This window comes from Serratia sp. KH_031, assembly GCF_057839655.1.
Window position 1 is genome coordinate 2940661 of the sequence record NZ_CM174496.1, and the last position, 461373, is coordinate 3402033.

428 protein-coding genes, 5 tRNA genes, 2 pseudogenes, 1 riboswitch and 1 other annotated feature (2 of these 437 cut by a window edge) are annotated in these 461373 nt (G+C 49.1%); of the genes and pseudogenes, 177 read left to right on the top strand and 258 right to left on the bottom strand.

All coding sequences use genetic code 11. The annotated features are described in order from the left end of the window. Positions 1-782, bottom strand: partial view of a glucans biosynthesis glucosyltransferase MdoH gene (gene mdoH, locus AC3ISQ_RS13240; RefSeq protein ID WP_489347154.1) — the start only. 1765 nt of this gene lie to the left of the window's left edge; the window shows 782 of its 2547 coding nt (coding positions 1-782); the start codon lies at positions 780-782; the stop codon falls past the left edge of the window. Then, complete coding sequence (gene mdoG / locus AC3ISQ_RS13245; protein WP_489347156.1) at positions 775-2343, bottom strand: glucans biosynthesis protein MdoG; 1569 nt, start codon at positions 2341-2343, stop codon at positions 775-777. Before mdoG ends, mdoH begins: the two co-directional genes overlap by 8 nt. Before the next feature lie 235 nt (positions 2344-2578). On the opposite strand from mdoG, the gene mdoC reads away from it, so the two are divergent. The 3 genes from mdoC (at position 2579) to AC3ISQ_RS13260 (ending at position 6072) form a co-directional block, all read left to right on the top strand. Next, on the top strand, positions 2579-3709 hold the full coding sequence (gene mdoC, locus AC3ISQ_RS13250; protein WP_489347158.1) for a glucans biosynthesis protein MdoC: 1131 nt from the start codon (positions 2579-2581) through the stop codon (positions 3707-3709). Between the two features lie 121 nt (positions 3710-3830). Next, positions 3831-4058, top strand: a complete 228-nt coding sequence (locus AC3ISQ_RS13255) for a hypothetical protein (RefSeq protein WP_489347160.1) — start codon at positions 3831-3833, stop codon at positions 4056-4058. A gap of 292 nt (positions 4059-4350) precedes the next feature. Beyond that, entirely contained in the window at positions 4351-6072 is a 1722-nt protein-coding gene (locus AC3ISQ_RS13260; RefSeq protein WP_489347162.1) for a potassium/proton antiporter, read from the top strand. 7 nt (positions 6073-6079) lie between these two features. On the opposite strand, the gene AC3ISQ_RS13265 is transcribed toward AC3ISQ_RS13260, so the two are convergent. The 12 genes from AC3ISQ_RS13265 to AC3ISQ_RS13320 all read right to left on the bottom strand — a co-directional run bounded on the left by AC3ISQ_RS13265 (position 6080) and on the right by AC3ISQ_RS13320 (position 13917). Next, a complete protein-coding gene (locus AC3ISQ_RS13265) occupies positions 6080-6622 on the bottom strand; it encodes a DUF4136 domain-containing protein (RefSeq protein WP_489347164.1) in 543 nt (180 codons plus the stop codon). A gap of 395 nt (positions 6623-7017) precedes the next feature. Continuing rightward, the gene (locus AC3ISQ_RS13270; RefSeq protein WP_489347166.1) at positions 7018-7149 is read right to left on the bottom strand and encodes a hypothetical protein; all 132 of its coding nucleotides are present in this window, start codon (positions 7147-7149) and stop codon (positions 7018-7020) included. A 69-nt stretch (positions 7150-7218) separates the two neighbouring features. Next, entirely contained in the window at positions 7219-7722 is a 504-nt protein-coding gene (locus AC3ISQ_RS13275; RefSeq protein ID WP_489347168.1) for a YlaC family protein, read from the bottom strand. Between the two features lie 120 nt (positions 7723-7842). After that, positions 7843-8142, bottom strand: a complete 300-nt coding sequence (locus tag AC3ISQ_RS13280; protein ID WP_489347170.1) for a sigma-S stabilization anti-adapter protein IraP — start codon at positions 8140-8142, stop codon at positions 7843-7845. A gap of 85 nt (positions 8143-8227) precedes the next feature. After that, positions 8228-8328 (bottom strand) — tRNA-OTHER (locus AC3ISQ_RS13285). A 230-nt stretch (positions 8329-8558) separates the two neighbouring features. Continuing rightward, positions 8559-8644: transfer RNA gene (locus AC3ISQ_RS13290), tRNA-Leu, on the bottom strand. 10 nt (positions 8645-8654) lie between these two features. Then, a tRNA-Cys gene (locus AC3ISQ_RS13295) sits at positions 8655-8728 on the bottom strand. A 56-nt stretch (positions 8729-8784) separates the two neighbouring features. Next, positions 8785-8860, bottom strand: a tRNA-Gly gene (locus tag AC3ISQ_RS13300). A 145-nt stretch (positions 8861-9005) separates the two neighbouring features. Next, entirely contained in the window at positions 9006-9554 is a 549-nt protein-coding gene (gene pgsA, locus AC3ISQ_RS13305; protein WP_489347171.1) for a CDP-diacylglycerol--glycerol-3-phosphate 3-phosphatidyltransferase, read from the bottom strand. Positions 9555-9611: 57 nt separating this feature from the next. Next, complete coding sequence (gene uvrC, locus AC3ISQ_RS13310) at positions 9612-11444, bottom strand: excinuclease ABC subunit UvrC (protein ID WP_489347173.1); 1833 nt, start codon at positions 11442-11444, stop codon at positions 9612-9614. Beyond that, positions 11437-12093 (bottom strand): UvrY/SirA/GacA family response regulator transcription factor, encoded by a 657-nt coding sequence (uvrY, locus tag AC3ISQ_RS13315; protein ID WP_489347175.1) that lies wholly within the window; start codon positions 12091-12093, stop codon positions 11437-11439. Before uvrY ends, uvrC begins: the two co-directional genes overlap by 8 nt. Before the next feature lie 654 nt (positions 12094-12747). Beyond that, positions 12748-13917: an RNA-guided endonuclease InsQ/TnpB family protein gene (locus AC3ISQ_RS13320; protein ID WP_489347177.1), complete on the bottom strand. Its 1170-nt coding sequence runs from the start codon at positions 13915-13917 to the stop codon at positions 12748-12750. A gap of 44 nt (positions 13918-13961) precedes the next feature. Here AC3ISQ_RS13320 and tnpA point away from each other — a divergent pair, with 44 nt between their 5' ends. Together tnpA and AC3ISQ_RS13330 are read left to right on the top strand one after the other, a co-directional pair. Then, entirely contained in the window at positions 13962-14387 is a 426-nt protein-coding gene (tnpA, locus tag AC3ISQ_RS13325; RefSeq protein ID WP_489347179.1) for an IS200/IS605 family transposase, read from the top strand. Between the two features lie 206 nt (positions 14388-14593). Then, entirely contained in the window at positions 14594-14818 is a 225-nt protein-coding gene (locus tag AC3ISQ_RS13330) for a DUF2594 family protein (RefSeq protein WP_489347181.1), read from the top strand. Positions 14819-14866: 48 nt separating this feature from the next. Here AC3ISQ_RS13330 and AC3ISQ_RS13335 read toward each other — a convergent pair whose 3' ends face one another. Further along, a complete protein-coding gene (locus AC3ISQ_RS13335) occupies positions 14867-15295 on the bottom strand; it encodes a universal stress protein (protein WP_489347183.1) in 429 nt (142 codons plus the stop codon). Positions 15296-15888: 593 nt separating this feature from the next. Between AC3ISQ_RS13335 and cycA the strand changes: the two genes are divergently transcribed. The 3 genes from cycA to yahO all read left to right on the top strand — a co-directional run bounded on the left by cycA (position 15889) and on the right by yahO (position 19617). Further along, the gene (cycA, locus tag AC3ISQ_RS13340) at positions 15889-17295 is read left to right on the top strand and encodes a D-serine/D-alanine/glycine transporter (RefSeq protein WP_489347185.1); all 1407 of its coding nucleotides are present in this window, start codon (positions 15889-15891) and stop codon (positions 17293-17295) included. Between the two features lie 427 nt (positions 17296-17722). Then, positions 17723-19183, top strand: coding sequence for a TrkH family potassium uptake protein (locus AC3ISQ_RS13345; RefSeq protein ID WP_489347187.1), 1461 nt, complete (start codon positions 17723-17725; stop codon positions 19181-19183). A 155-nt stretch (positions 19184-19338) separates the two neighbouring features. After that, entirely contained in the window at positions 19339-19617 is a 279-nt protein-coding gene (gene yahO / locus AC3ISQ_RS13350) for a DUF1471 family periplasmic protein YahO (protein ID WP_489347189.1), read from the top strand. A 91-nt stretch (positions 19618-19708) separates the two neighbouring features. On the opposite strand, the gene AC3ISQ_RS13355 is transcribed toward yahO, so the two are convergent. The 10 genes from AC3ISQ_RS13355 to AC3ISQ_RS13400 form a co-directional block, all read right to left on the bottom strand. Then, entirely contained in the window at positions 19709-22783 is a 3075-nt protein-coding gene (locus AC3ISQ_RS13355) for an autotransporter outer membrane beta-barrel domain-containing protein (RefSeq protein WP_489347191.1), read from the bottom strand. A gap of 58 nt (positions 22784-22841) precedes the next feature. Further along, positions 22842-23438: a DUF1120 domain-containing protein gene (locus tag AC3ISQ_RS13360; protein ID WP_489347193.1), complete on the bottom strand. Its 597-nt coding sequence runs from the start codon at positions 23436-23438 to the stop codon at positions 22842-22844. Positions 23439-23450: 12 nt separating this feature from the next. Beyond that, positions 23451-25886: a fimbria/pilus outer membrane usher protein gene (locus AC3ISQ_RS13365; RefSeq protein WP_489347195.1), complete on the bottom strand. Its 2436-nt coding sequence runs from the start codon at positions 25884-25886 to the stop codon at positions 23451-23453. 15 nt (positions 25887-25901) lie between these two features. After that, entirely contained in the window at positions 25902-26600 is a 699-nt protein-coding gene (locus AC3ISQ_RS13370) for a fimbria/pilus chaperone family protein (RefSeq protein ID WP_489347197.1), read from the bottom strand. 115 nt (positions 26601-26715) lie between these two features. Then, positions 26716-27438, bottom strand: a complete 723-nt coding sequence (locus AC3ISQ_RS13375; protein WP_489347199.1) for a DUF1120 domain-containing protein — start codon at positions 27436-27438, stop codon at positions 26716-26718. A gap of 448 nt (positions 27439-27886) precedes the next feature. Continuing rightward, positions 27887-28609 carry a DUF1120 domain-containing protein gene (locus AC3ISQ_RS13380; RefSeq protein WP_489347201.1) on the bottom strand — a complete coding sequence of 241 codons (723 nt, stop codon included), beginning with the start codon at positions 28607-28609 and terminating at the stop codon, positions 27887-27889. A 477-nt stretch (positions 28610-29086) separates the two neighbouring features. Beyond that, the gene (locus AC3ISQ_RS13385) at positions 29087-29809 is read right to left on the bottom strand and encodes a DUF1120 domain-containing protein (RefSeq protein ID WP_489347203.1); all 723 of its coding nucleotides are present in this window, start codon (positions 29807-29809) and stop codon (positions 29087-29089) included. A 353-nt stretch (positions 29810-30162) separates the two neighbouring features. Further along, positions 30163-30879: a DUF1120 domain-containing protein gene (locus AC3ISQ_RS13390; protein ID WP_489347205.1), complete on the bottom strand. Its 717-nt coding sequence runs from the start codon at positions 30877-30879 to the stop codon at positions 30163-30165. A gap of 179 nt (positions 30880-31058) precedes the next feature. Then, entirely contained in the window at positions 31059-31619 is a 561-nt protein-coding gene (locus AC3ISQ_RS13395; protein ID WP_489347207.1) for a LuxR C-terminal-related transcriptional regulator, read from the bottom strand. 44 nt (positions 31620-31663) lie between these two features. Beyond that, positions 31664-32035: a winged helix-turn-helix domain-containing protein gene (locus tag AC3ISQ_RS13400; protein WP_489347208.1), complete on the bottom strand. Its 372-nt coding sequence runs from the start codon at positions 32033-32035 to the stop codon at positions 31664-31666. Positions 32036-32966: 931 nt separating this feature from the next. On the opposite strand from AC3ISQ_RS13400, the gene AC3ISQ_RS13405 reads away from it, so the two are divergent. Continuing rightward, a complete protein-coding gene (locus AC3ISQ_RS13405) occupies positions 32967-33779 on the top strand; it encodes a winged helix-turn-helix domain-containing protein (protein ID WP_489347210.1) in 813 nt (270 codons plus the stop codon). A gap of 5 nt (positions 33780-33784) precedes the next feature. Beyond that, positions 33785-34252 (top strand): hypothetical protein, encoded by a 468-nt coding sequence (locus AC3ISQ_RS13410; RefSeq protein ID WP_489347212.1) that lies wholly within the window; start codon positions 33785-33787, stop codon positions 34250-34252. A 68-nt stretch (positions 34253-34320) separates the two neighbouring features. Here AC3ISQ_RS13410 and AC3ISQ_RS13415 read toward each other — a convergent pair. Beyond that, a tRNA-Ser gene (locus tag AC3ISQ_RS13415) sits at positions 34321-34408 on the bottom strand. Between the two features lie 229 nt (positions 34409-34637). Here AC3ISQ_RS13415 and yccA point away from each other — a divergent pair. Both yccA and tusE read left to right on the top strand, forming a co-directional pair. Further along, positions 34638-35297 carry an FtsH protease modulator YccA gene (yccA, locus tag AC3ISQ_RS13420; protein WP_489347214.1) on the top strand — a complete coding sequence of 220 codons (660 nt, stop codon included), beginning with the start codon at positions 34638-34640 and terminating at the stop codon, positions 35295-35297. Positions 35298-35406: 109 nt separating this feature from the next. After that, positions 35407-35736, top strand: coding sequence for a sulfurtransferase TusE (tusE, locus tag AC3ISQ_RS13425; RefSeq protein ID WP_489347215.1), 330 nt, complete (start codon positions 35407-35409; stop codon positions 35734-35736). A gap of 4 nt (positions 35737-35740) precedes the next feature. Here the strand turns inward: tusE and yccX are convergent, their stop codons facing one another. After that, a complete protein-coding gene (gene yccX / locus AC3ISQ_RS13430) occupies positions 35741-36019 on the bottom strand; it encodes an acylphosphatase (protein WP_489347217.1) in 279 nt (92 codons plus the stop codon). Positions 36020-36108: 89 nt separating this feature from the next. On the opposite strand from yccX, the gene rlmI reads away from it, so the two are divergent. Next, on the top strand, positions 36109-37299 hold the full coding sequence (gene rlmI, locus AC3ISQ_RS13435; RefSeq protein ID WP_489347219.1) for a 23S rRNA (cytosine(1962)-C(5))-methyltransferase RlmI: 1191 nt from the start codon (positions 36109-36111) through the stop codon (positions 37297-37299). A gap of 89 nt (positions 37300-37388) precedes the next feature. Then, the gene (hspQ, locus tag AC3ISQ_RS13440) at positions 37389-37706 is read left to right on the top strand and encodes a heat shock protein HspQ (RefSeq protein WP_489347221.1); all 318 of its coding nucleotides are present in this window, start codon (positions 37389-37391) and stop codon (positions 37704-37706) included. A gap of 55 nt (positions 37707-37761) precedes the next feature. On the opposite strand, the gene AC3ISQ_RS13445 is transcribed toward hspQ, so the two are convergent. Continuing rightward, positions 37762-38175, bottom strand: coding sequence for a CoA-binding protein (locus AC3ISQ_RS13445; protein ID WP_489347222.1), 414 nt, complete (start codon positions 38173-38175; stop codon positions 37762-37764). A 242-nt stretch (positions 38176-38417) separates the two neighbouring features. Between AC3ISQ_RS13445 and AC3ISQ_RS13450 the strand changes: the two genes are divergently transcribed. Then, a complete protein-coding gene (locus AC3ISQ_RS13450) occupies positions 38418-39086 on the top strand; it encodes a DUF2057 family protein (RefSeq protein ID WP_489347224.1) in 669 nt (222 codons plus the stop codon). 121 nt (positions 39087-39207) lie between these two features. Beyond that, positions 39208-39666, top strand: a complete 459-nt coding sequence (locus tag AC3ISQ_RS13455; RefSeq protein WP_489347225.1) for a methylglyoxal synthase — start codon at positions 39208-39210, stop codon at positions 39664-39666. Between the two features lie 33 nt (positions 39667-39699). Here AC3ISQ_RS13455 and helD read toward each other — a convergent pair whose 3' ends face one another. Next, positions 39700-41754: a DNA helicase IV gene (gene helD / locus AC3ISQ_RS13460; RefSeq protein WP_489347227.1), complete on the bottom strand. Its 2055-nt coding sequence runs from the start codon at positions 41752-41754 to the stop codon at positions 39700-39702. Positions 41755-41884: 130 nt separating this feature from the next. On the opposite strand from helD, the gene AC3ISQ_RS13465 reads away from it, so the two are divergent. Both AC3ISQ_RS13465 and yccS read left to right on the top strand, forming a co-directional pair. Continuing rightward, the gene (locus tag AC3ISQ_RS13465; protein ID WP_489347229.1) at positions 41885-42337 is read left to right on the top strand and encodes a YccF domain-containing protein; all 453 of its coding nucleotides are present in this window, start codon (positions 41885-41887) and stop codon (positions 42335-42337) included. Between the two features lie 27 nt (positions 42338-42364). Continuing rightward, entirely contained in the window at positions 42365-44500 is a 2136-nt protein-coding gene (gene yccS, locus AC3ISQ_RS13470) for a YccS family putative transporter (RefSeq protein WP_489347231.1), read from the top strand. 40 nt (positions 44501-44540) lie between these two features. Here the strand turns inward: yccS and AC3ISQ_RS13475 are convergent, their stop codons facing one another. Beyond that, positions 44541-45146: a TfoX/Sxy family protein gene (locus AC3ISQ_RS13475; protein ID WP_489347232.1), complete on the bottom strand. Its 606-nt coding sequence runs from the start codon at positions 45144-45146 to the stop codon at positions 44541-44543. A 232-nt stretch (positions 45147-45378) separates the two neighbouring features. Here AC3ISQ_RS13475 and sulA point away from each other — a divergent pair, with 232 nt between their 5' ends. Further along, the gene (gene sulA / locus AC3ISQ_RS13480; protein WP_489347234.1) at positions 45379-45885 is read left to right on the top strand and encodes an SOS-induced cell division inhibitor SulA; all 507 of its coding nucleotides are present in this window, start codon (positions 45379-45381) and stop codon (positions 45883-45885) included. Positions 45886-46245: 360 nt separating this feature from the next. Next, positions 46246-47325 carry a porin OmpA gene (gene ompA, locus AC3ISQ_RS13485; protein ID WP_489347236.1) on the top strand — a complete coding sequence of 360 codons (1080 nt, stop codon included), beginning with the start codon at positions 46246-46248 and terminating at the stop codon, positions 47323-47325. A gap of 115 nt (positions 47326-47440) precedes the next feature. Here ompA and matP read toward each other — a convergent pair whose 3' ends face one another. Then, positions 47441-47899 (bottom strand): macrodomain Ter protein MatP, encoded by a 459-nt coding sequence (gene matP, locus AC3ISQ_RS13490; RefSeq protein ID WP_489353281.1) that lies wholly within the window; start codon positions 47897-47899, stop codon positions 47441-47443. A gap of 208 nt (positions 47900-48107) precedes the next feature. Between matP and AC3ISQ_RS13495 the strand changes: the two genes are divergently transcribed. Next, positions 48108-49841, top strand: a complete 1734-nt coding sequence (locus AC3ISQ_RS13495; protein ID WP_489347238.1) for an AAA family ATPase — start codon at positions 48108-48110, stop codon at positions 49839-49841. An 82-nt stretch (positions 49842-49923) separates the two neighbouring features. Beyond that, the gene (gene fabA, locus AC3ISQ_RS13500; protein ID WP_489347240.1) at positions 49924-50442 is read left to right on the top strand and encodes a bifunctional 3-hydroxydecanoyl-ACP dehydratase/trans-2-decenoyl-ACP isomerase; all 519 of its coding nucleotides are present in this window, start codon (positions 49924-49926) and stop codon (positions 50440-50442) included. 63 nt (positions 50443-50505) lie between these two features. Here the strand turns inward: fabA and rmf are convergent, their stop codons facing one another. The 6 genes from rmf to rlmKL form a co-directional block, all read right to left on the bottom strand. Next, positions 50506-50676: a ribosome modulation factor gene (gene rmf / locus AC3ISQ_RS13505; protein WP_489347242.1), complete on the bottom strand. Its 171-nt coding sequence runs from the start codon at positions 50674-50676 to the stop codon at positions 50506-50508. 274 nt (positions 50677-50950) lie between these two features. Continuing rightward, positions 50951-51508 (bottom strand): membrane integrity-associated transporter subunit PqiC, encoded by a 558-nt coding sequence (gene pqiC / locus AC3ISQ_RS13510; protein WP_489347244.1) that lies wholly within the window; start codon positions 51506-51508, stop codon positions 50951-50953. Then, positions 51509-53149 (bottom strand): intermembrane transport protein PqiB, encoded by a 1641-nt coding sequence (pqiB, locus tag AC3ISQ_RS13515; RefSeq protein WP_489347246.1) that lies wholly within the window; start codon positions 53147-53149, stop codon positions 51509-51511. Continuing rightward, positions 53142-54446 carry a membrane integrity-associated transporter subunit PqiA gene (gene pqiA, locus AC3ISQ_RS13520; protein WP_489347248.1) on the bottom strand — a complete coding sequence of 435 codons (1305 nt, stop codon included), beginning with the start codon at positions 54444-54446 and terminating at the stop codon, positions 53142-53144. Before pqiA ends, pqiB begins: the two co-directional genes overlap by 8 nt. 61 nt (positions 54447-54507) lie before the next feature. Continuing rightward, positions 54508-56415: an ABC transporter ATP-binding protein gene (locus tag AC3ISQ_RS13525; RefSeq protein ID WP_489347250.1), complete on the bottom strand. Its 1908-nt coding sequence runs from the start codon at positions 56413-56415 to the stop codon at positions 54508-54510. Between the two features lie 5 nt (positions 56416-56420). Further along, positions 56421-58541, bottom strand: coding sequence for a bifunctional 23S rRNA (guanine(2069)-N(7))-methyltransferase RlmK/23S rRNA (guanine(2445)-N(2))-methyltransferase RlmL (gene rlmKL / locus AC3ISQ_RS13530; RefSeq protein WP_489353283.1), 2121 nt, complete (start codon positions 58539-58541; stop codon positions 56421-56423). A 104-nt stretch (positions 58542-58645) separates the two neighbouring features. Here rlmKL and AC3ISQ_RS13535 point away from each other — a divergent pair, with 104 nt between their 5' ends. Beyond that, positions 58646-59749 (top strand): YcbX family protein, encoded by a 1104-nt coding sequence (locus AC3ISQ_RS13535; RefSeq protein ID WP_489347252.1) that lies wholly within the window; start codon positions 58646-58648, stop codon positions 59747-59749. On the opposite strand, the gene AC3ISQ_RS13540 is transcribed toward AC3ISQ_RS13535, so the two are convergent. From AC3ISQ_RS13540 to pepN, 3 genes are all read right to left on the bottom strand, one after another. Next, entirely contained in the window at positions 59750-60298 is a 549-nt protein-coding gene (locus AC3ISQ_RS13540) for a cell division protein ZapC (RefSeq protein WP_489347254.1), read from the bottom strand. 176 nt (positions 60299-60474) lie between these two features. Continuing rightward, positions 60475-61485 carry a quinone-dependent dihydroorotate dehydrogenase gene (gene pyrD / locus AC3ISQ_RS13545; protein WP_489347256.1) on the bottom strand — a complete coding sequence of 337 codons (1011 nt, stop codon included), beginning with the start codon at positions 61483-61485 and terminating at the stop codon, positions 60475-60477. 213 nt (positions 61486-61698) lie between these two features. After that, on the bottom strand, positions 61699-64320 hold the full coding sequence (gene pepN, locus AC3ISQ_RS13550; RefSeq protein ID WP_489347258.1) for an aminopeptidase N: 2622 nt from the start codon (positions 64318-64320) through the stop codon (positions 61699-61701). A 390-nt stretch (positions 64321-64710) separates the two neighbouring features. Here pepN and AC3ISQ_RS13555 point away from each other — a divergent pair, with 390 nt between their 5' ends. The 5 genes from AC3ISQ_RS13555 to AC3ISQ_RS13575 all read left to right on the top strand — a co-directional run bounded on the left by AC3ISQ_RS13555 (position 64711) and on the right by AC3ISQ_RS13575 (position 72359). Next, a complete protein-coding gene (locus AC3ISQ_RS13555; protein WP_489347260.1) occupies positions 64711-66411 on the top strand; it encodes a GGDEF domain-containing protein in 1701 nt (566 codons plus the stop codon). Positions 66412-66663: 252 nt separating this feature from the next. Next, positions 66664-67869 (top strand): nicotinate phosphoribosyltransferase, encoded by a 1206-nt coding sequence (pncB, locus tag AC3ISQ_RS13560; protein ID WP_489347262.1) that lies wholly within the window; start codon positions 66664-66666, stop codon positions 67867-67869. A 233-nt stretch (positions 67870-68102) separates the two neighbouring features. Continuing rightward, positions 68103-69503 (top strand): asparagine--tRNA ligase, encoded by a 1401-nt coding sequence (gene asnS, locus AC3ISQ_RS13565; RefSeq protein WP_489347263.1) that lies wholly within the window; start codon positions 68103-68105, stop codon positions 69501-69503. Positions 69504-69807: 304 nt separating this feature from the next. Then, on the top strand, positions 69808-70923 hold the full coding sequence (gene ompC / locus AC3ISQ_RS13570; RefSeq protein WP_489347265.1) for a porin OmpC: 1116 nt from the start codon (positions 69808-69810) through the stop codon (positions 70921-70923). Between the two features lie 245 nt (positions 70924-71168). Continuing rightward, complete coding sequence (locus AC3ISQ_RS13575) at positions 71169-72359, top strand: amino acid aminotransferase (RefSeq protein WP_489347267.1); 1191 nt, start codon at positions 71169-71171, stop codon at positions 72357-72359. Positions 72360-72437: 78 nt separating this feature from the next. Here the strand turns inward: AC3ISQ_RS13575 and AC3ISQ_RS13580 are convergent, their stop codons facing one another. From AC3ISQ_RS13580 to cmoM, 7 genes are all read right to left on the bottom strand, one after another. Then, positions 72438-73085: an MBL fold metallo-hydrolase gene (locus tag AC3ISQ_RS13580; protein WP_489347269.1), complete on the bottom strand. Its 648-nt coding sequence runs from the start codon at positions 73083-73085 to the stop codon at positions 72438-72440. A 71-nt stretch (positions 73086-73156) separates the two neighbouring features. Next, the gene (gene mepK, locus AC3ISQ_RS13585; protein ID WP_489347271.1) at positions 73157-73705 is read right to left on the bottom strand and encodes a peptidoglycan L,D-endopeptidase MepK; all 549 of its coding nucleotides are present in this window, start codon (positions 73703-73705) and stop codon (positions 73157-73159) included. Between the two features lie 182 nt (positions 73706-73887). Further along, positions 73888-75795 carry a L,D-transpeptidase gene (ldtD, locus tag AC3ISQ_RS13590; RefSeq protein WP_489347273.1) on the bottom strand — a complete coding sequence of 636 codons (1908 nt, stop codon included), beginning with the start codon at positions 75793-75795 and terminating at the stop codon, positions 73888-73890. A gap of 209 nt (positions 75796-76004) precedes the next feature. Next, positions 76005-80456 (bottom strand): chromosome partition protein MukB, encoded by a 4452-nt coding sequence (gene mukB / locus AC3ISQ_RS13595; protein WP_489347275.1) that lies wholly within the window; start codon positions 80454-80456, stop codon positions 76005-76007. After that, complete coding sequence (gene mukE / locus AC3ISQ_RS13600) at positions 80453-81172, bottom strand: chromosome partition protein MukE (protein WP_489347277.1); 720 nt, start codon at positions 81170-81172, stop codon at positions 80453-80455. The genes mukB and mukE overlap by 4 nt, the downstream gene beginning before the upstream one ends. Next, positions 81153-82475, bottom strand: coding sequence for a chromosome partition protein MukF (gene mukF, locus AC3ISQ_RS13605; protein ID WP_489347279.1), 1323 nt, complete (start codon positions 82473-82475; stop codon positions 81153-81155). The genes mukE and mukF overlap by 20 nt, the downstream gene beginning before the upstream one ends. Then, on the bottom strand, positions 82472-83257 hold the full coding sequence (gene cmoM, locus AC3ISQ_RS13610) for a tRNA uridine 5-oxyacetic acid(34) methyltransferase CmoM (RefSeq protein ID WP_489347281.1): 786 nt from the start codon (positions 83255-83257) through the stop codon (positions 82472-82474). Before cmoM ends, mukF begins: the two co-directional genes overlap by 4 nt. A 150-nt stretch (positions 83258-83407) precedes the next feature. On the opposite strand from cmoM, the gene elyC reads away from it, so the two are divergent. Further along, positions 83408-84187, top strand: coding sequence for an envelope biogenesis factor ElyC (elyC, locus tag AC3ISQ_RS13615; RefSeq protein ID WP_489353285.1), 780 nt, complete (start codon positions 83408-83410; stop codon positions 84185-84187). On the opposite strand, the gene AC3ISQ_RS13620 is transcribed toward elyC, so the two are convergent. The 6 genes from AC3ISQ_RS13620 to cspE form a co-directional block, all read right to left on the bottom strand. Continuing rightward, a complete protein-coding gene (locus AC3ISQ_RS13620) occupies positions 84167-85060 on the bottom strand; it encodes a YcbJ family phosphotransferase (protein ID WP_489347283.1) in 894 nt (297 codons plus the stop codon). The genes elyC and AC3ISQ_RS13620 overlap by 21 nt on opposite strands. 140 nt (positions 85061-85200) lie before the next feature. Further along, complete coding sequence (gene kdsB, locus AC3ISQ_RS13625) at positions 85201-85953, bottom strand: 3-deoxy-manno-octulosonate cytidylyltransferase (protein WP_489347285.1); 753 nt, start codon at positions 85951-85953, stop codon at positions 85201-85203. Next, positions 85950-86132, bottom strand: coding sequence for a Trm112 family protein (locus tag AC3ISQ_RS13630; RefSeq protein WP_489347287.1), 183 nt, complete (start codon positions 86130-86132; stop codon positions 85950-85952). The genes kdsB and AC3ISQ_RS13630 overlap by 4 nt, the downstream gene beginning before the upstream one ends. Positions 86133-86196: 64 nt before the next feature. Further along, on the bottom strand, positions 86197-87423 hold the full coding sequence (locus tag AC3ISQ_RS13635; RefSeq protein ID WP_489347289.1) for a winged helix-turn-helix domain-containing protein: 1227 nt from the start codon (positions 87421-87423) through the stop codon (positions 86197-86199). Positions 87424-87552: 129 nt separating this feature from the next. After that, entirely contained in the window at positions 87553-87774 is a 222-nt protein-coding gene (locus tag AC3ISQ_RS13640) for a cold-shock protein (RefSeq protein WP_489347291.1), read from the bottom strand. A gap of 237 nt (positions 87775-88011) precedes the next feature. Continuing rightward, positions 88012-88221, bottom strand: coding sequence for a transcription antiterminator/RNA stability regulator CspE (gene cspE, locus AC3ISQ_RS13645; protein WP_431222940.1), 210 nt, complete (start codon positions 88219-88221; stop codon positions 88012-88014). A 467-nt stretch (positions 88222-88688) separates the two neighbouring features. Between cspE and hglS the strand changes: the two genes are divergently transcribed. Next, positions 88689-90107 (top strand): 2-oxoadipate dioxygenase/decarboxylase HglS, encoded by a 1419-nt coding sequence (hglS, locus tag AC3ISQ_RS13650; protein WP_489347293.1) that lies wholly within the window; start codon positions 88689-88691, stop codon positions 90105-90107. On the opposite strand, the gene lpxK is transcribed toward hglS, so the two are convergent. From lpxK to ansB, 9 genes are all read right to left on the bottom strand, one after another. Next, entirely contained in the window at positions 90096-91073 is a 978-nt protein-coding gene (gene lpxK / locus AC3ISQ_RS13655; RefSeq protein ID WP_489347295.1) for a tetraacyldisaccharide 4'-kinase, read from the bottom strand. The two genes, hglS and lpxK, sit on opposite strands and share 12 nt — an antisense overlap. Then, entirely contained in the window at positions 91073-92821 is a 1749-nt protein-coding gene (gene msbA / locus AC3ISQ_RS13660) for a lipid A ABC transporter ATP-binding protein/permease MsbA (protein ID WP_489347297.1), read from the bottom strand. The genes lpxK and msbA overlap by 1 nt, the downstream gene beginning before the upstream one ends. A 35-nt stretch (positions 92822-92856) precedes the next feature. Next, positions 92857-95088: a ComEC family protein gene (locus AC3ISQ_RS13665; RefSeq protein ID WP_489347299.1), complete on the bottom strand. Its 2232-nt coding sequence runs from the start codon at positions 95086-95088 to the stop codon at positions 92857-92859. Positions 95089-95387: 299 nt separating this feature from the next. Then, complete coding sequence (ihfB, locus tag AC3ISQ_RS13670) at positions 95388-95678, bottom strand: integration host factor subunit beta (protein ID WP_489347300.1); 291 nt, start codon at positions 95676-95678, stop codon at positions 95388-95390. A gap of 63 nt (positions 95679-95741) precedes the next feature. Then, entirely contained in the window at positions 95742-97415 is a 1674-nt protein-coding gene (gene rpsA / locus AC3ISQ_RS13675) for a 30S ribosomal protein S1 (protein WP_489347302.1), read from the bottom strand. Between the two features lie 194 nt (positions 97416-97609). After that, entirely contained in the window at positions 97610-98299 is a 690-nt protein-coding gene (gene cmk / locus AC3ISQ_RS13680; protein WP_489347304.1) for a (d)CMP kinase, read from the bottom strand. Positions 98300-98547: 248 nt separating this feature from the next. Continuing rightward, a complete protein-coding gene (aroA, locus tag AC3ISQ_RS13685) occupies positions 98548-99834 on the bottom strand; it encodes a 3-phosphoshikimate 1-carboxyvinyltransferase (RefSeq protein ID WP_489347306.1) in 1287 nt (428 codons plus the stop codon). An 83-nt stretch (positions 99835-99917) separates the two neighbouring features. After that, positions 99918-101003, bottom strand: coding sequence for a 3-phosphoserine/phosphohydroxythreonine transaminase (gene serC, locus AC3ISQ_RS13690; protein ID WP_489347308.1), 1086 nt, complete (start codon positions 101001-101003; stop codon positions 99918-99920). A 262-nt stretch (positions 101004-101265) separates the two neighbouring features. Then, positions 101266-102312: an L-asparaginase 2 gene (gene ansB / locus AC3ISQ_RS13695; protein ID WP_489347309.1), complete on the bottom strand. Its 1047-nt coding sequence runs from the start codon at positions 102310-102312 to the stop codon at positions 101266-101268. 150 nt (positions 102313-102462) lie between these two features. Here ansB and ycaO point away from each other — a divergent pair, with 150 nt between their 5' ends. The 4 genes from ycaO to pflA all read left to right on the top strand — a co-directional run bounded on the left by ycaO (position 102463) and on the right by pflA (position 108791). Then, positions 102463-104226, top strand: a complete 1764-nt coding sequence (gene ycaO, locus AC3ISQ_RS13700) for a 30S ribosomal protein S12 methylthiotransferase accessory factor YcaO (protein ID WP_489347311.1) — start codon at positions 102463-102465, stop codon at positions 104224-104226. Between the two features lie 425 nt (positions 104227-104651). Then, complete coding sequence (gene focA / locus AC3ISQ_RS13705; protein WP_489347313.1) at positions 104652-105512, top strand: formate transporter FocA; 861 nt, start codon at positions 104652-104654, stop codon at positions 105510-105512. 59 nt (positions 105513-105571) lie between these two features. Further along, complete coding sequence (gene pflB / locus AC3ISQ_RS13710; protein ID WP_489347315.1) at positions 105572-107854, top strand: formate C-acetyltransferase; 2283 nt, start codon at positions 105572-105574, stop codon at positions 107852-107854. 196 nt (positions 107855-108050) lie between these two features. Continuing rightward, complete coding sequence (gene pflA / locus AC3ISQ_RS13715) at positions 108051-108791, top strand: pyruvate formate lyase 1-activating protein (RefSeq protein WP_489347317.1); 741 nt, start codon at positions 108051-108053, stop codon at positions 108789-108791. Positions 108792-108826: 35 nt separating this feature from the next. Here pflA and AC3ISQ_RS13720 read toward each other — a convergent pair whose 3' ends face one another. The 11 genes from AC3ISQ_RS13720 to lrp form a co-directional block, all read right to left on the bottom strand. Continuing rightward, positions 108827-109975, bottom strand: coding sequence for an MFS transporter (locus tag AC3ISQ_RS13720; protein ID WP_489347318.1), 1149 nt, complete (start codon positions 109973-109975; stop codon positions 108827-108829). 119 nt (positions 109976-110094) lie between these two features. After that, positions 110095-110658: a ferredoxin-type protein NapF gene (gene napF, locus AC3ISQ_RS13725; protein WP_489347320.1), complete on the bottom strand. Its 564-nt coding sequence runs from the start codon at positions 110656-110658 to the stop codon at positions 110095-110097. Then, a complete protein-coding gene (gene dmsD, locus AC3ISQ_RS13730) occupies positions 110658-111275 on the bottom strand; it encodes a Tat proofreading chaperone DmsD (RefSeq protein WP_489347321.1) in 618 nt (205 codons plus the stop codon). Before dmsD ends, napF begins: the two co-directional genes overlap by 1 nt. 56 nt (positions 111276-111331) lie before the next feature. Beyond that, the gene (locus AC3ISQ_RS13735; RefSeq protein ID WP_489347323.1) at positions 111332-112192 is read right to left on the bottom strand and encodes a dimethyl sulfoxide reductase anchor subunit family protein; all 861 of its coding nucleotides are present in this window, start codon (positions 112190-112192) and stop codon (positions 111332-111334) included. Position 112193: 1 nt separating this feature from the next. Further along, positions 112194-112811 (bottom strand): DMSO/selenate family reductase complex B subunit, encoded by a 618-nt coding sequence (locus AC3ISQ_RS13740; protein WP_489347325.1) that lies wholly within the window; start codon positions 112809-112811, stop codon positions 112194-112196. A 10-nt stretch (positions 112812-112821) separates the two neighbouring features. Further along, entirely contained in the window at positions 112822-115275 is a 2454-nt protein-coding gene (gene ynfE, locus AC3ISQ_RS13745; protein ID WP_489347327.1) for a selenate/tellurate reductase subunit YnfE, read from the bottom strand. 270 nt (positions 115276-115545) lie between these two features. Beyond that, positions 115546-116838 carry a serine--tRNA ligase gene (gene serS / locus AC3ISQ_RS13750; protein WP_489347329.1) on the bottom strand — a complete coding sequence of 431 codons (1293 nt, stop codon included), beginning with the start codon at positions 116836-116838 and terminating at the stop codon, positions 115546-115548. 109 nt (positions 116839-116947) lie between these two features. Further along, positions 116948-118234, bottom strand: a complete 1287-nt coding sequence (locus AC3ISQ_RS13755; RefSeq protein WP_489353287.1) for a replication-associated recombination protein A — start codon at positions 118232-118234, stop codon at positions 116948-116950. A gap of 72 nt (positions 118235-118306) precedes the next feature. Next, a complete protein-coding gene (gene lolA, locus AC3ISQ_RS13760; protein ID WP_489347331.1) occupies positions 118307-118915 on the bottom strand; it encodes an outer membrane lipoprotein periplasmic chaperone LolA in 609 nt (202 codons plus the stop codon). A gap of 160 nt (positions 118916-119075) precedes the next feature. Beyond that, positions 119076-122639, bottom strand: a complete 3564-nt coding sequence (locus AC3ISQ_RS13765) for a DNA translocase FtsK 4TM domain-containing protein (protein WP_489347333.1) — start codon at positions 122637-122639, stop codon at positions 119076-119078. Positions 122640-122759: 120 nt separating this feature from the next. Further along, positions 122760-123257, bottom strand: a complete 498-nt coding sequence (gene lrp / locus AC3ISQ_RS13770) for a leucine-responsive transcriptional regulator Lrp (protein ID WP_489347334.1) — start codon at positions 123255-123257, stop codon at positions 122760-122762. 595 nt (positions 123258-123852) lie between these two features. Here lrp and trxB point away from each other — a divergent pair. The 5 genes from trxB to infA all read left to right on the top strand — a co-directional run bounded on the left by trxB (position 123853) and on the right by infA (position 129562). Then, positions 123853-124824, top strand: coding sequence for a thioredoxin-disulfide reductase (gene trxB / locus AC3ISQ_RS13775; protein WP_489347336.1), 972 nt, complete (start codon positions 123853-123855; stop codon positions 124822-124824). Positions 124825-125007: 183 nt separating this feature from the next. Next, the gene (cydD, locus tag AC3ISQ_RS13780) at positions 125008-126774 is read left to right on the top strand and encodes a heme ABC transporter permease/ATP-binding protein CydD (protein ID WP_489347337.1); all 1767 of its coding nucleotides are present in this window, start codon (positions 125008-125010) and stop codon (positions 126772-126774) included. Between the two features lie 2 nt (positions 126775-126776). Next, positions 126777-128504, top strand: a complete 1728-nt coding sequence (gene cydC / locus AC3ISQ_RS13785; protein ID WP_489347339.1) for a heme ABC transporter ATP-binding protein/permease CydC — start codon at positions 126777-126779, stop codon at positions 128502-128504. An 8-nt stretch (positions 128505-128512) separates the two neighbouring features. Beyond that, positions 128513-129238, top strand: a complete 726-nt coding sequence (gene aat / locus AC3ISQ_RS13790) for a leucyl/phenylalanyl-tRNA--protein transferase (RefSeq protein ID WP_489347341.1) — start codon at positions 128513-128515, stop codon at positions 129236-129238. A 105-nt stretch (positions 129239-129343) separates the two neighbouring features. Continuing rightward, positions 129344-129562: a translation initiation factor IF-1 gene (infA, locus tag AC3ISQ_RS13795; protein WP_002211347.1), complete on the top strand. Its 219-nt coding sequence runs from the start codon at positions 129344-129346 to the stop codon at positions 129560-129562. Between the two features lie 199 nt (positions 129563-129761). Here infA and clpA read toward each other — a convergent pair whose 3' ends face one another. Together clpA and clpS are read right to left on the bottom strand one after the other, a co-directional pair. Further along, positions 129762-132041, bottom strand: coding sequence for an ATP-dependent Clp protease ATP-binding subunit ClpA (gene clpA, locus AC3ISQ_RS13800; protein WP_489347343.1), 2280 nt, complete (start codon positions 132039-132041; stop codon positions 129762-129764). A gap of 25 nt (positions 132042-132066) precedes the next feature. Then, positions 132067-132387 (bottom strand): ATP-dependent Clp protease adapter ClpS, encoded by a 321-nt coding sequence (clpS, locus tag AC3ISQ_RS13805; protein WP_489347345.1) that lies wholly within the window; start codon positions 132385-132387, stop codon positions 132067-132069. A 330-nt stretch (positions 132388-132717) separates the two neighbouring features. Here clpS and cspD point away from each other — a divergent pair, with 330 nt between their 5' ends. Beyond that, positions 132718-132939 (top strand): cold shock-like protein CspD, encoded by a 222-nt coding sequence (gene cspD, locus AC3ISQ_RS13810; protein WP_489347346.1) that lies wholly within the window; start codon positions 132718-132720, stop codon positions 132937-132939. A 177-nt stretch (positions 132940-133116) separates the two neighbouring features. Here cspD and macB read toward each other — a convergent pair whose 3' ends face one another. Together macB and macA are read right to left on the bottom strand one after the other, a co-directional pair. Next, on the bottom strand, positions 133117-135063 hold the full coding sequence (macB, locus tag AC3ISQ_RS13815; protein ID WP_489347348.1) for a macrolide ABC transporter ATP-binding protein/permease MacB: 1947 nt from the start codon (positions 135061-135063) through the stop codon (positions 133117-133119). Further along, positions 135063-136130, bottom strand: a complete 1068-nt coding sequence (macA, locus tag AC3ISQ_RS13820; RefSeq protein WP_489353289.1) for a macrolide transporter subunit MacA — start codon at positions 136128-136130, stop codon at positions 135063-135065. Before macA ends, macB begins: the two co-directional genes overlap by 1 nt. Before the next feature lie 227 nt (positions 136131-136357). Between macA and AC3ISQ_RS13825 the strand changes: the two genes are divergently transcribed. Then, complete coding sequence (locus tag AC3ISQ_RS13825) at positions 136358-137302, top strand: VirK/YbjX family protein (RefSeq protein WP_489347349.1); 945 nt, start codon at positions 136358-136360, stop codon at positions 137300-137302. A gap of 43 nt (positions 137303-137345) precedes the next feature. Here the strand turns inward: AC3ISQ_RS13825 and AC3ISQ_RS13830 are convergent, their stop codons facing one another. Beyond that, positions 137346-139004, bottom strand: a complete 1659-nt coding sequence (locus AC3ISQ_RS13830; RefSeq protein ID WP_489347350.1) for an ATP-dependent endonuclease — start codon at positions 139002-139004, stop codon at positions 137346-137348. 204 nt (positions 139005-139208) lie between these two features. On the opposite strand from AC3ISQ_RS13830, the gene AC3ISQ_RS13835 reads away from it, so the two are divergent. After that, positions 139209-140105, top strand: a complete 897-nt coding sequence (locus tag AC3ISQ_RS13835) for a LysO family transporter (protein ID WP_489347352.1) — start codon at positions 139209-139211, stop codon at positions 140103-140105. Positions 140106-140118: 13 nt separating this feature from the next. Here the strand turns inward: AC3ISQ_RS13835 and AC3ISQ_RS13840 are convergent, their stop codons facing one another. After that, a complete protein-coding gene (locus AC3ISQ_RS13840; protein ID WP_489347354.1) occupies positions 140119-140370 on the bottom strand; it encodes a hypothetical protein in 252 nt (83 codons plus the stop codon). A gap of 230 nt (positions 140371-140600) precedes the next feature. Between AC3ISQ_RS13840 and hcp the strand changes: the two genes are divergently transcribed. The 3 genes from hcp to ltaE all read left to right on the top strand — a co-directional run bounded on the left by hcp (position 140601) and on the right by ltaE (position 144386). Beyond that, a complete protein-coding gene (hcp, locus tag AC3ISQ_RS13845) occupies positions 140601-142250 on the top strand; it encodes a hydroxylamine reductase (RefSeq protein ID WP_489347355.1) in 1650 nt (549 codons plus the stop codon). 56 nt (positions 142251-142306) lie between these two features. Next, on the top strand, positions 142307-143305 hold the full coding sequence (gene hcr, locus AC3ISQ_RS13850) for an NADH oxidoreductase (protein ID WP_489347357.1): 999 nt from the start codon (positions 142307-142309) through the stop codon (positions 143303-143305). Between the two features lie 64 nt (positions 143306-143369). Then, entirely contained in the window at positions 143370-144386 is a 1017-nt protein-coding gene (gene ltaE / locus AC3ISQ_RS13855; protein ID WP_489347358.1) for a low-specificity L-threonine aldolase, read from the top strand. A 21-nt stretch (positions 144387-144407) separates the two neighbouring features. On the opposite strand, the gene AC3ISQ_RS13860 is transcribed toward ltaE, so the two are convergent. Further along, entirely contained in the window at positions 144408-144755 is a 348-nt protein-coding gene (locus AC3ISQ_RS13860) for a DUF1294 domain-containing protein (protein WP_489347360.1), read from the bottom strand. A gap of 264 nt (positions 144756-145019) precedes the next feature. Here AC3ISQ_RS13860 and AC3ISQ_RS13865 point away from each other — a divergent pair, with 264 nt between their 5' ends. Then, complete coding sequence (locus tag AC3ISQ_RS13865; RefSeq protein WP_489347361.1) at positions 145020-146459, top strand: DUF2867 domain-containing protein; 1440 nt, start codon at positions 145020-145022, stop codon at positions 146457-146459. A 155-nt stretch (positions 146460-146614) separates the two neighbouring features. Then, on the top strand, positions 146615-147625 hold the full coding sequence (locus AC3ISQ_RS13870) for an NAD-dependent epimerase/dehydratase family protein (RefSeq protein ID WP_489347363.1): 1011 nt from the start codon (positions 146615-146617) through the stop codon (positions 147623-147625). On the opposite strand, the gene AC3ISQ_RS13875 is transcribed toward AC3ISQ_RS13870, so the two are convergent. Together AC3ISQ_RS13875 and AC3ISQ_RS13880 are read right to left on the bottom strand one after the other, a co-directional pair. Further along, positions 147626-148462, bottom strand: coding sequence for an N-acetylmuramoyl-L-alanine amidase (locus AC3ISQ_RS13875; RefSeq protein WP_489347365.1), 837 nt, complete (start codon positions 148460-148462; stop codon positions 147626-147628). A gap of 30 nt (positions 148463-148492) precedes the next feature. Beyond that, positions 148493-148819 (bottom strand): heavy metal-binding domain-containing protein, encoded by a 327-nt coding sequence (locus AC3ISQ_RS13880; protein WP_489347366.1) that lies wholly within the window; start codon positions 148817-148819, stop codon positions 148493-148495. Positions 148820-148981: 162 nt separating this feature from the next. On the opposite strand from AC3ISQ_RS13880, the gene AC3ISQ_RS13885 reads away from it, so the two are divergent. The 5 genes from AC3ISQ_RS13885 to artM all read left to right on the top strand — a co-directional run bounded on the left by AC3ISQ_RS13885 (position 148982) and on the right by artM (position 152695). Then, the gene (locus tag AC3ISQ_RS13885; protein WP_489347368.1) at positions 148982-149527 is read left to right on the top strand and encodes a lipoprotein; all 546 of its coding nucleotides are present in this window, start codon (positions 148982-148984) and stop codon (positions 149525-149527) included. A 261-nt stretch (positions 149528-149788) separates the two neighbouring features. After that, entirely contained in the window at positions 149789-150517 is a 729-nt protein-coding gene (gene artP, locus AC3ISQ_RS13890) for an arginine ABC transporter ATP-binding protein ArtP (protein ID WP_489353291.1), read from the top strand. A 52-nt stretch (positions 150518-150569) separates the two neighbouring features. After that, positions 150570-151301 (top strand): arginine ABC transporter substrate-binding protein, encoded by a 732-nt coding sequence (artJ, locus tag AC3ISQ_RS13895; protein WP_489347369.1) that lies wholly within the window; start codon positions 150570-150572, stop codon positions 151299-151301. 9 nt (positions 151302-151310) lie between these two features. Then, complete coding sequence (artQ, locus tag AC3ISQ_RS13900; RefSeq protein WP_489347371.1) at positions 151311-152027, top strand: arginine ABC transporter permease ArtQ; 717 nt, start codon at positions 151311-151313, stop codon at positions 152025-152027. Then, positions 152027-152695 (top strand): arginine ABC transporter permease ArtM, encoded by a 669-nt coding sequence (gene artM / locus AC3ISQ_RS13905; protein ID WP_489347372.1) that lies wholly within the window; start codon positions 152027-152029, stop codon positions 152693-152695. The genes artQ and artM overlap by 1 nt, the downstream gene beginning before the upstream one ends. A gap of 72 nt (positions 152696-152767) precedes the next feature. Here artM and AC3ISQ_RS13910 read toward each other — a convergent pair whose 3' ends face one another. Continuing rightward, on the bottom strand, positions 152768-153763 hold the full coding sequence (locus tag AC3ISQ_RS13910) for a LacI family DNA-binding transcriptional regulator (protein ID WP_489347374.1): 996 nt from the start codon (positions 153761-153763) through the stop codon (positions 152768-152770). A 266-nt stretch (positions 153764-154029) separates the two neighbouring features. On the opposite strand from AC3ISQ_RS13910, the gene AC3ISQ_RS13915 reads away from it, so the two are divergent. The 6 genes from AC3ISQ_RS13915 (at position 154030) to AC3ISQ_RS13940 (ending at position 160809) form a co-directional block, all read left to right on the top strand. After that, the gene (locus AC3ISQ_RS13915) at positions 154030-155271 is read left to right on the top strand and encodes an MFS transporter (protein WP_489347376.1); all 1242 of its coding nucleotides are present in this window, start codon (positions 154030-154032) and stop codon (positions 155269-155271) included. A 20-nt stretch (positions 155272-155291) separates the two neighbouring features. Further along, positions 155292-156719 carry a glycoside hydrolase family 32 protein gene (locus tag AC3ISQ_RS13920; RefSeq protein ID WP_489347378.1) on the top strand — a complete coding sequence of 476 codons (1428 nt, stop codon included), beginning with the start codon at positions 155292-155294 and terminating at the stop codon, positions 156717-156719. A 123-nt stretch (positions 156720-156842) separates the two neighbouring features. After that, positions 156843-158207 (top strand): carbohydrate porin, encoded by a 1365-nt coding sequence (locus AC3ISQ_RS13925; RefSeq protein ID WP_489353293.1) that lies wholly within the window; start codon positions 156843-156845, stop codon positions 158205-158207. 29 nt (positions 158208-158236) lie between these two features. Then, positions 158237-159181 (top strand): PfkB family carbohydrate kinase, encoded by a 945-nt coding sequence (locus AC3ISQ_RS13930; RefSeq protein WP_489347380.1) that lies wholly within the window; start codon positions 158237-158239, stop codon positions 159179-159181. A 194-nt stretch (positions 159182-159375) separates the two neighbouring features. After that, the gene (gene artJ, locus AC3ISQ_RS13935) at positions 159376-160110 is read left to right on the top strand and encodes an arginine ABC transporter substrate-binding protein (RefSeq protein WP_489347382.1); all 735 of its coding nucleotides are present in this window, start codon (positions 159376-159378) and stop codon (positions 160108-160110) included. Between the two features lie 81 nt (positions 160111-160191). After that, complete coding sequence (locus tag AC3ISQ_RS13940) at positions 160192-160809, top strand: Fic/DOC family protein (protein WP_489353295.1); 618 nt, start codon at positions 160192-160194, stop codon at positions 160807-160809. On the opposite strand, the gene AC3ISQ_RS13945 is transcribed toward AC3ISQ_RS13940, so the two are convergent. The 10 genes from AC3ISQ_RS13945 to AC3ISQ_RS13990 form a co-directional block, all read right to left on the bottom strand. Next, positions 160806-160973: a hypothetical protein gene (locus AC3ISQ_RS13945; RefSeq protein ID WP_489347383.1), complete on the bottom strand. Its 168-nt coding sequence runs from the start codon at positions 160971-160973 to the stop codon at positions 160806-160808. The genes AC3ISQ_RS13940 and AC3ISQ_RS13945 overlap by 4 nt on opposite strands. A gap of 41 nt (positions 160974-161014) precedes the next feature. Continuing rightward, positions 161015-162142 (bottom strand): 23S rRNA (uracil(747)-C(5))-methyltransferase RlmC, encoded by a 1128-nt coding sequence (gene rlmC, locus AC3ISQ_RS13950; protein WP_489347385.1) that lies wholly within the window; start codon positions 162140-162142, stop codon positions 161015-161017. Positions 162143-162202: 60 nt separating this feature from the next. Next, entirely contained in the window at positions 162203-162649 is a 447-nt protein-coding gene (locus AC3ISQ_RS13955; RefSeq protein ID WP_489347386.1) for a YbjO family protein, read from the bottom strand. Between the two features lie 98 nt (positions 162650-162747). Then, positions 162748-163593, bottom strand: a complete 846-nt coding sequence (potI, locus tag AC3ISQ_RS13960; protein WP_489347388.1) for a putrescine ABC transporter permease PotI — start codon at positions 163591-163593, stop codon at positions 162748-162750. Beyond that, the gene (gene potH / locus AC3ISQ_RS13965) at positions 163590-164549 is read right to left on the bottom strand and encodes a putrescine ABC transporter permease PotH (protein WP_489347390.1); all 960 of its coding nucleotides are present in this window, start codon (positions 164547-164549) and stop codon (positions 163590-163592) included. The genes potI and potH overlap by 4 nt, the downstream gene beginning before the upstream one ends. Before the next feature lie 17 nt (positions 164550-164566). Continuing rightward, positions 164567-165700 carry a putrescine ABC transporter ATP-binding subunit PotG gene (gene potG / locus AC3ISQ_RS13970; RefSeq protein WP_489347392.1) on the bottom strand — a complete coding sequence of 378 codons (1134 nt, stop codon included), beginning with the start codon at positions 165698-165700 and terminating at the stop codon, positions 164567-164569. Between the two features lie 134 nt (positions 165701-165834). Beyond that, positions 165835-166944, bottom strand: a complete 1110-nt coding sequence (potF, locus tag AC3ISQ_RS13975; protein WP_489347393.1) for a spermidine/putrescine ABC transporter substrate-binding protein PotF — start codon at positions 166942-166944, stop codon at positions 165835-165837. Positions 166945-167341: 397 nt separating this feature from the next. Further along, complete coding sequence (locus AC3ISQ_RS13980) at positions 167342-167821, bottom strand: type III secretion system chaperone family protein (protein ID WP_489347395.1); 480 nt, start codon at positions 167819-167821, stop codon at positions 167342-167344. Between the two features lie 270 nt (positions 167822-168091). Further along, the gene (gene rimK / locus AC3ISQ_RS13985) at positions 168092-168994 is read right to left on the bottom strand and encodes a 30S ribosomal protein S6--L-glutamate ligase (RefSeq protein ID WP_489347397.1); all 903 of its coding nucleotides are present in this window, start codon (positions 168992-168994) and stop codon (positions 168092-168094) included. A gap of 177 nt (positions 168995-169171) precedes the next feature. Beyond that, a complete protein-coding gene (locus AC3ISQ_RS13990; RefSeq protein ID WP_489347399.1) occupies positions 169172-169474 on the bottom strand; it encodes a YbjC family protein in 303 nt (100 codons plus the stop codon). 223 nt (positions 169475-169697) lie between these two features. On the opposite strand from AC3ISQ_RS13990, the gene AC3ISQ_RS13995 reads away from it, so the two are divergent. Further along, on the top strand, positions 169698-169961 hold the full coding sequence (locus AC3ISQ_RS13995; protein WP_489347401.1) for a GrxA family glutaredoxin: 264 nt from the start codon (positions 169698-169700) through the stop codon (positions 169959-169961). Positions 169962-170026: 65 nt separating this feature from the next. Here the strand turns inward: AC3ISQ_RS13995 and AC3ISQ_RS14000 are convergent, their stop codons facing one another. Continuing rightward, entirely contained in the window at positions 170027-170407 is a 381-nt protein-coding gene (locus AC3ISQ_RS14000; RefSeq protein ID WP_489347403.1) for an inner membrane protein YbjM, read from the bottom strand. 310 nt (positions 170408-170717) lie between these two features. Here AC3ISQ_RS14000 and AC3ISQ_RS14005 point away from each other — a divergent pair, with 310 nt between their 5' ends. After that, on the top strand, positions 170718-172406 hold the full coding sequence (locus tag AC3ISQ_RS14005; RefSeq protein WP_489347405.1) for an aspartate:alanine antiporter: 1689 nt from the start codon (positions 170718-170720) through the stop codon (positions 172404-172406). A 317-nt stretch (positions 172407-172723) separates the two neighbouring features. Here AC3ISQ_RS14005 and AC3ISQ_RS14010 read toward each other — a convergent pair whose 3' ends face one another. From AC3ISQ_RS14010 to AC3ISQ_RS14075, 14 genes are all read right to left on the bottom strand, one after another. Further along, positions 172724-172939: an ogr/Delta-like zinc finger family protein gene (locus AC3ISQ_RS14010; RefSeq protein ID WP_489347407.1), complete on the bottom strand. Its 216-nt coding sequence runs from the start codon at positions 172937-172939 to the stop codon at positions 172724-172726. A 69-nt stretch (positions 172940-173008) separates the two neighbouring features. After that, positions 173009-174109, bottom strand: coding sequence for a phage late control D family protein (locus tag AC3ISQ_RS14015; RefSeq protein ID WP_489347409.1), 1101 nt, complete (start codon positions 174107-174109; stop codon positions 173009-173011). Then, on the bottom strand, positions 174106-174570 hold the full coding sequence (locus tag AC3ISQ_RS14020; protein ID WP_489347410.1) for a phage tail protein: 465 nt from the start codon (positions 174568-174570) through the stop codon (positions 174106-174108). Before AC3ISQ_RS14020 ends, AC3ISQ_RS14015 begins: the two co-directional genes overlap by 4 nt. Beyond that, positions 174570-177248 (bottom strand): phage tail tape measure protein, encoded by a 2679-nt coding sequence (locus AC3ISQ_RS14025; protein ID WP_489347412.1) that lies wholly within the window; start codon positions 177246-177248, stop codon positions 174570-174572. Before AC3ISQ_RS14025 ends, AC3ISQ_RS14020 begins: the two co-directional genes overlap by 1 nt. Then, complete coding sequence (locus AC3ISQ_RS14030; RefSeq protein ID WP_489347414.1) at positions 177241-177360, bottom strand: GpE family phage tail protein; 120 nt, start codon at positions 177358-177360, stop codon at positions 177241-177243. The genes AC3ISQ_RS14025 and AC3ISQ_RS14030 overlap by 8 nt, the downstream gene beginning before the upstream one ends. A gap of 14 nt (positions 177361-177374) precedes the next feature. Beyond that, positions 177375-177725: a phage tail assembly protein gene (locus AC3ISQ_RS14035; RefSeq protein ID WP_489347416.1), complete on the bottom strand. Its 351-nt coding sequence runs from the start codon at positions 177723-177725 to the stop codon at positions 177375-177377. A gap of 54 nt (positions 177726-177779) precedes the next feature. Then, positions 177780-178295 (bottom strand): phage major tail tube protein, encoded by a 516-nt coding sequence (locus AC3ISQ_RS14040; protein ID WP_489347418.1) that lies wholly within the window; start codon positions 178293-178295, stop codon positions 177780-177782. A 12-nt stretch (positions 178296-178307) separates the two neighbouring features. Continuing rightward, positions 178308-179480, bottom strand: a complete 1173-nt coding sequence (locus AC3ISQ_RS14045; RefSeq protein ID WP_489347420.1) for a phage tail sheath protein — start codon at positions 179478-179480, stop codon at positions 178308-178310. Positions 179481-179587: 107 nt separating this feature from the next. Continuing rightward, complete coding sequence (locus AC3ISQ_RS14050) at positions 179588-180037, bottom strand: tail fiber assembly protein (RefSeq protein WP_489347422.1); 450 nt, start codon at positions 180035-180037, stop codon at positions 179588-179590. Between the two features lies 1 nt (position 180038). After that, complete coding sequence (locus tag AC3ISQ_RS14055; RefSeq protein WP_489347424.1) at positions 180039-181577, bottom strand: phage tail protein; 1539 nt, start codon at positions 181575-181577, stop codon at positions 180039-180041. Further along, complete coding sequence (locus AC3ISQ_RS14060; RefSeq protein WP_489347426.1) at positions 181567-182184, bottom strand: phage tail protein I; 618 nt, start codon at positions 182182-182184, stop codon at positions 181567-181569. The genes AC3ISQ_RS14055 and AC3ISQ_RS14060 overlap by 11 nt, the downstream gene beginning before the upstream one ends. Continuing rightward, positions 182177-183085, bottom strand: a complete 909-nt coding sequence (locus AC3ISQ_RS14065; RefSeq protein WP_489347428.1) for a baseplate assembly protein — start codon at positions 183083-183085, stop codon at positions 182177-182179. The genes AC3ISQ_RS14060 and AC3ISQ_RS14065 overlap by 8 nt, the downstream gene beginning before the upstream one ends. Then, complete coding sequence (locus AC3ISQ_RS14070; protein WP_489347429.1) at positions 183085-183432, bottom strand: GPW/gp25 family protein; 348 nt, start codon at positions 183430-183432, stop codon at positions 183085-183087. Before AC3ISQ_RS14070 ends, AC3ISQ_RS14065 begins: the two co-directional genes overlap by 1 nt. Further along, complete coding sequence (locus AC3ISQ_RS14075) at positions 183429-183989, bottom strand: phage baseplate assembly protein V (RefSeq protein WP_489347431.1); 561 nt, start codon at positions 183987-183989, stop codon at positions 183429-183431. Before AC3ISQ_RS14075 ends, AC3ISQ_RS14070 begins: the two co-directional genes overlap by 4 nt. Positions 183990-184103: 114 nt before the next feature. On the opposite strand from AC3ISQ_RS14075, the gene AC3ISQ_RS14080 reads away from it, so the two are divergent. Continuing rightward, positions 184104-184718, top strand: a complete 615-nt coding sequence (locus tag AC3ISQ_RS14080; RefSeq protein ID WP_489347433.1) for a hypothetical protein — start codon at positions 184104-184106, stop codon at positions 184716-184718. Between the two features lie 7 nt (positions 184719-184725). Here the strand turns inward: AC3ISQ_RS14080 and AC3ISQ_RS14085 are convergent, their stop codons facing one another. The 12 genes from AC3ISQ_RS14085 to AC3ISQ_RS14140 form a co-directional block, all read right to left on the bottom strand. Then, positions 184726-185187, bottom strand: coding sequence for a phage virion morphogenesis protein (locus AC3ISQ_RS14085; protein WP_489347435.1), 462 nt, complete (start codon positions 185185-185187; stop codon positions 184726-184728). Further along, positions 185184-185612, bottom strand: coding sequence for a phage tail protein (locus AC3ISQ_RS14090; RefSeq protein ID WP_489347436.1), 429 nt, complete (start codon positions 185610-185612; stop codon positions 185184-185186). The genes AC3ISQ_RS14085 and AC3ISQ_RS14090 overlap by 4 nt, the downstream gene beginning before the upstream one ends. Then, positions 185575-185838: an Rz1-like lysis system protein LysC gene (gene lysC / locus AC3ISQ_RS14095; protein ID WP_489353297.1), complete on the bottom strand. Its 264-nt coding sequence runs from the start codon at positions 185836-185838 to the stop codon at positions 185575-185577. The genes AC3ISQ_RS14090 and lysC overlap by 38 nt, the downstream gene beginning before the upstream one ends. Beyond that, positions 185723-186124 carry an Rz-like lysis system protein LysB gene (gene lysB, locus AC3ISQ_RS14100; RefSeq protein WP_489347438.1) on the bottom strand — a complete coding sequence of 134 codons (402 nt, stop codon included), beginning with the start codon at positions 186122-186124 and terminating at the stop codon, positions 185723-185725. Before lysB ends, lysC begins: the two co-directional genes overlap by 116 nt. After that, a complete protein-coding gene (locus tag AC3ISQ_RS14105) occupies positions 186112-186522 on the bottom strand; it encodes a DNZ54_00345 family protein (RefSeq protein WP_489347440.1) in 411 nt (136 codons plus the stop codon). Before AC3ISQ_RS14105 ends, lysB begins: the two co-directional genes overlap by 13 nt. Next, the gene (locus tag AC3ISQ_RS14110; RefSeq protein ID WP_489347442.1) at positions 186519-187034 is read right to left on the bottom strand and encodes a lysozyme; all 516 of its coding nucleotides are present in this window, start codon (positions 187032-187034) and stop codon (positions 186519-186521) included. The genes AC3ISQ_RS14105 and AC3ISQ_RS14110 overlap by 4 nt, the downstream gene beginning before the upstream one ends. Continuing rightward, on the bottom strand, positions 187015-187230 hold the full coding sequence (locus AC3ISQ_RS14115; protein ID WP_489347443.1) for an HP1 family phage holin: 216 nt from the start codon (positions 187228-187230) through the stop codon (positions 187015-187017). Before AC3ISQ_RS14115 ends, AC3ISQ_RS14110 begins: the two co-directional genes overlap by 20 nt. Before the next feature lie 3 nt (positions 187231-187233). Then, on the bottom strand, positions 187234-187437 hold the full coding sequence (locus tag AC3ISQ_RS14120; protein WP_489347445.1) for a tail protein X: 204 nt from the start codon (positions 187435-187437) through the stop codon (positions 187234-187236). Further along, complete coding sequence (locus AC3ISQ_RS14125; RefSeq protein ID WP_489347447.1) at positions 187437-187901, bottom strand: head completion/stabilization protein; 465 nt, start codon at positions 187899-187901, stop codon at positions 187437-187439. The genes AC3ISQ_RS14120 and AC3ISQ_RS14125 overlap by 1 nt, the downstream gene beginning before the upstream one ends. Before the next feature lie 95 nt (positions 187902-187996). Further along, entirely contained in the window at positions 187997-188656 is a 660-nt protein-coding gene (locus tag AC3ISQ_RS14130) for a phage terminase small subunit (RefSeq protein ID WP_489347449.1), read from the bottom strand. 2 nt (positions 188657-188658) lie between these two features. After that, positions 188659-189795 (bottom strand): phage major capsid protein, P2 family, encoded by a 1137-nt coding sequence (locus AC3ISQ_RS14135; protein WP_489347451.1) that lies wholly within the window; start codon positions 189793-189795, stop codon positions 188659-188661. 15 nt (positions 189796-189810) lie between these two features. Then, positions 189811-190638, bottom strand: a complete 828-nt coding sequence (locus tag AC3ISQ_RS14140; RefSeq protein ID WP_489347453.1) for a GPO family capsid scaffolding protein — start codon at positions 190636-190638, stop codon at positions 189811-189813. Between the two features lie 142 nt (positions 190639-190780). Between AC3ISQ_RS14140 and AC3ISQ_RS14145 the strand changes: the two genes are divergently transcribed. Genes AC3ISQ_RS14145 through AC3ISQ_RS14155 form a run of 3 tightly spaced genes read left to right on the top strand, consistent with a single transcriptional unit; the run spans position 190781 to position 193998 of the window. Beyond that, positions 190781-192547 carry a terminase ATPase subunit family protein gene (locus AC3ISQ_RS14145; RefSeq protein WP_489347455.1) on the top strand — a complete coding sequence of 589 codons (1767 nt, stop codon included), beginning with the start codon at positions 190781-190783 and terminating at the stop codon, positions 192545-192547. A gap of 3 nt (positions 192548-192550) precedes the next feature. Continuing rightward, positions 192551-193612: a phage portal protein gene (locus AC3ISQ_RS14150; RefSeq protein ID WP_489347457.1), complete on the top strand. Its 1062-nt coding sequence runs from the start codon at positions 192551-192553 to the stop codon at positions 193610-193612. A gap of 14 nt (positions 193613-193626) precedes the next feature. Then, positions 193627-193998, top strand: coding sequence for a hypothetical protein (locus AC3ISQ_RS14155; RefSeq protein WP_489347459.1), 372 nt, complete (start codon positions 193627-193629; stop codon positions 193996-193998). Positions 193999-194660: 662 nt separating this feature from the next. Here AC3ISQ_RS14155 and AC3ISQ_RS14160 read toward each other — a convergent pair. The 11 genes from AC3ISQ_RS14160 to AC3ISQ_RS14210 all read right to left on the bottom strand — a co-directional run bounded on the left by AC3ISQ_RS14160 (position 194661) and on the right by AC3ISQ_RS14210 (position 201468). Further along, positions 194661-195656, bottom strand: coding sequence for a hypothetical protein (locus AC3ISQ_RS14160; RefSeq protein ID WP_489347460.1), 996 nt, complete (start codon positions 195654-195656; stop codon positions 194661-194663). Between the two features lie 113 nt (positions 195657-195769). Continuing rightward, positions 195770-195934, bottom strand: a complete 165-nt coding sequence (locus AC3ISQ_RS14165) for a hypothetical protein (protein ID WP_489347462.1) — start codon at positions 195932-195934, stop codon at positions 195770-195772. 152 nt (positions 195935-196086) lie between these two features. Further along, a complete protein-coding gene (locus tag AC3ISQ_RS14170) occupies positions 196087-198489 on the bottom strand; it encodes a replication endonuclease (protein ID WP_489347464.1) in 2403 nt (800 codons plus the stop codon). Then, positions 198486-199367: a DNA adenine methylase gene (locus tag AC3ISQ_RS14175; RefSeq protein ID WP_489347465.1), complete on the bottom strand. Its 882-nt coding sequence runs from the start codon at positions 199365-199367 to the stop codon at positions 198486-198488. Before AC3ISQ_RS14175 ends, AC3ISQ_RS14170 begins: the two co-directional genes overlap by 4 nt. Further along, entirely contained in the window at positions 199364-199660 is a 297-nt protein-coding gene (locus tag AC3ISQ_RS14180) for a DUF3850 domain-containing protein (RefSeq protein ID WP_489347467.1), read from the bottom strand. The genes AC3ISQ_RS14175 and AC3ISQ_RS14180 overlap by 4 nt, the downstream gene beginning before the upstream one ends. Continuing rightward, a complete protein-coding gene (locus tag AC3ISQ_RS14185; RefSeq protein WP_489347469.1) occupies positions 199657-199884 on the bottom strand; it encodes a TraR/DksA family transcriptional regulator in 228 nt (75 codons plus the stop codon). Before AC3ISQ_RS14185 ends, AC3ISQ_RS14180 begins: the two co-directional genes overlap by 4 nt. Beyond that, positions 199884-200108, bottom strand: a complete 225-nt coding sequence (locus tag AC3ISQ_RS14190) for a DUF2732 family protein (protein ID WP_489347471.1) — start codon at positions 200106-200108, stop codon at positions 199884-199886. The genes AC3ISQ_RS14185 and AC3ISQ_RS14190 overlap by 1 nt, the downstream gene beginning before the upstream one ends. A 66-nt stretch (positions 200109-200174) precedes the next feature. Continuing rightward, on the bottom strand, positions 200175-200516 hold the full coding sequence (locus tag AC3ISQ_RS14195; protein WP_489347473.1) for a DUF5347 family protein: 342 nt from the start codon (positions 200514-200516) through the stop codon (positions 200175-200177). After that, complete coding sequence (locus AC3ISQ_RS14200) at positions 200480-200677, bottom strand: phage filamentation protein Fil family protein (RefSeq protein WP_489347475.1); 198 nt, start codon at positions 200675-200677, stop codon at positions 200480-200482. Before AC3ISQ_RS14200 ends, AC3ISQ_RS14195 begins: the two co-directional genes overlap by 37 nt. 7 nt (positions 200678-200684) lie before the next feature. Continuing rightward, positions 200685-201200, bottom strand: coding sequence for a phage regulatory CII family protein (locus AC3ISQ_RS14205; protein ID WP_489347477.1), 516 nt, complete (start codon positions 201198-201200; stop codon positions 200685-200687). A gap of 46 nt (positions 201201-201246) precedes the next feature. After that, on the bottom strand, positions 201247-201468 hold the full coding sequence (locus tag AC3ISQ_RS14210; RefSeq protein WP_166492980.1) for a regulator: 222 nt from the start codon (positions 201466-201468) through the stop codon (positions 201247-201249). A 144-nt stretch (positions 201469-201612) separates the two neighbouring features. Between AC3ISQ_RS14210 and AC3ISQ_RS14215 the strand changes: the two genes are divergently transcribed. From AC3ISQ_RS14215 to AC3ISQ_RS14225, 3 genes are all read left to right on the top strand, one after another. Further along, a complete protein-coding gene (locus tag AC3ISQ_RS14215) occupies positions 201613-202176 on the top strand; it encodes a phage repressor protein CI (protein ID WP_489347479.1) in 564 nt (187 codons plus the stop codon). Between the two features lie 20 nt (positions 202177-202196). Next, positions 202197-203921 (top strand): GIY-YIG nuclease family protein, encoded by a 1725-nt coding sequence (locus AC3ISQ_RS14220; RefSeq protein WP_489347480.1) that lies wholly within the window; start codon positions 202197-202199, stop codon positions 203919-203921. Positions 203922-204011: 90 nt separating this feature from the next. Next, the gene (locus AC3ISQ_RS14225; RefSeq protein ID WP_489347482.1) at positions 204012-205070 is read left to right on the top strand and encodes a phage integrase; all 1059 of its coding nucleotides are present in this window, start codon (positions 204012-204014) and stop codon (positions 205068-205070) included. Positions 205071-205255: 185 nt separating this feature from the next. On the opposite strand, the gene eco is transcribed toward AC3ISQ_RS14225, so the two are convergent. Beyond that, positions 205256-205768 carry a serine protease inhibitor ecotin gene (eco, locus tag AC3ISQ_RS14230; RefSeq protein WP_489347484.1) on the bottom strand — a complete coding sequence of 171 codons (513 nt, stop codon included), beginning with the start codon at positions 205766-205768 and terminating at the stop codon, positions 205256-205258. Positions 205769-205929: 161 nt separating this feature from the next. Here eco and AC3ISQ_RS14235 point away from each other — a divergent pair, with 161 nt between their 5' ends. The 6 genes from AC3ISQ_RS14235 (at position 205930) to AC3ISQ_RS14260 (ending at position 212810) form a co-directional block, all read left to right on the top strand. Continuing rightward, a complete protein-coding gene (locus AC3ISQ_RS14235) occupies positions 205930-206688 on the top strand; it encodes a phosphatase PAP2 family protein (RefSeq protein WP_489347485.1) in 759 nt (252 codons plus the stop codon). 4 nt (positions 206689-206692) lie between these two features. Next, complete coding sequence (gene ybjG, locus AC3ISQ_RS14240) at positions 206693-207298, top strand: undecaprenyl-diphosphate phosphatase (protein ID WP_489347487.1); 606 nt, start codon at positions 206693-206695, stop codon at positions 207296-207298. A 210-nt stretch (positions 207299-207508) separates the two neighbouring features. Further along, positions 207509-208189 carry a deoxyribose-phosphate aldolase gene (gene deoC / locus AC3ISQ_RS14245; protein WP_489347489.1) on the top strand — a complete coding sequence of 227 codons (681 nt, stop codon included), beginning with the start codon at positions 207509-207511 and terminating at the stop codon, positions 208187-208189. Positions 208190-208335: 146 nt separating this feature from the next. Further along, positions 208336-209100 (top strand): DNA-binding transcriptional repressor DeoR, encoded by a 765-nt coding sequence (gene deoR, locus AC3ISQ_RS14250; RefSeq protein WP_489347491.1) that lies wholly within the window; start codon positions 208336-208338, stop codon positions 209098-209100. 969 nt (positions 209101-210069) lie between these two features. Next, positions 210070-211368, top strand: a complete 1299-nt coding sequence (locus AC3ISQ_RS14255; protein ID WP_489347493.1) for an HAAAP family serine/threonine permease — start codon at positions 210070-210072, stop codon at positions 211366-211368. Between the two features lie 74 nt (positions 211369-211442). Then, the gene (locus tag AC3ISQ_RS14260) at positions 211443-212810 is read left to right on the top strand and encodes an L-serine ammonia-lyase (RefSeq protein ID WP_489347495.1); all 1368 of its coding nucleotides are present in this window, start codon (positions 211443-211445) and stop codon (positions 212808-212810) included. 53 nt (positions 212811-212863) lie between these two features. Here the strand turns inward: AC3ISQ_RS14260 and AC3ISQ_RS14265 are convergent, their stop codons facing one another. Continuing rightward, positions 212864-214057, bottom strand: a complete 1194-nt coding sequence (locus AC3ISQ_RS14265) for a serine hydrolase (protein WP_489347497.1) — start codon at positions 214055-214057, stop codon at positions 212864-212866. A gap of 364 nt (positions 214058-214421) precedes the next feature. Here AC3ISQ_RS14265 and AC3ISQ_RS14270 point away from each other — a divergent pair, with 364 nt between their 5' ends. The 4 genes from AC3ISQ_RS14270 to rimO all read left to right on the top strand — a co-directional run bounded on the left by AC3ISQ_RS14270 (position 214422) and on the right by rimO (position 218223). Continuing rightward, positions 214422-215078, top strand: coding sequence for an HAD family hydrolase (locus tag AC3ISQ_RS14270; RefSeq protein WP_489347499.1), 657 nt, complete (start codon positions 214422-214424; stop codon positions 215076-215078). Positions 215079-215137: 59 nt separating this feature from the next. Continuing rightward, a complete protein-coding gene (locus tag AC3ISQ_RS14275) occupies positions 215138-215758 on the top strand; it encodes a glutathione S-transferase family protein (RefSeq protein ID WP_489347500.1) in 621 nt (206 codons plus the stop codon). Between the two features lie 79 nt (positions 215759-215837). Next, on the top strand, positions 215838-216803 hold the full coding sequence (locus tag AC3ISQ_RS14280; protein WP_489347502.1) for a magnesium and cobalt transport protein CorA: 966 nt from the start codon (positions 215838-215840) through the stop codon (positions 216801-216803). Between the two features lie 88 nt (positions 216804-216891). Next, positions 216892-218223: a 30S ribosomal protein S12 methylthiotransferase RimO gene (gene rimO / locus AC3ISQ_RS14285; protein ID WP_489347504.1), complete on the top strand. Its 1332-nt coding sequence runs from the start codon at positions 216892-216894 to the stop codon at positions 218221-218223. A 41-nt stretch (positions 218224-218264) separates the two neighbouring features. On the opposite strand, the gene AC3ISQ_RS14290 is transcribed toward rimO, so the two are convergent. Next, a complete protein-coding gene (locus AC3ISQ_RS14290; protein WP_489347506.1) occupies positions 218265-219089 on the bottom strand; it encodes an SDR family oxidoreductase in 825 nt (274 codons plus the stop codon). A gap of 205 nt (positions 219090-219294) precedes the next feature. Here AC3ISQ_RS14290 and hisL point away from each other — a divergent pair, with 205 nt between their 5' ends. The 9 genes from hisL (at position 219295) to hisIE (ending at position 226551) form a co-directional block, all read left to right on the top strand. Beyond that, positions 219295-219342 carry a his operon leader peptide gene (gene hisL / locus AC3ISQ_RS14295; protein WP_100396937.1) on the top strand — a complete coding sequence of 16 codons (48 nt, stop codon included), beginning with the start codon at positions 219295-219297 and terminating at the stop codon, positions 219340-219342. Then, positions 219318-219450, top strand: a sequence feature (His leader region). Its footprint overlaps the gene before it by 25 nt. A 56-nt stretch (positions 219451-219506) precedes the next feature. Further along, positions 219507-220406 (top strand): ATP phosphoribosyltransferase, encoded by a 900-nt coding sequence (gene hisG, locus AC3ISQ_RS14300; protein ID WP_489347507.1) that lies wholly within the window; start codon positions 219507-219509, stop codon positions 220404-220406. 4 nt (positions 220407-220410) lie between these two features. Next, positions 220411-221718, top strand: coding sequence for a histidinol dehydrogenase (gene hisD / locus AC3ISQ_RS14305; RefSeq protein ID WP_489347509.1), 1308 nt, complete (start codon positions 220411-220413; stop codon positions 221716-221718). Then, on the top strand, positions 221715-222791 hold the full coding sequence (gene hisC, locus AC3ISQ_RS14310) for a histidinol-phosphate transaminase (protein ID WP_489347511.1): 1077 nt from the start codon (positions 221715-221717) through the stop codon (positions 222789-222791). The genes hisD and hisC overlap by 4 nt, the downstream gene beginning before the upstream one ends. After that, complete coding sequence (gene hisB, locus AC3ISQ_RS14315; protein WP_489347513.1) at positions 222788-223855, top strand: bifunctional histidinol-phosphatase/imidazoleglycerol-phosphate dehydratase HisB; 1068 nt, start codon at positions 222788-222790, stop codon at positions 223853-223855. The genes hisC and hisB overlap by 4 nt, the downstream gene beginning before the upstream one ends. Then, positions 223855-224445 (top strand): imidazole glycerol phosphate synthase subunit HisH, encoded by a 591-nt coding sequence (gene hisH, locus AC3ISQ_RS14320; RefSeq protein ID WP_489347515.1) that lies wholly within the window; start codon positions 223855-223857, stop codon positions 224443-224445. The genes hisB and hisH overlap by 1 nt, the downstream gene beginning before the upstream one ends. A 5-nt stretch (positions 224446-224450) precedes the next feature. Then, on the top strand, positions 224451-225188 hold the full coding sequence (hisA, locus tag AC3ISQ_RS14325) for a 1-(5-phosphoribosyl)-5-[(5-phosphoribosylamino)methylideneamino]imidazole-4-carboxamide isomerase (RefSeq protein WP_489347517.1): 738 nt from the start codon (positions 224451-224453) through the stop codon (positions 225186-225188). Then, positions 225170-225946 carry an imidazole glycerol phosphate synthase subunit HisF gene (gene hisF, locus AC3ISQ_RS14330; RefSeq protein WP_489347518.1) on the top strand — a complete coding sequence of 259 codons (777 nt, stop codon included), beginning with the start codon at positions 225170-225172 and terminating at the stop codon, positions 225944-225946. Before hisA ends, hisF begins: the two co-directional genes overlap by 19 nt. After that, entirely contained in the window at positions 225940-226551 is a 612-nt protein-coding gene (gene hisIE / locus AC3ISQ_RS14335; RefSeq protein ID WP_489347520.1) for a bifunctional phosphoribosyl-AMP cyclohydrolase/phosphoribosyl-ATP diphosphatase HisIE, read from the top strand. The genes hisF and hisIE overlap by 7 nt, the downstream gene beginning before the upstream one ends. 87 nt (positions 226552-226638) lie before the next feature. Here hisIE and wzzB read toward each other — a convergent pair whose 3' ends face one another. The 10 genes from wzzB to AC3ISQ_RS14385 all read right to left on the bottom strand — a co-directional run bounded on the left by wzzB (position 226639) and on the right by AC3ISQ_RS14385 (position 237684). Next, positions 226639-227619, bottom strand: a complete 981-nt coding sequence (wzzB, locus tag AC3ISQ_RS14340; protein WP_489347522.1) for an LPS O-antigen chain length determinant protein WzzB — start codon at positions 227617-227619, stop codon at positions 226639-226641. A 234-nt stretch (positions 227620-227853) separates the two neighbouring features. Next, the gene (gndA, locus tag AC3ISQ_RS14345) at positions 227854-229260 is read right to left on the bottom strand and encodes an NADP-dependent phosphogluconate dehydrogenase (RefSeq protein ID WP_489347523.1); all 1407 of its coding nucleotides are present in this window, start codon (positions 229258-229260) and stop codon (positions 227854-227856) included. A gap of 139 nt (positions 229261-229399) precedes the next feature. Next, complete coding sequence (locus tag AC3ISQ_RS14350) at positions 229400-229804, bottom strand: WbuC family cupin fold metalloprotein (RefSeq protein ID WP_489347525.1); 405 nt, start codon at positions 229802-229804, stop codon at positions 229400-229402. 329 nt (positions 229805-230133) lie between these two features. Next, positions 230134-231276, bottom strand: coding sequence for a glycosyltransferase family 4 protein (locus AC3ISQ_RS14355; protein WP_489347527.1), 1143 nt, complete (start codon positions 231274-231276; stop codon positions 230134-230136). A 62-nt stretch (positions 231277-231338) separates the two neighbouring features. Continuing rightward, positions 231339-232448 (bottom strand): glycosyltransferase, encoded by a 1110-nt coding sequence (locus AC3ISQ_RS14360; RefSeq protein WP_489347529.1) that lies wholly within the window; start codon positions 232446-232448, stop codon positions 231339-231341. After that, a complete protein-coding gene (gene wecB, locus AC3ISQ_RS14365) occupies positions 232441-233592 on the bottom strand; it encodes a non-hydrolyzing UDP-N-acetylglucosamine 2-epimerase (RefSeq protein WP_489347530.1) in 1152 nt (383 codons plus the stop codon). The genes AC3ISQ_RS14360 and wecB overlap by 8 nt, the downstream gene beginning before the upstream one ends. After that, positions 233589-234695: a UDP-2-acetamido-2,6-beta-L-arabino-hexul-4-ose reductase gene (gene wbjC / locus AC3ISQ_RS14370; protein WP_489347532.1), complete on the bottom strand. Its 1107-nt coding sequence runs from the start codon at positions 234693-234695 to the stop codon at positions 233589-233591. The genes wecB and wbjC overlap by 4 nt, the downstream gene beginning before the upstream one ends. Position 234696: 1 nt before the next feature. Further along, a complete protein-coding gene (locus AC3ISQ_RS14375) occupies positions 234697-235743 on the bottom strand; it encodes a polysaccharide biosynthesis protein (protein WP_489347534.1) in 1047 nt (348 codons plus the stop codon). Position 235744: 1 nt separating this feature from the next. After that, positions 235745-236575 (bottom strand): glycosyltransferase family 2 protein, encoded by an 831-nt coding sequence (locus AC3ISQ_RS14380; RefSeq protein WP_489347536.1) that lies wholly within the window; start codon positions 236573-236575, stop codon positions 235745-235747. A 17-nt stretch (positions 236576-236592) separates the two neighbouring features. After that, positions 236593-237684, bottom strand: a complete 1092-nt coding sequence (locus tag AC3ISQ_RS14385; RefSeq protein ID WP_489347538.1) for an EpsG family protein — start codon at positions 237682-237684, stop codon at positions 236593-236595. Between the two features lie 332 nt (positions 237685-238016). On the opposite strand from AC3ISQ_RS14385, the pseudogene AC3ISQ_RS14390 reads away from it, so the two are divergent. Continuing rightward, positions 238017-239039: pseudogene (locus AC3ISQ_RS14390) on the top strand (IS630 family transposase). Between the two features lie 236 nt (positions 239040-239275). Here AC3ISQ_RS14390 and AC3ISQ_RS14395 read toward each other — a convergent pair. The 12 genes from AC3ISQ_RS14395 to AC3ISQ_RS14450 all read right to left on the bottom strand — a co-directional run bounded on the left by AC3ISQ_RS14395 (position 239276) and on the right by AC3ISQ_RS14450 (position 253601). Further along, entirely contained in the window at positions 239276-240187 is a 912-nt protein-coding gene (locus tag AC3ISQ_RS14395; protein ID WP_489347540.1) for a WavQ, read from the bottom strand. Between the two features lies 1 nt (position 240188). Continuing rightward, positions 240189-241691 carry an O10 family O-antigen flippase gene (locus tag AC3ISQ_RS14400; protein ID WP_489347542.1) on the bottom strand — a complete coding sequence of 501 codons (1503 nt, stop codon included), beginning with the start codon at positions 241689-241691 and terminating at the stop codon, positions 240189-240191. Between the two features lie 41 nt (positions 241692-241732). Beyond that, positions 241733-242881: a dTDP-4-amino-4,6-dideoxygalactose transaminase gene (rffA, locus tag AC3ISQ_RS14405; RefSeq protein WP_489347544.1), complete on the bottom strand. Its 1149-nt coding sequence runs from the start codon at positions 242879-242881 to the stop codon at positions 241733-241735. A gap of 36 nt (positions 242882-242917) precedes the next feature. After that, on the bottom strand, positions 242918-243439 hold the full coding sequence (gene rfbC / locus AC3ISQ_RS14410) for a dTDP-4-dehydrorhamnose 3,5-epimerase (protein ID WP_489347545.1): 522 nt from the start codon (positions 243437-243439) through the stop codon (positions 242918-242920). 3 nt (positions 243440-243442) lie between these two features. After that, positions 243443-244321, bottom strand: coding sequence for a glucose-1-phosphate thymidylyltransferase RfbA (rfbA, locus tag AC3ISQ_RS14415; RefSeq protein WP_489347547.1), 879 nt, complete (start codon positions 244319-244321; stop codon positions 243443-243445). A 61-nt stretch (positions 244322-244382) separates the two neighbouring features. Beyond that, the gene (gene rfbD / locus AC3ISQ_RS14420) at positions 244383-245282 is read right to left on the bottom strand and encodes a dTDP-4-dehydrorhamnose reductase (protein WP_489347549.1); all 900 of its coding nucleotides are present in this window, start codon (positions 245280-245282) and stop codon (positions 244383-244385) included. Next, positions 245282-246367: a dTDP-glucose 4,6-dehydratase gene (gene rfbB, locus AC3ISQ_RS14425; protein WP_489347551.1), complete on the bottom strand. Its 1086-nt coding sequence runs from the start codon at positions 246365-246367 to the stop codon at positions 245282-245284. Before rfbB ends, rfbD begins: the two co-directional genes overlap by 1 nt. Positions 246368-246838: 471 nt before the next feature. Then, the gene (gene galE / locus AC3ISQ_RS14430) at positions 246839-247855 is read right to left on the bottom strand and encodes a UDP-glucose 4-epimerase GalE (protein WP_489347553.1); all 1017 of its coding nucleotides are present in this window, start codon (positions 247853-247855) and stop codon (positions 246839-246841) included. A gap of 552 nt (positions 247856-248407) precedes the next feature. Then, entirely contained in the window at positions 248408-250564 is a 2157-nt protein-coding gene (gene wzc, locus AC3ISQ_RS14435) for a tyrosine-protein kinase Wzc (protein WP_489347555.1), read from the bottom strand. Beyond that, positions 250554-251015 carry an arsenate reductase/protein-tyrosine-phosphatase family protein gene (locus AC3ISQ_RS14440; protein WP_489347557.1) on the bottom strand — a complete coding sequence of 154 codons (462 nt, stop codon included), beginning with the start codon at positions 251013-251015 and terminating at the stop codon, positions 250554-250556. Before AC3ISQ_RS14440 ends, wzc begins: the two co-directional genes overlap by 11 nt. Beyond that, positions 251015-252154 carry a polysaccharide export protein gene (locus AC3ISQ_RS14445; RefSeq protein ID WP_489347559.1) on the bottom strand — a complete coding sequence of 380 codons (1140 nt, stop codon included), beginning with the start codon at positions 252152-252154 and terminating at the stop codon, positions 251015-251017. Before AC3ISQ_RS14445 ends, AC3ISQ_RS14440 begins: the two co-directional genes overlap by 1 nt. Before the next feature lie 538 nt (positions 252155-252692). Beyond that, positions 252693-253601 carry a UTP--glucose-1-phosphate uridylyltransferase gene (locus tag AC3ISQ_RS14450; protein ID WP_489347561.1) on the bottom strand — a complete coding sequence of 303 codons (909 nt, stop codon included), beginning with the start codon at positions 253599-253601 and terminating at the stop codon, positions 252693-252695. Between the two features lie 945 nt (positions 253602-254546). Between AC3ISQ_RS14450 and AC3ISQ_RS14455 the strand changes: the two genes are divergently transcribed. Continuing rightward, the gene (locus tag AC3ISQ_RS14455) at positions 254547-256133 is read left to right on the top strand and encodes a TerC family protein (protein ID WP_489347563.1); all 1587 of its coding nucleotides are present in this window, start codon (positions 254547-254549) and stop codon (positions 256131-256133) included. A gap of 9 nt (positions 256134-256142) precedes the next feature. On the opposite strand, the gene dcuC is transcribed toward AC3ISQ_RS14455, so the two are convergent. The 5 genes from dcuC to apbC form a co-directional block, all read right to left on the bottom strand. Further along, positions 256143-257501, bottom strand: coding sequence for an anaerobic C4-dicarboxylate transporter DcuC (gene dcuC, locus AC3ISQ_RS14460; RefSeq protein ID WP_489347565.1), 1359 nt, complete (start codon positions 257499-257501; stop codon positions 256143-256145). A gap of 196 nt (positions 257502-257697) precedes the next feature. Continuing rightward, the gene (asmA, locus tag AC3ISQ_RS14465; RefSeq protein ID WP_489347567.1) at positions 257698-259539 is read right to left on the bottom strand and encodes an outer membrane assembly protein AsmA; all 1842 of its coding nucleotides are present in this window, start codon (positions 259537-259539) and stop codon (positions 257698-257700) included. 36 nt (positions 259540-259575) lie between these two features. After that, positions 259576-260157: a dCTP deaminase gene (gene dcd / locus AC3ISQ_RS14470; protein ID WP_489347569.1), complete on the bottom strand. Its 582-nt coding sequence runs from the start codon at positions 260155-260157 to the stop codon at positions 259576-259578. Positions 260158-260286: 129 nt separating this feature from the next. Then, positions 260287-260928, bottom strand: coding sequence for a uridine kinase (gene udk, locus AC3ISQ_RS14475; RefSeq protein ID WP_489347571.1), 642 nt, complete (start codon positions 260926-260928; stop codon positions 260287-260289). A gap of 283 nt (positions 260929-261211) precedes the next feature. Then, on the bottom strand, positions 261212-262324 hold the full coding sequence (gene apbC / locus AC3ISQ_RS14480) for an iron-sulfur cluster carrier protein ApbC (protein WP_489347573.1): 1113 nt from the start codon (positions 262322-262324) through the stop codon (positions 261212-261214). Between the two features lie 161 nt (positions 262325-262485). Between apbC and metG the strand changes: the two genes are divergently transcribed. From metG to sanA, 7 genes are all read left to right on the top strand, one after another. After that, entirely contained in the window at positions 262486-264516 is a 2031-nt protein-coding gene (metG, locus tag AC3ISQ_RS14485) for a methionine--tRNA ligase (RefSeq protein ID WP_489347574.1), read from the top strand. 123 nt (positions 264517-264639) lie between these two features. Then, positions 264640-265860 (top strand): MFS transporter, encoded by a 1221-nt coding sequence (locus AC3ISQ_RS14490; RefSeq protein ID WP_489347576.1) that lies wholly within the window; start codon positions 264640-264642, stop codon positions 265858-265860. A 117-nt stretch (positions 265861-265977) separates the two neighbouring features. Next, the gene (locus AC3ISQ_RS14495) at positions 265978-266382 is read left to right on the top strand and encodes a CidA/LrgA family protein (RefSeq protein WP_489347578.1); all 405 of its coding nucleotides are present in this window, start codon (positions 265978-265980) and stop codon (positions 266380-266382) included. Continuing rightward, positions 266379-267071: a CidB/LrgB family autolysis modulator gene (locus AC3ISQ_RS14500; RefSeq protein ID WP_489347580.1), complete on the top strand. Its 693-nt coding sequence runs from the start codon at positions 266379-266381 to the stop codon at positions 267069-267071. The genes AC3ISQ_RS14495 and AC3ISQ_RS14500 overlap by 4 nt, the downstream gene beginning before the upstream one ends. 135 nt (positions 267072-267206) lie before the next feature. Next, positions 267207-268091 carry a cytidine deaminase gene (gene cdd / locus AC3ISQ_RS14505; protein WP_489347582.1) on the top strand — a complete coding sequence of 295 codons (885 nt, stop codon included), beginning with the start codon at positions 267207-267209 and terminating at the stop codon, positions 268089-268091. 211 nt (positions 268092-268302) lie between these two features. Beyond that, positions 268303-270000 (top strand): NAD-dependent malic enzyme, encoded by a 1698-nt coding sequence (locus tag AC3ISQ_RS14510; RefSeq protein WP_489347584.1) that lies wholly within the window; start codon positions 268303-268305, stop codon positions 269998-270000. A 152-nt stretch (positions 270001-270152) separates the two neighbouring features. Then, a complete protein-coding gene (gene sanA, locus AC3ISQ_RS14515; protein WP_489347586.1) occupies positions 270153-270899 on the top strand; it encodes an outer membrane permeability protein SanA in 747 nt (248 codons plus the stop codon). Positions 270900-270951: 52 nt separating this feature from the next. On the opposite strand, the gene mglC is transcribed toward sanA, so the two are convergent. The 6 genes from mglC to folE all read right to left on the bottom strand — a co-directional run bounded on the left by mglC (position 270952) and on the right by folE (position 277857). After that, the gene (gene mglC, locus AC3ISQ_RS14520; RefSeq protein WP_489347588.1) at positions 270952-271962 is read right to left on the bottom strand and encodes a galactose/methyl galactoside ABC transporter permease MglC; all 1011 of its coding nucleotides are present in this window, start codon (positions 271960-271962) and stop codon (positions 270952-270954) included. 11 nt (positions 271963-271973) lie between these two features. Then, positions 271974-273482 carry a galactose/methyl galactoside ABC transporter ATP-binding protein MglA gene (gene mglA / locus AC3ISQ_RS14525; RefSeq protein WP_489347589.1) on the bottom strand — a complete coding sequence of 503 codons (1509 nt, stop codon included), beginning with the start codon at positions 273480-273482 and terminating at the stop codon, positions 271974-271976. Between the two features lie 87 nt (positions 273483-273569). Then, complete coding sequence (mglB, locus tag AC3ISQ_RS14530) at positions 273570-274562, bottom strand: galactose/glucose ABC transporter substrate-binding protein MglB (protein ID WP_489347591.1); 993 nt, start codon at positions 274560-274562, stop codon at positions 273570-273572. 215 nt (positions 274563-274777) lie between these two features. Beyond that, entirely contained in the window at positions 274778-275815 is a 1038-nt protein-coding gene (gene galS, locus AC3ISQ_RS14535; protein WP_489347593.1) for an HTH-type transcriptional regulator GalS, read from the bottom strand. A gap of 130 nt (positions 275816-275945) precedes the next feature. After that, positions 275946-277127, bottom strand: a complete 1182-nt coding sequence (yeiB, locus tag AC3ISQ_RS14540) for a DUF418 domain-containing protein YeiB (RefSeq protein ID WP_489347595.1) — start codon at positions 277125-277127, stop codon at positions 275946-275948. A gap of 64 nt (positions 277128-277191) precedes the next feature. Beyond that, complete coding sequence (gene folE, locus AC3ISQ_RS14545) at positions 277192-277857, bottom strand: GTP cyclohydrolase I FolE (protein WP_489347597.1); 666 nt, start codon at positions 277855-277857, stop codon at positions 277192-277194. A gap of 547 nt (positions 277858-278404) precedes the next feature. Between folE and AC3ISQ_RS14550 the strand changes: the two genes are divergently transcribed. Further along, positions 278405-278557 (top strand): Hok/Gef family protein, encoded by a 153-nt coding sequence (locus AC3ISQ_RS14550; RefSeq protein ID WP_489347599.1) that lies wholly within the window; start codon positions 278405-278407, stop codon positions 278555-278557. 78 nt (positions 278558-278635) lie between these two features. Here AC3ISQ_RS14550 and AC3ISQ_RS14555 read toward each other — a convergent pair whose 3' ends face one another. Further along, on the bottom strand, positions 278636-279793 hold the full coding sequence (locus tag AC3ISQ_RS14555) for a YbfB/YjiJ family MFS transporter (RefSeq protein ID WP_489347600.1): 1158 nt from the start codon (positions 279791-279793) through the stop codon (positions 278636-278638). Positions 279794-279898: 105 nt separating this feature from the next. Here AC3ISQ_RS14555 and ptrR point away from each other — a divergent pair, with 105 nt between their 5' ends. Genes ptrR through fghA form a run of 3 tightly spaced genes read left to right on the top strand, consistent with a single transcriptional unit; the run spans position 279899 to position 282790 of the window. Continuing rightward, positions 279899-280789 (top strand): putrescine utilization regulator PtrR, encoded by an 891-nt coding sequence (gene ptrR, locus AC3ISQ_RS14560; protein ID WP_489347602.1) that lies wholly within the window; start codon positions 279899-279901, stop codon positions 280787-280789. A gap of 27 nt (positions 280790-280816) precedes the next feature. Beyond that, entirely contained in the window at positions 280817-281941 is a 1125-nt protein-coding gene (locus AC3ISQ_RS14565; RefSeq protein ID WP_489347604.1) for an S-(hydroxymethyl)glutathione dehydrogenase/class III alcohol dehydrogenase, read from the top strand. An 18-nt stretch (positions 281942-281959) separates the two neighbouring features. After that, positions 281960-282790, top strand: a complete 831-nt coding sequence (gene fghA / locus AC3ISQ_RS14570; protein WP_489347606.1) for an S-formylglutathione hydrolase — start codon at positions 281960-281962, stop codon at positions 282788-282790. Positions 282791-282830: 40 nt separating this feature from the next. Here fghA and AC3ISQ_RS14575 read toward each other — a convergent pair whose 3' ends face one another. The 7 genes from AC3ISQ_RS14575 to AC3ISQ_RS14605 all read right to left on the bottom strand — a co-directional run bounded on the left by AC3ISQ_RS14575 (position 282831) and on the right by AC3ISQ_RS14605 (position 290363). Further along, positions 282831-283130, bottom strand: coding sequence for a CcdB family protein (locus AC3ISQ_RS14575; protein WP_489353300.1), 300 nt, complete (start codon positions 283128-283130; stop codon positions 282831-282833). A gap of 2 nt (positions 283131-283132) precedes the next feature. Continuing rightward, complete coding sequence (gene gsiD, locus AC3ISQ_RS14580) at positions 283133-284041, bottom strand: glutathione ABC transporter permease GsiD (RefSeq protein WP_489347608.1); 909 nt, start codon at positions 284039-284041, stop codon at positions 283133-283135. A gap of 9 nt (positions 284042-284050) precedes the next feature. Continuing rightward, complete coding sequence (gene gsiC, locus AC3ISQ_RS14585; RefSeq protein ID WP_489347609.1) at positions 284051-284971, bottom strand: glutathione ABC transporter permease GsiC; 921 nt, start codon at positions 284969-284971, stop codon at positions 284051-284053. A 50-nt stretch (positions 284972-285021) separates the two neighbouring features. Then, positions 285022-286557, bottom strand: a complete 1536-nt coding sequence (gsiB, locus tag AC3ISQ_RS14590) for a glutathione ABC transporter substrate-binding protein GsiB (protein ID WP_489347611.1) — start codon at positions 286555-286557, stop codon at positions 285022-285024. 151 nt (positions 286558-286708) lie between these two features. Continuing rightward, entirely contained in the window at positions 286709-288559 is a 1851-nt protein-coding gene (locus AC3ISQ_RS14595; RefSeq protein WP_489347613.1) for a dipeptide ABC transporter ATP-binding protein, read from the bottom strand. Continuing rightward, positions 288556-289518: an isoaspartyl peptidase/L-asparaginase family protein gene (locus AC3ISQ_RS14600; RefSeq protein ID WP_489347615.1), complete on the bottom strand. Its 963-nt coding sequence runs from the start codon at positions 289516-289518 to the stop codon at positions 288556-288558. The genes AC3ISQ_RS14595 and AC3ISQ_RS14600 overlap by 4 nt, the downstream gene beginning before the upstream one ends. A 308-nt stretch (positions 289519-289826) precedes the next feature. Further along, a complete protein-coding gene (locus AC3ISQ_RS14605; protein ID WP_489347617.1) occupies positions 289827-290363 on the bottom strand; it encodes a DUF924 family protein in 537 nt (178 codons plus the stop codon). An 86-nt stretch (positions 290364-290449) separates the two neighbouring features. Between AC3ISQ_RS14605 and moeA the strand changes: the two genes are divergently transcribed. Both moeA and moeB read left to right on the top strand, forming a co-directional pair. Next, positions 290450-291688, top strand: a complete 1239-nt coding sequence (gene moeA, locus AC3ISQ_RS14610) for a molybdopterin molybdotransferase MoeA (protein WP_489347619.1) — start codon at positions 290450-290452, stop codon at positions 291686-291688. Between the two features lie 3 nt (positions 291689-291691). Then, positions 291692-292447 (top strand): molybdopterin-synthase adenylyltransferase MoeB, encoded by a 756-nt coding sequence (gene moeB / locus AC3ISQ_RS14615; protein ID WP_489347621.1) that lies wholly within the window; start codon positions 291692-291694, stop codon positions 292445-292447. A 52-nt stretch (positions 292448-292499) separates the two neighbouring features. On the opposite strand, the gene AC3ISQ_RS14620 is transcribed toward moeB, so the two are convergent. After that, positions 292500-294095, bottom strand: coding sequence for an ABC-F family ATPase (locus AC3ISQ_RS14620; protein WP_489347623.1), 1596 nt, complete (start codon positions 294093-294095; stop codon positions 292500-292502). A gap of 139 nt (positions 294096-294234) precedes the next feature. On the opposite strand from AC3ISQ_RS14620, the gene AC3ISQ_RS14625 reads away from it, so the two are divergent. The 7 genes from AC3ISQ_RS14625 to AC3ISQ_RS14655 all read left to right on the top strand — a co-directional run bounded on the left by AC3ISQ_RS14625 (position 294235) and on the right by AC3ISQ_RS14655 (position 300373). Next, positions 294235-294423: a hypothetical protein gene (locus AC3ISQ_RS14625; protein WP_489347625.1), complete on the top strand. Its 189-nt coding sequence runs from the start codon at positions 294235-294237 to the stop codon at positions 294421-294423. Between the two features lie 310 nt (positions 294424-294733). Further along, positions 294734-295033 (top strand): helix-turn-helix domain-containing protein, encoded by a 300-nt coding sequence (locus tag AC3ISQ_RS14630; RefSeq protein WP_489347627.1) that lies wholly within the window; start codon positions 294734-294736, stop codon positions 295031-295033. Positions 295034-295328: 295 nt separating this feature from the next. Continuing rightward, positions 295329-296552 (top strand): ABC-three component system protein, encoded by a 1224-nt coding sequence (locus AC3ISQ_RS14635; RefSeq protein ID WP_489347629.1) that lies wholly within the window; start codon positions 295329-295331, stop codon positions 296550-296552. Next, positions 296545-297054 carry an ABC-three component system middle component 4 gene (locus AC3ISQ_RS14640; protein ID WP_489347631.1) on the top strand — a complete coding sequence of 170 codons (510 nt, stop codon included), beginning with the start codon at positions 296545-296547 and terminating at the stop codon, positions 297052-297054. The genes AC3ISQ_RS14635 and AC3ISQ_RS14640 overlap by 8 nt, the downstream gene beginning before the upstream one ends. Further along, positions 297051-299012, top strand: a complete 1962-nt coding sequence (locus AC3ISQ_RS14645) for an exonuclease SbcC (RefSeq protein ID WP_489347633.1) — start codon at positions 297051-297053, stop codon at positions 299010-299012. Before AC3ISQ_RS14640 ends, AC3ISQ_RS14645 begins: the two co-directional genes overlap by 4 nt. A gap of 246 nt (positions 299013-299258) precedes the next feature. Beyond that, positions 299259-300023 (top strand): hypothetical protein, encoded by a 765-nt coding sequence (locus AC3ISQ_RS14650; RefSeq protein WP_489347634.1) that lies wholly within the window; start codon positions 299259-299261, stop codon positions 300021-300023. Between the two features lie 29 nt (positions 300024-300052). Next, positions 300053-300373: a hypothetical protein gene (locus tag AC3ISQ_RS14655; RefSeq protein WP_489347636.1), complete on the top strand. Its 321-nt coding sequence runs from the start codon at positions 300053-300055 to the stop codon at positions 300371-300373. Positions 300374-300863: 490 nt separating this feature from the next. Here AC3ISQ_RS14655 and AC3ISQ_RS14660 read toward each other — a convergent pair whose 3' ends face one another. The 4 genes from AC3ISQ_RS14660 to AC3ISQ_RS14675 all read right to left on the bottom strand — a co-directional run bounded on the left by AC3ISQ_RS14660 (position 300864) and on the right by AC3ISQ_RS14675 (position 305039). Then, a complete protein-coding gene (locus AC3ISQ_RS14660) occupies positions 300864-301433 on the bottom strand; it encodes a hypothetical protein (protein WP_489347638.1) in 570 nt (189 codons plus the stop codon). Between the two features lie 563 nt (positions 301434-301996). Further along, positions 301997-303250: an MFS transporter gene (locus tag AC3ISQ_RS14665; protein WP_489347640.1), complete on the bottom strand. Its 1254-nt coding sequence runs from the start codon at positions 303248-303250 to the stop codon at positions 301997-301999. A gap of 101 nt (positions 303251-303351) precedes the next feature. Then, positions 303352-304323 carry a sugar phosphate isomerase/epimerase family protein gene (locus AC3ISQ_RS14670; RefSeq protein WP_489347642.1) on the bottom strand — a complete coding sequence of 324 codons (972 nt, stop codon included), beginning with the start codon at positions 304321-304323 and terminating at the stop codon, positions 303352-303354. An 8-nt stretch (positions 304324-304331) separates the two neighbouring features. Then, positions 304332-305039 (bottom strand): GntR family transcriptional regulator, encoded by a 708-nt coding sequence (locus AC3ISQ_RS14675; protein WP_489347644.1) that lies wholly within the window; start codon positions 305037-305039, stop codon positions 304332-304334. Between the two features lie 234 nt (positions 305040-305273). Here AC3ISQ_RS14675 and AC3ISQ_RS14680 point away from each other — a divergent pair, with 234 nt between their 5' ends. The 3 genes from AC3ISQ_RS14680 (at position 305274) to AC3ISQ_RS14690 (ending at position 308658) form a co-directional block, all read left to right on the top strand. Continuing rightward, the gene (locus AC3ISQ_RS14680; protein ID WP_489347646.1) at positions 305274-305978 is read left to right on the top strand and encodes a glutathione binding-like protein; all 705 of its coding nucleotides are present in this window, start codon (positions 305274-305276) and stop codon (positions 305976-305978) included. A 23-nt stretch (positions 305979-306001) separates the two neighbouring features. Further along, positions 306002-306832 carry an NmrA family NAD(P)-binding protein gene (locus AC3ISQ_RS14685; RefSeq protein WP_489347648.1) on the top strand — a complete coding sequence of 277 codons (831 nt, stop codon included), beginning with the start codon at positions 306002-306004 and terminating at the stop codon, positions 306830-306832. A gap of 254 nt (positions 306833-307086) precedes the next feature. After that, a complete protein-coding gene (locus AC3ISQ_RS14690) occupies positions 307087-308658 on the top strand; it encodes a malate:quinone oxidoreductase (protein ID WP_489347650.1) in 1572 nt (523 codons plus the stop codon). A gap of 446 nt (positions 308659-309104) precedes the next feature. Here AC3ISQ_RS14690 and AC3ISQ_RS14695 read toward each other — a convergent pair whose 3' ends face one another. The 3 genes from AC3ISQ_RS14695 to AC3ISQ_RS14705 all read right to left on the bottom strand — a co-directional run bounded on the left by AC3ISQ_RS14695 (position 309105) and on the right by AC3ISQ_RS14705 (position 311041). Further along, positions 309105-310124, bottom strand: coding sequence for an IS110 family RNA-guided transposase (locus AC3ISQ_RS14695; RefSeq protein ID WP_489347652.1), 1020 nt, complete (start codon positions 310122-310124; stop codon positions 309105-309107). 357 nt (positions 310125-310481) lie between these two features. Further along, positions 310482-310787 carry a type II toxin-antitoxin system RelE/ParE family toxin gene (locus AC3ISQ_RS14700; protein WP_489347653.1) on the bottom strand — a complete coding sequence of 102 codons (306 nt, stop codon included), beginning with the start codon at positions 310785-310787 and terminating at the stop codon, positions 310482-310484. Next, positions 310787-311041, bottom strand: coding sequence for a type II toxin-antitoxin system Phd/YefM family antitoxin (locus AC3ISQ_RS14705; RefSeq protein WP_489347655.1), 255 nt, complete (start codon positions 311039-311041; stop codon positions 310787-310789). Before AC3ISQ_RS14705 ends, AC3ISQ_RS14700 begins: the two co-directional genes overlap by 1 nt. Positions 311042-311297: 256 nt before the next feature. Here AC3ISQ_RS14705 and AC3ISQ_RS14710 point away from each other — a divergent pair, with 256 nt between their 5' ends. After that, positions 311298-311762 (top strand): helix-turn-helix domain-containing protein, encoded by a 465-nt coding sequence (locus tag AC3ISQ_RS14710; RefSeq protein WP_489347657.1) that lies wholly within the window; start codon positions 311298-311300, stop codon positions 311760-311762. A 40-nt stretch (positions 311763-311802) separates the two neighbouring features. Here the strand turns inward: AC3ISQ_RS14710 and AC3ISQ_RS14715 are convergent, their stop codons facing one another. From AC3ISQ_RS14715 to AC3ISQ_RS14730, 4 genes are all read right to left on the bottom strand, one after another. Next, entirely contained in the window at positions 311803-312852 is a 1050-nt protein-coding gene (locus AC3ISQ_RS14715; protein ID WP_489347659.1) for a fimbrial protein, read from the bottom strand. Between the two features lie 11 nt (positions 312853-312863). Next, positions 312864-315476 (bottom strand): fimbria/pilus outer membrane usher protein, encoded by a 2613-nt coding sequence (locus AC3ISQ_RS14720; RefSeq protein WP_489347661.1) that lies wholly within the window; start codon positions 315474-315476, stop codon positions 312864-312866. A gap of 27 nt (positions 315477-315503) precedes the next feature. Continuing rightward, complete coding sequence (locus AC3ISQ_RS14725; protein ID WP_489347663.1) at positions 315504-316187, bottom strand: fimbrial biogenesis chaperone; 684 nt, start codon at positions 316185-316187, stop codon at positions 315504-315506. Between the two features lie 64 nt (positions 316188-316251). Next, positions 316252-316779: a fimbrial protein gene (locus tag AC3ISQ_RS14730; RefSeq protein ID WP_489347665.1), complete on the bottom strand. Its 528-nt coding sequence runs from the start codon at positions 316777-316779 to the stop codon at positions 316252-316254. Positions 316780-317292: 513 nt separating this feature from the next. Here AC3ISQ_RS14730 and AC3ISQ_RS14735 point away from each other — a divergent pair. After that, positions 317293-318009, top strand: coding sequence for an EAL domain-containing protein (locus AC3ISQ_RS14735; protein ID WP_489353302.1), 717 nt, complete (start codon positions 317293-317295; stop codon positions 318007-318009). Between the two features lie 22 nt (positions 318010-318031). Continuing rightward, the gene (locus AC3ISQ_RS14740; RefSeq protein WP_489347667.1) at positions 318032-318622 is read left to right on the top strand and encodes a LuxR family transcriptional regulator; all 591 of its coding nucleotides are present in this window, start codon (positions 318032-318034) and stop codon (positions 318620-318622) included. A gap of 41 nt (positions 318623-318663) precedes the next feature. Here the strand turns inward: AC3ISQ_RS14740 and AC3ISQ_RS14745 are convergent, their stop codons facing one another. Genes AC3ISQ_RS14745 through AC3ISQ_RS14755 form a run of 3 tightly spaced genes read right to left on the bottom strand, consistent with a single transcriptional unit; the run spans position 318664 to position 320390 of the window. Continuing rightward, positions 318664-318933: a pentapeptide MXKDX repeat protein gene (locus tag AC3ISQ_RS14745; protein WP_489347669.1), complete on the bottom strand. Its 270-nt coding sequence runs from the start codon at positions 318931-318933 to the stop codon at positions 318664-318666. A 58-nt stretch (positions 318934-318991) separates the two neighbouring features. Continuing rightward, the gene (locus tag AC3ISQ_RS14750; RefSeq protein ID WP_489347671.1) at positions 318992-319768 is read right to left on the bottom strand and encodes a molybdopterin-dependent oxidoreductase; all 777 of its coding nucleotides are present in this window, start codon (positions 319766-319768) and stop codon (positions 318992-318994) included. Between the two features lie 10 nt (positions 319769-319778). Next, a complete protein-coding gene (locus AC3ISQ_RS14755; RefSeq protein WP_489347673.1) occupies positions 319779-320390 on the bottom strand; it encodes a cytochrome b/b6 domain-containing protein in 612 nt (203 codons plus the stop codon). Positions 320391-320538: 148 nt separating this feature from the next. On the opposite strand from AC3ISQ_RS14755, the gene AC3ISQ_RS14760 reads away from it, so the two are divergent. Then, entirely contained in the window at positions 320539-321252 is a 714-nt protein-coding gene (locus AC3ISQ_RS14760; RefSeq protein WP_489347675.1) for a response regulator transcription factor, read from the top strand. 3 nt (positions 321253-321255) lie between these two features. Continuing rightward, a complete protein-coding gene (locus tag AC3ISQ_RS14765; protein WP_489353303.1) occupies positions 321256-322719 on the top strand; it encodes a HAMP domain-containing sensor histidine kinase in 1464 nt (487 codons plus the stop codon). On the opposite strand, the gene AC3ISQ_RS14770 is transcribed toward AC3ISQ_RS14765, so the two are convergent. The 8 genes from AC3ISQ_RS14770 to ygbI all read right to left on the bottom strand — a co-directional run bounded on the left by AC3ISQ_RS14770 (position 322705) and on the right by ygbI (position 332593). Next, a complete protein-coding gene (locus tag AC3ISQ_RS14770) occupies positions 322705-323430 on the bottom strand; it encodes a fimbrial biogenesis chaperone (RefSeq protein WP_489347677.1) in 726 nt (241 codons plus the stop codon). The genes AC3ISQ_RS14765 and AC3ISQ_RS14770 overlap by 15 nt on opposite strands. Then, positions 323427-324776 (bottom strand): fimbrial protein, encoded by a 1350-nt coding sequence (locus AC3ISQ_RS14775; RefSeq protein WP_489347679.1) that lies wholly within the window; start codon positions 324774-324776, stop codon positions 323427-323429. The genes AC3ISQ_RS14770 and AC3ISQ_RS14775 overlap by 4 nt, the downstream gene beginning before the upstream one ends. 18 nt (positions 324777-324794) lie before the next feature. Next, positions 324795-327398: a fimbria/pilus outer membrane usher protein gene (locus AC3ISQ_RS14780; RefSeq protein WP_489347681.1), complete on the bottom strand. Its 2604-nt coding sequence runs from the start codon at positions 327396-327398 to the stop codon at positions 324795-324797. 54 nt (positions 327399-327452) lie between these two features. Continuing rightward, the gene (locus tag AC3ISQ_RS14785; RefSeq protein ID WP_489347683.1) at positions 327453-328196 is read right to left on the bottom strand and encodes a fimbrial biogenesis chaperone; all 744 of its coding nucleotides are present in this window, start codon (positions 328194-328196) and stop codon (positions 327453-327455) included. Between the two features lie 55 nt (positions 328197-328251). Then, positions 328252-328779, bottom strand: a complete 528-nt coding sequence (locus AC3ISQ_RS14790) for a fimbrial protein (RefSeq protein ID WP_489347685.1) — start codon at positions 328777-328779, stop codon at positions 328252-328254. Between the two features lie 799 nt (positions 328780-329578). Beyond that, entirely contained in the window at positions 329579-330229 is a 651-nt protein-coding gene (locus tag AC3ISQ_RS14795; RefSeq protein ID WP_489347686.1) for a helix-turn-helix transcriptional regulator, read from the bottom strand. Positions 330230-330457: 228 nt separating this feature from the next. After that, entirely contained in the window at positions 330458-331285 is an 828-nt protein-coding gene (locus AC3ISQ_RS14800; protein WP_489347688.1) for a winged helix-turn-helix domain-containing protein, read from the bottom strand. Between the two features lie 543 nt (positions 331286-331828). Further along, positions 331829-332593, bottom strand: a complete 765-nt coding sequence (gene ygbI, locus AC3ISQ_RS14805; RefSeq protein ID WP_489347690.1) for a DNA-binding transcriptional repressor YgbI — start codon at positions 332591-332593, stop codon at positions 331829-331831. Between the two features lie 274 nt (positions 332594-332867). On the opposite strand from ygbI, the gene ltnD reads away from it, so the two are divergent. The 6 genes from ltnD (at position 332868) to AC3ISQ_RS14835 (ending at position 338495) form a co-directional block, all read left to right on the top strand. Continuing rightward, entirely contained in the window at positions 332868-333782 is a 915-nt protein-coding gene (gene ltnD / locus AC3ISQ_RS14810; RefSeq protein WP_489347691.1) for an L-threonate dehydrogenase, read from the top strand. Beyond that, a complete protein-coding gene (gene otnK / locus AC3ISQ_RS14815) occupies positions 333782-335044 on the top strand; it encodes a 3-oxo-tetronate kinase (protein WP_489347693.1) in 1263 nt (420 codons plus the stop codon). Before ltnD ends, otnK begins: the two co-directional genes overlap by 1 nt. After that, positions 335041-335673, top strand: coding sequence for a 3-oxo-tetronate 4-phosphate decarboxylase (otnC, locus tag AC3ISQ_RS14820; protein ID WP_489347695.1), 633 nt, complete (start codon positions 335041-335043; stop codon positions 335671-335673). Before otnK ends, otnC begins: the two co-directional genes overlap by 4 nt. Positions 335674-335676: 3 nt before the next feature. Continuing rightward, positions 335677-336453: an HPr family phosphocarrier protein gene (locus tag AC3ISQ_RS14825; RefSeq protein ID WP_489347697.1), complete on the top strand. Its 777-nt coding sequence runs from the start codon at positions 335677-335679 to the stop codon at positions 336451-336453. Between the two features lie 101 nt (positions 336454-336554). Then, positions 336555-337925, top strand: coding sequence for a GntP family transporter (locus tag AC3ISQ_RS14830; protein WP_489347699.1), 1371 nt, complete (start codon positions 336555-336557; stop codon positions 337923-337925). A gap of 39 nt (positions 337926-337964) precedes the next feature. Then, positions 337965-338495, top strand: a complete 531-nt coding sequence (locus AC3ISQ_RS14835) for a GNAT family N-acetyltransferase (protein WP_489347701.1) — start codon at positions 337965-337967, stop codon at positions 338493-338495. Positions 338496-338576: 81 nt separating this feature from the next. Here the strand turns inward: AC3ISQ_RS14835 and ompX are convergent, their stop codons facing one another. Next, complete coding sequence (gene ompX, locus AC3ISQ_RS14840; RefSeq protein ID WP_489347702.1) at positions 338577-339095, bottom strand: outer membrane protein OmpX; 519 nt, start codon at positions 339093-339095, stop codon at positions 338577-338579. Between the two features lie 396 nt (positions 339096-339491). On the opposite strand from ompX, the gene rhtA reads away from it, so the two are divergent. The 5 genes from rhtA to glnQ all read left to right on the top strand — a co-directional run bounded on the left by rhtA (position 339492) and on the right by glnQ (position 343448). Further along, entirely contained in the window at positions 339492-340370 is an 879-nt protein-coding gene (gene rhtA, locus AC3ISQ_RS14845) for a threonine/homoserine exporter RhtA (RefSeq protein WP_489347704.1), read from the top strand. Between the two features lie 35 nt (positions 340371-340405). Then, positions 340406-340870: an N-acetylneuraminate anomerase gene (gene nanQ, locus AC3ISQ_RS14850; RefSeq protein ID WP_489347706.1), complete on the top strand. Its 465-nt coding sequence runs from the start codon at positions 340406-340408 to the stop codon at positions 340868-340870. A 352-nt stretch (positions 340871-341222) separates the two neighbouring features. After that, positions 341223-341966 (top strand): glutamine ABC transporter substrate-binding protein GlnH, encoded by a 744-nt coding sequence (gene glnH / locus AC3ISQ_RS14855; RefSeq protein WP_489347708.1) that lies wholly within the window; start codon positions 341223-341225, stop codon positions 341964-341966. Between the two features lie 103 nt (positions 341967-342069). Then, a complete protein-coding gene (gene glnP, locus AC3ISQ_RS14860; protein WP_489347710.1) occupies positions 342070-342729 on the top strand; it encodes a glutamine ABC transporter permease GlnP in 660 nt (219 codons plus the stop codon). Next, positions 342726-343448, top strand: a complete 723-nt coding sequence (gene glnQ, locus AC3ISQ_RS14865) for a glutamine ABC transporter ATP-binding protein GlnQ (protein ID WP_489347712.1) — start codon at positions 342726-342728, stop codon at positions 343446-343448. Before glnP ends, glnQ begins: the two co-directional genes overlap by 4 nt. Before the next feature lie 39 nt (positions 343449-343487). Here the strand turns inward: glnQ and rlmF are convergent, their stop codons facing one another. Beyond that, positions 343488-344456, bottom strand: coding sequence for a 23S rRNA (adenine(1618)-N(6))-methyltransferase RlmF (gene rlmF / locus AC3ISQ_RS14870; protein WP_489347714.1), 969 nt, complete (start codon positions 344454-344456; stop codon positions 343488-343490). 192 nt (positions 344457-344648) lie between these two features. On the opposite strand from rlmF, the gene AC3ISQ_RS14875 reads away from it, so the two are divergent. Then, entirely contained in the window at positions 344649-344924 is a 276-nt protein-coding gene (locus AC3ISQ_RS14875) for a hypothetical protein (protein ID WP_489347716.1), read from the top strand. 153 nt (positions 344925-345077) lie between these two features. On the opposite strand, the gene ybiB is transcribed toward AC3ISQ_RS14875, so the two are convergent. Together ybiB and AC3ISQ_RS14885 are read right to left on the bottom strand one after the other, a co-directional pair. Next, positions 345078-346034, bottom strand: coding sequence for a DNA-binding protein YbiB (ybiB, locus tag AC3ISQ_RS14880; RefSeq protein WP_489347718.1), 957 nt, complete (start codon positions 346032-346034; stop codon positions 345078-345080). Positions 346035-346069: 35 nt separating this feature from the next. Then, on the bottom strand, positions 346070-346699 hold the full coding sequence (locus AC3ISQ_RS14885; protein ID WP_489347720.1) for an FMN-binding negative transcriptional regulator: 630 nt from the start codon (positions 346697-346699) through the stop codon (positions 346070-346072). 202 nt (positions 346700-346901) lie between these two features. On the opposite strand from AC3ISQ_RS14885, the gene AC3ISQ_RS14890 reads away from it, so the two are divergent. Beyond that, positions 346902-348104, top strand: coding sequence for an IS256 family transposase (locus AC3ISQ_RS14890; protein WP_489347145.1), 1203 nt, complete (start codon positions 346902-346904; stop codon positions 348102-348104). A 221-nt stretch (positions 348105-348325) separates the two neighbouring features. Here AC3ISQ_RS14890 and AC3ISQ_RS14895 read toward each other — a convergent pair whose 3' ends face one another. Together AC3ISQ_RS14895 and AC3ISQ_RS14900 are read right to left on the bottom strand one after the other, a co-directional pair. Next, positions 348326-348610: a damage-inducible protein J gene (locus tag AC3ISQ_RS14895; RefSeq protein ID WP_489347722.1), complete on the bottom strand. Its 285-nt coding sequence runs from the start codon at positions 348608-348610 to the stop codon at positions 348326-348328. Positions 348611-348668: 58 nt separating this feature from the next. Next, entirely contained in the window at positions 348669-349574 is a 906-nt protein-coding gene (locus tag AC3ISQ_RS14900; RefSeq protein ID WP_489347724.1) for a DMT family transporter, read from the bottom strand. A gap of 135 nt (positions 349575-349709) precedes the next feature. Between AC3ISQ_RS14900 and AC3ISQ_RS14905 the strand changes: the two genes are divergently transcribed. Beyond that, complete coding sequence (locus tag AC3ISQ_RS14905; RefSeq protein ID WP_489347726.1) at positions 349710-350144, top strand: Lrp/AsnC family transcriptional regulator; 435 nt, start codon at positions 349710-349712, stop codon at positions 350142-350144. On the opposite strand, the gene dinG is transcribed toward AC3ISQ_RS14905, so the two are convergent. Beyond that, complete coding sequence (gene dinG / locus AC3ISQ_RS14910; RefSeq protein ID WP_489347727.1) at positions 350145-352346, bottom strand: ATP-dependent DNA helicase DinG; 2202 nt, start codon at positions 352344-352346, stop codon at positions 350145-350147. It lies immediately after the preceding gene. Positions 352347-352636: 290 nt separating this feature from the next. On the opposite strand from dinG, the gene ompC (AC3ISQ_RS14915) reads away from it, so the two are divergent. Further along, entirely contained in the window at positions 352637-353734 is a 1098-nt protein-coding gene (gene ompC, locus AC3ISQ_RS14915; protein WP_489347729.1) for a porin OmpC, read from the top strand. An 87-nt stretch (positions 353735-353821) separates the two neighbouring features. On the opposite strand, the gene AC3ISQ_RS14920 is transcribed toward ompC (AC3ISQ_RS14915), so the two are convergent. Continuing rightward, positions 353822-354343, bottom strand: a complete 522-nt coding sequence (locus AC3ISQ_RS14920) for a GNAT family N-acetyltransferase (RefSeq protein WP_489353305.1) — start codon at positions 354341-354343, stop codon at positions 353822-353824. Between the two features lie 219 nt (positions 354344-354562). Between AC3ISQ_RS14920 and AC3ISQ_RS14925 the strand changes: the two genes are divergently transcribed. From AC3ISQ_RS14925 to AC3ISQ_RS14940, 4 genes are all read left to right on the top strand, one after another. Continuing rightward, entirely contained in the window at positions 354563-355216 is a 654-nt protein-coding gene (locus AC3ISQ_RS14925) for a helix-turn-helix transcriptional regulator (protein WP_489347731.1), read from the top strand. Positions 355217-355246: 30 nt separating this feature from the next. Beyond that, positions 355247-355732: a DUF2878 domain-containing protein gene (locus AC3ISQ_RS14930; protein WP_489347733.1), complete on the top strand. Its 486-nt coding sequence runs from the start codon at positions 355247-355249 to the stop codon at positions 355730-355732. Positions 355733-355822: 90 nt separating this feature from the next. After that, positions 355823-356734 carry a drug/metabolite exporter YedA gene (gene yedA, locus AC3ISQ_RS14935; protein WP_489347735.1) on the top strand — a complete coding sequence of 304 codons (912 nt, stop codon included), beginning with the start codon at positions 355823-355825 and terminating at the stop codon, positions 356732-356734. A 205-nt stretch (positions 356735-356939) separates the two neighbouring features. Continuing rightward, the gene (locus tag AC3ISQ_RS14940; protein ID WP_489347736.1) at positions 356940-357113 is read left to right on the top strand and encodes a hypothetical protein; all 174 of its coding nucleotides are present in this window, start codon (positions 356940-356942) and stop codon (positions 357111-357113) included. Position 357114: 1 nt separating this feature from the next. On the opposite strand, the gene AC3ISQ_RS14945 is transcribed toward AC3ISQ_RS14940, so the two are convergent. The 7 genes from AC3ISQ_RS14945 to AC3ISQ_RS14975 all read right to left on the bottom strand — a co-directional run bounded on the left by AC3ISQ_RS14945 (position 357115) and on the right by AC3ISQ_RS14975 (position 364031). Next, positions 357115-357894, bottom strand: a complete 780-nt coding sequence (locus AC3ISQ_RS14945; protein ID WP_489347738.1) for a phosphate/phosphite/phosphonate ABC transporter substrate-binding protein — start codon at positions 357892-357894, stop codon at positions 357115-357117. 8 nt (positions 357895-357902) lie between these two features. Further along, positions 357903-358652 carry an ABC transporter permease gene (locus AC3ISQ_RS14950; protein ID WP_489347740.1) on the bottom strand — a complete coding sequence of 250 codons (750 nt, stop codon included), beginning with the start codon at positions 358650-358652 and terminating at the stop codon, positions 357903-357905. Continuing rightward, the gene (locus AC3ISQ_RS14955; protein ID WP_489347742.1) at positions 358649-359584 is read right to left on the bottom strand and encodes an ABC transporter ATP-binding protein; all 936 of its coding nucleotides are present in this window, start codon (positions 359582-359584) and stop codon (positions 358649-358651) included. The genes AC3ISQ_RS14950 and AC3ISQ_RS14955 overlap by 4 nt, the downstream gene beginning before the upstream one ends. Further along, complete coding sequence (locus AC3ISQ_RS14960) at positions 359581-360741, bottom strand: ABC transporter permease (protein WP_489347743.1); 1161 nt, start codon at positions 360739-360741, stop codon at positions 359581-359583. Before AC3ISQ_RS14960 ends, AC3ISQ_RS14955 begins: the two co-directional genes overlap by 4 nt. 58 nt (positions 360742-360799) lie before the next feature. Further along, the gene (gene osmF, locus AC3ISQ_RS14965) at positions 360800-361732 is read right to left on the bottom strand and encodes a glycine betaine ABC transporter substrate-binding protein OsmF (RefSeq protein WP_489347745.1); all 933 of its coding nucleotides are present in this window, start codon (positions 361730-361732) and stop codon (positions 360800-360802) included. Continuing rightward, positions 361699-362766 (bottom strand): fatty acid desaturase, encoded by a 1068-nt coding sequence (locus AC3ISQ_RS14970; protein WP_489347747.1) that lies wholly within the window; start codon positions 362764-362766, stop codon positions 361699-361701. The genes osmF and AC3ISQ_RS14970 overlap by 34 nt, the downstream gene beginning before the upstream one ends. A 296-nt stretch (positions 362767-363062) precedes the next feature. Continuing rightward, complete coding sequence (locus AC3ISQ_RS14975) at positions 363063-364031, bottom strand: TRAP transporter substrate-binding protein (protein WP_489353307.1); 969 nt, start codon at positions 364029-364031, stop codon at positions 363063-363065. A gap of 339 nt (positions 364032-364370) precedes the next feature. Between AC3ISQ_RS14975 and AC3ISQ_RS14980 the strand changes: the two genes are divergently transcribed. From AC3ISQ_RS14980 to sseA, 3 genes are all read left to right on the top strand, one after another. Further along, positions 364371-364868, top strand: a complete 498-nt coding sequence (locus AC3ISQ_RS14980; protein ID WP_489347749.1) for a TRAP transporter small permease — start codon at positions 364371-364373, stop codon at positions 364866-364868. 4 nt (positions 364869-364872) lie between these two features. Beyond that, positions 364873-366171: a TRAP transporter large permease gene (locus tag AC3ISQ_RS14985; protein WP_489347751.1), complete on the top strand. Its 1299-nt coding sequence runs from the start codon at positions 364873-364875 to the stop codon at positions 366169-366171. 133 nt (positions 366172-366304) lie between these two features. Further along, positions 366305-367150: a 3-mercaptopyruvate sulfurtransferase gene (sseA, locus tag AC3ISQ_RS14990; RefSeq protein ID WP_489353309.1), complete on the top strand. Its 846-nt coding sequence runs from the start codon at positions 366305-366307 to the stop codon at positions 367148-367150. Positions 367151-367252: 102 nt separating this feature from the next. On the opposite strand, the gene AC3ISQ_RS14995 is transcribed toward sseA, so the two are convergent. The 6 genes from AC3ISQ_RS14995 to AC3ISQ_RS15020 all read right to left on the bottom strand — a co-directional run bounded on the left by AC3ISQ_RS14995 (position 367253) and on the right by AC3ISQ_RS15020 (position 372685). After that, positions 367253-367714, bottom strand: coding sequence for a YehS family protein (locus AC3ISQ_RS14995; protein WP_489347753.1), 462 nt, complete (start codon positions 367712-367714; stop codon positions 367253-367255). Between the two features lie 86 nt (positions 367715-367800). Then, the gene (phnE, locus tag AC3ISQ_RS15000; protein ID WP_489347755.1) at positions 367801-368694 is read right to left on the bottom strand and encodes a phosphonate ABC transporter, permease protein PhnE; all 894 of its coding nucleotides are present in this window, start codon (positions 368692-368694) and stop codon (positions 367801-367803) included. After that, positions 368691-369554, bottom strand: a complete 864-nt coding sequence (gene phnE / locus AC3ISQ_RS15005) for a phosphonate ABC transporter, permease protein PhnE (protein WP_489347757.1) — start codon at positions 369552-369554, stop codon at positions 368691-368693. Before phnE (AC3ISQ_RS15005) ends, phnE (AC3ISQ_RS15000) begins: the two co-directional genes overlap by 4 nt. A 94-nt stretch (positions 369555-369648) precedes the next feature. Then, positions 369649-370581, bottom strand: coding sequence for a phosphonate ABC transporter substrate-binding protein (gene phnD / locus AC3ISQ_RS15010; RefSeq protein ID WP_489347759.1), 933 nt, complete (start codon positions 370579-370581; stop codon positions 369649-369651). Positions 370582-370607: 26 nt separating this feature from the next. After that, positions 370608-371441, bottom strand: a complete 834-nt coding sequence (gene phnC, locus AC3ISQ_RS15015) for a phosphonate ABC transporter ATP-binding protein (protein ID WP_489347761.1) — start codon at positions 371439-371441, stop codon at positions 370608-370610. Between the two features lie 140 nt (positions 371442-371581). Next, positions 371582-372685: a suppressor of fused domain protein gene (locus AC3ISQ_RS15020; RefSeq protein WP_489347763.1), complete on the bottom strand. Its 1104-nt coding sequence runs from the start codon at positions 372683-372685 to the stop codon at positions 371582-371584. A 249-nt stretch (positions 372686-372934) separates the two neighbouring features. Here AC3ISQ_RS15020 and AC3ISQ_RS15025 point away from each other — a divergent pair, with 249 nt between their 5' ends. Then, entirely contained in the window at positions 372935-373378 is a 444-nt protein-coding gene (locus AC3ISQ_RS15025; RefSeq protein WP_489347765.1) for an acetyltransferase, read from the top strand. A 44-nt stretch (positions 373379-373422) separates the two neighbouring features. Here the strand turns inward: AC3ISQ_RS15025 and AC3ISQ_RS15030 are convergent, their stop codons facing one another. Beyond that, the gene (locus tag AC3ISQ_RS15030; RefSeq protein WP_489347767.1) at positions 373423-374067 is read right to left on the bottom strand and encodes a TetR/AcrR family transcriptional regulator; all 645 of its coding nucleotides are present in this window, start codon (positions 374065-374067) and stop codon (positions 373423-373425) included. Between the two features lie 175 nt (positions 374068-374242). Here AC3ISQ_RS15030 and bhsA (AC3ISQ_RS15035) point away from each other — a divergent pair, with 175 nt between their 5' ends. The 6 genes from bhsA (AC3ISQ_RS15035) (at position 374243) to AC3ISQ_RS15060 (ending at position 377863) form a co-directional block, all read left to right on the top strand. Beyond that, positions 374243-374500: a multiple stress resistance protein BhsA gene (bhsA, locus tag AC3ISQ_RS15035; RefSeq protein ID WP_489347769.1), complete on the top strand. Its 258-nt coding sequence runs from the start codon at positions 374243-374245 to the stop codon at positions 374498-374500. Between the two features lie 86 nt (positions 374501-374586). Beyond that, positions 374587-374844, top strand: coding sequence for a multiple stress resistance protein BhsA (bhsA, locus tag AC3ISQ_RS15040; RefSeq protein WP_489347771.1), 258 nt, complete (start codon positions 374587-374589; stop codon positions 374842-374844). 250 nt (positions 374845-375094) lie between these two features. Further along, entirely contained in the window at positions 375095-375751 is a 657-nt protein-coding gene (locus AC3ISQ_RS15045; protein ID WP_489353310.1) for a CsgG/HfaB family protein, read from the top strand. Positions 375752-375768: 17 nt separating this feature from the next. Next, positions 375769-376125, top strand: a complete 357-nt coding sequence (locus AC3ISQ_RS15050; RefSeq protein ID WP_489347773.1) for a DUF4810 domain-containing protein — start codon at positions 375769-375771, stop codon at positions 376123-376125. Continuing rightward, positions 376122-376778 carry a DUF799 domain-containing protein gene (locus AC3ISQ_RS15055; protein WP_489347775.1) on the top strand — a complete coding sequence of 219 codons (657 nt, stop codon included), beginning with the start codon at positions 376122-376124 and terminating at the stop codon, positions 376776-376778. The genes AC3ISQ_RS15050 and AC3ISQ_RS15055 overlap by 4 nt, the downstream gene beginning before the upstream one ends. A gap of 239 nt (positions 376779-377017) precedes the next feature. Beyond that, complete coding sequence (locus AC3ISQ_RS15060) at positions 377018-377863, top strand: PA4780 family RIO1-like protein kinase (protein WP_489347777.1); 846 nt, start codon at positions 377018-377020, stop codon at positions 377861-377863. Positions 377864-378043: 180 nt separating this feature from the next. On the opposite strand, the gene AC3ISQ_RS15065 is transcribed toward AC3ISQ_RS15060, so the two are convergent. Continuing rightward, complete coding sequence (locus AC3ISQ_RS15065) at positions 378044-378898, bottom strand: YDG/SRA domain-containing protein (protein ID WP_489347779.1); 855 nt, start codon at positions 378896-378898, stop codon at positions 378044-378046. Positions 378899-379266: 368 nt separating this feature from the next. On the opposite strand from AC3ISQ_RS15065, the gene AC3ISQ_RS15070 reads away from it, so the two are divergent. The 5 genes from AC3ISQ_RS15070 to AC3ISQ_RS15090 all read left to right on the top strand — a co-directional run bounded on the left by AC3ISQ_RS15070 (position 379267) and on the right by AC3ISQ_RS15090 (position 383008). Further along, the gene (locus AC3ISQ_RS15070) at positions 379267-380451 is read left to right on the top strand and encodes an MFS transporter (RefSeq protein ID WP_489347780.1); all 1185 of its coding nucleotides are present in this window, start codon (positions 379267-379269) and stop codon (positions 380449-380451) included. Positions 380452-380505: 54 nt separating this feature from the next. Beyond that, positions 380506-381402 carry a LysR family transcriptional regulator gene (locus AC3ISQ_RS15075; protein ID WP_489347782.1) on the top strand — a complete coding sequence of 299 codons (897 nt, stop codon included), beginning with the start codon at positions 380506-380508 and terminating at the stop codon, positions 381400-381402. Between the two features lie 55 nt (positions 381403-381457). After that, the gene (gene yajD, locus AC3ISQ_RS15080) at positions 381458-381799 is read left to right on the top strand and encodes an HNH nuclease YajD (RefSeq protein WP_489347784.1); all 342 of its coding nucleotides are present in this window, start codon (positions 381458-381460) and stop codon (positions 381797-381799) included. A gap of 283 nt (positions 381800-382082) precedes the next feature. After that, positions 382083-382718 carry a division plane positioning ATPase MipZ gene (locus tag AC3ISQ_RS15085; protein WP_489347785.1) on the top strand — a complete coding sequence of 212 codons (636 nt, stop codon included), beginning with the start codon at positions 382083-382085 and terminating at the stop codon, positions 382716-382718. Then, entirely contained in the window at positions 382715-383008 is a 294-nt protein-coding gene (locus AC3ISQ_RS15090; protein ID WP_489347787.1) for a hypothetical protein, read from the top strand. The genes AC3ISQ_RS15085 and AC3ISQ_RS15090 overlap by 4 nt, the downstream gene beginning before the upstream one ends. Positions 383009-383063: 55 nt before the next feature. Here the strand turns inward: AC3ISQ_RS15090 and bglX are convergent, their stop codons facing one another. Then, positions 383064-385361, bottom strand: coding sequence for a beta-glucosidase BglX (gene bglX / locus AC3ISQ_RS15095; protein ID WP_489347789.1), 2298 nt, complete (start codon positions 385359-385361; stop codon positions 383064-383066). A gap of 89 nt (positions 385362-385450) precedes the next feature. Continuing rightward, positions 385451-386380 (bottom strand): LysR substrate-binding domain-containing protein, encoded by a 930-nt coding sequence (locus tag AC3ISQ_RS15100; RefSeq protein WP_489347790.1) that lies wholly within the window; start codon positions 386378-386380, stop codon positions 385451-385453. A 117-nt stretch (positions 386381-386497) separates the two neighbouring features. Between AC3ISQ_RS15100 and AC3ISQ_RS15105 the strand changes: the two genes are divergently transcribed. Continuing rightward, complete coding sequence (locus AC3ISQ_RS15105) at positions 386498-387652, top strand: pyridoxal phosphate-dependent aminotransferase (RefSeq protein WP_489347792.1); 1155 nt, start codon at positions 386498-386500, stop codon at positions 387650-387652. A gap of 28 nt (positions 387653-387680) precedes the next feature. Further along, a complete protein-coding gene (locus tag AC3ISQ_RS15110; protein ID WP_489347794.1) occupies positions 387681-388460 on the top strand; it encodes an ABC transporter substrate-binding protein in 780 nt (259 codons plus the stop codon). 569 nt (positions 388461-389029) lie between these two features. Here AC3ISQ_RS15110 and ddlA read toward each other — a convergent pair. Then, positions 389030-390133, bottom strand: a complete 1104-nt coding sequence (gene ddlA, locus AC3ISQ_RS15115) for a D-alanine--D-alanine ligase (RefSeq protein WP_489347796.1) — start codon at positions 390131-390133, stop codon at positions 389030-389032. Positions 390134-390270: 137 nt separating this feature from the next. On the opposite strand from ddlA, the gene dld reads away from it, so the two are divergent. Then, the gene (gene dld, locus AC3ISQ_RS15120) at positions 390271-391968 is read left to right on the top strand and encodes a D-lactate dehydrogenase (protein ID WP_489353311.1); all 1698 of its coding nucleotides are present in this window, start codon (positions 390271-390273) and stop codon (positions 391966-391968) included. A 41-nt stretch (positions 391969-392009) separates the two neighbouring features. Here dld and AC3ISQ_RS15125 read toward each other — a convergent pair whose 3' ends face one another. The 4 genes from AC3ISQ_RS15125 to AC3ISQ_RS15140 form a co-directional block, all read right to left on the bottom strand. Continuing rightward, positions 392010-393212 carry a MalY/PatB family protein gene (locus AC3ISQ_RS15125; RefSeq protein WP_489347798.1) on the bottom strand — a complete coding sequence of 401 codons (1203 nt, stop codon included), beginning with the start codon at positions 393210-393212 and terminating at the stop codon, positions 392010-392012. Beyond that, positions 393172-394626 (bottom strand): Na+/H+ antiporter NhaC, encoded by a 1455-nt coding sequence (gene nhaC / locus AC3ISQ_RS15130; RefSeq protein ID WP_489347800.1) that lies wholly within the window; start codon positions 394624-394626, stop codon positions 393172-393174. Before nhaC ends, AC3ISQ_RS15125 begins: the two co-directional genes overlap by 41 nt. A gap of 148 nt (positions 394627-394774) precedes the next feature. Continuing rightward, positions 394775-395773, bottom strand: coding sequence for a LacI family DNA-binding transcriptional regulator (locus AC3ISQ_RS15135; RefSeq protein WP_489347802.1), 999 nt, complete (start codon positions 395771-395773; stop codon positions 394775-394777). 222 nt (positions 395774-395995) lie between these two features. Next, positions 395996-396586 (bottom strand): Yip1 family protein, encoded by a 591-nt coding sequence (locus AC3ISQ_RS15140; RefSeq protein WP_489347804.1) that lies wholly within the window; start codon positions 396584-396586, stop codon positions 395996-395998. A gap of 170 nt (positions 396587-396756) precedes the next feature. Here AC3ISQ_RS15140 and AC3ISQ_RS15145 point away from each other — a divergent pair, with 170 nt between their 5' ends. The 4 genes from AC3ISQ_RS15145 to AC3ISQ_RS15160 all read left to right on the top strand — a co-directional run bounded on the left by AC3ISQ_RS15145 (position 396757) and on the right by AC3ISQ_RS15160 (position 400194). Next, entirely contained in the window at positions 396757-397293 is a 537-nt protein-coding gene (locus tag AC3ISQ_RS15145; RefSeq protein WP_489347806.1) for a GNAT family N-acetyltransferase, read from the top strand. Between the two features lie 68 nt (positions 397294-397361). Further along, complete coding sequence (locus AC3ISQ_RS15150) at positions 397362-398168, top strand: DUF1460 domain-containing protein (protein ID WP_489347808.1); 807 nt, start codon at positions 397362-397364, stop codon at positions 398166-398168. Positions 398169-398261: 93 nt separating this feature from the next. Continuing rightward, positions 398262-399074, top strand: a complete 813-nt coding sequence (gene nlpA, locus AC3ISQ_RS15155) for a lipoprotein NlpA (protein ID WP_489353313.1) — start codon at positions 398262-398264, stop codon at positions 399072-399074. A 94-nt stretch (positions 399075-399168) separates the two neighbouring features. Beyond that, positions 399169-400194, top strand: a complete 1026-nt coding sequence (locus AC3ISQ_RS15160) for a MerR family transcriptional regulator (RefSeq protein WP_489347810.1) — start codon at positions 399169-399171, stop codon at positions 400192-400194. Between the two features lie 47 nt (positions 400195-400241). Here the strand turns inward: AC3ISQ_RS15160 and AC3ISQ_RS15165 are convergent, their stop codons facing one another. Both AC3ISQ_RS15165 and pbpG read right to left on the bottom strand, forming a co-directional pair. Then, positions 400242-401156 (bottom strand): DUF808 domain-containing protein, encoded by a 915-nt coding sequence (locus AC3ISQ_RS15165; RefSeq protein WP_489347812.1) that lies wholly within the window; start codon positions 401154-401156, stop codon positions 400242-400244. Positions 401157-401252: 96 nt separating this feature from the next. Then, on the bottom strand, positions 401253-402182 hold the full coding sequence (pbpG, locus tag AC3ISQ_RS15170; RefSeq protein ID WP_489353314.1) for a D-alanyl-D-alanine endopeptidase: 930 nt from the start codon (positions 402180-402182) through the stop codon (positions 401253-401255). 419 nt (positions 402183-402601) lie between these two features. On the opposite strand from pbpG, the gene ansP reads away from it, so the two are divergent. Continuing rightward, entirely contained in the window at positions 402602-404044 is a 1443-nt protein-coding gene (ansP, locus tag AC3ISQ_RS15175; RefSeq protein WP_489347813.1) for an L-asparagine permease, read from the top strand. 133 nt (positions 404045-404177) lie between these two features. Next, the gene (locus tag AC3ISQ_RS15180; RefSeq protein WP_489347815.1) at positions 404178-404933 is read left to right on the top strand and encodes an arylamine N-acetyltransferase family protein; all 756 of its coding nucleotides are present in this window, start codon (positions 404178-404180) and stop codon (positions 404931-404933) included. On the opposite strand, the gene dusC is transcribed toward AC3ISQ_RS15180, so the two are convergent. Together dusC and rhlE are read right to left on the bottom strand one after the other, a co-directional pair. Beyond that, positions 404923-405852 carry a tRNA dihydrouridine(16) synthase DusC gene (dusC, locus tag AC3ISQ_RS15185; RefSeq protein ID WP_489347817.1) on the bottom strand — a complete coding sequence of 310 codons (930 nt, stop codon included), beginning with the start codon at positions 405850-405852 and terminating at the stop codon, positions 404923-404925. The two genes, AC3ISQ_RS15180 and dusC, sit on opposite strands and share 11 nt — an antisense overlap. An 84-nt stretch (positions 405853-405936) precedes the next feature. Beyond that, complete coding sequence (gene rhlE, locus AC3ISQ_RS15190; protein WP_489347819.1) at positions 405937-407322, bottom strand: ATP-dependent RNA helicase RhlE; 1386 nt, start codon at positions 407320-407322, stop codon at positions 405937-405939. Positions 407323-407618: 296 nt separating this feature from the next. On the opposite strand from rhlE, the gene AC3ISQ_RS15195 reads away from it, so the two are divergent. The 5 genes from AC3ISQ_RS15195 to AC3ISQ_RS15215 are packed head-to-tail and all read left to right on the top strand — an operon-like array spanning position 407619 to position 413327. Further along, the gene (locus AC3ISQ_RS15195; protein ID WP_489347821.1) at positions 407619-408311 is read left to right on the top strand and encodes a transcriptional regulator; all 693 of its coding nucleotides are present in this window, start codon (positions 407619-407621) and stop codon (positions 408309-408311) included. 19 nt (positions 408312-408330) lie between these two features. After that, positions 408331-409332, top strand: a complete 1002-nt coding sequence (gene hlyD, locus AC3ISQ_RS15200; protein WP_489347823.1) for a secretion protein HlyD — start codon at positions 408331-408333, stop codon at positions 409330-409332. 9 nt (positions 409333-409341) lie between these two features. Next, positions 409342-411087, top strand: a complete 1746-nt coding sequence (locus AC3ISQ_RS15205) for an ATP-binding cassette domain-containing protein (protein ID WP_489347825.1) — start codon at positions 409342-409344, stop codon at positions 411085-411087. Then, positions 411074-412210: an ABC transporter permease gene (locus tag AC3ISQ_RS15210; RefSeq protein WP_489347826.1), complete on the top strand. Its 1137-nt coding sequence runs from the start codon at positions 411074-411076 to the stop codon at positions 412208-412210. Before AC3ISQ_RS15205 ends, AC3ISQ_RS15210 begins: the two co-directional genes overlap by 14 nt. A gap of 10 nt (positions 412211-412220) precedes the next feature. Next, on the top strand, positions 412221-413327 hold the full coding sequence (locus AC3ISQ_RS15215) for an ABC transporter permease (RefSeq protein ID WP_489347828.1): 1107 nt from the start codon (positions 412221-412223) through the stop codon (positions 413325-413327). A gap of 60 nt (positions 413328-413387) precedes the next feature. On the opposite strand, the gene AC3ISQ_RS15220 is transcribed toward AC3ISQ_RS15215, so the two are convergent. The 6 genes from AC3ISQ_RS15220 to moaA form a co-directional block, all read right to left on the bottom strand. After that, a complete protein-coding gene (locus AC3ISQ_RS15220; RefSeq protein ID WP_489347830.1) occupies positions 413388-414098 on the bottom strand; it encodes a Bax inhibitor-1/YccA family protein in 711 nt (236 codons plus the stop codon). Positions 414099-414223: 125 nt separating this feature from the next. Continuing rightward, a complete protein-coding gene (gene moaE, locus AC3ISQ_RS15225) occupies positions 414224-414676 on the bottom strand; it encodes a molybdopterin synthase catalytic subunit MoaE (protein WP_489347831.1) in 453 nt (150 codons plus the stop codon). A 2-nt stretch (positions 414677-414678) separates the two neighbouring features. Further along, positions 414679-414924, bottom strand: a complete 246-nt coding sequence (gene moaD, locus AC3ISQ_RS15230; protein ID WP_489347833.1) for a molybdopterin synthase sulfur carrier subunit — start codon at positions 414922-414924, stop codon at positions 414679-414681. Further along, entirely contained in the window at positions 414921-415400 is a 480-nt protein-coding gene (gene moaC / locus AC3ISQ_RS15235; protein WP_489347835.1) for a cyclic pyranopterin monophosphate synthase MoaC, read from the bottom strand. The genes moaD and moaC overlap by 4 nt, the downstream gene beginning before the upstream one ends. Positions 415401-415406: 6 nt before the next feature. After that, positions 415407-415919, bottom strand: a complete 513-nt coding sequence (moaB, locus tag AC3ISQ_RS15240; RefSeq protein ID WP_489347837.1) for a molybdenum cofactor biosynthesis protein B — start codon at positions 415917-415919, stop codon at positions 415407-415409. 12 nt (positions 415920-415931) lie between these two features. Beyond that, entirely contained in the window at positions 415932-416918 is a 987-nt protein-coding gene (moaA, locus tag AC3ISQ_RS15245) for a GTP 3',8-cyclase MoaA (protein WP_489347839.1), read from the bottom strand. After that, positions 416906-417053: riboswitch (molybdenum cofactor riboswitch) on the bottom strand. (Overlaps the previous gene by 13 nt.) 274 nt (positions 417054-417327) lie before the next feature. Between moaA and yvcK the strand changes: the two genes are divergently transcribed. Continuing rightward, on the top strand, positions 417328-418245 hold the full coding sequence (gene yvcK / locus AC3ISQ_RS15250) for a uridine diphosphate-N-acetylglucosamine-binding protein YvcK (RefSeq protein WP_489347840.1): 918 nt from the start codon (positions 417328-417330) through the stop codon (positions 418243-418245). On the opposite strand, the gene AC3ISQ_RS15255 is transcribed toward yvcK, so the two are convergent. From AC3ISQ_RS15255 to bioB, 14 genes and pseudogenes are all read right to left on the bottom strand, one after another. After that, entirely contained in the window at positions 418242-418487 is a 246-nt protein-coding gene (locus AC3ISQ_RS15255) for a VF530 family protein (RefSeq protein ID WP_489347842.1), read from the bottom strand. The two genes, yvcK and AC3ISQ_RS15255, sit on opposite strands and share 4 nt — an antisense overlap. Before the next feature lie 85 nt (positions 418488-418572). Further along, entirely contained in the window at positions 418573-420585 is a 2013-nt protein-coding gene (gene uvrB / locus AC3ISQ_RS15260) for an excinuclease ABC subunit UvrB (protein WP_489347844.1), read from the bottom strand. Positions 420586-421315: 730 nt separating this feature from the next. Next, on the bottom strand, positions 421316-421726 hold the full coding sequence (locus AC3ISQ_RS15265) for a DUF2569 domain-containing protein (RefSeq protein ID WP_489353316.1): 411 nt from the start codon (positions 421724-421726) through the stop codon (positions 421316-421318). 150 nt (positions 421727-421876) lie between these two features. Continuing rightward, positions 421877-422452: an Ail/Lom family outer membrane beta-barrel protein gene (locus AC3ISQ_RS15270; protein ID WP_489347845.1), complete on the bottom strand. Its 576-nt coding sequence runs from the start codon at positions 422450-422452 to the stop codon at positions 421877-421879. Positions 422453-422795: 343 nt separating this feature from the next. Continuing rightward, entirely contained in the window at positions 422796-423236 is a 441-nt protein-coding gene (locus tag AC3ISQ_RS15275; protein ID WP_489347847.1) for a hypothetical protein, read from the bottom strand. Further along, a pseudogene (locus tag AC3ISQ_RS15280) lies at positions 423233-426058 on the bottom strand (hemagglutinin repeat-containing protein); the annotation flags it as partial. The pseudogene AC3ISQ_RS15280 and the gene AC3ISQ_RS15275, both read right to left, overlap by 4 nt. Before the next feature lie 20 nt (positions 426059-426078). After that, positions 426079-426480 (bottom strand): DUF6911 family protein, encoded by a 402-nt coding sequence (locus AC3ISQ_RS15285; RefSeq protein ID WP_489347849.1) that lies wholly within the window; start codon positions 426478-426480, stop codon positions 426079-426081. 4 nt (positions 426481-426484) lie between these two features. Continuing rightward, positions 426485-435640 (bottom strand): two-partner secretion domain-containing protein, encoded by a 9156-nt coding sequence (locus AC3ISQ_RS15290; RefSeq protein WP_489347851.1) that lies wholly within the window; start codon positions 435638-435640, stop codon positions 426485-426487. An 11-nt stretch (positions 435641-435651) separates the two neighbouring features. After that, positions 435652-436194: a toxin-activating lysine-acyltransferase gene (locus tag AC3ISQ_RS15295; RefSeq protein ID WP_489347853.1), complete on the bottom strand. Its 543-nt coding sequence runs from the start codon at positions 436192-436194 to the stop codon at positions 435652-435654. A 1-nt stretch (position 436195) separates the two neighbouring features. Beyond that, positions 436196-437902, bottom strand: coding sequence for a ShlB/FhaC/HecB family hemolysin secretion/activation protein (locus tag AC3ISQ_RS15300; protein WP_489347854.1), 1707 nt, complete (start codon positions 437900-437902; stop codon positions 436196-436198). Between the two features lie 161 nt (positions 437903-438063). Beyond that, positions 438064-438738 (bottom strand): dethiobiotin synthase, encoded by a 675-nt coding sequence (gene bioD, locus AC3ISQ_RS15305; protein ID WP_489347856.1) that lies wholly within the window; start codon positions 438736-438738, stop codon positions 438064-438066. Next, positions 438731-439495 (bottom strand): malonyl-ACP O-methyltransferase BioC, encoded by a 765-nt coding sequence (gene bioC, locus AC3ISQ_RS15310; protein ID WP_489347858.1) that lies wholly within the window; start codon positions 439493-439495, stop codon positions 438731-438733. The genes bioD and bioC overlap by 8 nt, the downstream gene beginning before the upstream one ends. Further along, positions 439470-440630 carry an 8-amino-7-oxononanoate synthase gene (gene bioF / locus AC3ISQ_RS15315; protein WP_489347860.1) on the bottom strand — a complete coding sequence of 387 codons (1161 nt, stop codon included), beginning with the start codon at positions 440628-440630 and terminating at the stop codon, positions 439470-439472. The genes bioC and bioF overlap by 26 nt, the downstream gene beginning before the upstream one ends. Beyond that, the gene (gene bioB / locus AC3ISQ_RS15320; RefSeq protein WP_489347862.1) at positions 440630-441667 is read right to left on the bottom strand and encodes a biotin synthase BioB; all 1038 of its coding nucleotides are present in this window, start codon (positions 441665-441667) and stop codon (positions 440630-440632) included. The genes bioF and bioB overlap by 1 nt, the downstream gene beginning before the upstream one ends. An 89-nt stretch (positions 441668-441756) precedes the next feature. Here bioB and bioA point away from each other — a divergent pair, with 89 nt between their 5' ends. Further along, complete coding sequence (gene bioA / locus AC3ISQ_RS15325; protein WP_489353318.1) at positions 441757-443031, top strand: adenosylmethionine--8-amino-7-oxononanoate transaminase; 1275 nt, start codon at positions 441757-441759, stop codon at positions 443029-443031. 25 nt (positions 443032-443056) lie between these two features. Here the strand turns inward: bioA and AC3ISQ_RS15330 are convergent, their stop codons facing one another. Next, on the bottom strand, positions 443057-443332 hold the full coding sequence (locus AC3ISQ_RS15330; protein WP_489347864.1) for a metal/formaldehyde-sensitive transcriptional repressor: 276 nt from the start codon (positions 443330-443332) through the stop codon (positions 443057-443059). Positions 443333-443411: 79 nt separating this feature from the next. Here AC3ISQ_RS15330 and dmeF point away from each other — a divergent pair, with 79 nt between their 5' ends. The 6 genes from dmeF (at position 443412) to AC3ISQ_RS15360 (ending at position 451456) form a co-directional block, all read left to right on the top strand. After that, entirely contained in the window at positions 443412-444377 is a 966-nt protein-coding gene (gene dmeF, locus AC3ISQ_RS15335) for a CDF family Co(II)/Ni(II) efflux transporter DmeF (protein WP_489347865.1), read from the top strand. Positions 444378-444424: 47 nt separating this feature from the next. Then, the gene (locus AC3ISQ_RS15340) at positions 444425-444907 is read left to right on the top strand and encodes a kinase inhibitor (RefSeq protein ID WP_489347867.1); all 483 of its coding nucleotides are present in this window, start codon (positions 444425-444427) and stop codon (positions 444905-444907) included. A gap of 332 nt (positions 444908-445239) precedes the next feature. After that, a complete protein-coding gene (locus tag AC3ISQ_RS15345) occupies positions 445240-445731 on the top strand; it encodes a PadR family transcriptional regulator (RefSeq protein WP_489347869.1) in 492 nt (163 codons plus the stop codon). A gap of 102 nt (positions 445732-445833) precedes the next feature. Then, complete coding sequence (locus tag AC3ISQ_RS15350; protein ID WP_489347871.1) at positions 445834-446973, top strand: efflux RND transporter periplasmic adaptor subunit; 1140 nt, start codon at positions 445834-445836, stop codon at positions 446971-446973. Further along, positions 446973-450083, top strand: coding sequence for an efflux RND transporter permease subunit (locus tag AC3ISQ_RS15355; RefSeq protein ID WP_489347873.1), 3111 nt, complete (start codon positions 446973-446975; stop codon positions 450081-450083). Before AC3ISQ_RS15350 ends, AC3ISQ_RS15355 begins: the two co-directional genes overlap by 1 nt. Positions 450084-450088: 5 nt before the next feature. Beyond that, on the top strand, positions 450089-451456 hold the full coding sequence (locus AC3ISQ_RS15360) for an efflux transporter outer membrane subunit (RefSeq protein WP_489353320.1): 1368 nt from the start codon (positions 450089-450091) through the stop codon (positions 451454-451456). A gap of 78 nt (positions 451457-451534) precedes the next feature. Here AC3ISQ_RS15360 and pgl read toward each other — a convergent pair whose 3' ends face one another. Beyond that, positions 451535-452530 (bottom strand): 6-phosphogluconolactonase, encoded by a 996-nt coding sequence (pgl, locus tag AC3ISQ_RS15365; protein ID WP_489347875.1) that lies wholly within the window; start codon positions 452528-452530, stop codon positions 451535-451537. A 133-nt stretch (positions 452531-452663) separates the two neighbouring features. On the opposite strand from pgl, the gene AC3ISQ_RS15370 reads away from it, so the two are divergent. Then, the gene (locus AC3ISQ_RS15370; protein WP_489347877.1) at positions 452664-453488 is read left to right on the top strand and encodes a pyridoxal phosphatase; all 825 of its coding nucleotides are present in this window, start codon (positions 452664-452666) and stop codon (positions 453486-453488) included. A 114-nt stretch (positions 453489-453602) separates the two neighbouring features. Here AC3ISQ_RS15370 and modC read toward each other — a convergent pair whose 3' ends face one another. The 4 genes from modC to AC3ISQ_RS15390 all read right to left on the bottom strand — a co-directional run bounded on the left by modC (position 453603) and on the right by AC3ISQ_RS15390 (position 456445). Beyond that, entirely contained in the window at positions 453603-454685 is a 1083-nt protein-coding gene (modC, locus tag AC3ISQ_RS15375) for a molybdenum ABC transporter ATP-binding protein ModC (protein WP_489347879.1), read from the bottom strand. After that, positions 454686-455375, bottom strand: coding sequence for a molybdate ABC transporter permease subunit (gene modB, locus AC3ISQ_RS15380; protein ID WP_489347881.1), 690 nt, complete (start codon positions 455373-455375; stop codon positions 454686-454688). Further along, positions 455372-456145, bottom strand: coding sequence for a molybdate ABC transporter substrate-binding protein (gene modA, locus AC3ISQ_RS15385; protein ID WP_489347883.1), 774 nt, complete (start codon positions 456143-456145; stop codon positions 455372-455374). Before modA ends, modB begins: the two co-directional genes overlap by 4 nt. 156 nt (positions 456146-456301) lie before the next feature. Beyond that, positions 456302-456445, bottom strand: a complete 144-nt coding sequence (locus tag AC3ISQ_RS15390) for an AcrZ family multidrug efflux pump-associated protein (RefSeq protein WP_489347885.1) — start codon at positions 456443-456445, stop codon at positions 456302-456304. A gap of 193 nt (positions 456446-456638) precedes the next feature. Between AC3ISQ_RS15390 and modE the strand changes: the two genes are divergently transcribed. From modE to galT, 4 genes are all read left to right on the top strand, one after another. Beyond that, positions 456639-457430: a molybdenum-dependent transcriptional regulator gene (modE, locus tag AC3ISQ_RS15395; protein WP_489347887.1), complete on the top strand. Its 792-nt coding sequence runs from the start codon at positions 456639-456641 to the stop codon at positions 457428-457430. 90 nt (positions 457431-457520) lie between these two features. Beyond that, the gene (gene modF, locus AC3ISQ_RS15400; protein WP_489347888.1) at positions 457521-458990 is read left to right on the top strand and encodes a molybdate ABC transporter ATP-binding protein ModF; all 1470 of its coding nucleotides are present in this window, start codon (positions 457521-457523) and stop codon (positions 458988-458990) included. A gap of 320 nt (positions 458991-459310) precedes the next feature. After that, entirely contained in the window at positions 459311-460132 is an 822-nt protein-coding gene (locus AC3ISQ_RS15405) for a CPBP family intramembrane glutamic endopeptidase (protein WP_489347890.1), read from the top strand. A 280-nt stretch (positions 460133-460412) separates the two neighbouring features. Next, positions 460413-461373: the 5' portion of a galactose-1-phosphate uridylyltransferase gene (gene galT, locus AC3ISQ_RS15410; RefSeq protein ID WP_489347892.1), read on the top strand. Its footprint extends 89 nt past the window's final position; 961 of the gene's 1050 nt are visible here — the first part of the coding sequence; its start codon is at positions 460413-460415; its stop codon lies beyond the right edge, outside the window.

Here is a 461373-nt window from a genome sequence, read left to right on the forward strand (position 1 = left end):
TCAACGTCTTCGTTACAAATTGGCATAATCAACGCGGTGCGATGCGCCGGATTGATTGGCTCATCGCCTTTGATGGTTGAGGAAATACTGTATTTATCTTTGCCAATCAGCAGTTGCAGGAAGCCCATCAACGCGGTCCAAAAACCCGCTGACACCCAACAGAACAGAATGGCAAATAGGATCAAAATACCGGTCTGCAACACATAAGGCAGCAGTTGCAGGAATGACTGCATCAGATCCTGATCCCACATGGAGAACGGATCGATCAGCGCCCAGCCCTGATACGGCAGAATAGTTTTCATATACCAAGTGGCGATACCGGTTTGCACCAACATCAACACCAGTAAGATGTAACGACGCATCGAACCCACCGCACGCCAGCGGTTTTCGGCATCCGCCTCTTCCTTGGTGGCGTAGCGATTAGGTTGAGTACGCCCCAACAATGAATCCCAAAAACGGCCCACTGGGTTGGTGCGCCAAGCTTCAGGGAACATCGTGGTACGTTTGATCGGCGGCGTCGCCTTCAGAATGGTACGCCCTTCAGGATCGTTTTCGAAATCGTTGTCGCTAACCGCATCCGGCCAAGCGCTTTCAATACGGGTTTTCACCGAGGCCAGCGCGATATCGTCGGCAGACAGGCTATTGACATTGGCATCAGTCGCGCCCATTTGGCGGTGTAAAGCCGCCAGATCGTCGCCAGATTGACTGAACTCCCCCGACCGCTCCGCAGTCAGGGGCATCGCCGCCAGGTAATCCTGGGCAGTGTGATTTGTCTTATTCATTGGCAGGTAGCTGATAGCTCCAGGTTTCCGACAAGGTCTTATCGCCATTGACCAATGCAGCACGCATTTCGATCGGCTTCTTGTCGTCTTTGACTTTCAGGCGCAGCGTCAAACGCCAACCTTTGGTTACTGGGTTATAGCGAACGTTGTTTTCCACCAATTCACCGTTGTCATCCATGCTCACCTGCGCAGCGACTGGCGCGTTGTCAGGTAATTTTTTCAGTACCGGGCCAACGAAATCGACGATAAACGCCACGCTACCATCCGGCTCACGGATCAAGTTCGATTGCTTTACATCGCCAGTAGAACGCAGGGTCTGGCTAACATAGGCAATATCCGCAGAATGCAGTTTGTCTTCATCACGCGTGAAGTGGATACGGTAGTTCAGCGCCAGTGGCGTTTTAGCATCCGGCAATACGTCTGGTGTCCAGAACGCGACGATGTTGTCGTTGGTTTCATCCGCGGTTGGGATCTCCACCAGCTCAACTTTGCCTTTGCCCCAATCACCACGCGGCTCAATCCAAGCGCTAGGACGCAGATCGTAACGATCGTCCAGATCTTCGTAATCCTTAAAGTCACGGCCACGTTGCAACAAGCCAAAACCTTTCGGACTAGCGATAGTATAGGTACTAACGGACAGGTGCTTAGGATTGTTCAGCGGACGCCAGATCCACTCACCATTACCAGCATGAATCGACAAACCGTTAGAATCATGCAGCGCTGGGCGGTAGTTCAGCGTAGGTGATGGCTCGCTCGGTCCAAACAGGAACATACTGGTCAACGGTGCCATACCCAGTTTGCCCACTTTGTCACGCAGGAATACTTTAGATTCGACGTCCACAGTGGAGTCACGCCCTGGATAAACTACAAAGCGGTAAGCCCCAGTAGCACGCGGTGAATCCAACAGCGCATAAATCACCAGATGTTTGTCACCCGGTTTTGGCCGTTCAATCCAGTACTCACGAAAACGCGGGAACTCTTCACCCGAGGGTAATGCAGTGTCGATCGCCAAACCGCGAGCAGACAGACCATAAACCTGACCTTTACCGATCACGCGGAAATAGCTCGCGCCTAGCATGCTCATGATTTCGTCGTTTTTGTCCGCACTATTGATCGGATACAGCACTTTGAAACCAGCAAAGCCCAGGTTTTTCACCGTATCAGGATCATGATTTACCGAGCCGAAATTGAAATAGTCGGGACTATATTTGATCTGCTTAACGCTGGTAGAGGTGACTTCGTTGATCTTCACTGGCGTGTCGAAGTACATCCCTTGATGATAAAACTCAAGCTTGAATGGGGTCTTCAGCTTATTCCAGTAAGCTTTATCATGGTTGAACTGTATCTGTTGGTAGTCCGCGAACTTCATATCACGGAATTGAGAAGGAAGGTTGCTCTTCGGGGCTTCAAAGCTTTTTCCTGCCAGATCCTGTGCCTGTTTGGCAACATCATCGATGGAAAAGGCCCACGCCTGCGAAGTAAACAACGTAAACAATACAGTGGCACCTAACCAACGAACGCCCTTGGCGCGCGGTTGCCCGGATAAAAGATTAACTAGCACATCCCCCCCTATTCGTGTGCGTAAAACATTTCAATCCATATTAATGGATTACTCAGGTTTCCGACAACATGATAAATGGATGGTTCATGTTTATGGCTCAGAGTTTAAGCAGTCGGTAAAAAGCGTTATTGTAAGACCTTATGGAAAAGTTTGCTTCGCTATAGTAGGGTTTGATCTGCAATTTAAGCCTCACTGACTCAATTATTTAGGGCATAACTGTAAAATACCGGTACTTATGACCAATCAACGCCCCCAGCGCGAGTTCTTCCTCGATTCAATTCGAGCCTATTTGATGTTACTCGGCATCCCTTTTCACCTTTCGCTGATTTACTCTAGCCACTCTTGGACGGTGAACAGCGCGACCCCGTCCTTCAGCTTGACGGTGTTGAATGATTTTATCCATGCATTCCGCATGCAGGTGTTCTTCGTGATTTCAGGCTATTTTTCCTACATGTTGTACCTGCGTTACGATCGTGAAAAATGGCTTAAGGTTCGTTTGGAGCGCGTGGCGATCCCACTACTCAGTTCAATTCCATTAATTACCCTACCGCAATTTTTCTTTTTGAAGTCTTTCACTGACAAATTTAAGGGTTGGGACACACTTAATCTTTACCAGAAAGTAAATGTTACCATTTGGGACTTGGTTTCCCATTTGTGGTTTTTATTGACCTTAGTGTTGCTCACCGTAACCTGTTTTTATCTGTTCCAAAGAATTCAGGAATTAAAAGAAACGACGACCGACAAACTGATCAATACAGCTAACAGCCTTGGGAAACTTTCGTTGTTATTTCTTTCCTATGGTTTGCTCTATTCGGTAATGCACCGAGTGATCCTGACCTTTGCCCCTTATCTGCTTTCTAACGGTTTGTTTAATTTTGTCGTGATGGAGACACTGTTCTATCTGCCATTCTTCATCCTCGGTGCCTATGCCTTCAAGTACGCGTGGCTCAAAGCGATTTTTCTCAAGCCGTCTCCCTATGCAGTGATAGGTTCTGTGCTGCTCACCGCGGCTTACATGCTGAATCAGAAACTGTTGGCTCATAACGATTTTATGTTTGAAATCGAAATCCTGATTCGGGCAGTGCTCGGGATATTGATGACTAACGTGGTATTTTCATTCGGCCATACGCTACTCAACTATCACTCGCCGCGTATCAATTATTTGGTGAGTGCATCCCTGTTCATTTATTTAGTTCACCATCCACTAACCTTGATATATGGGGCATTCATCACACCCATTATTGATAATAACCTGCTCGGCTTCCTGATTGGGCTGCTGTTCGTTTTCGGCTCAGCCTTTGTGTTATATGAACTGCACCAGCGTATCCCACTGTTGCGCTTCCTGTTTTCAGGTAGATCGCGATAAATCACGGGGGCATTTTTTCTTTCGCCCCTAATCATTCAAACCGCATATACTTACTACTCCCCATGCTTTGCAGGCTAGAGGCGTTTACCTTCGCCCTGCCGCACAACAGAGAGGACGAGTAATGACGAACAAAGACACCCCGGCGCAGGAATCTGCACCAGAAAACACCACCTTACTGAAAATTCTTGCTCGATTACTGTCAGCACTCGACACATCAATCAGTGGAAAAGATCGCAGTGTGTTGGTGCATGATCTCAAGACCCTTAATCTGGATGGCATTTCAGAAGGTGAGCGAAAACTTGCCAAGGAACTGATCTCACGCGCCTTGCAGTCACTTGATCACGATTAACCAACACGATACCTGCAAACCATTAAATCTCCTCAGCGGGGTTTAATGGTTTATCAAGTTTAACACCCACATCAGCGATAAGGTTTAATGCTAATAGCACAATTACAATGAATTGATTAAGCTTAATAAAATCGTGTTTTAGCCTATTTTACCCATTTACACTTCGATTGAAGGGTAATCTCGCCATTATTACTAAAATGAGCACCAATCAACCTTGGCGTTTTACGCATAAAACAGGCTATTATATTCACCAGTCACGCCCCACCTTCCCCCAACCTAGGAGAGTACTATTTTGGATGCCAGCACGATCAATAGCTTGTTTATCATCGGCGCCGTGTTGGTGGGGTCAAGTATCTTACTCAGTTCGTTCTCTTCACGCCTTGGTATCCCTATCTTAGTGATTTTTTTAGCTATCGGGATGTTAGCTGGAGTCGATGGTCCAGGCGGTATCGTATTTAATAATTATCCAGCGGCGTATTTGGTCAGTAACTTGGCGTTAGCCGTCATTCTGCTCGACGGGGGTATGCGGACTCGTGTGAGCTCCTTCCGGGTCGCATTGTGGCCTGCGCTATCGCTGGCAACCGTTGGGGTCGCCGTCACCGCAGGGTTGACCGGTATGGCTGCGGCTTGGCTGTTTAATCTCGATCTGATTCAAGGGCTGCTAATCGGTGCGATTATCGGTTCGACTGATGCGGCAGCGGTATTTTCGCTACTAGGTGGCAAAGGGCTGAACGAGCGTGTCAGTGCAACGCTAGAAATCGAATCGGGTAGTAACGATCCGATGGCAGTATTTTTAACGGTTTCCCTGATCGCCATGATCGCCGCCGGAGAAACCACCCTCGACTGGACATTCCCACTACACCTAATTCAACAATTTGGTTTAGGGCTAGTTTTTGGCCTTTGTGGTGGTTGGTTGCTGCTAACGTTGATTAACCACATCAAACTGGCCGAAGGGCTCTATCCGTTAATGGCAGTGAGCGGCGGCATTTTGATTTTTGCTCTTACTACCGCGTTAAATGGTAGTGGGATTCTAGCGGTGTATCTGGTGGGTTTGCTACTGGGTAACCGCCCGATCCGCAACCGGCACGGCATTGTGCAAACCTTTGATGGAATGGCTTGGTTAAGCCAGATCGGTATGTTCTTGGTGCTGGGCCTGCTGCTCAATCCGCACGAGCTGCTGCCAATCGCCATCCCTGCCCTACTGTTGTCATTGTGGATGATTCTGTTTGCACGTCCGCTGTCGGTATTCATTGGTTTAATGCCGTTTCGCAATTTTAACCTACGTGAGCGTGCTTTTATCTCATGGGTCGGTTTGCGCGGTGCAGTACCGGTGATTCTTGCGGTATTCCCAATGATGGCCGGTCTAGAGAATGCACAGTTATTCTTCAACGTCGCCTTCTTTGTGGTGCTAGTTTCTTTATTATTACAAGGCACAACGCTGGCTTTTGCGGCCAAGAAGGCAAAAGTCGTCGTTCCACCTGCACCGACGCCGATTTCCCGCGTTGGATTGGATATCCACCCGGAAAACCAGTGGGAGCAGTTTGTTTACCAACTGACCAGCGAAAACTGGTGTGTCGGCGCTGCACTGCGTGAGTTGAAAATGCCAGAGGGCACGCATATCGCCGCACTGTTCCGGGGGAAAGAGTTGTTGCACCCCAGTGGTAGTACCCGTTTACGTGAAGCAGACATCCTATGTGTTATCGGCCATGAACATGATTTACCTAATCTGGGCAAACTGTTCAGCCAAGCGCCAGCGGTAGTGATCGACGAACGTTTCTTCGGTGACTTTATTTTGCAATCAGATGCTCGCCTGTGTGATATCTCTCAAATCTACGGCCTAAACCTGCAAGCAGATGTGGATGAGCAACAAACGCTAGGGCAATTTGTCAGTGAGCTGATTGGTGGTGAAGCTGTCATAGGGGATCAGGTGGAATGGGATGGACTAACTTGGACCATCGCTGAGATGGAAGCCGATCAGATCAGTAAAATCGGTGTCAAAATCGACACCGATTAAATCACGTTTACTTGCTGGCGGTGTATGGGTACTTAGCAAACAATTGCCCCACCGCCTGCTGAATTTCGACTTGATTCAGCGATTTTTTATCCTGATCCAAGGTATCGCTGATCGCCCCGCGCCACACTAATTGCTTCTTGTTGCGATCGACTAGATCAACGGTCAACGTACCTTCAGTGTATGGCCATACTGATTGGTTATATCCCGCCCATCCGGCGTAGCCACCCCAACGCATACCATAGATACCAACAGGTTGCGGGTTATTTTCAACACGCACTTTCTCTTGTTTATTGACACTGCTATAAACCAGCAGATCTGGTGTAGCGCTAGGTTTATAGCCGCGTTTTTCCAATTCTTGAGATACCGAAGATTTGATGTATTTACCGGTCAACGACTGATAGCTGCCCTCCTGTTCAGCCGCGAAACCATAGGTATGGTATTGGCTAAAGTTGGCGCTGCGGTCGTAATCGGTGGTGACTTCAGGCTGGCTAGCACAGGCAGAAAGCAGAGCGGCCATGCCAAGGGTAACAATCTTGGAACTTATACGCATAGAAAGGCTCTTAGATGATAGTGATTATCAAACTCTAGCACTCAACTCACGAGGAAGCCATTGAGCATGATAGTTTTTTTACATAGAGAAAGGATTGAACATCGGCATGAATAGCAGAATCCGTTTCCTGCTGATAGTTTCCGTTATGGTGTTAGTCATTATCTCGTTGGATCTAGGCATTGCTGACGTAACACACAGAATTTTTGTTGGATAAACAAATGAGTAGGTAAAAAGTGACTCAAACAACGCAAGAAAAAGACATTTTAGGTAAAGTGCTGATTACCGTTTCAACCTTGAGTCTCGCACTCGTCGCTGGTTTGTTGCTTTGGGGATTCATGTTGGACTAGGTAGGATCAAAAAAACCGCCGCAGCGGTTTTTCTATTAGGTATTGCGATCAGATTTTGCACCCTTCGCAATCTGCCTCATCCTCTAAGATTTCAGGCAATTCTTTGGCTTTCTCTGCCGCTTTTTTTTCCGCTTCAGCTAACTCGGCATCGATATCAAAATCGAAAATATCATCACTCATCGCAACATCCTCAGATTGGTCTTACTACAGAGGCAAAGTATAGCCAACAAGTAGAGCAGCGGAAACCCCTCAGTTGAGCACCGCATCCGATGATGACGTATTGGGTTGATGCTTCGTGTACGCCAAGTCATAAACATCGTAAAAATCGATTTCGCCCTTGTTGGCAATAATCTCTTTGATGCGTGCTTTTAGCGTCTGGCTCACTGTGGAATCATTCAGCAACTCAGTCACTGCCGCCGAAGACAACGCACGTGTGAAATACCATTCACCGTAATAACAGACACGTAGATCGAGTACACCGATATCTTCGAAACGATAAACCGGTTTAATTTCCAACAATAACATCGCAAACATAAACAGCACGAATACGGTAAACGCCAAGAACCACCAGAATCCCATATAAGGCACTGGGTACATCACCGCAATCACAGCGAAATAACCAGCAAACATCGCCAGACAGAGATAACGATGAGTACGAGCAAATTCACTGTTAAACCGTGGTTTACCGTCGCGCCCTTCTTGTCGATTAATTTGCTCGATCTCTTTGAGCAAGATGCTTTTCACCGCGTCCATCGTTACCGCCTTATGCCGAGGGCATGATATTAACAATCTTCCCACAAATTATCATAAGTACAGTTTTCCTAGGTAGATCAGTTAAACGATTAAAATGTGGCAACTGTTATACCTGTACGATTAGCGCGGTGCAGCCGATTTCCCTTGGGCAAAGATGAACATCCGCTGTGCTACATCATCCGCCTGCTTGATCTTTTGCTTTTGTGCCTCATTACCACGGTGCGCCGCACGCGCGTAGGCAATCTCATGAGCCTGATCGATCATGGTAATAATATTGTCACGGGTAGTTTGATCCAAATTGCCAAGGATCGTGGTGATGATCGCCTGATAAGCGTTTGAGGTGGCGGTCAGTTCCTTCTCTCTAGCTTCCAGAGCAGCGACGCGTTGCAGTAACTCTTGCAATTGATCTAACTGGGACATAACCACTCTCCTGTTATCGGGTAGTTAATCTACCTAATTACAGTTTAGCAAAGGATCAACGATGATGATTTTAGGAGGGAAAAACTGGCGCGCTATGCAGGACTCGAACCCGCGTCTATCAATTTTCAATATTTAGCCAAAAAGCCAATGTAAAACCAATCACTCTGCCAACTGAGTTAATAGCGCATTCCAATTACTTAGAGGCGCTATTATCCATACTGAGTACCCGGCTTCAACCCAACCTGATGATTTACAGACAAGTCTGACACATCAGTCTACTTTTCGGTCGTGCTCATCCCATCGCCACTCTGCTGCCATTTTGCTGCCACTTGCTGTTTTTCAGGCACAAAAAAACCGCCTCTCGGCGGCTTACGACATTACTGCTATTGCTTTGATTATACTGCTTTTATTTTCCCTGGTACCCGGGGCGGGACTTGAACCCGCACAGCCATAAGCCGAGGGATTTTAAATCCCTTGTGTCTACCGATTTCACCACCCGGGCTCGGGAAAATTGGAGGCGCGTTCCGGAGTCGAACCGGACTAGACGGATTTGCAATCCGCTACATAACCGCTTTGTTAACGCGCCACAATTCTTTGTCTTTTCAGACTAAAACTCGTGATACTCACCAGTTTTTCAAAATTTGGAGCGGGAAACGAGACTCGAACTCGCGACCCCGACCTTGGCAAGGTCGTGCTCTACCAACTGAGCTATTCCCGCATTAATCAGAACTTACTGATTTTTTTGCTATCTTTCGGCGTTTTATCGCTGCCGTCTGATGCGATGCATTCTACTTACCTGACGTAATGAGTCAATAAAATTGTTGGCTCATTACGTTTGTTTGACGATTTTTGCAGCGTATTGATCATGGTTCCAGCAAATCTTTTCGTGCCGCGTTCAAATATTGGAACATCGACCAAAAAGTCAGCACCGCCGCAATGTACAACAAAGCAAATGCCACGTACTCGACTGTACGATCTGGCCGCCACAACAGCCCCACCAGCGACATCATCTGTGCCATGGTTTTTACTTTGCCGATCCAAGAAACGGCCACGCTGCTACGTTTACCAATCTCAGCCATCCATTCACGCAGTGAAGATATTATGATTTCACGTGCGATCATTGTTGCGGCTGGCAAAGTGATCCACCAAGTGTGGTAGTACTCGGCCACTAATACTAACGCCACGGCGACCATCACTTTATCAGCGACTGGATCGAGGAAAGCACCAAAGCGAGTAGTTTGTTTCCAGCGGCGAGCCAAAAAACCGTCAAACCAATCGGTTACGGCGGCAAACACAAAAATAATGGCACAAACCATCGGAGCCCAAGTGAACGGCAGATAAAATGCCAGAACAAAGAATGGGATCAATACTACGCGAAACAAGGTAAGCCAAGTCGGTATATTCAGTTGCATATGCTACGGTAACTATCTGGCTGGAGTGTGAATTAAGAGTATGTTGCTACATTGCCCTCAGTGTTTCAATGCATTGTAGATCTTTTCTGCCAATGCTTGTGAAATACCCGGCACTTTTGCAATTTCCTCCACGCTGGCGTTCAGTAAGGGTTGCAGTCCACCCATATACTTCAACAACACCTGACGCCGTTTTGGCCCAACACCTTCTATCAACTCCAAGGCACTGGTATTTCTGACTTTTGCTCTCTTCTGCCGATGCCCTGTGATCGCATGATTGTGTGAATCATCACGAATATGCTGGATCACATGCAACGCGGGTGAATCTGATGGTAAAGAGATCCCCTCGCCTTCAGGTACAAAGAACAAGGTTTCCAACCCCGCTTTACGATCGGCGCCTTTAGCAATGCCGATCAGCAACGGTTTATTTTTATCCCAAGGCACATTCAACTCATTGATAACATCAATAGCCATACCTAGCTGACCCTTACCACCATCAATAAAAATCACATCAGGGATTTTCTTTTCTTCTAGAGCCTTACCATAACGCCGTTTCAGCACCTGCGCCATCGCCGCATAATCATCACCGGGTGTGATGCCAGTGATATTGTAACGTCGGTATTCCGAACGCAGCGGGCCGTTATTGTCGAACACCACGCAGGAGGCTACCGTCTGTTCCCCCATCGTATGGCTGATGTCGAAACATTCCATTCGGTTGATTTCCGGTAAGTTCAACACTTTCGCCAATTCAGCCAATCGTTGATGAATGGTCGACTGCTGGGAAAGTTTAGTCGTCAACGCCGTCGCGGCATTCGTTCGCGCCAACTTCAAGTAACGCGCGCGATCGCCACGCGGTTTACTTTGGATTTGGATTTTTCGACCGGCTAATTCAGATAACGATTCAGCCAACAAATCCTTTTCTGGTAGAGTGAAATCCAACAAGATCTCTGCCGGTAACGTACGCGCCTGGCTCCCTTGCAAGTAAAACTGACCAACAAAAGTCTGCACCACTTCTGCGAGTTCGGTTCCTCCCGGCACTTTCGGGAAGTAACTGCGGCTCCCGAGCACTTTACCTTGTCGAATAAACAACACGTGTAGGCAAGCCATTCCGGAATCGAAAGCCACACCGATCACATCCAGATCGTCACTCTCACCAGAGACAAACTGCCGTTCAGTCACTCGGCGCACCGCTTGAATTTGATCGCGAATGCGTGCTGCCTCTTCAAAGTTCAGCAATTTGCTGGCGTTTTCCATCCGTGCAATCAATTGATGCAGTACCTGTTGGTCTTTACCGGATAGAAACAAGCGTACGTAATCGACCTGTTGTTGATAGTCCTCATCGCTCACCAACCCGCTCACGCAAGGCCCCGAACAACGCCCTATTTGATATTGCAGGCAAGGACGTGAGCGATTGCGATAAACGCTATTTTCACACTGACGTACCGGAAACAGTTTTTGTAACAGTGCTAGCGTTTCACGTACCGCATAAGAGTTGGGGAATGGGCCGAAATATTCACCTTTTGCATGTTTAGCACCACGATGAACAGTCAAGCGTGGGTGTGTGTCTGCACTCAGGAAAATCAGAGGATAAGATTTATCATCACGCAACAGTACGTTATAGCGTGGCTGGTATAATTTTATGTAATTATGTTCCAGCAATAGCGCCTCAGTTTCCGTATGCGTCACGGTAACATCGATTTGTGCGATATTTTTAACGAGTGTTTCTGTTTTACGGCTGCTGACCTGCATCCGAAAATAACTGGCTAAACGTTTTTTCAGATCTTTGGCTTTGCCGACATAAATAACCGTGCCAGTGGCGTCATACATACGATAGACGCCTGGCTGGCTGGTTACAGTTTTCAGGAAACCCTGAGCATCAAAACGATCATTCACCGCTCGACAACGTCTCCGCGTTAAACAATCCATGTCGAATCGCCAAATGGGTCAGCTCCACATCACCGCTAATGTTCAGCTTACTGAACATACGATAACGGTAACTGTTCACCGTTTTTGGGCTGAGATTCAGCTGCTCTGAGATCTCATTAACCTTTTTCCCTTTGGTTATCATTAGCATAATCTGAAGTTCACGTTCAGAAAGGCTACTGAATGGCGTTTCTGTCTGCGGCTCTAATTGGCTCAATGCCATTTGCTGGGCAATATCAGAAGCAATATAACGCTGCCCTGCATGCACCGAACGAATGGCGTTAACAACCTCCTGCGGTGCAGCCCCTTTACTGAGATAGCCGGCAGCACCCGCCTGCATCACCTTAGCAGGCAATGGGTTTTCGGTATGGATAGTCAACATAATTACCTTGATATCGGGCGCATAGCGCACGATCTTACGGGTGGCTTCCAGCCCCCCAATACCCGGCATATTCATATCCATCAATACAATATCAACGGTATTGCTGCGGCACCATTTTACGGCATCTTCGCCGCACTGAACTTCGCCAACAACTTTTATACCTTTGATATCCTCAAGAATGCGTCGTATCCCTGCGCGCACCAGTTCGTGGTCATCAACAAGAAGAACGCTAATCAAGGAAAATTCTCCAAAAAAGGGGAGTAACGCAATCAACCGTTGTTTTCGCAATAGATGTTACTTGGTTTTCATCAAAGAATGAATACAGAATAATACGCACCCTCGATTAACTTTGCGGTTCAGGCCTAATTTTTCACGATTAGTTTGCATTGAAGCGATTAATCCGCGTAGACACGCATAAAATTTCGCCAAGACAATTAACATTTACGCATTAATCGTTGCCGTATGATACGACATCCTACGCCTTAGGGTAGTGAAATCTATGTAAATAATCACGACACAGATTAATATTAGCAACGATTCAAAAATGTCGCAACTAATTGAAATTAATTATAAAAAATAACATCACCAACCTTAAGTCACATAACGTATGCACGATTGAAACAATTACGCTTAGTCTAACTAGCTCAAAAGAGTGAGTGGATTCATTCTCAATAACAAATAACACCTTATCTCGTGAGAACATACACACAGAATACTTATTCGCCCTAACGAAATAACTTGACGATTATTCCTAATAACCACGTTATTGATGGTGAGTCGATCTATTTGTTCTCTTCTGGTGAACTGCCAATGTTAATTGCCAGTGCCATGATGACAAGATTATTCCTACCGTGACTGCTCCCCGCCGTAAACAGCAAGGCTTCCCACTTCTTAGGCCGCAACCGTCTGTGAGACGGATTTACGCAGGCCTCCATGGGCAGAAACGACGAGTCCCGCCGCCTGTAATTCAAATATGCCCTGCTGTTTGATATTCAGCGCGGCGTTAACATCACGATCATGGTCTGTGTGGCATGCTGGACATTGCCAGTGTCGTTTGTAAAGCGGCATTTCCGGCATCTTATGCCCACAGCAGTGGCAGGTTTTCGTACTGGCGAACCATTGTTCCAGTTTTACCAGATGAACGCCGTTCTCTGCGGCTTTGTACTCCAGTTTCGTGATAAATCCAGCCCAGCCAGCGTCCCCTATCGAACGCGCCAGTCTGCGATTTTTCATCATGTTTGCCGCTTTTAGCGTCTCGACAATGACCGCTTGGTTTTCGTCAACAATTGCGCGAGATAGTTTATGTTGAAAGTCGGCACGGGCGTTAGCTACCCGTTCGTGAACTGCGGCAAGCTGTATGCGGGCTTTACGTCTGTTAGCGCTCCCCTTTGTCTTACGGGAAAGCGCTTTCTGCTTCCGGCGCAGGTTGTGGCTGGCATTGATAAGGTGGCGCGGATTGGCAATCTTATTGCCGTCCGATTTGATGGCGAAATGCATCAGCCCCATATCCAGACCCATAACGTTTGATATCAGTGCTGGCTTCGTTGGCGCTTCTATTCCGTCTTCACAGAGTAACGAGGCGTAGTATTTGCCCGTTGCGCTGCGGCTCAACGTGATACTTTTCAGCGTACCCGTAATTTCACGATGTAAACGCGCTTCAATCGGCAAGATTTTCGGGATTTTGATCGCACCATCAAGCACTTTGATCCCAACACAATGATAGCTAGATTGCCTGCCGTATTTGCGTTTGAACGCAGGGAAACGAGCTTTTAGCTTCGGGTTAAAGAAGTTTGAAAAGGCAACATCGAGATTAATGACCGCCTGTTGCAACGCAATAGAATCATATTCTTTGAGCCATCCGTACTTACGCGATTTTTTTGCTACCGCCAGCAATGGTTTCAGATCTTTACGCGGATTTAAGCTTACGCCGTGTCTCTGATAAGCGTGTTTTTTGATATGCAGAGCTTTGTTGTACGCAAAACGCACCGCGCCGAACTGAGCATTAATATATTCAGCCTGTTCTGGTGTCGGATATATACGCACTTTCGTTGCTCTTAACATAATCAGCGCTCATTGATATTTAACAGGTTAAGTGGATATATCAATTGAGTCATCATCATGAGTCCCTTGAGGGTTTTCTTCGAAAACGCCACAGTGTCAGCAAGCTGGTTGTGCATCTGATCTTTACGACAAAGTATCGCCGCAGGCTCTTTGACGGAAAGATGATCGCTCAACTGCGTGAGGCTTTTGGTTCAGCCGCAGCAAAGCTTGAATGCGACATTATCGAGATGGACGGCGAACGAGATCACGTCCATTTACTGATAGCATATCCACCCAAACTGGCGGTCAGCGTAATGGTCAATAATTTAAAATCGGTATCGTCGCGCCTGCTTCGACAGCAAAATACCCACTTGAGGATACAGAGCAAAACCGGGCTTCTGTGGTCACGCTCTTACTTTGCCTGTAGCGCCGGTGGTGCCACGATAGAAACGCTCAAAGCGTACGTGCTCAGCCAGAATACTCCAGAGTAGCCAGCCCTAAAGCTATTCGGGCTTTTCGCCTTATATCCCCGCCCGTACTGGGCGAGGGTTTACGGCGGAGTGAGTGTATAGTGCGTATGTGCTATACTTCGCGCCCAGATAAATGCTTGGTGGCGAGTACATGGATCAGAACGCCACCAATAGGCATCAGAACGCACTTTGTTTCAGGCTACGGCCTCAAAAATCAGGAGAGAAGTATGGGCAACGTTGATTTCACCACTTCGGCAAACCCAGAGACATTGGCAACAGAAGTTGCTTGTTTAAAAGCCACACTCACGTTGATCTTGAAATCACTGGGTCAAGCAGACGCAGGTAAAGTCATCATCAACATGGAGCGTTTTATTGCTCAAATTGAAGATCCTGCTCAGGCCGAAATTTTCAAAAACAGCATCCAACAGATTAAACACGCTTATCGCCAATAATCTGCTGTTGCTGACAGGCTCACTGAATAGCGAGCCTGCATTTCAGAACTACCTAACGACCATAACGGAAATTTTGGCATGACGGACAATCGCCGCCGCATTGGAGCCTAACAGATAAGTTTTCACGCTAGGACGGCGAGAACCAATCACAATCAAGTCGGCTTCGATATCATCAGCTAATGTTAAAACCTCATCACGCGGCGAACCAAAGCTGACGGTGTAACTCAACCGCTCCAAAGGCAAATCAATATCCGCAACAATCTCCTTCAGTTTCTCAATCGCTTTCACTTCAGCCTGATTCTCAAACTCTTTGATACCAAAAGAATAAGCGGTTACAAACGCCGAGGCATCCGGCAATGTATGCAACAAATGTACTTTGGCGTTCGACAGTTTCGCCAGATAAACCACATGCTCCAACGCGTGTTGGGTCAATTCATCTTCTGCAATATCTACCGGCACTAGAATCATCTTGTACATATATCATTCCCTTATTTATTTAGGGTAAATGCTAACCGTGCTGGATACAGACTACTGCCGAGCAACGATTGGGTGAACCTGTTTCACAGCATTTTGTGATCGGCGGTGAATAACCCTGAAAATATTTTCGATGATTTTTACTTCTGTGATTGAGAGCGCAATACCATGCTGAATGTGCATATGCCAGAAAAGGCGTGCAGCCAGTCCCCACGCCCAATTGCTTGAGAGTCAATCACTCGCATCTCTGGCCTGTCGCAATACAAAAGGCCTCGCTGACAAACCATGATAAAACCTCTCATACCTTCCCATTACTTTTTCTCATGCGAAACTCGCAATACTTTTTGAATCAATAAGATAACAGGACAACCAACTATGAATTTGTGATGCCGAAGCGTATTCTTGCGCCCCCTAGACGTCCGATTCACCTCCTGTGAGTAAAGAATAATCAACTTTGATTTCCTTGATGGATGTTGTAAATATGTTGCATAAAGGTGTCGCGATTGCTCCACCTTAAAAAATCTGGCCTAACCAGATAACACCCTAAAAAGAGCCACTTTAGAGCTCACACTTTCACTCATGACAGGATAAATCAGATGGTAGATCACTCTAAAATAGCGACTGATGACGCTCCCGCATCAGAAGATCATCTACGGCGAAACCTGACTAACCGACATATTCAACTGATCGCTATCGGTGGTGCCATCGGCACAGGTTTGTTTATGGGCTCGGGTAAAACCATCAGCCTGGCCGGCCCTTCTATCATTTTCGTGTATATGATTATCGGCTTTATGCTGTTTTTCGTGATGCGCGCTATGGGCGAACTTTTACTGTCAAATTTGGAGTACAAGTCCTTTAGTGATTTTGCTGCCGATTTGCTCGGCCCTTGGGCTGGTTTTTTCACCGGCTGGACTTACTGGTTTTGCTGGGTCGTCACCGGTATCGCCGACGTCGTTGCGATCACGGCTTACGGTCAGTATTGGTTCCCAGATTTGTCACAATGGGTCGCTTCCTTGCTGTGCGTATTGCTATTGCTCAGCTTGAACCTCGCGACGGTGAAGATGTTCGGTGAGATGGAGTTTTGGTTCGCGATGATCAAAATCGTCGCCATTATTGGCTTGATCATTGCCGGGCTGATAATGATTGCGATGCACTTCCAATCGCCGACCGGTACCGTGGCTTCGTTCAACCATCTGTGGAATGACGGTGGCATGTTCCCGAAAGGGATTAGCGGATTCTTTGCCGGTTTCCAGATTGCAGTCTTTGCCTTCGTCGGCATTGAGTTGGTGGGTACGACGGCCGCAGAAACTAAAGATCCCGAGAAAGTGCTGCCACGTGCAATTAACTCTATTCCAATCCGCATCATCATGTTTTACGTGTTTGCGTTGATCGTCATTATGTCGGTCACACCGTGGCGCTCAGTCGTAGCTGATAAAAGCCCGTTCGTTGAATTGTTCGTCCTGATCGGCTTGCCAGCGGCGGCTAGCGTAATCAACTTCGTGGTACTGACCTCCGCCGCTTCTTCGGCTAACAGCGGTGTGTTCTCCACCAGCCGCATGCTGTTTGGCTTGGCGCAGGAAGGTGATGCACCTAAGTCGTTTGCAAAACTCTCTAAGCGTGCAGTGCCGGCGAACGGCCTGACGTTTTCCTGCATTTGCCTGTTAGGTGGGGTGGTACTGATTTACCTGATCCCGAACATGATTACCGTCTTTACGCTGGTGACGACCGTTTCGGCAATCCTGTTTATGTTCGTCTGGACCATCATCCTGTGTTCATATCTGGTTTACCGCAAGCAGCGCCCACAATTACACCAGAAATCAATCTACAAAATGCCTGCCGGCAAGCTGATGTGCTGGGTATGTATGGCGTTCTTCGTGTTCGTATTGGTTCTGTTGACCTTGCGCGATGATACCCGTCAAGCGCTGATAGTGACGCCGCTGTGGTTTGTCGCTCTGGGGATTGGCTACCTGTTTGTTCGCAACAAAAATAAGCGCACTGCATAACGGTTGTTGGGGGCTTTGCCCCCTACTTCCAAACCCCAATTAATCAACTGCCGTCGCTTCTACCTTCGCTTTTCGCCGAATCCGCAACTCACTGACCAAGACGCCTAGCACCATCAACGCCTCGTCCCAAAATATGCCTACGCCAATCACACTGAGCAGCCGTTCCGTTTTATTCGTAATGTGACATCATACAAATCTCGCCGTAAGCCTCTCTTGTTGCTAACTGATGACAAGGTTAGAATGCCGGGCAGTGGATCACTCATGGCTGAACGTTGTGTTTGCGTGAAGCAAAGGGAAAAGTCAGTGTCTAAAGGTTTTGATGAGCTGATAAGTAATATCGACCTGATCATTAAAAATGTAAACAGCTTCAAAACGCTGGCACCACGGCCCGTTATCCCACCGCCAGCACGATAACCTGAGCGATAGCATGGTCAAAAAAAATCAAACCCTAATTGTTATTCATCTTTGTAGTTTTTTAGTGGTGCTTTACAGCCTTTCAATGATTCCACCTCTGCTTGTGGCGTTGTTATACAAAGAAAAAAGCTTTTTCTCCTTCTTCTATACGCTCGCCATCGCCGGTTCATTAGGTGGATTAGGTTGGTTCAGTTCTCGCAAAACCAAGGTACAACTACGTACACAAGATGGTTTTTTGATTATCGTCTTGTTCTGGCTGCTATTTTCCGTTATTAGCGCCCTGCCATTATGGATGGATGACACCCTAAACATCCGCTTGGTCGATGCCATGTTTGAAGGGGTTTCAGGCATCACCACCACTGGGGCTTCGGTACTCAACGATGTTTCTGGTGTTCCAAAGTCATTCCTCTATTACCGCGCCCAACTTAACTTTATTGGTGGCCTTGGCGTTATCGTTTTGGCGGTTGCCGTGCTACCGATGCTGGGTATCGGGGGAGCCAAACTGTATCAATCAGAGATGCCCGGCCCTTTTAAAGAAGAACGTTTAACACCTCGGTTGGCGGACACCTCGAAAAATCTGTGGTTGATTTACCTTGGCCTCGGCCTACTCTGTACCGTTGCCTTTCGCATTGCCGGAGTGCCTTGGTTTGATGCTTTGTGTCACGGTCTTTCCACTGTTTCTCTTGGCGGATTCTCCACTCGCAACGAGAGCCTTGGGTTTTATGACAGTTCTGCGGTAGAAATGGTCGGTGGGATTTTCTCGATTCTGGCTGCGGTCAACTTCACGCTGTACTTCGTGATGATCGGTCGACGTAGCCTAAAACCGCTGTATAGAAACCCGGAATTACGTTTCTTCTTACTGATCCTGTCGATAATTATCGCCATCGTGTGTATCGAGTTGTATCGCTCCGGTATGTACGGCGCTAAAGACTCTTTCGTGCATGGTTTCTTCCTCACCAGCTCGATGATGACCGACAACGGCTTAGCTACTGCGGATTATGCCAAGCTACCCTCTCATACCATTATGTTGTTATTGGCTTCGAGCTTCTTTGGCGGCTGCGTGGGTTCGACCTGTGGCGGCATCAAGGCGTTGCGCTTTTTGATTATGTACAAACAAAGCAGCCGCGAGGTCGATCAACTGGTTCACCCCAATGCTATCTACACCATCAAAGTCGGTGACTCTCCGATTCAAGATCGAGTGATGCGTTCTGTCTGGAGCTTCTTTTTCCTGTACATCTTTTTCAGTTGCTTCTTTATTTGGGCGCTGAACTTGATGGGTTATGACATGATGACTTCATTCGCCACCGTGGCAGCCTGCATCAATAATATGGGGCTAGGTTTTGGTGAAACGGCGGCAGGTTTTGGTACATTGAACGACGCAGCGAAATGGTTGATGTGCGGCGCTATGCTACTCGGGCGTTTAGAGATTTACCCAATATTGATACTTTGTTCGAGAACGTTCTGGCGGTTCTGATGTTGTACAACAGTTCCTGCTACTTTAAACAGAAAAAACCAATTAATGTCATAAATTAACGGCTTAGTGGAAAAAATTGAAATCATCGCTAATACTTATTCGGTCACTACTTGGTGACTACTCCAATAAGAACACTTTTCATAGTGAGGAAGGATATGAAATTTTTAAAGATGATGGTTGCCGCAGTAGCTCTGAGCGCAGTTTCCTTTGGTGCGATGTCCGCTGAGTTGCTGACCAAAGAAAAGTTAAATGAAAATCCTAGTCAGTACGAAAAAATAGGTGACATCGTCACCGATGGAGAAACCTCTGCGATGGATGCTAAAGATGAGCTATCCAAAAAAGCAGATGAAAAAGGCGGCGATTTCTACGTACTAACCTCAGCGAATACCAACAATAAAACCCATGCGACTGCTGACGTGTACAAGAAAAAGTAATAGTGCGGCTCTAGATTGATGAACGAAGAGTGCAGGAATAAAAACTGCACTCTTTTGTTTTTAAACGTTAATTAAAGATTAACCACTCACACTACCAAGTCCATCTCACCCCTAGGTTCGCTCCCCATGGTGATTCAATTTTATCGCCTTTGCTGTAGCGTGCATCCAGGTAAGTTTGCACATCTTTGGTCAGTTGAGCTGCGACACCCGCACCATATTCAGCCCTTAAGCCAGACATATCATTAGTAAAACCATTCCCGTTAATGCTCACCGGGTTATTATCAGAGAACTCCTGAATAAGCGCAGCACGTACCCAAGGTTGCAGCATCATGCCGTTTTCAAGCATCATACTGCGGCCAACAGTCCCATTGAGCGCGGCTTGCTGTGACGTAGCTTGGCCACTCTCAGCCTGCAATCCATTGTCGTAGCTATAGGACTGGCCGTTAACCCAAAGTGATGAGACTTGAACTGAAGGCTCCGCAAACCAACCTTTCTCGAACAAGAATTGACGACCCGCCTCAAGTGAAAAACCTAGCCCCAGAGTACTGTAACCACCCCGTGTTTTTTCCCCATCAGTCATACGAACATCAGCACTGTTGCTAAAATTGTTGGCCTTAGCCAAGGCATCAACATACCAACCATCGGCCAATAACCAAGTGCCATACGCTCCAATAAAGAAGCTATTAATGGTACCGGTGCTATCACTGGCAAAATCCAACTTGTTCTGGCTGTAACCACTGAAAAGACCGGTCAGATATTGGCCTTCTTCCATGTCATGTGCGCTATCTACACCCACAGAGATCCCAGATTGGGTCTGTTGGTAACCCACGCCAGCACGATCATTGACGTTATACTGATTGCCCAAAACCCGAGCCCAAGCACCGCCTTCTTTTTTACCTTCACGAACTTCGCCCATTCGAGTGCGCAAGGTCGTCAGTTCGCCATACCACACCGTTGGTGTAGCATTGAACATGCCCAATGCCGCCACGGTAGTCGGTGTCGGTACCGGAGTTGGCGTTGGATCAGGTGTCGGCGTTGGATCTGGCGTCGGTGTTGGGGGAACATCTTTCTGTTTCTGCGCGAGAACCCAGTTATCCCCTTGGTGCTGGAGCACATACTGATACGTACCTGCGTCCACAGCTCCCCCATTCAAACTGAATGATGCCGTGCCGCCGCCGGTTTGCACCACAGTCAAAACATCGCTGCTTTTACCCGGCTCCCGGCCACTATTTTTAATGCCCAGCCAGTGATCACCACTCGCGTTGCCATTCACAACAACGAGATCGCCTTTTAAGCTAGCTAAGTCGGTATTCATGTTGAATCCGCCATTACCGTTCAGCGTATCCATGGTCAGGGTACTGAAATTAGCGCCGTTATGACGGAAATTCACCCCCCCATCATGGTTAAACTCCCCGAGCAATGAATTGCCGGTCATATTCCAGATACTGCTGTTGTCCAGGCTTAACTCGCTGACGTTATTGACCGCCCCATTCAGTTGAGAGGCATTGGTCAAGGCAGCCGTCATTCGGCTTTGAGTCGAAGAGCGAATATCTCCGTTCAATACCACCTGATTATCTGCCGTCAGCACCACGTCACCGTGGTAATTTGGATTTGAGGTGTCACCGGCAATATTTTCCAGCAAGACGCCGTTGCCACCGGTTACCTGCGTGCCATTTTTTAACGCCAGCGCTAATCCAGTCCCCAACACTCTGATCGCCGTGGCTTTTTCTGTCGCTAGAACGGTATGGTCAAGCGTTACCGAGCTACCCGTCGCCGCTTTGGTGCTACTGACTTGCAGACCGTTGGCATTGGCACCGGTGGTGCTGAGGTTGCTGTTGCTTAGTGCGAAGATTCCATCACCGGCCCACAGCGCGTGGCTGTCTGCCCCGGTGGTGGTCAGCGTTATCTCGTTCCCTGTAATGGTCGAGCCCAGATAAGCCAACATGCCGCTTGCCGTGTCGCCAGTGGTTGCCACGCTGGCCGTATCTAGGTTGATAGTTCCGCCATTAGAGGCATAGACGCCCATGGCATTGTTGCCTTTGGTATTTATTGTCAGGTTATTGCCCTGAACTTGGGATTCACTATAAAGACCATGACCCGCGATACCATCGGTGGTCAGCACACTGTTTTTCACCGTAGCTGGCCCATACTGGGCATTAAAAGCAATGGCGTTATAACCATGGGTGGTGAATGCGGTGTTTTCAGCCGTCGCAGATGAAGTACTGCTGGCGATCCAAAGCGCATCAGCCCCGTTACCTTGTGTTGTCACACTGCCGCCGTTTAACGCGGCGCTGGAACGGCTATTAACGTTAATCCCTTGCCCATTGTTAGAATTGACGGTGGCATTATTCAGCGTGACATCACCGCCAAGAATATAGACAGCATCGCCATTTTGCGTGGTGATGGTGCTATCGGTGAGCGTCAAGGTTCCGCGGCCACTGCCCTCGGTGTTGTAAACGTCTACCCCACGGTTATTACCAGAAGAAGAAAGCGTGACATTTTTACCTTCTACCTGACCGTTACCTAGCATCAAACCGGCTTGGGTACCCGCACCACGCAAAATAATGTTCACATTATCCAAAGTGGCGGCCACCTGCCCCAAATTGGAGTAAGCCAGATTCAACCCTTGGCTGTCGTCACCAGTGGCCAAAATACTGACATTACTGGCATCGAGGGTACCGGTGGAAAGTGTAACCCCAGAACTCATCGCACCATCGGCAGCAATAGCAAGATCGGCAAGAGAAACCACCGCGCCATTACTACCGAATACGCCATAACTGTTCTGCCCGGCAACGGTGATATTGCCACCAGTCAGGGCGAGTTCCCCGGCAATAACGTTGGCTCCGTGAGCTTGTGCACCATTGGTTGAGAGTGCTGCCCCGTTCAGATGGATAGCGCCACCCGCCGTGGCATTAGCAGCAAATAGGTTGTCGTCAGTGGTGCGGAAGCTTAAACCGTTCACTGTCGATTCCAGCAAACTGCCCGCCCCCGTAGCGAACAAAGGATAATCCAGCAGCGTGGCGCTGGTATAGCCCGACGTGACCTCGACGGTATTGCCGCCGGAAGCTTTCCAAGGTGACTCAGCAAGAGCCACTACCGGTAGGCTGCCTGTGGTCAGGGCCAATAAACAACTGCGGGACAGTAAAGATAATTTATAAGACACCATATCGACTCCTTGAATGGCTATAACAATTAAGGCACCAACAACTCGTGCCAAGGTGTATTTAATTCACTAATTCCAGCGATAAATCGGACTGATTTATTTGGCGGCTAGCAACGTGAGTTCCCGCCTCGCTCATGACCGGCTCTACTTCTATTTGCAACATCAGCAACCTCCCCTTTGCAGGTTGATTACCGACGATGGCCGTCAGTGTTTGATCGGGTTGTAGCGTTAATGTGTTGGATGGAACCCCATTGACGATCCCCTCTGGCGTCGTCAATGCGACTTGCACGCTCTGACCATCCAACTGAGTTGACTGCAAATTCACCCGTAACCGACCAGAATCCCCGTAACGGAACTCATTCCCCACCGACGTGCCCCGAATTCTCAGGCGAATCGTTTGGGTGTAAGGGCAAGCGACGTTAACCATCAGCTGACGCTTGCCGGGCGTCAGCAATTGGCTATTTCCTGCAACGTCCTGCAATTGCCAGCGCGACTGATTACCATAATCAAGCGTGCTATTACTGACCGACAAATTGCAGCGCGTTTCTACTGGAGGTATCAGCGACGCCCCCAAATTTAGCGGGGATGGTTGTGGCATCGCCCCAGCAAAATGGCTGAGCCCCAACCCTACGATTAAAATGATGGTGTAACCTTTCATGGCGTTGTCCTATTAAGAAGAAACCGCCTGAGCCGTTTCAAATAATCCACTTTGATCAGCCTGTTTCGGCAGCGTCAGCGTGAACGAACTCACCGTAATCCCCGATGCCTGAATATCCAGTTTCATATTGGGTTTGGCGTCAGGGATAAAGATCTGGCCATTGTCACCAACGACAGTGACAAAGTTCCCCTCTGAGTCGAATACGCTGGCGCCATGTGGTGCCGGTTTATTCTTGGCATCACGAACAGTGACCAGTACGCGCCGGGTACGCACCACACCAAAATTGACATAGCTAACTGCACCGCGTGCCGTTTCGGTTTCGTACCAGGCATTGTTGATATCAATATTCTTCGCCAGAGTTTCGGTATTAACCTGGATCGTTGAGCGGCGATAACCACTGAGCGAAGGCAATACGGCGTAGCCTCGGCTATCCGTCCAAGTTGGTCCCGCCGGGGTATCCAGTCGAACACCCGCCTCATCGCCCACTTTAGCGATACCAAAGGTGTCACCTACCTTATAAGGCGACAGAGTGAGCCCGTGACGGTGTGCAACCATAGCGCCGCTAGCACTCGCCGACACCGTGGTGTTGTGGTCAGAGTCTTGGCTCAGGCTGCCGCTCAACTGGCTGATCGGGGTGAGCATATCTGCCGTACCGGTATATGAGTTACGGTTGCTACGAAAATCCCGATCGCTGGAGAGGCTCCAGCCACGATCTTGGCTTGAACGATCGCTGTAACGAATACCGGCTCGGCTACCCGATTTACTGCTATTGAGATAACTGCTGATATTGCGACTACCAAATGGAATGCTTAGCGTCAGATAAAACCGGTCATCACCGGGCGTAGTGCTCGTCCCTGAGTTATGTTCAATGCTGGCACCCAGATAAACGCGACCAAATTGGCGGCTCCATCCGCCGCCCATAAATGAGGTGTTCTCACCTTTAAAGGTGGTAGTCTGTGCCCAAGTGAGCGATAGACTACCGATGGTCTCACCGTTCCAACTCACCCCCGCTCCATACTGGTTGCGGTTACGATCCTGAATATCTTGCTCATCGTTTTGTACGGCGTCGCTAAGCTCGCGGTAGCCCGGCGTCTGCTGCGTTAGGTTGACATTGACACCGACCCGTTCAGTCAGTTGGTGGGACAGTGCCGCAGTGACACTGGCTCCGTTGTCATGATGCTGATCGTCCTGAGCCACCGTGGTTTGCAGTGACAGCATGGTGGCATTAAACACCTGGCTATCTAGGCTCATAGCCCCGGCGCGGTACAAATTTGAACCGAGCACGCCGGCGTTCAATATCACTTTTGGCGTAAGCGCCCACCCCGTGGCGATGGTGCCGAGTATCGGGGAAGCATCGCTGCCGTCTTGATCTAGCTTCCCCGCGCCAAATGACAGGCCGGGTGCGATGGCAGGGCCATTGAGCAGGAATGCCGCCGCCGGAACAGTAAACTGCCGTTTGTCGCCGTTATTGCCGGTTAGAGTGACCGCCAGATCAGAACGGGTATTAAGCAGTGAGAACCCTTGCAAGCGGAAAGGCCCCGCGGGCACCGTGGTGCTGTAAACCAGCACACCGGACTGCCTGACTTCAACTACCGATTGAACATCGGCAATACCTTCCACCAAGCCAGCCCCGCCTTTGCCGTTCTGCAAGGCCGTCTCTGGGAACATCTGGAAACCCCAGACTTGCCCGGTACCAAACAGGGAGTTGGACAGGCTGACCTGACCGGCCTGAAGGATTTTTTGGAAGCCATCGAAAGTGCGCTGCGCATACGCTGCTTGATGCTGAAAATTATCTTCATTGTTGAGGCGTGAGAGACTCTGCCGACTGCGCAGTATCCAGTCGTTAGCATTGAAACCCGCTTCGGTATTTAACTGAAAGTAATTGGTGCCGTTAGCGTTGCCAAACGATCCCATGTATTGCGTATCATAGTTCAACAGAGCGGCGGTTCCGCCGTGAGCCCATTGGCTATCACCCGCGCCAGATTGCGCCAGCGCCTGTTGAGGGACCACCAGCGCAATACGGCCTTCACCGGGGTCCAGCTTGATCTCAACTTGTGGTAGGGCCGATGTGAGGTCAAAACATGGATCTTTTTCATCAAACGTGGGCAGAGCGCTCAAGCCCGCCTGTTTTTGAAAGTCCTTGTCGGCACACAACTGCCCTTCTTTATTAAAGCGTGCGTCAATTTTGCCTCTTTCTTGACCGTTAACCGTCAAAACGACAGGCGTTACGCCAGGCATAAAACGCGGTGTCTGACCAAACCATTGAGCGACGGCAGGATCTAATCCGTGGGCCTTGATGGCTTGCACATCAAACTCGGTCTCTTCCGTGATATCTTGCGTACCTTCGGCAAAAGCCGTTGGCAGCATCGCGAATGCCGCAAAAAACGCCAATGAAATGGGGTTATAAGCAATCTGGCATAAGCGCGTGAGTTGATGAGGGCGTTTCACTATTTGCTCCGTTTATTAGTGCGTCAACGCAGCTTCATAGCTGTCGACGGTATAACCCCAAGTTGTTGCTGGGGAAATCCGAACTTGTGCAGAATTAACGGCCGGCTTATTGCCTTCCATTTTCAGCGTCAGTTTCTGCCCTGGTAGTACATACGGAGTCGCCAATGTCCATTGGGTCTGATCCGGCAAGGTTTTGATGCTCTGCCCCAAACGCACCACATACGGGGATGGGTTGCTAACGGTGATAGTGTTGCCAACTTGCTGCCAGACTAGGTGCTTCCACGGCGTCAAATCTTTAGCCAAACCGGCAGGACGAATAATCACTGGCAGATTCTGGCTCACCATCATGCGCACCACATTTTGGTCTTTCTTCTGTGGAGGAACGCCTTCAAAAGTGACGCGCTTGAGATGTTCAGTGGTCAGAGGGGTGTTATCGGTTAATAAAAAGCGTACTCGCTGCGTTTTACCCGCATCAATACGGGCGGCAGGTGGCGTAATAGTCAAAGATATTCCCTTATCTTCTGGAATATCTTGCAGCGTAGTAATTAATAATACCGGTACAGAATCTGTATTCTGGATATTAATGGCGCCTTCACCATCGCTTTGTTCAACAATAACGATCGAGGTCTCAGGCACCACTCCGGTAGCCTGTGCAACGCCAGCGGTGAGCAACAGCGCGGCTGCCCCTGTCTTGATAAAAGAGGAAAGAGTCATAATTAATAAGTCCTGTTAGTTCAAGAAAACTGCATGCCGACGATCGCCGACGGTAACCCCAATGACATGAGGATGAGAAAGAGCGGCCATACAGGCCCGCCCTGAGAATAATTTATTACAGGTAAACCAGAGAGATAGTGCTCAAACCGTCCAATACCACGGGTTTGGTCAGATCTAGCGAAGAAGCTTTATTGATATAAGCTTGAACGTTAAACGAGCCGGACATGGTCGTGAAAGCTGAAGTATCGTTGGTCGTGGCAGTCGTAGCGAAACCAGTTAGAGCCTGAGCTTCTCGACGCGAAGCTTGGCCAACAGCCGCACTCGTAGTGCTCCATGTCGCACCGTTATCACTAGAGAATGCTGATTTAGCGGCGACACCGTCCAACAAAATATTGTAGATAGACATACCGTAACCACCGATTTTGGCTGTCCCGTCTAAGCCCAACCCGGCAACACCATTACTATTAGACGCGGTATTGCTACCCACACCTGGAACCATTACCGGGGAAATAGCAAAACCATAAACGTTTTCATAGGTGCCGCCTGCCGCTGTATTAGGTCGCTGGCTGGCCGTCCTAACAGCTACCTTGGCCGGTGCCTCGCAAACGATATTAAAGGCGAGAGATTTTACTGGCAGTACGGTATAAGCATCCGCCGCCAAGGTATTATTTTTGATAACGCCATAGTCAATAACACCGCCACCAGCCAGCGTTGGGGTACAGGCCACCGGGTTAATGGTGCCAATCACCTTAACATCAACGCTTTCCGCCATCACGGCGCTGGTGGTGCAAGCCAGTACAACCAGTGCACAGGCGGTTTTTTGCATTTGTTTTAACATGGGTCTATTCCTTTTATTTTAAGTTGATGAACCTATTCCCTGACCGGTTTTCAACCGTGAAAGTCAGTCTTCCCTGGGAAAGGATTCTTGCCCTGCATGGGCGTTAACCGTCATTACCGACATTGTCGCTAATGACTAGTATTCGGGTAGTATCGTGATACCTATAAAACCGTTCGTTAAATTAACTAAAAAGTCAGCACCGCATTATTTGGCTATTTTTTATAATTCAAAACCACCCGAGAGTTAATTTAAAAAACTCCTTTAACGAATCATCCCAATATGCACACCGATAGCTTACTCACAAAGAAATAATTAAATTAAATGGGGCATAAGATATAAAACCAGCCTCTTATAACCCCAGAAATTAACACATCTCACGAGTTAGATTTACGGTATAAGTCTTATTATCGACTTAACATATCTACCGTCTCATTCCGACAACAAACTATTACAGGTAAACCAGTGAAATAGTGCTCAAACCATCCAAGACTACCGGCTTGGTCAGATCCAACGCAGAAGCTTTGTTGATATAAGCCTGTACAGTCAGCGTACCAGCCATCGTTGTGAAGGCAGAAGTATTGTCGACCGTAGAAGTCGTCGCAAAACCGTTCAGCAACTGAGCATCCCTGCGTGTTACCTGCCCCACTGCTGAACTGGCAGTACTCCATGACACACCGTTATTACCTGATAGCGCACTTTTACCAGCAACGTTATCCAGTAAAATATTGCCAATAAACATACCATAACCACCAATTTTGGCCGTACCATCAAGCCCCAGACCGGCAACACCATTGCTAGCACCGTTAGTAGTGACTGCAACACTTGGTAAGACCACTGGAGATAGAGCAAAGCCGCGAACACTTTCAAGGGTACCGTCTGCCGCCGTGTTCGGACGCTGACTAGTCGCCTTGATAGCGACCTTAGCTGGGGCTTCGCAAACGATATTGAGGTTAAGGGTCTTTGCCGGCAACACAGTGTAAGCATCAGCCGCTAATGTATTGTTTTTGATAACGCCATAATCAACAACACCACCACCGGTCAACGTTGGGGTACAGGCTACCGGGTTAATGGTGCCAATCACTTTAACATCAACGCTTTCTGCCATCACGGCGCTGGTGGTGCAAGCCAGTACAGCCAGTGCACAGACGGTTTTTTGCATTTGTTTTAACATGGTTCTATTCCTTTTATTTTAAGTTGATGAATCTATTCCCTGACTGGTTTTCAACCGTGAAAGTCAATCTTCCCTGGGAAAAGATTCTTGCCCTATATGGGGCGTTAACCGTCATTACCGTCATTACCGACATTACCGACATTACCGACATTGTCGCTAATGACTAGTATTCGGGTAGTATCGTGATACCTATAAAACCGTTCGTTAAATTAACTAAAGAGTCAGCACCGCATTACTTGGCGGTTTTTTATAATTCAAAACTACCCGAGAGTTAATTTAAAAAACTCCTTTAATGAATCATTCCAATACACACACTGATAGCTTACTCACAAAGAAATAATTAAATTAAATGGGGCATAAGATATAAACCCAGCCTCTTATAACCCCAGTAATTAATACGTCTCATGAGTCGAATTTACGGTATAAGTCTTATTATCGACTTAAATGTATCTGTAGTCTCATTCCGACAACAAACTATTACAGGTAAACCAGTGAAATAGTGCTCAAGCCGTCCAGTACTACTGGTTTGGTCAGATCCAACGCGGAGGCTTTGTTGATATAAGCCTGAACATTCATAGAACCTGACATGGTGGTGAAAGCGGAAACATTGTCAGTCGTAGCCGTAGTCGCAAAACTATTCAGCAACTGAGCATCCCGACGAGTTAGTTGCCCTATTGCCCCACTAGCTGTACTCCATGACGCACCATTATTGGTGGATAGTGACAATTTAGCGGCAACGCCATCCAGCATAATATTGTAAATAGACATACCGTAACCACCAATTTTTGTCGTGCCATCGAGACCTAGACCAGCAACACCATTACTACTGCTGCTGGTAGTACTGCCAACACTCGGTAACAATACTGGAGAGATAGCAAAGCCAGTTGTAGATTCATAGGTACCATCCGCCGCGGTATTTAGTCGCTGGCTGACTGCCTTGACTGCTACTTTAGCCGGGGCATCACAAACAATATTGAGGCTAACGGTCTTTACTGGCAGTACGGTATAAGCATCGGCTGCCAATGTATTATTTTTGATAACACCATAGTCAATAACACCACCACCGGTCAGCGTTGGGGTACAGGCTACCGGGTTAATGGTGCCAATCACTTTAACATCAACGCTTTCCGCCATCACAGCGCTGGTGGTGCAAGCCAATACAGCCAGTGCACAGACGGTTTTTTGCATTTGTTTTAACATGGATCTATTCCTTTTATTTTAAGTTGATGAACCTATTCCCTGACCGGTTTTCAACCGTGAAAGTCAGTCTTCCCTGGGAAAGGATTCTTGCCCTGCATGGGCGTTAACTGCCATTATCTATTTTCGCTAATGGCAAGTATTTAGGTATTACCGTAATGCTGATAAAACAATTCGTTAAATCAACTAAAGAGCCATTACTGCAATACTTGGCGACAATTAAATTACATGGGGAATAAGATATAAAACCAGTCTCTTATAACCCCAGTAATTAACACGTACCATGAGTCGGGTTTACGGTATAAGTCGTATTATCGACTTAAACGTATCCGCCATCTCATTCCGGAAAAAAACTATTACAGGTAAACCAGTGAGATAGTGCTCAAACCGTCCAACACTACCGGTTTGGTCAGATCTAAGTTGGAAGCCTTGTTGATATAAGCTTGCACCGTCAAGGTACCGGCCATGGTAGTGAAAGCAGAGGTGGTGTCGTCCGTAGAAGTCGTCGCAAAGCCGTTCAGCAACTGAGCATCCAGACGTGTTACCTGTCCCACTGCCGAACTGGCAGTACTCCATGACGCACCGTTATTAGTGGATAGCGCCCCTTTACCGGCAACACCATCCAGCATAATATTACTAATAAGCATGGCGTAACCTCCGATTTTAGCCGTACCATCAAGACCAAGGCCAGCAACACCATTCATGCCCGGCCATGAAACAACAGGCCCCATATTCACCGGAGTGGTAGCAAAGCCGCGAGCATTTTCATTAGTACCACCTGCCGCCGTGTTCGGTCGCTGGCTAGTCGCCTTAATTGCAACTTTAGCTGGAGCATCGCAAACAATATTGAGACTAAGGGTCTTTGCTGGCAACACAGTGTAAGCATCTGCCGCCAGGGTATTGTTTTTAATTACGCCATAGTCAACAACACCACCACCGGTCAACGTTGGGGTACAGGCTACCGGGTTAATGGTACCAATCACTTTAACATCAACGCTTTCTGCCATCACAGCGCTGGTGGTGCAAGCCAGTACAGCCAGTGCACAGACGGTTTTTTGCATTTGTTTTAACATGGGTCTATTCCTTTTATTTTAAGTTGATGAACCTATTCCCTGACCGTTTTTCAACCGTGAACGTCAGTCTTCCCTGGGAAAGGATTCTTGCCCTGCATGGGCGTTAACTGCCATTATCTATTTTCGCTAATGGCAAGTATTTAGGTATTACCGTAATACTGATAAAACAATTCGTTAAATCAACTAAAGAGCCGGTGCTGTAATACTTGGCGATATTTCCCATAGATAACAATGGCCCGGGAGTTAATTCTGTCCAACCCCAGTTTCTTTAACGCATTGTTCTTATGTGCGCTGACCGTTTTCACGGAAATATGCATTTCAGATGAAACTCGTTGGTAGTTCTTGCCTTTCAATAACTCATTCATAACTTCCATTTCCCGCAGCGTGAGTCCTTTTAACCAGCCGGTATTACTCTGGCAAATACGAGTAATCGCAGGAGCCAATTGGTGGCAAGCTATTTTTTTGGGGATCACGCCGTGTGCCCATAATGAACTCGCCATGTTAGATGTCATGCCACTAATAACGAAAATAACAGTTGCCTGGCAACTCATGGCTAATACCAATATGCTGTCCACTGCTTCAGCACGGCTGGTGGCAATAAGGACGATATCCACACTGGTCATTTCTACATTATATCGCCCCACGCCAGTATCAATGATGTTAACGCCAAAACCCGACTCTCGCAGTATATTCGCGGTACCAAAAGCAAATAGACTGTCATCTGAGAAAATGTGAATCATATAAATCAGTCCTCATCCAGAGATAAACATCATCCATCATCAATTCATTGGCAATATAACTTCGTCACCAAGCTATGTTTTAAATAGTAGCCACGTAACTCTACACGCATGATGAATTCGTCTGGAATTCCCATTAGTGCCAACTTACTTTTAAGCGACTTCATCACTTGCCATAAACGCTGGCTTGATGAACTTAATTGATGATGATCCCAAACATGTAGCATGATCTCATCATTGGTAATAATGTGCCCACGCGCAGCCCCCAACATATAGAGCAACAATCGCATCATGGTTGCCCGTAAGGGTGTTACCTGAACAGCCTGTTTATCTTTGCCAAGGCTTATCATCTGTTGATTAGCAATATCGACAAGAATGTCGTTCCCAATGAGGTAGCCGAAAAGTACCTTCTCTTCCATATCATCTTCCTCCTTGTTCTACCTACGCGGCGACTTTTAATGCCGTCTAAGAACTTCCTGTTCTATTCATTTGTTGGACGCATTTTATGCCCGTAGAAACATAATGGGCAATTCAATAACCCCCTACCAAAAAATAGGTTTTACGTTCATAAAAATGAAAACACACAGATTAAAATCCCAAAAAAATATCAGTAGCAGAATAAACACCCAAAAAGTGCACTACACCCTAGACTTCACGTGTTATAAGAAAACATCAACATATTCTTATCTAATTTTCCTAGAAACCTAGTTTGATTGCCCACCTATAAAGAAGTAGTCACCGTTACATTAACAATAATTAAACAACCTTATGTCACCTCTCGCATGCCGCCAATGTCCAGGTACGTCACTGTCGTTGCGTTGATGCGACAAATTTAAATGTCACCTTGAGAAGATGGAAGTTAAACTATTGTAATCACAAGCTGATTTTAACTAAGATAATTCTTGGAATGATAAGATTGAGTCTGAATTGAAGGGGTAAATCGGCATTATCAATAATAACACGAAGCATAACATCACTTAAATCAATTAGTTGACTATCGACAAACGATACCCTAAAAATCTCATCATGGCTGAGTGACATTATGGAAAAATAGTGAGTGTACCTACTCTAAACTACATCTAATTTAGATTTTTAATTGGAAAAAAACACGATGATGCGTGGTTTATAAGCAAATGTGCAGGTTCAATCGGTAAAATGACGAGCAGAACATCCGAAACACTGCCGTATCAAAGGGGCACATGTTCGCCCTACAGCCAGCCACACATTGTATCGGTGAAAGTGGCTGAGATATCGTTATTACGTTATAATCCAATCTCATACCGTGACGTACCGGCAGCCTTACCATCATGCCGACTGGCATTGGTTTCTTGACTTTTAGAGTGTTCTCTCATGCGCCAGTATTACCTTCTGAACAACACGATTGAATTTTGGCCTGATGTACATCAGTTGGTTATGCGGGATGAGGGGCGCTATACACAGACATTGAACACACCAGCAAGCCGCTGCCTGGAGCTATTACTGGAACGTCGGCCACAAGTCGTCATGCAACAAGACTTTTATCGTTATGTCTGGGGGGAAGGAGGACCGCAGGTTTCTGTTAATACGCTCTATCAAAATATGGCCTTGCTTCGCAAAGGCCTGCGTACGCTGGACAATAGCTTGAACTCCGCGGTGATCACCATTCCAAAGCAAGGGTTCCAGCTCAATGAAACGTTACTGATAGAGGAAATGGTTGAAACAGAACCACCAGCAGTCACGACTGTTGAACCTATTGCCCCATTACAAAAAACAGTAGCAACACCCGAGATAACAGCCCCAGACAGTAAGCCGATTAACAAGACAGACGTTAAAAAACAAAACATCAACCGCTGGCTGACTATTTATATCAGCGCGTTGCTTGTCGCTATTGTGTTCATTGGCAATAAAATAGGATTCAGCCCATTATCTGCCCCCTATTTTGAAAAGTATCGTTTGCAACTGACAATGCAAGGGTGCAGCTATTACAGCAATGCCGAACTGAGTAAAGACGATATTGCCGCCTATTATTTAGACATAGAGAAAACACAAAGCTGCAAGAACCTACCCTACAGGTATATCACCTCTTATCAATTTAGCTCCGCTTCAACCATGCTGGCATGCGATAAGCTTCTTTTGGGTGGCGCCTCACCACGGTGCGTTACATACACGAATTTAACAAGATGAATATTGTGAATAAGAAACTTACCCTGGCTCTGGTACTCGCGAGTCTTTTATTGACGTTTTATCTTTCTTTTTTGATCGTCACCCAGTATCGCGATACGCACTTTTCTTGTGGGGGTGATTACATTGGTAGAAGTGGCGATGCCATGATAAAAACCAAACTTTATATTACCTTCACCGGAAGCAAGGGTGAGATTTTCCAAGATGGGGAAATTAGTACCGCTGAGGGGGAGATAAAAAGAGTCAGACGCGTTTCGCAGTTTACCACCTCTCGTAACAATGACAGCTACCAGATTGTTAACCAAAAAGCGCTTGATCTGCCAGGTAATACCGTTGATTTATCACTGATAAAGAAAATATTTCCTGATTATATATTGGAGCCTGGTGGTACGATCAATGTGCGGGTTTCAAAGGTCGGTTCTGCGGGATACGTATTCAGTAACGGTATCTTGCCTATATTTTACTGTACTGACTAACCGAAAGTTAGATGGTGTACTAGAAAGTAAAAACCCCGAGCTCATGACAAGCTCGGGGTTAAAATAGGTGGCGGAGAGACAGAGATTCGAACTCTGGGAGCTGTTACACTCGACGGTTTTCAAGACCGTTGCCTTAAACCACTCGGCCATCTCTCCACAACGGTGCGAACTATAAACATAGCCGATCCGCTTGTAAAGCCTGAAACCTTTCAACCGCGCGAAAAATCATCATACACGAACTGATTGTTGAAGAATCCATCATCCGGCCGGGTTTTGTTGCCATAGTGATAACTGACAGTAAAGATTGGTAAACAAACTTTAATCAACCGCTTGCCCTGCCTATCATCGTGACTAATTTTGTGATGACTTGATAAGAGAGATCATTATGGACCGCATTGTCGTCTCATCCTCCTCACGCGACTCACTACTGAGTACGCATAAGGTTCTACGTAATACCTATTTCCTGCTGTCGTTAACGTTGGGCTTCTCTGCCCTGACGGCCACCGCCAGCACCATGTTGGGGCTGCCTGCGCCCGGTTTAATCCTGATGCTGGTTGGCTTCTACGGTTTAATGTTCCTAACCCACAAACTGGCTAACAGCCCTATGGGTATTTTGGCCGCATTCGCCCTGACTGGTTTTATGGGTTACACCCTGGGGCCAATCCTCAGTTCGTTCCTGAATGCTGGCGCGGGTGATTTGATCATGCTGGCGTTGGGCGGTACGGCGGTAGTGTTCTTCTGCTGTTCAGCCTACGTGCTGACCACCCGCAAGGACATGTCGTTCCTGTCTGGTATGATGATGGCGGGTTTCGTGGTGCTGTTGGTGGCGGTTATCGCCAACCTGTTCCTGCAAATCCCTGCTCTGCATCTGGCAATCAGCGCGCTGTTCATTCTGTTCTCTGCCGGGGCAATCTTGTGGGAAACCAGTAACATTATCCACGGCGGCGAAACTAACTATATTCGTGCGACCGTTAGCCTGTACGTCTCGTTGTACAACATGTTTATCAGCCTGTTAAGTATTCTGGGCTTCGCTCGCAGCAACTGATTTAACGGCTAGAAAGTTCTAAGCCTCGCTTCGGCGGGGCTTTATTTTTGGCTAGCGAAAAAGTTTGTTAAACTGCCCATCGTTTTGAATTATTTGTTACCGAGGCTGTATGTTGGAGTTTGATGGTCAGGTTATTGAAACCGATGCGCAGGGTTATTTGAAAAACAGCGCCGATTGGCGAGAAGAATTGGCTCCCATTCTGGCTGCACAAGAAGAGATCGCGTTGACTGAGGCCCATTGGGAAGTCGTGCGTTTTGTGCGGGATTTTTATCTAGAATTCAATACCTCACCGGCCATTCGCATGTTGGTAAAAGCCATGGCACAAAAATACGGTGAAGAGAAAGGCAATAGCCGCTACCTGTATCGCCTGTTCCCCAAAGGGCCAGCCAAACAAGCGACCAAGATCGCCGGATTGCCTAAACCGGTGAAATGTATCTGAGGTGCTAGTAACGGATACCAAAACCTTGGTGTTCCGTGACTCCCCGTGGCTCGATTAACACCCGATCAACTCGGGCGCTGCGGGGGCCCCCTGCTTTCAACCAATCCACCAATTTATCAACCTGCTGCTGTTCCCCACAAACCAACACCTCCACACTACCGTCATCTAAATTTCGTGCATATCCTGTCAGGCCTAATGCTGTCGCCTGAGTTTGCGTGTGATAGCGAAAACCCACCCCCTGCACGATTCCATAGACATACGCGACAATACAAACTTGTGTCATAATCCGCTCCTAGGTTTTTGCTCCTGACATTTTTGCGCCAACAGGCACGTGATGTCGCTCTTTTTATCTATCTGGCAGCATTCTTAATTATGACCGTACGCCTTTATCTTGCCAAAGGACGTGAAAAGTCCTTACTCCGTCGTCACCCTTGGGTGTTCTCTGGTGCTATTCAACGTGTTGAAGGTACTGCGCTTTCTGGCGAAACCGTCGAAATTTACGATGGTCAAGGAAAGTGGCTGGCACGTGGTGCTTATTCTCCAGAATCACAAATTCGCGCGCGTGTTTGGAGCTTCCAAAAAGACGAAGCGATCGACATTGATTTCTTCATCCGTCGTTTGCAGCAAGCGCAGAACTGGCGTGATTGGTTGGCGAAGCGTGATGGGTTGAACGGTTATCGCTTAATTGCTGGCGAATCCGATGGTATGCCGGGTGTCACCATCGATCGCTTCCAAAACTTTTTGGTGCTGCAATTACTTTCCGCTGGGGCTGAATATCAGCGTGCCGCGTTGCTTTCTGCTTTACAGCACTGCTATCCAGAATGTTCTATTTACGATCGTTCCGACGTTAGCGTGCGTAAGAAAGAAGGTCTGCCATTAGCTCAAGGGGCTGTGTTGGGCGAGCTGCCACCTGCTCTGCTTCCTATTACTGAGCATGGTATGCAATTGTTGGTCGATATCCAGCAAGGTCACAAAACTGGCTTCTATCTTGATCAACGTGATAGCCGTTTAGCTGCACGTAATTACGCCAAAGATCGTCGCGTGCTGAACTGCTTCTCTTACACTGGTGCCTTTGCCGTTGCCGCTCTGATGGGCGGTTGTTCGCAGGTGATCAGCGTTGATACTTCCCAAGCAGCTCTGGATATCGCTAAACAAAACGTTGAATTGAATAAGCTGGATCTGAGTAAGGCCGAATTCGTCCGTGACGACGTATTCCAGCTGCTACGTCACTATCGCACTCAAGGTGAGAAATTCGACCTGATCGTCATGGATCCGCCAAAGTTTGTCGAAAATAAAAATCAGTTAGCGAGTGCTTGCCGCGGTTATAAAGACATCAATATGTTAGCGCTGCAACTGTTGAACCCCGGCGGTATTTTGCTGAGTTTCTCCTGTTCTGGTTTGATGCCGACTGAGTTGTTCCAGAAAATTTTGGCGGATGCCGCTGTCGATGCTGGATGTGATGTACAATTTATAGAGCAGTACCGACAAGCCGCCGATCACCCGGTGATTGCCACTTACCCTGAAGGGTTGTATTTGAAAGGATTCGCCTGCCGAGTGATGTAAACGCGCAGTCTGAATGATAAGAGAATGACTTGAAATAGGTTGTTTTGCCCCCATTATCAAGAGCAAGGCACTGTTTCTCAGGAGGTCATATGATTGCCAGCAAATTCGGTATCGGACAACAAGTTCGTCATAAACTGCTAGGGTATTTGGGCGTCGTGATTGATATCGACCCTGAATACTCTTTGGAGCAGCCTAAAGCTGACGAGATAGCGGCAAACGAGGAACTGCGCTTTGCCCCTTGGTATCACGTGGTGATGGAAGACGATGAAGGGCAGCCAGTTCATACTTATCTGGCCGAAGCCCAATTGGCCGGTGAGGAACAAGACGCACACCCTGAACAACCCTCACTGGACGAATTAGCGGAATCTATTCGCAACCAACTACAGGCACCACGGCTGCGAAACTAAGCGTCAAAACCTGAGAAACCAACAAGGGCTTAGCTTCGGCTAGGCCCTTACTTTTTTATTTTTCCAATCCCAAACGTGGGATTTCAATTGCCGGGCAGCGATCCATAATCACCTTCAGCCCAGCACCTTTCGCCAATACGGCGGCCCGCTCGTTGATCACTCCAAGTTGTAACCACAAGACTTTAGCTTTTATCGCGATGGCTTCTTGCGCCACTTCGTAAGCCGCTTCAGCATTACGGAACACATCGACCATATCTACCTGCTGTGGAATATCAGCTAATGTGGCATAACCTTGTTGGCCTAAAAGGGTCTTCCCGGCCACCTTTGGGCTCACCGGTATCACTTGATACCCTTGCTCCAATAAGTAAGCCATGACTCGATAACTCGCACGGTCAGATTTGTCGCTGGCACCGACTAAAGCGATAGTTTTAGTTTGTTGTAATACTTCGATAATTTCACTGTCTTGCATCTTCCACTCCTGAAAGTTCAGGGAATTATACCCTGATATCAGTGTAATGCATCATCAGCTAACATGCTTGCGCCGTTTTCTAAAGACTGACACACATTGCTACTTTCTGAAATTTACTCAAAATTATTTCAAAATCTAAGTTATTATGTATAAATGTAACATTACGAGCCTGCCAGTCAGAAACCTTTGACACACCATCCAGGGCAGCACTCAACAGATAACGAACTTATAAGGAGATAACGATGAAATTTGGTCTGATGATTGCAGGGCTGTTAGGTGTCGGGCTATTGACGCCTGCTATGGCAACGACCTTGAAGCTTTCTCCTGATATTGATCTATTAGTGGTCGACGGAAAGCAAATGACAGGCTCACTACTCAAAGGCGCTGATAGCCTAGAACTGAATGGTGGGCAACACCAGTTGTTATTCAAAGTGGCAAAAACCGTCAAATCAGGCTCTCGGGATCAAGCACTTTATACCTCAGCCCCCTTGATCGTGGCGTTTAATAGCCAAAACATCAACTCAGTATCTATCGAACTGCCGCGTATTGATAATGAACGTGATAGCCAACGATTTGACGACAACCTTAATTACCAGATCATTGATAATCAAGGTAAAAAAATAATCACCAAGCATGATACTCTCAGCCTCAACGGCATATCAGTCGGGGCGGATTTAGAAAAAGCGATGACAGATTATAACGGGCAAAATCATCCAGCCTCTGTTCCTGCCTTTGCCCAACCTCATAGCAACCTGCCGATAGCACCGCCAGCAACCAGCAGCGTTCCCCAAAAATCAGTGACGCTGAAAGGTGAAAATGTTGCAGAACAAATGCTGCAATATTGGTTCCAACAGGCGGATAAAACGACGCAGAAACGTTTTTTAAGCTGGGCTAACCAACGTTCAAATTAATTCTTGGCACGCCTTTGTAGCAAAAGGCGCGCTTCACTCGCATTTTCCGGTGTAAACGCTAGGCAGCAAAAACGAGTTTAAGTAATCTGTCGCCTATCATTTTTTAGCGAAGGACACCGAAATGGAACAAACCACCCGCACGATTGCCGCTAGCAAACATATTGCTTTGGTTGCACACGACCACTGCAAGCAGGCATTACTCAAGTGGGTTGAGGACAATAAACCACAGTTGGCGCAACATCAGCTATACGCGACGGGAACGACCGGCAATCTGATCCAGCAAGCCAGCGGTATCCCGGTGAAAAGTATGCTAAGTGGCCCAATGGGCGGCGATCAGCAAATCGGGGCATTAATTGCAGAAGGTAAAATCGACATGCTGATTTTCTTCTGGGACCCACTGAATGCCGTTCCACACGATCCTGATGTCAAAGCCTTACTGCGTTTGGCAACCGTATGGAACATTCCCGTCGCCACCAACCGCTCAACGGCCGATTTTTTGATTGATTCTTCGTTATTTAAAAATGAAGTCGAGATCGCCATTCCAGATTACCAACGCTATCTGCAAGAGCGCCTGAAATAATTTCAGTGGCCTAGAGCAATCTCTAGGCCGTTTTTATGGTTTTCTCTGCGTAGGAACCCCAATATCTTGCAGTTGTTCGACAAACACCGAAGGACGTTCACTGTCTTGCAATAACCACACTTGGTGTTTGGCGCGGGTCAAAGCCACGTACAATAAGCGCCTCTCTTCCGCATCAGGAAAATCTTCTGGCTGCGGCAGTAAAACATCTTCTAGCACCGATTCACGCGCCATCGCCGGGAAACCATCGTGGCCTTCATGCAACCCAGCGATAATCACATATTCGGCCTGTTGCCCTTTGCTGGCATGGATCGTCATAAACTCAATATTGAGTTTTGGCCAGCGAGTCGCCGCTTTCTGCAATGCTTCTGGTTTCAGATGATGATAACGCGCCAAAACCAAGATCCGTTCATCCGGCTTGGCATAACCACTCAACTTATCCAGCAAGTTTTCCAACTGTTCCTGCGGCAATAACATCACCGATTTTTTATTGCCTTTGCTGAGGCTGTTCAGTGGTTTTTTCAGCTGATGAGGATTCTGCTGCACAAAACGGTTAGCGATTTCACCAATGCGATCGTTAAAGCGATAAGTGGTATCAAGGGCACATTGCGCACCTTCACCAAAGTTCTCATTAAAAGCCGTCGTTAAAGTCAGCTCTGCGCCACTAAAGCGATAAATCGCCTGCCAATCATCCCCAACGGCAAACAGACAGGTTTGTTTGTTCTGTTTGCGCAGTGCAGCCAACAGCATGGCTCGCTGCGGAGAGATATCTTGGAATTCATCAACCAGAATATGCTTCCATGGGCTGACAAAGCGCCCTTTATCTAAAATGTTCACCGCCTGATGGATTAAGCCGGAAAAGTCCACCGCACCTTCATCTTTCAGTGCCGTTTTCCATGCTTTTAGCAAAGGTGCCATCAAACGAATGCGTTTCGAAAACAGATCGCGAATTTCTTCATCCGCTTGTTCAATCATTTCCGCTTGGCTGCCACCATGGGCGCGCATCAGCCCCAACCAGCGTTCCAAGCGCCCAGCTAAGCGTTCTGCCAAGCGTTTATCTTGCCAGAAATCCCCTTCGGGAACTTCCCACTCCAATTCTTCAGTCAACCATTGTCGCCAACCTTTGGCCTGTGCTTTTTTTTCCGCACAGTTCTGCTGCCAATGTTTGATCAACAAAGCCCGGCACGCCTTACTGTCGGTCTCCAGCTTGCTGATCATCGGGGCTTTGCGACTACCTTGCTGAATTATCTGTAATGCCAGCGCGTGGAAGGTTTTCGCCTGAACTTCGCTTTCGCCCAAACGTTCTTTGATACGGTCATTCATCTCTTTCGCCGCCTGTCGGCCAAACGCCAGAAGCAAAATCTGCCCCGGTTCGGCTTCTTGACGGCGCAATAGCCAACCCGCGCGAGCCACCAGCACCGACGTTTTACCACTGCCCGCCCCAGCCAGTACCAACACTGAATCTTCACCATTGACCACGGCGCGGCATTGGGAATCGTTCAGCGGGGAAGTTTCGATAGTTTGGAAGAAGTCTTGATGCGTTTCCAGCATCCGCTCCGTCCATTGTTGATTGCGTTTCGCCACACTACGTTGGCCTTGCTGCAACCATTGTAAACAACGCTGGTAGTCATCCCGACAGTTATCGAACTCGTCTAATCGCTCGACCGGCATCGGTAATGCACTAAATGCTTGGGCAATTTGTTGCTGTAATTTACCCAGCTCTGAGCGCTTGAACCATTTATCAGCCTGTTCAACCCGTTGGATATGCTCTATTTGTTGATGCAACACATCGGCGCTGATTTCACTCATCTCCGCGCTCCACGGCTGCCAAGACTGCAACAGATAATGGTAGAAGCGCTGAGTCTCTTGCCATTCAGTGCCATGCAAACGCACAACTTTATCTTCGGGTAGCTCAAACTCCAGCTCTCCCCAGACAATGCCACGCTTGCACCTAACCTGAACTAATTGATTGAAAGGAATCAGGTATTGGTGCTTTTCGCCGCTGACCTCAACCCCGGCATGTAGCAACCGCACGCGGTTATAAGGATGCTGGGCCAAGTGTTTGCCCAGTGATGTCGCTTTAAGTTCCATATCGTCGCGTCATGACCCTGTTGAGATTAACTAACGGATAATGACCAGTTTACCTGCGTTTAGCAGTCGCACTCTAGTGCTAAAAAAAGGGTAGAATAGAATTTCATTCTTACTGGGCAAAATAACAACTATGCGTACTGTACTGAATATACTTAACTTCGTATTAGGCGGGTTTTTCACCACCTTCGGTTGGTTGCTTGCCACTTTCTTCAGCGTGGTGCTGATCATTACCTTGCCACTGACCCGCTCTTGCTGGGAAATCACCAAACTTTCGTTTCTACCTTATGGTAACGAAGCCATCCACGTTAACGAATTATACCCGGAAAAAAGCAACACACTGCTTTCCGCCGGAGGTTCTTTGTTGAATATTTTGTGGTTTGTGCTGTTTGGTTGGTGGCTATGCCTGTCGCATATCGTCGCAGGGATCGCCCAATGCATGACCATTATTGGTATTCCTGTTGGCATCGCCAATTTCAAAATTGCTGCGATTGCCCTCTGGCCGGTAGGTCGCCGGGTGGTCTCGGTAGAAATGGCGCAACAAGCCAGAGCTGAGAATGCACGCCGTCAGTACCAACAACGTTAATTCTTTTCTTCGTTTGAGGAATTTTTTGTGCTCTCTATAGCACCCGTTATCCGCCGTTATACCTACAACAGTAATTGGCTTTATAACCTGCGTATTTTTATCGCGCTGGCAGGCACAACGGCGGTGCCCTGGTGGTTAGATTCCCCAAAACTGACCATCCCCCTCACTCTGGGGGTGGTCGCTGCTGCGTTGGCCGATCTCGACGATCGTCTCACTGGAAGACTGCGTAATCTATTGATTACGCTGGTGTGTTTCTTCGTAGCTTCAGCTTCCATCGTCCTACTGTTTCCCTACCCTTGGTTGTTTGCTGTTGGCCTGACGACTTCTACCTGTGCTTTTATTCTGTTAGGGGCACTAGGGCAGCGCTACGCTACCATCGCTTTCGGTGCCTTACTGATCGCGGTTTACACCATGCTGGGTGTATCGATGTATGACGCGTGGTATCAACAGCCGATGCTGCTATTGATGGGCGCTGTCTGGTACAACCTGCTGACATTGATAGGCCATCTGATTTTCCCAATTCGTCCATTACAGGAAAATATTGCGCGCTGTTACGAGCAGTTGGCGAACTATTTAGACGCCAAAGCCAACCTGTTTGATCCTGATGCCGAAGATAACGCGGATTTACCGTGGATGGATGTCGCAATGGCCAACGGCACCTTGGTGAATATCCTTAATCAAACCAAAGCGACATTATTAACACGCCTGAAAGGTGATCGAGGGCAACGAGGGACTCGTCGCACGCTACATTATTATTTCGTCGCTCAGGATATCCACGAACGGGCCAGTTCTTCCCACATGCAATATCAAGCATTGAGTAAACAGTTCCGCCACAGCGATATTCTATTTCGCTTCCAACGTTTACTCAGTATGCAGGCCAGAGCCTGCCGGCAGCTTTCTCAATCGGTGTTATTACGTCAGGAATACCAGCATAGTCACCGTTTTGAGCCCGCATTCACGCGCATTGAAGAAGCTCTTACACAACTCAACATTACACCGAGTAATCACGAGTTGGTCAAAGCGCTCTCGTATTTGTTGAAGAACCTGAGAGCTATTGATGCGCAATTGGCGAATATCGAATCAGAACAAGCTATTGCCAGTGGTAAAATAGAAGAGAATAGTCTGCTGGACGATCGCCTCACCGGCTGGAGCGATATCTGGCTGCGCATCAGTCGCCATTTGACGCCGCAATCCGCCCTATTTCGTCATGCGATCCGCATGTCCGTCGTGCTCTGCGTGGGTTATGCCCTTATCCAGTTTACCGGTATGCAACATGGTTACTGGATTTTGCTGACCAGTTTGTTCGTTTGCCAACCCAACTATAATGCGACAAGGCGACGCCTAGCTCTGCGAATTATCGGCACATTGGCCGGTATATTGGTAGGTTTGCCCATCCTGTACTTCGTTCCGTCGTTGGAAGGCCAACTCGTCTTGATCGTGATCGCCGGGGTATTGTTCTTCGCTTTTCGCACCGTGCAATATGCTCACGCCACCATGTTTATCACGCTGTTAGTATTACTGTGCTTTAACTTGCTAGGCGAAGGATTTGAAGTGGCGGCACCACGTGTTTACGACACGTTGCTGGGATGTGCCATTGCCTGGGCGGCAGTCAGCTTCATCTGGCCAGATTGGAAATTCCGCCAACTCTCCTCAGTCGTCAGTAAAACCCTGAATGCGGATTGTCGTTATCTGGATGCCATTTTGGTGCAATACCATCAAGGCAAAGATAATGGTTTACCGTATCGCATTGCGCGTCGTGATGCTCACAACTGCGATGCAGAACTGGCTTCGGTAGTTTCCAATATGTCTGCCGATCCTAAAACTGAACAAACGATTCAGGAAACTGCCTTTCGCCTGTTGTGTTTAAACCATACCTTGTTGAGTTATATCTCTGCGCTAGGCGCTCATCGTGGGCGTTTGAGCAATTCAACTGTGTTGGATCTACTCAATGATGCTGTTTGTTATGTCGATGGTGCACTGCATCAAGAAGAACAAGATAGCCACCGTATTAATCAGGCTCTAGAGGCTCTGGCTGAGCGAATTCAACAGTTATCACCAGAGCCGGAAAGTAAAGAACAGTTAGTACTCCAGCAAATTGGGTTAGTCATAGAACTACTGCCAGAACTGACAGAGTTGAATAAGCAAATAAGTAGAGTCAATTAACCATCAGTATCCATTGCTGTGCTGTCTCATTTCTGGCGGCTCAGCGGGTACGTACGTCGAACCAGTCGGTAAGATCCTCTCTCAACTCACTCGGCAGCGCCGCTTGGTGATAACCCGCAATCGCCCCCGCCAGTGCCAGTAATGCCTTCAAACCAAGATGTTTTTGCCGTTGCAGTAGTTTCAAGTAAGAGCGTCTCGCCCCAAATAACCGCAAATCGTAAACACCACTGATACCGGCCTGCCACAAAGAACGCTCCATCGCTATATCGATATTGGGTAGGTCTCTTAACCGTTCATCGCTGCATTTTTTATCCTGAAGCTCTTTACGAGCGGCTCTCATTGCCTGCCAAGCCAAAGCAAATAGTTCTTGCCGGTCTTGCCACATAGACTCATTCACCCAGTAATATCGCAGTGCCACCGGTGCACCACGTTTTGAATAAATCATGCTCACCATGCCATGCTCACGGAAGATCGGTTCCAGATCTGCGGTAGCACGTAAATACAGTTCATTTCCAGTAATCACAGCGAACATAATACCGTCAGCTAATAGGCTACAACTGCCAAATTGCGAACGTGTAGAGATGTGACCTAATGCAGCAAAGCATGATTTCGCTTGCGAGATTCTTTTCGTCGATATCCCTTTCATCGCTACCTCCAATAAGTTAATAAATGTTCAATCATTTTCCACGTCAATGTAATAAACGTAACGTGAACAACCAATTAGAAAAATACGCATTAAGTCCAATCATGCCAATCACAAAGTTCTCTTGAGCTAAAGATGATCGCAATTATGCGAAGCATTACGAAAAATTGAGTTGATCTTCTGTTTTACTAGATATACTGTATATACATACAGTGACACTATAGGCAGGATACTTATGCGTACTCAATCACTTTACCCATCTCATTTCAGCCATACCTCATTTGCTGTGAATAACACTGCAAGAACCTCAGATGCTGGCAAAGGAAATGGTCTTATCAGTGAACTTGTTTATAGCGAACATCAACCCGCAGTAGCACAGTTGTTACTGCCGTTGTTACAGCAACTAGGGCTGCAATCGCGTTGGTTATTATGGCTCACACCACAACAGAAACTGAGTCGTCTTTGGTTGCAACAATCAGGTCTGCCAGTCAATAAGGTGGTTCAGGTTAGCCAAATCAATCCTATTGATAGTGTAGAAGCCATGGAAAAAGCATTATTGACTGGAAACTACAGTGTAGTACTTGGGTGGTTACCTGAATTAACTGAAGTGGATCGTTTGAAATTAAGACGTGCAGCAGAATTGGGGAATGCTTATGGTTTCATCATGCACCCGCAAAATGAGATAAACCCGACACACGGACAGTGTTCAACGCTAAAAATTCACTCAAGCTTGTATCATTGAGCTAATTTAGGATTAATCTCATCATTTTTATCCATGAAAATGCGAACTTACGCAGAGATTTGTAAAAAGTGAGCACTGATGCGGTTCCGCATGAAAAATCGCGCTTCATTTAGCTTATTTTTTAGACGGAAAATAGGATGGGTTTTGTAAAATTCTCCGTTTTTTTTTAGAGCTTTATCACATCACACTTGTAACTTTCGCGCCACGTTGTAGACTTTACATCGCCAAGGTTGCTCTATAACGCCAGAAAAACTGGCAGAGTAACAAATGAGGGCATAAACCTTGGCGAAGGAATTTAACCAAGGGCTTAAAAATCAGCTTTAAAGCTCATTGCCTATTTGGATGATAACGAGGCGCAAAATGAAAAAGACAGCTATCGCATTAGCAGTGGCACTGGCAGGTTTCGCAACAGTAGCGCAAGCTGCCCCAAAAGATAACACCTGGTACACTGGTGCTAAACTGGGCTGGTCCCAGTACCATGACACTGGTTTCTATGGTAACGGCTATGACAGCAGCATCGGTAACGGCCCTACTCATGAAAGCCAACTGGGTGCTGGTGCATTCGTTGGTTATCAAGCAAACCAATACCTAGGCTTTGAAATGGGTTACGACTGGTTAGGTCGTATGCCATACAAAGGCAGCGTAAACAACGGTGCTTTCAAGGCTCAAGGCGTTCAATTGGCAGCTAAACTGAGCTACCCAATTATGGACGATCTGGACATCTACACCCGTCTGGGTGGTATGGTTTGGCGTGCAGACTCTACAGCTCAGTACGGTGCTACCGGCCAACGCCTGAGCGACCACGACACTGGCGTTTCTCCGCTGGCTGCTGTTGGTGTTGAATACGCACTGACCAAAAACTGGGCTACTCGCCTGGACTATCAGTGGGTTAACAACATCGGTGACGCTGGTACCGTTGGTACTCGTCCAGACAACGGCATGTTGAGCCTGGGTGTTTCTTACCGCTTTGGTCAGGACGATGTTGTAGCTCCAGTAGCTGCACCAGCTCCAGCTCCAGTTGTTGAAACCAAGCGTTTCACTCTGAAGTCTGACGTTCTGTTCAACTTCAACAAGTCTACTCTGAAAGCAGAAGGCCAACAGGCTCTGGATCAACTGTATACTCAGTTGAGCTCAATGGATCCTAAAGATGGTTCTGTAGTTGTTCTTGGTTACACCGACGCCGTTGGTTCTGACAAGTACAACCAAGCACTGTCTGAGAAACGCGCTCAAAGCGTTGTTGACTACCTGGTTTCTAAAGGTATCCCAGCAGACAAGATCTCTGCTCGTGGTATGGGCGAAGCTGATTCCACCACTGGCAACACCTGTGGCTACAAATCTGGCCGTGCTACCAAGACTCAGATCGAATGCCTGGCACCAGATCGTCGCGTAGAGATCGAAGTTAAAGGTATCAAAGACGTTGTAACTCAGCCTCAGGCTTAAGTTACCACTCTCTTTAAAAAACCCCGCATTTGCGGGGTTTTTTATTGATTCTAATAACTGATTAAAATAAGCAGAGCCTGCCTCTTGTTATCTTGTGCGCAAGCTCCTACTCTATTTATTCTTCATCTTTCCCCAAAATCGCCTGCAAATCCTGTTTGAGTGACGACATCTGATTGGCGTATTTCTCTTTCCGCTCTGCATCTTCGATCAACTGCACCACGGTTTCTGATAGCGTGGCATTACGGCGATGTGCCAAGGCGGCTAAGCGCTGCCACACCAAGAACTCCAAATCGATAGATTTCTTGCGAGTATGCTGGTGCTCCGCATTAAAGTGGCGTTTACGTCGTGCACGAATGGTTTGCTTCATCCGATTATCAAGTTCTGGATTCATGTGGACATTAATCCACACCAGCACTTTTACTGGTTCATTTTCCAGTTTCAACAGTTCATCAACCGCCTCCTGAGCAGCGCTGCTTTCAAGATGACAGGTGATGGCTTCGCCTTCCCGGTGTTTTTTCACCAGGTACTTCCATTTCCAGCCGCTCTCCAGATTTTCCAGTTGCTGATATTTCATCATGAACTCTTCAGTGACCGCGTAACTTTATTAAGCATAACAGCTTTGTGCCAAATTTCCCCGGCAATTAGAACTCCTTTTAGATTGTTTTTTGCACAGTCGTAGCGCAATGTCAAACTCCCTGACACCAACATCGACTCTCATGTATCAAGCTGGCGTTATTCTTGTATAATCGCCCTTTCACTTTTTGACGATTGCACCTAACACTTTGACCAATAACCGACTTGAATGGCAATCTTTGTTGCCTGCCGTAACGCCTTATCAGGCGATATTCGATACCGCTGCTCAGTTGGCACCTGTGACCTTTGCCGCGATCCAACCACGGTTGGAAAACGCACTGACGCTGTTTTGTCATCCACTATCGCAACCGCGCTTCATGCTATTGAAAGCGCAGGAAACCCGTGAGTATCTGGCACTGATCGCCAACGCGGTCAAACCATTGCAACCGCAGAGTCCTATTGTCGGCAGCCAGTACAAAATTCAGGGGAATCAGGTTCAGATTGAACCCGCGAACCGCGGCGATGAACCTTTTGCTGCTGGCGGTGCCTGCGTCTATCAAGAATGGATCGAACCAGAACAGCTCTTTGGCTGCGTTAGAATTCATCAAGGTGAAATTAACCTACAACCGGGTCTGATTCATCAGGCCAATGGTGGTGTGCTAATTCTGTCGGCACGTTCCCTGCTAGCGCAGCCATTACTGTGGTTACGCCTGAAACAGATGATCACCCAGCGCCAGTTCCACTGGACTTCGCCGGATGAAACTCGCCCACTGCCTGTCACTATCCCGCCAATGCCGTTGGAGCTACGCCTGATTGTCGTTGGCGATCGTCATGGTCTGGCCGATTTCCACGATATGGAACCAGAACTGTGCGAGCAGGCTGTTTACGGTGAATATGAAGACGATCTGCAACTGACTGAACCAGAAGATATGGTGCAGTGGTGCGGCTACGTCAATAGCGTCTTAACCGAGCACCAACTACCACCACTGGCCGCAGATGCTTGGCAGCCGTTGTTGGTACAAGCCGTGCGTTACAGCGGCGATCAGGGCAACTTACCTCTATCTCCATTATGGATTGGCCAACAACTTTCTGAAGCGGCGTTATACGCAGGAGAAGGACAGATCACAGCCAAAGCACTAGAGGCAGCGCTCAATGTTCGTGAATGGCGTGAAAGCTATCTTGCCGAACGTATGCAAGATGAAATCGAGTTAGGTCAGATCCTGATCGAAACCGAAGGTGAAGTTATCGGCCAGATCAACGGCCTTTCAGTGCTGGACTATCCCGGTCATCCTCGCAGTTTCGGTGAACCCTCCCGCATAAGCTGTGTTGTACACCTCGGTGACGGTGAGTTTACCGACGTCGAGCGTAAAGCCGAGCTGGGCGGTAATCTGCACGCCAAAGGCATGATGATCATGCAGGCATTCCTGATTTCCGAGTTGGAATTAGATCAACAACTGCCCTTCTCTGCCTCGATTGTGTTTGAACAGTCCTATGGCGAAGTCGATGGCGACAGTGCTTCTCTCGCTGAACTCTGTGCGTTGATCAGTGCCCTTTCCCTGCAACCGATCACCCAACAGCTTGCTGTAACCGGTTCAGTCGACCAGTTTGGTAATGTCCAGCCTATCGGTGGCGTTAACGAAAAGATCGAAGGTTTCTTTGAGGTCTGTCAACGCCGCGGTTTAACCGGCAAACAAGGCGTGATCCTGCCTGCTACCAACCTGCGCCATCTGTGCTTGCGTCAAGACGTCGTTGATGCCGTGCGTGAAGGTCAGTTCCATCTGTGGGCGGTGGACAGCGTTGCTGAAGCTTTGCCATTATTAACCGGTTGCCTCTACTCCGATGAACAACAGCCGAATTTGCTGGCTGTCATTCAAGAGCGGATTGCACAAGTGAATTCACCAGAACGTCCGCGTTGGTCGTGGCCACTGCGGTGGCTCAACTAGTGCAATCACGGCTGATCGGACTTGTTCAGCGTACACGTGTAAACTAAACTGCGTCCTTCATTAAAATAAGGCTATTGAGAACATGGTAGATAAACGCGAATCCTATACGAAAGAAGATCTCGAAGCATCCGGACGTAGTGAGCTGTTTGGCGCGGGTGGACCACCATTGCCATCAGGTAACATGTTGATGATGGACCGCGTGGTCAAGATGACCGAAGACGGTGGCACTCATGGCAAAGGTTACGTAGAAGCTGAACTGGATATCAATCCCGATCTGTGGTTCTTCGGCTGCCACTTTATCGGCGATCCCGTCATGCCTGGCTGTTTAGGTTTGGACGCAATGTGGCAACTGGTTGGCTTCTACCTCGGCTGGTTAGGCGGTGAAGGTAAAGGCCGGGCACTGGGCGTGGGTGAAGTGAAATTCACCGGTCAAGTATTGCCAACAGCGAAAAAAGTCACCTATCGCATCAACTTTAAGCGCGTGATTATGCGCAAGCTGATCATGGGCATGGCTGACGGTGAAGTGCTGGTCGATGGTAAGGTGATCTACACCGCTACCGATCTGAAAGTGGGTCTGTTCAAAGATACAGAAGCTTTCTAAGACGCTAAAACGAAAACCTCCGCGTTTGGCGGAGGTCATTCCTTCTTCATGATAGGGAGCCGCTTAAGCGGTCACAGCCCTATTTTCCATGGCTTCTCGCCAACCTCCCAGCCAATGCGACCGAGCATCTAAAGTGGATTGGTAAGGACAAAGTTCTTTAGACCGTCCTAAAATACCTGCTTGATAACCCTTCGCATGCGCCCTTTCCAGACGATCACGTTTCTGTCTCTTCATGCCTCGTTTCCCTCATTTCATTACTAGTCTGGTGGAAAGAAAACAACGGCCGCTTTTTTGCAGCCACATTTAATGAATAGCGCTAAATGACGGGAAGATCAATGCGCAAAATTCACGCCAATGTCATATTTGTGAGCTATACACGAAGATTTTGCTAAGTGGCTGATAAAACAAAATAGATTTATCATGTTGATATATAAAGAAAACCCCTATTGCTGAGAAATAATCATATTCCACATCAACAGGGGTTAGATTTTTTTAGTACAAATTATGACTAAAGACGAGCCGCCTGTGCCGCAATTACCTGCGCCTGCGCCTGCCAACCTACCGCTAATGTCCGTACCAAAGAATCATAGCCATCTGCATCTTGCTTCAGTTCCAGATTAAATGGTCGCTTGATCAAGGTACCTTGATGATTGAGTACCCATTCACCGCGAACTACCACCTTGCCATCATAGCGACCGTGGAAACCGGTGATGGTGACATTGAGTACATCCTGATCGTTACCCAGCGGTTGTGCCGATACCACCCAGCCCGGTAATGCATTGCTTAGGTTAGTGACCAATGACTGCTGCAATTGCTGATCCAACGGGCTGGCCCACAGATTGTTTTGTGCGATCACATATTGCACATCGTTGCTTTGATACACCACGCCGTTCTGCGCCAAATAATCTGCCACGCCAACGTGCTCCAACCATAGCTGGCGCGTTGCCGTGCTGCTACTGACCTGTGACGGCGTATTCAATGCCGGCAGCTGATAGTAGGTCTTTTGCGGCGTACTGCTACAGGCACTGAGCAACAGCGCCAAAGTTACCGGGATCCATTTCATCATTTATTTGGCCTTCTTCGGCTGAGGGTCATTACCAGTTGCCGCTTCAAATACCAGCGCATTACTCTTTTCATTCAGAGTACGCAACACTGGTTGCAGCTCGCGCAATACCTGATCCAAACGTTGCATATCACCGACCATCTTGTTGTAGGCCGGCGAGCCAGGCTGGAAGCCTTTCATACTGCGGTTAAGCTCAAGCAACGTTTTCTGCATATCCTTCGGCAGCTCTTGCATCTCTTTGCTGGCGATAATGTCGTTCAGCGATTGCATCGTTTTTTGTGTGGCTTGCATAGTTTTCTGGCTTTCTGCCAGCGTCTTAGTCGCTTCATTGATCATCGGATTCAACGGCATCGCGTTGATCTTATCCAGCGTTTGCATCAGTTTCTGCTGGATCTGCGCCAGTCCACCACTGGTGGTTGGCATCAACGGATAACCGAACAACTCACGCGGACCTTTCCACGGTTTCGCTTGCGGATAGAAGTCCAGATCGACATACAGCGAGCCAGTCAGCAAGTTGCCAGACTTCAAGGCCGCACGCAGGCCACGCGATTCGGCATCTTTCAGATGTTGCTGATAATTAAAGTTTTTACCCAACTCTTTGTTAAAGCGATCAGGTTCAATACGTATCAACACTGGAATACGATAATCACTGTCTAGACGTTGATTCAAACCTTCTTTGTAGAACGGCACCTGTGCAACGGTACCCATACGGATGCCACGGAACTCAACCGGGGCTCCCGGCTGTAGACCACGAACCGAATCAGAGAAGAACAACAGGTAATCGTTATGCACGGTATAGAAAGAGTCTTGAATACTGCGCTGATTATCAAATAGCTGATATTCCGTCTTCTCTTTAACTACATCACCACGATCCCAACCTTCCGGTACATCGAAGCTAACGCCGCCGCTAAACAATGTTGCCAGCGAGCCCATTTCAACTCTCATTCCCTGTGCCGACATATCAAACGCTACGCCGCTGTCCTTCCAGAAGCGAACGTTAGTGGTGACCAGTTGATCATACGGAGCGGAAATAAAGAGCTGATAACGCATCTCACGTTCTTTAGGGTCGAAGTAGCTGGTTTCCACCGTACCGACACGGAAACCACGGAACAGTACCGGGTCGCCCGCATTCAATTGCCCAGATTTGGTACTATCCAGTAGAATACGTAGCCCTTTGGCATCAGCAGAGGCCAACGGTGGCGCATCCAGTAACTGGAACAGGCTCTTCTCTTTCCCTTTTTTGCCCGGTTGCAACTCGATATAGGCGCCAGAAAGCAACGTGCTGAGGCCCGTCACTCCTTCGCGACCAATCTGTGGTTTCACCACCCAAAAAGCCGAGTCTTGGCGTAACAGCTTATCCATGCCCGAATTCAATCGCGCTTTAATCAGCACCTTACTCAAGTCGTCACTTAGCGTCACGCTTTCAACGATACCCACATTCACGCTACGACTTTTGATGGTGGTTTTCCCCGCCTCCAAACCTTCTGCGCTAGTGGTTATCAATGTCACTTCCGGTCCCTGATGACTAAAGTGATAAAACAGTATCCAGGCACCGATCAACGCAGTGACGATGGGAATAATCCACACCGGCGACCAGCGTTTGATCTTTTCGACCTTCGCAACGCTATGATTATTTTCAGTCACCTTGCGGCTCCTTCTTTATTGTTTCATTTACGCGATCCCAGGTCAGCCGGGGATCAAACGTCATGGCAGCAAACATAGTGAGGATCACCACCATGGCGAACAGCAGTGCGCCAATATCTGGATAAATACTCATCAATTGTCCCATACGCACTAATGCCGACAATACGGCGATAACAAACACATCAATCATTGACCAACGCCCAACAAACTCCACCATTTCATAAATCAAATGCATCCGTTCGCTATCAGCTTTACCTTTGCCTTGGGCATCCCAACAGAGCCAACCGATCGCTATCATTTTCAATGTCGGCACCATAATACTGGCGATAAAGATCACCATCGCCACCGGGTAAGATCCTTCGCCCCATAACAGGATCACCCCGGCCATGACGGTCGATGGCATCTTGTTGCCCAGAGCCTCGGTGATCATAATCGGCATCAGCATTGACGGGATATACAGAAGTAGAGAAGTCATCAGCAGCGCGAGTGTCCATTGCAAACTATGGCGACGACGTACATAGCCTGTGGTATGACAACGCGGACAGGTACTCTGATCGGCAGGTAAAATGGCGGTGCAGCAGGAACAAGAGCGCAATCCTTGGCGTAACCCCGTGCGCCCTACACTCATCGATTGCACCAAACGCGGAGCTGGCTCAATGTCGTTCCATAACCAACGGCGATCCACACATTGGAAAGCGCGTACCTGTAACAAACAAAATAAACAGTAAGGAATAAAACTGGTGCCAATACCGATATCACCATAGGCCATCAGTTTGACGAAACTGACCAACACGCCAGCGAGGAAGATTTCGACCATGCACCAGGTTTTAAGCTGGAACAATATCTTAGCTATCCACACTTTCAGCTCGCGCGGCAATCGAACTTTGGCACACAGCAAAATAATCGCCAACATACAAAACGTTGGGATCAACTGCACAAACACCATGAACAACGTGGCCATGCTGGCGTAGTTTTCCGCCACCATCACCTGTGGAATTTGGATCAGTTTGATTTCGTTACCTATACCAGCAACGCGCATATTAACGAAGGGGAAAAGGTTAGCCAGCAATAGCATAAACAGCGCGCTAAGGGCGAAACCGATCGGTTGTTTGCGTGGCTCAGCCCAGTGGGAGCTAAGCGTGGTATGGCAACGTGGGCACGTCGCTTTTTGCCCATGTACCAATGGCGGTAATGCCACCAGCATGTCGCATTGTGGGCATAGCATCATGTCTTCCTGATGCGGTTCACCATCTTGTGAATGGCTATGCTGCTTGTGATCTACCTGGGAACACACCATTTTCCTCCTCATGCCGGTACTGCAATACCGCCCGCCGCAGCGTGCGGACGGTATTTACCGATTAACCGTTTTTCATCGCTTCCAGTTCTTCCCAACGGGCGAATGCCTCTTCCAGTGCCTGCTCGGCGGTGGCCAAGGCGGTCAGCACTTGCTGGGTTTCGCTGTGTGGACGAGTGAAGAAATCCGCATCGCTCATTTGTACCTGTAACGCTTCAATTTCGGCTTCTAACTGTTCCAGACGCTGTGGTAATTGTTCCAGCTCACGTAACAGGTTATAGCTCAATTTGGCGGCAGGTTTCTTTACTTGCTCAGTTTTTTTCTCTGCTGCCGGTTTGTTTTGGTTCGCAAGAGCAGACTCGCGGATCGGTTTTGCCGTTGCGCGTTGTTGATGCGCATCGTAATAGCCGCCAACGAAGGCGTTGATCACCCCGTTGCCTTCAAAGATCCAACATTCAGTTACTGAGTTATCAACGAATTGACGATCGTGGCTCACCAACAGCACGGTACCTTGATAACTGTCGATCAGCTCTTCCAATAATTCCAGCGTTTCGACGTCCAGATCGTTGGTTGGTTCATCGAGAATCAGTAAATTACTGGGTTTTAGGAATAATTTTGCCAATAGCAGACGGTTACGCTCACCACCGGACAACGCTTTCACCGGCGTCATCGCTCGCTTCGGATGGAACAAGAAGTCTTGCAGATAACCAAGCACATGACGCGAACGGCCATTGACCATCACTTCCTGCTTACCTTCAGCCAGGTTATCCATCACGGTGCGCTCAGGGTCCAACTCCGCACGGTGCTGGTCGAAATAAGCCACTTCCAGTTTGGTACCACAGTGCACGCGGCCGCTGTCTGCTTTGAGTTGACCGAGCATCAGTTTCAGCAACGTGGTTTTACCGCAGCCGTTTGGCCCAACCAATGCGATTTTGTCGCCACGTTGAACCTGTGCCGAGAAGTTACGCACCAGCACTTTGTCACCGATTTGGTAGTTGACGTTTTTCATCTCAAACACGATCTTGCCAGAGCGCACGGATTCTTCCACTTGCATCTTGGCGGTGCCCATCACTTCGCGACGTTCAGAGCGCTCCATACGCAGCGCCTTCAACGCCCGCACACGGCCTTCGTTACGTGTGCGACGCGCTTTGATCCCTTGGCGGATCCACACTTCTTCTTGCGCTAATTTGCGATCGAACTCGGCGTTTTGCAGCTCTTCCACGCGCAGTGCTTCTTCTTTACTCAGCAGGTACAGATCGTAATTACCCGGCCATGACACCAACTTGCCGCGATCGAGATCGACAATGCGCGTTGCCATGTTGCGGATAAACGAACGGTCGTGGGAAATAAAGATGATGCTGCCCTGAAACTCTTTCAGAAAACCTTCCAGCCAATCGATAGTTTCGATATCCAAGTGGTTGGTCGGTTCGTCGAGCAACAGCACGCGCGGAGAACTGACCAGCGCACGGCCTAACGCCGCTTTACGCAGCCAACCACCAGACAGCGAGGACAGTTCAGCATCACCGTTCAAACCCAGTTGCAACAACACTTCGCTAATGCGGCTATCGAGCTGCCACAATCCTTGGTGATCGAGGATTTCCATAATCTGTGCCATACGCGCCAGATTCTTTTCACTCGGATCGGATTCCACCAAATGTGAAATAGCGTGATAGGCCTTCAGATGTTCGGCCTGCTCTGCTACGCCTTCAGCGACGAAATCAAACACCGTACCGCCAATATTACGCGGTGGATCTTGTTGTAGACGGGCAACAATCAGATCTTGCTCGAAGATCACTCGACCGTCGTCCAGCGGGATTTCTTTACCCAAGATCTTCAGCAGCGTGGATTTACCCGCGCCATTACGCCCCACCAGACAAACGCGCTCGTTGTCTTCAATGTGAATTTCGGTATTGTCTAAAAGTGGCGCATCGCTGAAAGACAGCCAAGCGCCGGACATGCTAATTAACGACATAGTAATTATTTTCCTTCGCCAGCATGGGTAACCAGCCAGCAATTGTGGATTTGACGGTTACGGGCAAAATCTTGCGACAAAGTCTGGGCAGTGATTTCTTTCGCCACCAGACCCAAAGCCTCGAGGCCAGCCATATCCATCTGGAAACCGCGTTTGTTGTTCGAGAACATGATGGTTCCGTTACGACGCAGTAACCGTTTTAAATCTTTCATCAACGCCAAATGATCGCGCTGAACATCAAAACTGTTCTCCATTCGCTTAGAGTTAGAGAACGTTGGCGGATCAATAAAGATCACATCAAATTGTTCGTCGGCATTATGCAGCCAAGACAGACAATCTGCTTGGATCAATCGATGCTGTTTACCGGTTAAGCCATTAACACGCAGGTTCTTTTCAGCCCACTCCAAATAAGTGCGCGACATATCGACCGTGGTCGTACTACGTGCGCCACCTAACCCAGCATGTACACTCGCGGTGCCGGTATAAGCAAACAGGTTCAGGAAGTCTTTACCTTGGCTCATTTCGCCCAGCATACGGCGAGCGATGCGGTGATCGAGGAACAAACCGGTATCGAGATAATCGGTCAGGTTGACCCACAGTTTGGCGTTAAATTCTTCCACCAGCAGGAATTCACCTTTCTGTGCCAATTTTTCGTATTGGTTTTTCCCTTTCTGCCGTTCGCGTGTTTTCAGGATCAACTGGTTCGATGGCAGTTCCAATACCGCCAACGTGGCGTTAATCACGTCAAACAAACGTTGACGGGCTTTTTGCGCATCAACCGTTTTCGGCGGCGCATACTCTTGCACCACCACTTTGCTGCCGTAGCGATCCACTGCCACGTTATATTCAGGCAGGTCGGCATCATACAGACGATAACATTCGATCCCTTGCTGTTTAGCCCATTTATCTAATTTTTTTAGATTCTTACGCAGACGGTTAGCGAAGTCCTCTGCCACCTGAACACCAGAACTCCCTTGCGTATTCTCCGCCAATTGGTAGTTCTTTTGCACGCAATCCAACGGTCCATTTTTGGCCTTAAATTGACGTTCGGCACGTAATTGCAAACAACTCAGCAATTCTGGCGAAGCGCTGAACAGCGAAAGTTGCCAACCACCGAAAGCACTTTTCATGATGCGCCCCAGCATATTGTGTAAAGCGATCAATGCCGGTTCGCTTTCCAGTCGCTCACCGTATGGCGGGTTGCTGATTACGGTACCTATCGGGCCTTCCGGCAGCGGATTGGTCAGTTTGCTCACGTCGTTAACATTGAAGGTAATCAGTTCTGCCACACCAGCACGACGAGCGTTACCGCGAGCCATTTCGATCACTCGACGATCGATATCAGAACCGAAGAAACGAGAGGTTGTTTCTTGCAGACCACGACGCGCCCGTACCTGAGCTTCAGTAATCACTTCACGCCACAGCTCGGCGTTATGACTATTCCAAGCACTAAAACCCCAGTGCTGACGATGCAGACCCGGTGCACGATCAGAGGCAATCATCGCCGCTTCAATCAACAACGTCCCTGAGCCACACATCGGATCGAGCATTGGCGCACCCGGCTGCCAGCCAGAACGTTGTACAATCGCAGCCGCTAAATTTTCTTTCAACGGAGCTTGTCCGGTAAGATCGCGGTAACCACGCTGATGTAGACCTTCGCCACTCAAATCAAGCGCGACACTCGCCATATCCCGTTGCAGGAATACGTTGACACGAATATCGGGTTGTTGTTTCGCGACCGTTGGGCGCTGATCGATTTTGCGGGTGAAGCTGTCGACGATAGCGTCTTTAACTTTTAACGCACCGTATTGGCTATTACGAATCTCTTCGTTAACACCGCTGAAATGCACAGCGAAAGTTTTATCGACGCTAAAAATACTTGTCCAATCAATTGCCTGCACGCCAAGGTACAGATCCAGATCGCTGTGTACGCGAAATTCATTTAGAGGTAGTAGGATGCGTGAGGCCAAACGGCTCCACAGCAAGCTTTGGTACAGAAGACGATCGTCACCCTGAAAATGTACCCCACCCTGTACCACTTTACAGTCATGGGCGCCCAGCGCTTCCAGTTCGCTTTTTAAGAGTTCTTCCAGACCACGCGCCGTGCTGGCAAACAGAGAGTTCATATCGTACTTATCACCAAAAAGAAAATTGTTGCGCATTATAGCTAATCCCGACCGCTTGTCATAAAGTTGCTCTCTTCTATTTCATGATTGCACGGAGTCTCGGAGTGATTACGCTTTCCCGATTGTTCGTTCATCCGGTCAAATCACTACGCGGTTTGCAGCTTTCTCATGCTCAAGTTGCCAGTAGCGGCTTAGCATTCGATCGTAATTTTATGATCACCGAACCGGATGGCACCTTTATTACTGCGCGCCAATATCCGCAAATGGTGTTGTTTACTCCAGCTTTGCTGGCGGAGGGTTTATTCCTGACCGCGCCAGATGGCGAAAGCGCCAGTATTCGTTTCAGCGATTTTGCCGCCGTGGCTCAGCCAACCGAAGTGTGGGGCAATCACTTCACCGCGTTAATCGCGCCGCAAGAAATCAATACTTGGTTGAGTGGTTATTTCCAACGCGAAGTGCAATTACGTTGGTTGGGGCCAGAATTAACCCGCCGCGTGAAGAAACACCCGGAAATCCCATTGACCTTTGCCGACGGTTATCCTTTCTTGCTGATCAACGAAGCTTCATTCAACGATTTACAACAACGCTGCCCCGGCAGTATTAAAATCGAGCAATTCCGCCCTAATTTGGTGGTAACAGGTGCTTCGGCTTGGGCAGAAGATGGCTGGCAGGTGATCCGCGTCGGTAACCTGATGTTTGATCTGGTAAAACCTTGCAGCCGTTGCATACTGACCACCGTGAGCACCGAACGCGGTCGCAAACACCCCAGTGGTGAGCCCTTAAATACGCTGCAAAAATTCCGTACCGCTGAAAATGGTGATATCGATTTCGGTCAGAATATGATTGCACGTAGCAGCGGGATTATTCGCGTTGGCGATACGGTAGAAGTGTTATCAAACAAACCTCCACGTCCCTATAGCGCAGGTAAAGTGGTAGAAAGCGTTGCCGCTCCACAAGACAGCGAACATAGCGTCAATATTGATTTTCAGGGAAAGGTATTTACCGGGAATAATCAGCAGATCTTGCTGGAGCAACTGGAACAACAAGGCATCCGCATTCCTTATTCTTGCCGTGCCGGAATTTGTGGCAGTTGCCGGATGACATTGGTCAGTGGTGAGGTGGCTGCGCTAAAACAAAGCGCGATCGCAGATAACGGCACTATCCTTGCGTGCAGTTGTATTCCGAAAAGCCATTTAACGCTGAAGTAATTACACTGCCCTGTCGTAAGCCGGGGCAGATAGATCGTCTATTGCACAAGGTTTCAGACGATCATGCATAACCTTGATCGCATCACCAAGCACCATAGTACGCCCAGCTACCATTAACTGATTTTGCGCCAGCAAGCATAGACTCGCGTTATCACCGGCCTCTACCACCAGCAAACGTGCCTCGCTGCCACACTCCATCACTTTCACCGCCGCCAACTCACCATTTTTGGGTTGCAACGGATAATGTTGTTGAGCAAAGTGCCAACTTTTTGGCATCAAGGGTTTTAGGAAGCGAAATGCCACCAGCGCATTTAATACCAGTTCAGCACGTTGTTCATGGCTGAGCTTTATCTGTTTGCATTGTTCATCGTAATTAAAATAAAGCGCGGCATCGTCAACGCAAAAAGCACATTCAGTAAATGCGTCTGGCGTTAACATTTTGGCAGGAAAACGCGAACGGAAGAGAGTACCATTAGCTAGATCGAGCATTAAGCGATCGTGTTCGGCGTCAAAATACCAACGCCAATTATCGTCAGGTTTTATCTTCATGTTTTATCCTTATCTCACTACCCGTGCCAACGCCGTATTTACCCAAGAGATGATTTTATCACCGCTCCTGCCGTGTAAAAATCGGATAATTCCGCGAACAGTCTTCAGCTATGAGCAAAATATAGACGAGGTGGGGGCAGAAATAAAGCCCCCGACCGGAAAAAGAAAGGAAATTCTTAGATATGAGTAACGATATCTTTAATCAGACGTGGGCCATGATAGATAAAGCCGGAATAAATTTGCACTAATGAAGCACCCGCAGCTATTTTCTCTCGTGCCGCCGTCAGTGAATCAATACCACCCACACCAATAATCGGCAACCGCCCTTGTAGCTCATGGGATAAACGTTGGATTACTTCGGTACTGCGTGACTGTAATGGACGACCACTTAACCCCCCCATTTGCTCACAGTAATTTAATCCCTGCACTAATTTACGATCCAAAGTGGTATTAGTCGCAATAACCCCGTCAATATTATGGCGGATCAAACTATCGGCAATTTGGATCAATTCTTCCTCTGAAAGATCCGGCGCGATCTTTACAGCCACTGGTACATATTTATGATGACGGGCATGTAATTCCGTCTGCTTATTTTTAATCGCGGCCAACAGATCGTCTAATGCTTCGCCATACTGTAAAGAACGAAGTCCCGGCGTATTAGGTGAAGAAATGTTAATCGCAATATAACCGGCATAAGGATAAATTTTATCCATGCAGACTAAATAATCGTCTTTCCCTTGTTCAACCGGGGTATCTTTATTCTTACCGATATTAATCCCCAAGATGCCACCAAAACGGGATTTTTTAACGTTTTCAACCAGATTATCCACACCACGGTTATTAAAGCCCATGCGGTTAATCAGCCCCTCGGCTTCGACAATGCGGAACAAGCGCGGTTTGTCATTACCCGATTGTGGGCGCGGCGTCACAGTCCCTACTTCGATAAAGCCGAATCCCATTGCGCCAAATGCATCGATGCAATCGCCATCTTTATCCAGCCCCGCAGCCAAACCTAATGGGTTTTTAAATGACAGCCCCATGCAGGTTACCGGTTTAGTCGGGACTGACTGGCGAACTAAGAATTCCAATGGTGTGCCGGTCACACGGCTAAGTTGCTGGAAGGTCAATTCATGCGCACGCTCTGGATCGAGCTGAAACAGTGCTTTTCTAACGAGGGGGTAATACATGTACTCTCCTGATTTCCCGGTTATACCGCAGGCATGTTGTACCGTAGGCATATAATTGCAGACCGGGGGCGTATTATCCGGGATCCCTGCCCTAATTGGAATTGATTAAAAACAAAAAATGCACTTTTCACGCAATCGTTTTCTTTATGGGAGAAAAAGACATAGAAAGGAAGACAAATCTAGGGCTTGGCATTGCACCAAGCCCCACGAGTTTTAAGCGTCTAACGCCTTAGTGATCTTCTCAAACAAGTCACCAGACAGATTTTCCAGCCCTTTCAACTGTTCCAGCGCTTTACGCATCAATGCCTGACGTGATGCATCGTAACGTTTCAGACGAATTAACGGTTCAATCAAGCGCGCAGCCACTTGTGGGTTGCGGGTGTTGAGATCACTCAGGATCTCGACCAAAAACTGGTAGCCGCTACCGTCTGCAGCATGGAATGCCGCCGGGTTAGCCGAAGCAAAACCACCGATCAGTGAACGAGTACGGTTCGGGTTGCTTAGGCTAAATGAGCGATGTTGCAACAAACTACGCACCTTACTCAATACATCCGCCGCTGGGCTGGTGGCCTGCAAGATAAACCATTTATCCATCACCAGACCATCCTGATGCCAGCGCTCATCAAAGGCCGTCATCAATTCATCGCGACAAGGAAGCACCGCGCCCACTGCCGCAGCTAGCGCCGCCAGCGAGTCAGTCATGTTATCGGCTTGCTTGAACTGCTTACGCACCAATTTTTCGGCTTGTTCGGCATCGCCAAACGCCAAGTAATGCAAACAGGTATTACGCAAATCACGCTTGCCAATATCACCATGCTCAACACGATAACCTTCTGTTTTATTAGCATGATATACCGCCAACCACTCATCGATCATTTCCGTAGCCAAACAACGGGTGATGGATTCATGTACCGCCGCGATCGCTTCTGGATCGATAGTAGTAAACAGTTCGGCAATTTCGTTTTCAGATGGCAACGTCAGGATCTGTGCTGCCAATGCCGGATCCAGTTGTTCATCCAACAACACCGCACGGAACGCATCCACCACATGTAGCGGTAGCGACAACGGTTGTTTTTGCTGGTGCTTGGCAACATTCAGCTTGATATAAGTCGCCAACAAGATCTGCGCGGCATCCCAACGGGCAAACTCGTTGCGAGCATGTTGCATCAGGAAAGTCAGTTGCTTATCGCTATACGGATAATCCAGTTTTACCGGTGCCGAGAACTCACGCAGTAATGAAGGCGTTGGTTGATGTGGCACCGCGTCAAAGACAAAAACCTGCTCAGCTTCGGTAACGTTCAATACGTTATTGACCGACGATCCCTCTCTCTGCAACGGAATCACGTTACCTTCATGATCGTACAGTTCAATATCCAGCGGAATATGCAGTGGCAGTTTGTCTTTTTGATCGGCCGTTGGTGCCGTCTTTTGACTGACATGCAGACGATACTGTTGTTTCTCGGCATCGTATTCATCACGCACGGTCAGCAGCGGTGTACCGGATTGGCTGTACCAACGACGGAATAACGACAGGTCGACATTGGAAGCATCTTCCATCGCCTGGACAAAATCATCACAGGTGGCAGCGCTGCCATCGTGACGTTCGAAGTACAACTGCATCCCTTTCTGGAAATTCTCTTCTCCCAGCAAAGTGTGCATCATGCGGATCACTTCAGAACCTTTTTCGTACACCGTCAGGGTATAGAAGTTGTTCATTTCGATCACTTTATCTGGGCGAATAGCATGTGCCATCGGGCTGGCATCTTCAGCAAACTGCGCACCACGCATGACACGCACGTTATCGATACGGTTTACCGGACGAGAACCAAGATCGGAGCTGAATTCTTGATCGCGAAATACCGTCAACCCTTCTTTCAAGCTGAGTTGGAACCAGTCGCGGCAGGTCACACGGTTGCCTGTCCAGTTATGGAAGTATTCGTGACCAATTACGGCTTCAATATTCAGGTAATCTTTATCGGTGGCGGTTTCAGCCTTCGCCAACACGTATTTGGAGTTAAAGATATTTAACCCTTTGTTCTCCATCGCGCCCATATTGAAAAAATCAACGGCAACGATCATATAAATGTCGAGATCGTATTCCAGACCAAAGCGGGTTTCGTCCCACTTCATCGAGTTCTTCAACGAAGTCATCGCCCAGTCGGCACGATCCAGATTGCCACGATCAACAAACAACTCCAATGCAACTTCACGACCTGAACGCGTGATAAAACTATCGCGCAGGACATCAAAGTCCCCTGCTACCAGTGCAAACAGGTAGCTCGGTTTCGGGAAGGGATCTTGCCACTGCACCCAATGACGACCATTTTCCAATTCACCTTGTGCCACGCGGTTACCGTTTGATAACAAGAACGGATAGTCTTTCTTATCAGCCTCAATGCGGGTAGTAAAACGCGCCAAAACATCAGGGCGGTCGAGGTAATAAGTGATATGACGGAAACCTTCGGCTTCACACTGGGTGCAAAGCGCCTCACCAGACAGATACAACCCTTCCAACGCGCTGTTTTTTGCCGGATGAATATCGTTCACGATAGTTAAGGTGAATTGTGCCGGGATTCCCTCAATAATAAGCTGGTTATCCTGCTGACGATAGGCGCTCCACGGTTGCCCACCAACCAACACACTGACTAGGGTCAGATCTTCCCCGTCTAAAATCAGTGGAGCTTCAGCTCCGGCCACCCCTTGACGTTTGATCTGACTCGTTGCGGTCACACGTGTGGTTTTTGCGTCCAAGACGAAATTGAGATCAATATCAGTAATGGTGTAATCCGGCGCGCGGTAATCGTGGCGATACTTCGCCTGTGGCTGTTGTGTCATAAAAACCCTTTGACGTCTCAGTGAGTTACAGGTATCTGGTCTACAGCAGACCATCCGGGCAACATCGGGTAAAGCGCAGCAATCCCTACGGAGCCAATTGTAAATAAACTGTATCACAGCTACGGCAAAAGCCTAGGGACTGACATGACAGGTAACTGAAAAAATTAGAGGCCGGTCGAAAAGTTGCGATTCAGGATGAGCAAACAATAGCAGGTTCAACTAAATAAAATTGCATATACAGCATTTAGCACTAAACGTTATTCAATCAATTAGCCGTTATATCAATAAAGTTAAAAATAGCCACAGGTTTAGAAGTTATAATTAGATTACGACAGCTGTAGAGTTCAGGTGATATAATCGCCCGGTGATTATATTGAGGAAAATAGCAACATGAAGATAAAGTATCTTATTTATTTTTTTACATTTTCCTTAATGTTATCTTTCTCGATATTTCTTTCCAGCGGATTAATCAAAGCACAGCGTAGTTATCACGAAAGTCGCTTGAACCTGTACAAAATTCAGCGAACCAAAGAGTTATCTGAAGCATTCCAGGCCACCCTGTATGCGCATCGCATTAAACGTCTTAGTTTGATTAATCATAGTATTACTCAGACGCAACTGGCACAGGTCGATCAACTCGCCAGAACCAAGCTCGCGCAGCTCCGACCTCACATCGACAGTGACATTTCTCGTCAGCTAGGAGTGCGGCAAAAAATTGCTATGCTTTCCATGTTAAAACAGATGGATAAGTTATTAGACAATGATAATTTGCAACTCTCCCACCTGACAAACAGCAATGCCAATTTGTTTAACATCAACAGTGCTTATTATATATATCAAACCAGCAAAAGTTTTTACCGTTATACCTATGATACTCGAATGTTAAATGCCGATTCGTTTTTATTTTTGGAAGCTATCCGCTTAAATAATCGACTAAATATGTCATTAACTGAACTGATCGATCAGATTATTGATGTTAAGTTAAACAATCAGGTGCGTAAAGACTCCTACCTCAGAGCGATCCAACTCACCGGAATACTCAGTGCGTTGAACACCCGTTTGACGTTTATGAAGTTGGCTTATAACGATGTCGAAACAACAAGCATCGTCAACCAGTTACTTGAGCAAGTTTCCAAGTCACAAACCGATCACATCGTTGCTGAACTTTACAACGCCATTACTCACCAAGCTGAATATCATTCAGATTTCGTTTACCACTATATCAAGGATCTCAGCCAGCTATCTCAATCTCTGTATCAACGTAGTTTTGAGCTAGAGGCAATTGCGTCGCAACAAAAAATCTACACTAGTCAAACCGAGATTGACGGCATGATCGCGCTGGCTTTCCTTATTGCCCTATTTATCCTGCTGCCATCTCTGAGCTTCAGTTCAAACATGAGTCGATGGTTGACTAAAACACAGAGTAATATCCTACGGTTATCTCGTGGAGATATGAATATCGATAACCACGAGGAGCTCTACAACCAAGAATTAATGGCGATCAGTGACGCTATCAAACAACTCAAACAATACCAGCAGGAAAAGGGGGTATTGGAGAATGAAAAACACCAACTGATTAAGGAGCTCGAGGCATCCTCATTCCTCGATCCTCTTACCAATATTTATAATCGCCGTAAATTCTTCCGCGAGTATGAAGCACTTGATAACAACAGCTATCCGCTGGTGGTTTGCTTGATCGATATCGATAACTTCAAAGTATTAAATGACACCTACGGGCATGATATTGGCGATCGCGTGCTAGTGGCCTTCAGCCACTTGCTGCGTAAAACACTTCGCACCGACGACATTTTTTGCCGTTATGGTGGTGAAGAATTCGCTGTTATTTTGAGGGGCTGCACGCCAGAAAATGCACGTCATGTGATGGAAGAATTGCGACAACAAGTGAATCAGATCAATCTACCTTTAGCTGACGAACAGCAAGTACGCTTTACTATCAGCGTGGGAGTTGCGGTAGTTAATGCATTTAAACAATTACAGGCGGCGATCAAACAGGCCGATGACGCACTCTATTTCTGTAAAAAGAGCGGGAAAGACCGGGTGAGCATTTACACCCCTGCCGGTTTCCTCTGAGTTTGTTTAATATAATTAACAGCATAATTTCTATAACTAAAAAGCCTAAGCGACGCACCTGACTGGTTTATCAGGCTTTTATCTGCATCACCGCCCTCTCACTCATCACAAGGCACTTTTCGCCCTCGACCCATTCTTGCGATTTATGCTGTGATGAGGCTTCAATAACAGGATATTCCGGGTATACTCCCCGCACTTTTTATGATTTTACCCGGATTGGACACGCGCCCGACGAGGATGCTGTAACGCGATATGACTCAATACGCTTCCCCGATTTTGACCTCACTGCTTGATACTGATGCCTATAAGCTTCATATGCAGCAAGCAGTGTTCCATCGTTATCCTGCAATTACTGTTGCAGCGGAGTTCCGTTGCCGTAGTGATGAATTGTTGGGTGAATATGCCGATGAGATCCGTGAGCAAGTCGCACTGATGAGCGAGTTGGCGCTGACTGCATCTGAGTTCCAATATCTCTCAGGCTTGCCTTTCTTCCATCAGGATTACCTCAACTGGCTGCGTGACTTCCGTTACGATCCGCAGCAAGTCAGCATCACCAACCAGACCGGCCAATTACAGATCCGTATTGTTGGTGCTTGGCGCGAGGTGATTATGTGGGAAGTGCCATTGCTGGCCGTGATCAGTGAAGTGGTACATCGCCATCGTTCACCGGAAGTCACACCAGAAATCGCTGCTGCTCAGTTGCGCAGTAAATTGGCGCTGTTCAAGCAGAGCGCCGCCGATGTGGATCTTTCCCGTTTCAAATTGATGGACTTCGGTACACGCCGTCGTTTCTCTCACGATGTACAACAAACCATCGTCAGCACATTAAAAGATGAATTCCCTTATTTAGCCGGCACCAGCAACTACGATCTAGCGCATCGTCTAGAACTCACTCCGGTTGGCACGCAGGCGCATGAGTGGTTCCAAGCCCATCAGCAAATCAGCCCTGTACTGGCGAATAGCCAACGTGCCGCTTTGCAGGCTTGGTTAGATGAATACCCAGATCAATTAGGTATCGCCCTGACCGATTGCATCACCATGGACGCCTTCCTGCGCGATTTTGGTTCACAGTTTGCTCAGCGCTATCAAGGATTGCGCCATGATTCTGGCGATCCGTTCGAATGGGGTGAGAAAGCGATTGTTCACTATCAAAAGCTCGGCATCGATCCGATGAGCAAAACGCTGGTGTTCTCCGATAACTTGGATCTGGATAAAGCATTAGCGCTGTATCGCCATTTTTATCAACGTATCAATTTGAGTTTCGGTATCGGTACACGCCTGACTTGCGATATTCCAGGCGTCAACCCACTGAATATCGTGATTAAACTGGTCGAGTGCAAAGGAAAACCAGTGGCCAAGCTTTCCGACAGTCCGGGGAAAACCATCTGTCAGGATCAAGCTTTCGTTACCGCCTTACGTAAAGCCTTTGCGTTACCGTTGGTAAAAAAGGCCAGTTAAAACCAAAAGCCAGGTGAATTTTTCATGCTGGCTTTTCCTCTCCTTGCTTTTTTCCTCCTTGCCTTTTACTTCCTTATATATAGAGCAACGTTTTTTCCTTTTCCGGCAAGAAATGTTGCACCAATCTGGCGATTTCTGCTTGTGCTCTGCACCGCGGCAAGTAACATAGCAATAGCCCCATTTTCTTGGGAATTGAGTTATTTCTTCACCAAATTAATTAAAGAGAGAAATCTATGAGCGTAGTGCCTGTATGCGACGTGCTACAAGGCCGTGCCGCGGTTGACAGTGAAGTCACCGTTCGCGGTTGGGTACGTACCCGGAGAGATTCAAAAGCGGGTATCTCCTTCCTCGCCGTCTATGACGGTTCCTGCTTTGATCCGTTACAGGCCGTCGTTAATAATTCTCTACCGAATTACCAGGACGAAGTGCTGCGCCTGACTACCGGCTGTTCAGTCGAAGTCACCGGTAAAGTCGTCGCATCACCGGGCGAAGGTCAGAGCTTTGAACTGCAAGCGACTCTGGTGAAAGTTGTCGGTTGGGTAGATGATCCCGATACTTACCCAATGGCCGCCAAGCGTCATAGCATCGAGTATCTACGCGAAGTCGCCCACCTGCGTCCGCGTACTAACATGATCGGTGCGGTTGCTCGCGTGCGTCATACACTGGCTCAGGCACTTCATCGCTTCTTCCACGAAGAAGGCTACTTCTGGGTTTCCACGCCGTTGATCACCGCTTCAGATACCGAAGGTGCTGGTGAGATGTTCCGCGTTTCGACGCTAGATATGGAAAACCTGCCGCGTGACGATAAAGGCGCTGTTGATTTCAGCCAAGATTTCTTCGGTAAAGAAGCCTTCCTGACTGTTTCCGGCCAGTTGAACGGTGAAACCTACGCCTGTGCACTGTCAAAAGTTTACACCTTCGGCCCAACCTTCCGTGCTGAAAACTCCAACACCAGTCGTCACCTGGCGGAGTTCTGGATGCTCGAGCCTGAAGTGGCGTTCGCAACCTTGGATGATGTCGCAGGCTTAGCTGAACGTATGCTGAAGTACGCTTTCCAAGCGGTGTTGAACGAACGTGCCGACGATATGAAATTCTTCGCCGAGCGCGTAGATAAAGATGCCGTTGACCGTCTGCAACGTTTTGTTTCTTCTGATTTCGCTCAAGTGGATTACACCGATGCGGTTGAAATCCTGGTAGCTTCCGGTCAAACCTTCGAGAACCCGGTTTATTGGGGAGCCGATTTGTCTTCCGAGCATGAGCGCTATCTAGCAGAGAAACATTTCAAAGCACCAGTGGTGGTAAAAAACTATCCGAAAGACATCAAAGCCTTCTACATGCGCATGAACGAAGATGGTAAAACCGTAGCGGCGATGGATGTTCTGGCTCCAGGTATTGGCGAAATCATCGGGGGCTCTCAGCGTGAAGAGCGCCTGGATATGCTGGATAAACGTCTGGAAGAAATGGGGCTGAATAAAGAAGATTACTGGTGGTACCGCGACCTGCGTCGTTACGGCACCGTGCCACACTCTGGTTTCGGTCTGGGCTTTGAACGTTTAGTCGCCTACGTCACCGGGGTACAAAACGTCCGTGACGTGATTCCATTCCCTCGTACACCACGTAACGCAAGTTTCTAATTAATCAGATTAATCATTTTTTAATCAGTTTTCTTACAAATTAAAGGCCAGCTAAGCTGGCCTTTCGCATTTTTTATTATTGACCCAGGTCACAAAGTTCCATTTCATTATCATTTTGTTACAACTAGTTTCCTTTTGAAACTCGATTGCGACATTGGTAGCATTTTCGTTCTAGATTAACCCGCCCGTGAATGGAACACTGCGTGCAGACACAGGACGACACCAAACTTTCGACAATAGTTCCAAAAGAATTGTTGCAGGCAGTGGCAAGGTGTCCGAATAAAACCAATGAGGGTAATAAAAAATGATGAAGCGCAATATTCTTGCAGTGGTAATTCCAGCTCTGTTAGCGGCTGGTGCAGCAAATGCAGCAGAAATCTATAACAAAGACGGCAACAAACTGGATCTGTACGGTAAAGTTGACGGTCTGCACTACTTCTCTGACGACAAAGGCTCTGACGGCGATCAGTCTTATGTTCGTTTTGGTTTCAAAGGTGAAACTCAGATTACTGACCAACTGACCGGTTACGGCCAGTGGGAATACAACATCCAAGCTAACAACACCGAAGGCGGTGCTGATGCTCAAAGCGGTAACAAAACCCGTCTGGGCTTTGCTGGTCTGAAATTCGGTGACTACGGTTCCTTCGACTACGGTCGTAACTACGGCGTACTGTACGACGTGGAAGGCTGGACCGATATGCTGCCAGAGTTCGGTGGCGACAGCTACACCAACTCTGACAACTTCATGACCGGTCGTACCACTGGCGTGGCGACCTACCGTAACAACGGTTTCTTCGGTCTGGTTGATGGCCTGAACTTCGCAGCTCAATACCAAGGTAAAAATGAGCGTAACAGCGATCTGAAACGCTCTAACGGTGACGGCTGGGGTCTGTCTTCTACTTATGACATCCTAGATTCAGGTGCAAGCATCGGTGCTGCATACTCATCTTCTGACCGTACCGATCTGCAAACTACCAGCACTACTGCTGGTGGTGACAAAGCCGATGCATGGACCGTTGGTGCGAAATACGACGCCAACAACGTCTACTTGGCAGCCATGTACTCCGAAACTCGTAACATGACTCCATTCGGCGACACCAGCAGCTACATCGCTAACAAAACTCAGAACTTTGAAGTCACTGCTCAGTACCAGTTCGACTTCGGTCTGCGTCCAGAAGTTTCTTACCTGCAATCCAAAGGTAAAGAACTGGGTGCACTGGCTGGCAACGGCGCAACCTACGCTGGTGGCGATGCTGACTTGGTGAAATACGTTTCTGTTGGTACTACTTACTACTTCAACAAAAACATGTCTACCTATGTTGATTACAAAATCAACCTGTTGGACGACAACGACTTCACCAAAGCTGCTGGCGTTGCAACTGACGATATCGTAGCTGTTGGTCTGGTTTACCAGTTCTAAGTTGTTACGCTTAACGACAGTTCGCTGTCGGATGAGTTAAAAAACAGGGCTTCGGCTCTGTTTTTGTTTCTGCTGCCAAACCCAGTTTTTATCCTGTCAATTCTCCTTTCTCCGTCATTTTTTGTGCTGTTTATGCCGCCATCACAAGATCGATGTGTTTTTCTCGCAAACGGTTGGCAAAGTGCATAACTGGCGCTACCCTGATGTTCCCGTATGCTTAACTCTAAGCCATGGAAGCACCTGACATGTTTGAAAAAATCACTGCTGCACCTGCTGACCCTATTCTGGGTCTTGCTGACATTTTCCGCGCGGACGCTCGCCCGACTAAAATCAATTTGGGCATCGGTGTTTATAAAGATGAAACCGGTAAAACACCGGTACTGACCAGCGTAAAAAAAGCTGAACAATATCTGCTGGAAAATGAAACCACCAAAAACTATCTCGGTATAGATGGTATTCCTGCGTTCGCCACCTGCACCCAAGTGCTGCTGTTTGGTAAAGGCAGCCCAATCATTGCCGATCAACGTGCCCACACCGCACAAACTCCTGGTGGTACCGGCGCCTTGCGTGTGGCCGCTGACTTTATCGCCAAACAAACCAGCGCCAAACGTGTCTGGGTTAGCAATCCAAGCTGGCCAAACCATAAAAACGTTTTCAATGCTGCCGGTTTGGAAGTAGTGGAATATGACTACTATGATGCCGCTAACCATGCCATGGACTTCGACGGCCTACTGGGCAGCCTGAGCAAAGCCGAAGCGGGTGATGTGGTGGTATTCCACGGTTGCTGCCATAACCCTACCGGTATTGATCCTACCGCTGAGCAATGGGCTAAACTGGCTGAGTTGTCAGTTGCTAAAGGTTGGCTGCCGTTGTTCGACTTCGCTTACCAAGGTTTTGCTCGCGGCTTGGAAGAAGATGCTGAAGGCCTGCGCATTTTCGCTGCCACTCATAAAGAACTGATCGTCGCCAGTTCCTACTCGAAGAACTTCGGTCTGTATAACGAACGTGTCGGTGCTTGCACTATCGTTGCCGCCGATAAAGAAACCGTTGATCGCGCCTTCAGCCAAGTAAAAGCTGTGATTCGTGCCAACTACTCTAACCCACCGTCACACGGTGCTGCGGTGGTTGCTACTATCCTGAGCAACGACGCCCTGCGTACACTGTGGGAACAAGAGCTGACTGATATGCGTCAACGTATTCACCGTATGCGTCAGTTGTTTGTGAATACCTTGAAAGAGAAAGGTGCCGAGCAGGACTTTAGCTTTATCATCAACCAGAACGGTATGTTCTCGTTCAGCGGCCTGACCAAAGATCAAGTGCTACGCCTGCGTGATGAGTTCGGCGTGTATGCGGTGAACTCTGGCCGAGTTAACGTTGCAGGTATGACGCCAGACAACATGGCACCACTGTGTGAAGCCATCGTTGCTGTGCTGTAATTCTCAGCACTAAAAAGCACAAGGGGCGCTTTATGCACCCCTTGTTTATTTCTGCCGGGAAATAATTTGCTACTTCAATTACCAGATTGCGGGTTCTTCACGCAGGAATGGATTGGTTTGACGTTCGTGACCAAAGGTCGACATCGGTCCGTGCCCCGGAATAAACGCTATATCATCGCCCTGTGGCAATAATTTGGTACGGATAGAGCTAATCAACACTTGGTGGTCACCACGCGGGAAGTCGCTACGCCCTACGCCGCCGTTGAATAATACGTCGCCTACTAATGCCAGACGCGCCTGCTCATTGATAAACACCACATGACCCGGCGTATGACCTGGGCAATGCAGTACATTCAACGTCATTTCGCCCACCTGCACTTTATCCCCCTCTTGCAGCCATTTTGTCGGCGTCAAGGGTGCACATTCGTCCAATCCAAACATGCGGCTTTGTGCAGGTAAGCCATCTAACCAGAAAGCATCTTCTTTATCAGGACCATAAATGGGAACTTGATAATGTTCTGCCAACTCTGCCGCCGCACCGACGTGATCGAGATGGCCGTGAGTCAGCAAAATTTGGCTGAGCTTCACACCCAACTTTGCCACTTCAGTTTTTAATGTTTCGGCGTCACCGCCGGGATCGACTAAAGCCGCCTGTTGAGTGTTTTCACACCAAATCAAAGTACAGTTTTGGCTAAACGCGGTAACGGGAATAATCTGGTATTTCATAAGGCTCCAAGCACGACAACACCATACCCCAAATAGGCTGGCGTTATTCTATTCACTACAGCGTACAGCGATTACCAAGTCCGCACGGGTCCGGTATCGATGTGTACAAAGTTGCTACGTGGATAATATCCTACACCACCTGCGCGCATTTTTAACGCCGCTTTACGGATATTACTCAGTTGAATGCCTTCAATGTGGAAATCCATCGCTTGACCTTTGGTGTGATAGCTCTGTTTTGCCACACCACGGCTGTGCTCACGCAGTTCGTTATTGGTACCCAATGAACGATAACCAGAAACTAACTGTACGGGTTTGTTGGTACCTAACAGGCCCTGCAAACGATAGAGATGATCGAATAAACCAGGATCGATCGATTTCATTTTATTTGCGCGAAAATCGCGGAATAAATGATTAAGGCGAGCTAACTCATCTTTATTGTAACGCTTACCGTCGAAGAATTCGGCTTTAAGCGATTCCCCCGTATGCAAGTTATTAATAACCAGAATACGTGGGCGAGAAGTAGAAAGACTGGCAAATGCTTGTCCTGGTAGCAGCGCTATACCCACAGCAGCGCCACCAAGCGCCAGCCATTTACGGCGGTGATGATCTATTGTATCCATTTATCTGTCAAACCCGGCAAAAAAGTATCAAAAGAACGCACAAAAAGCGCACGACCTGAACCATAACCGCCCATACCGGCCGAGTCAACCCAAGACTAGTCTGGGTTTATCGGCACTCACAGAAATAGTGCCGATATTATGTTCAAACTTTCAGACCACTATTTGATTATAATTACTGCAATTTATTGCAGTAATTTTTCTGCCTGAGGCAAAATTTGTGCGCCCGATCTCACCGTATTATCGTAATTGTAAATATCTGTACGGAATTGTGGTTTTCCATCATCGGCAACCCAAGCCGTTAAGTAATACAATTTAACTGGGATAGTTTGACGTATATTGACATAGGTTGTATTACCTTGTTTCAAAGTAGATGAAACACGGGAACCATTCCACCCGGCATCTTGCAACAACATATTAGCCAAATCCGATGCTTTATTAACCCGAACGCAACCAGAACTTAACGCACGAATATCTTTTTGGAACAAATTATGGTTCGGCGTATCGTGCAAATAAATAGCATCCGAACTCGGCATATTAAATTTGAAACGCCCTAACGAGTTGTTAGCGCCTGGAGCCTGACGAATACGGTATGGGAAGTTTTGTGGCGAAACCATACTCCAGTTGATCATTGACGGGTCGACCACTGCGGCATCATTACTCCAACCAGAAAGCAAGGTATAGCCATGTTTAGCAAAGTAGCTGCTGTCACGCATCGCCTTTGGCACGATATCTTCACGCACTAACGTTGTCGGCACATTCCACGGCGGGTTAACCACCACGTTGTTCAACGCACTGCTCATCAAGGGGGTTTTGCGGCTTGGACGGCCAACAATTACCCGTGAAGAAAGCACTTCATTACCATTCAGATAATAAGTCAGTGAGTAATTCGGGATGTTGACCATAATCCCGGTGTTAACATACCCCGGCAAAATGCGTAAACGCTGGATATTTAACGCCAACAGCGAAGCACGAACCTGCGGCGACACGTTAAGCCATTCACGAGTACGCGCACCAATAACACCATCGTCACTCAATCCTTGCCATTTCTGGAAGCGTTTCACCCCTTCCACCAGCTCATTGGTATAAACGTTATCGGTCACGACCGTCGTTGTCATTGTTGCTGTCGTAGCTGTTGCTGTCGTTGCCGATGGCGCAATATCTTGCACCTGAGTGGCTGACGGACTGACGACGACCTGACTTGCACGGTTCTTCTCTTCATCAACAGAGAGCCCGCCGTCGTCCGGTTCATTCTTTCCGGTCAACACTACGGTAGGTTCTTGTGGGGCAATGGGTGCCGTCGCCGTCAACATACCAGTACGCGACAGAATTTCGCGTAAAGCAGGAATTGAATCGCTCATTTGCCCTGGACGTAGAGTCGGTCCATTAGCCACTTGTGGCCACGGGCGGTTATCCGCCAGCATGTCACGTAACGCCTGATGCATTTTGGCATACTGTGGATGCTGCGGTTCCAGCGCTTCAACATAAGCCAGTAATCTGCCCTGACGCATTGCCGTTTGCCATTGGTTAATCACCGAACTAGACGGCAGAGCCAGTTTGTAAGGGATATTGCTATATAGCCAGTTGTTACCGTTCGCGCTGATCGAAGAAACAAACTGCAAATAACCCAACATGGCGTCAGAGAGCACCACATCACGCGTCATATCAGTGATCGTCGGATCGGTCAGTTGTTTCACCCATTGGGTAAATTGCGGCTGCACACCAGAAATCGCCAACTCTGCCAACTGTTGTTGGAATTGCTGTACCGCCCCACTATCCTGCCACATCGGTTGCATTTGATTCGCGGTATACAACGTCTTCAGAGTAGCCGAGTAGAAAGGAGTGACTCTCTTTGAAACCGTAACCCAATCGGTAGGACTCAGTGCAGCCGGAATCGGAGCGACAGCGACTGGTGCAGTAGGTGTGGTGATAGTAGAAGTCGGGGCAGCAGAGACGGGAGCTGCTGGTGTTGCTTGGTTCGATGAAGAAGGATGTGCTGGTACGGTAGCACATGCGGGTAACGACATAATAGCCGATACAATCGCGCAACTCAGCGCCAAACGCCGTATAGAATTCCCACTGTTAAGCAACATCCCTTGCCCCCTGTTGGCTCGCGACAAATAAAAGAAAAGAAAAAATAAACCACTGGTTTAAGTATACAAACAGAAAATCCATTTTGCCCTGAGTCAATGCAGAATAACTGCTTATTTCATGAGGAAAATTCGGCCTATCATCCCCGCAGTAAAAAAAAATAGCCACCCTAAGGTGACTATTTTCGGATTTTTAGGTTACATTTCGACCATTAAGACGTCTCTGTGACCGTTGCACCTAATGCTGGCGGCTCATGAGGGGCAAAACCACGTAACCCCACCACGTGCACATGTTCATGATTTTGGAACACTTTACGCACCAGCTTATAGGTTGTGCCTTTTTCCGGGCTGATATTTTCTGGAGCTGCGATAATTAGTTGCATCTCTAGACGATCGCACAGCTCAAACAAGGTGGCGATGGATTTTGCATCCAAACGCGCCGCTTCATCGAGGAACAACAGACGACATGGCGAAATATCTTTGCCACGCAAGCGGCGCGATTCTTCTTCCCAACTTTGCACCACCATCACCAGAATCGACATCCCGGTACCAATCGCTTCACCGGTTGACAGCGCCCCACTCTCTGCACGCAACCAACCGTCAGAACCACGGTAAACCTCAACTTCCAGCTCCAAATAGTTACGGTAATCCAGTAGCTCTTCACCGATGGTTTGCGGCGTACGCTGACCCATATCGATTTGCGGATTCAGACGTTGATACAATTTAGCCAACGCTTCCGAGAAGGTCAGACGGTTGCTGTTGAACAGATCCTGATGCTGCTCTTGTTGTTCAGACAGCACATCCAGCAAGGTGGCATGGGCTTCACGCACGTTAACGTTCAAACGCACGCTCTTCACCTGACCGAAAGAGACCGCCTGCAAGCCTTGGTTGAGCATGCGAATACGGTTTTGTTCGCGCTGAATGGTTTTGCGGATGATGTTCGACACGCTTTTTGAACTGATCGCCAGTTTTTGCTCACGGGCGGTCAGTTCTTCGGTCAAGCGACCCAACTCAATTTCCATCTGTTCGATGGCCTCGACGGGATCGTCGGTACGAATGATGTCCTGACGGATACGCTCGCGCAGGTGTTGATACACCGCGATATAGAATTGAATCTTGCGCTCTGGACGTTTTGGATCTTCTGACAAGCGCAGCACATCGCGCAGGTGTTCATTATCAGCCACCGCCAGACGCAATGCCCCCAACGCCTTATCCGACATTGAACGCAACTCGTCACCATCCATATAGGCCAGTTCGCGACGGTGCAGACGACGTTCAACGCCGTTGTCTTTCACCATCCGCATCACCGCACACCAACCCGCTTTAGCGGTAACCACTTGCTCACGCATCTGGTAGTAGTCACGTTCCAGCTTACGCAGTTTCTTCTGCAAGCTGTCCATTTCCGCTTCGCAGAAGGTGATTTGTTTTTCCAACTGGTTACGGCGGGTACGGTTGGTGCTCAGCGCTGCGTGCAACTCATCACGACGTAGACGCGCGCGCTCTTCCGCATTGGCATCGGCCTGAACACCAATGTCCACCAGCTCTTGGCTCAACTCTTTCAGCATGTCGCGCTTGGCGTCATACGAACTTTTCAGTGAGGCAAGCACTTGGCTGTATTGGGTAAACTGGGTTTGGTACTGACGTAATTGTTCACGAGCGCGAGTACGCTCAACTTCCGCCTGTTCCAAACGTTGACGCAGTTTTTCGTTCAGATCGTTGTTGGCGTTTTGCATCCCGGCAGAATCGGCATAGCTGAAATGCGCACGACGTTGCACAATTTCAGTCAGAGCAAACGCCTGCTGTTTAGCCTGGCGCTGTACGTTTTGTGCCTGGGTGTAATCCTGCTGCAACTGTTCGTGTTGCTCGGGATCGCTTTGCAGAACCGACACCATAGGCTCCAGTTTAGCCAGCGAAACACCGTGCTGTTGGATATAACGCGCAGCATCCTGCGCCTCTTCGAGTTCTTCCTGAACTTCCTCAACGCGATCTTGCAGCGTTTCGTCATTCAACAAAGAAACCAGTGGGATCAAGCGGTTCAGCGCGGCAATACCTTCTTTAGCCTGCTCATACTGCTGGCGCTGCTGCTGGTTTTGCGCTTCGTGATTGTTCAAAGCACGCTCGAGCTCACCACGGCGGCCAGACAGAGTACGGATTTCCGCTTCTGGATCGGCGTCAAACGCCACCGCCAAGTGAGAACCGATAAAACGACTGAATGCTTGATGCGAACGTTGGGTTTTCTGGACGTCGAATGACAGCGTGGCATAACGTTCGGCCAATTGATCGCGTTCGGCGTACAACACTTCCAAACGGTTTTCACGCGCGGCACGACCAAACAACGGTACCGCCGGGTAACGCGAATAACGCCACTGGCGATCAGCGGTTTTCACCAATACCGCGCGATCTTGCTCTTCAACGGCGAATACGCTGTCATCGAAGGACTGCGGGTCCCCTTCAATCAGATAGAGATCTTCCGGGCAATCTTCCAACCCTTCCAACATCTCACGCACCAATGACAAATCAGGCACGACGATCGCATGGCGCGACGGGCCGTACAGCGCCGAGAAGTACGGTGCATCGTCGATGGTCACGTCGTCATAAATCTCTGACAGCAATACGCCGCCGAAACGTTCGGCCAACGTCACCATACGCGGATCTTCCGCACCACTTGGTTGGCTCAGTCGTTCGATCTGCGCTTCGATTTCACGCTTGCGTGCCGCCAGTTCGTCGCGCTCAACAGTCGTTTCGCGCTCACGTTCCAGCAGTTGCTGCATGTATTCGGTCACTTGCTGGCTATCTTCCAACGCCTCACCGCTTTGTTCACTCAGTTGACTGAGGGCGTCTTGTGCCGTCAACCACACTGGAGCGCGAGTAGTCAGTTCTTTAATTCGTTGTTGAGTCTGCTCCAGTTCCTGACGCATCTCCATGCGACGTTCGCCGGCTTCGCTGACGTTCTGTTGCAGCGATTCCAGACTCTCTTCCAGTTCTTGTTGTAGTGCATCGAGTTCGTCGGCTTGATATTCCTGACCGTGACGTTTGCAGAATTCTTGCAACAAACGTTCGGCATCTTGCTGCGAACGCAGACGCTGCTCCAGCTCGCTCAAACGCATACGCAAGGTCTGTACACGCTCGGCCTGATGCTGTTGTGAAGGCCAGTCGCGCAGCAGTTCGCGCGCGGTTTGCCAAGCTTCGCTACGGCTAACCTGCCCGGCGATTTTGCACACTAACTGATAGGCCTGCTCGAACTGGCTGTGCGCCGCATCGGCTACGCTCAGTTTTTGCTCCAGCATCAGCAAGGCTTCGGTCGCTTCTTGCTCACGGGCTTGGAAGGTATCCAGCCATTCTTCGGCATTTTCCGCCGTCAGTTCCGGCAACTGGCACAAACCACGGGCACGTTCCAGAGCCTGCAATGCCTGTTGATACTGAATAGCGCGGGTTTGTTGTACGTCCAACGCTTGCTGGTAATCGGCAAGTTGGCTTTTCAGCTCATCCACTTCGAGTTCAGCGGCTTCGGCACGGGCTTCATTTTCTGCCTGTTGCTCGCTGGCTTCGGCTACCACTTCGTTCTGCTCTTCCAAACGATAAGTCAGCTCTTCCAGATCGCCTTCATAACGCTCGATCTTTTCTTGCTGACGCATCGCGGTTTGCACCAAATTCAGGTGATCGCTAGCAGCCTGATAATCAGTTTCTAAGTCAGACTCTGCACCGCTTTGCTCGCCCAGCTCACGCGCCATTTCGACATGACGATACTGCTCTGCTGCAAGCTGTTTACGGCTACCCAGTAAATCGCTACGCAACACCATCGCGCCATCCAAATGGATACGGCGTTCGTTGGCGTGACGCATATAGTCCGCCGCCACATAGGAAGTCGCTTCGGAAATCAAATGCTTAAACAGATCACGATCCGACTGGGTCACACGAATCGCTTCCAGCGTCATGCGGTTTTCCCGCAGTGCGGCTTCCATATCTTGGAACGCTTTACGCACGCCGCTGTTTTCTGGCAACAAGTAGTCACGCAGTGAGCGAGTAATGGCGCTGGAGATCCCGCCGTACAGCGAGGCTTCGATCAAGCGGTAGAACTTGCTACGGTCTGCCGAAGAACGCAGACGTTTCGGGATCACCCCCAGATCGAACATCAAGGAGTGATAATCGGTGATGGAGTTGAACTGTTTGAACTGCACCCCTTCCATCTCTTCGACGCGCTCTTTCAACTCTTGCAATGACAGCACGCGCGCCTGACGCTCGCCCACCGTTTGCGTGAGAATTTCGGTCGGCTGTACCGCCGTTGGCAGGCCTTGAATGGTGAAAGGTTTGATATCAACTTTACGATCGCGCCCAGCCACCTGTTGCAAACGCACGCCGACGATCACCCGCTGGTGACGCGAGTTGACCACGTCCAACGTCGAATAACAGACCCCAGCACGCAACTTACCGTGCAGACCTTTATCGCGCGAACCGCTGGTTGCCCCCGCCTCGGTGGTGTTACGGAAGTGCAACAACGTCAGATCGGGGATCAATGCGGTAACGAAGGCCGCCATGGTGGTGGATTTACCCGCACCGTTACCACCGGACAAAGTGGTAACCAACTCATCCAGATCAAAGGTTCGGGCAAAGAAGCCATTCCAGTTAACCAGCGTCAGTGAGCGAAATTTACCGCGTTCAATCATTCCTGTTCATCCTCTGCACTGTCCGTGGTGTTCTGTTGCTCGTCGTCGTTTTCATCGTTCAGCGACAGGCTATTTTCCACCGGCATCGCCTCACCATCGCGAATCATCCGCAGTTGTGCTTCGCGTGGATCGTCGCCGCTACGCACGTCGGCACCAAAGCGGAATACCGCCTCGGTAATGCGAAACTTGCTGCTGTCGTTGCCCATAAAATAGATCATGCCCAGACGACGCAGGCGATTCAGCGAAGTGCGCACTTTATCTTGCAGCTTTTGGCGGTCAAGATCCGAACCGGTAGAGCGCTGGTTAACAAACTTCAGCAACTTACTTTCATCCGCCAGACTTAACAGTTCGTCATACATCTCCTGCTGGCTGAAAATACCTTCATGCGCCAAACGCTCAGGGCTAAGATAGAGGTAACACAGGATTTTACCGACCATCATATCCAGTTCGGACAGTACCGAACGTGGGATCAAGGTGGTAGAACGCGGTCGTAGGTAGAAAAAACCTTCCGGCGCGCGGATCAGTTCGACGCTGTAACGGGTGTAGAACATTTCCAACTCGTCTTGGAAATCCATCAGGAAAGCATGGTTGTCCAGCTCATCGATACCGATGTGACGTCCTGCGCGCAGTTGGCTATCCAATGCTGGGAACAGCATGTTGGACAGTGCTTTAGCCAGCTTCACTGGCATGATTTGTTCAATATTTGTCGATGACATGTGCCTGTACCTTGGCCCCGTAATCATTGATCGCCTGCCATTCGGCGGGTAACCCAGAGAAATCAGCTTCAGCCACACCGAGACGCACAGCCTGGTCGACCACTAAACGAGCCACGTCGAAGTGACGTGCGCGCGGGTATTGCGCCAGATAATCGCGCATTACCGCCCCTAAATTGAGCGGCATATTTTGTTCTTGGTAAACCTTCAATGCTTGTTCGATCATCAATGCCAACTGTTCGCGAATTTCGCTAAACTCTTCGTATTCCAGATCAGGCGGTAGCTCCCCGGTCACTTCCTCACTGCGTAATGCCAACTCTTCGTCGCGCATATCCAGCAAACGATCAGCACTGGCGTGGGTTAACGTCCACGGATTATCGAAATAGTTTTGCACCGATTGACGCAGGCGCTGGGCAAATACGCGGTTTTTATCCATATCGATGGCGGTACGGATAAATTTATGCACGTGGCGGTCGTAACCAATCCACAGGTCGATTGCCTGCTGGCCCCAACTGATGATGCGATCCAACTTCGCTTGCAGATCAAACACCAGTTTGTCGACAAAACCCAGTTCCACGTTATGCATGGTGGATTCTTGGATGCGCAGTAAATTGGCCTGTAGCTTATCGCCCGCCGCTTCTAGCGTATCTTGCAATTCGCGTAGCGTGCCGGAAGTTTCTGACAACAGCATTTCACAACTGGCGATCGCTGCGCGCCAATCTTGGTTGAGCAACGCGGCGATATCTTCTTTTACGCTCTGCTGTTGTTCATCCATGATGCGTTGGGTTAGATCGATACTGTCGAAGATTTCAGCCACTGAATACTTCAACGGCGCGAACACGTTGCGATGCCAGTGGAAATCATCGCCGCCTTCATCGGCGGCATCTGCAGCACGCTTCAGCTCCTGCGCGACGATCGAAAGTTGCATCGACAGACGCAGCGTCGAAAACTCACGCTGACGGATATAATAATCGGTAATACCAATGCCCAACGGCGTCAGGCGATAAATGGCATTGCCATCCGCTAACTCGCTGGTAAAACGGTTCAACAGGCGCTGGCGCACCATGTCGTTGATCGCATTGTTGGCACGAACGGCCACCGTTTCATGCGTTTGTTCAAAACCTTTGCTGACATGGCGAAATGCATCAACCAGCTCACCTTCGCTCATCTCGCCGTCCAGTCGCTCGCCATTCAGAGTGGCGATGGCGAGCAGAAACGCAAGACGCTCCGTAGGGAGCGAAATAGAGAAATCATTTTTCCGTGCCCAGGCGACCAGTTCGGGTACTGTCTGGGAAAATTCACTCATAGTTCGTCCTTCAGGTTTGGTTTATGCGCCATGACGTGAATATAGCGCCCCAAACTCACGTACGGCTCCTGCCGGCAGTAGTGCTGTTCAAGCGCCAGTAATTCTTCAAATTTTTGTGTTTGTAGCTGTCGACTTTGCAAGTAGTCGTGAAATACCCGCACGCCGGTTTTACCGCTGATGCGCATCCCCATTTGTTCCAGCCAACCATAAACCTGCAGAGGTTGATGTGGGTACTGCGGCGATAACGAACGTTTTCTGCGTCGGGTCACTTTCGGGTTCACCAGTTGGAAATTACCCAACACCACGTTGCGCATCAATAGGCCGTTGGCATTAAAGAACATCAACGACAGCGCTCCGCCGGGCAACAAGCAATCATACAACGCCTGTAATGCCGCTTGAGGTTCGGCGATCCATTCAAGCACCGCATGAAACAATATCAGATCGACCGGCTGTTCCAAGTGCTGACCGATATCCTGAGCAGCACTTTGTATGAATTGCATGTTCTGGCTCACACCTTTCTGTTCCGCCAGTATCGCAGCGCGCTGGATCATCTCACCAGAAAGATCGCACAACAAGACCTGATGTCCTAATTCTGCCAGTTGACACGCCATATGGCCTTCGCCGCCGCCCGCGTCCAAAATGCGCAGAGGGCGCTGTGGCAGTTGCGCCAACAACTGAGTCAAATCCTGCCAGACGACTGCCTGACGAATCTTCCCTTTGGTGGTGCCATAAATATTACGTGCAAACTTTTCAGCAATATCGTCAAAATTGCGATCCTGCATGGATAACGGCTCCGCTGCTCTTCTCCGGCTTGGGGTAATGCCCTCACCCATTCAAACCTGCTATTCTGGCACAGTCTGAATTAGAATGTCTCGTCTTGCATCCCGATTGCGCCCGGATGCCGTTTTTTCACCCAAAGGATCGGTTTTTTGATGCTGTTTACCCTGAAAAAGTTCATTGGCGGTTTCATGATGCCGCTACCCGCCCTGCTGTTATTGATGGGGTTCGCGCTACTGCTACTGTGGTTCAGTCGCTGGCAAAAAAGTGCCAAGGTGATTTTAAGCCTGAGTTGGTTGTTTTTGCTGCTTTTCAGCCTGCAACCGGTCGCCGATCGGTTATTACGGCCGATAGAGGTGGAATACGCCACTTATCGCGGTAACGACCGGGTGGACTATATCGTGGTATTGGGTGGCGGCTATACCTACAACCCTGAATGGGCTCCGAGTTCGAATATTATCGGTAACAGCCTGCCACGAGTGACAGAAGGAGTACGGCTGTATCTTGGGCATCCGGGAACGAAAATGGTGTTTACCGGTGCTAAAGGCCCTAATGCGATGAGCAATGCCGCAACGGCGGCGCTAGTCGCGGAGAGTCTAGGTGTGCCGGCCAGCGATATCGTGAAATTGGATCTCCCGGTAGATACTGAGGAAGAAGCGGCACAAGTGGCTCAATTGGTAGGGCAGAAGCCGTTCATTCTGGTGACATCAGCCAGCCATATGCCGCGCGCCATGCGTTTCTTCGAAGCAAAAGGGTTACACCCTATCCCGGCCCCCGCCAATCAATTGGCGATCACTACGCCGATGCAAACTTGGGACAAAGTCTTTCCTTCCGCCATGTTCCTCGGTCATACCGAGCGCGCTTGGTATGAAACACTCGGTAGTGCATGGCAATGGCTAAAAGGCAGTGATAGCTCAAGCGAGCCAGGGCAATAATTGATGGGACGCATGGTCGAACAGTTGCCGATCCAGTTTTCCGGTATGGATCATGCGCCCCACCGCCTCCCATATCGCATATAACCAGCGACGCATCAGGAAAGATTCAGCAACCGGTGCGCGCTGCAAATAGTGATACAGCAGTTGTTCTGGCATTCCGGCTTCGCATAAGCGGAACAGTTCATATTCACGCGGTGCCCACAGCACCATGCCGGGATTCAGCATCGCCAACAGTTGGTCGGTCTTTGGATCTTTCAACATGCTCCGTAACGACAAGTTGCCATGTACCAACACGCAGGGATCGTCGAAACCGACAAAGAAATGAGTTAACGCTTCGCGAGTTCGGTACAACAAGCGACGATCGGCCATCGTTAGCAATGGCGAATTCATATGACTCACCGTCGACCACAACACTTCAACCCGTTGCTGATACCAGCAAAACCAATCATTTTCTTGTGTACTATCTACCTGCCCAACGCAACCATGACTATCAATACGGTGCCAAGCCAACACGCCATCAACAATTTGATCCATCAGCATTTGCCAACGATCGGGAGTACGCGTCGGCGCCTCAACCGAAACACCACGCAGCCGCTCAATCAACAGCACTTCTTTATAAGGCGATTGATAGGTGTAAACCAAACCGTAAACCGTCGGCAGGCGAATATCCCCTTCACGCGACAACATGGAAAGCTTGTAGGACTCTTGTTTGGCAATGCCCTGGCAAACAAAGCTTTTTGCCATCAGCGGCATAGCATGACCCTGTTTATCGTATAACGAATACATATGGGCATAAGGCTGTTCGCTGATAGATTCCAGACGACTGATGGGTTCACCTAGCACAAGACTCAGTTCGGCGCGTAACTGCTCCATCGGGTAATCACCTCAAGAAAGGGGAAAGCGGTTTACATCATCAAACGCCGAGGTGAGGAAAACTTAAACGTAGATCAATAAAACGGGGAAAAGTGATTAGCCGGGGCAGAGTACCCCGGCAAAAAGCTTAAACTTTGATGCTATCGATTTTTAATGCTGTCGCGAACGCGCTGGAGATCTTCCGGCGTATCCACGCCTACGCTCGGAACAGCTTTCGCCACCGCCACGTGAATTTTCTCGCCGTACCAGAGCACGCGTAACTGCTCTAACAGCTCGATCTGCTCGAGTGGGCTAGATTCCCAGCTAACATAGCGGCGAACAAAACCGGCGCGATAAGCGTAAATACCGATGTGGCGCAGCAGCGTATCACCGATGGTTTCTTTCGATTTGGCAAAACGTTCGCGATCCCACGGAATGGTGGCGCGCGAGAAATAGAGCGCATAACCTTGAGCGTCCATCACCACTTTGACCGCATTCGGGTTGAAGGCTTCTTCGGCCGTTTCGATCGGCACAGCCAACGTCGCCATACCAGCTTCGCTACCCGCCAAATTCTCCGCTACCTGATGCACAATCACCGGAGGGATCAGCGGCTCATCACCTTGAATGTTAACGATGATCTGATCGTCAGCAAAATTGTAATACTCGATAACTTCAGCCAGACGCTCAGTGCCTGAATTATGATCGGGGCGCGTCATACACACTTCGCCCCCTGCAGCTTCTACCGCTTTGGCAACGTCGGGATGATCGGTTGCAACAATCACGCGAGAAGCGCCAGACTCACGGGCGCGCTCCATGACATGCACCACCATCGGTTTACCATGAATATCGGCCAACGGTTTACCCGGTAAACGGGTTGATGCATAACGAGCAGGAATAATAGCGATAAAACTCATGCGTGTTTCTCATCCATTGACAGCGAGCGCGCTTCGTTTTCCAACAGTACCGGAATGCCATCGCGCAACGGGTAGGCTAGGCCATCCACTTTGCAAACCAGTTCCTGGTTCTCTTTGTTAAAATAGAGTTTGCCGGTGCAAACTGGGCAGGCAACGATTTCGAGTAAACGGTGATCCATGCTTCCTCCATGATGGAGCTTGGGTGTAACTAGGAAATAGGAAAGTGCATGAGGATAACATAGATTATATCACTTGCCAGTTGGCACCCCACTCTGCGGTCAAGGATGCTGGAATATCACCCAACGTCACCTGTTGCGCGCCATGCCATTTAGCACTGCGATTAATCGCCTGATAAATGTCCTGATTTCGTTGTTTTCCCAAGCGCACTTTAGGCTCCAGATGGAAGCTGATCACTTCAAAAACACCCTGTTTTCGATGCATTTTGGCATCAATACGCCCAATCAATTCGCCGCGCTGTAATACCGGCAAGGTAAAGTAACCGTATCGGCGTTTTTCTTTCGGCGTGTAACACTCCAAACGATAATCGAAATTAAACAACTCTAGCGCCCGACGGCGATCCCATACCACCGGATCAAAAGGTGACAGCAAAGTGGTTGCCGTCGATTTCAATTTGCCTTGCTGCGCTAACTCCAGCTCCGCACTGAGCGCATGGTGGACATAAAACTCGCCATTCAAGCTCTCAACCTGTACCGGTAGAATTTCACCATTTTGCTGTAGTTGATTGAGTAGTTTTTTCGGTGCTACGCGTTTTAGTCGATAATAATCCGCCAGCCACTCGGCTTTAAAAATCCCCAGATAGCGACAGGTGCGTTGCAACATTTCTTGACGAGCCTGTTCGATCGGGAGCACATGGCGGTTATCGTCCCAGTCAGGCAATAGACGCTCGGTGAGATCGTATACCCGATGGAAATTACGTCGTTCCGCTACCATCAGTTTGCCGCTGGTGAACAAAATTTCGAGGTGGCGTTTTTCCGGCTTCCAATCCCACCAACCGTTGTTGCCCTTCTTTTCCGCACTGAAATCTGCCGATCGCACGGCTCCTTGCTCTGCGATGTGTTGCAACAGGGAGTCCATTGCGTCCTGATGTTTCTCTACCCATTCTTCTGAGTATTTCCACCCCATCCCTTCTGGATTCAACATCCGATGGCGCAGTAGACCGAAATCTTCGATCGGTAAAAAACACGCCTCATGTGCCCAGTATTCAAAGAGTTTGCGTCCCGCTAATGCCTGTTCCAACCATTCAGGCTGATAACTCCCCAAACGGCTGAACAGCACCAGATACGGACTACGTGCAACAACGCTGATGGTGTCGATTTGCAGCAACCCCATACGTTGAATAGCAGCAACCACATCGGCAGCTTTGGCTTGGCGTTTGACGGGAGATAACAGCCCCTGAGCAGCAAGGTGCAGGGCGCGCGCGGCAGAAAGTGAGATTTTCGGGGTAGTCATCCGAGTATCCAGGCTGATGAATCAATCGCCTGATAATAGTGGATAATGGGAGTTTTTTTAAACTAATCGAGAGATTCGTCGCCAGTGCGTGGGGGTGACGGCACCGGCACTGGCGAAGAAAAGGATGCGTTAGAACGCGATAACGTCTGCAGCAGACAGCCCGTGAGAGCTGCGATAGATCGAGAACTCGACGTTCTGACCTTCATTCAATGATTTATTTTTAGTATTGGCAATAGCACGACGACTAACATAAATCTCGTCACTACCATCTACCGGAGAAATAAAACCATAGCCTTCAGCTTGATCAAACCATTTCACCCGGCCCATTTTTAGCACAGTATTTTTAAACATAATTAATTCCTTTTTCTCGAGCATCCCAGACAATATTATTTTTATTATTGTCTGGACGCTGCCAGCCCATCTCTAAAGTTTCGTTATAAACCTCTCGTGAGCAAACATTGATATTTTTATATAAAATAAAAAACCCGCACTAAGGCGGGTTTGTTTGAACTTAATATCTTCCGCAATAAATCACGCCAATGGCTGACTTATGGTTGTATTAAGATCTCGTCTACGTTATCGCCTGTATTACAGAGCTACAACGTTAGCGGCAGCCGGCCCGCGCGGGCTGTCCTGGATGGTGTACTCAACACGCTGGCCTTCAGCCAGAGTTTTGAAACCGTCGGTCGCGATTGCAGAGAAGTGTACGAATACATCTTTACCGCCATCTTGTTGCTCAATGAAACCAAAACCTTTGCTCTCGTTGAACCACTTAACTTGACCAGTCTTCTTAGACATTAAATTTACCTTTTAAATATATTACTAACCTACCATAAGGAGGCACATTGGACTGTTTGCAGATATTTTACTTATGGGAGGTACTTTAGAAGGTTCGTCTTTGAAGCGGAATCAAACTGATAACGTCGTTGGAGGAACTGCTTTACTCTAAACTCAAACATAAATAGGTCTGTATCACAACCCGGACTGCATTAACTCATAAACGCTAACCGGAAACAAGGGTTTTATATGACTATTTTTGTAATCGCAGTATGCTTAATTTTATCCATCTGATTTTACATGAATTATTTTTTGTATTTTTCATTAATTAGTCCATCAGCAAATGAGAGCCAACTCATAAAATCACAATAGATTTAACCATCCCATAACAAATCACCGACGATCTGGCTAGACTTGAGAGGAATAGCGGTAGTATCACCGCCAAAAATAATAATTATCAGACAATGTTAACACAAGGAATCTTACACATGACCGCCCTGCAGTTCGTCTCCCCGAATGAGATCCGCGCTCAATTCTCCCGCGCCATGTCAGACATGTATCAGAATGAGGTTCCTCTTTATGGCGATCTGCTGGAATTAGTCGCTGAAACTAACCGGCAGGTACTAAGTGAAAACGCTGAATTAGCGCATCAGTTGCAGATCACTGGTGAGATCGCACGGTTGTCAATGGAGCGTCACGGAGCCATTCGTGTGGGAACGGCCTCAGAGCTTTCCACCTTACGTCGCTTGTTTAACGTGATGGGTATGGAACCGGTGGGTTATTACGATTTGGCCGTTGCTGGTGTGCCAGTACATTCCACTGCATTTCGTGCGGTGCATGAAGATGAACTACAAGCCAGCCCGTTTCGAGTTTTCACGTCCCTACTGCGCCTTGAGTTGATCGATAATCCAGAACTGCGTTCACTGGCGCAACAACTGTTAGAACGGCGTAGAATTTTTACTGAACGTGTATTGGAACTGATCACTTTGCATGATGCACAAGATGGATTAGACCATGCCCAAGCACAGGAGTTTGTTACCGAAGCCTTAGAAACCTTTCGTTGGCACAATCATGCCACGGTGACCACCGCAGAATATCAACGGCTACACGATCAGCATCGTCTGATCGCCGATGTCGTGGCGTTCAAAGGACCCCACATTAATCACTTAACACCACGAACTCTCAACATTGATACGGTACAGAATGCGATGCCAAGCCGTGGTATTACACCAAAAGCGGTGATCGAAGGTCCGCCGCCGCGTAAATGCCCGATCCTATTACGTCAAACCAGCTTTAAAGCACTCGAAGAACAGGTCGCTTTTGTTGAGCTGGATGGCAGCACCGTTGCCGGTCATCACACTGCACGTTTCGGTGAAATAGAACAACGCGGAGTGGCGCTCACACCAAAAGGTCGAGCGTTATACGATAGATTATTACAAGCCACTAATGATGCTTTGCAAGCACCGCCAAGTGAGAAGAACGCTACCCGCTATAACCAGTTACTGATGGAACATTTTCAAGAGTTTCCTGACGATTATGCCACGTTACGCGTACAACAATTAGCTTGGTTCCGTTACTTCCCGACAGAATCTGGCTTAGCCGCTAAAACCACACTGGATAGAAAAATCACTCTGGAACAATTGATCACCAAAGATTACATTCGCTTCCAACCGTTAGTCTATGAGGACTTCTTGCCAGTCAGCGCCGCAGGTATCTTCCAATCCAATCTGGGCGATGACCACCATGCACAATTTAATGAGACATCTAGCCGTGCGGCATTTGAACAGGCGTTAGGAGCAGGAGTGATTGATGAGTTGGCGTTATATCAACAGACCCAACAACGTTCGTTGTGGGCCTGTGCTTTAGCTTTAGAGCTTAACGAGAGTCAGCTCGATTTATTGGCGTAACGCCTCAATACGTTGCAATAACTGCTCAGCCTGCTCGGTGGGAAATACGGCATCAACCGGTAGGTACCACCAGTTAGGCTGAGCAAAAGCACGGCATTTCACCGCATCTTTCTCTGTCATTAGCAACGTTTGTCCTGCATTGGTCAGTTCAGCCAACTGTGGATGAGTATATTCCTGATGATCGGCAAACGGCACTTCCTGTTCGGCTTCCACACCTAACTTCTCCAGCGTAGCGAAAAAACGTGGTGGATGCCCAATACCCGCCATCGCAATTACCGGAGCCAGTTGCACTGCCGAACGACGCTCGCCGGTAGCAATATTGATAGCATCCTGTGCCTGTAATTTCATGGCAATTTCACCCGACTGCGCGACACCGCCATTGGTAATGCAGGCATCAACCGTTTTGAGGCGCGACGCACGTTCACGCATCGGCCCAGCAGGTAACCACCAGCCATTACCAAAGCGACGTACACCGTCAATCACCACCAACTCAAAATCGCGCTGTAGCGCATAGTGCTGTAAGCCATCATCGGTAATCACGAAATCGAGTTGATGCTGTTTTAGCAATGCCTGTACCGCCTCACAGCGGTTGGGCGAAATGGCTACCGGCGCTCCTGTACGTTGATAAATCAGCACCGGCTCATCCCCCGCTTGTTGCGTGGTGGTTTTTGCCTCCAGCAACAGCGGGTAAACCGCTGATTTACCGCCATAACCCCGTGAAACCACACCCACACGATGTCCACGCTGCTGTAGCTGTTCCACCAGCCAGATCACCGTTGGCGTTTTGCCATTGCCACCCGCAGTGAGGTTTCCCACTACCACCACTGGCACTGGCGCACGCCAGCTTTTACGCCAACCCAACCGATAACTCAGACGAATCAAACCACTCACTAGGCCAAACAGCCAAGAGAGTGGTAACAGCAACAAGTAGATTAGCGAGCTACCGGACCAGATACGTTCGATCATTATTGGCCAAACTGCATACGGTGAAGTTGGGCATAAACCCCGCGCTCGTCAAGCAAGGTTTGGTGTTCGCCGCGCTCAACAATACGACCATCTTCAATAACCAGAATTTCATCGGCTTTTTCGATGGTAGACAGACGGTGAGCGATCACCAGTGAGGTACGGTTCTTCTGCAATTCATCCAGTGCTGCCTGAATCGCACGTTCAGATTCCGTGTCCAGCGCTGAGGTTGCTTCGTCCAGAATCAAGATCGGGCAATCACGCAACAAGGCACGCGCGATGGCAATACGCTGACGTTGACCGCCAGAGAGCATCACACCGTTCTCGCCGATCACGGTGTCCAGACCATTTTCCATCTTATCGATGAAGTCCATCGCGTAAGCCATACGCGCGGCGGTTTCAATCTCTTCACGGGAATAGCGATCTTCACGCGCATAAGCGATGTTATTGGCAATGGTGTCGTTAAACAGGTGAACGTTCTGCGATACCAGCGCAACCTGATCGCGCAATGAAGACAACGTGTATTCACGCAGATCGTGACCATCCATCAGGATTTCGCCTTCCTGCACGTCATAAAAACGCGTCAGCAGGTTCGCGATCGTCGATTTACCTGAACCAGAACGCCCAACCAGCGCCACGGTTTTCCCTTCAGAGATACTCAGGTTGATATCACGCAGTGCCGGTGTTTCTTTCCCTGGATAGTAGAAAGTCACGTTACGGAACTCGATATCCCCTTTAGCACGAGCCACTTCACGCGTACCGGTGTCTTTTTCCTGTTCCATGTCGAGAATAGAGAACAGAGTCTGGCACGCTGCCATCCCACGCTGGAACTGGGCGTTGACGTTAGTCAAAGACTTCAACGGACGCATCAGTGCGATCATTGAGGAGAACACGACAGTGATAGTACCGGCAGTCAGTGTTTCCATTACGCTAGGGAAACTAGCCGCAACCAATACAAATGCCAGTGCCAGTGAAGCGATCAACTGAATAATCGGATCAGAGATAGAAGAAGCGGAGACCAGCTTCATCCCCTGCTGACGCATGCGGTTACTGACAGAGTCAAAACGTTCAGTCTCAACCTGTTGTCCGCCGAAAATCAGCACTTCTTTGTGCCCTTTCAGCATTTGCTCCGCACTGGTGGTCACTTGCCCCATGGTGTTTTGCATATTTTTGCTGATATTACGGAAGCGCTTGGAAACCAGACGGATCGCGAACGAAACGATTGGGGCCAATACGATCAAAATCACCGAAAGCTTCCAGCTGTAATAGAACATCATCGTGAACAGAGCGATGATCGAAGCCCCTTCACGCACCACGGTCACCAAGGCGCTAGAAGAGGAAGAAGCAACTTGCTCTGAGTCATAGGTAATACGCGACAGTAGCGTACCGGTCGATTGTTGGTCAAAGAAGGCGACCGGCATACGCATCATATGGCCGAACAAACGGCGACGCATGTGCATTACAACCATACCTGAAACCCAGGAGATGCAGTAACTGGAAACAAAACCAGAGATGCCACGAACCACCATCAAACCAACAACGGCCAACGCCATCCAAACCAGAACATTGCTTTCCGCTTTGCCAAAACCATCATCGAGCAGGGGTTTAAGTAAAGACAACATAAAGGTGTCGCTGGCAGCGTTAAGTACTAACGCAACGGCGGCTACAATCAGCCCAGCCTTAAAAGGTGTGATCATCGGCCAGAGGCGACGGAACGTCTGCCAGGTGGAGAGATCTTTATCATTCATCATGCAGATACCAGCATCGGAAGAAATAGCGGCCTATTTTACTCATTATCACCCTCTACGCCAAACCGCTGATGGTACCAACGGGGCATTAATTGTTCACGAAAGCCTTTAATTTGCCAATCATTGTCGAAAAAAAACACACTTAGCTGTCCAGAGCGCGAAGTATCGCGCCAAAGCACGCGATTATCGCGGTAACGATTGATAATTTTTTCCGCAGGCAAACGCCAAATGTTATAGCGAGAAGCCGAGGCAATCGCTAGTTTAGGTGCCACCGCGCGTAAAAATGGCGCTGATGACGAAGTCTTACTGCCATGATGTGGCACTTGCAGTATGGTCGAAGGTAACTCATCTCGCCGCTGTAATAATGCAAATTCTCCTTTTTTTTCAAGATCACCCGTCAGCAATAAGCTATGTTTGCCATCATCAACACGAATAACGCAAGAATCATCATTACCTGCCAGAATCTGGCGTTGTGGTGGCCATAACACCTGAAAATTCAGTTGTTGCCATTGCCAGCGCTGGCCTTGAGTACAAGGTAAATGCCCTGAGTCCTTCAACGGTGAGCGCACGCTGGCACGGGGGAATGCCTGTGCCAAGGCGGTTAATCCGCCAATATGATCTTGATGGCTATGGCTGATAATAATTTGTTCAAGCGATAAGCCCCGCCAATGTAAATACGGTAAGATCTCCCGTTCAGCCGCACTGCCACTTTCCCAGCGATCGCCACTGTCATAAATAATGGCTTTGCCGCCCTGCTCTATCACAACGGCGAGTCCATGCCCGACATCCAGCATATCGACCCGCCAGCGGTAATCAGGTGTACGCTCGCGCCATAACAGGCAACAGATGACGGCAGTCGCGCATCCAAACGGGAAATAGCGCCACCAGTGAAAACGCCAGCAAACGACTAACAACCAACCCAACACACTGAACTGCAACACTGCTGCACCTAGCCGTATCCACCCTTGCTCAAGATAGGGCAATGGCCACAACGCCCAACCCAAGGTGTAATCCGCTATCCACCATAAGGGTTCAGCCAATGACGGGATAACACCAACCACTAACGCTAACAAAATCAACGGTACCGTCAGTAATGAAACGATCGGTACAGCCCATAGATTAGCGGGTAACGATGTCCAGCTTACGCCGTGAAACAAACCAAACTGTAGTGGCATGAGCAACAACGTCATACCCAATTGAATATGTAACCAACGTAATGGAGCATGATACCAACGCCGACTAAAACGCGCGGATAACGGAGCCCATTCAAACCAAAATATCAACGCAGCAACCGCTAAAGCAGAAAGCCAAAAACTGTCAGACAGTACAGCCAATGGATCACTCAGCAATATCAGACAGACGCACCACAGCCATACCTGCCACGATGAGCAATGCACACCGCGAATTCGCAATAGCATCCACAGTGACAACGCTATTGCTGCCCGCAGAGCTGGCGGCTGTACTCCGGCCAACCAGACATACCCCAATGCCAGTAAACCGCTCGCGAACAAAGGAAAACGATAGCTGATATATCTTGCTGGCAATGGATATTGCAGCGCTCGTGCAGCGCCCCAAGCCAACATCGCAGCCAGAGAGATATGTAAGCCCGATATCGCCATCAGATGTGCCACACCAGTTTTGAGTAATTGTTCACGAGTGGATTTTTCCATCAATGAACGTTCGCCAAAGGCCAGTGCTAGCAATATTCCACGCTGCGGCAACATAGTAATCTGGTTATCAACATGGCTGATAATCCCCTGCCGCCAGCTACAACTCGTCTCCAGCAGTTGAGCTGTTTGAATATAACCACTTAATGGCTGGCGGCGAGCAACAGCCCAACGCTGACCATCGAAACCACCTTCATTCAAGCGACTATGTACCGGTCTGAAACGAACCCGCATTTTCCAATGTTGCCCAGCACACCAATCATCCTGTTGCCAATTAGCACTAAAGGCGATGGCCGGAAATAGCCAACGTCCATCAATCTGCTCTATGCGAAATAGTGCCTTTGATTGATCCATACCTGCAAAACGCACGCTTTGGATAGTCGCAACAACATCTTGTGTTTTGCCACCTAAAGAGGCTATTTGTTGCCGCAATACCATTGCGCTAAAAACAGCGAATACGAACCCTATCAATAACCATGCCGCGACCTGACAAAACCACCACTCTTTTCTGCACCATAACCCTAATGCGATTACGGTAATAACCAGCATCCAAGAGCTCGAAGGTAACTCCGGTAAAAACAGCAACGGCAAGATCCCTAACACCAGCGCTATTGCGGCAACATCGACAGAAATCTTGATAGCGCATCTCCCTAGCAGCTAATGATTGCCTTGGATATTACGCAGCATTTTTTAAGCGACCAGCAGCAAATCACCGACTTTGGAGGAGTTACGCAATCAATTGATGTAATAAGAGTTGGCGAACAAAAAACTGCGTGCAGTTACGCAAATTTGCAGGGATTTATGCGGGTATAAAACAAGATAACGAGAGGCTGACGATATTTTTTAAGCGAAAAAAAACGGCACCCTAAGGTACCGTTTCATATTTTTTACAAGCAACAACTCTATGAGTTTTCATAGATATTGGCGCGGTCACGTAACTCTTTGCCAGGTTTGAAGTGAGGGACGTACTTACCTTCCAAATCAACTTTGTCACCCGTTTTCGGGTTACGACCGACGCGCGGAGCACGGTAGTGAAGAGAAAAACTGCCGAATCCACGGATCTCGATGCGCTCGCCATCAGCCAGCGTTGCAGCCATATGCTCAAGCATCTCTTTCACTGCATCCTCAACGGCCTTTGCCGGGACATGAGATTGCTGGCCAGCAAGTCTTTCAATAAGTTCAGACTTGGTCATATTACCTCCAAGCTTTTGCAGCTAAACTACCGTATCGGGGCGGTCATCGACCGCCCCCCGTCATTACTCGCCTTTAGCCGCTTTGAAAGCTTCAGCCATAGCGTTAGAGAAGTTGCTTTCTTCTGGCTTGTTGTTAACAACAGCAATAGCATCTTTCTCATCTGCTTCGTCCTTAGCACGGACGGACAGGCTTACAACACGGTTCTTACGGTCAACACCAGTGAATTTAGCTTCAACATCATCACCAACGTTCAGAACCAGAGTTGCGTCTTCAATGCGGTCGCGAGAAGCCTCAGAAGCACGCAGGTAACCTTCTACACCGCCTGCCAATTCAACTGTAGCACCTTTAGCGTCAACTGCTGTGACTTTACCAGTAACAATAGTACCTTTCTTGTTCATAGACAGGTAGTTATTGAACGGATCTTCAGCCAGTTGCTTCACGCCCAAGGAGATACGCTCGCGCTCTGCGTCAACTTGCAGAACCACAGCTGCGATTTCGTCGCCTTTCTTGTATTCACGAACTGCTTCTTCGCCTGCAACGTTCCAGGAGATGTCAGACAGGTGAACCAGGCCGTCGATGCCGCCGTCCAGGCCGATGAAGATACCGAAGTCAGTGATAGACTTGATTTTACCTTCAACGCGGTCGTTTTTGTTGTGAGTTTCTGCGAATTGCTGCCATGGGTTGTTTTTGCACTGCTTCAGACCCAAGGAGATACGACGACGCTCTTCATCGATGTCCAGAACCATCACTTCCACTACATCGCCCACGTTAACAACTTTGGACGGATGGATGTTTTTGTTGGTCCAATCCATTTCAGAAACGTGTACCAGACCTTCAACGCCTTCTTCGATTTCTACGAAGCAGCCGTAATCAGTCAGATTGGTAACACGACCAGTCAGCTTGGTGCCTTCTGGGTAACGTTTCGCGATAGCAACCCATGGATCTTCGCCCAGTTGTTTCAGGCCCAGGGAAACACGAGTACGCTCGCGGTCGAACTTCAGCACTTTAACTGTGATTTCATCACCAACGTTGACGATTTCGCTTGGGTGCTTAACGCGTTTCCAAGCCATGTCAGTGATGTGCAGCAGGCCGTCAACGCCGCCCAGATCAACGAATGCACCGTAGTCAGTAAGGTTCTTAACGATACCTTTAACTTCCATGCCTTCTTGCAGGTTTTCCAGCAGTTGATCACGTTCTGCGCTGTTTTCGGATTCGATTACTGCACGACGAGAAACAACAACGTTGTTGCGCTTCTGATCCAGCTTGATGACTTTGAACTCAAGCTCTTTGCCTTCCAGGTGCAGAGTGTCACGTACTGGACGCACGTCTACCAGTGAACCTGGCAGGAACGCACGAATGCCGTTCAGCTCGACAGTGAAGCCACCCTTCACTTTGCCGTTGATCACGCCAATTACAGTTTCAGCTTCTTCGTAAGCTTTCTCCAGAGTGATCCAAGCTTCGTGACGCTTAGCTTTCTCACGAGACAGCAGAGTTTCGCCGAAACCATCTTCAACCGCGTCCAGAGCAACATCAACTTCGTCACCAACCTGGATTTCCAGTTCGCCAGCGGCGTTTTTGAATTGCTCAGCCGGGATGGCAGACTCAGATTTCAGACCGGCGTCAACCAGTACTACGTCTTTGTCGATAGCAACAACAACACCACGAACGATGGAACCCGGACGGGTTTCGATTGTTTTCAGGGATTCTTCAAAGAGTTGAGCGAAAGATTCAGTCATGTTGTTAATCTTCAGGGTTCTTTAGTTTAACGTCCATTTAGCGTCCCGCCGAATGGGGTTGTTTGACATACCCCGCCATTGGCTCCATGCCGACAGGGGTTAGGTTACAGGGGTAAGATTTTACCCGATATATTTCATTACTACTATCGCAATACAATGACAAATATGACAAAAGGCTAAAAGCGTCGCCACACTTATTGCTGAGGCAACGCCAACACTTCTTGAGCATATGACAGCGCACGCTGAATCACTTCGTCGATTGACATACTGGTTGAATCCAGTACTAATGCGTCGACAGCAGGTACCAACGGTGCGATAGGCCGGTTACGGTCGCGGTCATCCCGCTCCTTTATCTCGGCTAAAAGACGTTCAAAGTTAACATTAAAGCCCTTTTCCTGCAACTGTAGCATACGGCGATGCGCGCGCTCTTCCGAGCTGGCGTCGAGGAAAATTTTAACCGGTGCATCTGGGAACACAACGGTGCCCATATCACGGCCATCGGCAATCAAGCCGGGAGCCTCGCGGAATGCACGTTGGCGACGTAATAATGCTTCACGTACACGTGGGAAAGCTGCGGCCTGAGATGCCGTATTCCCCACGGTTTCAGTGCGGATCTCGTTACTGACATCCTCACCTTCCAAAATCACCTGCAACTTGCCGTCCTGAGCGACGAAGCGGACGTCGAGATGTGCGGCCAGCGGAACCAATGCCTCTTCAGAGGTAATATCCACTTGATGGTGTAATGCTGCCAGTGCCAGTACGCGATAAATTGCACCAGAATCCAGCAAATGCCAACCAAGGGCTTCTGCCAATGCTTTGCACAACGTACCTTTACCTGCGCCGCTTGGTCCATCAACGGTTATTACCTGGGCTATAGCCGTCATTTCTCTCTCCTTCGGGTAAAAAACCTCACAGAGTACAAGCAGTTATGCCGTCCCTGCTTAATTTGCCCCTAACCGGGCAAACTCGGTGGCATATTATACGCGCCTGACAGGAGAACTGTTACCTAGGAACTGTCCGGTTGTTGAAAATAAAGCCACAAATAAGAAAAAAGTATAAAAGAAACAACGGATGCTGAGCGTTGAAAAATAAAGGCTCTGATGAAGGAGCCCTGAATCTATAAGATGTTTGATTAAGCTAACTGGCTGATTCGTGCCAACTGTTCGAAATAATCCGGGAAAGTTTTTGCCGTACATTTCGGGTCGAGAATAGTCACCGGGGTATCCGACAATGCCACCAACGAGAAGCACATCGCCATACGATGATCGTTATAGGTGCCAATTTCAGCCACTTGCAACTTAGCTGGAGGAGTGACGTGAATGTAATCCTCACCCTCATCGACCGTCGCCCCGACTTTACGCAATTCTGTCGCCATCGCCGCTAAACGGTCGGTTTCTTTTACACGCCAGTTATAGATATTGCGAATGGTTGTCGGCCCTTTGGCGAACAACGCAGTGGTGGCGATGGTCATGGCTGCATCTGGGATATGATTCATATCCATGTCGATACCTTTTAGTTCGCCACGACTGCATTCGATGAAATCATCACCCCAAGTAACGCGTGCGCCCATTTTTTCCAGCACATCAGCAAACTTGGTATCACCTTGCACACTTTTCTTGCCGATGCCAGTAACGCGCACGGTGCCGCCCTTGATCGCGGCAGCCGCTAAGAAATAAGACGCAGAAGACGCATCGCCTTCCACCAAATAATCACCCGGTGAACGGTAAGTTTGCTGACCACGGATATGGAACACGTGGTAGTTCGCGTGGCTCACTTCCACGCCAAACGTTTTCATCAGGTGCAAAGTGATGTCGATATATGGTTTGGAAACCAATTCACCTTTAATATGAATATGGGTGTCCTGCTCTGCCAACGGTGCGGTCATCAGTAATGCCGTCAGGAATTGGCTGGAAACGCTGCCATCAACGCTCACATCGCCACCATTAAAACCACCACGCAAGCGAATTGGCGGGTAATCGGTTTGCTCGAGATAATCAACCTGCGCGCCACCTTGACGCAAAGCATCAACTAAATGACCAATTGGGCGTTCTTTCATGCGCGGTTCGCCGGTGAGAACAACATCGCCATTCCCCAGACACAGCGCCGCCGTCAATGGACGCATCGCGGTACCCGCATTGCCCAAGAACAACTCCAACGGCTGTTTAGCGATTAGCGGGCCAGCGACACCTTCAACTCGGCAAGTGGTGCGATCGGCAGAAAGTTGATAATTGACGCCCAGCGCCTGTAGCGCATTCAGCATATGGCGCACATCGTCGCTGTCTAGCAGATTGGTTAACGTAGTTGTCCCCTCTGCCAGCGCAGCCAGCAGCAGAGCACGGTTAGATACGCTCTTGGAGCCGGGTAAGTTGACGGTGCCATTGACCAAAGCGACCGGTTGTAACGTCAGGGAATCCACCATGTGAACAAAAATCTCCAAAATCTGATCAACGAAACGGCTCTGAAAAAACTCAGAGCCGCTTTAAATACAAACAATTAAAATAATCAGCCGTGGCGACGTTCGAACTCTACCATAAAATCGGTCAGCATCTTCACACCAGCCAGCGGCATTGCATTATAGATAGATGCACGCATCCCGCCCGCCACACGGTGGCCTTTCAAGGCTTGCAGGCCAATGGCTTCGGCTTCGCTCAAGAACACTTTGTCCAACGCAGGATCAGCCAGTTGGAACGGTACGTTCATCCAAGAACGGTTCGAAACCGCAACCTGGTTACGATAAAAATCTGAATGATCGATGGTGGAATACAGTAACTCTGCCTTGGCTTGATTACGCTTTTCCATTTCAACCAATCCCCCCTGTTCTTTCAACCACTTGAACACCAAGCCAGACAGATACCAAGCGAACGTCGGTGGGGTGTTGAACATCGAATCATTTTCCGCCAGCACAGTGTAATCGAGGATCGACGGCACTTCACGGCGCGCTTTACCCAGCAAATCTTCACGCACAATCACTAACGTTAAACCGGCTGGGCCAATATTTTTCTGCGCACCGGCGTAGATCACACCAAAGCGGCTCACGTCCAGCGGGCGAGACAAGATGGTCGATGAGTAATCGCCGACCACGATTTTGTCGCCGAAATCGGGAGTTTCATCAATGGCAACGCCATCAATGGTTTCATTCGGGCAGTAATGCACATAGGCGGCATCGTCGTTCAACTGCCACTCTTTCATCGGTTGAATAGCACGCAAACCGTCAACGGTCGTTTTCACGTCAATCACATTTGGCGTACAGTATTTTTCCGCTTCGTTAATCGCGCTGTGCGCCCAGTAGCCACCGTCGATATAGTCAGCACGGGTTTGATCACCCAGTAAATTCAACGGTAATGCCGCAAACTGCGCACGTGCACCGCCATGGCAGAACAGCACTTTATAGTTAGAGGGGACTTTCAATAGATCGCGCAGATCCTGTTCGGATTGCTCGGCAACTGCGATAAATTCTTTACTGCGATGGCTGATTTCCATTACCGAAGTGCCCAGACCGTGCCAGTTGCACAATTCCTGTTCTGCACGACGCAACACTTCCACCGGCAACATTGCCGGGCCAGAGCTAAAATTATAAACCTGAGTCATTTCCCCTCACCACTTTCACTATTTCGCCAATATAATTGGCAACTGAAATACGCCCGAGATAACTAACTTATCGGTTTTATCACTCACGTAACCCACCTGCAACGCTTATTCGCCCGAGGTTGGCGATCCCTTTTGTTGCGCAAGAATAGGCTCTACCGTCTTAGTGTGTTTTTTTGTGATAAAACACTGAACATCAGATGTTATGCGGATTTATATCTAGCGAAGAGCATGATTGGGGGCGTAACGCCCCCAAGAAAGGAAATTAATACTGATTGAACATTTGTTGGATCTGTTTGTAGTCTTTGGTCTGAGTCAACGCCAGTTGCAGCAAAATACGTGATTTTTGCGGGTTCAACGTGCCAGAGGCAACAAAACCGAATTTAGCATCATCAACTTCAGCGTCTTCAGTCGTAGAACCGGTCGGTACACGTGAAGAACGCACGATAGCAACACCTTGATGCGCAGCCGTAGCCAGAGTATCAAACACGGTTTTGTACAGGTTTCCGTTACCGACACCTGCGCTAACGATCCCCTGATAACCTTCTGCAATCAGTGCTTTGGCCGGAGCATCGGAGGCATTGGCATAGTTATAAATAATGCCAACTTTCGGTAATTCGGTCAGCTTACTGACATCAAACGGCGTTTGCGTGGTGTGTTTACGCTCAGGTGAACGCTGATAGTCGACTTTGCCGTTATGGATGTAACCTAATGGCCCGTAATTAGGGGATTGGAAGGTTTGCACTGAGGTGGTATTAGTTTTGGTGACATCACGGCCATCCAGCACCGTATCATTCATTGCCACCAACACACCGCGTTTGGCCGACTGAGGATCTGCCGCTGTTACCACCGCGTTGTACAAGTTAAACGGACCATCGGCACTCATCGCTGTGGCCGGGCGCATAGCCCCGACGATCACCACCGGTTTATCACACTTCACCGTCAGATCGAGGAAGTAAGCCGTTTCCTCTAAAGTGTCAGTGCCGTGGGTAATCACGAAACCGTCAGTCTTAGAGCAATCTGCGTTGATCTTCTTCGCCAGTTTTAACCACACCTCATCATTCATGTCTTGCGAACCGATGTTAACCACCTGCTCACCTTGTACTTTAGCGACATTTTTCAACTCCGGAACTGCTTCCAGCAATGCATCAACACCCAGCTTCCCTGCCGTATAATTAGATTTGGTAGCAGACTCACCACCACCAGCAATGGTACCGCCGGTCGCCAACAAAGTGATCGAAGGCAGTGCCAATGCAGAACCGCTCGCCCCCGCCAATAATAATGCCAATACGCTGAGTTTCACTGATTTCATTACCTTTCTCCGTAAATAGAAAACCCGAGGCATTATGCCGGTTATCCCTATGAAAACTGTGACATTCGCAATGATTTAGGAAACCGTGGAGCTTAATACTAAAACCCCGTATCATTGCGCACTTTTAGTACGCTCAATAAAGTGAAGACAATGACGCAAACTTTTATCCCTGGTAAAGACGCCGCACTAGAAGATTCCATCGCCCGGTTTCAGCAAAAACTGACTGATTTGGGCTTCAATATCGAAGAAGCCTCTTGGTTAAACCCGGTGCCACACGTCTGGTCGGTGCATATCCGCGATCGTGATTGCCCGTTGTGCTTCACTAATGGCAAAGGCGCTAGCAAAAAAGCTGCATTGGCTTCCGCGTTGGGCGAGTACTTTGAACGTTTGTCCACCAACTATTTCTTTGCCGATTTTTATTTAGGTAAGCAGATCGCCGAAGGGGATTTTGTTCATTATCCAAATGAGAAATGGTTCCCGATCCCGAACGATAACAGCCTACCCGAAGGTATTCTCGACCAACGTCTACACGCATTTTACAATCCTGAGCAAGAAGTCGCTGCCAGCGATCTGATCGATCTGCAATCCGGGAATGGCGATCGTGGGATCTGCGCGCTGCCATTCACTCGCCAGTCCGATCAACAAACCGTGTATATCCCGATGAATATCATTGGCAACCTGTATGTTTCTAACGGCATGTCTGCCGGCAACACCGCCAACGAAGCCCGAGTCCAAGGGTTGTCTGAAGTTTTCGAGCGCTATGTGAAAAACCGCATTATCGCCGAATCGATCAGCCTGCCAGAAATCCCTGCCGAAGTGCTGAACCGTTATCCAGGCGTGGTAGAAGCGATTGCCAAGCTGGAAGAAGAAGGTTTCCCGATCCTGTCTTATGATGCCTCACTGGGCGGTAACTATCCGGTGATCTGCGTGGTGTTGTTCAACCCAAGCAACGGCACCTGTTTCGCTTCCTTCGGCGCACACCCTGATTTCGGCGTCGCGCTGGAACGTACCGTGACTGAGCTGCTGCAAGGCCGCAGTCTGAAGGATCTGGATGTGTTCACTGCACCGACTTTCGATGATGAAGAAGTGGCCGAACACGCCAATCTGGAAACCCACTTCATCGATTCCAGCGGTCTGATCTCTTGGGACATGTTCAAGCAAGACGCCGACTATCCGTTTGTTGACTGGAGTTTCAGCGGCAGCACACAAGAAGAGTTTGCGACACTAATGGCTATCTTTAATAAAGAAGATGCCGAAGTTTACATCGCCGATTACGAACATCTGGATGTGTACGCTTGCCGTATTATTGTGCCGGGGATGTCAGACATTTATCCAGCGGAAGACTTGTTGTTGGCAAACAACAGTATGGGTGCGCATCTGCGTGAAACGCTGTTGGCTCTACCGGGTAGTAAGTGGGAACCGGAAGAGTATCTGACGTTGATCCAACAATTGGACGACGAAGGGTTAGACGACTTGACCCGTGTGCGTGAGTTGCTGGGGATTGCCTCAGGCAAAGACAACGGTTGGTACACTCTGCGTGTGGGCGAATTGAAATCTATGCTGGCATTGGCGGGCGGCGATCTCGATCAAGCTCTGATCTGGGCGGAATGGACGCAAGAGTTCAATGCTTCAGTGTTTACTCCGGCACGCAGCAATTATTATCGTTGCCTGCAAACCTTGCTGCTGTTGGCATTGGAGCCAGAGCGCTCCCCGTCTCAATACCACAGCGCTTTCATCAAAATGTATGGTCAAGACGCGGTGGATGCAGCATCTGCGGCAATTTGTGGTGAAGAACGTTTCAACGGTCTGTTTGCTGTCGATAGCGATTTGAAAGCCTTGCCGGCTCATCAGGCGCTGTTAGCTGCCTATGAAAAACTGCAAGCGGCCAAACGTCGTCATTGGGCGAAGGCATAACACTGAATTAATGCGCCTACAGCCCAAACTGCGGGCGCATTTATCTGGCAAAAAAATTAATTATCCCCCTCTCCATTTCTCTATAATTACGCACAATTTCACCAAAAAAATAAATAATGCAGCAATTGTTACGCACTAGTGAATTAATAATTACATGATGATTAATCTTAATTGCGTAAAAAATGACAATAAGTGCTATAATTTAACCTATAGAGGTTAACTATAAGCAGTTACTTCAAAAATTTTTGCAAACATTAAAAAATATTTTTACATTAAAAATCAACAAATTAAAACCAAAAACCCTTCTCAGAGAGCGGTTTTTACCCGTTTTAATTTTCCGCGTTATGATCCAAATCAATTTTTACCCTATACTGCTTTGCTAGTATCTCATTGCATTGTATTAACCCTTAAGAGCGAGAGTTAGTGTGAAAGCTGACAACCCCTTCGATCTGTTATTACCTGCTGCAATGGCGAAAGTTGCCGAAGATGCAGGCGTTTATAAAGCCACCAAACAACCGCTGAAAACATTTTATTTGGCGATTACTGCTGGTGTCTTCATTTCTATCGCATTTGTGTTCTATATCACTGCGACCACTGGAACTTCCACTATCCCTTTCGGCCTAGCAAAACTGGTCGGCGGCATCTGCTTCTCAATGGGGTTAATGCTGGTTGTGGTGTGTGGTGCCGACTTATTCACCTCTACCGTCCTTACCGTGATCGCCAAAGCAAGTGGCCGCATCACCTGGGGGCAATTGGCGACTAACTGGCTCAATGTTTATATTGGCAACCTGATTGGCGCACTATTCTTCGTCGCCTTGATTTGGTTCTCCGGTGAATATATGACGGCCAATGGCCTGTGGGGACTTAACGTCTTGCAGACTGCCGATCATAAGATGCATCACACCTTTATCGAAGCCGTTTGTCTCGGCATCCTGGCTAACCTGATGGTCTGCCTAGCTGTTTGGATGAGCTACTCTGGCCGCAGTCTGATGGATAAAATGTTCGTCATGATCCTGCCGGTTGCCATGTTTGTTGCCAGCGGTTTCGAGCACAGCATCGCTAACATGTTTATGATCCCTATGGGTATCGTGGTCAAAAACTTTGCCACCCCAGAATTCTGGCAAGCCGTAGGGGCGACTCCTGCACAATTCCCTGATCTGACCATAAGCAACTTTATTATCGACAACCTAATCCCAGTCACCATTGGTAATATCATTGGCGGTGGTCTGTTGGTCGGGTTGACTTATTGGGTAATTTATCTGCGTCGTGGTGAACAACAGCACTAAGCTGATTGTCACGGCAGCGCCGGGTTACAAAGAAATCCACATTAGAAGGTAGGTGTATAATGACCGTACTTAACGAGAAGTTAGCTAAAGCCTGGACAGGTTTCGGTGAGGGTGACTGGCAGAAAGAAGTCAACGTGCGTGACTTCATCCAGAAAAACTACGCCCCTTACGAGGGTGACGAGTCCTTCCTGGCTGGCGCGACTCAGGCTACCACCACCCTGTGGGACAAAGTTATGGAAGGGATCAAACTGGAGAACAGCACTCATGCTCCAGTTGATTTCGACACCAACATTGCCGCGACCATCACTTCCCACGACGCTGGCTACATTGCTAAAGATCTGGAAACCATCGTTGGTTTGCAAACTGATGCCCCTCTGAAACGTGCGCTGATCCCATTCGGCGGCATCAAAATGGTTGAAGGTTCGTGCAAAGTTTATGGCCGCGAACTCGATCCACAGCTGAAAAAAGTATTCACCGACTACCGCAAAACCCACAACCAGGGCGTATTCGATGTTTACACCAAAGACATTATGAACTGCCGTAAATCCGGTGTTCTGACTGGTTTGCCAGATGCGTATGGCCGTGGCCGTATCATCGGTGACTACCGTCGCGTTGCGCTGTACGGTATCGACTTCCTGATGGCTGACAAATTTAACCAATTCAAATCCCTGCAAGACGATTTGGAAAATGGTAAAGATTTGGAAATGACCATCCAACTGCGTGAAGAAATTGCTGAACAGCATCGCGCTCTGGCTCAAATCAAAGAAATGGCCGCCAAATACGGCTACGACATTTCTGGCCCAGCGACTTCCGCACAAGAAGCGGTTCAGTGGACTTACTTCGGCTACCTGGCTGCGGTGAAATCTCAGAACGGTGCTGCGATGTCCTTCGGCCGTGTGTCTACCTTCTTGGACGTGTTCATTGAGCGCGACATCAAGGCTGGCAAACTGACTGAAATCCAAGCTCAGGAACTGATTGACCACTTGGTCATGAAACTGCGTATGGTTCGCTTCCTGCGTACTCCAGAATACGATGAGTTGTTCTCTGGTGACCCAATCTGGGCAACTGAATCTCTGGCGGGTATGGGCGTTGATGGCCGTACACTGGTTACCAAAAACAGCTTCCGTTTCTTGAACACCCTGTACACCATGGGGCCATCGCCAGAGCCAAACATGACCATCCTTTGGTCTGAAAAACTGCCTCTGAACTTCAAGAAATATGCAGCTAAAGTGTCTATCGACACCTCTTCTGTACAGTACGAAAACGACGATCTGATGCGCCCAGACTTCAACAACGATGACTATGCCATCGCTTGTTGTGTCAGCCCGATGATTGTTGGTAAGCAAATGCAGTTCTTCGGTGCACGTGCAAACTTGGCGAAAACCATGTTGTATGCAATCAACGGCGGCGTTGATGAAAAACTGAAAATGCAGGTTGGCCCGAAAGAAGCGCCAATGATGGATACCGTGCTGGACTACGATAAAGTGATGGAACGTATGGATCACTTTATGGATTGGCTGGCTAAACAGTACGTGACTGCACTGAACATCATTCACTACATGCACGACAAGTACAGCTACGAAGCTGCGCTGATGGCACTGCATGACCGTGACGTTTATCGCACCATGGCTTGTGGTATCGCGGGTCTGTCTGTAGCAGCTGACTCCCTGTCTGCTATCAAATATGCCAAAGTGACCACCATCCGTGACGAAGACGGTCTGGCGACAGACTTCAAAATCGAAGGTGAATATCCGCAGTTCGGTAACAACGATGCTCGCGTTGATGACATCGCTTGTGACCTGGTAGAACGTTTCATGAAGAAAATTCAGAAACTGCGCACCTACCGTAACGCGGTTCCAACCCAGTCTGTTCTGACCATCACCTCTAACGTCGTGTATGGTAAGAAAACGGGTAACACCCCAGATGGTCGTCGTGCTGGCGCACCATTCGGCCCAGGTGCTAACCCAATGCACGGTCGTGACCAGAAAGGTGCGGTTGCCTCTCTGACTTCCGTTGCTAAACTGCCGTTTGCTTACGCGAAAGATGGTATCTCTTACACCTTCTCTATCGTGCCAAACGCACTGGGTAAAGACGACGACGTTCGTAAAGCGAACCTGGCTGGTCTGATGGATGGTTACTTCCACCACGAAGCCTCCATCGAAGGTGGTCAACACCTGAACGTTAACGTGATGAACCGTGAAATGCTGCTGGACGCAATGGAACACCCTGAGAAATATCCTCAGTTGACCATTCGTGTATCTGGTTACGCAGTACGCTTCAACTCGCTGACTAAAGAACAGCAACAAGACGTTATCACCCGTACCTTTACTCAAAGCATGTAAGGAACGGTAGCTGCGGTAGGTGACTGCCGCAGCAAACTGAATACCAAGGCCGGTTTTATCCGGCCTTTTTACTATAAATAACGCTACACTCTCTAACTCGTCACTGAGTCTGTTTTGCCAGGTATCTATACTGATATGGTTATCCGGCAAAACAGTTAGACTACGTTCGATAGTCAATTTTGGAGAAAACCCCGCAATGTCAGTGATCGGTCGAATTCACTCCTTCGAATCCTGTGGCACCGTTGATGGCCCAGGTATCCGCTTTATCGTTTTCTTCCAAGGCTGCCTAATGCGCTGCCTGTATTGCCACAACCGTGATACGTGGGACACTCATGGTGGGAAAGAAGTCACCGTTGAAGAGTTGATGAAAGATACGGTGTCTTATCGTCACTTTATGAACGCTTCTGGCGGCGGCGTGACCGCTTCCGGTGGTGAAGCCATTCTACAAGCTGAGTTCGTGCGTGACTGGTTCCGTGCATGTCATGAAGAAGGTATCAGTACCTGTCTGGACACCAACGGTTTTGTACGTCGTTACGATCCAGTGATCGACGAACTGCTGGATACTACCGATTTAGTGATGCTCGATCTCAAACAGATGAATGACGATATTCACCAGAATCTGGTCGGTGTATCGAACCATCGCACGTTGGAGTTCGCTCGCTATTTGGCAAAACGCAACCAACGTACTTGGATTCGCTACGTCGTGGTACCGGGTTGGTCAGACGATGACGCATCTACGCACCTACTGGGCGAGTTCACCAAAGACATGACCAATATTGAGAAGATCGAATTGCTGCCGTATCACGAGTTAGGCAAACACAAGTGGGTAGCGATGGGTGAAGAATACAAGTTAGACGGAGTCCATCCACCCAAAGCCGACACCATGGATCGCGTCAAAGGCATCCTGGAAAGCTACGGCCACAAAGTGATTTATTGAAGACAAAAAAACCGGCCTAGCCGGTTTTTTCACATTTAGGCCGCAGCCAACGGCGTAGGGTGATGATCTGGCTTTCTCAGCAACATCATCAAATACAGCAATGAAACCGAAGCCGTCATCACAAACAACACACGATCGGAATAATTCTGCATCAGCATTGCTGTCATGGTTGGCCCTAACAAACTGCCGATGGTGTAGCTCATCAACAGCGCTTGATTCATCGCCACCAACTCATGTGGCATGACTTTTTCACACGCCCAAGACATCGCCACCGGATAAAGAGTAAAACCCGCACAACCGAGGATGAATAGCGAGGGTGCCATCGCGTAATTACTCAACATCGCGACGCTAGCCAAGATCACCACAAACACCTGAATGCGCAATACCAACAAGCGTCCATAGCGATCGGCCATCCGCCCTACCGGCCATTGTCCAAAAATTCCGGCACTTACCAACAAAGCCATCCAATAACCCACATTGGCATCGCTCATCCCTTGGTGGGATAAATACAGCGGCATCAAACCATACAATGAACCCAATACGATACCGGAGATAATGCAGCCGTTGATACCCAAGCGTGCACTGCGGCGTCTTAGCATCGACCAGATGGAAACGTGTTGTGATTGCTCATCATCCTGCCCGTTAACGCGAGCAAACAGCATCGGTAACATGGCAGCTATCACGATCGCCACTAGCCACGGCACTACATGCAAGAGTTGGGTAGAAACCATGCTCAATAACAATTGCCCGGCTACCGTGCCAAGATAGTAAACCATCATATAAGCCGCCAGCAGTTGACCACGGTGACTTAACGTACCGCTACGCAATAAGGCGCTTTCGACGATAACCCAGATCCAAGCACAACCGACACCCGCGAAGAAACGCCACCCCATCCAGCTCCAAGGATCCAAAGACAACGCCATACCTGCCGTTGCAACCGCAAAGACCAAACAAGAAAGATGGTAGCTACGTGTAAAACCGACACGCTTGATGAGTTTACCTGCACTCAGCGTTCCGACCAGATTCCCGGTGAAATAACAGGAACTGACCATACCGATTTGCCAAGTTGATAACTGAGCATGAGTTAGCCAAAGAGGAACTAATGTATTCAATACGGCCATAGAAACCGTAAGCAACAACAATCCGCAGAGCAATAACAGCACTGGGCGAGAATAAGCGGACATAGCGAAATTGAAACCGAACACACAATGAAAGTGCGCGCATCATGCCACTGGCGATAAAAAAGTCAATCAGCGCTTATTAGTGGATCGCACAATTTGTATTGCACGGCGAAAAAAGTAAATTACAGCGTCGCTGGCAGCCGTTTTTCCGCTTGGGGGCTCAGGGTAATGTGACCGTGAAAACAGGATACTTTACATGCACCACAGCCGTTGCACCGCACATCATCACAGATCACTCGCCGCTCACCTTCTGGGGAGTCATCAAAACTTAACGCTTGTTGCGGGCAACTATTCAGACAGCCCTGACAACTGTTTTGTCGCCCTAAGCAACTCAGACTGATTTGTGGTCGCAATGTGGTATCCGCCAACATGCCTTCACGTAACGCCCCGCTTTGACAAACTGTCGTACATTTCAGGCAGAGGTCACATTCGGTAAAATCGATGGAGAGCATGACGTGACCTTGTTGATCCAACGTCAGTAAACCATAAGGACAAGCCGTCACGCAGTCGCCACAGCCATGACATAAAGAAGTGAACAAGGTTTCTGGTAGCGATTGAGGAGGCCGGGCAACAGCAGGTAAAACCGGGATTTCGGCTGTGGGTAACGTCTTGGCACGTTCCATCCAACCGGTGAACAGCCGCCGGCGCTGACGGCCTTGTGCACTTAACGGCTGTTCATTCTTCATTAGAAATACAGTTCCAAAGACTCAACCGGAGCAGAACATTCGGTCGCCCAAGCATTCAGCGTAATTTGCGCCAATTGCGCCAACCCGACGTAGAATGGATGCCCACCATTTTCTTGTAGCAATGCTAAAAATCGTGGAGCCCAAGGCAACAGGTGCTGTACCAACAGTTGTTCAACCAATCTACTCTGACGTTCTTCTGCCAGCCAAGCCGTCATCATTAACAGAGTGCCGATATGGTCTTCTGGTTCATTCTGATCGCGTTGCGCTTCAATGCTATTCACCCGCAACCACTTGCGTAAACGTAGCGTGGAATCGCCAAACAATACTTTCTCATGATCCAGATACACCGAGCCCCATAACGGCGCAGGTAATGCATCAGGGCCAACAAACAGGCGTTGATAAACCTCAGCCAACGATTCTTCCTGCTGATCCTCAATCCCTGTCGCTATCAAAGCTGCGGCAGCCTGTAACTGGTCGGCTTCACCATACGGCCACTCTTTGATCCAGTCTGGAACAGACAAGGTTGCCAGCAGTTGTTGGCAGTCTTCACTTTCTGGCGGTGCATACAACAACACACCCAACACCCGACCAGTTAAAGCGATATTTTCAAGCGTCATAAATCAAGGATCCTATAAAGGGCGCAGTACAATTGAACCGCGCCCAACAACAATATTTAACCAGCTACCGCCATGCCGACAGTCATATGCAGGCCGTAGAACACGCCACGCCCAATCAACTCGCCAGCGATAACCAGAATTAAGCCTAGAACCATGCCCATTACGCTCGCGTTACCACGGCGCAGTAATGGACAAATCCAGCAGCCTAAGCCTAACACTATCAGCACCAGTCGCCACACCATTAACTGACCGTATTGCGGGATGAGTGCCGAAGCCTGTTGTACGGAACTGCTGATGGTTGACAGTTCGCTGCCCTGCATCATCGCGGCACCTAAACTGATCAACAGCGCGACAACGCTCAACGTCGCCAACGAACGACGAGCGGAGACTTCCAGCCCCGCCGTACGTAGCAACAGAACGCCCAGCAATGGCCCACCGATAAACACGGTCAGGAAGAAGTTCAGCGTGGTATAGCCGTTGTACCAAGTCGGTACAGTGTCGATTTGATAGACTCGTGTCATGGCGTAAACAAACAACACGCCCAGCACCATCGCTACCACTAACCACACTTTCCCCAGCGCCTGTGGCATTTTGCCCAGCACTGCCAGCAACCAGTAAATCCCACCCACGGCAAAGAACAATGCACCGCTGGCGATCTCATTACTCAATGCCGAAGCTCCAACGCGATTCAATGAGTTAAACGCACGCAACGGCGAACCCAAGTGCAACGTCGACGCCACAAAGGCAACGCCCATCAACACCCACAGGTAGAACATCGAACGATGTACCGACTGACGTTGACGATCGTTCAAGTTGCCGCCAATCAACGCGAGCCCCATCACGAAAAGCGCACCCACCACACATTGCCCCAACACCGTAAACAGCATCAGTGGCCATTCATGCCATCCCATGCCCATATCAAACCTCCTTCGGATTGGCTAGGTAGCCGGTGGTGTCGCCCGTTGGGCGGCTATTGGCATTCGGTTTCAGCACAATACACGGCTTGGTAAAATGCGCGGCTGGCAGCGGAGCTACCTGCGCCAAAGTGCCATGCTGTTGGCGAAGCTCCTCGATCGGACCGAAGTCCAGCGCCCGCAATGGGCAAGACTCCACACAAACCGGCTTTTTGCCTTCGGCCACTCGTTCATGGCACCCATCGCACTTGGTCATGTGCCCTTTAGCGGCGTTGTACTGTGGTGCACCGTATGGACAAGCCATATGGCAATAACGACAACCGATACACACATCTTCGTTCACCACCACAAAACCGTCTTCCCGCTTGTGCATCGCACCACTTGGGCACACTTTGACACAAGCCGGTTCCTCGCAGTGGTTACAGGCGATCGACAGGTAATAGGCGAACACGTTTTGATGCCAACCTTCGCCATCTTGTTGCCAATCACCGCCGGCGTACTCATAAATGCGACGGAAACTGACATCTGGCGTCAGGTTTTTATAGTCTTTGCAGGCCAGCTCGCAGGTTTTGCAGCCAGTGCAACGACTTGAATCGATAAAGAATCCATATTGCTGAGTCATTGGCTACCCCTTACGCCTTTTCGATTTGAATCAGGTTGGTATGCTGCGGATTACCTTTAGCCAGCGGCGAAGGCCGATGGGTGGTCAGGGTATTCATACAGGCACCATGATCGATACGATCGCCATTCATATTGGCCTGATGCCAGGCTCCCTGCCCCATAGCGACAACGCCAGGCATAATACGTGGCGTAACTTTGGCTTCGACACGCACTTCACCGCGACCATTGAACACTCGCACGTTGTCACCATCGACAATGTCGCGTGACTGAGCGTCCAGTGGATTGATCCATACTTCCTGACGGCAGGCCGCCTGTAAGATATCGATATTGCCGTAAGTGGAGTGAGTACGTGCTTTGTAGTGGAAACCAAACATTTGTAACGGGTAGGTTTTACGCAGCGGATCGTCCCAACCTTCAAAGGTAGAGGCATAAACCGGTAATGGACTGATGGTTTCGTCTTTTTCCAGTTCCCAACTGTTAGCAATCTCAGCCAATCGAGCGGAGTAGATTTCGATCTTACCGGACGGTGTTTTCAGTGGATTAGCATCTGGATCTTGACGGAATTTTTTGTACGCGACGAAATGCCCATTCGGATCTTTTCGCTTATAGATCCCCATACTGCGCAACGCTTCGTAACTTGGTAATTGCGGATCTTTTTCCAGCATTTTGGCGTACAGATATTGCAGCCATTCCGCTTGAGTTCGCCCTTCGGTGAACTTCTGATGGACTTCAGGCCCCAAACGACGCGCTACTTCACTCATCACCTCATAAATGCCCTTACGTTCAAATTTGGCGGAGGTGGCGGGTTGGATAAAGATCAAGTAACCCATGTTACCGGCATAGTCGTTTGGAATGATGTCTTCCTGTTCGACGGTCATCAGATCCGGCAGCAAAATATCGGCATATTTCGCCGACGAGGTCATAAAGTTTTCCAGCACCACGATCATTTCGCACTGAGAGTCATCTTGCAAAATATCGTGGGTTTTATTGATATCAGAGTGCTGATTAGTGATGGTGTTACCGGCATAGTTCCAGATGAATTTGATCGGCACATCCAGTTTGTCTTTACCGCGTACCCCGTCACGCTTAGCGGTCATTTCCGAGCCACGCACGATAGCATCGGTCCAGCTAAAACAGGAGATCTGAGTTTTTACTGGATTTTCCAATACCGGCATACGTTCAATAGTAATGGTATAGGTCGATTCACGTGCCCCGCTGTTACCGCCATTAATACCGACGTTACCGGTCAAAATTGGCAGCATAGCGATAGCCCGAGAGGTCAGCTCACCATTGGCTTGACGCTGTGGCCCCCAACCTTGGCAAATATAGGCCGGTTTAGTCATGCCGATTTCCCGCGCCAGTTTTATAATGCGGTCGGCCGGAATACCCGTCACTTTTTCAGCCCATTGTGGCGTTTTCTCAACGCCATCTTCACCTTGCCCAAGAATATAAGCTTTATAGTGACTATTGGCCGGTGCACCAGCAGGCAGCGTTTTCTCGTCATAGCCAACGCAGTATTTGTCTAGGAACGGCTGATCGACCAAATTCTCGCTGATCAACACATGCGCCAGTCCAGCGACCAAAGCCGCATCGGTGCCAGGGCGAATCGGGATCCATTCATCCTCACGCCCGGCTGCGGTATCGGTATAACGAGGATCGATAACAATCATGCGTGCATTGGAACGTTCACGTGCCTGTTCCAGATAGTAGGTAATGCCGCCACCGCTCATACGCGTTTCTGCCGGGTTATTACCAAACATCACCACCAGCTTGCTGTTTTCGATATCAGAAGTGCTATTACCGTCATTACTACCGTAGGTGTACGGCATGGCGCAGGCGATTTGCGCGGTGCTGTAAGTGCCATAATGGCTGAGGAAACCGCCATAACAGTTCATCATACGGGCGACTAATGAAGCATAAGGCGATGAACGGGTAATATTGCCGCCGACAATCCCGGAGGTGTAATTGATATATACCGCTTCGTTACCGTACTTCTCGACGATTCGCTTCAGGTTGTTAGCAATCTCGTCGAACGCCTCTTCCCAACTGATACGCTTGAATTTTCCTTCACCCCGCTTACCGACGCGTTTCATAGGGTAATTCAATCGCTCAGGATGGTTCATGCGACGACGAATAGAACGGCCACGCAAGCAGGCTCTCACCTGATGATCGCCATATTCATCCAGTCCGGTGTTATCGGTTTCAACCCAATACACTTCGTCGTCACGCACATGCAAACGCAAAGCACAGCGGCTACCGCAGTTAACCGAACAAGCGCCCCACACCACTTTATCTTCTGCTGTTTTTTGTACACTTTCGCTAACGGAATCGGCTAACGCACGGCGACTAAAAGGCAATGCTACGCCCCCCACGGCCATCGCCAACCCGGCGACACCACTGGATTTCACCAATGTACGACGGCTGATCCCTCCAGACAGCAAGCTGTTGTGTTTATTTTCCGACATAACTCACTCCAAGTTTTACCCCAGTATTGGGAACGTCATGCCCTTGATTTAAGGCGGTGACCAGAGGAGGCAGATCCGATGTCTGCTGATTAATTTGAGTAAAAAATACTCCTCTGCGAAGAGGATATTACTCAGAAGTGAGTAGGAAACTTTGTCTGCTATCAATAAAGCGAAGAAGTATTAGGAGGAAAAAATGCTTTCGAACGAAAGCAAAGTGGTTTTCTTATAAAAAAAGCGCCCGTAGGCGCTTTTGGTCAAACAGAGAGTTATTTAGCCAATAAACTCTAGGCCACCCATATATGGGCGTAATACTTCTGGCACCTGAATACGGCCATCAGCTTGCTGATAGTTTTCCAGTACCGCAACCAAGGTACGGCCTACAGCCAAACCAGAACCGTTCAACGTATGAACCAAACGTGTTTTTTTCTCGGTCTTGCTGCGGCAACGCGCTTGCATACGGCGCGCTTGGAAATCCCACATGTTGGAGCAAGAAGAGATCTCACGGTAAGTGTTCTGCGCTGGCAGCCACACTTCCAGATCGTAGGTTTTACAAGAGCCTGCGCCCATATCACCCGTACACAACAACATTTTGCGGTATGGCAGATTCAACAGTTGCAGCACTTTCTCTGCATGACCGGTCAGTTCTTCCAGCGCATCCATTGAGTCTTCAGGACGAACTACCTGCACCATTTCGACTTTGTCGAATTGGTGCATACGAATCAGACCACGCGTATCACGGCCATACGAACCCGCTTCAGAACGGAAGCATGGGGTATGAGCGGTCATTTTCAGTGGCAGATCGTCTTCGTCGAGGATCTCGTCACGCACCAAGTTAGTGACAGGTACTTCCGCAGTTGGGATCAGCGCATAGTTGCTGCTTTCTGATTCTTCTTCCAGCGGTTTAGTGTGGAACAGATCGCCACCAAATTTCGGCAACTGACCCGTACCATACAGCGTCGTATGGTTAACCAGATAAGGAACGTAGGTTTCCAGATAGCCATGTTTCTCGGTGTGCAGATCCAGCATGAATTGTGCCAGTGCACGGTGCATGCGGGCGATTTGCCCTTTCATCACCACAAAGCGCGCACCGGTCAATTTCACCCCGGCAGCAAAATCCAAACCACCGGCCATTTCACCGAGAGAAACGTGATCGCGTACTTCGAAATCATACTGGCGCGGCTCGCCCCAGCGGCTAATTTCCAGGTTTTCGCTATCGTCTTTACCGTCTGGCACAGAATCATCTGGCACATTTGGCATGGTCAACGCATAGTCACGGATCTCGTTTTGTAGTTGATCCAGTGCTGCCTTGGCGGCATCCAGCTTTTCACCCAGCTCGTTAACTTCAAGGCGCAGCGGCTCAATGTCTTCCCCACGCGCTTTTGCCGCGCCGATAGATTTCGATCGGGAATTACGCTCTGCTTGTAATGTTTCGGTTTCTACCTGCAAAACTTTACGGCGCTCTTCTTGAGAACGCAGCAGATCCAGATCGAGTTTAAAGCCTCGGCGAGCCAGTTTTAACGCAACTGCGTCTAGCTCATTACGCAGCAGATTGGGATCGAGCATGCTAATCCTGTGCTTGTTGTTATTGAAAGAGTATTTGTTGATTCATACCGCGAATAAATAGCCGTATGAAAGAAGAGTGATACCCACTAACCTTACCGCAACGGCAACGCTAGCGGTAGCGTTTTGTCTGGCTATTTTGATCCTGCTCAGCCAGCCATGCCAACTTTTCGCCAATTTTGCCCTCCAACCCACGTGAAGTTGGATGATAGTAGCGTGTGGTGGCCATTTCCGGCGGGAAATAATTCTCCCCAGCCGCATAGGCGTTGACTTCATCATGGGCATAGCGGTATTCCGCCCCCAGTCCCATTTCTTTCATCAACTTGGTTGGGGCATTACGCAAATGCTCCGGCACGTCATAATCGGTCATTTCCTTGGCGTCGCGCATTGCCGCTTTGAAAGCGGTATAAACCGCGTTACTTTTCGGTGCACAGGCCAAATAAACGATCGCTTGAGCAATCGCTCTTTCACCTTCTGCCGGCCCCACACGAGTGAAACAATCCCAAGCGGCGATCGCCACTTGCATACCGCGCGGATCGGCGTTGCCGACGTCTTCGGACGCAATAGCCAACAGGCGGCGCGCGACATACAGCGGATCGCCACCGGCAGTAATAATACGCGCATACCAGTACAGCGCAGCGTCAGGTGCCGAGCCGCGTACCGATTTATGCAGAGCTGAAATCAGATCGTAATAGCGGTCGCCTTTATTATCGAAACGCGCGCTGCGCTCACCGGAGACTTCTTTCAGCAATTCCGGTGTGAGCACTCGCACGCCCTTGGCGTCAATTTCGGCCATATCGGCCATCATTTCCAATAGGTTCAAGGCACGTCGTGCATCACCACTGACCAATTCGGAAACCAAGCGTTGCGTTTCTGCTGGCAGTTCGATCTTCTGTCCGCCTAATCCCCGCTCACTGTCGTTCATTGCCTGACTGAGCACTCGGCTGATATCTTCCGCCGCTAACGCCTTCAACAGATAGACTCGCGCACGGGATAACAGTGCCGAGTTCAGTTCGAACGATGGGTTCTCGGTGGTTGCGCCGATAAAGGTGATGGTGCCGTCTTCAATGTGTGGCAAGAAGGCATCTTGCTGACTTTTGTTAAAACGATGAACTTCATCCACAAACAGGATAGTGCGGCGACCGGCGTCGCGGTTGTGCCGCGCCCGTTCGATCGCCTCGCGGATCTCTTTGATGCCAGAAGTGACGGCCGAGATCCGTTCTACATCGGCCTGACCATAATGACCGATCAATTCTGCCAGCGTCGTTTTCCCAGTGCCCGGAGGCCCCCACAGGATCATCGAATGCAATTGCCCCGCTTCAATAGCGCGTGGCAACGGCTTACCCGCAGCCAGCAAATGTTGCTGGCCGATGTATTGAGCCAAGGTGGTTGGCCGCATACGCGCCGCCAACGGTTGGAACTCATTGTGGGAAAAATCGAGCGACAGGTTATTGCTCACGCTGGCCTCTACTTACTTCCGCTGGTCGTCCAGCGTGACTCCCTGCGGCGGGGTAAATTTGAATTTAGCAGCATCTACGTTGGTGCTCTGCTGGCTTTTCAGCACGTAGCTGCTGCGTTGACCATCTTGTTCAACCGCTGCAAAGCTCTTGATAGTGCCGCTATTGGTGACGCTGATATCAAAACGCTTCAAATTGCCGTTGCTGGCTTTTGGCGTCAGTTCAAAATCATCGCCTTTCTGCTTGATGTTGTACTGCTTCCAGTCACTGGCGTTGTTACGGGTGATCAGCATAAACGGCGTGTTGGTAGTGGCACTTTTCAACCAAGAGGCGGTGACTTGTTCAACAAACGGGTTATAGAACCACAGGGTTTCACCGTCCGAGATTAAAACGCTTTCGTCAGGGGAAGTCATGTGCCAGTTAAACAGATTCGGGCGTTTAACCCACAGCTCGCCTTCACCTTCCTGTACCGCTGCGCCATCGTTGGTCACTTTTTGTGAGAAGCTGGCATGGAAGCTATTCACCTTGGCCAAGCGACTTTGCAGATCCTGAGCGGCATCAGCCAATACAGAAGTAGAAGCGAATCCCGAAAGCAGACAGCAGGCAACTAACAGTTTTTTCATTATTCCAGATACCTTATGAAATGCATTAATCCGCGTCACTCTATCCGAAGTCTCGCGCTCGCAGATAGGACAATGTTCTGAGAAGTGTGCGGTTTTACGCTTCTTTGCACAAGGGCCGCTAAGCGGCCCTTTATTATCAATAGCAGTGATTAATCAACCATCAATCATGTCGTGGCGGCGCCAGCACCTCACGGTTGCCGTTGTGCCCTTGTTCACTGACGATGCCCTGCGCTTCCATCTGTTCGATGATGCGCGCAGCACGGTTGTAACCAATACGGAACTGACGTTGTACGCCAGAGATCGAGGCGCGGCGTTTATCTACCACGAACTCCACCGCTTGATCGAACAACGGATCCAGTTCTTCATCACCGTCCAGACCACCAGTCCCCCCCTCACCATCGTCACCGCCGCTGATGATACCTTCTTTATATTGTGGTCGCTCACGCGCTTTCCAATCCTTCACTACCGCGTGGACTTCCTGATCGCGTACAAAAGCACCATGAACACGTACCGGAATCGAGGAGTTCGGCGCCAGATACAGCATGTCGCCCATGCCCAACAGGGATTCCGCACCACTTTGATCAAGGATGGTACGGGAGTCAATTTTGCTGGATACAGTAAAGGCAATACGCGTCGGGATGTTAGCTTTAATCAGGCCGGTGATAACATCCACCGATGGACGCTGAGTTGCCAGCACCAAGTGAATCCCCGCCGCACGGGCTTTCTGCGCCAAGCGAGCAATCAACTCTTCGACTTTTTTACCGACCGTCATGATCAGATCGGCGAACTCATCCACCATCACCACGATATACGGCTCTTTCTCCAACACCGGCGGCGTGATGTCCATGCTGTCGCTTGGCTTCCAGAACGGATCTGGAATCGGACGTCCCATCGCTTCAGCCTGATCGACACGTTCGTTGTAGCCTGCCAGATTACGCACACCCAACGCAGACATCAGCTTATAGCGACGTTCCATTTCAGCCACACACCAGCGCAATGCATTGGCGGCGTCTTTCATATCGGTAACCACATCGGTCAATAGATGCGGAATGCCTTCATAGACCGACAGCTCCAACATTTTCGGGTCGATCATGATAAAGCGCACTTCTTTCGGCGTGGCTTTATACAGAATGCTGAGGATCATGGCGTTAACGCCGACCGACTTACCAGAACCGGTGGTACCGGCTACCAGCAAGTGAGGCATTTTCGCCAGATCGGCCACCACCGGTTGACCGGAAATATCTTTACCCAGCACGATCGCCAGCGGTGACGGGTTATCTTGAAACGCTGGGCAATCCAGTACTTCGCGCAGGTAAACCGTCTGACGCTTAACGTTTGGCAACTCCAGCCCCACGTAAGGTTTGCCAGGAATAACCTCAACCACACGTACCGCCGAGGTAGACAGCGAACGCGCCAAGTCACGCGACAGGTTGGAAATACGCGCCGCTTTTACACCAGGAGCCAAATCCAGTTCGAAGCGGGTAATGACCGGCCCCGGCAGAATATCTACCACATCCGCTTTAACACGGTAATCCGCCAAGCTGGCTTCCACCAAGCGTGCCTTTTGTTCCAATGCGAACATATCAACCGGTTCCACTTCCTTCGGCGCTTCAGTCAGCAAATCTAACGTCGGTAATGGCGTCGTCGGTTTTTGCAATGGCATATCATTGCGCATCAGGAACGGGTGGATCAGGCTGTCCATCGCAGCTGGCTGCGGAGCCGTCTGCGCTGGGGGCTGATAAGCCTGTTGTTGTTGATAAGAACTAGGCTGTTGATAAGAACTAGGCTGTTGATAAGAAACAGGTGGCTGCGGTGCAGTTGGCTGTTCGGGGTGTACTGGCTGCTGCTGCGCTTGATACGCAGGATTCAAAGGTTGTTGGTAAGCCGGAGCCGCTGGCTCAAACTGACCAAATGGCACATCGTCTTCCTGCTCACTTTCACGTTCAATACGTTCTTCGAGCTGCGGCGACAGAGTGAACATCGGTTCACTCGGGCCATCATTCACCAAATCATCCATGGGTGAGAAGCCAAAAGCATTGCCTTTATCAGTTGCTGGACGCATTGGCTGCGCCGCAGATTGCGGTTGTGCGTAACGGTTTTGTTGCTGCTGCGCAAAAGCTTGGCGTAGCGCGGCTTCTTGCAACGCCTCTTCATCGTCCTGCTGATATTCTTCGCCATAACGCTGGCTTTGCTGCTGCGCAAACGCCTGACGCAGCGCCGCTTCCTGCATACCTTCATCATCTTGCGGATTTGCAGATACCGCCGGTAAAGTTTCGTTTTCTTCACGATCGCGCTGTTCTAGCTCAACCTGACGCTGCGAAGGCAATTTAATACCATAAGAAGCCAATTCACGCCGGGTTGGGATACGCACCGGATTCGGACGCGGCAACTCAGGGCCAATCCCCTGCTTCACCTGTGAATCACTGCCCGAAGTAAAGGCGGGTGTAAAGGTGTTTGCAGCCACCACACTGGCCGCAACAGCCGCCGCGGTTTCAGTGGGTTTCACGTTACCAAACGCCGGTATGGCATCGACCGCGCTAAAACTACCCTCTGCCTGCGCAGAGGAAATATTGACATCCGGCTGCTTAGCAGAGAAATCAAACGGTGATGGCTCGCGAACTGGCGGCGTTGCAGGCTCATTCCAATTGCCCATCCGCGGTTCGTCATCGTCCTGGAAAGGATCGGCCGGGCGCACATGGGTATTGGATTGCACAGGCACATCTTCTGGGATCTCAAACGAATACAGCGGCGGAGCCGTACTCTCTACTGTCGGAGTCGTCGGTTGTGGTGCAATGACTGGATCTGCTGGTCCGGTAACCGCTGGAGCCGCTTGTGTAGCAAGCAGAACATCATCATCATCGCCGTCATTAGCCCGCAGATGATTCAATAACGGATCGGCGGCGTCTTCTGCCACTTCTTTCGCTGTTTCTGTCACCGAAGGCGCGGAGAACAACACATCATCATCCGCTATCGCAGCCGCTGAGGCCACGCTTGCAGCGGCTGCCACCGTTGCTGCGCCTTTGTTTAACGGTTGAGAGTTTGACTGCTGAGGTTCATCAACCAGCACATCATCATCGTCGTCATGATCGTAATAGCGCTCTTCACGACGTGAGCGGTTGGTAGCAAATGTTGCCACGCCAAGCACCGCACCGCCGATCTTCTCAGCGATCACTAACCATGACCAACCGGTAAACAGAGTCAGACCCGCAGCCCAAACGCACAGCAATGCCAGCGTTGCACCAATGCCGTTGAACCACGGCAACATAGCGTTGCTGAGCAGGCTGCCAATCACTCCACCGGAAGCGAAGTAATAGAGATCATCCACGTTCAGAGCCGCCAACCCACAGGAGGTGAGCACCAAGGCTAAGGTGCCAATCAGGCGCAGTGAAAGTGCGAAATAATCGATGTAATCGCTGGTATCCCGCTGGCGATAACCTGCCCAGCACAAAACCAGCATGATCGGCGGTATCGCATAGGCGAGTACCCCGAAGGTAAAGAACAGCGTGTCGGCCAACCAAGCTCCAACACCACCACCCAGATTATGAATAGGCTCATGCCACGCGGTCTGCGACCAGCTAGGATCAGACGGGTTGAAACTGATCAACGCAGCCATGAGGTAAACGGCAAAAATAGCTACCACAATCAGCACGGCTTCCAGTAAACGGCGGCCACTGCTGAGTTTTTTCAAGGTAACTTCTTTATCTTCTGTATATTCCTGGCTCAAGAAAGGCTCTCCAGGTTCCTGTTAGCTGATATAGCAACAGCGCCGAGAAGCTTCCCCGGCGCTGAAACTGTATGGATAAACAGGAGTGTAGCGAATTTAATTCGGTTTTGCACCTGCACCTTACCGTGTTTTGATAACCAAGCGGTTACTCTGTTTCACTTCTTCCATTACCACGTAGGTACGGGTGTCGTTAACGCCCGGCAAACGCAGCAATGTTTCGCCCAATAACTTACGGTAGGCAGACATATCCGGTACGCGGGTTTTCAACAGGTAGTCGAAATCACCGGAAACCAGATGACACTCCTGAATTTCTTCAAGTTTCTGAACTGCTGAGTTAAATTGCTCAAACACATCCGGTGCACCGCGATTCAACGTGATTTCCACGAAAACCAGCAAAGAAGCATCCAGATAATGCGGGTTAAGCAACGCAGTGTAACCATGAATGAAACCTTGGCGCTCAAGACGGCGCACACGTTCTAAACATGGCGTTGGGGACAAACCTACGCGCTTTGAAAGCTCAACGTTCGAAATACGTCCATCCTTTTGCAACTCGTTCAGGATATTACGGTCAATTCGATCGAGATCTTTACCCGGGCGTTTCTTGTTGTTATCTACCATTATTATCTCTCTTATTTTTCCCTACACTTGCCACACCCTAGCCAACGATGTGTAAGGGCTCATTCCAAGCGCAGACCCGATGCCTGTCATCTGTTTTTCATTACCATCATGCACGATTGCCCAGCCTGTCTGTCTACCCTGTGCAATCAATCAGAACAAAGAAATTAACATCTTGTCACACGTTATTGCCCGTCACTTCTACAACGGTGTAAATACACTCAATTTGCCGTAGGTACGGGGATAATTTCTTCTTCCTATGATGTTTTCGCAAATGCGCAGCGGATTGTCAAAGTAAAAGAAGCAAAATCAGAACAACGTACCGCCATGAAAAATTTGCACCCTATTTTTGATTATCTCGCACTGGGTAAAAAAATCGTTCAGATAGCGGCATAAACCTAACAAAAGTGTGGCATTTCCGGGTTGATATTCCTTCCCTCGCCTAATGCGGTGCTGCTGGATTTGACATCAAATTAATAATTAATAGGCGATAGCTATCAAACAAATCGTTAACAACATCCCACGGTGCTTTTTTTACTGCGGTAATTTCCCTACAATCGATTCCATTGTCCGCCATTGTGGGAAATAGAGGTTATTCATGGGCTCGGCTAAACATAGCAAATTATTGATTCTGGGCTCCGGCCCGGCTGGCTACACCGCAGCGGTTTATGCCGCACGTGCAAACCTGAACCCGGTGTTGATTACCGGTATGGAACAAGGCGGTCAACTGACCACCACCACCGAAGTGGAAAACTGGCCAGGTGATGCTCATGACCTGACCGGCCCAGCATTGATGGATCGTATGCGTGAGCACGCAGAAAAATTCGAGACCGAAATTGTTTTCGATCACATCAACAGCGTGGATTTACAACAACGTCCGTTCCGTCTGTCGGGTGACAGCGCCGAATACACTTGTGATGCACTGATCATCGCGACTGGCGCTTCTGCCCGTTATCTTGGTCTGCCTTCAGAAGAAGCATTTAAAGGCAAAGGCGTTTCCGCTTGTGCAACCTGCGACGGTTTCTTCTACCGCAACCAGAAAGTCGCGGTTGTCGGTGGTGGTAACACCGCCGTGGAAGAAGCGCTGTATTTGTCTAACATCGCTGCAGAAGTTCACCTGATCCACCGTCGTGATAGTTTCCGTTCAGAAAAAATCCTGATCAATCGTCTGATGGAAAAGGTGAAAAACGGTAACATCGTGCTGCATACCGACCATACGCTGGACGAAGTGCTGGGCGATCAAATGGGTGTCACCGGTGTGCGACTGCGCAGCACCAAAGACCAAGAAGAAACCAAAGAGTTGGAAGTAGCAGGAACCTTTATCGCTATCGGTCACAGCCCGAACACGGCAATCTTTGGCGGCCAACTCGAGCTGGAAAACGGCTACATCAAAGTGCAGTCAGGCATTCACGGTAACGCAACGCAAACCAACATCCCAGGTGTATTCGCTGCGGGTGACGTGATGGACCATATCTATCGCCAAGCTATTACCTCCGCAGGCACTGGCTGTATGGCGGCGCTGGATGCAGAACGCTATCTTGACGGCATTGCCAACGCCGAAGTGCTGTAAACCTTCCCATCTTTACCAAAGATGACAAAGGCGGCTGAAATGCCGCCTTATTTATTTTCAGTCTGCCGAGCGAAGAGGTAACATTAGTATTCACTTGTTCGCTTCCAATTGAAGTAAACACTTTTTTAACAGTACGTTAACCTCGCTTGTTTATGCAGGCGCTCGGCGACGCAGACTCTTCAGATGAAAAAAACCAGACAGCACCAGTTAACCCGTTGGCTTAAGACTCAAAGCGCTTTAGCACAGCGTTGGTTACGTCTTTCTATGTTGTTGGGGTTATTCAGCGGCATATTGATCGTGGCACAGGCTTGGCTATTAGCCTCGCTATTGCATTCTTTGATTATTGAACAGGTTCCACGTCAAGCCTTAATCCCCTCATTTATTGGGTTGGTGGTGGCTTTCGCCCTGCGCGCATTGCTAAGTTGGTTGCGTGAGCGCGTTGGTTTTATTTGTGGTCAAGTGATTCGCCAGCGCATGCGTCAGCAGGTTTTGGACAAGCTACAGCAGCTAGGCCCTGCGTGGGTGCAAGGTAAGCCGGCCGGAAGCTGGGCAAGCATTATTGTCGAGCAGATTGAAGATATGCAGGATTACTATTCCCGCTATCTGCCACAAATGTATTTAGCGGTGTTTATCCCAGTTCTGATTCTGATCACCGTATTCCCTATTAACTGGGCCGCCGGGTTTATTCTGCTGGCAACAGCTCCATTGATCCCGCTGTTTATGGCGTTGGTGGGTATGGGCGCTGCAGATGCCAACCGCCGTAACTTTGTCGCGCTAGCACGCTTGAGCGGTAATTTCCTCGATCGTTTACGCGGATTGGATACGCTACGTTTATTTAATCGCGCCCATGCCGAAAGCGAACAAATCGCTAAATCTTCCGAAGACTTCCGCAGCCGCACCATGGAAGTGCTGCGTTTGGCCTTCCTCTCTTCAGCGGTGTTGGAATTCTTTGCCTCGCTCTCGATTGCCATCGTCGCGGTGTACTTCGGTTTCTCTTACCTCGGTGAACTGAATTTTGGCAGCTACGGCACCAGCGTAACCTTGTTCGCCGGTTTTTTGGTATTGATTCTGGCACCCGAGTTCTTCCAGCCACTGCGCGATCTCGGCGCGTTTTATCACGCTAAAGCGCAAGCCATTGGTGCGGCAGAAGCGCTAGAAACCTTCCTCAGTGCCGAAGGCGAGCAAATGGGCAACGGCACCCAAATGTTGGATGGCGATGCGCCATTGACGTTACAGGCGCGCGATTTAGAGATCTTGTCACCAACCGGCGTGCTGTTGGCCGGGCCATTGAATTTCACCATGGAGGCCAATCAACGCATCGCTCTGGTAGGTTTAAGCGGAGCAGGAAAAAGTTCGCTGCTTAATCTGTTGCTCGGTTTCCTGCCCTACCGTGGCTCGCTGTGGATCAATGAGATTGAACTGCGCGATCTGGATGCTGAAAGCTGGCGTCGACAGTTGGGCTGGGTCGGGCAAAACCCGCACCTCCCCGCACGCACGCTGGGCGAAAATATTCTGTTGGGCTTCCCGGACGCCAGTAAAGAAGAGTTGCAACAAGCCGTTGAGCAAGCCTACGTCAGTGAGTTCTTGCCGCAATTGCCGAATGGGTTAGCGACCGAGATTGGCGATAACGCCGCTCGTCTGTCGGTGGGTCAGGCGCAACGTGTGGCGGTAGCCCGAGCGCTCATCAGCCCACGTCGTTTGTTATTGTTGGATGAACCTGCCGCCAGTTTAGATGCCCACAGCGAACGCTGGGTGATGCAGGCACTGAATACCGCATCACATCAACAAACGACCCTGCTGGTCACTCACCAGTTGGAAGATACCGAAGATTTCGATCAAATCTGGGTAATGGATGACGGTAAAATCATCCAGCAAGGTGATTACAACAGCCTCAGCAATCAACCGGGGTTATTTGCCACACTGGCAGCCCACCGCAGCGAGGAACTCTAATCATGCGCGTTTTGCTCCCGTTCCTAGCGTTATACCGCCGTCACAGCCTGCTGATTATTCTAGGTATTCTGTTAGCCATCATCACTCTGCTGGCCAGCATCGGGTTACTGGCACTTTCCGGTTGGTTCTTAGCGGCCTCTTCCTTGGCGGGATTAGCTGGATTGTATACCTTCAACTACATGCTGCCTGCCGCAGGTGTGCGTGGTGCCGCGATCTTCCGTACCGCTGGGCGTTACGCTGAGCGCGTCGTTAGCCATGACGCCACCTTCCGCGTGCTCTCGCATCTACGAGTATTCACCTTCAACAAGATCTTACCGCTGTCACCGGCGGGTATTGCTCGTTTCCGTCAGGCCGATCTTTTGAACCGACTGGTAGCGGATGTTGATACGCTCGATCACCTGTATCTGCGTGTTATCTCGCCGTTGGTCAGTGCCGCGGTAGTGATTGCGGTCGTCACCTTCGGTTTGAGTTTTTTGGATGTCGGATTGGCGCTGACGTTGGGTGGTATTCTGCTGCTGTTACTGTTGCTGCTTCCACCGGTGTTCTATCGTGCTGGTAAGCCGATCGGCGGCGAGCTGACCGCATTGCGTAGCCAATATCGTACCGATCTGACCGCTTGGTTACAGGGTCAAGCCGAGTTGGTGGTGTTTGGTGCCGTGAACAAATCCCGCCAAGCACTGGACGCCACTGAACAACACTGGCAGCGTCGCCAATGGCAACAGGCTTCGTTAGGCGGCAGTGCGCAGGCGTTGATGATCCTCGCGACCGGGCTGACCGTGTCACTGCTACTCTGGCTAACGGCCAACGGCATTGGTGGAAATAGCCAGCCAGGAGCCTTGATCGCGCTGTTTGTTTTTGCGGCTCTTGCCTCGTTCGAGGCAATGGCACCGATCGCCACCGCGTTCCAACATCTGGGGCAAGTGATCGCTTCGGCAACGCGCGTCAAGCAGATTATCGATCAGCAACCAGAAGTGACTTTCCCAACGCAAAGCGCCGCAACAGCGACGGATGCCGCGCTCAATTTGCAACAAGTGACTTTCACTTATCCGAATCAACCGCTGCCAGTGTTGCATGACGTCACGTTGGATATTGCTGCTGGCGAGCATATCGCCCTGCTAGGACGTACCGGTTGTGGTAAATCCACCCTGCTTCAGTTGCTCACCCGCGCATGGGATGCCGATCGCGGTGACATTCGGCTTAACGGCCAACCACTGGCGGCCTATGATGAATCTGCGCTACGTTCCATGATGACGGTGGTCAGCCAGCGAGTGCATATTTTCAGCAGTACGCTGCGGGAAAACCTGCATATTGCGAATCCAAACGCTACCGACGCCGAGTTAAAAGACGTTCTACAACAGGTAGGTTTGAGCAAACTGCTGGAAAATGATGAAGGATTAAACGCTTGGTTAGGCGAAGGCGGTCGTCAGCTTTCCGGGGGTGAACAGCGCCGTTTAGGCATTGCCCGCGCGTTGTTGCACCACGCACCACTATTATTACTTGATGAGCCGACCGAAGGGTTGGATGCTGAAACCGAACAACAGATCTTGGCATTGCTGCGTCAACATTGTCGTGGCAAAACGCTAATTCTGGTGACTCACCGCCTGTATGGGTTGGAACATATGGATCGCATCTGCGTGATGGACGGTGGGCAAATTGTGGAACAAGGTCATCATAGTGAGTTGCTGCGCCAGCAAGGGCGTTATGCACAGTTCCGCCAGCGTATTCGTTAAGGGAATTTATGCGCATTGTGAGCCTTTCTCCACAGTCTATCGCCTTTCCTTCACCGGAGAGTGCCCTACGCGATCCGAACGGCCTGTTGGCGATTGGTGGCGATCTAACGGCTCCTCGCTTGCTTGCGGCCTATCAACGCGGCATCTTCCCTTGGTATTCACCGGGGGAGCCTATTCTGTGGTGGTCACCCGATCCGCGTGCGGTGCTGTTTCCCGCAGAACGGCATATTAGTCGTAGTTTTAAACGTTTTCTGCGCCATACCCCATTGCGCACTACACTTAATCATGATTTTGCTGCCGTGATCGCCGCCTGTGCCGAACGTCAGCACGAAGGGACCTGGATTGGCCCTGAAGTCCAACGCGCCTATCTGCACTTGCATCAACTCGGCTATGCTCACTCGATTGAGGTTTGGCAAGACGATGAGCTGGTAGGCGGCCTATACGGCGTAGTACAAGGCGCAATGTTCTGCGGTGAGTCGATGTTCAGTCGTGTGACTAATGCCTCCAAATGCGCGCTGATGGCGTTTTGCCAGCATTTTAGCGCTTATGGAGGGGAATTGGTTGACTGTCAGGTGCTTAACGCTCACACTGCCTCGCTTGGAGCTAGGGAGATCCCCCGCCGCCAATTTTTACAGCAGCTTAGCAACCTACAGCGAAAATCATTAGCGCCGGAGTGCTGGCAGCCACAAGTCATACCCCCGCAACGCTTTGAGCCACCCTCCCCAACAAACTAATTTGCGGAAATGGTGTAATGTTCAGCGACGCTTCTTTACATAACGGGGGTTTTTCGGCATTATCTTGCCGGTTAAAAACTAAGGTAGTTACACCTAGAGGATTCGATGGCCAAAGAAGACAATATTGAAATGCAGGGCACCGTTCTTGATACGTTGCCGAATACCATGTTCCGCGTTGAGTTAGAAAACGGGCACGTGGTTACCGCACACATCTCCGGTAAAATGCGTAAAAACTATATCCGCATCCTGACGGGCGACAAAGTCACTGTAGAGCTGACCCCGTACGACCTGAGCAAAGGCCGCATTGTCTTCCGTAGCCGTTAATCGGCTTGCCTGCCGCCAAGCACTGGTGGCAATGGGGATGCTTTCCCACTGGAGCCCTTTCCGTTTATCCCCGCTGTTTATTCCGCGCCGGTAAACTGAGAGGGCTTAGTCATTTTGAATGACAATGCCTGGTATTTATAAATATTACCGATAAAAAAAGCGATGCCGAAGCATCGCTTTTTCTTTATATCAACCGGGCTTAATGCACGGCACCTTCATCCGCTTTACGCTTCTGCGCGCTGAGGAAGTGATAAGTCAGTTGCTGTTGATCTTTATCCAGCTCGACTTTCACTGAACCACCATCCACCAAGGAACCAAACAGCAATTCGTTAGCCAACGGTTTTTTCAGGCTTTCCTGCATCACGCGCGCCATAGGGCGAGCGCCCATCGCACGGTCATAGCCTTTCACTGACAGCCAATCACGCGCTTCGTCACTCACTTCCAGCGACACGCCTTTCGCATCCAACTGAGCTTGCAGTTCGACGATAAATTTGTCGACCACTTGCTGGATCACGGCTGGCGACAGATGGTTGAACCAAATCACGTTGTCCAGACGGTTACGGAATTCCGGTGTGAACACTTTTTTGATCTCTTCCATCGCGTCGGTGCTGTTGTCCTGTGCGATTAAACCAATGGATTTACGCTCAGTTTCCCGCACCCCGGCGTTAGTGGTCATCACCAGAATCACGTTACGGAAGTCTGCTTTACGGCCGTTGTTATCGGTCAGCGTGCCGTTGTCCATCACCTGCAACAGCAAGTTGAACACGTCCGGGTGCGCTTTTTCGATCTCATCCAACAGCACGACGGAATGCGGATGCTTGATCACCGCATCGGTCAGCAAACCACCCTGATCGTAACCAACGTAACCCGGAGGCGCACCAATCAAACGGCTGACGGTATGACGCTCCATATACTCGGACATATCAAAGCGCAGCAGTTCGATATCCAACGCTTTCGCCAATTGCACCGTGACTTCGGTTTTACCGACACCAGTTGGCCCCGCGAACAGGAAGGAACCGACCGGTTTACGATCTTGCCCCAGACCGGCGCGGCTCATCTTGATAGCTTCGGTCAGAGCTTCGATCGCCGGATCTTGCCCGAATACCAGCATTTTCAGGCGGTCGCCCAAGCTACGCAGCACATCGCGATCGCTCGCAGAAACGGTTTTCTCCGGGATACGTGCAATACGCGCCACCACCGATTCAATATCTGCCACGTTGACGGTTTTCTTACGCTTGCTGGCAGGCATCAAGCGGCTGCGGGCTCCGGCTTCGTCGATCACGTCGATCGCTTTATCTGGCAAATGACGATCGTTAATGTATTTCACCGAAAGTTCGACCGCCGCACGAACGGCCTTAGCGGTGTAACGCACATCGTGGTGCGCTTCGTATTTCGGTTTCAGTCCATTGATGATCTGAATGGTTTCATCCGGCGTCGGTTCAGTGATGTCGATCTTCTGGAAGCGGCGCGCTAATGCGCGATCTTTTTCGAAGATATTACTGAACTCCTGATAGGTCGTAGAACCAATCACCCGGATCTTGCCGCTGGAAAGCAACGGTTTGATCAGGTTAGCGGCATCCACTTGCCCACCGGAAGCGGCACCTGCACCAATGATGGTGTGGATTTCATCGATAAACAGGATGCTGTTTTGATCTTGTTCCAACTGTTTCAGCAGCGCTTTGAAACGTTTTTCAAAGTCGCCACGGTATTTGGTCCCCGCCAGCAGCGAGCCAATGTCCAGAGAGTACAGCGTGCAATCGGCCATCACTTCCGGCACGTCACCTTGTACGATGCGCCATGCCAGCCCTTCGGCGATAGCGGTTTTACCCACGCCAGATTCGCCAACCAATAGCGGATTGTTTTTACGACGACGGCACAATACCTGAATAGCGCGTTCTAATTCACGTTCGCGACCAATCAGCGGGTCGATACCACCCACACGAGCTAGCTGATTAAGATTGGTGGTGAAGTTTTCCATACGGTCTTCCCCTCCGGCCTGCTCTTCGTTTACCGGGTTCTCCGCATTCGGTGCCTGGCCCGGCTCGTCTTTACGCGTACCATGTGAAATAAAGTTCACCACGTCGAGACGGCTGACGTCGTGTTTGCGCAGCAGATACGCTGCCTGTGATTCCTGTTCGCTGAAAATCGCCACCAGCACGTTAGCACCGGAAACCTCGTTGCGACCAGAAGATTGCACATGGAATACCGCACGCTGTAATACTCGCTGGAAGCTGAGCGTCGGCTGAGTGTCGCGCTCCTCTTCACTTACGGGTAGCGTTGGCGTAGTTTGTTCGATGAAGGCTTCCAGCTCCTGACGTAACGCCGCCAGATCCACCGTACATGCCTCAAGCGCTTCGCGCGCGGCAGGGTTGCTCAGTAATGCCAGCAACAGGTGCTCCACGGTCATAAACTCGTGTCTGTGCTCACGCGCTCTGGCGAAAGCCATGTTGAGACTGAGTTCCAGTTCTTGATTGAGCATAAGCACCTCCCCAATTATCGCCTATTCAGGCTTTTTCTAGCGTACAAAGCAACGGATGCTCATTCTCCCTGGCATAACGGTTCACATGCTCGGCTTTGGTTTCCGCCACCTCGGCGGTAAAAACACCACAAATCGCCTTGCCTTGATAGTGGACCGTGAGCATCAGTTGCGTTGCGCGTTCAATATCATAAGAAAAGAACTTTTGCAGAACGTCAATCACAAATTCCATCGGTGTGTAATCGTCGTTGTTCAATATAACTTTATACATTGACGGCGGTTTTACCGCATCGATTTGTTTATCTTTGACTAAGTGTTCAAAATTTAGCCAGTCGTTGTTATTGCCCATTGCTGCTCATCTTCTCTGCGCTGTTTACTGATATGGGGACGGGTTCAAGTGTTTCAATAATTATTTTACCATCACTCAGGCCAGAGCGCCGCAGTGAAACTACTGTTGAGCTTTCGCTGCACACTAGCAAGATTTATGACCAAATAATGTCAATAGCGTTATCTGCATCAAATTTTAGTGAACTGCCCTAATCGGCTCCCGGCCAATTCCTTGACGTGATGATCATTTGCTCTAGAGTGTAAATTCATGAGCTGCTGGTCTTTTAACCAACTGCTAGCTCATCTGAATCAGTTATTCATCTCATTCTAAAAATATGAGGGATGCAGGAACATGGAGACGGGTACTGTTAAATGGTTCAATAACGCCAAAGGTTTTGGATTTATCTGCCCTGAAGGCGGCGGCGAGGATATTTTCGCTCACTATTCAACAATTAAGATGGACGGTTACCGAACGCTCAAAGCTGGCCAACAGGTCAGGTTCGACGTTCACCAAGGGCCCAAAGGCAATCACGCCAGTTTGATTGTACCGCTGGAAGTTGAGGCCATGGCCTGATATACCCTTCATTCTTCAAGCTGCATTTTTGTTGGCTACGCCCGCTCCCCCCAGTCACATAGTTATCTATGCTCTTGGGGACTCACGGACTTGCCGCCTCAATGCAACTCGAATTATTTTGGGTATATAATAAATTGATTAAAAAATGCCAGCCAGATAGCGGCTGGCATTTTTTATTTATTCCCGCGCCAAAGCATCTATCGGGTTGAGTCGAGCCGCATTGCGTGCCGGTAAGTAACCAAACACCACGCCGATGCCCGTTGAACACAGAAATGCGCTAAGCAACGCCGCCGGAGGGAAACTAATCTGCCAACCCGGCAACACCAACTGCACCAGCAAACCGATGGCAAACGACAAGGTAATCCCCAGCGCGCCGCCTACCAAACAGACCAGCACCGCCTCGATCAAAAACTGTTGCAGCACATCGCCAGAGCGTGCGCCGACCGCCATCCGAATACCGATCTCACGGGTGCGCTCAGTCACCGAAACCAGCATGATGTTCATCACGCCAATACCGCCGACCACCAGCGAGATCACCGCCACCAGCGTTAGGAACAGTTGCAGCGTGCGCGTGGTTTTTTCTGCGGTTTGCACCAAGCTGTCCATGTTGTAGGTGAAGAAATCTTTCTTGCCGTGGCGTAGCGTCAACAAGCGCGTCAACTGCTGCTCTGCTTCCTGACTGCTATAACCATCGCGAATACGCACAGTAATCGAATCGAAGTAGTCATTGCCCATCAGCCGATTCGCCATCGTGCTGTACGGCACCCAAACCGTCAGCGTTTTGCTACTACCGAACATCGACTGTTTTTCCTTCGCTACACCAACAATCGTGGCAGGCATATTGCCGACCAGAATCACTTCACCCACTACGTTTTTCTGATGAGGAAATAAACGGCGCTGGGTATTGGCGTCGATCACCACCGTCTGCGCCTGCGATTGCACCTGTAACCGATCAATGCCCACGCCTTGGGTAAAGCTCATGCCGTATACGCGGAAGAATTGATCGCTGACGCCGCTGACGTTAGCGGCAACATCCACATTACCGAAGCGCAGCCGCATACTGCTGCCAATGGTTGGCGACAAAGCGCTGACGTAAGGCTGTTCGCGTAGCGCATCCAGATCATCGTATTTCAATGATTGTCGGTAAGTCGGATCATCATCACCGTAGTCTTTGCCGGGATAGATATCGACGGTGTTGGTGCCGATGGATTTGATATCCGCCAACACCATTTGTTTGGCGGCATCGCCAATCACCAAAATCGACACCACCGAGGCAATCCCGATGATAATCCCCAACATGGTCAGCGCGGTGCGCATTTTGTTGGCGGCCATCGCGCGCCAAGCCATCACTAGCGCCTCACGGAAACGCCCCGCCATCTGCTGCCAAGACGGCGCTGGCGTTTTCAGTTCTAACGCCTTGGCCTGTGGATTGATCGACTTCTCCGGGCGTGAATCGGCGATGATTTCACCGTCGCGGATTTCGATGATGCGTTCAGCCTGCTTTGCCACTGCCGGATCGTGGGTAACGATAATTACCGTATGCCCTTGCTCACGCAGTTGCTTGAGGATTGACATCACCTCTTCACCGGAATGACTGTCGAGCGCCCCGGTCGGTTCATCCGCCAGTATTACCTGCCCGCCGTTCATCAGCGCCCGCGCAATACTGACGCGCTGCTGCTGCCCACCGGAGAGTTGGCTAGGGCGATAGCTAACGCGCTCACCCAACCCCAAACGCTGTAACAATGCCACCGCACGTTCACGACGGGCGTTTTTGCCAAACCCAGCATACACCGCAGGCACTTCGACGTTATGCGCCGCACTCAGGTGCGGTAACAAGTGATAACGCTGGAAGATAAAGCCAAAGTGTTCACGCCGTAGCGCAGCCAATTCGTCACTGTTGAGCGTCGCGACATCTTGCCCGGCAACGCGATAAATCCCGGCACTGGGTTTATCCAGACAACCGAGGATATTCATCAGCGTCGATTTACCAGAACCGGATGCGCCCATGATGGCGACCATTTCTCCGGCTTCGATACTCAGTGACACCTCTTTCAGCACATCGACCGTCTGTTCGCCAGACTGATAACTGCGACGAATTGCTTTAAGTTCTAACAACGCTGCCATCAGCTGGCCTCCACGCCGCCACGGCTGACAATCACTTCATCGCCGAGTTTCAGACCACTGAGGATCTGCACGTCGATATTGTTACGCAGGCCGATGGTAACTTCGCGCTTCTCTTCCTTACCCTGTTTCAATATCGAAACTTGATAACGGTTATCAGCGATCTGTTCGCCCAACGCGGTGAGTGGGATCACCTCAGCCTGTTTCACACCCGCCAGTTGAATATGCACCTGTGCAGTCATTTGCAAACGCAATAAACCTTGCGGGTTCGGCACTTCAAACCGGGCATAATAGAAGATGGCGTTATTGACCTTTTCCGGCGTTGGCTGAATATCTTTCAACACGCCGTCAAAACGTTTAGTCGGATCGCCCAATACCGTAAACCAAGCTTTCTGTCCCGGCTTTAGGTGAATAACATCCGCTTCTGAAACCTGCGCTTTCACCAGCATGATACTGAGATCAGCCAGTGTCAGGATATTCGGCGCCTGTTGTGCGGCGATCACCGTTTGCCCTTGCAAAGTGGTGATTTGCACCACGTCACCGTCCATCGGCGCTTCAATACGGGTGTAATTCAAGTTGATTTTAGCGGTGTCCAGACTGGCCTGATTCTTGGCAATCTGCGCGTTAATAGTGCCAATCTGCGCCTGCTTTACCGCCAATTCGGTAGAGGCTTTATCCAGGTCCTGTTTCGAAACCGCCTGTACTTTCGCCAATTGCTGATTACGTTGCAAAGTCACTGCCGCCAGACTGCGTTCAGCCTGCGCTTGTTGGAGCTGGGCGTGCAATTCGCGCAGTGTCGCTTCCACTTCTTTGATACTGTTTTGCGCCTGCTGCGGATCGATAACGCCAAGCAGTTGACCTTTTTTGACCTTATCGCCAATTTCAACTGTCAGGCTTTCCAACTGGCCGCTAACCTGTGCACCCACGTCAACTTTGCGCACCGCGTCGAGTTGCCCGGTAGCCAATACGTTTTGTTGCAGATCACGCTTTTCGACCTTTACGGTTTTGAAATCGAGCGGTGCCGGACGGCTGAATTGCCAAATTGCCAGCGCCGCGATCGCTACCAAGATCGTCAATATAATGATCCAGCGTCGCTTACTTCCTTTAAACCACGTCAATGTTTGTCCCTACCCATGTCAAATCTTAACAATGTGTAAATTATCACGCGCCGTAATAGATAACTAAACCTAAGTTCAACGCAAAGCACACAGCCGAGGGTTAGACCGCGATATTGAGCTACCGTTTAGTCTGAACTTGATGAAATACCTGCAACTAGAACCAAGGTAAGGATTTCATCATGTCACAGATCAGCTATCCACTCGTTTCCACCAGACCACTTAATGGTTGGCAACTGATGACCGCGCTGCTCAACGGCGATAGAGTGCCAAGTCACACTTGGAAAAAAACCTCATTTCGTCTGAAATTCCTCAGTCGTTCACTACTCAGTTGGCACGCCACCAGCAGCCTGATGGAGCAGTTAGCCACTAATCCGCTGTTGGATGAGATCTTGAGTGCACAACCTAACTTGCCTTGTAAGCTACACCGCCCTTATCTGGCGGCTAATATGAGCCGTATGGAATGTCTGTTTGCGCTACGCGATCACTACTTTCTGATCGCCCAGCATATGCCGTTGAAAATGCGTATCGGCCATTTAAGTGACAAATCCTTCGTCCTCAGCCGAATCAGCGATAAAAACGGTGAGCAGGTGACACTGGAGCTAGCGGCAATCGACAAGTTAAACAAAGAAGGTGAAACAACGTTGTTAGTGCGCAACGCTAGCGGTGTGATGCTGGCGGAAATCACCTTCGCGTTGATGAATTATCAACAGCAACCGACGCTGTTTATCGGCGGCCTGCAAGGTGCCAATAGCGGTGTGCCCCATGCCGAGATCCAAAATACTACTAAAGCCTGTCACGGCCTGTTCCCAAAACGGCTGGTGCTGGAGGGAGTTTGCGCGCTGGCTAACCATTTGGGCATGCAGCAGGTGATCGCGGTCGGTAACGGCAACCATATCTATCAAAACTGGCGTTATAAAAGTAAAAAGCAGGACAAACTGCACGCCGATTACGATCAATTCTGGCTCTCAATGGGCGGCAGAATGCTAGAGAGTGGTTATTTCCTGCTACCGACGCGGATCGCCCGTAAATCGCTGGAAGAAATCGCCAGCAAAAAACGCGCCGAATACCGCCGCCGCTATCAGTTGCTGGATGAGTTGGAGAGTGGCTTGGCAAAACATTTTTAATACCCAGTAGCCAACAATGCTGTGGCTTGAAAGATGAAAGGTATTAATCGGCTCGGCCACGTGCCAGCCAAATAACTCTTGAGAACATCTTCTTAAGCAGTGGCGGCACGGAATCGGTGCCCCATTCTCCGGCCTGCATCGCGACTTCTATCGCCAAGTCAGGTTTTGAAGAACGATGCACCGCTTTGATGATCACCTTACGCACCGGCATCTGCGCATTAGTCGGCACCGAAGCCACGCGGTGATAAACCGGGCTGAACCCTTCGCGGTACATGAAGTGTTCCATATCCGGCGCGGGTAGCGCGGTCAGGCGATCGCGTTCAATATCTTCATGATTAATTAGCGAACTGCGCACAGTATTGGCGTACTTTTTACCAGCTTCATCGCCATCCACCAGCGCATGCCATTCAATCCCCATACGGCGGGCAAAGTGTAGCAGCGGTTTCAGCCCGCATTGAGCGAACTCAATCACCCGCACTCCTTCCGCTTCGAAATGATAACCACATTGGCGCGCCAGTTCGTTCAGCATCCATACTTCGGTTTCCCCTTCCACCAGTAACCAACAACGGGCAAACAGTGATGAAGGGCGATTAAAGCGGATATGAAACGCAATGCGCCGACCATCTTCAGCTCCTAGCCCTTTCGGTCCTAGCCGATAAGTCGCCACTTTTCCCGATTCACGCACCAAACGACAGACATGTTCCACCGGCACTAACGACACCAATTCGCTAGAGTTAGTCGTCGTAATACGCTGCAAGGGTAATTGATTGATCAACCCCCACGCCACCGACAGCATGATCGGATGCAAACGAGTTTCCGGGTCTTCTACCAGCAACAAAGGCCGCGCATGAGGATCGAGCGTAACGTTGCCTTTGGCCTGCAATAAAGTCGAGAACATCCCCAGCAGGATCAGACGCATACTGCGGCTATTCGGTTCTGCAATCATGCGGTTAATGCTATCCAGCGAACGCCAGTTTTGGCTCTCTTCCTGCTGTCTGCGGCGGCGCGGCCCAGCAATTTGTGAGCCCTGCTCAGCAAAATAATGCCCCAGCAGTTGTTGCATCGCAGCCAAACCCTGTCGCATTTCACTGTTAGTCAATTTTTGTGGATTACGCACCAGCTCGCGCGTTAGTTGATCCAACTGTTTCGCCAAGGCTTCATTATCGACCGGTAAACGATCGCCCAATGAATTGGGGCGCAGACGGCGGATAAAGCGCGCATCGCGCAGGCGCAACACCGGGTGAATGCGGATTATAGAATGGGCGAGTTGGTCAATATGATGCAATTTTAATGGATTACCTTCCGCGTCGAGAAAAGTTCGCCAAGTACAGACCGTGCCATCGTCGGCCAATTCGCCTTCGCAGCGATAATGAATGCGGCTCAGGTTATCCGGCCCCTTGCTCCACAACGGGGATAAATGGCGGTAGCGCGGTAAATGCGCATGACCGACATCCTTTTCGCAAAACGAAAACAGAATCTGTAAATGATGTTCTTTAGCGGCTTCGTCGCCGGGAGGAAAGTGAAAATCATGGGCTTCGAAACGATAGAGCTTTTGCTCGGGAGCCAGTAACAGCGTCAGCGCATCCAGCAAACTGGACTTACCCCACGCGTTTTCACCAAGCAGCAGCGTATTGTCATCTAACATCAACGACAGACGGTTGATACCACGGAAACCTACGATCTCGATACGCTCTAAATACATCTGCCATCTCCCGTGCTTGCCGTTGCCATCCTAATGGCACTGAGCATGTGAAAAAACCATTTGCGGGTCAAGCGGGTATTCATTGCAAGGCGTAATTATGTTGATGAGTGAACGAGCTTTACTCCTGTTGCGGTTTTAGTTAGCGTGTTGAATACGCCGGACATCCGGGCGTCCCCCTCCGAACCCAAGGACACAAGCGTCACCATGTATTCAGGACTGCTGATTATTCTATTACCGTTAATTCTCGGTTATCTCATTCCGCTGCGTAGCAAAACGTTGATTCACACCATCAACCATTTGCTGAGCTGGATGGTTTACATCATTTTATTCTTTATGGGCATTAGTCTGGCATTCCTGGAAAACCTCAGCAGTAATCTGGTGTTGATCTTGAAATACACCGCCGGTTTTTCCCTGTGTATTCTTTTCGCCAATCTGGTGGCTTTGTATTGGTTGGATCGCAAACGTCCATGGCGTTCCGATCATAAACAGGAAAAACTGCCTTCGCGTCTGCACATGGCGTTAGAGTCGTTGAAACTGTGCGGCGTGGTGGTGATTGGTTTTCTGTTGGGTTTAACACAATGGCCTTGGCTGCAATTCGCCATTAAGGGCAGTGAATATGCTCTGATTTTCCTGTTGCTACTGGTCGGTATCCAACTACGTAACAGCGGCATGTCGCTACGTCAAATCGTGTTGAACCGCCCTGGAATGATTATTGGCGTCGTCGGTGGTGGCAGCGCATTGATCGGCGGTGTGCTTGGAGCCTTGTTGCTCGGATTACCGCTTAAAACTGGGTTGGCAATGGCTTCTGGCTTCGGTTGGTATTCCCTTTCTGGCATTTTGATCACCGATGCTTACGGCCCTGTATTGGGTAGCGCCGCGTTCTTTAACGATCTGGTGCGAGAGCTGGTGGCGATCATGCTGATCCCGACGTTGGTTATTCGCAATCGCTCGGCGGCGCTGGGTTTGTGCGGTGCGACTTCAATGGATTTCACCCTGCCAGTACTGCAACGCAGTGGTGGGCTGGATATGGTGCCAGCGGCGATCGTGCATGGGTTCCTGTTGAGTTTGCTGGCACCAGTGTTGATTGCGTTGTTTTCATAGACTCAATGAGCAATTAACGAAGTATTGAACTGATTATTGAAGCCAATAAAGTATCTTTAGCGGCTTCTTCTAAACACGCTAGGTTCTCGTTACTGGCTTTATTCGCTTCATTGATTGCGTCTTTTTCATCAACGGCTTCAATATCCAGTGCCAAGCGAGTGAAACCATGGCTGGTGAGTTGCTCACGCGCTTGTTGCCAAGATTCGGTTTTTGTCTCAAGTGCCACTGCGTGCCCATCTTTGACAAAAATGTCGAATTTTTTCATGTTTTATCTCCTATAAATTCCATGTTCCATAGAGGTGGTACCCTTACCAACAACCGTCGGTAACACTCTGTTATAAACGAAAATCAATCTCATCAAGCAGCTTTTCCCCCATTCAAAATTGCGCTAAATCAAACTTCCTTTAAGTTGCATTACAAAAGCCTTTTTAAGCATTGGTCGCTGCCCTATGCTTTAAACAAGCATTTAAAATGCAACTTAAAAAGGAAACGATTATGTTCTGTGTGCAATGTGAACAAACCATCCGTACCCCAGCAGGTAACGGCTGCTCTTACGCTCAAGGGATGTGCGGTAAAACCGCAGAAACCTCGGATCTTCAGGATTTACTGGTTGCGGCGCTGCAAGGGCTTTCCGCTTGGGCGTTACAGGCACGCGCTTTGGGGATTATCGATCATGAGATCGACAGTTTTGCCCCGCGTGCTTTCTTCTCAACGCTGACCAACGTTAACTTCGATTCTGACCGTATTATCGGTTACGCGCGCGAAACCATCTTGCTGCGTGATTCATTGGCGGCGCGCTGTCGTTTGCTGGATGCTTCGGTGTGTGTCGAACATCCCATGGCCTCTTTGCAACTGGCTGGCAGCGATATGTCGACCCTGCTGCAACAGGCGGCGCTGTTTGCTCTTAACACCGATAAAGCCGACGTTGGCGATGACGTGCATGGGCTGCGGATGCTGTGTCTGTACGGACTGAAAGGTGCTGCGGCCTATATGGAACACGCGCATGTACTCGGTCAGTTCGATGAGCAAATCTACACCGATTATCACGCCTTCATGGCCTGGCTCGGCACTCAACCACAGGATGTCGATACCCTGCTGAATAATGCGATGGGCATCGGCAAGATGAACTTCAACGTGATGGCAATCCTCGATCACGGCGAGACCCAAGCCTATGGCGATCCACAACCGAACTCGGTTAACGTGCGTCCAGTGGCGGGTAAAGCGATCCTGATTTCCGGTCACGATCTGAAAGACCTGCGTATGTTACTGGAGCAAACCGAAGGCCAAGGGGTAAACGTTTATACCCATGGTGAAATGTTGCCAGCGCATGGTTATCCAGAACTGAAAAAATTCAAACATCTGGTCGGTAACTACGGCAGCGGTTGGCAGAATCAGCAAACCGAATTCGCCAAATTCCCTGGCCCGATCGTGATGACCTCCAACTGCATTATCGATCCAAACGTCGGTAATTATGGCGATCGTATCTGGACACGCAGCATCGTCGGCTGGCCGGGCGTCAATCACTTGGATGGTGACAATTTCAGCCAAGTCATCACTCAGGCTCAAGGCATGGCAGGCTTCCCGTATACCGAGATCGAACATTTGATTACCGTCGGTTTTGGCCGTCAGGTGCTGCTAAATGCCGCCGATACAGTGATCGATCTGGTTTCGCAGAAGAAATTACGCCATGTATTTTTGGTCGGTGGTTGTGATGGTAGCCGCGATGAACGCAGCTACTTCACCGATTTCGCCCGCGCTATTCCACAAGATTGCCTGATCATGACGCTGGCCTGCGGCAAATATCGTTTCAATAAGCTGGACTTCGGTACTTTGGAAGGTCTGCCGCGCCTGCTGGATGTGGGCCAATGTAACGATGCCTATTCAGCCATCATGCTGGCCGTCAAACTGTCGGAAAAACTTGGCTGCACGGTGAACGATCTGCCGCTGAGTCTGGTGCTGTCTTGGTTTGAGCAGAAAGCCATTGTCATTTTGCTAACGTTGCTGTCATTGGGTGTGAAAAACATCGTGACCGGTCCAACCGCACCGGGCTTCCTGACCGACAACCTACTGGCGATCCTCAACCAAAAATTCGGTATGCGTCCAATCACTACTGTTGAGCAAGATCTGCAAACCATTCTCGGCTAATACTGCTTTTTCGGGGCTGCTACGGTAGCCCCGTTTGTTTGATTTTGAGGTGCCCAATGAGCCAACCTACGCCACTTTGCCCGAACCAGATGCAAGTTCACTCCATCCAGCAAGAAACCGCCGACGTCTGGACGCTGAACCTGATTAATCACGATTTTTATCCCTATCAACCCGGTCAATTCGCGCTGGTCAGCATTCGTAATAGTGAAGAAACCTTGCGTGCTTATACCCTTTCCTCTTCTCCCGGTCAGAGTCGCTTTATCACCATCAGCGTGCGTTGCTTGCCCGAGGGTATCGGCTCGCGTTGGCTAACGCAGGAGGTTAAACCGGGCAGCCTCTTGTGGCTTTCCGATGCACAGGGCGAATTTAGTTGCCAACGCTATCCGAGCGATCGCTACCTGATGCTCGCCGCGGGTTGTGGCGTGACGCCGATTATGTCGATGAGCCGTTGGTTGGTGGCGAATCGCCCTGAGTGCAATATTCAAGTGATCTTCAACGTGCGCACTCCCGCGGATGTAATTTTCGCCGCTGAATGGCAGCAACTCTGTGCCGCTCACCCGCAACTCAGCCTGACGCTGATGGCAGAGCAAGATGCCCAGCCGGGTTTCTTAAGTGGGCGCATCAACGCACAGGTGTTACAGCAAACGGTGCCCGATCTTACCCAGCGGATGGTGATGACCTGCGGCCCTGCGCCTTATATGACACAGGTTGAGCAACTCTGTCAGCAACTTGGCGTCCCGGCGGAGCAGTTCCACAAAGAGCAATTCCATACGCCAGAAGTTGAAGAACAGAGCGATCAACTCACTTTGCGTATCGGCCAACCTCTACGCGAGTTCCGCGTTCCCGTCGGCAGCACGCTGTTAGCGGCATTAGAAGCACATAAACAACCAGTGACCGCCGCCTGCCGCGCTGGGGTTTGTGGTTCATGTAAAACCCGTATTCTCGATGGTAATTACACCACCACCAGCACCATGACACTGACACCGGCGGAAATTGAGCAGGGTTATGTTTTGGCTTGCAGTTGTCAGCTACAGGGCGATGTCATCCTCGCGTAGTAAATAATCTGCTTATCTGGTTATTATGGGGCGTTTCCCTTTCCCCATTAATGGACAGATTCAAATGCTGATCGATTTACGCAGTGATACCGTGACCCAGCCCTGTGCCGCGATGCGCGATGCCATGGCAAAAGCCGACGTTGGTGATGATGTTTATGGCGATGACCCGACAGTCAACGCACTTCAGGCAGAGGCCGTGCGCCTTTCGGGCAAAGAAGCCGCGCTGTTTCTGCCTACCGGTACTCAAGCTAATCTGGTGGCGTTATTAAGCCATTGCCAACGTGGTGACGAATACATCGTCGGTCAGCAGGCTCACAACTATAAGTATGAAGCAGGTGGCGCTGCGGTACTGGGCAGCATTCAACCACAACCGATTGAGGCCAATCCAGACGGCACGCTGCCGTTGGATAAAGTCGCCGCAGCCATCAAACCCGATGATATTCACTTCGCCAAAACCCGCCTGTTAAGTCTGGAAAACACCATCAGCGGTAGAGTGTTGCCGTTGGAGTATTTGCAGCAGGCATGGCAATTCACGCGTGAGCATCAGTTGGCGTTGCACATCGATGGCGCACGTATTTTCAACGCCGCAGTGGCGCTGAACATACCGCTGAAAACCATTGTGCAATATTGCGACACCTTCACGATTTGTCTGTCAAAAGGATTAGGGGCACCGGTAGGTTCACTGTTGTGCGGCAGCGCCGAATTTATTCAACGCGCTAATCGCTGGCGTAAAATGACCGGTGGCGGTATGCGTCAGGCGGGGATTCTGGCAGCAGCAGGTTTATATGCGTTGGAGCATAACGTAGAACGGTTGCGCGAAGATCACGACAATGCCAAATGGTTGGAACAGCAACTGCGTGCCATCGGCGTTGAAGTGGCTGAACCCGGCGCGCAAACCAACGTGTTGTATCTGCGTCAATCGCCTGAACTGGCGGCTAAACTTGGCCCTTGGATGCGTGAGCGCGGCGTATTGATGAGTACCGGCCCACTGACGCGTATCCTGACGCATCTAAACGTCAGCCGTCAGGATTTGCAAAAAGTCGTTGATTTGTGGGCTGAGTTTTTAAAACAACATGCTTGATGATTGAACATTGCGTGGGGTTCAGATCGCCCCACGCTGATAGACCCAATATCCAATACCGATTGCCGCCGCCACATTCAACACCACGCTAATCATAAAATAGGTTTTAAACGGCTGTTTTTGGGTTTTATGGCGAAACAGTTGTTGTCCTACAATCGCACCAAACCAACCGCCTACCAATCCGTAGATCAACAAGGTGAACTCCGGCACCCGCTGCCAATCCTTACGTGCAGCCAATTTATCTGCGCCATAGATGAGTAGCGTCAATATGTTTACGAATAGCAACCACATCCACAGCGGGTGCAAGAACCACAGGCTGGCCACCAGCGCCAAGAGCAATAAGGCATAACAGAAAGTATTGAGTTTCATCTCGGCTCCAAAGCAAAATCACGGAACCTAGTGTGCCTGAGGTAACTTGCTCATATCCACACAAAAAATGCAATTTTACGGCAAATTTGTCATGCTATGGCTAGGCTAACAATGATGATCATACCCAATAGATTTCGAGGTGCAGGAAGGCGGCAACTGAGGGAGTCCCCAGGAGCTTACGCCAGTAAGTGACTGGGGTGAGTGAAGGCAGCCAACACACCTGCAACTTGAAAGATGAAGGGTATCTTGGATAGGGAAAATTTGATGACATCTCAACGCATACTGGTGCTCGGCGCCAGCGGCTATATTGGCCAAAACCTGATCCCTCGTTTGGTGACTCAGGGGCACGAAATTACCGCTGCGGCACGCCGTATTGAATGGATGCAGGAACAGAACTGGCCACAGGTTAATTGCCAGTATGTCGATGTTTATCGCCCCGAAACGTTAACGGCGGCACTGTGGAATATTGATGCCATCTATTATCTGATTCACGGTATGGGTGATGGCGACGATTTTATTGAGAAGGAACGCCAAGCCGCCGAGAACCTGCGTGATGCGCTGCGAAATTCCAACGTTAAACAAGTGATTTTCCTCAGCGCTTTGCAACCCGCTGGCGAAAGCTCACCGCATTTGATCGCCCGTAAACTGACCGGTGAGATTTTGCGTCAAAGCGGCGTACCGGTAACGGAACTGCGCGCGGGGATTATCGTCGGCCCCGGTTCGGCCGCTTTCGAAATCATGCGCGATATGGTGTACAACCTGCCGATCCTAACACCGCCGCGTTGGGTGCGTTCCAAATCATCCCCTGTCTCGCTGGAAAACTTGCTGGTTTATCTGACCGAAGTACTGCAGCACCCCGCCAGCGACAGCCGTATTTTTGACGTCGCGGGCCCTGAGTACATTAGTTATCAAACTATGTTCGAGCGCTTTATCGCCATCAGCGGTAAAAAACGTTGGCTGATCCCCGTTCCGCTACCGACCCGTTTTATCTCGGTGTGGTTTATTAGCATGATTACCTCGGTGCCCACCAGCATCGCCAATGCGTTGATTCAAGGGCTAAACCACGATCTACCTGCCGATGGCACCGCACTGCAAAAACTGATCCCGCAAGAATTACAATCCTTTGATCAAGCGGTAAAAGATACTCTGCGTCGCGAAGATGAAGTGGTGGACTCCGCCGACTGGGGTTACGACCCAGAAGCCCGCGCCCGTTGGCGTCCCGGTTACGGCTTCTACCCCAAACACGCCGGTTGCGCACTGGAAACCACCGCTTCCAGCGAGGCGTTATGGCATACGGTGCAGCAACTGGGTGGCAAAGAGGGCTATTTTTACGCCAATATTTTGTGGCAAATTCGCGCACGAATGGACGATATGATCGGTAACGGCATCAAATATGGTCGCCCTGCACGTGACACGCTGGAAGTCGGCGATCTGGTCGATGGGTGGAAAGTGATCACCAAGAAACCACTACGCCAGTTAGCGCTGATGTTTGGCATGAAAGCCCCCGGCTTGGGGCGACTGACATTTACCATTAATGATCATGGCGATCACCGCACACTAGACGTTCGTGCTTGGTGGCATCCGGCGGGTTTCAGCGGCTTGTTGTATTGGTTCGTGATGATGCCTGCACACCTGTTTATTTTCCGTGGGATGGCCAAGCGTATCGCCCACCTTGCTGAAAAGTACGATCATGACCAATCCTGAATAGGATATTTGTTGATCAACCGCACAGTTTGCCGCTACCGATCATCCCTTTCCGATTGCATAGCGCATCAATTCACGAAAGAATGGCATCTTATTTGCTGGGATGCTGGAAACAGAGCCCAGCATTCTGATTTTTGGTGAGAATAGAGTTCGTTATGAAGGTATTGGTCACCGGTGCAACCTGTGGGTTAGGCCGTAATGCCGTTGAATATCTCCGTCGGCAAGGCATTAAAGTGCGTGCTACGGGGAATAACCAAGCCATGGGTCACCTGCTGGAAAAAATGGGTGCCGAATTTATTCATGCGGATCTCACCAATCTGGTTTCTTCCCAAGCGAAAGCAATGTTGGCCGATGTCGATGTACTGTGGCACTGCTCTAGCTTTACGTCTCCTTGGGGCACTGAAGAAGCCTTCGAATTGGCTAACGTGCGTGCAACCCGTCGTTTAGGCGAGTGGTCCGCAGCCTATGGCGTCAGACAGTTTATCCATATTTCCTCGCCAGCGATTTATTTCGACTATCACCACCATCGCAATATCAATGAAGATTTTCGCCCGGTGCGTTACGCCAATGAATTTGCGCGCAGTAAAGCCGCCGGTGAACAGGTGATCCAACAGTTGGCGTTGTCTAATCCGCAAACTCACTTCACCATTTTGCGGCCGCAAGGCTTGTTCGGCCCACACGACAAAGTGATCTTGCCGCGCTTGCTGCAAATGATTAAACGCTACGGCAATCTGCTGCTACCACGCGGTGGTGCAGCACTGGTGGATATGACTTATCTGGAAAACGCGGTACACGCGATGTGGCTGGCAACTCAGAAGGAAAATACGCCGTCTGGTCGCGCTTACAACATCACCAATCAGCAACCATGTACTCTGCACGATGTCTTGCAACAATTGATCGACGAGCTGGGGATGAAATGCCGCATTCGTTCCGTACCCTACACCATGCTAGATATGATGGCTCGCGGGATGGAGAAGCTCGGTAGCAAGAGTGAGAAAGAACCGGTGTTGACCCACTACGGTGTCGCTAAACTTAATTTCGATCTGACACTGGATACCAGTCGAGCCCAACAAGAGCTGGATTACCGGCCAATTATTACGTTGGATGAAGGGATCAGCCGCACTGCTCGTTGGCTAAAAGAGCACGGTAAGTTGCACGGTCTGTAATTAGCGCATCGCTCCGTATTTCTTCAGCAACGCATCAACAATCGCCTCAGTTTCCGCATCCGGCTCACCACGCGTGTCGTCGGATCGGAAATGCATCTGGAACGCCGCCACTAACACTTTCTGCTGCTCCGCATCCCAATGGGGATCGACGCTATAACCGTAACGTGCCAATTTCGCCAGCAGAGGGGCCATCGGCACCATGCTATGCTTATCCCTTCCAGCCAAATAATATTTCACATCTTCACTGTTCGGCCAGGCACCAATACCGGCCTGTGCCAATTGCTGCCACGGGAATAACAGACCAGGATCTTGCTTGCGTTGTGGAGCAATATCGCTGTGCCCGACGACGTCCACCGGCTGAATACCGTAGCGCTGAATAATGTCTTGGCTGAGTGAGATTAACAGTGCGATCTGCTGCGGTGTGTAAGGCTGCCAATGGGTAAACAACAGTGTTTTGCTGAACCCACGGTTGACGATCTCAATACCGATCGAGGTATCGTTCAGGTTAGTACGTCCTCGCCAACTGCTGGCTCCGGCATGCCAGGCACGTAGGTTTTCAGGCACCAATTGCAATGCAACCAGTTTTCCCTCTTTCAGTGGTGGATGGGCGGGTAGCAAATAGTGAGCGCTAACGTGCTCATCGGTCAGCGTTTTCAGAGAGGAATGGAAATCTTCAGCGGTGTAGTGCATCACCAAAAAACGGATGCGCTGGTCGACACCTTGCGCCTGATAGCGCGTTTCCAATTGATAAGAGCCATGATCGACGGTGGTTCTCGGTTGTTGGCTCTGGCAACCTGCCAACAGACCGATAGCAACAATCCCTATCCACTTCACCACCGTCTCCTTTGTATTTATTTACGGGTACATTTACTTACGGGTCACTTTTACCGCAGTGCCGCTGACCGTGACCATCAACATGCTGCTGTCTTTACCGACTGTTTCATAATCGATATCGATACCAACCACCGCGGTCGCACCTAACTCTTTCGCTTGTTCTTCCAGTTCTTGGAAGGCGATTTGCCGTGCCTTACGCAGTTCTTTTTCATAAGCGCCGGAACGGCCGCCGACAATATCCCGCACCCCAGCGAAAAAATCGCGGAAAATATTGGCTCCGAGGATGGCCTCACCGGTGACTACGCCACAATATTCAGTAATTACAAATCCTTCTAGCGTTGGGGTAGTAGAAAGCTGCATGTGAACTCCTTGTTACTTGTACGATGTTGTTCTAAGACTCTCAGTTTAGCATTATGTTCAGCAGTGTAATGGCACGCAGTACCAAGGCAGAGATGAAAAACGCCTTTATACTGTAAGAGCTTACCCTAATTCATGGTAGAAACTTTCACATAAGGTAAACAGATGAAATTAAAAATGGTTGCGGCGATTGTCCCTTTGGCACTGCTGCTCAGCGCCTGTACCACTGTCGATCCGGCTTATAAAGATATTGGCACCCGTACCGGTGGCTGTGTTGAAGGCGGCCCAGACAGCGTGGCGCAAAAATTCTATGACCTGCGCATCCAGCAAGGAAATACCGGTCTGCCAAGTGGCGACAACTTGGCGAAGTTACAGCCTTATATGAGCAAAGTGTTGTATCAAGATTTTGTCAACGCCAACCAAAAAGGGACTAGCGCCAAAAGCACCGGCGATATTTTCTCTGGTAATACCAATGGCGCAACCAGCGCCGATGTCGCCAGCGCCTCCCGTATTCCGAACACCGATGCCAAAAACATCCCACTGCGCGTACAGTTGAGCTACAAAAAAGACGGCGGCAGCGCGGTTAATTGGCAAGATGAAGTGCTGATGGTTCGTGAAGGCACTTGCTGGGTTGTTGATGATATCCGTTATCTGAACGTCCCAGCGCACGCCGCCAGCGGCACTCTGCGTCAAGTCCTAGAAAACCAATAATCCTATCGGTCACCGGCGCAATCTGTGCGCCGGTTATTTTCTAATCGCATTGATTTAGCTCAATGTTTGAGCGAAATAAGAAAAATCGCTACCTACTTCACACCCTGCACGACAAATCCACCCTTTACCCTAGCGTCACGCTATCTTGTGCTATCCTTTTACTATCCCGCTGCGCAGTAATAAATTTTAACTCACAAAGATTGCATAAGTATTCTGTGGAAGTTAACATTCGCGGCATCAATGTCTATTCAATTCTGGCGCATGAGTATTCAACTAAAAGATATCAACTGCTTTTACGGCGCACATCAAGCGTTGTTTAACATCACGCTGGATTGCCCAGCAGGGGAAACCTTAGTGCTGCTTGGTCCAAGCGGCGCGGGGAAAAGCTCATTGTTGCGGGTGCTTAACCTGCTTGAGATGCCACGTTCCGGCAACCTGCAAATCGCTGGCAATCAATTCGACTTTAAGCAAACTCCCGGTGAAAAAGCCATCCGTGAACTGCGGCAAAATGTGGGTATGGTATTCCAGCAATACAACCTCTGGCCGCACCTGACGGTGGTGCAAAACCTGATTGAAGCGCCTTGTCGCGTACTGGGTTTAAGCAAAGCCCAAGCGATGGAGCGTGCCGATAAGTTGCTCAAGCGTTTGCGTCTAACTGACTATGCCGATCGCTTTCCACTGCATCTTTCCGGCGGCCAGCAACAACGTGTGGCGATCGCCCGTGCGTTGATGATGGAGCCACAGGTTTTGCTGTTTGATGAACCGACTGCGGCGCTAGATCCAGAAATCACGGCCCAGATCGTCAGCATCATCCGCGAACTGGCGGGCACTGGCATTACCCAAGTGATCGTGACCCACGAGGTAGAAGTGGCGCGTAAAACCGCCAGCCGCGTGGTGTATATGGAAAATGGCCACGTGGTGGAGCAAGGCGATGCTAGCCACTTCACGCAGCCGCAAACCACCGAGTTTGCCAACTATTTATCACACTAATAATTTGGTTATCACACTAATAATCTGACTTGCTGTTTTAGGGGACTTTGCGATGAAAAAACTCATAATCGCCGCCGTTTTGGCTGGCATCAGCGTTTCCGCCTCCGCAGCCGAAACTATCCGTTTCGCTACCGAAGCCTCTTATCCTCCGTTTGAATTCGTTGGCGCGGATAACAAAATTCAAGGCTTCGATGTCGACTTGGCTAACGCCATGTGTAAAGAGATGCAGGCCACCTGTACTTTTACCAATCAGGCTTTCGACAGCTTGATCCCAAGCCTGAAGTTCAAACGTTTCGACGCGGTTATGGCCGGTATGGACATCACGCCTGAGCGTGAAAAACAGGTTCTATTCAGCAAGCCTTACTACGATAACTCGGCGCTGTTCATTGCTGAAAAAGGCAAAGTGGCTGATGTTGCTGCGCTGAAAGGTAAAAGAGTTGGCGTGCAAAACGGTACCACTCACCAGAAATTCCTGACCGACAAGCATCCAGAAATCACCATCGTGCCTTACGACAGCTATCAGAACGCGTTGCTGGATCTGAAAAATGGCCGCGTAAATGCGGTATTCGGTGACACTGCGGTCGTTAACGAGTGGCTGAAGGATAATGCGACCTTGTCTGCCGTGGGCGATAAAGTGACGGATAAAGATTACTTCGGTACTGGTCTGGGGATTGCGGTACGCAAGCAAAACACCGAGTTGCAGGGCAAATTTAACGCCGCCCTCGACAAGATCAAACAGGATGGGACTTACGAGACCATCTACAAAAAATGGTTCCAGCAGTAATCACTATCGATGAATGAATTTCAACCTCTAGCCAGCGCCGCCGGGATGACCGTCGGCCTTGCCGTTTGTTCGCTAATCCTCGGGTTGGTCCTAGCGATGCTATTTGCCGTCTGGGAATCTTCACGTTGGAAACTGGTCAGTTGGCTCGGCACCGTCTGGGTCACGCTGCTGCGCGGCTTGCCAGAAATTCTGGTGGTGCTGTTTATCTATTTCGGTTCATCACAATTGCTGTTGATGTTGTCCGACGGCTTTACTCTGAACCTCGGCCTGTTCGAAATACCGATCCAGTTGGCGATCGATAACTTCGAAGTCAGCCCATTCCTGTGTGGCGTTATCGCCCTCGCCCTGCTCTATTCCGCTTATGCCTCGCAGACTCTGCGCGGTGCGTTAAAAGCGGTTCCGCAAGGGCAATGGGAATCGGGTCAGGCGCTGGGGATGAGCAAGGCGGCGATTTTCTTCCGTCTGATCATGCCGCAGATGTGGCGTCATGCGTTGCCCGGTCTCGGTAACCAGTGGTTGGTGTTGCTAAAAGACACCGCATTAGTTTCGCTGATTAGCGTTAACGACTTGATGTTGCAAACCAAAAGCATCGCTACCCGCACTCAGGAGCCGTTCAACTGGTATATGATTGCAGCGGCGATCTACCTGGTTGTCACCTTGCTCAGTCAGTACATTATTAAGCGAATTGAGCTGCGCGCCACGCGCTTTGAGCGAGGGCCAGCCTGATGCTTGAATATTTACCGGAAATCATTAAAGGGCTACACACTAGCCTGACGCTGACGATTGTCGCACTGATTGTCGCGCTGGTTTTGTCGCTGTTATTAACCGTGATCCTGACGCTGAAAACGCCGGTGTTAACGCCGTTGGTGAAGATTTACATCACGCTGTTCACCGGTACACCGCTGTTAGTGCAGATCTTCTTGATCTACTACGGCCCCGGTCAGTTCCCGTCGATCCGTGAATATCCGTGGCTGTGGAACCTGCTTTCACAACCTTGGCTGTGCGCGATGATTGCACTGGCACTGAACAGCGCCGCCTATACCACCCAGTTGTTCTACGGTGCGGTGCGCGCGATCCCTGCCGGCCAATGGCAGTCTTGCGAAGCACTGGGCATGTCGCGTAAGCAAACGCTGCGTATTCTGTTGCCATTCGCTTTCAAACGCGCGTTGTCGTCGTATTCCAACGAAGTGGTCCTAGTATTCAAAAGTACCTCATTGGCCTACACCATTACCCTGATGGAAGTGATGGGCTACAGCCAGTTGATGTATGGCCGAACTTACGACGTAATGGTATTTGGTGCTGCAGGTATTGTTTATCTGGTCGTCAACGGTCTCCTCACGCTGCTGATGCGCGTGGTAGAACGCCGAGCGCTGGCATTCGAACGTCGTAACTAATCTCGCTAAGCCTCGTATCTCACGAGGCTTTTTTTGCTTCACCACGCATTAGTATTGACGCCATAAAACAATCTATATCGACTCTCGTTGCAACCATGGACTGGGGACGCGAATAGTCGTCCGATGGCTATCACCATTGATAATATGCAACGCACTCAGGCGACCAATCTCGTAATGAGGAAGCTGAACGGTCGACAGCGGCGGTAAAAACAGATCGCCAATCCCTACCATGTTGTCATATCCCAGCACCGCGACATCTTGGGGAATACGTATACCTTGGGCAAGCAGGGTTTGATAAACCAAAAACGCAACGCGGTCATTACCACACACCACGGAATCAAACGTCGGCTTACCATGCTGAAAGTGCATTAGCACGATGCCCGGAATATCCCGATAATGTTCATCACCGTATTCCATGTAGAAGTGAGCAAGGCTATTTGGATCGACTCCCATTTCGCGACAGGCCCGCTCCAACCCTTTACGGCGGCGTACAGTAGCGAGATGACGAGCAGGTAAATGCAGGCACAGCGGCCGACGAAAACCCGCAGTCAACATGGCCTTTACACCTTCATATTGCCCTAGCTCATCGTCAGGAATATAACTGGCGACCGGGTCATGCAAACTCTCACAATTGGCAAGCACGCAGGGAAGCGTCAGCAATTTAGGTGGCACGGGAACCTGACGTAAGCCCATCGTGGTATAGATGATGCCACCGGGACGGTGAGACAGTAACAGATCAACCATGGTTTCCGGATTGTCATCCGTGAACATATTCACCACGAAACTGTTCCAGCCGTGCGCACGTGCCGTCTCTTCGATGGACAGTGTTATCTCAACTGAAAACGGTGTGGTCACCGTGTCTAACGCCAGTACACCAATAGTTTTGGGGGTTGCCCGTGCCCCACGAATTTTTTTTGCTGATAAGTCAGGAACATAATTTAGCTCATCAATGGCAGCCAGCACTCGGCTCAAGGTGTCAGATTTAAGCCGCTCGGGATTGTTTAAGGCGCGTGATACCGTCATTAACGATACATTGGCCAGCTTTGCCACATCTTTTAACGATGCCATAGTCCCCTGTCCTGATTATGCTTTATCTCAACATGCACCTTTAGGATGCACAGGCTATACAAGTCACTTTCTGATGTAAAAGAATAGTGTTCCCACTATTACAATGTAAAACATCCCTACAATCGACAATAAATCTTGATAACGATCTCAATCGCAAAATGTTAACGTTAACTTTTGTGATTAACATCGTACATCAACACAAAACAGCATGATAAATCGCCGTTGTTAACGTTACCATAAAATCATCACCTCTACATGAGATTGCAATGATGAAAAGACATCATTCCCGAAGTTATCCGATATTAAGTGCATTATTGTTCTTTTTCTTCGTCAGTTGGTCATCGTCCAGCTCGCTGCTTTCTATCTGGCTTAGTCAAGAAGTTGGGCTCAAAGCCACAGATACCGGCATTATTTTCTCGGTGTTGTCGGTTTCTGCTCTGTGTGCTCAGGTCTGTTATGGGTTTATTCAGGACAGGCTCGGCTTACGTAAGAACCTGCTGTGGTATATCACCGCGCTGCTGATTTTATCGGGCCCCGCGTATCTGCTGTTTGGTTACTTACTGAGTATTAATATTTTTCTCGGCAGTATCTTTGGTGGGCTATTTTTGGGGCTGACCTTCAACGGCGGGATCGGCGTACTGGAATCCTACACAGAACGTGTAGCCCGGCAGAGCACCTTCGAGTTTGGCAAAGCCCGCATGTGGGGCTCACTTGGCTGGGCCGTGGCGACTTTTTTTGCTGGCCTTCTGTTTAATATCAACCCAAAACTTAACTTCCTTGTGGCCTCATGCTCGGGTCTAGTCTTTTTCTTCCTGTTGGCGCGGCTAAAAGTGAGCACCCCGGCAAGTCTGGAGAAGCTGGAAATCGGTGCCGGTAAAGTGACGTTGGAAGATGCCCTGCGTCTGTTAACACTGCCACGTTTTTGGGCATTGGTGTTCTTTGTCGTCGGCACCTGTATTTACGGTGTCTACGATCAGCAATTCCCAGTCTATTTTTCCTCACAGTTCGCAACCCTACGCGAAGGTAATGAGATGTTTGGTTATCTCAATTCATTTCAGGTGTTTCTCGAAGCCGCCGGAATGTTCTGCGCTCCATGGCTGGTCAATCGTATCGGTGCCAAAAACGGGCTGATTTTTGCCGGTATGGTGATGGCACTACGCATGGTGGGATCGGGTCTGGTGGAGGGGCCAATACTGATTTCTATTACTAAGTTACTCCATGCCGTAGAACTCCCCGTGCTGTTGGTGTCCATTTTTAAATACAACAGCCTGAACTTTGATAAACGCCTCTCCTCAACACTGTATTTGGTCGGTTTTGCTTGCACCAGTTCCGTTATTGCAACCGTGCTGTCACCACTCGCGGGCTACAGCTACGAAAAATATGGTTTCGCCGAATCTTACTTGTTCATGGGGATGATGGTGTTCTGCACCACCTTTGTTTCGATGTTCCTCTTACGGAGCAACAAAGCTTCATCGGAAGGTTTACTTTCCCCTTCCTCGACCATTTGAATGAAAAAGAGTGAATTTTTATGACATTACAAATTGCTAATGCTGAGCAGGAACTGAACTCAAAACGCGAGACGCTGAATATGCGCTGGTATCCCCGTTTTCATCTGGCCGCCCGCGCAGGCTGGATGAACGATCCCAATGGTCTGGTATGGTTTGATGGCTGGTTTCACGCCTTCTACCAGCATCACCCTTACTCCACAAAATGGGGGCCGATGCACTGGGGTCATGCGCGCAGCCACGATCTAGTGCATTGGGAACACCTGCCCGTCGCGCTCGCGCCGGAAGGTCCAGAAGATAAAGATGGCTGTTTCTCCGGTTCGGCGGTGGTCAACGGTGATGAACTGGCATTGATCTACACTGGGCACAAGTTTCATGGCGATCCGTCGAGTGACGACAACCTTTATCAGGTGCAATGCCTTGCGACTAGCCGGGACGGCATTCATTTTACGCGCCAGGGACAAGTGCTGGATACGCCGCCGGGGTTACACCACTTCCGCGATCCGAAAGTCTGGCGTGAAGGTAACAACTGGTACATGGTGGTCGGTGCACGTGATGTCGAAACTGGGCAGGTACAACTCTATCGCTCAAACGACCTGCACCACTGGGAATCTCAAGGGATTTTGGCTCAAGCGCCGCAACACCTGGGCTATATGTGGGAATGTCCAGATTTCTTCACGCTAGGTGACAAACAGATCCTAATGTTTTCTCCACAAGGGATCGCGGCACAAGGCTATACGAACCGTAACTTATTCCAGAGTGGTTATATCGTTGGGCGTTGGCAACCAGGTGGGGAATTTACGCAAGAAAATGCATTTCAAGAGTTGGATCATGGGCATGACTTTTACGCACCGCAAAGCTTCCTGACACCGGATGGCCGCCGAATTGTCATCGGGTGGATGGATATGTGGGAATCCCCGATGCCAGAACAACAGGACGGATGGGCTGGTATGCTTTCACTGCCGCGTGAGTTGACGCTCACGGAAGATAACCGGATACAGATGCGACCGGCAAAAGAAGTCGAAGGTTTACGTCAAGCTTGGTATAGCTGGCCGATCAGCCAACTCCATAACCAGCAAATGTGTGTGGTTGAACACTGTGAAACCATGGAAGTGATCTTGCACTGGGACACCGCAACCAGCACCGCAGAGCAATATGGCATCGCTTTGGCAGAGGGAATGCGATTGTATGTGGATAACCAGTCAAGACGTTTGGTGCTGGAGCGTAATTATCCGCAATATAATTTATGCGGTCAGCGCAGTGTGCCGTTACCTGAAACTTCCCAACTGGAATTACGCGTCTTTTTCGATTGCTCGTCGGTGGAAGTTTTCGTTAATGACGGTGAAGCTTGCTTGAGTAGTCGTATTTATCCACAACAACGCCAATTAAATATATTTGCATGGTCAGGTAATGCATCACTGACTCAATGTGGAGCTTGGCAATTAGAATAGTTAATATTATCAGATAACCCCCACTCGTCGGCCATCAGCAGGCGAGTGGTATATTTCTAGGGATTACATCAATACAAATAAACAACCCTCATTCATTGTTAATTATTAACAGGGACTATAATGATGAAAATAAAAATTGCGATAGCGTTATGTGCCGGTCTGTCCTCTACTCATCTCTACGCACAATCTACATTAACGGTTGAACAACGTTTTGCGTTGCTTGAACAACGATTACAAACAGCAGAAAAACGAGCCGATAATGCCGAAGCGGAAATTGTTTCATTAAAAAAACAGAATTCGCTTGAGAACAGTAAAATTTCGGCAATCAGTACGAGTAAGCCCCCTTCAGTTTCACCCGTATTAAAAATAAATGATCACGCGGAATTAAAATTTTATGGCGATGTAGAATTAAATATGGATGCAGCCAGTCGTACAGGAAGCTTAACCTCAGTTAAAACCAGTGCTGATAAAGACTGGGCTCCGGGAGACAATGAACGTTGGGGAATTAATGGACGCATTCTATTAGGGTTTGATGGAATACAACATACTCAAAACGGTCATTATGCGGGATTCACTGTTCAACCGTTGGCCGACATCACTGGAAGAATGAATCTTGATGATGCAGCCTTCTTCTTTGGCCAACAAGATAGCTGGAAAATGAAAATCGGCCGCTTTGAAGCCTACGATATGTTCCCGCTCAATCAAGATACATTTGTCGAACACTCAGGCAATACGGCAAACGATCTTTACAGTGATGGTTACGGCTACATCTATATGATGAAGGAAGGACGTGGTCGTAGTAACAATGGTGGCAGCGTTTTACTCAGTAACACACTGGATAACTGGTATTTCGAATTAAATACGTTAATAGAAGATGGTAGCTCGCTGTATGTTAATCAACAATATCATGGTAATGAACTCGACAATAAGAAAAATGCAATTTATTTACGCCCGGTTATCGCATGGCAATCGGGTAATTACTCTATTGCCGCCGCGATGGAGAGTAACGTCATCAATAATGCCTATGGTTATGAAGATAATAATGGCCGCTGGCATGATCAATCTAACCGTACAGGATATGGATTAACCACAACATGGAACTCGCTGAAAAACGATCCTGATAATGGCATAATAGTCAGCGCAAACACCGCATATTTAAATGCAGAAGATGAGAAGGATTTCAGTGCCGGGGTTAATGCATTATGGCAACGTGTCGAAGTTGGTTATGTTTATGCACACAATAAAATATCCAATTTTAATATGGCAGGTATTAATAGCGAATGTAATAGCGATTGTGCCATTCTGGCTCCAGGGAATTATGATATTCACACCCTACATTCCTCTTGGAAACTGCCAGATATTTTAAATATGCCGAATTTCAATATTTACCTCGGGGCTTATGCATCCTGGCTGGACTCATCAGCGGAAAGTGACGCTGATAATGATCCTCGCTATGGTGCCCGTGTACGTTTTAAATATTTCTTCTAAAGAAGAATGAAAATTTTCAAAGGATAATTATGAATATTTGGACACTTGGCGATGCGGTCGTGGATCTCCTGCCTCTATCGGATATGCGTTATGAAGCCTGTGCTGGGGGAGCGCCAGTCAACGTTGCGGCCGGTGTCGCACGGTTAAGCGGTCAAAGTGGGTTTATTGGGCGCGTTGGTGACGATCCTTTTGGCCATTTTCTACAGCAGACTTTGTGCCAATACGGTGTAAATACCCAACATATAGAATTTGACAGCCAACATCGCACCAGTACGGTGGTGGTTTCATTAGACAAACATGGCGAACGCGATTTTACCTTTTTGGTTAACCCATCCGCCGACCAGTTTTTATCACCGTTAGCATTACCGGATTTTGGTGCTGACATTCTCCATTTTTGTTCATTGGCGCTGGTGGCGGAAGCTTGCCGCGAGACATTGGTTCATGCAATAGGGCATATCAAGCAACAGGGTGGCCTACTCAGTTTTGATATCAATCTGCGCGAGCAGATGTGGTCTGACCATAAAGAGATGCTTTCCACCGTGCGTCACTTTGCGACTCAGGCCGATATCCTGAAACTCTCAGAAGAAGAATGGTACTGGTTAACGGAAACCCACGATTTTGACCAAGCTATTGCTGCACTTCAAGCGTTGCCAGCCCGTTTAAAAGTGGTCACTTATGGTGCGCAAGGGGCCATGGTGTTGTGGCAAAAACAGGTGATTCATTTTACCGGGTATGTGGTCGATAGCGTAGATACGACTGGTGCTGGAGATGCGTTTATGGCCGGATTACTGGCCAGCATTGCTTCTCAGAACCTTCCGCGCGACATAACACAACTGCATCAGGCGATTGCGCAAGCCAGTGCCTGCGGCGCGCTGGCAACAACCCAAAAAGGAGCACTTTCCGCAATCCCTGACTCTAATACCGTGACGCGATTTATTGCCTCCCTTCCACTACCAGACTACGAAGTTAAGTAACCCCCATGCTGGCGACCCCGCCAGCTCTACTCTCAGCCCAAATGCCTATAATTCCCACAATCAAATTCCTAATCACTTTTATTGAATATAAATTCACTCAATGGCATAGTGTTAAGCGTAAACACCTCTGGTTATTATCAGTAAAATCAAAAGATGACCAATACCAGTTCAATATTCCGACAGGAGCATTACGCATGAAAAAACTATTACTCGCCGCGACGGTTTTAGCCGGGATCGCCTTTAACGCCAGCGCAGCCGATACCATCCGCTTTGCTTCTTCTGCCACCTATCCACCGTTTGAATCACTTGATGCCAGTAACCAAATTGTGGGTTACGACATCGATTTGGCCAAAGCGCTGTGTAAACAAATGCAGGCTAATTGCACCTTCAGTAACCATGCTTTCGACAGCCTGATCGCTGCATTAAAATTCAAAAAATATGATGCGGTAATTTCTGGCATGGACATCACGCCAGAGCGTAGCAAGCAGGTCAATTTCACCCAGCCGTATTACGCCAACTCAGCCATCGTTATCGCCCAAAAAGGCAAATACCACTCGCTGGCCGATCTGAAAGGTAAAAAGTTGGGGATGGAAAATGGCACCACGCATCAGAAATATATGCAGGACAAGCACCCAGAAATTAACACCGTGTCTTACGACAGCTACCAGAACGCCATTCTGGAAGTGAAAAACGGCCGCATCGACGGCGTATTTGGTGATACCGCCGTCGTGAATGAATGGCTGAAAACGAATCCAGACTTGGCTCCGGTCGGTGAGCATATAACGGATGCACAATACTTCGGCACCGGTTTAGGAATTGCAGTTCGTCAGGACAATAAGGCGCTGTTAGCCAAGCTGAATGCGGCGCTGGACGCCATTAAAGCCGATGGAACGTACAAAGCCATCAACGACAAATGGTTCCCGCAATAAGGTCTTTTGGGGCGCGTCACTGCGCCCTTTTCTCTCTGATGGTGTATTCTGTTTAAAAATCACCCAACGGAGGATGTGATGATGAACAGATACGATGTTCCCAACTCACAAGGAAAATTTGCTGAAGGTTCCGATCACGAAGTGCTCGAAAATAAGCTAGGTATTTTTCGTCCGGACGAAATGGACGATGTCGAATTAGTGCTTTTGGAAAAACTCTACCTTTCCCTATTAGTTTCCGATCTTCCCGCAGGAAAAATCACTACCGCATTACTCAAACAGTGGCACCACCGATGGCTGGGAAATGTATACGACTGGGCTGGACGTGAACGCTCGGTCAATATTAGCAAAGGTGGATTTATGTTTGCCCCATCGGGACAGGTGGTAAAGCTATTTACTCAATTTCAGTCAGAATGTTTGGATCGATTTACTCCATGCTTTCAGCTGGATCAGGAACAACTCATCGAAGCTATTGCGATTACCCACGTCGAATTCATTCTTATTCACCCCTTCCGTGAAGGCAATGGTCGGTTAGCACGGTTACTCGCAGATGTGATGGCGGTGCAAGCCGGTAACGAACCACTAGATTATCGTGAGTGGGATAAGCATAAGTCGGAATATATTGCGGCGATCCAACATGGCCTTAACATGAACTATCAGCCAATGAAGAAATGGGTCAGAATAGGTTTACAAGCGGCTTAAAGCGCCAAGTGAACATGAGCATACTTGATGCGTTTTTCCTGCATTGTTGCTGCTAATTTGTCAGGATCTTGCCCAGTTTCGATAGCCGTAGACGTCACTACGGAACGAAGAATGCGCTCTGCCGACGGTTTGTTTTTTTGTGGTGCAGCCTGCTGATTTTTCATATTATTCCTCTACGTCAGTGTTTAGATTATAACCTATCCATTTAATTCCGCACCAACAACGTCAGCACTTCATAATGCGCAGTATGTGGGAACATATCAAACAGTTGCACTCGCTCAATGCGATAATCCGGCAACAGGGCGATGTCTTTCGCCATCGTCTCAGCGTTACAGCTTGAATAGAGAATATAACCCGGCGCCATCTGGTTCAGATAATCACAGAGTTGTTTGCCAATACCGCGTCGCGGCGGATTGACCAACACCAATTGTGGCACGCTGCCTTCGGCGGTAGCAAAACGGGTGGAATCCAGCGCCTGAAAATCAACCTGTTGTAATCCTAACGCTGTCGCAGACTGGCGAGCACAGGCGATAGCTTCCGCACTGATTTCGATACCGGTCAAACGCGTCTGCGGCCCGGCACAATGCAGGCCAAAACCGCCCACACCGCAGAACAGATCCCACATACTGTCTATATTCAGGGCTCGAACCCAATCGCGCGCAGTCGCATACAAGCTAGCGGCCACCTGCGGATTAGTTTGGAAGAAGCTTTGTGGGCGAATGTACAACGGCACCAAATTAAACTGCTCTTCCAGCGCCTGTTGCTCCGTCAGCGGGATCTCGCGCTCCCCTTCCATAATCGCCATATGTACCGGCTGGATGTTGGCGGAAATCACTTTCAATTGCGGTAACTGCTGGCGTAACCACGGCAATGCGGCTCGCAGTTGCGCTAATTTGGTTTCAGATCGCAGCACAAAACGCAGCATCAATCCGCCGCTATGGGTGCTTTCGATCAACAGAAGGTATTTCAATTCACCACGTTTACGCGCCACGTTGTACGGCGTCAGCCCAGCGCGAGCGATAAAGCTTTTCAATACGCTAAATATCGGCGCAAAACTGGCGGGATAAAGCGGACAATCGCAGAGATCAACCGGAGTGCCATCTCGGTGCAACATGCCCAGCAATGGACGTTCGACACTCCCACTCACCACCATTTTTGCTTTGTTGCGAAATGCGCTTTGCATCCCGGCAATCGGCTCCAGCCATTGCGCAACGTCACGCTCGGCTAACAGTGATTGCAGATGATGCTGTTTGTCAGACAGTTGTTGTGGATACGGTTTTTCCAACCACTGACAGGAACGACAGGTGCCAGCCGTATATAAAGCGCAATGCATGAATTTTCTTCGTCTCACAATTTAAGGCCGCAGATTGTAGCACTCTGCACCGTTAAAAACTCAGTTCGCGGCGAAAAACCGACGGCTGACATTGGGGACAAATAACAATATCAGAATCACCAAGTCGGGTATTTTTTGCAGGATCAGCGCGTGTAGAATTTGGCTACTGGTTTCACCCTCAACGGTAAATACCTCAGGGAATACGCTACCAATAGTCGCCAATAGCAAATACAGCACCACCACCGTCTGACAAGCGAGATAACCCCAGCGCCCCCAATTACGACCACGCATCACCGCAAAACCACAGTAAATTTGCAAGCTAATCACGACAATACCCGCTAAAAAGATCAAGGTAGAGTCCCAAGCCTGTGCGCTAGTACTGACAAACTCTTTGGTACCCGAAAAGCCCAGTACCCCCAACAACATCAATAGGCTGAGGCATTTGATCGCTACGATGGCGATAGCTGCAATCATTACCGGAACCGGCACGTCCGACGGTGACTTCATGATTCCCTGCCTGCTCTTCAATGGGTACAAACAGCAAAACGCCGCGGGTGAGGCGGCGTTTTGACAACCTAATGCAAAAATAGCAGTTTTAAACGCAATCAGCCACGGGCGGCTTTTTGTAATTCGCGCGATCGCTGTTTTTCCGAGCGAGCCATAAACCACCAAGCAATCAAACCGATAACCCCCACCACTAGCAAGATTAAACTCGCTAAAGCGTTAATCTCTGGGTTAACGCCCATACGCACGCTGGAGAATACCAACATCGGTAACGTCGTCGCCCCCGGCCCCGCGACGAAGCTGGCGATCACCAAATCATCGAGCGACAACGTGAATGCCAACATCCAACCCGAGATTAACGCCGGTGCGATCATCGGTAACGTGATCACAAAGAAGACTTTTAGTGGTGTCGCCCCGAGATCCAACGCCGCTTCCTCGATCGAACGATCCAGCTCGCGCAAACGTGAACTGATCACTACCGCCACATAAGCCGTACAGAAAGTGACGTGCGCCAACCAAATGGTGAACATGCCGCGTTCCGAAGGCCAACCCAAAGTGTGCCCCATCGCCACAAACAGCAACAGTAACGACAAACCGGTGATCACATCCGGCATAACGAGCGGCGCAGTCAACATAAAGGCAAAACCTGTCGAGCCACGGAAACGGCCAAAGCGCACCATCACCATGGCAGCAATCGCCCCTAATACCACCGCGGCCGTGGCTGAAGCGGCAGCAATAGTTAGGCTTAAACCTACCGCACTGATCATCGCCGAATCATGGAACAATTCGGTATACCAACGTGTTGACCAACCCGCCCACACCGTCACCAGCTTCGAGCTGTTGAACGAGTAGATCACCAGCATCAACATTGGCGCGTACAGGAAGGTAAAACCCAACACCAAAATCAAGATACGCCACGGTGAGCGCACTATCGGTAAGTTGTTCATCCTTTCCCCCCCATTTCCTTGTTCTGATGTTTATGGAACCAGAGAATCGGCACAATCAGCAGTAACAGCATAATGGTCGCGACCGCCGAGGCCACCGGCCAGTCACGGTTATTGAAGAACTCTTGCCACAACACGCGACCGATCATGATGCTATCCGGCCCGCCAAGCAGTTCTGGGATCACAAACTCACCGACAGCAGGAATAAACACCAACATCGAACCGGCGATAATTCCGCCTTTGGTCAGTGGCACAATCACGTGGAAGAAGGTTTTCAACGGTTTAGCACCGAGATCCAACGCCGCTTCCACCAGCGAGTAATCCAGCCGCGTCAGTGCGGTATAAATTGGCAAAACCATAAACGGCAAATAGGAATAAACAATGCCGATATATACCGCCAAATTGGTGTGCAAGATCACCAACGGCTGGTCGATAACCCCTAGCCACAGCAGGAAGTTGTTCAAAATACCGTTGTTTTTCAAGATCCCCATCCAGGCGTAAACGCGGATCAGGAACGAAGTCCACGAAGGTAAAATCACCAACAACAGCAAGATATTACGCGTAGAAGGTTTACTGTGCGCCACCGCCCACGCCAACGGATAACCGATGATCAAGCAGCACAGTGTCGATACCGCAGCGATTTGCAGCGACTGCAAATAAGCATCGATATAGAGTGGATCGTCGGTCAATTGTAGGTAATTGGCGAAATTCAGCGCAATTTCCAACTTGCCGTCGGCCCAACTCATCAGATCGGTATAAGGTGGGATCGCGCGCGCCATCTCCGCCAAACTGATCTTGAATACGATCAGGAACGGCAGCATAAACAACAGCACTAACCATAGATACGGTAGTGCGATCACCAGTTTGCGCCCATGCGCCATTTGTAGGCGTTGGAATAGTCGTTTTAACGAACTGGAAGTCGGTGGTTCCGGCGGAGTGCGCTCTGAAAACATAGTCATGTTCGATACTCCTCAGCTTACACCGTCAAAACGACGCAACTGTCGGCTTCCCAACATAAGCGAACTTCATCGCCCCAAGTTGGCATCCCTTTGCGGTAACGATGACCGTTCTGCAATTGCGCACAGATAACTTGACCACTCAGCAACTTCACGTGATAGATCGACAAATCACCGAGGTAAGCAATGTTCGCCACTTCTCCGACGGCAAAGTTGCAGCCATCGTTAGGCACTTCGTCACACAACATGATTTTTTCTGGCCGCAGCGCGACCTGGATCGGTACGCCGTCAACGACCGAGGCATCGGGATCTACCTTGATTGAATGGCGCAAACCGGGGCTTTGCAGGATCAATGCCTCATCGTGACGCTCTTGCAGCACGCAGTCGAATACGTTGACCGAACCGATAAACTCAGCGCTAAAACGGCTATTCGGATGTTCGTAGATCTCTTCCGGTTCACCAATCTGCACGAATTTGCCGCGGTTCATGATGGCAATACGTCCCGCCATGGTCATCGCTTCTTCCTGGTCGTGCGTCACCATCACACAGGTCACACCGACGCGTTCCAGAATATCTACCACTTCCAGTTGCATACGGTCGCGTAACTTTTTGTCCAGCGCCCCCATCGGTTCATCCAACAACAATAATTTTGGGCGTTTAGCCAAGCTACGCGCCAATGCCACACGTTGACGCTGCCCACCAGAGAGCTGATGCGGTTTACGTTTGGCATATTCTCCCATATGCACCAGAGACAGCATTTCGGCCACACGCTCGTTAATTTCGGCACGCGGCATTTTGTCTTGTTTGAGGCCAAAAGCGATGTTCTGTTCCACCGTCATGTGCGGAAACAACGCGTAAGACTGGAACATCATATTAATTGGCCGCTGATACGGCGGCACATGCGACATATCCTGACCATCGAGGACAATTTGCCCTGCGCTTGGCGGTTCAAATCCTGCCAGCATGCGCAATAACGTTGATTTACCGCAACCGGAAGGCCCCAGCAACGCAAAAATCTCACCTTTGTAGATAGTCAGACTGACGTCTTCTACCGCGTTTTGACCATCAAAGGATTTAGTCAGGTTACGAATTTCCAACAGAGGGGTGAAAACCTTCTGTGATTTGGCTTGAGGACGAGGAGTGACGTCGTTCAATCGGGGTGCTCTCCGGTGCTAAAGCAGTACAAAACCACAGCAGATTACCATGGCCCAAAATGGCAGTGCTGGCGAGTGAAAATAACTCGCCTGCTATTAGGATGTTCGCGAGATTAGGGTTTATCCCTTAATCTTTATTTCCCACTTTTAACCTTAGTCCAAGAACGGGTAATGATGCGGTCAAGTTTCGGTGACTGCACATTCAGAGCAAATAATTTAGCGCGGATATCTGCGGGTGGATAAACATTCGGGTTGTTACGAACTTCGGCATTAACCAGTGGAGTCGCATCTTTCACCGCATTAGCGTAATACACGTGGTTACTGATGTCCGCCATCACGTCCGGTTTCAACAAGAAGTTCAGGAACTGGTAAGCGGCGTCTTTGTTTTTAGCATCCGCAGGGATAGCGAACATATCAAAGTATGCTAACGCCCCTTCTTTCGGGATCGCATAAGCGATATTGACACCATTTTTTGCGTCTTTAGCACGGCTAGCCGCTTGCATCACATCACCAGACCAGCCAATTGCCACGCAGATATCACCGTTCGCCAAGTCATTAATATATTGGGAGGAATGGAAATAACGGATATTTGGGCGCAACTTCAACAACAAGTCATTAGCTGCACCGGTATAGTCCGCTGCGCTAGTGCTGTTGGGATCTTTGCCCAAATAGTGCAACACGGTGGCATAGACCTCACTAGGAGCATCTAAGAACGACACACCACAACTCTTCAGTTTTTCCAAATTCTCTGGTTTGAGGATCAGATCCCAACTGTCGACTGGCGCATCTTTACCCAGAGCGGCTTTCACTTTGTCGACGTTATAACCGATACCCGTAGTGACCATCATGTAAGGAATGCCGTACTTGTTGTCTTTATCGTTGTGAGCGACCAGTTTCAGCATTTCGGGATCGAGATTTTTGTAGTTCGGTATTTTGCCCTTATCAAGAGCTTCAAAAATACCAGCCTGCGACTGACGTTCAAGGAAGTTAGATGAAGGTACCACGAGATCATAACCGGTACTGCCCGCCATTAGTTTGCCTTCCAATACTTCATTGGAGTCAAAGACGTCGTACACTACTTTGATGCCGGTTTCTTTCTGGAATTTGGCTAAGGTATCTGGCGCAATATAGTCAGACCAGTTATAGACGTGCAGCGTTTTTTGTTCTGCTGACACGGTGACGGACGCAGCCATTAATAGGCCAGCAACAACACCCGATAACCACTTTTTACGTTGGGTGACCATCCGTAACTTCCTCCAAAAACAAAGGGGTGAAATTTGTATCAAAGATGATACAAAACCTTTCCTGATTGAGCGTAGACGTTGCAACCGCAATTGAATGGCTATGCATTTGATTGCAGGTGTCTTTTTCAACTGTCTGATCTGAGGTTACTACAAGGAAATTACAGACCGTTAACAGCATCAGCAGCATAACCGCAGTTACCAAAGCGCACCAGTCTTAGGGGGAAAAAACACCATTCATCGATTTTTTATGCAGTTTTTCTCTATGTACTACGCCATTAACGACGTAAATGGCGATTAATATCTGGCAACATAGGGCAAAATGCAGAATATATTATTGCGAAGGGAAATATGACTAGTGAACCGCCAAAACAGCGGCACACATAATGTACAACGAAGATTAGTGCAGCATGGGTAGACGAGGCGTGGTAGCGGTGTTCTCTTCTTCGTCTCCCATAAACAGCAGATCGTTCGCCCGAGCTTCCAGAATCACCATAGAAATCTGTTCTTCGCCTTGCTGCATAAAGTGAGCAAACTGTTCGAGCGCAACACCAACCGCAATACTCAACGACTGGCAAACAATCAGCTTCGGCAAGTTATCGTCTTGAATATCGACAAAGGCTTTGATGGTCAACGAACTGGCGTTGATTTGACTGAGATCGGCCACTAATGGGATCAGTGCAGTCGGTTTAACTTCAGCCAGTGCGGAAAACAGCAAGACGTCGTCAACCAGATCGATTTTGGCGTCAAACACGCCATCAAAATTCTGCATATGCGGTAAATGCAGGGCTTGGCAGGAATCACATTCAAAGAACGAAATGCCCAATTGATCCAGCCAACGTCGTAATAACGCCAAATCGGGGACGATGAGTGAATCCATAACATTACCTGCCTTACAATATCCAACACGCGAAAAGGCGCATAGCTTACGGAATATTCATCCGCTTCGCCACGATCAAACCGGCTTTATTCACGATCTTGTGCATATTTTCAGGTTATGGCGCAGTCATTTTCAGGTACTCACCCTAGCTGCTAAATCCACCAAGTTTCAGCGGATTCATATATTTGCCACTTAGTGGTAACGCAAAATCAACAACGCTGACGCTCCGTTCATAAACCAGAAAAAATCAGGTTACTCGTGACATTTTACTTAACCACCAGACTTCAGCCGGAATCCCGGACGCCCACACAGCTCGATATATTCGATCATCATTCCTGCAATATCCAACCCGGTGGTGGTTTCCACACCTTCTAAACCCGGCGAAGCATTGACTTCCATCACCAGCGGGCCACGTGCCGCACGCAAAATATCCACACCGGCGATATCTAAGCCCAATGCCGCCACCGCCTTTATCGCGATAGCACGCTCTTGGCCAGTGATATGCACTTTACGCGCTGTCCCTCCGCGATGCAGATTAGAGCGAAACTCACCGGCTTTAGCCTTACGTTCAATGGCGGCAACCACTCGCCCACCGATCACCAGACAGCGAATATCACAACCTTGCGCTTCGCGAATGTATTCCTGCACCAGAATATGGGCGTTCAGCCCTCGAAAAGCATCGATCACACTTTCTGCCGCCTGCCTTGTTTCCGCCAACACCACACCAATACCCTGCGTTCCTTCCACCAGCTTGACCACTAACGGTGCGCCGCCCACCAGCTCGATCAAATCACCGGTATCATCCGGAGAATGGGCAAAACCCGTGATCGGTAGATCAATACCTTGGCGGGCTAGCAACTGCAACGAACGCAACTTATCGCGCGCGCGGGTAATGGCGACCGATTCATTCAGCGGAAAACTGCCCAGCAACTCGAATTGCCGCAGCACTGCGGTGCCGTAAAAAGTCATCGAAGAGCCGATGCGTGGGATCACCGCATCGTAACGATCCAATTGACGTCCACGATAATGAATCGTCGGGGCTGCCGGATTAATATTCATATAGCAAGAAAGTGGATCGATAATATCAATGTAGTGACCACGTTCCTCCGCAGCTTCCCGCAAGCGTTTACACGAGTACAACGAACCGTCACGCGAAAGAATGGCAATTTTCACATATCACCTCAAAAAGGCGGCTGGACGCGCACAGAACCTAATCCAGTAGGCGTTATTGGCGCAGACAGTTTGGACACAGACAGCGCGGAAAAACCAGAACGTACACGAAGTACGTGAGGATTTTGAGCACTGCCCTGGTTCAAAATGGCAAGTAAAATAGCCTAATGGAATAGGTTCTCAGTCGTGTCGATCTTGGTTATTTCTATCTTCCGGTTTTGCATCGCGCCGATCGTTTTCTGGCGGTTGGCCACCACGCATCAACGGGCTAAAACCTTGCGCCACACGCCAGACCAGAAATGCCGCTGCGGGTACCATCAAGGCGACCCCAAGGAAAATCATCCCGACCGCCGCCTGTTGCGAAGCCAACCAACCCGGCAAATCGACATAACGGTGAATACTCAGATAAGCCAGCACTAATAGCAGCATCCCTAAGCCTTCCATCACCAGTACTGGGCGCGGTAAGTCACCGAATGAACGCATATTTTCCCCTCACACCTTATGATGTCCATAATGCAATGACATAATGTTAATCGGTAATGTGAATCAGATTAACAGGCAAATCCTACTTTTTTTTACGACTTCATACGGGCATAGTAGACGACAACTAACGCCAGTGAGCGCTGACTTGAAGTCCTTTCCTGACTGACAGTATGTCGTAACCACAGCGGTACCGTATTTGCATAACAAATCCAAGGAGTTATACATGTTTGCAGTAATTTTCGGGCGTCCGGGCTGTCCATATTGTGTCCGTGCTAAAGAGCTAGCAGAGAAATTGACTGAAGAACGCGATGATTTCAACTTCCGTTATGTTGATATCCACGCTGAAGGGATCACCAAAGCCGATCTGGAAAAAACCGTCGGCAAACCGGTTGAAACCGTGCCACAGATCTTTATCGATCAGAACCACATTGGTGGTTGCACTGATTTTGAAGCTTACGCGAAAGAAAATCTGGCTCTGTTCCAGTAATTCTTAGTGTAAGAAATGGAAGGTGTACTGTTTTAATGACAGTACGCCTTTTTTATTCTTCTCGTTTACGGTAAACGCATTGTTGTAAATGCGCGGAATATCGAACGGACGAACAGAAACAACATGGCACCAAACACACACCAGAACACGGCGCTGGTGGTATAAGCCAGTTCCTGCCAAAACGAATTAGACGGAGTTAGCCAGAAATGGCGAAGGATCAAACACAAGGGCACGGCGGCTAACGCGCCAAATAAAGGACATAAAATACGTTTTTTACTGGAAAAATAGCTGGCAACAAAACCAGGAATGACAAATAACAACAAGCCGGTTTCACCATGATGTTCATGGTCGGATGCGTTTAATGTTCCACCCTTTTGACCGAAAAATACCAAGCTGAATAGTAGGAAACAACTCACAATTCCTAGCCAATATCGATGACTCTTCATAAGCCCTCCTTTTTAGTCAAAAACAACCAATAAAGTCGTAAAAATCAGCCCGTCACCTCAATGGTGAACGTTATGCTGAACTTTTCCCGTGGCTAAAAAAGAGTTAATTACATAAAGCGGTGAAGGTTAATCGCTTTATGCTGGCTGTCATCCGTGAGAGCGTCTAGAATAAGCGCCGTTAAACGATAATTCGTATCGCCTTTCGCTGATTAGCTAGTGATATCGTTTTTATCCATATATTCTGTGGGTAAATTTATATCTTATATCCATCCATATCAAGCACTTACTGGTAAACAATAAGTTATCTTCCGTGAACATAAACGTCGCTAGTTTGTTAAACGGTAACTACATTCTGTTACTGTTCGTGGTACTCGCTCTGGGGTTATGCCTCGGAAAACTTCGCTTGGGTTCCGTACAACTCGGTAATTCCATTGGTGTTTTGGTGGTTTCCTTGTTGCTCGGCCAACAACACTTCGCCATTAACACCGAAGCACTCAGCCTCGGCTTTATGCTGTTTATTTTCTGCGTGGGCGTCGAGGCCGGACCTAACTTTTTCTCAATATTCTTCCGCGATGGTAAGAATTATTTAATGTTGGCGCTGGTGATGGTCGGCTCGGCGATGGTGATCGCCATCGGGCTTGGCAAACTATTCCGTTGGGATATCGGCCTCACCGCCGGTATGTTGGCAGGTTCGATGACCTCCACCCCAGTGCTGGTCGGCGCAGGCGATACCTTACGTAATACCATCACTAATGGTCCCGCATTACTGGCGGCACAAGATCATCTCAGCTTGGGTTATGCCCTGACCTACCTGATTGGTTTGGTCAGTCTGATTTTCGGTGCACGTTATCTACCTAAACTGCAACATCAAGATCTCTCGACCTCCGCCCAACAGATCGCCCGTGAGCGCGGTCTGGATGCCGATAGCCAACGTAAAATCTACCTGCCGGTTATCCGCGCCTATCGCGTCGGGCCGGAGCTGGTCGCTTGGGCCGATGGAAAGAATCTGCGCGAGTTGGGGATTTATCGTCAGACCGGTTGCTATATCGAGCGTATTCGCCGTAATGGCATTCTGGCTAATCCAGATGGCGACGCGGTGTTACAGGTGGGCGATGAGATCTCCTTGGTGGGTTATCCTGACGCTCATGCACGGCTTGATCCGAGCTTCCGTAACGGTAAAGAAGTGTTCGATCGCGATCTGCTGGACATGCGCATCGTTACCGAAGAGATCGTGGTCAAAAACAGTAATGCGGTTGGCAAACGCCTGAGCCAATTGAAACTGACCGACCACGGTTGCTTCCTCAACCGCGTGATCCGCAGCCAAATTGAAATGCCTATCGACGACAGCATCGTGCTGAATAAAGGCGATGTGTTGCAGGTCAGTGGCGATGCGCGTCGCGTGAAAAGTGTGGCAGAAAAGATCGGCTTTATTTCGATCCACAGCCAAGTGACCGATCTGCTGGCATTCTGCGCCTTCTTTATTATCGGTCTGCTGATTGGGCAAATTACCATTCAGTTCAGCAACTTCTCATTTGGTATCGGTAACGCCGCAGGTTTATTGATGTCTGGCATCATGCTCGGCTTCCTGCGTGCCAACCACCCGACCTTCGGTTACATTCCGCAAGGTGCGCTGAACATGGTGAAAGAGTTCGGCCTGATGGTGTTTATGGCGGGCGTTGGCCTGAGTGCCGGAGCAGGTATCGGTCATAGTTTGGGTGCTGTAGGCTGGCAAATGTTGGTTGCCGGGTTGATCGTCAGCTTGGTGCCGGTGGTAATCTGTTTCCTCTTCGGTGCATACATTCTGCGAATGAACCGAGCACTGCTGTTTGGTGCGATTATGGGCGCACGTACCTGCGCCCCCGCGATGGAAATTATCAGTGACACCGCGCGTAGCAACATTCCAGCACTAGGTTATGCCGGTACCTATGCTATCGCTAACGTATTGTTAACCTTAGCGGGTTCGCTCATCGTCGTGCTATGGCCAGGAATACTGGGGTAACTGATAAACAATATAAATGGGTTCACGGAAAAATATTTTAGAAAATTTTAGCTTTCGGTAGAACTTTCCGTTCGAGCTAGAGTCTGAATTAGTGCCACTGCTTTTCTTTGATGTCCCCATTTTGTGGAGCCCGATAGTCCCGCCTCTTTAGGTTCAAGATTATCGGGTTTTTTATTGCCTGCAATAAAATCCCTTTAGATACAGTGAATTAGAAAACACCACCTAAGCCAATGGCGACAAAGTGGCGACAGCGCGCCATTCACCGCCATTTGGGCACAAAAAAGCCGCCAATCGGCGGCGGCGTTACATAAGGTTCGTTAAAACGACAAACTAGATTGCTTACCTTTCGCATGTACCTGCGCTTCTATCACTTTCCCCGGCACCATGATCGATCGCACAAAGGTTTCATGCGTGATAAACGTATGACCACAATTGATGTTCGTGCACTGGTTATAACGTTCTTTGGTTTCACTGGTGACAATAAAACTGCTGCGGGTATGTGCTGCACATCCACACAACGGACAATTCATCATGATAACTTACCTCCCACAGAGTTCGATATTGAGAACATTATAAACAAAAAGTATTCATAAAGGCATTACTCATTCCATTTCCAGATCTTCAATTTTCACTTCTAATTCAATCGCCGTGGTGTAACCGCCATCGTTCAGCGAATGCGTGACCGTGGTTAACAACCAGTCCGCTGCGTCAATCTCCGCTTTGAACCCTTGCACCCGGACCGGCATTTCTGGATACAACTCCGCACGGCCACGCGCCAGTTGAATTGAGAATGTTGCCACACCGCGCTGTAACTTTTGCCATGCTGCTTTGGCTGCCCGTTCGGCGTTCCCTTTGTTGGCGTAGGTATGCCCCAGCACTAACACATTGCCTTCGGCCCCCATCAGGTAATCGCCCTGCTTGGCTTCCGGCTCTTTGGGCTTCGCTTTAGGTTTGGCTTTGCGCTTACGTTTAACGGCCACCTGCTCTTTCTTCTTTGGCTCCCGTGTATTTAGCCAACTGGCGGTCACGCCGGTATAGGCTCCGCGATCGGCCAATCCAAATCGGTGTTGGTCGCCGTCGCTGCGGGTGATCGCTACTTTGGGGATCGCGCTCCCGCTGGCGGTCCTTCCCTGCCCCTGCTGGATAAATAGCAGTTTGCCCCCTTTCACCGAAGCCACCGCGCCTTCCTGCTTCGCCAGTCGGTTTAAAAAGCTGCCGTCAGATTCATTGGTCTGATCGATATGGGGGATTTTTACCTTTGCCATGTCGCTATCCAGCGCCACTTCTAACTGGTTGCGCTTGGCAATGGTGGTCACAATATCGTCCAGCGTTTTGTCGTGATAGGACGCTTCCCGCTGGATGTTCAATGTATCGCGAAAGTCCGCACTGCGTGCCCGCAGCGTCAGCTTGTCCGGTGCGCCGGAATGCTCCACTTCATCCACCACAAAGCGCCCTTTCGGCGTCAGCGCCTTACCCTTCCAACCCAATGCCAACGTTAACCCCACACCACGGCGCGGTAAAGCCAGCGCCCCGTCGCTATCGTCCAGTTCAATATCCAGTTGGTCGGCTTCAAAGCCGCGATTGTCGGTCAGCGTTAACGACATCAGCCGCTTTTCAATATTGGCCGTGATGTCTTTGCCGTCCATCATCAGGCTGAACGCGGGTGCATTGTCCTGCCCACTCACCCATTCTGCACCGATCATGACAGCACCCCACTCAAGGCACTACCTGCTTGGTCTTTCATCTGATTAAGCTGTTCACTCAAATCACCAAACATTTCAGACAGCGATTCATCCACCCGTTTTAGCGTGATAGTGAATTCAATCTGGCGCGCCGCACCGTCGCTGAAAAACACCTTTTTAGTTTGGTTGATGCTTTCGATCACAAACATGCCGTAAATAATGCCCGCCCCGTCTAGCAGGGACCACGCCTTACCGGTTTCCGCCATTGTCTCCAACATTTGCATCGAGAGCCGTCCACCGGTCAGCGTCGGGAAAAGCTGCCCGGTCAAGGTAATGGTGTCGCTATCTGGCCCCAAGAACTGCGACGACGGACGCCGCCCGATTCGGCTGTTTGCCGCATGACGCCACGCTTTTTGCAGTTGCAACTCTTGATAAGGGACGGTTTTCAACATGAACACGAACAACCCCAGTGACAGCATCATCAGAACACCTCCCTATCACCAAACTGACTACGCGCCCGCGCCTGTTGCTTACGATCGCGCTCATCCATCGCTTGCATCACCATACGCGCAATGTCTTGCGGGGACTGGCTCGGCGTAGCGTGAATATGGATCTCGGTATGATTGGTGGGACCGGTGGCGACATTTCCCGCATTGACTGCCATCATCGGCGTCACCCGGTATTCTGCCGCTGGCAAGCTAAACGGATGCATCGGTGCGGCAGCCGCAGGAACAGCGATATTCATGCCCAGAGCAGCAACTGCCGCCAGCATCGCCGTTTGTTTCCGGCTGGTCACACGGGCGGGACCGTTGATCACTTCCGGGCCATATTCCCCCACAATGCCAAATTGCCCGGCTGGGATCGTGCCACCACTGTCGAACATTCCGGCATAGCCCAATCCTGACGGGCTAGGGATCGGCGTTCCTCTGGCACCCAGCACCGGCCCCTGAGTCTTATCGGCTTTCATCCAGTCCGGCAGGTAGCTGGATAGCGACGTGAGTTTGGCCTTGAGGGCTTCCCATTTTTCGTTAATGCCTGCCAGCAGGCTGTCAATCATGTTGCGGCCAGCCTCCACAAACTGTGCAGGCAGTGCTCGGACACCCGCGCCAATCTCCGCCCATTTGGTAGCGATAAACTGCGAGATCCCGTCCCACGTTTCACGGGTCCATTGGGTAATGCTGGCCCACAATGCCTTTATCTTCGGTCCCAGTGTGTCCCAGTTCTGCCAGATATAAATCGCCGCTGCCGCAATCCCAGCCAGCAGCGCCATCAACGGATTAGCTAACAACGCGCGCCCCAGCCACAACACCGCCGTGCCGACAAAGCGGATGACTTTCGCCAGCCCGCCCAACAAGCCAATCAAACTGGGTAACTTCACCCCCATCATCGCAAAGGACAGCCGCATAATTGCCATCGGCCCCAGAATCGCAGCCAGTGCGATACCCGCAGCACCAAACACCGCCAGCAGGACCGATACGCCAGCCGCCGTCTTGATAAAGGCACCGGCCAGCCGTGGATTTTCTTCCACAAACCGGCGAAACGCACCAGTGGCACGTTTGGCGAGGTCGATCACCGCCATCAGTGGATCGCGCAGCGTTTCACCGAGGGAAGAAAAGGTATTGTCCACCCCGGTTTTCAGCAGTTGATATTGCGAGGACAGGGAGTTTTTATCGATGTCGGATTCACGCTGCATGGAGCCTTTAGCCCCGGCTTTCTGAGTCAGCGCCAACTGCCGCATAAACTCATCAATGTTAAGACCCAGCTTCTGCGCATCGTCGCCAAACTCTTTACCGAACAACTGTGTCATGACGCTCAGTTGTTTCTCTTTCGACAATCCCTTGATACGCCCCAGCACGTCCTGAATGGTTGCCACCGCGTTATTGGCAATGCCTTTTTCCAGCTTGTTGGCGTTCAGCCCCAGTGCATTCATCCCCTCAATAAAGCGTTTGCCTTGCATGGACGCGATCCCCAATTCACGCACCATCGCCTTGCTGGCTGTTGCCGCTACTTCCGGTGCGGCACCGAGTGAAAGAAAAGTAGAACCGAGCGCCGCTGCCTGTTTGTAATTCATCTTGTCGGCAATATCGCCCATACGCTGCATCACGTTGATGATGTCCGCCCCTTTGGACTGGGCGTTATCGTCCAGATAGTTGAGCGTGTCGCCCAGCTCTTCCAGATTGCTAATAGGGATTTTGTACAGAAAGGCGATTTTTCCGAGATCTTCCGCCAACTGATCGGCGGGCATTTCAAAGGCCTTGGCCGCTTTGGCTGATACGGCGGCGAAGTTCAGCAGGTCTTTTTTCTGTTTGGCCCACGGATCACTGTCGTTGGTCACGCCCATGCGTGCGCCACCTTCTACCAGTGCCGCAATATCTGCCGCGCCGTTCGCCATCGGCAGCGTCTCGCTCAGGCGCTGGATGTCTTTTTGTAATTCGTAATATCGGTTGGTGCGTCCGCCCTTATCGTCCAGCAGCGCGTTAACCTGCTTGGCGACGCCTTTCATCGCGTCTTCTATACGGCTATAGCTTTTCACCGCACCGAGGATCGGCGCGCCCATCGCAACGCCTGCCGCCGTGGTGGTCGCTCCCGCACCGGCAACACGGTTGCGCAATTCCAACGTTCTGCCGTATTGGGCTTTGGCCGCCGTCAGCTTACGTTGCTGTTCACCGGCGCGTTTCAGCTTGCTCTCTTGCTCGGTCAGTTGCCGGTTGTATTTAGCCGTTTCGCGGCTAATCCGAGCGGTGGCTGATGCGCCATCGTTAACAGAAATCCCCATGAGGTAAAGTTCGCCGCGCGTTTTCCCCATCAGCACCAGTTCATCACGCTGCTTATTCTCCAGCTTACTGATGGCTCGCCATTGGTCCTCGATCGCCTTAGTTTGTTTCTTAGTCGGGGACTCCAACTGGGAAAACTCCAGCGTCATCATCTTAGCTTGGAGCCTTGCCTGCTCCAGCTCGCTACCCGTTTGCCTGACGCTTTTCGTCAGTGCATTAAACGACGTCAGTTTTTGGCTGGCTTGCTCCAGTCGTTTGAGTTCATCGCGGGATTTTTTCACGTCAGCGGCCAGCGATTGTGTGCTGGCCTGCGCACGTTTAAAAGGTTGGGTGAGTTTATCGACGGCATTGAGTACCACTTGCAGCCGTAAATTCTTGTCACTCATGTTGGGCACCACTGCGTTGGATGGCTCGGTGCCGCCACTCCAGCAACTCAGGCAGTGACATATCGTCAGTGACGGCAGGTGACCAGTGAAAAACGGTGGCAATGTCTGCCACCAAATCTTCCACCCTTAAGCTGTCGGGATATCGGACTTCACCCGATTCGGCAGCAAAAAAATTACTACCTCTGTGCTCAGGGCGATCAAGTCCGCCGGGTCTAACGTCAGCACCTCCGAACGGGTCAGCGCCGGTGTGGTGACACGCGGTAACACCAGCGTCATGTTGTCCACGTCCATTTCCATCAGCGCCTGCAAGCGGCAACCGCGCAGCGCACCAGACTGCGGTTTGCGCACCACAATCTGCGTGATGGTGGTGTTACCGCGTTGGATTGGCGTATCTAAATCCACGGTCTTTTCGGTCACTTCACCGTTGGCAATGTCTACCGTTACCGTCGGGGCGGCGTCTTTCTTTTTTGCTGTCATAGTGAGTCCTGTTTCATTCAAAAGACGCGGTCAGCACCGCGCTCAAAAGTGGAGTTACAAGCCGATAGCCGTGCGGTGTGCAGCAAGCAAATCAACCCCATCTACCCGTTCAATCATGTTGATAGTGTCAATCTCGATTAGCTCTTCGCCGTTGATGGTCAGCTTGTAGTAGGTCGGTGAGAAACTCACTTTGGTAGTCGAGCTGTCACCCTGCTTGGATTCACCGCCATCGATTTCTTTATGACGACCACGCACCACCACTTCTACCGCCTGCACCTCAGCGGAATCGTCACGCTGGATAGAACCGGTAAAACGCAGCATCACGCCGTCCGCCTTTGCCTTGCCCCATTGTTTGAACAACAACACTTCGGTGCCGCCCAGCGTAAACTCACACTCCAGCGCCCCATCGTCCAACCCCAGATCGATGTCCGCAGCACCATTCATGCCTCCGCCACGATACTTCTCAAACTTGCGGGTTAACTTCGGCAACGTGAAGGATTCAGCAATGCCCATCCAGTTATTGCCGTCGTTGAACATATTCAGGTATTTAAACTTGCGAGGTAATGCCATTGGTTGTTCCTCTTAGCCCTTAACCTGAGATGCAAAATCCATCAGGTACGAGTCAGTGATTCGCTGGCGTAACATCAGGTTTTCCAGCGGCGGGACGGGAGTGTAGTCGTAGTCCAGCAACAGCTTGCCCGCCTTCAAGGTGTCTTTAGTGTTGGCTTTATCATCCAGCCAGCAGCGACCGCCGAGCAGATAGCCACCGGACACCATTTCACGCAACTTGGCGTTGATACCTTCGATCAGATCGCGCACTAGTGATGGCGTTAACGACTTGTCGATGGCCCACATATGTGCCTCGGCCATCGTGTCAGCCAACACCTGCGCGGTGCGGGTGTAACACTCAAAGGCAAACAGCGGATCGTCCGAGCAGCAACGGGAACCCCAAAAACGAAAGCCGTCTTTGCGGATCAACGTGGTAATGGCGTTTTTATTCAATAAACCGGCATCGGTTGCGGAGTCTTGTAAGTCCCAGAACACATCAGCAGACAAACCGGTGACACCATTCACACCAACGTTGGATAGGGATTTATGCCAACCGGTCTCTTGGTCAATTTTGGCGCGCAGTCCCAGCGCCCGCGCAGTGGCGAATGCAGTAGCATCGGCATTGGTCACGGTGTCCCAACTGATAAAATCAGGCCAGATCAACATCAGTTCGCGCTGGCTGAAATTCTCGCGATAGGCGATCACTTCTTCGGTAGTCCTACAACCGTAGGCACTGACATAGGCAAAAGCGCGCAGTTGCTGGGCAATCGCGGCCAGTTCAGAGGCTACAGCCTGCGTATCATGCCCCGGCACGCCAAGAATGCGCGGCTTAACGCCCAGTTGCGCCTGCGCGGCCAGTAACGCTTTCATGCCGGTTTTCTTACCCTCAGCGGTAACACCACCCACAATATTAGTGGTGGTCTCTGCCTCGGTATCGCCCTGCTCAACACGCACTACCACCACAACAGGCTTGCACTGGTCAGCAATCGCATCCAGTGATTGCGCCAAGGTGCCGGTGGTGCCCGCTTTGCCAATAGCGGTCAAGACGTCGGTAATGAGGATCGGTTTATTTAAGGGGAATGCGGTGTTATCCGCATCGTCAGCGGTGCAAACCATCCCAATGATGGCCGTGCTAACGGTGGTGATGGTGCGCGTGCCGTCGTTAATTTCTTGGACGCGCACGCCGTGGTGGTAATCGTCTGCCATGTAGCGGATCTCCTGTTCAGGTGTTCCGCTATGGTGAAAGAGGGAGAAAAAAGAATCATGCGGTGGGCATTGTGCCGAACCTGACACAATACCCACCTCACGCACGATCAGCGCAGGGGTAAATCTTCTGGTAGCGTCGGCCAATCAATATTCGACTCGCTGCCGGTATCCACCGCAGACAGCGCGTCTAAATAATCTAAACAGGCATTAAATTGCACTTTTTCAGCCTCAGACAGTCGACCTAGCGCCAATTTCGACGGCCACTGCTGCGAATTAATCACCTCATTGCATTCAACCATCAGTCGTTGTTGTTTCAACACCGCTTCAGCAATCCTCTCCTCCCTGTCCGGCGGGGGAATATCCATCCAACACGGCATATTATCCGGCCCTGCTCCCAGTAGCTTACCTTCCGGGGGAACGGAAAACGCCATAAAGGTTTCACTGCTCACATCGATCCCACAGGTTAAATCCCAGCCCGCCTGCTGATAGTCACCCGCCATATCTGAGGGGAAAAAACACAGGTCGGACGCAGACCAAATATAGGTGATGTTGTCCATATCAATATCCCATAGAAAAGAAAGAAGCACCCAACCCCGACGAGCTGGATCGTGAAACAAATTCCGTCTTTGAAGACGTGTACCCCGCGCAAGCGATATACCCAATAGCCCCGCTCCCTGCGGTATAGTCTTGTGCAGCAAACACGCGCAAACAGCGGTTAGGATAAGGCACAGGAAAACGCGTCGTCACATCACTCGCCGATGATGCGATAGATCCCCACTGCCAGATGACATAGCCCGTCGGGCTGGATGCGTCGGCAATCCGCTTGTAGCCCGAACCCAGATTCGAGCCAAAAAAACCAATATCAGGGATTTGACCATTGCCCGCTCCTACTGCGCGTTTTGCCGCTTCTTTTAGACCAAGATAAGCGTGCAACCCGGCAACATCTTTGCCGCTTAAATTGGTCAGCGTGGCGTTGAGCGGCTGCTTATTGGCTAACGCATTGGTGATGGTGGTGGCAAAGTTGGGATCGTTGCCGAGCGCATTCGCCAATTCTTTCAGAGTATCTAACGCACCGGGCGCGGCAGAAATCAGGCCGTTAATGGCAGCACGCACAAAAGCCGTAGTGGCGATCTGCGTATCATTCACGGTCTGCGCCGCCGTTGGCGCGGTTGGTTTCCCCGTCAGGACTGGATTTGCCAATGGCGCATAGGCAGTAACCAGCGCTTTCACAAAGGCCGTGGTCGCAATCTGCGTGGAATTATCTGTCTGCACCGGTGTGGGTGCCGTGGGTTTCCCCGTCAAGACAGGATTAGCCAACGGCGCATAGGCAGCAACCAGCGCTTTCACAAACGCCGTGGTCGCAATCTGCGTGGAATTGTCCGCCGCAATCGGTGTTGGCGCAGTGGGTTTCCCACTCAGGTTGGGACTCGCCAGCGGCGCATAGGCGGCAATCAAGGCTTTCACAAATTCGGTGGTCGCAATCAACGTGGAATTGTCCGTTGGTGCCGGTGTGGGTGCTTTAGGTGTGCCGGTGAAAATGGGTGACTTTTTAGGCGCATACTGAGTATGCGGATCGGCTGCTTTTACATGGTCTACCAGTAACTTATCGGCATACTGGCGAACCTCAATCACCGCGTCGTCCACATACTTACGGGTCGCCAGCACCACCGATGGATCGATTTTCAGCGATACCGACTCGGTGCTGCTGACAATCAGGATCACACGAATGGTCTGGGTGCGTCCGCTGCCTTCCTGCAACAGCGGTTTATAGGTCTCAGGGCAGTTGGCAATAGCGATTAACGCACCGTCTTTATCAAACAAGCCAATCTCCCGAATCCACCAACCGCCCTCGTTTTCGGGGATCACCTGTTCGTTGATAATCTGATTGGTGTTGAGCGGGTCAACCGTCAGCAGATTAATCGCCGCGCGGCGCTTTTCTCCTTTCAGCGCTACCTGCGCCGGGTCGGGAATAGGTAAGGCACCGCCACCATCACCAACGGCCATCTGGGTAATTTCCAACTGAGTTCCGAGCGCGGTGGCGTTCGCCAGCTTGGCCGCGCCCAAATGGGTCAACAGGGCAAAATATTTAGCTGCCATAACAAATCTCCAGCGAGTCAATCAGATGCACGGCGCTGCCGGTGTAGATGTCACCGCCAACGCTAATGCTTTCGGGTAAATAGGGATAAACGGTCAGGGTATCGCCCAGATAGCAGGCCGCGCCGACGGTCGCCGAACCTTGCACCTGCAAATTGATGGACATGCCGACCAAATGACGGCTGCACGGCTTCGCATCCGCAATCAGTCGCTCCAGCTCTTGATAAGTCTCTTCGGTGATGCCGGTTTCCTGCACGCCGATGTCCAACCGGAACGTGCCCGCCACCTCGTTGGTTTTCCACCATTCCACCACGCGGATGAGAAAGCCGAGCGGCTCCACCACCCGACGAATGGCGCTGATGGTGCCCTTGCGTTTGTGGATATAGAACGCATCGCGCACCACCTTCCGCTTGACCGCCTCCGGCCAGCGTTCATCCCAGCGGTCAACCGATCTAGCCCACGCCAGATAAGGCAAAAACCTGACCGGGCAGGTTTCTGGGTTCCACAAGTCGCGCAGTGGTACCTGCAAATCCCCGATCCCCTTACAGGTCTGCGCCAGTCGCCTTTCCAGCGCAGACGAACCGGACGGCAGCAGGCTCGGATCACTCATCCGCGCCCCCTAACGTCACCGTCCAGTCAGTGCAATAAGCGGCCTGCGTTTTATCCAGTACCACATCTTTAACGGGTTCGAGCAGTTCCACACGTTGCACGCCTTCCACATGCAGCGCAGCAAACAAGGCTGATAAACGAATATCACGCCCCAAACGGCGCTGGGCACTGATGTAGGCTTGTAAACGGGTTTGGGCGGCGGCCAGAATCGGCTCTGCTTCTGGCCCCGGATAGACGTACAGCACCGCATTGATACGATAAGAAACAATCTGCGCAGACTGCACCGTGACGCGATCGGCTACCGGGCGCACATTCTCATCATTTAGCGCAGTGTTCACCTTAGCCAATAAAGCCGCGTCTGCTTGCCCGTTCCCGGCACGTGCCAACACGGTGACGGTAACTTGGGCTGGTGATGGACTGATGGCCGTCGCATCTGCCACCCGCCCGTCGGCACTGATAGCATGAAACTCATAGGCTGCCGTAGGTCCCGCCACCGATAAACCTTCGAACGCCGCCGGGATACGAGCGCGCAAGTCAGCGTCTGCTTCCATCACCGCGTCAATCGGTGGCACGGCGTCCGTATTCCCCGGCGTCACCACCAAACGGGTCACGTCGTTATTGGCAGCCAACTGATCCAAATCGCTGCCCAAGGCATAAGCCACCATGACCGCCTGCGCCGCTTCATTAACTCGCTGGCGCAATAGCAACTCACGATAGGCATTCTCTTGCAGCAGCTTGACCACCGGTTCAGATTCCAACGCCAACGTGCGTGCCACTGCTGCTTGTTCTTCCGGTGGATACAACGAAATCAGGTGGGCTTTACGCTCAGCCAGCAGGGTTTCGAAGTCGGGGACTTCCACCACATCCGGGACCGGCAACTGCGATAAATCAACAGACGGCATTAGGCATTCCCTCCCAGTGGAATAGACAAACTGGCGGCGCGGCCATCGGTGCGCACGCCGGATAGATCCACGGTCATGACACCGTTGATATCTGATTTGATGTGAATCGACTGCAAACGAATACGCGGCTCCCAGCGGCTAATGGCGCTGTAACTGGCAGCCATCACCTGCAACCTGACTGCATCGTTCTGCGGCCAGTCGATTAGCTCCGGCAACAGCGAACCGTATTCACGCCGCACAATGCGGGAACCCACCGGCGTTAGCAAAATATCCCGTACCGATTGGCGCACATGTTCCAACTCGGTAATACGTGCGCCGGTGATTTGGTTCATGCCTAAATATTTCACTCTGGCCCTCCGGTTTTGCTGCCACCGCTCTGTACGCCGGTATGCACATGCCCATTCACCACCACCCCGTTGGACGACATCGCCCCACCGGTCTGGGTGACATTGCCTTGAATCACGGTGTCACCGGCGTTGATGGAAAGTTTTTTAGTGGCCAGCGACATGCTGTCCGCCGCGTTAATCGTCAGGCTTTTAATCCCGGCGATCGCAAGGTGACTGGTTTCAGGCTCGTACTCAAAACGCGCCCCATCGGGGAAGAGGATCACCAACGCTTCGTCAGAATCTGACGGCGGTGGATTATCGTTGGAATAAATCGCCGGCAGTGCAAAAGCGGTGGTCAGTTCCCCGCCGATGGCAAGCAGTAATACCTGCTCCCCCACAGAAGGTTTCCACCACGTGCGCGCCGTTCCCGCCCGCAGCGTCAGCCACGGGATCCAGTCTGTTTGATTTTTTCCGGTTGCCACACGGCACAGCCATTTATCTGCATCGACATCAGTAATGACGCCGACACGGATAAGGTTGCGCAGCAGGCGCAGGAATTCGGTGAGTTGAGTGTTCATGGGTTAAATTTCCCATGATGGGGAGGTATATTACACAGGGCTGCATTGTGTAGGTATTCACACAAAAACCGCCCCTAACATCAATACGAAGTCAGCAACGAATGGAGCTACATCATGAAGGAAACACTAGAGCTATTGAATATGGTAAAAAGTGGGATAGGAATTTCTTCAATCATTTTACTTCTACTTATTATATTTATAATCAAAAACTTCAATGACATTATTTCTTACACCAGAGATTTATACAGTTTAAAGAAAAGGAAGCTCAAAGAAATCACCAGTGACAACGGAGCCTGTATTCATACTAAGAAGTTGGCCAAGATAGAACTTAACGCCATTTATAACTATGAAATCACGGGCGTATCTTACTATAGCCTCAGAAAGCCTTTAGTTACGATTATACTTGAAAATGATTTACCTGCTCGTTACTTCAAACCATTCACCCCTTTTATTAGTATGACCCCAAAAGAAATACTAGTTAATGAAAGACAATATAAAATCACAAACGCAGTTCACGCTTGGATTGTTATTCCTTTCGTCACACTCATTTTACTTAGTATAAACGCTGCTGTTTTCATTAAGGCAGGAGTAAGCGTTGGATTCCCTTTTATTAACGTCACTTTAATTGTCCTTATGATTTTCTTCTTTCTAACAAAACCTCCATTCAAGAAACAATTTTCCGAGATGAAATCATACATAGATAAATATAATGAAAGGCTGCAAAATTAAATCATCTTTATTGTTTATCTGAAAGATGCTCAATCATGTTATCCCCGATCAACTCCACATCCGCGCTAGTCAATCCAATCAATTGACGTTGTGGATACCTCACCACCGGCCCGCGCTTTCCCAGTTTTTCGCGCAGGCCGTACTGGTGAGTAGCGGCGATCCGCTCAATACGACCATTGCTAAAATACACCTCCGCCCTATCCGGTGTGGCTTTGGTCTTGAGGTAACGCGCGGTGCGCAGTTTGGTAAACATCTTGCGGCTAACGCGCCCTTTCTTATCGCGCTTTTGTGGCTTGCGTGCCTCGTAGGTTGAACCATCGGGATTCTGCTGTTGTTGGATGCGCTTTTGCTGGGATTGACGCAGCGAGCGCGCCCATTGGTGGGTCAGCTTACGACGTTGGGCTGGGGTGAATTTCTCCAACAGTCCCACCATCCAGTCTTCCAACTGAATAAAATCACTGTCATTCATGCCCAGCCCCATTCGTCAGGATCGGCGGGTTTCGGTTCGCTGACTGCTTCCACCACCATCTTGCCGCTCACCTCTTTCACCACTACCCGTTCGGTCAGCTTGAGATCGATGCTGATGTCACTGGTGGTGTTGTTAAGAATATCCGCCTCAAAGGTAAAACCGCTTTCCCGCAGCTCGTCATTCGCCAACACATCCGGCTGATGTTCGTGCAACCATGCCAAAATCGGTGCCATCAGCAGGTTCTGGTCACCGGCAAAGTTCATCACGATCACATTGAGCGTATAGCGATACTCAAACGACAGCGATGCCGCCAGTGTGGATACCACGCTGCCGCTATCAATAAAGATATTCAGGCATTCCGGGTTATTGGCGATAAACGGCACGGACTTATTGAGCGCTTGCCGTAAAGAGTCGGGCTTTTTCATAGTTTCGTTCCTGACAGTCCACAATCATATCCACCTTGGCGGCGCAGTGCGCCCATGCCGCCTCGGCGGCGTCCCCATCCTCACGCAATTCACCGTTGGTCTTTGGCGCTCTAGCGGGCAGTTGGCAGCGCGTCACCGTCGGACAGGTAAGCGCGATAAGCGGCGGCACCGACGAGGGCGGGACGCTGTTGCAGCCGGATAATGTCAGCAGGCAAAGGAGTATCAGCCCAGCGTTTAAGTGCAACATTTTCATGGATGAGTCCTTTTATCTGTTTGTCTCGGCTCACCAGCGCCGCTTTCAGGGTGTCGGTGTTTTGCTGCAACCCCACCTGAAAACGGTCATTCGCTTCGGCCATCAAATTGATGGCGGTCAGTTGGCCGTTCTTGTCGGCCAGTGACTGCCTCAGTTGGGTGAGTTGCTGTTTTTGCAACGTGACCGTGGTCGTGGCGACATCCAGCCGCCACAACATCAACGCCAGCAGCCCCAGGCCAATCGGTACTAGCCAACGCATGGTTTGGTGTACTCCATCACCACAACCTTGGCGAACTTGACCAATACAATGGCGATGACATAGCACAAGGCCGTCACCATCCACCCGGCAAAGGACAGGCTCACCACGACCACTGCCGCCACAGCCAGAGAAACCTTGCGCTGTAATGGTGGAAGGGGTTTGCTGAATGCCGCTTTCAGCTTCGCAAGTGTGACGCGCTGACTTTCGTCGGGTAGCGACTGGGCCAGCAGTAAACTACCGAACGTTGACAGCCCAATGAAAACACCGAGCAGGATCAATATCCAAACCCACGTCACCGCCACGTTCATCACGCTGCCGTCAGGATTAAGCACCCCAAAGACCAGTAAAAACGCCAAAAACAGATTGATAACACAAGCTAAAACCGCTGATTTCTTCATGATGTCACTCCTTTCATACAGTGGGCCAGCTCCCGCGCGCGGCGGTTCTCCAGCCCCTTATTTTTAATACCGTTGACATAAACCCAGCGCGACAACTGCTGACAGGCGTGCCGCCAGTCCCGGCTGTTGATAAAGTTCGCCAGCGTGGAGCGACACGCCGCCCCAGTGCCGACGTTAAAAGCAAAACTGACCACCGCGTCATACACCGGTTGAGGCATCGGTACCGCCATGCAGCGATCGATCGCCTTTTCCGTGCGGGCAACATCGGCCACCAGATTTTCCGCTGCTTGTCGCGAGGTGATCGTGGTTTGGGATGTCACACCCGCCGTGTGACCAATACCGTTGGTCCAAACTCCGGCACTGCATTGGTACGGTGACAAGCGACACCCTTCGGCATCGGCAATCAGGCGCAGACCTTCGTCCGACACTTTCAGGTTCTGGGAACCGGATACCCATGCCACCATAGCCAGCACAGCACCGACGGCGCAGCGTTTAACGGTTGAGTTGTTCATAAACCTCCTGACTCAGTGCGTCGGTCTTCTCTTTGAAAAGCAAAAACGTCTTGCGCCGGTAGTACCAATTGACAAAGAAGGTGCCAAAACCCAGCACCGTGCCGGATAAAAAGGCCACATCCTGCACGCTCAACCCGCCCAGCCATGCCAAAAACACGGCGAGACAATAGGCAATAAACGTGGTGATTTTTTCCATCGTTCAGTCCCATAGTTGCACGGTCTGTGTCGTCGGCACGGACACCACATCCGGCAGTTCGATCTCCATCCCGTGGGGTAAATAAGGGCCGACTTCTGCCAGCCCCGGATTAGCGGCCAGCACGATTTCGGTCATGCCCTGCGTGCGCCCGTAATAGCGCCAGCACAAAGCATCTACAGTGTCGTATTGCATGGCGCGCACCTGCATCAGATAAGCTCCACCGTGATATGCGCCAACCCTTGCAGGCGCTGAATGGCCCACTGGGCATCACGCCACAACTCATCAACGGTAGATCCCATGTCTTCCGCACGCTTACCGCCGGATTTGGTAGTATCGATGTCGGGATAACGCTCGGTCAGATTGGCCTTGGTGCGACAGTAAACCGCGCGGCGATACCAGTAGGTCAGCTCACTAAATCCGCCGATGGTTGCCGCCGGGACATCCACCAGATTGTCGAAGCCCTGTCGCTGCTGCTGCGTTTTGTAGAACGCCAGTTCAGCGTTAGTTTCGCTGATGGCAGATAGCGCCGCCTCTTTTAGCCGTTCTGGCGCCACGGTGCCATCGGTGCGCATCGCCATGCAGTAATGGTCCAGATCAACATCCGGCCAGAACGGGGTATTGACGATAATCCCCGCCTTGCCGTCGGCCTGCTCTGGCGCAACAAAATCCATGCTCTTTTCCTCTGAATGGGTAGGCGGTGGACGGGATTTTGATGAGGCTACTGCCTGTCGCCATCCCGTGCCGCCTCGCGCGTGGGCACGTTCGGTTATCCGTTGTTGGCTTGGCGGGCTGCCCGCTCCAGTTGCTCCATATCCTTTTTCACGCCGCAGTTTTTATCGAACTGAAACGCCTGACTGATATGGTGATAGGCCAACACCGGTTGATTGCTGTCTCGCAGGCCATAGGCCAGAATTTTGTGCAGTTTGGCTCGTACCTGATCGGGCATGTCGTGGGGATCGGTCAAAGTCAACGTGCGCTGGATGAGTTCGACCTCTACCGGCTGCTTGGCGGCATAGGCTTGCAGCGTGGCGTCGGCAATCTCTTCGGCCACAGCACACGCCGTCTGGCGGTTGTAGCGGTTGGGCATCACCAGATTGTGCTGCAAGGCATACTCGGCAATGTCCAACGCGCCGCCAAAGTCCCCGGCATCTACCCGCCAGATCATGACGTTCATCAGCACATCGTCCTGCGCCCCTTTCCCTGCCGATAACGCCCCGGCCACCCACGGCTGGTAATACGGCAATAGCTCACGTTTGAGTTCTGCTTTACGTACCGTGGACTGCACCCGTTTGAGACGGCGCTGGTCTTCTTCCAGTTTGAGTAACATCTGGTTGTAACCGGACAGGTTGCGCAGCGTGGAGCCGCCCAATTGGGCGGACTCCTCAGCCTGAATGCGCATCATGTGACGTCGTGCAGGACTCGACATGATTAAGCACCTGCCCCAACACCAGCATCACCGGCGGGCTTTTGGCTACTCAGTGTCTCGGTCAACGACTGGATGGCCTTTACCACCGGATCCTCTGCCTTCGGCACTTCAATCACACCCACTTCGATGTTCTCAATCAGTGCCACGCAGCGGTAATCCTCCACCACATAGGCTTCGTTGACGGATTCAAGGTTTTCGATGCGGTCACGTTTTGGATTGTCGATCACCGAGCGACGGCGAGTGCCTTCCTGCCAGTAGATGGACAAGTTATCCAAACGGGTGATCATCAACGCATTCGGTGGGAAGTAAGGCGCACGCACCGCCTGCAAGCCGCCCATACGTTTCTGGCTGATGATCATGTCAGCGGCCATCTTTTCGCTGTTGTCCTGCTCTTTGTTGACCAGTGGGAAGTATTTGTCTGCCAGCAGAGCACGGCCACAAATCACCACCAGATCGTCGTCATCCTGATAAACCGGGTCGATCAACTCGTCCACAGCGTTCATCACCAACGCGTCGAGGTTGTCATAGTCGCCGCCCTTGCCCACCTTGATGACTTTCTTCACCGTGCCATCTTCGCCGGTGATGCCATCCATCACATGCGCCTTGGCATCAGTGCGGACTTTTTGCAACCAGCCCACGTTCACGTCCTGTAACAGTGCGTTTTTGGCGCGGTCAGAGGTTTTCTCACGCTTCTCACCGTTAAAACCGATCATGATGCGGTCCAGTGCCTGACGCTTGATGATGGCGTTACGGATACGCAACTGAAAATCTTGGAATTTGGCCCACATATCCAACTTGGCGTAGGTCAGTGCGGTATCGAAGTTGGTCTGTTCACACTTGTATTCCACATCGCTGAACGCCGTCGGATCGGTCGGTTCGCGGTCTTTTTCCGTGGTGTTGGTGGTCCCGGCGATGGTGGTGCCAACGCCCAGCCCCAGCAACTGGCCGGACTGTTCCGGCACCGGCACCACGTTGACCAGCGTCAGGAATGCGGCGGATTGCTGAATTTCATCCTCCAACGTCTGGTTGACCGTCGGTTCTACGGTGAACTTGGCGGACAACTCATCCACGGCCACATCGTTAAGTTCTGCCAATCGGGTCAGAAAGGCGTTAAAGGCAAAGCGGGTATTCTTTTTCATGCAAGCAATGCTCCGTTAGCAATTGGTTTGTTCAGACGGGGCATGACTGCCACCGGTGGAGAACGGGCGGGTTTTGGTGTTGCGGTCTTCACCGCTCAGGCGCGTGGTCAAGTCGGTCAGTTGCTTGCCGTATTCCGCCAGCTTGCCTTCCAACGCCTCCACTTTCGCGACCTTACCCGACAGCGTGCTGACCTGCTCCGCCGTGTTCTGCGACTCTTGGGCGCACAGCTCTACCGCCTGATGCACATCGTGAAAACGTGCGTCGTCCGTGGTCTGCTTTTTGGCAAACAGCTCTTTCACGCGGGTGAATAGAGTGGGTTTGGGGTCTTCACTTTGTTCGAACTCGATCACCGTTTCTTCGGCGACGGTAAACAGGTTGTGCGGATTAGCTTTGCGCTGCGCCAGTGTACTTTCCCCGCTGGCGCTAAAGCTCAGACGCTGGGTGCCCAGACTGGCGGGATCGTCAGTGACGGCAAGACCAACCAGATAGGCAAAGCCCAGATCAGAAAACTGCGGATCGACCTCCATAGAGGTGTAAACCTTCTGGCTTTTCTTGTTGAGGGCGACCAGCTCCGGCGTCGGTTCAATTTCGGCATACAGCGCCATGCGTCCCGCCAGTGCGCCGTCTTTGATTTCTTCGGCAAACAGTCCGATTACGTCGCCATAGCGACCGAATGAACCATCTGGGGAATAGGATTTGATGTGCTCGACGTTAACCCGTGCGCCATACACGTCGGGATCGTAATTGTCGGCCATTTGGGTCAGCCATTCGCGTTGGATTTTGCGACCGTCAGTCGTCGCCCCTTCCACACCGACGCGAAAACGCTTTGATTTCGTTGCCATCTGTCAGGCTCCATTCAGGTGAACGTTGTGAGCCACTATGGTTGCGGGGATGGGGGGACAGAGACAACGCGGGGGCATTGTGGGGCGATTGGCACAATCGGCGGCAGCGGTGAGAGTGGGCGCAGGTCGGTAATCTGGCCGCATGACTACGACACCGGCCACACCCGACCTCGATCCCCGCCGTCAGGCTATGTTCCTGTACTTTCAGGGGTTACGCATCGCCCGCATTGCTGAAATGCTGGGAGAGAAGCCTGCAACCGTACACAGTTGGAAAAAACGTGACAAGTGGGCCGACATCGGGCCACTGGATCAGATGCAACTGACCACCGCTTCACGCTATTGCCAGCTCATCATGAAGGAGCAAAAGGAAGGGAAAGACTTCAAGGAAATTGACCTGCTGGCGCGACAGGCCGAGCGGCACGCACGCATTGGCAAGTTCAACAACGGCGGTAATGAAGCCGATCTGAACCCCAAGATCCGCAGCCGCAACAATGGTGAACGCAAACAGCCTGAAAAGAACGTGTTCAGTGATGAACAACTGGAAAAACTCCAGCAGATTTTCCACGATAACCTATTCGATTATCAAAAGGTTTGGTTTAACGCAGGCACCCAGCACCGCATCCGCAACCTGCTGAAATCACGTCAGATCGGCGCGACCTACTATTTTGCCCGTGAAGCACTGATGGATGCACTGACCACCGGACGAAATCAAATTTTCCTGTCGGCCAGTAAGGCGCAGGCGCACGTCTTCAAGCAGTACATCATTGAGTTTGCCCGCGAAGTGGATGTGGAGCTGAAAGGCGATCCGATGACGTTGGGTAACGGGGCTTGCCTGTACTTCCTTGGCACCAACGCCCGCACCGCACAGAGTTACCACGGCAATCTGTATCTGGATGAATATTTCTGGATACCGAAATTCCAAGAGCTGCGCAAGGTAGCGTCCGGGATGGCACTGCACAAGAAGTGGCGGCAGACCTATTTTTCCACTCCATCCAGCCTCACCCACAGCGCTTACCCGTTCTGGTCCGGTGCGCTCTATAACCGTGGACGTGCCAAAACCGACAGGGTGGATATTGACCTGACACACAGCCATCTGGCGCGTGGCGTGCTTTGCCCGGACGGCCAATATCGCCAGATCGTCACCGTGGAAGATGCGGTTAACGGCGGCTGTAACCTGTTCGACCTCGACCAGTTGCGACTGGAATACAGCCCGCCGGAATACCAGAACCTGTTGATGTGTGACTTTATCGACGATCTGGCGTCAGTGTTCCCGCTTTCTGACCTGCAAGCCTGCATGGTGGACAGTTGGGAAGTGTGGGACGACGTGCAGCCGCTGGCGATCCGCCCATTTGGCTATTACCCGGTGTGGATTGGCTATGACCCGGCCAAAGGCACCGCCAACGGTGACAGCGCCGGTTGTGTCGTCGTCGCTCCGCCGCCAGTTCCCGGTGGCAAATTCCGCATTCTTGAGCGCTTCCAATGGCGCGGTATGGATTTTCGCGCGCAGGCCGAATCCATCCGCCAACTGACAGAAACCTACAACGTGACTTACATCGGTATCGACTCCACCGGCATCGGTCACGGGGTGTATGAAAACGTGAAGGCGTTCTTCCCTGCCGTGCGGGAGTTTGTCTACAACCCGAACGTGAAAAATGAACTGGTTCTGAAAGCCTACGACGTGATCAGCCACCGCCGTCTGGAGTTCGACGCCGGATGTACCGACATCGCCCAGTCGTTTATGGCGATCCGCAAGTCTGTGACCGCCAGCGGCAACCGCCCAACCTATGAAGCCAGCCGCAGCGAAGAAGCCAGCCACGCCGATCTGGCGTGGGCCACTATGCACGCCTTGCACCATGAACCGCTCGAAGGCATCACCGCCACCAACACCAATATTGTGGAGATTTTCTAATTCATGCGTAAAAAGAACAAAACCAAAACCCAGCCGGTGATCACCGCCCAACACCAAGGCCCCGCTGCCGAGGCGTTTACCTTTGGTGAGCCGGTGCCGGTACTGGACCGCCGCGAACTGCTGGACTATCTGGAATGCTCCCGCGTCGATCGCTGGTATGAACCGCCGATCAGTCTGGACGGACTGGCGCGCACGTTCCGCGCCGCCACACACCACAGCTCAGCGATTTACGTGAAGCGCAATATTCTGACCAGCACGTTTATCCCTCACCCGCTGTTAAGTCAGCAGGCGTTCAGCCGCTTTGCGCTGGATTATCTGGTGTTCGGCAATGCCTATCTGGAAAAACGAACTAACAGGCTCGGCGGCACACTGGCGTTAGAACCAACGCTGGCGAAATTTACCCGGCGCGGTATCGATTTAGATACCTATTGGTTCGCGCAGTACGGCTACAACACCGAACCTTACCAGTTCGAAACCGGTTCGGTGTTCCACCTGTTTGAGCCAGATTTAAACCAAGAGTTGTACGGCCTGCCGGAATATCTGGCGGCGATCCCGTCGGCATTGCTCAACGAGTCCGCGACGCTGTTCCGCCGCAAGTATTACCTAAATGGCAGTCATGCGGGTTTTATCATGTACATGAGCGATCCAGCGCAGAACCAGTCCGACGTGGACAACATCCGCACCGCACTTAAACAATCCAAAGGCCCCGGCAATTTCCGTAACCTGTTTATGTACTCCCCGGCGGGTAAGAAAGACGGCATTCAGATCATCCCGCTGTCAGAGGTTGCGGCAAAGGATGAGTTTCTAAATATCAAAAACGTCAGCCGCGACGACATGCTGGCCGCTCACCGCGTTCCGCCGCAGATGATGGGGATTATCCCTAACAACACCGGCGGGTTCGGGGATGTCGGCAAGGCGAGTAAGGTGTTTGTGCGCAATGAGTTGATGCCGCTGCAACGTCAGATGTTGGAGCTGAATGCGTGGGTGGGTGAAGAGGTGATCCGATTTGAGGATTATAAGCTGGATGTTGAGGATGGGAATTTGTCGGTGTCGATTTCTAGCTGATTATGGAGGTTGTTATGGGATGGATAGGCGTTGACTTAGACGGTACGCTGGCTCAATACAAATCAGGACAAGGCTCGGCCATTGGCAAACCTGTAGCACCGATGGTGAAACGCGTAAAAACGTGGTGCAAAGATAAAAAAGAAGTGCGGATTTTTACTGCACGTGCAGAAACATTAAAGGGCAAGCGAGAGGTAGAGCGCTGGCTGAAAGATAACGGCTTGCCCGCTCTGGTCGTCACTAATATCAAAGACAGTAAAATGACAGAATTATGGGATGACAAAGCGATCAGAGTAACCAAAAATTCAGGTCAGCCCTGCAAAGGATGCGCGAACGCTAGCGCATTTCATCAGCATAGTGATTCGTTAACTTTCTTTACCAACTGCTAATAGCGACAGTACCGTATACATCATAAAACACATGAAGCCGCTGAATGCGGCTTCTTTAATATCGAAAAACTTTAGGCACCACAGTGTTTATCATTAGGTGAACACTTTAATCGCCGACAATTTCGGCAATACGATTGCGGGATCAACCGCTCACCATCCACGGTACGAAAGCCGAAAACCTCTTCAATTTTATTCAAATCACCGCTTGCAATAGTTCCACAGCAAGGACAAACCGCCTCAACCTGATACGCCATGTAAATCTCCATTAACCACTGTTTCCATAATGGTATCTGATCATTCAAAAACAAAATGGGATGTAGATCTTAAAACTGGACTAACCATCAATCGTCTGATTGACAACTTTTAGAATCCCATCTAAACGCCACAGAGCCTCACCACGCACACCTGTTACTTATTGGTGCTCCTGCATTAATGATATTGCGATAGCACGCCAGCAAGCTGGAAATTTGCGGAGAAAAACGCTATTACACCCCTGAGCGCGCGATCATAGCCCCGCCTCGCCTGCCCGCTTGATCTATGGTTTTTCATGCAGGTGCATGGACATCGTAAGCCAACACCAGTCACGAGTTTCTAGCCAACCTAGCTCCTTTCGATGTCATGCAGATCCATGCACAAATTCAAAATCTTGATGATGGATGCACTTACAAAATCAATGGATTAATGACCCAAGGTTTATTGTGTTTCTCACGGTAACAATCATAAACGAACAAATCAGTTCTTGTGCCACTAGGAAGGTTAATTTCAGGTATATAATATGTCGCTGGATCGCTATTTTCTAAACGTATGGTAAAATGCTGATTTACTAATGATGATAGTGAGTTATTTGCTTTAGAAAGGCTAAATGGTCCATATTTAGCACAGAAGACAACGATATTTGCAGCTATGGCATCTAAAACATGCTCAAGAGTCGACTCTCCGAAATGATTATTTCTGTCATGCTTTGTTTTATTGTATGCGTCATACCAAATTAATGATTTTGTAGGCTGACTAATTGACCACGAATGAAATGGTTTAAACTCTCGAAGCCCACTGTAATTAATATATGAAATTACGAATTCATTCAGACATGCTTTAGGCAAAAGCTTAATATAATCTTGCGTGGTGTACATTCTACTATTCTGAGGCGCTATATTTGCTTTTTTAAATAATGACACCCATTGATTTTCAATTTCTGTGCACGCGAGAATTAAAAGCTCTCTGGTTTTATGTCCATAGGCTTTAAGCCCATTAGAATCAGGCTCTATATAGAGTAATAATTCGTCTAGTTTTTCTATAAGTACACGTAGAGCTTGCTCCGCAGAACGTTGTTCAAAAGGATCAATATTTATTGCATCAATGATATCTTGGTGGTCATACAAAGATGGTCTCCAGATACCCTCTATCGAATGCCCTATTTGGTTTGCAAGAGATTGTATGTTTTGAGCGCCAAAAACACGCGTGACCCAATCGGGCAAACTACCACTTTTTGCTTCAATTGCAGTCAAACCAACAGAAATTACATTCAAACCATGTTTTCTCCCATAAAAATGAACAAAATGTGTTGCCGTTTCATACGCATAACCTAATTTTTGCTCACCATGGAGGGGCACCCAGTTGGGAAGATTAGTTTGAGTATTTGTATAAAAGATCCCATTCATAAACATGTCCTCGCATATAAATATAATTTTTATTGAATACTGTATTTTATGATACCACTTCAATTACATAACACATTCAGATCACTGGTACTGCTTAAGCAGGAATTCTGCTCTTATTCATCATGCTCATCCAGTTTCACCATCAACTGTGTTGTCATTTCAGCGATCCAGACTATCGCCAGTTCTTTGTCATCCCCATTGCACTGATTAGCCGACACCATTCGGGCAATCAGGTCGATACGTTGCAAGGCCAATGACTCCATAAGAAGATCAGACACTCTTCCCCCTTTTGAATTAACTGTATTTATATACAGTATATTAATAGATGCTAAACGAAAAGCAATTTTTCCGAAAAACATGATATTGATTAATGAGTAAGCTCAAATTGCTCACCCATTTACCACACAACAATCCGTCATAACCGAATGTGTTAAATATCAGCTACATTCGGATCGCATGGTTTCTTTTCATCTTCGCAATACTTCGCCAATAATCTGGCCTGTTGCGCCATTCTCATGGCTGGATGATACCGTTCAATAAACTTCGCCAACCTCAATACAGTTTGTTTATCCTTAGTTTTATGCTGGAACACTTCCCCATTGGCAGAACCACGGAACGCTGCATTCCCTATTTGCACGGTGTAACCCGTTGTCATGCGCCACGCTTCCGCTTGTGTGAGTTCCACGCCCTGTAGGGCCATTTCCTCGGTGATTTTATCCATAGCATCGCCAGCAGCGGTCAACGCCGCCGCCCTGCTATCATTCCTACGCTGAATAGTTGCAGCGGATTTACGGTGCGCTTCCTCCAACGCAGGATCACCAGTAAAGCCTGCACGCTGATTTTTCGACTCTGTTTGCCCTTCCTCCTTCACCCTACGCAACATTTGTCGCCGTTCTTTCGGTGTCAGCCGGTCAAAATCAATCGTTATCGGTTCTGTCTTGTCCGGTGCAAGGTCTGGCGATCCCGATCTCACCGTACAGTTATTGACAGAACTCCGAGAGGGCGCAGGAGCGCCCAACAGGTCAACGGCCAAATCAAGGGCACGCTTCGGTACAATCTTCCATTGCACCGTACGAGTGATAATCGGGGTATCTGAACCAACAGAAGGAGAAAAAACGCCTTTGATGCGTGTTGTTTCTTCACCGTAGGCGTTCAGGTCTTCGGCTGGCTCGTAATAGGTACGAACCACTAGATCGTCACGACGAACAAACGGACCGCCCTGTGCGTTCACATATCCCGCCCAGTCGCCACCGTCTGCCGCATCATGTACCGCTGCAAACTCAACGCTTAAGCCCATCGCCGTTTCAGAATCAGCCATGCGACGCAACTCACGATAGACCGACACCGGCGCACCACCAATAAATTGGAACTGACGGATGCGCCAGCGTGCCGCCCATGCGGACACTGCCGGGGCCATTTCTTTCAGCGGCTGCTGAGTGTCGTCGTCCAGCTCATCATCCAACGCGTAACCATCGATATTTTTGCTGATGTACTTCGCCACGTAGCCGGTAGCGCTGCCTTTGTCGGGGTCGATAGCTTCGGCATGAAAGCGAGCTTTTCGGGCCTTACCGCTGTTCAGTTCGCTACCGTCTTCTTTGAACGCGTAATCACGTAGGATCTCACGCACACGGTCCACGTTCTCAGGCTCCATAAACATCAGCATATGCCAGTGTGGTGTTCCGTCATGGTGAGGTTCTGCGACGCGAATCCCAAAGATGCGCAAATCTTCACGGTGCAACTTGGCGCGAACTCGCTCCCATACGCTACGCAAATAACGCTGCGTATCCGCTGGGCTTGAGCCATTCCATTTGCCGTTGCTGTAACCGGATTTAGTTGTGGCGTGATACTTAGACGGTGCTGTCAGGGTGTAGAACTCCCCGATGTAACCCAGTTGATTACAGATATTTTCAAAGCCACGGATACGCGTCATCAGTTCACAGCGACGGATCGCCGGGTTTGCCACACTGCCGTCGTATTTATCGATCAAGCTGATGCGGTTGCCTGCTTCGTCTTCCAGCTCCATCCCCTTCAAAAACTCACGGGTGCGGCGCTTCTGCTCCCGCCATTCACCAATAGTGATGCGGCTGGCGTAGGGGGTGCCCTTCTTGCTGACATTACGCAGCGCAATTTGCAGATGTTCGCGCCATTCGTTCGCAATACGACGCAGACGCCCCAACCACCATACCGGCGACGTCATTTTGTAGATCGCCGTACTGGCTTCCGATTCGATAAACACCTTGTTATTGATGCGATCCCACAGCGGCGGCGTTTGCCTCAATTGCAGCGCGATAGTTCCCGCTCGCTGATATAGCGCCCAGCCAACACGCAGATCACTAGCATCCGGTAATTGGTCACTGATAAAACCCAGCTCCAGACGTATAAACGTGGCAACGTCTTCCGCCAGCAATTCGACGTCTTCGCGAGACATATCAGGGAGCTTGTTGTAACGACCAAATAGAGAAGCATTACCCTCTGTCATTACTGGCAGACGGTAACGCTGGGTGACTAATTCAAGGCGTGGCAATGTGCGCTTAAAAAATGAATTGATTAAGTACGCATTGGCTCGCTGAATTCCATGCAAATTTTCCAAAGTATCCATACGCCGGGCAATATCGCGGCGTACAAGCGCAGACTGTTTCGCCAACTTATTACGCGCATGTAGCAACGCCGCGATCATGCGATCACGGCGGTTAGCTTCTTCAATAGCGAGTTCGTAAGTTTCGGCCTGACTCAGCGGCTTGTCCTTCAGCCGCTGATAAAATGCATAATACGGTGATTCGATGGCTGGACGCGGTGCGTTCCATGGATATGCCCATTCGACGGCATCAGTCATCTGCACATACTCACGTCTGGCCCTTTCGCCAGATCCCACCCCATCCATAAGGCGGCTGGCACTTGCCCAGCTTTTTTAATGATCAGCTCATCAGCAGACTTTCGGCTATCCCCTTTACCACCACAGCTACGACGTACAGCCATCGGGTATTGTTCAAAGTCACAATAGAGATCGATCACCAGCTGATTATCATTGTTGGACGCAACAACATCGACACCGTGATGAGATGCAGCACGTAACAGCGTTGAAAGGCTAAGGTGCTGGTCATAACCAAATTTGTCAGAGTGGTATGCTGTAAACTCCCCGCTGTTAACATCAGCCGGTAAATACGGTGGATCGCAATACACGACATCACCGCCTTCTACCATTTCCAGCGTTTCTTCAAAACTGGTGCAGATGAATGTGGCACGCTTCGCTTTTTCTGCGAATGCGCGGATCTCAGCCTCTGGGAAATAAGGTTTTTTTAATTTTCCGTATGGAGTATTAAATTCACCTTTCTTGTTATAACGGCACAGACCATTGAAGCAGTGGCGATTAAGATACAGGAATATCATCGACCGTCTGAGTGGATAAAGAGCGTCTGTATTGAAAGTATGGCGCTGCTCGTAATAACTATCAGCATCGTTATACAAAGAAAAATACCGTTTCGTTTCCGAAATAAAATACTCAGGTTTTTCTTTTATAACTTGATACATGTTGATCAAGTCAGGATTCACATCTGCAATAAGATATTGTTCATAATCAGTGTTCATCATTACCGAGCACGAACCTGCAAAAGGCTCCACTAAGCGCTTTCCTGTTGGAAGGTGCTGCTTTAGCGTCTCCATCATGCGGGTTTTGCTACCCGCCCAGCGTAAAATCGTTGATTGGGTACTCATTGCTCACCCCCAAAACTAGCGTCGAGGATTGAAGGAACATCACTTCCATTTATCGGCGAAATAGACAAAACCACCCAATTACCTCCACCGATGATGTAATCACTAATGGTCAATATATGAGTGATTTTCACGATCAATTTATTACCGCTATATTCATCATTCCACTCGCGTAAAAGTAGATAATCACCACATTTAAAATTACGGTCATTTCGTCTCAGTTCAGCTCTTTTTTTACACGCTGACACTGCCGCAAAATGCACACGGGCAATCTTTAATTTATGAATAGTTCTCACACCGAACCTCCGTTGTAATGTTTCTCTTTCAATTCTTTGATTTCCTGACAAGGCGCGCACCGCTCAACACCCGGCAAAAGCTGGCGACGGGCATTCGGGATAAGCTCCCCACAGTCATCACAGAAAAAGACATTTCGCCCGGTACGAACAACGCGGGCATTTTTAATCTGGCGTTCAAGGATTTCCTGCTGGCGCTCTTGCGCCATATCCATTTGGTCGGCCATTAGTGCAACTCCTGCGCTTGATGTTGGATTGCTTCGCTTTCCTGACGCAGCAGTTCAGCCACTTCAATGTGGTTTAACTGGTTGCCCTGAATGTGATTAGCCAGATTCTGCAAACGAGTAGCCATCACTTCGGCACGGCTGCGGCGTTCTTCCATCCGCGCACCAGTCAGCAACGTGTCCAAGTTCGCGGCCACTTTCATTTTTCTCACTTCGATATTTTTCATTGTTGGATTCCTGTTTTTAGGCAAAGGGATACCCGGCGGGTTTACGCCAGTATTTTTCTTTGCGGGTTAATTAGGCATTGCGAGTCTTTTTGGAAATAAACTCACGACTGCCTTTAAATGACTCATTGCACCGATCAGTGCTTTTCTCTCGGCAATCGTCAGCTCACTAAATTCGACCTCGTGACGAGCCGCCGGAATATTGGCTAAATAAAATATCGCCGCTAATGCGCGTTTATTATCCAAATAACGTGAATCTACTTTGTCACGCATATCGAAAATAAACCGCTCCAAATCTTTACCGCTATCATCACCAAATAACTGACCGCGAATAATGGCGAGGTGGGTTAAACCATTAAGGCGCTCACCTGCGGTTATCCGCACATTGAACGCAGCTTCTGTGTTAGCCATGCGATCCCCCTTTTGCTGCTGGTCATTCCGGCAATCAACTGCTGCTGATTTCTTGATGGGTGCCAGTGTGTACCATTCCGCAATTCAACCCAGCCGTGACTGGCATGATATTGGCGAGATGGACTCTGCCGTTTGAGTAGTGGTGCAACTGAAATAATCATCACCACCTCAACTCATGCCAAACGTCGCACCGATACCGGTTAAGGCATCTACCGCAGACGATAAGGTGGGATTGGACTGCACACGCGCCTGCATCGTGATACCCGCTAGCGTTAAGCAACGAACGGCTGAATTTACGGTACGTTTGAAATCAGCCAACCGAGTCATATTCATATGGCCGCCAGCAACGGTATCAGCCGCTAACTTCCCGACTTCTGCCGTAGCATTGAGAACATAAACCGGAATATTTTCCCCGGCCATCTCATTCAGCGGCACCGATGGATGACATTGCATCTGTTCTAGCCAACCGTCCAAGATCGTCGGATCTTCGGTTTCATCGGTCAGACGCATAACATCAACGCAGGTCAGTTGATGCGGTTGGTCCGGGTTTAACTTGTTCCGCAGCATTTGCGGATTCATACCAACACGCTCGGCGATTGCCGATAGGTCACCTTTATGGCGTAAAGCAAAAGCGCGACAAGCCTCATCGAACTGTGCGTGTTTGGAATCTTTGAAATCAAACATAGTTGCTTCTCCGAACATATCGCAATATCGAACCACACGATGAAAACTATGCAATCCGAAGTTTACTTTCAGAGATCGCATCTAATGTGAGAATGGCAATATTGATCATGACCTTCTCACGCTTTTTATCTTTACGGAGACGGTGGCGAGGCAAGCGACCATCGGCCAACATGTCGTTGATCGTATCAACGGGAAGCCCTGTAAGTTCGCTATAGCGCTCAATTGTGACGTGCGGTGTGTTCAGAGTGATTGAAATGTTATTGCTCATGGTGCAACATTCCTCAGTTATATGGCTTGTGGCGAGCCGGTTTTATTAGTGTTTAATCGTGAAGGCTCCAAAAGAACACTTCGAGTTCAACTTTAAGATCGCTTTTGGAATCTGTCAATGATTTAAATTCGTTGAGGAGTACGTATGGATTTCAATAACGGCGGTAAAAAGGCCATTGAACGCCTAGTTGAGGCGTACGGATTTACAACGCGCCAAGCACTTTGTGATCACTTAGGTGTATCCAAAAGCACAATGGCGACACGCTACATGCGTGACATTTTCCCTGCTGATTGGGTGCTTCGGTGCGCGATGGAAACTGGCTTATCTATCAAATGGCTATCGTTCGGTGAAGGTCCAATGCACGATGCCGAGCTAACAGATTTATTGACACTCCCAAAACAACAGCTGTTAGAAGGGACACTGGTTGATAAAGGTTTCTTTATGTTTGATAAAAACTTCATATCTACTTCAATCCAACAACCTGTTGTGATCATAGACAATGACACTACCTACATCGCAGACATGGCTGAACACGATCCCTGTGATGGGAAATGGGTCGTCAGTATCGAAAATAATATTGTCATCAGAGATATAACTCGATTGCCCAAAGGCCGTATTCGTATCGACAATGGCAAACACTCCTTTGAGTGTGATATTGCAGATGTATCTTTCATAGGTGTTATCAAAAGCACTACAACAAAAAACTGATGTAATCATTTGAGGGCAGCATGGATACCGGAGCTATAATTCTTTTACTTATCCTTTTTTCTTCTCCTGTTTTTTTAACTTTATGGATAAAAGAGAGAAAGAGCAGAAAAAAAAGTGAAGAAGTTCATAAAACGAACGAATTATTTTTGAGGGCACAGCTAAAATCGCTTGAAAATGAGGTCACAGAAAGCAGCAAAAGAGCATTAGCCCTAACCGAAGAGTTAGAGGAAAAATCTGCCAACCTAGCCGATTTAATCAGAAAATCCGAACCACTTTGGAAATATCAAGAGCTACATGATTCTGTTTTAGATGCTGAGCATAAAATAAACAACGCTTCCGTAATAGCAAAAGAAAAAATCAACAGTGCGACAGTCGAAGCCCTTAATATTGTTAACGAAGCTAGGCAACGAGCAAAGCTTACTATTAGTAATGCTGATTACGAAGCTATTGCAATAACAAAAGAAGCCCGTGAGGCTCGTTTAAAAGCCAAAGAGCGGTTGGATAATGCCAACGAAAAATCAAATGAAATAATATCCAATGCACATGATAACGCAAGTTTATTAATTCAATCAGCAGAAGATAGAGCTAAAGCAATTGCAGGCTCCGCATACGAAGCGAAAGAAAACGCGGAGAAGTATATCAATGCAGCTCGAGCCATGAAAAATAAGATCGACGGATATGGGGATGAATGGATCATACCTAACCGTAGTGTTCTTGATGAACTGGCCGAGTCATACCAGTTTACAGATGCTGGGAAAGAACTAAAGAAAGCCAGAGAGCTAACCGACAACCTAATTCGCACACACAAAGCTGCTAGTTGTGATTATGTGGAACCAGTAAGACGAAACGCCGCCATACAGTTTGTTATTGATGCGTTTAACGGCAAAGTCGACACCGCACTATCAAAAGCCAAGAATAATAACTATGGGAAACTTTCCCAAGAAATTAGAGACTCATTTGAGTCAGTAAACTTCAATGGTTCAGCGTTTCGTTCAGCACGCATAACGGATATGTTCCTTCAAGCTAGATTGAATGAACTGAAATGGGTAGTTGCTGTTAACGAAATAATGTTAGAAGAAAGAGAAGAGCAACGCCGAATTAAAGAGCAATTAAGAGAAGAAGAAAAGGCACGGAAAGAGTACGAAAAAGCAATTAAAGAAGCTGAGAAAGAAGAAAAAGCGATCAAGCAAGCAATAGAGAAAGCCACTAGAGAAATGTTTGATGCTAGTGAAGAAAAACGCTTAGTTCTTGAGCAGAAATTAGCTGAGTTACAACAAAAATATGAAGAAGCCGAAGCCAAAAACCAAAGAGCAATTTCTATGGCTCAACAAACACGCTCAGGCCATGTTTATATCATTAGCAACATAGGTTCATTTGGTGACGATGTGTTCAAAATAGGCATGACCCGCCGTTTAGAGCCACTTGACCGAGTTCGCGAATTAGGGGATGCGAGTGTTCCTTTCTCATTTGACATTCACGCAATGATTTATAGCGATGATGCACCATCATTAGAAAATCATTTACATAAAGTATTCAATGAAAATCAGGTTAATAAAGTCAACAGCAGAAAAGAATTCTTCAATGTTTCCCTACGCGATATAAAGTCCACTATTGAGGAAATGAACATCAACGCCCAATGGACGATGTTTGCTGATGCAAGGGAGTACAGAGAGTCATTGGCTATAGCCCAAGAGCGGGAGTCTGCTATCAACAACCAGAACAAAGAAGAGCTGGTTGTTGCATAACACAGCGAATGTTTTTTTAGAGCCGCGACAAACATTGACCACTGTTTTTATATACAGTTAAACTAAGCCCTCAGATATGAGGGTTTTTTAATGGCAGTACGAAAACTCACCACAGGTAAATGGATCTGTGAGTGTTACCCCGCAGGCCGTGTTGGTCGCAGAATCCGCAAACAGTTTGCTACCAAAGGTGAAGCGTTAGCTTTTGAGCGTTTCACTATGGGCGAAGTGAACGACAAACCGTGGCTAGGAGAAGCAGAAGACCGTCGCAAACTCAGTGAGATCGTCGAACTTTGGTTTAACCTACACGGGCAATCACTCACAGCCGGTAAGAGAACCCGTAAGAAGTTGGATTTAGTTGTAGAAGCACTCGGCGATCCCATCGCCAGTAAGTTTACGGCAAAGGATTTTGCGCACTATCGTGACCAGCGCCTAAAAGGGAAAATCTACTTTTCTGAAAAATGGAGCAATGGAGCAGCCCCTGTCACGGTAAACCTTGAGCAAAACTACCTGAGCGGCGCATTCAACGAATTAATTCGTCTAGGTGAGTGGAACCAACCAAACCCTTTGGAGAACGTGCGTAAGTTTGTGATCGCTGAAAAAGAAATGGCGTGGCTGACACATGAGCAAATTTCTGAACTGTTGTTAAAAGCAGAAAACTCCATCAAAAAAGATCTATCCCTGCTTATCCGTATCTGTTTGGTTACTGGTGCTCGCTGGCGGGAAGCCGAGAGTTTGACTCGCTCCCAGTTGTCGCCGTTCAAAATTACGTATACCAGAACCAAGGGTAAGAAGAATCGCAGCGTTCCGATCAGTGAGGCACTCTACAATGAAATTGACGGGCTCAAACGCGATAAAGTGTTTGATGACCTCTATTTCAGCTTTATGGGGCTGATAGAACAAACCAGCATTACCTTACCTAAAGGTCAGTTAACCCACGTCTTACGTCACACGTTCGCAGCACATTTTATGATGAACGGTGGTAACATTCTGGTTCTGCAAAGAATCCTCGGTCACAGTGACATAAAAATGACCATGAAGTACGCACACTTTGCACCAGAGCATCTCGATACTGCATTGAGCTTCAACCCACTGGCAACGATGAATAGTGGCGACAATGTGGCGGCAGAGGTTGGCAAAGACCACATTTGACCACCTATCATCACTAAATCAACTCGTTGAATTCATTCTAACTTACTGATTTTATAAACCCAGTATCATAACCGGGTTTTTTATTACCTGCGATTTATCTTCCTCGATTTTCCCCAACAAAAAACCCGCCAAAATCCTCTTCTGGCGGGTCGGCAATCTCTTAGCTGTGCTAACCATTAACGCAATTATTTTTGCTCGGCGTTTTGCACTTTCTCACTGGCTTGCCAGATGCGGTATTTCACTTCGACATCTTTTGGTACATAGACGACGAGTGGTAGGCGGCTGTTGTAGCGCTGCATCGCTTCGTCACCCAAATTAGCGGGGATGAATTTTGAAGTCTTTTTGTTATCTGGGCAGGCCATCATGGTCGAGGCCGGAGCGGAAAGTTTTTCCAGCACCAGATAGTTGTAGCCCCAGCCACTTAGGGTTTTGCTTTCCAGTTCACCGCCCATCATGTGACGATTGCAATCAACTTCTAGGGTTTTGCCAATCAACAGTTCCACTTTGTAGTTCTCTTCGTGTTCCTGTTTTGGTAGATAAATCACCTGACGAGTCATGTCCTTTTCCGCTTTTGGATAAGGCGCTACCTTTTCCAATGGCTGTTTGCTCAGATCAGAATTTTCAGTTGCTGTGGCCGCCATTGCATTGGCGGAAGTCGCCATTAAAACGCTAGTTAGCATTAAAGAAAGCTTTTTCATTTATCATCCTTATGATTTATCGACTAATCGGCGCGTACACTAGCATAACTCATAAGGTGTAATTATAGGTTAAATCCGAGTCCCGCTGGCTTTACATAACATTACAGCGCTAAGGTTTTCTTAAGACAAAATGATTACTGTCACGCGATTCAACGATATTGATGAGCAACCGCGTGAACCCATTCAACACCTCAAAACCTTCATTAAATCAAACCTCAACAACAGCGCCGATTCAGACTAATACCCTTTACTCCTTGCCGACATCCTTTTACCGTTGGCAAGTTTTTGGGTTGATTGTCAGTGGGTTACTGTTTCTCTGGTTATCACGTAATGAACAACTGGATTGGGCCATCAGTAATTATTGGTTCGATGCTGCTAGCCAACGTTTCCCTTGGCAGAACAATCAGTGGTTAGATTTGATCAATCACCGATTGCTGAAAATCTGCGTCATCAGCGGGGCTGTACTGGGGTTGTTCTATGGTATCTACCGCCGCAATTCACGCCTTATCGTTACCATGTTGTTGGTGGGGATAGGGCCATTGGTGGTCGGCATTCTGAAAGCAACCAGTGCACACTCCTGCCCGTGGGATTTATTGGAATATGGCGGTAAAGCAATATCTTACCCGCTGTTCGGCACCATTCCGGCTAATCCGGGACCAGGCCGTTGTTTTCCGGGCGGTCATGCCTCTAGTGGTTTTGCGGTGATGGCTTTGTTTTTCCTGTTTTATCCACAGCGCCCACGCTTGGCTTATTGGTGCTGGTTGGGTGGCATCGCACTCGGCATGTTGATGGGGTTTGGTCAAGTGATGCGCGGGGCACATTTTCTTTCTCATAACCTGTGGGCGGGCTGGTGGGTTTGGCTCAGTCAACTTGTGGTTTATTGGGGCGTTAGCGGCTATTTTTGCCGCAAAGTGAGGTAAAAGCGTGGAGTCATTGAATTACTTTTTATTTTCTTGGATTAATGCTACCCCGGCTTCTCCGGAGTGGCTGATCGATGTTGCCACTTTCATAGCTCGCGATCTGATTATGATCATACCATTGTTAATGGTCGGGTTGTGGCTTTGGGGACCGCAACATCAATTAGCCTCGCAACGTGTCTTGGTCGCTAAAACAACCATCGCTCTGTTGTTTGCCATGAGTGCAGCGGCAACGATCAGCACCTTGCTACCGCACCCGCGTCCATTTGTTGCCGGTGTGGGTTATACATTTTTAACCCATGCACCGGACAGTTCTTTTCCGAGTGATCACGGTACTGCCATCTTTACCTTTGCCATCGCTTTTCTCTGTTGGCACCGCGTATGGTCGGGAATATTGTTGATGGTAGTCGCCATCAGCATCGCTTGGTCACGCATTTACCTCGGCGTGCATTGGCCGCTGGACATGGTCGGTGGTTTCCTACTTGGCATCGTCGGCTGTTTGTTTGCTCAATTGGTATGGAATTTGTTTGGTGATGCGATCGCCGCAGGGTTAACGCGCCTATATCAATTCCTATTTGCCTTCCCCATCCGTAAAGGTTGGGTTAAAGAATAGTTTTCCTCTCGGGGTGTTATCACCCCGAACCTCATTAAATGTTATTTAAATAACATACAAAATCCTTTTTTGATCCTGCCAAAACATAGCCATACGCCACCACTCCGTTAATTACGCGAGTTTCAGCTAGAAATTAGATTTTTTGAATGTTATTATTATCACATTCAGTATCCTTTCTATGACTAAAACCTCACTCACTAAGGAATCAAGATGAGCAACGAGAACATTGATTACGCAAGCTATGTCGATCACACCCTGCTGGCTATGGATGCCACTGAAATGCAGATCGCCAAACTGTGCGAAGAAGCGCAACAACACAACTTCTATGCCGTTTGCGTGAATTCTGGTTATGTCCCTTTGGCAGCGCATCTGCTGCAGGAAAGCCAGGTGAAAGTCTGTTCAGTGATTGGTTTCCCACTGGGTGCAGGTTTGACCGTGAGCAAAGCCTTTGAAGCCAAAGCGGCGATCGCTGCTGGAGCGCAAGAGATCGATATGGTGATCAACGTCGGCTGGCTGAAAAGTGGCTTGTTGGAAGAAGTTAAAGCCGATATCGCCGCAGTACGTGAGATTTGCGCCGCGATCCCGTTGAAGGTAATATTGGAAACCTGCTTGCTCAGTGATGAACAAATCGTTCAGGTTTGTGAAATGTGTCGCGAGCTCGATGTCGCCTTCGTTAAAACTTCCACCGGTTTCAGCACTGGCGGTGCTCGCGAAGAGCACGTCAAATTGATGCGTAAAACTGTGGGTAGCGAAATGGGCGTGAAAGCGTCTGGCGCGGTGCGCGATCGTGCCACTGCCGAAACAATGATTAAAGCAGGGGCAACCCGCATCGGCACCAGTTCAGGCGTCGCTATCGTTTCCGGCGCTCAACCTGCTGCAGGCAGTTATTGACAGTCAACGCCCTTAGGCGTTAAAGCGGTAAGATAGTCAAATGCGGGGTAATACGTTGCTGAACGTATTACCCCGCATTGTTGTGTTTGGCATAATAAAATAAGCACGCTACTCTTTTTTAACTCTGAAACCAGTGGGAAGAACTGATGGAAACGCGGCGCGAAGAACGTATCAACCGATTAATCCAAGCGTTAAAGCGCTCTGATAAAATCCATTTAAAAGAAGCCTCCGCGCTGTTAGGCGTATCAGAGATGACCATCCGTCGCGATCTCAGTGCTGAACCCACGGCGGTCGTGTTATTGGGTGGCTACGTGGTGGCCGATCCACGTAGCAACGGCGTCACCCACTACTTTGTCTCCGATCAGAAAGCCAAACAAGTCGTAGAGAAACGTCGCATCGGCATGTTAGCGGCTCCGTTGGTCAACGCCAATGACACCGTATTCTTCGACTGTGGCACCACAACGCCAGCGATCATCGACGCCATTGATGACGAACTCCCCTTCACCGCAGTTTGTCATTCGCTCAACACCTTTTTAGCATTGCAAGACAAGCCCCAATGCAAGGTGATCTTGTGTGGCGGTGAGTTCAATCCGAATAACTACATCTTTAGTTCTCTCGGTCAGCGCAATGAGATTGACCACATCTGCCCGAATATTGCCTTTATCTCTGCCGCGGGCTTAAGTCTGCAACACGGGGCGACATGCTTTAACTTCGACGAGTTAGAAATGAAGCATCGAACGCTCGCCATGGCGCAACAAAAAATCCTGATTGCCGATCACAGCAAATTTGGCAAAACCAAACCCGCCTGCATTGGTTCACTGACCCTGTTTGATCGCGTGATTACTGACCGCCAACCAGATAAAGAATTCATCGAATACTTCAATAGCAACAACATTACCCTACGCTACTGAGTGGTCTTTCACTGCCGGACTTCCCGGCAGTGCTCATCTTCCCCCATTTTTCCGCAGTTAAATTTGAACAAATAGTGCGCAATTAAATTCATTATGGTTATGCCTGCGCATAAAGTTGAGTTAACGAAATGCAACAAATCGCTCTGCGACTATTTATTAATGAATTAAAAGTAACCTTATATAACTCGATGAGGTTTCTTCCCAGATGGATTTATATGATAAATAAAACTTGTCCGAACGGGGAATTAAATAACAAACTTTTAACCAAGGTGAATTAAAAATAACCAAATCGACAAATTTATATGATGAATAAGAACTGATTTATCTTTGCTTAAACTTAGGTTAATTAACCTACTAAATTACAAGGAGTTTCACTTAAAACCAAATGATAACAATAGGATAGATTGAATCACCACAAAAACAAAAGTGTGATCCGCGTCACCAAAAAGCCTTTCTACGGGTTTTTAGCTAGATCCTAACCTTCTCTTAAAATATATTGCTCGCCCTGCTGTCATTGATAGCGTTTTATCTGGTTATTATCTATTCATACCGGATAAAAAATGTGGGCTAATGGAAGAGGTTGCAGCACAAAATCTTACACAATCGTGCAACATACACACTAAAAAACACAAAAAAGGTGCATATACGCACACATCGTGCATTTGCGAGCAGGATCACGGTTGTTTCTGCTGTAAATCGTTATCTTGCCGCCAACAAAAATTGGGGGACAAAGATCTCCTGGCAGATACCACCACTTTTCACGCTTAAACAGGTGAAAGCTTTTTGGTTGATTATCAGGCAATAAATGCCAAAAGATAATTAGCTTAATGATTAACCAGGGGGAAAGTTATTTATCCCCGTGTGCAGCACCTGATTTTTACTGAGGGAATCATCTGAGATGACTTCTTCGGGTTTCAACCTAAGTTTTGTTTTTATTTTTTAATTATCGTGTTCACCTCGGAGATATTTATGGACACTACTCAAACCGGTACTATTGCCTCAACAGCGTCAGGCTCTTCTAGTACTTGGCGTAAAACCGACACCATGTGGATGTTGGGTCTGTATGGCACCGCAATCGGTGCAGGCGTGTTGTTCCTGCCAATCAACGCCGGTATCGGTGGTTTGATTCCTTTGATCATCATGGCGATTATCGCTTTCCCGATGACCTTCTTTGCGCACCGCGGCCTGTGCCGTTTCGTGTTGTCTGGTAAGAACCCAGGTGAAGACATTACTGAAGTTGTAGAAGAACACTTCGGTATCAGCGCCGGTAAATTGATTACCCTGCTGTACTTCTTTGCCATCTACCCAATTCTGTTGGTTTATAGTGTCGCTATCACCAACACCGTCGATAGCTTTATTACTCACCAGTTAGGTATGGCTTCACCACCGCGTGCCATTCTGTCGCTGATTTTGATCGTCGGCCTGATGGGTATCGTGCGTTTTGGTGAGCAAGCTATCGTGAAAACCATGAGTATCTTGGTATTCCCATTTGTTGCCACGTTAATGCTGCTGGCTCTGTATCTGATCCCTAACTGGACGACGGCCATCTTCGAGAACGTATCACTCTCTGGTTCAGGCGCTGGTATGGGTCGCGGTTTGATTATGACGCTGTGGCTGGCTATCCCAGTGATGGTGTTCTCTTTCAACCACTCTCCAATCATCTCCGCCTTTGCGGTTGCCAAGCGTGAAGAATACGGCCCAGATGCGGAGAAAAAATGTTCTCGCATTCTGGCTTACGCACACATCATGATGGTGCTGACCGTTATGTTCTTCGTGTTCAGCTGCGTACTGAGCCTGTCCCCAGCGGATCTGGCAGAAGCTAAAGCACAGAATATCTCAATCCTGTCTTACCTGGCAAACCACTTCAACAACCCGATGATCGAGTATATCGCTCCGGTTATCGCGTTTGTGGCTATCACCAAGTCCTTCCTGGGCCACTATCTGGGCGCTCGTGAAGGCTTCAATGGTCTGGTAAGCAAGTCAATGAAGAGCCGTGGTAAAACCATCAGCACTAACAAGCTGAACCGCATGACCGCTATCTTCATGCTGGTGACCACTTGGATTGTTGCTACGCTGAACCCAAGCATCTTGGGTATGATTGAAACCCTAGGTGGTCCAATCATCGCGATGCTGCTGTTCCTGATGCCGATGTACGCCATCCGTAAAGTTCCAGCCATGCGTAAATACAGCGGCCACATCAGCAACGTATTCGTTGTTGTGATGGGTCTGATTGCCATCACCGCTATCGTGTTCAGCCTGATCGGCTAATCACTTCAAGCCGGTGCTCCCCGCACCGGCTGCTTTTCCTGCATTCCCGCTGAATAACTCAAAGAGGCGCGCCCATGGTTAGCGTTTTCGACATTTTCAAAATCGGTATCGGCCCATCTAGCTCCCATACCGTCGGCCCAATGAAAGCCGGTAAACAATTCACCGATGATTTAATTACCAATAACGTGTTGGCAGACACCACCTGTGTGGTCGTTGATGTATATGGTTCGTTGTCTCTGACCGGGAAAGGCCACCACACCGACATCGCAGTAATTATGGGCTTGGCCGGTAATCTGCCACACAATGTAGATATTGATAGCATCCCCGGTTTTATCCGCGATGTAGAGCAACGTGGTCGTCTGTTGTTGGCAAACGGTCAACACGAAGTAGATTTCCCGCTGCAAACCAGCATGAACTTCCACAGCGGTAATCTGCCGCTACATGAAAACGGCATGAGCATCCGCGCCTTTGCCGGTGAGAAGTTGCTACACAGCAAAACTTATTATTCCATCGGCGGTGGTTTCATTGTTGATGAAGAGCACTTTGGCCAGCCTGATAGTAATGAAGTGCAGATCCCCTTCCCATTCAACTCCGCGCACGATTTGCAGCAGCATTGCAAAGAGGCTGGGCTGTCATTGTCTGGATTGGTAATGCAAAACGAGTTGGCACTGCGCAGCAAAGCCGAAATCGAAGCGCATTTCGCCGACGTGTGGCAAGTGATGAAAACCGGTATCGAACGCGGTATGAATACCGAAGGTTTACTGCCGGGGCCGATGAAGGTGCAACGTCGTGCTGCGGCACTGCGTCGTTTACTGGTGACCGGTGACAAGAACAACACCGATCCGATGAACGTCGTCGACTGGATCAACATGTTCGCCTTTGCCGTTAACGAAGAAAATGCCGCGGGTGGCCGCGTAGTAACGGCACCAACTAATGGCGCTTGCGGCATCATTCCTGCGGTCTTGGCGTATTACGACCAGTTTATCCGCCCGGTCAACGTTAACTCTTACAGCCGCTATTTCCTGGCTTCTGGTGTTATTGGCGCGCTGTATAAGATGAACGCATCAATCTCTGGTGCTGAAGTGGGCTGTCAGGGTGAAGTCGGCGTGGCATGTTCAATGGCGGCGGCAGGTCTGGCGGAACTCATGGGTGGCAGCCCTGCGCAGGTGTGCATCGCGGCAGAAATTGCGATGGAACACCATTTGGGTCTAACCTGCGATCCCCTCGCCGGACAGGTTCAGGTGCCTTGTATCGAACGTAACGCCATTTCAGCAGTAAAAGCAGTCAATGCCGCACGTATGGCGTTGCGCCGTACCAGCGAGCCTCGGGTTTGCTTAGATAAGGTGATCGAGACCATGTACGAGACAGGCAAAGACATGAATGCCAAATATCGCGAGACATCTCAGGGTGGATTGGCGATTAAAGTCGTGGCTTGTAACTGATAAAACTGCTTGTTACGGATAAGAACGAGGGCGCTTAATGCGCCCTCTGCTTTTTAGCTAAACCACTGATTGATTTTCATCATTAACATATCCCAGATACGACTCAAGAAGTTGCCCTCTTTCACTTCCTGCATCGCCACCAGCGGGACTTGTTGGATAGTTTTTCCATCAAGCTGGAAGTCGATAGTACCAACCACCTGATTCTTCGTCAGCGGCGCTTCCAGATTTGGTTGGTTCAGTTTGAAGCTGGCTTTCAGGTTCTTCATTTGCCCTTTCGGGATAGTGATCGCCGCGTCTTTTGCCACGCCAAGTGGCACTTCGCTTTCATCGCCGAACCAGACACGTTGCGTCACAAACGGTTTATCAGCCTTGATCGGTGTAGCCGTTTCAAAGAAGCGGAAACCCCAAGTCAGCAATTTTTCGCTTTCACTAAAACGCACACGGTCACTCGGTGCGCCTAATACCACCGAGATCAAACGCATCGGGCCATCAGTGGCTGAAGCCACCAAGTTATGCCCCGCGCCGCTGGTGAAACCGGTTTTAACCCCATCCACATTCAGGTTGCTGCTCCACAACAGACGGTTGCGGTTCACCTGACGGATTTTATTGAAGGTAAACTCTTTCTCTTTATGCAGCGCATATTCGTCCGGTACGTCGCGGATCAATGCCTGCCCCAACAGCGCCATATCACGTGCGGTGCTGTACTGCCCTTCCGCATCCAGACCATGCACCGTGAGGAAATGCGTGTTTTGCAAACCCAGTGACTTGGCATAGTTGTTCATCAAGCCGACGAACGAATCTTGGCTACCCGCCACATAATCTGCCAATGCAATACTGGCGTCGTTTCCAGACTGAATCACGATGCCTTTATTCAATTCTGAAACTGGCACCTGATCGCCCGGCTTGATAAACATCAGCGAAGAACCGCGCAAGATAGGGTTCCCCGTCGCCCAAGCGTCTTTGCCCACGGTGACCATGTCGGTCGGTTTGATTTTGCCCGCTTTGAGCGCTTGGCCAATCACATAGCTAGACATAATTTTGGTCAAGCTGGCAGGGTCAAGACGCGTATCCGGGTTGCCTTCTGCCAAGATCTTGCCGCTATTGTAATCCATCAACACGAAGGCTTTAGCATCTATCTGTGGCGCTACCGGTGCTTCGGCAGCATGAGTGGCAGGAACAACCATCAGCAACAACCCGATGCTAAAAGTCAGTTTTTTGAATGAAGTCGATAACTGTGTATTTATCATGTCGAAGTGTCCGTCCAACGCATTAAAATATGCCCCTAAATAGGAGTTTATACTCTAAATAATTCGAGTTGCATCGAGGCGGCAACGCAGCGAACCCCGATGAGCTTACGCCAGTAAGTGATTCGGGTGAGTGAGGAAAGCCAACAAAGATGCAGCTCGAAGTATGACGAGTATATTAGATTTCTCTTATTTTTACAGAAGTTAGCGTTAATTTTCAGCATCTTTACATAATCATACTATCTAGGTTCTGCAAACGTTCACCAAAATGCAGCGTAACTGTCATCAAAGTTTCTTATGCTCTGCGCGATTTCGCCAGATCCACTATCCTATATCCACCCTCTACTTAACCTGCCGGAGAAAACTGATGGATTTAGCCGTATTCGACCTGGACGAAACCTTGATTGATGATGACAGCGCTGGCCTGTGGATACGCTGGTTAATCTTGCAAGGCTTCGCTGCAGAAGATCTGGCAAAGCAGGAACAGTTATTGATGCAGTCCTACTATCAAGGCGGATTTCCTATGGAGGAGTACATGCGGGTGACGCTGGCTCCTTTAGAAGGATGCTACGTTGATACCGTCACCGCTTGGGTAATGCGTTATATCCAACGCGACATCCTACCCCGTGTCTACCCGGCGGCGCGTGAACGTCTGACTTGGCACCGCGAACGCGGCGATTACATTCTGGTCATCTCCGCCACTGGAGAGCACTTGGTCAAACCTATCGCCCAGCAACTTGGCGCTGATGACGCCTTAGCGATTGGCGTTGAAATCGAAGAAAATCGTTTTACCGGCCGTACCTATGGCGTAATGACGTTTCAGCAAGGCAAAGTGATCCGCCTACAACAGTGGTTAACCGCGCATCCCGAGCTCAAATTTGAAAATACTCACGGTTACAGCGACTCATTCAACGACAAACCGTTGTTGGAATATGTCGATAGCGCAACCGTGGTGAACCCCGATAGCAAGCTAGAAGCACTGGCGATTGAACAGGGTTGGGAAATCTGCCGCTGGGAACGTTGAAATAAGTAACAAAAAAGCGTAGGTATAGTGCGAATCCATTAACCTTCAATGAGGCGTTTATGCTGACTATTTGGGGTCGTACCAACTCTAACAACGTCAAGAAAGTGCTCTGGTGTGCTGCAGAACTGGATCTGAAATTTGACCATATCCTCGCAGGTGGAGCCTACGGCAAGGTGAATGAAGCCGAGTATCGCGCTCTGAACCCCAATGGTTTGGTGCCCTTATTAAAAGACGATGATTTTGTCTTGTGGGAATCCAACACCATCGTGCGTTATCTGGCAGCCAAGTTCGGTAAAGCGCCCTTCTATCCGCAAGATTTACAGGCACGCGCTAACGCCGAAAAATGGATGGATTGGAATACCTCCACCATCGTCGATTCTTTCCGTCCGGTATTTTGGGGTATGGTTCGCACTCAGCCCGACCTACGTGATATGCCGAAAATTGAAGCGGCGATTGCCGAGCTGGAAAAACATTTCGATATCGTCGAAGCCACACTGGCAAAACAGCCTTACCTTTCCGGTGAAGAGTTTGGTATAGGTGATATCCCGTTGGGTAGCTTTATCTACGCTTGGTTCGAAATGCCCATTACGCGTAAACCCCGTCCGCATATGGAACGTTGGTATCAGCAATTAAAAACCCGTCCGGCTTATCAAGCCACCATCATGTTGCCGTTAACCTAGATTTTCCGATACTGTCAACGCGCTCTCACTTCGAGGGCGTGTTATCTTTTTGCCATCGAATAAAAGGGAAGCGAAAAACATGGTTGTAAACAGTGTGGCATATAAGGCAGGCAAGCGGCTTGGCGATGTGACCATTGATGACATCAGTGAAGTGGTGAAACAGCCAGACGCCTTTGTCTGGCTGGGTTTATGGCAGCCAGAGCCAGCATTTATGCGCAAAGTGCAAGAAGAGTTCAGCCTGCACGATTTGGCAATTGAAGATGCTCTTTCCGCTCATCAGCGCCCCAAGCTGGAAGTGTACGGCGACTCACTGTTTATCGTGGTCAAAACCGCGCAACTGAATAATGAAGAAGTCGAATACGGCGAGACCCACTTTTTCGTCGGCAAAAATTTCTTAGTCACAGTACGCCACGGCGCATCGTCCAGTTACGCCCCCATCCGCGCGAAGGCAGAAGAAAACCCGAAACAACTGTGCCACGGCCCCGGCTTTGCTTTGTATTCGGTGTTGGACTTTATCGTCGATAACTATCGTCATATCGTCGGCGAATTTGAGACGCTGATTGAAAGTATCGAATCGAATATGTTCAAGTCTGAGTTCGATCAAACCGCTATCGAGAACGTCTACAAACTGCGTCGCCACTTATTAGCTCTGCGTAACGCCGCTCAACCGATGGATGAAATTTGCAATCAACTGATTCGTTTGCATGAAGACGTGATCCCAAAAGAACTGCGCGCCTACGTGCGCGATGTGCAAGACCACGCGCGGCAAGTGGTCAGCAAGCTCGACGATATGCGTGAAATGTTGACCAACGCTATGCACGTTAATTTAGCGCTGGTAACGGTAAAACAGAACGAAGTGGTTAAACGACTGGCGGGTTGGGGGGCGATTTTAGCGATCCCAACGGTAATTTTCAGTCTGTACGGTATGAACTTCGAAGATATGCCAGAGCTGAAATTCCCTTGGGCATACCACGTGACGCTAGGGATCACCGTCATTGGCTGCACATTCTTATATCAAAAACTGAAACGTTCGGGATGGTTATAAAATAATCTATACTCGTTACAGCAGATAACTGTGTAATTTCACCGGGCCGATGTGTAAAATCCGCCCGTTTTCTTTTTTGGATTGAACTATGTCACAGACTATGACCCCAAAAGCCCCACGCGTTGGCTTTGTTTCCCTAGGTTGCCCGAAAAACCTCGTGGATTCAGAACGTATCCTGACCGAACTGCGTAACGAAGGTTATCAGGTCGTTCCCCGCTATGACGATGCCGAATTGGTGATCGTTAACACCTGCGGTTTTATCGACAGTGCAGTACAAGAATCGCTGGAAGCAATCGGTGAAGCGCTGAATGAGAACGGCAAAGTGATCGTGACCGGCTGTCTGGGCGCGAAAGAAAACCAGATCCGCGAAGTGCATCCAAAGGTATTAGAAATTACCGGGCCACACAGCTACGAACAGGTTTTATCACACGTTCACCAATACGTGCCGAAGCCAGAACATAACCCGTTCACTAGCCTGATCCCAGCGCAAGGCGTGAAACTGACACCAAAACATTATGCCTATCTGAAAATTTCCGAAGGTTGTAACCACCGTTGCACCTTCTGCATCATCCCTTCGATGCGTGGCGATCTCGACAGCCGCCCAATTGGTTCCGTACTGGACGAGGCTAAACGTCTGGTGGAGTTTGGGGTGAAAGAGTTGCTGGTGATTTCGCAAGACACCTCAGCCTACGGCGTCGACGTCAAACACCGTACCGGTTTCTGGAATGGGCAGCCTGTAAAAACCAGCATGGTCAGTCTGTGCGAACAACTCGCCAGCCTGGGGGCTTGGGTGCGCCTGCACTACGTCTACCCGTACCCACACGTGGACGACGTGATCCCATTAATGGCGGAAGGAAAAATCCTGCCGTATTTGGACATTCCGCTGCAACACGCCAGCCCGAAAATCCTCAAATTAATGAAGCGCCCTGGCGCAGTAGAACGCACGCTGGAGCGCATCAAACGCTGGCGTGAAATCTGCCCGGATCTGACTTTGCGTTCCACCTTTATCGTCGGCTTCCCCGGTGAAACCGAAGAAGACTTCCAGATGCTGCTCGACTTCCTGCAAGAAGCCAAGCTGGATCGCGTTGGATGCTTCCAATACAGCCCGGTTGAAGGTGCCACCGCTAATCAGTTAGCGGATCAAGTACCAGAAGAAGTGAAGGAAGAACGCTACCACCGCTTTATGCAGTTGCAGCAGCAGATCTCTGCCCAACGCCTGCAAGACAAGATTGGCCGTGAAGTGTTAGTGCTGATCGATGAAGTGAACGAAGAAGGCGCAATTGGTCGCAGTATGGCTGATGCTCCTGAGATCGACGGCGCGGTTTACCTGAACGGTGAGCGCGGCGTGAAAGTGGGCGATATCGTCAAAGTGAAGGTAGAGAACGCTGACGAATACGATCTGTGGGGTTCGAAAGTTTAATCCTACCGATGAAAAAGGCGCGAATTCGCGCCTTTTTACTTTTAATTCATTGGCATATAAGCCGGATCAGGGTGCTGATATTCAAACCCTAATTCTTTGCAGATTCGATCGCCATCCACCAATCGTCCCGGTTGTTCAGCTTCTTCGGTAAACTGCGGCGGTGTTAAATTCAGTTGCTTCGCCAGTTCAGGATAAAATTCACTTTTGCGCGGATGTTTCGGCGCGCACAGATTATAAACACGGCCGCCTTTCGGCAATTTCAACAGTAATTGGATCGCCGCGATCACATCATCCTGATGGACCAGATTAACACCTAGCGAACCGCCCTTCACTTCGACCTTACCTGCTAGAAAACGTCCTGGATGACGCTCAGCTCCAACCAATCCCGCCAAACGTAAAATATCCACCGAAGTATCCGGCAACTGATGCAGCCAGTTTTCCAGCTCCACCAATACTTTGCCGGAAGGAGAAATCGGCTGTAACGGAGAGTCCTCACGTACCGTGCCGGTGGTTTCACCATACACCGAGGTGGAACTAGTAAAGATGATACGGGATATTCCGAATGCTTTGGCGCTATCCACCAGCAATTGCACCGCTTGAAGATAGCGTTGACTATCTTCTGCCGTCCGCCGCGCGGGTAAGGTAATCACCAACGCATCGACACGCAACAAGGCTGCCAGATCGTCCGGATCGCAAATGACATCCGGCGTCAGTTCCAACTGATAACATTCCACACCGCTCAGCTTCGCCGCCTCTACGCCGTCCGGGGTGGTTTTACTACCAACCACCTCATACCCTCGCGCCATCAGCGAGAGCGCCAACGGCATACCCAGCCAACCCAAACCAACAATAGCGATTTTTTTCATGGCGTTTTCTCCTGAATAATAAGTAAAGGCTACGCCAGTCTGAATGGGGATACAATCAACAACGTGTCCTGTTAGGGTTACTAATCACTACACCTGTTTCAATAAATTAAAGTAATGATGGTAAAAAAGTGTTGCGTGGGACAGCGCCTATCGTTTAGGTTAGTTAGCAATTCGGCCTAGTTTGCCTTAATTAAAGAGAATCAATATGACTCGCGTACAATTCAACCACCATCATCACCATCATCCTGACTAGTCTTTCAGGCGATGTGTGCTGGAAGACAGTTTAGAATCTTCCAGTGGCGCGTAGAACATAGCAACGCAAGAGAGCCCTCGGAAGATTACCTTCCGAGGGTTTTTTTATGGGCTTCGGACAGACAAATTTTATAAATTCAGAAGATTAAATAGAGGTTACTTACCATGCTGGACAAAACACGCTTACGGATCGCAATGCAGAAATCAGGCCGCCTGAGTGAAGACTCACAAGAGCTACTGGCGCGCTGCGGCATCAAGATCAACCTGCAACAGCAGCGCCTGATCGCCTTCGCTGAAAACATGCCGATTGATATTCTGCGCGTGCGTGATGACGACATCCCCGGCTTGGTGATGGATGGCGTAGTCGATTTAGGTATCATCGGCGAGAACGTGCTGGAAGAAGAATTACTCAGCCGCCGTGCTCAGGGCGAAGACCCGCGCTACTTCACTCTGCGTCGTTTGGATTTCGGTAGCTGCCGTCTGTCACTGGCCACTTCACTCGACACTGAATACACCGGCCCACAAAGCCTGCAAAACGCCCGCATCGCCACCTCTTACCCGCACTTGTTGAAGCAATATCTCGATAAACAAGGCGTTCGTTTCAAATCCTGCCTATTGAATGGTTCCGTTGAAGTCGCGCCACGCGCCGGTCTGTCGGATGCGATTTGCGATCTGGTTTCTACCGGTGCCACTTTGGAGGCCAACGGCCTGCGTGAAGTCGAAGTGATTTACCGCTCTAAAGCCTGCTTGATCCAGCGTGATGGCGAAATGCCAGAAGCTAAACAGCAACTGATCGACCGACTGATGACGCGTATTCAGGGCGTGATCCAAGCGCGTGAATCCAAATACATCATGCTGCATGCGCCAAGCGAGCGTCTGGACGAAATCATCGCCCTGCTGCCAGGTGCCGAACGCCCAACCATCCTACCATTAGCCGGTGCGCAAAACCGCGTGGCGATGCATATGGTAAGCAGCGAAACCCTGTTCTGGGAAACCATGGAAAAACTGAAAGCGCTGGGTGCCAGTTCCATTCTGGTGCTGCCAATTGAGAAGATGATGGAGTAACGCCATGTCGAACTTCAATACCATCGTCAACTGGGTCGAATGCGACGCGCAACAACGCACAGCATTACTGATGCGCCCGGCGATCTCCGCCTCAGACAGCATTACCCGCACGGTGAGCGAGATCTTAGGCAACGTGAAAGCCAATGGCGATCAAGCGTTACGGGATTACAGCGCCAAATTTGATAAAACCTCCGTGGGTGCGCTGCGTGTCACTGCAGAGCAAATAGCACAAGCCAGCGCCCGTTTGGGGGATGAGATCAAACAGGCCATGGCGGTCGCGGTTAGTAACGTGGAAACTTTCCACAATGCGCAAAAATTACCACCGGTCGATGTAGAAACTCAGCCAGGCGTGCGTTGCCAACAGGTAACGCGCCCGATCGATTCAGTTGGTCTGTATATTCCCGGTGGCTCCGCCCCGCTGTTTTCTACCGTATTAATGTTGGCAACACCGGCACGTATCGCGGGTTGCCGTCGTGTAGTGTTGTGTTCACCACCACCAATTGCCGATGAAATCTTGTATGCCGCACAGTTGTGTGGTGTGCAGGAAGTGTTTCAGGTCGGCGGCGCACAGGCCATTGCCGCGCTGGCGTTTGGTACTGAGTCGGTACCACAAGTGGATAAAATCTTCGGACCGGGTAATGCCTTTGTGACCGAAGCCAAGCGCCAAGTCAGTCAATCTCAAGATGGCGCAGCCATCGACATGCCCGCCGGGCCTTCCGAAGTGCTGGTGATCGCCGACAGTGGTGCCACTCCAGCGTTCGTTGCTTCTGATTTGCTTTCTCAAGCCGAACACGGCCCAGATTCGCAGGTCATTTTGCTAACCCCAGATGCCGCGATGGCACAAGCGGTGGCTGAAGCCGTTGAACAACAGTTGGCCAAGTTACCGCGCGCAGAAACGGCGCGTCAGGCGCTAGCCAGTAGCCGTTTGATCGTCACTAAAGACTTAGCGGAATGCGTCGCTATCAGCAACCAATACGGCCCGGAGCACCTGATTATCCAGACCCGCAACGCCCGTGATTTGGTCGACAGCATTACCAGCGCCGGTTCAGTATTCCTCGGCGACTGGTCACCAGAATCCGCCGGTGACTATGCTTCAGGCACTAACCACGTACTACCGACTTACGGTTACACCGCCACTTGTTCTAGCTTAGGTTTGGCAGATTTCCAAAAGCGCATGACGGTACAAGAACTCACACCGCAGGGCTTTATGAACTTAGCCGCCACCATCGAAACGCTAGCCGCCGCTGAGCAGTTGATCGCCCACAAAAACGCCGTGACCTTACGCGTCGCCGCCTTGAAGGAGCAAGCATGAGCATCGAAAACTTAGCCCGTGACAATGTGCGTGCGCTGACCCCATACCAATCGGCGCGTCGTTTGGGCGGCAATGGCGACGTGTGGCTGAACGCCAACGAATATCCAACCGCCCCTGATTTTCAACTCACGGCGCAAACGTTCAACCGCTACCCGGAATGCCAACCAGCTTTGGTAATTGAACGCTACGCGGCCTACGCCGGAGTGAAAAAAGAGCAGGTGTTGGTCAGTCGTGGGGCAGATGAAGGTATCGAACTGTTGATCCGCGCCTTCTGCGAACCGGGTAAAGACGCAATTCTGTTCTGCCCACCGACTTACGGCATGTATACCGTCAGCGCCGAAACCTTTGGCGTTGAGCGTCGCGTCGTACCCGCCAAAAACGATTGGCAATTGGATCTGCCGGCGATTGCCGACAACCTGAATAACGTGAAACTGATTTACGTGTGCAGCCCCAATAACCCGACTGGCAATCTGATCAATCCGGACTCCCTGCGCACGCTGCTGGAAATGACCAAGGGTAAAGCGATTGTCGCCGTCGATGAGGCTTATATCGAGTTCTGCCCACAGGCCAGTGTTGCTAGTTGGCTGAGTGATTATCCGCACCTGACAATCCTACGAACCCTGTCGAAAGCCTTTGCGCTGGCGGGGCTGCGTTGCGGTTTCACAATCGGTAGCCCGGAGTTGATCACCCTGCTGCTGAAAGTGATTGCGCCTTATCCACTCTCCACACCGGTTGCCGACATCGCCGCACAGGCACTGAGTGATGACGGACTGCAAGTGATGCGTCAACGCGTCAGCGAAATTTCCAACACTCGCGGTTGGTTACAGCAACAGTTGCAAAACTGCGCCTGCGTTGAGCAAGTATTCACTAGCGAAACCAATTACCTGCTGGCGCGTTTTACCGATTCCAGTAAGGTATTTAAAGCGCTGTGGGATCAAGGCATTATTTTACGTGACCAAAATAAACAACCTGGGCTTGCCGGCTGCCTACGCATTACTATCGGCACCCGTGAAGAATGTCAGCGCGTCATCGACGCCCTGCTCGCCCTGTCTGGTGCCAAGGAGCCAAAATGAGCCAGAAATTTCTCTTTATTGACCGCGACGGTACGTTGATTGCTGAGCCACCTGAAGACTTTCAGGTCGATCGTTTGGATAAACTGGCGTTAGAGCCTGATGTGATCCCTTCCTTGCTAGCATTGCAGCAAGCGGGTTACGTGCTGGTGATGATCACCAATCAGGACGGCTTGGGTACCGAGAGTTTCCCGCAAGAAACCTTCGATCCACCGCATGAATTGATGATGCAGATCCTGAGCTCGCAAGGTATCGACTTCGAACAGATCCTAATTTGCCCACACAAACCGGAAGATAATTGCCAGTGCCGCAAACCAAAAACTGCCATGGTGAGACGCTATCTGGAGCCGGGCGTGATGAATATCGCCAACAGCTACGTGATTGGTGATCGTCAAACCGACGTGCAACTGGCGAACAACATGGGTATTCAGGGCTTGCTGTATAAGCGCGGCGAGTTGGGCTGGAAAGAGATCACCCGCCAACTGACCCAACGCGATCGCCACGCTCACGTTAACCGCGTCACCAAAGAGACGCAGATTGACGTTAACGTCTGGCTGGATCGCGAAGGCGGCAGCAAGATCAAAACCGGCGTCGGTTTCTTCGACCACATGTTGGATCAAATAGCCACTCACGGTGGCTTCCGCATGGATATTCAGGTCAATGGCGATCTGTATATCGACGATCACCACACCGTGGAAGACACTGCACTGGCGCTGGGTGAAGCCTTGAACAAAGCGCTGGGTGACAAACGTGGCATCGCGCGTTTCGGCTTTGTGTTGCCGATGGATGAATGTCTGGCACGTTGCGCGATGGATATCTCGGGTCGCCCGCACTTGGAATATAGGGCTGAGTTCAACTATCAGCGCGTGGGCGATTTGAGCACCGAGATGGTGGAACACTTCTTCCGCTCGCTGTCCTACACCATGGCTTGCACCTTGCATTTAAAAACCAAAGGCAAGAACGACCACCACCGCGTAGAAAGTCTATTCAAAGTATTTGGCCGCACGTTACGTCAGGCAATCCGCGTGGAAGGTAACACCCTCCCTAGCTCGAAAGGAGTGCTGTAATGAATGTGGTGATTCTGGATACCGGTTGCGCCAACCTTTCCTCTGTCACCTACGCGGTGCAGCGGCTGGGTTATCAACCGGATGTCAGCCGCGATCCTGAGATAGTCCTACGCGCCGATAAATTGTTTCTACCGGGTGTCGGTACCGCGCAAGCCGCAATGGATCAACTGAAAGAACGCGAACTTTTCGATCTAATCAAAGCCTGTACTCAGCCGGTGCTAGGTATTTGCCTCGGTATGCAATTGCTGGCGGCCAGCAGCGAAGAAAGCGGCGGTATCAAAACGCTGGGGATTATCGACACCCCGGTAAAACAGATGATTGACCGCGGTTTGCCGTTGCCGCATATGGGGTGGAATCAGGTCACTTCCCAAGCGGGAAATCATCTGTTCCGAGGCATTGAGGATGGTGCCTACTTCTATTTCGTTCATGGATATGCGATGCCGATATGCTCAAGCACTATCGCTCAAGCGAACTACGGCGAAGCCTTCACCGCCGCCGTGCAAAAAGACAACTTCTTCGGTGTGCAGTTCCACCCAGAGCGTTCTGGTGCAGCCGGAGCGCAACTGTTGAAAAACTTTCTGGAGATGTAGGCAGCATGATTATTCCCGCTTTGGATTTGATCGACGGTAACGTAGTGCGCCTGCATCAAGGTGATTACGGTCAGCAACGCGATTACGGCAACGATCCGCTGCTGCGTTTGCAAGACTACCAACAGCAAGGTGCACAAGTGCTGCACTTAGTGGATTTGACCGGGGCCAAAGATCCGGCTGCGCGCCAGATCCCACTGCTACGCAAACTGCTGGCTGGCGTGAACGTGCCAGTGCAAGTTGGTGGCGGTATTCGTACCGAGCAAGATGTCGCCGCGCTATTGGAAGCAGGTGCAAGCCGTGTGGTGATTGGCTCCACCGCCGTCAAACAACCAGAAATGGTTCAAGGTTGGTTCGAGCGCTATGGCGCTGAAGCGATGGTTTTAGCGTTGGACGTGCGTATCGACGCCACTGGCACCAAACGCGTAGCCATCAGCGGCTGGCAAGAGAACTCCGACGCCACGCTAGAGCAGATCGTCGAGCAGTTCCTGCCATTCGGTTTGAAACATGTACTGTGCACTGATATTTCCCGCGACGGCACTCTAGCCGGCTCTAACGTGGAACTGTATCACGAGGTTTGCCAACGTTTCCCACAGGTGGCTTTCCAAGCTTCTGGCGGCATTGGCGGTCTGAATGATATCGCGGCATTACGCGGCAGTGGCGTTGAAGGCGTGATCGTTGGGCGCGCTTTGTTAGAAGGTAAATTCAGCGTTGAGGAGGCGATCGCATGCTGGCAAAACGGATAATCCCTTGCTTGGACGTGAAAGACGGCCAAGTGGTAAAAGGCGTTCAGTTCCGCAACCACGAGATCATCGGCGACATCGTGCCACTCGCACAGCGCTACGCGCAAGAAGGCGCAGACGAACTGGTGTTTTACGATATCACCGCATCTAGTGACGGTCGCGTGGTGGATAAGAGCTGGGTATCGCGCGTAGCGGAGGTGATCGACATTCCCTTCTGTGTCGCTGGCGGCATCAAAAGTGCCGAAGATGCGAGCCAGATTCTGTCTTTCGGTGCTGATAAGATTTCCATCAACTCACCGGCACTGGCCGATCCCGAGTTGATTAGCCGTTTGGCCGATCGTTTTGGCGTGCAGTGCATCGTGGTCGGTATTGATACTTGGTTCGACAGCGAAAGCGGTAAATATCATGTCAACCAATATACCGGCGACGAAAGCCGCACTCGTGTGACTCAATGGGAAACGCTGGACTGGGTGAAAGAAGTGCAAAAACGTGGCGCGGGTGAAATCGTCTTGAACATGATGAATCAGGACGGGGTACGTAACGGTTACGATCTTGAGCAACTGCGCTTGGTGCGTGAAGTGTGCAAAGTCCCGCTGATCGCTTCCGGTGGTGCGGGCACGATGGATCACTTCCTGCAAGCTTTCCGCGATACCAGCGTAGACGGTGCATTGGCGGCCTCGGTGTTCCACAAACAAATCATTAATATCGGCGAACTGAAAAAGTTCTTGGCCGATAACGGCGTGGAGATTCGCGTGTGTTAACAGAACAACAGAGAGATCAACTGGACTGGGAAAAGACCGACAACTTGATGCCGGTTATCGTCCAGCACGCCGTTTCTGGTGAAGTGCTGATGTTGGGTTATATGAATCAGGAGGCGTTGGCGGTAACGGAACAGAGCAGCAAAGTGACGTTCTTCTCACGCACTAAACAGCGCTTGTGGACCAAGGGTGAAAGCTCAGGCCATTTCCTCAACGTAGTCAGCATAACGCCAGATTGCGATAACGATACGCTGTTGATCCTCGCAAACCCTATCGGCCCAACTTGCCACTTAGGCAATAGTAGTTGCTTCCACCCAGCTAACAGCGATTGGGCTTTCTTGTATCAACTAGAACAACTGCTGGCATCCCGTAAAACCGCTAGCCCAGATAGCTCCTATACCGCCAAACTGTATGCCAGCGGCACCAAACGTATCGCACAGAAAGTCGGTGAAGAAGGTGTGGAAACTGCGCTGGCTGCCACGGTAAATGATCGTGAAGAGCTGACTAACGAGGCTTCGGATCTAATCTATCACCTGATGGTGCTGTTGCAGGATCAAGATTTAGATTTAAGTGCGGTGATAGGGAATTTACGGAAAAGACATAAATAACTCTAAATAATTTCTGAACTAAATCTAACGCTTAATACGACAAAGCCACCCGACGGTGGCTTTGTTTTTTTAGGCTGGTGATGAATATCAAGCCTTGGTTCGGTAACTACGCAATGCGTTACGCCCAAGCACAACCCCCGCGCCAATCATCCCCCCCAGTAACACGCCCAAAATCAACGACAATGCACGTTTTGGGCCATCACGATGAACAGGGAGATCTGGCTTCATGACGTAGCGATAAGCATGAATATTCACCCGTTCGATCTTTAACTTTTCAAGATCCAACAGATTTTGCAACATCTGATAATAAGCATCAGAAAAAGCCAACGGACGGGACTCCTCATGCTTGATCATCGAGGTTAATGCTTCCTCTCCGAGTAAGAACAAGGTGTCTTGCGTTATACTTTGGGCCTGCAGTACCTGCGGTGATTTAATATTCGAATCTTGAGCGATTTTCAGCGCCTGAGTAATTTGCTGAATCTGCAGATTTTTTTGCTCTTGGGCTACATTTTCCTGCGTTGCTAATGACTCTTTCAGATCGGTAACCTTCGACTTAATATTAACGTCTAAATCAACATACAGTTCGTTGGCGATTTTCTCGTCAACCTTTTGAATATACTTTGCGAGGTTTTTTTGCGCGTTAGCGGCTGAATCAGCCTGATAAGTGATTTTCAGAGGCAAGCTTTGCCCTTTAACAGCCACATCAATGGTTAATTTTTCAGGTTCTACCTGATTCTCTAACGTTTCAGATAATGCGGAAAATGCCGAGCTAAAGCGCCCAATAACGCTTTGTTGTACATCGGCAATATTCGTCGTTCCGCCATTCATCGCGCCCAACGCACTTATGTACCCAGAAATCTGCCCTGCATCTGGCATGGTGATGACAGCGGTAGATGTCCATTTCTCTTTAGAGACGGACAGATAAGCACTGGTGATGGCAATAGCAACGGCGACAAATGCTGCGATAATCCACTTTCCGCTCCATAACTGCAAAAAAATATCAATTAAATCAATTTGTTCATGGTCTTGGCTGTGCCCTGAGACCAAATTATTGTTGTTCTGCGTCATAGCAACCTTCATGTAATAAGCACAATAAAAACTACAGCGATGCAACTTTATCCATAATAGACATTTTCCCTATAGGATTCAGATGAATTATTCGTTTTTTTAATGATTATTCACATAAAGTGGTCATTTAATAAACAAGTAAGCAAAATCTGAAATTCATAGCGAGTATAAATAAAAAAACCCGGTATCAAAGGAAATGAACCGGGTTTTTTACATTTATTTGCTTAAATCAGACTAATCCAACCATTCCGTGTGGAATATCCCCTCTTTATCAGTGCGCTTATAGGTATGCGCACCGAAATAATCACGTTGGGCCTGGATCAAGTTTGCTGGCAGAACTGCCGCACGGTAGCTGTCGTAGTAGGTCACGGCTGCAGAGAAGGTCGGAACCGGAATACCATTTTGCACAGCATAAGCAACCACATCACGCAGCGCCTGCTGGTACTCATCGGCAATATTCTTGAAGTACGGTGCCAGCAACAGGTTAGCGATACCGGTATTTTCAGCATAAGCATCGGTAATTTTCTGTAGGAATTGGGCGCGGATGATACAGCCTGCGCGGAAAATTTTCGCGATTTCACCGTAGTTCAGATCCCAGCTATGTTCATCAGATGCCGCACGCAACTGAGAGAAGCCCTGTGCATAGGAGACGATTTTACCGAGGTACAGTGCACGACGAACTTTCTCAATAAACTCAGTCTTATCACCAGCCGGTTTGGCTTGCGGACCAGTCAGCACTTTAGAAGCAGCCACACGTTGATCTTTCAAAGAGGAGATATAGCGAGCAAATACGGACTCGGTGATCAGAGACAATGGCTCACCCAGATCCAAAGCACTCTGGCTAGTCCACTTCCCGGTACCCTTGTTGGCTGCTTCGTCCAAGATCACATCGACCAGATAGTTACCCTCTTCATCTTTCTTAGTGAAGATGTCTTTGGTAATGTCGATCAGGTAGCTGTTCAGCTCGCCTTTGTTCCACTCGGTAAAGGTCTGTGCTAACTCTTGGTTGGAAAGATTCAGACCACCTTTCAGCAGTGAATAAGCTTCTGCGATCAGTTGCATGTCACCGTATTCGATACCGTTATGTACCATTTTCACATAATGGCCAGCGCCATCTGCACCGATGTAGGTGACACACGGCTCACCATCTTCAGCAACCGCAGCGATTTGTTTCAGGATTGGCGCAACCAACTCGTAAGCTTCTTTCTGACCACCTGGCATGATGGATGGCCCTTTCAAAGCCCCCTCTTCACCACCAGAAACGCCGGTACCGATAAAGTTAAAACCATCAGCAGACAGTTCACGGTTACGGCGAATGGTGTCTTGGAAGAAAGTGTTACCACCATCAATAATGATGTCGCCTTTATCCAGATACGGCTTCAGGGAATCTATAGCACTATCGGTGCCAGCACCCGCTTTCACCATTAACAGGATGCGACGAGGCGTTTCAAGGGATTCAACAAACTCCTTCACCGTATAGTGAGGCACCAGCTTCTTACCTGGATTCTCAGCTATCACTTCTTCGGTTTTTTCGCGAGAGCGGTTGAAAACGGAGACGGTATAACCCCGGCTTTCGATGTTGAGCGCCAGGTTGCGCCCCATCACTGCCATACCGACAACGCCGATCTGTTGCTTGGACATTACATACTCCTGTCTGGTGTGGTCACCGCGCGACGAATGCACGGCTTGAATGTGGCTTAGATGTTAACTCAGGATGGGGCAAGGCGGATAGCATTTGCTGCTATTGGTAGTAACTATCTATGAACTATGGAGTAAATCATTACCATTGGGGAAAGGCTTTAGCGTAGTTAGCATCAAAAGGCCCTTCTTTAATCTCGATCATAACCGCCCGCTCAGACAAACATTCTACACTATGGATATCACCTGATGAAAATTCTACTAGAGATACCTCATGCTGAGGTCCAGCCTCAAATGAGTGTTTAATTGCCCCATCAGTATTATATATCGTCACCCGAATACTCCCCATGGTGACAATGAACATCTCCCACTGGTGAGGTAACTCATGAAAATGTGGTTCAACATAGCTCCCACGAACCATTGCGATAATCAGTCTTTGAACTTTATCTCCATGATTTTCATGCATAAGATAATGCGAACGTTTACGTTCAGAAGCTGCAGCCTGTTCAAAAAGTTGTTGCATTATTTGTTGGTCTATTAAACGCATTTTTACCTCTAGTCGAATTTCAATCAACTATGCTGCTGAGTTGACTGAACGTTGGTCTTTTAGTAATCAGCAAGATGTTTGCTATAATGACAAACATAAGTTTATATCAAAATATAATTCCCTTGCTTTAACAGAAACAGGATTTATAGATATTATGAATTACTACTACACGATATTCTTACATGTAGTACAGGAATAATTTTACGCTATATCCTAATGACTGAGTCCCTTAAAAATAATCAGACTATATCTGAGGGATAAAAATGACCTAGCAAAAACGTAGCGACATTAACCATATTTATTTAACACTGGATGCCCTGGATATATAATTATAAATTAACATGCAAACGATTATAGATATCCATGTGTTTATTAACTACAGAGTTAATATCAAACTCCATTTCGGCAAAATGTCTTGCTGACTCGCCCATCTGCCGTCTAAGTTCAGGTTGCTCAACCAAGCGTACTATTGCATTAGCAAGAGCATTTGAATCTTTAATTGGTACACAGAGCCCAGTTTTCTCATCAATAATTGCATCCCGGCAACCTGGGTTATCTGTAGTTACAATTGCTCTTCCGCATGCTGCTGCCTCTATAAGAACTTTAGGAACCCCTTCGCCATAAAAAGATGGCAAACACACAATATTGGAGTTGGCAAATATGTCAGCAATATCAGTCCTATGCCCCAAATAACTCACAATGCCATCATTAACCCAGTTCTCGATCTCCGCACTCGTTACCGTACTGGGGTTATCCGGATCAGGTGAGCCTACAAGTAAAAACTCAACATGAGAATATTTTTGCTTAACAAGTTTTGCAGCTTCAATATACTGATAGACCCCTTTCTCTCGCAATAACCTACACGCCATCACAACTTTAATATCAGCAGTACTAGGTTCAGGTTTAAAATCATAGACATTGAGATCTGCACCAGAGCCTTTTATCAAAAATTTTTCATCTGCTTTTAAACATGAGATATTAGTAAGTATTACCTCATCAGAAGTATTTTGAAATATAACAATTTTATTTTTACCAGAGAGAGCAAGTTTATAGAGAATTGAAACAATAAGCCTAGTTAAATTTGCACGAAAAGTAGTAGCTGCAAATACATAACCCAACCCTGAAATAGCAGCGACCATGGAATGCTTTATCGAGACGGTTTTTCGCATCAATCCAGAATACAAAACTGGTTTTATAGTTACAGCATGTATAATTGTAGGATGGACATTTTTAATCACTTTCCTTATGCATATAAGAGTTTTTATTTCAGATAGTAATCCAAGTCCACTCCGACTAAATGGGATTTCGTAAGTTTCGAATCCCATTGATTCAAGTTTATCTCTATGGGATGTAAAATGACATGCAACTACAACGGTATAGCCTTCTTCAAGTGCTTTAACTGCTATAGGTAAGCGATGCGAAACAAAAAACCAATCTACATTAACAATAAATAACAATCGTCTTCGTGACATCAAAAGCCACTCCATATTATAATACGCTGAAAATTTGGAATAAATTTATAGCAAGATAAAAGTTAAAGTTTTGATAAAAATGATGAGATAGGTTTAGAGTAATTCCTACAATCAAACTTATCTACAGCCATAGCGTGAGCAGAATTAGACAAATCTATATAATTAGTTTTTTTCAATGAGTCTGCAATCGACTTTAATTTTATTACTAAATCTTTCTTATTTATACCATGAAAAATATAACCATTCCTACCATCGGTTATAAAATCAATTAAATCACCGGTATCATTAGTAATCACTGGTGTTCCACAAGACATACTTTCAACTACTTTAGTAGAGAATCCAGCTTTAGAGACTTTATTATATGGCCGTAGCAATATAGAGAAATGAGAGTCTGAAACTAATTGGAGAGACTTAGCATGACTAATTAAACCATGGTATCGAATATTCTCGACATCAACACCAGAAACACCTGCCACATCAAGTTCATATAAATAACTCAATTCACTAACAGCTGAAATAATTGTATTTAAGTAATCTTTATGGCCTGGGCTCCCACTATATACTAATCTAATCCTTCCATTTAAATAGCATTCTTTTTTCTTTGGCACATTAGAGGTTAACAATGTTGGAGGGATGTTTACTGTTTCGCAATCTTTTGCATAAAAATCATCCAGAAAACGACTTATGCAAATCAAACCATCACATTTAGGTATAAGAACCCTCATGGCCAATTCGATATTCCAGTAATAAGGTTTATAAAAGTATTCGAAGAATGACTTTGGCTGGTACCACTCCACACAATCAAATATTAACTTTATGTTATGCTTTTTACAAAACAACAATAGTTTAATTAAATATGGTGAGTAGCCGCTATATAAAAATATATATTTTGGAAGATGCTCTTGACTTACAATAAAATCGATTGTTTTTTGCCCAATTAAAAGATATTTTTTCATTTTTTTAATTATATTATCTTTACTAGTAGGCCGTTCACCTACACTGATAACATCAATTTCATCATAAACACGCTTTTCTATCGCTGTATCACCATCAATAACCTTCACATCATAGCCAAGCTCTCTAAGGGAGTTTATATTACCATATATTCTCCTTGCTGCAGCGCCTCCATTAGGAAAACTAAAAGGACCCACATAATAAATTAGATCACTCATATTGCCTCCAAACAATACGCATAATGTAATCGGTATAAGAATGAATTATTCTAACCATTTTTTCAGATACATTAGGCATACTGTAATCATAAACAGGCCGTAGTAATCGCTCATCACCGCTTGGCTGACTTTCTAAAATTTGTAACGCTTGAAATACTCGCTCAACCGATAAACCAACCATCATCACAGATGCTTCTTCGAATGCCTCTGGACGTTCGTGTGCTTCACGAATGTTGAGCGCAGGAAAATTCATGATTGATGATTCTTCGCTAATAGTCCCACTGTCAGACAATACTGCTTTGGCTGATTTCTGCAGTTTGTTATAATCGTGAAATCCCAGAGGTTTTAAAAGTTGAACTAATGAATGAAAAACTATCCCCTGTTCTTCAAGTCGCTTACGTGTACGAGGATGTGTGGAAACAATAACCGGAAGAGCATATTTCTCAGCCAGCCCATTTAATATAGTCGCTAATTTATGCAGATTCTTTGGAGAGTCCACATTCTCTTCTCGATGGGCACTGATTACAAAAAATTCACGCTCATTCAGTTTTAACCGAGACAACACATCAGATGCCTCTATTTTCGGCATATAATAATGTAAAACTTCATACATAGGGCTGCCAGTTTTAATAATTCTATCTGCAGGTATACCTTCAGCAAGCAAATAATCGCGAGCAATTGTACTATAGGTCAGGTTAATATCAGCGGTATGATCCACAATTTTACGATTAATTTCTTCGGGCACACGCATATCAAAACAGCGATTTCCTGCCTCCATATGGAAGGTAGGAATTTTACGACGCTTGCCCGGAATAACAGCCATGCAACTGTTAGTATCCCCCAAAACTAGCATGGCATCTGGGTTAACCTCAGCCAGCACTTCATCAACACCAATAATCACCTTGCCGATGGTTTCAGCTCCCGTAGCCCCTGCAGCCGCTAAGAAATAATCTGGTTTGCGTACACCTAGATCATCGAAAAAAACCTGATTCAATTCGAAATCATAATTTTGCCCAGTGTGAACAATAATATGCTCACAATATTTATCAAGTGCGGCTATCACTCGTGATAAACGGATAATCTCCGGACGGGTACCAACAACAGTCATCACTTTCATTTTCTTACTTACATTCAATTCAGTCATACTAATGGACTCGCTATGGTATCTGGTTTGTTGCGATCAAAAACTTCATTGGCCCAGAGCATCACAATTAACTCTTCTTCACCGACATTGGTAATATCATGGCTCCAGCCAGGTACTGTTTCGATAATTTTATACTCACTGGCATCAGAAATAATTTCGTACTGTTCCCCAGTGACTATATGTTTAAATCGATAACAAGCCTTCCCTTTGATCACCAAAAATTTCTCGGTTTTCGTATGGTGATAATGCCCTCCTCGAGTCACGCCGGGATGTGCAGTAAAAAATGAAAATTGCCCTGCCGATGGAGTTTTCAACATTTCAACGAAGGTACCACGTGGATCCGTATGCCCTGGCACACTGTACGAAAAATCCGCTGGAGAAAAATAACTTAAATAAGTGGAATACAGTGCTCTAATCAGGCCAGTACCAACATCCTCTGTTATCAAGTTCACACGGCTTTGTTCGAATTTTTGCAGCAGTTTAGCGACAGCTCCAACGGTCGTGTTATATACTGGTTCAACCTTTTTATAACCGCCAACTTCATTTGAACCAAGTAGATCAATCAAACTGGCACAAACATCATCAATATAAACTAGAGATAACGGTGCGTTAGTATCGTGAATAGTAATCGGCAAACCTTTCACCGTATTATGACAGAAGGTCGCTACTGCTGAGTTATAATTCGGCTTGCACCATTTTCCAAATACATTAGGCAAACGATATACATAGGCCGGAATCCCGGTTTGCTGCATATAAGTAAATACTAACTGCTCTGCAGCCGCTTTACTTTTGCCATAAGCATTATCATATTCAGCCTGGATAGATGAGGTTAATACCAATGGGATACTTCTGCCTGTTGCGATCAACGCATTGATTAATACTCTAGTCAGATCGGTATTGCCGTGGGTAAACTCTTGCTCGTCTTTTGGCCTATTCACTCCTGCAAGGTGAAATACAAAATCCGTCTGATTAACCATACTCTCTAATTCAATATGGTCATGCTCATGTTTAAAGCAGATAATGTTTGTATAACCTTTTTCTTCTAAAAAAACACGTAAGTTCTTACCAATAAAGCCATCGGCACCCGTGATTAAAATATTCATATCACGCATCCAACTCGTAATCATTCCCCGCCACCATGGCTCGAATAACACCAAGTTTTAACAGCAGTTTTTTCATCCCTGCAACATCTAATCGCTCAGTGTTATGCGAATTATAATCATCGAATGTATCGATTTTTTTGTCACCTTCCTCAAAAAACTTTCCATAATTGAGATCACGATTATCTGGTGGTATACGATAATAGTCCCCCATGTCGATAGCACAGGCCATTTCCTCACGGCTTAATAACGCTTCGAACAGTTTTTCGCCATGCCGGGTACCAATAATATTCACTACGTGTTCAGGTTTATGCAAAAGATCAAGTAGAGCCTGAGCCAACACATCAATGGTAGCCGCTGGGGCTTTTTGAACAAAAATATCACCATTATCGCCATGTTCGAAGGCATAAAGAACTAAATCAACCGCATCTTCCAGCGTCATCATAAAACGTGTCATGTTTGGATCAGTAATGGTGATAGGTTTATTAGCTTTTACTAAATCAATAAACAGAGGGATCACCGAACCACGGGAAGCCATTACATTTCCATAGCGAGTACCACAGATAACTGTCTTTGTGCTTTCCAAGTTACGTGCTTTTGCCACCATAACCTTTTCCATCATTGCCTTCGAAATGCCCATTGCATTGATCGGATATACAGCCTTATCCGTACTCAAGCAAACCACACGAGAGACACCATTCGTGATTGCAGCTTCTAAAACATTGTCAGTTCCTTGAACGTTAGTTTTTACTGCTTCCATTGGATAAAATTCGCAGGATGGAACTTGCTTCAAAGCTGCGGCATGATAAATAAAATCCACCCCCCTGGTAGCATTGAGAATGCTGCTGTAATCGCGGACATCCCCAATATAAAACTTAAGCTTAGGATGATTATATTTTTTTCTCATATCATCTTGTTTTTTCTCATCACGACTGAATATTCTAACCTCAGCAATATCTGTAGCGAGAAAACGTCTTAAAACTGCGTTTCCAAAAGAACCGGTGCCACCTGTAATTAGCAGAGTTTTTCCTTTAAATACGTTCCCCAACATTTTATAAATATCCTCGATAAATTTTGTACGATTTTCTTACTATCTCATATCTTTCGCGCGTAAGCATTTTTTTAACTGTTGCACTTTCAAAATGCTCAACAACCAAGCTTGGCTCATATCGGGTCACACCGTTAACAGATGAAACTTGATTGGACAATAGTGCCTCCTCACCCCACATGAATACTCTGGCGTCTAACTCATTATAATGCTCGAAAAAATTATTCGTCAAATAATAGCAAGCGCCAATCCCACGAGAAATATTCATTGGGTATTCAACGTAATTAGACTTTATTCTAACTTCTTTCCTAGTGAGGCGTAATTTACGTAGGCATTGTGCTACAACGCGCATTACTCTCGACACATAAAAATTCGAATAAAACATATCTTCCTGGAGCAAGCCCAGACGACTTATTTTTTTAGTAGCCAATGGGTTTTGATGTACGCCATCAATAGTGACTACATCTGGGCAAACCACCATCACGTCACTTTCAAGCTGTAAAGTATTTAAATTCTGAACAAAGTCATCACGATATTTTAAATCATTATTGCCAATAATAATAACATCACCCCCTGATTCTCTTGCATACTTTATCCCATAGTTCATGCCAGGGAAATACCCTAGGTTCTGTTCTAATTCAATAAGCTTAACTTCCACCCTCTCTGAGTTAATATTTCGCAACAGAGTTTTATCATCAGCCATTGAATTATTATCAACAATAACCAAGCGCATTCGACTGTTAGGTGGCAGAGTCATTAACTCTAAACTTTCACAGAGTGAGCGACAAAAGCCTGCCCCATTATAATTAACGCATATAAAATTATATCTTTTCATTAAAATACAAGCCTACATTAATATTCCAAACTAAAAAAATCGAACATATGATTATTATCAAGGATGGGATAAATTGTTATATCTAGGATGGAATGAAAATACCAATACGAAAGCGGCAGTAACATTATCACAGAGAATACCGTGTACAACAAAAACTTCTTACTTGACAACAATGATATATAGCACGTGAGCAAAATGTAATTAGGTATATATAAGACTCGAAAAACCCTTTCGAAATTCCCATTGATCATGTAGAGCGGGAACAATATCATCAAGTATACGTTAGCATACATTACCACATCTAAATAACTAGTTGATTTCCCAGCACTATCTATTTTTTTCTTCATAAAAAAAATAGAACATAAAATAGCCAATTGAATAATTATCTGAGCAATAAATCCATATCCTGGCGGTTTATCCAAATATGATTTCACCCTTAGCATTAATGCATCTTGATGCAGTAATGCATAGTATAAATTAAATTTGATGGCTATAAATAAAAGTATACAGACAAACAGTGATATATAAAAAGCATGCTTCAGATTAAAACGACATATTAAAATCAGAGGTATAAAGAATAAAGCAATATAATGAATGGTACTTGCTAAAAATAAAAACAACAAACCATATAAAACACTTCCTTTCTTAGAGAAGAAGCGAAAAGAGAATATAACAATCGCCATTGCAAGAAAGTGTTTTATCTGTACCACATCCAAAAAGAAAGGATATAAGATATAAAGAAGGTATACATGCGTCGAATTTTTTGCGTTTTGTCTTATCACGGAGTGGATGAGAAAAATGCCAATGAGATATATAACAAATAATGTCTCTTGATAACTAAAATTCAAAAAAACAAGAGATTTATATAAATACACAAGCCCAATCTGACTCGTAATAAAACCATCATAGCCACTTGATATATCATCGTACAACAATACGTAATTTTCATAATCAGCATTATTATATCCAAAACAAAATATAGTGCCAAGAAATAAAATCACAAATATATCGAAAAGCTTTAAAACTAAAATATTATATGAGTTTGTTCTTTCAATTAAAGAATTAAAAAACAGTAGACTAAAAAATAAAGCCATTGCGAAATATATCATATCCAGACAATTCCAACCATTATGAATCAATAACCACAATATGTGGCGTCTATACCCGTGATCATTGAAGATGCTTGAAGCAATGCCAAAAACTCCCGGCAAGTTTCATCAGCCTACAGTCCAAAGCAGAAACCGGTCCCTCAATTTCAGTTTTACACGCATACAAGAGTCAGTGCTACCAACAGGGTTCCATTGTTCGTAGATTAGCATGAGCTACTGGCGAAACGTCTAAATAGCTGCGCGGAATAGTAGATCACGTTGAGGGAACTCAGCCCGGATTGTACGATCTGATCAATCGCCAAAAAGAAACAAGTCACCAACCGGACTGAGCAATGCCGATCATAGCACCCATTCCCTGTGACGAACGACGCCTGATGCAGAAAACTATCCATCAAACGCGTGATAAAAACCATGCCTGCAGACTGACCGCCATGCTGATGTTGCACCGGGGAGACCGTGTCAGCGATGTCGCGAGAACGCTCTGCTGTGCCCGTTCATCCGTCGGACGCTGGTTTACGTTGTCGGGTGTCGAAGGCCTGAAATCCTTACCCGCAGGACGCTCCCGTCGCTGGCCTTTTGAGCACATCTGTACTTTATTACGGGAACTGATAAAGCACTCCCCCGCTAATTTTGGCTATCAGCGTTCACGCTGGAGTACCGAGTTTCTTGCAATAAAAAAATCAATGGGATAACCGGATGCCGGTTACATGCCGGTACCGTCCGTCGCTGGCTGCCGTCAGCGGGACTTGTGTGGTGCAGAGTCGCGCCTACATTGCGCATCCGCGCCCCTCAAAAAGATGAAAAGGTGGCGGCAATCCGCAAAGCGCTGGACAAATGCAACGCAGAGCATCCGGTATTTTATGAAGATGAAGTGGATATCCATCTTAATCCAAAAATCGGCGCAGACTGGCAGTTGCGTAGTCAACAAAAGCGTATTGTTACGCCAGAAAATATTACCTGGCCGGGGCACTGCATAGCGGAACGGGCAAAGTCAGTTACGTTGGCGGCAACAGCAAGAGTTCATCTCTATTTATCAATCTGTTAAGTCATCTGAAGGCAACATATCGACGAGCGAAAACAATAACGCTTATCGTGGATAACTACATCATCCACAAAAGCCGTGAAACCCAGAGCTGGCTGAAAGGAAACCCGAAGTTCAGGGTGATTTATCAGCCGGTCTACTCGCCGTGGGTGAATCACGTAGGGCGTCTGTGGCAGGCTCTGTACGATACAATAACCCGGAATCATCAATGCCGTTCGATGTGGCAGCTACTGAAAAAGGTTCACTATTTTATGAAAACCGCAGTCCATTCCCGGGCGGTAAACATGGCCTGGTGAAAGTGGGGCGGTATTAGGCGCAGCTATTTAGTCTGATAGATTGGAATATATGTATCAACACTCATGACAGTGGAAACAGCTTTGGCCTTTGGACTCCAACTATGGCGATAGGTCAGAGCAGAATCACAACGTGAACAATGTTTGCAGTGTGCGAGCCCCAAGACTCTGAATTATACGTCAGATTCAACTAATGAAAAGCATATCCATTTTGGTGATGAAAAATAATATTAAGCTACATTTATAATAAATAAATTCAATCGGATAAATGGAAGAATTTTTTTATTTCATTCAAACACATCAATACTTTACGCTCCGTATTTGCATGCTCCTGGGTAACATGTTCCAATACTTTATCTTTTGTGTTAGACGCCCAACTTACTTGCTCACTACTTAACCCATATGCAATGCCATAACGATCATTTTCATTGGGATACCAATCATCAATACTTTTACCTTCTTGAGGAATTACAACAGATATACAGCCAGATAAAGCAGCAAATATAGAATATGCAGTGTAATCATCGTAACAAATAAAACGCCGAGTGCGCTTGAAAATATACGAGATCTCTTTATGTGATTTCCCATCAAGTAATATAGATGATTCATCATGCACAAACTTTTTGTACCCTCCTTTTCGAACCATATAGCAAGTTTCTATATTTCTATCACAATCCTCTTTAGAATTATATAATTCTATTGGATAATAAATCACTTTTAATTCATTTTTTGATAGAGTCGAACCCTCATAGTGAAAATCATCTATTGCAGAGTTAAACTTAAAATATAGTTCCCCTTGGCCATATTGGATATTATTTGTGTGAAATCCTGGTTGATGAAGTAACCAGCGAACAACATTTTTAATTTTAAGAGGATTACCATTTGCGATTTCTGGGTAAATAACAATGCCATCTTGAGGGAAGTGAGAGCTTTTCCAAATAGGAGTATTCCAGTCATTATTTACTTTATATCGCCATCGTCCGATCAAATTCCATTGAGCAAACAACCTTAATTTTTTGATTAATCCGATATGACTTGTATGCGAAGGTGCTTTAACAATAAAAGATGAGTTACCATCAATGCTATTGATTAAATGACATAATCGATGTAATACTATAACCCCACCGCTATTCTCATTGTAGCTAGGAGTATAAATAAAAACCTTCATATTAATCCCTCAATTTTATTTTCAATCGTTTAAATGTAAACATCAAATAAATTGCATTAAGAACCACACCAACGCCTCCTATAGAAGCGATAGATAAGAATAACAACAATCGATTATTATAATTTAAAACCAAATAGCTCGCGCCGTACATATATACATATGAGATAACTGTCAGTGGCAATAGTATGTGACTTAATATTTTATAACCACTTTCAAAAGTAAAAACCAGATTAAAGCCAGTCCATATAAAGAAAAGCACTCCGGAGTTAATTGCATAATACATTGATGCTCCCCCACCAAGATAATGTTTAGCTATATATATACTAGTGGGAATGACAACAATGCTGTAAAAAAAATACACCAATGTATGTGCCTTTAATTTTCCAAGACTATATCTTAAAAGAAATGTAAACGATGATAGCACATTAAAAACACCACCTAAAAATAACCAAGGAAGATATGTACCAGCCCCATGTGATAATTTATCATTTCCACTCCATGCAAATAATAGTTCATTACCAAAGAAGAACATAAAAATTGACAATGGTATTATTAGTGTACTAACGTAAGATATAGCCAAGGTGAATACTTTTACGTACTCACATTTGTCATTGATATGAATTAGTTTGGTTAATTTAGGCAATAGTACTTGAGTTATAGGATCACTTATAATGCTCAGTAATGCAATGACTGATAGCGCCACACTATATTGAGCATATTCACTCAGGGGCATATATTTTGTTAATGCTAACTTATCTATTTGATTAACGATAACCCATAGAATGGATAAAGTTGAAAGTTGAAGAGAGAAAAAGATTAATTGCTGCAACTTCAAGGTATCATGTTTTGATTTTAAATCCGGAAGTTTTCTTAAAATATCAAACTTGGTTCTTCGTCCATAAAAAACCATTAACCCAGTCGAAACTATTGAGGAAAAAAACTGTATAAGAAAATAAAACAACACACCTTGTTTTAAATAGACTATTAAAAACAAGGTTAATGGCTGAGATAATGTAACGTAAATGATATTTATTGATGTTAACGTAATTTGCTTTTCATCAGAAAGTAAAATACTCCTATACGGCCCCTGCATATAGCGAATGGAAAATACACAGAACATTAAAACCAAGCAATATTTTAACGTTTCATCAGGAAGGCTTGTATTCAACCAACTATTACCATATAGCCATCCTCCAACACCGCCAAGAAGAAGAGTGATACCTCCAACCATTAAAAATAGAAAAATTATTTTATTAAATAACTCCAAAAATTGTTTATAGCTATCTTTACTCTCTCGAGAAATTATTGACTGTCGAGTTAATACACCACCAATTCCCGCATCCAAAATGTTCAAGCATACCAACAAAACATTAAAAAAGCCAATTAACCCATAAGATTCATAGCCAAGTGCATGTATAATTGAAGGTATAAGTAATATACTTATTAGTACAGCATATATCCTTCCTGCGTAAATATAACCTATTATTCTTAGTTGTGATTTCATTGTTCCAATATAATAATAAAGTTAAATGCGGGATCAAGCCATTATAAATAAAATGGCATGCTTGATTTTTTATAGAACGAAATTATCTCATTGCAAATATAATCAACCTGCTCAAGCTCAAGCTCGTAAAAAATAGGCAACCTCAATAGAGAATTTGTGAAATAATCACTATTCTGAAGTTCTCGACTATCGCCATTTTTTTTATAATACTCGCTCTTATGCAGCGAAAGATAATGAAACGTCGAATGTATACCCTTCTCTTTTAAACTGGATATAAGCTCCGTTCTTGTATCGAGATCTGAACAGGTAATATAGAACATATGCGCATTATTTGTTGCATATTCCGGAATATTAGGGAGGGTAATGCATTTGTCATTTTGCAGCCCCATTAGTCTTTCATAATATCGATACCATATACTCAGTCTTTTACTTTGTATATCAATCATATTCTCAAGTTGCGCGTATAAATATGCAGCTATTATATCAGATGGTAAGAATGAAGAGCCGACATCAACCCAACCATATTTATTGACTTCCCCACGGAAAAATGATGTTCTATTGGTACCTTTTTCTCTAATAATCTCTGCTCTAGCTATATATTTTTCGTCATTGATAACTAATGCACCACCCTCTCCAGAGATAATATTCTTTGTTTCGTGAAAAGAGAATGTACCAAAGGTTCCAATACTTCCAAGTGGTCTCCCTTTATAATATGCATCAATAGCTTGAGCTGCATCCTCGACAACAGGAACATTATAGTTCCTAGATATTTCCATTATTTTATCCATGTCACATGCAACACCAGCATAATGGACGACTATAATAGCCTTAGTTTTATCATTTATTAGTTCAACAATTTTATCTGCATTAATATTTGGATTATCGCTATAACTGTCAACAAATCTAATGGTGGCACCACGCAATACAAAAGCATTAACTGAGGATACGAAAGTATAAGATGGTGCAATGACCTCATCCCCTGCTTTTATATTTAATAAAATAGCAGCCATTTCAAGCGCATCAGTACATGATGTAGTAAGGAAAGTTTTTTTAAATTTATATTTAGCTTCCAAGTAGTCATGGCATTTTTTGGTGAACATGCCATCACCAGATAATTTCCCACTAATAGCAGCCTGTGCTATAAACTCAAGTTCTTTTCCCTGTAAATAAGGTTTATTAAATGGTATCATTTCTTTTACTCGCTAATAATTACAAAAACATAAAACTTATTGAACTCTATCTTTGTCAGATAAAATATAATCCATTCCCAAATCGGGCCAAACTATAGAAAAATCCTCATTCAAATAAGAGAAGTGTCCTTCTGAACCGGGCTGATAGTAATTAGTAGCTTTATATAAAACTTCTGCAAAATCGCTGAGAACTAAGAAACCGTGACAAAAACCCTCAGGAACCCATAGCTGACGTTTATTCTCAGAAGAGAGATTAATACCAAACCATTTCCCAAATGTTAGTGATGACTTCCGAATGTCTACCACAACATCAAAAATCTCCCCCGATATACAACGAACTAATTTACCTTGAGCATAAGGTGATAATTGATAGTGTAAACCTCTCAATACACCTTTATAGGATTTGGAATGATTATCCTGTACGAATTCTATTTTACGGCCAACAGCTTCTTCAAAAATTTTCTGATTGAAGCTTTCCATAAATAAGCCTCGTTCGTCACAAAAAACTTTAGGTTCAAAAATTAACACATCAGGAATTTCTGTTTGAATAACATTCATCGTTTAGTAACCTTTTACCATCTTAAGAAGGTATTTACCGTAATCGTTTTTAGCTAATGGCGCTGCCAATTTTTTGATTTGTTCCGAATCAATAAATCCCTTACGGAATGCAATCTCTTCTGGACAAGCAACTTTCAACCCCTGACGTAACTCGATAGTCTGGATAAAATTACTCGCTTCAATCAAACTCTGGTGTGTTCCAGTATCTAACCAAGCATAGCCACGTCCCATCATTGCAACAGACATGTTCCCTTGCTCCATATATATGCGGTTAATATCTGTAATTTCCAGTTCACCACGAGGAGATGGTTTCAAGCCTTTAGCCATTTGAATGACAGTGTTGTCATAGAAATACAACCCGGTTACTGCATAATTACTTTTCGGCTCTAACGGTTTTTCTTCTAATGAAATTGCCTTACCATCTTTGTCAAATTCAACAACACCATAACGTTCTGGATCGTTCACATGATAAGCAAATACAGTTGCGCCAAATTTTTTAGCTACAGCACTTTCGAGTTGTTTTTGCAAATCATGACCATAGAAAATATTGTCACCAAGCACTAACGCACAATCATCACTACCAATAAAATCTTCACCGATGATAAATGCCTGAGCAAGACCGTCTGGACTTTCTTGCACTTTGTATTGCAGGTTCAATCCCCACTGACTTCCATCCCCAAGCAGTTGCTCAAAACGAGGGGTATCTTGCGGTGTACTAATAATTAATATATCGCGAATACCGGCTAACATCAGAGTGCTAATCGGGTAATAAATCATCGGTTTGTCATAAATAGGCAATAGCTGTTTGCTTACTGCCATGGTTACCGGATACAAACGTGTCCCAGAACCGCCAGCAAGAATTATTCCTTTGCGTGATGTCATCTTTAATATCTCTATCTATTGATGTTGTCCTGTACTCAGAACATCTAATGAACCTTAATTATTATATACTTGTCGCAGAAAGTAATTCTGTAAGCATGCGTTTTACACCAACGTCCCACTCTGGGAGCGTTAAGCCGAACGTTTGCTGGAACTTACTCGTATCAAGCCGCGAATTGTTCGGACGTTTTGCTGGTGTTGGATAGGCTTCTGTCGGAACTGGATTAGTTTTATTAACCGCCAGAGTCAATCCAGCCAGTTTTGCTTCAGCAAATACTAAATTGGCGTAGTCAAACCAAGTCGTTGTCCCAGATGCAACAAGGTGATATAAACCAGCAACTTCAGGTTGATTCATTGCCGTAACGATCGCATGTGCCGTACAGTCGGCTAATAATTCAGCACCTGTTGGCGCACCAAACTGATCATTGATAATAGAGAGCTCTTCACGATCCTTTGCCAATCGCAACATTGTCTTCGCAAAGTTATTACCTTTACCCGCATAAACCCAGCTTGTTCGGAAAATAAGATGTTTTGAACAGTATTGCTGTACAGCTATTTCACCTGCTAATTTCGTCTCACCGTAGACGTTTAACGGTGCTGTAGCATCTGTTTCTTTCCACGGTTTTTCCCCATTACCTGGAAAAACGTAATCTGTTGAATAATGAACTAACCATGCATTGATTTTTTCTGCTTCTTTGGCGATAGCTGCAACACTAGTTGCATTTAACAACTGTGCGAATTCACGTTCACTCTCTGCTTTATCCACTGCAGTGTGCGCTGCAGCATTAACAATCACATCGGGTTTTATATGCTGTACAGTTTCAGCAATACCTTCCGGGTTACTAAAATCACCACAATATTCTGTTGAATGGACATCAACGGCAATCACACGACCTAAAGGAGCAAGAGCACGCTGCAATTCCCAGCCAACCTGCCCTGTTTTACCAAACAGAAGAATATTCATTATTTACGATCCTTATAATTCTGTTCGATCCACGATTTATAAGCACCACTCTTAATATTATCAACCCATTGATGATTAGCTAAATACCACTGAACTGTTTTCCGGATGCCGCTTTCAAAAGTTTCTTGAGGTTTCCAGTTCAGATCATTACTAATTTTTGTTGCGTCAATTGCATAACGGCGGTCATGTCCTGGGCGGTCAGTAACATAGGTGATTTGTTCACGATAAGAACTGCTCTTAGGGACAAACTCATCCAATAGATCACAAATTGTTAGGACAACATCGAGGTTTTTCTTCTCATTATGACCACCGATATTATACGTCTTTCCAATCTTGCCTTTTGTTACAACGCTATAAAGAGCACAAGCATGATCTTCGACATATAACCAATCACGAATCTGATCACCTTTACCATAAACAGGGAGTTTTTTCCCTTCGAGGGCATTTAGAATTACCAATGGGATCAATTTCTCTGGGAAATGGTATGGACCATAGTTGTTAGAGCAATTAGTTACGATGCACGGCAATCCGTAGGTACGTTGCCACGCACGTACAAGATGATCGCTGGAAGCTTTAGATGCAGAATATGGGCTGCTTGGTGCATAAGCGGTTGATTCAGTAAACAAAGGTAGCGCATCTTTACCGCTCCACTCATCCGGATGAGGGAGGTCACCATAAACTTCATCGGTAGAGATATGATGGAAACGAAAATTCGCTTTTCGAGACTCATCGAGTTGGGACCAATATGCTCGAGTTGCTTCCAATAATATATAGGTTCCAACAATATTGGTTTCGATAAATTCTGCGGGTCCAGTAATAGAACGATCAACATGGCTCTCCGCAGCCAAATGCATTACAACATCAGGCTTATGAGCCGAAAATATCTGTTCTAATGCATTTCTGTCACAAATATCAACCAGGGCGAATGTATAACGATCGTTGGTTGATACCTCAACTAGCGACTCCAGATTACCGGCGTAAGTTAACTTATCAATGTTAACGACACTATCTTGAGTATGATTTATAATGTGTCGAACGACCGCAGAACCAATGAACCCTGCGCCACCAGTAACTAGAATTTTCACAGAAAAAATCTCTCTTTAATATTGTAGTGATGTTATTCAACACACTTACAAGATGAGTTCACGAAAACTTTCTTGTAAAAATGATGAGCCATAATATATTGTGGTGCAATGATAAGGCTTATATCAAAAGACTTGTATCTGGTCGGAAGTAAATGTGGTTATTTTTGACACTCATTTTCGTTTTTAGTCTATTGCATTTCACCACGCTACCGCCCCTGGTTCGATTGCTACCAGTATACTGCATCATAGGATATCGATGTCACAGAGCGACAAGCTCTACTCCAATAGCAATATTTTAGGTATATATCACTATCTAGAATACAGCAGCAAACAGATGACAAAAAGACATATTATCAATCAAGAAGTTACCAAATCATCTAGCTAAAATAAATAAAACTCGAACAATTCAGATTAGATTAACATCACTGAAGACAGCCGATTCAAACCGGCCATCCTCCTAAAACCCCAAAATCACCCACCATACCCTTTCGGATTTTTACTCTGCCAATTCCAAGTGTCACGCATCATCTCATCGATACCACGTTGAACCTTCCAACCCAGTTCCTGCTCTGCCAAATTAGCATCAGCCCAAAAAGCAGGCAGATCACCATCACGGCGAGGAAGGATCTGGTAAGGAACTTTCACACCAGACGCTTTTTCAAAAGCATTAATCATTTCCAACACCGAATACCCAATACCGGCGCCCAAGTTGTAAGCTTTGAATCCACTAATTTTTTTCAAGTGATCCATAGCCATCAAGTGACCTTCCGCCAGATCCATCACATGGATGTAATCACGTACTCCGGTTCCATCTTTAGTGGGATAATCGCCACCAAACACGCCAAGTTTTTCTAGCTTACCAATCGCAACTTGAGCAATGTAAGGCAAAAGATTGTTCGGAATACCGTTTGGATCTTCGCCAATCAAACCGGACTCATGGGCACCAACTGGATTGAAGTAACGTAATGCAATGATGGAAAACTGAGGTTCTGCTTTGGCGAAATCTTGCAGAATCTGTTCAACCATCAATTTAGAAGTACCATAAGGACTGGTTGTACCGCCGATAGGCGTAGTTTCTATATAAGGGACTGGGGAGTTAGCACCATAAACAGTTGCGGAAGAACTGAAGATGAACTTGTGAACGTTCGCGTCACGCATCTCTTCCAGGAGACTCAGGGTTCCGGCCACATTATTTTGATAATACTCGAGTGGTTTACGGGTGGATTCCCCTACTGCTTTTAGTCCTGCAAAATGGATCACAGCGCTGATTTTGTGAGCGTCGAAGATTCGTTTAAGGCATTGTCTGTCTTGGATGTCACCTTGGTAGAACAAAGCTGCCTTACCAGTCAGTTGCTCCACGCGATGTAGCGATTCCTCCGATGAATTGGACAAGTTATCAAGCACAACAACATCATCGCCACGATCTAGCAGCGTTAATACAGTATGAGAACCAATGTATCCAGCACCACCGGTAACTAAAATCGCCATGACATCCCCTAGTTTGCGCTTTCGCGCTGATAGTTATGAGTTCGACCACCTATTTTACTCATCAATTACCTCCAATGTCCCCAAAAAAACCAAAATTACACCACGTGCAACCTTTGTATACTAGCTGCATATGTAATTTCGGGGGACAACATAGCGTAAAAACGCTTGGAAATCAGCATTCACTAGCGCTTTCGGAAAAAGACTAAATTACTTGTAAGATTTACCTTGTGTGGTTACTTTTCAATCAATGCAGTTGCTCAAAGTACTGCACCACACGTTTCACATCATTTTCATTTGAGGGTGCCTGAATCACTAGTTTCCGACACATCGGTGATAATCCGCTCCCAATGTTGACAAACGATCGTTCAACGCCAGATTTTTACGTTGTCCATAAAAACTCCGGAGGTAAGCCTGGCTGATGCCCAGATCGTTCTGGATATTGCTTTTTAACAAGGTCGACCTATTCACAAAATGAGTACATCACATCAACTTAACCTCTCAGATAAATGTGAGAATTTTACTTGATGATCTCCACATTGAATACACGACCAATTATTCAGTTTTACTCTCATAACTATAGTTATAATAACCGTAATTACCGTTCGCCTTCTTAATAACAGCATTAAAAATGACACCTTTAATTTCAACACCGCTATTTTCGAAACGTGACAAACTGACCTCGACCTCTTTTTGTGTTGTTGCACCAAATCGGGTCACCATCATATTAGTTCCCGCATGTCGCCCAACAATCGAAGCATCAGTCACGGCCAAAATCGGCGGGGTATCGACCAATACCAGATCATAATTCTCACGTGCCCAATCCAGTAACTGCTCAAAACGCGAATTCATCAATAATTCTGAAGGATTCGGTGGGACTTTTCCACGCGAGATAAAGTCCATATTATTTACTTCTGTTTTAACCAGTGCACTATCCAAACCAATTTGTCCTGACAAAATACCGGAGAGACCGTTATCATTAGACGTTCGTAATACTTCATGAATGCGCCCACGTCGCATATCACCATCGATCAGTAAAACTTTCGCGCCAGATTGAGCGATGACCGCAGCAAGGTTACTGCATACAAATGTTTTACCGATTTCAGGTGATGCCCCAGAAATCATCAATACATTGTTCTTAGCCTCAATCATGGCGAAGTGCAAACTGGTTCTCAAACTACGGATAGATTCAATCGCCAAGTCGGCGGGGTTAGCTATGGCTAACAACATATCACTATGCTTCGTACGCCCTTTACTGCGACCGAACAGCATGTCTTTTTTCTGCTGAGTTTCTGAAATAGGAATGCTGGCGTAAACACTGATCCCCAGTTCCTCTAGGTCATCCGTAGACTCCATTCCTTTATGTAATAAAGCCCGTAAGAAAACCACGCCAGAAGATAATACTGCACCTAAAACGGTAAACAGAACCACCAGCGGTGCCTTCTTTGGCGCAACCGGTTTTGGCGACGTAACGGCGCTATCTACAATACGCACATTACCGATAGTACTTGCCTTGTTAATACTCAGCTCTTGCTGTTTATTCAGCAAAACCATATAGATTTCTTGACCGGCTTGAACATCACGGGTTAAGCGCAAAATCTCTTGTTGAGTTTCCGGCATATTATTAATACGCTTGTTAAAGCGATTACGTTCTTCCTCCAGCGTTTTTCTTTTATCGAGTAATGATTTATATGCCGGGTGATCTTTGGTATACAACTGAGAAATCTCAGCTTCTTTCAAGGTCAACTGATTTAACTGTGACTCTACATCAACCATAGAATCCAGCAATGCCTTGGCTTCCAGTGTCATATCCACTGAGTCTTTACGCTGGCGATAACTATTCAGTTTGTCCTCTGCTACTTCCAGCTGACGACGAACCGTTGGCAACTGCAGCTCAAGGAATTTTAAACTTTTCGCCGCTTCTTCAGACTTACGTTCAACGTTCTGCTGCAAATAGTTTTGGGCAATGCTGTTAAGGATTTTTCGAATGAGTACAGGGTCATCACCTTTATAGGACAGCCCTAAAACTCCGGTGTCTTTCCCTTTATCTGCAACAACTAGATTCTGCATCATTTTCTGGACAACATCGAGAGGCGTTCGTTTCACTACATTAAAAACTGCCCCATCCTTAGCATCAATGCTACTAACCAATAAAGAAAAATCGTCTTGAGAAGCAAACTGCCCAACTTTTCCCGTCAACACAACATCACCACCAGCAGATAACTGATATTCACTTGGAGAAATTACCGTTAACGCCAACGACTTATCCAACCAATTATCCGGCACGCTCAATCGTGATAAAGCAATTTGGGCGGGTTCCTGTTTAGACAGTCTAGCCCACCCTTTACCGAATATCGGGAGAAATTTTTCGGAGATTTGAGTTTCCAATCCCAGATCCTGTACCGTTTTGTTTAAAACCATACGCGATCTGATCAACTCAATTTCAGCCTGACTTTGCGGTTGGCTATCTGGTAAAATGGATGAAAGATTATTCAGTAAATTACTACCAGTACTACGCTCTACCTGAATTAATGCATCTGTTTGATAAATTGGCGTCGCAAATAATACATATAACAAACTGAAAACGGTAAAGATGCTAGTTATAGCAATAATCAACCATTTATTATCTACCAGCTCCCCAAGCAAACGACGTAGATCGATATCCTCGGTTCTTTCCGCAAAACTTGCCGACGATTTATTTTTATCTGACATAATTATTCTCGTATTCTAAAGCTAGGGCATTGCCCCATTTAACTGCAGAGTTAGACAGTAACTGGTACACATGCTCAAATACCTCTTGGCTCTTACGGTAAGGATCGACAATTTCCTGCCTTCCCAGCCAATGACCAAAAAGCATGGTTTTACCACTGACATCAGGTGCAATTTTTGCAATTGCTTCAATGTGGCGTTTTTCCATGACTAATATCAGGTCATATTCTCGACATAACCTTGCTGTTAATTGGGTAGCAATATGCCTGTCGAGAGAAATACCATGTTTCTTTGCCATTATTTTTGCACTGGTGTCAGCACTCTGCCCAACTAAAGCTTGTAAGCCTGCAGAAGCGATTCTTTTTTCAGGGAGGCGCTGCCTAAGTAGCGCCTCACCAGTAGGCGATCGGCAAATATTGCCGACGCAAACCACTAAAATAGAGTCAAATTTCATTATGGCCAGCTCTTGATAAAGCGCACTGTTTCAACCATATCGTGGACACCGCTGATTGTCGGTACTAATTGCATAACGACACGATTCCATCTTGCCAATGGTGCTGTAGTGACATACACAATATCGTAAGGTTGCAGTTGGAACTCTGTACCCATCACCATTGCCGTCGCATCCGCGGCGTTCAACTGATAGATATTGGCAATCTTTCCGTTGTTTGCTTGCCCCTTCGTTGGGCGAATAACAAAGATCCCGGTCGCATCCGATGTATTTTGATCAACACCATTCGCATTCCCCAACGCTTCAGTTAGCGTCATTCCGCTACGATCCATCTTTAATGTCGCAGGTTGTTTAACTTCCCCCATCACAAACACTTTCAGATCGTCATTACGTGGAATATAGAGAATATCTCCAGGATAGAGCAGACGGTTTTCCGTCAAATCCCCATTTTGCATCAAAGCCTGTAAGGATATTGAAGCTTCCTTACCGTTATGGGTCAATACCGCATTTCGCCAATCCGCATTTTCGGTTAACCCACCCGCAGCATTGACCGCGTCCAGAATAGTCAAAGGAATGTTCGTAATCGGCTGTTGGCCTGAGTTTTTAACTTCGCCTGTGACATAAACTTTCTGGGAGCGGAATGACGCAATATTGACATCAACCTGCGGGCTTTCAATATAAGTCGCCAGTCGATTGGCAATATCCCGGCGAACTTCCATCACTGTTTTGCCAGCAACACCCACTTTACCGATGTAAGGATAGAAGATTGTGCCATCTGCATGTACCCAGTTGCCGCTATCGCTGGCAGTACGGTAGGTACCCGCAGGAGTCGTTAGCTCTGGATGATCCCAAACGGTTACCATCAAAACATCACCAATCCCGATCCGATATTGGTGTTTTTTCAACTCGTCATCCAACTGAGGATTGGGCTGTGCAATAACGGGTTTAACCCGTAGGCTGTCTAAAAGTTTAGGTGTTAGGGGGTAAACACTCACTAATTTGTTAATATCAAAGTTTTCATCTTGCTGATGGACAACTTCCTTATTACTCGTGCTCAAATGCTGGCCAGGAACAACCGTGCACCCAGCAACTAAAATACTAACGATCAGCACGCCGACCGATTTAGTTTTCATTTTTATCATATAAGCTTACTACCATCAGTTATTTCAGATTATGGGAAAAGACGCAATCCAAGGTTTGCAGTATTTAATGTTATACACTCATAATATTGAGCCAACAAAAAACACCCCTAACTCAATGAACAATAGTAGCGCCTTAAAAAAGGCACCTGGTAATTTTAAAAACTTGCTACGTACATAAATAAAAAGAAAGTATTAACATCATTCCCTTTTTAAAATAAAAGGTGTCTTATACTGAGAGAATTCACTACGCTCCCTACGTTAATTTCACCAGTTATATAAAATAAAAAGATAAACAGTAACGTAGAAAAATATTACACGAAAAGTTTGAAAACATATCGTTAAAACTCTTCCTATAATTTGAGTAAAGGGATATCTAATTTGACCGAATCAATTGAAGTAACACCCGAAAACGTAAATTAAAAAAGGAACAAAATAGCGGCTGTATGTAACCGTTGGTCTGAGACATTAGAGTTACTTTGCAGTTATGACCTGCTGCCTAGATGATAGCAGGCCATGAAAAATGCATTGTCAGCCTAACTTATTTTTCATCAGTTACGCTAAAAAACTCATTTAACCATTGTTTAAAGGCAGCTCCTTGCACAGGATGACGTAACCCATAGGTTACGAATGCCTTTAAATAGCCCATTTTCTCACCACAGTTGTATGACTCACCCACCATACACATTGCATCAATAGGTTTATTTTTAGCCAGTACCGCTATTGCATCACTCAATTGGATACGATCCCAAACCCCTGGTTCTGTCGTTTCTAGGATTGGCCAAATATCTGCTGTTAGCACATAGCGACCAACGGCAGAAAAACCGGAGCTTGGTACCACACTCGCTGCAGGTTTTTCAATGATGGATGTCATACGGCTACTTTCACCTGGCAGCAAATGAGGCGTTTCACAGGTGACAATGGAGTAATTTTGCAAGGCATCGGCATCTGACTCTTGAACTAGAATCTGACTTACACCGGTCTTTTCGAAGCGCTCAATCATATTGGCCAAATTACCTTTTTGCCCCCCAATACGGGCATCATCCAGCAGTACGTCTGGGTGCAAAACAATAAACGGTGAATCGCCCACTAAAGGCTTAGCACAGAGAACTGCATGCCCTAAACCTTTCGCCTGACCTTGGCGAATATGCATCAAGGTCACTCCTTTAGGGCAGATCGATTGTACTTCATCCAACAATTGACGTTTTACGCGAGCTTCAAGCATCGCCTCAAGCTCAAATGAGGTATCAAAATGGTTTTCGATAGCGTTTTTTGATGAATGCGTCACCAAAATGATTTCTTTTATTCCTGCTGCGACACATTCAGCGACGATATACTGGATCAAGGGTTTATCGACTACAGGCAGCATCTCTTTAGGAATCGCTTTAGTCGCTGGCAACATCCGCATCCCTAATCCCGCAACCGGTATAACCGCTTTCAACTTGCTCATATCATCCACCTTTCAACTTATTGGTTTCTTTTCAATTTGGACATTCATTCGACCACAAAACAGTGGTCCATGACACGATAAAACTCACAACTTCTCGGAGTATATCCTCAGAGCAAGCGTGCATGTAGAGTGATTGTCCTAAAAGGAACTAGCTGACTAACTAATTATATCTATTAGATATAATATCGAATTCAGTCAGTTCGAAAGTGATGTCTTTGAGCTTTTTAACGCATTCTAAGCCGGTTTGGAATTCAGCATTCAAATCCCCGTTATCGTCAGTGATGATTTCAGTGATATGTTTTTCACTCGTTGAACGTCGATCATACCGCCTTCTTCGGGGAAAACATCAGTACTAAAGCACGCTACCGCCCTTGGCTCTCAGCTACCAATGCACTGTTTTATTTTTTGTTCGGCGCTCTTTTCCTATCATCGCTTTCTACCAACAAGAACCCACGGCTGAATGAGACCAAGCCACATAAAAATAAGAACTTTATTTTCTTATAGCAAAAATGGGGGGCTTGTTAGCGTTCACGCTCTTAGGATTCTTATACTATTAGTTTATTGATACAAGCCAAACCTGCTTATCCACTCATCTTTTCAGAATAAGACTACTAACTTCCGAAAAAACGATCGGTTTTTTCTTAAAAATAAAAACCTATCACATTGATTTTAAAGGTGTATATCAATAGATTGTTTTATAGGCAGTGAATGTGACAATATAACTGAGATTAATTACATTACGTCGTAAGAACTATTCTTATTAATTAATGATTCTCATGCAATCTATATAGGTATGTGTTTTCTGTATAGGCCGAAGTGGCTTTATTATTATCAAAACCACAACATAATAAGCCATAATGTAATTCCCATATTGAATTTTCCCAGCACAGCAACCATCATTTGTTAACGGTATTTTCCGTTAAGCATAGAGGTGAAATTTGGCATATGGAATGGATCGCGGATCCGACTGTCTGGGCTGGTTTGGCTACATTGGTAGCGCTAGAAATCGTTTTAGGCATAGATAACCTAATCTTTATCGCCATCCTGGCAGAGAAGTTGCCCAAACGCCAAAGAGATAAGGCTCGTGTTGTCGGTTTGCTTTTAGCGCTGTTGATGCGCCTAGTTTTGCTAGCCTCGATCTCTTGGCTCGCCACCTTAACCAAACCTCTATTTACCTTTGCAGAACACCCTTTCAGCGGTCGCAACCTGATCATGCTAGCTGGGGGTATTTTTCTGCTATTTAAAGCCACTATGGAGCTAAACGAGAGGCTTGAAGGGAAAGATGATGAACAACGCGATCAACGCAAAGGGGCTCGCTTCTGGCCTGTCGTTGCACAAATCGTCATTCTTGATGCGGTATTCTCTCTTGATGCCATCATCACCGCCATCGGCATGGTCGATCATCTGGCTGTAATGATGCTGGCTGTCTGTATCGCCATTGGCCTGATGTTGTTGGCCAGCAAGCCACTGACTCGTTTCGTCAATGCACATCCCACTATTGTCATTTTATGCTTAAGCTTCCTGTTGATGATTGGTTTCAGTCTGGTATCCGAAGGTTTTGGCTACCCGATCCCGAAAGGTTACCTCTACGCAGCGATCGGTTTTTCCGTGCTCATCGAAGCATTGAATCAACTGGCACAGTTCAACCGGCGACGTTTTTTATCCAAAGTCAGGCCATTACGAGAACGAACCGCAGAAGCCGTGTTACGTATGTTGAGTGGTAAGCATGAAGAAGCCGAGATCGATAACCATTCGGCACAACTACTCGCCGACAGTCACAGTGAAGAGAGAGAAATATTCAACCAACAAGAACGACGGATGATCGAACGCGTGCTGAGCATGGCGCAACGCACTGTCAGCAGTATCATGACATCCCGCCATGATGTGGAATATCTAGAACTCACCAGTCCACCGGAGAAATTGACGCAGTTGTTAGAGAGAAACCAGCATACCCGTCTGATCGTCACTGAAGACCGCACCAATAATGAACCGCTCGGCGTCATACACACCGTTGATGTTTTAAAACAGCAATTGCAGCAAAAACCACTGGATTTGCGCGCTCTACTCCAACAACCGCTGATTTTCCCAGAACAATTGACGTTACTGTCAGCGTTGGAACAGTTCCGACACGCCAAGACGCACTTTGCTTTCGTTGTGGATGAATTTGGTTCGATGGAGGGGATTGTGACGTTAACCGACGTTATGGAAACCATCGCTGGTAAACTGCCGGAAACAAGTGAGGAGAGCGATGCTCGCCATGATATTCAATCTATTGAAGATGGCAGTTGGATCGTCAATGGTTATATGCCATTAGCCGATTTGTCGTCGTATCTACCACTACCATTGGAAGAAAAGCGCGAATATCACACATTGGCGGGATTGTTAATGGAACACTGTCAACGCGTGCCACAACAAGGTGAGCAACTGACGATCGGTGACTACTTGTTTGAACCACTAGAAATCAGTAGTCACCGGATCATCAAAGTCAAAATCACCCCACTAGTTCAGCCCGAGTCAGACTATGAGGTGTAACGCGGTTAATTAAAGGTGTACCGGTACCAAGATTTCGGTCGCCACAATCACCACAATCAAACCGACGATCACGGGAACCGAGGTACGCTTAACCACTTCAAACGGAGAGATTTTTGCCATACCGGAAACCGCAACCACCACGCCAGAAACCGGTGACAAAGTACGCCCCAAGTTAGAGGCTTGCAGCATCGGGATAACCAGATAAGCCGGGTTAACCCCCATCTGCGCCGCCAGTTTCGGGATCAATTCAACAAACGCATAAAACGGCGCGTTACCCGAACCAGTAGTCATCGCTGCCAGCATGGTAATCACCACCAATACCAACATCATGATGATGCCACCAGTCCCGAAGGACTGCGCCAAACTGATCAAACCGCTGATAAAGCCTACGGTACTCAAACCTTGCGCAAATACCCCAGCAGCTACCAACAGCATGACCACGCTGGCAAAGGCATCGGCCATACCACGGTAAGCCACTTCCAGCCCGGTAAATACGGTTTTAGCGCTGAAGCTACGGATAAACTCGATCACCGCCGCCATCAACATGCAAATCACCAATACGGTGATGATATGCAGTTCGGGCCCCCATTTACCATCAAACACCAACACCCCCAGAATAGGGGTAAATGGCAGAATAGCGTAGAAAGCAGGCGCATTGGTGGTGATTTCGCTGACATCAACGATGTGATGCTGTTCGTTAGCTTTTTTATCGAGATAACGCTGCCAGAAATAGTGAGCTATCGCCATACAGATAATAGCGGCGATCGAGATCGGCAACGTGGTTTTAAAGGCAAAATCAATCAATGGCATTTCCGCAGCTTTAGCAGCCAATACCACATCACCAGAGGTTGGCGCCAAGATAATCGCAGCGGGTGAAGCACAGATTGCCGCTGCGGCACCACGGCTGATACCAACGTTCACCATTAATGGGAACAGCGTTGCCATCAGCAACACACCCAAACCTGTGGCGGAAGAGACCGCCAAGGACATCAGGCAAGCCACAAAATAAGCGGCAATCATCAGAAGATAAGGAGAGTTGATCATCTGCAACGGACGAGAGGCCAATTTCACCACTACGTCGTTAGCACCGATGTGTGTCATATAAGCGGCAAAACCACACAGCATCATGATCATCATGCCGAGGTCACCACCGCGACTCATCAGCAAAATTTTAACGTATTCGACAATATCCGTGGCACGCCAACCGGTAGAGGTTGCGCTGCCCGGTAAAACACTTTTTCCCATCATTGCGCTAATTGCCAGTAACAACAAACCACCGACCATCAACACCCCAGTAGCAGAATAGCCCTTGATGATATAGCGGCCTACCCCTACCGCTACTACAAGGCCGATCAGAAGATCTATCATATTTCCTCGTCTTAATTATTTTTAACTAGCTATTCATTATTAAACCCGACAACTGCGCCACACTCTGCCGAAAAGCAGCACAAATAAGTATGACATCTATCAAAATAACAGAAGGAAATTATCAGGAAATAACGAATATTAAGGCGGGATGGAAAATTTTGTGGATCACACGACGCGATCCACAAAACTTAACCGATTATAACTTATCGAGCAGCTTTTTCAGATCCTGCCCGGCAGGCTTGTCTTTATTCTTCTCAACCCACTTGTTGAGGGCATCCTTCGCTTTATCTTCCAAGTTGTTGCGTAATACCTTACCAACCTGCAATTGATAATTAAGCTGTTCCCACGGGCCATAAACGCGCAATGGGATCGCTGTTTTTTGCAGCAATTCAATCAACTCGCCACGGCCTTTCCAACCGCCTGTGACCTGTACGTTTAGCGTCATATCACATTGCTTGCCCGGCATATCCAAGGTTCCGTCGCCGCTGACATTCAGCATTGGAGAACTGGCGGTCAATTCAGTGATTTTTATCGAACCACGATTCAGCTGCGCCTTGGCGGCCAAATGTTTGACCTCGGTGTAACGCTGATACTTATCCAACCCGCTTACGCTACTGTCATTACGTGACACCGCCTGCTGGATTAGCTGCTGGATATTCAAACCATGCAACTGTGCATCTTGCATTGTCAGCTGTGCCGTTCCCTGCCAACGGTGCTCAAAGGAATACGCGTCCAGCTTGTCGCCACTGAGATCCCCTTGCATGCTGAATTTGCCAGTCAATGCCTGTGGCATATCAAATGCTTTGAGGATCCATTCTAGTTCGACGTCTTTCAACATCGGTTGCACTTGAATCACTGGCTTACGGTTACGTGCATCCAAACTCCCCGGCAGCGAGAACTCGCCAGAACCTAGCTTCCCGGTCAACGTTTTCACCGTTAACAAGCCATCCTGATTATCAGCCTGCACGGCCAATTGATTGATATCCATGCCCCGGTACATCAGTTGATCAACATCCAGATTCAAACGTGCGGTGAATTCACGTAACGCTTGTAGATTTTTCTGTGGCTCATCGGCTTGATTAGCAATCACCGGAGCTGGAGTCATTGCTGCCACCGGTTGGTCAGCGTCATGGCTGGAAGGAAGTCGCCACCCCGTCAGAGTATCCAGATTCAAATTGCTCGATTTCAGGTTCAGTGCATAGTCTGGCTTATCGCTCAACTGCGCACTGGCATTACCGGTAAGTTGGCTACCGTTAGCTGTGAGCATCAGTTGATTAAGCGTGAACTGTTTTAGTTCGCTCTGATACAAAGCCTGAGCGCTACCTTCTCCTTTGATACCACCAGTGAGAATATCCGCACCATCTAATTGATAGTTGAACTGGTTAATCTTGGCAGCAATCTGGTGTGGATATTGTTGTAAATCGAGGTCAGCACTTAACGTGAATGCCAGATCGCGTTGATCGCGATTCACCCGGCTGGAAACATCCAACTGAGCGTGACGTTCACCATTCTGCTGCAAGCTAAGATTGATATCACGGACGTTAATCTGCTCATTATTTGCACGCTGCCAGATCAGCAAGCTATCCACGATTTGCAAATTATCGATATTAAACTTCCAACCACTTCCTGATGATTCTTCTGGGCTACCACTTGGTGCGACCGGTGCACCGGGTACGATTTGCTCTTCACTGTCTGGTGTGAGGCGCACCACCGCATTTTTCAGCATCACCTGTTTAACGAATAACTGATGGGAGAGCAGAGGTAATAATTTGACGTCGAGACGCATATTGTCAGCACTCACCAACGGAGCTTTCGCTCCGGGCGCAGTCAATGTCATACGTCCCGCTAAGATGCTAAGCTGCGGCCAAACATGCCAACGCAGGGAACCATCCAGAGTGAGTTGATAACCGCTTTTTTGCTCAACGGTTTTAACCATATAAGCGCGGAAATCATTTGGGTTAACCAGTACCACTAGCGCAGTCATCCCTGCCACCAGCACTACCAGTAAAATCACCAAGGTCGTCAATAATCGTCTCATGCCATCCTCTTATCAGCGCCGCCAGCAAGTGCGCGGTTAGTCCTTATCAATCCGGCTGGCAACGGCACCTTGTTGACCACGGTATTTCGCATCTTGGCGGCTATTGTACGGACGAGCCGCCGGACCAGATAATGGCTCAAAACTCAGGGCACCAATCAACATGCCAGGGCGTAATGCCAATGGCAGCTTACCTGAATTATAGAACTCCAACACGATACAGCCTTGCCAACCCGGATCGATACGGTGAGCGGTGACGTGCACCATCAGGCCGAGGCGCGCCAGAGAGGAACGGCCATCCAGCCAACCGACCAGATCATTGGGTATGGTTACAGACTCCAATGTCACCGCCAACGCCAGTTCACCGGGGTGCAGGAAGAAGGCTTCACCTTCTGGCAAGACAATTTCATCGCTCATCACGCGATCCAGCGCCGCACTGACTTCATCCTTTGGCCCGCTAAGATCGATAAACGCTGCGGTATGCCCACGGAATACACGGAATTGGTTACCTAAACGGACATCGACTGTGGCGCCATTAATACGCTCAATCGGCGGACGCGGCGAAATCACCAGTTTTTCGCTGTCCAGCCAGGCTTCTATATCGCGGTCACACAGTCTCATCTTGTTCTCTCCATCGAAGGTACATGCACTACAGCAAAAATTGCCACACAAAGGGTAAAAGGTCTACGTCCGGGCGTAAGTTAGTGGGTATTGAACCAACTTTTCCGACGAAGGGACCTTTATTCGGCATTATTCAAAGAATTGGCTGATCTTGGCTTTTAAGATATCGATAGCGATACGGTTTTTCCCACCGCGTGGCACGATAATGTCGGCATACTGTTTGGAAGGTTCAATAAACTGTAAGAACATTGGGCGCACGGTTTTTTGGTATTGAGCCATCACTGAATCCATCGAACGACCTCGCTCATTAACATCGCGTTTCATTCGGCGCATCAGGCAGATATCTAGCGGCGTATCGACAAAAATAGAGAAATTCATTTCCTGGCGTAGGCGAATATCAGTCAACAATAAGATCCCTTCAAGAATGATGACTTTTTTCGGTTCCAGATGGATGGTTTCTTTTTTACGTGTATGTTCGGTATAACTATACTGAGGTAACTCAATGGCCTGCCCAGATTTCAGCATTTGCAAATGCCGAAACAGCAGGTTGTGATCCATGGCGCTGGGGTGGTCATAGTTAGTTTTGACCCGTTCTTCCATGGTCATATTGGTTTGGTCTTTGTAATAACTGTCTTCCGGAATCACCCCAATGTGTTTATCGCCAACCTGATCGCGTAGTTCACGATATAACGTACTGGCAATAAGGCTTTTTCCGGAGGCAGATGCGCCAGCTATACCAATAATGACGCACTGATGCGGCTTGTCAGTCATAAAATTAAAGACCTGAATTCGTAGTGTGAAGGGAGGGAACTAAAACGCGGCAATTATAGGGAGTTCCCCCCTTTAGCGCTAGCCTATTGTCGCCTTCTATGTACGATTTTGCGCAATTCCCTGCGGGCTTTTCAGAACTTTGCTCTTAGGGCTACTGTTCGTCGCGCAAGCCGATACACATACAAAAACCTTTCACCCGAGCAGATTTGCATAAACCGCTATAAAGTAAAAAACCCGGTCAATATGAATGGCACCGGGTTCTTACTTATCGTTCGAAACGGTATTACAGCGCTCTAAACGCGATCTCCGTTGGGATCGCCTCGCCCTGCCAATACATCTGTGCGGCCACTCGGCCTGCCAACTGACGGTACATCTCGGCGAACTCGCTGTCTGGGCGGCTGATCACCGTCGGCTGACCGCGATCCAAATCCTCACGCAGCGAGATATGTAGCGGCATTTGCCCTAACAAGCGGCTGTTGTACTTTTTCACTAGTTTCTCTGCACCGCCGGTACCGAAGATCGGCTCATGGTGACCGCAGTTACTGCAAATGTGCACACTCATGTTTTCGACAATGCCCAACACGGGTACATGCACTTTCTCAAACATCACAATACCTTTGGCCGCATCAAGTAACGCGATGTCTTGTGGCGTCGTCACCACCAGCGCGCCGGTCACCGGGATATTTTGCGACAGCGTCAGTTGGATGTCGCCCGTGCCTGGCGGCATGTCTAGCACCAAATAGTCCAGATCCGGCCACAGCGTATCCTGCAACAGTTGCAGCAAAGCTTTACTGGCCATCGGGCCGCGCCATACCATCGCGTTATCATCAGTCACCAAATAACCGATCGAGTTGGTCGCCAAACCATGCACCATAATCGGTGCCATATGTTGGCCATCCGGCGAAGTAGGCCGCTCATGTTCAGTTCCCAGCATGTTAGGGATCGAAGGACCATAAATATCGGCATCCAAAATACCGACTTTCGCCCCTTCGGCCGCCAGTGCCAACGCCAAGTTAACCGCGGTACTGGATTTCCCCACACCACCCTTGCCGGAACTAACCGCAATAATATTACGCACACCTTTAACACCGGCTTGATCGTTAGCCCGTTTCAAGGTGGTAATATCGTGTTTCAGCTTCCAATCAATCGCCTTCACACCGGTGACACGCAACAGCTCACCACTCACCGTTTCTTTCAGCGTTTCAAAACCACCGTGCCAAGCAAAAGGCATCTGTAATTCGATATGCAACACATCGTCCAACAACGCACAGTGATGAATCGCTTTTAGCGCCGTCAGGTTGTTCTTTAACGTAGGGTGTTCAAAGGTGGCCAATACACCGGTCACTAGGGCACGCAGCACTTCAGGGTTGGTCTGCTCTGGGGATTTAGCGTTCATCCCGGCTCCTTAGGTATTTAATCGATAGCAAATGAGTCGCTCGCGCATAAGCATATCAGAACTACGAGGTGACAGTAGAAAGAAAGCACCCTAGCCGCGACGGGCGCGATCGGGTAACATCAAAGACCCTTTTTATTCATTACAGAAAGCAAGTTCTCACTATGGCTCAAGTCGCGAAAAAATTATTGGTGACGTGCGCGCTACCGTACGCAAATGGTTCCATCCATCTCGGCCACATGCTCGAGCATATTCAAGCGGATGTCTGGGTTCGTTACCAACGAATGCGCGGCAACGAAGTTCATTTCATCTGTGCGGACGACGCACACGGCACACCGATCATGCTGAAAGCACAGCAATTGGGCATCACGCCAGAAGCGATGATTGAAGAAATGAGCCAAGAGCACCAACAGGATTTCGCCGGTTTTGGCATTAGCTATGACAACTATCACTCCACGCATAGCGATGAAAACCGTGAGTTATCGAGCCTGATCTATGGCCGCCTGAAAGAGAACGGTTTTATCAAAAATCGCACTATTTCACAGCTTTATGATCCAGAGAAAGGCATGTTCTTGCCGGATCGTTTTGTGAAAGGTACCTGTCCGAAGTGTAAATCACCGGATCAATACGGCGATAACTGCGAAGTTTGTGGCGCGACCTATAGCCCAACCGAGCTGATCGATCCTAAATCCGCCGTTTCTGGTGCAACACCGGTAATGCGTGACTCCGAGCACTATTTCTTTGATCTACCTGCCTTTAGCGACATGCTGCAAGCCTGGACTCGTTCTGGCGCACTGCAAGAGCAAGTAGCGAACAAGATGCAAGAGTGGTTTGAGTCCGGCCTGCAACAGTGGGATATCTCCCGCGATGCGCCGTACTTTGGCTTCGAGATCCCGGATGCTCCGGGCAAATATTTCTACGTCTGGCTGGATGCGCCAATCGGTTATATGGGCTCATTCAAGAATCTGTGTGACAAGCGTCCGGAATTGGATTTTGATGAGTTCTGGCGTAAAGACTCCAGCACCGAGCTGTATCATTTTATCGGTAAAGATATCGTTTATTTCCACAGCCTGTTCTGGCCAGCCATGCTGGAAGGCAGTAACTTCCGCAAACCGACCAACCTGTTTGTGCATGGTTATGTAACGGTGAACGGTGCCAAGATGTCCAAGTCGCGCGGTACCTTCATTAAAGCGAGCACTTACTTGCAACACCTGGACGCTGACTGCCTGCGTTATTACTATGCGGCTAAGCTGTCCTCACGCATTGATGATATCGACCTGAATCTGGAAGACTTCGTACAACGCGTAAATGCCGACATCGTTAACAAAGTGGTTAACCTGGCTTCCCGTAATGCCGGTTTCATCAACAAACGCTTTGGCGGCAAGCTGGCTGACAAACTGGCCGATCCTGCTCTGTACCAGACTTTCGTTGATGCCGCAGACAGTATCGCCGAAGCCTACGCTAGCCGTGAATCGGGTCGTGCGATCCGTGAAATCATGGCGCTGGCCGATCTGGCGAACCGCTACGTGGATGAACAAGCGCCATGGGTAGTAGCAAAAGAAGAAGGCCGCGATGCCTCCCTGCAAGCCATCTGCTCAATGGGTATCAATCTGTTCCGCGTACTGATGACCTATTTGAAGCCGGTGTTGCCTTCTCTGACCGAACGTGCAGAAGCTTTTCTCAACAGCGAACTGAGCTGGGACTCCATCTCGCAACCGCTGTTAGATCATCAAGTGAACACTTTCAAAGCACTGTTCAACCGTATCGATTTGGATAAAGTAAACGAAATGGTTAACGCTTCCAAAGAAGATATGGCGGCAGCAAAAGCGCCAGCAACTGGCCCATTGGCGGATGATCCGATTCAGGAAACCATCACCTTTGATGATTTCGCCAAAGTAGACATGCGTATCGCGCTAATCAAAAGCGCTGAGTTTGTCGAAGGCTCAGATAAATTGCTGAAGCTGCAATTGGATCTGGGTGGTGAAAGCCGTCAGATTTTCTCCGGTATCCGTTCCGCCTATCCAGACCCTAAAGCATTGGAAGGCCGTTTGACTATCATGGTGGCTAACTTGGCACCGCGCAAAATGCGCTTTGGTATTTCCGAAGGCATGGTGATGGCCGCTGGCCCTGGCGGGAAAGAAATCTTCCTGCTCAGCCCAGACAGCGGTGCTCAACCGGGCATGCAAGTAAAATAATCACGACTATCGAAAATCCCACTGCTCGGTGGGATTTTTTTTGCCTTTCCTCTTCCCTGTCAGCGCAAATAAGCTATGTTATTCGTACTGGTTTAATAACTGTACATATAGACAGGTTTGGACATGAAGGGATTCCCTCCGCTAATCAACACCCTGCTAGCAACCTCATTAGTATTGACCATTGGTCGTGGCGTCACACTGCCGTTTATTACTATCTACCTGACAGAGCACTTCCATCTGTTGCCAAAGAGTGTCGGGATCATACTGGGGATCAGCTTAACCATCGGTATTATCACCAGTTTTTACGGTGGCTATTTGGTAGACAAATTCAATAAAAATACGCTGATGTTGATTTCCATCTTGCTATTTTCTTTGAGTTTTTTCGCTATTCCCGCGATCCCACGTCCGGGCGGAATGATCGTGGTATTGGCAATATTACACACCGCCTATGCCGTATTAGGCATTACGATCAAAGCCTGTTTTGCCGAATGGTTGCCAGTTACACAACGCATCAAAGCCTTTTCAATGAATTACACCTTGGTCAACGTCGGTTGGGCGCTGGGTTCATCGCTCGGCGTGATGGTTGCCGGCCTTAGCCCATTGCTGCCCTTCTATCTATCCGGGGGCTTGGCATTACTGACGGTGAGTGGATTAGGCTGGTGGATACGCCGCCACCCGCCCGTTGTACCAACTGTAGTGTCCGATGTTTCGCCCACGACGCTGCCCAATTTCCGCCAAACGCTCAACATTTTGCGTAGTGATCGACGACTGATTTATTTCACCTTAGGTAGCACGCTAGGCGCCGTGGTATTCGGCCAGTTTACCGGCTATCTGTCGCAATACCTGATCACCGTTTCCACCGCCGAGTTTGCCTATAAAATCATTGGGGTAGTGATGATCGTCAACGCAGGCATCGTGATTGCCCTGCAGTACCTACTCAGCCGAGGAATGCGACAAGACAACATGCTGCGCTGGTTGATGTTCGGCACCTTATTCTTTGTCCTCGGCTTATGCGGTTTTATGTTGGCAGGGCAATCCATCTGGCTGTGGATTATTGCGATGGCGGTCTTCACACTGGGAGAAGTGATTGTTATTCCAGTAGAGTATATGTTTATCGATTTTATTGCCCCGGCGCATCTAAAAGGTAGTTATTACGGAGTACAAAGCCTGAGTAATCTCGGTGGAGCGATCAATCCGGTGCTATGTGGTCTGATACTCAGTTATGCTGCTCCAGCGATGATGTTCTTGATGCTGATCGTTGCCGCCCTACTCAGCCTGCTATTTTTCTTTCTCGGCCATCGTCTGGCGCAAAAGCAGTCACAGCCTTGTGCTATTGACGGCTAAACTACATTTACAGTTGCTAAATGGCATGGAAGGTATAGACAGAATTCATCAATCATTTCGTGGTACAGATCACAGTTTAATTGTATGATAATTGCATCAGTTAAACGGGAAAAGATTATGGGCAACCTGTTCACATTGTGTTGGAAATACCTTAGGGCTTTCGCCCTCATTTACCTGTGTCTACTTGTCGGCAACACCATTTCTTCACTACTACCGCTCACTATTCCCGGTAGCATCATCGGTATGCTGATTTTGTTTGCCCTGCTGGCAACGCAGATCCTGCCTTCAGCCTGGTTAAAACCGGGCTGCCATATCTTGATTCGCTACATGGCACTGTTGTTTGTCCCCATCGGGGTTGGCGTGATGCAATATTACGATCAGTTAGTCAGCCAACTGGGCCCGCTAGTGGTGTCTTGCCTTGTCAGTACGCTGATTTCATTGATTGTGGTTGCCTACAGCTCCCATGCCGTCCACCGTGAACGTCCGGTGATTGGCAACCAACAAGATGGGGAAAAATCATGAGCTATCTCTGGTGGTCACTGCCCCTCACCGTGCTGGTGTTTTTCGCCGCTCGTAAACTGGCAACCCGTTTGAATATGCCGCTGTTAAACCCGCTGTTGGTTTCGTTGGTGGTGATTATCCCAATTTTGATTCTCACCAAAACGCCGTATCAACACTATTTTCAAGGCAGTAAAATCCTCAACGATCTACTGCAACCGGCGGTGGTCGCATTAGCATTTCCGCTGTATGAACAATTGCATCAGATCCGCGCCCGTTGGAAATCAATCATTACTGTCTGCTTTATCGGTAGCCTCACTGCAATGGTGACCGGGACGACCATTGCTCTGTGGATGGGGGCTCCCCCCGAGCTTGCTGCCTCTATCCTGCCGAAGTCAGTCACTACACCGATTGCGATGGCGGTAGCCCAATCCATTGGGGGTATCCCGGCGATCAGTGCCATCTGTGTAATGTTTGTGGGTCTATTGGGATCGGTTTTTGGCCATATTATTTTGAACACATTGCGTATTTCAACCAAACCCTCGCGGGGTTTAGCCATGGGCACGGCATCTCACGCCTTAGGTACGGCGCGCTGTGCCGAAATGGACTATCAAGAAGGGGCATTCAGTTCATTGGCCTTAGTGATTTGCGGGATCATCACCTCGCTACTAGCACCATTCCTGTTCCCAGTGTTGTTACATTTGTTTGGTTAGCGCTAAAAACTTGCGAAACATCTCGCATTTATAAAAGTTATTGCATTCATTTCATCAATAAAGAGAGATTCGTCACACTATGAGTTGTATCGGTTGCCTACACTATTACCCCGTTAACCTGTAGAGAGACTCTATATGCAACCGCGTTTTCACACTGCTTTCAGCGAACTCACTGCCACATTGCAAAATGCCCTGCTGCCTTATTTTAATGCGCCAGATTTTCCGGCCATGCTCAAGGCCGATCAGGTCGAGGCAATCAAGCAAAGCTGTGGGCTGGATGATGATGCTTTAGCATTTGCCCTGCTGCCTCTGGCCGCGGCCTGCTCGTTAACCCCCATTTCCCACTTCCAAGTCGGTGCCATCGCCCGTGGTGAAAGTGGTAATCTGTATTTCGGCGCCAATATGGAGTTTAGTGCAGCACCGTTGCAACAAACGATCCATGCTGAGCAATGCGCAGTGACTCACGCTTGGTTGCGTGGCGAAACCCAACTGAATGCAATTACCGTGAACTACACACCATGTGGTCATTGCCGCCAATTTATGAACGAATTGAACAGTGGAACGGATTTGCAAATTCGTTTACCAGGGCGTCAACCAGCCACCCTCGGCGATTATTTGCCTGATGCATTTGGGCCAAGAGATTTGGAAATCAGCACCTTATTGATGGATCGCGTCGATCACGGTTTCCAACTCAACACCGCCGACACATTAGCCAACGCAGCAATGGCTGCGGCCAACCAAAGCCATGCGCCTTACAGTAAGGCTCACAGCGGTGTGGCATTAGAGGCTGAAAATGGTGCGATTTATGCAGGTCGTTATGCGGAGAATGCCGCCTTTAACCCAAGCTTGCCGCCGCTACAAGCAGCGCTGATTCTGATGAATCTTTCTGGTGGCGACTGCCAGAAAATCCGGCGGGCGGTGTTGGTCGAACCCCAATCGCCAAGTATCAGCCAATGGGATGCGACGCGTTCAACATTAGCGGCGTTAGGTTGTCAAGACGTCAAGTTGGTCACCTTCTAATTATTCCCTGTGGCGGGGCATTACCAGCCTCGCCTATCAAACACAACGTCACCTTGCCCTTAAAACACTTTCTTTAGTTAAAATATTCGTTCGATCGTCGAAAGTTACGCTAATTTACATCATGATCCGCTAACAATTGCTGTACATCTTCCCCCGATCTTTTAGGATCTACGGCGGCATAAGTTATCCGATACGTGAAGAGTAAAAATTGATGGAACTTGAATACGAAAGCAAACGCCCTCTCTACATCCCCTACGCTGGCCCGATCTTGTTAGAATTTCCTTTACTAAACAAAGGTAGCGCCTTTAGTGAAGAGGAACGTAGCCACTTCAACCTACACGGTCTGTTGCCGGAAGCGGTAGAAACCATCGAAGAACAGGTGGAACGTGCTTACCGTCAGTACCGAGATTTTAAAAACGATAACGACAAACACATCTACCTACGTAATATCCAAGACACCAACGAAACCCTGTTCTATCGCATGTTGGATGCTCACCTGAGCGAGATGATGCCGATCATCTACACCCCAACCGTGGGCGAAGCCTGTGAGCACTTTTCCGACATCTACCGCCGCGCACGCGGGTTGTTCATCTCCTACCAAAACCGCGATCGCATCGACGATATGCTGCAAAATGCCACCAAGCAGAACGTAAAAGTGATCGTAGTCACCGACGGTGAGCGCATCCTCGGCCTTGGCGACCAAGGCATCGGTGGTATGGGCATTCCGATTGGTAAACTGTCGCTGTACACCGCCTGTGGCGGCATCAGCCCAGCCTATACGTTGCCGGTAGTGCTGGATGTCGGCACCAACAACCCGCAGCGTCTAAACGATCCGCTGTATATGGGCTGGCGTCATCCGCGTATTTCCGGCGATGAATATCACGCCTTCGTGGAGGAATTTATTCAGGCCGTCAAACGCCGCTGGCCAAATGTGCTGTTGCAATTCGAAGACTTCGCCCAGAACAACGCCACACCGCTGCTTAACCGCTACCGAGACGAGCTGTGCTGCTTTAACGATGATATCCAAGGCACCGCCGCTGTGACTCTCGGTAGCCTGATCGCCGCTAGCCGTGCTGCCGGTCGTCAATTGCGCGATCAAACAGTCACCTTCCTCGGTGCCGGTTCCGCCGGTTGTGGTATCGCCGAGCAAATCATTGCCCAAATGAAGTCCGAAGGCTTGAGCGAAGACGAAGCTCGCGCTCGCGTCTTTATGGTCGATCGCTTCGGTCTGCTGACCGACAAACTACCAAATCTGCTCGATTTCCAAGCCAAGCTGGTGCAGAAAAGCGAAAACCTCAGCGATTGGCAAGTGGAAAGCGATGCTATCTCACTGATGGAAGTGGTACGTAATGCCAAACCGACCATTCTGATTGGTGTTTCAGGTCAGCCGGGGCTGTTCACCGAAGAATTGATCCGTGAAATGCATCAGCATTGTCCACGTCCAATTGTGATGCCGCTGTCTAACCCAACATCGCGCGTAGAGGCCCGCCCGGAAGACATCATCAATTGGACCGACGGCGCAGCGCTGGTTGCCACCGGCAGCCCATTCGCCCCGGTGACCTATAAAGAGCAGCTATACCCGATCGCACAATGCAACAACTCCTATATTTTCCCAGGAATTGGTTTGGGCGTGCTGGCCTCAGGGGCTAAGCGTGTCACCGACAGCATGTTAATGGCGGCTAGCCGTGCATTGGCCGACTGTTCACCGTTGGCAACAGACGGCCACGGTGCATTACTGCCAAACATTGACGATATTCAAGGCGTGTCCAAATGCATCGCGATGGAAGTCGGTAAAGCCGCGCAGTTGCAAGGCGTGGCGGTCGTCACTTCTGAAGAGGCGTTATCGAAAGCGATTGAGCACAATTTCTGGCGTCCGCAATACCGTGATTACAAGCGTACTTCGTTCTAATCTACTCAGCCCGGTTCACCGGGCTTCTTTATCTTAAAACGCTGAAAAATCCCGCACTTCACTGGCTTCAAGCGGTGGATTGCTTGCGTCGCCCTGCTAGGTAAAGTAGCCTTAATCCTACTTTCCTAGATCCCTGCGCGTAAGGCAACAACATGTGGAAACGCCTGATAATTAGCCTATTCAGCATCATTATTGTGCTGATGCTGTCGGCTATTGCGCTCGATCGCTGGATAAGCTGGAAAACCGCCCCTTACGTTTACGACGAATTACAAACACTGCCACATCGTCAAGTCGGCGTGGTGTTAGGTACCGCCAAATATTATCGAACAGGCGTTATCAACCAGTATTATCGATATCGCATTCAGGGAGCAGTCAACGCCTATAACAGCGGTAAAGTTAAATATCTGCTGTTGAGTGGGGATAACGCCCAACAGAGTTACAACGAGCCGATGACTATGCGCCGCGATCTGATTGCCGCCGGGGTCACACCTAGTGACATCGTGCTCGACTATGCTGGGTTCCGCACCTTGGACTCCATTGTGCGTACCCGCAAAGTGTTCGATACCAACGACTTCACCATTATCACTCAACGCTTCCATTGCGAACGCGCGCTGTTTATTGCTCTGCATATGGGCATTCAGGCGCAGTGTTACGCCGTGCCCTCTCCTAAAGATATGCTGACGGTGCGAGTACGCGAGATCTTTGCTCGTCTAGGTGCGTTGAGCGATCTATACATCTTCAAACGCGAGCCACGCTTCCTTGGCCCAACCATCCCAATTTCCTCTATGCACAAGGTGCCGGAAGATGCGCAGGGTTACCCGGCAGTCTCGCCAGAACAGTTAGTTGAGTTGGAACAGAAGTTGGCGGCAGAGAAACAAAAAGCGCAAAGCAGCAAATAATCCAGACAAAAATGCCGGAGCTAGCCCCGGCATTTGTCAAAAGAACAACCACTTACTTTTTCTTAGCGTATTTCAGCGAATCCAACGCCACGGCGAAGATAATAATCCCGCCCTTGATGATGTATTGCCAATACGGGTTAACGCCAATATAGGTCAAGCCATAGTTGATGACGGTAAAGATGATCACCCCGGTGACCACACCGACCACCGTACCGACCCCCCCCGCAAAGGACACGCCGCCGACGACGCAAGCCGCGATGGCATCCAACTCATACATAAAGCCGAGGTTATTGGTGGCACTACCGATACGCCCTGCTTCCAACAGGCCGCCGAAAGCATAAAACACACCAGACAACGCATAAACCATGATCAGGTTCAACGGGACGTTAACACCGGAAACCTTCGCCGCCTCTGGGTTACCCCCGATGGCGAAAATGTTTTTCCCAAAGCGCGTTTTGTTCCACAGCACCCAAACAAAGATAATCGCGATAATCGCATAGAAAGTAATATACGACAGTTTGAAATCACCGAAGCGTAGGAAACCTTGGGCAAAGGTCGAGAATTTTTGATCAAACCCTGCCACTGGTGAAGCCCCAACCGAGTCGTAATACAGCGAGTTAATGCCATAAACGATGATCATGGTACCCAGAGTGGTAATAAATGGCGTCACGTTCAGATAGGCAATAATAATGCCGTTAACCAAACCAATAATCGCCCCCACCGCGCAAACCAAGATGATCACCATTGGGATCGACCAAGTTTCCATTTGCGGGAAGACTTTATTGACGTTATCCATCGATTGCAGCAGAGTTGCCGCGATGACCGCCGCCAAGCCCACCTGCCGCCCAGCGGAAAGGTCAGTCCCCTGAGTCACAATCAACCCGGCAACGCCCAAGGCGATAATAATACGCACCGAAGATTGGGTTAGAATATTACTTAAGTTCATCAGGCTCAGGAAGGTAGGGTCCTGAATAATGATAATTGCCAGCAGCACCAGCAATACCAAATAAATGCCACCTTCTTTGAAATAGGTGAATAAGGTTTTTTTATTTAAAATGCTCATAGCGCTGGCCCTTAAAGATGCAAGGATGCTAATCGTAAAATTTCATTTTGCGAGGTCTGCTTGGTATTCACGATGCCCGCAACCTGCCCATTACTCATCACCAATATCCGGTCAGTTATTCCCAATAACTCCGGCATTTCAGACGAGATAATAATGATCCCTTTTTCTTTCTTCGCCAGTTCGGTAATCAGTTGATAAATCTCAAACTTGGCTCCCACATCAATACCGCGCGTCGGTTCATCCAGCATTAGAATTTCCGGCTGAGTCAGCAACCAACGACCAATAATCACCTTTTGCTGATTACCGCCAGACAGCGAACCGATACTGGTATGATGCCCCGGCGTTTTCACCCGCATCGCATCGATCACCCATTGGGTATCGCTTTTCATGCGTGAGTTATCCAGCAGCCCCAGTTTGTTTTTGTAATTACGAATGTTGGAAATCAACGAGTTAAAGCCGATATCCAGATAGGCATAAATCCCGGTTGAGCGCCTTTCTTCCGTCACCAACGCGAAACCATGATTAATCGCTTCGTTGGCACTGTGGTTATTGATCGCCTTGCCGTGCAGTTTGATGGTCCCTGCGACTTTTTCGCGGATGCCAAACAAGGTTTCGACGATATCAGTACGCTTTGCCCCCACCAACCCGGCAATACCGAGGATTTCCCCTTTATGCAGATCAAAACTGACATCGCGGATCGAGGGTTGACGCATTGAGGTCAGATTGCGTACTTCCAAGACAACTTCGCCCGGCGTGTTTTGACGATCGGGGAAACGCTGACTCAGCGAACGCCCTACCATCATGGCGATAATCTTATCCATATCCAGCCCTTCCAAGGTCTGGGTCGTGATCCACTGACCATCACGCAAAATGGTGATTTCATCGCACAGTTGGAATATTTCCTCCATTTTGTGAGAGATATAAACAATGCCGCAACCACGCTCTTTTAACTTCCGAATGATGGTGAATAAGTGATTCACCTCTTTTTCTGTTAATGACGAGGTCGGCTCATCCATAATCACGATTTTTGCGTTATAAGAAAACGCTTTGGCAATTTCGATCATCTGCATTTGAGATACGGATAACGTGCCCACTTTGGCGCGAGGATCAATATCAATATCCAGCTCATCAAATATCGCTTTAGTGTCTTTGTACATCTTATCTTGATCGACAAACAGGCCTTTGAGCGGATAGCGCCCCAGCCACATGTTGTCCATCACCGTACGTTGCAACACCAAATTCAGCTCTTGGTGCACCATAGAAACGCCATGTTCCAGTGCCTCTTTCGAGCTTTTGAAATCAATTTCCTGACCTTGAAAAATAATACTGCCGGAATCTTTTTTATAAATGCCAAACAGACATTTTAATAATGTCGATTTACCCGCACCGTTCTCTCCCATTAATGCATGAATGGAGTGAGGATGAACGCGTAAATTCACATTATCTAATGCTTTAACGCCGGGAAATGATTTGTTAATTGCACTCATTTCCAGCAAATATTCGCTCGAATTATCCGCCATAGTTACACCTGGCTATTTTAAAGATGCTGAAATCCCCCATGCTGGCAACCTGGTGTTGGCATAACAGCATGGGGAATGGGGGTTGTGTTATTTCACAAACTGAGACAGGTTGTCTTTATCAACGCCAACGTAAGGAATACGCACCACTTTATTTTCAATCTTATAAGTCGTGCCTTCAGCCGCTGGTTTACCTGCTGCTAAGTTTTTCGCTAATTCGAAGGTGGCTTTAGCCTGATTGTCGGCATCGTTCAGCACCGTACCGGCCATCGCACCCGATTTCACCATCGCCAAGGCTTCTGGCAACGCATCGACACCAAACACGGGAATGCTGCTCTTGTTGTGCGCTTTCAGTGCTTCAACCGCGCCCATCGCCATCGCATCGTTGTTGGCGATCACCACTTCGATCTTGTTGGCGTTAGGACCAGACATCCAAGCATCCATCTTGTCTTTCGCTTGAGCGGTGTCCCACATCGCGGTGTCCATTTGCAGTTGCTGAGTCTCAATGCCCTTCTCATTCAACGTTTTCACCACATAGGTGGTGCGCGCTTCAGCATCTGGGTGACCCGGTTCGCCTTTCAGCAGCACATATTGAATTTTTCCGTCTTTGTTCAGATCCCAAGCTGGGTTCGCTTTCCAATGTTTAGCAATCAACTCACCTTGGATCACGCCAGATTCTTTAGAATCGGTACCGACGTAATAGGCTTTGTCATAGCTGTCCAACGCTTTACGTGATGGCTCTTTGTTATAAAACACGATTGGAATATCGTTTGCACGCGCCTTATCAATAACCACTGGCGCTGCCGCAGGATCTACCAAGTTAATTGCCAACGCTTTCACGCCCTTGGCAATCAACACGTCTATCTGATCATTCTGCTTGGATTGGTCGTTTTGCGAGTCATTCATCAGTAGCTTAACGTCTGGGGAGGCTTTGGCGTCTTTCTCAATCGCTTTACGCACGACCGACATAAAGTTGTCATCGTATTTGTAAATGGTGACACCAATACGGGTCTCGGCATGGGCGGCAGCGCCAAACATCATGCTAGCGGCCAGCGCAGCCAGGGTGAAAGCCTTCTTATTCATTGTCTGTCTCCGGTTTGGTAGGGTCATTCTCAGTGTTAGGCCAAATACCAATCCATGGTGAATATTTTTATTCCAGAAAATGCTGTGTTAGCTCAGTGTCACTTCCTCGGCGGCAAGTGCCGATATGTCAGAAAACGCCTAGAGCATAGACGGCGCAATGTTAATAATCTGTGAATTTTCTCACAGATTGAAAACGGTTACACAAGGATAAATGTTCAGAGAGTGACCGCTGCCTCATTTTGCCATGGTGCAACAGAATGACGGCGCACCAAGGTTGGCATGAACAGATGGGAAGCTTGCGGCTCTAGTTGACCTGCTGCCCCCTTTAACGCCAACTCAGTGGCTAAGGTAGCCATAGAAACAATGGGATAGCGTACAGTGGTTAACTTGGGGCTGGTATAACGGGCGATGGGAATGTCATCGAACCCCACTAGCGAGAATTGCTGTGGAACCGTGATACCGTTTTCTTTCAGCACCGCCATCGCTCCAGCGGCCATTGCATCGTTATAAGCGAATACGGCGCTCAAATGCAGGTTACGCCCAAGCAACTCAACCATCGCCGTTTCCCCGCCTTGTAGATCCGGCGAACCATAGGCGCGCCAGCTATCGGGGGCTTGGATACCGCTGGTTTGCAACGCTTGCTGATAGCCCTGTTGTCGCCAAGGTCCATCTTCGATCGGGTGATTAGAGCCCAGATAGCCAATACGCTGATGCCCTTGCGCCAACAGCAGACGCATCGCCATTTGTGCGCCAAAGACGTTGTCCAGCCCAACGCAGCGATGCTCATAACCCGTGATAATACGGTTAATCAGTACCATACCCGGCACCTGATCCATAAAAGCCATCAGCTCCGCATCACTCAATGTTTTTGCATGAACAATCAAGGCATTACAACGCTGGCGGATCAACACTTCGATGGCATGACGTTCTTTGTCTGCCTGATGGTAACTGTTGCCGATCAATAGATATTTATTATGTTGTTGCGCCACGGTATCAACCGCTTTCACTAACGCGCCGAAGAACGGATCGGAAACATCCATCACCACCACACCAAGGGTATCGCTACTCTGCGTCGCTAACGCTTGCGCATTAGCATTGGGTCGATAGCCTAACGTCGTCACCGCTTGCAACACCTGTTCACGCGTCTCTTTGCTGGTCATGGCGCTGTTATTCAGCACCCGAGAGACCGTTGCAACTGAAACACCGGCAAGTCGTGCGACATCACGAATGGTGGTTGGATGAACAGAGGCCATGGAGGTTCCTGAAATCGGGAAGGGATAATGGTGGCGCTATCCTATCCCGATAATGACCCCAGCCTGCGTGAATTACGTCACAGGAAAGAAAACGTTTACATACATTTTTTTAACCTATCTGCGTCAGATCTCAATTTACCGTTTTACGTTCCGACTCTCCAGCAGCCAGATGGGTCAGTTTACGCCATATCCACTCAATCGGCCCTTGGGAGAAATAGCGTAACCATAATTTAGAAAACAATAGGTTAGCCAACCAAACTAACGGAACAAAAGCCAATAGTTGCAACCGGTCAAATTGCTGATAAAGACCAAAACGATAAAATAGCGTTGTGCAAATCAGTGTTTGCAGTAGGTAGTTACTGAGCGCCATGCGCCCGACCTGCGTTAACCCATGGGTGATACGCCAGTGCGATAATATCGGCCAAAAACCGTAGCACAGCGCCAAATACCCCATCGCTTGCAGCGGTGCGCCTAATTCACGCGGCACCTGTAGCAAGAAACCACTCCAGCGATAATCCCATTGAACCTGCCATTGCATCACGACCGCCGGGATTTGGATCAACAATGAAAGCGGTATCAGCCATGCCGCCTGCCGTAAGTAATAAGAGGCTGGATAAGCGCCACGTAACCAGCCACTGCGCATCAAACCGGCACCAAACAGCATCAATCCGGCCAGTTCCCAACCGTACTGTGCGCCAATCGCCAACAAACTGGAAGAGAGTAAATCCAAGCGAGCGCGCCAAGCCTCTGCCCCACCCTCCAGCTTCCAGAATTGTTCATATTGCAGTTCAGCCGCTCCCGGTTGCCAGAAACTGCCCGGCTCTCCATGCGAAATCAACCCCAACAGCAGCAATACCGCCACACCAATCAGATAGATAACCACGCCGGTTTTTAACAAACTGAAGGCATCCCGCGCATCACGGATCATGCGCCAACACACCAATCCAATCAGCCCATAGGCCAGCAAAATATCGCCGTCCCATAAAAACACCGTGTGTGCCAAGCCAAACAGCAACAACCAAGATAAGCGGGCACGGATCCACACTTTCCCCCGGTTCAGCAACAGTTGCAGGCCTGCGCCAAATAACAAAGCAAACATAGCCAAGAACTTGGCCTGCGCGAAAATATCCAGCAGCGCCCAAGTCCAGGCATCACGAGAAGAAGGTAAACCAAGGTAGGCAGGGTTAAGATACGCTGCTTTCGGCAAGGCAAAGCCGCTGATATTCATCAGTAGAATGCCAAGAATAGCGATACCACGAACGCAATCGAGCGTTGCAATACGTGGCAGCGGTGCAGTATTCACGTTGTTCATTATTTTACCGCTATTTTGCTCATGAAAAAGGCGCCCGCAGGCGCCTGATTATCATCCACCATCATCACCCTTGGTGATGACGCACCGCGCGCAGGAATTCCTGACGGGTATTTTGGCTGGACTTAAACAACCCGCCCAGTGAAGTGGTGGTCGTGGCGCTGGTGGCATCACGAATACCGCGAGCCTTTACACAATAATGGACGGCATCGATAGATACTGCCACGTTATTCGTACCCAGCAGAGTTTGTAACGCCACCAAAATTTGCTGGGTTAAACGCTCCTGCACCTGCGGACGCTGGGCAAAGAATTGCACAATGCGATTGATCTTCGACAGGCCAATAACCGAGTCTTTTGGCAGATAAGCCACCGTCGCTTTACCATCAATGGTTACAAAGTGATGCTCGCAGGTACTGGTCAGCGTGATATCACGCACCGTCACCATCTCATCGACTTTCATCTTATTTTCAATGACGGTGATCTTCGGGAAGTTGGCATAATCCAAGCCAGAGAAGATCTCATCGACATACATTTTTGCGATACGATGCGGGGTTTCAGCCAAGCTATCGTCCGTAAGATCGAGATCAAGCAAGTGCATGATCTCAGTCATGTGCTCTTTGATCTTACGCTTACGCGTTTCACGATCTTGCATTTGCCCACGCAATGGGGTTTCCAAGCCACGCGCTTCTAACGCTGCGTGCACCAGAGCCGCTTCTTTACTTAATGATGTCATGTGTTTATTTCTCCAGCCGAACCGAACACCCTGGTAAATTATTACTTAAGGGTTTCTGAGCATCCTGACAGCAGGGGTTCTGCTATTTGTGTGTGAACTGGGTCAAGATTTCGCACCACTGTAGATGAGAGTGAGACGTTTATCCAGTGATTGTGTTTCATCCACCAATGAAATATCCGCATCTTTCTCTATCAAGTTATCCCCTCATATTTATAGGGAGTAATACGTACCCACATTGTACTCCGATTAATTACCTGCGCGATTAACTTCGGGCTATTACGAAAATAGCTATTCCCTATTTGCAACACGGTAATAAAAAATGCGAGGCGTTTCCATAATTGCAAAAACGGTGAGTTTCACCCGCAAAACAATCGACTAGAGTGCGCGTGGGTGCTCTGGATCTTTTTGTCCTGAGCATGGAGATGTGAGGGATAGAATGAGAAAGGCCCCGGAGTGATTAACATCAACCCGAGGCCGCCTCACTACAACCAAACGGTAGTAGGGTAGCCTCTTCACTGTCGCAAGACAAGAGAAAAGGAGGTCAAAAATGCCGCAAAAATGGGTCTTACTGAGTCTATTGGTGATCTGCATAACGCTGTTAATGTTTATGTTAATTACCAAAGGCTCACTGTGCGAATTACGTTTCAAACGTGGTAGCACAGAATTTGCGGTCGTTCTGGCTTACGAATCTGGAAGATAAGGCAATCCAACCCAACGGCAAGGGATCGTCGTTGGGTTGTTTGGTGGAGATTTTAGAGCACCCTTCCTAAAAACTGACTCAGCTTGTCGTCAAATTACGTGCCGTCGCGCGAGCCGGAGTGTTGATCACCAGTAACCCGGCAATCACCAATCCGACCACCGCTACATAGAGTGCGGGTTCCAGTCGGTGAGTCAACGCGGTCGATAACGCGGAGAGCATGGGGCCAACTAACTGACCGATGGCGTAACCGGTGGTCAGTAGCCCCGCCATATAACGTGCATGATTCGGTGCCAGTTCACGCCCATGCTGAATAGAAAGCTGCACCACACTCAGGAAGCCACCGCCGGTGAACAACGCCCCGAGCACCAGCCCGGTGATCCCCGGTACCACTTCGGCGCACAGAACACCCAGCGCTTGTACCCACAGGGTGAGAGCCAATCGGGTCTGAGTGGTCAGCTTATTGCGCGTTAAAATACCGATAACAATGCCCAATACCGCCGCGCCACCAAATACCGGCCAGACAAACTGGGCAAACAGGCTAGCGGGAAAACGCGCTGCGGCCATTTGTGACAAAAACGTCGCTGGCAGAATATAGCCAAACCCCGCCAGACTGTAACTCCACACCAAACGCTTTAATGCTGGCGTTAACACCAGCGGCTCTGCCACCACATTTGGGCGATGGAGTTCCCCTTTCCGCGGCAAATTAGCACTAATAGCAGCGATAAGAATCAATGCCAGTACGCCATACACCAACCACGCTTGTGAAGCACTCAGCGCCAGGCTGTTAATCGCCACCGCCAACATGCCGCTAATGAAGATCCCGGCTCCCGGTCCAGCAAATACCGCCGCACTCAGCGCCGGACGACCATAATGCGCCAAGCGTTCGTTAGTCCAAGCCGCCACCAGCACCATCGACCAGCCACTCGCCCAGCCAATGGCAAAACGCACCGCGCCGTGCCACCATTCTCCCTGCACTAATGACGAGAGCAGCGTTAACGCCACCGCACCCCAAACGCCCAACCATAAACGGCGTTCTACGTGACGGCTGGCACGCATCGCATCATAGGCACCACACAAGTACCCCAAATAATTCAGCGCCGCCACCAAACCAGCCCCCGTCAGGGTGAACTGATGTTCAGCAATCATCAGCGGTACTTGTGGGGTGAACGCGAAGCGCCCAATTCCCATCGCCACAATCAAAGCTAAAAAACCACTCAGTGCAATTCTCAACGCCATTTCAGCTGTCCATACAATAAAAGGAAGTTGCCAGTATCATGCCGCGCCGTTAAACTCACGAAAACTGAATAATAGTTATTAAGTTAATCACGAAAAGAGAATCAAATGGATCTCACCCAGCTTCGTATGTTTTGCTGCGTGGCGGAAACTGGCTCTATCGTTCGCGCCGCCGAGCAACTCCACCGCGTACCGTCGAATCTGACGACCCGCCTGCGCCAGTTGGAACAGGAACTGGGAGCCGATCTGTTTATCCGCGAAAAGCAACGTCTGCGTCTCTCGCCGATGGGACATAACTTTCTCTGTTATGCCAACCGCATTCTGGCGCTCAGCGAAGAAGCCATGAGCATCACCCATGCCGGAGAACCCGCAGGTAACTTCGCCCTCGGTTCGATGGAAAGCACTGCCGCTACACGCCTTCCCAATCTGCTGGCGGCCTATCACCAGCGTTACCCGAAAGTCTCACTGTCGCTGACCACTGGCACATCCGGCGAAATCATCGAACGAGTCCGTGCCGGAACCTTGGCTGCCGCGTTAGTCGATGGACCGTTACAGCATGACGAATTGAACGGTTGCATCGCCTTTCACGAACATATGGTGGTGATTTCTTGCCTAGACCATCCACCGATTCACAGCGCACAAGACGCCAAAAACGAAACCCTGTTTGCCTTTCGTACCAGTTGTTCATATCGGTTACGATTGGAATCTTGGTTTCAGCGCGACGGCGTGTTGCCGGGGACGATTATGGAAATTCAGTCATACCACGCCATGTTGGCCTGCGTTGCCAGCGGTGCCGGCTTAGCCATGATCCCGCATTCGGTACTCAGCCATCTGCCCGGCCATGAGCGGGTGAAAGTACACGCCCTACCGCCAGACATCGCCGCGACCGCAACTTGGTTATTCTGGCGACGTGATGCCTTCAGCCCGAATGTACGCGCACTAAAAGAACTGATTATTGAGCAGACAGAAACAACCGTCACCTCCACCGAACCTGCATAAAAGTTTAGAACATAAGAGGAAACAACGATGAAAATGATTAAAACTCGCGCTGCCGTTGCCTGGGGGCCTAATCAGCCGCTGAAAATCGAAGAAGTGGATCTGATGCCGCCGCAAAAAGGTGAAGTGTTAGTCCGCATCGTCGCCAGCGGCGTGTGCCATACCGACGCCTATACTTTGTCCGGCGCAGATCCTGAAGGTGTCTTCCCGGCGATCCTCGGCCATGAAGGTGGTGGTGTCGTCGAAGCCATCGGTGAAGGCGTCACCAGCGTCGCGGTCGGCGATCACGTGATCCCGCTGTACACCCCAGAATGTGGCGAGTGCAAATTCTGTAAATCCGGCAAAACCAACCTGTGTCAGGCCATCCGCGCCACGCAGGGCAAAGGCTTAATGCCCGATGGCACGACTCGTTTCTTTAAAGATGGCCAGCCGATCTTCCACTATATGGGCACCTCGACCTTCTCTGAGTACACCGTTGTGCCGGAAATCTCACTGGCAAAAATCAGCAAAGAAGCACCACTGGAAGAAGTCTGCTTATTGGGCTGCGGCGTCACCACCGGTATGGGCGCAGTGATGAACACCGCCAAAGTCAAAGCTGGCGATACGGTGGCGATTTTTGGTCTGGGCGGCATCGGGTTGTCGGCGATTATCGGTGCGCAAATGGCCGGCGCTAGCCGGATCATCGGCATCGACATCAATACCAGCAAATTCAGCCTAGCGCGTAAACTAGGTGCCACCGATCTGATCAACCCGAAAGACCATGACAAACCGATCCAAGAAGTGATTGTCGAACTGACCGACGGCGGCGTCGATTTCTCCTTCGAATGTATCGGCAACGTCAACGTGATGCGTTCCGCACTGGAATGCTGCCACAAAGGTTGGGGTGAGTCGGTCATTATCGGCGTCGCCGGTGCTGGCGAAGAAATCTCCACCCGTCCGTTCCAACTGGTGACCGGTCGCGTGTGGCGCGGTTCCGCCTTCGGTGGCGTGAAAGGTCGTTCACAACTGCCAGGCATCGTGCAGGATTATCTGGATGGCAAATTCGCCCTGAACGATTTCATCACCCACACGATGGGGCTGGATCAGATCAACGAAGCCTTTGATTTGATGCATGAAGGGAAATCGATCCGTTCGGTGATTCATTTCGATAAATAACTCAGGAGGATGGAAAAAATGGAGCTTCTTGAAGAATATAGAATGTTTGGTGGTTGGCAGCAGCGTTACCGTCACTCTGCTAGTAGCCTAAATTGTGAGATGACTTTCAGCATTTATCTACCGCCACCGCGTGACGACAATCCACCACCGGTGCTGTATTGGTTGGCTGGCTTAACTTGCAACGATGAAAATTTCACGTTGAAAGCGGGTGCACAACGCATCGCTGCCGAACTGGGTTTGATTCTGGTGATGCCGGATACCAGCCCGCGCGGTGATGATGTGCCCAACGATGAAGGTTACGATCTCGGTCAAGGTGCGGGTTTCTACCTGAACGCAACACAAGCGCCGTGGAATCAGCATTTCCGCATGTATGACTACATCAACGATGAGCTACCCGCGTTGATTAAGCTGCATTTCAGCGTCAGCGATCGTCAATCTATTTTTGGTCATTCGATGGGCGGTCATGGGGCATTAATGCTGGCATTGCGTAACCCGCAACGCTATCGCTCGGTATCCGCTTTTGCGCCGATCGTGAATCCATGCCAAGTCCCTTGGGGACGCAAAGCCTTCGCCGCCTATTTGGGTAACGATGAAAGTCAGTGGCTGCAATACGACAGTTGCCATCTGCTGGCCAATGGCACTCGCAAATTACCGATATTGGTGGATCAAGGTGATGATGACCAGTTTTTGGCGGATCAACTGCAACCGGCGAAACTGGCTGAACTGGCGCGTCAGCACGACTGGCCGCTAACGCTGCGCATCCAGCCGGGTTACGACCACAGCTACTTCTTTATCGCCAGCTTTGTCGAAGAACATTTGCGTTTCCATGCGGAGCATTTGTTTAAATAATAGTAATGGGGGCAATTTATCCCAACTGCCCCCATTTTATTCAAAAACCATCTATCAAGAAGTCCATAGCAGCTTTAATTTGGTTTCTTTGTTCCTTTGCACTACCCGCCACAGCCCCCATTTGTGAAATTCGCACACTGGCCATTTCATGAGTCATCGCCAAAAAACGCTCACCATTTATTTTAATTTCAGGGCATAAGCGAGCAGGTATCTTGGCTCTCACATTTTCTAACGGAAACAGTGGGATAACAATGCGTGTCGACAAAGCATCAATCAAATCACTTTGAACATCCAGTAAATACGGATGGGAAGATGAAGCACTATAATGTAAACCGGGTATTTTTACCCCTTCAACTTCGGGTCCAGCGCATCGCGCAGGCCGTCACCCAGCAGGTTAAACGCCAGTACGGTAAAGAAAATCGCCAAGCTCGGGAAGATCGCCACATGAGGCGCGATCACCATATCAGCGCGTGCTTCATTCAGCATCGCGCCCCATTCCGGCGTAGGGGGTTGAGCGCCCAAGCCGAGGAATGACAGGCTGGCGGCGGTGATAATTGAAGTACCAATCCTCATGGTGAAATACACCACGATCGAAGAAATGGTGCCCGGCAAAATATGGCGTAGGATAATCGTCCAATCTGACGCGCCAATACTGCGTGCCGATTCGATATAGGTCAGATGCTTCAACACCAACGTATTCCCACGCACCAAGCGCGCAAAAGCCGGAATACTGAAAATCGCCACCGCGACGATCACGTTAGTCATGCCGCTGCCCATAATCGCCACAACGCCAATCGCCAACAGAATACCAGGGAAGGCAAACAGCACATCGCTAATGCGCATCACGATACGATCCCACCAGCCTTCGTAATAGCCGGCCAGCAGTCCCAACAAGGTGCCAATCAATCCCCCCACCAACACCGAGAACACCCCAGCCGCCAGTGAGATTCGAGTCCCCATCAAGATACGGCTGAAAATATCACGACCGAGCGAATCAACACCCAACCAATGCATTGCCGATGGCCCTTCATTGAGCCGTTCGTAATCGAAGTAGTTTTCGGCATCAAAGGGCACCAGATAAGGGGCAAATAGCGCCAACAACACCAGCAGCAAGACGAACGCACCAGCAATCAGCGCCACCGGTTGTTTACGAAAACGCCGCCAGAATTCATGCCACGGTGTGCGTACCGCATGAGGATTGAGCGTGGGCATGGCTTTAAGTGCGGCGTTGCGTCGCCAATATTTGATCATGCCACGTCCCTATTTATAGCGAATGGATGGGTTGATCGCCGCATACAGCATATCCACCAGCAGGTTAATCAAAATAAACTCCAGCGAGAACAACAGTACTTCAGCTTGAATCACCGGGTAATCGCGCATTTCTACCGAGTCCACCAGCAAACGCCCCAATCCCGGCCAGTTAAACACTTTTTCCACCACGATCGAGCCGCCGAGCAAAAAGCCAAACTGCAACCCCATCATGGTGACGACTGGGATCATCGCGTTGCGTAGGCCATGTTTCACCACCACCATCGTTTCCCGCACGCCCTTAGCGCGCGCGGTACGCATGTAATCTTCTTGCATCACTTCAACAAACGAGGCGCGGGTAAAACGCGCCATCACCGCCGCCACAGCGGCACCCAAGGTGATGGAAGGCAAAATATAGTGCTGCCAACTATCGGCTCCCACCGTCGGCAACCAGCCGAGCTCAACCGAAAATACCTGCATCAGCAACATGCCTAAGGCAAAGGCCGGGAAGGAAATACCGGAAACCGCCAGCGTCATGCCCAAACGATCCGGCCAGTGATTACGCCAAACCGCAGACACCATGCCAATCGCCAGACCAAACGTCACCGCCCACACCATACTGGTGATGGTCAGCCAAAAGGTCGGCCAAAAACGCGCGGCAATCTCTTCGCTGACTGGACGTTTGGACACCATCGAAGTACCGAAATCGCCCTGCAAAGCGTTAACAAAAAAATGCACAAATTGCTCCGGTAGCGGTTTATCCAGCCCCAGATCCTGACGCACCAGTTGTACCACGGTTTCATCGGCATCTTGCCCCGCCACCAGCCGTGCCGGATCGCCCGGCAGCAGGTGAACAAACAGGAATACCAACACCGCGACAATCAGCAGCGTCGGGATCAGCCCCAGCAATCGTTTAAGAAAATAATTCAGCATCCAATTTCCTCACCTCACCTTTTCATCACGAAAAGGTGAGGATCAGCCAGTTATTTCATGTCGGCATTATCGAAATTAAACGAGGTATCGGGCATCACGTAGAAGCCAGAAAGTTGTTTATTGCTACCTGACAGCAGCCGTTCAGTCGCCAAGAAGATCCACGGCGCATCGGCCCAGATCCGATCTTGTGCATCTTTGTACAGTTTCTCTTTCTCAGCACGATCGGTGCTCACCAACGCCGCCGTCAGATCCTGATCAACCGCTGAGTTGCTATAGAACGCAGTATTGAACACTTTTGGTGGCGCAGATTGAGTCGCGAACAGCGGCGACAATGCCCAATCCGCCTCGCCAGTAGACGCCGACCAGCCAGTGTAATACATGCGCACGCCAGTTTCTTTCACTCCAGCGCTTTCCACCTGCGCCGCACGTTGCCCAGCATCCATCGCTGTCACTGTGACTTTTACGCCCACCTGCGCCAGTTGTTGTTGAGTAAATTGCAGCACTTTCTGCGCGGTACTGTGGTTATGGGATGACCACAACGTAGTGGTGAAACCGTTCGGGTAACCCGCTTCTTTGAGTAATTCTCGCGCTTTAGCCGGATCGTATGGCCAAGGCTCATGCTTAGTCGCAAAATCGATGCCTAAAGGCACCGCTCCTTGCGCTGGAACCGCATAACCCGCAAAGGCGACCTTGATCAGCGCGTCTTTGTTAATCGCGTAATTCAGCGCTTGCCGTACTTTCAGGTTATCAAACGGTTTTTGGGTCACATTCATACTGATGTAACGCTGTATGATCGACGGTGCCGCCACCAGCGCCAACTTGTCGTTTTTCTCTAAAACCTTGGCTTGCTCGTAAGGAATAGGGAACGCGAAAGTCGCCTCGCCGGTTTGCAGCATCGCCGCCCGGGTGTTGTTCTCTACCACCGGGCGCCAAGTGATGCTATCGAGTTTCGGTAGCCCTTGTTTCCAGTAACCCGGGAATTTCTTCACTTTGACAAAATCGGTCTGGTTCCAGGTTTCAAACTGATAAGGCCCGGTGCCCACTGGATGGAAACCAATTTCCTTGCCATATTGCTTCAATGCCGCTGGCGAAATCATCACCGCAGCCGGGTGCGCTAGATTGTTGATAAACGCCGAGAACGGTGTTTTCAGCACGATTTTCACCGTCGCCGGATCGACCACTTCGGTTTTATCGATCATCTTAAACAGGGTATAGCGCTTAAGATGGTTATCGGGATTGCTGGCACGATCGAGGTTAACCTTCACCGCTTCGGCATTGAAATCCGTACCATCATGGAATTTGATGCCTGGATGCAACTTGATGGTATAGGTCAGGCCGTCCGGCGTGACCTGATAACTGTCGGCCAGCACATTGACCAACTTCATGTCTTTATCGAAACCGAATAGCCCTTGATAAAACGACTTTGCTACCGCTTGCGACAGGCTGTCGTTGGCATTGTAAGGATCGAGTGTGGTGAAATTAGAAGCCACGGCAATCACCGCATCTTTCGCCGCCCAAGCCGAACCGTTACCTACCGCCGCCAGCAGCACGGCAGTCACTAACGCATTACGTTTGAATGTGGTCATATTGCATCACTCTCCAGAGATATACCCTTCGTCTTTCAAGCCGCATCGTTGTTGGCTACGGTTGCTCACCCCAGTCACTTATTAATATAAGCTCCTAGGGATTCACAACCTTGCCGCCTAGATGCAACTTGAAATCCATCGGGTATGCGGTTCAAAAAGCACCGGCAATCGGATGGCGGGCGACAAAGTGCCCCACGCCAACTTGTACCAACGGTGCGGTAACAGGTTCATCGCCCAATGCCCGGATCGGGCTAGGGATTTCATCCACCAGCAACGGCTGACGTTTATACTCATGAGCGGGATCGGCGACGGGCACCGCCGCCATCAATTTGCGGGTATAAGCATGTTGCGGATTACCGAACACCGCCTGACGCGGGCCGATCTCAACAATCTGCCCCAAATACATCACCGCCACCCGATGGCTGATGCGTTCGACCACCGCCATATCGTGCGAGATAAACAGGAAAGCGATACCGAATTCACGTTGCAGATCGAGCAGCAGATTGATGATTTGCGCCTGAATTGACACGTCCAGTGCCGAAACCGATTCATCGGCAATCACCACTTTCGGGTTCAACGCCAAAGCGCGTGCGATGCAGATACGCTGGCGTTGTCCGCCAGAGAACTCATGCGGATAACGGCGGGCATGTTCCGGCCGCAGGCCAACCCGCTCCAGCAGCCACGCCACTCGCTCCTCCGCCGCTTTACCACGCGCTACGTTATGCACCAACAGCGGCTCCATAATTGAGAAACCGACCGTCAAACGCGGATCGAGCGAGGCATAAGGGTCTTGGAAGATAAACTGGATGTCGCGCCGCAGATGTTGCAGTGCCGCACCTTGTAACTGATTGATTTTCTGGCCGTTGAACGTGATGGTGCCGTGCTGACTGTCCACCAGTTTCAACAGTGAACGACCAGTGGTCGATTTACCGCAGCCAGATTCGCCCACCAGCCCCAGTGTTTCACCGGGATAGAGATCAAAACTGACGTTTTCTACCGCATGCACTCGCCGCGTCACGCGGTTGAAAATGCCGCTGCGCAGATCAAAGCGCGTCACCAGATTTTCGACTTGCAGGATCGGCGTAGCTTCAGGCGGAATGGTGTCTTGCGGTAAATCATCGGCTTCACTGCCCGGCAGTGGAAACTTGGCCGGGAAGCTTTTATCAATCATCGCTCCCAATCTTGGCACCGCCGCCAACAGCGTTTGGGTATAGGGTTGTTGCGGAAAAGCAAACAGTTGACGCACCGCACCTTCTTCAACCTTGTTCCCTTGATGCATCACCAGCACTCGATCGGCAATTTCCGCGACCACGCCCATATCGTGAGTGATGAAAATCACCCCCATCTGCATTTCCTGTTGCAACACGCGAATGAGTTGCAGGATTTGCGCCTGGATAGTGACGTCTAACGCAGTGGTCGGTTCATCGGCAATCAGTAATGCCGGTTTGCACGACAGCGCCATCGCAATCATCACCCGCTGACGCATACCGCCAGAAAGCTGATGGGGAAAACGATTTAACACGTTTTTAGCTTCGGGAATACGCACCAGATCCAGCATCCGCAGCGCTTCCTGCCGCGCACTGCGGTGATCCAACCCCTGATGTAAACGCAGAGATTCGGCGATCTGTTCTCCCACCGGGAATACCGGATTGAGCGAGGTCATCGGCTCTTGGAAAATCATCGCCATATCGGCACCGCGCACGGTACGCAAGGTACTTTGCTTGGCCTGCGCCAGATCGAGCACCGAACCATTGCGGCGGCGGAAAGTCATTTCACCGCTGACAATCTGCCCACCGCCCTGTTCCACCAGACGCATCAACGCCAATGAAGTCACCGACTTGCCCGAACCGGACTCCCCGACGATCGCCAAGGTTTCGCCGCGATCGACCGAAAAAGCCAATTGCTGCACCGCGGTGACGGTTTCGTTTTCCTGCACGAAGTTGATACTCAGATCGCGCACCGACAGCACGGTTTTCTCTGGCAGGATCAAATCGTTACTCATGTGCGATAAATGCCAACGGTAGGCGCATCGCCGACGTAGCCAAAGCCGCGATACATACCTTCGCTATTGAATGGCAACGCCACATTGCCGAAACGATCAATAGCGATCAGGCCACCACTGCCACCCAGCGCCGCCAGTTTTTCCATCACCACTTTGTCGCTCGCCTGCTGCAAACTGAGCCCGGCGTATTCGATCAACGCCGAAACGTCGTAGGCGGATAACGCGCGCATAAATACTTCACCAGTACCAGTGCTGGACACCGCCACGGTGGCGTTATTGGCATAACAGCCCGCGCCGATGATTGGTGTATCACCCACGCGACCAGCTTGTTTGTTGGTCATGCCACCGGTGGAGGTCGCGGCTGCTAGATTGCCCAATGAATCCAGCGCCACCGCGCCGACGGTACCGAATTTACGAGAAGGATCGATGGGATCGCCACTGGCTGCTGCACCATCATGATCGAGCAAAACCCGCCCCAGATCTTCGGCCTGCGCACGCTTGAGTTGATCAAATCGTTCTTGAGTGAAGAAGAAATCTGGCTCAATCATCTCCAGACCGTGAGTTGCGGCAAAACGCTCTGCACCTTCGGCGGCAAACAGGACATGTGGGCTATTTTCCAACACCGTGCGCGCCGCCAGTATTGGATTACGAATACGACTCACACAAGTGACTGCCCCGGCCTCACAGTGACGGCCATCCATCACGCAAGCATCTAATTCATGGGTACCTTGATGAGTAAACACCGCGCCTTTGCCGGCGTTGAACAGCGGGCATTCCTCCAACAGCCTGACCGCTTCCGTCACCGCATCTAACGCGCTTCCACCGGCGGCCAGTATCGTTTGCCCGGCGGCAACAATATCGCCCAATGCCTGAATATAATGTTGTTCCTTTTCCCTGCTCATTGCCGCACGAGTAATGGCTCCCGCACCGCCATGAATGGCAATTACTGGTTTACTCATTTGTCAGTACCCTGTGGTTTATAATTATTCTATTTTTTCGACTATATTTAGCCAAGCACAGGATGTAAAGCACAAAGTACTGAGTAAGAATTAAACCTAATACCTTATAGCCGTCATACTTGAAGCTGCATCTTTGTTGGCTGCTTTCGCTCACCCGAATCACTTACTAGCGTAAGCTCATCGGGATTCTCTCAATTGCCGCCTCGATGCAACTCCAATTATTTTGGGTATAGACTATTTAGTTAGATGGAATATTTTTATGGAATAAAAACAGCATATTAGACTGTCAATAAATAACAACATCACATTTAAAACCCCGAACCTGGTTTTAATAAAAATGCTGCCTCCTCTGGGGTAGAAACACGCCCTAATATCGCATTACGATGCGGGTAACGACCAAAACGATCGATAATCTCTTTGTGACGAACTTCATATTCCAGCTGGTTACTGTGATTTAATTCAGTGAATAATTCCAACGCCTGTTGGTGAATATAGCGCGATTCGGAATGCATAAATGGCATATAGATAAAACCGCGCTGTGCAGGGCTCAGTCGTCCACATTGGCCGGTACGGATCGCCTCTTGTGACAAGACTAATGCCATGCAATCACAGGCAAATGCTTGAGGTGTGTCACGGAACATATTGCGGCTAAACTGATCGAGCACGATGATTTCTGCTAAACGCCCTTCGATGGTGTCGCGCCAATGTGCCAACTCCCCCAAAGCTGCCTGCTGCCAGAGTTTACCAAAGCGTTGATGTAGTTGACGATCGAAGGCTTCGTCTTTCTTGAACCACAGGTTCTGATCGATTTCTTCGAACCAAAAATCCAGTATCTGTTTAGGCATTACCGTTATCCTTGTCTCTCTTCTAATAAGGTATAATAGCCACACTTTGCCGTTTATTGCGCGCCCCTGATTATGGAGTTCCCTCTATGGATCATTGCCACACTTCCGATCTGATTTCCCTTGAGCAAGCGTTAGAGAAGATGCTGACTCAGGTATCACCACTGCAACAGACCGAATCCATTGCCCTTACCGATGCCGCTGGCCGTATTACTGCCGCGCCGGTGATCTCCCCCATCGACGTGCCGCCGTTCGCCAATTCGGCGATGGACGGTTATGCGGTACGCTGTGCCGAACTCGCCAACAAGGCGCCGCTGCCAGTTGCAGGCAAAGCCTTTGCTGGCACACCTTTTCACGGTGAATGGCCAGCCAATAGCTGCATCCGCATTATGACCGGTGCGCCGATCCCAACGGGTGCCGATGCGGTGATCATGCAAGAGCAAGCCGAAGTGAGCGATGCAGGCGTGCGTTTTACCGCTGAAGTTAACAACGGGCAAAACATTCGTTTAGCCGGAGAAGATATCCAGCAAGGTGCCAACGTACTGGCCGCAGGTATCCGACTCGGTGCCGCACAATTGCCATTGTTGGCTTCACTCGGTGTTGCCGAAGTGACGGTGATGCGTAAGCTGAAGGTCGCGGTATTCTCCACCGGTGACGAATTACAACCGGTCGGTCAACCGCTGCAAGACGGTCAAATTTACGATACCAACCGCTTTGCCGTGCGTCTGATGCTTGAACAAATGGGCTGTGAAGTGCTTGATTTGGGCATTATCCGTGACGATCAGGATGCTCTACGCGCCGCCTTTGAACAGGCCGATCGCCAAGCAGATGTAGTTATCAGCAGCGGCGGCGTTTCCGTCGGTGAAGCGGATTACACCAAACAAATGCTGGATGAACTGGGCGAAGTCGGTTTTTGGAAGCTCGCCATTAAACCCGGTAAACCTTTCGCTTTCGGCAAACTGCAACACGCTTGGTTCTGTGGGCTGCCGGGCAACCCGGTTTCCGCTGCGCTGACGTTCTACCAACTGGTGCAACCGTTACTGGCAAAACTGGCGGGCCACAGCAGTTGGCAATTACCGCCGCGTCTGCGTGCTCGCGCCGTTACGCCGTTGAAAAAATCCCCCGGTCGTCTCGATTTCCAACGTGGCATTTTCAGCAGCAATGCCGCTGGCGAATTAGAAGTTCGTACCACCGGCCACCAAGGCTCACATGTCTTTAGCTCTTACAGCCAAGGCAACTGCTTCATTGTGTTGGAACGCGATCGCGGCTTCGTGGCGAGCGGTGAATGGGTAGAGATCGAACCGTTCAATGCGTTGTTAGGGGGCTAAATCATGTTGCCGGAATTAACCGACGCTGAAGCACTGCGTTATAACCGCCAAATCATCCTGCGCGGTTTTGACTTCGACGGTCAAGAAAAGCTAAAAGCGGCGCGAGTTTTGATTGTCGGGCTGGGCGGTTTGGGCTGCGCCGCGGCGCCCTATCTGGCCGCAGCAGGCGTCGGGCATTTGACGTTGGTTGATTTCGACACCGTTTCCCTCTCCAATCTGCAACGCCAGATCCTGCATCGCGATGCCCGTATCGGTATGGCGAAAGTGGAATCTGCACGTCTCGAACTGAACGCCATTAATCCACATATCACTATCGAAATCCTCGATACGCAATTGGATGAACCACAGATGGCAGAACAGCTTGCGGCTCATGACTTGGTGCTGGATTGTACCGACAACGTGGCGATACGCGACCAACTCAATCGCCTGTGTCACGCACAGCGCAAACCGTTAGTTTCCGGCGCAGCGATCCGCATGGAAGGCCAGATAAGCGTGTTCACCTATCAACCAGAACAACCCTGCTACCGCTGCCTGAGCCGTTTGTTCGGCGAGAACGCCCTCACCTGCGTGGAAGCGGGTGTGATGGCACCGTTGGTGGGCACTATCGGCACGTTACAAGCAATGGAAGCGATCAAGCTGTTAGCCAATTATGGTCAACCGCTGATCGGCAAACTCTTGATGTTTGATGCCATGACCATGCAATTTCGCGAAATGAAATTGCCGAAAGATCCCCACTGTGAAGTGTGTGGCGGGGAATAACAGACGTAAAAAAAGCGGGATCAGTTCCCGCTTTCATTAGAGCAAAACGATATTAGTTATTGATGCCTTGGCTACGCAGATAATCTTCGTAGTTGCCGGTAAAGTCGATCACCTTGTTCGGGGTGATTTCCAGAATACGTGATGCCAGCGAGCTAACGAATTCACGGTCGTGGGAAACGAAGATCAAGGTTCCTTCGTACATTTCCAACGCCATATTCAGCGACTCGATCGATTCCATATCCAAATGGTTGGTGGGTTCATCCATAATCAGGATATTTGGACGTTGCATCATCAGTTTACCGAACAGCATACGGCCTTTTTCACCACCGGACAGCACCTTCACTTTCTTCTTGATGTCGTCTTGGCTGAACAGCAAACGACCCAGCACGCTGCGCACTGCCTGCTCGTCGTCTTTCTCCTGCTTCCACTGGCTCATCCAGTCGAATACGGTCAGGGTATCGTCGAATTCGTATTCGTGATCCTGCGCGTAGTAACCAATGCGTGAGTTTTCAGACCACTTCACCGTGCCGTTATCTGGCTCAACATCACCCACCAGCGTTTTCAGCAAGGTAGATTTACCGATACCGTTAGCACCCAGAATCGCGACCTTCTCACCCACTTCGACCATCAAGTTCAGTTTGCTGAACAGTGGGCCATTGTCGAAACCTTTAGTCAGCGCTTCTACTTCCAATGCGTTACGGAACAGTTTTTTGTCCTGTTCGAAACGGATGAACGGGTTCTGGCGGCTAGATGCTTTCACTTCATCCAATTGGATCTTGTCAATCTGACGAGCACGTGAGGTCGCCTGTTTGGATTTAGAGGCGTTGGCGCTAAAGCGGCTCACGAACGATTGCAGTTCGTTGATCTGCGCTTTCTTCTTGGCGTTATCTGCCAACAGACGCTCACGCGCCTGCGTCGCCGCAGTCATGTATTCATCGTAGTTACCCGGATACACGCGCAGTTCGCCGTAATCCAGATCCGCCATGTGCGTACATACCATGTTCAGGAAGTGACGGTCGTGCGAAATGATGATCATGGTGCTGTTACGCTCGTTCAGCACCTGCTCCAGCCAACGAATGGTATCGATATCCAGGTTATTCGTTGGTTCGTCGAGCAACAGAATTTCGGGGTCAGAGAACAACGCCTGCGCCAGCAACACACGCAGTTTGAAACCGGGAGCGATCTCGCTCATCGGGCCGTAGTGCTGCTCTACCGGAATACCCACGCCGAGCAACAATTCACCCGCACGTGCTTCTGCGGTATAGCCGTCCATTTCGCCGTAAGCGACTTCCAGATCGGCCACTTTGTAGCCGTCTTCTTCGCTCATCTCCGCCATCGCGTAGATGCGGTCACGTTCTTCCTTCACCGCCCACAGCTCGGTGTGGCCCATGATGACAGTATCCAGCACGCTGAACTGTTCAAAAGCGAACTGATCCTGACGCAGTTTACCCAGACGCTCGTTCGGATCGAGGAACACGTTACCGCCGCTCGGCACCAGATCGCCACCTAAGATTTTCATGAAGGTGGATTTGCCGCAGCCGTTGGCACCGATCAAACCATAACGGTTACCGCCGCCGAATTTTACAGAGATGTTTTCAAACAGCGGCTTACTGCCAAACTGCATAGTAATGTTGTTAGTGCTTAACACAGCGCTCGCTCTTTATTTCATGGGGGAATGTGATTTGGCGCGCATTATGCCATAACGGGGAAAAGAGATCGCCTACAGTTATGTTCATTTTTCAAGCAAGCGACAAGAACTCGGCGACAGTCTGCGCAGGTAGACTGAAATGGCGGAAGAATACGCCATCAAAAATGGACTTAAACTCTCCAGAAAAAACTTCCAAGGCTTTGGTATCAGCACCTTCCGGAAAGGTGAACACGCATCTCTGGTTGATATGCTTGCCGCCATTGAAGAATGGCCAGATTACTGCCGGATCATGTTTTTAGTTAAACGATTGTCAAACGAAACTCTTTAGTGGCCAGTACGTAGGAGCAAGAGGGACGACTGCTTGAGTGCATGACTCCAGAGCCAGCCATTGGCGATAATGCAGGCATATCTTACTCATCATATCGACATGCTTTTCAGGGCGAAAACAAGTTATTAAGATCTACACGATCGATTTCATCGATCGTTGGAGAGTAGTGCATAGGACTCACCTCAAAGGAATGGCACGGTGCGTTCCGGTTTTACCAATGCACTCCACATTAAAACTAAGCAATACTTAGTAAAAACAACACTAATAACTAAGAAAATCTTAGCCAGTACTTTTTTTGGTTGAGGTTGGTATGCTGACAAAACGGTTAAAAGAAGCTCGTCTTAAAGCAGGTATCTCGCAGGAGAAACTTGGGATACTTGCTGGCATTGATGAGGCATCTGCCAGTGCCAGGATGAATCAGTATGAGAAAGGAAAACACACTCCTGACTTTGAAATGGCATGTAGTCTGGCGAAAGTGCTTGAAATTCCAGAGAGTTACTTTTATACAAAAGACGATTTGATGGCTCAAATGATACTTATTTTCCATCATCTAGACCGAAAACATAAAGTTGAAATAATTAACATTGCTAGCAATAAAGTGTGCACATAAAAATGAGCTTCTGATGAGCTTGGCTATCTAGCTTAGAAATACACAGGAACATAGGTCACCACAAGATGCACGCTAGACATATACCTACATGAGCAGAGTAATATGTGATTATTCAGTAAGTTGATGCTAAAAGTCATAGATGTGACTTTTCTCGCCTACGTGTAAATATTAGTATCTTATTTGATTGAAATAGTTACCATTAGTTTATATTATCTTAATAAAAACCAGCTAGATTGATATCTGTAAAATGATTAGCTGACTAATATTTAATAACAGAACAAATGGATGCTAACATATGCTTCGTTGGACTAAAAAAGGAACTTCCGATACTTTATTATTGTTCGTTCATGGGCTGATGGGAGGTGAAGGAACGTGGAACTCTCCGTCAGGTATATCCTTTCCACAGCTGATAGCTGAAGATCCTGAACTAGTAGATAAGTTTGATATAGTTTGCTTTGATTATTATTCCACATGGAATAGAAAGCTTAGTGGTGCATCAAATTTGATGCAACGCATATTTAGATTAAAAAATAAAACAGAAAAAAATCTACCTATTGATGAGATATCTGAACTTCTACAAACAAACTTTGTTGTTGAATTTGGCAATTACAAAAAAGTAATAATCTTAGCCCATAGTATGGGAGGATTAATTAGCAAGTCATGTATTATAAAGCAAATTACTAAGAATTTATCCACAAATATTGTTGGTTTCATTTCAATAGCAGTGCCTCATTCAGGTTCAGCCATAGCAAATTATGCATCCTTTATAAGTAGTCACGCACAATTAAAGGATTTATCGGTATTAAGTAGTGAAATAGATAAACTAAATCGCGAATGGATGGGTTTACCGTTTAGACCTCTTGATAGGTATCTTTATGGCTCTTATGATGATGTCGTCACGAAACAAAGCGCAATAGCTATACATAGTAATGATAGAGATAATTATTTAGCGTTAGACGAAGGACACCTCAGCATATGCAAACCAACAGATAGAGACACTCTATCATATAAGTCAATTCTAAAGTATGTAATGGAAATAAATAACAAAACCAAAGAGAAAGAAACATTAGACATACAGAACCTGACTGACAAAGAAATGTATAAAGACGAGTATTTCGTATTGAAATTGGTAATAGCTGATGTTCATGATCGAATTACCGGTCAAGCAAAAGAATATTTTTACAATGCTGAAAGAGCAAGGAAATTGTTTACCAGCGATGAAGACAAAAAAGATTTAAAATATTTGTACGATAGAGTTAATGAAATATATCAAATAGAGTATCAATACTTTCTTTGTCAAAAAGGTGCAATGAGCTCTGAGCAATTACTTTACAGCGTACATTCTAAAATCATGGAAAAGAATGACATTCATTTAAAAAGCAGATTACATAACTTATCGACAACACACAAGTCAGGTATGCTACATCAACTAGCAAATTGTCTCGATGATAAAGTTATATGGACTGATTCTTTTGATCAAGACTCGTTAAAAAGTCTCAAGGAAGAAAAAAATGAATAAATTACCATATATAAGCGTGGACGATACATTGGAGATTAACATGTTAATCTTAATGGTTATTTTGTCAACTCTTGGAAAAAATAGAAACTCGACACCAATATTAAACTTTGAAAAAATTCAATGCTTATTTTATCTAATTAAAAACCCATCTAAAATAAACAAGGTATTGCGTTCTAATGACAAGGAAGAGATTTTTATAGATTCTAAAATAACTTACACCGTAGAAAGTCAATCAGTTAATGTTGACATACTTTATTCTAGAGATAAATTAAAAGTAGTAATTAAAAGTTTAGCTTATTTTGGTTTCTTAGATGTTGTGAGTGATTCTTCTAATGAAATAAAATACCTCATCACACCGAAAGGAGATGATTTTTTGAAGTCAATTGATTCAAGCTATATTCATACAATTACAACATTATCAAAAAAAATAAAACCATTAGCATCTCAGTCAACCCAAAAATCTATTAAATCTATTAATTCATTATTGGCAGGTAAAGAATGAATACTAATTTAAGAATATTGCGTCTCATTATCGTTGGAATTAGGAAAAATTATGTTACAACATTTCATAATGGTTTAAACATCATATACGGTGATTCAGATACTGGTAAATCAACTATTTTAGAGTTAATTAATTACACTTTAGGTTCAAAAAATATTGATTTAGCTGATGAGATCAATAGCTCAGCACTATATGTATCAGCCGAGTATATTATAAACGGAAGCACTTATACTTTTAAAAGAGATATTTTTAATAAAAACAACCCAATAGAAGTATACCCATGCAAATTTGAAGGTTGTTCTAATTTTTACCCTGATAAATTCAACCCAACATCTGCAATTAATAATAACGGCTTGGATTACATATCAGATTTCATTTTAGAACTACTATCATATCCAAAGCTAAAAATAAAAACCTCACCATCCAAAGCAAACTCTGACTTTCAAAAAATTAGCTTTAGGAATATATTCAAATTCTGCTATCTAGACCAAGACAGTGTGGGGAGTAAAAACCTATTAGAAAACTCAAACTGGATTAAATCAACAATAATAAAAGAAACATTTAAATATATAACAAACACTCTAGATTCATCAATATCTGAACTCTCTGTTGAAATATCAAATATTATAAAAAACAAAGATAACTTATTAAAAGAACATGCCATTATATCAAAATTTCTTCATGACTCTAATGTAAAGAATATAAATGAGATCGATAATGAGATAAGTTTCATTGACGAAAGCATAGATGAGTTATCTGTTGAAATAGAAAAAATAAACGTCAGCATGACGGCTAATTCAGAAAATTATCAAGAGTTGAAGTCAATTTTTAAAGAGGAGACTTTAATTACCAAAAGAATCGATCTTGAAATTAATGAACTGGCAACTAAAATTGAAAACTATTCAAGATTACTTAATGACTATGATAATGATATAGATAAAATATCTAGTGTCATAATGTCTCAAAGTCGTATGGGTCAGGAAAATATCGAGTCATCACCGTGTCCCATTTGTGATAACTTAATCACTATAGACATTTCAAAATCAAATTTTTCACTAATTCCATCAGAGCACCTTTCAAAAGAAATACATTCATTACAATCAAGAAAAAAAGATATTCAATCGCTAATTAAACAGTCACAGTCTGAACATAAAATAAAGATCAATGATTTTATGGAGCAAGAAGCCACGTTAGATAAAATAAGATCTATGATTGATGAAGAAAATGATAACATGGTAACTCCATTTTTAACGCAAAGGGATGCCTTGCTAAAGGAGTTAAATTTAAGTGAAGAGAAAAGGAAAAGCCTAGTATCTTCTTTAAAATTAAGAAATCAACTAAGTAAAGTCATTGAGAAAATTGCTCAATACGAGGCTAGCTTAGTAACTCTTGAAGCAAACCTTGTTGAGTTGAAGAAAAACACACCAGATATCAATACGATCTTTACAGAAATGTCCAATTACCTTCAGTTGTACCTGAAAGGCATCAATATTAAAAATAGAAAAGACATCTCTATAAGCAATAAAACATTTTTGCCTATAGTTAGATCTCGAGACTATAGTTCAATTACATCTGGCGGATTACGCACTATAATATCAATAGGTTATTATTTAAGTATAATTAGCTTAGGTTTGAATAAGAAATTGAATTACCCTAATTTCATCATGATAGATACCGTTGGTAAATACCTAGGTAAAATCGATTCAAATAACTCAGAAAACTTTATTGATGATGAGTTAGATGATGGGATCACTGATCCTGAAAAATATAAAAATATTTATTTAGAGATGATCAAAATTTGCGAGTCTGCAATAGAAGATGATGTATCCTGCCAAATTATCATCGTCGATAATGACATTCCTTCAGAAATAAAAGAACTAGAAAATGTCTTCGTTGTTGAGCACTTTAGTACTACGGGGGCAGAAAATAGTAAAATAGGGTTAATTGATGATATTTAAAAAACGAATTAGGCTAAAATCGTGGCGATGGATATGTAAACTTTGGCCGAACCATGCACGAGTTGAATATCCAGACTACTTGTGAAAGAACCAACTCGACAAACGGCTGTGTAAAAAGCATTCGTCTAATACTTCAGGAAAGTGCTTCACTTCAAAATATGGCGGATAGAAGTTGCTAATGACTTTGCTGATAAATATACCTTGAACCGCTTCGCGGTCATAATTCAACCCCAAAAGCAGGATAGAATGATGACAAAGCTTAAAATAAAAATAGTTACATTGGGATATATTCCAGCAAGGTTTAATATAAAAAAAGTACAGGATTGGAAATCTAAATTATTCGAAATATCTAGTATTGACTATCACAATTTAAATTGTGATTCAGATATTGATTACGCTTGGGCATATTCTGATAATTTGATAGTTCAGCAAATCCCAGATATAGGTGATGCTAACTTTTTAGTGGTACTAACAAACGTGCCTTTAGAGGATAACTGGTACTCTCGCAGGCTTGGGAATAATAAGGTTATATTTACCTTCCATGAAATAAAAGATTATCTACTTTATGATAATATCCCTCTGGAAAATGTAGTTTACAGAATTCTATATGCATACTCATTAGTTTACATGAGGTCTGGACGTCGAATTCCCGATTATGGAGAAACACCTGGATTTACTCATGACGAAACCAAAGGGTGTTTGTTCGATATGAATGGAATAAAATCAGACCTTATTGAATCATGCAACAAGCCGATTGTATGTAGAGAGTGTGAACATACGTTAACTAATGGAATGGTTCCGAATAATGTGATTGAGAAAGTCAGGTCGGAATTGAAAATGGTCAAAAAAACATTATATTACAGATGGTTAGATTTCATTAAGATACATCCGATAATATCACTAACCATCTCATCTTTTACAGTGATATTTCTCGGTGTAATTGGTTCTTTAATTGCCACCAACATCTACGAGAATTTTAGAAGCCTAAATCTAGGCGGTTATTTTCACTAAAAAAAGTAAATTACTATTAGGTAATTAAAATGTCTAATGAAAAACAGAAAAAAATCGCAAAAATGCTAAAACGTCATGAGGAGTTTTATGATCAAAAATCTGGCGTTAGCTTAATTAATGATTTCCTACAATTAAGTAAGCTTTTGGAGGAACTAAGAGAGTCAAAAAATACAAAAGCATTTAACGCTATGTATGCCCTAATTGAAAAATCTCTTAACGATGACATAATCATCTCAGAAAGAGGGGATAGAATAAGTAAACTCCAAAAAGGACAGGTACAGCCTAAAGGAACTGGACATAAAAATTTACATGGTTTGAACAAAGAAATTGAAGAAAAAATAAAAGATTAATATAGAGATTCACACAATAGCATTATTAGAAAGAGGCCGTAGCGGGAGATAATCCCAGAACGGCCTTTACCCCACTGATAAACATTTCGACTTGGTCAGTAGGGGATGCGGATACTTTTATTTAACTTTGACAACACGCTATACTCGGAAGCAGATAACTCGATTGTATCAGTTTTTTTTATTTTTGACCTTTCACCACAAAATATAATAAACCAATTAATGAACAATCTTCATGATTAAGAATCATCTCTAATCATGATTTTTCCATATCAAAACCATAAAACACTCATGCATTCATTAAATTGTAAAGTATAACCATGAAAAATAAATACCCCTTCGTTAGTTTTGTAAAACGAATTATTTTATCTTTTCGCTCTTATCCGTAAATGCTAACTTATCAGAACATTTATCCCTTGGAGTTAATTTATCAAATATACATATCTAAGTTGGCATAATTTATAGTCATTCTAATAAACAGTAGAATAGATATTTAAATTAACAGAGTTATCAAATTGTGTACCTTTTTTTTAACCTCTTGAGTGAAACCTGAACGAACACCATTTATTAGTATATTCTCGTAACCTAAAGATGTTTTCAGCCCCCAAAGGTGTTTAGAACGGCACATGATCAAAAGTATCTCCTTCCGTTTTGCCTTGGGTATCAGAACCGTTCTTAGGTGATTCTGTGCCATCCAAACACTGGGTAAGCAATTGACAACCCGTTCGAGCTTATCCATGTTCTTAGATGCGTAAGGGAGCAGATTGAACACAGCGATAGATTCCGAGGCTAAACTGATATCACCATCAAACAAACTATTAGCGCGTTTGGAAAACCATTGTCTCCATCCTTCCAACTGGTAGGGATAAGGTTCTATCCCCGTTAACTGATTTAATAAAACAACTCGGCTCCCCTCAGCATTTACACCTTGAATAGATGGTTCATCGATGCCAGGATTTGCATAGCAAAGAACTATTTTCGCCGTCTTCAAAGGGCCAAAAAATGGCCCTGGTGGGAATGTTCTATCAATACTTCCATCTACTAGCTTGCTTAACTCATCCAAAACTACAACATCGTCTTGATGAATATAGCCATTTTAATCATCATAAACTGCATTAGACCAAAATTTAAACAGATCCATATAGCACCAGAGGAAGAATGAATGTATCTTTTTACCTTAAAAATCATCAGTAATACAGTTTCCATAGTAGATATTATTTTTACATATGAAACAATATTGTGATGTTGTTAGTGCTTAACACAGCGCTCGCTCTTTATTTCATGGGGGAATGTGATTTGGCGTGCATTATGCCATAACGGGGGTAAAAATTCGCGGGAGTTTTTGCTGATATTTTAAACAGCAAAGGCGCTAAAAAGCGCCCCCTTGAATAGCATTGTTTATTACATGGTTATTTATACCCTAAATAATTGGAGTTGCATTGAGGCGGCAAGCGAATGACAAATGGGTCGTCAGACCCATTTGAACAACGCTTGCGTTGGCCCGTAGGGTGAGCTTCAGCTCATAATCCCCAGGAGCTTACTCCAGTAAGTGACTGGGGTGCGTGAGCGTAGCCAACAAAGATGCAGCTTCAAGTATGACGGGTATATCGGCTAATAAGATGATTATTATTCCATCACCGCAACCGGCTTTTCTGCCGTCGCGCGGATATTCTTCACCAGCAAACCAGAAACCGCCACGCCCGCACAGGCAAATAGTGCCATGATGCCAAAGACGATTTTATAGCCGACCATACCCGGATAAGCATCCAGCAAATGACCGTACAGGCTGTAACAGAACATCGCCGGGGCATAACCAATAAAACTCCCCAATGCCATCGCCGCACCGGTTTGGTTTTCATCAATTTTCGCTTCGCCAATCGGTGCAAAGAATACCGCCCGTTGGGTGAAAATGATCGCACCAAAACCTAAAGTACAAACCATACCCAAATATACCGGCATTTTATCGTGCGGTAACACCATCAATATTGCTAACACCACCACACTCAGGATGAAGGTGTAGAACAAATAACGACTGGGGGATTTCAATACGCGGTCAGCGATTAAACCGCCAATCGGGCCGCCGACCATTTTCAGGCAGTATTGGTTAATGATGCCGTAAGCCCCGACCAACGCAATCGGCAAGGCATACACCGTGCTCAGGAATGGAATAAAGAAGGTCAAGCCGCAATACACCGCATAAACACAGAACACGCTACAGGCGATCAACCAAATGGTTTTGTTCTTAAGAACGCTATTCATCCCCGGTGATGCCGGTTTTTTCTCTTCACTGACGGTATTAACCGGATCACGCGGCAATACGAAGAAAATCACGATGCCGACAAGAATGGCGATCGCGGAGTAGAACATGATGCCGATTTTAAAGCCGACCAAACCGCCGCCAAACCAGGCAAACAACCCCAAGCAAGAGAACGCGATAATGGTATCCACCACGCCGCGCCCGGTTTCGAAGAAGCCAAATAAGCGCCCCTGTTGCGAGCTGTCGCCTAATAAACTGACGGATTTAAGCAATACCGGCCAGTTCAGCATGTCGCAGGTGACACCGAATAATGCCCAAACAAACAGTATTCCCCAATAGCCGGGCATGGTCGCAAGATATAACCCTAAACAACCCGTGGCGATTAATGAAAACGACATAGTGAAACGTCGTGGAAGCTTATCGGAGAAGTAAATCGACAAAAAGAAACCAATGGTGGTAATGATCGAGTTTACCGACATGGCATTACCGATCTGTCCGTTGGTTAAATGGAAATACTCCTGCATCGGAATATAAAAAGCATCTTTCAGAGAAGGCAGCTTATAGATCGTCCCTCCGCAAAGCACCAGCAAGCTGAATATTGCCCATCTTTTCTTAGTTAACATAAACCACCCTTGTGTTTATATAAGGTACAAATTGACATGGATTTTAAAGACAGCTATCCCCACAGGTTATAATCCTGCGTTTGTATTTCGTTATGACTTAATTACCCTGTGACTTTCAGCGCATCAGCTTTCAGATTATTTATCGTTTCTCGGACATAATTAATTTGATTGACGGCATCCTGATGTTCTTTTAGCAAACGTGCGTCCAGATTTTCTTTTGGCAATGGCGTTTCACTCATTTCTCGCCACGGTATCCACGGATTATTCCCTTCCTGTTCAAAACGGAATGCCGGTGCATAATAATCAACTTCTTCTTCCAAGCCATAAGCCATTACCTGCGGTTTTTCATCACCCAAACAGATCAACTCAAGCAGTAGTTCTTTAAATGGCACATCACCTTGACCGGAAATACAGGCTTTATGCCCTAACCCTTTTTCTTCACGGACGATAACCGCATCTTTAATGTGAACTTGGGTGACGTGATTAGCCATCACATTCAATGCGGCCAAAGGTTCTTCGTTGGCATTGATCATATTGGCGAAATCGAACAGCAGTGAGAGTTGAGGAAACTGGCTTTCTTCAACCAATTTCACCAGCTCATGACCTTGTAAATCTTCATGCTGCTCCAAGGTAAAGGTTAAGCCACTGTTCTGATATTGCTGTTTAATATAGGCAATATCCTGTTTAACTGTCGCCAATACTTCAGTCAAATGCCCTTCATAGCGTGGATAGAAACGCACCGAGCTCGCTCCAGTTTTTAGTGCAATCGCCACGGCTTGGTCGATCTTTTGTGGGCTGGAACAACTGGTTTCGATATGTACGTCAATATTCAGGCGTTGAGCCTTCTGTTTAAAGCGCTGTAAACAGGAGTCGTCAACGTTACCAAGCGACTGGCTTTCCCCATCCAGCACATGGATTTTAATGCCCGGCAATCTTTGTTGATGAGCAATATCCAATAAATCTTCGGGCAAAATGCGCTCGGTTCTCATATTGAGATGAAATGCATAAGCATGAAGATACAGCGGTAACGAGTCCGCACGCTGTAAAATCTTTTTCGCTTTCTCTGGTGTCATGACAATACCTATAGGTCAATATAAAAATCTACTGATTCAAATCGCCAATATTCAATATCGATTTGTAAAATATTGCGTTGATTATCTGCTCGGCGTTTCTCCACCAAAATAGCAGGCGTCGACGTATTACCACCAATCACTTTGCTGGCGGCTACGCTCAGGCGAGTAGGCTTAAATGCCAAGTGGCTGGTAATGATTTTCCGGTTATAGGTTTTATCCCATACTTCAGCAAAAGAACGCTCATCGAGTTGATCAATAAAGCCGTCAGCCTCAGCCGGGTTAATAAAGGTTTCATGATAAAACACTTTATGATTATCCAACGCGCCCCAACCGCTGATGCAATAAATCCCTTGCTCTGGCGTACCGCTTAATAAAGTAACGATAGTGTCGGGGGCATCATGAACCAATTTCTTTTCAAAGTAGCCCCATGAAGGAAAACGCCCCTGATCCAACGCCGCTTGTTTAAAACTGGTTGATGATTTGGGATTAAAATTGAAACGCGGCTGAGCGGCAAACCAACCACGGCGATCTTTACGGAATACCTTCGATTCCCCTTCCAGATTCAACAACGCTTGGCGCAAAGTCATTCTTTTTAATCCAAGCATCTCGCTCAGTTCACGCTCTGAGGGCAGCTTTCCGCCGGGAACGATGATGCCTTGCCGGAGCCATTCGTCCAATCTCTCTTTTGCCGCTTCGACGGTTTGCAAGTTTTCCATGTCTTAATCCACTTGGTTTAAACCAGATCGGAAGAAAGTACTCGCTGATCGAGATAAAGACAATCCCACAGCCGATTGAAGTGTGAATCACCTCTCATATTGCAGGCGTATTAACGAGCTAAACGGTTCAGCGAGCTCTCTCTCGCCAAAACAAAATCGTTCATTTATTCAGCAAGTCGGGGAGTTTGCTGCAATACTCAATGGTTATTGCCCTAATAATTCCGAGGCGTTGTTATGTCTGATTTATCCCCATTCCCGATCACCGCTCGTTGGCCAGCTCAGCATCCAGAACGCTTGCAGCTCTATTCTCTGCCAACCCCCAACGGGGTGAAAGTGTCGATTATGTTGGAGGAAATTGGCTTGCCGTATGAGCCGCACTTTATCGATATTGGGCAGAACGAAACCTGGACGTTGGAGTTTTTATCGTTGAATCCAAACGGTAAAATTCCGGCCATTCTCGATCCCAAGGGACCCGATGGTAAGCCGCTGGCGCTGTTCGAATCGGGTGCCATCTTGCTCTATCTAGCGGAAAAATCAGGTAAGTTACTGCCGAAAGATCCGGTGCGACGTATCGAAACCATCCAATGGGTGTTCTTCCAGATGGCGGCCGTTGGCCCGATGTTCGGTCAGCTAGGTTTCTTCCATAAATTTGCCGGACGTGAATACGAAGACAAACGTCCATTGGAACGCTACAAAAACGAATCCAAACGTCTGTTGAGCGTGTTGGAAGGCCGCCTGACCGATCGCCAGTGGATCATGGGCGACGAATACACCATTGCAGATATTTCGCTACTCGGTTGGGTACGTAATCTGATTGGTTTTTACGAGGCGCGGGAATTGGTGGAATTCGACAATTTCCCTAAAGTCGCACAGTGGTTAGAACGTGGCTTGGCACGCCCAGCGGTGCAACGTGGGCTAGATATCCCAACACGCCCTTAATCTGTCCTGATAGGAGAGACACCATGAACAACAATGCCCCAGTTTTGGTTTTAGGTGCAACGGGTAAAACCGGGCGACGAGTCGCCGAAGGTTTACGAAAGAAAAATGTTCTGGTGCGCGCCGGGCACCGCAGCGCCCCCATACCTTTCCATTGGCAAGATGACAAAACCTGGCAACCGGCCTTGCAAGGTGTCTCACAAGTTTACCTGAGTTTTCAGCCTGATTTGGCTACACCGGGTGCGGTCGATATCGTGCAGCATTTTTGCCAGCAAGCGGTCAGCGGCGGTGTGAAAAACATCGTGTTACTCAGCGGTCGTGGAGAAGAAGAAGCGCAGCAAGCGGAAAAAGTAGTACAAAACAGCGGTGCTCACTGGACGGTATTGCGCTCTAGTTGGTTTATGCAAAATTTCAGTGAGAGTTTTATCCTCGACGATATCTTGAAAGGCACGGTTTGTCTGCCGCCAGACCAGATCACCGAGCCTTTTGTTGATGCCGATGACATCGCCGACATCGCCGTTGCCGCTCTCACCACCAACGCACACCACAATAAGTTGTATGAACTCACCGGCCCTCAGTTACTGACTTTTCGCCAAGCCATTCAAGAAATCGCTAAAGCCAGTAAGCGCGAGATCAACTATCAATCCGTTCCCGTGGCTGATTACGTCGCTTATCTACGTGAAGCACAATTACCGGGTGATTTAGTCAACCTGTTAAACTATTTATTCAGTACCGTACTGGATGGCCGTAATGAGAAATTAACCCACGGTATTGAGCAGGCTCTAGGAAGAAAACCTCGTGATTTCAACAATTATATTAATACCACGAAAATGACCGGTGTTTGGCTTCCAGAGTGATGCTATTTTCCTTAACGCAAATAACCAGCCTAACTACCCCACAATATAACCACTTTCCAGAAGTGGTTATATTTTAATAACCCTTATAAACTACGCTGTAATAAGAGTTTTTTTAGTTACAAAAGTAGTTTTTAACATCTTTGCAAATAATAATACTCAAACAGCAAACGTATTAATCCCTAGATATAGGGTTATCCCCGCTAAATTCTCCCACCTGCAAATGAGTAGAATTTACCCAAAAGAGATTTGAATTAATGAGAAAGTTACTCGTCCTAATTTTCTGCTTTAATCTGTTTGGCATGAGCCAACAGGCGGTAGCAGAAGAGAAAAAATCCATTGATGTGTTACTGATTGGCGGCGGCATCATGAGCGCCACGTTAGGCACATACCTGCATGAGTTAGAGCCAAACTGGACCATCAATATGGTCGAGCGCATGAACGGCGTAGCGGAAGAAAGCTCCAACGGTTGGAATAATGCGGGTACGGGTCACTCCGCATTCAGCGAAATGAACTACACACCAGAAAAGAAAGACGGCTCAATTGATATCAGTAAGGCCGTGGTCATTAACGAGTCTTTCGAAATATCCCGCCAATTCTGGTCTTATCAGATTAAAAATAACGTCCTGCAAGATCCTAAATCCTTTATTAACAATGTGCCGCATATGAGTTTTGTCTGGGGGGACGATAACGTCAACTTCTTGCGCAAACGCTATGCCGCATTGCAGCACAGTACGTTATTCCGCGGTATGGAATATTCAGAAGATCCGAATCAAATTAAACAGTGGGCACCGCTGGTCATGGAAGGCCGCGATCCGGCGCAGAAAATTGCCGCGACGCGTATGCCACTGGGTACCGATGTCAATTTTGGAGTGATCACCCACCAGTTAGTGAACTCATTGGTGAAGAATAAAAACTTCAAACTCAGCCTAGGGCAAGAAGTCCGCGATATCAAACGCAACGCTGACAATAGCTGGGCAGTAACGGTCGCCGACTTGAACCATGACGGCGCAGAAACCACCATCAATGCCAAATTTGTCTTTATCGGTGCGGGCGGTGCGGCTCTGCATCTGCTGCAAAAATCTGGCATTCCAGAAGCTGACGGTTACGGCGGCTTCCCGGTTGGCGGTCAGTTCCTGGTAACCACCAATCCGGCCATTGCTAATCAGCATCTGGCGAAGGTGTATGGTTTAGCCAGCGTTGGTGCACCACCGATGTCCGTTCCGCATCTGGATACCCGGATGCTGGACGGTAAGCGCGTGCTGCTGTTTGGACCATTCGCCACCTTCTCCAGCAAGTTCCTGAAAAACGGCTCGTTGTTTGATCTGATCGCTTCTATGAACACTTCCAACCTGATGCCGATGACCCATGTCGGGATCGATAATTTCGATCTGCTGAAATATCTGCTAAGCCAGTTGGCGATGAACGACGACGATCGTTTCGCGGCGCTGAAAGAATACTACCCTGATGCCAAACAAGCGGATTGGACGCTGTGGCAAGCCGGTCAACGTGTGCAGATCATCAAGAAAGATGCCGACAAAGGCGGCGTGTTGCAGTTCGGCACCGAAGTGGTGAGTTCGCAGGACGGTAGCATCGCCGCATTGCTGGGCGCGTCACCGGGTGCCTCTACCGCTGCACCAATCATGCTGCACCTGATGGAAAAAGTATTTAAGGATAAAGTGGCGACACCAGAGTGGCAGAGCAAACTGCACCAGATTATTCCGTCTTATGGGCAGAAACTGAATGGCGATGTGGAGAAGACGAATCAGATCCGTCGTTATACCAGTGATGTTTTGCAGTTGAACTATGTTGAGGTGAAGGCGGAGTAAAGTTTTACTCTCATCTTTAGATAGGCCTAATTAAGTTTCGGTCGCAATAAATGGGTTGTTCCATATAGCGCGGACGACCGCGACCGAGTTGGGGGGCCAAGAGCTGCCCCCCAACACCCCGAGCCCTTGCCATATCAGCGGTTGCTGGCGCAACTGCGATTACTCGTCCCATATATGGACGCTCCGATAATGCCAGTATTTTTCTTTAAAAAAGTGAACAGGTATTGCAGCCATATATCCGGTTTCTTTATGAGCCTTGATTGCGCTCGAACCATGATGAAATCCGCCAGGTGAGTTCCTATCATCCCTACGGGCTATAATGCCCAGGGCCGAGTTCGGATTGTCTCACCTGCGGTCTTACCTGTTTCGCCATCTTATTGATTACACTTGCAACTACCGGACTGCGTTAACTCATTTACTGCCCCTTGTCTGCTCTTGAGCTTGTCTCAATGTGCAGACAAGGGGCGATACTCTGTTTCATGTACCAACATCGACCAGAGAATACGCGCCGTCTTGCTGGCTTGTGCCACCACCGCAATGTTGTAGTTTTTTCTTTTTAACAGGGCATCAAGCCATGGCATATCCTCTTTGTGCCGTTCAATCACTGCTGCAACGGCGCGAGCACCATGCACCAACAAATAACGAAAATATCGGTCACCGCGTTTACTGATAGAACCCAATCGTTGCTTACCCCCACTGGAATGCTCTCTGGGTGTCAGACCCAACCAAGCAGAAAATTGTTTGGCTGAGTGGAACTGCTGACCATTGCCAATAGATGCCACTAAATAAGTGGAGGTCATCAGGCCAACGCCGGGCACTTTTGCCACCCGCTGACACGCAGGCTGAGTTTTGGCCCAGCTACTGAGTTCTTGTTCTATCAGCTTAAGCTGGTCTTCCAATTCATTAATATGCCCGAATTGACGTCCGATACTGCGGCGAACAAAAGGAGATAATGCAATTTCTCCATCCTCCAGAATATCGGGAATACCTTTGTAAAAAGCCCCTGTCCCCGCAGGCATGATGATGCCAAACTCTGCCAACATGGCACGCAGGCTGTTGGCGCAAGCTACGCGCTCCCGAACAAGAATATCTCGCTCGGTATGTAGCGCTAACACCGCCTGCTGTTCGGCTGTCTTAATCTGTACAAAACGCATATTCGGTCGTGTTACGGCTTCACAAATGGCTTCAGCATCAGCCGCATCGGTTTTGTTAGTTTTGACGTAAGGCTTCACATATTGCGGGGGGATGAGTTTGACCTGATGACCAAACTGGCTGAGTATGCGAGCAAAATGATGGCTGGAGGCACAAGCCTCCATACCGATAAGGCAAGGTTCCAACTGCATCAGGAAGGGAATGAACTTCGCCCGAGTCAATTTCATCTTGAGCGAAGTTTTGCCATTGTGATCGACGCCATGAAGCTGGAACACGTTTTTTGCCAAGTCGATACCGAGAGTAGATACTTGCATTTGGACGCTCCTTCTTTTGGGTTTAACACTCACAGTTTGGCACTTAGATGCCGTGAAAGTTGGAGCGTCCATCTCATTATCCGTGGGACTCGCCCCTTCGGGGCCGCCGCAAGCGGCGTTCAAATTTGCTCCCGGCAAATTTGTCACTGCGGCACTGCGCATAACGGCCGGCTACGATATACGTCCCTGTATAACTCGCCTAAAACCAGCATCCATGCCGGTTTTGCCTATGCTCCGTTTCTCCGTTCGGCGCCTTCAATGGCGTCAACATCAGTGCTCCATTTACCTAATTTATCGCGGTCTCAATGGTGAGGTTGCCCGGTGATTGAATATTGGTGTGTTGACGTTGGGAGCGCATCATGCTCGACGGCGTAATAACAACGTTGGCAAACGGCTCTGATGAATAATGCCGATAACAGAGATCCCGCCAACGGCGGTTTGATAATAAATCTGGTGACTCATATAGGGGAAACTCCATATATTCAATCCTAAATCACCCGCATCGTCAGTGCCCATACTCGGCATATTGGCCAGATGCTGCATAGTAACGCGCATACCAGCCAAGTATTCTCGTGTTATCAACGAACCAAACTGCTTCAGAGAAAATACCTTTATTTCGCGCAAATCCTCTCGCGCATCGTCCGTCAGTTGGTAGTTGACCATCAGAGATCCTTCATCAATTCATCGAATACCTGATCGCCTTCATGCAGTTGTCCTGCCTCAGCTTGGGCTAGGGAGCGCGCCAGCTTGGCACGCAGACTTTGCAGCTTAAACTCTTCAAACGCGTTGTAATCCTCAACCGACATAACCACTACAGATGGCTTACCGTTTTTGGTGATGCTAATCGGCTCACGCTGAGCTTTAGTGATCATTTCGCCGAACTGGGTTTTGGCCTGGTTGGCGGTAAAGCTAATCATGGTAATCTCCTCAACCATTCGAATGGGTGCGAATCGTTCGATTCATACTCATTTTAAACCAGTTCGTTCGTCCGTGCTAGCCACAACACCGAGAGAGTAAATACCCTCTCCCTCTGTGGAGCATTTTCCGCCACACCAATTAACCAAGTTAACACTTGCGTAACCTCACTTTCGCACCTATTATCAAAGCACTTACTTGGATAATTAACGTTATCTACTGTGACTTGAAAGTCGGATCTGCGGGAGAATTTAAATAATGGATCGCGTCAATATCATTCACGACTTGTTGGACTGGATTGAAGGCCATTTGGATCAACCGCTGTTGTTAGACAACGTGGCGGCAAAGTCGGGTTATTCCAAATGGCATTTACAGCGTATGTTCCGTAGCACTACCGGTCATGCTTTAGGTAGCTACATCCGTGAGCGCCGTCTGGCAAAAGCGGCTCAGGCATTGCGCTCAACACCACGCTCGATTCTGGATATCGCGCTGCAATTTCATTTCGATTCCCAACCATCATTCTCACGGGCGTTTAAAAAGCAATTTGGCAAAACGCCCGCCGTCTATCGCCGCAATAATGTGTGGGATTTGGCAGAAGGTCGTCCTTTACACATCTCACTGCTAGCTGCGCAAGAACATCGTCACGACTCCCCCGGTCTACATGTGCTGTACGCCAATAAATGTGCCGATGAGAAGTGTACTAATTGGGTAGGTCAGCATTAATAGAGAAAGGGTTTCAGCACCAGTCTGAAACCCTTTTTTGTTATTTGAAGGTCACGTCGATATTTGCTGAAGCGTTAAATGGCCCAATCTGCGGGTTGTTGTTCAACCATTTCAGCCCAGCTATGAAGTTTTTCTCTACCGTGCTGCCGTTAACCAAACCCAAATCGACCGGGGTATTCATCGGGATCTCTTTGTTCGGTGTATCCGACTGGGAAATCACGATGCCGAAGCCGCTGCTACTGGTCGGCATAATCGCGGTGGTACCCGCTACCGGGTAAGTGGTGCTGAAGCTGGCTTGCAGCGTTTCACCTTGGCAATCCTGCCCAGAGCTGGCATCTGCCAGACTGGCGTTCACGGAGAACGGGATCTGTTTTTCAATCTTGCCCGCAACCGCATTTTGACGTGGTACGCGGCCAAAGTTAACGGTCGAACCGTTGTTCGCGACCACGCTGATTTTTGGGTTACAGGAGATAAACTTAATATTCCCCAGCCCCGAAATATAGGTGTTGAAGTTGCTATTTGGTGCCGAGTTCAAACCACCGACGCCATCAACCTGAAATACCGAGTAAGAGTTGGTATCAGTAATACTGCCACCCGGCGGCGGTGGATTGCCGGTTGCTTTGATATACACCGCGTAAGTCACTTGCACTGTCAGCGGTCTAGCCGGAGATTGGCAGCGACCACCGTTTCCACGACGGCACTCTGTCCCTGGGCCAACGTCCTCTTTCGCACCTTTTATCGGCTTAATATCACGCGCGTTGTAAGTCACACCCACTTCGATTGAGTTATGAATGCGCCCCATTCTGCCAGCCGGGTCCCAATACAGAAATGCGTGCTCGCCCTGTGGGAAACCTTGCTGATCCTCACATTTAAAGATCGAAGTAAAAGTCTGTGAACGCCATAACAAAGTGCCCGCAGTGGTATTGGCGGTGGAGACTTTGATCGGCTTATCCAGCACGATGTTTTGACGAATCTTACCCGTACCCGCTTCTTTACAGGCCAACGCGTAGCTGTTGTGTGAAAAGAAACCCAGTGTGACCAACAGACCCGTAGCCAGTCCGACGTTTTGATATTTGCTTAGAGAAAACATGTTCATTCCTTTTACGGTTTTCCGCAGGTCAGCGAAAGTTCCTGATAACCCAGCGCTTGTTCCGCCGTATTTTTCAGTGCCGGTACGATGAGTGCACAACTGTCGTTCACGCCGTTGCCCCATTTCACCAATAGACGATCGCCTGCCGATGCGCCGGAAATATAGATGTCGCCATTCGTCCCCACGGTGCCGTTGTTCTTACCGTTGCTATCGAACACGTTGGCACCGATTGGCGGTACGCTGCCATCTGCCAGTTTGCTGTGTACCAACAAACTCTGACCGGTATGGGTTTCAAATTTAACTCGCGTGATCGCCCCGTAGGTCGGTACTACGTCTTTTGCTGCCATCGGGATATCCAGCCCAGTACCAATATCTTCGGTGCGCAATGCCACACGGTTATGGCGATATGGCGTCGCTGACGTCATCACCGCATAACCGAAACGGTCAACCGCGACACCGGCCTGGTTTTCCAAACGAACACCCTTGGCGTTATCGGCTTCTACCAATACGAAGGTGTTTTGCAACGGTTGGCTCAAAGTCACTCCACCAGAGTGCAGCACCACGCCACCGGCCATGCCCAATGTCGTTTGCTGGAAGTCGTTGCTGTAGCTATAACCCCCGCTGATGGTGCCCATGCTGCCCTGATAACCCAAGTTGGCCGAGGTGGTCTGGCCGTTATAGCGATCGTGACCGGTTTGTACTGAGTAATTCAGGCGGTTATCGTCCAGCGCATTACCGCTCACGCCAGTGCTGTAGCTATTGCCGCTCTGCTTGCTATGGCTGGCATTGAAGCTAGCGGTCATATCCGACGAATCTTTGCTGAAGAAACTGAACGGAATCGACACGCTCAGGTTGATACTTTTATCGGCATAACCATAGTTGCTGCGGCTGTCCTGATAAAACACGCCGTAGCTGATGTTATGGTAGCTACTGTTAAAACCGGCTTGTACCGTGCGATCTTCGCCCGAACCGCCCCAATAACTTTGGTTGCTGAGGTTGGCATACAGCGTTGAGCTACCGGCGATACGTTGGTTGACCGACAGTTCCACACGCTGGCGTTTGTTGTTGAAACGGCTAGTGTAGTAGCTACGACGGCGCGATTCGGCCCAATCAGGAACACCCTGATTACGATCATTGGCGTCGTAATAATCGTTACGGTAATAGCCATTTTCATAGCGATCGCGCTCTGCTACCGCATCATAAAAATCGTAATAGCCGGAGGTGGAATAACGATAACCGGCGATCTGGAACTCGGTTCCCCACTCGTTGAGGGACTTGGAGTACAGGAAGCGGAAACTTTGCCCTTGCTTGCTGTCGCCGGTGACCAAATCAGTATCGGAGTAGGACATATCGAAAGAGACGGCTCCCCAGTTACCCAGGTTTTTCCCCATCCCGACCACCGCAGAGCGATAGTTCTCCGCGACCAGCACACCACCGTATGGCGTGATGTCATAAGCCATGCCGTAAGACAGCGTGCCTTGCATAAACTGCGGCTCATACTGGCTAGTGCCATCGTGATATTTACCGGCGGTCACTTGATAGTCCCAGATCCCTTCGCGCAGCATATTTGGCACCGAGGAATACGGCACCACGAAGGTATTTCGCGCACCGTTAGCCTCGATCACCACGACGTTCAAGTTACCGCTCAAGGTGCTTGGATAGATATCCGTCAGGGCAAATGGCCCCGGTGGCACGTTGGTGCTGTAGATGGTGTAACCGTTCTGGCGAATCTCCACTCGGGCGTTAGTGGCCGCCACACCGCGCACCACTGGCGCGTAGCCGCGTTGGCTTTCTGGCAACATATCGTTGGCGCTGGAGAGTTGCATCCCACGGAATTGAATGCTGTCGAATACGTTGTTATTGGTGTTGGTCTGGCCAATCACCAAACGACTGCGTAGCGAAACCAAATCGGTTTCTGCCCAACTGGAAATATTATTCCACTGCGAACCGACACTAGATTGCTGATTCAACGTAGAGTTATTACGCAAACGCCAGCCCCACAGATTAATACCGCTGTTCAGGCTGAGAAAATAGTAATCCGAACTCTTGTCATTCGAGTTGTTATAGGTGTTGTGGTTACCGCTGAAATTATAATTAGCAAACGCGGCGTTAATTCCACTATCGTAAACCTTGGGTGAAATCGCCCCCTGCGGACGTGGCACCAGAAATACCTGCGGCACTTCTAAATCCAGACGTTGCACACCGGCGTCATAACGGAGTTTGGCACCGTTAATCTGTTGCGTTAACGCGTAGCATTGCTCTGCGCCTAGCGTGGCGGCATCACCCGGCAGTTTGATGCCGTAACTTTGGTAGTCTTCTGCACTCAGGCACGGTGCTACTGGGTCTTGCGGGTTATTCTTTTTGAATTCGACATCACGATGGTCAACACGCTGACCATTCAAATAAATATCGAATGGATAGTTGCCCGGCAAAATATCATCGCCACTGGCCAACGCGCTCACTTGAGCTAAGTTGTCATCACCGCGAATGAATGAAGTATTGAATTGTTCTTCCGCCATTGCCAATTGAGAGAATGAAAATGGCACGGCAGAAAAATAGATTACACCATTAATCAATCTGACCCATTGCTTGGGCGTGAGAATAGTTATTTTTTTATGTGCCATTTTTCTTTCATTCCCTGAAGATCTAAATTAGTTCAAAGCAACGTTTTTGACTTCGGTGTGGCCGCCATAGTCATTGATATAACTAAAGGTGATGCGATTAGCGGCCTGTGCGCCTTGTGGTATAGCAATACTCATATTGCTTTTTGGCCCCACCATATCAGCATTCACTTTCCAGTTTTTGCCACCGCTTTGTAGCGTGACCACGCCTAACGTGACGTACAGTGGGCCGTTATTGGTGACTAATAATTTGCCGCCCTGCTTCTGCCATTTCAGCGCCTCGGCTTGCTGTTGCAGATTGGTTTGCAACGCTTCCGGGCGATATAGCAATTTCACGCGAGTGCGGATCGCCACTTGCAACACATTTTCTTGTTTAGGTGCCGGTGGAATCTCTTGCACGTTGACCCAAAACAGGGATTCACGGTCTTGTGGTAAACCATTGCCGGAATAAATAAAGCGCAGGATCGCGTCTCTTTTCGCCGGTAATTTCAAAATAGGTGGAGTGACCAGAATCGGTAAATTCTTGGGCATTTGCGATGAATCACCGGTATCTAACCAGGTTTGCACCATATAGGTATCGTCGCTGTCATTACTGATTGAGAGCGAGGCGGATTTGCTACTGCTGTTATAAATCACTCGCGTAGCGTCAACCTGAATCCCCGCCAAAGCATTCACGGAAAATGCGAATAAAAAACAAGAAAGTATTTTTTTCATCTGAGTATCCCAACGTTATAAAAGCAGCCATCCCTGGCCAATAATTCGCCTATCCTGGTACGAATTATTTATATTCGATGGTGAAGGTCGCGTTAGAGTTCGCTTGACCTGCGGTCACGGCTTTTTGGAAAGATTTATAGTGTGCGCGCAAATCGAAAGTCGCTTTACCTGGGTTATCGCCGTCTGCGGCAACAGTGACGGTGGCTGGATCGGTAATTTCCTGAGCGATTGGCAGAACGGCACCGTTGTTATCAACGATTTCAATACCCACACCGGTCGCGCCGCCGGTGACGGCTAATAATTCTGGGTGACCTGCTGGGGTATTACCATCGAAACGCATGGTGTAATTACCCGCTTCACAGTTTTCCAGATCGATAGTGAAGTTTTTAGAACCACTGGTGTCGCCAACATTAGAAAATGTAGTCGTCGGATATTTACCCAAATAAACTTCTTTATTTTGGTCTTTATCAACAACTTTACAGGTTGACTGTACGATTTCACCGGTAAATTTCACATTACCACTTGCTGCAGTTGCATTATAAGCAGTAACAGACAATACCAGCGTAGCCAAAGGCAATAATACTTTTTTCATTTCCAGCTCCATAGGACAATAAAATAATCGATTCAGTGCCGGTGAAATATAGGCAAACCGGTCACTGAGCATACACTCATGCGATAGCACTCCTTGCTGAAAAGGAGTGTTGCTTCGATGAACCCATTGCCAACAAAATATAAACCGAGATTATTCTTATCCATAAATCGTTTAAATCATTCACCCCTCGCATTCTTGATAGGAAAAAACTATCAACAGATATACATCGATCGGTATTGACGATTTAATCGAATGGGAATAGTCTGTATTTAAGAAAGTTATTAAATTTCACATTTTAAAATACTGATTAAAATCAGCAGGTAATGATATGTGATTACATTTTGTAACTTTCAGAATCCTTTTGACTCCAGGGAAGACTGCATGTTTTTCAGCGTGTTTTCGTCATTTCATAACCTGATGACATTAAATAAGATTATTACCAATGAAAGCGACAGAATAATTAATTTTATTGATAACAATCAAACACATGAATTTCAATCCAAGGATTGGGCAATGAGCACTTCTTTTAGAGAGAAAAATAATGGAATTAATTATGTCTTTCAGCCGATGTTCGCTAGAACCGGGCAACTATTAGCCGTGGAATGTTTATCTCGCTTTACCTTTAATAGTGAATTTTCACATTTATCTCCTGAGCAGTTTTTCAAACAGGCTGATACTAATACTCGCGTAGAAATTCTATTAGATCAGGTCAGCTTGGTTGAAAAATATAAGCATTGGTTTCGAGATAATCACGTCATCGTCACATTGAATGTTGATGATCATTCGTTACGTTCTTTAGCGAATCAAAATTTCGCGGACAGAATACGCGAACTTCGCTGTCTTCATTTCGAGATCAGTGAAAGTGCGACTCGGCTGGTGAAAGATCGGGTCCATGGCGACCCCTCACTGCAAAGTTATTCATTTTGGTTAGATGATTTTGGTTCTGGTTATGCTGGTTTTTCTGCCTTGTATAACAGCCAATTTCGCTTCGTTAAGCTTGATCGTTTTTTGCTCTGGGATTTTATGAATAAGCCCGGTGGCGAAGGTTTAATGCGTGCCCTTTTGCGTTTCTTCCATCTTAATCATTACAAAGTGATTATCGAGGGGGTAGAAACCCCCGAACATAAAAAATGGCTGGATGAAATGCCCTATTACGCACTACAGGGAAAGCTGTGGAAGGAATCCAATATCAAGGATTTAAGCTCACTTCTGGCAGCTGAATACTTTTAACTCATTATTGGTGTCTACCATTATGTCTAAGAACAACGTCCTTGTTATTAGCGAGTGTAAGTACAGCTATATGGGTCTTTCCGTTCTGCTGAAAAAGCATTACGGCCAGTATGATATTCGGCTGTTTTCCGATTTCATGCACGGTGGGGCCAAGGCAGAGAAAATCATTAAGCATGATATTGCGCTCATTTTTACTTCACAAAATCTGGAGCAGAGCGTTAATGTGATCGAAAGCTTGGTGGCCATGCACCAGCAATACAAAACCAGAACTCGTCTGCTGGTGTTTTATGATGATGAGCGGGTCGTCAAATTGCTGTCGGTATTGGGCATTTCCGTTGAATTGGTTTCAACGCGGATCCCACTTTATTCGTTGCAGGAAAAAATCCAAAATCTGTTGGAAAGCAAAGGCTCAAGTGGCATCAAAGTACAGAAAACGCGTGAGTTAAGCCCTGCGGAAAGCGATGTGCTTTTTAATCTGTTACGCGGCGACAGCCTGCTGCGCATCGCCGAGAAACGCGGCACGCATCCAAAAACCATCTTTTCACAAAAATACAGCGCAATGAAAAAGCTGCGATTACGCAGCATGAGTACCATTTTTGTTGCCGCCAAATGACCGTTCAGCCGCGTAACCCACTACGCGGCTGAACAACTCAATTATTGGCTTTTAGCCATATCGTCTTTTTTCATTTCATCTTTCTTCATGGCATCTTTGCCCATGTTGTCTTTCTTCTTCATTTCATCTTTAGACATGCTGTCTTTGCTCATACCATCCTTTTTCATGCCGTCTTTTGCCATACCGTCATGCGACATTTGGCTCATCTGGTCCTTTTTCATGCCATCTTTAGCCATGTTATCTGCGGCATTAGCACCAGCCACACCCAACATCAGCGCACTACACATCATCATTGCGAATAACTTTTTCATGGTCATTTCCTTCTCTCATTTAAAAAGCACATGTCGTGCAGGGGATTTGTCGCAGCGGTTAGCTGCCACCAAACCAGTTGTAACCTTGATCTTCCCAGTAACCGCCGGGGTAACGGTTGGTGATTTCAATCACCTGAATATGTTTCGGATTCTTGTAACCGAGCTTGGTTGGCATCCGCAATTTCATCGGATAGCCGTATTTGCGCGGCAAGATTTTTCCGTCATAGGTCAGCGCCATAATGGTCTGTGGATGCAGCGCCGTAGCCATATCGATGCTGGTGTAATAGTCATCGGCACATTTAAAGCTGACGTATTTCGCATTGAGATCGGCACCAATCGCCTGTAAAAACTCGGCAAACGGCACACCACCCCATTGACCAATCGCGCTCCAACCCTCGACGCAAATATGGCGCGTCACTTGGCTTATCTGACTCATTTTGTATAACTGCGGTAATGACCAAGAGCGCTTATCCAGTACCAATCCCGCTACTTCCAACCGGTAATCCGCACCATTGATAACCGGCGCTTCCTCTTCGGCGTAAAACGCATTGAAAGGAAATGGTCTGGTGATCATCGATTCTGGGTACACCGGAGCCAAATGATCGGCATTGAATAACCAACCCTGAACCCGATCGTTAAAGCGCGAAATACCTGACAGCGCCTGTTCGACATTGCTGTTATCACTGAGATCACAGCCCGTTAGCATCGCTATCCCACCGAGCGTTAAACCGTTACGCAAAAAGCGGCGGCGTGATGAAGATTCCAATTGCCGGGCTAACAGTTTCTGCGCTTCTTTGACGATTTCGGCTGCGTCTTGAAGTTGTTGTGGTTTCATCCTGTTCCCCTTAACGGCCACGCAGCATGGCGAGCAAAGTACGAGGCACCAACGCCACCATCACCAAATGCACCGCCACGAATGCCACCAGCGTTGCCATGGCGAAAAAGTGGATATAACGAGCCGGTTCATAACCGCCCAACAGTTCTCGTAACAGTGGGAATTGCACCGATTTCCATAACACCAAACCGGAAAGTACAATCAAAATAGCGTCGAGCATCACCAGCAAATACATCACCCGTTGCACCATGTTGTAGTGACGCAGATCGGCGTGTTTCAGCTTGCCACGCAATGCGGCCAGTAGATCGTGCACCAATTCTCTTGGGCTTAACGGCCAAAACTTCCGCTTAAACCGGCCGCTAAACAGATTGCACGCCAGATAAATCACGCCGTTAATGCCGAACAACCACATCCCGGCAAAGTGCCACTGCAACGCACCACCCAACCAACCACCGAGCGTCAACTCGTTCATAAAGCGGAAGTCAAACAACGGTGACGCGTTGTAAATCCGCCAGCCACTGGCGACCATAATCAGCATCGCCAATGCATTCAGCCAATGTGTCAATCGCAACCACAACGGATGAATAATCGCTTCCTTGTCGGGTGTGATGGTCATACTCATGCGCTATCTCCTGACGGTCAGCGTTTCGATGGGCTGAGTATTGGCCGAATTTGTTCCCCAAGACCTCACGTAGAGTTAAACAAAATGTGATAACTCGACTCTGCCGGGTTGTGTAGACTGCTAATAGATGCTGAACCGGGGTAAGAAGATGGAAAAGCCAAAGAAAATCTTGATCGTGGAAGATGACGGTAATATCGCCGAACTTTTGCAGTTGCACCTGCGCGATGAAGGCTATGACATCAGCCATGCCGCCGATGGCCATCAGGGGGTAGCGATGCTGGAGCAAGGGGGTTGGGACGCACTGATCCTCGATCTGATGTTGCCGGGTGTGGACGGTTTGGAGATTTGTCGGCGAGCTCGCAATATGACCCGTTACACACCAATCATCATCATTAGCGCTCGCTCTAGCGAAGTTCACCGTGTGCTGGGTTTAGAACTGGGCGCCGATGACTATCTCGCCAAGCCTTTTTCTATGTTGGAGCTGGTCGCACGAGTTAAAGCCTTGTTCCGTAGGCAGGAGGCAATGAGTCGTAACCTGAAAATGGATGCCGGTACGCTGAGCTTTAATGGATTAGAGATAGACCCTATCGCGCGTGAAGTTCATCTGAATCAACAACCGATCGAACTAACGCCACGGGAGTTTGATCTGTTGTACTTTTTTGCTAAAAACCCCGGCAAAGTGTTTTCCCGCCTGAGTTTGTTGAATCAAGTTTGGGGCTATCAGCACGATGGCTATGAGCATACGGTGAATACCCATATTAATCGGCTACGCGTCAAGATCGAACGTAATCCGGCTGAACCTGAGCACATCCTCACCGTGTGGGGCATGGGCTATAAATTCGCGGCGATACCGCAAGAGTGAATGATGAAAAACCTCACACTAACGCAACGCCTGACCCTAATTTTCGCCCTGCTATTATTAGGTTGTTGCTCGCTTTCCGCTTGGTTGCAGGTGCGTAGCAGCACTCAATATAGTCAGGCAGTGATCCAGCGATTGTCTGGCAATTTGGCGCAGCATATCGCCGAGAGCAATCCATTATTAGGTCAAAATGGACTGAATACCGCTTCGGTTAGTACCTTGTTCGATCAACTGATGGCGGTAAACCCGAGCGTTGAGGTTTATCTGCTCGACAAGCAAGGCAAGATTATCGGTCATGCCGCGCCAGAAGGGCATTTAAAACGTCAACAGATCAATCTCCATCCGATACAAACCTTGTTGGCTGGGGGAAATTTGCCGATCTACGGCGATGACCCACGTAGCCTGAATACAAACAAAGTGTTTAGCGCCGCGCCGTTGAAGGTCAACGGACAAACCGAAGGTTACCTGTACGTGATTTTACTCGGTGAAAATTACTACGCGCTGACCAACAACGCCCAGATTGATTCAGCGGTGAGAATGGCTTTATGGTCGATGGGCTTAGTCGCGCTGTTCGGCTTATTGGCTGGGGGTTTTGCCTTCCGTTGGGTTACACGTCCGATTCGTCATTTGACCCAGCAAGTCAGCACGTTAGACCGTGGCGGACTAGCAGCAGTACAAGCTTATGCGGCAACACCGCCACCCACTGCCGGGCGCGATGAAGTCAGCCAACTGCAACTGGCCTTCAGCCATATGGCTCAGCGCATTACCGAACAATGGCAAACGCTGACCCAGCAAGATCAGCAACGCCGTGAATTCATCGCCAATATCTCGCACGATCTACGCACCCCGCTGACCTCATTACACGGTTATCTGGAAACGCTGTCGGTGAAATCGGCCAGTTTGAATGAAGAGGACCGCCAGCGTTATTTGGAAACCGCATTGGCGCAAAGCCGCAAAGTAGGCCGGTTGGCACAAGAGTTGTTCGAGCTGGCGAGACTGGAATACGGCGTGGTGAAACCACAAAAAGAGCCGTTCTCACTCAGCGAGTTGGTGCAGGATGTGTTCCAAAAATTCGAGTTGGCGTCGGAAGCCAGGCAGCAACAACTGAAAGCCGACATCCAACCGGGTATCCCGCTGGTTAATGCCGATCTCTGTTTGATTGAGCGAGTGCTGACCAATTTGTTAGATAACGCGATTCGCCATACCCCACAAGGGGGCGAGATTGAAGTTCGTCTGTGGGCGCAAGACAGGCAAGTGATGGTGCAAATCAACGATAGCGGCCCTGGCATCCCACAAGAATTACGTGCCGATCTGTTTATGCGTCCGTCGATCCTGACCAACGCTCGCCGTCATGCGGGTGGACTGGGGTTGATGATCGTGAAGCGTATTTTGCAACTGCACGACAGCGATATTCAGTTAGTAGAGCAATCCACCAACGGTGCTTGCTTCCGTTTTTCACTGCCCTATTGATTGGTTACCCGCTACCGCGTTGCCATCATCGTTGATGGTGGCATATTGGATGGCATTGGGTTGCCAAGTTGCGTCGCCGCTGAGATCCACCTGTTTGCTGGCGAAAGGCGCTAACATCCCGATCTCCGCCGCACGCGATTGTTTGCCGCCGGTCACCTGCGCCGCGCTAAAGGTAGCGTAATACGGCGTTGGATTCTCGACGTTCAACGTCAAGGTTCCCGGCTTCCTGATCACACTGAATTTTTGACTTGCCGCCAATTTATCCACCACCGGTTGCAAACCCTGCGGGCGATAAAACATTTTCAGTTGCAGGCGTACCGCCACTTTCAGCGCCGAAACGCCGGGCGGGAGTTTGGCATCCGTCGGCGGGATCTCGTAAATATTCAACCAATAGAGCGATTCACGATCCTTCGGTTGCTTAATTTGCGTAGCCAACAGCCGCAGATTTTTCTTCTCGCCGGGTTCTAAGCGAAAGATCCCCGGTAGCGGCATCACTGGCACCTCACCCGCCGTTTCTGGTGTGCCATCCGGCGCACCGTTATCAATCCAAGTTTGGACAATCACCGGGTAATTATTACCGTTTGCCAACATCAGCGACTGCTCACGGTCGGCGGCAGAAAATACCACACGTGATGATTCAACAATGACCCCGGCTCGCACCACGCCGCTGAACAACAATATCGCTATTAACCCGATCGTCTTTCGCATCATTGCACCTGAATAATGACTTGTGCCGTGGCGCTCACTTTGCCCGCAGTGACCGTCTTGCCCGGTATGGCTTTCAAGGTCGCATTCAAGGTTTTGGTGTAGCTGGTTAAACCATTGCCCACTGAACCGGCGGAAGCATCATCCAACACCGGATACCACCCCGCGGCATTGCCCCCCAACGCCGCGCCACTTAAGGTGCTCAGCAGATTCAGCGTTGCTCCATTAGTCCGTGAAATTTGTATTCCAACGCCGGTAGCCACGGTCGAATCAGTACCATAACCGTCCGACAGTAAATAACTGACGCCGGAGCCAGAGGTGCCCAACCCTTCGTTCACGGCAGCAGCGGCGTTAGCCGGATTCACCAAAATCCCCATCGCCGTCTGGTTCGCAGCAACGCCACTGTTTAATGTCGTCAGGCCGGTATTGGCCGGCGCACCGGTCTGACAATCGAACTGAATGGTCACAGGGACTTGACGCGTCACTCCCGATCGCAACTCCCCCACGGTAATGGTTGGAAAACGCACCGTCGGTGTCACGTTATTCACCATGCAACTGGCCGAACGGCGAATATAGAGTCGGTTATACAGGTTTGTGGCTCCCGGCCAATCAGCGTACCAACCGCTGTATTGCGACAAAGAATCCGCGCCAATGCTCAATCCCGGAGAAAAAGCGCCGCCTTTAAAGGCAATATAAGTCGCTGGCTGTGAGTGCGCGATAATCCCAGTTCCAGTCATCGGCCCCATCGCACTGTTCAGGCGGAACAGTTCTATCTTGGTGTCGCTGAAGTTTTTCACCTTAACCAATAACCACCCTTTTGAATCGCTATCCAAATCGGTTAACGGTCTGGCCTTCCAGTAACGCGAGTAATATTCCCCGGTCGCCAAGTTAGTCGCGCGTAATGCCAAGCCTCTGGCATAGGTTTGATAAGTTTCCGGTAAACCGTAAGCAGAACCCACGTCATCGCGCCCGGCATAGGCCGAGTCACCGTTGGTGGCGTAATATTCATACAGTTTGCCCGCCTCATCCGCCGTGCAGCGGTATAAGATTTGATCGGCATCGTAAGCCTGCGCCCCAGCATTCAAAATGCTCACGCTTCCACTGGCGATCAAGGTTCCATCTGGCTGGAAAGTGCTGTTGTTGATGTTGATTACCGTCGGGGTTGAACCTGTCGATCCCGAAGTATCAATCGCACCGCTCCAGGCTTTTGCCGTCCCTTTCCCCGGCTCGGTGTAATAGTTCGAGCTGGGCGTATTATTGACGGCAGTAATGCGATAACAGGCAGCCCAAGCCGGTGCTGACAGCCACATTCCGGCAGTCATCAACGCAATGACGGTGAAAAATTTACGCATAAAATCGGCCATCCTTATTTAAATACTGCGGCACGGTAATGCCAAACGGTAAAGTGACTGCGTCATATCCTGCCCACGAAGATCGTATTTCAAGGTGCATTGTTCAGTCGCTGAATCACCCCATTTCACCCGCAGCATCCCTTGCTTTCCCGCCGCTCTGGCGTAGATCTGATTACCTTGTCCAACCAAGCCGACGACGGCGTTGCTATCGTCATAAACATTCGCACCCAGCGGCAACATGCCCTCTTCCGCAACCGGCAGCTTGATCAGCAATGCGTAACCCTCCAATGTTTTGAAGCGAACTTTCACCGCCGCACCCGCATAAGGCGCGATGCGTTGCTGGTTTTCGGTCAGTTCTGCGCTCTGGTTTTTAATCCCTTTCGAGTCCAAAGCGATGTCGTTATAACGATATGGCACCAGTGATGGCACGATGGCATAACCAAAGCGGTCAATCCGTGCGCCCATGCCGTTCATCACTTCGGCTCCGTTACCGCCTTCGGCTTCAACTAAAGCAAAGGTATCGCCGAGATAAGGCCCCAACGTCACACCACCGGAGTGAGCAACTACCGCGCCACGTGCACTAACACCACCTTGCGTGTAGTTCTTGCCGTGTGACAGACTGCCGCCAATGGTCGCGACTGGCAGTTGTTGCGTCAGGCTAGCCCCCAAACTGCTGCCAGTGCCGCCGTTGTCATAAGCCCCGTTCAGGGTGTAACTCAGGCGTTGATCTTCACCGAGCGTACCCGCCAACGAACTTTGATACTGAGTGGTACCATTGTTGCCCGATTCCTGGCTCACCCCAGCGGACAGGATCGGCGAACGCGATCCGCTGCCCAATGGAACCGAGACTGAGAACATAAAGACATTTTGCGTCGTACCGCTATTGGTCGTCGCTGCATCCTCTGCCGACTGCACGCCATAGGTGGTGCTGCCGGTCTGCTGGCGACTGAGCGACAGGTTATAGCTGACGGTTCTATACGTGTTTGAATAAGCTAGCTGATACTGAGTGTCACGCCCACGACCACCGCGATAGGTGTTGGCCGAACCGGAAAAATAGATCAGGCCGTAATCGCCCAACCCTTGGCTGATACTGGCAACAAACTGCTCACTCTGCTGATAGGTACTGGAAGTCCAAACCGCATCTTGATCGCGTGCACTGCGCAGCCCGAGCACATCGCTGAGATCGCGATAACCTTCGGTTGAGTAGCGATAACCCGCGAGTGCCAAGGTGGTCGACGTCGGATTAAATGTGCGGCTATAGGTCGCGCCAACTCGCCAACCTTCAAGCGTGTCGCCCCACATATCGGCACGCGAATAGACCGCGTTCGTTCCTAACGCACCAAAGCGACTGGCCAAAACCGCACCGCCCAGCAATGCCTGATAACCATCAGAAATACGAACGCCGCTGTTAGCGGTGATAGCGTTGGTCAAACCGGTTTGATAGGTGAGATCGGCAAACATCGCATCGCTGTCACCAATGTTACGTACCTGTCCGGCTGAGAGATTGAAATGCGAGCGCCCCGGTCGCATCGAATCCGGCACGGCAGAAAATGGCACGGTATAGGAAGATACACGGCCATCCGCTTCTTGTATTTCAACCACCAGATCGCCTTGATAGCTGGTCGGATACAGATCGTCGATCACGAACGCACCCGGTGCGACCGTGGTCTGATAAATTTGCGCTCCCGATTGGCTAACGGTCACTTTGGCGGTGGTTGATGCCACACCACGAATGGTCGGCGCATAACCCCGTTGGGATTCTGGCAACATGCGATCGTCGGTTTCCAATTGCACACCGCGAAAACCCATACTGCTGAACAGGCTGCCGGAGGTGAAACTGTCACCTAAGGTCAACGCACTGTTCAAGGTTGCGAGTGGGCGTTGCACATAAGTACGCACCGAATTCCAGCTACTGTTACTTGGGCTGGAGTCGCTGGTATAACGGGTGTAGCTCGATTGTTGGCGTAATTGCCACAGCCCCACGTTAATCCCCGAATTCAGCCCAAGATAGGTCGAGTCAGTGGTGTTGCCCGACGCCTTATTGCGATAGTAGTTGGTGTCATAATTCACAAATGCTACCGACTCACCAGCAGACAGATCGGCAGTAGACACCGCGCCGCGCGCTTGGCGTTTCATCAACGCCTGCGGAACTAACAAATCCAAACGCAGACGGGCAAAATCAAAACGGCTGCTGGCTCCTTCAACCTGTTGGGCAAGACGCAGACATTGCTCTTGGTCGTCAGTGGCTTTAATGCTGGTCGGTAAAATCCCGACCGCAATCAGCGCATCACGCGAGAAACAGGGTGATACGGTTTGTTGCTTATCCGCGTTAAAAACCAGCGATTGGCGAGCGTAAAAATCACCGTTGACGAATACATCGACCTGATAGGTTCCCGGCTCCACCGAGTTGGCTTTATTAAAACGCGCAATGCTGTCTTGTTCTTTGGCTTTACCGACTAACATGCTGTCGTCAAATTCAAACTGGTTGGTTGCTGGTTGCTCTGTGGCGGAAAATACCAGCGATGGGAACAAACACAGTGCCAACACCAACGGCTTCAAGCGGCTAATGCCACTTGGAATAGGATCAAAATAGCGGTATTGGGTCATGGTGAGCTGATGCATCCCTTTAATCCTTTAAAATGGAAGACCGTTCTGGTGGATATGGCAATAATTACGTTAGGGTTGTAACGTCGCCTCTGCGGTGGTGTGTCCGCCGTAGTCATTGACCAAGGTGAATTTGACCTTCTGCGCTCCGGCTAGCGCTTGACCCGTTTTGGCTATTTTCCAACTAGCCTGAGACTTGGGCGGCACCATACTCGGCGTAAACGAGAGCGGTTTATTCCCCGCCATCACCGTGGCGTTGATCAACGAAGCGTAATAGCCAGAATCATTTTTGGCGGTCAGTACCCAGTGCTTACCGGTAGAACTCAGTGAGAATTGGATTTGTTGGCTGACCTTATCGCTTCCACCCACGATGCCTTTCGGGCGGTAGAAGATTTTCATGCGGTTACGCAGTACCACTAGCATTTGGTTTTCTGCACCACTTGCGGTGTTTTTCGGTGGGATTTGTACTGTGTTCAGATAGAACACCGATTCCCGATCCTGCGGTAAATTCTTACCGGTAAAGACCAAACGCACCGATTGCCCAGTTTTAGGTTCAATGCGGAATAACGCTGGCACTACCACGAAAGGGCCGTCGGCATTATCTGGCGTTGAGGTTGGATTATCGATATCCGACCACATCTGCATGACGTAAGGAATATTGTCGTTATTGGTCAGTTGCACGGTTTGTGACTGTGCATCTGCGGGATAAATAACCCTGGTGTTGAGCATCACTACGCTGGCTATCCCCGGTTCAGCAAGAAAAAGACACAAGCCGGAGAGCGCAAATAACAGTTTGCCGAAAGGTTTGATAACCACGTTAAGATCCTTCTTAAATAGCCCCTTCCGGCTATAACCGAAGGGGCTAAGAGACTTATTGGTAAGAAACGCTGTACTGCACGCTACCCAAAACAGAACCCGGCGTTGCTACGCCTTCTGAATAGTATTCAACAGCAAAATCATGGGATGCAGAGGTGGCATTAGCGGCCAGAGACAGACCTACAGCACCGGTTTGGCCTGTCAGATCCAAGGCGGTAGCGGGTGCAGTTGGGTCAACCAATTGCAGTGACACATTAGTCGCGGTACCGGTGTTACCCATACGGCCATTGGCAGTCAGGTTGTTACCCACGAAAATAGTTTTAATCGCGACGGCAGAAGCTGAAGCAGTACAACCTGTCAGGCTGATAGTAAAAGGCGTTTGCCCAGCAGTAGAACCCGAGGTCGCTAAATTGGCAGTGGCCACTGTCGGCAACAATACCAACGGTGATGAAGCGTTACCGTTGATGTTAACAGCACACGTTTGGTCAGCAACTTCACCCTGGAAGTTAATGGTATTGTTCGCCAATGCGGAAGTAGATAAAGCCGTACAAGCAATAACAAACGCGATTTTCTTCATGTTCATGGTGTCTTTCCCTTTAGAGTCAATATTAGGCAGGTTGTTGAACAATGTTCCCTTCCGCCCGGTTCCTGTGTAACTACGTTTTCTATTAGCCTCGTGATCAGCTTTTTCTTGGTTATCAGTTCAAATAACCTTAAGAAAAATCCTTCACATATAAGCCAGCCAATCCTTGAAAATGTGTGGTGTGCTTTTGCTGATTAGCTTGCTCTGCCGAAATCAATCCTATCTCATAATAAGACAAATAGAATCATTAACTACCAAAAGAAGAATATTTAGATTTTAATTCTGCATTTAATGTTTTCATTCTCAATATTAAGAAATTAAATCTAAACAGCATATTACATCAGAATATTGAACTAAGATTATTCCTACAAAAATAAGTTAGATCAGAAAACAATCCTGACCCGATATTAAGATGATGATTTAAATTACCTAGATTACGCCAGTAAGTGATTCGGGTGAGTGAGCGTAGCCAACACAGATGCAGCTTCAAGTATGACGGGTATAGCAAAGGAGCCGCTTTTGGCTCCCTTGCTTGGTGGTGATTATCTTGGGTATAGGGAACAACGCCTATACCCTAAATAATTGGAGTTGCATCGAGGCGGCAACCGAGTGAATCCCGATGAGCTTACGCCAGTAAGTGATTCGGGTGAGCAAGAGCAGCCAACAAAGATGCAGCTTCAAGTATGACGGGTATATTGAGCAGCCGAAACTGACACCTCGATGGCGCTTGCAATAAGAAAATTCATCGCGGCTAATGAGGAAAGGGGTTAGATATTCACTGAACTATGTTATCGAAGAACTATGTTGCCGAAGGACTACGTTGTCGGAATGCCAATAACATCAAAATAAAATCGGCCTGGTTAAAACACAGTTTTCGCAGGATATTCAACTTATGGCTGCTCACCGTTTTATAAGTCCGCTGCGTGTTATCGGCAATTTTCTGGGCACTAAAACCGGAAATCATCAGTGCTAGCACCTGCCATTCACTACTCGATAGCCTTTTTACCTCGGTGGGTAAAGAATGCAATGCCATAATCCGTTGGATATTAGGGCTATGATAACCCAATCCATAGCGAGCAGAAGTTATACCATTTAGCACGCAATCCAAATCATCACGCTTAGAAACCAGTGAAATACGTGGTATCGCCGCTAACAAATACACGATGCTGTAGTTTTTTACATCAGTAAATACCATCCAAGCCGTTTCCGGCCAGAACTCTTTCGCTTGCAAGATAAAGCGTACTCCCTCATAGAGCCGCTCGTTACTGCTGTAGAGTTCCATCACGACAGTTTGATGTGAGTTTTGCTCCAAAGCCGTAGTCAGCTCATGTAGCGTCCCTACTTGACTTGAATGGATGATCGCGGGTTGCAAATAAGCCTCCAGCCCGAATCGAACCCAAGGCATGGAGTCATAGAATATGAAATTCCCCGTATTGATTTTTCGTTGCATACATTCCCTCGTTATCTGCGGATATTGGCAAGTAAAGGCCAATCGCGGTAAAGCTCCAAGAATTTTCTTATTATAAACAAATGGAAAACCCACAACCGTATTAAACTGGGTTGCGTCAGGATTAAGCCGTTAGCCACTGATTTTGTTTTTTAACTCAGTATAAAAATAAACAGCCATAGCTATTATTCGCAATTAATCACTAACAATAATCGGATTAGCATCCCGTCATTAAGGCAGTTGCTCATTTTGCAGACCGTAACAAATCTCAATGCGATGCTCACGGGCAATCTTACATCGCAAGATAAACAAGCGTGATATGCCAGAAATATAGGAACGGACTTGGTTACTCTTGACCACCAAGAGGTATTCATCCCCAGAGCATTGAGCATGTTGTCCGGTAGAAAAGGCTAATACATCACGATCTAACCCAGGATCATGAACTTCAACCCGGCCAGTGGATGAAAGGAAAACTTTGCAACTCCCTGAATCACCGATATAACGCTCTTGTCTGACGCCTGTGCTGGTAAAAAAAACGGTTAAACCAATCATTAAGGTCACGGTGACGGCCATTGCTGCGCTGATGATCGCCCAGCAACGTAATGCACCGTGCTCAGCTCGCACTGTAGGGATAATAACCGGGTCTTCAGCCGATTCTAGGTCATGAATTAATGTTCTGGTCGCCAAATAACTGTCGTTTGCCATGGGCATAAACTGTTCTTCATCGCAAGCTTCAATGGCAATATCGCGGCTCAGCATAAATCCCACTTTTGGGACCGTAATAATCACTTCTTCATCGATTCCCAACGTTTTTAACATCCTACGCAGTTTGCTAACGCACTGATTAAGATTATTATTGCTGGAGATCATGCCATAATCATCCCATACCTTGCGGAATATCACTTCGCGGCCGACGGGTTCGCCATGATGAGTAATCAATAAGAGTAATAACCTCTTAGAAGGATTAGAAATAGGAAGCGGATCGTCTGAGAAATCCTTTAGGCTCAGGCTTCCTGTGTCCGCATCGAAAAGAATGTGTCCATTAATTCTATATTTCATATTATCCACTGTGGTTCGGCATTCAATGTTACAAAAACATCAATAAAAAGTTTAAAAAGTTAATTACCAGAGCACTATAATAGAAACCTTAATAAATCAGGCAATTAACAGAGGATTTTTATCTCGACCTCCTTTTTTCGCCCCTGCATAGGAAAATTCTTATTAATTATAAACAAAGGTTATACAAAGAACATGGGTAATGACATATTTAAATGTAAAAATTCTTAAAGTTAGATTTTTATTTTGTAAAAATTAAAATTTAAGACTCAAAACGATCAGCATTTAAGCGCATATCATTTTTTTAACAAAAAAATAGTCCTAAATTAATATTGATAGGCATCAAGTAAATATCAACCCATTCCTTTCGCACAAAAATATTTTATATTTTCAAAAACAAATACAAAATGAAAGCAAATGCCTTCATTTATTGTTTATCACGATCCGGGATTAAATATGTGTACTGGAATTGTCTTACAAATAACAATAGGGAAATAATAGATCAGCAATTGGGCGTATTTATACCCAATTGCTTGCAAGCACCCTTCAGTTTTCTGCACTCACTAATGTAATACCTGCTTGTTGAATTGCCTCACGCGCGCTGGCTGGCAAGTTCTCATCGGTGATAATCGCATCGAATACCGAGATGGGCAGTGCCAGATAGGTCGCGACCTTACCGTATTTCGAGGTATCGCTCAGCAAAACACATCGACGGCTAGCATCTACAATCGCCTTCTTCACCACCACTTTGTCTTCATTCGGCGTAGATATACCTCGCAGGCTCCAAGAAGAAGCCGAAATAAACGCCAAATCGATAAACAGATTACGTAACGCTAATGCCGCAGCTGCGCCAACGCAGGAGCGGTTTTCACGGCATACGCTGCCACCGGTATGGATAATATTGCAGCGGCTATTTTCGATCAGATAGCTGGCAATGACAAAATCATTGGTCACTACCGTTAGGTCATCGCGATCGTGAATATGCCGTGCCAAAGCTAAAGTAGTGGTTCCTGCATCCAGATAGATGCAACTGTTCATCGGGATTTGGCGCGCGGCCAACTGACCAATAACCGCCTTTTGCTGGCTAAACATCCCTTCTTTATCTTGGTGAGAAGGCTCTGCCGCCAAACGCTCCACCGATTGCACGCCACCCGAAACACTCAACACCGTGCCCTGCTCTTCTAACTTCTGTAAGTCACGGCGGATGGTCATGTGTGAGACCCCCAACCGTTCGGTCAATTCGGCGATGCTGACCACGCCGCGCTCGGCGACCAACGCTAAAATTTGTTGATGGCGTTCTACTGGGATCACGGTTTCTCCTCACTGTGACAATGATAATAATTGTGATTTTACGTCAATTCTCGTTCAGTGACAGTAATGCTTCTGGTTGCTGCGAGATCGGTCACAATCCATCATAAATGATAAAAAACAGTTGGATAACCCATTTATCAGGCTATTTCACGTGTGAATCATGGGTTTCTAGTGTTGTTAATAATTGTGAAGACGATCACCGAAGCCGGCACTAATAACGCTTATATTTAACACATCAAAACAAATTATCACTAAAATTAACAGGAGACACTGAATGACACAGCCAAGGGATTATTCAGTTTGTATCGTAGGTTTAGGCTCAATGGGTATGGGTGCAGCGCAATCTTGCATCAAAGCCGGGCTGACTACCTATGGTGTCGATCTAAATCCACAATCACTTGCCACACTGCAACAAGCGGGTGCCAAACAAGCCGCCACTAGCGCCAATGCCTTCGCCGCCGAACTGGATGCAGTGCTGTTATTGGTGGTTAATGCCGCTCAGGTTAAACAAATTTTGTTTGATGCCAATGGATTAGCTAGCCAATTGCGGCCTAATACTCCGGTGATGGTTTCTTCTACCATTTCCGCCGCCGATGCCAAAGAGATTGAACAGCAATTAAAAACCTTTGGCCTGAATATGCTGGATGCCCCCGTTTCCGGCGGTGCCGCCAAAGCCGCTGCCGGTGAAATGACGGTGATGGCTTCCGGCAGTGAAACCACCTTCGCCCAGTTGCAACCGGTACTGGATGCGGTTGCTGGCAAAGTGTACCGCATCGGCGATGAAATCGGTTTAGGTGCCACGGTCAAAATCATCCACCAATTACTGGCTGGCGTACATATCGCGGCGGGGGCAGAAGCGATGGCATTGGCATCACGCGCCGGTATCCCACTGGATGTGATGTACGACGTGGTGACCAATGCCGCCGGTAATTCCTGGATGTTCGAAAACCGCATGAAGCATGTTGTAGACGGTGATTACACACCGAAGTCTGCGGTCGATATTTTCGTTAAGGATTTGGGGTTGGTTGCTGACACGGCCAAAGCGCTGCATTTCCCGCTGCCGCTGGCCTCTACCGCCTTCAATATGTTCACCTCTGCCAGCAATGCGGGTTACGGTAAAGAAGATGATAGCGCCGTGATTAAGATCTTTGCAGGTATCTCTCTGCCACAGAAAAAGGAGAACGCATAATGCGGCTCGGAGTGATTGCAGACGACTTTACCGGCGCCACCGACATCGCCAGTTTTCTGGTAGAAAACGGTCTGCCGACGGTACAACTTAATGGCGTGCCATCCAGTGATGCACCGATTGACGCTCAAGCGGTGGTTCTCAGCCTAAAATCTCGCTCCTGCCCGGTGGAACAGGCGGTTGAGCAATCTTTACAAGCGTTGGCTTGGTTGCAACGTCAGGGCTGTCAGCAGTTTTACTTCAAATACTGCTCCACCTTCGACAGTACCGCTCGCGGCAATATCGGCCCTGTTACTGATGCTTTGCTCAACGCGTTGGGAGAGAGCCAAACGGTGATATCCCCTGCGCTGCCGGTCAATGGCCGCACCGTCTATCAAGGCTACTTGTTTGTCATGAATCAGCTGCTGTCTGAGTCCGGGATGCGTAACCACCCGGTCACGCCAATGACTGACAGCAATCTGCTGCGTTTGATGGAAGCACAAGCCGAAGGCCGTTGCGGTTTGGTCAGCGCCAGCGAGATGGACAGTGGTGCTGAAGCAGTAACAGAAAAATTGCAGCAACTGGTGCAACAAGGTGTTCGTTACGCGGTGTTAGATACGCTGAACGAGCAACATCTGCTGACTCAGGGCGCAGCGCTGAAAAATATGAAGCTAGTGACTGGCGGCTCAGGGCTAGCGATCGGTCTAGCGCGTCAATGGGCGCAGCCGGGCCAGCAAAAAGCGCAGGCTGCAGGTGCACCACAAGGTGAAAAAGCCGTGGTACTTTCGGGTTCTTGTTCAGTAATGACCAACCAACAAGTTGCCCGTTACCGTCAACAAGCCGCAGCACAAGCGCTCGACGTTGCCCGCTGTATGACTGAATCCGACTGCACGGCTTACGCTGATGAACTGGCTCATTGGGTACAACAACAAGCGAAGGGTGCGCTCGCCCCGTTGATCTATGCCACCGCCGAGCCAGAAAAACTGCATCAGACTCAGCAGCAATACGGTGTTGAAGCCGCTAGCCAAGCGGTCGAGGCATTATTCGCTCAACTCGTTAAGTTGCTGCAACAAGCCGGATTCAGCCGCTTTATCGTTGCAGGTGGTGAAACCTCCGGCGTCGTGACACAAGCGCTGAACATTGGTGGTTTCCATATCGGCCCTTGTATTTCCCCCGGAGTGCCTTGGGTACGCGCCATCGAACAACCGGTCTCATTAGCATTGAAATCGGGTAATTTCGGCGATGAGAACTTCTTCGCCAGAGCACAAACGGAGTTCCCGATATGATGTTAAGTTCTGAACAGCAGGCACGTGAAGAGATGGTGCGCTTGGGCGCGTCCTTCTTCCAACGTGGTTACGCCACCGGTTCAGCCGGTAACCTTTCTCTGTTACTGGAAGACGGCAACCTGCTGGCAACACCGACCGGTTCCTGTTTAGGTGAGTTACAGGCCGATCGGCTGTCTAAGGTCAGCCTGACGGGGGAGTGGATCTCCGGTGATAAACCATCGAAGGAAATCAGCTTCCACCGCGCGCTGTACCTGAATAATCCCGAGTGCAAAGCGGTGGTTCATCTGCATTGCACCTACCTGACCGCCCTGTCCTGCTTGGAGGGGTTGGATACTAAGAATGCCATCAAACCGTTCACCCCTTATGTGGTGATGCGTGTCGGTGAAGTGCCCGTGGTGCCTTACTATCGCCCCGGCGATGTGCGGCTGGCGGAAGACCTCGCGAAACTGGCGCCCACTTATCGCGCCTTCCTGCTGGCCAATCATGGTCCGGTCGTTACCGGCAAAGATCTACGGGCCGCAGCAGACAATACCGAAGAGATGGAAGATGCGGCAAAACTGATTTTCACCCTCGGCGACCGCAAAATCCGCTATTTGACCGATGATGAAATTGCTGAACTAAGGAACTGAATCATGCCTAAATTTGCTGCTAATTTATCGATGATGTTCAACGAACTGCCGTTTCTGGATCGTTTTGAGGCCGCGGCTAACGCGGGTTTCAAAGCGGTAGAATTCCTGTTCCCGTATGAATACCCTGCCGCGTTATTGGCGGAGAAACTGCAACAACATGGTCTGCAACAGGTGCTGTTCAATACCGCGCCGGGTGACGTGGCGGCGGGTGAATGGGGATTGGCGGCACTGCCGGGTCGCGAACCTGAAGCCCGCGTCGATATTGATCGCGCGTTGGAATACGCCATTGCGCTGAAATGTCCGAATGTCCACGTCATGGCGGGTGTGATCCCGGAAGGGGAAGACTGGCATCGTTATCGCGATACTTTCGTCAGCAATATTCGTTATGCCGCCGACAGCTTTGCCAAACACGGTATCAAAGTCCTGATCGAAGCACTTAGCCCACAGGTGAAACCGCACTACCTGTTTAGCAGCCAACATCAGGCAGCCAAATTACAGGCGGCAGTCGATCACCCAAATGTGTTTATCCAATTCGACTTCTTCCACGCTCAGTTAGTCGGCGGCAACATCAGCGATCTTCTCAAGTCACTGACAGGACGCTACGCTCACATCCAAATCGCCTCTGTGCCGGATCGTAACGAACCGGATGATGGTGAGCTGAATTATCCGTGGTTGTTCAAGCAACTGGATGAAATCGGCTATCAAGGCTGGATTGGTTGTGAATACAAACCACGCGGCGAAACCACTGCCGGACTAAGTTGGGTAAAACCGTACCTGTAAATATCGCGCTAACACCAGTGCTCTAACCCTATAAAAAATAAGGCATCCGTATCGCTTTCGAGCGATCGCGGTGCCTATCTTTACCCTACGAAGGTTGTGCTATGTCTACATCGATGTTGCTGTTAATTGCTGTTTTAGGCGTCGTGGGGCTGTTACTGATGGTGATTAAAGCCAAAGTTCAGCCGTTTATCGCTCTGCTGGTGGTCAGTTTACTGGTCGCCTTAGCCAGCGGTATTCCAACTGGCGAAGTGATGAAAGTGATGACCGCCGGTATGGGCGGCGTACTGGGTTCCGTCACCATTATTATCGGTTTGGGCGCGATGCTCGGCCGGATGATCGAGCATTCCGGTGGTGCCGAATCACTGGCACAACGTTTCAGTAAAGCATTGGGGCCAAAGCGCACCATTGCCGCACTCACCATCGCCGCGTTTATTCTCGGTATCCCCGTATTCTTTGATGTCGGCTTTATTATCTTGGCACCGATTATTTATGGTTTCGCCAAGGTCGCCAAAGTTTCACCGTTGAAGTTCGGCCTGCCCATGGCCGGAGTGATGCTAACTGTACACGTGGCACTGCCGCCCCATCCGGGCCCGGTTGCTGCCGCCGGTTTGTTGAATGCTGACATTGGCTGGTTGACCATATTGGGTATCGCCATCTGTATTCCAGTCGGGATCATCGGCTACTTTGTGGCGAAATACCTGAATCGTAAAAACTATCCGCTTTCCGTTGAGGTGTTAGAACAACTGCAACTCGCCGCACCAGAGCCAGCGCCGGAAGGTAAAACACCGTTGAGCGATCGCATCAATCCGCCGAGTGCCGGTTTGGTTTCTGCCTTAATCGTCATCCCTATCGCCATCATTATGCTAGGCACCGTTTCTGCCACCTTGTTAGAACCCGGCTCCGCATTGCGCGATGCATTGGGGCTAATTGGCGCGCCTGCCGTTGCCTTGATGATTGCCCTACTGCTGGCTTACTACTTCTTGGCGGTTCGTCGGGGTTGGAGCCTGCAACATACCAGCGACGTGATGGGCGCGGCCTTACCCACGGCGGCAGTGGTGATTCTGGTTACCGGTGCGGGCGGCGTATTCGGCAAAGTCTTGGTGGAGTCTGGTGTAGGTAAAGCGTTGGCAGAGGTGTTGACCACCATCGGCCTACCGTTGATCCCCGCGGCGTTTATTATTTCACTCGCTCTGCGCGCCTCTCAGGGCTCCGCTACCGTCGCCATCCTGACAACCGGCGGTTTGCTGTCGGAGGCCGTCAGTGGGTTGAATCACCTGCAACTGGTGTTGGTGACACTCGCCACCTGCTTCGGCGGCCTGGGACTGTCGCACGTTAACGACTCAGGTTTCTGGATCGTCACCAAATATCTGGGGCTGTCAGTCTCCGATGGTTTGAAAACCTGGACGGTATTGACCACCATTCTGGGGTTAAGTGGTTTCCTGATTACTTGGGCGCTATGGTTAGTGGTATAACACTAGGCGACCACCGTGACATAAACAGGAAAAGCATTGATGACAACCTTTACCCGTGCTCCACAACTTGTGACCGAACGTCTGATATTGGATGCGCATACGCGCGAAGACTTTGACGCATTATCCGCAATGTGGGCCGATCCCGAAGTGGTGCGTTATATCGGTGGCACGCCGCGCGGTCGTGAGGACTGCTGGAGCCGCCTATTGCGTTACATCGGCCACTGGCAGTTAATGGGCTACGGCTATTGGGCTGTGCGTGAGAAAGCGAGCGGTGCGTATATCGGTGATATTGGTTTTGCTGACTTCCAACGCACGATGGCACCTGCTCTCGACGCACCAGAAATGGGCTGGGCACTTGCCAGCGCGGCGCATGGCAAAGGCTACGCCACAGAAGCCCTGAAGGCGGCTTTAGATTGGGCATCGGAGAATTTCACCGAACGCCACGCGGTCTGTATTATTTCCCCGGACAATCAGCCCTCACTCAAACTAGCAAAAAAAGTCGGTTTCCGTGAAAGCCACTTCAGCGAATATCATCAAGAATCTATCATTGTGATGACTCGCCCACTGTAATCCGCTGAATTTAGGCAAAAAAAATCCGCCAATCGAGGCGGATTTTTATCGCTATGGTCAACTACCCCACAGGCTGAAATCTTAGAAGCGGTAACCTACACCAACACTCCAGATACCCACGTCAACGCTACGGATACGACTCTGCTCGTAACCAACGTCCAGGGCAACGTCCTGAATTGGGTTGAACTGCAGACCAGCACCATAGGTGAAGCCATAGTCGCTGGTGTCGTAACGGGTGTCACCAGTTTGAGCGTTAGCTACGTTTTTACCGTAAGCAACACCTACTACACCGTAGATGCTTGCCCAGTCATTGAAACGGTAAGCAGGACCTGCAGTGATGGAGTTGTATTGCGCTTTGTTATAAACGCCAGACTCAGCACGGTCTTTTTCTACGTGAGTGAAAGAACCGATCACACCCAGGTTGCTATCGTCGAACTCGTAACGATACTTCAGGTTGAAACCGTCAGCTTTGTTAGCAACACCTTGCAGGTCGCCTTGAGCGTAACCTGCTGAAACAGTGCTTTTACCAGCAAATGCGGTACCGATGCTAGCTGCGAATACGCAAGCTGCTACTGCGGAAAGACATGCAATTTTTTTCATAACCACCTCAAACGCGTTTTATTTTTAAGTAAATCCATTTGTTGTTGCTTTGTGAATATAACAAAAAATAGTGTGAAACTCTGCCAAGAAATCACTGTCTAACGCTTTATAACGTGTAACGAAAAGTTTCAAGCACAGTCTATCACTTTCATTTTGCTATAAATTCGCACGCATTCTACGCGCAAATGTGACATAAATCACTCATTTAATATTAGGACGAGTCCTAAAAAAACGTATACATTTTGCTCACAACTCATCAACCCACCTTAAGCTACAGTAATTTTTTCACGTAAGATGCTTTTCACAGGCAGCGTCCAGCCAATTCATTTACACTAGCGACATCTTTTTTCCGTCCTCCCAGATTAAGGGCGATGTACTAAACAAAGGTTCAATGGAATGTCTTCCTCTAAAGCGTCTTCCACGCTGTTTCCTATTTGCTTACTGCTGATTGCCATGGTTTCGATTCAGGGCGGAGCATCGTTGGCCAAAAGCTTGTTCCCGATAATTGGTGCAGAAGGGATCACCACCTTACGTCTAGGCATCGGTACGCTGATTCTGTTTATTATTTTCCGTCCGTGGCGTATGCGTTTCGCTGCCGGTAGCCGCTTACCCTTGCTGATTTATGGGTTGGCATTAGGGGGCATGAACTACCTGTTCTATCTCTCTTTACGTACCGTACCGCTGGGTATCGCCGTAGCGCTGGAGTTTACCGGCCCACTAGCCGTTGCTATGTTCTCTTCCCGCCGCGCCGTGGATTTTTTATGGGTGATATTGGCGATTGTCGGGCTGTGGTTCCTGCTGCCACTGGGAAGCGACATGGGCAGTATCGATCCGATGGGCGCACTCTGCGCTCTCGGTGCCGGTGCCTGTTGGGCGATATACATTATTTTCGGCCAGAAAGCCGGGGGCGACCATGGTCCAGGTACCGTCGCTGTGGGTTCGTTAGTCGCCGCATTCGTCTTTTGCCCGATCGGTGCCTGGCAAGCGGGTAGCGTGCTATTGAATGTGGATGTTCTACCGGTCGCCTTGGCAGTCGCCATCCTCTCAACTGCGCTACCTTATTCGTTGGAGATGATCGCGTTACCGAAAATCCCAGCGCGTACCTTCGGAACCTTGATGAGCCTTGAGCCAGCAATGGCAGCACTTTCCGGCATGATATTCCTGAACGAACATCTAACGCTGGTGCAATGGTCAGCGTTAGCGGCCATTATTGCCGCTTCAATGGGTTCAACCTTGACCATCAAACCCAAACCACAGATCGAACAACTTTCCTAATTTTGGTTCAATCAATTGAATAATGGAGAATAAAATTGATTTATAGCAGCGTATATAACCCCCGTTACGGCTATGGATTGTCGCCGGTATTACGCGATACCTTGACCCAACTTCGTCAACTCAACCTCGATGAACTACCGCTAGGTCGGCATGAGATCGATGGTGACAAGATTTTTATGACTATCTACGAGCTCACGACAGAACCAGCGGAAAGCAAACAAGCCGAGATTCACCATAATTATCTTGATATCCAAATCTTGGTACGTGGAGAGGAACGTATTGAGTACGGTTTACCCGCCAGCTGGGACGACGAAGAACTTTATGACGAGGAAAAAGATATCCAGATGGTGGATATCCAACGTAGTCCGCAAACCGTGGATCTAAAAGAAGGCATGTTTGTGATTTTCTTCCCGCATGAACCCCATAAACCGGGCTGTCAGGTAAAAGGTGCCAAGAAGATCAAAAAAGTGGTGGTAAAGATTCACCGCGAACTTTTGTAATCGTCCATTTCGCCGGTCGTCTGACCGGCTTTCCTCCCACTCTTCATCCATTTGCTACATTCCAGTGCTACAAAAGTTAGAGTCAGGTATCAATATTGAAGCAAAATGGTTAACTACAGGTTGTTTGCAGGATGTTATTTGGTTCATGATAGGCCGCTGCACCATAAGAGTTGCCCTGCGCCATTTCGGTGCCCACTTATAGTGCAAAACTATAACAATTCGCATTAGTAACACAACATTGCATCACAACCCTTTGTTTTTATAGTAGTTGAAAACATGGCACGATTTTTTCATGACACCAACTGCAATATAAAAAATAGGTAATCAACAACCTGTACAGGAAATTCCACTCATGAAGTCAATTTTCAAAGTCTCCCTGGCCGCACTCTCTCTGGCCTTTGCCGTAAGTTCTCACGCAGCAGATAAATTGGTTGTCGCGACCGACACCGCTTTCGTTCCTTTCGAATTCAAACAAGGCGACAAATACGTTGGTTTTGATATCGATCTGTGGGCTGCTATCGCCAAAGAACTGAAGCTGGACTACACCCTGAAACCCATGGACTTCGGCGGCATCATCCCTGCTCTGCAAACTAAAAATATCGATCTGGCACTGGCGGGTATCACCATTACCGAAGAACGTAAAAAGGCTATCGAATTCTCTGATGGCTACTACAAAAGCGGCTTGTTAGTGATGGTTAATGCCAACGACGACAGCATCAAAAGTGTGAAAGACCTGGATGGCAAAGTCGTGGCAGTGAAAGGTGGTACCGGCTCCGTCGATTACGCTAAAGCCAATATCAAAACCAAAGATCTGCGCCAATTCCCGAACATCGACAACGCCTACATGGAGCTAGGTACCAAGCGTGCTGACGCCGTGCTGCACGATACGCCAAATATCCTGTACTTCATCAAAACTGCCGGTGCGGGCAAGTTCAAGACTGTTGGCGAATCACTGGAAGCTCAGCAATACGGTATCGCATTCCCGAAAGGCAGCGACGAATTGCGTGAGAAAGTGAACGGCGCACTGAAAACTTTGCGTGAAAACGGCACCTACAACGCAATCTACAAAAAATGGTTCGGTACCGAACCTAAATAACTCACTGATGAAGTTGGCAAATTATTAAGTTCAGCACAAGGAAGGTCGTTCCATCCCTGTGCTTTGTTGTTTCCCAATTTTTTGGGATCACCGGGAGATTATTATGCAGTTCGATTGGAGTGCCATCTGGCCTGCCATTCCTATTCTTTTAGAAGGTGCCAAGATGACCTTGTGGATTTCGGTCCTCGGGTTGATTGGTGGCCTGATTATCGGCCTGGTTGCCGGTTTTGCTCGCACCTACGGCGGCTGGATCGCCAACCATGTGGCATTAGTGTTCATCGAAGTGATTCGCGGTACGCCGATTGTGGTTCAGGTGATGTTTATCTACTTCGCCCTACCACTGGCCTTTAGCGATCTACGCATCGATCCTTTCAGTGCCGCCGTGGTCACTATCATGATCAACTCCGGTGCTTATATCGCCGAGATCACCCGTGGTGCGGTGTTGTCGATTCATAAAGGCTTCCAGGAAGCAGGCTTAGCGCTGGGGCTTTCGCGCCGTGAAACCATTCGTCATGTCATCATGCCGCTGGCGTTGCGCCGTATGCTGCCACCGCTGGGTAACCAATGGATTATCAGTATCAAAGATACTTCGCTGTTCATCGTTATCGGCGTGGCAGAACTGACGCGTCAGGGGCAGGAAATTATTGCGGGTAACTTCCGCGCACTGGAAATTTGGAGTGCGGTGGCGGTTATCTATCTGATCATTACGCTGGTGCTGAGCTTTGTTCTGCGTCGTCTGGAAAGAAGGATGAAAATCCTGTGATTGAATTTAAAAACGTCTCTAAACACTTTGGCCCAACCAAGGTGCTGCACGATATCGATCTGAACATTAAGCAGGGTGAAGTGGTGGTGATCATCGGGCCTTCTGGCTCCGGTAAATCGACCTTGCTGCGCTGTATCAACAAGCTGGAAGAAATCACCAGTGGCGAGTTGATTGTCGATGGCCTAAAAGTGAACGATCCGAAAGTCGATGAGCGCCTGATCCGCCAAGAAGCCGGTATGGTGTTTCAACAATTTTATTTGTTCCCACATCTGACCGCGTTGGAAAACGTCGCCTTTGGCCCCATTCGTGTGCGTGGCCTAAAAAAACCTGCAGCCGAAAAGCTGGCGCGTGAGTTGTTGGCGAAAGTTGGGTTGGCAGAACGCGCCCATCACTACCCTTCTGAACTTTCTGGTGGTCAACAACAGCGTGTGGCGATCGCCCGTGCGTTGGCGGTGAAACCGAAGATGATGTTGTTTGATGAGCCGACTTCAGCACTCGATCCAGAGCTACGCCATGAAGTGTTGAAAGTTATGCAGGATCTGGCAGAAGAAGGCATGACCATGGTGATCGTGACTCACGAAGTGGGATTTGCGGAGAAAGTGGCTTCACGCTTAATCTTCATTGATAAAGGCCGTATCGCGCAAGATGGCGATCCGCATACCTTAATCAACAATCCACCAAGCCCACGTCTGCGTGAGTTCTTACAGCACGTGTCTTGATGTCTGCAATGGCGGGCGAATTATGCCCGCCATTTTCTATTACGACTGCCAGCGCTCTGCCGCCCAAGCCGCTTGCTGCGGCTCATCGTGGAACGTCCAGGCAATAAAACGACTGATCTTCTGCCCTTGCGCCATTTCGATGGTTCGTACTTCAACAGCCCCAGCCTGTTTTAATGCATAGTAAATCGCGGGTAGCGTGGTGTGTTTAGAGAGCAGCGAAGTAAACCACAAACAGTTTTCAGCCTTACCCACGCTCTCTTCCACCATTTTGCGAACGAAGGCTTCTTCCCCACCTTCACACCACAGTTCGTGATTTTTGCCACCAAAGTTCTGCACCGGTTTGTCGGCCACTTCCCCTTTGCCCAGTTTATGCAGTTTGCGGCGTGTGCTAGCGCGAGCTTCTTCTTCTGATCCGTGGAACGGTGGGTTACACACTACGGCATCAAAACGTTCTGCCACACCAATAATGCCGTCTAAGATCTGCTCGGGTTGTTTTTGATGACGTATACGCACGTTGTTTTTCAACGTCGGATTCATCGCCACAATCATTTTGACAGAGTTAAGCGCAACCGGGTCGATCTCAGAGCCGGTAAAGCGCCAACCGTACTCACGCAGACCCACAATCGGATAAATACAGTTAGCACCAATCCCGACATCAAGAATGGCGACGCCTTTACCGCGTGGGATTTCCCCGTTATTGCTGGTTGCTAACAAATCGGCCAAATAGTGCAGATAATCCGCCCGGCCAGGGATGGGCGGACAAAGATAGTCAGCAGGAATATCCCAATGTTCAATGCCATAAAAATGTTGCAGTAAAGCACGGTTCAGCATTTTTACCGCTGCCGGATCGGCAAAATCAACCGACTCATTCCCCCACTCGTTAACCCGCACAAACGCCGCCAATGCAGGGCAACTGGCGATCAATGCGGGGAAGTCATAGCGTGAGCGATGACGGTTGCGCGGATGCAGCTCTTTCTTCTGCTGCGAGAAGTTTTTCTTTTTTTCCACCGTGCTAGCTCTCTTGGTCGTTATTTCTGGCGCGTAAGATAACACATCCCGAACCAGTGACTCTTCATTGATATCCGTATGATCAGAAACTTTTTAATGTGTCTATACTGAATTGCTGTTGTTTTTTTTAACCAAATATTCATTGATTCTTGTTTATGACGTAGTTACCTCAATTTTCAGGAGAATACACTTATGAGCAATATCTTTACCCTCTATAACTCAGCATCTCTGGCAACAGGTCTTGGCATCAGCATGGCTCTCGCGCAAAGGCTCATTGACGAAAGTACAAAGCAGGGTGATCTGGAATCTGCGGTTAAAGCCATTCCAGCGTCACTATCATCCCGTGATGGTGGCCTTTCTGATAGAGGTATCCTTGGAGGGTCTGTAGGAGAGGGGGGTGTAGGAGGTATAGCAAGGGATGATTTAGGGGGTTATCCAGGGGGTGGCGACAGAAATCTTAATGAGTAAACAGCCCTACCAATAATCCCAAACTACTACAACTAGAATGTTCCTGTGCCCCTGGACTCCCTATATGTGATGAACCTAAAGGGAGTCTAGGTGTAGTGGTACACTGAATTTAGGCATACCACAATGCCCCTGAATTGGAGAGTGAGTTGTTCGTCAGATAATCGAATACTCCATCGCTTGCTCCAATGTCTCTGCCACACCAGTGGCAACCAAGCAACAGGCGACTTGACGTTGGAGAGCCATCGGGATCGCGATTTCTCCCGCCAAACAGCGCTCGGTCCAACGTGCCGTGGTTTCGGCATCTTTCGCCGTTGGGAGTTCGGGCTGTTCATCTTGTGCCGGGCGTTCCAACAAGATTTGCTGTTCACCATTAACGATGTAGTGGATCTGCGGGCAGCGCTGCGGATTGGCATAAGCCTCTCCTTCAGTGCCGTGCATTAACAAACCACGGGCACCGATCTGGCGGAAGAACGAGGCTACCCGCTCGACATATTCTGGGTGAGAAACGCTGGCAATACGCAACACATCATCATCACCAAATGGAGTCGCCAGTTTTGCTAAGGTATGAGCACTGTTTCGCACGCCCATACGCCAACGCAGGCTAAGCTGACTCTCTAGCGGTGCAGACAGCGCGGAAACAGGAATAAACACCGGCTTTCCGCTATTCAGTCGCTCTTGGGCATGTGCAGTATCTTCCGACCACGGAATATCGAGCGCTTTAAAGGTTTCGGCACTGGTCACGCGAGTGCTGTCGTCCAACACGCCGTGCACCACCACTGGTAATCCCACTCTCGCCAGCAACAGTGCTAACAACGGGGTCAAGTTAGCCTGCTTTCGTGCTCCGTTGTAGCTCGGTAGTACCACAGGCATCGGTCGGCCTACCGGTAGCTGCAAGCGCATAACCTGTTGCTGCATCGCCCGATAAAACCCCAGCATTTCCTCTTCGGCTTCACCCTTAATACGCATGGCAATCAGCACCCCACCCAGCTCCAACTCAGGAACCTCACCAGCTAACATCGCTTGATACAGTAGAAATGCGGTTTGCTGATCCAAGTCGCGCGCGTGATTTTTACCACGACCTATTTCTTTGATAATTTTGGTGTAATCCATCGTCGATTCCCCTAGAGCAATACGGCTAGCATACCTTATCTTCTTCGACGCTCAACCTCATCGGCCAACCGTTGCTGAGAACCATCACCAGCGCGTAGGCCGTTGATCACACCAGCTACATCTTCAACATTACGATTTTGGCTCAGTTTCCACTTGCCTTCGCGGCGAGTCACTGCAATTTCTATCCCGACGATGCCTTTCATTTGAGCAGCAATAAAGTTTTCTGGCGCATCATCAATCTGCCACGGTTCCGCTTGTCGCCCCTCGTTGAGAGCGGTCAGCCCTTGCAATTGCTGCCGTAACCAGTGCGCATCGTCGGTGACCGTTGGCACTCCCCACATTTGCAGCACCGTATAATTCCACGTCGGTACCACCTTGCCATGCTGACGTTTGGTTTCGTACCAACCAGGTGATACGTAACCTTGTGCCCCCTGAAAGACCACCAAACACTCCGCCGCAGTTTGGAGCAATTTCCAATGCCCATTGGCGCGAGAAACATGTGCCCGTAACGTAATTTGCTCATCGACCACATCAATGAGGAACGGGATCGGATCGGCCACTAGCCCTTGCTCACCATGGCTAATCAACATCCCTAATGGGTTATTACGCACGAGTTCCAGTTGGATATCCAAATCGTTTTCACGGAAAGCGGCAGGTTGGTACATGATAGTGAATTCCCTAATCAGGAGCTTAAGCTTTGAATTTACCGCTAATACGCCGCGCTGTATGCAAGACTCGGAGGATTTTCACCTGTGGTGTAGCAAACATATAGATCATGATAAAAGGGAAACGTGGGATCACTAACTTACAGGGAGTGTTAGAAATTCTGTGTCATTCCAGTAAAATACCGACAAAAAGGAATGACACATGTCCCAACCCTTCGATTTCGATAAAGCCCTGAAAGCACTTCAGGATGGTCAGGCACTGACAGGTAAAGATGGCATCTTAACGCCATTAATCAAACAGTTAACCGAAGCTGCTCTGGCCGCTGAACTCGACTCTCATCTGGCTCAAGATATTGCCGTTAACCGTAAAAATGGTTCGTCTAAAAAGACACTAAAAACACCCACTGGTGCCTTTGAACTCGCCACGCCCCGCGATCGTAACGGTACTTTTGAGCCTCAACTCGTGAAGAAGCACCAGACCACGCTTTCCGATGAGATTGAGCGCAAGATCATCCGCATGTTTGCACTGGGCATGAGTTACAAGGATATCAGCCAGGAAATTGAAGACCTGTATGCTTTCAGTGTTTCCAGCGCCACGATCAGCGCCGTCACCGATAAAGTGATTCCTGAGTTGCAACAATGGCAACAACGCCCGCTGGAGACGGTTTATCCCTTCGTCTGGCTGGATGCGATTCACTATAAGATCCGCGAAGACGGGCGTTATCAAAGCAAAGCCGTGTACACTGTTCTTGCGCTGAATCTGGAAGGCAAAAAAGAGATCCTGGGTCTGTATCTGTCTGAAAACGAAGGGGCTAACTTCTGGCTGTCAGTACTGACCGATCTACAAAACCGTGGCCTGAACGACATTCTGATTGCCTGTGTGGATGGTCTGACGGGGTTCCCGGAAGCGATAAACAGTATTTACCCGGATACCGAAGTCCAGCTCTGTGTTATCCATCAGATCCGCAACTCGATTAAATATGTCGCCTCCAAGCACCATAAGGCGTTTATGGCCGATTTGAAGCCCGTTTATCGTGCCGTATCGAAAGAAGCAGCAGAAACGGCGCTGGATGAACTGGAGGCTAAGTGGGGCCAGCAATACCCGATGGTCATCCAGTCATGGCGGAGAAAATGGGAGAATTTGTCACATTACTTCCGGTATCCGGCGACGATCCGTAAAGTCATTTACACCACGAATGCCATTGAATCAGTGCACCGCCAGTTCAGAAAGCTGACGAAAACTAAAGGCGCATTCCCTAACGAAAACAGTCTGTTGAAGCTGCTTTATCTGGGGTTAATGAATGCGCAGGAAAAATGGACAATGCCGATCCAGAGCTGGAATTTGACATTGTCCCAGTTGGCGATTTATTTTGAAGGTCGCCTCGATAAAGTGATTACGTTGTAATGATCTTTTAACGTGACACAGAATTCTGAACGCTCTCAACTTACACAGTTTTTTTGCTCTACCGACCCGGAGACCTACCTCTGGGTTATCACGTAAAATCTCCGCCATCATCTCAAATTTATAATCGACTCTGATCGCAACATTAGCTCCGGCCTCTTGATTCAAATGACGGAAAATACTTTCCCTGTCTTGCAATGCAAGCTTATCCCATTGAACAAAAATCATAATTCCCCTCGCAATGCTTTTTCACGAAGAGCTGCCATATGGTTATTCGCTTCATCATTACTGATGAAACTCACCTGTCCCGCCTCATAACGGCTAAATGCATCTTCAATTTGCTGCTCTAGCCAAACATCATGTTCACTCTCCTTCCGTTTTAGCTCTTCTGTAGCAAGTTCTTCTACTCGCTGACGCATTAAATCGGTCAAGTTAGTATCCAAACGTTCGGCAGCTTTCATTGCCAAACGTTTGATCTCTTCATCGATACGAAAATGAATATTCGACATAATGAGCACTCCGTGTTGTCTTTTGTGTTGTCATTATGGAGAAATAATAACCTAATGACTACACCTTGTGAGAAATAGGTTTGTTTCTCACTTTTACCACGGACTCCCCCAATAAATTCATCCCCGCCGCTGCCAGTAGGATGATCGCGGCACCCACAAGCTGCAACGCCGCCAGTTGATGACCAAATGCCAGCCGATCCACCACCATCGCCGCGATGGGGTAGATAAACGACAGCGAGCCAATCAGGTTAGTGGGTAATTTTTGCAGCGCGCCATACAACAAAACGTACATCACTCCGGTATGCAGCAGACCCAGCGTTGCCAACATCCCCCACTGTTCCGTACTCGTCGGCGAGCTAAAATCGACCAGTGGTAACAGCATCACCACACCGACCACCACTTGAATCAGTGCGATGAGATGCGGTGGCGTTCCTTTCAATCTTTTCGCTGCTAGCGCCATCAATGCATAGAAAAATGCCGCCCCCAGTGCCAGTAAAATCCCCAGCAAATAGCTGCCCTGTCCACCTTGTTGTTTAGGTTGTGCTAACACCACGAAAATCATGCCGATGAATGCCAGCAGCAGCCATAGCAATTTACGTGCTGTTAGTTTTTCTCCCAGAAACAACGCCCCCAAACCCACCAACATAAAGGGTTGAGTGTTATACACGGCGGTAGCGATAGAAATTGAAGCATAAGAATAAGCGGCAAACAGCAGTAACCAGTTGATCACTAAAGCAACACCACCAGCAATCGCCAGTAATAATGTTGTGCGACTGAGAAGGCTACGCCGCAGTTGCCCCAGAGCTCCGCAAATGAGCAGCAGCACTAATGCCCCGATGGCACAACGCCAGAACACCACGTTGATCACCAGTTGGCCGGACATCAAAACGAACCAGCCTATCGAGCCGGAAATCAGCATCGCTGCAATCATCTCTAGCGAGCCGCGTTTTATTTCTACATTCATCGGTGAATCCCCCCTGTGAGCTATACCACTAGCTTGCGATTTTCCTCCAACATTTGCCATGGCATAAAAAAGGACAAAACTCTTAATTGCCTTTATATTTAAGGCATAAATTTAATTTCACCTAACGGAGTCACTATGGATGATATCGATCGCCAGATCCTGAGTTTGTTGACGACAGATGCCCGTATGTCGCTGAAAACGTTGAGTGCCAAAGTGGGTTTATCCTCCCCTAGCACCTCAGAGCGTTTGCGGCGCTTAGAAGAAAATGGGGTAATTCAGGGCTATACCCTAAACGTTAATTTGCAGGCGTTGGGCTATAGTTTTCAGTCATTGGTGCGTATCAAACCGCTGCCGGGGATGCTGAAAAAAGTCGAGCAGATGATCCAAGAAATCCCGGAGGTGATTGAATGCGACAAAGTGACCGGGGAGGATTGCTTCATCGTGCGGCTGGTGGCGCACTCAATGGAACAGCTTGACGAAATTCTCGATCGTCTGGCCGAACGTGCGCAAAGCAACACCTCGATTGTGAAAACGACGCCGGTTAAGCGTCGTTTGCCTCCGCTGTTTTAATTAGCGAGCACGACGACGAGCGAAGGGATTCTTGCGTTTCTTCTCTTTCTTTGCCGCTTCGGCGGCAGATTTCAATGCCGCTTGATGAGCTTTATCGGCTTCTGGAACTTCACGCTGTTCGATAGGAAATACCGGTAACGAAGCCAATAACCGCGAGCCATAACCTTTGGTCAGTAAACGACGATCGTAAATGATGATTTCGCCGTGGCATTCATTACTGCGGATCAAACGCCCAACCTGTTGGATCAAATTAAACGATGCGCTCGGCAAACTCTGTACTTCGAACGGATAACGCTTCAACGATTTCAGCCACTCGCCTTCGGTGAGGATCACCGGGCTGTCGATCGGTGGGAAGGCGATCTTATGAATATGCACCTGCGTGAGTAGATCGCCTTTGAGATCTAACCCTTCAGCAAATGATTGCAAACCGATCAGCACACTGGCGGTGCCCTGTTCAACCCGTTTGCGATGTTCCTCCACCAAGCGGTAACGCGGCTGATCGCCCTGTACCAATAGCATCAAACGCAGATCGGTCACGTAGCTGAGGAAGGTTTGCATCGCCCGATGGCTGCTAAACAGAATCAGCATGCCTTTATGCTGCCCGCCGGCCACTTCCGCACGGAAGCAGCGCGCCATCTCTTCTAAATGCTCCGCCTCGTTCGCTATCGCCGGTTCAAAACGCATCTGTGGGATAACGATTTTACCCTGTTCAACATGGTTAAACGGCGAATCCAACGTAGCAAAACGATCACCCAACTTTTCACTTAAACCGCTCATTTCCTGCAAACGGGAAAAACTATTCAACGAACGCAACGTTGCCGAAGTCACCACCACATGCGGCACTTTGCGCCACAGCAGTTTTTCCAGCTGATCGCTCACGCGAATACCCACGCAATGCATATAGAGGTGGGTAACATTATCGCGTTGTTCGCGTACCACCCATTTAGAGATCGGCGCATTGGAGGATTTCTCTAGCGCCGCTAACCGCCACAATTTGCTCATCGCCTCCAAATAGCCCAGCGTGCGGCTCATCTGGATGATCGAACGATGCAAACGCACGATATCGTGCTTGCCAGTTTGCTCCGTTAAATCATTGAGAAAAAATTCTGCCACACCACGCAAACCATCCGTCAACTTGAACAAGCGAGCGCAGATCTCCACCATTTCGCCCGGCAGTTCGCCCATTTCGAAACGGTATTCGGCAGCCACGCTGTCGCCCGGCAAATAGGCGCTCACCTGATGTTCAAAAGTCTGAATCAGCTCACGCATCTCATCACAGTGATTTTTCAACCGTTCGCTATTGGTCAGTCCGGGAGGATTTTTGGGGCGATACTGCGTCATGCACTGTTCGACCTGACGGACGATCATGTCGAGCTGTAAATTGGTCGAAAGCGCGGTGATTTCACCGTCGATCTCTAACGCATCGCGCGCGACGTCTGGTAAATGATGGCCTTCGTCGAGTACCAACAGCAGCTCTTTCGGGTTGGGCAATACCGATTCGGTTTCCAACGCTGCCATCACGAGTGCATGGTTGGCAACCACCACGTCGGCGGTTTCGATCTCTTTACGCGCGATATAAAACGGACATTCGCGAATATAGTGACAATTGCGCCCCAGACAGTTGGCCTTATCGGTACTGAGTTTGATCCACAGCGGATCGTCGACAGACTTTTGATAATGATCACGCAGGCCATCCCACTCATGCCGACTCAGCGCTTTGGAAAGTTGTTGGCACAGCGCCTGCTCTTCACCGTTGGAAGGCACTAATTCGTCTTCATTGAGATACAGCGTCAGATCGCCCTGCTCGGCAACGTCGGTGCTCATCGCAGCCAAATTACGTGGGCAAACATAGCGCCCACGGCCAAACGCACCGGTAAATTTCAGGTCGGGAATGATCTTTTTCAACAGCGGTAAATCTTTACTGTAGATCTGATCCTGCAATGCCACATTGGCTGTACTGACCACCAGTGGTTTGCTCTCGGCGCGCCCAACGGCGATACCGGGGATCAAATAAGACAGCGTTTTTCCCACGCCGGTTGGCGCTTCAATGGCTAAATGGCGTGGATAGTCACCCGCCAGCGTTTTCGCCACTTCGGCAATCATCTGCCGTTGCGGAGCGCGGGAAATAAAATCTGGTATTTGTTGCTGCAGAGCTTTGTACCATTGGCCAATCTGATCTTTAACTGCAGGGGTGAGCGCCATTCAACTCTTTATCTCAACGAAATGATGCCACCATTGTCCCACAGACTGCCCACGCCGTCAGCCCAAGTTACCGCCAATGTTACCGAGGTGCGGTCGCCACCGCAAAAGTCCTCTGGCGTAGATGAAAACTCGCACCCTTTGTGAATTTTTTAATCATTTGAGATAAACATGAACACTTTGTCATAAATGCATCACACAACCTTGGTAAAAAATCTGCGCTGCGATCAATACAGCAGTCAAAAATAACTGATGATGATAAGCGTCTTTCAATAAATAAAGCAGGGAACACCATGAAACTTAATCGACTGGCCGTTATCATTCCGGCACTTTTAGTTGCTCAGACTACTCAAGCGGCAGAAATCTATAATAAAGACGGCAATAAACTCGATTTCTATGGCCGAGTAAAAGCGCTGCATTATTTCTCTGGCGATGCGGGTAACGATGGCGATAAAACCTATGTTCGTATCGGTTTTAAAGGTGCCACGCAAATTAATGACCAGTTAACCGGTTACGGTCAGTGGGAATATCAAATTGCTGCCAACAATGCCGAAGCCGATGGTGCTAAAGGTTCCAAAACCCGTTTAGGTTTCGCCGGTTTAAAACTTAAGAATTATGGTTCATTCGATTACGGCCGGAACTACGGTATTATTTATGACGTCGGCGCTTGGACCGATATGCTGCCAGAATTCGGTGACGATGCTTACATCAAAACCGATAACTTTATGAATGGCCGTACCAATGGCGTGGCAACCTACCGTAATAACGATTTCTTCGGCATGGTTGATGGCTTGAAATTCGCCGTGCAGTACCAAGGTAAAAACGAGAACGATGGCCGCAGCACCAGCCGCTCCAACGGTGACGGCTTTGGTTTGTCTTCCAGCTATGAAATCATCGATGGTATTAGCGTCGGTGCCGCCTATGCCTCTTCTAACCGTACTGCTGCACAAAAAGCGGGCACTTACGGTACCGGGGATAAAGCCGATATCTGGGCAACCGGTTTGAAATACGATGCAAACGATGTTTATTTAGCGGCGACCTATTCACAGAGCCGTAATATTGTACCAATTTCTGGCGTCGCAACCATTAATAATACCTCTACGCCGGTGAGTGGTTTTGCCAATAAAGCCGAAGGTTTAGAATTAGTCGCTCAATATCAATTTGACTTTGGTCTGCGTCCGTCATTGGGTTACGTGCAGTCGAAAGGTAAAGATATTGAAAATATCGGCGATGCCGATTTGGTTAAATATATTGATGTAGGCGCCTATTACTACTTCAACAAAAACATGTCGACCTATATCGATTATAAAATCAACCAACTTGACAGTAATAACCCACTGGGTCTGAAAAATGACGATGTGGTGGCTATTGCTCTGACCTACCAGTTCTAATTTTCATTGATATAACCACCACTGCAATTTTTAGCTACGGCTCATTCAGTTTTATTTCGCCGGGTGCTGTGCCCGGCTTTTTTATTATCACAATAATTTATACATATAGCTGGTCGAGTCTATTGAAGCACCATCACTCGTGATGGCATATTCAGGGATCACACCAGCCAATTGATATCCCATCAGACGGTACATGCCTTCGGCAGTGTCACCTGTTGCGGTATCCAACACCAGTAAGCGCCGCTGATGTTGCTTGGCGAGTTCTTCTGCTCGCTGCATCAAGCGTCTGGCAATGCCTTGACGACGGGCTTGCGGGTGCACCATCAGTTTCACGATCTCCGCACGATGACGGCCATTGTCCGGCATATCCAACAATAACTGGATGGTTCCCACCACTCGTCCTGTGGCATCGCGGGCGATCAACAATAGCCGCTCATTTCGTTGAACCTCTGGCAGTATACGCCGCCAAAAAGCCGCTGCTTGCTCAACGCTAAATGGCGCCACAAATCCAATACTGGCTCCTTCTAATACGCTGGCTTGTAACACTTCGGCTAATTCAGGCACTGCTTGTTCCGCTGCTACTGCGTCCAACTGCACTATTTCAATTATGTGATGCTCAATCATGTGATGACCTGCAAATAACCAGAGGTGATGGACCGGCTTTGCGCCAGTAGGAGAGAAATTCAGACTGCCCAGAAATACATACCAGCAAACATTCAAGCCGTCAGCAGTAATATTTTGTTTTCAGAGTAATGACATTGAGTTAACAGTGATATTGAGCTAGATTTAACAAGCAATAACTTGGAATAACAAACCTAACGGAACAGTATGGCAAAAATCAATTTGGAAACGAGCGAAGGCTGCACTCAACCGGTCAGTGAGCGCTTAATGACACTGCTGAAAACCCGCGGCCCACAGCAAGCCTCGGAAGCCGGTAAAGTGCTGGGCACTACCGGTGAAGCGGTACGCCAGCAATTCGTCAAACTGGCTAAAGAAGGATGGGTCGAAGCCGTCGCCGAAACCCGTGGCGTGGGTCGCCCAGTGCAGCTTTGGCATCTAACCACCGCCGGTAACGCTCGTTTTCCCGACACCCATGCTGAACTGACAGTGCAATTGTTACGCACCGTGCGTGACAAGCTGGGTGAACAAGCCATTGAGGTATTGATTGATGCCCGTGAACAAGAGACTCGCATTAATTACAAACAAGAGATGATCGGCGCAAACAGCTTACAGGAACGCGTCGCTCGTCTAGCGGCTCTGCGCTGTCGCGAAGGTTATATGGCCGAATGGCAAGCGCAAGATGATGGTTCGTTTTTGCTGTACGAAAACCACTGCCCAATTTGCGCCGCAGCAACGCTGTGTCAGGGATTCTGCCGCGCTGAGTTGAAGATCTTTACCGAGGTACTGCAAGCACAGGTAGAACGTGCGGAACACATTCTATCCGGCGCCAGACGTTGCGCTTATCGCATCTCGCAGCTATAGATTTATCATCAACCTTTTATCAGGGTAAATATGCAGTTACGCGCTGGCTTTTGGCTTATAACACTAGGATTTGCTCTCTATTGGGTGTTGGCAGTCATTGGTCGTGAGCATGTCGACATGCTGTTAACCATCGGTGCTCTATTAGCTCCCTTGCTACCCGCCGCCCGCCAGCGGAAATGGTTGCTGATGGCAGCCCCGCTGGGGATTGCGATGGATGCGGCTTGGCATTATTGCGGTGTACTGCGATTTATAGGTCAACCCTCGCTACCGGTATGGTTGATCGCGCTGTGGGTGACGTTCAGCGGCTGGTGGTATTGGCTATTGCCCCAGTTGAAAGCCGCCATTTTGCCATTAGCGCTGGTCGGTGCCATTGTCGGCCCTGTGACCTATCTGATCGGTTGGCAATTGCAAGCGATTACTCCCGGAGTAACCCCACAAATTATGTTATTAATCATATCGATGGGTTGGGCCGTTTATCTCCCCCTGATCAGCCTCCCCATACTAAAGCAATCCTGAAATAAAGTTGTGATAAGCATTGCTTATCGCCTCACGCTTAGGGTTTACTTTGGGTTCTGTTCTCGCTTCTTTCCTGCCGAATAAAAATCCATGATGAACCCAACTAGCCGTAACGTCCTGCCGTTAATCGGGGCGCTGTTCACGTTATATATCGTCTGGGGATCGACCTATTTCGTCATTCGTTTGGGGGTTGAAAGTTGGCCACCACTGATGATGGCAGGGATTCGTTTCCTGACTGCTGGAGTCATTCTATTCAGTTTTCTGGCACTGCGCGGCCATGCGCTCCCTACTCTGAAACAGTGGTTGGCGGCCGGCACCATCGGCATTTTACTGCTAGCCGTCGGTAATGGCTTGGTCACGGTGGCTGAACATCAACATGTGCCGTCTGGCATTGCGGCGGTCATGGTGGCAACAGTGCCATTATTTACGCTGTTTTTCAGCCTGTTTTGGGGCATACGCAACAGTAAGCTGGAATGGGCAGGTATCGCGCTCGGGTTGGTGGGTATCATTCTGCTCAATACCGGTAATAATCTGGTGGGCAACCCGACAGGTGCGTTGTTGATTCTACTGGGTTCTGCCAGTTGGGCATTCGGCTCAATCTTGAGCTCGCATATTAACCTTCCCGCTGGGCCGATGGCAGGAGCCGCCGAAATGTTGGTTGCTGGCGTGGTGTTATTGGCAGTGAGCTATTTTAGCGGCGAACGACTAACACAAATGCCGACCACCAGTGGTTTCCTAGCGTTGGCTTATTTGATTGTTTTCGGTTCCATGTTAGCGATCAGCGCTTACATGTTCCTGCTGAAAAACGTACGCCCGGCGGTGGCGACCAGCTATGCCTACGTCAATCCGGTGGTTGCGGTGTTGTTGGGTATCGGTTTTGCTGGCGAAACGCTAGGCTCGCGTGAATGGATGGCGCTGGTGATTATTGTCGCCGCCGTGGTGCTGGTCACATTAGGTAAATACCTGTTTGCTCGCCCAGCGAAGCAAGCCGTCACTGAGTAAGCATTAATATACCCAATAGATTTCGAGTTACGGCAAGGCGGCAACTGAATGAATCCCTAGGAGCTTACACCAGTAAGTGACAGGGGTGAATGAAGGCAGGCAACGCAGCAGCAACTTGAAAGATGAAGGGAATAAACGATTCTTGTTTCATTGGCTGAACAGTCTATAATTCCTGCTGTTCTGAGTAACCTGCGAAAATAATCCCATGCTAAAAAAATCTTTCCTCATCGTTATTACCCTATGCGTTATTGGTTCTTTAGGCGGCGTATTTCTTGCCGGGTTGAACATCTATACCCGTTCGACCACACCACAGGAAACCGCGGCGACCACCACCGAAACTCCAGCGGTGACGCCAGCGCCAACCTCGCAAGGGCAATAAATTATAATGCGGTGACGCCCAACCGCGCCGCATCCTGTTCCAACTGGCTGAGTACCTGATAAGTTGACCGTGGCTCCAAGGTAAAATCACCAATAAGTAAGTCTTTACTTACCTGCTCTCCCACCATCGCTAGTGCTCCAGCACGCAATATCGCCAATGTTTCTGCGGACGTGTTGGGGGCGGTAATCAACGGCAAGCCAGGCACAACGGCGGTGCGACCAATAATTTTCAGCCCATTCAATGCCTGCGGATCCGCATTTTTCAGTAGTTGCCAACTGATGCAATCAATGGCGGCGATATCCGCTTGCCCACTCTGGAGCCATTTTATCGACTGATAATGAGCCCCAGAAGCGACAGCCTGATTGAAGAATTTCCCTTGTTCCGCCAACGGAGCCACCAATTCAATCAGGCTGTAATGACCTGACTGCGAATCCGGGTTGTTGTAAGCCGCCACCCGACCACGAAAATCCGCCAACTGATTACCGGGTTCATTATCACGAACTACCAGCCAACTGCTGTAGTTCGGCCCCACACAGCCTTCAACGTGGTAATGGTAAGTACCCACTAACTGCACATGGGGTAAATAATTAATTATCGGGTAACCACACGTTTGGCTGAGCAATAACTCCGGTTCTTGCCAGTGCTGCGCCAGATCCTGCGGCCATGACAACATTGGCGGTAAATCCGTCAGCCCAAGCTGTTGCAGTTTACCTCTCAGCACCCGCCAAAATGCTTCCGCCGCTTGTGGGCCAACACCATACATCGGTAACGATACTTGCATAATTTCCCTCAATAAATAACCGCGCGCCAAGCCGTCAACCAACGCACCCAACGTTCGAATAACATATCGGTGATGATGGCTAATAACGCCACCACCAGTGCCCCTTGAATCACATAAGCGGTATTGAAACCACTCAAGCCAATAATGATCGGCGAACCGAGAGTTTTGCTCCCGACCGTCGAAGCGATGGCTGCGGTACCGATATTGATGATTACCGAGGTACGGATCCCTGCGGCAATGACTGGTGCCGCCAATGGCAATTCAACACGCGTCAGGATCTGCCAGCGGCTCATGCCGACGCCTTCCGCCACTTCACGCGTTGCTTCCGGCACCGAGCCGATACCCGCGAGAGTGCCCTGCAATATTGGCAATAGACCGTACAGTACCAAGGCGATAATCGCCGGTTGCTCACTGAACCCCATAATCGGCACTGCGATGGCTAATACCGCCACCGGCGGGAAGGTCTGTCCCACCGCCACCACGGTTTCGACCAACGAACGGAATACCTGCCCAGCCAGGCGTGTTACCGCAACACCGGCCGCGACGCCAATCACCACCGCAATCAAGCTGGAAACGGCTACCAGCCACAGATGAGCCATCACCAATGAGATAAAACTGTCTTGTTGATAGATAGGCCTTGCCAGATCAGGGAACAGTGCAGCAAACAGCCCATGGAGATGATTCATGCCAAACACCAGCGCCAGCAGTAACGCTATCGCCCACGGCAACGGATCGCGCAACCAGCGCAGCACCTTCATGACAACGCCTGCTGCGCGATAAGATCGCGAAAATGCAGTACGCCCAACTCCGCGCCCTGCTCATCGACCACTGGCAAACATTCGCAGCTACGCGCCACAAACACTGACAGCGCCTCACGCAGCGTCATCGCCGCCGCTATCGGTTCTCCCTCGGCTTGCCCAGGACGCACCCGCTGCGCAACGATACCGAGCGACAACAGCTTGATACCGCGATCGCTTCCGCCAAAGAAATCGCGCACAAAATCGTTAGTGGGTGCAGTCAGTAACTCCAGCGGCGTACCTTGTTGCACCACTCGACCTTGATCCATCAATACGATGCGGTCCGCCAGATTCAGTGCTTCTTCAATATCGTGCGTAACCAAAATGATGGTGCGACCAGAGAGTTGGTGAATACGCGCAATCTCCGCCTGTAAGGTTGCACGCGTCACTGGGTCCAGCGCGCCGAAGGGTTCGTCCATCAACAACACTTCAGGATCGGCCGCTAACGCACGGGCAACGCCGACCCGTTGTTGTTGTCCACCAGACAGCTGGTGCGGGTAGCGCTGACGAAATTGTCCCGGCTCCAGATTCAGCAACTCCATCAACTCCGTCACACGGTCACGGATGCGCGCACGTGGCCACTTCAGCAGTTGCGGGACGGTGGCAATATTCTCTTCCACCGTCCAATGCGGGAACAGGCCAATCGACTGAATGGCATAACCCATACGTCGCCGTAGATCTTGCGCCTTGAAGGTGTAGATCTCTTCATCGGCGAAATAAATCTTACCTCGGTCGTGATCGACCAACCGGTTGATCATCTTCAGGGTGGTGGATTTACCTGAGCCGGAAGTGCCAATCAGCACGGTGAACTCCCCTTTGGCAATATTCAGCGACAGGTTATCAACCGCAGGTTTGCCCTGAAAAATTTTGCTTACTTGCTCAAAACGAATCATCGGCGTGTCACTTCTAGTATTGAAATCATAAATTTAAATAACGAGTCGACAACAACCGCCATCAATACCACCGGGATCACTCCCAGTAATACCAAATCCAGCGCACTGCTGAGCAACCCTTGAAAAACGATGGCACCAAATCCCCCGGCACCAATCAACGCCGCAACCACCGCCATGCCCACGGTTTGCACCGCCAAAATGCGCACTCCGGTTAGGAACAGCGGTAACGCCAACGGCAGTTGTACACGGAGGAAAATCTGCCCACGCGTCAGCCCCATGCCTCGGGCAGATTCAATCACGCTGGCGGGGACACTCTGTAATCCGGCAACCACACTACGCACCAGTGGCAACAAGGCATACAACACTAAAGCGACAATCGCTGGCGCCATGCCAATGCCACTGACACCGAGCTCCGCCAGCCACGGCCACGCAGCGGCTAAACCCGCCAGTGGCGCGATCAACAATCCGAACAACGCAATCGAAGGTACGGTCTGAATAATATTCAGCACCGAAAACACCGGGCGCTGCCAACGATCGGAACGAAAACATAACCAGCCCAGCGGCACGCCAATCAATAGCGCAGGAATTAACGTCGCCAATAGAATGGTCAAATGTTGTACCAAGGCGGCATCGAACACGTCCTGTCGGTTGTAGTATTCCTTCAACAGCGAAATCTGATCTAGTTGATGGCTGAACAGCAAAATTCCCGCCGGGATCACCACCAATAGATTGCCGACGATACGCCACAAATGTGAGGCGGTAATACGCGTCATGGCATCAGCCGCCATCAGTAGGCTCAACGCCATCATCAACCAACACCCCCCGCTCCAAGCGGTGCGCGCTAATTTTGATCCCGTTTGTGCCAATTGAACGGCAGCACTACCGCTCAACCAGAACAACACGGCGAGCAAGGCAGAAGCGGCTACGGCGGTCGCTAACGCATAACCCCGCGTCGCAGGTAACAAGCTGAGCAACGCCAATGCCGCCAGTGGCAGTAATAGCCACAGCGCCGAACCATGTAGGAGGGAAATTAGCGAAATACTTTTGCCAGAAAGCAGGCGATTGGGGGCATAACTCAAAAACGGCAGGCCAAACGCAGCCAGCAGCAACAGGATAAACAACGTTAGTAATACTTTGTTTTTTAAGGCAATAGTCAATGAAACTCTCCAGCTCCGTATGGGCACCGTGCAATAAATCCGGTGCCCACTTAAGTGATTATCCTTTTACAAACCCTTTTTCTTTCAGATAGCTCGTGGCTACCTGTTTAGCATCTTGGCCTTCGACGGCAATCTGCGCGTTCAGCTTTTGCAAGGTAGGACCATCCAGCGAGGCGAATACCGGTTTCAGCAACTCGGCAATGTTGGCATGCTGTTTCAGCGCGGCTTCACGAATGATCGGTGCTGGCGCGTAAATCGGTTGCACGCCTTTTGGATCGTCCAGCGTCTGTAACTCTAATGCCGCCACCGGACCATCAGTACCGTAGGCCATCGCCGCATTGACGCCAGAGGTCTGTTCCGCTGCCGCTTTGATGGTCACCGCAGTATCACCACCGGCCAGTGATAGCAGTTGGTCTTGTTGCAGCTTAAAGCCGTACGCGTTCTCAAATGCCGGCAAGGCGTCCGGGCGTTCGATAAATTCAGCCGAGGCTGCCAGTTTGAACTTGCCACCGCCGTTTAGCCAATTACTGAGATCCGCCAAGGTTTTCAGATGATTGGCCTTAGCGACATCTTGTCGAACAGCAATGGTCCAAGTGTTATTGGCTGGCGCCGCATCCAACCAGACGATTTTGTTTTTCTCATAATCGAGCTTTTTCACTTTCTCGTAGCCAGCTTGCGCGTTCTTCCAAGCCGGATCTTTTTCATCAGCGAAGAAGAAAGCGCCGTTACCAGTATATTCCGGGTAAATATCAATCTCGCCGGAAGTGATAGCACCGCGCAGCACTTTAGTGGTACCGAGTTGTAGCTTGTTAGTGGTTTTGATGCCGTTAGCTTCCAGCACCTGCACGATGATGTTGCCCAGCAGCGAGCCTTCGGTATCAATTTTTGAACCCACGCGTACTGAATCTGCCGCCTGCGCTCCCCCGCTGGTTGCTGCGAACAGAGCCAACGCCAGACCTAGGAAACGTCCACGTGATGAGGTGATTGCCATACTTTTTCCTCTTGATTATTCACTGATATGTTGGAAAACGTTGGGGAACGCACTTCCTGTGCGCAGTCAACTTCCCCACTCTCAAAGGGATGCACGGTGACATCGATCGGGGTAAAAGCATGCTCTTTCCACCACTCGCCGTAACCCTGCACCACAAATCCTTGACTGCGTTGCTGATATGCTTCGCGTTCAGCCAAATAGATTTTGCGTAATCCATGCCATGGTACACCGGGTAAATCATGATGTACCAAATGATAATTCAGATTAAGAAACAACAGTCGCCATGGCAAAGACGCCTCATTAATAATAGAACGTGCTTGTGGTGCTTCCACTGCGCGATGCTCGAAAAACGATCTCACCTTGGTTAAACCCAAAGCCGGATAGCTGATGACTAACAGATAAAACAGCGGTGAAATCCCCTGTTGCTGTAGCCAGCCCAGTACGATGAACAGCAAACCGCCGTGTACTAACCACATAGTTAAAGCGCGCCAATCACCTTTGAGGATCGCCTTGGATGCATTAATCACAGTGGTGGCAATATCCAACGTTGGGCCGATAAGTACACGCCCCACCAACGTATTGCGCACAGCGGCTAACAACGGAAATAATTGCGGAAAGCGCTGCCATTGCGCTTGGCTAAAGTAGTAACTTTCCGGATCTTCCTGCGGGATAGTGAGATGCTCATTGAAATGATGTTGCAGATGAGAGTCGCGATACAAACCATAGGGATACCACACCGCCAGCGGCAGTAAACCAAATAGCTGGTTCAATCGCGGCCAGCGCGTCGGATGACCGTGAATTAATTCGTGTTGCAACGACATATAGCCCGTGGTGAGCAAAATCAACAAGGGTGTCCCTAACCAAGGACCGAGCTGTTGCCAGTAGGCAGCGACCATAAACCAACCGCCATAAACCACCAACATCACGCCCCAAGTAGGGAGCTCCCAACGCCATAACCTATGCTGGGCCAACTGTTTAATCCACGCCCGTTGATTGGCGTGCAAATAATGGCTATGTCGTTGTGGTGCAGGCATTTATCTGGCTCGAAGAGAAGAGTTTCGTCCAGTATCTGCGAGCTAAATCCGTGCTTCCAATGATAAAAACAACAAAGCAAAGCTAAAAAATTGCTTTGCTATCATCGTAAATTAATTATTTATTAAGACGGTAACTTAATAAGCCATCATCTTAATAAGTTAATTATTTACTAAACTAACAGAATCAAAAAAATAACCATCAAAGTGGGATCGCCACTGCAGGAAAGCGCCATCAACGTTTGTTTAACATTTTCCAGAATGCAGCAGCGTTTTCAGCTTATTACCCATTCTCAAATTTACAGTTTTGCCATCCCCTCAACCATCTGGGAAAGCTCAGGATCTTTGGCCTGCAATTGCTGATACATAGGTTGTACTGCTTGTTGGAACGGAGCCTTGTCCGGGTAGATAAACTGTACGCCCATCTTCTCGGCCTGTGCTTTTTCCGTGGCTTCCGAAACGCTCCACAACTCTTTCATTTTCATCATCGATTCATCTGCCGCCTGTTGTAGCGCTTTCTGATCTTTCTCTGGCAGGCCATCAAAAACTTTGGTGGAAATCACCAATACATCCGGGATCATGGTGTGTTCATCGACGCTGTAAAATTTGGCAACTTCTCCGTGGCGAGTTAGCGTCAATGCCGTCAGGTTGTTTTCTGCCGCATCCACAACCCCTTGTTGTAACGCGGTATACAGCTCACCGTAAGCCAATGGGGTTGGGTTACCGCCCAACAGTTTAATCATTTCAACCGCACTTGGGCTAGGTTGCACACGCACCTTCATTCCTTTCAGATCCGCCGGGGAGTTGATGGCTTTTTTAGCATAGAAACTACGCGCACCAGCATCGTAATAAGTTAGGCCAATAAAGCCTTTCGAACGGGAAGATTGCAGAATTTTTTTACCAATGTCGCCCTGCATGGCACGGTAATAGTGATCTCGATCTTTAAACAGGTAAGGCAGGTTGTAGGCACCAAAATCCTTGGAGAAAGCCTCTAATTCTGCAGCGTTAGATTTCGCCATCGCTAGCGCACCATTTTGCACCAACTCCATGGATTCACGCTGAGTGCCCAACTGCGCATCAGGATAAATACGAATCTTAACCTCACCGCCGGACAACTCTTTGGCACGATCGGCCATATACATCATGGCCTGATGTACTGGGTGTTCGCGGTTATGGTTATGACTTAATTTCAAGGTCACTGCTGCATACAACGGCGTTGCCATCATCAGCGCGGAACCAATCATTAGCGACAACATTCCTTTTTTCATCAACATGCTGTTCTCCTTGTTTTTAGGCGTAGGGAGTTTTTAGGCGTAGGGAGTTTTAGAGGTAAGGCAATCCCCCTAGCGGGAAATTCACCCAGCAACGGTGACGAATTGAGCACTCAAAGTCAAAAACCAATATTGAATTGGTTGATCCAACTCACGAAGAAAAAAGAAAATTGGACTGACAACTCTTATCAATAAACAATCAGATGTATGATAACTATCGAAAGCATGAAATGACCTATAGTGCTGACTAACCCGATAATTAGTAGATAAGTCAGCGTTAAATCGGTTTACAGCCGTTACGAGTCCAATTTTCCTAGGGAATATGAAGGTACTATCATGGACAAACTAAAGAAACTGGTCGACCAATTATTAAGTAGTGCTACCATTCTTATCTCTATCATTTTGCTGGTCTGCGTTATCTGGCAGGTTTTTTCCCGTTACGTTCTGGGCACTCCAAGTACTTTCACCGATGAACTGGCACGTTTCATGTTCATGTGGGTCGGGTTGATTGGCGCGGCTTACGCTGCCGGGCTGAAACGCCATCTGGCTATCGATCTGCTGACGCAAAAACTCAGTGGCGTTCGCAAACAAATCTCAGAAATGGTCATCATTCTCTGCACCATCGTCTTCGTTTGCTTAGTCATGATTTATGGCGGTATTGGCTTAGTGAATAAAACGCTCAGTACCCAACAACTGTCACCGGCGTTGGGCATTCCCATGGGCTGGGTGTACATGGCCATTCCGTTCAGTGGAACGGCCATCCTGTTTTATAGCTTGTTGGATCTGATCGCTAAATTCATTCCGCATAACAATTCGCGTTTAAATAAAGGGTAATCACATGGAATGGCAGATTATTTTAACCTTATTTGGCACTTTTGCCGTGCTATTAACTCTCGGCGTCCCCATCTCGTTCAGTATCGGGTTGGCATCGCTCGCCACCATTATGCTTTCCTTACCGTTTGAACCCGCTATCGCGGTTGTCGCACAAAAAATGGCTTCAGGTCTGGATAGTTTTTCCTTGTTGGCGATCCCATTCTTTATTCTGGCCGGCAATATCATGAATCAGGGCGGCATTGCGCTACGATTGATTAACTTCGCCAAGGTGCTCGCCGGTCGTCTACCCGGGCCATTAGCACACTGTAACGTCTTGGCGAATATGATGTTCGGTGCCTTGTCAGGCTCTGCAGTTGCTTCTGCGGCGGCAGTCGGCGGCGTGATGTCGCCATTGCAAAAGAAAGAGGGTTACGATCCCGCGTTTTCAGCGGCGGTAAATATCACCTCCTGCCCGGTCGGATTATTGATCCCACCTTCTAATACATTGATCGTTTATTCGTTGATCTCTGGCGGTACTTCAATCTCTGCACTGTTCTTAGCGGGCTATCTGCCAGGGATCATGATGGGTTTGAGCTTAATGCTGGTGGCCGGGATTATCGCCAAACGTCGGGGATATGTGAGCGCAGAACGGATTAATTGCCGCGAAATCGCCATTCGCGCTCTCGATGCCCTGCCTTCGCTAGCGCTGATCGTGATTATTATGGGCGGCATTATCGGCGGGATTTTTACGGCAACGGAAGCTTCGGCGATCGCGGTGGTCTACACGTTGCTCCTATCAGCGGTTTACCGTGAGATAAAACTGCGCGATCTGCCACGAATTATCCTGGAATCCGCCGTCACCACGTCGATCGTATTACTGTTGATCGGCACTTCAATGGGGATGTCGTGGGCGATGGCCAACGCCGATATTCCTTACATGATCAGCGATGGTCTGAGCACTATTTCCGATAATCCGATCATTATCCTGTTAATCATCAACCTGATCCTGTTGCTGATCGGGGTGTTTATGGATATGACCCCCGCACTGCTGATCTTCACCCCCATCTTCCTGCCGATCGCGCTGGATATGGGAATGGACCCAGTACACTTCGGGATTATGATGACTTTCAACCTGTGTATCGGCATCTGTACTCCACCGGTGGGTAGCGCGCTGTTTGTTGGTTGTTCGGTGAGTAAAGTGCCAATCGATCAGGTATTGAAGCCCCTGTTACCCTTCTTCTTGGCATTGCTGGTGACGCTGATGTTGGTGACATTTATTCCACAAATCAGCCTGCTGTTGCCGCAGATTTTCCTCGGGTACTAATAAGCTTAAGCCGCTCAGTTAAAACTGCTGAGCGGTTAAACTATCGTCCATTATCTCGCGTCCTGATAAATCGTCATCCTCATAGGCCTGGTGTATAGTAAAAATTCGGTTTCATGATAGGCGAACAATAATGATGAACTCTCCATTTTTGGTGAATGCCCAATGGCTTGAACAACATATCAACGATGCTGATCTGGTGGTGATCGATGTCCGTATGTCTCCAGTTGGGTTAGTGCCAAAGAAAGATATGCAGGCCGAATTCGAACACGGGCACATCCCCGGCGCAGTGTATTTTGATATTGACGATGTGGCCGACAAAAACACCGATTTGCCGCATATGCTGCCTACAGCAGAAGCATTCAGCACCGCCGTGGGTAAACTAGGCATCAGCGAGCAACATTGCATTGTATTTTATGATGAAGGTAATCAGTTTTCTGCCCCGCGAGGTTGGTGGACGTTCCGTCACTTCGGGGCGAAGAACGTTTATGTGTTAGATGAAGGCTTAAAAGGCTGGGCGGCTCGCGGTAATCGTTTGGAAAGCGGTGTATCAAAACGTGAAGCAACGACCTTTAATGCCAAATTTAGCGCCGAGGCGGTGGTAAATATGTATCAGGTAGAACAGGCGTTAGGGACTTCGACCCAAATCCTTGATGCACGTGCAGCACCACGCTTTTATGCCCAAGCCGATGAACCACGCCCTGGTCTGCACCGCGGACATATCCCCGGCAGTATCAATATTCCCTATGGCGATTTGTTGGAGAATGGTCGTTTCAAATCGTTGGAAGCATTGAAGAAAACCTTTATCGATAAAGGTGTCGATCTCGAGCGCCCAATTATCACGAGCTGTGGTTCTGGCGTCACTGCTGCGGTACTGGCATTTGGCTTGATGTCACTGAATGTCTCACAGGTAAAACTGTATGACGGCGCTTGGAGTGAATGGGGGAAACTTTCTGGCAAACAGCCTATTGCACAGGATTAATCATTAGCTATTGCTGTGATGGATGATGGGGCGCAAGCGCCCCACTTAAGTCTTTGGCAAAAATTATAACGACAGGGCGCACCGCGCCCTGAGTTGACTCAATTAACCGCGAATGCGTTGTGCTAAACCTTTGAGGAAATAACGCAGCACCTGATCGCCACATGGACGATAGTTTTTGGTGCCCTCTTTGCGGAACAACGCGCTCAGCTCAGGTTTGGAGATATTGAACTCCGCAGCGGTGAAGATCTGGAACAAATCGACATCTTTCAATTCAAACGCCACACGTAGTTTCTTCAGTACCAAGTTGTTGGTAATTGGCAGTTCTACCTCTGGCGCAGGGAATTTGTCGTCTTTACCACGTTTGAAGAACACCAAACCATTGAGGAAATGCGCCATCACTTCGTCTGGGCAGTTCACAAAACCGGGCTCGCCTTCTTTGATGATGTAACTCGCCATCGCTGCGACTTCAACATCAAAACCGTCTAGTTTGATGATTTCAACCATCTTAGCGTCGTTGATACTCAGCATGTAGCGCACGCTGCGCAGCACGTCGTTGTTAATCATGAAATTGCCTTTAATTACGGGGAGTGCGCAAAAAACTGCCGCACATTGGGATCTGTGCGGCAGTATAGGGATCGGGCGGGAGTTTCTCAATGCTTTTGGTTTTGGCTATACAGAGGGATATCTTCACCAATGATATATTTCTGGCGCAAAACCGCAGAGATCTTGTCCATCGTCATCACCACAACGACCAGAATCAGAGTGATAAACATCACCACATCCCAATTCCACAAGCGCATATTCTCGGCATACACCAAACCGATCCCTCCCGCGCCGACAAAACCGAGTACCGATGCCGAACGCGTATTCGACTCTAACTGGTACAGGCTAAGCGCCAAAAAGGTCGGGAATGATTGGGTGAAAATACCGTAGCGGTGTTTTTGCCAACCGTTGGCACCAACGGCGGTCAAGCCACGACTAGGGGATTTATCTACCGCTTCATGCCCTTCTGCGTACAGTTTGCCAAGCAAGCCGACATCCTGCACGATGATCGCCAATACCCCGGCCAGCGGCCCCATGCCGACCGCGCGCACGAAAATCAACCCCCAGATCGCCATATCGATACCACGGAAAATATCCAGCATCCGACGCACCAGAATCGCGATCGGGCGCAGCAACGGTGTGGACATCACATTACGAGCGGCAAAGAACGATAGCGGCAGTGCAATCAAAGAGGCGGTGATGGTGCCCGCAAACACAATGGCAATGGTGATAAAGATCTGTTGGAAGTAGTAGCCGAACGGCCAATTGACAAAATCACGCCAGACAAACATACGCAAAAAGTAGCGCCCTAATTGCTGGCAACCCATGACTAGTTGCGCCCAAGAAATGCCGAAGAACAGGAAGAAAAACACGTAATACAGTACGATTGCGGCGGCAATGATGCCAACCGTGCGTAAATAGCGGCGCTGCTGTGAGAAAATCTCTGGATGCTGTTGCCGCAAGCTTTGCACCTTTTCAGCACTGATGGTTTGGCTAATCATTTTCTCCCCTCCACAACCCGCTTACGCAGTTCGCCAGATACCGTATCCAACAGCGAAACCACCACAATAATCAGCAGTAAAGTCATGCTAACCTGATCGTAACGATCAAGTTTGATGTTGGTCATCAGTTCCTGCCCGATCCCCCCCGCGCCGACCAGGCCGAGAATGGTCGATTGACGGAAGTTAATCTCCAGACGCATAAAGCTGTACGACAAAAAGATCGGCTTTACCTGCGGCCACAGACCAAAACGCATCCGTTGCAACGGCGTCGCGCCGCAAGCCACCAATCCGCGCACCGGTTTGTTAGAGGCAGTTTCTATCGACTCATAAAACAATTTGGTTAGGCTGCCGATGGTGTGCAACGCCAGTGCGATAAAACCGGGGATCGCGCCAATGCCAAATGCCATCACAAACATCACTGCCCAAGCCAGTTCCGGCATAGTGCGTAAAAACGCCACCAAGGTACGAATAGTAAAACGTAACCAAGCCGGACTGTGGGTGTTATTGGCGGCCAAAAACGCCAGCACTCCCGCGACCAGCACGGCGGCAATGGTGGCCGCCAACGCCAGTTGCAGCGTTTCCCACAATAACGGTAATTGGATATGTAATCGGTAACCCCAATACGCCAATGAACCTTCGGTTTTGCCATCGGCAAAGAGCAGTTTCCAATGTAATACGGGAATAGTTTCTGCAAGATAATCAAAGAAATGGGGTAATGACGTCCACACCGTATACAGATTGAACTCGGCCAGATTGCCAGCACCGAGGTATAACGTCACCAACAGTAGCGACCAGAGTAGAGTTTCACGTTTCTGCTTGCTGCGGATCTGCTGGTAATAATGGGCAAAATCAGTGTTCAAAATACATTTCCACCGTTATTACATTTCAAGCGTTATTACATCTCAAGCGTCATGACTACAGGGGCGCAATCTCACTTGAACCCCTGCCTGAAAATTAACGCTCGCCTTTCGCCAGCGCACGTTTTAGATCGATAACCGGTTGGTATTCCGCCAACGAGGTATCCGCAATGTGTTGCTTGCCGCCCATCGCTTTGATGAAGCAACCGTGGTCCTCTTTATCCAGCTTTTTAATAGCGGTAACCACTTTAGCTTTAAAATCAGCCGGTAACGCATTGCTCACCAAGATCGGGCCATTTGGGATCAACGGCGATTGCCAGATAATACGGATTTTCTTCATCAGATCCGGTTGGTCCATACGGATCATGCGGGTGAACGCGCCGCTGCTGTAGCCGCTCTCACGATCGCCAATCATTGAAGTCCAAGTCACTGCGCCTTCGAACTGACCATTCAGCACGCCGAGGATGTCTTGCTCGTGACCGCCAGAGAAAGTAGTGCTGCTGAAGAAACCGTTGTATTTGTTATCGACGTTGCCGCCAAACAGCTTTTTGAAGTTGTGATCCGGCATCAAGAAGCCTGAAGTAGAATCCGGATCAGCAAAACCGAAGGATTTCCCTTTCAGATCTTCCAGTTTTTGGTATGGGCTATCGGCTTTCACGATCACCACCGAGTGATAACCACGGGATTGATCGGCATCGTCAACGGCGATCCCAACCAAATCAACGGCTTTCGGATCTTTAATATAGATAGAGGCAAAAGAAGCTGGTGACATACTCAGCACCAGATCGATCTTCTTACCCAACAACCCTTGGATCACACCAGAATAATCAGAAGAGTTACGCAGTTTGGTATCAACGTTTAGTTCTTTATCCAAAAATTGCTTCACACATTGGTTGTCACCAATTTGCTGAGTGGCGTTTTGGCCACCGAGAATACCTAAGTTCAATTCCTTGGGCGCATCCGCTGCGGCAGCATTAAATACCATCATCACGCTGGCCATCACTGTGGTCAGTTTCAATACTTTTTTCATTGCTGTAGCCTTTATAGGTATCGGAATTAGTGGATTTGATTAGCTTCATCGCCATACAACTGGTGCAAAATTCGGTCATTCAACAACGATGGATGACCGTCAAACACGATTTTCCCGTGGGCAATACCAATCACCCGCGTGCAATACTCTTTCACTAATTCGACCGAGTGCAGGTTGACCATCACCGCGATGTCGTTTTCGCTGACTTTTTGCAGCGCATCCATAATGCGGCGGGTGTTTTTCGGGTCGAGCGAAGCCACTGGCTCATCGGCCAGCAGGATCTCTGGGTTCTGCATCAGAGCACGACAGATAGCGACACGTTGCATCTGACCACCGGACAGATTTTCCGCCCGTTGCAACGCATGAGGCAGCATGTTCAGCCACTGCAATAACTCAATGGCGCGAGCGCGGTCTGCATCATCGAAGACTTTGAAGAAGGATTTCAGCGTAGAAGTGTGGCTCAGGCGACCTAGCAGGACGTTCGTGATCACATCCAAACGCGGCACCAGACAAAAGTCCTGAAAAATCATGCCGCAACGCGTCCGCCATTGACGCATTTTTTGAGTAGAGAGTTGGGCAATATTTTGCGCGACGCCATCATCAGCAAAGTGCAGCATTTCACCACAGGTTGAAGGAATGGTGCCATTCAATGTGTGCAGCAGCGTCGATTTACCCGCACCGGAACGCCCTATCACCGCGACGAACTCACCGGCGTGGAGATCAAAATTAATGTCATCCAGCACCCGTTGCTGAGACTTATACGCCTTGCCTAACCCTTTCACCGATAAGACTTTGCGTAATGCCAGTTGCTGCTGCCCGGGATAATCGGGAGTTGCCAGTTTTAACAGTGCCTGAGCCATAGGTTTTCCTAAATATATTGGCTGATTCTATGGGCACCTATTTACAGTTAGTTTTATGACGTTGAGATGATGGTTTTATGGCGGGTTGGTGAAGATAGGCTGGCAGGCGAAGCTGCCAGTAATCAAGAATCATTGAATAATCAGCAGACTGCCTGACGCGGACGGAAGATATGATCAACGCCCTGCTCGCGTAATTTTTTGACCAGATCGCTACCACCCTGTGAAGTCGATTGCGCCAATTCACGTTCTGCTTCGAATATCGGGCTGGCCCAATAAATATTCACCGGATCGCCATACTGCTTTGGCAATACCAAGTGTTCGTTATACGGATAGAACGAAGATGACATCAGGTAACCTTCGTAGCCCATTGGAGCGACTTCGGAAGCCAAGGAGTGCCCTTCGCCAATCCAAGTCAACTGTGCCCAAGGAACATGCGCAAAACCGGCCAGTGCGCTAGCCATCTGCACCGCATTCGCTTCATCCATATATTGCCCGTCGATCGCGATACCCATCTCCATACGGCGATACTGTGAGGCGTCGTCGTTAAACAAGATCTCCACCCATGGCATCGGACGGATACTCATGCCCATCGTCAGGAAATAGTAGATCCCATCTCGCTCATGCTGGGTGATCGCCATCGGCGGCCATTTGCCCTGATCGATCGCGTAATACTTCACCGAAGAGCCAAAATGCTGCTCATAACGCGCCTGAAAATCACTCTGGATTTTCGGCCATGGATTGCCCTCTTCACGCTGCCAAGTGCGCCAGAATTGACGGGTACTTTCCGCCAACGCGTATTGCGTGTTGGTCGAAGCAGAACCCAACGGGTAAGCCAACGGATTCTCTTTGATACAACTGGCGGAATAACAAACCGAATGGTCGATGTATAGGCTCCAACCGGGGATCACCGCCAGTAACTGACCGTAGTACCACAATGCCGCACCGTCGTCGCTTTCGTTCCAGATAACCTGCAATCCGTCGGCATTCAGCGGCGCTTCCCCTTCCAAATTACGGCAATATTCAGCCGCTAGCATGGGGGGCAAACCTTGCTCCATTGATGCTCGATCGTCCTGCAAAGGTGCCGCAGCTAAATTACGCAACCAACAAGCGCGTACGTTGAAACGCTCGCTATAAGTTTCTGCCGGGTAAATATAAAAATAAGCCGCTCGGTTATCTTGCTGAACCACCGCGACCAGCGTTTGGTTCTCATTGCTGACTTCAGCAAGTACATAAGATGGATTCATATCGCCTCAATAGGGTCACGGCGCAGAAAAATGCTGCGCGCTAAAAGTCTCTGTGCCAAGTGTAAAACGCATTAACCGCCGTGAGCATCCGTCGTAGTCTCAAAAATGGTGACCGATAAAATTAATTGTACTTCAAGGATAATAATAAGTGCCTTTGTGGTGAGTGCATATCTTTGAAACAATCACTTATACTTTAGTCATGCTCACTACCCATGCGCTTGGCAGTTGATTCATAAAATGGAAAATATCATGATTACGATCAGAAAACGCGCTGAAGAAGATAATGCGCAACTCGCAGAGATTTGGCACCGTTCAGTCAGTGCCACCCACCATTTCCTCACTGAGCAACAAATTACCGATTTGCGCCCACTGGTTGCCAACGATTACCTGCCTAATGTGGAAGTTTGGGTGGCAGAAGACAAACCCGGTCACACCTGTGGTTTTATCGGGCTTCACGGTAAAAAAGTGGAAATGTTGTTTATTGATGCCGACAAACGTGGCAAAGGCGTAGGTAAAGCGCTGCTCGCCCATGTAGAGGCGTTATATGACGAATTACAATTGGATGTGAACGAACAAAACCCGCAAGCCCATGATTTTTATTGCCGTTATGGTTTTGTCGTGACGGGACGATCAGAGCTAGACGGCCAAGGCAACCCGTTCCCGTTGCTGCATATGAAACTCAATAAACGTTAATCACACAACCCGGCCAGCACCGTGCAGACCGGGTATTAAATGTCTTAAACCCTGTTCCCAACCTGACTTAAACGTGGCCATACCATCATCAAGGTATCTAACAGCCGCAACAAATCTTCACGGCTGGCTCCTTCACGCGCCTGCCCAGACATACCGCCCAAGGTACACATCAGGTATTTAGCCAACAGCGCGGTATCGGTTTTCCCCAATAGCTCCCCTTGCTGCACTTTGCGATCAAAACAGGCTTTCAGGTTAGCTTCTTGTACTTGGTGTTTTTTACGCAGCATCTCCGCGACGTCGTCAGACGATGAGGACAAGGCCGCAGAAGCGCACGCCATAAAACAACCGGATGGCCGTTCAGGATCGGTAAACGTCTTGGCGAAAGCCCCTACATAGGCTTCAACAATTTCCGCCACCGGTAAATCCTGCTCCAACAATTGATTGGTACAAGCGGTGTATTTAGTCAGATAGCGTTCTACCGCTGCTCGGAACATCCCTTCTTTGTTACCAAATTCAGCATACAGCGTCGGTGCTTTGGCTCCGGTTACTTCAACCAAATCCGACAATGAGGTGGATTCGTAGCCGTGTTGCCAAAACAGATCGAGTGCGCGGTCAAGTGCCTGATCGCGATCAAACTGCTTCGGTCTGCCACGCGTTTTCTTCGCGCATACCTCTTCATTGATACTCATAGACCCTCTCTTATCCCGCCCCACATCAGGGCTGCCAAATTAAATTAACGATCATTATAAAAAAATATTGCGCTCTCGTCGAGAAGGGATTAGCATTTAGTTATCGATCGCTAGTTAATTCTAGAGACCAACATTAAAAACCTAAATTCAATACTCTCGGATAGGAATTAATATCATGAAAAACTTAAAAATTGCTCTTGCTGCCATCATGCTAGCCACCGTATCTTCTGCCAGTTTCGCTGCAGAATTGGTTAACAACCAACCGGTAAATCAACAAAAAGTAGGCGTAATTAACGTCAGTGGCGCATCCGATCTGACCACTTTAGAAAATCGTTTGGCCGCTAAAGCCGACGAAGCCGGTGCAAAATCGTTTCGCATCATTGGTACCAGTGGTGATAACCAACTACACGGCACCGCAGTAATTTATAAATAACCGATAGATAGTGATAATTTACTGATCGTTAATTAATTTACAGAACAGACAAAAACTTAGAAAAGAAATCAATAGGAAATAAGACTATGAAAAACCTGAAAATGACCATCGCGGCTCTGACTCTTGCTTCTCTCTCTTTTGGTAGCTTCGCTGCCGAATTGGTGAGTAACCAACCTGCTGATTTGCAAAAATCAGGGGTGATCACCTTTAGTGGTGCTTCCGACCTGACCAGTCTAGAGAATGGTCTGGCAGAGAAAGCCGAGCAAGCTGGGGCGAAATCCTTCCAAATCATCTCAACCGCAGGTGATAACAAACTGCACGGTACCGCGATTATCTATAAGTAATCGTTGAATCCGTGATAGTGACAAGGCGACTTCGGTCGCCTTTTGTATTTGCAGCCCTTTCATAGATCTATTCCTCTAATAAATCAGATTCTTTTTTGTTAGGATGTGCGGCGAGAGTGTTCTTGTTAAGAATATTCCTCACTAAACGTCAATAGATGCCTGCGCTGACTCAAATTATGAGCGTGCCATCGCGTTTATTCGTTGTCATTTCTAATCATGGAGAGATCAGATTTTGAAGAAAAAATCCCTCGTGGTCGGCTCTATCGCCCTTTCCGTCAGCCTGTTGGCGGGTTGTGCAACCGAGTCATCTCGCTCAGTCGAAGTCCCTAAAGTCGCTTCTTATCAAACCGCCTATCAAGGGCCTCGCAGCCCAATCGCTGTTGGCAAGTTTGATAACCGCTCCAACTACATGAACGGTATTTTCTCTGATGGTGTTGATCGTCTGGGTAATCAGACCAAAACCATCCTCATTACCCATTTACAGCAGACTGGCCGTTTCAACGTGCTGGACCGCGCCAATATGGATGAGTTGAAAACCGAAGCCAGCATCAAAGGCCAACAGCAAACGCTAAAAGGCGCTAACTATGTCATTACTGGCGATGTCACCGAGTTTGGCCGCAAAGAAGTAGGCGATCAACAATTGTGGGGCATTTTGGGTCGCGGTAAATCCCAGATTGCTTACGCCAAGGTCAACCTGAATATCGTCAACGTACAAACCTCCGAAGTGGTGTACTCCACTCAGGGCGCAGGCGAATACACCTTATCTAATCGTGAAGTCATCGGTTTTGGTGGCACCGCCAGCTACGATTCCACCTTGAACGGTAAAGTGTTGGATCTCGCAGTACGTGAAGCGGTGAATAACTTGGTCGCTGGTATCGAAAGCGGCGCATGGCGCCCTGCTAACTAACGGATTAGAAACAAAACATGATAACTAAAAAAATAAGTGGGGTGCTGCTGGCAGCAACCCTGCTGGCTGGCTGTGCCACGCAAAAACCCCTCTACAACTGGGATGGTTACCAAGCTACGGTATACCAGTATTATCAGCAAGATAGCTCCAGCGCGGAACAACAGATCGCTCAATTGAAAGAGATCATCGAAAAATCTCGCGCTAAAGACCTCGCCGTTCCCCCAGGTCTGCACGCCCACCTTGGCCTGCTGTATGCCAAAACCGGTCGCACGGAGCAAGCCTTCGAGGAGTTTAATACCGAGAAGCGATTGTTCCCTGAATCAGCACCGTTTATGGATTTCTTGCTGAGCAAGGATAAAGGGAGTTTTAAATGAAACGTGCATTAGGTTTATTTAGCGCAGTAGTGGTGTTGCTGCTGACAGGCTGTGCCAAGAAGGCACCATACGATTACGCGGCATTCCATGAAAGCAAGCCGAAATCTATTCTGGTACTGCCGCCGACCAACAGTTCACCAGATGTCAAAGCCAGCCATAGCGTGCTGTCCACCGCAACCCTGCCGTTGGCCGAATCTGGTTACTATGTGTTACCTGTCGCGTTAGTGGAAGAAACCTTCCAACAAAATGGTCTGACTCATGCTAATGACATCCGTAACGTCAGCACCCAGAAACTGCACCAAATCTTTGGCGCGGATGCGGTGCTCTACCTGGATGTCACTCAATACGGCACCAGTTACATCGTGATCGACAGTGAAACCCGCGTCACCGTCAACGCTAAGCTGGTTGATCTGCGTACCGGCAAACAATTGTGGGCAGGCAGCGCTACCGCCTCCAGCAATGAAAACCGCGACAACAGCAACTTTGGTCTGTTATCGATGGTGATCAACGCCGCTGTCGCGCAAATCGCGAATACCATCAGCGACAAAGGCTTTGATATTGGTGCGGTTGCCAATACCCGCTTACTGGCCGCAGGCCGTCCTGATGGCATTTTGTATGGCCCACGTTCGCCAAAATACGGCAGCGAACGCTAAAACTCTCAGGCAGCCGTTTTGGCTGCCTTTTTTCTTTTCCGATGTTCTATCCTGATAGGTATACTGTTTCTCATCCCTCTAATACCCAAAATAATTCGAGGTGCATCGAGGCGGCAACGCAGTGAATCCCGATGAGCTTACGCCAGTAAGTGATTCGGGTGAGCGAGGAGAGCCAACAAAGAGGCAGCTTGAAGTATGAAGGGGATTCACAATGGAGCCGAAATAGGGTACAAGGCCGCATGAAGATTCCAAAACGACTCCAACCATTAGTAGATGATGGGTTAATCGACGACGTTATTCGCCGTTTGAAAAGCGGCAAAGAAGCCGACGTATTTATCGTGCGCTGCGGCGACGAAATCCGCTGCGCCAAGGTTTACAAAGAAGCAGAGAAACGTAATTTCAAGCAGGCTGTGCATTATCAGGAAGGTCGCAAGACCCGCAACAGCCGCGATGCTCGCGCTATGAATAAAGGCACGAAGTTCGGCCGTCAGCAGCAAGAAGATGCTTGGCAAAATACTGAGGTGGATGCCCTCTATCTACTGGCCAAAGCTGGCGTGCGCGTGCCACAACCGGACATCTGTCTGGATGGCGTATTACTGATGGAGCTGATCACCGATGAAGAAGGGTTAGTTGCCCCGCGTTTGAGCGACATTACCCTGACAGAACAACAGGCGTTGGGCGATCACGCATTGATGATGAACTATGCCGTGCGGATGTTATGTGCCGGATTAGTCCACGGAGACTTATCCGAATTCAACGTGCTGATGGACAAGAATGGCCCAGTGATTATCGACTTACCGCAGGTTGTCGATGCCGCCGCCAACAATCACGCTAAAAGCATGTTCGAGCGTGATATTAACAACATGACGCACTACTACGGCCAATTTGCCCCGCAATTGCTCGGTAGCCAATATGCCAAAGAGATCTGGGCACATTATCAAGCCGGTGATTTGACGCCAGAAACCGCACTGACGGGTAAATTCGTCGAAAGCAGCAAACGCGCTGATGTCGGTTCAGTGCTAGAAGAGATCCAAGCCGCTAGCGAAGAACATCAACGACAGTTGATGGCGAGGAATGAAGAGTGATTCAGTGCCCTGTTTAGACAGGGCATTGCAAGCAAACTTGGTTCAAACCTCTATACCCTTCATACTTGAAGCTGCATCTTTGTTGGCTCTCCTCACTCATCCCAGTCACTTACTGGAGTAAGCACCTGGGGGCTCGCTGCGTTGCCGCCTCGATGCAACTCCAATTATTTTTGGGTATAATCACTTTTTATAATGCGTTCGGTGGTAATTAATAAAATAAGGATCAACGAAATGATTTTTATTAATATTCAAATAACCAACAATCCCTTCTAATGACATATCATCATTAATAGTAAAACCACCGTTATCGAATAAAACATGATGATTAGGGCATAAACAAATAATATTACTTTCAATATCCGGGCCATTATGGGGTTTACCCAACGGCTTGATATGAGCCGCTTCAGCGTACAGCCCTGCTGCCGTAGCCAAAGCAACACCACAGACTTGGCATTGATATTGATGGATTTCTTTGACTTTCTTGGCGATTACCGTGTCTCGAACAATGCGTTGAACCGTAATTTCTTGACGTTTAGTTTCACCGTACGGCGGTGCTTTATCTTCTGCTTGAGATTCATTCTTCAGGACAGGAATAGATATCAACCTGAAACGATAAATAGTAAAACCTGCCTTTCCTTTCTCATGCCAAAAGTCATCGATATAAAATAAACCCGCGTACTGATAACCTTCTTTCGGAGAATATTGGCTTTTATGTTTTGCACTACGTGTAACTCGAACCGGTAGCCCTAATATTTTGCTTTGAGCTAATGCGAGATTCTGTTTCGTTAATGTCTGATCGGCAATCTGTTGACCGGTGTTACCGTCTCGCCCCCCAGCTCCGGTGTAGATAATCTCATGACCATAATCCACATCGTCTACATACCCACCAGACAACACGATCGAGTCAGCACCTTCTGATGCAGAGCCGCTGATCCCAGCCTGATTTGGGGGATGAATGCCTGATTGAGCCAGCTCCATACGGTTCGCAAAAATTTGACCGGGCAATACGTCATTAATTTCGCCAAAAACTCGCATACTCTCTTTCCTCAGCCATTGGTTAGCCGACTTATAAATTAATATCTATTAATCATAATGATAGAGAGTATCTTACTATGTATTTAACTTATTTATTAGCGTTAATCGTTCGACTAACACCCAAGCCCCCCAAGCGCTAGTTCCCTTTCCCCATACTGTCCAGAGCAATTTTGTTCTATCTATATACAGAATAAGGAGTTACTGCCACACCCGCACTATTCATCGGCCTCCCGCGATTATTCCCCCTCAGAAACAGTGTAACTACGGAAAACGGATTTATCTGCCGTTCGCAGCTGCGTAAATTGTGATCTCCATCACGCGTGCCGAACGGGTACGATTGACACAATACATCTGAGACGAGCGGTACTATGCTGAATAATAAAGATAAACCTGCATCATCACCGTGGCTGGCGATCTTCTCGCTAACGGTCGCCTGCTTTGTCATGGTGACAACCGAGTTTCTACCGATCGGCCTGCTCACTAACATCGCCCCTTCCCTTCATGTCAGCACCGGCACCGCCGGACTGATGGTGACAATGCCTGGCATCGTCGCTGCGGTGGCGGCTCCGGTGCTTAGTCTGGCGTCTGGGCGTCTCGATCGACGCTTATTAATGCTGGCACTTTCACTGGTATTGATTGTTTCCAATTTGGTCTCCGCATTCGCGGTTAATTTCCCGATGATGCTATTGGGACGCGTGTTATTAGGCATTAGCGTCGGCGGTTTCTGGTCGTTCGCGACCAACTATGGACGTCATTTAGTGCCAGAAGCCAGCCAAGGACGCGCTACTGCATTGATTCTTAGCGGTATTTCAGTCGGTGCCGTATGTGGCGTACCGGCTGGTGCGTTGATTGGCGATCTGTTTGGTTGGCGCGCCGCCTTCTTCGGTAGCGCCGCACTGGCGATCATCGTGTTGCTGGCTCAATTACGTTTGCTCAGCGCTGTGCCACCAAGCCGTGCCGTCACTCCGCGCGATCTGCTATTACCGCTGCGTTTGCCAATGGCACGTATTGGACTGATCGCGATCGTCTTACTGTTCATTGGACATTTCGCCGCCTACACCTATTTGCGACCGTTGCTGCAACAGGTGTTTATCCTCAGTCCTTCAGCCATTTCACTGCAACTGCTCGCTTACGGGGCGGTTGGTCTGTTAGGGACTTTCGTCGGTGAACGTTTAGCGGCACAAAGTTTACGCGCCACCTTCATTTTGATCACTGCGATGCTGGCCGCGATTCTCATTATTTCGCCACTCTTGAGCGGCATCGCGGGAGCCACGCTGATGGTGCTAGTTTGGGGGCTGGCGTTTGGCGCCGTTCCGGTGTGTGCTACTAACTGGATGTTTGCCGCCGTACCACAAGCGCCAGAAGCTGGGCAGGCATTGTTGGTGTGTGTGATTCAAATCGCTTTGGCTTCTGGCGCTCTGCTAGGCGGTGAAGTGGTAGATTGGCAAGGTGTCAGTAGCGCAATGCTGTTCGGCGGTGCTTTAACGCTTTCTGCAGCACTGGTATTTGGTTTGTCCTTGCGCTCCGGCATGATTGGCGCTAAACAATCATAATTCATATCTATAAATCCCCGGTTTGAGCCGGGGATTTTATCTTTGGTAATACTTATGGATCATCATCTGCTCGCCATTCGCGTTTTTCACCGCGTCGTCGAAACTGGCGGCTTTACTCGCGCTGCCGATTCGTTACGAATGCCGAAAGCGACGGTCACTAAGCTGGTCCAAAGCCTGGAAGATCATTTGCAAACCAAGCTGTTTCAACGAACCACCCGTAGCGTCGCCGTCACTTCCGAGGGTGAGTGTTATTACCAACGCACGGTGAAATGGTTAGCAGAATTGGAGCAGGTGGAAGGTTGCATGGCCGAATCACAAAGTACACCGCAGGGCGTCCTGCGGATTGATGTTGGCGGTTCAACGGCTCGGCAAATTTTGTTACCCGTATTGCCTGATTTTATCGCCCGTTACCCGCAAATTCAGATTGATTTAGGCGTTGGCGATCGCCTGATTGATTTAATCAACGACAGCGCAGACTGCGTCATTCGTAGTGGTCCATTGGCAGATTCCAGCCTGATCGCCCGGCGGCTGTTTGAACTGCAATGGGTGACCTGCGCAACTCCAGCTTATCTAGAACGTTATGGCATACCCAATCATCCTTGCGAGTTAGAGGAATTAAACTTCCCGGTAACTCATTACCGTAATGCATTGAATGACCGTATACAGCCGCTACGTTTTGTCGATAAGGGCAAAGCGATTGATATTCAGTCTCGCTATCACGTCAGTGTCAATGAAAGCAACGCCCATTTAGCCGCAGCATTGGCCGGTTTGGGTCTGATCCAAACGCTACGTTTTATGGCGCAGCCCCATTTGGATAATGGCGAGTTAGTCAGTCTGTTGGATAACTGGCAGCCTCCAGCAGAGCAAATGTATGTGGTTTACCCTTCGAACCGCCACCTGAGCACTAAGTTGCGAGTGTTTATTGATTGGGCTTTAGAGGCTTTTAAGTAGCGCGGCGTTGCATCCGCGCTTATCATGATCGCAACTCCTTACACTGGAAACGACCATGGCATATATCCCAAAAAACTACGCGAAGCTGGAAGTTGGCTACCGTGAAAAAGCACTAAAACTGTTCCCGTGGGTCTGTGGGCGTTGCTCACGGGAATTTGTTTACTCCAATCTGCGCGAACTGACGGTGCACCATATCGATCATGACCACAGCAACAACCCAGAAGATGGCAGTAACTGGGAAATGCTGTGTCTGTATTGTCACGATCACGAGCATTCTAAATATACCGAAGCCGATCAATACGGTTCAACACTGGTCGCTGGTGACGATGCGCAAAAGGATGTTGGTGTGGCAACACATAACCCGTTCGCTGATCTTAAAGCGATGATGAAAAAGTAAATTGTCAGTAAGGGTATCTTTTACGATGCCCTTAGCTAGATAACTTAATAAGTTATTAATTAAATAAATCCTACTAACTCAATCACTTCCCAGAACATTCCTACTTACTCACTTAATAAGTTACCAGCAAAATAAGCCGCTAAGTTAGCAACATAACATCTTGGCAAGCTCCCAAGCTTGAGGCATATTGTCCTCAGACTGTTGTTAATAAACTATTTAATTAATAACCCAGCAAGCTATTTACTTAGTAAGTTATTAGCTTGGTAACTTAAGAGATAGCTACATGATTGTTCTGATTGGTTCGCAAAAAGGTGGCGTAGGGAAATCAACCAAGGCGGTCAATATCGCCGGTTACTTGATTCTCAAACAAGGAAAAACGGCAATCATTGTCGATGCCGATGACCAAAAGTCGATCATGACTTGGTATAACGATCGGCAAAATGTTGAAGGCTTACCGCACATTCCAGTGGTTGCCGCCTCTGGGAAAATCAAAGAAACCTTGCTGGAGCTGGATCGCCATTACGACTATGTGATTGTCGATACCGCGGGTCGTGACAGCGCTGAATTACGTTCGGGTCTGTTGGCTGCCGACTTGTTCCTCTCTCCTCTTCGTCCTTCGCAGATGGATCTTGATACCATCGGTTATCTATCCGAGATGTTTTCTACTGCGCAAGAATATAACGAGAAGGTCAAAGGCTACATCGTACTCAATATGTGCCCGACCAATATTTTCATCAACGAGGCTAACGAAGCCGCCAGCGTGTTGGCTGAATACCCTGAGTTAACCTTGGTCAATCACCGCCTGTGCGATCGCAAAATTTATCGTGATGCTTGGGGTGAAGCGATTACCGTGCATGAAGCGAATAACGAAAAAGCCCAGCATGAGATCGAGAGCTTAGTAAAAGAGGTGATCCTATGAAAAAGCGGACTCCGACACACCGAATGTCAGAAGATGAATTTATCAATAGCGCCACTTCTCATACCTTACTAACGCCAGTTCCCGAAGCCAAATCGCCAGGGCGTAAACGCACCTATAAAGCGATTTCGGTGAGCTTGACCGACAGCCATATCGAAATGATTGATGAAATGATTATGCAGGCAGCGCGCAACGGTGTGGTGCGGATCACCCGTTCGGACATTATTAAATTAGCGATTGATGGTCTGGCAGATAAAAGCGAAGCGCAACTATTGGCGTTGTTGAAGAACTAGCATTTTAATAACCTGCCAACTTAATAAGTCATTAAGCTGGCAGGTTAACTATTTATTACTGCAAGTTAAAGCTTTGTTCTTGCACGTTTTCCGAGTCTAAGCCAACAAATACATTAAACTTACCCGGTTCTGCGGCCCATTTCAGATTGGCGTTATAGAACTTGAGATCGTCCTCTGTAATTGGTAATTCCACGCGTTGTTCCTGCCCAGCACGCAACGTCACTTTCTGGAAATTACGCAGCTCTTTCACCGGGCGGCTAATCGAAGCCGCAACGTCCTGCACATACAACTGCACCACGGTAGCACCATCATATTTACCGGTATTTTTCAGCATCACGCTGGCGGTAATGTTGCCATTCCGCGCCATCGTTGGACTAGAAAGCTTTAAGTCCGACAGGCTGAATGTGGTGTAACTCAGGCCATAACCAAATGGATAAAGTGGACCGTTTGGCGAATCAAAGTAACGTGACGAGTACTTGCCCGGATTCTCTTTATTTAACGGGCGCCCGGTATTCAGGTGATTGTAATACATCGGGATCTGTCCAACTGAACGCGGGAAGGTCATCGGCAGTTTGCCTGATGGGTTGTAATCCCCGAACAACACATCAGCGATAGCATTACCGCCCTCGGTACCGCTGTACCAAGTTTCCAACATCGCATCAGCCTGCTGGCTTTCCCATTCCAACGCTAACGGTCGACCATTGGTCAGCACCAGTACCAACGGCTTCCCCGTTGCCTTCAAAGCTTTGATCAAATCACGCTGGCTCTGCGGAATGGTAATGTCGGCACGGCTGGAGGCCTCGTGCGACATGCCGCGCGCCTCGCCAACCACAGCGACAACCACATCAGACTCTTTGGCTGCTTTGACGGCTTCGTCAATCATCTGCTGCGGCGAACGGGTATCAAATACCACCTCTGGCTCATACTCGTTCAGATAATCAATGATGCTTTTATCTTGCGTTACATTGGCGCCTTTGGCGTAAATGATTTTCGCTTTATCACCAATTGCATTTTGCAAACCTTCGCGGATTGTTACTGCCTGTTTAACCACGCCCGCAGCTGACCAACTCCCCATCACATCCCGTTGGCTATCGGCCATCGGCCCAACCAAGGCAATCGTGTCCTGTTTTTGCAACGGTAGAGTCTGATTATCGTTTTTCAGCAGTACCATCGTTTTACGCGCAATGACACGCGTTTCGGCGCGGTGTAGGCGGCTTTCGGCGTTAGTATCTTGCGGATCGGAGCCCACAGGCCCCAAATGTACATATGGATCTTTAAACAGCCCCATTTCGTATTTAGTATTGAGAACATCACGGCAAGCACGATCGATATCTGTTTCCGATACCAAACCGTCCTTCACCAACCCCGGCAGATACTGATCGTAATACTCGTCGCTCATACTCATATCGACGCCAGAGGTGATCGCCAATCGCACCGCATCACGGGCATCTTCGGCTACGCCATGCTTAATCAACTCCTTGATAGCACCGTGGTCGCTAATGGTAATGCCATCAAAGCCCCACTGACTGCGCAGCAGGTCTTTCAGTAGCCACGGGTTAGCCGTTGCAGGAATGCTATTGATAGTATTGAGCGACACCATCACCCCACCACTGCCCGCATCCACCGCCGCTTTGTACGGCGGCAAGTAATCCTGATACATCTTGAGTGGGCTCATATCGACGCTGTTATAGTCGCGCCCGCCTTCCACCGCACCGTACAGCGCGAAGTGTTTCACACTGGCCATGATCGAGCCGGGTTTAGATGGATCGCCATCTTGATAAGCATCGATCATCACTTTGGCGATTTTCGACACTAGCCAAGTATCCTCACCGAAACCTTCTGATACCCTACCCCAACGTGGATCGCGGGTGATATCAACCATTGGCGCGAAGGTCATATTCAGGCCATCGTCGCTAGCTTCCTGCGCCGCAACACGCCCACTGAGGGCAATAGCTTCCATATCAAAGCTCGCCGCTAGACCTAAGCTGATGGGGAAGATCGTGCGTTGCCCATGAATCACGTCATAAGCAAAGAAAAGAGGGATTTTCAGACGACTGAGTTGCATCGCCTGATCTTGCATCACGCGAATATCTGGACGGGTAACAGTATTGAAGATGGCGCCAATTTGCCCCTTTTTGATCCCTTCGCGGATCGCTTCTTTCGGATTATCTGGCCCGACGCTAATCAAACGTAGCTGGCCGATTTTCTCTTCTAGCGTCATCTGTTTCATCAAGTTAGAAACAAAAGCATCACGCTGCTGAATATTAGTTCCTTGTACTAGGGTCGCTTCCTGCGCAAACACAGGGCCAATAGACAAACCGGACAACATCCCTACTAAACAAAGCCATTTCATATTGTTATCTCAGGCGAAAAACGTATCGGCAGTTTGCCACACTCTTTTTGTCGGTAACAACGATTCTTGAAATGGAAAGTGGCAATAGATTAAGGTTGATAAACCATCGAGGAGAGGTAACGTTGAAGATGCTGGCGACTTTGCTCTGCTTCATTCCCTAACCATTCGACCAATGTCGCCAACATAGTAGGCACTACCGGCTGTTCAGGGTAAACCAGATAATACGCCGCACCGCTGGCAACACTGAGAGGGAAAGGCGTCGTAATACGTTTGGCTTGAAGATCCTCTTCTAGTAAACACAGATCGCCAATCGCAATACCGAAACCTTGTAACGCGGCACTCATCGCCAGATCGAGCGTATCGAAGTGCTGTGCTTTGATAGAAGGTAAACTGTCCTGCCCCGCTGCCTTCAACCATAATAACCAATCGCGACGATCGCGCGTTGGGTGTAATAGTGTTTTATCCACCAAATCTTCAGGTTGCGGCGCTCGTCCCAAATCTGACAAATAATTCGGCGTGCATACCGGGGTAAGAATTTCATCAAACAGATGATGCGCTACCAGCCGCTTGGCCTGCGGCTCGCCAAATATCACTGCCGCATCGAAATGCTCACTGCCAAAGTCCAGTCCATGAGATACCGAAGCGGTCAACTCAATATGCATTTCCGGGCGTTCATTTTGCAGACGAATGATACGCGGCAATACCCAACGCATAGCGCAAGTCGGACATTTGATACGTAAGGTTCCTGGCTGTGCATTCACCCGAACCAATGCTTCTTCCAACTCTCTCAACGCCTGCTGCACGGGGCCCAGCAGTTGCGCCCCCTGTAGCGTTAACGTCAACCCACGCGCCCGACGGCTAAATAACGGATAACCGAGTTGTTGCTCTAACCCCAAAATCTGACGGCTGACTGCGCCTTGCGTCAGGTGTAAGGCTTGTGCTGCATGGGTAAAGTTGAGGCGTTGTGCGACCACAATAAAGGTTTTCAGTACGTCGAGTGAGGGTAACAATGTCTGCATATTTCAGCCCAACCAGCCATGAGTTTTACGCATGGCTAGTATGACAAAGTTTCTATTGTTAGCCTAGGTTAACTGATGCTTAATCATTCAACATCTCTATCTATCACAGGAGCCAACATGCAAAGCGCCTGCTCCCAACGTTCCAAGTTACCTGACGTTGGCACTACGATTTTTACTGTCATTGGCCAACTGAGCGCCGAACACCAAGCATTAAATCTGTCACAAGGTGCCCCCAATTTCTCCTGTGAACCGCAATTGGTCGAAGCCGTGGCTCAAGCCATGCGTGCGGGTCATAACCAATACGCACCAATGAGCGGTGTAGCAGCATTGCGAACTGCATTAGCAGATAAAGTTGAACGATTATATGGCTGCCAATATCACGCTGACGACGAAATCACGGTGATCGCCAGCGCCAGTGAAGGTTTGTATTCCGCCATTAGTGCGTTGGTTCATCCCGGCGATGAAGTTATCTATTTCGAACCGGCTTTCGACAGCTATGCGCCAATTGTTCGGCTGCAAGGTGCGACACCGGTGGCGATCAAACTGTCATTGCAAGATTTGCATATCGATTGGGATGAGGTCGCGGCAGCTATCAACAGCAAAACGCGGATGATCATCGTTAACAGTCCACATAACCCCACTGGCAGCGTATTTAGCGAACATGATATCGAACGACTGACGGCACTAACACGTAATACTGACATCGTGATTCTGTCTGATGAAGTGTATGAACATGTGGTTTTCGACGGCGATATTCATCACAGCATGGCGTGTTATCCGGCGTTAGCGCAGCGCAGTGTGATCGTCTCCTCATTCGGTAAAACCTATCACGTCACCGGTTGGCGCGTGGGTTATTGTATGGCGCCAGCGGCATTGATGGAGGAGATCCGCAAGGTACACCAGTTTATGGTGTTCTCTGCCGATACACCGATGCAGTATGCGTTTGCTGCAGCGTTGAGTCATCCGCAAAGTTATTTGGGATTAGCCGAGTTTTATCAGCAAAAACGCGATCTGCTGGCGAATGCTTTGCGTGAGTCTCGTTTTGAGCTATTACCGAGCCGCGGTAGTTTCTTTATGCTGGCGCGTTTTAGTGGTTTTAGTGATGAAAGCGACAATGATTTCGCGGTACGTCTGATCCGCGAAGCGAAAGTCGCCACCATCCCGCTATCGGCGTTTTACAGTGACGGCACCAATACCGGCATCATCCGACTAAGTTTCGCCAAAGATAACGATACCCTGCTAGAAGGCGCTCGCCGTCTGTGTCAGGTGTAATTTTTGCCCTGGGAAAAGGATCATATTGATGAAAGCATTAAAAACGTTGCTTGCTGTAAGTTGCCTGTTAGCCGCTGGCTCCTCCTTTGCCGCTGAACAGGAAATGCGTTTTGGCGTCGAAGCGTTGTACCCTCCGTTTGAATCCAAGACCGCCAGCGGCGAATTGGTCGGGTTTGATATCGATTTGGGCAATGCTATCTGCGCCGAGGCCAAGTTGAAGTGCAGTTGGGTGGAAACCTCGTTCGACAGCCTGATCCCCGCATTGCAAGCCCGGAAGTTTGATGTGATCAACTCGGCGATGAACGTCACCGAACAGCGTAAACAGGCGATTGCTTTCACCAACTCCATCTATCAAGTCCCGAATCGACTGATTGCCAAAGCCGACAGTGGCTTACTGCCAGAGGCCAAATCACTAGCGGGTAAAAGCGTGGGTGTACTGCAAGGCTCGATTCAGGAAAATTACGCCAAAGCGCACTGGGAAACCAAGGGCGTTAACGTTGTTTCTTATCAGGACCAAAATCAGGTTTATCAAGATCTCACTTCTGGTCGACTTGATGCCACGCTGATTATGGCTCCGGCGGGTCAGAGCGGTTTCTTGGCGCATCCTGATGGCAAAGGTTTTACCTTTGTCGGTGGTGACATCCGCGATGACAAAATCTTTGGTTCAGGTATCGCTTTCGGATTACGTAAAGATGATGCGGCACTGAAGAAACAACTGGATGAGGCTATCGTCAAAGTGCAGCAACAAGGCACAGTGAACCAATTGGCGAAGAAGTATTTTGGCGATATTGATGTGGCGGTGAAGTGAATCAAATAAGAGCTGAGTGGTTAGCCCAGCTCTTAATTAAGTTCCAGCAGCTTATCTTACGAACAACTACCGGTCAGTTGCATGATAACAACGATAATTTGCAAGCTAACGAGGACAATTTCCAACGTTAGCAAAATGATGCTTGCAGTTATCACTTGGCACACTCCATGTGATGAAGAGTGCCGCACATCACCGTAAATGCTCTTGGTTTGCCCCTTACGACATGTACTCATTGGTGACGAGCACATGCGGCACCTTTTGGGATGGGAGCAAACAAGACAGCACCACCTGTTTCTTGCCGGGACTTAGAAATCGACCATGTTTGACTAATTGATAGAACTTAGCCCACTTTTTTCCACCCATCCGGTACCACAACTACCATACTTGAAACCGAGAGCGATTATAAACCGAGCAGTGCAATTTGCAATCAATTCACGCGAGGGGTACACTTAGTAAAGGTGACGAGTACATGCGGCATAGTTCTTCACTGTCACAACCAATCCCAGTGCAGAACACTAAAAAAAGAATCTGGCTACCAACCAGATTCTTTTTTGCTTTCAGAGAGTTAATTACCGCTCAAACACCGAACTCTTCAATCCACGATCCTGTTGGTGGCGTTCCATCGCCAGTTCAATCAATTTAGTAATCAGTTCGGTATAACTCACGCCGCTAGCACCCCATAGTTTCGGATACATGCTGATATTGGTGAAGCCCGGCAGTGTATTGATTTCGTTGATGACGACTTGGTTATCCGGCGTTAAGAACACGTCAACTCGCGCCATGCCCAGACAATCCACCGCCTTGAATGCTTTTATCGCTACATCACGGATCTTGTCGCTAATTTCAGGGCTGATATTCGCTGGCACCACCACCTGAGCACCTTGCTCATTAATGTATTTGGTGTCGTAGGAGTAAAACTCATCACTCAACACAATCTCACCGCAGACGCTGGCCTGTGGATGATCATTGCCCAGTACTGCACACTCAATTTCACGCCCCACAATCGCTGATTCCACCAGCACTTTATGGTCGAAACTAAACGCCAACGCCACCGCCTGCTCGTAACCCGCCTGATCTTTTACCTTGCTGACGCCCACAGACGAACCTTGGTTTGCAGGTTTGATAAACAGGGGTAACCCAAGACGTTCGCTCAATTGTTCAAAGCTGAATTGGGCACAGTTACTGCGCGTCAGCGTCACAAACGGCGCTACCGACAGCCCGACATCTCGCAACAGGCGTTTGGTGATATCTTTGTCCATGCTAACCGCTGAACCCAAGACACCAGCACCAACAAACGGAATATTGGCCATTCGCAACAACCCCTGCAACGAGCCGTCTTCCCCCAAAGTACCGTGCACAATGGGAAATACCACATCCAACTGCCCCAGTGAACTGGCGTTATCTGCCGCAATGAGTTGCTGTTTTTCCTGCCCTGGGATCAAGGCAACGTTCTGATTCGAATGGTTCAACGCGATCAGCGCCGGATTTTCGGCGTTCAACAGATAGTTGGAAGCGTCGTTAATATGCCATTGCCCTTGCTTATCAATCCCCAGCAACGTGACATCAAACTTCTGTTTATCAATGGCATCCACAATGTTTTTTGCTGATTGCAGCGAAACTTCATGCTCCGCCGATTTGCCGCCAAAGATCACACCAACACGTAGTTTAGTCACGCCTGAAATCCCTCTAAAAAGTCATGCAAAAAGTCGTTCACAACAATAAACGCATTGCTGGGGAGCGGCAATTACTGTTTGCTATGCTTGGTTATTGTATGATGAAAAATCGAACCAGAAACAGGGAGACCCGCATGATGCAGCCCAATAACACCGTATTCCTCAACCAGTTAAAAGATATCGTCGGGAGCACACAATTACTGACCGGCGAGCGCGATACCGAACGCTATCGTAAAGGTTTCCGTTCTGGTGAGGGTAACGCATTAGCCGTGGTATTCCCGACACGGTTATTGCAGTTATGGCAAGTGCTGCAAGCCTGCGTGACTGCCGACAAAATCGTCATTATGCAGGCCGCCAATACTGGCCTGACCGAAGGCTCTACGCCGAGCGGTAATGATTACGATCGCGACATCGTGATTGTCAGTACCTTGAAGTTGGATCAAGTCCAGGTGCTGGATAACGGCAAACAGGTGATTGGTTTTCCCGGTAGCACTCTGAATCAATTGGAAAAGGTGCTCAAACCTTACAGCCGAGAACCTCACTCGGTGATTGGTTCTTCTTGCATCGGTGCTTCGGTCATCGGTGGAGTCTGTAATAACTCTGGCGGCTCACTGGTCAAACGTGGCCCAGCCTATACCGAGATGGCGCTCTACGCGCAGCTTAGCGAAGACGGTCAACTGCGTTTAGTTAACCATTTGGGCATTCATCTTGGTGATAACCCAGAACAAATTCTGACTCGGTTAGAACAAAGCGACTATCGCCCGGAAGATATTGAACATGGCGAGTTACGCGCCTCAGACAACGAATACGCTAGCCGCGTGCGCGATGTTGATGCCGATACCCCTTCCCGCTTCAACGCCGATAAACGCCGCCTGTACGAAGCCTCTGGCTGTGCAGGTAAGTTAGCCGTGTTCGCAGTGCGTTTGGATACTTTCGAAAAAGAAGGCCAAGAGCAGGTATTTTACATCGGCACCAATCAAACCGCCGTGCTAACAGAGTTACGCCGCCATATGCTAAGCCAATTTGAAAACTTACCGGTGGCTGGCGAGTACATGCATCGGGATATTTTCGACATCGCCGAAGTGTATGGCAAAGACACGTTTATGATGATCGACAAGCTCGGTACCGATAAAATGCCGCGTCTGTTCACGCTGAAAGGCCGGATGGATGCCACGCTGAACAAACTGCCGTTGATCCCACACAATCTCACTGACCGTCTGATGCAGGGGCTAAGCCATTTAGCGCCCAACCACCTTCCGCCACGTATGAAGCAGTATCGCGAACGTTTCGAACACCACCTACTGTTGAAAATGTCGGGGCCGGGCGTTGAAGAAGCGCGGCGTTATTTGGAAAAGTATTTTACTCATGCAGAAGGTGAGTTTTTTGCTTGTACCGCTGAAGAAGGTCGCAAAGCCTTCTTGCACCGCTTTGCCGCGGCCGGTGCGGCAATCCGCTACCATGCGGTTCACGCCGATCAGGTAGAAGACATTTTGGCGCTGGACATTGCACTACGCCGCAATGACACCGAATGGTTCGAAACTCTACCGCCAGAAATCGACAGCCAGTTGGTTTACAAACTGTATTACGGCCACTTTATGTGCCACGTGTTCCATCAGGATTATGTGGTGAAGAAAGGTGTCGATAGCCACGCGTTAAAAGAACAAATGCTGGCGATCCTCGACAGGCGCGGCGCGGAATACCCGGCTGAGCATAACGTCGGACATTTGTATCAGGCCAAACCGGATTTACAGGCATTTTATAAATCGGCCGATCCGACCAACAGCTTTAACCCTGGCATTGGCAAAACCAGTAAGCAGAAATACTGGGCGGAATAATAACCGCAACGGCTGCCTAATTCGGCAGCCGTTTTATTTAATTAGCGCAATTTTGCTAATCCATTGATTGCCTGCTCCAAATAGCTACGTGGGCAACCCAAATTGATGCGGATAAAACCACTACCCATCACGCCAAAACCACGTCCCATCGAAGGGGCAATTTTGGCATGATCCAACATCGCTTGTTGCAAAGCATCATCATCCAATCCCAACTCACGGCAATCCAACCAAGCCAGATACGTGCCTTCAGCCGGGATCATGCGGCACCACGGAGCCACTTCCGCCAGTGCCTGTTCAAACCACTGCCGGTTCTCCGCCAGATAAGCGAGTAACGCATCCAACCACGGTTCACCCTGCTGATAAGCGGCAGTGGCGGCAGTCATCGACAACGCATTAAACACGTCCAATCCGTGCGCATTGAGCCTTTCGATAAGCATCTGGCGCAATTCAGCATTGGGGATCAGGAAATTGGAAATACGCAGTGATGACAAACCAAAACTCTTGCTGGCAGACGTCGCGGCAATCACTCGATGGTGCCATTTGCTGTCCAGATGCAGCACCGAGGTAAAGTGTTCACCGGGCAGGATCAGATCTGCCCAGATCTCATCAGAAATTACTGTCACATCATATTGTTGGCACAATTCTAGTAAGCGCGTCAGCTCCCCTTGCGTCCAGCATCTACCGGTTGGATTATGCGGATTGCACAACAATAACAGCGGTGGACGGTGCTGCATCAGCAATTGCTCCAATTGCTGATAGTCAAATTGATAGCCGCTAGCACTTTCCACTAGCGGATTCTCCAGCACCCGGCGGCCATTCATATTAATGATTTTGGCGAACGAACCATAATAGGGTCCTTGAACCACAATACCGTCGCCCGGTTGACTCAGCATCTGGATTAGCAGCGCCAATCCCGGCACTACGCCCTCAATTGAGGTGAACCACTCTCGCTTCAACTCAAGCTGATGACGTCTGGCAAACCAGTCGATAGCTGCTTGGTAATAAGCCTCATCACGTTCGCTGTAACCGAAAACACCGTGGTCGACACGCTGGTGCAACGCCTGTGACACCACTTCCGGGCATTGGAAGTCAAAATCAGATACCCACATCGGCAACAGATCGGTCGGGTCCAACCGCAAATAACGGTCGATAAAGTCCCACTTCACCGAGCTCGTCTGATGACGATTGATCACTTGGTTAAAATTAGGCTGTTTCACGTTGCTCCTCCTGATTTTTCGCTGCATCTTCAGGCTTAATACGCGCAATACCAAAACCGGTGAAGCCGTAAATCAACGCGAAGAACACCGCGGCATAACATTGGATCGCCCAAGGCAGCAGATCCAAGGTGTTAACGCCCAAAGTGGTTGCCATGTAAATCCCCGCCGCCGTCCACGGAATCAGCGGTTCGATAACGGTTCCAGCATCCTCTACCGTGCGCGACAGGTTTTTGTTATCCAACCCCATACGGCGGTAAGCGCCTTTGAACAATTCAGCCGGGATCAGCAGCGCCAATTTGCCGTCGCTGGTCGCGCCAGTCACCAAAATAGTGGTTGCGACAGTCGCGGCGATCAATTGACCGGTACTACGCACCACTTTCAGCAAACGATTAATAATGACCGTCAGCGCCCCGGTCAGAGTTAATGCTCCGGCAAATGAGAAGGCGCAGAAAACCAGCAGAATGGTGCTCATCATTGAGAACATGCCACCGCGATTCAGTAAACGCGGTACATCGGCAATCACACCATTGATGTTCATCCCTTGTTCGGCAAACATCGACAGATTAAAACCATCCATCAACGCATTCAGACCTTGTTTTAAGCTGAAACCTTGCAGAGCAACACCAATCGCAATCGCCAAAGCACAGGCCGCTAACATGACCGGGATCACCGGGCGCTTGGTCACCGCCCCCCACAGCACCAATACCGGTGGCAGCAGCAATAGGATATTGAAGTGATACAGACCTTCCAGCGATTGCATAATATCCACCACTTTCTGTGGTGTAGCCACGCTGCCGACGGCACTGGAATGTCCGGCGATCAGATAAACCACCGCAGCCAACACGAAGCTCGGCAAAGTGGTATACATCAGATGTTGGATATGGCTGTACAGATCGGTATCGGCGACGATCGCCGCAAAATTGGTGGAATCCGACAGCGGTGAAATTTTATCACCGAAGTAAGCACCAGAAACCACCGCACCAGCAGCAGCGGCTAAAGGCACATCGAGCCCAGCGGCAACGCCCATCAGCGCCACGCCCACGGTGCCCGCCGAACCCCATGAAGTACCGGTACATACCGAAATCACACTGGTAAGGAAGAAAGCGGCAATCAGGATGTATTGCGGGCTGATCAGTTTCAGTCCCCAGTAGACCATATAGGGGATCGTTCCGCTGATCATCCAAGTGCCAATCAATCCACCGACGCAAATCAGGATCATGATAACCGGCATCGCTTTGGCCAGTTTGGCGACAATGGATTCAATAATGTCGTCCCAACGGTAGCCCTGCCAGTAAGCTAACCCAGCCGCAATCCCCGCCGATAACAGCAATAATGGCTCAATGCGTAGCCCCAATTGCCCGTAACCAATAATCAACAACAGCAGCATGGCAATAATCGGTAACAACGCCAGCCCCAGGTTTAGCTCTTTCTTGTCATTCATAGGATGACTCCGCGTTCTGATAGGTGTGGCGTCAGGGTAGGTGATCCTGCCGGGTTGAGATGTGAAGCAAAGCCATCGTTCATGTAAGCGGTTTCATGAATAAATGAAATGTGCAGTTCGTCACAGTTACAGCGCTTGTTTTGCTCAACTACCGTGTGGCGACCGAATCGCGAATCACCAGTTCGGCGGAGAACATATTATTCTGCGGCTGCAAATCTTGCTGCGCCTGACACAACAAAGCCAAACGTGCCGCACGGCGAGCCATACGCTCAATGGGATAATGAATGGTGGTCAACGAGGGATAGAGATAACGCGCCAGCACGATATCATCAAAGCCGACGATAGAAAGTTGCTGTGGCAATTTGACACCACGTTGATGTAATGAACGCATCATGCCGGCCGCCATCACATCGTTGAAAGTGACCGCAGCGGTGAAAGCCTGATCGCTATTCAGCAACCGTTCTGCCGCCAGTTCTCCGCCCTCTTCGTTGAATGGCACGCTGATCACCCAGTTTTTTGCCACATCGATACCCGCTTCAGCCATCGCGCTGCGATATCCCTGCAAACGCAAACGCCGATCGTCTATCGGCAAATCGGCGGTGATGCAGGCAATGCGCCGATGTCCTTGTTGGATCAGATAACGGGTAGAAGCCTGCGCGCCGCTGGCGTTGTCCAACCAGACACAGCGGTTGGAGAGGCTCGGAAAATAACGATTGATGATCACCAATGCAGGGATATGGGCAGCATAGCGCAACACATCCGCATCATTCATCCGCGTGATATGCGCGACGATCGCCTCACAACCTTGGTTAATCAGAAAATCCAACCCGGCCTTTTCCAATTCAGCCTGATGTCCACCGCTACAAACCATCAGCTTCACGCCCTCTTTACGGGCGATTTCTTCCACCCCGCGCGCCAAACGAGAGAAAAATGGATCAGCCAAATTGCCGGTCAGCAACCCCAACATATTGCCGCTGCGCTTAGCCAGAGCCAACGCAGCAGCATTACGGTGATAATTAAATTCACGCATCGCTTTCTCGACGCGTTCACGAGTGACAGGCTCCACATAGGCGGTGTTATTGATGACTCTGGAGACTGTCGCCGCCGAAACGCCTGCGCGACGCGCCACATCTTTCATCGTCGCCATTGGTGATTCTTCTTGAGAGATAACATGCCGTGATATTACCTGCTGCCCTTAAAACACAAAAGCCCCTCACGTATTGCGCGTGAGGAGCCATCAGAGCGATCCCCAAAAGATTTCAAGTTGCAGGTAGGCGGCAACTGAGTAAATCCCCAGGAGCTTGGCCCACCAAGTGACTGGGGTGAGCGAAGGCAGTCAACACCCCTGCAGCTTGAAAGATGAAGGGGATCAAAATAGCCAGCCGCCATATCCCCATAACAGCACGGTTAAACCAAGCAACAGTTCAAGCACCAAAATACCAATGGCAAAGGTTGAACTGGAGAACAGGAAACCTTCTTTGGTGTCGATACTCAGGAAATGTGGAATGCCTAAATACAGCAGATAACCGGAATAACATAAACCAATAACACCGACAAACAAGCAGAGCCATACCACCGGATACAAGGCCACAATGCCGCTCAAGAACATCGGAGTCGCGACATAGCCAGCAAAAATCATACAACGGTGTAGGCTGGGACGCGCTTCATAACGCCGAGCCATCCAGTGGATGATGTTGCCCATCACGGCCACCCCAGCCAGCATCAGTAGGTAAAACGCGACGGCGGTGTAGGCTGCGGTAAACATATCTAGCTGAATTCTATGCCCTTCTCCTGAGAGCCAACCTAATTGTGTGGTGCCGATAAAGGCACAGACAACCGGGATCAATGCCAGTAACAGCACATGGTGAGTGTAAAGGTGCGAGACGGATTCATTCTCGCTTTGAATCTGTTTGAACTCTTCGCTCGGATGCGAAAAGAGTCCCCAAACATGACTGACCATAAATCACCTCCTCGTCTCGCAGAGCCATTTAAACACGCGAGGGTTACGAGCTCGGGGTTCTCTCTCCCCTTAACTAATTGTAGTCTTTTGTCGAAAAAACGTTCTTACCCATCAACATCTCATGGATTTACCTTATAATTTCTCTACTCAGCACTTGGAAGCGAGCCATCATGAGCATAACTATTGAGCGGATCACCGCCTTGCCTTACGGATATCTGGAAGACAATAACTTCACCTTTGAAATTGATAAATATGCGCACCCCTGTTTCGGCACGCCGATTGAAGATTGGCCCACCCAACCCGTGCTCCCTTTTACTAAAGCCTATCCACTCGCACCCTTTATTGATAAAGACAGCGAGACCTTTCTCGCTCGACATAACAATATCGCCGTCGGACACATCACACTTTGCCGCAACTGGAATGATTTCACGCTGATTGAAGAGCTAGCGGTGAGCAACGATGTACGTCGGCAGGGTATCGCCACTGCGTTACTGGACACCGCCAAACACTGGGCGCGTGAGCAAGAAACCGACGGGTTGATGTTGGAAACGCAAAATAACAATCTAGCAGCTTGCCAGTGCTATCAACGTTATGGCTTCATGTTAGGTGGCATCGATCACTTGTTGTATCGCGCACAACCAGATATTGCCGATCATGAAATTGCACTGTTTTGGTATCTGCCATTTAATAACGAAGTTGGCTACTGACTCATTGACCTCTGGTTGAACAGCAACTGTTATCTTTAAGACAGTTGAGTACCAACATTGGAGGGGAAATGCACAGGATTGCTTTAGGGATAGTGCTATCGTTATTGACTGGGTGCGTTAGCCAATCATCCGCCAACCGCACAGAACAACCTACCGAGAACCCGATGCTACAACAGAGAACAACGGCCGCCATGGACGAAAACACATTGTCTAAAATCAACGAGATTCTGAGCATTCCTCATGATGCGGGCAGTATTTCACAACAGTTTATTGGCACACCTTACGTCGCCAATAGGCTAATAGGCTCAGCGGACACACCAGAAAAGTTGGTGAGCGACTTCCGTGGGCTGGATTGCTTCACCTTTATCGATTACGTCGAAGCGCTGCGCCACGCGAATGACGAACAGCAGTTCGTCCAGAACCTAATCCAAACGCGCTATGTCGATGGAAACATTGACTTCCTGCACCGTAAACACTTCTTTAGCGACTGGTCGCATAAAGACAAAAAGGTCGCGACCGATATCACTGCGGCACTCAGCCCCAAAACCGTCACGCTGGTGAAAAACCTTAACGAAAAAGCCGATGGCACAACTTATCTGCCGGGGTTACCGATCGTTAAACGCAGCATTACCTACATCCCAAGTAATGATGTCGATGACAAAGTGCTCAGCCAGCTACATAGCGGTGATTACATTGGTATCTATACCAATCTGGTTGGGTTGGACGTGACGCATGTCGGCATCTTTGTTCAAACGGCTAACGGCCCGGTGCTACGCAATGCCTCCTCGCGTAAAGAGAACATGAAAGTGGTTGATTCACCGTTTATCGATTACGTCATCAACACGCCAGGGATCGTGGTATTGCGTCCGTTGTAATGGTTATTAGATATAAAACTTTATCCGTTGACTTGATCGTCAGGCTATTGATACAAAAACCACTGATTTTATTATTTTTTCAGGGAGTGGATGATGACAATAACCTGGCGTTTTAGCCTACTGGCTGCAGCTCTATCAGCAACTTTGTTATTACAAGGTTGCGAGAAGAAAACCGATCAAAATCATATCAAAGTCGGCGTAATTAACGGTGCTGAACAAGATGTCGCGGAAGTCGCCAAACAAGTGGCGAAAGAGAAATATGGCCTTGATGTCGAATTGGTCGGGTTCAGCGGCTCATTACTACCCAACGATGCCACCGATAAAGGCGAACTGGATGCCAACGTGTTCCAACATCGCCCCTTCCTCGCACAACAAAATAAAGATCATGGTTATAAATTGGTCGCAGTCGGCAATACCTTCGTCTTCCCTATGGCTGGCTACTCGAAAAAAATCAAATCGGTAAATGAGTTACAAGATGGCGCGCTGATCGCTATCCCTAACGATCCCACTAACTTGGGTCGTGCATTGCTGTTGTTGCAAAAAACAGGGCTGATTACGCTGAAATCCGACAAAGGCCTATTACCGACTTCACTAGACATCAGCGCCAACCCGCATAATTACCAAATTATGGAATTAGAAGGCGCACAGTTGCCGCAAGTACTGGACGATCCCAAAGTCACCGTCGCGGTGATCAGCACTACCTACATCAACCAAATCGGGCTCACACCGACCAAAGATGGCATTTTTATCGAAGATAAAGATTCGCCATACACCAACATCGTCGTCGCTCGTGAAGATAATAAAGATGCGCAGAATGTACAGAACTTCGTAAAGGCTTATGAGTCAGATGAAGTCGCAAAAGCCGCAGAAAAAATCTTTAACGGCGGTGCAGTGAAGGGATGGTGATTTTAATAAATCTCTATTGAGTATGAAGGGTATTGACCCTCACGTAACGTCAGGCTTTAGTATCCTGACACGCACAAGGAACGAGGGTCATCTCATGTTGTTAAAAGTCGGCGAATTGGCACGACGCTCTGGCATTACCGTCAGGACATTACACCACTACGACAGCCTCGGATTATTGATTCCTTCTGCGCGTTCCGACGCGGGTTATCGTTTGTATAACCGGGCTGACATTACTCGTCTTCACCATATTCAGGCATTACGCCGGATGGGGCTGACGCTGGCGGAAGTCGGGGCGATTCTGGAGCGTTCAGGGCTGGCATTACCTACGTTAATTGAAAAGCAAATCGTCATGCTCGATCAACAATTAGCGCAAATCACCGCGTTACGTGCTCGACTTTGCCATATGGCTGAACAATTGACCACCGGTGATGAACCAGAGCTGAACGACTGGCTGACAACGTTGGAGTTAATGACCATGTACGACAAATATTTTACCGCGGACGAATTGGCACAACTACCCTTCTATCAGGCCGATGAAGCACTCAGTCAGGAATGGGCGGAAATGGTCGCCATTGTGCGTCAACTGATGGAAAGCGGCGTCCCGGCGGAGGATTTACAGGCACAAACCATTGCCCGGCGTTGGATGAAAACCTTAGAGCGCGATACCGCGGGTAACCCGGCCTTTCTCACCCGGCTCAATATCATGCATGCCGATGAGCCATCAATACGCGAACAAACCGGTATTACTCCGGCAATGACGGACTACATAACCCGTGCCTTTGCCGAAACCAAGTTGCAGATTTATCAAAAATACCTGACACCGGAAGAGTACGCCTATGTGCGAAAACACTACTTCACGCGGATGCAGGAATGGCCAGCGCTGATCGCGCGTTTCCAACAGGCGATGAAAGAAGGAATTCCCGCTGATTCGAAGCAGGCGAAAGCATTGGCGGCCAACTGGCTGGAATTGTTCCAGTCTTACACCGGCCCTAACCCGCAAACGCAGATGAAAATCCGTCAAGCCATGGAAAAAGAACCGACGTTGAGCGAAGGAACTTGGCTCACGCCGGAATTATTGGCTTATCTGCGTCAGACAATAACCAGTTTGATGAAGGGTTAAAACATACTGAGCGAGCAATTATTTATGCCCGCTCTTTTTTGTCACCGTCAGGCTTTATAACGAGCCCGGATAGCACCCAGCACCGATACCACCAGCAACACAACAGCTCCGGCGATTAAACCAAATACGATATTCAACAGTGACGGGATAGCCCCTTGCAGTATCCAGCCCACTGCCGGAACATCTGCCGAATTATCGGCCCAACCGGTAAACAGATGATGCACCACGGGCAAACCGTGAGTCAGAATTCCGCCCCCGACCATAAACATCGCGACGGTTCCGATAACAGATAAACTTTTCATCAGGTATGGCGCTGCACGAACCAGAGCAGTACCAATGCCGCGTGCCAAGGCACTGGCTTTTTGGCTCAAGTACAAACCGAAATCGTCCAATTTGACGATACCCGCTACCAAACCATAAACCCCAATGGTCATCACCAGCGCAATACCACACAGTACCAATACTTGCTGGGTAAAACTGGCTGCCGCTACCGTGCCCAAAGTAATAACGATAATCTCGGCCGACAGCACAAAATCGGTACGGATCGCGCCTTTGACTTTACGCTTTTCATAGGCAACGACGTCTTCATTCGGATCTAACTCCTCCTGATGCTCTTCCCCTTTTTTATGAGTCAGGCTGTGGAACAGTTTTTCTACCCCTTCGAAGCACAAATACGCGCCGCCAAGCATCAATAATGGCGTGACCGCCCAAGGAGCCAATGCACTGATCAACAATGCCAGCGGCACGAGGATCACCTTATTGACCAATGAACCTTTTGCCACACTCCATACCACCGGCAGTTCACGGTCGGCTTTTACGCCGCTGACCTGCTGAGCATTAAGCGCCAGATCGTCCCCCAACACCCCAGCGGTTTTCTTGGCGGCCATTTTGGTCATCAAAGCGACGTCATCCAACAGCGCGGCAATATCATCAATCAAGGTTAATAAACTACTTCCCGCCATTTCTCATCCTTATAAAAATAGAGTGCTATCAATGATAGTAGTGGAAAACGGGGAGGGAATGAATGCCCGCCGGTGAAAGGCGGGCAAAACAGGCATTTACTCGGTGACGTTCTTCGCTAATGTCGAATCTTTTTGTTTGCGATAATCGCGTGCTGCAGCCGGAACAGGCGTGACCTTGCCAGTTTCGATCCAAGTACGCAGACGGTTGGCATCAGCAAAATGGGTATATTTACCAAAAGCATCTAACACCACCAATGAAACCGGACGCTGACCGATCACGGTGCGCATTGCCAAACAGTGCCCCGCTTCATTGGTAAAGCCGGTTTTGGTCAACTGGATATTCCATTTAGGGTTATAAACCAAATGGTTGGTATTACGAAATGGCAATTGATAGTTCGGATCTTTAAAGACAGCGGTTGTCCCTTCGCTGGTGCTGAGTTGGCCAATCAATGGGTACTGTTTGGTTGCAATCAATAGTTTGCTCAGATCACGTGCGGTAGACACGTTACTGGTCGACAGTCCAGTGGGTTCCACATAACGGGTGTGAGTCATTCCCAGAGCTTTGGCTTTAGCGTTCATCGCTTTGATAAACGCGTTATAACCACCGGGATAATGTGCAGCCAAACTAGCGGCAGCACGGTTCTCCGAAGACATTAACGCTAGCCACAGCATATCTTTACGGCTGATTTCACTGTTCAAGCGAACTCGTGAATAAACCCCTTTCATTTCAGGCGTCTGGTGAATATCTACCTTCAGCATTTCATTCAGCGGCGACTTGGCATCCAGCACCACCATTGCCGTCATCAGCTTGGTGATCGAGGCAATCGGCACCACTTCATCCGGGTTGAGGGAATAGATCACTTTATGCGTTTGCATATCCACCACCATGGCGCTACCCGAGGCCAATTCAGGTTGGGTGGCGTGCGAAACAGCGGTACTTTCTTTGGCTAGGGCACTCGGCACCAGACCAGCGCCCGCCTGTAAGGCCAGCAGGGTTAACACCAGAACTCGGATTTTCACAGATATTACTCAGTTGCGAAGGAAGAAAAGTCTTAACATCAATTGGAGAAAATTATAAATGAGCATTATCAAGTTCGCACGGTGATTGTTAGTGGTGATTTGTGACAAATTCTGTCGGAGAAAAAACCGTACAAACCGCAGGTACACTGCGTTACGCACGATTAAAAGAAAAGTGACAGCGTTGAGCTATAACGCAGCACTCATCAAATCCATCCACTCTTTGCTTGCCTTACACCATGGTTGATTCTTTAAAACCGGATTTTTTTGCCTCAATTAATCAGAACAGGTAGCATGCCTCGCTCACATATAACTCTATGTGTACAAACAATAAACAACGGAATGATGCATCGACATCATCCATTTTGTGGCTGCCGATGGCGCCCCTTTGCCCGCTTGGGCTCGACTCACTTTAGACAGGACTGATCATGAAATCACACTCTCAACAGGAACAGGATAAGCATGACGCGAGACGACGCTGGCTCGACTCGCATGATTCCGGTTATCACAAAAGCATGGGAAACCGGCAAATCCAGATGATCGCCATTGGCGGTTCGATCGGTACTGGCCTGTTTCTTGGCACCGGCGGTCGTTTGGAAATGGCAGGCCCCGCTCTAGCTCTGGTGTATCTGGTTTGCGGTATTTTTTCTTTCTTTATCCTCCGCGCCTTGGGGGAATTGGTATTGCACCGCCCATCCAGCGGCAGTTTTGTTTCTTATGCCCGTGAATTCCTTGGTGAAAAAGCCTCTTATGTTGCGGGTTGGATGTACTTTCTCAACTGGGCGATGACCGGCATCGTCGATATCACCGCCGTTGCTCTGTATATGCATTACTGGGGAACCTTCGCCGATGTTCCGCAGTGGCTATTTGCCTTGTGCGCACTGGGCATCGTCGCCACCATGAATATGATTGGAGTGAAGTGGTTTGCCGAGATGGAGTTCTGGTTTTCGTTGATCAAAGTCGCCGCCATCTTGCTGTTTCTGGTCGTCGGAGTGGTATTTCTCGGCACAGGAACACCGGTCGCCGGGAATCCCACCGGCCTACACCTGATTAGCGACAACGGCGGTATTTTCCCTCACGGTCTATTGCCCGCACTGGTACTGGTTCAAGGGGTAATTTTCGCTTTCGCCGGTGTTGAATTGATCGGTACTGCGGCAGGTGAATGTAAAGACCCGGAGAAAATGCTGCCGAAAGCCATTAACAGCGTGATCTGGCGTATTGGCCTGTTTTACGTCGGTTCAGTGGTATTGCTGGTGTTGCTGCTGCCGTGGAACGCTTACCAAGCAGGGCAAAGTCCGTTCGTCACTTTCTTTAGCAAATTGGGCATACCTTACATCGGCACCATCATGAATATCGTGGTGCTGACCGCAGCGCTCTCCAGCCTGAACTCAGGTCTGTATTCCACCGGTCGAATCTTGCGTTCGATGGCGATGGGCGGTTCTGCTCCCAAGCTGATGACTAAAATGAGCAGCCAACAAGTACCTTATGCCGGGATTTTAGTGACTTGCGGTATCTATGTGATCGGCGTGGTACTTAACTATTTGGTGCCATCGCAGGTGTTTGAGATAGTCCTTAATATTGCTTCGCTGGGGATCATTAGTTCGTGGGCATTTATCATCGTTTGCCAAATGCGCCTGCGTAAGGAAATCAAACTGGGGAATGCTAAACCGGTTACGTTCAAAATGCCGGGAGCCCCGGTGACATCATGGCTAACATTGCTGTTTTTGTTGGCAGTGGTGGTGATGATGGCGTTCGATTATCCCAATGGCACTTGGACGGTTTCCACCATTCCAGTCTTGGCAGTGCTGTTGATTTTAGGTTGGTTTGCGCTACGTAAACGCAAAGCCGAAGTAGAAAATCCCTCGCAGTAACCTTTTCATCCATAAGCAGCCCCGTTTCATTCATCCGGGGTTGCTGTTCATAATCACTAGCGCACGTATTGCTCTTTCAGACAGATCTAAGCCAGCTATTTTATGGCTAACTGACTCTTTGCTGAGAATCACTGTGGATACCCAACGTTACCTGCAACATATCCAATTCGCAGACACGCCAAAAGTCGATTTCGCCACGCTGCAACAATTGCATTTACGCCATATGCTGTCGGTGCCGTTTGAAAACCTGAGCATCATCTACCATCAAGGTATCAGTCTATCGACTGACGCTCTTTTCAAAAAAGTGGTGGAACATAATCGCGGGGGTTTTTGTTATGAATTGAACCAGCTTTTCGGCCAGTTGCTGCAACAGCTTGGGTTTACCGTACATTTCATTTCAGGGGAAGTACGCAATCGTGAAGGAGGATTTGGTCAGCCATTTGATCATCTGGCGTTGATGGTCGAGCTCGATCAACTTTATCTGGTCGATGTCGGCTTTGGAGATTCATTCCTTACACCGCTGAAAATCACGCTCGGCGAGCAACAGCAGCAAAGCACCGGCACCTTCCACCTCGAACAAGACGGTGAATATTACTCTCTGGAGCGACGTAATGGCGACTCACATTCCCACGCTAAAACCCTCTATCGATTCAGCCTACAACCGCATGAATTAGCAGAGTTTTCGGCAATGTTTCACTACCACAGTACTTCGCCAGAATCGCATTTCACTCAACGCCTAATTTGCTCACGCCCTACCGAGCACGGCAGGATCACCCTCAGCGATAACAAGCTGATCGTGACCGAAAACCATCAGCGAAAAGAATCCACGCTGCATTCAGAGACGGAGCGCCGAGCAGCCCTACAACATTATTTTGCCATTAACCTGTAATCACGCGTGCGATATCCGCCGAGGTGGTTAGTGCACGGATTTCGGTAAATAACTCCGTCGCCTCGGTATATTCTTTACGCAAATAGCCCAACCATTGTTTGATGCGCGCCACGTGATACAAGCCGGTATCGCCCTGCTTTTCCAACTGGACGTATTTTTGCAGCAATTGCACCACCTGCGGCCACGGCATTCTAGGCTCGTTGTATTTCACTACTCGGCTTAAGTTAGGAATGTTGAGCGCACCACGCCCCAACATCACCGCATCACAACCGGTCACTTGGCTGCAATCCTGTGCGCTTTGATAATCCCAGATTTCACCGTTGGCGATCACCGGAATAGTCAAACGCTGACGAATTTCACCAATCGCCTGCCAGTTGATGCGTTCCGCCTTATAACCGTCCTCTTTGGTTCGACCATGTACCGCTAGCTCAGTGGCCCTGGCCTGCTGCACCGCATCGGCAATCTCAAAACTGTGTTCTAACGAATCCCAACCAAGACGCACTTTTACCGTTACCGGTAAATGTTCCGGCACTGCCGCACGCATCGCCTTTGCACCTTGGTAAATCAGTTCAGGATCTTTCAACAACGTCGCCCCACCGCCACTGCCATTCACCAGTTTAGATGGGCATCCACAGTTCAGATCAACCCCGTAAGACCCCAACTCAACTGCACGGGCAGCATTCTCTGCTAACCATTGCGGATGTTGCCCCAATAATTGGATGCGTACCAAAGTCCCCGAAGGGGTACGACTGGCATGATGCAGTTCTGGACACAGACGGTAGAACGATTTGGCAGGCAATAATTGATCAACGACACGTAGAAACTCGGTGATGCACAGATCGTAATCGTTAACCTCGGTGAGTAATTCACGCACCAAAGAATCGAGAACGCCCTCCATCGGAGCCAATAAAACACGCATGATCAACTATTCCCTCCAAAGAAAAGCCACCGCTCCTCTTCATTTCTGAGGATGGGCGGTGGCCTGATAATACTGCGGAACGATTTACTCTGTCGGTTTACGACTGCGCGGGCGACGCGATGGTGCCGAGCCGCCTGGACGACGTTGACCATCCGCATGACCGCCAGTGTGACTCTCACCACGCTGACCACGGTTTTCACGTTGGCCGTTATTGCCACCGCCATTACCGCTACGCTGGCCGCCGCCGGAGCGTTGACCACCGCCGTTGCCACGAGGTGCACCACGTCCACCACCTTGGCGACCGTTGATGATAGGTTCCGCCTTAATGCTCGGATCGGGCTCGTAACCCGGTAATGCAATACGTGGAACTTCACGCTTCAGTAAACGTTCGATGTCGCGCAGCAGTTTGTGTTCATCCACACACACCAGCGAGATAGCCTCACCGGTACATTCTGCACGACCGGTACGACCAATACGGTGTACGTAATCTTCCGGCACGTTTGGCAACTCGTAGTTCACTACATGCGGTAGTTGGTCGATATCCAGACCACGAGCGGCGATATCGGTCGCCACCAGCACGCGGATTTTACCGTCTTTAAAATCAGCTAATGCACGGGTACGAGCGCCTTGGCTCTTATTACCGTGGATTGCTGCGGCGGTGATACCGTCTTTATTCAGTTGCTCGGCTAGATGGTTGGCACCGTGTTTAGTGCGGTTAAACACCAACACCTGCTGCCAATTCCCTTCGCCAATCATCTGTGAAAGTAGTTCCCGCTTACGCTTCTTATCAACAAAGTGCACGCTTTGCGCTACTTGCTCGGAAGCGGTATTGCGACGCGCTACTTCGACCGAAGCCGGGTTGTGCAGCAGTTTACCCGCTAACGCTTTGATATCGTCGGAGAAGGTCGCTGAGAACAGCAGGTTTTGGCGCTTCGCTGGCAATTTAGCCAGTACGCGACGGATATCATGAATAAAGCCCATATCCAGCATACGGTCAGCTTCATCCAGCACCAGAATTTCAATCTTGGACAGATCCACCGCGTTTTGGTGTTCCAAATCCAACAGGCGACCTGGTGTTGCCACCAAAATATCAACACCGCCGCGTAGCTTCATCATCTGCGGGTTGATGCTCACACCACCAAACACCACCAGCGAACGCAGACGCAGGTGTTTGCTATAAGCTTGGACGTTTTCGTCGATCTGCGCAGCCAGTTCGCGGGTTGGCGTCAAGATCAACGCACGTACCGGACGACGGCCTTTGGCCGGATAATCGTGCTTACTCAGCAATTGCAGCACTGGCAAGGTAAAACCAGCGGTTTTACCGGTGCCGGTCTGGGCGCTAGCCATCAGATCACGCCCTTCCAGTACTAAAGGAATAGCCTGACGTTGGATCGGGGTCGGTTCGCGATAGCCCTGTTCTTCAACAGCGCGCAGAATTTCAGCACTTAAGCCGAGGGTTTCAAAAGACATAGTAGAGAAAAACTCCAGTTCCTCACCCTAACCGAATTTAAATCCGGTGCAGTTTCTGGGGAGGATGATCAGACGGGGCGTTAAGCAGGCCACGAGGGATTGGCACAAACTGCAAGTGCACCAAGTTGCAGATTGTAGCAGAAAGCCAGCAAGAAAAAGCAATTTTGCATCTTTAAGTAAAATCTCCTCAGATTGCCGATATCGTCGGACGATAAAAAAGATGGCTGTGGTTTACATTCCGAACAACGTGGCATAAAGTTAATCAAACGATTGATTAACTTTATGAGCGTCGATTTATGCCTCCTTCAAGCCCCATCACCAACCGCACGCGAGGTGAACAAGCTCGCCAACAGTTGCTTGATGCCGCCATCGAAGTTTTTGGCGAATACGGCACCCACGGGGCGACCACCCGCGACATCGCCCAGCGCGCCGGACAAAACATCGCGGCAATCACCTACTATTTTCGCTCCAAAGAAGGCTTATATCTGGCGGTAGCCCAATGGATTGCCGATTTTATTCAGCAGGCTTTCCGCCCATTGAGCGATGAGATCGACCAATTTTGGCAACAGCCTGAATCGCAAAGAAAACCAGAATATTATTTGCATTACCTAAAACGTGGCTTGTTGGCATTCAGTGATCTCATGACCCAACCGCACACGCTCAATCTGAGCAAAATTATGTCGCGTGAGCAACTTTCGCCCACCGAAGCCTATCCGCTGATCCATCAACAAGTGGTCGCGCCATTGCACAGCAAACTATGCCGTTTGATGGCGGCCTATACCGGTCTGGAGCCACAATCCAGCAAAGTGGTGCTACACACCCATGCGCTGCTTGGCGAAGTATTGTCATTTCGTGTTGCACGCGAAACCATTCGTCGTCAGGCCGGCTGGCAACAGATTGGCGTGGATGAAGCCGCACAAATCAGCGACGTATTAGCTGAACATATCGATCTTCTGGTTAACGGGTTGCGCCAACGTTACAGCGCATAATTTCTGGGCAGGGAGTGTTATGAACAAGAAACGAAGTGCCATCATCGTCGCGGTGATTGTGTTGCTTGCCGCAGCAGCCTACGGGATTTGGTCTTACCAACAACAACGGGAAAAACCACTGACGCTGTACGGCAACGTGGATATTCGCACGGTGAATTTGGGCTTTCGCGTCAGTGGGCGACTGGCTTCGTTGGCCGTTGATGAAGGCGATACCATTCAACCGGGGCAATTGCTCGGTAAGCTGGATGATGGCCCGTATATCAATGGATTACAGCAGGCGCAGGCTAATGTCGCCAATACCAAAGCCAAACTGGCACTGCTTCAAGCCGGTTATCGCAGCGAAGAAATCGCTCAAGTTCGCTCGGAAATGGCACAACGTCAATCTGCGTTTAGTTATGCCGACAGTTTCTTAAAACGCCAACAAGGATTATGGGCGAAAAACGCCACCTCCGCCGATGCGCTGGAAGATGCCCGAACCGCTCGCAATCAGGCGCAAGCCAATCTGCAAGCAGCCAAAGATAAACTGGCGCAATATCTACGCGGTAATCGTCCACAAGAAATCGAACAAGCGCAGGCCAATCTCGCGCAGACCGAAGCGGCTTTAGCGCAAGCACAGTTGGATTTACAAGATACCGCACTGGTTTCCCCTTCCGCCGGCACGGTGCTGACCCGCGCCGTCGAGCCGGGCACCATGCTCAGCGCCAGTAGCACGGTATTTACCCTGTCACTGACTAAACCAGTCTGGGTACGTGCCTACGTCAATGAAACCAATCTGGGTAAAGCCGTACCGGGCAGCGAATTGGAAATTTACACCGATAGCCGCCCCAGTCAGCCTTATCACGGTAAAGTGGGCTTTGTTTCCCCTACCGCAGAGTTCACCCCGAAAAGCGTTGAAACCCCCGATTTACGCACCGATCTGGTTTATCGTCTGCGCGTGATTGTCACCGATGCCGATGAGAATCTGCGACAAGGTATGCCTGTCACTATTCGTTTTACACAGCCCCGTACCGCCCAACCATAAGGACAGAAAATGGCACAGGCGCATACTATTGAGCTAGAAGCATTGGAGAAATGCTTCCCTACGCTCGCCAAACCGGCGGTAGCCAGCCTGACCACCGTATTACGCAGCGGTGCCGTGACCGGATTGGTCGGGCCCGATGGCGCGGGCAAAACCACCTTGCTGCGTATGCTGGCTGGATTGCTCAAACCCAGCAGCGGTAAGGTGAGCGTCGCGGGTTGGGATCCTATCGAACAAGACAGTCAATTACACGCCATTCTCGGTTATATGCCGCAGAAGTTTGGTTTGTATGAAGATCTCACGGTAATGGAAAACCTGCGACTGTATGCCGATCTACATGGTATCGTCGGCGAACAGCGCGAAAAGACCTTCAAACAATTGCTGGAGTTTACCGATCTGACGCGTTTTACCGAGCGTTTGGCGGGCAAGCTGTCTGGCGGTATGAAACAAAAACTGGGACTGGCTTGCACATTGGTTGGACAACCGCAGGTATTGCTGCTGGATGAGCCGGGCGTGGGCGTCGATCCTATCTCACGCCGTGAGCTGTGGCGCATGGTGCATGAACTGGCCGACGACGGCATGTTGATCCTGTGGAGCACTTCTTACCTCGACGAAGCCGAGCAGTGTCGCGAAGTGTTGTTAATGAACGAAGGGGAACTGCTGTTCAGCGGCGCGCCGCAGGATCTGACGCAACGCATGGTCGGGCGCACCATCCTGATCGATACTCCCGACGGTAATCACCGCGCTCTGCTGCAACAAGCGATCTGCCTACCTGATGTGACCGACGGCGTGATCCAAGGGAAATACCTGCGTTTGATCTTGAAAACCGATGCCGATCACCGTCAAGTTTTGCGGGATCTGGATCTGCCGAATGCGAAACTGATGGAAGCCGATCCGCGTTTCGAAGATGCGTTTATCGATCTGCTTGGCGGTGGCCCCAATAACCGTTCAGCATTGGCCGAGATCATGCCGACCGTCACTGGCGATAGCAGTGAAACGGTGATCGAAGCGCAACAGCTGACGAAAAAATTCGGCGACTTCGCAGCCACCGACCATGTGGATTTCAAAGTACAACGCGGAGAGATCTTCGGTCTGCTTGGCCCTAACGGTGCGGGAAAATCTACCACCTTCAAGATGATGTGTGGCCTGCTGGTACCCAGCGATGGCAAAGCGCTGGTTTTGGGTATGGATTTGAAAACCAGCTCCGGCAAAGCACGCCAACACCTCGGTTATATGGCGCAAAAATTTTCGCTCTACGGCAACCTGACGGTCGCGCAAAACCTAAAGTTCTTCTCCGGTGTTTACGGCCTGAGTGGTAAAGCGCAACGCGATAAAATCAATGAGATGTCTACCGCGTTTAACTTCGCGCCGATCCTCAACCAAACGCCCGACTCACTGCCGCTCGGCTTTAAACAGCGCCTAGCGCTGGCCTGCGCACTGATGCACGAACCGGATATTTTATTCCTCGACGAACCCACCTCCGGTGTTGATCCGCTAACCCGTCGTGAGTTCTGGTTGCATATCAACGGTATGGTGGATAAAGGTGTGACGGTGATGGTCACCACTCACTTTATGGATGAGGCTGAATATTGCGACCGTATCGGGTTAGTCTATCGCGGCAAGATCATCGCCGCTGGTACGCCGGACTCCCTCAAACATCAGGTCGCCAGTGCAGAGAACCCCAACCCATCGATGGAACAGGCGTTTATCGAACTGGTGCAAGGTTATGATCAGGAGAATAGCAATGGAAATGGATAGCGGTTTTTCCTGGCGACGACTGCGCGCACTGTGTTTAAAAGAAACACGACAGATTGTCCGTGATCCCAGCAGTGGCTTGATTGCCTTCGTCATTCCATTGATGTTGTTGTTTATTTTTGGTTACGGCATCAATCTGGATTCCAGCAAGCTACGGCTCGGCATCTTGATGGAACAACAGAGTGAAGAGGCACGTGATCTGGCCTACGCCTTTGCCGGTTCGCCGTATATTGAACCCACTATCAGCGACAACCGCCAACAACTGATCCAACTGATGCAGGCCGGGCGTATCCGTGGGTTAGTGGTCATCCCCAACGATTTTGCCGAACGTATGGCACGCCCTTTCGATAAGGCCCCTTTGCAAGTCATTACTGACGGCAGTGAGCCCAATACCGCTAACTTTGTGCAGGGTTACACTCAAGGCGTTTGGCAAATCTGGCAACAGCAACGTGCCAGTGATTTGGGACGTGATGATAAGCCGTTAATCGACGTACAAATGCGCTATTGGTTTAACCCGGCGGCGATCAGCCAGCATTACATTATCCCCGGAGCCATCACCATTATCATGACGGTGATCGGCGCGATCCTCACTTCATTGGTGATCGCCCGCGAATGGGAGCGCGGCACCATGGAAGCCTTGCTGTCTACGCAGGTTACGCGCGCCGAGTTATTGCTTTCCAAGTTGGTGCCCTATTACTTCCTCGGCATGTTTGCCATGGTGTTATGTATGGCCGTTGCGGTGTTTGTGCTGGGCGTTCCTTATCGCGGCTCATTGCTGATTCTGTTTGTTATCAGCAGCCTGTTCCTCGCCAGTACCTTGGGGATGGGGCTGTTGATTTCCACCATCACCCGCAATCAATTTAACGCGGCGATGGTGGCACTCAACGCGGCATTTCTGCCTGCCATTATGCTTTCCGGCTTTATTTTCCAGATCGACAGTATGCCCGCCATCGTGCGTGCGGTGACTTACGTGATCCCGGCTCGCTACTTCGTCAGCACGCTACAAACGCTGTTTTTGGCCGGCAATATCGGCACCGTGTTGATCGTTAATCTGCTGTGCTTAATTGCTTCGGCAGTGTTCTTTATCGGCCTGACGGCGTTGAAAACCCGTCGACGGTTGGATTAAGGGGGAGAATGTGTTTCAACGTTTACTGACTTTGATCATCAAAGAAATGCAGTCACTCCTGCGTGACCCACAAACCCGTGCCATTTTGGTGATGCCGGTGATTTTGCAGGTGCTGCTGTTCCCGTTCGCTGCCACGCTGGAAGTGACCAACGCCACCATCGCGGTTTATAGCGAAGACAGTGGTCACGCTTCAGTAGAGTTGACTCAACGCTTTGCCAAAGCGAAGGCGTTCACTCATGTGTTGCTGTTACGCAGTCCGCAAGAGATCAGCACCACTATCGACAACCAAAAAGCATTGTTGCTGATCCGCTTCCCAGCGCAATTTTCACGCGATATCGCCAGCGGACACACCGCGCCACTGCAACTGTTGCTCGATGGGCGGAACTCCAACAGTGCGCAGATCGCCGCCAACTATGTGCAGCAGATTGTGCAAGATTATCAGCAAGAACTGCTTGGCAATCGCGCCAAACCCAATAACAGCGAACTGGTGGTACGCAACTGGTATAACCCGAATCTGGATTATAAATGGTTCGTGGTGCCTTCGCTGATCGCCATGATCACCACTATTGGCGTGTTGATCGTCACCTCATTGTCGGTGGCGCGTGAACGTGAACAAGGTACGCTAGAGCAATTGTTAGTTTCTCCGCTCACTACTTGGCAAATCTTTGTCGGTAAAGCCGTACCTGCACTGATCGTCGCCACCTTCCAGGCTTCGATTGTGTTATCGATCGGCATCTTCCTGTATCAGATCCCGTTTGCCGGTTCGCTATTGCTGTTTTATATGACCATGCTGATGTATGGCCTGTCGTTGGTAGGATTTGGGCTGCTGATCTCATCGCTGTGCTCCACTCAGCAGCAGGCGTTTATCGGTGTATTTGTGTTTATGATGCCCGCGATTTTGCTTTCTGGTTATGTGTCACCGGTAGAAAACATGCCGGTCTGGTTGCAAAATCTGACTTGGGTTAACCCGATTCGCCACTTCACCGATATCACCAAACAAATCTATTTGAAGGATGCCAGCTTCAGCATTATCTGGCACAGCCTGTGGCCGCTATTGGTGATTACCGTCACCACCGGCACCGCCGCTTATGCGATGTTTAGACGGAAAATTGCCTAAAAAAATGGCTCTGCAATGCAGAGCCATTTTTGTTTAACGCTGATGTTAATAATACTAAGTTTAGCGGCGGTTGCCAAAAATACGTAGCAACATCAAGAACAAGTTGATGAAATCAAGATACAGCGTCAACGCGCCAACGATAGAGTATTTACGGAAGCTATCGCGATCATCAGGATTCAACTGCTCGCCCATATTTTTCAGCTTCTGCGTGTCGTAAGCGGTCAGGCCAACAAACACTACCACGCCGATATAGGTGATCGCCCAAGTCAGCGCTGAGCTTTTCAGCCAAATGTTCACCAGCGAAGCCAGCACGATACCGATCAGCGCCATAAACAACATGCTGCCCATACCGCTCAGATCGCGCTTGGTGGTATAGCCGTACAGGCTCATGGCTCCAAACATACCGGCAGTAATCACAAAGGTGCTGGCGATGGATGCACCGGTGTAAACAATTAAAATGCTCGATAACGTCAGGCCGGTTAGTGCTGAGTAAAGCATAAATAGCGAGGTCGCTACCGTGCCACTCAGGCGGTTCACCATGCCAGAAATCACAAACACCAGCGCCAATTGCGCGATGATCAGACCAAAGAAAGTGATCTGGCTGGAGAAAATAAAGTTGAGGATCGCTGGCGTACTCGCCGCGTACCAAGCAACAAACGCGGTTAACAGTAAACCACAGGTCATCCAGCCATAAACTTGCGCCATATAGGCCTGAATGCCGCTGTTAGCCCGTTCGACGATAGAACCATTAGAGCGTGGGTATCGGTCCATGACGGTTACCTTTTTATATGAAATAAAGTTTTGAGGAAATATTCCCCACCACCGATAAGCGTACCACAGAAAATGCTTCCTGGAATTGACAATGGTATTCACTTATTTCTGAAATAGACTCGGATTTACCAACGTTTTGCCGCCTGTTGATCGCTGTCTCTCGCTTCCACCCAGCGATCGCCCTGCCCAGTGGCTTCGCGTTTCCAAAACGGCGCGCGCGTTTTCAAATAATCCATAATGAACTCAGCGGCCTCAAACGCCTTGCTGCGATGGGCGCTAGTGACACCCACAAACACGATCTCATCACCGGGGAACATTTCACCAACACGGTGGATGACGGTCACACGCTGTAACGGCCAGCGCTGACGCGCTTCCTTTACAATCTCTTCCAACGCTTTTTCGGTCATGCCCGGGTAATGTTCCAGCGTTAACGCACTGACGTTATCGCCCAGATTATGGTTGCGCACCTTACCGGTGAAAGTCACGACCGCACCGTCGTCGTCGCACTGCGCTAACCATTGATATTCTTCACCGACGTTGAACAACGCACTGCCAACGCGGATTCGGGTATTGTCCACGTTTAACCTCCGGTAACCGGTGGGAAGAACGCCACTTCATCGCCAGCGCGTAGTGGATGCTCTGCCGCCACCAGCGACTGATTGACCGCTGTCAGCAATTTGCCAGATTCCAACGCCAGTGCCCAACGATCACCTCGTTCACACAAGGCCTGACGCAACGCTTCCACCGTCGAATATTCTGCTGGAATACTCAGATTGGCGGTACCTACCAGCTCGCGTACCTGAGCAAAAAATAGTATCTGGATCATACATTCACCTTAAAATCACCGGACTTGCCGCCGCTTTTCGCCAGCAGTCGCACCGGGCCAATCACCATGTCTTTTTGCACCGCTTTGCACATGTCGTAGATGGTCAACGCCGCTACTGAAGCTGCGGTCAACGCTTCCATCTCGACACCGGTTTTACCGGTCAGGCGGCAACAGGTTTCGATACGCACACGACTGTGTTCCGGCTGAGCCTCCAGTTGTACTTCAACTTTGCTCAACATCAGCGGATGACACAGCGGGATCAGCTCCCAAGTACGTTTCGCCGCTTGGATCCCGGCAATACGCGCGGTGGCGAAGACGTCACCTTTGTGGTGACTACCGTCGATAATCATCACCAACGTAGCGGCGTGCATTTCTACATAAGCCTCGGCGCGGGCTTCGCGTACCGTTTCGGCCTTGGCGGAAACATCCACCATATGAGCTTCACCGGCAGCGTTAATATGAGTTAACTGCGTCATAAAGAGTTATCTCTTCAAATGTGGCAGGAAATTGCACGGGCGATGACGCGCGTCCAACTGCTCTTGGATAATCCGCTCCCAGGCGGTACGGCAAGCACGGGTAGAACCCGGCATGGCAAAGATCACTGTCTGATTGGCGATACCGGCAACGGCGCGCGACTGGATAGTCGCAGTACCGATTTCCTCGTATGACACCATGCGGAACAGTTCACCAAAACCTTCTACTTCGCGATCAAACAGCGGCAATAGCGCTTCTGGTGTGTTATCGCGAGCGGTAAAACCGGTTCCCCCGGTGATCAATACCGCTTGCACTTGATCGCTGGCGATCCACGCCGAGACCTGCGCGCGGATCTGATAAATATTGTCTTTAACTATCGCGCGCTCAACCACTTGGTGCCCTTCTTCAACGGCAGCTTGTTGCAAGTAGTCGCCGGAGGTATCTTCCGCGGCACCGCGGCTGTCTGAAACGGTCAGAATGGCGATGTTCGCCGGAATAAACTCACTGCTGGCATGGCTCATATCTGCTCCTTATTAGCCACCGATAAACGATAGATTCTGGGTAATTCCGCTGTTGCCTTGATGCAGGAAGTGGGTTTGTTTCTTGCTCAACAACCCACCCTGAATGCGCATCTTCAACTGTTCCAACTGGTTATCGTCCGCCAGCAGATCGCGCAACGTAATTCCCTGCTCACCGAACAGACACAGGTGTAAGTTGCCAATGGCAGAAACTCTCAGTCGGTTACAACTGGCGCAGAAGTCTTTTTCATACGGCATGATTAAGCCAACTTCACCCTGATAATCCGGATGACTAAACACCTGAGCCGGGCCATCGCTGCGGCCACGCGCTTGACGTTGCCAGCCCTGTTGTTCCAATTGTTGACGAATGACCTCACCAGAAACGTGATGTTTGCGGAACAGTTCGCTACCTTCACCGGTTTCCATCAGTTCGATAAAGCGCAGTTGGATTGGACGGTCTTTTATCCAGTTGAGGAAAGCGCCAAGCTGGTGATGGTTAACGTCACGCATCAGCACGGCGTTAACTTTGACCTTGCTGTAACCGGCAGTAAAAGCAGCATCGATGCCTTCCATCACCTGACGGAATTTGTCCTGACCGGTGATAGCATGAAATTGACGCGCATCCAGACTATCGACGCTAACGTTGATGGCAGTTAATCCAGCATCGCGCCACTGCTCAACATCACGCGCCAGACGATAACCGTTGGTGGTCACCGCGAGTGTGCGGATCGCCGGGTTTTCACGCACAGCAGCAATAATTTCGGTAAAGTCGCGACGCAATGAGGGTTCGCCACCGGTCAAACGGACTTTTTCCGTACCCAGTTCGGCGAACGCGCGGCTGACACGCCGGATCTCATCCAGCGAAAGGAAGGTCTTGGGGCTACCAGCGGGTTTATAACCATCAGGCAGACAATAGGTGCAACGAAAGTTACACACATCGGTAATCGATAGGCGCAGGTAATAGAACTTGCGCTCAAAAGCATCAGTGAGTTGCACTGCCATAACACCTTTCCAAATACGGGAGATGCGAGCGTTTCCACTCTGCACCCTGGTGGCTAACTTCGCCACGGCCCAAGCGCCATATCGTTTCACTCTGCAAAACAACGTAGGTACAAGGGCTAGGAGTTTGATTCTGAACTTGAGCTACCTAAGTAGCCGGAACAAAACCGTGGTTTTCCACAGAATACTAGCGCTAAATCACCGCGATAGCCAATGTCGATTTACGCTATATATCTGTGTATACAGCGATTTTTGTCTCTGTAGAAACTTGTCTCTGTAAAAACACAGCACATGATAACTGCACATCCGCCACAGAAATTGACCAGAATCACGCCAGCGATACTCTTTTTCGCGTTTTTTCACTAAATCCGTTACGTTATGCGGGTTATTCTGCATCAATTTAAGGAACTCTATGCGTAATCGCACCCTAGCCGATCTCGATCGTGTCGTCGCATTAGGTGGGGGCCACGGCCTTGGCCGCGTGATGTCTTCTCTGTCTTCTTTAGGCTCACGCTTAACTGGCATCGTCACCACCACCGATAACGGCGGCTCCACCGGACGCATTCGTCGCTCAGAAGGCGGCATTGCTTGGGGCGATACCCGTAACTGTTTAAACCAGCTAATCACCGAGCCCAGCGTGGCTTCGGCGATGTTTGAATATCGTTTTAGTGGTAATGGCGAATTAGCTGGGCACAACTTAGGTAATCTGATGCTCAAAGCGCTGGATCACCTTAGCGTGCGACCGATAGAAGCAATCAATTTGGTGCGTAGTCTGTTGAAAGTGGAAGCCGCGCTGATCCCGATGTCGGAACAGCCGGTAGATCTAATGGCGCACGATCACGAAGGTAATCATGTTTACGGCGAGGTGAATGTCGACCAAATGATCGATATGCCGCAAGAGTTGATGCTTTCCCCCTATGTTCACACGACTCGCGAAGCGCTGGAAGCCATCGCTCAAGCCGAGGTGATCCTGATCGGTCCCGGAAGCTTCCTCACTAGCTTGATGCCACTGTTGCTGTTGGACGATCTCACGCAAGCACTGCGCCGTAGCAGCGCCAATATGATTTACATCGGTAATCTAGGGCGCGAACTCAGCGTGGCCGCTGCCGCGTTAACGCTAAAAAGCAAGCTTGAACTGATGGAGGAAAAGATCGGTCGCAGAATGATCGACGCGGTGATCGTCAGCCCAACGGTTGATACATCCGAGGTGAAAGATCGGGTCGTGATCCAGCAAACGCTGGAGGCTAGCGATATTCCTTATCGTCACGATCGTCAACTACTGCGCCAGGCATTGGATCAAGCCTTAGTTGAACTGGCGGCTCGGAGTTAATCCTTACCCTGATGCCATGGGTTATTACTGACCATATCAATATACAATTCTTCTACCTGCGTACGTGCCCACGGCGTGCGGCGCAGGAATTTCAGGCTGGATTTAATACTCGGATCACTGCTGAAACAGTTGATATGCACGCGATCGGCCAGTCCATCCCAACCATAATGATCCACTAACTTATTCAGCAATTGTTCTAGCGTGATGCCGTGTAGCGGATCTTTAGACTGGTGTGCATTCATATCAAAATCTCTTCATTCATCCCAATAATTTGGCGCACACCCTAATGTGCTTTTACGGCAAGGACAAGGGTTTTAGCCATCGCCATTACGAAATCGCGATAAACTGCGCGCGTAATTGATGGATCTCGTCGCGCACTGCCGCAGCCTGTTCGAACTCCAAGTTTTGTGCATGAGTGTACATTTGTGCTTCCAACTCGCGGATTTTTTGATCCAGCGCTTTCGGCGTTAGGTTCTGATACTGTGCGGCGCTTTCCGCTGCTTTGCCTTTCCCTCTGCCCTTGCCACGGTTACTCGGTTGCCCAAGTTGTAGAATATCACCCACTTTCTTGTTCAGCCCCTGCGGTACAATGCCGTTTTCTTCGTTAAACGCCTGTTGTTTAGCACGACGACGCTCGGTTTCATCAATCGCTTTGGCCATAGAAGCGGTGATCCTATCACCGTACAGAATCGCCTTGCCGCTCAAATTACGTGCCGCACGGCCAATGGTCTGGATTAACGAACGTTCAGAACGCAAGAAGCCTTCTTTATCGGCGTCGAGGATCGCCACCAGCGACACCTCAGGCATGTCCAAACCTTCACGCAACAGGTTGATACCCACTAACACATCAAACTCGCCCAGACGCAAATCACGAATAATTTCGACCCGTTCCACGGTGTCGATGTCCGAGTGCAGATAACGCACACGCTCACCGTGATCTTCCAGATATTCGGTCAAGTCTTCAGCCATACGCTTGGTTAACGTCGTCACCAAGACACGCTCGTTGATCGCCGCACGCTTGCGGATCTCTGAAAGGAGATCGTCCACCTGTGTCCCTACCGGGCGAACTTCGACAATAGGATCTAACAAGCCGGTCGGACGCACCACTTGATCGATAATTTCGTCACCGGATTTTTCCAGTTCGTATTTACCCGGCGTAGCGGAGACGTAGATGGTTTGCGGTGCCTGCGCTTCAAATTCTTCAAAACGCATTGGTCGGTTATCCAGTGCAGAAGGCAAGCGGAAACCGTATTCCACCAGCGTTTCTTTACGTGCGCGGTCGCCTTTAAACATCGCGCCAATTTGCGGGATGGTGACGTGGGATTCGTCGACCACTAATAAACCATCGGCAGGCAGATAATCAAACAACGTGGGTGGCGGCTCGCCGGGGCCACGCCCAGACAGGAAACGTGAATAGTTTTCAATACCAGAGCAATAGCCCAACTCGTTCATCATCTCCAGATCAAACTGGGTACGCTGCGTCAGGCGTTGCTCTTCCAATAGTTTATTATTCGCCAGCAGCACCTGACGGCGATCGGCCAATTCAACTTTAATATCCTCCATCGCCTGGATGATCCGCTCTCGTGGCGTGACGTAGTGCGATTTCGGGTAGATGGTGAAACGCTGAACGACCTGTTCAATCTGACCAGTGAGCGGATCGAACAACGACAGCCGCTCCACTTCTTCATCAAACAACTCAACGCGTAGTGCAAATTCGTCGGATTCCGCCGGGAAGATGTCGATCACTTCGCCACGCACGCGGAAGGTCGCGCGTTGGAACGCCTGATCATTGCGGGTGTATTGCAATTCAGCCAAACGACGTAGGATCGAGCGCTGATCGATAATCATGCCCTTGGTCAAATGCAACATCATTTTCAGATACAGATCAGGATCGCCCAGACCGTAGATCGCCGAAACTGAGGCCACTACCACCACATCCCGTCGCTCTAACAACGCTTTGGTGGCGGAAAGTCGCATCTGTTCAATATGTTCGTTTACCGAGGCGTCTTTTTCGATGAAGGTGTCGGAGCTAGGTACGTAGGCTTCGGGTTGGTAGTAGTCGTAGTAAGAGACGAAATACTCTACCGCGTTATCCGGGAAGAACTCTTTCATCTCGCCGTATAACTGCGCCGCCAGCGTTTTGTTAGGCGCCATCACCATGGTCGGTCGGTTGAGATCAGCTATCACGTTAGCAATGGTAAACGTCTTACCAGACCCCGTTACCCCAAGCAATGTCTGGTGTGCCAAGCCATCTTCCAGCCCTTCCTCCAGTTTACGAATCGCCTCTGGCTGATCGCCTGCCGGTTTGAACTCGGAATGCAGTTTGAACAATTTACTCATGAATTCAGCGACCCTGTGGAATGCGCGCTCAAGCGACCTGTAATTATGGAGAACCTCGGCGATTTCCGCCAACCCTTATAATACTGGATATAAAAACAGCATCAAGCTTTTACGCAGCAAAAATACCCGCAATGCACCGCTTAGGTTACAGAGCGGTGACATTTTTATTGTCAATACCTGGTTTATCCCCAAAATCTGTCACGAATTAACTTATTGGCATCACTACGGTTAAAAATGATACGTCGCTGTCAGTTAGACACTTCGGCGTCTTGATTTTAATTAACATATTGATAATAAACATAATTATTAAAAAGACGACAATACGGACAAAGCGAACACAACCCGCGCCCTTTCTCGCTTTAAACCACTTTTCTAAATCTAATGCACAAGGTTATCCACAGGAATGGTGGATAAGTCTCATCGCCCCGCTAATGGCGGGAGTTACAGAAAGGGCACTTTTTATCATTTAATGGCACTGAAATAGTTTTTATAGTTATTTTTGTACACTTTTTTCGCTGTAGTTATGACGATTAAGACTAAAAAATCAGACGAGTAAAAACACATTTGTCCCATATCTACCGTCACTTATCGGCAAAACTAAGGAAAATTGCACCATTACTTGGCTTGATAGCACTGAAATGGTGCAAAACTAGACGTACGATGTTTGGTTTTTCGTTCCAGTTGATGCTGCTCTTACCCAGCAATTGTTAACACTCATCCCATCTACATTTTATCTAATAAAAGTTCGTTTCACCCTTTCTGAAACCAGGAAATAAGGTATCCATATGCAACTACTGATAACACTGCGTAATAACCAAGACAAATTTTCGTATTGAAGTTTCACACCAAAATAGACATTTGCAATCGCCAAATCACTGACACAAAAAATCAAGCTGAGCACAAGAAAAGCAATGTATACAGAAGGTGTTTTTTTCTTCTTACCAAAAAACTGACCAGCGGTATAAATTGCAACAAAGGCCAATAAAATCCAACCAATAAACTCATAAGCAATCAACGGTGAAAAATACCGTAATTCATTGTCCAAACCCACCCAGACTTTTAATGTTTCATAGGCTTGATAAAAGGAAACGATAATGGATACAACAACACCTATCGCTGGAAGGTAAAGAAATCCACTAATTTTTCGAAACTCCTTTTTTCACAGGCCGCACAGTAATCCGAGTATTTCTTAGCTTCTTCATCACAGTTGATACATTGCATTTATTGCTCCCCCTATCCCATTGGCATAATAATTAAAATGCCTTACCTGAAGATAAGGCATTCATTAAAATCAGAAGCGATAACCGAAGTTAATATTGAACCCATTAACCGAATGACTCTGACTGCCATCGTCCAGATTTGAACCTTCGTAACCGACATCAATCGCCAAGTTTTGAATTGGGTTAATCTGAACGCCAGCACCATACATTAACGAAGTGTTATTGTTACTGCCACTGACTTCACCCATATCCCGATAGCTACCCGCCTCATAATTCAACCAATTATATTTATAATCAACTTTATTATAATTAACACCCAGTAACCCATAGACGCTAATGTATTGGTTAATACGGTATGCAGGCCCCACTGCCAAAGAGTAATATTTTACTTCAGCATTATTGTCGATAATATCTCTCCCAGCAAGATAAGAATAATCTTTATCGCCACTCATATAGGTGAACGAGGTGATTACACTAATAGGTGAATCCCATTCATAGCGATACTTGAGGTTTACCCCATTGATATTTTTGAAATCCTGCACCTTCGACTGAGCATAACCTGCGGTGATCGTATGTTCCCCTGCATTTGCAGCAGAGCAGAGACCCAGAGTAGAAATAATAATGCTAGTAATTGCTAATTTTTTCATTGGAATCGTCCTTAATAGTAAATGATACAGATTTGCTTTAGGTTATAGATACAGTGAATGTATATAACCAAAATCAATCACCAAATCCATATGAAAACATTTATAAATAATACCAAATACTGTTTTAAAGTAAATTAGCGAAACAACTAATCACAGATATTTTAAATTGTGGAAAAACATAGTCTTGGATTCTCCCCCAAATTTTAAACCATGTGAGTTGGCGGAACGCTTACTGACTATTCACCGCTACTGTCACACAGTTGTCACTGAGCGGGCTGCTTTGCCAATTACCTCACAGCCCTACCCCTTAAAAAGCCAGCCGATCAAAGATAGAAGGAGATTATTACATTAAAGAAAAATGCAAATAAAAACCTGCTACATATAGCAATCTAACACCCCAAAGGAATACACCCCGTACTCTCTTTCTTCTTGCAAAAAGCACTTCACTGAATAGTGCAGAACTCTTTATCTTGCTGGGTTTAATACTATCCTTATAATAATAACAATACAAAAGTAGCAACCATGCTCCACAGGTCAGAACCAGAAAATAATCACGCCCCCCTTCATACAACACCCTAATAATAATCGATAATGGGATGACAATAAGCAAAACCAACCTACCAATTAACGAGGCCTTACCACCTTCGAAAACAAAAAATATAGAGTCAAAAAAAATAGACATAGAAGATGCCGAAGAGAAAGCAATCCCTGTTTTTTTACAAAAAAACAAAAAAGACATAAAGAAAACCACCAAGCTTAAAATATGAATATAAAGAACATTCATTTCTTCTCACCTTTTTCATTAAAATCGTAATGATAAAACTCACTACCTGATGAACCATTTATATCGACATTGCCTACAGCAGTATCTTTTGACACTCCACTCCAACCAATTGCAGGACCGACACCAATAGATAACCCAATACCATCTTTACCATAAGCCAATCCCACTCCCATTATTCCAAATCCAAAATCTAACGAGTTATTTTTTTCCATCGCAATCAAATTTGGATAATAAGGACCGAATTGAATACCAATCTGCCCCGCAGCTCGGCCACCAACAGCAAGTGTTTCCCCTTTATTTAGGGATAATTGAGAAGGATCAGCCGTTCCATCCACATAAACGCCATAACCTGCTCCAACAGCAACTTCACCTTTTACATAGGGTTTTACTTTATATGTAATACCAAAGGATGGATCGAGGTGGGAGTCTGCAATAGCTTGATTGACCTCCTCAGGAGTCGCACCTTGCTGAGCCATCCAGAATGCTAATGAAGCATCATCTTGAACTCGTGGTGGTACTGGAATCAACATATCATTGTTTTCAGCCGTATTTTTACCTGCTTGACCGCCAGCAAGTGCACTGCCACTATCACCGCCCGCTAAACCGCCAGCCAGACCACTTGCCAAGGTCGTTAACGCTGATACCGTTTGACGCTGCTCTTCCGTCATCTTGCTAAAGTCATCGGTGCCATACATCGCTTTCGCAATCGCGTTCGTGCTTGCCGCGGCGGTTGCCGCACCCGCCGCGCCTGCCAGCCCGTTATTACCCTGCATTTCAGCCAGCACAACAGCATGAGCCATCACACGGCTCGCCTCATTCGGAGCCGTCTGCTTGATAACCTCCGCGAGATAAGGCGCTGAAGCTCCCGCTATCGCCGCTTTAATATCACCACTGGCTAAGCCCTGTATTGCTGCAGTGGCAGCCTGCATCCCTTGCTGGATAGAACTTCCCGTACCCCATTCGGTTTGTGCTTTCTTATACGCAGAGGTGTCCGCTAACGTCGCGTTATAGGCTTCCCACTCTTTCTTCGTGGCACCTTCTCCCGGCTCTTTTACTGGTGGGTTCCGCTTCGCCAGCTCCTCTTTACCCGCCGTCGTCGCCCGTATCTGGCCTTCGGTTCTGGCAATGTCCGCCGCCTGATTGCCTATTTCAGCAATGAGTTGCGCCTGCTGTAACCGTTTCTGTTCACGCTCTTTGTCGAAGATGACATCCAGTCCCGGATTGGCATTTTCAACATCACGGCTTAACGTGCTGACGTCCTGCTGCTGTTTATCTTGGTCGCGGATGGTGATAGTGCCGTCGGATACCGCCGCTTTCGTTGTCGAGCTCGCATGCCCTTCCGAGTTCGCGCCCACCAACAGCCCATTCGCCATATTTCCCGCGAACTGGCTGCCGATAGCGCCACCGGTGCTGATGCCCACGCTCTGGTGCTCAACCTTGTAATCGGCCTTGTTCTCGATATCACTAAAGCCCAGCGTGCCTGTATCCAGACGATTATTCTCTGGAGCACTCGTTGAACCAATGACGGCACCATCAAGCTGCGTATGCTCCCCAACGCGAATGTCATAACCTCCTTTACCCGCAAAAATACCCGTCTGCTCCTGCACGCTGTCATAGTTGCTGTGCATCTTATCTTTGCTGACATTCACGCTCGCCGAACCGCTCATCGACCCAAAGGTGAAGCTGCCACCTGCGCTGGCGTTCTGCTGTTTCGAATCGTAGTTGTCGCTGTCTTGCTGGCTTTGCAGTGTCAGATTGCGCCCGACATCCGCCTTCACCGTCTCGCCGCTGACTTGCGCACCTATCAGGTTGGTATCGCGTCCGCTGACAATATTGACGTTGTTCCCGGCGTTGACCGTGGTTTCGGTATGCGTGGTGCCATTGCCACTCTCGGAGCCTTTGCCCTTGTTGACGCTGGCTGAAACACTTATCCCCCAACCGCCCGAGCCAACACCAATGCCCACGCCCACCGTGCCGCCTTTGCTTTCGTTCTTGCCGTCCAGCAGGCTAGTATTCTCGCCCGATATCAGGTTGATATCGCGGTTAGCGTTCAGGGTGGCGTCTTTACCCGCCTGCAACTGGCTACCCTGAATCAGGATATCGCCTTCCTGCTTCGCCTTGCCATCACCAAACGCGGTGATGTTCAGGTTGTTACCCGCCGTCAGGCCGCTGCCTTCACTGGTACGCTGTTCGTTGTGCTGCGTCGAAGTGGACGACTGGCTGCCATAACTCAGACTGACACCCACGGTGTTGTCATTACTTGGGTCACCGCCTTTTGCACCGTCCATGCGCATCGCCTGCGTGGCCTGCACGCCCGACAGCGCCGCCTTAGTCCCCTGCAATGCCGCCAACCGGCTGTCGTCGCTCTCCCGCGCCTGCTTGGTGGTTTCCACCGCCGTGTTCAGCGCACTGCCTGCGGTGCCGGAAAGTGCCAGCGTCAGGCCAGAGGTCTTCTGCTCCACCTTGTGCGTCTGGCTGTTCTGGTTCTCCGCTGCCGTCACGCTGACGTTCTTACCCGACAGCGCCATGTCTTTTCCAGCAATCAGGTCAGAGCCAACAATAGCCAGATTATTCCCCGCACCCACAGTGACATTGCCGTTCACGCTGCCCACCGTGCTGCCTTTGTTGGTCAGTGCTGCCGCGGTATCCGTGGTTTTCAGCTCATCGGTACCGTAGCTGAACCCAATACCCCCCGTACCCGACAGCCCAGATTTCTTCTCCTGCTTAAGGTGCGTCTCGTCGTTGCGCTCGGTCGCGCCAGTAATGGTCACATCGTTTCCGGCCAACAGCGTCACATCTTGTGTGCCTGCCACGCTACTGCCCTAACTACAAGATTCGTTTATTAATTCAAAAGATCCGTTGATACATTGCCAGTATCAAAAAACTCTTTAAATGTCCTAACGACAAGATCAAAATCATTTGTTAGCTGGCGTTCAGGCCAATAATCCCCATAAATCTGTATTTTGTTATCCTTATCTGATGTCGATTTATTCCAATAGGAACGAACATTTAAATCAGATTCTGAACATTCTAGTAACGTCAAAAGATAGAAACCATTATCTGTAGACACATCTAAATTCATTGGTCCAATGTCAGGTTCAGGTAAAATACGGAGCCTTACGCCACCTGAATCTCCCTTCAATCTTGTCAGAAATGCTTCTACATCACTCCATGCGGGACTACGAACCCGCGTAAAAGGGTTTCTAGCATGGAGATAAAAATCGACTTCGAACTCATCTTTCATAAGTTTATTTCCTAGTGAATTTTTTCATCCCTTGCTCCCAATACAAAGTATCGCCGCTTTTCTCTTCAAAAATAGTAAGCGATTTCAAACCAGATTTTTCAGCCATGCTCTTTATATCACTAAGACAGTAACCACAAACAGGCTTGCCAGATACGCTCATTTCCATGCTACGTCCTGCAGTCATGCCTTGATCATAAGCTTGTTGGATAGTTCCGACTTCAGCATGAGCCGTAGCCATATTTCCATTTGGGAAGTTTTTATCTGGTTGATTAATTACTTTTGCCTGTACAACATCGTTAATCAGTGTTGGCTTGCTGGCATCCCCTAAGAAGAAATCAGGTCTGTTCCCCTGATTGGTATCCGTAAAGACTTTCCCGGTCTGAGGATCTGTCAATTCAGCAGTAACTTTCGGAATAGAAGAATGTGCATTTTTATCAATCGACTGAGAGCTCTCTGCCCACCCAGTACCTTTACTTGGGGAAACAATACCTGTTTCAGTTTTCTTTATAACGCCTTGTCCAGCAACTCCGCCAAAGATAGCCGCTGTTCCTAAGCCAATGTTCAGTGCACCTTCTCCGTACTTACCATCGACTGTCTGGCCAATGCCAATACCTGTCTGGTAAGCCCCTCCTGTCGCCAACGCTCCACGGATTATCGCTCCAGGAGCACCCGGTAAAATAAGCAAAGCATCCGTTCCCAGTGCTGCCTGCCCAGATTGGGCGCTATAACCTTTTAAGTAGCTCAACGCTTCGTTATATGCTCTCGCATCCGCGGCTGTCGCTACAAACGCCTTACCATTGACCAGAGCCTGAATAGCTTCCCCTGCCTGTTTCTCAGAGTAACCATAAACCGATTGCAGTTCATAACCATACTGATTAAGTAATCCCGCAAGTTGTTGTTTCTCACCGTCAGTCAGTTGTCCTTTGAGGTATTTGTCCACCAGTACATTATTGCTCCGGTCTTCATTTGTCTCCCTGACAATCGTCTGAGAGGCCTCCAGCAAATTTTTACCGGCTTTTTGGTCATCCAGAGCTTTATTCAGCGCATCGTTCTTGTTCGCGCTAAGGAAGTTGTTCTCGGTCGAGTTTTTCCCAGCCTGCGCCCCCGCAATCGCATCAGCACTGCTATCACCCGCAAGACCGCCGGCCAATCCTGCCGCCAAAGTGCCTAGCGCGCTAATCGTCTGTTTCTGGTCTTCACTCAGCTCACTGACTTTTTTACCGGGATACAACTGGTTCATCACCAGTTGCGCCATCAACTCACCGCTGACCGCACCCGCTGCACCTGCGGCGGCACTGTTGCCGCTGGCATAAGAGGTTACTGCACCGACCACCGCGTGTGCCATCGCTCGGCTTGCTTCATCCGGTGCCAGTTTGTGGATTTGCTCCGCCAAGTACGGTGCGGCGGCACCACTAATGGCTTGTGCCATATTACCACCGGCTAACCCCTGGATCGCCGCCGTTGCCGCTTGCATCCCTTGCTGGATAGAACCTCCCGTACCCCATTCGGTTTGTGCTTTCTTATACGCAGAGGTGTCCGCTAACGTCGCGTTATAGGCTTCCCACTCTTTCTTCGTGGCACCTTCTCCCGGCTCTTTTACTGGTGGATTCCGCTTTGCCAGCTCCTCTTTGCCTGCCGTTATCGCCCGGATATTCCCTTCCGTGCGTGCAATGTCCGCCACTTGATTACCGATTTCAGCAATGAGCTGCGCCTGCTGTAACCGCTTCTGCTCTTTCTCTTTGTCGAAGATAACATCCAGTCCCGGATTGGCATTTTCCACATCGCGGCTTAACGTGCTGACGTCCTGCTGCTGTTTATCTTGGTCGCGGATGGTGATAGTGCCGTCGGAGACCGCCGATTTCGTTGTCGAGCTCGCATGCCCTTCCGAGTTCGCTCCCACCAACAACCCGTTCGCCATATTTCCCGCAAACTGACTGCCGATACTGCCACCGGTGCTGATGCCCACACTCTGGTGTTCGACTTTGTAATCCGCTTTGTTCTCGATATCACTAAAGCCCAACGTGCCGGTATCCAGTTTGTTCTTGCTAGCATCCGCCGTTGAACCAATCACCGCGCCATCAAGCTGCGTATGTTCCCCAACGGTAATGTCGAACCCACCTTTCCCCGCGAAGATGCCGGTTTGCTCCTGCACGCTCTCATACGTGCTGTGCATTTTGTCTTTGCTGAGGTTAACACTCGCCGAACCGCTCATCGACCCAAAAGTGAAGCTGCCACCTGCGCTGGCGTTCTGCTGTTTCGAGTCGTAGTTGTCGCTGTCCTGTTGGCTTTGCAGTGTCAGGTTACGCCCGACATCCGCCTTCACCGTCTCGCCGCTGACTTGCGCACCTATCAAATTAGTGTCACGTCCGCTGATGATATTGACATTGTTCCCCGCGTTGACCGTGGTTTCGGTATGGGTGGTGCCATTGCCACTCTCGGAGCCTTTGCCCTTGTTGACGCTGGCTGAAACACTAATCCCCCAACCGCCCGAGCCGACACCAATACCCACGCCCACCGTGCCGCCTTTGCTTTCGTTCTTGCCGTCCAGCAGGCTAGTATTCTCGCCCGATATCAGGTTGATATCGCGATTGGCGTTCAGGGTGGCGTCTTTACCCGCCTGCAACTGGCTGCCCTGAATCAGGATGTCGCCTTCCTGCTTCGCCTTGCCATCACCAAACGCGGTGATGTTCAGGTTGTTACCCGCCGTCAGGCCGCTGCCTTCGCTGGTGCGCTGTTCGCTGTGCTGCATCGAGGTGGACGACTGGCTGCCGTAACTCAGACTGACACCCACGGTGTTGTCATTACTTGGGTCACCGCCTTTTGCACCGTCCATCCGCATCGCCTGTGTGGCCTGCACGCCCGAGAGCGCCGCCTTAGTCCCCTGTAACGCCGCCAACCGGCTGTCGTCGCTCTCCCGCGCCTGTTTGGTGGTTTCCACCGCCGTGTTCAACGCACTGCCTGCGGTGCCCGAGAGTGCCAGCGTCAGGCCAGAAGTCTTCTGCTCCACCTTATGCATCTGGCTGTTCTGGTTCTCCGCCGCCGTCACGCTGACGTTCTTACCCGACAGCGCCATATCTTTACCGGCAATCAGGTCAGAGCCGACAACAGCCAGATTATTCCCCGCACCCACGGTGACATTGCCGTTCACACTGCCCACCGTGCTGCCTTTATTCGTCAACGCTTGCGCGGTATCGGTGGTTTTCAGCTCATCGGTACCGTAGCTGAACCCAATACCCCCCGTGCCCGACAGCCCAGATTTCTTCTCCTGCTTAAGGTGCGTCTCGTCGTTGCGCTCGGTCGCGCCAGTAATGGTCACATCGTTTCCGGCCAACAGCGTCACATCTTGTGTGCCTGCCACGCTGCTACCTTGTACTTTCAGGTCGTGACCGGCCACCACCGTCACGCTATCGCCACTGAGCGAACTGCTTTGCGCCGTCTGACGGTCAAAGGCATCCCGCGTGGTGGTGGTGGTTTTCGACAGCATCCCGCTGCTGCCAGTCACCTTATGGCGTTCGTCTACCGATTCGGTGTTTTCTCCGTTGACGATAGTCACGTCATGCCCGGCGCGAACGGTTAGCGCATCGCCAGCAGACACCGTGGCCGCCTTGGCGTTCAGGTCATTCCCGGCACTCAGCGTGACCGCACCTTTACCCACCACTTCACTGCCCAGTTGCTGGCTGTTGCCTTGCGTCAGGGTATTGTCCGCATCCCACACCAACGCATCCTGGCTGGAGGTGGTGATGGTGTTCAGGTTCAGGTCGCGTCCGGCATTCAGCAAGGTCTGGCCGTTTTCACCGCTGTTCACCACCTGCGCACCGGTCAGGTTGACATCGCGTCCCGCCTGCAACAGCAGTTTGCCGTCTTGACCTTGCACCAACATTCCCGCCACGCTGTCAACCGTGCTGCGCTCAAAACGGTTAGCCCCGCTGGCACTGCTCGCCGAACGGGTGGTGCTGGTGACGTTGATGTCACGCCCGGCACTCGCCAGCAGCGAGTTGTTGCCCTGTATCAGCCCGCCGATGTTGTTGATGTCGGTACGTGCGCTCAACGCCACATCCGCGCCCTGAATACGTCCGGCCTGATTGGTGAGGTTATCGGCGTTCAGTTGCACCGCCTCACGTCCGGCTATGCGCCCGCTGTTCAGCAGGTCACCGCTCAGATTCAAGCCGACGTTTTTACCCGCCAGCAGCGCGCCAGAGCCGTCCACATCCCCCGGTTTCACCCGCGCATACACCTGCGGCACCAGCACGTTCTGCACGCTGCCGTCCGCCAGACGTACCGGGGTGCTCACCAGCAAGACGATGTCTTGCGTCAGGCTCGCCATCTGCTCTGCCGTCAGCCCCACACCGAGGCGCAGGTTGAACTTTTTACCCACCGCCACACCCGCATCCATCAGCGCTTTGAACTGCTCTTCGTCGTTGCTGAAGCCGTCCAGATAGCGCTGCCCGGTCAGGGCGATCACCTGCTCGCGGATCAGCCGCTGCTCGTAGTAACCGTCGCCTAGCCGTTTGAGCATGTTGTCGCTGTTCTGTGGCCAGGCGTTTTGCATGTAGTCGCTGCCCAACCACTTTTTCTGGTTGGTGAAGCGCGGGTCAGTTTCCACCAGATATGGGCTTTCTGCCGCCGGGTTGGTTTTGAACAGGCTGTTGTCTGGCAAGCGAACATCTGGCCCTATAATGCGCACCACGTTATCGGATTGGCCGGGGACTTCAAACTGCTGACCGGGGCGCAAACGGGTGCCCGGTTGGTCGACAGTCTGCCGATTCGGATCGAGCGTCGCGCCATTCACATCCGCCGCCACGCCACCGGCATTGCCGATATTCACGTCGGTGCTTTGCGGTGTCAGCGGGTCGATGCTGACAGGGTTACCCGTGACATCACCGTGTGAGAGCAATTGGCTCGGCTTGAGCGTGATAGTTTGGATGGTCGTCGGTGGCGTATAGGCCGTGGTGTCCAGCCCCTGACTGTCGTTGTGTTTGTGTCTAATGCGGTAATAATGCGCCACTTCGCCCACATCAGTGATCAGGCGTTCGCCATTCACTTCCACGTTATCCACACTGCCAGCGTTGATACCCAGAGTGCCACCGGCAACGATTTGGCTCTTATCGTTCAACAGGTGATCCGCATTAATGCTCAGGTTGCCACCCGCAATGATCTTCGCCGGATCGCTCTCGGCGATTTGCGTCTCTTGTATCGTGCGGATGTAGTCGTATTTATTGAAGGTGTCACCATCGGTGCTGTGGCACATAACCCCTTCGATACAGATGATGGTGACTTCATCCTGATAAGTGTAAATCGTATATTCATCAGGGCTGTAGAACTCACCACGGAACTGGTACTCAGTTACTGGCGTGGTCGACACCGTCACCAACTCGGTGCTGAAATGGTCGTTGATGTTGTTGATTTGCGAGGCCGACAGCGCCAAATCCCCCGCCGATTCAATGGTTGAGCTGTGGTTGTTTAGCACCGCCGCTTTACCGGTAGCGGCGAAGTTGGCATCCAACTCACCGCCGATTGCCATATCACCGGCGCTGTAAATCAGCGCATGATCGCGGTTGTTCAGTGTTTGCGTACCGATATCAACACGTTCACGCCCCGCCAGTGTTGCCGCCGTACCGTCTGCTGCCAAGTTGTTGAAGGTGAGGGTATTCACACCGATGTAGTCACCGTAAATGCGACCGGTGCCGATGTTGTTCAACGTCTCTGCGGTCAGTAACGTATGCCCACCGTCGATCAGGCCGGTGTTGGTCAGGGTTTGGTTGACGGTCAGCCAGTTCTGCCCAGCGTTGATCTCCCCGCTGGCGGCGTTGAACAGATTATTAGCGTGCAAGTCCAGCTTGCCACCGGCTAGCAATTTACCGCTGTTATTGACCGAACCCGGCGTGGTGAAGGTAAAATCACCGTTGGCGATCATCTCGCCGCTGTTATCGATATCTCGTTGACTGGTGAGGGTGATGTCGCCCAGCGACAGCAGTTGCCCGTCGCCACCCACGCTCAATGCCTTGATATCCAGCTGTTTACCGGCTTTCACCATCCCGGCGCTGTTTTGCAGGGCAAGGTTATCGCCTTGCAGTTGCAGCAACTCGGCCGAGGCCAGTTGACCGCTGTTGTTATTCAGCACGCCGCGGTTGGTGATGTTCAGTTGCTTATTCGCCAAAATGCTACCGGATTGGTTGTCGAGCGTACCGCTGTTGACCACCACCGTTTGCCCTTCCAGCCCCTGATTATCCCCTTGGGTGTTTTGGTTGAGGAAGGTCAGCGCATTCAGCGTGACGGTCGCGCCGCTACGCAGCAAGCCCATGGCATTATCGATCACGCCCTGCGCGCTACTCAGCAGTAAATCACCCACCGCCTGAACTTGACCCTGTTGGTTGTTCAAGTCAGCGGTCGTTATCGTTAACGCCTGTTCACCGATAATGCGCCCGGCGGCACTGTTATCCACTTTGCTGGCGGTCAGGGTGAAGTCCCCTTTCGCGCCCAGCGTACCGTTTTGGTTATTCAGTTCACCGGTAGAAAGTTGCATGCCGCCTAAACTGTGGAAAGTCCCTTGCGCGTTATTGAGAGCCGCCAGTTGGCTGTTCCAATACAGCAACTCACCGGATTGCACCAAGCCGCCACGGTTGTCCACGGCTTGCGTGTTAGCGGTCAGCGCCTTTTGTGCCACCAGTTGACCAGCGCGGTTATCTACTGCCGCGCTAGTCAAATTCAGGTTGTTGCCGGCAATCAGCACCCCGGCATTATTATCGAAAGCGCCGGTGGTGAGATGCATATCGCCCAAGCTGGTGATACCGCCGGTTTCGCCGCTGTTGCGGTTACTCAGGCTATCACTGCGCAAGGTCAGCGCTGCGCCACTTTGTATTAGGCCGCCATCGTCGTTGGTGATGTGTTTGCCGGTGAGGTTCAGTGCGCCTTGCGCCGCCAGTTGCCCAGCGCGGTTATCCAGTTGGGCAAAGGTCAAAACCGCATCAGTACCACTCACCAAGGTGCCGTTACTATTCAGCAGGTCACCGCTGTCCAGTTGTAGCGATTGCCCCGCCGCGATCACGCCTTTTTGGCTGTTATCAAGGCGCTCACCCTGGGTGTTCAACGTCATGCCCTGCCCGGACTTGATGGCACCGCCCTGATTGTTGACGGCTTTCGTCGTGCTGGTCAGTGCTTGTTCCGAACCTAGCGTGCCGCCACGGTTATCCAGCGCCGCGCCGGTCAGCGTGAAATCCTTCGCACTGGCGATAAAGCCCTGCCGGTTGTCGAGGTTGCCAGTGGAGAGCGTTAACCCACCGCGGCTGATAATACCGTTACCGTCGCCGCTGTTGAGGTTGCTCAGCAGGCCGCCGCGTGTCTCCAGCGCCATATCTGCACCGGATTGCAACAGGCCGCCGTCATTGGTCAACTGGTTGCTGTCCAAACGCAGCCCAGCCCCCGCCGCCAACATCCCCTGGGTGTTATTCACTGCGCCAGCGGTGTGCACGTTCAGATTGCCGCTTTGCGCCGCCGCGACTTCACCGTTCTGATTATCCAGCGTGCTGCTGGTGAGGAAAACGTTGCCGTTGCTGGCAATGTGGCCAGCGTTATTATTCAGGCTGCCTGGCAAATTGAAGGTCAAATCATCGGTGCCAAACTGGGTAATGTCGCCCTGCTGGTTTGAGAGAGATTGCGCATTCAACGTCAGTTGATTGGCACTCAGGGAGCCGCCATCGTTGTTGAGTTGTGACGCCGTGTTCAGGTTCAGTTGTTGTTCTGCCGCTACCTGCGCGCCTGCGGTCTGTAAAGTTTTTTGTTGGGCGTCCAGCGTCACCGTTTTGGCGATGGTACGGCTGCCGCGCACATCAATGCCTTGTCCGCGTGCCGTCAGGGTGCCGGTGGCAACGTTTTTCCCTTGCGCCGTCAGTTGCCCTTGGGTGTTGAGCACCATATCGCCCGCACCACCTGCGCTGCCGTCTTCATTCACCCCCGCCATCAGCATACTGCCGGAGCGGCTGTTCAGGCTGCCTGCTTGAATCTGTACCTGTTGTCCCGCCGCCATCGAGCCGCTGTTATCGACGTCGCCCGGCGTGGTGACGGTGGTGGAGCCTTTGGCAAACACCCCGCCGCTGTTGCTGACACCCTGCTGCGAAGCCAGCGCTACCGACTCACTGCCGGTGATGGAGCCGCTGTTTTCAATCCGTCCATCGGCGGTAACGATCACCGAGCCCGCTTCAGCCCCGATTTTACCGGCGTTACGTACCCCAACGCCTTGTTCGGTGCCGATCAGGCGGATTTTACCGGCGTACATGCCACCCAAACTGGAGACATCCACCGCCAGTTGCGGCTTAGTCGCCGGGTCATCCGCTTGTGCGCTGATGTTCTGATGCGCCGCATCTACCTGATTACGGCCGGTGGTAACTTGTAGATCGTTCGCCCACAGTTTGGCGTTGATCTTCACCGAACGGGCGATGATGTCGGTGTAATCCTGACGTGAGCTGTCCATGCCCGCGCCTTCAACCACTACTTCGCCACGCTCAACGTTAAAACCGGTCAGATTACCGTTATTCAATTGCGCCTGACCGGTGGTCAAGGTGCCACGGTTGGCGTTAATAAAACCGCAGCCATTACAGGTAATACCCGATGGGTTAGCGATAATCACCTGTGCCTTTTGCCCCGCTACTTCTACCATACCGTTCAGGCGGCTCGGGTCACGGGCATTGACCTCATTGAGGATGATTTTAGCTTCACCTTTCGCCAGCCACGGGTTACCGCTGACCATGCCGCCCAGTTCAGTATTGACGTTTTTATGTGAGTTATTGAGGATGACGCCTTTTTTATCAACGTCGAACTGGCTGTAGACGTTACGCGATACGCCGCCTGCGCTAGGCGTTTGAATATTGACCTGCGGTGTGCCGTTGGCGCTGCCAATAACGGTCGGTTGTTGGTTGCCGGGTGCACTGCCATCAGCAACAACTGCGGCATTCACTGGTTGCAGCGCAGTAGGAATAAGCACCATCCCGAGCGCCAGCCACAAACTGAAACTTAATGCACCGAGCTTACTGATGCAACGGCTCAAAGTATGACCGAGCCCCGAAGAGCGCGCGGCACCCGCACGACCAGAACGGGCGATGTCTGCCACCACCATCAACAGGCCACGGGCTTTGTTAAAGACGATACGGTATAGATTCTTGTTCATGACAAATGTCCTTATTTGTTTTCCGGCTGCGCTATCGATGGCACAACAGCCAGCGGGTGGTTACTCCACCATGCCTGCGCTTCTTGCTGGCTAACCTGCGCACCCTTGAAAGTCATAATGCGTTTACCGCGTGTTTGTCCACGGTGATACAACGCTCGCATACAGTGATGCGGGAAGATGTCGCGCAGGATCAGTTGCGCCATATCACGCGTGTGACCAAAAGGCGCGATCCAGTCGCAGAACCACAAACGATCGCCGTTATTCCAGTCTTCTATCGGTTGCAGGATCGCCGGTTGCGTCAAATAACGCGCTTCGGCTTCTTCGTTCATCCATGCCCAACTGAGGAAAAATACTGGCTGATGGTGTTGCGATACCAATACGTACTGTTGGCTTTTGATTATCGGCAACAACAGCGTCGGCAGGCTGTGCAGGGGCGCATCGCGATGCATCGGTGAATGCATCCATAGCCACACGGCCGCGCCAAAGGCTTCGGCTTCGCTATCCTGCCCACCGAGGATCAGCGGCGCTTTAACGTCATAAGTGCCTATCTGCATCTCAGTAGCTCCAATTCAGGTTGAAGCCCAGCGTGACCGGATCGGTCTTGAAACCGTCGGGTTTCGAGAACGGCACTCCGGCGAACAGGTCATAACCCACACTGAACGCGCTACCGCGTAGGCCAATCACACCGCCTGCCAGATGAGTGCCCACCAGATAATCGGTGCCGTAACCGCCCACTTCACCATAGTCAGCGCCCAGATACAGTTCTTGGCTCGGTAATGGCGTGCGCCACGCCAGATCGTTACGCACGTACCAACCCCGGTTAGCGTTCAGCGTGCGTTCGCCGTCAAAGCCGCGCACCGTCCAACGGTTGCCGATAGCGAACTGATCTTGCGGCGTCAGCGGGGTATCGCTGATTTGGCGCAGGTACTGCACGTTGTAGCGGAAGTTCTGGCTGAATAGGCTGAATGGCACATCCAATTGCGCGTTAAGCTGCACTATCTTGCTCAGCGCAGTCGCATAACCAACAAACTCTTCTGGCGCGGGTTGTGCGCCAAACCAACGCGTACCACGCTGATAGCTAACGCCCACGTCTAAAGTGGCTTGCTGAATATAATGACGATGCTGTAGCCCCAGCTTCCAAGCGCTGGTGTGACGGCGTTGCACTTCCACTTCGGTGTCATTGATGTAGTTGCTGGATTCACGCGTCATCACGTCGTAAGTCAACGTGGTTTTCTGGCTACCGTTACGGTGTAGTACGCGGCTTAACTGGAAGTTGAGATTCTTACTCTTACCGCTGTAGCGAATATCGTCATTCAGCCCTGCAGCTGTTTGGTGATAGTCATAGTCGTTGGCTGTTACGCCGACCATCCAATAACCGAATGGCACCGAATAGTGACCCGTGATGTTTTTACTGCCTTTTTCGCTGCCACTTTGCAGGTCGTTACTGCCCGAGATGTAGAACAAATCGCTAAGCGAGAACGGGTTATCCAACGACAGCGTCAAACCGCCCTGATAGCGCCCAGTACTTTCCGTACCCGAATCGTCTAACGACGCCGCCAAGCGCCACATTTTATCTTGCTTCCAACTCAGTGCGATATCGCTTTCACCCGGTTGTTCGCCGGGAACAATTTCCATATTGGCCTGCACCGTCGGCAAGCGCTGCAAGTTCTCTAACCCTTGTTCGATATCCCGCAAATCCAGCAAGTTACCCGCATGTGCCGGGAAGGCGCTGTAGAGGCTAATGTAGTTGCCGCTGTCAGGCGTCAACTTCACCGCACGCACATAACCCGGTACCAGCGCCAGTTGCAGCTTGCCGCTTTTGAGATCTTGCTGCGGAGCCAATACACGCGTGGTGATATAGCCATGATCGACCAACCGGTTTTGCATGTTGCTCATTAGCAGGTTGATGCCTTGCCCGCCCAGACATTGCCCGACCGCCTGATTGGCGAGGCGCTGCAACGGTAACCAGTGTGGCAGTTTATCTTGTCCGCTCAACACCACTTGTTCGATCGGGAAACAGGGTTTTTCCTGCGGAAAGGCCAAACGACCAAAGCTAGAGGAAGGGGGAGATAGACGGACATCCGGTGTCGGTGGTGTGAGTTGTTCCTCTAACGCCTTTTGCCGTTGCTGCTGGATAATCAGTTGTTCCTGAGCATAGGAGGTCGCAGCATAAGCAGGCTGAATAGCGAATAACAGTGCAAACAGACTAATAAAACAAGCACCACAACGGCGCAGTATAGGCAACGCATAAAAGAACAACATCTGAACAGTCCCTGTTAGAAAAAGCTTAATGTTTATTTATGTAAATTTGTGTGAATATTATCCTCGAGAATGCTGAGTTGCAATGGTCATTGCCATAGTAAATGCAGTGCATTGGTTTGCAGATTAGGTGTTCCCCTGAAACAGCCACGGAAGATATATTTTTATAACAAGGACATATCCAGATATCGCCCTAACTCTTGCTGTTCGATCCGTGGCAAATGTGGGATCTCACCCAGCAGCGGAGCCGGTAACAGACGACATAACGTCACCAAATATTCTTGATGTCGCTTGCCCGGAGCGGTCACATCGTTAGCAATCCACCCTGCTAACTGCAATCCTGCCTGTTGAATGGCTTGCGCGGTCAATACCGCGTGATTGATACAACCTAGCTTGATTCCCACCACCAAAATTACGGGTAGTTGTTCCTGTTGCACCCAGTCGGCAAAGGTATGTTGCTCAGATAACGGGGTAAACCACCCACCTGCACCTTCCACCAGTAACCAATCTGCACGCTGCTCTAAATGACGTAGCCCGGCGGAAAGCACCTCCAACGCTATTGGCTGCCCAAGATCAGCACTGACAATATGCGGTGAGGTCGGTTCGGCAAAAACGTAAGGATTCACTTCGTCGTAAGCCAGCGTTACACCGCTGTTGGCTTGCAAGGTCAATGCATCACTATTGCGTAAACCTTCTGGCGTCATTTCACTGCCGGAGGCAACCGGTTTATACCCTGCACTGCGGTAGCCCGCCAAATTGGCCGCTTGCAGCAATGCGCTGCTGGCCACGGTTTTGCCTACTTCGGTGTCGGTGCCTGTCACAAACCAGCGTTTAATCACGAGTGATAACTCCATAAATCAAATGATAACTGAGTGGAAACTGTCTGTTCTCAGCGGGATACGCCGCCTGTAGCGCCGCTAAACGTTGGCGTGATAGCAACCCGGCCTCGCGCCCCTGATGTAAATGCGTCGCACCAATACCTTTCAGCGAGCGCATTAAGGCCATCACGTCTGGGTAATACAGGGTTTGCCATACCGATTCCAATTGATACCGATACCCCGAACAAGCCGCTTCAATCTGCTCCAACGGTAGGAAGTTATTTACATGGCGTTCGCCATCTATCTGCTGCCATGCATCACCCAATTGATGCAGCGAACCCGCCGCCAAGGTAGAAAACAGGATGGTGCCGCCGGGGCGGGTAACGCGATACAGTTCCGCCAGTGCGCCGGGTAAATCGCTACACCATTGCACCGCCAGACTGCTGAAACAGAGATCGACCGTCGCCGTTGGCAGCGGGATATTTTCAATGTCACCCAATAGATAATCATCTGCCGCCTGTTGTTGGCGAGCAAAAGCTAACATGCCCGGAGCCAGATCGAGCGCGGTGACTTGTTTACCCAGTTCACGCCAACGACGGCTGAAATAACCCGTGCCACAACCAGCGTCCAGCACATGATTACCGGGGGTGTTTTGCCCCAGCCCCAGTAAGTATTCACCAACCTCGCGCTGCAACACTGCCGCGCCATCGTAACTCTCTGCCGCCCGACTAAAGGCCGAGGCCACCGCTTGTTTATTCACTCTGGCGACTGACGTCATGCAGCACCTCCAACAGACGATCGATATCCTGCGTTTGATGAGCCGCTGTCAGGGTGATGCGTAAGCGAGCTCCACCCGGTGGCACGGTCGGCGGACGAATCGCACTCACCCACAGCCCCTGAACGCGCAGGCTGTTTGCTAGCTCGAGTGAACGCGAGTTATCCCCCACCAGCAGCGGTTGAATGGCCGTTTGCGAGTCGGTTAATGTGAGTGGTAAATCAGCGACGCCAGCGCGGAAACGCTGAATATTTTCATTGAGGCGGTGACGTAAATCGTCCCCTTGCTGAATACAACGCAACGCGGCTTGTAACGCGACCGCCTGCGCCGGAGGCATTGCGGTGCTGTAAATCAGGTGACGAGCGAACTGCAACAGATATTCTGCTAGCGGCTCGTCGCACAAAATCGCTGCTCCGCTAACACCAAAGGCCTTACCGAAAGTGACCACTAACACTTCCGGATGGACTCCTTGTTGCCAGCAACTCCCGCGCCCTTGCTCGCCACATACGCCGATACCATGCGCATCATCCACCATCAACCAAGCACCGGAGGCTTGGGTTAGACGGTGTAATTCTACCAATGGCGCGCTGTCGCCATCCATACTAAACACGCCTTCGGTTACCGCCAGCGTTTGTCCATCGCAAGGCTTGGCCAACAGTTCAGTCAGTGCTTCCGGTTGATTGTGGTGAAAACGTCGCAGCTGCGCCGGGGAGTGCATCGCGGCTTCTAGTAATGAGGCGTGACTGAGCTTATCCGCAAGAATACGATCATCGGCTTGCATCAGCGCCGCCAGCAAAGCCTGATTGGCGGCATACCCGGAGATAAACAACAGGGAACGCGGATAACCGAGCCAGTCGGCCAGTTGTTGTTCTAACTGGTGGTGAGCGTGACAAAAACCCGTGACATGCCCAGAACCACCGCTGCCGACGCCGTACTGCTGCGCGCCCTGCTGCCAAGCGGCGATCACCGCCGGATGTTGGCTCAAACCAAGGTAATCATTGCCGGAGAAATTCAGGTAGCGCTGGTCATTTAACTGAATATGGCGGCCATTGCCGCCCTGATTCACCTGACGCTGACGGTAAGCTGCGGTCTGTTGCCGCTCGGTCAGCGCCTGTTCAATACGTTGCTGCCAACTCATTACAGTGCCGCGTTGTAATATTCAGCGGTGTCTGGATTCAACAGCTGCTGCGCCAATACCTGTTGCTGTTGGTTGTCACCGTGTTCGGTTGCGGTTTGCTCTGGATTCAGACCCAACTTGCGGAACAGCTGTAGGTCTTTGTCTTCTTCTGGGTTCGGCGTGGTCAGCAGCTTGCAGCCGTAGAAGACCGAGTTGGCACCAGCCATAAAGCACATCGCCTGCGTTTGTTCGCTCATCTGCTCACGCCCGGCAGACAGACGTACGTAAGAGGTTGGCATCATGATACGCGCAATGGCTATGGTACGGATAAAATCGAACGGATCGACATCCTCGTTATCCGCCAACGGTGTGCCTTTAACTTTCACCAACATGTTGATAGGCACACTTTCCGGTGGCTTGGGCAAATTAGCTAATTGCACCAACAGACCCGCGCGATCACGCACCGTTTCCCCTAAACCGACGATGCCGCCAGAACACACTTTAATGCCGGCACCGCGCACTTTATCCAAGGTATCCAAGCGCTCTTGGTAGCTGCGTGTGGTAATAATGTTGCCGTAAAACTCTGGCGAGGTGTCTAGGTTATGGTTGTAATAATCCAGCCCCGCATCCGCCAACCGTTCCGCCTGCGTATCATCCAACGTGCCGAGCGTCATACAGGTTTCCATGCCCATCGCTTTCACGCCCTGCACCATTTGTTGCAAGTAAGGCATATCGCGCTCATGCGGGTTTTTCCACGCTGCGCCCATGCAGAAACGGGTCGAGCCTGCCGCTTTGGCTTTACGCGCGGATTCCAATACTTGTTCCACTTGCATCAAGCGCTCAGATTCTAAACCGGTCTTGTAGCGTGAGCTTTGTGGGCAGTATTTACAGTCTTCCGGGCAAGCACCGGTTTTGATCGACAGCAGCGTACTCACCTGCACCTGACGCGGGTCAAAATGCTGGCGGTGGACGGTTTGCGCTTCAAACAATAATTCGAGAAAAGGTTTATCAAACAGAGCTTGGGCTTGCTCAACGGTCCAGTCAATGCGGTCAGCCATGACGGCGTCTCCAAAATGAAAAAAGTCGCGTCAGTGTAAATAATGCGGATATACTGTCAACCATTCTGTTATTTATTTGGTTTACCATGATGTTAATCACTCCTGCCGATCTCGAGTTCGATCAGCGCCATATCTGGCATCCTTACACTTCAATGAGCCGCCCTTTACCTTGTTACCCGGTGGAGGCCGCTAGCGGTGTCGAATTGCAATTGAGCGATGGTCGTCGTTTGATCGATGGCATGTCGTCATGGTGGGCAGCAATCCACGGCTACAACCACCCACACTTGAATCAAGCGGTTAATCAACAGTTGGAACAGATGTCGCATGTGATGTTTGGCGGGATTACTCATCCCGCCGCCATCGCGCTGTGCCGTAAACTGGTTGATATGACGCCAGAGGCGCTGCAATGCGTATTTTTGGCGGATTCCGGCTCGGTAGCTGTGGAAGTGGCGTTAAAGATGGCACTGCAATACTGGCAGGCTCGTGGTGAACGACGTCAACGCATTCTGACGCTGCGCCACGGTTATCACGGCGATACCTTCGGCGCGATGTCGGTGTGCGATCCTGATAATTCGATGCACAGTTTGTATCAAGGTTATTTGGCACCGCATCTGTTCGCTACCGCACCGCAGTGCCGGTTTGATCAACCGTGGGACGAACGCGACATTGAGCCATTTGCGACGCTATTGGAGCAACATGCCGGAGAGATTGCCGCGGTGATTTTGGAACCCGTGGTGCAAGGTGCCGGGGGAATGCGGATTTATCATCCCACTTATCTCAAACGAGTACGCGAACTGTGTGATCGCTACCAAATCCTGCTCATTGCCGACGAGATCGCCACCGGGTTTGGTCGTACTGGTAAATTGTTTGCCTGCGAACATGCGGATGTAGTGCCGGATATTTTGTGTCTGGGTAAGGCGTTGACCGGGGGTTATATGACGCTTTCTGCGACCTTGACCACACGTCATGTGGCAGAAACTATCAGCAACGGCGAGGCGGGTTGTTTTATGCATGGCCCAACCTTTATGGGCAATCCGCTGGCCTGCGCCGTGGCGAACGCCAGTCTTGAGCTATTAGCGAAAAACCAGTGGCAACAGCAGGTTACCGCCATCGAAGCCCAGCTAAAACAGCAACTCCTACCGCTGGCAGAACAACCTAACGTCGCCGATGTTCGGGTATTAGGCGCAATCGGCGTGGTGGAAATGCACCAACCGGTGGATGTGGCGCAGTTGCAACGCGGCTTTGTTGAGCGCGGTGTGTGGATACGCCCGTTTGGTAAGCTGATCTACCTGATGCCACCTTATATCATTCAGCCGGAGCAGTTGAGCAAACTCACTGCGGCGGTTGCGGCGGCAGTACGGTAATCTTTCTAGGCTGCCTGCTGGCAGCCTATTTCATGTAGGAACGCAATACCGTCATCAGTTGTTCAACATCCTGTTCACGTTGCTGTGGTGTGGCCTCTTCCGCCATCAAATGTTCGCGTACATGCCCTTCCAATACCTGCGCCATCAAGCCGTTGACGGCACCACGTACGGCGGCAATCTGCTGCAAGACAGCTGAACATTCCCCCCCATTTTCCAATGCTCTCTCTAGCGCTTCTGCTTGACCTTTGATTCGACGCACCCGTGCCAGCAGCTTCTTTTGATCTTTGATGGTATGGCTCATTGTTAGCATCTCATTGTTAATTACTATACTGGGGTATAGTATATTTCAATATCAATAATTTCACAGGACAGTCGCAGCTATGTCATCACCCACGGCAATATTGCAACGCGAGCACAACCACATTTTTGACGATGGTAACCCATTAGCCGAACGAAACACACGCTGGGCGGTGATACTGACCGCGAGTATGATGGTAATAGAGATCATTGGCGGTTGGTGGTTCAACTCGATGGCATTGCTGGCTGATGGCTGGCACATGAGCTCCCATGCATTAGCGCTAGGATTGGCAGTATTAGCTTACCGCGCCGCACGCAAACTGGCGCAAGATCGTCGCTTCAGTCTAGGCACTTGGAAAATTGAGATTTTGGCTGGCTATACCAGCGCGGTGTTGTTAATACTGGTAGCCGTATTGATGCTGTTCCAATCAGTTGAGCGCTTGCTAGACCCTACTCCAATCCACTACAACGAAGCCATCGCCATCGGCATCGTTGGCTTACTCGTCAATTTGGCTTGTGCATGGCTATTGCGCGATGGCGGCCACAGCCACCATCACGGTCATGAACATCAGGATCACCACCACGGCCACCATGACGATCTCAACCTACGTTCCGCCTATATCCACGTGATCGCCGATGCGGCGACATCTGTCTTAGCGATCGTCGCATTGTTTGGCGGCAAACTATGGGGAGCGAGTTGGTTGGATCCGATGATGGGGATTGTCGGTGCCGGGCTGGTTGCCATCTGGGCTTACAGCCTAATGCGCGATACGAGCAAAGTGTTATTGGATGCAGAAATGGATGCGCCAGTGGCGGATGAAATTCAAGAGGTGTTGTTGCATTGTGGCCATGCTCTGACCATTACTGATTTGCATATCGGGCGCATTGGTAAGGGGAAATTTCACTGCGTCATCGCCCTACGTAGCGCCGATCCCACGCTTACTGCCGATCGAGTGCGGCAATGGCTTAGCATTCACGAAGAATTAGTTCACATCACGGTGGAAATCAATCGTCCACCACTGGCACAAGGAGTTGTACTGTTTCGCTAAAACGATCTAATTTATCCCTTCGTTTTTATTGAAAACTAGGAGTCATCATGGCTTTTCGTTTGTACAGTAAAGATCTACAAGACGGCGCAAAAATGCCGGAGTCTCAGGTCTTTAACGGCATGGGCTACAAAGGCGACAATCTGTCGCCGCATCTGGCTTGGGACGGTGTACCTGAAGGCACCAAAAGTTTCGTCGTCACGGTTTATGATCCCGACGCGCCGACTGGCTCCGGTTGGTGGCACTGGGTGGTAGTCAACCTACCAGCAGATTGCCGTGAACTGCTGAACGGGGCAGGTTCCGGCAAAGCCACATTACCCAATGGCGCACTGCAAACCCGTACCGATTTCGGTCAAACGGGCTATGGCGGCGCAGCGCCTCCACAGGGCGAAAGCCACCGTTATTACTTTACAGTACATGCGTTAAACGTAGATAAAATTGAGGTCGATGCAGGCGCCAGCGGTGCAATGGTCGGCTTTAATGTGCATTTCCACAGCTTAGGTAAAGCTACGCTGACGGTGAAATACCGCTGACCTGTAATCGTCCCGGCAACACACACAGTGACGTTGCCGGGACGATTACCAGACATCAATAAAGATGACTTTTTCGCAATGCTTACATTCCAAAGCAGCATAAGAAGCAGACTTTAAATTAATCATTTAAAATCAAAAATATAAAGTAGAACAAAAATGTGAAGAACTGTCAGTACGTGGAACCCCACAAAATAAATTTAACTTAAAATTCTTTTAAAACAATAGATTAAACCCATCCCTACAAACTTTATCTCATCAAGACATATCTTGACCATAAATAATCACAAGATATATCTTGGACTTCTCCAGTCAGCTGGCAGAAGGAAAAAACAATGACAACACCCAAACCCGTCTTCCGCCGTAAACGCAAGCTGTTTACCCGTCAGGAACTGACGTTATTTGTTCTGCATCTGCTCCAGATAAACCCGGTCCACGGCTACGAAATTATTAAAACCATCGAAAGTTATTCGATGGGTACATATATCCCCAGCCCCGGCGTGATATATCCGATTTTATCACTGATCGTTGAACAAGGTTTTGCCATTGCCACAGAAATTGACGGAGGTAAAAAACAGTTTTCAATGACGGTCGTCGGTTCTGACTATCTGGCAGCAAGGAGAAAAGAAATCCGCGTCATCGAGGAAAAAATAAAAACACGGGTGATACAAAATAACCCGCCTCCCACACCTGAGCTGATTTATGCCATTGAGAATTTAAAAATTACGGTACGGACGAAGTCGTATAACGAAGACATCACGCCGGAGCAATACGAAAAAATTATTGAATATATAAACGACGCGACAAAGAAAATACATTTACTGTAAATACGTCTTTATTATCTGATCGTTAAGCCCTTTTAAACAGCCTCACGGTTTTACTCCAAAACCGTTATGGACTCCTTTTGCCTATTATTTACGGACACCAAGATGTCATTAAGACCTTTATACCTGCTCGTTATTCTCGGGTTGAGTGGTTGCGATAATTCGCCCGTCACGCAAGCCACAACAACACCCACCGAAGTCGGCGTGGTGACACTCAAATCACAGCCTTTTAATCTGGTCAGTGAATTAACTGGCCGCACTACCGCCACGCTGACCGCAGATGTCCGGCCGCAGGTTGGCGGAATTATTCAAAAACGGTTATTCACCGAAGGTGACATGGTGAAAGCGGGTCAGGCTCTGTATCAGATTGTCCCCTCCTCTTATAAAGCGACCGCTGATCAGGCTGCAGCAGCGTTGAAAAGTGCTAACGCGCTGGTGATTTCTGATTGCCTGAAAGCCAAACGCTATGCCGTGCTGGTGAAAGAGCAAGGCGTATCGCAGCAAGATGCCGAAGACGCGCAATCTACTTGTGCTGAGGACCGCGCCAGCGTCGATGAAAAAGCCGCCGCGTTGGAAGCCGCCAAAATCAATCTCGACTGGACACGCGTGACGTCACCCATTGCCGGGCGCATCGGGATCTCTTCCGTCACGCCGGGTGCGTTGGTTTCTGCCGCACAAGACACTGCACTGGTGACTGTACGTAATCTCGACTCGATGTATGTCGATCTCACCCGTTCCAGCGCTGACTTGCTGAATCTGCGCAAACGGGCGCTAGCAACCAACAGCGACACCCTAGACGTCACACTCACACTGGAGGATGGTTCGGTGTACCCCGAAAAAGGTCATCTCGAGCTGACGGAAGTGGCGGTCGATGAAGCTACTGGATCTGTCACCCTGCGCGCCGTATTCCCGAATCCGAAACACGTGTTATTGCCGGGGATGTTTATCCGCGCCAGCGTAGATGAAGGCGTGATCGAAAACGCGGTTCTTGCACCGCAACAGGGTGTAACGCGTGATGTCAAAGGCAATGCCACAGCGTTGGTTGTGACTACAGATAACAAAGTTGAGCAGCGCAGCGTCGTGACCGGTGAAGCCACTGGCACAAACTGGTTGATCATCAAAGGGCTGCAGGCAGGTGACCGTGTATTGGTGGAAGGCAGCGATAAAGTCGCGGTAGGCGATACCGTGAAACCTATCGAAGTAAATAATTCTACCACCACCAAAAACACCGAAGGAGCCGCCTGATGTTCTCTCGTTTCTTTGTACGCCGCCCGGTCTTCGCTTGGGTGATTGCCATTTTGATCATGATGGCCGGGATTATGGCAATCCGCACACTACCGGTCGCGCAATACCCAGACGTCGCACCGCCATCAGTCAAAATCCAAGCTACTTACAGCGGCGCGAACGCCGAAACGCTAGAGAACAGCGTCACACAGGTCATCGAACAACAACTGACCGGCTTGGATAACCTACTCTATTTCAGCTCCAGCAGCAGCTCTGATGGTACCGTCGATATCACCGTGACGTTCAAGCAAGGCACCAATGCGGATACCGCACAGGTTCAGGTGCAAAATAAAGTGCAACAGGCTGAATCGCGTCTGCCGACCGAAGTTCAACAAGCTGGTGTGACCGTCACCAAATCACAACCCAACTTCCTACTGATCATGGCGGTGTACGACAAAACCGACAAAGCCAGCAGTTCAGATATCGCCGACTGGCTAGTCAGTAATATGCAGGATCCGCTGGCGCGCGTAAGTGGCGTAGGCAGCTTGCAAGTTTTTGGTGCGGAATACGCCATGCGTATCTGGATGGATCCGACCAAACTGGCAGCTTACGACCTAATGCCGTCTGACGTTGAAACCGCTATCGAAGCGCAGAACGTGCAGATCTCCGCCGGTAAAATTGGCGGTCTCCCTTCGTCGAATTCTCAGCAACTCACTGCCACAGTACGCGCACAGTCTCGTTTACAAACACCAGAACAGTTTCGCAATATCATCGTCAAAGGTAATACCGGTGGTGCAGTGGTGCGAGTCCGCGATATTGCTCGTGTCGAAATGGGTAGCGAAGATTACACCGCAACCTCACAGCTGAACGGTCATCCGGCAGCGGGTATGGCGGTCATGCTTTCTCCGGGTGCCAACGCGCTCGACACCGCCACGCTAGTGAAAAATACCATCAGTGAATACCAGCGCAACATGCCGAAGGGCTATGACGTCGCATATCCGAAAGACAGCACTGAATTCATCAAAGTGTCGGTCGCAGATGTGATTAAAACGTTGATCGAAGCCATCGTACTGGTGATCGTGGTGATGTATCTGTTTATGCAGAATTTACGCGCCACTATCATCCCCGCGCTGGCGGTACCGGTGGTTCTACTCGGTACCTTCGGCGTGCTGGCGCTGTTTGGTTATTCAATCAATACCCTGACGCTGTTCGCCATGGTGCTGGCGATTGGATTACTGGTCGATGATGCCATCGTCGTCGTGGAAAACGTCGAGCGTATTATGCACGATGAAGGGCTCCCTGCTCGTGCCGCCACAGAAAAATCGATGGGGGAAATCTCCGGCGCACTGGTAGCGATTGCACTGGTGCTTTCGGCCGTATTCCTACCGATGGCGTTCTTTGGCGGCTCAACCGGCGTTATTTACCGCCAGTTCTCTGTCACCATTATCTCGGCGATGGCGTTGTCCGTCGTCGTGGCGCTGACCCTGACACCGGCGCTGTGTGGTATGTTCCTCAAACATCAACCTCAGGCTAAAACTGGCTTATTTGGCGGCTTCAACCGGCTCTATTCTCGCACTGAACAACACTACGAAAATGGCGTGATTCATGTTCAACGTCGTCCGGTCGCGATGGTACTGATTTACGGTGCGATGGCGGCACTGATGGGGCTGCTGATGTGGAAACTGCCAACCAGCTTCCTACCATTGGAAGATCAGGGTGAAGTGATGGTGCAGTACACTCTGCCCGCGGGTGCTACAGCCAACCGTACCGAAGCCGTAAATTCCCGTGTCACTCAGTGGTTCCTCGACAAAGAAAAAGCCAATACCAACGTCATTTTCACCATCACCGGTTTTAACTTCAGTGGCAGTGGCCAGAACGCTGGGATGGCTTTTATTTCGCTAAAAAACTGGGATGACCGACCGGGCACAGCCAACACCGCCCAGTCGATCGCCAGTCGCGCTATGAAAGAGTTATCAGTGATCCGCGATGCAAAAGTGATCGCCATGACACCGCCATCAGTAGATGGGCTCGGGCACAGCAACGGCTTCACGTTTGAACTGATGTCCACCGGAGGAACCAACCGTGCCGACCTGTTAAAACTGCGCACCGAACTGCTGTCAATGGCAGCAAAAAGCCCGGAACTGCAATCTGTCCGCGCCAACGATCTGCCGCAGATGCCACAGCTACAAGTCGATATCGACAACGACAAAGCCGTGGCATTAGGATTAACACTGAGTGACGTCACCGCCACACTGAGCAGCGCGTGGGGTGGAACCTACGTCAACGATTTCATCGATCGGGGCCGTGTCAAAGAAGTGTATATCCAGGGCGACAGTCAGTTTCGTTCCAAACCGGCTGATCTGAATAAATGGTTTGTACGCACCAGCAACGGCACCAGCATGACACCGTTTTCTGCCTTCGCGACGACACACTGGACGTACGGCCCAGAAAGTCTGGCTCGCTATAACGGCTCAACTTCCTATGAAATTCAAGGTGAAAACGCTAACGGTTACAGTTCCGGTGCCGCGATGGCAAAAATGGAAGCGCTAGCCGATAAACTCCCCGTAGGCTCCACATGGGCATGGAGCGGATTATCTCTGCAGGAAAAGCTCGCCAGTGGACAGGCGCTAGGTCTTTACGCCATCTCGATTCTGGTAGTGTTTCTGTGCTTAGCCGCACTGTATGAAAGCTGGTCAATACCATTCTCAGTCATTCTGGTGATCCCACTCGGCCTACTCGGTGCTTCCCTAGCTGCTGAGCTGCGCGGGTTGAATAACGACGTGTATTTCCAAGTCGCGCTGTTGACCACCATCGGCCTATCATCGAAAAACGCCATTCTGATTATCGAATTCGCCGAAGCGGCACTTAAACAAGGCAGCACATTAACCACCGCCGCTCTTACCGCCGCTCGTACCCGATTACGCCCGATCCTGATGACCTCGTTGGCCTTTATCGCCGGGGTTCTACCGCTGGCCATTGCCACCGGTGCAGGAGCCAACAGCCGCATCGCTATTGGTACCGGCATTATCGGCGGTACGCTGACCGCCACGTTACTGGCTATTTTCTTTGTTCCGCTGTTCTTTGTGTTGGTGAAAAAAGTGTTCACCAATCATAAAGACGCGCAGGAGTAAGCATGATTTTTCGTCTGAGTATTATTTCTCTGTCGTTGCTACTGGCAGGCTGTATTTCGCTGGATCCCGATTATCAGCGTCCTGCCGCGCCAGTGCCTACCGTCTGGCCTGCACAAGGAAACCAGCCAGCAGCCACCACGGTGTTGACCGACTGGCAGCACATCATGACCGATTCGCGTCTCAACACCGTTGTCACGCGGGCGCTAACCAGCAACCGCGATATGCAGGAAGCTATTGCGGATATCGAAGCCGCCAAAGCACTCTATGGTGAACAACGCGCCAGTCTGTTCCCCTCTGTGGATGCTGAACTGACACAAACCCGCAGTCGGACACAGGATGTCGGTGCCAGTAGCAGTGCCACTGCCGATGGTGCAGTCAGCAGTTTTGAAATTGACCTGTTTGGTCGTAACCGCAGTCTGAGCACCGCCGCAAAAGAAACCTGGCAGGCGAGTGAATCCACGGCGCAGAACACCCGCCTGACACTGATTGCCGAAACCAGCACCGCGTGGATCACGCTAGCGGCTGATAACAGCAACCTGAAACTGGCGCAGGACACCATGAAAAGTGCCGCTGATTCATTGCGTATTACGCAGTTACGACAGAAAGAAGGCGTAGCTTCTGGACCGGATGTCAGTTCGTCAATGGCGATTTATCAGCAAGCGCGCGCCAGTGCCACCAGCTATCAGACGCTGGTTGCGCAGGACATCAACGCGCTGAACCTGCTGGTAGGAGAAACCGTGCCACAAAATCTGCTGCCGGGCACACTGGAAGATCTCGCTCCGCAGGCTATCACGCTGGTGCCCGCTGGTGTGTCCTCTTCCGTGTTGCTCCGCCGTCCAGACGTACAGGAAGCGGAACATAACCTTAAAAGCGCCAATGCAAATATCGGCGCGGCGCGGGCGAACTTCTTCCCGACACTGTCATTGACGGCCAGCGCGGGGGTCGGCAGTAGTTCGCTGTCGAACCTATTTAGCCACGGCGCAAATGTATGGTCATTTGCGCCGAGCCTGACGTTGCCATTGTTCACAGGTGGCAGCAATACCGCACAGTTACACTATGCTAAAGCCGAGAAAAAAGGGTTGATCGCCGCATATGAGAAAGCGATTCAGAGTGCCTTTAAAGATGTCGCCGATGCCCTCGCCCGCCGCGCCACATTGAACGAACAGATAGACGCACAACAACAATATGTCGCCGCTGCACAACGCAGTTACTATCTGGCGCGCCGTAGTTACGAAACCGGTACAGGAGATTATCTGACAGTACTGACCGATCAGCGATCATTGTGGTCGGCGCAAGTGGATTTGATCGCGTTGCAACAGACTGATTTCGAAAACAGGATTACGCTGTGGCAGTCGCTAGGTGGCGGTTTGTAACTCAGAAGTTCTCGTAATGCGTGGTGCGAAAGGGAACTTAATAAATAGGGGACAAACATCATCCCCCATTCAAAATCATCACTTCGCCAGAATACTCACCCACATCGGGCCTTTACCTACCGGGTAACGCATCAAATCGGTAAGCTTCCCACTGTTCTGATCGATCTGATGCACCACGATATGATCGGACGCCTGACCGGCTGAAATCACAAAACGACCACTATGATCGATATTGAAACCGCGCGGTTGTGCTTCGGTGTTGTGACGATCAACCACCGTCAAACTACCGCCATCTTCTGAAACTTTAAGCACCGTCAGAATGCTGGTTTTACGATCGCTCACGTACATGAAATGACCGTTTGGCGTCAGGTGAATATCCGCCGCCCAGCACTCTTCGCTATAGCCAGCCGGCATAATATCCACCGTTTGCACCAAGGTGTATTTGCCCTCTTTGATCGCAAGCACATCGACCGTGCCATCCAATTCATTGACGCAATAGGCGAACTTGTCATTGTGATGGAACGCCATATGGCGTGGACCAGAACCTTTGGCGGTTTCAACCGCTTCTTGGCTGTGCGGCTTCAACTTACCGTCAAGGCTGAGATCAAACAGACGAATACGATCTTCTTTCAGACAAGGAACCAGCAACAACTGGTTAGTCGGATCGATATTGGCTGAGTGTGGAGCGTGCAGGCCGTCGATCTCTTGCAACAACTCAGTGACTACGCCGTGGTGGTCAATACGATTAATACCAGCGCAATTTCCGCCGTAAGTTACCGAGAACAGATAACGACCTTGCAGATCGGTCGAGATGTGGGTCGGGCCCCCTGCTTTTGGCAATGGCGCCATACCGGCTTTTTCTAACTTACCATCGGCTTCGATACGGTAACTGACTACCGCAAACTCAGGGCGCACGCCGATATACAGATGAGTTTTATCCGGGTGGATGGCCATCGGTTGCCCTTGCCCCGGTACATCGACGGTTTGCAACAGCGCCAATGCACCGGCTTCATCTAACTGCCATACGTGAATTTGTTGGCTTTCCGGGCTGGCGACATAAACGATTTGCTTCATTGCTGCTCCTTAATCACAAAAGGGAAACCGGTTTCCCTCTAGCTTACCTGACACCAACAACATAACAACCCTGCGTTTCCTTGTGGTTTTATCCGGTGTACCATCAGTTTAATTTTTTACTAACGGAGCTACCATGAGCTATCAGGTTATTGCCCTCGATCTCGACGGCACGCTGTTGGACAACCAAAAACGCATCTTGCCGCAATCACTCGCCGCACTGGCCGAAGCTCGTGCTGCCGGGATCAAAGTCGTGGTGGTGACTGGCCGCCATCACGTGGCGATCCATCCGTTTTATCAGGCGTTGCAACTCGATACCCCGGCCATCTGCTGTAACGGCACCTACATCTACGATTTTCAGCAGAAAAAAGTGCTCGATGCCGATCCGCTGCCAAAAGAGCAAGCCAAACTGGTGTTGCAATTGCTAAAACAGAACCACATTCACGGTCTGATGTATGTCGACGATGCCATGCTGTATCAGGAACCAAGCGGGCACGTCACCCGCACCTTGGCCTGGTCAGAAACGCTGCCAGTCGAGCAACGTCCAACATTGACGCAAGTTGATAGTTTGGTGCAAGCCGCCGATGACGCACAGGCCATCTGGAAATTTGCCACTTCACACAGCGATATTCCGGCACTGCGCAATTTCGCCGAAACGGTAGAGAAAGAGTTGGGATTAGCCTGCGAATGGTCGTGGCACGATCAAGTCGATATTGCCAAGAACGGTAATAGTAAAGGTAAACGTCTGCAACAGTGGGTTGAATCTCAGGGATTGCGGATGGATCAAGTGGTCGCGTTTGGTGATAACTACAACGACCTCAGTATGCTGGAGGCCGTTGGTTTGGGCGTCGCGATGGGTAACGCCGACGATGCGATTAAACAACGCGCCGATCTGGTGATTGCAGACCATCTGCAACCGGGTATTGCCGAAGTGATCCGCACTCGAGTGCTAGCCAATTAATGGTTATAGCCAAAATAATTGAAGTTGCATCACGGCGACAACTAAGTGCATCCCCGGGAGCGTACAAGTAGTACGTGACCGGGGTAAACGCAGGCAGTCAACACAGATGCGGCTTCAAGTATGACGGATATAACGTCCTTCGCGGCTAATCGACACACTTTTCACCTGCGCATACAGCCATTGTCCCGGTCTGATCGCCAGTTCGTCACGCGCCCAAGGGCTGATCCGCGCCCACAAAATATTTTCGCCCACCGACAGTTTCACTTCGACCTGTCCGTCAACATCCAGCATTTCCAGTACGTTGGCCGGTAACACATTGCGGATACTACTATTCTGTGGGGGTTGCAGCACTAGCGAGACATCCGCCGCATTAATACGAATGCGCAGCGGCGCACCCAGCGGAGCATCAATACCACCGACCCATAAACGCTGATCGCCCAAACGCAGTGCAGTCATCGCGTAACGATCATGATGTTCGAGTACGCTGACGCGCAATACGCTGCTTTGATCCTCACGTTGCAACCAAGGGCGCAACGCGCTGCTGGCCCACACCTCTTCGAGACCGCCGAAAGCACGTACCTTGCCCTGATCCAACACCATCACCTGTTCGGCTAAACGCAGGATCTCGTCCATGCTGTGGCTAACGTAGAGGATCGGGATTTTGACGTCTTGCGCCAATCGCTCCAGATACGGCAGCAATTCACGTTTACGCGGTAAATCGAGCGAGGCGAGAGGTTCGTCCATCAACAGTAGTTCAGGTGCGGTGAGCAAGGCTCGACCAATCGCTACCCGTTGTTTTTCACCACCAGAGAGCGTCATCGGTAGGCGATTCAACAATGGTGCAATGCCTAACAACTCGACAATATTGTCGAACTGGCCTCGCATCTGCGCCGCCATGCCGTATTGCAAATTACCGCGCACTCGATAGTGTGGGAATAACCGCGCATCCTGAAATACATAGCCGATACGGCGTTTTTCCGGCGGTAAACGCAAGCCACTGGCGGTATCCAACAGCGGGCGGCCATTGAGAACAATTTTCCCCTGCTGCGGATGAGTCAAACCACCAATGGCATTAATTAAGGAGGTTTTACCGGCGCCCGAAAGACCAAAGATGGCGGTAATGCCTTGAGCAGGCAAATCGGCCTTTATCTCCAGATTGAGGTCACCCAGTTGCTGGCTAAAATCCAGTTCTAGCATTTATACCCCCATCCGGCGACGGCTCCAGCGAGCCAGCCATTCAGACAACATCAGTGAAGCCAATGACAGCACAATGGCGATAATGCATAACCGCGCCGCCGCAGCCTCCGCTCCGGGAGTTTCAATCAGGGTATATAGCGCCGAGGGAATGGTTCGCGTCTCGCCGGGAATATTGGAAACGAAGGTAATCGTAGCGCCAAACTCCCCTAACGAACGCGCAAATGCCAGCACTACGCCAACAATCACGCCGGGTAACGACAATGGTAAAGTGATGGTAAAAAATACTCGCCACGGGCTAGCCCCTAGAGTTCGAGCCGCTTGCTCCAAGCGAAGATCAACCGCTTCCAATGCCAAGCGAATCGCGCGCACCATCAACGGGAAGGCCATCACCGCCGCCGCCAATACCGCCCCGCGCCAACTAAAACTGAAACTGATACCAAACCAGTTATATAGCCATTCGCCAATGATGCCGCGTCGCCCCATGCCAATCAGCAACAGATACCCCACCACCACCGGCGGTAACACCAGTGGTAAGTGGATGATGCCATCTAACAAGGCTTTGCCTGGGAAATGGCAACGCACCAGCACCCATGCCAACAAGATGCCAAACGGCAAACTGCAAATTACTGCCAGACTTGAGACTCTTAAACTCAGCTCAACCGCCTGCCATTCGTACTCACTTAATATCATTTACGTGGGCTAAATCCGTATTTTTGGAAAATTGCGGCCGCTTCTGGGCTTCGCAAATAGGTATAGAAGGCGTTCACCGTCGGGCTATCATGGCCTTTCACGATGGCCATCGGGTATTCCACCGGTTTATGACTGTCTTCCGGGAAGATGGCAACTACTTTCACTTTATCGCTGGCTATCGCGTCTGAACCATAAACGATACCTAATGGAGCTTCGCCTCGTTCCACCAGCGCCATCGCCGAACGCACATTATTAGCCGGTGCCAATTTCGGCTCCAGCGTGGTCCAAGCCTTCAAATTTTGTAGCGCTTCTTTGGCATAGATCCCGGCAGGAACATGATCTGGATCACCAACCGCCAAACGCTCACCATTCAGCAGTTTCGTCCAATCGGTTTTATCATTGATCTTCACTTCGCCTTGCAGAGAGTCTTTAGCGGCGATCAACACTAGATCATTCCCCAACAAGGTATAGCGAGTATTTGGCACGATTTGTTGTTTACCAACGAGATAATCCATCCATTGCTGGTCGGCGGAGATAAACAGATCGGCCGGAGCCCCTTGCTCAATCTGCCGTGCCAAGGTCGATGACGAGGCGAATGAAGAAACCACCTGCACATCTTTGCCTGTTTGATACTGGGTAGCGATGTCTTGCAAAGCGTTAGTCAATGAAGCCGCAGCAAAAACGGTAATTTTCTCCGCCGCCGAAGCCTGCACGACCATGCCAGACGCCAATACCATGCCGCCAACCCATTTGATCCATTGCTGTTTCATGCCGTTCTCCACCGATTAAGGTTTATCGTTATATAAAAAATAATATAACGCGAGAGTAAAGCTTGTCATAGGTTTTATCGGCAAACTGAGGAATAACTTAAGAAATTTGAGAACCGCCGCCCAAAATGGTGAGCGGCGATTAAAGAAGGGATAAAACTAACTATGCTTTTCGTTGCTATGACCGATTTTGGAGAAGATGTTAAACACCTCTCCCAGACCGTAGATCAGACCAAGGATAACGGCCATCACGATCGGCACCATGACCACAGCGAATACCATACTTTTCAATAATTCCAACATGGAAGCCTCACATAACTACATGACACAAACTACATCACAAAATTGCGATATACGGTTACTGTAAACCAAAATGACGAAAATCACGCGGTTATTTTAAGGCCGAATTTGGATCGATAATCAGCGAAACGTGCTGATTTGGTTCTTTCAGACAAATCAGCGACAATGCGGTTTTACCGCCCCGACGAGACGCACTATGCAGGCTGAAATCCTTCTGACCCTTAAACTCCAGCAAAAACTGTTTGCCGATCCGCGTCGGATCGCCCTGCTTAAACAGGTGCAACATACTGGCTCAATTAGTCAAGGAGCCAAGCTGGCGGGCGTTAGCTATAAAAGCGCCTGGGATGCGATCAACGAAATGAACCAGTTGGCGGAACACACGGTGGTAGAGCGGGCAACCGGTGGCAAAGGCGGTGGTGGCGCACAACTCACTCATTATGGCCAACGTTTGATTCAGCTGTATGACCTGCTCGGCCAAATCCAGCAAAAAGCCTTTGATGTACTGCAACAGGAAGATTTGCCACTCGACAGTTTACTGGCCGCCATTTCCCGTTTCTCGTTGCAAACTAGCGCCCGTAATCAGTTTTTTGGCACCGTGATCGAACGTGATAATCATCAGGTACAACAACAGGTCAACATTCTACTGGCCGATGGTAAAACCCAATTGACGGCGGCGATTACCCAACAAAGTGCTGAGCGCTTACTGTTATCCCCCGGCAAAGAAGTGTTGGTGCTGATCAAAGCGCCGTGGGTCAAACTGAATACCGATCCAGCCTTGGCTGGCGCTGCCGACAACGCGCTAACCGGCGAAGTGATCAGTATTCAACCGGGCAATGAACATTGTGAAGTATTGGTACAACTGACCGGGGGCGAAACGCTGTGTGCCACTCTGACTAAGCAAGAGTTACAGCAGCTAAAACTGCGCCAAGGAAGCACAGTAAACGCCTTGTTCAACGCCGATCGCGTCATTATCGCCACATTGTGTTAAGTGCAACGTCACGTTGCATTTTTGTTGATTGACATCAGCCAACGATCCGCCTATTTCTAACGCCATAAGTTGCAAAAATAGGAATAGGTCATGTCGTCATTGCAAATTTCGCAAGGTTCATTTCGCTTAAGCGACACCCGTACGCTGACGCTGGATGCGTTGAAAATTCAGGCCGGCGATAGCTGGGCATTCGTCGGTGCCAATGGCAGCGGAAAATCGGCGCTGGCTCGTGCATTAGCGGACGAATTGGTGTTACTGCGCGGAGAGCGGAAGAGTGATTTTCCCCAGTTAGTACGAATCTCTTTTGAGCAGTTGCAAAAACTGGTTAGCGACGAATGGCAGCGTAACAACACCGATCTACTCAGTGCTGACGAAGATGATACCGGGCGCACAACCGCCGAGATTATTCAGGAAGAAGTGAAGGACCCGGCTCGCTGCCAATTATTAGCGCAGCAATTTGGCATCGCTGCCCTGCTCAACCGCCGTTTCAAATACCTTTCCACTGGTGAAACCCGCAAAACATTGCTGTGCCGAGCACTCATGTCACGACCTGAGCTATTAATCCTCGATGAACCGTTCGATGGATTAGATGTTCATTCACGCGCTCAACTGGCAGCCTTGCTGGCCGAGCTTTCCTTGCAAGGTTATACCTTGGTGTTGGTGCTCAACCGGTTTGATGAAATTCCTGATTTTGTTCAACAGGTTGGTGTGTTGGCCGATTGCACTCTGACCAGCGTCGGTGCGCGTGAGCAAGTCATGGCGGAAGCGCTAGTCGCACAATTGGCACACAGTGAAAATCTGGACAGCCTGACGTTGCCAGAAACGGAAGATCCCAATCAGAAAACCACATTGCCATCCACTCAACCCTTGATCCAATTGCGCGATGGCGTGGTGAGTTACAACGACAAACCGATCCTCAATCATCTCGACTGGCAGGTTAATCCGGGTGAGCACTGGCAGCTCGTCGGCCCCAACGGTGCGGGGAAATCAACCTTACTTAGTCTGGTTACCGGTGATCATCCACAAGGCTACAGTAATGATCTGACGCTGTTTGGTCGTCGTCGTGGTAGCGGGGAAACCATCTGGGACATCAAACGACATATCGGTTATGTCAGCAGCAGTCTGCATCTGGAATACCGCGTGAGTAGCAGTCTGCGTAACGTGATTACTTCTGGCTTCTTCGATTCTATCGGCATTTATCAGGCCGTATCCGATCGTCAACGCCAGTTAACCGATCAATGGCTAGCGCTGTTGGGAATGAGTGGCGCACAGGGTGAAGCCCCGTTCCACAGTCTCTCTTGGGGGCAACAGCGTTTAGCGCTGATCGCACGCGCACTGGTCAAACACCCGGCGCTGCTGATATTGGATGAACCACTACAAGGGTTGGACCCTCTTAACCGTCAGTTAGTGCGTCGCTTTGTCGATGTATTGATCGGCCAAGGTACGACTCAACTGCTGTTTGTTTCACACCATGCTGAAGATGCACCACAGTGCATAACCCATCGTTTGAGCTTTATTCCTGATGGCGATGGTTATCGCTACCAGCAAGAAAATCGATGACAAAAGTGTTCCGATAAATGCCAAAACATTTACGAGCTAAATAATTGGAGTGACATCAAGACAGCCAATAAACTCAGCCCCAGGAGCTGATAACCAGTAAGTTACTGGGGTAAGAAACACGGCTAACACCGATACAACTTCAAGTATTTCGGGGCTAGAAAGGCATTTAACGTATTTTACATACTGCGTTGACCTTCACTTGCATTTCCTTGTGCTACTATGCGCATTAGCACTCAACTCATTAATCATTAACACACCGATAAAGCAATGGTTGCCATTCGGTAACGAGTGTCGTGTATTACATTCAAGGGATATATGTTATGTGGGGCGTACTCGCAACTTCGTTGTTCTTTTTGCCATTTAACCGGACAATTGCTTGGTTAGCTTTGGCAGTATCAGTAGGAATGGGGATTTACCATCAAATACTGACACCACTAAGTCTGAGCTGTATGGTAGTGATCTTTGCCGCCGCATGGTTACGCCATCATTACCGTGAACAACGTAACGTGGCGCTCCCACTGGAACTGTTTCTGGTTGCCAGTTGCGTAGCTTTGTTCTACCACTTGCTGCCCGGTTTTAATAACCCACTCATGGTCAACCAAGCTAAGGCTGGCCCGCTAAGCTCTGCTTATTCGATGTATTACAATTTCGATAAGGCACTGTTACCGTTGATTTTGTTTGCCTGTATGCCTACGCTGTTCAACGCTGCAAAAGCAGATAAAACCGTGGGTAACACCGCTTGGGTAATACTAGTGCTGTGTATTCCAGCAGTATTACTGGTGGCGATGGCTCTCGGTGCTTTAAGAATTGAGCTGCATATGCCGGACTGGATCTTGGCATTTATACTGGCAAACTTTTTCTTTGTCGCAGTGGTGGAAGAAGCCCTCTTCCGTGGCTATCTGCAACAGCGTTTAAGCCAGAAGTTCGGCGCTTATCCCGCTTTAGTGATTGCCTCACTGCTGTTTGGCTTGGCACACTTACCTGCAGGGATGTTGATGGTGACCTTCGCTACACTGGCAGGGGTTATTTACGGTCTGGCTTGGATGTGGAGCGGCCGTCTTTGGATCCCCATCGCACTGCACTTCGCCTTAAACCTGCTGCATTTGCTGTTCTTTACCTATCCGCAGTATCAGCCAGCCTGATACTTCTTTCCCTGCCAGCGGACATTTACCACTGGCAGGGAAAATGAAAACGTTTACACAGTGCACCACTCTCTTCCTATTCTCTTTCTAGCATCATCTCATCGTTACCTTTTTATCTTATGATGTAAACGATTCCATTATTCGGCCTAGATCACCTTTTTGCTTGTGCAGCCATGCTATCTTTTGCCGCATTGTTATTCGTAATGCGCTAGCCAGCATTGATAATCCGAGGAGTGATAACGATTACATTGCGCTATGCCGGCATGATTAAGGAACCGCTATGACGGATTTTAACCCCATCGATCATCCACATCGCCGCTTTAACCCGTTGACCGGTCAGTGGATATTGGTATCCCCTCACCGCGCCAAACGACCTTGGCAGGGTCAGCAGGAAACCACCAGCCAAGAAACGCTGCCACAGCATGATCCAGACTGCTTCTTGTGCCCCGGCAATACGCGCGTGACTGGTGACAAAAACCCGGATTATCAAGGCACCTACGTCTTTACTAATGACTTTGCGGCGTTGATGAGTGATACCCCGCAAGCACCTGAAAGCGACGACCCGCTGATGCGTTGCCAAAGCGCACGTGGCACCAGTCGGGTGATCTGTTTTTCTCCAGACCATAGCAAAACGCTGCCACAACTTTCATTACCCGCTTTAGAGCAAGTCGTCGCCACTTGGCAGCAGCAAACCGCCGACTTAGGGCAAAGCTACCCGTGGGTTCAAGTTTTCGAGAACAAAGGCGCGGCGATGGGGTGTTCCAACCCGCATCCGCACGGTCAGGTGTGGGCCAACAGTTTCTTACCGAATGAAGTTGAGCGCGAAGATCGCCTGCAACACGACTACTTCACTCAACACCAATCGTCAATGTTAGTAGATTACGTACAACGTGAACTGGCCGACGGCCAACGCACGGTGGTAGAAACCGAGCACTGGTTAGCAGTGGTGCCTTACTGGGCGGCATGGCCGTTTGAAACGCTGCTGCTACCCAAAGCACCAGTGCAACGGCTGACCGAACTCAGTGCGGAACAGAGCCGCGATTTGGCGATTGCGTTGAAAAAACTCACTAGTCGTTACGACAACCTGTTCCAGTGTTCCTTCCCTTATTCAATGGGGTGGCATGGCGCGCCATTCAATGCAGCAGATAATCGCCATTGGCAGCTACATGCTCACTTCTATCCACCTCTACTGCGTTCCGCCACGGTACGTAAGTTTATGGTGGGCTACGAAATGCTGGCTG

Bases quoted from the DNA above. Each gene is read 5' to 3' on its own strand.
- mdoC (WP_489347158.1), top strand. From the start codon at position 2,579: ATGACCAATCAACGCCCCCAGCGCGAGTTCTTCCTCGATTCAATTCGA.
- AC3ISQ_RS13255 (WP_489347160.1), top strand. From the start codon at position 3,831: ATGACGAACAAAGACACCCCGGCGCAGGAATCTGCACCAGAAAACACC.
- AC3ISQ_RS13265 (WP_489347164.1), bottom strand. From the start codon at position 6,622: ATGCGTATAAGTTCCAAGATTGTTACCCTTGGCATGGCCGCTCTGCTT.
- AC3ISQ_RS13270 (WP_489347166.1), bottom strand. From the start codon at position 7,149: ATGAGTGATGATATTTTCGATTTTGATATCGATGCCGAGTTAGCTGAA.
- AC3ISQ_RS13275 (WP_489347168.1), bottom strand. From the start codon at position 7,722: ATGGACGCGGTGAAAAGCATCTTGCTCAAAGAGATCGAGCAAATTAAT.
- AC3ISQ_RS13280 (WP_489347170.1), bottom strand. From the start codon at position 8,142: ATGTCCCAGTTAGATCAATTGCAAGAGTTACTGCAACGCGTCGCTGCT.
- pgsA (WP_489347171.1), bottom strand. From the start codon at position 9,554: ATGCAACTGAATATACCGACTTGGCTTACCTTGTTTCGCGTAGTATTG.
- AC3ISQ_RS13320 (WP_489347177.1), bottom strand. From the start codon at position 13,917: ATGTTAAGAGCAACGAAAGTGCGTATATATCCGACACCAGAACAGGCT.
- AC3ISQ_RS13330 (WP_489347181.1), top strand. From the start codon at position 14,594: ATGGGCAACGTTGATTTCACCACTTCGGCAAACCCAGAGACATTGGCA.
- AC3ISQ_RS13335 (WP_489347183.1), bottom strand. From the start codon at position 15,295: ATGTACAAGATGATTCTAGTGCCGGTAGATATTGCAGAAGATGAATTG.
- cycA (WP_489347185.1), top strand. From the start codon at position 15,889: ATGGTAGATCACTCTAAAATAGCGACTGATGACGCTCCCGCATCAGAA.
- AC3ISQ_RS13345 (WP_489347187.1), top strand. From the start codon at position 17,723: ATGGTCAAAAAAAATCAAACCCTAATTGTTATTCATCTTTGTAGTTTT.
- yahO (WP_489347189.1), top strand. From the start codon at position 19,339: ATGAAATTTTTAAAGATGATGGTTGCCGCAGTAGCTCTGAGCGCAGTT.
- AC3ISQ_RS13355 (WP_489347191.1), bottom strand. From the start codon at position 22,783: ATGGTGTCTTATAAATTATCTTTACTGTCCCGCAGTTGTTTATTGGCC.
- AC3ISQ_RS13360 (WP_489347193.1), bottom strand. From the start codon at position 23,438: ATGAAAGGTTACACCATCATTTTAATCGTAGGGTTGGGGCTCAGCCAT.
- AC3ISQ_RS13370 (WP_489347197.1), bottom strand. From the start codon at position 26,600: ATGACTCTTTCCTCTTTTATCAAGACAGGGGCAGCCGCGCTGTTGCTC.
- AC3ISQ_RS13375 (WP_489347199.1), bottom strand. From the start codon at position 27,438: ATGTTAAAACAAATGCAAAAAACCGCCTGTGCACTGGTTGTACTGGCT.
- AC3ISQ_RS13380 (WP_489347201.1), bottom strand. From the start codon at position 28,609: ATGTTAAAACAAATGCAAAAAACCGTCTGTGCACTGGCTGTACTGGCT.
- AC3ISQ_RS13385 (WP_489347203.1), bottom strand. From the start codon at position 29,809: ATGTTAAAACAAATGCAAAAAACCGTCTGTGCACTGGCTGTATTGGCT.
- AC3ISQ_RS13390 (WP_489347205.1), bottom strand. From the start codon at position 30,879: ATGTTAAAACAAATGCAAAAAACCGTCTGTGCACTGGCTGTACTGGCT.
- AC3ISQ_RS13395 (WP_489347207.1), bottom strand. From the start codon at position 31,619: ATGATTCACATTTTCTCAGATGACAGTCTATTTGCTTTTGGTACCGCG.
- AC3ISQ_RS13400 (WP_489347208.1), bottom strand. From the start codon at position 32,035: ATGGAAGAGAAGGTACTTTTCGGCTACCTCATTGGGAACGACATTCTT.
- AC3ISQ_RS13405 (WP_489347210.1), top strand. From the start codon at position 32,967: ATGCGCCAGTATTACCTTCTGAACAACACGATTGAATTTTGGCCTGAT.
- yccA (WP_489347214.1), top strand. From the start codon at position 34,638: ATGGACCGCATTGTCGTCTCATCCTCCTCACGCGACTCACTACTGAGT.
- tusE (WP_489347215.1), top strand. From the start codon at position 35,407: ATGTTGGAGTTTGATGGTCAGGTTATTGAAACCGATGCGCAGGGTTAT.
- yccX (WP_489347217.1), bottom strand. From the start codon at position 36,019: ATGACACAAGTTTGTATTGTCGCGTATGTCTATGGAATCGTGCAGGGG.
- rlmI (WP_489347219.1), top strand. From the start codon at position 36,109: ATGACCGTACGCCTTTATCTTGCCAAAGGACGTGAAAAGTCCTTACTC.
- hspQ (WP_489347221.1), top strand. From the start codon at position 37,389: ATGATTGCCAGCAAATTCGGTATCGGACAACAAGTTCGTCATAAACTG.
- AC3ISQ_RS13445 (WP_489347222.1), bottom strand. From the start codon at position 38,175: ATGCAAGACAGTGAAATTATCGAAGTATTACAACAAACTAAAACTATC.
- AC3ISQ_RS13450 (WP_489347224.1), top strand. From the start codon at position 38,418: ATGAAATTTGGTCTGATGATTGCAGGGCTGTTAGGTGTCGGGCTATTG.
- AC3ISQ_RS13455 (WP_489347225.1), top strand. From the start codon at position 39,208: ATGGAACAAACCACCCGCACGATTGCCGCTAGCAAACATATTGCTTTG.
- helD (WP_489347227.1), bottom strand. From the start codon at position 41,754: ATGGAACTTAAAGCGACATCACTGGGCAAACACTTGGCCCAGCATCCT.
- AC3ISQ_RS13465 (WP_489347229.1), top strand. From the start codon at position 41,885: ATGCGTACTGTACTGAATATACTTAACTTCGTATTAGGCGGGTTTTTC.
- AC3ISQ_RS13475 (WP_489347232.1), bottom strand. From the start codon at position 45,146: ATGAAAGGGATATCGACGAAAAGAATCTCGCAAGCGAAATCATGCTTT.
- sulA (WP_489347234.1), top strand. From the start codon at position 45,379: ATGCGTACTCAATCACTTTACCCATCTCATTTCAGCCATACCTCATTT.
- ompA (WP_489347236.1), top strand. From the start codon at position 46,246: ATGAAAAAGACAGCTATCGCATTAGCAGTGGCACTGGCAGGTTTCGCA.
- matP (WP_489353281.1), bottom strand. From the start codon at position 47,899: ATGAAATATCAGCAACTGGAAAATCTGGAGAGCGGCTGGAAATGGAAG.
- fabA (WP_489347240.1), top strand. From the start codon at position 49,924: ATGGTAGATAAACGCGAATCCTATACGAAAGAAGATCTCGAAGCATCC.
- rmf (WP_489347242.1), bottom strand. From the start codon at position 50,676: ATGAAGAGACAGAAACGTGATCGTCTGGAAAGGGCGCATGCGAAGGGT.
- pqiC (WP_489347244.1), bottom strand. From the start codon at position 51,508: ATGATGAAATGGATCCCGGTAACTTTGGCGCTGTTGCTCAGTGCCTGT.
- pqiA (WP_489347248.1), bottom strand. From the start codon at position 54,446: ATGGTGTGTTCCCAGGTAGATCACAAGCAGCATAGCCATTCACAAGAT.
- AC3ISQ_RS13525 (WP_489347250.1), bottom strand. From the start codon at position 56,415: ATGTCGTTAATTAGCATGTCCGGCGCTTGGCTGTCTTTCAGCGATGCG.
- rlmKL (WP_489353283.1), bottom strand. From the start codon at position 58,541: ATGAACTCTCTGTTTGCCAGCACGGCGCGTGGTCTGGAAGAACTCTTA.
- AC3ISQ_RS13540 (WP_489347254.1), bottom strand. From the start codon at position 60,298: ATGAAGATAAAACCTGACGATAATTGGCGTTGGTATTTTGACGCCGAA.
- pyrD (WP_489347256.1), bottom strand. From the start codon at position 61,485: ATGTATTACCCCCTCGTTAGAAAAGCACTGTTTCAGCTCGATCCAGAG.
- pepN (WP_489347258.1), bottom strand. From the start codon at position 64,320: ATGACACAACAGCCACAGGCGAAGTATCGCCACGATTACCGCGCGCCG.
- AC3ISQ_RS13555 (WP_489347260.1), top strand. From the start codon at position 64,711: ATGAAGATAAAGTATCTTATTTATTTTTTTACATTTTCCTTAATGTTA.
- pncB (WP_489347262.1), top strand. From the start codon at position 66,664: ATGACTCAATACGCTTCCCCGATTTTGACCTCACTGCTTGATACTGAT.
- asnS (WP_489347263.1), top strand. From the start codon at position 68,103: ATGAGCGTAGTGCCTGTATGCGACGTGCTACAAGGCCGTGCCGCGGTT.
- ompC (WP_489347265.1), top strand. From the start codon at position 69,808: ATGATGAAGCGCAATATTCTTGCAGTGGTAATTCCAGCTCTGTTAGCG.
- AC3ISQ_RS13575 (WP_489347267.1), top strand. From the start codon at position 71,169: ATGTTTGAAAAAATCACTGCTGCACCTGCTGACCCTATTCTGGGTCTT.
- AC3ISQ_RS13580 (WP_489347269.1), bottom strand. From the start codon at position 73,085: ATGAAATACCAGATTATTCCCGTTACCGCGTTTAGCCAAAACTGTACT.
- mepK (WP_489347271.1), bottom strand. From the start codon at position 73,705: ATGGATACAATAGATCATCACCGCCGTAAATGGCTGGCGCTTGGTGGC.
- ldtD (WP_489347273.1), bottom strand. From the start codon at position 75,795: ATGTTGCTTAACAGTGGGAATTCTATACGGCGTTTGGCGCTGAGTTGC.
- mukB (WP_489347275.1), bottom strand. From the start codon at position 80,456: ATGATTGAACGCGGTAAATTTCGCTCACTGACGCTGGTTAACTGGAAT.
- mukE (WP_489347277.1), bottom strand. From the start codon at position 81,172: ATGTCATCGACAAATATTGAACAAATCATGCCAGTGAAGCTGGCTAAA.
- mukF (WP_489347279.1), bottom strand. From the start codon at position 82,475: ATGAGTGAATTTTCCCAGACAGTACCCGAACTGGTCGCCTGGGCACGG.
- cmoM (WP_489347281.1), bottom strand. From the start codon at position 83,257: ATGCAGGATCGCAATTTTGACGATATTGCTGAAAAGTTTGCACGTAAT.
- elyC (WP_489353285.1), top strand. From the start codon at position 83,408: ATGCTGTTTACCCTGAAAAAGTTCATTGGCGGTTTCATGATGCCGCTA.
- AC3ISQ_RS13620 (WP_489347283.1), bottom strand. From the start codon at position 85,060: ATGGAGCAGTTACGCGCCGAACTGAGTCTTGTGCTAGGTGAACCCATC.
- kdsB (WP_489347285.1), bottom strand. From the start codon at position 85,953: ATGAGTTTTATCGCTATTATTCCTGCTCGTTATGCATCAACCCGTTTA.
- AC3ISQ_RS13630 (WP_489347287.1), bottom strand. From the start codon at position 86,132: ATGGATCACCGTTTACTCGAAATCGTTGCCTGCCCAGTTTGCACCGGC.
- AC3ISQ_RS13635 (WP_489347289.1), bottom strand. From the start codon at position 87,423: ATGACTACCCCGAAAATCTCACTTTCTGCCGCGCGCGCCCTGCACCTT.
- AC3ISQ_RS13640 (WP_489347291.1), bottom strand. From the start codon at position 87,774: ATGTTTAAAAATACTGTGCTAAAAATGGGCCGGGTGAAATGGTTTGAT.
- cspE (WP_431222940.1), bottom strand. From the start codon at position 88,221: ATGTCTAAGAAGACTGGTCAAGTTAAGTGGTTCAACGAGAGCAAAGGT.
- hglS (WP_489347293.1), top strand. From the start codon at position 88,689: ATGACCGCCCTGCAGTTCGTCTCCCCGAATGAGATCCGCGCTCAATTC.
- lpxK (WP_489347295.1), bottom strand. From the start codon at position 91,073: ATGATCGAACGTATCTGGTCCGGTAGCTCGCTAATCTACTTGTTGCTG.
- msbA (WP_489347297.1), bottom strand. From the start codon at position 92,821: ATGATGAATGATAAAGATCTCTCCACCTGGCAGACGTTCCGTCGCCTC.
- ihfB (WP_489347300.1), bottom strand. From the start codon at position 95,678: ATGACCAAGTCTGAACTTATTGAAAGACTTGCTGGCCAGCAATCTCAT.
- rpsA (WP_489347302.1), bottom strand. From the start codon at position 97,415: ATGACTGAATCTTTCGCTCAACTCTTTGAAGAATCCCTGAAAACAATC.
- cmk (WP_489347304.1), bottom strand. From the start codon at position 98,299: ATGACGGCTATAGCCCAGGTAATAACCGTTGATGGACCAAGCGGCGCA.
- aroA (WP_489347306.1), bottom strand. From the start codon at position 99,834: ATGGTGGATTCCCTGACGTTACAACCGGTCGCTTTGGTCAATGGCACC.
- serC (WP_489347308.1), bottom strand. From the start codon at position 101,003: ATGACTCAGGTTTATAATTTTAGCTCTGGCCCGGCAATGTTGCCGGTG.
- ansB (WP_489347309.1), bottom strand. From the start codon at position 102,312: ATGAAATCAGTGAAACTCAGCGTATTGGCATTATTATTGGCGGGGGCG.
- ycaO (WP_489347311.1), top strand. From the start codon at position 102,463: ATGACGCAAACTTTTATCCCTGGTAAAGACGCCGCACTAGAAGATTCC.
- pflB (WP_489347315.1), top strand. From the start codon at position 105,572: ATGACCGTACTTAACGAGAAGTTAGCTAAAGCCTGGACAGGTTTCGGT.
- pflA (WP_489347317.1), top strand. From the start codon at position 108,051: ATGTCAGTGATCGGTCGAATTCACTCCTTCGAATCCTGTGGCACCGTT.
- AC3ISQ_RS13720 (WP_489347318.1), bottom strand. From the start codon at position 109,975: ATGTCCGCTTATTCTCGCCCAGTGCTGTTATTGCTCTGCGGATTGTTG.
- napF (WP_489347320.1), bottom strand. From the start codon at position 110,658: ATGAAGAATGAACAGCCGTTAAGTGCACAAGGCCGTCAGCGCCGGCGG.
- dmsD (WP_489347321.1), bottom strand. From the start codon at position 111,275: ATGACGCTTGAAAATATCGCTTTAACTGGTCGGGTGTTGGGTGTGTTG.
- AC3ISQ_RS13735 (WP_489347323.1), bottom strand. From the start codon at position 112,192: ATGGGCATGGGATGGCATGAATGGCCACTGATGCTGTTTACGGTGTTG.
- AC3ISQ_RS13740 (WP_489347325.1), bottom strand. From the start codon at position 112,811: ATGACTCAGCAATATGGATTCTTTATCGATTCAAGTCGTTGCACTGGC.
- ynfE (WP_489347327.1), bottom strand. From the start codon at position 115,275: ATGTCGGAAAATAAACACAACAGCTTGCTGTCTGGAGGGATCAGCCGT.
- serS (WP_489347329.1), bottom strand. From the start codon at position 116,838: ATGCTCGATCCCAATCTGCTGCGTAATGAGCTAGACGCAGTTGCGTTA.
- AC3ISQ_RS13755 (WP_489353287.1), bottom strand. From the start codon at position 118,234: ATGCGGCCAACCACCTTGGCTCAATACATCGGCCAGCAACATTTGCTG.
- lolA (WP_489347331.1), bottom strand. From the start codon at position 118,915: ATGAAAAAACTGTTAGTTGCCTGCTGTCTGCTTTCGGGATTCGCTTCT.
- lrp (WP_489347334.1), bottom strand. From the start codon at position 123,257: ATGGTAGATAACAACAAGAAACGCCCGGGTAAAGATCTCGATCGAATT.
- trxB (WP_489347336.1), top strand. From the start codon at position 123,853: ATGGGCTCGGCTAAACATAGCAAATTATTGATTCTGGGCTCCGGCCCG.
- cydD (WP_489347337.1), top strand. From the start codon at position 125,008: ATGAAAAAAACCAGACAGCACCAGTTAACCCGTTGGCTTAAGACTCAA.
- cydC (WP_489347339.1), top strand. From the start codon at position 126,777: ATGCGCGTTTTGCTCCCGTTCCTAGCGTTATACCGCCGTCACAGCCTG.
- aat (WP_489347341.1), top strand. From the start codon at position 128,513: ATGCGCATTGTGAGCCTTTCTCCACAGTCTATCGCCTTTCCTTCACCG.
- infA (WP_002211347.1), top strand. From the start codon at position 129,344: ATGGCCAAAGAAGACAATATTGAAATGCAGGGCACCGTTCTTGATACG.
- clpA (WP_489347343.1), bottom strand. From the start codon at position 132,041: ATGCTCAATCAAGAACTGGAACTCAGTCTCAACATGGCTTTCGCCAGA.
- clpS (WP_489347345.1), bottom strand. From the start codon at position 132,387: ATGGGCAATAACAACGACTGGCTAAATTTTGAACACTTAGTCAAAGAT.
- cspD (WP_489347346.1), top strand. From the start codon at position 132,718: ATGGAGACGGGTACTGTTAAATGGTTCAATAACGCCAAAGGTTTTGGA.
- macB (WP_489347348.1), bottom strand. From the start codon at position 135,063: ATGGCAGCGTTGTTAGAACTTAAAGCAATTCGTCGCAGTTATCAGTCT.
- AC3ISQ_RS13825 (WP_489347349.1), top strand. From the start codon at position 136,358: ATGTCACAGATCAGCTATCCACTCGTTTCCACCAGACCACTTAATGGT.
- AC3ISQ_RS13830 (WP_489347350.1), bottom strand. From the start codon at position 139,004: ATGTATTTAGAGCGTATCGAGATCGTAGGTTTCCGTGGTATCAACCGT.
- AC3ISQ_RS13835 (WP_489347352.1), top strand. From the start codon at position 139,209: ATGTATTCAGGACTGCTGATTATTCTATTACCGTTAATTCTCGGTTAT.
- AC3ISQ_RS13840 (WP_489347354.1), bottom strand. From the start codon at position 140,370: ATGAAAAAATTCGACATTTTTGTCAAAGATGGGCACGCAGTGGCACTT.
- hcp (WP_489347355.1), top strand. From the start codon at position 140,601: ATGTTCTGTGTGCAATGTGAACAAACCATCCGTACCCCAGCAGGTAAC.
- hcr (WP_489347357.1), top strand. From the start codon at position 142,307: ATGAGCCAACCTACGCCACTTTGCCCGAACCAGATGCAAGTTCACTCC.
- ltaE (WP_489347358.1), top strand. From the start codon at position 143,370: ATGCTGATCGATTTACGCAGTGATACCGTGACCCAGCCCTGTGCCGCG.
- AC3ISQ_RS13860 (WP_489347360.1), bottom strand. From the start codon at position 144,755: ATGAAACTCAATACTTTCTGTTATGCCTTATTGCTCTTGGCGCTGGTG.
- AC3ISQ_RS13865 (WP_489347361.1), top strand. From the start codon at position 145,020: ATGACATCTCAACGCATACTGGTGCTCGGCGCCAGCGGCTATATTGGC.
- AC3ISQ_RS13870 (WP_489347363.1), top strand. From the start codon at position 146,615: ATGAAGGTATTGGTCACCGGTGCAACCTGTGGGTTAGGCCGTAATGCC.
- AC3ISQ_RS13880 (WP_489347366.1), bottom strand. From the start codon at position 148,819: ATGCAGCTTTCTACTACCCCAACGCTAGAAGGATTTGTAATTACTGAA.
- AC3ISQ_RS13885 (WP_489347368.1), top strand. From the start codon at position 148,982: ATGAAATTAAAAATGGTTGCGGCGATTGTCCCTTTGGCACTGCTGCTC.
- artP (WP_489353291.1), top strand. From the start codon at position 149,789: ATGAGTATTCAACTAAAAGATATCAACTGCTTTTACGGCGCACATCAA.
- artJ (WP_489347369.1), top strand. From the start codon at position 150,570: ATGAAAAAACTCATAATCGCCGCCGTTTTGGCTGGCATCAGCGTTTCC.
- artQ (WP_489347371.1), top strand. From the start codon at position 151,311: ATGAATGAATTTCAACCTCTAGCCAGCGCCGCCGGGATGACCGTCGGC.
- artM (WP_489347372.1), top strand. From the start codon at position 152,027: ATGCTTGAATATTTACCGGAAATCATTAAAGGGCTACACACTAGCCTG.
- AC3ISQ_RS13910 (WP_489347374.1), bottom strand. From the start codon at position 153,763: ATGGCATCGTTAAAAGATGTGGCAAAGCTGGCCAATGTATCGTTAATG.
- AC3ISQ_RS13915 (WP_489347376.1), top strand. From the start codon at position 154,030: ATGATGAAAAGACATCATTCCCGAAGTTATCCGATATTAAGTGCATTA.
- AC3ISQ_RS13920 (WP_489347378.1), top strand. From the start codon at position 155,292: ATGACATTACAAATTGCTAATGCTGAGCAGGAACTGAACTCAAAACGC.
- AC3ISQ_RS13925 (WP_489353293.1), top strand. From the start codon at position 156,843: ATGAAAATAAAAATTGCGATAGCGTTATGTGCCGGTCTGTCCTCTACT.
- AC3ISQ_RS13930 (WP_489347380.1), top strand. From the start codon at position 158,237: ATGAATATTTGGACACTTGGCGATGCGGTCGTGGATCTCCTGCCTCTA.
- artJ (WP_489347382.1), top strand. From the start codon at position 159,376: ATGAAAAAACTATTACTCGCCGCGACGGTTTTAGCCGGGATCGCCTTT.
- AC3ISQ_RS13940 (WP_489353295.1), top strand. From the start codon at position 160,192: ATGAACAGATACGATGTTCCCAACTCACAAGGAAAATTTGCTGAAGGT.
- AC3ISQ_RS13945 (WP_489347383.1), bottom strand. From the start codon at position 160,973: ATGAAAAATCAGCAGGCTGCACCACAAAAAAACAAACCGTCGGCAGAG.
- rlmC (WP_489347385.1), bottom strand. From the start codon at position 162,142: ATGCATTGCGCTTTATATACGGCTGGCACCTGTCGTTCCTGTCAGTGG.
- AC3ISQ_RS13955 (WP_489347386.1), bottom strand. From the start codon at position 162,649: ATGAAGTCACCGTCGGACGTGCCGGTTCCGGTAATGATTGCAGCTATC.
- potI (WP_489347388.1), bottom strand. From the start codon at position 163,593: ATGAACAACTTACCGATAGTGCGCTCACCGTGGCGTATCTTGATTTTG.
- potH (WP_489347390.1), bottom strand. From the start codon at position 164,549: ATGACTATGTTTTCAGAGCGCACTCCGCCGGAACCACCGACTTCCAGT.
- potF (WP_489347393.1), bottom strand. From the start codon at position 166,944: ATGGTCACCCAACGTAAAAAGTGGTTATCGGGTGTTGTTGCTGGCCTA.
- AC3ISQ_RS13980 (WP_489347395.1), bottom strand. From the start codon at position 167,821: ATGGATTCACTCATCGTCCCCGATTTGGCGTTATTACGACGTTGGCTG.
- AC3ISQ_RS13990 (WP_489347399.1), bottom strand. From the start codon at position 169,474: ATGCGTTCATTCGGTGACTTACCGCGCCCAGTACTGGTGATGGAAGGC.
- AC3ISQ_RS13995 (WP_489347401.1), top strand. From the start codon at position 169,698: ATGTTTGCAGTAATTTTCGGGCGTCCGGGCTGTCCATATTGTGTCCGT.
- AC3ISQ_RS14000 (WP_489347403.1), bottom strand. From the start codon at position 170,407: ATGAAGAGTCATCGATATTGGCTAGGAATTGTGAGTTGTTTCCTACTA.
- AC3ISQ_RS14010 (WP_489347407.1), bottom strand. From the start codon at position 172,939: ATGATGAATTGTCCGTTGTGTGGATGTGCAGCACATACCCGCAGCAGT.
- AC3ISQ_RS14015 (WP_489347409.1), bottom strand. From the start codon at position 174,109: ATGATCGGTGCAGAATGGGTGAGTGGGCAGGACAATGCACCCGCGTTC.
- AC3ISQ_RS14020 (WP_489347410.1), bottom strand. From the start codon at position 174,570: ATGATGCTGTCACTGGGGTTGTTCGTGTTCATGTTGAAAACCGTCCCT.
- AC3ISQ_RS14025 (WP_489347412.1), bottom strand. From the start codon at position 177,248: ATGAGTGACAAGAATTTACGGCTGCAAGTGGTACTCAATGCCGTCGAT.
- AC3ISQ_RS14035 (WP_489347416.1), bottom strand. From the start codon at position 177,725: ATGACAGCAAAAAAGAAAGACGCCGCCCCGACGGTAACGGTAGACATT.
- AC3ISQ_RS14040 (WP_489347418.1), bottom strand. From the start codon at position 178,295: ATGGCATTACCTCGCAAGTTTAAATACCTGAATATGTTCAACGACGGC.
- AC3ISQ_RS14045 (WP_489347420.1), bottom strand. From the start codon at position 179,480: ATGGCAGACGATTACCACCACGGCGTGCGCGTCCAAGAAATTAACGAC.
- AC3ISQ_RS14050 (WP_489347422.1), bottom strand. From the start codon at position 180,037: ATGGACAACATCACCTATATTTGGTCTGCGTCCGACCTGTGTTTTTTC.
- AC3ISQ_RS14055 (WP_489347424.1), bottom strand. From the start codon at position 181,577: ATGGCAGCTAAATATTTTGCCCTGTTGACCCATTTGGGCGCGGCCAAG.
- AC3ISQ_RS14060 (WP_489347426.1), bottom strand. From the start codon at position 182,184: ATGAGTGATCCGAGCCTGCTGCCGTCCGGTTCGTCTGCGCTGGAAAGG.
- AC3ISQ_RS14065 (WP_489347428.1), bottom strand. From the start codon at position 183,085: ATGCCGTCTGTTGATTTATCGCAGTTGCCGGTCCCGGATGTGGTGGAA.
- AC3ISQ_RS14075 (WP_489347431.1), bottom strand. From the start codon at position 183,989: ATGAACACTCAACTCACCGAATTCCTGCGCCTGCTGCGCAACCTTATC.
- AC3ISQ_RS14080 (WP_489347433.1), top strand. From the start codon at position 184,104: ATGAAGGAAACACTAGAGCTATTGAATATGGTAAAAAGTGGGATAGGA.
- AC3ISQ_RS14085 (WP_489347435.1), bottom strand. From the start codon at position 185,187: ATGAATGACAGTGATTTTATTCAGTTGGAAGACTGGATGGTGGGACTG.
- AC3ISQ_RS14090 (WP_489347436.1), bottom strand. From the start codon at position 185,612: ATGAAAAAGCCCGACTCTTTACGGCAAGCGCTCAATAAGTCCGTGCCG.
- lysB (WP_489347438.1), bottom strand. From the start codon at position 186,124: ATGCGTTGGCTAGTACCGATTGGCCTGGGGCTGCTGGCGTTGATGTTG.
- AC3ISQ_RS14105 (WP_489347440.1), bottom strand. From the start codon at position 186,522: ATGAAGAAATCAGCGGTTTTAGCTTGTGTTATCAATCTGTTTTTGGCG.
- AC3ISQ_RS14110 (WP_489347442.1), bottom strand. From the start codon at position 187,034: ATGAACAACTCAACCGTTAAACGCTGCGCCGTCGGTGCTGTGCTGGCT.
- AC3ISQ_RS14115 (WP_489347443.1), bottom strand. From the start codon at position 187,230: ATGGAAAAAATCACCACGTTTATTGCCTATTGTCTCGCCGTGTTTTTG.
- AC3ISQ_RS14120 (WP_489347445.1), bottom strand. From the start codon at position 187,437: ATGCAGGTGCGCGCCATGCAATACGACACTGTAGATGCTTTGTGCTGG.
- AC3ISQ_RS14125 (WP_489347447.1), bottom strand. From the start codon at position 187,901: ATGGATTTTGTTGCGCCAGAGCAGGCCGACGGCAAGGCGGGGATTATC.
- AC3ISQ_RS14130 (WP_489347449.1), bottom strand. From the start codon at position 188,656: ATGTCGAGTCCTGCACGACGTCACATGATGCGCATTCAGGCTGAGGAG.
- AC3ISQ_RS14135 (WP_489347451.1), bottom strand. From the start codon at position 189,795: ATGAAAAAGAATACCCGCTTTGCCTTTAACGCCTTTCTGACCCGATTG.
- AC3ISQ_RS14140 (WP_489347453.1), bottom strand. From the start codon at position 190,638: ATGGCAACGAAATCAAAGCGTTTTCGCGTCGGTGTGGAAGGGGCGACG.
- AC3ISQ_RS14145 (WP_489347455.1), top strand. From the start codon at position 190,781: ATGACTACGACACCGGCCACACCCGACCTCGATCCCCGCCGTCAGGCT.
- AC3ISQ_RS14150 (WP_489347457.1), top strand. From the start codon at position 192,551: ATGCGTAAAAAGAACAAAACCAAAACCCAGCCGGTGATCACCGCCCAA.
- AC3ISQ_RS14155 (WP_489347459.1), top strand. From the start codon at position 193,627: ATGGGATGGATAGGCGTTGACTTAGACGGTACGCTGGCTCAATACAAA.
- AC3ISQ_RS14160 (WP_489347460.1), bottom strand. From the start codon at position 195,656: ATGAATGGGATCTTTTATACAAATACTCAAACTAATCTTCCCAACTGG.
- AC3ISQ_RS14170 (WP_489347464.1), bottom strand. From the start codon at position 198,489: ATGACTGATGCCGTCGAATGGGCATATCCATGGAACGCACCGCGTCCA.
- AC3ISQ_RS14175 (WP_489347465.1), bottom strand. From the start codon at position 199,367: ATGAGTACCCAATCAACGATTTTACGCTGGGCGGGTAGCAAAACCCGC.
- AC3ISQ_RS14185 (WP_489347469.1), bottom strand. From the start codon at position 199,884: ATGGCCGACCAAATGGATATGGCGCAAGAGCGCCAGCAGGAAATCCTT.
- AC3ISQ_RS14190 (WP_489347471.1), bottom strand. From the start codon at position 200,108: ATGAAAAATATCGAAGTGAGAAAAATGAAAGTGGCCGCGAACTTGGAC.
- AC3ISQ_RS14195 (WP_489347473.1), bottom strand. From the start codon at position 200,516: ATGGCTAACACAGAAGCTGCGTTCAATGTGCGGATAACCGCAGGTGAG.
- AC3ISQ_RS14200 (WP_489347475.1), bottom strand. From the start codon at position 200,677: ATGATTATTTCAGTTGCACCACTACTCAAACGGCAGAGTCCATCTCGC.
- AC3ISQ_RS14205 (WP_489347477.1), bottom strand. From the start codon at position 201,200: ATGTTTGATTTCAAAGATTCCAAACACGCACAGTTCGATGAGGCTTGT.
- AC3ISQ_RS14210 (WP_166492980.1), bottom strand. From the start codon at position 201,468: ATGAGCAATAACATTTCAATCACTCTGAACACACCGCACGTCACAATT.
- AC3ISQ_RS14215 (WP_489347479.1), top strand. From the start codon at position 201,613: ATGGATTTCAATAACGGCGGTAAAAAGGCCATTGAACGCCTAGTTGAG.
- AC3ISQ_RS14220 (WP_489347480.1), top strand. From the start codon at position 202,197: ATGGATACCGGAGCTATAATTCTTTTACTTATCCTTTTTTCTTCTCCT.
- AC3ISQ_RS14225 (WP_489347482.1), top strand. From the start codon at position 204,012: ATGGCAGTACGAAAACTCACCACAGGTAAATGGATCTGTGAGTGTTAC.
- eco (WP_489347484.1), bottom strand. From the start codon at position 205,768: ATGAAAAAGCTTTCTTTAATGCTAACTAGCGTTTTAATGGCGACTTCC.
- AC3ISQ_RS14235 (WP_489347485.1), top strand. From the start codon at position 205,930: ATGAGCAACCGCGTGAACCCATTCAACACCTCAAAACCTTCATTAAAT.
- deoC (WP_489347489.1), top strand. From the start codon at position 207,509: ATGAGCAACGAGAACATTGATTACGCAAGCTATGTCGATCACACCCTG.
- deoR (WP_489347491.1), top strand. From the start codon at position 208,336: ATGGAAACGCGGCGCGAAGAACGTATCAACCGATTAATCCAAGCGTTA.
- AC3ISQ_RS14255 (WP_489347493.1), top strand. From the start codon at position 210,070: ATGGACACTACTCAAACCGGTACTATTGCCTCAACAGCGTCAGGCTCT.
- AC3ISQ_RS14260 (WP_489347495.1), top strand. From the start codon at position 211,443: ATGGTTAGCGTTTTCGACATTTTCAAAATCGGTATCGGCCCATCTAGC.
- AC3ISQ_RS14265 (WP_489347497.1), bottom strand. From the start codon at position 214,057: ATGATAAATACACAGTTATCGACTTCATTCAAAAAACTGACTTTTAGC.
- AC3ISQ_RS14270 (WP_489347499.1), top strand. From the start codon at position 214,422: ATGGATTTAGCCGTATTCGACCTGGACGAAACCTTGATTGATGATGAC.
- AC3ISQ_RS14275 (WP_489347500.1), top strand. From the start codon at position 215,138: ATGCTGACTATTTGGGGTCGTACCAACTCTAACAACGTCAAGAAAGTG.
- AC3ISQ_RS14280 (WP_489347502.1), top strand. From the start codon at position 215,838: ATGGTTGTAAACAGTGTGGCATATAAGGCAGGCAAGCGGCTTGGCGAT.
- rimO (WP_489347504.1), top strand. From the start codon at position 216,892: ATGTCACAGACTATGACCCCAAAAGCCCCACGCGTTGGCTTTGTTTCC.
- AC3ISQ_RS14290 (WP_489347506.1), bottom strand. From the start codon at position 219,089: ATGAAAAAAATCGCTATTGTTGGTTTGGGTTGGCTGGGTATGCCGTTG.
- hisG (WP_489347507.1), top strand. From the start codon at position 219,507: ATGCTGGACAAAACACGCTTACGGATCGCAATGCAGAAATCAGGCCGC.
- hisD (WP_489347509.1), top strand. From the start codon at position 220,411: ATGTCGAACTTCAATACCATCGTCAACTGGGTCGAATGCGACGCGCAA.
- hisC (WP_489347511.1), top strand. From the start codon at position 221,715: ATGAGCATCGAAAACTTAGCCCGTGACAATGTGCGTGCGCTGACCCCA.
- hisB (WP_489347513.1), top strand. From the start codon at position 222,788: ATGAGCCAGAAATTTCTCTTTATTGACCGCGACGGTACGTTGATTGCT.
- hisH (WP_489347515.1), top strand. From the start codon at position 223,855: ATGAATGTGGTGATTCTGGATACCGGTTGCGCCAACCTTTCCTCTGTC.
- hisA (WP_489347517.1), top strand. From the start codon at position 224,451: ATGATTATTCCCGCTTTGGATTTGATCGACGGTAACGTAGTGCGCCTG.
- hisF (WP_489347518.1), top strand. From the start codon at position 225,170: ATGCTGGCAAAACGGATAATCCCTTGCTTGGACGTGAAAGACGGCCAA.
- wzzB (WP_489347522.1), bottom strand. From the start codon at position 227,619: ATGACGCAGAACAACAATAATTTGGTCTCAGGGCACAGCCAAGACCAT.
- gndA (WP_489347523.1), bottom strand. From the start codon at position 229,260: ATGTCCAAGCAACAGATCGGCGTTGTCGGTATGGCAGTGATGGGGCGC.
- AC3ISQ_RS14350 (WP_489347525.1), bottom strand. From the start codon at position 229,804: ATGCGTTTAATAGACCAACAAATAATGCAACAACTTTTTGAACAGGCT.
- AC3ISQ_RS14355 (WP_489347527.1), bottom strand. From the start codon at position 231,276: ATGTCACGAAGACGATTGTTATTTATTGTTAATGTAGATTGGTTTTTT.
- AC3ISQ_RS14360 (WP_489347529.1), bottom strand. From the start codon at position 232,448: ATGAGTGATCTAATTTATTATGTGGGTCCTTTTAGTTTTCCTAATGGA.
- wecB (WP_489347530.1), bottom strand. From the start codon at position 233,592: ATGACTGAATTGAATGTAAGTAAGAAAATGAAAGTGATGACTGTTGTT.
- wbjC (WP_489347532.1), bottom strand. From the start codon at position 234,695: ATGAATATTTTAATCACGGGTGCCGATGGCTTTATTGGTAAGAACTTA.
- AC3ISQ_RS14375 (WP_489347534.1), bottom strand. From the start codon at position 235,743: ATGTTGGGGAACGTATTTAAAGGAAAAACTCTGCTAATTACAGGTGGC.
- AC3ISQ_RS14380 (WP_489347536.1), bottom strand. From the start codon at position 236,575: ATGAAAAGATATAATTTTATATGCGTTAATTATAATGGGGCAGGCTTT.
- AC3ISQ_RS14385 (WP_489347538.1), bottom strand. From the start codon at position 237,684: ATGATATATTTCGCAATGGCTTTATTTTTTAGTCTACTGTTTTTTAAT.
- AC3ISQ_RS14395 (WP_489347540.1), bottom strand. From the start codon at position 240,187: ATGAAGGTTTTTATTTATACTCCTAGCTACAATGAGAATAGCGGTGGG.
- AC3ISQ_RS14400 (WP_489347542.1), bottom strand. From the start codon at position 241,691: ATGAAATCACAACTAAGAATAATAGGTTATATTTACGCAGGAAGGATA.
- rffA (WP_489347544.1), bottom strand. From the start codon at position 242,881: ATGATACCATTTAATAAACCTTATTTACAGGGAAAAGAACTTGAGTTT.
- rfbC (WP_489347545.1), bottom strand. From the start codon at position 243,439: ATGAATGTTATTCAAACAGAAATTCCTGATGTGTTAATTTTTGAACCT.
- rfbA (WP_489347547.1), bottom strand. From the start codon at position 244,321: ATGACATCACGCAAAGGAATAATTCTTGCTGGCGGTTCTGGGACACGT.
- rfbD (WP_489347549.1), bottom strand. From the start codon at position 245,282: ATGAATATTCTTCTGTTTGGTAAAACAGGGCAGGTTGGCTGGGAATTG.
- galE (WP_489347553.1), bottom strand. From the start codon at position 247,855: ATGGCGATTTTAGTTACCGGTGGTGCTGGATACATTGGTTCTCATACT.
- wzc (WP_489347555.1), bottom strand. From the start codon at position 250,564: ATGTCAGATAAAAATAAATCGTCGGCAAGTTTTGCGGAAAGAACCGAG.
- AC3ISQ_RS14440 (WP_489347557.1), bottom strand. From the start codon at position 251,015: ATGAAATTTGACTCTATTTTAGTGGTTTGCGTCGGCAATATTTGCCGA.
- AC3ISQ_RS14445 (WP_489347559.1), bottom strand. From the start codon at position 252,154: ATGATAAAAATGAAAACTAAATCGGTCGGCGTGCTGATCGTTAGTATT.
- AC3ISQ_RS14450 (WP_489347561.1), bottom strand. From the start codon at position 253,601: ATGAGCAAGTTGAAAGCGGTTATACCGGTTGCGGGATTAGGGATGCGG.
- AC3ISQ_RS14455 (WP_489347563.1), top strand. From the start codon at position 254,547: ATGGAATGGATCGCGGATCCGACTGTCTGGGCTGGTTTGGCTACATTG.
- dcuC (WP_489347565.1), bottom strand. From the start codon at position 257,501: ATGATAGATCTTCTGATCGGCCTTGTAGTAGCGGTAGGGGTAGGCCGC.
- asmA (WP_489347567.1), bottom strand. From the start codon at position 259,539: ATGAGACGATTATTGACGACCTTGGTGATTTTACTGGTAGTGCTGGTG.
- dcd (WP_489347569.1), bottom strand. From the start codon at position 260,157: ATGAGACTGTGTGACCGCGATATAGAAGCCTGGCTGGACAGCGAAAAA.
- udk (WP_489347571.1), bottom strand. From the start codon at position 260,928: ATGACTGACAAGCCGCATCAGTGCGTCATTATTGGTATAGCTGGCGCA.
- apbC (WP_489347573.1), bottom strand. From the start codon at position 262,324: ATGAACGCTAAATCCCCAGAGCAGACCAACCCTGAAGTGCTGCGTGCC.
- metG (WP_489347574.1), top strand. From the start codon at position 262,486: ATGGCTCAAGTCGCGAAAAAATTATTGGTGACGTGCGCGCTACCGTAC.
- AC3ISQ_RS14490 (WP_489347576.1), top strand. From the start codon at position 264,640: ATGAAGGGATTCCCTCCGCTAATCAACACCCTGCTAGCAACCTCATTA.
- AC3ISQ_RS14495 (WP_489347578.1), top strand. From the start codon at position 265,978: ATGGGCAACCTGTTCACATTGTGTTGGAAATACCTTAGGGCTTTCGCC.
- AC3ISQ_RS14500 (WP_489347580.1), top strand. From the start codon at position 266,379: ATGAGCTATCTCTGGTGGTCACTGCCCCTCACCGTGCTGGTGTTTTTC.
- cdd (WP_489347582.1), top strand. From the start codon at position 267,207: ATGCAACCGCGTTTTCACACTGCTTTCAGCGAACTCACTGCCACATTG.
- AC3ISQ_RS14510 (WP_489347584.1), top strand. From the start codon at position 268,303: ATGGAACTTGAATACGAAAGCAAACGCCCTCTCTACATCCCCTACGCT.
- sanA (WP_489347586.1), top strand. From the start codon at position 270,153: ATGTGGAAACGCCTGATAATTAGCCTATTCAGCATCATTATTGTGCTG.
- mglC (WP_489347588.1), bottom strand. From the start codon at position 271,962: ATGAGCATTTTAAATAAAAAAACCTTATTCACCTATTTCAAAGAAGGT.
- mglA (WP_489347589.1), bottom strand. From the start codon at position 273,482: ATGGCGGATAATTCGAGCGAATATTTGCTGGAAATGAGTGCAATTAAC.
- mglB (WP_489347591.1), bottom strand. From the start codon at position 274,562: ATGAATAAGAAGGCTTTCACCCTGGCTGCGCTGGCCGCTAGCATGATG.
- galS (WP_489347593.1), bottom strand. From the start codon at position 275,815: ATGGCCTCTGTTCATCCAACCACCATTCGTGATGTCGCACGACTTGCC.
- yeiB (WP_489347595.1), bottom strand. From the start codon at position 277,127: ATGAACAACGTGAATACTGCACCGCTGCCACGTATTGCAACGCTCGAT.
- folE (WP_489347597.1), bottom strand. From the start codon at position 277,857: ATGACATCATTAAGTAAAGAAGCGGCTCTGGTGCACGCAGCGTTAGAA.
- AC3ISQ_RS14550 (WP_489347599.1), top strand. From the start codon at position 278,405: ATGCCGCAAAAATGGGTCTTACTGAGTCTATTGGTGATCTGCATAACG.
- AC3ISQ_RS14555 (WP_489347600.1), bottom strand. From the start codon at position 279,793: ATGGCGTTGAGAATTGCACTGAGTGGTTTTTTAGCTTTGATTGTGGCG.
- ptrR (WP_489347602.1), top strand. From the start codon at position 279,899: ATGGATCTCACCCAGCTTCGTATGTTTTGCTGCGTGGCGGAAACTGGC.
- AC3ISQ_RS14565 (WP_489347604.1), top strand. From the start codon at position 280,817: ATGAAAATGATTAAAACTCGCGCTGCCGTTGCCTGGGGGCCTAATCAG.
- fghA (WP_489347606.1), top strand. From the start codon at position 281,960: ATGGAGCTTCTTGAAGAATATAGAATGTTTGGTGGTTGGCAGCAGCGT.
- gsiD (WP_489347608.1), bottom strand. From the start codon at position 284,041: ATGATCAAATATTGGCGACGCAACGCCGCACTTAAAGCCATGCCCACG.
- gsiC (WP_489347609.1), bottom strand. From the start codon at position 284,971: ATGCTGAATTATTTTCTTAAACGATTGCTGGGGCTGATCCCGACGCTG.
- gsiB (WP_489347611.1), bottom strand. From the start codon at position 286,557: ATGACCACATTCAAACGTAATGCGTTAGTGACTGCCGTGCTGCTGGCG.
- AC3ISQ_RS14595 (WP_489347613.1), bottom strand. From the start codon at position 288,559: ATGAGTAACGATTTGATCCTGCCAGAGAAAACCGTGCTGTCGGTGCGC.
- AC3ISQ_RS14600 (WP_489347615.1), bottom strand. From the start codon at position 289,518: ATGAGTAAACCAGTAATTGCCATTCATGGCGGTGCGGGAGCCATTACT.
- AC3ISQ_RS14605 (WP_489347617.1), bottom strand. From the start codon at position 290,363: ATGCCTAAACAGATACTGGATTTTTGGTTCGAAGAAATCGATCAGAAC.
- moeA (WP_489347619.1), top strand. From the start codon at position 290,450: ATGGATCATTGCCACACTTCCGATCTGATTTCCCTTGAGCAAGCGTTA.
- moeB (WP_489347621.1), top strand. From the start codon at position 291,692: ATGTTGCCGGAATTAACCGACGCTGAAGCACTGCGTTATAACCGCCAA.
- AC3ISQ_RS14625 (WP_489347625.1), top strand. From the start codon at position 294,235: ATGGCGGAAGAATACGCCATCAAAAATGGACTTAAACTCTCCAGAAAA.
- AC3ISQ_RS14630 (WP_489347627.1), top strand. From the start codon at position 294,734: ATGCTGACAAAACGGTTAAAAGAAGCTCGTCTTAAAGCAGGTATCTCG.
- AC3ISQ_RS14635 (WP_489347629.1), top strand. From the start codon at position 295,329: ATGCTTCGTTGGACTAAAAAAGGAACTTCCGATACTTTATTATTGTTC.
- AC3ISQ_RS14640 (WP_489347631.1), top strand. From the start codon at position 296,545: ATGAATAAATTACCATATATAAGCGTGGACGATACATTGGAGATTAAC.
- AC3ISQ_RS14645 (WP_489347633.1), top strand. From the start codon at position 297,051: ATGAATACTAATTTAAGAATATTGCGTCTCATTATCGTTGGAATTAGG.
- AC3ISQ_RS14650 (WP_489347634.1), top strand. From the start codon at position 299,259: ATGATGACAAAGCTTAAAATAAAAATAGTTACATTGGGATATATTCCA.
- AC3ISQ_RS14655 (WP_489347636.1), top strand. From the start codon at position 300,053: ATGTCTAATGAAAAACAGAAAAAAATCGCAAAAATGCTAAAACGTCAT.
- AC3ISQ_RS14665 (WP_489347640.1), bottom strand. From the start codon at position 303,250: ATGTTAACTAAGAAAAGATGGGCAATATTCAGCTTGCTGGTGCTTTGC.
- AC3ISQ_RS14670 (WP_489347642.1), bottom strand. From the start codon at position 304,323: ATGACACCAGAGAAAGCGAAAAAGATTTTACAGCGTGCGGACTCGTTA.
- AC3ISQ_RS14675 (WP_489347644.1), bottom strand. From the start codon at position 305,039: ATGGAAAACTTGCAAACCGTCGAAGCGGCAAAAGAGAGATTGGACGAA.
- AC3ISQ_RS14680 (WP_489347646.1), top strand. From the start codon at position 305,274: ATGTCTGATTTATCCCCATTCCCGATCACCGCTCGTTGGCCAGCTCAG.
- AC3ISQ_RS14685 (WP_489347648.1), top strand. From the start codon at position 306,002: ATGAACAACAATGCCCCAGTTTTGGTTTTAGGTGCAACGGGTAAAACC.
- AC3ISQ_RS14690 (WP_489347650.1), top strand. From the start codon at position 307,087: ATGAGAAAGTTACTCGTCCTAATTTTCTGCTTTAATCTGTTTGGCATG.
- AC3ISQ_RS14695 (WP_489347652.1), bottom strand. From the start codon at position 310,124: ATGCAAGTATCTACTCTCGGTATCGACTTGGCAAAAAACGTGTTCCAG.
- AC3ISQ_RS14700 (WP_489347653.1), bottom strand. From the start codon at position 310,787: ATGGTCAACTACCAACTGACGGACGATGCGCGAGAGGATTTGCGCGAA.
- AC3ISQ_RS14705 (WP_489347655.1), bottom strand. From the start codon at position 311,041: ATGATTAGCTTTACCGCCAACCAGGCCAAAACCCAGTTCGGCGAAATG.
- AC3ISQ_RS14710 (WP_489347657.1), top strand. From the start codon at position 311,298: ATGGATCGCGTCAATATCATTCACGACTTGTTGGACTGGATTGAAGGC.
- AC3ISQ_RS14715 (WP_489347659.1), bottom strand. From the start codon at position 312,852: ATGTTTTCTCTAAGCAAATATCAAAACGTCGGACTGGCTACGGGTCTG.
- AC3ISQ_RS14720 (WP_489347661.1), bottom strand. From the start codon at position 315,476: ATGGCACATAAAAAAATAACTATTCTCACGCCCAAGCAATGGGTCAGA.
- AC3ISQ_RS14725 (WP_489347663.1), bottom strand. From the start codon at position 316,187: ATGAAAAAAATACTTTCTTGTTTTTTATTCGCATTTTCCGTGAATGCT.
- AC3ISQ_RS14730 (WP_489347665.1), bottom strand. From the start codon at position 316,779: ATGAAAAAAGTATTATTGCCTTTGGCTACGCTGGTATTGTCTGTTACT.
- AC3ISQ_RS14735 (WP_489353302.1), top strand. From the start codon at position 317,293: ATGAGCACTTCTTTTAGAGAGAAAAATAATGGAATTAATTATGTCTTT.
- AC3ISQ_RS14740 (WP_489347667.1), top strand. From the start codon at position 318,032: ATGTCTAAGAACAACGTCCTTGTTATTAGCGAGTGTAAGTACAGCTAT.
- AC3ISQ_RS14745 (WP_489347669.1), bottom strand. From the start codon at position 318,933: ATGAAAAAGTTATTCGCAATGATGATGTGTAGTGCGCTGATGTTGGGT.
- AC3ISQ_RS14750 (WP_489347671.1), bottom strand. From the start codon at position 319,768: ATGAAACCACAACAACTTCAAGACGCAGCCGAAATCGTCAAAGAAGCG.
- AC3ISQ_RS14755 (WP_489347673.1), bottom strand. From the start codon at position 320,390: ATGAGTATGACCATCACACCCGACAAGGAAGCGATTATTCATCCGTTG.
- AC3ISQ_RS14760 (WP_489347675.1), top strand. From the start codon at position 320,539: ATGGAAAAGCCAAAGAAAATCTTGATCGTGGAAGATGACGGTAATATC.
- AC3ISQ_RS14765 (WP_489353303.1), top strand. From the start codon at position 321,256: ATGAAAAACCTCACACTAACGCAACGCCTGACCCTAATTTTCGCCCTG.
- AC3ISQ_RS14770 (WP_489347677.1), bottom strand. From the start codon at position 323,430: ATGATGCGAAAGACGATCGGGTTAATAGCGATATTGTTGTTCAGCGGC.
- AC3ISQ_RS14775 (WP_489347679.1), bottom strand. From the start codon at position 324,776: ATGCGTAAATTTTTCACCGTCATTGCGTTGATGACTGCCGGAATGTGG.
- AC3ISQ_RS14780 (WP_489347681.1), bottom strand. From the start codon at position 327,398: ATGCATCAGCTCACCATGACCCAATACCGCTATTTTGATCCTATTCCA.
- AC3ISQ_RS14790 (WP_489347685.1), bottom strand. From the start codon at position 328,779: ATGAACATGAAGAAAATCGCGTTTGTTATTGCTTGTACGGCTTTATCT.
- AC3ISQ_RS14795 (WP_489347686.1), bottom strand. From the start codon at position 330,229: ATGCAACGAAAAATCAATACGGGGAATTTCATATTCTATGACTCCATG.
- AC3ISQ_RS14800 (WP_489347688.1), bottom strand. From the start codon at position 331,285: ATGAAATATAGAATTAATGGACACATTCTTTTCGATGCGGACACAGGA.
- ltnD (WP_489347691.1), top strand. From the start codon at position 332,868: ATGACACAGCCAAGGGATTATTCAGTTTGTATCGTAGGTTTAGGCTCA.
- otnK (WP_489347693.1), top strand. From the start codon at position 333,782: ATGCGGCTCGGAGTGATTGCAGACGACTTTACCGGCGCCACCGACATC.
- otnC (WP_489347695.1), top strand. From the start codon at position 335,041: ATGATGTTAAGTTCTGAACAGCAGGCACGTGAAGAGATGGTGCGCTTG.
- AC3ISQ_RS14825 (WP_489347697.1), top strand. From the start codon at position 335,677: ATGCCTAAATTTGCTGCTAATTTATCGATGATGTTCAACGAACTGCCG.
- AC3ISQ_RS14830 (WP_489347699.1), top strand. From the start codon at position 336,555: ATGTCTACATCGATGTTGCTGTTAATTGCTGTTTTAGGCGTCGTGGGG.
- AC3ISQ_RS14835 (WP_489347701.1), top strand. From the start codon at position 337,965: ATGACAACCTTTACCCGTGCTCCACAACTTGTGACCGAACGTCTGATA.
- ompX (WP_489347702.1), bottom strand. From the start codon at position 339,095: ATGAAAAAAATTGCATGTCTTTCCGCAGTAGCAGCTTGCGTATTCGCA.
- rhtA (WP_489347704.1), top strand. From the start codon at position 339,492: ATGTCTTCCTCTAAAGCGTCTTCCACGCTGTTTCCTATTTGCTTACTG.
- glnH (WP_489347708.1), top strand. From the start codon at position 341,223: ATGAAGTCAATTTTCAAAGTCTCCCTGGCCGCACTCTCTCTGGCCTTT.
- glnP (WP_489347710.1), top strand. From the start codon at position 342,070: ATGCAGTTCGATTGGAGTGCCATCTGGCCTGCCATTCCTATTCTTTTA.
- AC3ISQ_RS14875 (WP_489347716.1), top strand. From the start codon at position 344,649: ATGAGCAATATCTTTACCCTCTATAACTCAGCATCTCTGGCAACAGGT.
- ybiB (WP_489347718.1), bottom strand. From the start codon at position 346,034: ATGGATTACACCAAAATTATCAAAGAAATAGGTCGTGGTAAAAATCAC.
- AC3ISQ_RS14885 (WP_489347720.1), bottom strand. From the start codon at position 346,699: ATGTACCAACCTGCCGCTTTCCGTGAAAACGATTTGGATATCCAACTG.
- AC3ISQ_RS14890 (WP_489347145.1), top strand. From the start codon at position 346,902: ATGTCCCAACCCTTCGATTTCGATAAAGCCCTGAAAGCACTTCAGGAT.
- AC3ISQ_RS14895 (WP_489347722.1), bottom strand. From the start codon at position 348,610: ATGTCGAATATTCATTTTCGTATCGATGAAGAGATCAAACGTTTGGCA.
- AC3ISQ_RS14900 (WP_489347724.1), bottom strand. From the start codon at position 349,574: ATGAATGTAGAAATAAAACGCGGCTCGCTAGAGATGATTGCAGCGATG.
- AC3ISQ_RS14905 (WP_489347726.1), top strand. From the start codon at position 349,710: ATGGATGATATCGATCGCCAGATCCTGAGTTTGTTGACGACAGATGCC.
- dinG (WP_489347727.1), bottom strand. From the start codon at position 352,346: ATGGCGCTCACCCCTGCAGTTAAAGATCAGATTGGCCAATGGTACAAA.
- ompC (WP_489347729.1), top strand. From the start codon at position 352,637: ATGAAACTTAATCGACTGGCCGTTATCATTCCGGCACTTTTAGTTGCT.
- AC3ISQ_RS14925 (WP_489347731.1), top strand. From the start codon at position 354,563: ATGGCAAAAATCAATTTGGAAACGAGCGAAGGCTGCACTCAACCGGTC.
- AC3ISQ_RS14930 (WP_489347733.1), top strand. From the start codon at position 355,247: ATGCAGTTACGCGCTGGCTTTTGGCTTATAACACTAGGATTTGCTCTC.
- yedA (WP_489347735.1), top strand. From the start codon at position 355,823: ATGATGAACCCAACTAGCCGTAACGTCCTGCCGTTAATCGGGGCGCTG.
- AC3ISQ_RS14940 (WP_489347736.1), top strand. From the start codon at position 356,940: ATGCTAAAAAAATCTTTCCTCATCGTTATTACCCTATGCGTTATTGGT.
- AC3ISQ_RS14945 (WP_489347738.1), bottom strand. From the start codon at position 357,894: ATGCAAGTATCGTTACCGATGTATGGTGTTGGCCCACAAGCGGCGGAA.
- AC3ISQ_RS14950 (WP_489347740.1), bottom strand. From the start codon at position 358,652: ATGAAGGTGCTGCGCTGGTTGCGCGATCCGTTGCCGTGGGCGATAGCG.
- AC3ISQ_RS14955 (WP_489347742.1), bottom strand. From the start codon at position 359,584: ATGATTCGTTTTGAGCAAGTAAGCAAAATTTTTCAGGGCAAACCTGCG.
- osmF (WP_489347745.1), bottom strand. From the start codon at position 361,732: ATGGCAATCACCTCATCACGTGGACGTTTCCTAGGTCTGGCGTTGGCT.
- AC3ISQ_RS14970 (WP_489347747.1), bottom strand. From the start codon at position 362,766: ATGCCTGCACCACAACGACATAGCCATTATTTGCACGCCAATCAACGG.
- AC3ISQ_RS14975 (WP_489353307.1), bottom strand. From the start codon at position 364,031: ATGAAAAAAGGAATGTTGTCGCTAATGATTGGTTCCGCGCTGATGATG.
- AC3ISQ_RS14980 (WP_489347749.1), top strand. From the start codon at position 364,371: ATGGACAAACTAAAGAAACTGGTCGACCAATTATTAAGTAGTGCTACC.
- AC3ISQ_RS14985 (WP_489347751.1), top strand. From the start codon at position 364,873: ATGGAATGGCAGATTATTTTAACCTTATTTGGCACTTTTGCCGTGCTA.
- sseA (WP_489353309.1), top strand. From the start codon at position 366,305: ATGAACTCTCCATTTTTGGTGAATGCCCAATGGCTTGAACAACATATC.
- AC3ISQ_RS14995 (WP_489347753.1), bottom strand. From the start codon at position 367,714: ATGATTAACAACGACGTGCTGCGCAGCGTGCGCTACATGCTGAGTATC.
- phnE (WP_489347755.1), bottom strand. From the start codon at position 368,694: ATGATTAGCCAAACCATCAGTGCTGAAAAGGTGCAAAGCTTGCGGCAA.
- phnD (WP_489347759.1), bottom strand. From the start codon at position 370,581: ATGAAAAAAGTATTGAAACTGACCACAGTGATGGCCAGCGTGATGATG.
- phnC (WP_489347761.1), bottom strand. From the start codon at position 371,441: ATGGCTCAGGCACTGTTAAAACTGGCAACTCCCGATTATCCCGGGCAG.
- AC3ISQ_RS15020 (WP_489347763.1), bottom strand. From the start codon at position 372,685: ATGAATCCATCTTATGTACTTGCTGAAGTCAGCAATGAGAACCAAACG.
- AC3ISQ_RS15025 (WP_489347765.1), top strand. From the start codon at position 372,935: ATGATTACGATCAGAAAACGCGCTGAAGAAGATAATGCGCAACTCGCA.
- AC3ISQ_RS15030 (WP_489347767.1), bottom strand. From the start codon at position 374,067: ATGAGTATCAATGAAGAGGTATGCGCGAAGAAAACGCGTGGCAGACCG.
- bhsA (WP_489347769.1), top strand. From the start codon at position 374,243: ATGAAAAACTTAAAAATTGCTCTTGCTGCCATCATGCTAGCCACCGTA.
- bhsA (WP_489347771.1), top strand. From the start codon at position 374,587: ATGAAAAACCTGAAAATGACCATCGCGGCTCTGACTCTTGCTTCTCTC.
- AC3ISQ_RS15050 (WP_489347773.1), top strand. From the start codon at position 375,769: ATGATAACTAAAAAAATAAGTGGGGTGCTGCTGGCAGCAACCCTGCTG.
- AC3ISQ_RS15055 (WP_489347775.1), top strand. From the start codon at position 376,122: ATGAAACGTGCATTAGGTTTATTTAGCGCAGTAGTGGTGTTGCTGCTG.
- AC3ISQ_RS15060 (WP_489347777.1), top strand. From the start codon at position 377,018: ATGAAGATTCCAAAACGACTCCAACCATTAGTAGATGATGGGTTAATC.
- AC3ISQ_RS15065 (WP_489347779.1), bottom strand. From the start codon at position 378,898: ATGCGAGTTTTTGGCGAAATTAATGACGTATTGCCCGGTCAAATTTTT.
- AC3ISQ_RS15070 (WP_489347780.1), top strand. From the start codon at position 379,267: ATGCTGAATAATAAAGATAAACCTGCATCATCACCGTGGCTGGCGATC.
- AC3ISQ_RS15075 (WP_489347782.1), top strand. From the start codon at position 380,506: ATGGATCATCATCTGCTCGCCATTCGCGTTTTTCACCGCGTCGTCGAA.
- yajD (WP_489347784.1), top strand. From the start codon at position 381,458: ATGGCATATATCCCAAAAAACTACGCGAAGCTGGAAGTTGGCTACCGT.
- AC3ISQ_RS15085 (WP_489347785.1), top strand. From the start codon at position 382,083: ATGATTGTTCTGATTGGTTCGCAAAAAGGTGGCGTAGGGAAATCAACC.
- AC3ISQ_RS15090 (WP_489347787.1), top strand. From the start codon at position 382,715: ATGAAAAAGCGGACTCCGACACACCGAATGTCAGAAGATGAATTTATC.
- bglX (WP_489347789.1), bottom strand. From the start codon at position 385,361: ATGAAATGGCTTTGTTTAGTAGGGATGTTGTCCGGTTTGTCTATTGGC.
- AC3ISQ_RS15100 (WP_489347790.1), bottom strand. From the start codon at position 386,380: ATGCAGACATTGTTACCCTCACTCGACGTACTGAAAACCTTTATTGTG.
- AC3ISQ_RS15105 (WP_489347792.1), top strand. From the start codon at position 386,498: ATGCAAAGCGCCTGCTCCCAACGTTCCAAGTTACCTGACGTTGGCACT.
- AC3ISQ_RS15110 (WP_489347794.1), top strand. From the start codon at position 387,681: ATGAAAGCATTAAAAACGTTGCTTGCTGTAAGTTGCCTGTTAGCCGCT.
- dld (WP_489353311.1), top strand. From the start codon at position 390,271: ATGCAGCCCAATAACACCGTATTCCTCAACCAGTTAAAAGATATCGTC.
- AC3ISQ_RS15125 (WP_489347798.1), bottom strand. From the start codon at position 393,212: ATGCAGCGAAAAATCAGGAGGAGCAACGTGAAACAGCCTAATTTTAAC.
- nhaC (WP_489347800.1), bottom strand. From the start codon at position 394,626: ATGAATGACAAGAAAGAGCTAAACCTGGGGCTGGCGTTGTTACCGATT.
- AC3ISQ_RS15135 (WP_489347802.1), bottom strand. From the start codon at position 395,773: ATGGCGACGATGAAAGATGTGGCGCGTCGCGCAGGCGTTTCGGCGGCG.
- AC3ISQ_RS15140 (WP_489347804.1), bottom strand. From the start codon at position 396,586: ATGGTCAGTCATGTTTGGGGACTCTTTTCGCATCCGAGCGAAGAGTTC.
- AC3ISQ_RS15145 (WP_489347806.1), top strand. From the start codon at position 396,757: ATGAGCATAACTATTGAGCGGATCACCGCCTTGCCTTACGGATATCTG.
- AC3ISQ_RS15150 (WP_489347808.1), top strand. From the start codon at position 397,362: ATGCACAGGATTGCTTTAGGGATAGTGCTATCGTTATTGACTGGGTGC.
- nlpA (WP_489353313.1), top strand. From the start codon at position 398,262: ATGACAATAACCTGGCGTTTTAGCCTACTGGCTGCAGCTCTATCAGCA.
- AC3ISQ_RS15160 (WP_489347810.1), top strand. From the start codon at position 399,169: ATGTTGTTAAAAGTCGGCGAATTGGCACGACGCTCTGGCATTACCGTC.
- AC3ISQ_RS15165 (WP_489347812.1), bottom strand. From the start codon at position 401,156: ATGGCGGGAAGTAGTTTATTAACCTTGATTGATGATATTGCCGCGCTG.
- ansP (WP_489347813.1), top strand. From the start codon at position 402,602: ATGAAATCACACTCTCAACAGGAACAGGATAAGCATGACGCGAGACGA.
- dusC (WP_489347817.1), bottom strand. From the start codon at position 405,852: ATGCGTGTTTTATTGGCTCCGATGGAGGGCGTTCTCGATTCTTTGGTG.
- rhlE (WP_489347819.1), bottom strand. From the start codon at position 407,322: ATGTCTTTTGAAACCCTCGGCTTAAGTGCTGAAATTCTGCGCGCTGTT.
- AC3ISQ_RS15195 (WP_489347821.1), top strand. From the start codon at position 407,619: ATGCCTCCTTCAAGCCCCATCACCAACCGCACGCGAGGTGAACAAGCT.
- hlyD (WP_489347823.1), top strand. From the start codon at position 408,331: ATGAACAAGAAACGAAGTGCCATCATCGTCGCGGTGATTGTGTTGCTT.
- AC3ISQ_RS15205 (WP_489347825.1), top strand. From the start codon at position 409,342: ATGGCACAGGCGCATACTATTGAGCTAGAAGCATTGGAGAAATGCTTC.
- AC3ISQ_RS15210 (WP_489347826.1), top strand. From the start codon at position 411,074: ATGGAAATGGATAGCGGTTTTTCCTGGCGACGACTGCGCGCACTGTGT.
- AC3ISQ_RS15220 (WP_489347830.1), bottom strand. From the start codon at position 414,098: ATGGACCGATACCCACGCTCTAATGGTTCTATCGTCGAACGGGCTAAC.
- moaD (WP_489347833.1), bottom strand. From the start codon at position 414,924: ATGATCCAGATACTATTTTTTGCTCAGGTACGCGAGCTGGTAGGTACC.
- moaC (WP_489347835.1), bottom strand. From the start codon at position 415,400: ATGACGCAGTTAACTCATATTAACGCTGCCGGTGAAGCTCATATGGTG.
- moaB (WP_489347837.1), bottom strand. From the start codon at position 415,919: ATGAGCCATGCCAGCAGTGAGTTTATTCCGGCGAACATCGCCATTCTG.
- moaA (WP_489347839.1), bottom strand. From the start codon at position 416,918: ATGGCAGTGCAACTCACTGATGCTTTTGAGCGCAAGTTCTATTACCTG.
- yvcK (WP_489347840.1), top strand. From the start codon at position 417,328: ATGCGTAATCGCACCCTAGCCGATCTCGATCGTGTCGTCGCATTAGGT.
- AC3ISQ_RS15255 (WP_489347842.1), bottom strand. From the start codon at position 418,487: ATGAATGCACACCAGTCTAAAGATCCGCTACACGGCATCACGCTAGAA.
- uvrB (WP_489347844.1), bottom strand. From the start codon at position 420,585: ATGAGTAAATTGTTCAAACTGCATTCCGAGTTCAAACCGGCAGGCGAT.
- AC3ISQ_RS15270 (WP_489347845.1), bottom strand. From the start codon at position 422,452: ATGAAAAAATTAGCAATTACTAGCATTATTATTTCTACTCTGGGTCTC.
- AC3ISQ_RS15275 (WP_489347847.1), bottom strand. From the start codon at position 423,236: ATGAATGTTCTTTATATTCATATTTTAAGCTTGGTGGTTTTCTTTATG.
- AC3ISQ_RS15285 (WP_489347849.1), bottom strand. From the start codon at position 426,480: ATGAAAGATGAGTTCGAAGTCGATTTTTATCTCCATGCTAGAAACCCT.
- AC3ISQ_RS15290 (WP_489347851.1), bottom strand. From the start codon at position 435,640: ATGAACAAGAATCTATACCGTATCGTCTTTAACAAAGCCCGTGGCCTG.
- AC3ISQ_RS15295 (WP_489347853.1), bottom strand. From the start codon at position 436,194: ATGCAGATAGGCACTTATGACGTTAAAGCGCCGCTGATCCTCGGTGGG.
- AC3ISQ_RS15300 (WP_489347854.1), bottom strand. From the start codon at position 437,902: ATGTTGTTCTTTTATGCGTTGCCTATACTGCGCCGTTGTGGTGCTTGT.
- bioC (WP_489347858.1), bottom strand. From the start codon at position 439,495: ATGACGTCAGTCGCCAGAGTGAATAAACAAGCGGTGGCCTCGGCCTTT.
- bioF (WP_489347860.1), bottom strand. From the start codon at position 440,630: ATGAGTTGGCAGCAACGTATTGAACAGGCGCTGACCGAGCGGCAACAG.
- bioB (WP_489347862.1), bottom strand. From the start codon at position 441,667: ATGGCTGACCGCATTGACTGGACCGTTGAGCAAGCCCAAGCTCTGTTT.
- bioA (WP_489353318.1), top strand. From the start codon at position 441,757: ATGTTAATCACTCCTGCCGATCTCGAGTTCGATCAGCGCCATATCTGG.
- AC3ISQ_RS15330 (WP_489347864.1), bottom strand. From the start codon at position 443,332: ATGAGCCATACCATCAAAGATCAAAAGAAGCTGCTGGCACGGGTGCGT.
- dmeF (WP_489347865.1), top strand. From the start codon at position 443,412: ATGTCATCACCCACGGCAATATTGCAACGCGAGCACAACCACATTTTT.
- AC3ISQ_RS15340 (WP_489347867.1), top strand. From the start codon at position 444,425: ATGGCTTTTCGTTTGTACAGTAAAGATCTACAAGACGGCGCAAAAATG.
- AC3ISQ_RS15345 (WP_489347869.1), top strand. From the start codon at position 445,240: ATGACAACACCCAAACCCGTCTTCCGCCGTAAACGCAAGCTGTTTACC.
- AC3ISQ_RS15350 (WP_489347871.1), top strand. From the start codon at position 445,834: ATGTCATTAAGACCTTTATACCTGCTCGTTATTCTCGGGTTGAGTGGT.
- AC3ISQ_RS15355 (WP_489347873.1), top strand. From the start codon at position 446,973: ATGTTCTCTCGTTTCTTTGTACGCCGCCCGGTCTTCGCTTGGGTGATT.
- pgl (WP_489347875.1), bottom strand. From the start codon at position 452,530: ATGAAGCAAATCGTTTATGTCGCCAGCCCGGAAAGCCAACAAATTCAC.
- AC3ISQ_RS15370 (WP_489347877.1), top strand. From the start codon at position 452,664: ATGAGCTATCAGGTTATTGCCCTCGATCTCGACGGCACGCTGTTGGAC.
- modC (WP_489347879.1), bottom strand. From the start codon at position 454,685: ATGCTAGAACTGGATTTTAGCCAGCAACTGGGTGACCTCAATCTGGAG.
- modB (WP_489347881.1), bottom strand. From the start codon at position 455,375: ATGATATTAAGTGAGTACGAATGGCAGGCGGTTGAGCTGAGTTTAAGA.
- modA (WP_489347883.1), bottom strand. From the start codon at position 456,145: ATGAAACAGCAATGGATCAAATGGGTTGGCGGCATGGTATTGGCGTCT.
- AC3ISQ_RS15390 (WP_489347885.1), bottom strand. From the start codon at position 456,445: ATGTTGGAATTATTGAAAAGTATGGTATTCGCTGTGGTCATGGTGCCG.
- modE (WP_489347887.1), top strand. From the start codon at position 456,639: ATGCAGGCTGAAATCCTTCTGACCCTTAAACTCCAGCAAAAACTGTTT.
- modF (WP_489347888.1), top strand. From the start codon at position 457,521: ATGTCGTCATTGCAAATTTCGCAAGGTTCATTTCGCTTAAGCGACACC.
- AC3ISQ_RS15405 (WP_489347890.1), top strand. From the start codon at position 459,311: ATGTGGGGCGTACTCGCAACTTCGTTGTTCTTTTTGCCATTTAACCGG.